Below are 441524 nucleotides of genomic sequence, written 5' to 3'. Positions count from 1 at the left end.
CGGAGCCCGAGACGACGATGCCGTCGGCCAGCCCGCGCTCGACGGCGTCGACCAGCTCCTCGCGCATCGGTCGGTCCGCCAGCGGCGCGGCGTGCTTGACGCCCACGTCCGCGAGGAGGGCGACGTCGGCGTCGAGTCGCTCCCGCAGGCGCATCGTCTCGTGAGCCTGCCCCTGGATGAGCCCCTGGTCGGTGACGGTCGCGCCCACGTGGGCGTTGACCCGGATGTAGTCCGCCCCGACGGCGGCCGCGATCGACAGGGCGGCCGCTGCGTCGTTCCGGAGGACGTTGATGCCGACCGGCACCGACACCTCGTCGACCAGTTCCGTCCCGAGCGAGGCCATCTCCGCGACGACGTGCTTCGGCACGTCCTCCGGGTAGAACGGAGCGTCCCCGAAGTTCTCCACCATGATGCCGTCCACGCCGCCGGCCTCCAGCGCGCGGGCGTCGGCGAGCATCCGCTCACGCAGCCCCTCCCGGTCCCCGTCGAACCGGGGCGCACCCGGCAGCGGTGGTAGGTGGACCATGCCGACGACCGGCGCGTCCGTCCCGAACGTCTCTTGCAGGTTCATGCGAGCGGATTGTCCGGCGAGTGCGATAAGCGCGGTCCTTCGATTCGGACGATACCAGCATCGCTCGTAGCGGCAAAGGGGCACGCCCACCGTGGGCTTGACCCCCGGCGGTGCGCTACGACCGTCGATGAGCGACCTCTTCGCAGACCTCTCGATACGCGAGACGACGATCCCGAACCGCGTGATGGTCTCGCCGATGTGCCAGTACTCCTGTGCGGGCGACGGGCTGGCGACGGACTGGCACCAGCAGCACCTGGGCAGCCGGGCCGTCGGCGGCGCGGGCATCGTCATGTCCGAGGCGACCGGCGTCTCCCCCGAGGCGCGCATCTCCCCCGACGACCTCGGCATCTGGAGCGACGAGCACGCCGACGCGCTGGCACCCATCACCCGCTTCATCTCGGGGCAGGGCTCGGTGCCGGCCATCCAGCTCGCCCACGCCGGCCACAAGGGCTCGAAGACGCCGCCGTGGGACGGGTCGGAGCCCGTCCAGCCCGACGAGGACGGCTGGGTCGCGCCCTCGCCGTCGGCCGAGGCGTACCCCTACGACGACGACAAGCAGGTCGAGACGATGACGACGGAGGAGGTCGAGGGCGTCGTCGCGGATTTCCGGGCTGCCGCAGAGCGCGCGCTGGACGCCGGCTTCGAGATCGCCGAGGTCCACGCCGCCCACGGCTACCTGCTCCATGAGTTCTACTCGCCGGTGACGAACCAGCGCGAGGACCGCTACGGCGGCGACTTCGAGGGGAGAACGCGGCTCGTCCGCGAGGCAACGGCGGCGGTCCGGGCGGTCTGGCCCGACGACAAACCGGTCTTCGTCCGCGTGTCGGCGACGGACTGGCTCCCCGACCGCGAGTCGTGGACCGTCGACGACACCGCCCGACTGGCCGACGACCTCGCCGACGTGGGCGCCGACCTGATAGACGTCTCGGCGGGTGGGCTCCACCCCGACCAGCAGATCCCGAACACCGGGCCCGGGTACCAGATTCCATACGCCGAGCGCGTGAACGAGTCGACCGACGCGCTCGTCGGCGCGGTCGGTGGCATCACCACCGCCGAGCAGGCCGACGAAATCGTGCGGAACGACCGCGCCGACCTCGCCATCATCGGCCGAGAACACCTGCGGGACCCGTACTTCACGCTTCACGCGGCCGCGGAGCTGGACAGAGAAGACGCGGTCGAGTGGCCGATCCAGTACCGGCGGGCGGTCTGAGTCGGTCGTTCAGTCGGTTTTCCACTTGATGGAGCAGCCCCGCGAGGGTTCCCACTCCAGGTCGACGTCCTCGCCGGCGAGCACGGCGTCGATTGCCTCTCGGATGTGGAACCGAGTCGGCTCGTCCTCGGGGTTGAGGGCGTCGTCGAGGCGGCCCTGGTAGACGAGGCGGAACTCGCCGTCCTCCTTCGCGAACAGGAACGGGTCGGGGGTGCAGACCGCGCCGTACTCCCGGGTCACGGCCTGACTCTCGTCGCGGAGGTAGGCGTCGTACTGGATGCGCCCTTCCTCGGTCCACTCCTTCATCGCCTCGAAGGAGTCGTCCGGGTACTCCGCGGCGTCGTTCGGGTTGATGCCGACGACCGCCACGTCGTCGTACTCGGCGGCGAGCTCGTTCAGCAGGTCGAACTTGGCCTGCGCGTAGGGGCAGTGGTTGCAGGTGAACACCAGCAGCAGCGCCTCGTCGTCGGCGAAGCTGTCGAGCGTGTAGGTCTCGCCGTCGACGCCCGGCAGTTCGAAGTCGGGTGCGACGTCGCCGGCTGCGAGGTTCGAGTCGGACTCCATCTGGACCATGTCGCCCTCTCCTTGGCGCTCGCCGGCTTAATGACTGGTGCTCCGGGGGTCCGGCGAGTGTCCACGCTTATTACGCGGGCCTTCGAGAGTGGAACCATGCCAGAGATTACCGTCTCCGACGCGCAGGCGGAGTTCCTCGAATCGCTGCGGGCGGAGATACAGTCCGAGACGCGGTACGGTTACGTGCGAAAGCGGGACGCGCTGCAGTACCTCATCGACAACGTCGACGCCGACGAGATAGACACCGACGTCGACATCGCGCCCCCGTCCGAGACCGACGACGGGGTCGGCGACGAGTCGACCGAGGAGCAGGCCGCCGAGGCCGTCGAGCATCAGGACGAGGAGGTGACCGCCGACGGAGGGGCCGCCGCGGACGAGGGCACACAGGCGGAGGCGGCGGACGGTGGGACGACCACCGCGAGCTCGTCGTCGCCGATGCCGGACCCGAGCGACGACAGCGAGGAGGGCGACGACCGCCTGAACGCGATGATGAACCTGCTCGACACGCACGACGACAAGTGGCGCGAGGCGTCGAAGGAGGACGCGCGGTACGAGGTCGACATGCCCGACGGGACGACGCAGTACGTCCAGACGAAGGACGACGTTCGGGCGCACCTGTTCAAGAACTACTGAGCGAGAAACCGTCCGCCGTCCTTTATCAGACGGGCGGCCTTCCGTGCCCGTATGGGATTCCTCACACGGCTCCGGACCGGCTGGGCGCTCACGAAGGACAGTCTCCGGGTGCTCCGTGGCGACCCGGAGCTTGCGGTGTTCCCCCTCGTCGGCGGCGTCGCCGGACTCTGCTACGTCGCACTGCTGTTCGGGGGCGCCACCCTCGTCGGCGGCATCGACTCGCAGGCCCTCCAGATCGGTCTGCTGTTCCTGCTCTACCTCGGGACGACGTTCGTCGCCTCGTTCGCGACGGCCGCGCTGATGCACGAGACGCGGACGGCGTTCGAGGGCGGCGAGCCGTCGTTCCGGAGCGGGATGGCCGCCGCGTGGCGCAACAAGGGGACGCTGCTCGTCTGGTCTGTTGTGTCGGCGACCGTCGGTGTCGTCATCCAGCTCATCGACAGCCAGGACACACTCCTCGCCGAGATACTGGCGGGCATCGTCAGCGTCGCGTGGTCCATCCTCACCTACTTCGTCGTCCCCGTCATCGCCTTCGAGGATGTCTCGGTCCGGGAGGCCATCCGACGGAGCGGCGAGACGTTCAGGGGGACGTGGGGCGAGACGGCCGGCGCGCACTTCGGCGTCGGTATCGTCACGTTCCTGTTCATGCTGCCGGTCATCCTCGTCGCGGGTGCGGTCCTGTTCCTCGGCATCGGGTCGGGGAGCGGCTTCGGGTTCGGAGCAGCGGTGGCCGTCGCCACGGTGCTGCTCGTCGGCGCGTACCTGTTCAGCGCGACGCTGTCGAGCATCGCCAAGACAGCGCTGTACGTCTATGCGACCGAGGGCCTGCGTCCTGGCGCGTTCGACGACGTCGACCTCGGTCGCGTCCCCGACTGAGACCGGCACGCTTCGTTCGCGGCGAACCCCGACGCGGAAGAAACGCTTTTGACCCCCTCGGCGACTCCTAGGGGTATGACGGCACGGGACGACCTGCTCGACCTGCTGGTCGAGGACGCACGTCACACGACGGCGGACCTCGCACGCATGACCGACCTGACCGAGGACGAGGTCGAGGCGGCACTCGCGGAACTGGAAGCAGAGGGGGTCGTCGCTGGCTACCAGGCCATCGTCGACTGGGACAGGACGGACCGCGAGGTGGTCCGTGCGACGGTCGAACTGAACGTCACCCTCGACCGCGAGACGGGCTACGGCGACATCGCCGAGCGCCTCGCGCGCTTCCCGCAGGTGAAGACGCTCAGACTCGTCAGCGGCGACTACGACTTCCTCATGGAGGTCGAGGGCTCGTCGATGCACGACGTCGCCATCTTCATCAGCGAGAAGGTCGCGCCCGTCCCGGAGGTGACCCAGACGGTCACGCACTACGTCATGACGACGTACAAGGACCGCGGGGTCGTCCTGAACGACGACGACGACGACGACCGACTCTCGGTGTCGCCCTGACCATGGGGCTGGAGACCGCAGACCGCGTGCGGGCGGTGCCGCCGTCGGGCATCCGCAGGTTCTTCGAGCTGGCGGAGGAGCGCGACGACGTCATCTCGCTGGGCGTCGGTGAGCCGGACTTCTCCGCGCCGTGGGCGGCCCGCGACGCGGCCATCGACTCGCTGGAGCGCGGCCGGACGAGCTACACGTCGAACCGGGGCCTGCTCGAACTTCGGCAGGCAATCTCGGACCACGTCGACGAGCGGTACGACCTCGCGTACGACCCCGACGAGGAGATCCTCGTGACGACGGGCGTGAGCGAGGCCGTCGACGCGACGCTCCGGGCGCTCGTCGACCCCGGCGACACGGTCGCGGTGGTCGAGCCGGCGTACATCTCGTACGTCCCCGGCGTCATCTTCGCCGGCGGCGAGCCGCTGCGCGTGCCGACCCGAGAGGCGGACGAGTTCAAGCTGACCTACGACCGGCTCGAGGCCGCGGGCGCGGCCGACGCGGACCTGCTGATGCTCTGCTACCCGAACAACCCGACCGGCGCGGTGATGACCGGCGAGGAGCTGGAGCCGGTCGCCGAGTTCTGCCGGGAGCACGACGTCGGCGTGCTCTCCGACGAGATCTACGCCGACCTGCAGTACGAGAACGAGCACACCTCCATCGCGACGTTACCGGGGATGCGCGAGCGGACCGTCGTCTTCAACGGCTTCTCGAAGGCGTACGCGATGACCGGCCTGCGGCTGGGCTACGCGATGGCCCCGCCGGCGGTCGTCACGGCGATCAACCGCGTCCACCAGTACGGGATGCTCTCGGCCCCGACGACGGCCCAGTACGCCGCGCTGGAGGCGCTGCGCTCCTGCGACGACGAGGTCGCGGCCATGGTCGACGAGTACGACCGTCGCCGGCGGTTCGTCCTCTCCCGCTTTTCCGAGATGGGCGTGGACTGCTTCCGGGCCCGCGGGGCGTTCTACGTCTTCCCGGAGGTCCCGACCGACGAGTCCGCGGAGGCGTTCGCCGAGGGCCTGCTGAAGGAGCAGGGCGTCGCGATGGTCCCCGGGGACGCGTTCGGCGACGGCGGCGAGGGCCACCTGCGTGTCTCCTACGCCACCGGCCTCGACGACCTGCGCGAGGCGATGGACCGGTTCGAGGCGTACATCGACGACTGACGGCGTGGACGGGGTGGCGTGACAGTACCTGCCACCCCACGGCAACCTTCTTGGCCCACGGCGTCGCCGGTTCCACCATGACAACGTACCGCCCGCTCACGGACGACGAGGCGGCGACCTTCCACGAGTTCGTCACCTACGCGTTCCGTCCACAGGCCGGCCCGGAGGCCATGGAGTACGACCCGGACGAGGTGGAGGAACGCGACCGCCTCGGCGAGAAACGCGGCGTGTTCGACGACGACGGCGAACCGGTCGCCGTCTGTCGGCACTACTGGTTCGAGACGACGCTCCGCGGCGCGACCGTCGAGATGCCGGGGCTGTCGGCGGTCGCCTCCCCGCCCGAGCACCGCCGCGGCGGCAACGTCCGACGGATGCTCGAAGCCTCCATCGAGGAGTACCACGACCGCGACGCCCCCATCTGCGCCCTGTGGCCGTTCGAGTACGGCTTCTACCGACAGTACGGCTGGGAGACCGCGAACCGGTACGTCGACATCTCCTGCCCGCCGGAGACCCTCGACTTCGCCGCCGGGGCCGCCGACGCGGAGGCCGAACGGACCGGTCGCGACGATGGGGACGGTGAGGGCCCGCGCTGGCGTCGGCTCGACGGCGACGACTGGGAGCGGGTCGACGCCGTCTACCGTGCCGACACCGCGGGGATGGACCTGACCGTCCACCGCGACGAGGACTGGTGGCGCCACCGCCGGTTCACCGGCTGGGAGGACGACCCGTTCGTCTACGGCTGGGGCACGGACGACGAGCTGCGGGCCTACGTCATCTACGAGGTGAACGAGGGCGACGACGGTCGGGAGCTGAACGTCTGGGAGCACCGGGCGCGCGACCACGAGGCCTACCTCCGGGTTCTCGCGTTCTGCCGCGACCACGACTCGCAGGTGTCGACGGTGACGCTGCACGAACAGCCCGACACGTTCCTCCCCGACCTGGTCGAGGACCGTGGCGACCTCGAGACGGAGCTGCAGGGCGGGCCGATGGTCCGCATCGTCGACGTGGCCGACGCGCTGGAGACGGTCTCCTACGACGGAGACGGGACGGTCACGCTCGCGGTCTCGGACGAGCTCGCGCCGTGGAACGACGACGTGTTCCGGCTCGACGTGACCGACGGCGTCGGAACGGTCCACCGCGTCGACGCCGAGGGAGACGTCGACGCCGAGCTGGACGTCGGCGCGCTCAGCCAGCTGCTCGCCGGCTACGCGCCGGCCGACCGGCTGGCGAAGACGACCGACCTGACCGCCGACGCCGTGACGCTCGCGACGCTCGACCGGCTGTTCCCCGAGAACGACGCCGCCATCCTCGACTTCTTCTGAATCGGGCGACGGTCGCCCGACGGCGGCCCCACCGCCGGCCTAGGCGACGTTCTGCTCGTCGTGCGTCTCGCCACGCTCGAACCGGTCGGCCGAGAGCGCGTCCAGGTCGACGAGGTCGGTCTCGCCGTCGACGACGAGGTCCGCGATTATCTGCCCCGTCGCGGGGGCGTGCTGGAAGCCGTGCCCCGAGAAGCCGATGGCGGTGAGGTAGCCCGGTGCCACCTCCTCGACGATGGGGTGGTGGTCCGGCGTGACGGCGTACAGCCCTGCCCAGCCGTTCTTGATCCTGGTCTCGGGGCCGAAGTAGGAGGCGTAGTCGGCGGCGTGCTCGACGGCCTCGATGGTCCAGTCGGTGTCCGCCGTCGTCGAGAAGCGGTCCGGGTCCACGTCGGGATCGTCGCCGCCGAAGTGACCGCCGACGAGTGCCGCGCCCTCCCGCTCCGGGCGGAAGTACGAGCCGGTGTCGAGGTCGATGGTCAGCGGGACGGACTCGGGGACCGGCGTCTCCGGGTCGACGACGGCGACCTGCCGGCGCTTCGGAACGACCGGGAGCGCCACGCCGGCCAGCTCGTTCAGCCGACCAGCCCAGGGTCCGGCGGCGTTGACGACGTACTCGGCCTCGATGGTGTCGTCGGAGGTCTCGACGCCGGTGACGCGGCCGTCGTCGTCGCGATGGACCGCCGTCACGGGCGTCTTCGTCCGCACGTCGACGCCGGCCTCGGCCGCCGCCTGCGAGTAGCCTTGGAGCGCGAGGTGCGGGTCGGCGAAGCCGTCGGTCGGGCAGTACGTCGCCGCCCGGAACGGTTCGGGGTCGAGTCCGGGGCAGTGCTCCCGGGCGTCCTCCGGGGCGAGCAGCTCGCTGTCGACGCCCTCCTCGCGCTGCATGGCGACGTTGGCCTCGAAGTCATCGGCGGTGGCCTCGTCGCGGGCGAGGAACAGGTAGCCGGAGCGCCGGTACTCGATGTCGACGCCGAACTCGTCCTCGAACGACTCCCAGACATCGATGCTCGCGAGCGAGAGCCTGACGTTCACCCGGGTCGAGAACTGCGTCCGGATGCCCCCTGCCGAGCGCTCGGTGCTGCCAGCACCCACCGACCCCTTCTCGCAGAGCACGACCGACACGCCTCGCTCGGCGAGCGAGTGCGCGGCTGCCATGCCGACGATGCCACCACCCACGACGACGACTGTCATACCGGAGCGAGGGGGAGGACCGATTTAACTCTTGTCTGGCCGGCAGTCGTGTGCGGATTCCCGGCCGACGGAGTGTATCACTATTCGACATTTCCGACGGCGTCAGGGTCGATGGCTGGGTCGGCAGCGCGGGCCCGATGGCACGGACCAGCGCGTGAGTGCGCTCACCGGCGCGTTTCCGCGTCTCCGGGGGAGCTACCCACGGGAAAAGAGGCCGGTCGGTTGCTGTCGCACTGCTGTAACGTTCGCGGTGTCAAGGGGGCCTCCTGCTGGCGTTTCGGCCCGCCGCCGGTGGCGAGGTTGGCCACGAAAGGTAAGTAGGGGAATCACGTACCACCGTACAGCCCCGCAGCCATGGATTTCCGTCTCACCACCTCTCGCTCTTCCCCGTCGACACCGTCCGTCGAGGTGGACGCAGGGTGAGCAACGGGCCGCACGCGACGGACCGCTCGGTCCCGATCCTCGACCGCGTCGAGGACGCCTTCTTCGCGCTCGACGCCGACTGGCGATTCACGTACATCAACGACCGCGCCGAGTCGATGCTCAAGCGGTCGCGCCGCCAGCTCATCGGCCGGGTGATGTGGGACGAGTTCCCCGAGACCGTCGAGACGCAGTTCCCCGAAGGGTTCCACCAGGCGATGGAGACACAGGAGCCCGTGTCGTTCGAGGTGTACCACAACCCCCTCGACACCTGGTTCGAGGCGAACGCCTACCCCTCCAGGTCGGGTCTCTCGGTGTACCTGCGCGACATCACCGACCGGAAGGAGCGCGAGAACGAGCTCGCCCAGCACGCCCGCGTCGTCGAGGCGGTCCACGACGGCGTGCTCACCGTCGACGACGACGACCGCATCGCCAGCGTGAACGAGGCCATCGAGGAGACCCTCGGTGCGACCCGCGAGGAGCTCGTCGGCCAGCCCATCCGCCGGCTGCCCGAGCTGGCGAGCATCGATTCCGAGGGGGCGATGGCCATCGGCGAGGCCATCGGCACGCTGCAGTCCGGCGAGACGAGCTACCAGCGCTTCGAGCTCTCGTTCGTCAACTCCGACGGCGAGGAGCGCATCGGCGAGATGCGGATGGTCCCGCTCGGCGAGGGTCTCGCGAGCGTCGCCGGCGTCATCCGCGACGTCACCGAGCAGCGCGAGTACGAGGAGACCGTCGACTCGCTGCACGAGGTCACGCGCTGGCTGTTCGGCGCCGAGGACGCCGCCGAGATCTGCTCGGTCGCGGTCCACGCGGCCGACGAGCTGCTCGACCTGCCCATCTCTGGCGTCTGGCTGCTCGACGACGAGCGCGGCTGTCTCGACCCGATGGCCGCGACGATGGGTGCCCACACCGAGCTCGGCGGCCTCCCGCAGTTCTACGAAGGCGAGGGCCTCGTCTGGGACGTCTACCGGGAGGGCGAACCGAAGACGTTCGACGACCTCACCGAGGAGTCCGGCATCTACAACGAGAACACGCCGCTTCGCTCGGAGATCATCGTCCCCATCGGCACCCACGGCGTCATCATGACGGGCTCGACGGCCGTCGACGGCTTCGACGACACCGACATGGAGCTCGTCTCCCTGCTGGCGTCGAACACCGAGGCGGCGCTCGACCGGTCCGACCGCGAGAAGCTGCTCCAGGACCGCAAGCAGACCCTCGCCCGGCAGTCAGAGCGGCTCCGTGCGGTCGCGGACATCCTCTCCGAGGACCTCCAGCAGCACCTCGACGAGGTCGCCAGCGAGTTCGACGACGAGCGGCAGGACCCCGCGGTGACGGAGACGCTCACCCGCGCCGAGGAGCTCGTCGACGACGTGCTGGAGTTCGCCCGCGACCAGAGCACGATGGGGTCGCGCTCCTCGGTCGACTTCGAGGGTGCACTGGCGGACGCGCTCGACGCGTCCATCGCGGAGGACATGACCGTCTACCTCGAGTTCGAGGGCAGCGTGCGTGCCGAGCGCGCCCGCTTCGTCCACATGCTCGAGACGGTGTTCAACGACGTGACGACCCGCGCGGAGGGCGATGCGACGGTCCGCATCGGGCCCGTCGAGGACGATGCCACCGGCAAGCCCACCGGCTTCTACATCCTCGACGACGCCGCCGCCATCCCCGAGACGGAGTTCGACCGCGTGTTCGAACCGGAGCGGGCGACCGGCAGCGAGCGTTCCGGGCTCGGCCTCGCGGTCGCCCGGGAGATCGCCGAGGCCCACGGCTGGGAGGTCGACGTCTCCACGGGACAGGCGGGCGGCACGCAGTTCTCCGTGACCGGGATGGTCACGTTCGAGGTCTCGCGGCGATAGGAATCGACTCTGCCGCCGGGACCACGGGACCGAATCCACTGCTCTGTCCCCGATGTCGAACGTCCCCCGGGCTGCCGACCCCCCGGTCGGCCCCCTGCGCGACCCTGGACGATGCGGCCTGCCGCCACCCCGGGTCCACCCCCATGAACCCCGTTTTCCGTGCCCTCGACGAGACACCGGGTCGCGGTTTCGTCCGCGTCGACGCGTCGGTGGGTCGTCGTTCGACCGCGACCGGACGGTCGCAGCATTTCCGCGACGCTACACGGTCGTGTCCGTGGCCTGGTCCGCCCGATCCGGAAGGCCGCCCTCGCCACTGTGGACGACACCGATGCCCAGGTAGACGACGAGATGGCTGAGCTCGAAGACGATCACCGGCGCGCCGATGCCCGCCGCCTTGTTGACGAACATGGCGACGAAGGTAACCGCCTCGAGGAGGAGCAGAGCACCGATGATCCGCCGGTAGGTACCGGTCATCGTGCTCGTGATGCCGAAGAGGCCGTAGGCGAGGATCATCGAGAACAGCGCGAGGATGCCCGTGATTGCCTGGAAGGCGGTGTTCTCCGGAACGATGTTGGCTGTCTCCAGGACGCCCGCGACGACGATTGCCCCCCAGTTGAGCGCGGAGAGCGCGGCCAGGGCGAGCGACGCCTGCGCCAGTCGCCGGGCGTTCCGCGAGAGCCCGCGATACAGCCCCATGAGCCCGACGAGCCCGACGAAGAAGCCTGCGGGAGCGACGAACTCCTGGACGACCGGATACGCCGTGCCCTGTGACAGTCGGAGTGCCGTGTTCAGCACGAAGACGACCATCACGGCAGCAGCGACGAGGTACAGCCGGGAACTCCAACGTTCGAGGGTGACGAACACGCTGTCACCCATCCCCGATCACCCCCCTGGAACTGGGCGCGGTCTCTCGGTGGGTCGGCGGTGCGACTGAACGGCGTGAGATCCTGGCTTGCATGGTGCGATCCCGTCTGCCGCAGGATGGTTCGGCACTGCGGCGAGACAGGACAGCCGAAGAGGTCTGGTAGGATAAATGTCATTAGCAGCGCGTTGCTATTGGCTCCCTGATACGTCGTGGGCGGGGGCGTCGCGCGTTCACCGGGCCACGTCGACGACCCGGACCGACTCGTCGAACGTGAGTCGGATCGTCTCGCCGTCGTGGCTGGCGGTGACGACCACCCGGAGCGGGTCCTCGTCGACCACCCGCACCTCGTGTTCGAGGCCGAGTTCGTAGACGAGTGTCGCGTTGTCCACGTCGTCGACTCGAACGCGTGTCGAGACGCCGTGGTCGTCGTAGAAGGCGACGACGCTCGGATGGAACAGTGCGAGGTGCCCCGGTGACGCCCCGTCGTGATGGCCACAGGTGCGACACCGGAAGTGCGCCGTCGTCCCGAACCGAAGCCCACAGTCGTCACACCCCGCAGGGTCGTGGTCCGCGCACCACTCGAACCAGCCGTCGACCGGAGCGGAACAGCTCGGACAGACCCCGTCGAAGGCCGACCGGAGTCGTCGCCAGCCGACGACCGTACTCGCTCCCCACAGCTCCTCGGGGGACCACTCGTCGAGGCCGGCGGGGTCGAACGGGTGGCCGGTCAGCGGTCCCTGCGGGTCGAACGAGGCGAAGTCCCGTCCCGGCGTCATACCGTCGCACTCCTGGCAGGCCCAGAAGAGGGTCCCCTCCCGGTAGCTCATCGCCGTCGGAGCGCCACAGAACGGACAGTCCTGGTCGATCTCCGTCGGCTCGAGCGCCTCGTCGTGAACGCCGGCGCCCGCGATCACCGCCTTGATGAGCTGCTTGGCGGGGACACGGAGCTCGTATCCGCCACGCTCGGCGCGCTGGTGCACGAACTGTCCATCGAGCTGCTGGAGGTGGTAGCGAAGGTTCCCCGGGTCGTCGTGGGCCACCCGCTCGCGAATCTGCGAGAACGCGACACCGTTGTCGTCCGCCAGCAGGTCGTGTGCCTCCCAGATGGCCAGGAGGATCTCCAGCCGCGTCTGGTTGCCGAGCAACGCGAACGCCTCGACCGCATCGTCTTCGACCGCCGTTCGGGTCGCCCGCGTCGTTGGTTCGCTCGAGTCGAGGTCACTCACGCGGGGTCACCCGGAGGTCGCGTCGCCGACCGTCGTCGTGCGGTCGTGCCGACCCTCGACCGTTCGGAGGGTGTATCCCAGTGCGAGCATCGACACCGCCAGCCCGCCACCGATAGCGACGCCCGACAGCGCGCCGGCTACACCGGCGGCAGACAGCACGATCAGCGAGGTGAGCATCCCGCCCGGTGCCAGGACGAGCAGCGCCACGCCGGTCGACTGCGACCCCATACGAAGCACTCCGACGCCGAACAGCCCGTACGCGAGAATCGTCGAAGCGAGGGCGAACACGAACACGGGCTCGGGAAGCACCGCACTCATCGACGTCGCGACGCCCGCGAACACGAGCAGTTGCGTGACGGTCATCACGAGCCAGCCCGCGAACCCCGCCACGAGCGTGCCGCCCGCCGCCCGTGCGACCGTGGGTGTCCGGTCTGCGAGGACGGGGTACAGCCCGAGAAGTCCGGCGAGCGCGACGAGGTGGCCCGACGCCACGAAGACGTCCGGCGGCGTGGCCAGCTCCGTGAAGGCCCGAACAGCCGACAGCATCGCGTGACCCAGCATCAGTCCACCACCGACGAGCAACAGCGACGGACCCCACCGTTCGATCCAGCCCCAGCGTGCGAACGTGGCACGTACCATACAGGAGCGAGGTGGACGAGCTACAAATAATGGATGGGCCGGGGTCGCGGTGTGAACGCCCGAACGGCGACGGTCAGTTCGTCCGCGAGAGGTCCTGACAGACCCGGCGGTAGGCGTCGTGGTTCGACAGTTCGGTGATGGTCTCGTCGATCTGGGCGCGCATCACGTTCAGTCGGTCCTCCAGTCTGGCGTACTTCTCCGACGCCCGGAGCTCGGCCTCGGTCTTCTGGGAGTCGAGCAGCGCCTTCTTCGAGGCGAGCGCGAAGAACTGCTGGATCTGCTCGTCGTACGTCGACCGCAGGAGCAGCTGGTCGATGGTCGAGAGCAGGTCCTCCTTCGAGACTGGCTTGACGAGGTAGTCGTCGAACCCCATCTGGATGATGTCGAAGTCCGGCTCGACCGCGGTGACCATCGCCACGCGGGTGTCGAGCTCGCGCTCGCGGATGGTCGAGAGCACCTGGTCGCCGGAGAGGCCGGGCATCCGGCGGTCGAGCAGGACGATGTCGCGGGAGTCGTCCATCGCCTCGAGCGCCTGGCTCCCGTTGTACGCCGTCTTCACGGTGCAGGCGTCCCTGAGCCACGCGGCGTACAGGTTCGCCAGGTCGGGTTCGTCCTCCACGATGAGGACCGCGGGCGAGTCCGCCACGACTCACCGCCCCCCGGTGTGCGAAGGCATCGTACACCTGTTGCTACTTGGAGTATATGAAGATGACGGGGCTATCCGGTCCCGAGCTCGCCCGCGACGGACCGGCGGGGCCCCACGGTCGTCACGTCGCCGGTCCGACAGAGCGCATGGCGACCGCTGCTCTCGGCAGCGACGTCGACCACCATCGGGCCTGATGCGTCGCAGTTCAAGTCAGATGACTATTGTTATTCACCAGATGCCGTAATCTGTGTCCCGGGCCGTAGTCGCGCATTAGAGCCTATCTCGACCGGAGCACGTTCGTCGGTTGGTTCCGAACTCCCCAGGATGGAGAATGACTGCTGAACGGACTGGTTTACGTACGTTTATGCTCCTCGGTAGCATCTAGCACGGTGGTCTCCGGGTGGACGCTCCACGCGGCGACGAAAGCACCGAACGCCCACGCGGAGGCCCGAAGGAGGCACACCCATGGCACTATCAGAGGCGGCGAGCTACGACGAGACCCTCTCGGACATCGAGGAGACACTTGGCATCGTCCCGGGCTTCATGGCGGCAGTCCCGGAGGACGACATGGTCCACGAGTGGCCGGTGTTCAAGCAGTACACCCTCGGCGAGAGCGACATCCCCCCGAAGTACCGCGAGCTCATCGAGCTGGCGGTGGCGGCCACGCTGAAGTGTCCGTACTGCCAGGCGTTCCACCGGGGCGCGGCAGAGATGCACGGCGCGAGCGAGGAAGAGCTCGCCGAGGTCGGCGTGCTCGCGAGCCTGACGTCCCGCTGGAGTACGATGATCCACGCCCAGCACTACGACTACGACACGTTCGTCAGCGAGTTCGAGGACATCAGCGCCCACCTGCAGGCACAGCACTGACCGAACGAAGCAGGACAGCACGGTCGACCGGGCACTCGACCTGTTTTTTCGGGACCGCGTCGCCGAGTCGCTACTCCATCGTGTCCGCGATGACCGAGCGCAGGTCGGCGATGTCCGCAGCGTCGTACGCGAGTTCGGTCCAGAACGTCGTCAGCTCGAGCCGCCCGTCGCGGGTCCCCTCGCCGATGCTGGCGACTGGTGCGACGCCGACGAACGCGTCGCGGACGGCGTCGGGGTCGGTCGTCTGGATCAGGACGCGACCGGGCTGTTCGTTGAACAGGAGGCCGGTCCCCTCGCGCTGGGAGTCGAGCCCACCGTGTTCGGGCAGGGCGACGCGGAGGCCGGCGTCCTCGTGGACCATCTCGGCGAGCGCGACGGCGAGGCCGCCGTGGCTCACGTCGTGGGTCGCCTGCACGTGCTCGGCGTCGGCGACCTCGGCGAGCGACGCGACGAACGCCGCGGGGTCCGTCGGGAGCGCGGGGAACGTGTCGGAGCCGCCGTTGCGGGCGAGGTACTCCGAGCCGCCGAGCGGCTGTGCGCCGTCCTCGCCGGCCAGCGAGCGGTCGCCGACGAGCAGGAGTTCGCCCTCGTCCGCGGCGGCAAAGGGCGGCGCGTCGTAGCCCGCCTTCGTCCCGACCATGGCGACCGTCGGGGTCGGTGGGATGGGTCCGGATGGCGAGTCGTTGTACAGCGAGACGTTGCCACCGACCACGGGCACCGAGAGGGCCGAACACATGTCCGCGAGCCCGTCGACGATGCCCGTGAAGCCGCCGTACACGTCGGGCTTCTCCGGGTTGCCGCCGTTGAGGCAGTCCACCGCGGCGAGCGGGGTCGCGCCCTTCGCGGCGAGGTTCGTGGCGTTCTCCAGCGCGACGGCGCGGGCCCCGTCGTAGGGCGCGCACTCCGTCCAGAGCGGGTCCGCACCGGCGGAGATGGCGAGGCCGGTGCCGACGCCGTCGTCGCCCTCCGTCTCGCGGATGGCGACGAGTGCGGCGTCGTCGCCGGGGAGGACGCTCGTCCGGACGCCGACCTCGTGGTCGTACTGCCGGTAGACCCATCGCTTGGAGGCCGTGGTCGGACTGCCGACGACCGCCTCGAACGCCTCCTCGAGGGGGACCTCGGGACGGTCGACCTCCGGCTCCGGGGGCTCCTCGGCCGGCAGGTCGTTCATCGGGGCACCGTCGCCGAGGAACTCGGCTGGCGCGTCGACGACCGTCTCGCGCTCGCCGTCCTCGCCCTCGAAGGTGCAGACGTAGTTGCCGTCGGTCACGTCGCCGATGACCGAACAGCCGAGGTCGAAGCGCTCGGCGACCGCCTGGACGCGCTCGACGTCCTCGGGCCGGACCTCGTAGCACATCCGCTCCTGGGACTCGGCGAGCAGGATCTCCAGCGCGTTCATGTTCGGCTCGCGCTGGTGGACCCGGTCGAGCTCGATGTCCGCACCGAGACCGCCCTTCGCGACGAGTTCGGAGGACGCGCCGCCGAGCCCGGCCGCGCCGAGGTCGCGGGCCGACTGGACGAGCTTCTCCTCGACGAGCACCTCGTTGGCCTCGATGAGCAGCTTCTCCGAGTAGGGGTCGCCGACCTGCACCGCGGGCCGGTCCTCGGTCTCGGCGTCCTCGCTCAGGTCCTCGCTGGCGAAGGACGCGCCACCGAGGCCGTCACGCCCCGTGGCGTTGCCGACGAGGACGAGCTTGTTGCCCGGCTCCTGTGCCACCGCGGTGACCATCCGGTCCGCGTCGGTGAGGCCGACGCAGGCGACGTTCACCAGCGGGTTGCCCTCGTAGTCGGGGTGGAAGTCGACGCTGCCCGCGACGGTGGGGACGCCGATGCAGTTGCCGTAGTGGCTGATGCCCTCGACGACGCCCTCGAACAGGTAGCGGGAGTGCTCGCGGTCGAACTCGCCGAAGTAGAGCGAGTCGGCGAGCGCGATGGGGTAGGCGCCCATCGACAGCGTGTCCCGGACGATGCCGCCGACGCCGGTCGCCGCGCCGTCGAAGGGGTCGACGTAGGAGGGGTGGTTGTGGCTCTCGACGCCCAGCGTGATGTAGGTGTCCGAGTAGCCGTCGCCCGAGGGGTCCGGGAGGGCGACGACGGCGGCGTCGTCGCCGGGGCCGACGACGACCTGTTCACCCTCGGAGTCGAACGCACCGAGCAGGGGCCGGGAGGAGCGGTACGCGCAGTGTTCGCTCCAGAGGTTCTCGAAGAGCGCGGCCTCCGCCGGTGTGGGGTCGCGCCCGAGTTCGTCCACGACGAGTTCGCGGTCGGAGTCGGCGAGGCTCATTCATCCTCATGTCGATACCCGGGCGGTTTATGCGTTTCTATGCGCACGTTCGTGAACACTCAGCCGCTCTCGGTCACCGCCAGCCCCTCCGCGACCCAGGCTGCCCCCCACAGGAGCCAGCCGCCCACGAACGCGACGACGGCACCGACCTCGCCGACGCCCAGCACGGTCTCCCAGCCGAGCCCGTCGGCGAGCGAGACCGACTCCGCCGGGAAGCCCCGCCCGCGCCCCAGCTCGGCGTGGAAGAGCATCGTCAGCGTTCCGTAGACGAGCACAGCTGTCGCGACGGCCTCGAACACGACGAGTATCGGCCCGGACTTCGCGGCCCGGCCGGGGTGGAGGAATCGACCCAGGTCCGCGATCGCGCCCAGGAACAGGTGCCGATACTGGGCGACCAGGAACGGCGTCAGGACCGCACACAGCAGCAGCCACGTGTCGGCGAGCCCGACGGCGGTCGCGGCCGGCGTCGCCCCCGCGGCGACCAGTATCAGGACGGCGACCCCGGACGCCGCAGACAGCCCGACGAAACCGAGGAACAGCTTCCCCGCCGAGAGCGAGTCGTCACGGCGCACCAGGGACACCCCGGTCGCAGCGGTCGCGTCGGCGGGGGCTGGTCGGGACTCGACGCACGGCTCCGTCGGTCAGCTCGCTCCGTCGCTCGGCCCGACCCGATCGAGCCTGTCCCGGCCTCGGTGACAATTTGCGCATCCGTTCTCCAGTTGGAAACAAACAACTTTCGGCCCGACGCTCCCGCTCGAACCCGTCCGGGAGGGAGACACGATACCTGGCAGACGTACCGAGGCGCTTTTAGCCCTCCCGCCGGTAGCTCAGCGCGTGCTATCGGTCGAGTTGCACTGCCACTCGTCGCTCTCGTACGACGGCCGTGACCCTGTCGAGTTGCTCCTCGCGCAGGCGGAGGCCGTCGGTCTCGACGCGCTGGCGGTGACCGACCACGACGAGATCGACGCGAGTCTCGACGCCGCCGAGAAGGCCTCCGAGTACGGGCTGCTCGGTATCCCGGGCATGGAGGTGACGAGCGCAGACGGCCACGTCCTCGCACTGGGCGTCGAGGAGCTGGTCCCGGAGGGTCGTCCCTTCGACGAGACCCTCGACATCATCAGGGACCTCGGCGGCATCGCCGTCGTCCCCCACCCGTTCCAGGAGTCCCGGAGCGGCGTCATGGAGAACATCACCCGCGCGGAGCTGGCGACGGCCGACGCCATCGAGGTGTACAACTCGCGGCTCCTGACCGGTCGGTCGAACCGCCAGGCCGAACGCTTCGCCCGCGAGTACGAGATGCCGATGACCGCGGGGAGCGACGCCCACATCAGCGAGATGGTCGGGCAGGCGGTCACACGGGTCGACCCCACGGAGCCCACCGTCGAGGGCGTGCTCGACGCCATCCGCGAGGGCCGGACCACCGTCGAGGGGCGACGGACGCCCTGGCGGATCAGCTTCCGGCAGGCCGCCGGCGGCGCGAAACGGCGCGTGAAGAACCGGATGCACGAGTTCCTGCCGTGACGCTCGACGGGGGCGACGCCGAGACCGTCCGCCGCGCCATCGAGACCGGTGACCCCCTCCCGGGGACCGACGGCTTCGCCGGCGAGGTCGACGGCGCGCTCGTGCGGGGCGTGCTCGGCCGGCGGCCGCTCTTCGTGGACGACGCCGACGACGAGAGCGTCGCCAACGGCGAGGAGTCCTGGGCGTTCGACCCCACCGAACTCGACTCCCCACGGAGCCTGCCCGCCGGCACCCGTCGAACTCCCGACGGACGGGAAACGCAGGTGTGGACGCTCCCGGACCCCGAGCCAACGACGAACCACGACGCCGCAGTCGCCGACCTCCGGACGGCCATCCGGGAGAGCGCGTCCCACCTTCCGGACGGGGATATCGCGGTGGCGTTCTCCGGCGGCGTCGACTCCGCGCTCGTCGCCGCGCTCGTGGACGGCCCCTGCTACGTGGTCGGCTTCCCCGACAGCCACGACGTCGAGGCTGCCAGGACTGCCGCCGACGCGATGGGCGTCGACCTCACCGTCGTCGAGCTCACCCACGACGCCATCGAGCGTGCGGTGCCGGAGATCGTCGCGGCGACCGGCCGGACGAACGCGATGGACGTGCAGATCTCGCTGCCCCTGTACCTCGTCGCCGAGCGCGTCGCCGCCGACGGCCACACCCACCTCGCGGTCGGCCAGGGCGCGGACGAGCTGTTCGGCGGCTACGCCAAGGTCGCGAAGGCCCCCGACGACCCGCGCGTCGAGGCAGAGACGGTCCGCGGTGCGGTGCGCGAGATGGTCCACAGCCTGCCAGACCAGCTCGAACGCGACGTGCTCTCGTTGCGGGGGGCCAGCGTGGAGCCCGTCGCCCCCCTGCTCCACGACGCGGTCGTCGAGGCCGCGCTGCCACTCCCCGGCGAGCTGCTCGTGGACGACGCCGGGACCCGGAAGAAGGCGCTCCGGCTCGCCGCCCGCGAGTGGGTCCCCGACTCGGTCGCCGACCGGGACAAGAAGGCGGTGCAGTACGGGAGTCTGGCGTCCCGTGAGCTCGACCGCCTCGCCAGGCAGGCCGGCTACAAGCGCCGGATGGACGACCACGTGACGCAGTACGTCGAGTCGCTCGTTTCGGAGGAGTGACCCCCTACCGCGGACCGAACCCCTTTACTCGCGTGGGCCGCCAGTTCGAACGACGCATGGCATCAGAGAGAGCCGACCGCGACCCGGGGCGCACCGTCGGACTCGGCGAGGTCGCCATCGGCGTCGCCCTGCTGGTCTTCCTGCTCGGCGCCGGTCTCGCAGCGGCGGGCACGTTCCTCGTCTCGGACAACTGCGAGACACAGACCGGCGTGTCGCTGACGAAGGTGAACGAGACGGACCGCCCCATCGTCGAGGCGGGGAACCTCTCCCGGGAGGTACAGGAGCCGGTCGGCATCGCCGTCCGCGAGAACCGGACGGTGTTCGTCCAGCCCGAGCAGTTCCAGTCGGAGCTCGCGAACCGGACCATCCAGTTCGAGGGGACGCTGTACGAGGTCGAGGGGCGGGCGTTCGAGGACTGTGCGGGCGGCACCGACGACGTGTTCCAGTTCGGTGGCTTCTGGCTGGCGGTGCTCGGGCTGACCGCGGCGGCGCTGCTCGCAGTGTTGCAGTACGGGTCGAGGTGGTTCCCGTCGGACGAGGAGTACCGGCGGCGGAACTAGACGATGGCGACCCGCTCAGGCCGGGTGCTCTGCTTCGAGCAGTTCGTGGTAGCGGTTCCGGATGGTGACCTCGGAGATGTTGGCCACGTCGCTGACCTCGCTCTGGGTCACCTTCTCGTTGGCGAGCAGGGAGGCGGCGTACACCGCGGCGGCGGCGAGGCCGACCGGCGACTTGCCGGAGTGGATGCCCTCGCGTTTCGCGGTCTCGAGGAGGCTGCGCGCCCGGCGCTCGCCCTCGTCGCTCACGCCGAGTTCGCTGGCGAACCGGGGGACGTAGCTGACCGGGTCGGCGGGCTGGATCTCGAGGTTGAGCTCTCTGCCGATGTAGCGGTAGGTGCGGGCGATCTCGTCGCGCTCGACGCGGCTGACGTTGGTCACCTCGTCGAGGCTGCGCGGGGTGCCGGCCTGTCGGGCGGCGGCGTACAGCGCGGCGGTGGCGACGCCCTCGATGGAGCGTCCCGGGAGCAGGTCCTCGCCGAGCGCGCGGCGGTAGATGACGCTGGCCGTCTCGCGGACGTTCTTCGGGAGGCCGAGCGCGCTGGCCATCCGGTCGATCTCGCCAAGCGCCTGTTTCAGGTTGCGCTCCTTCGAGTCGCGGGTGCGGAACCGCTCGTTCCAGGTGCGCAGCCGCTGCATCTTCTGGCGCTGGTTCGAGCTGAGCTGGCGGCCGTAGGCGTCCTTGTTCTGCCAGCCGATGTTCGTCGACAGGCCGTCGTCGTGCATCATCTTCGTCGTCGGTGCGCCGACGCGGGACTTCGAGTCCTTCTCGGCGGCGTCGAACGCGCGCCACTCCGGGCCGCGGTCGACGGAGTCCTCCTCGACGACGAGTCCGCAATCGGCACAGACGGTCTCGCCGTGTTCGTCGTCGTCGATCAGCTGGCCGGTGCATTCGGGGCACGTCCGCAGTTGCTCGGTCGTCTCGGTCTCGGTCGTTCGCGCCTCCCGACTCTCGTCGGTCTGCTGGCGTCGGATACTCGTATCAGTCATTGTGAGGGGTCTGAACGCGTGTTCAGAACGGGGGGTCGTACGCAAACTGTTGCGGCGAGGAGGACTTAAACGCTTGGGCTAACTCTCGTTGGTGTTTCAGGTTATCTAGTCATCGTTCACACAGGATTTTTTTCCGAATAGGTAACTTACCGGTAACCACGCGACCGGCCAGTCGTCGCCGTCACGTCCCCGGGCCAACCCCGTATCGAAACGCTTACTCGGCGGAACCGACTTCGTTGGCGCATGAGCGACACCGAGGCTTCGGGCACCTGCGCCACGTCGCCTCAAGCCTTCTAGCCGCCGAATTCAGTCGTTTTGGTTTCCAGTCCCGTTTTGATTCCCGTATAAACCCCCTGATTAGGGTCGTGGGAATCGTCACAGGATGTGACTCGGGTCGCCGTAGTGTCGTGGTTCGTCTGAAAGTACTGTCTAGACCTAGAAATGCTTTACGGGTGTCACAGCCGCATTCCCGTATCACAGGGGTGTGAGTTGAGAAGGGTTCAGAAATCGAAGCCGCCCATATCACGGGGTTCGGTTTCTATCAGATAGAATCTTTAAATCGGTGTGGCTATACATGATTCTGATAAGATGAAACTCTTGGCTGGAATCGATTTCACGAATCTCGAAGAAAAACAGAAAGAGATAGACGACCGATACCAGTCGTTCCGTGATTTCAATTCGTTTCTCGTCGGTGTCCTTATCGGTGTCGTCGTTACTATCCCCGTTCAGCTACTTCTTAAGCCGTTTGCAGTCAGAGATAGCCAACTGACCTACGGCTCTGCTGTACTCGTAGAGTCGCTTAGCCTGCAGTGGTATGTCTTCTCAGTCTTGTTTCTGTTCAGTATTCTCCTCGTAGGGATTCTAATTGCATATGCGTACTATCAAGGAATTACAAATTGGGAGACGGTTCGATTGCAGACACGAACAAATCACGATAAGCTGTATCAAGAGTCTAAGGAAATCCTGAATGGGATTAGCAACGAGAGAAACCTGAATTTCAAAGCAGTGGACAATCAAATAGTCATCAAAGACCCTTCTGCTACCAATACCCGCCTGCTTGGCAGGATGAAGCCAAGTCGGGGGCGTGTATTAGAATTGCAGTTCGATACAGACGTGACTGTTCTACACCTCGGTTTCGCACCAGAGAACAGACATACACCTGCTCTGCTAAGCCACTTTGAGGAATCTATAGAAGAAATGTATGATGCAGATTCGTGAATAACTTCGATAGCGACGGGTAGCCCTTATTCGTCGGATTCGTAGTTTCTGCCACAACCTCTTTCTGAATCTATTGTCGTCTTAGTGTCATGGCGACAGACGAATCCGATGAGAATTCTGCTGAATGGGAAATACACAACCAAGACCAGCCGACAAACACGCAGCCACCTACAACAGTCCACCCGCTTGATAGAGCCGATGATAGTTCAGTTCAGAGTCGGACAAAAAGTCTATTCATCGGAATATTTCTATTGTACGCAGTTACTATTATGGCTACTCTCGCAAACCCACTTCTTGGGATAGTAGTGGCTTTTTTCGCGGGATATATTTCACTAAAGATGGTCGTCAGAGAGATGTACAAAATAGCAGAAGTTGCGTTTGAAGCTGCACAGATTGCCGAACAAGATAGAAGAACGGGCGAAACTGACGCATAGGCGTGTAGGTCGTGGGAGTGGCATGGCGCACAGGCCAATGAGACGGGTGCAGACGCATATCTGGAGTACATCCGTGTGATTGTATGTAGCTGGATGGAACCCGACTGTGAGCCATACAGAGCTTTCTATAGACCAAACATTTATCAGTCTAAAACTCTTATTGTATAATAGGCTGTGGGTGGTAGGGGTGTCCCCGTTGGAATACCCGTCTGAACTATTCTGCTGAATATAGCCGATAGAGGCCTAAATGAAAGCGTTACGTATGGTTTATTGAGGGGAATGAGGGGGGAGGTGTCTGTGTTACAGAAACCTTGTGCTGAATGTTTGTTCTCGAATACACCTTAGAAGATAAATAGTTGTTATTGAAGCTCCGTAAGTGAGGTTGCGAAGAAGTAGAAAAGATTGCAATGAATACGGGTTAGAAGGCTCAAAGGGGAGTTTTTCGTCATCGGATTGGCCTTCTGGTTCTCACTGGCGTTTAGCCACGGTCGGGTAGCCACGCGTCTGTCTCACCGTCGTTGTAACTCTCTTGTCATTTATAAGAGGCATGGCCATTACGTGAGGAATAGAAGGAGATTGACAACACAATGACAAACAGAAACTCACGTATTGCAGTGACCGAAGACGAGCTTGCACGACTGAAGGACGCAAAGAGAGTGCTGTACGGGCCAGCCGCAGACGACGTTACACATGGGACCGCTATCATGCGGCTTATCTCGGAGTACGAGGCTGATGGGTAATGCCTCGGAATAATATCATTTACGTCGATGACCATACGCTTAGGCGTCTCGAATTGCTGAAGAAGCGACATGATTTACCCAAGGCGACGAACTGGCAGGGAGTTATCAACCACGCCTTGGACGAATGTACGGATAACTAAACAAATAATCAATATTTCTACAACAAATTAGATTCATGACTGGAACAGTAGACAATTGCGATAAGACAAACGAGTATGCCACCGACGACGAAAACAAAATCGTCGGCTGGTACGATTCTAACGGCGAATTTCAGATGTTTGGCGACGAGTATAGCGTTTACGAAGATGAAGACGACTCGGACGAAGAGGAATCTGAAGAGAACAGACGTGATTGCAAGCTCGACCGCGAATACATAGACGTGGAAAGCAAGCGAGCCGATTGCAATTACTCGTTTGAGGCAGAGTCAGAAGCTCATTCGATGGAAGAAGGGGACGCAGGGGGGTATCACTGGAGGAACAATCACGTCTACCAACACCCGAGTAATTTCGTAGATTCCTCGCAAGCTGCAACCTCATTCGTGGGGAATGAGATGGAGAATGGTAGGAATCTTTGGCGTCTCCAGCACGGTTTACAGGTAGTTTGCGCAGATGGAGGTACCAGAGACCAGCCTGTAGATAGTAAGAAGGCAGACCGACACAGGCTGCTTGAGGCGATGGTCGATAGTCTTCCCCTGAACGCGGCTCAGAAACAGCACATATACGCTTACATCGAGGCAGACGACCCTGTACCGTTCAATGCCCATTATGGCGGGCATATCGGTATGGCAGTCGGCTATGCCACGGTCGTGGCGTGTGACAATGCGTCTGAGGCGATGGAAGACGACCGTTTTACTGAGGAAACTGTTGGGGACTTGGTTAGAGAAACATGGTCATTGAGTCGGGAGTACGAGTTTAGCGAGGCCCTCGAACGACTTGCCGCCAAGGCCTTCGAGCGGTCTGAGGATATCGATGTATAGCGAACCAGTATTCTTCGAGTGCCAGAGCTGTGGCGACGACATCGAAGTGTGGTCTGAACGCCGTGCAGAGCGGGGACCGAACTACTGTTCACAGGGATGTGCCAGAGACGCAGACACATTATCCGTGACAGAAATTGACACAGATAGTGTCTCTGCCTCTATCAACGTGTCTTCGGGAGACAGAGAAGCGTTGAAGGGCATATTACTCGGTGAGACACACGACGACACGCTTCTGAGTTTGGCAGACTTGTGGAAAGGAAGGAAAGAAGCTCCGTCGTGGAAGCTGGTAGACGACTCGAAGCGAGACAGTCGGGTAACGATATCGGATGAAACACATGAGACACTAACCGTGTTACTCGATGACATGGATAGTGTCTCGTCGTATGGAGACGTGGTTTCCGTGTTGATACGGAACTACGAACTGTGGGAATAGTCGTCACCCGCCAAAACCGAGATGAGGCGTGGGTGTGCTGTTAGTCCGACAAGACCGATATACCCTATAGATGCGTCTGCTCGGTGATAGAAACGTCGGGGCGAGAAATGCTTACCCCGACGTATAAAATATCATGACTTTTGGAACAGCAGACGGCTCCGATACCGTCAATGATATGAAGGGGAGACGAATCCAACCGTCTCCACTTAGAGTATACGTATCTCTTTCACGTCTGGTGGTTAGGTAGTATAGCGACGTGTAGACTACCCCCACCCGTCTACCCGACCGAGGGACGCGAATCCGAAGCCGTGAGGGGATGACGAATCGGTGAACCTACGGATTCACCAGTGAGTCATCCCGAGCGGCTTGAATCGCAATTACATCCATTATCGTACAAGTCTACACCATACATACACACCCCCCGTGTCTTGCATTTCCAGACTTTTCCTGAAAGCAACGTGTATCATTTAGTGGGAAGATACGCATGAACGTTAGCACACACAAGCTCGATAATGGGGAGCGAATCACAGTCCCCGATACCTACGAATCGTACAACATATCGCAAGACCATAGGCAGCAAATGGAACTTAGTTTCGTCTATGAAGACGACGTGAATACGGCGGAACGAACTGTTTCCCTCAAACGTGTATCGTCTATCGCAGACGCCCCCAATGACGCGTTTTTGGTGGCATCGTACACACATAGCAACAGCGGAACATTCGTGGTGACAGTCGAATGAAGTGTATCAACAAGCGTCTGAGCAAAGGCGATACTGTCGAAGTCGGTGAGGTAGAAGCCTCTCATGTCGAGTACGTCAATGGGGCACTGACCTTCCAAGCAGTCCATACAGGTGAGGCGCAAGAGTATGTGGTACTCGAATCGCACTTTAGCGACGGGGACGTACTCGAAACTCGTGGCGAAGTGCTTGCAGTCGTCAACAATGATAGTGCGATGGGAGTGAGCCACCCGATTGCGTATATGATGGTTCCCCTGTCTGAGTACGGTGATAGCGAATGAACCTTAGTGCGAGAGCTGTCGAGGCGTGTCGGGACAGGGACGGTCGTCCCAAGGATGACCGTTCAGAGCAAGTTGAAGATTCCTTGCTGGTTCGTGAGAAAGTCGGCTATCGGGACGGACTCCCGTTAGTGCGAGACGATGACATTGAAATCGGACTGGGCGAGTCGGTTCATGGGGAGTACGAGCATTATTATCGCCACGATGACCTTCTACTGCCAGAAGCGGGTGCGTTTCTGAGTGAACTGGCCAGCCACGAACTGATTGCTGATATTGACGACATGGCAGAGGAGCTTAACATGAACCGTGACAAGGCCGTGATTCGCAAGGCCCTGAATATTCACGGTGTAGAAATCTCCGACACCGACGTTTCTACGGACGACGAGACGGCTTCTGCTATCCGTCTGCCAAGCGGAGAAATATGGGACACCGAACTGCTTGCACGGCCAGTCTACACCGACAGTCGTCTTCTGACGCAACTTATGGCTACGGATGGGCTTGGTCTGTCGGAGGTAGTCAAGTTCCTTCAGAGAGAACTTGACGAGACTGTCGATGAAAGCGACGTTAGGCAAGCTGCGATTGACTGTGGTCTGCTTGACGGCGAACGGAGTAGCGCGAAGGAGAACAGAGGCATTCCACACCCCACGGAGGATATTCGGCTATGAGCGACGAGATTGGCGATATCAAGATTATTGATGGCAAAATTAAGGTCGTTACCTCATGCGATAGCGACGACGAAGAAGAAGAGCCGCCTGAGCCGTATTCGCCTTGGTCAGATGACGACCGTGACGAAGAAGAAGACGATAGGGAACCGTCTTCGCCATGGTGAAACGCCTGCCTTTCGTACTGCGATTACCCCCCTGTCCGTACGTCTGAAATAATTCTATTCTAAGAGCAGAAATCGGGTTTTCGAGTCTCCAATATACTCTATTCTTAACGGGGGGTATGCTGAGACTCATAGACGGATAGACCGCGAGGTATGTTCCAGCACCAGCGTGCATTGACATGTTCCCTTAATGCGGCTAATCTTGGTGGTGAGGTTACTGTACTGCCTGATTCTACTGTTTCAGTAACCTCGTGACGCTTTCAAGATGGAAGAGTCACGACGACACTGAATAACCACTATTTTCAGATAATACAGACTGTAATTTGGCACTTGTCTCGGATGAGTTGACAGTTATTCACCCATCCGAGGTAGCTGGCTGGTTCAGGTAGCCCCCTCGGTCGGCACAGTCACGGCCAGATGTGAGTCGGTCGGGGATGGGCCTACTGTATTACCGCCAAGCATAATTATCACATATTCTACGCGCTTGTACGTCTAATAGAATATTCTGGCTTCTCAGATGGTTCCACAACCGATACAGAAATATATGGCAACAGACAGGAACCGATTCTGAGCCGCCTGAGTGCCGTCACAATGGGCGTGAGAAGTATGCAGTGAATGCCACTCACATTCTTCTCAAGGCCGTCAGAAACGAATCTGAGCCACTACAGAGGTTTCGGGCAGGGGGTGACACCTTTTCGATGCTAGATATTCCTATCTACGCCACGAATCGGGTCTACAATCAGGTAAAGACCGTGATTTTCTAAGTTGAATCGGGCTATAGATTTCGATTCTCGCAAGACATGGCAGGTTCTTTTAGAGAACGTATGTATAGAAGGATTTAGATTTTTTCGATTAAAGAACGTGCATCCGTGGAACCCCGTGGGGGGTTAGACTTTAGTTCAGTCAAAGATGAAACCATTAGCAATGACTGAACTGGGGGCCGAGCAGCTTGATTTTGCACTTCAGTTGCTTCAGTTGATTGCACTCGCCTTACCCGCAATTGCGATTCTGCTTCAAGTAATGGTGGATACGAACATGGAGGTGAACGATATTGTAAATCGGCAAGACCCTCGATACTCAAAAATATCGAAACATGAGTATGAAAGGGTGGGGGTCTACAAGACAACTGTAGCCGACAAGCAGACCGAGTTTGTTCTAGCTCAGTACAGTCTGATTTTGCTCTTAGTAAGCGCATTAGTGCTTGTCTCGTACGTATTTACGGGCATTTTCATATTAGAGACTGTAGGAATTATTTCAATCGGAATCGCATTCCTATTACTCGGGGTGTCGGTGGTATTCATGACCGACGTATCGGCCAAAGCTCTTCTCTGGAGAATGCGGATTGCGTTAATCGGACCACCGAAGAATGATGAACAGGACGAAGATGAATCCGACCTTGGCTTTGTGAGCAATCGTCGGGAAGACGACTGACTCACCTAATCACCCCCGACCCTTACAGCAACCCAAAAGAAGTGATTTCCACTTCTACAGCTCCCCGATGTACTCCCGTCTCTGCTCCGCTTTTTGGTCCTTAGTACGACGGTCGTAGTGCTTATCCAGCACATCCGACGAGACATTACATCGGTCGGAGACTGCCGCCTGTGGTACGTCGTTTAGCAAGTGGTGCGTAATGCTTCCCCGACGAATCGGGTGGGCACTCACGCTTGACGGACACGCATACGCTTTCTTCGAGTCGGTTGCCTCACAGTCGTCGGGGTCACGGTCGTGAGGACAAGAGCCGTACGTACACGGTCTTGTGAGTCTGTAGCACACTTCTTTGATATTCGACTCGGAGATACGACCATAGACCGACGTGAATAGCGGTTCTCTGCCGTAATCGTCAGCCGAGTCTTTTCGATGCACGTCAATGTAGTCCGAAAGCACAGTCGCCACGTCATCCGAGACGGCTAGCGTCCGTTCAGCCCGCTTCTGATTCTTGAGGGGGGTTTCAGTCTCGGGTCTGTGTCTCACGTCAAGCGCCTGTTTGCGGGGATGGTAGTCGTCAAGGTCGAAGCTCCGTAGCGTCCCGAGGCGAATTCCCGTGTGCCAGAGGAGCATCAGCATCGTATGCTCCCGACTCGCGTACTCGAACTTACGGAGGTACGCGAGCAGTTCAGTCGCGTCATCTGCCGCCAGCTTCTCGTCACGGGACGAGTTTCCAGACGGCACGAGTATCTTGTCTGCAAGCCCCTCAGATACCGCGTCAATGGATTCGCACCAACGGATGAAGACACGAATAGACGACAGGTTCTTACGAACCGTTGCGTCACTCACGTCGTCATCTTGCCGCCAGATACGATACTCGTGAAGGGACCGACCCGTTACGTCGTTCATGTTGGTAATATCCTTCTCGTCGCACCAGTCAGTGAACGTGGAAAGGTCGTAACGGATGTTCTCTATGGTCTTGTCCGTCACGTCCGACTGCTTTGCGTTCAGGTACAGGTCAACCGCCTGCGTGGGTTCGATGGGTTCTAGTTCGGGCATGGTTTTCTCCCTGAACCACGGGAATGCGGCAAGGAGCCACGGCCAGCAAACCAAAACGCTTACTCGGCGGAACCGACTTCGTTGGCGCATGAGCGACACCGAGGCGACGCCCGACGACGTGCGCCACGTCGCGGAGCTGGCGCGGGTCGACCTCGACGAGGACGAGGTCGACGAGTTCGCGGACCAGTTCGCCGACATCCTCGACTACTTCGACGCCCTCGACGAGGTGCCGACGGTCGAACGCGAGGCCGACCTCGTCAACGTGATGCGCCCGGACGAGGTGCGCGAGGGTCTCACCCAGGAGGAGGCGCTGGCGAACGCCGCCGAGACAGAGGAGGGCTACTTCAAGGGGCCGAACGTCTCATGAGCATCTTCATCACCGAGGAGACGGTCGAGGGCGACGCGGACGGCCCGCTCGCCGGCAAGACCGTCGCCGTCAAGGACAACATCTCCACCGAGGGCGTCCGAACGACCTGCGGGTCGGCGATGCTCGACGACTACGTGCCCCCCTACGACGCGACGGTCGTCGAGCGGCTGAAGGAGGCCGGCGCGGACATCGTCGGCAAGACGAACATGGACGAGTTCGGCATGGGGACGACGACCGAGACCAGCGCGTTCGGGCCGACGGAGAACCCGGTCGCCGAGGGACGAGTCCCCGGTGGCTCCTCCGGCGGTTCGGCGGCCGCGGTCGCCGCCGGCGAGGCGGACCTCGCGCTCGGCAGCGACACCGGCGGCTCGGTGCGCTGTCCCGCAGCGTTCTGCGGCGTCGTCGGCATCAAGCCGACGTACGGCCTGGTCTCGCGCTACGGCCTCGTCGCCTACGCGAACTCGCTGGAGCAGATCGGCCCGTTCGGCGCGACCGTCGAGGACACCGCCGCGCTCCTCGACGTCATCGCCGGCCCGGACGAACGCGACGCGACGACCCGCGAGGAGGGTGCGGACTCGAACTACGCTGCCGCCGCGGACGGCGACGTCGACGGGCTCTCCATCGGCGTCCCGACCGAACTGGTCGAGGGTGCCGACGAGGGCGTCAAGGAGCAGTTCTACGCGGCGCTCGACGAGCTCGAATCGCAGGGTGCGACCACCCACGAGGTCAGCCTCGAATCCGTCGAGTACGCGGTGCAGGCGTACTACGTCATCGCGATGTCGGAGGCGTCCTCGAACCTCGCGCGGTTCGACGGCGTGCGCTACGGCCACTCCGGCGGCTACGACGGCAACTGGAACGAGGTGTTCGGGAAGGCCCGCGAGGAGGGGTTCGGTGCGGAGGTCAAGCGCCGGGTCCTGCTCGGGACGTACGCCCTCTCCGCGGGCTACCACGACAAGTACTACAAGAAGGCCCAGGACGCCCGTGCCTGGGTCAAGCAGGACTTCGACGAGGCGCTGTCGGAGGCGGACGTGCTCGCCTCGCCGACGATGCCCGTCCCGCCGATGGAGCTCGGCGAGAGCCTCTCGGACCCGCTGAAGATGTACCTCGCCGACGCCAACACGGTACCGGTGAACCTCGCGGACCTCCCCGCCATCTCGGTGCCGGCGGGCGAGACGGACGGCCTCCCCGTCGGCCTCCAGCTCGTCGGCCCGGCGTTCGGCGAGGAGACGATCATCCGCGCCGCCAGCGCGCTCGACTGACGCGGTCGGCGCCTCATCCTGCTTGAATATACCGGCCACCGGGGGAGGCGACCCCGGCACCGTCCCACGTATCGAGTCGTGAGTCGTCCACAATACTTATACTCAGATTGGTGGTAGATGTAGACGAATCCGACCGTCGTGGAGGGCGGCGCTCGGGGGGTGAGACACGATGCGCATCACAGAGGAAACCGACGTCGAGTTCGACGAGTTCACACGCGCCTGCGACCTCGTCGAGGACTACTTCGACGACCTGATCGACGACGTGGCACTGCACGCACCGATCTCGCGACGCCAGCTCGTCGCCGTGCTGGCACGGGCACAGCTCTCGGGGCGCGGGCTCGGTCCCGAGGCGCTGCGCGAGGAGGGCGAACTGACCTACCAGTCGAACGACGAGAGCCTGTTCTGGCTCGACGGGACGTTCTGGTCGCGGCTCAGACAGCGGCACAACCTCTCGCCGGACGAGGGACGGGCCGCACGCGAAGTCCACCGTCGCATCATCGAGGCCATCGACGGCGACGTCGGCTACTACAACAGGGAACGCGACCCGTTCGTGCTGGTCGAACGGCGACACCCGACGACGTAGTCGGGCGGGATCGGACCGCAGAAACGGCGTGTAGTTACTCCTCGTACGCGAGGTTCATTATCCACTGCGTGAAGGCGTCGGACTGCGGGTCGGCCTCCTCCTCGCCGATGTACGGCGAGAGCATGTCGCCGGCCATCAGCAGCGAGAAGTTCAGGTCGCGGGCGACGGGCGTGATGAGGTACGTGTTGTGGCCCTCGTACACCGTCTCCTCCCGGTCGACGAGCTCCTTCTCGACGAGCGACTCGGCGATGCGCGAGCCCTTGCGCGAGGAGACGTCGAGCTCCTTCCAGAAGTCGCTCTGGTGGATGCCACCGGTCTCTCTGACGAGTTCGAGTCCTGCGAGCTCGTCGGCCGACAGCTCCTCTTCTGCGACGCTCACGCCGACCACCCCCGTGTCGTCGGTGCGACAGGCATGGCTATCACGTCCGTAGTACGTCGGTCGTCCCGCTTAAACCTGCCCTTCGAGGACCACGAGTTCGTGCTCGGTCTCGCATGGTGGGCCGTTCGCGAAGTGGTACGTCGGGTCGTCGCCGAGGACGATGAGCGAGGACGACCGGGTGCCGAACCGACCGTCGGGGTCGTGGACGCACACGCCGAACTCGTGGTCGCCGAGGACGGCGGCGGCGCGGTCGCGCCACTCGCGGGCCGTCTCGCCGTCGCGCGGTTCGAGCTCGGCACGGACCAGCTGGACGGCCTCCGCCTGTCGCTCGCCGGGCTCGCGGCGACGCTCCGGGATGTCGAACTCCTCGTCCGCGCCGACGTTGACGACGACGTGGACGCCGGGGTCGAACGCCGTGACCGTTAGTTCGCCGTCCCAGGAGAGCAGCCGGGCGTCGTGCTCGTCGGCGACGACGAGGTGGAACCCCTGGTAGCCGTGCTCGGCGACCGCATCCGCGACGAGTTCGGCGGCGTCGGCCGCGCTCTCCTGTCGCAACGCGTCACGGACGAGCAGGCCGCGCGAGCGCTCGCCGGCGAGGGGCGAATCGAGCCAGCGGTTCGTCACGCCGACGAAGACGCCGTGCTCGTTGTAGCCGATCCAGGTGCCGCCGGCCTCCTCGTCACGCGGGGCGACGACGACGGGGTCCGTCTCCACGACGGCGGGACCGACGGCGGGGCGCTCCAGCAGTTCGTCGCGGTTCGCGGCGACCACGACGGGCTCGTCGAAGACGCGCCAGGCGAGGGTGAGCGTGCACACGCCCTGCCGTAGGGAGCGGATGGGGATAAATCGCCCCGGTGGACTAAGCCCCCGGCGCGCGAAACGCCACCCATGCGAGTCGCCGTCGCGGGGACGTTCGGACCGCTGCACGACGGCCACCGCGCCCTGCTCGAGACCGCCCTGGAGGTCGGCGCCGACGGCGTCGTGGTCGGGCTGACGAGCGACCGGTTCGCGACCAGCAGCCGCGAGCGGGACGTCCCGGCGTTCACCGACCGTGCCGACGCCCTCCGCCGGGAGCTCGACGCGCTCGACCGCTGGGGACGGACCGTCGAACTGCGCGAGATCGCCAGCGAGCACGACTTCGCCGCGAGCGACGCGACCCTCGACGCCGTCGTCGTCTCCCGGGAGACCGCCGACGAGGTGCCGGACCTGAACGACGAGCGCCGCGGGAACGGGCTCGACCCCCTCGTGGCGGTCGTCGTCCCACTGGTGCTCGCTGAGGACGGGGAGCGCATCTCGTCGACGCGCGTCGTCGCCGGCGAGGTCGACGAGCACGGCCGGTCCGGAGGCGACTGAGCGTCCGGAACCGGTTGTCCGGCTGTCACGCGCGACCGAGCTAACTGTTTTGTACGGGCTTGCCAAGCAGCAGTCGAAATGGGACTACTCGACTCGCTGCTGGGCGGTGGGGAGACGACCGACGACGATGCGACGGCCGACGGCGGGACGACCGCAGACCAGATGACGGCCGGGCGCGACGGCGATGGAACCGGGAAGTACGCCATCCTTCTGAACGCGGGCCCGGACGACTTCGCGGCCGCCGGGAACGGGTTCCAGTACGCCATCGAGCTCGACGAGGCGGGCTACGAGGTCGACGTGTTCCTCGACGGTGTCGCGACGAAGTGGCCGGCGGAGTTCGCCGCGGACCCCGGCCGACCCTTCAGCCGGAACTGGAAACTGCTCGAACAACGCGGTCTCCTCGCCGGTGCCTGTGGCTACTGTGCGAACGCCTTCGACTCGAAGGAGGCCTGCGAGGCGTCGGGTGTGGCCCTGCTCAGCGACAGCGACGAGCACGCGCCGGCTCTCGCCAAGCTCGCCGACGAGGGCTACGAGATACTGACCATCTGACCTGGTGGGAGCCTCACGTCCCGCCGGCCCGGAGCAGCTCGCGGACGGCGTCGCGGTCGACCGTCCCCGAGGCGGTCCGCGGGAGCTCGTCCGCGAAGGCGACCGTGCGCGGTCGCTCGTGGTCCGCGAGGCGCTCGCGGGACCAGTCGTCGAGCGCGTCGCGAGCGCAGTCACCGACGACCAGCGCCGCAACCCGGTCGCCCCACTCGGGGTCGTCGAGGCCGACGACGGCGACCTCGGTGACGTCGGGGTGTTCCCGCAGCACCCTCGCGACCCGGTTCGGGTCGACGTTCTCGCCACCGGAGACGAGCAGGTCGTCGAGCCGCCCGGTCACCCACAGCCGGCCGTCTACGTCGCAGTAGCCGACATCGCCGGTGTGCAGGCCCCGATCGGAGAACGCGGCGTCGGTGTGCTCGTCGTCGAGGTAGCCCCGCGTCACCTGCGGGCCGTCGACGACGAGCTCGCCGCGCTTGCCCGGCTCGCAGGGCTCGCCGTCGGCGTCGAGGATTCGGAGGGTGACGGTCACCAGCGGCTGGCCGACCGTGCCGGGGTGCTCGCGGGCCATCTCGGGCGTGGCCGTCGTCACCTGCGAGGCCGCCTCGCTCATGCCGTAGGTCGGCCACGCCGGCACGTCCCGCTCGGCGCACCGGTCGAGCAGCTCCGGGCTCGCGGGCGCACCGCCGAGGAGGACGACACGCAGTCGGTCGGCCGGTGTCCACCCGGCATCGAGCAGCCTGTCGAGCATCGTCGGCACGAGCGAGACGCACGTACAGCGGTGCTCGCGGAGGTTCCCGGCGGTCGCCTCGGGGTCGAACCCGTCGCCGCCCCGCTGGAGGACCGTCGTCGTCCCGTACAGCGTCGACCGGACGAGCGGGGCGAGGCCACCGACGTGGTAGGTCGGGAGTGGCACGAGCCAGCGGTCGTCGCGGTCGACGCCGAGCCGGAAGGCGGAGGCCGTCGCGCTGGCGACGAGGTTGGCGACCGTCAGCCGGACGCCCTTCGGTCGGCCGGTCGTTCCGGAGGTGAAGACGAGGAGCGCCTCGGCGTCGCTGGGCGGGACATCGTCTCCGGTCGGCGAGTCCACGGGGTCAGCTGCAGCGCTCCCGCCCGACTCGTCGACCCAGGCCACCCCCGACTCGTCGTCGACGCTCGCGACCGTGCAGCCGTCGGGGGCGACCGCGTGGGCCGTCTCCCGCGTCCCCGCGGTGCAGACCAGCGCGTCGAGGTCGGCTCTCGCTGCCTGTTCGGCGAGCTCGTCGGTCGCGTTCCTGACGTTGAGGGGAACGAACGGAACGCCGAGGCGGAACGCGGCGAACAGGAGGTGTGCCACCGCGGGCCGGGTCGGTGAGAGTAAGCCGAGACGACCGCCGTCGAGGTGGGGGTCGAGGCCGGCAGCGAGTTCGCCGACGGCGGCGTGGAGTTCGCGGTACGTCCACGATGCGTCGGTCTCGGCGGCGACGAGCGCCTGGCGCTCCGGCGTGCGGCTCGCGCGCTCGGCCAGCAGGTCCGCCGAGGGCCAGTCGGTCGGCGGTCTCACTCCCAGACCCCCTCGACGCCGAGCCCCGGCCCCTGCGGCACCTCGATGACGCCGTCGTCGACCGGGCACGGGTCGGGGCCCACGTCGGTCGAGAGCCAGTCGGCCGTGGCCAGCCCGCAGGCGGAGATGCCGGGGACCGAGGCAGCGAGATGCACGGCCGCGGTGCGGGCGACTGCGGCGTCGACCGTCGTCGTCACCACCGAGGCGACGCGCTCCTCGCGGGCCTGCAGGATGGCTCGTTTCGCGCGCTGGACGCCGCCGACGGCCATCGGCTTCAGGACGAGCAGGTCGGCCGCGCCGGCGTCGAGCACCGCCTCCACGGGGTGGCTCGCAAGCGACTCGTCGAGGGCGACGCCGACCCGGCCGCCACGGAGGGCGGCGTGTCCAGCGAGGTCGTCCGCGGGAAGGGGCTGCTCGACGTAGCGCACCCGTGCGTCGGCGAACGCCTCGAACGCCTCGGCCGCCTGCTCGCGGTCCCACGCCCCGTTGGCGTCGACCCGGAGCTCGACGTCGGGACCGACCGCGTCCCGCACGGCCTGCACCCGTGCCGCGTCCTCGTCGACCGGTCGCATCCCGGCCTTCAGCTTCACTGCGCCGTAGCCGGCCGCGACGGCTTCCTCGGCTCCGGCGACCGTCTCGTCGCGGTCACCGTCGCCGACCGTCGCATTGACCGGCACCGCCTCGCGCTCGCTCTCGCGGCCGAGGAAGCGGTAGAGCGGCTCGCCACGGCGACCGGCGCGCAGGTCGGCCAGCGCGAGCGAGAGCCCGTGGCGGGCCGCGGGCGTGTCGACGAGGTCGCCCACGACCTCGCCGGGGGTCGCCCTGCCCGCGTTGAGGCGGTCGGCTGCGTCGGAGAGCGCGGTCCGGCACTCGCCCAGCGACTCCGTCCACGAGGAGAGCGGCGTCGCCTCACCGATACCCGTCTCGCCGCCATCCTCGATCCTCACGAGGACACCCTCGCGGTCGGTGATCTCGCCGCGGGCCGTCGCGAGTGGCCGGGTGAGCGAGACCGCGAACTCGCGCGTCTCCACGTGCATCAAGGCACCTCCGTCGGGGCCGGCATGGCGGGCGCGACGGCCGCGAGCACGCCACCGAGGGTGGTCTCCCCCACGACGAAACCGACCGAGAACAGCAGCGCGTACAGCGCCAGCAGCTGGCCGACCCGCTCCAGCGCGGGGTTCAGCGCCGCGCCGTCGGTCCGGTTCAGCACCGTCGTCGTCACCGTCCACGCCAGCGGCAGGGAAAGCCACGAGAGGAACACCGTCGCCGGCACGCCGTAGCCGACGACGAGCGCGACGGGCGTGAGGTACGCCAGCGCCAGCATCGCGACGAACTCCGCCCGGCCGAAGCCGTAGCCGAACTTCACGACCACCGTCTCCTTGCCGGTCTCGGCGTCCTCCTCGCGGTCGCGGACGTTGTTCACCACGAGGATGTTCGTCGAGATGGCTGCCATCGGCAGGCTGGCGACCAGTGCGAGCCCGAGGTCCGGCGCGTCGACGAGCCCGGTCGCCAGCGGCTCGCCGAGCACCGCCGCCGCCTGCACGTAGTAGGTGCCCGTCACCGCGACGAGCCCGAAGAAGACGAAGACGAACACGTCACCGAGGCCGTGGTAGCCAAGCGGGTACGGCCCGCCCGTGTACGCCACCCCGCAGGCGACGCTCACCAGCCCGACGACGAGGATGGGCACGCCGGCGACGTAGACCAGATACACGCCGGAGACGATGGCGAGCGCGAACGTCAGCACCATCGCACGCTTCACCTCCCTCGGCTCGATGAGCCCGCCCGCCGTCACGCGGGTGAACCCCTCGCGGTCCGCCGTGTCCGCACCCTGCACCGCGTCGTAGTAGTCGTTCGCGAAGTTCGTCCCGACCTGGATGAGCGCCGCGCCGACGAACGCAAAGAGCGCCGCCACCGGCTCGAACACCCCGCCGTAGTACGCGACCGCCGTCCCCACCAGGACCGGCGCCGCCGCCGCCGGCAGCGTCTGTGGCCGCGCCGCCATCACCCACGCCCGCGTCTTCGAGACGTCCGCCGTTTCGGTCATCTGCCTGCCCTTGGGCCCCCTCCCGTGTGAACGTTCTGTCTGTGAGTCGTCCTTGACGTTCGTGTTCGGTTCGACGGGAGCGAGGTGATTGGTCCATCTGTCGTGAGAGTCTCGCGAACCGCAAACAGCCAGAACGCCCCGCCGACCGCTGGAGTTGGCTCGACCACAAACAGCCAGAAAGCCCCGCTGATCACCGGAATACCCTCGACCGTAAACAACCAGAAAGCCCCGCTGATCACCGGAATACCCTCGACCGCAAACAACCAGAAAGCCCCGAGTCGCTCGGCTCCCGGGACTCGCTGCGCTCCTCGCTCCGCTGCGGTGCTTACTTCGTCCGGGTTCGCCGAGCGACTCGCCCCTTTCAGTCCCACCCACCCTGACCGCACCGCGCCAGCCCTCCCCCTCGACACCCACGCGCCTGCCGGCGCGGGGTGTCTTGGCCGTGTGGCTGGTGACCGCGTCATCGAACCAACCGGATGGCGCGCGGCTGGCGAGCGTGCCGGAGGCCGCTCGCCGCACTCGTGCGAGGGGCGAGACGCGCAGCGGAGCGAGCATCGCAGCCGGTTGGGGAGGTCAGAGGGCGGTGCTGTGCCGGGTGGGACTGAAAGGGGCGAGTGTGTCGACGACGGCGGACGACGCAAGGACCGCAGGAACGAGGACCGCAGCGAGTCCACCGAGTCGACACACTCGGGGCTTTCTGGCTGTTCTCGTGACCCGGAGCCTCATCGTGCGAACTGCTCCAGAGCTCCGTAACAGCACTCCGAACGAACCAGAATACAACCTTCAGACGCGGAACCCGTCACGCTTTAACCGGTACACACCAAAACCTGCTGCAATGAGTACGCAGGCTGCCCAGGAGGGCGACCTCGCGGCGGTCATCGGACTGGAGATCCACGTCCAACTGGAGACGGCGACGAAGATCTTCTGTGGCTGCTCGACGGAGCCGACGGAGGAACCGAACACGAATGTCTGCCCGGTGTGTCTCGGGCTGCCCGGCGCGCTGCCGGTGCTGAACGAGGGGGCCGTCGAGGCCGCGGTCAAAGTGGGCAAGGCCATCGACGCCGACATCCCCGAGGAGACGCGGTTCCACCGGAAGAACTACTACTACCCCGACCTGCCGAAGAACTTCCAGATCACGCAGTACGACGAGCCCATCTGTCAGGACGGCGAGCTGGAGGTGAGCGTCGAGGGCGAGCGCCGCACGGTCCGCATCCGGCGGGCGCACCTCGAGGAGGACCCGGGGAGCCTGCAGCACGTCGGCGGTGGCATCGACACGGCGACGCACACGCGGGTGAACTACAACCGCGCCGGCACGCCGCTGATGGAGATCGTCACGGAGCCGGACTTCCGGCGGCCCGTCGAGGCCCGGGCGTTCCTCGCGAAGCTGGAGGAGGTGCTGGAGTACCTGGGCGTGTTCGACAGCCAGCGCGACGGCAGCCTGCGCGTGGACGCGAACCTCTCCATCATCCCCGAGGACGAGATCGAACGGGCGGACGGCCACATCTCCGAGGAGACGCTGGAGAAGGCGAACCGCACCGAGGTCAAGAACATCTCCAGCCACAAGGGCGCGGAGACCGCGCTCGCCTACGAGGAGACGCGCCAGAAGAACCTCATCCGGCGCGGGAAGGCCGTCCAGCAGGAGACGCGCCACTTCAACGAGACCCACGGCTCGACCGTCTCGATGCGCTCGAAGGAGGCGGAGAAGGACTACCGGTACTTCGAGGAGGCCGACCTCCCGCCGCTGCAGGTGTCGGACTGGAAGGAGCGCATCCCCATCCCGGAGCTCCCGGACGCCCGGCGCCAGCGGTTCCAGGAGGAGTACGGGCTGGACGACGAGTCCGCCTCGAAGCTCACCAGCACGAAGCAGGTCGCCGACTTCTACGAGGACGTCGCCGAGTCGTTCGACCCGGACCTCGCGGCAACCTGGGTCGCGGACAACCTGCTCGGCGAGCTGAACTACCGCGACATGGAGATAACCGAGATCGAGGGCCGGCTCGACGAGTTCACCCGGCTCGTCGAGCTCGTCGCCGCGGACGAGATCACCACCAAGAACGCCGAGGAGATCGTCCTCCGGCGGATGCTCGACGAGGGCGAGGCCCCCGACGACATCGTCGAGAGCGAGGGCCTTGGCAAGACCGGCGCGGACGAGGTCGCCCAGGCCGTCAGCGAGGCCATCGAGGAGAACCCCGAGGCCGTCGCGGACTACGAGGCTGGCGACGACGGGGCCATCAACTTCCTCGTCGGCCAGGTCATGGGCAAGACCGGCGGGAGCGCCGACCCCGGGACGGTGAACGGACTGCTGCGCGAGGAGCTGGACGGGTAACCACTTCTTTCGACCAGCCTCACTCCTTCGCCTTCAGGTTGTGAACCACGTCCAGGCGCTCGACGACCTCCGCAGTCGGCTCCAGCGCCTCGGCGATCGCGTCGGCGGGCTTGTACGCCATCGGGGCCTCGTCGATGACCGCCTCCTCGATTGACTCGGAGTAGACGCCCTCCATCGACTCCGCGAACTCCTCGACGGAGAACGTCTCGTGGGCGTCGCGGCGGCCCATGACCCGGCCGGCACCGTGGGGGGCGGTCCGGTGCCACTCTTCGTTGCCCTTCCCGCGAGCGATGACCGAGCCGTCGGCCATGTTGAACGGGACGACGAGGCGCTGGCCGTCGCGGGCGGGGGTCGCACCCTTCCGGATGGTCAGGTCGCGGAAGTCGATGTAGTTGTGGATGGACTGGAACCGGTCGACGGGCTCGACGCCGAGCGCGTCGCAGACGGCGTCGCTCATCAGCTCGCGGTTCCAGCGGGCGTACTGCTGGGCGAACAGCATGTCGACGAGGTAGCCGTGGCCCTCGCGGCCGTCGAGCCAGTCGAGATCCTCGTTCCGGTCGGTGCCGGTGGGGTCCATCGCGTTCAGCCGGTCGAACGTGCGCTCGATCTCCTTCCCGTCGAAGTCCGCGCGGACCGCGTCGGCGTCGATGTGGGACTCGCCCATCCCGCCGGTGACCCAGGTGAACAGTTCGGTGGGGGTTACCTCCTCGGGGTCGAACCTGAGGTACTGCCGGTCGCCTTCGTCGATCTGGCCGCGCATGTGGGCGGCGTCGCGGAGGTCCGAGGCGCGCTCCTGCCAGTACTCCGCGACGGAGAGCCCCAGGTAGCGCGACCCGGAGTGGATGACCAGCCAGTGGTCGCCCGACTCGCGGCCGCGGGCGAACTCGACGAAGTGGTTCCCGCCGCCGAGGGTGCCGGCCCCGCGGATGACGTAGCCCATCCCCTGCCGCTTCCGGGCGAGGACACGGTCGCAGAGGGACTTGAAGTAGTCCTCGTCGTAGCCGTCGAACTCGAAGCCGAGGGGGTCGACGGGCTCGCCGAAGCGCTCGCGGTAGGCCGCGTCGAACCGTTCGAACACGTCGTTCGCGCGCTCGAACGGGAACTCGGCGACGAGGTGGACCGCGTCGTCGTAGTCGTGGACCTCGCGGCCCATCGGGACGGCCTCGCGGACGCGCTGCTCCCGCTCTGCATCGTCGAGTGGGAGTCCATCACCGAGGTTCGTCGCTGCCATCCCGCAGCCGACGTCGACGCCGACGATGTTCGGGACGACGCGCTCGCCCAGCGGCATGGTGAACCCGATGGGTGCGCCCGCCCCCCAGTGGGTGTCGGGCATGACCCGGACCGGCTCCGTGAACGCGGGGTGGTCCACCAGCGTCTGGATCTGTGCCAGACAGTTCTCCTCGACGAGCGACTCGTCCTCGACCATGACGCGGGCGGTGGTGTGCGCGCCGTCCAGTTCGATCGTCACACCCCACCCTACTCCCGCCCCCGCATTTAAGGGCTCGGAGGTGTGCGCCGCGGTGTCGGACCCGTGGTCGACGGCGGGAAAGCCCACCGTACCACCGGCCCCCGCGCCGGGCCGCCGTCCACGACAACGGTCGGATTACCGGCGTGCTGTCTCGGAAACCACCACCGAACAATACGGCCGTCCGCCGTGCGCGTGGGCATGGACGAGGACGCCGCCCACGACTCCGGGAGTGGAGACGACGACGCGCCGACCCCGACGACGACCGAGGTGCTCCTGCTCGCGCTCGGGTTCGCCGTGGCGCTCATCGTGCTCGCCGTGGGCGGCGCGGTCGCACTCGAACCCTCCCTGCTCGACCCCTGGGCACCCGGCGAGGACACCAGTGCAGCGGACGGTCTGGAGCCGGACCCGGCGAGTCCCAACGTGACCGACCAGCCGACGGCGACGGACGGGAGCACCCGGACAGACACCGTGGCCGGCGGGACGACACGCGGCGGGACCCCGACCGACGATGGGACGGCCACCCGGACCGACGGCGACCCTCCGCCGACCACCACGGCCACACCACCCCCGACGCCGACAGCGACACCGACGACTCGGACGCCCGAACCGACCCGGGTGAACACACCGGCACCGACACCCGTTCCTACGTCGACCACCCCGCCGACCCCAACGCCCACAGACACACCGACTCCGACCAGTACACCCACCCCGACCCCGACCAGCACACCCACACCGACCCCAACCAGCACGCCCACACCGACTCCGACCAGCACACCGACCCCAACCAGCACGCCCACACCGACCCCGACCAGCACACCCACACCGACCCCGACCAGCACACCCACACCGACTCCGACCAGTACACCCACCCCGACCCCGACCAGCACATCGACTCCGACCAGCACACCCACCCCGACCCCGACCAGCACATCGACTCCGACCAGCACACCCACCCCGACCCCGACCAGCACACCCACACCGACCCCGACCGAGGACCCGAGCTCACCGGAGGGGATCGAATCGTGTACGACGCTCGACGCGGCGGGGACCTACGAGCTCGCGACCGACCTGCAGGGCAGCAGCGCCAGTCCGTGCATCGAGATTACGGCGGCCGACGTGACACTGGAGGGGAACGGCTTCGTGGTCGGTGGCTCCGGCGGTGATGACTCCCGTGGGATCCGTGTCGAGGACGCCGACGACGTGACCATCAGGAACGTCGTCGTGACGGGCTGGGGCGACGGCATCTCGCTCCGGCGGGCGTCCGGCGCACTCGTGGCGAACGTCGAGGCGCGGGGGAACGGCGACGGCATCCGTGTCGGGTCGCGGTCACGGGGCGCGACCGTCCGCGACGCGACCGTCGCGGAGAACCAGCGCGACGGCGTCTACGTCGTGGACTCGAACAGTGTCCTCGTGACGGGTGTCGAGGCGCGAGACAACGCTCGCCACGGTATCGTGGTCGCGGAGTTCAGCTCGGGGACCGCGGTGCGGGACTCGGTGGCGGCGGGCAACGGCGGCGACGGGGTCCACCTGCTCGAGTCCAGTTCGCTGACCGTCGAGGGGACGACGATGCGCGGCAACGGGGGCGACGGGCTCTGGATACTGGAGGTGGGCGGCCACACGCACAGCGAGAACGTCATCCGGGGGAACGACGGGCACGGCGTGTTCGTACGCGACTCGAACGACGTGACCATCGCGGCGAGCGAGATCCGGGAGAACGGTGGCGACGGGGTCCGCCTCCGGTCGAACTTCGCCCCCGACGACGTGGCGGGGCACGTCCTCCGGAGCAGCACCGTCGCGGACAACGAGGGTGCGGGCCTCCGCTCGCTCGAATCCAACGGGGCGGTCGTCCGGGGGAACGACTTCGACGACAACGGCATCGGCGTCGTCGTGGAACGGGCGACCGAGGCGACCATCCGGAACAACCGCATCGGCGAGAACTTCGACCACGGGGTACGGCTCGTCGAGACCGACGGGGCGGTCGTCTCCGAGAACCGACTGCCGGGGAACGAGAACGACGGCATCTCGCTGGCGGACTCGGCCGACAGCCGCATCGCCGGCAACCGGGTCACCGAAAGCGAGGACGACGGTATCGACATCTCGGGCGGGACCGGGAACCGCGTGCTCGGCGGTGAGTACGTCGACAACGGCGGCGACGGCGTCTACGTCCGCGACGGCGCGACGGGGACGGTCGTCAGCGAGGTCTCGTCCCGGGACAACGGCGACGACGGCATCCACGTTCGCGACAGCCCGGAGACGACGCTCGAGGGGGGCCTCGCCTGCGGCAACGCGGGCGACCAGGTGTTCGTCGAGAACTCGCCGGGGACGGACCCGAGCGGTGTGGAGACGAGCGAGGAGTGCTGAGGGGTCGACCTCCTTCGCGTGCCCGCTCGCCCTCGCCCGTAGCACGCGCTCAAGCGCACGCACACCCGCGCTGTCTTGCGTTTTCCCGTCGAAAGCTCTAAACGGTCCGTGCGCATACCACCTGGCAATGAGCGACGGACCGACCCGAGGTGGACGATGGAGCTGATAATCACCGAGAAGGACAACGCGGCGCGTCGCATCGCCGACATCCTGAGCGGCGAGTCCGCGTCCGCGGAGCGCGAGAACGGGGTGAACGTCTACCGGTGGGGCGGCAAGCGCTGCGTGGGACTGTCGGGGCACGTCGTCGGCGTGGACTTCCCGCCGGAGTACGACGACTGGCGCGACGTCGAACCCCACGAACTCATCGACGCCGAGATCCAGAAGACGCCGACGAAGGAGAACATCGTCGCGACGCTGCGCCTGCTCTCACGGAAGGCCGACAAGGTCACCATCGCGACTGACTACGACCGCGAGGGCGAGCTCATCGGCAAGGAGGCCTACGAGATCGTCCGCGAGGTGAACGAGGACGTGCCCGTCGACCGGGTGCGCTACTCCTCCATCACCCAGCGAGAGGTGACCGACGCCTTCGCCGAACCCGACGAGCTCGACTTCGACCTCGCGGCGGCCGGCGAGGCCCGGCAGGTCATCGACCTCGTGTGGGGCGCGGCGCTGACGCGGTTCCTCTCGCTGTCTGCACGCCAGCTCGGCGAGGACTTCATCTCGGTGGGGCGAGTGCAGTCCCCCACCCTCAAACTCATCGTCGACCGCGAGCGCGAGATCGACGCGTTCGACCCCGAGGACTACTGGGAGCTCTTCGCCGATCTCGCACCCGACGACGAGGAGAGCGCGTTCGAGGCGCAGTACTACTACCTCGACGAGGACGACAACGAGGCCGAACGCGTCTGGGACGAGGACGTCGCCGACGCGGTGTTCGAGGACCTGTCCGGTGCGGCGAGCGCGACCGTCACGGACGTCGACCGCCGGAGCCGGACCGACAGTCCGCCCGCGCCGTTCAACACCACGCAGTTCATCCGGGCGGCCAGCTCGCTGGGCTACTCGGCCAAGCGCGCGATGAGCATCGCCGAGGACCTCTACACCGCCGGCTTCATCACCTACCCGCGGACCGACAACACGGTCTACCCGGACGACCTCGACGAGGAGGAGCTGCTCGACGACTTCGTCGGCCACTCCGAGCTCGGCGAGAGCGCCGAGGCGCTGCTCGAACTCGAGGACATCGAGCCCACCCAGGGTGACGAGGAGACGACCGACCACCCGCCCATCCATCCGACGGGCGAGATCCCGGTGCGGGGCAGCGACGTGACCGACGACGAGTGGGAGGTGTACGAGCTCGTCGTCCGGCGGTTCTACGCGACCTGTGCCGAGCCCGCCGAGTGGGAGCACCTCAAGGTCGTCGCCGACGTGGGCGAGCACCGCCTGAAGGCCAACGGGAAGCGCCTCGTCGACCCCGGCTACCACGCGGTCTACCCGTACTACAGCACCAATGAGAACTACGTCCCCGACGTCGACGTCGACGACGAGCTCGCCATCGAGGACGTCCGGCTGGAGGCGAAGCAGACCCAGCCGCCCCGGCGCTACGGCCAGTCGCGGCTCATCGAGACGATGGAGAAGATGGGCATCGGGACGAAGGCCACCCGCCACGAGACCATCGAGAAGCTGTACGACCGCGGCTACATCGAGAACGACCCGCCCCGGCCGACCGCGCTCGCCGAGGCCGTCGTCGAGGCCGCGGAAGCGTTCGCCGACCACATCGTCAGCGAGGAGATGACCGCACAGCTCGAGCAGGACATGGACCGCATCGCGAAGGGCGAGGTCAGCTACGACGACGTCACCGAGGAGTCCCGCGAGATGCTCGAACAGGTGTTCGAGGAGCTCCGTGACTCCCGCGAGGAGATCGGCGACCACCTCCAGAAGAGCCTCAAGGCCGACAAGCGCCTCGGCCCGTGCCCCGAGTCCGACCACGACCTGCTCGTGCGTCGCTCCCGGCGCGGTTCGTACTTCGTCGGCTGCGACGGCTACCCCGACTGCGACTACACCCTGCCGCTGCCCTCGACCGGGAAGCCGCTCATCCTCGAGGAGACCTGCGAGGACCACGGCCTCCACGAGGTGAAGATGCTCGCAGGCCGCCAGACGTTCGTCCACGGCTGCCCGCAGTGCAAGGCCGACGAGGCCGGCGAGGGTCCCGCCATCGGGCCGTGCCCGGACTGTTCCGAGGACGAGGGTGGCGAGCTCGCCGTCAAGACGCTGCGGAACGGCTCCCGGCTGGTCGGCTGCAAGCGCTACCCCGACTGCGACTACTCCGTCCCGCTCCCCCGTCGCGGCGACATCGAGGTGCAGGAGGAGGTCTGCGACGAGCACGACGTCCACGCGCTGCACGTCGTCTACGAGGACGACGACCGGGAGCCATGGGAGCTCGGCTGCCCCATCTGCAACTACCGCGAGTACCAGGAGCGCGAGAGCGAGTCCGGCACCGACCTGGAGTCGCTCGACGGCATCGGCGCCGCCACCGCCGAGAAGCTCAAGCAGGCCGGCATCGAGAGCATCGACGACCTGAAGGAGGCAGACCCGGACAGCGTCGCCGGCGACGTCCAGGGCGTCAGTTCGGACCGCGTCCGGGACTGGCAGGCGAAGGCGTAACGCCTCGCCAGCCAACACGTTAGCCAGCTATCGTAGGGGCAGCGTATTTCGGGTGTGCCGTCGAACTCCTGAGATATGGTGTCAGTCATCGGCTCCGTCGTCTCGTTCGTCGTGGCACTCCTGGTCGGCGGCCTCGCCATCTACGTGGCCGCCCGCGTCGTCGCAGACGTCGACGACTACAGCCACGCCGTCGTCACCGCACTCGTCGGCGCAATCGCCTGGGCGCTCGGCTCGCTCGTCCCGCTGTTCGGTGTGCTCGTCGCACTGCTCGCGTGGATCTGGGTCATCAACTGGCGCTACCCCGGCGGCTGGACGAACGCCGCCATCATCGGGTTCGTCGCCTGGGTCGCCGCCACGCTCATCATCTACCTGCTGAACGTGGTGTTCGACCTCGGGGTCGAAGCGTTCGGGGTCCCGGGGGCGTAGATCCGCCCGACACCGGCCAGAGTGATTAAAGCCCCCAGAGACGTACGCTGAACGAACAGGTCGATGGAACTACAGCTTCAGTGGGTCCTCCTGCCGCTTCTCGTCACCACGGTGTTCTGCCTCGGTACTGCGATCTACATCGCCCACGAAGCGTCCCGGGACCGCTCCAAGCGCGCACTCAATCGTGCCAACGTGGCCCAGAGCGTCGTCCTGGTGACACTCTCGCTCCAGGCGTTCGGCCAGCTGGTCACCGTGTCGGGGACGACCGAACCGGTGATGGTCACCGGGATGTACCTGACGCTGCTGGCGTCGATGTGGGCCGCCCTGAGCTGGTTCGTGTTCGCGTCGCTGTACACCGGCCGCGAGCACTGGCTCACCCGTCATTCGGTCGGGCTCCTGACCGCGGGCGCCGTGTTCGGGACCGTGCTCACGCTCAGCGACCCGCTCCACGGCCGCGTCCTCGCCGACACCGCCGTCCGGAGCGCCGGCTCCGACCGCGTGCTCGACTACCGACTCGCCCTCGGCGCGTGGTACGCCGGCGTCTACACCTGGACCGTCTCGTCCGTGGCCATCTGGCTCCTCTTCCGGAAGTTCCTCACCTCGCGCAACGTCTACCGGAAGATCGCGTTCTTCCACGTCGTCGGCGGGACGATACTCAGCGCCGCCACCTTCGTCTCCAGCATCGGCCTGAGTCCCCTCCCCTACCTCGTCCTCGGGCCCGCCGCGTTCGCCCTCGTCATCGTCGTCGTCGCACCGACCGTCGTCAGCTCACGGTACCTGCGCCTCATCCCCATCGAGCGGCTGTTCGGTGTGCTCGGGGAGCGGTTCCGGAACCTCTCGCCGATGGCACGGGACACCATCATCGAGACGATGGGCAACGGCATCCTCGTCCTCGACCACGACAACCGCATCGTCGACCTCAACCCGATGGGCCGCCGGATGATCGGCGCGACGGACAGCCGCGTCGTGGGCCGCCCCCTCACCGACGCCCTCCCCGAATCCGCGATCCTGACCGACGACACCAGCTTCTTCGACCCCGCGGTGACCGACGCCGAGTTCCAGGGCGTCTGGGTCGAGACCGACGACGGCACGCAGCGCTGTTTCGACGTCTCCATCACCGGACTCGGCCCCCCGGACGAGCCCGCCGGCCGGGTCGCCCTCATCAGCGACGTCACCGACCGGGAACGTCGCAAGCAGATGCTCGGACGACGCACCGACGAGCTCGAGCGCCAGAACGAGCAGCTCGACCAGTTCGCGGGCGTCGTCAGCCACGACCTCCGCAACCCGCTGAACGTCGCCCGTGGCTACCTCGGAACCGTCGATGGGAACGAGGCGGCCGTCGCCGAGGTCGACCAGTCCCTCGCCCGCATGGAGGCCATCATCGACGACGTGCTCACGCTCGCCCGCGAGGGCCGTAGCCTCGGCGAGACCGAAGCGGTCGACCTCGAAAGCCTCGCCCGCGAAGCGTGGGGGAACGTCGCGACCGGCGACGCCGAGCTGGTCGTCGACGGGAGCGCCTCGTTCGCGGCCGACCCCGACCGACTGCTCAGCCTGTTCGAGAACCTGTTCCGCAACGCCCGCGACCACGCCGGCCCCGGCGTCACCGTGACGGTCGACACCACCGAGACGGGCTTCTCCGTCGCCGACGACGGCCCCGGTATCCCGGCCGAACTGCGCGACGAGGTCTTCGAGTTCGGCTACACCACCGCCGACTGCGGCACCGGCTTCGGGCTCGCCATCGTGACCCAGGTGGCCGACGCCCACGGCTGGGACAGCGACGTGGCCGAGAGCGAGGCCGGCGGGGCACGGTTCGTGTTCGACACCGCCGACAGGGGCATCGACGCCGTCGAGGTCTCCTCGCTGCGGGAGTAAGGAGTTCGTCGAGGCTCTGCTCCGCTCAGTCGAAGACCATAGTCAGCACTCGACGCAGTTGCGCTTCTATCTCGCTCGCCTGCAGTATCTTGATGCTCCGCTGCTCCTCTATCGGCGCGGTCTCCTCGTCGTCGATGTCCTGTACCACGAGTACACCGTTCCATCCGGAGCCGAAGAATCCATCATCGTACACGAACTCGCCGTCTTGCCGCAGGAAGGCGAGGTACTCGAGTGTCTCCCTGATTCCCTGCTTGACAGTCTCGACCCGCGTCGAGTGCTTGACCTCGGTTACGAGGTACTCGCGTGTCTGATCCGTCTCGATTTCGAGGACGATGACGTCCGGTCGCCCCGTCACGCTCCGGAACTCGCGGTCGCGGAAGTACGTCCCAGCCACCTCGCGCGCCTCGCGCTGGACCTGTTCAGTCCGAGAGAGCTCGTCATCTCCCTTCTCGAACGGGTCGGGTTCGAAGGAGAGGTCTCTGTCCGCCGCCGAACTGTCGTGGTAGAGGACGACGGATTCCGATCCGGTGTCGAGCCTGGCGACGGCCTGCGAGGCGGAGTCGATAGTCTCGACAGTGAACCGTTCGTCGCGGAGTTCCTCGATGGCAGCGACGTACCGGAACAGTACGTAGAGTTCGAACAAGGTCTCGTCGTCATCGGGTGTGATGGCAGTCCGCTCGAGGAGGTCGCGAATCGCCGCCTCGTCGGCGTCGAGGCTCCGACGGTGCGTTCGCAGCAGGTCAGCAGCCTCTCGATACACCGGGGCGCGTGCCGTCTCCGCCCGCTCCAGCATCCGCTCGGTCGGTTCGTACGCCTTCGGGTCCCGAATCCGGGTGACGTGGACGTTCCGCTCGAACACTCGACGCATCTCTTCGACGAGTTCACCGTTCTCACGCCAGCGTTGCGTTACCCAATCGTAGCCTCGCTCCACGAACGGCTCGATATCCTCGAGCGTACGGTAGACGAGCGCGAGCAGCCGCTTCAGGACGAGGTTCTCGGCCACGTCGTAGTTCTCGTATCGTTTCTCGCAGACGAACAGCGCCCCGTCGTTCGGGTTCCGAGCGTGTCGGGTCCTGATCGTCGACTGCCAGTCGACCCGTCCATCGACGCTCCCTCTCGTGGTCTCGGAGACATCCTTCGTCTGCGTCTTGACGCTTCGGAGCCGTTTCGGGAGTGCCTCGACGAACTCTACTACGTCGGACCGAAGCACGAAGTGAAGCCGGACGAGCGACTCGAAGTCTGTGAATCGTTCGTCCAGTCCATCCGGCCGAATCTCACTGACGAGATGACGTTCCGGGATGTTACCGTGCATGACGTACGCGAGTACGTCTTCACTCAGTGCGTCGACGAGTTCAGCTCGGTCCATCGAGCGTCACCTGTAACACGTCACGGCCAAGCCGTTCCAGTCGTTTCGAATCGACATCGTCGAGCCGACTCAGCGCCTCGACGACTCGTTCCCGACGTGGGACGCCCTCCAGCTGCGGGAACACGTGATTCGCGATGGCGTGAGTGAGCGTCCGTGGCCGATGGGTCGGTGGAACCTCGGAGACCTGTGCGAGGATGTCTTCGACGATGGCCGGTCCGATCTTCCGATCCTCTATCGTCGTGTTGGCGACGTGCCACACCTTCGCGACTGACCGAGCCGTTTCCTCGTCCACATCGAGTCCCCAGACGTCGGCGTAGGTCGAGACGAGTTCGCCCCCTGCAGTTTCGTCCGTGGGGACCACCGGCGCGTCGACGTGGATGAACGAGAACCGACGCATGAACGCGTAGGACATCTCGTACAGCGATGTCTTGTCGTAGCTGTTCATCGTGGCCAGTAGGCGCCAGGACTCCGGCACCACGTATTCGGTCGCGGCTGGGTCGGAACCAGCGTCCAGTTCATCTGCCGGTGTGATCGTGATCTCCGTCCCGTCACGTTTGAACGGAAGCTGCACAGACTGTCCGGACAGCAGCGTGAACAACTGTCCGAACGCCTTGTCTATGTCGGCGCGGTTCACCTCGTCGATGACGAGGAGATCGTTCTGCTGTCGCCCATCCCGCTTGAAGCACCGGAGTACCTGTCCGGCCTCGAACGAGAGCCGGTCCCCGCCGTCCTCGTCCGGCATGTAGCCACCGACGGTCTCGAACGTCGACCAGTCCGCCGTCGCGGTCGTCGTCTGAGAACCCGTGAACACCTCGGGGTGTTCCTCGACGAGGTACTCACAGGTCAGCCTGGCTATCTCCGTCTTCCCGGTTCCCGGTGGCCCGGTGAAGACGACGTGTTTGCCCGCGTTCAACGCCGCATTCAGCTGTTCGACGATATCCGTCAGCTGGTCGTCCGGGTAGTGGAGGGCGTCGAACACGGATTCCGGCACCTCGTACTCGGGGTCGGCCGACACGTCGATCTCCGATCTCTGGGCAGGGCCATCCGTTCCGACGTCGCCGTCTCCGTACACCAGTTCCTCGATAGAGCCGTACCTTCCCCTGAGACCACCGACACCCATCTCGTTCAGCGTCTGGAACCCCATCACGTAGCTGATATCGTGACCGGCGAGGTCGTGGAGAATCGAGGAGTCAAGATCAAGCTCGACCGGCTCTTCGAGGTAGATGATGCAGATCCAGGGGTCGTCGTCACCGTGGTTCGGCCAGATATCCCGCCCGAGTGGTTCGTTCCGCTCTGTCGCAATCACCTCTGCGGCCTGCTCGTAGCGCCCATCCCGGTAGAAGAAGAGGAAGTCTCCAGGTTCGATCTTCCGCCAGCTGCCGGCAACGCTGTCCTTCGTTCCCCACAGTCGGACCCGTTCGCTCTCGAACGTCCTCTCACTGTGGTCATGGATTCGATGCGCATCGATACCGTCCAGGACAGTCCGCTCGAAGTTCTCTCGGGCAACGTCGTTGCCGTAGGGCGCGAGAAATACCTTCGGCCCGTCGTATCCCATGAACGGACCTTGCCGGACAGCGACTTAAAATCACCCGCCGACGAGGGTTTATCCGAGAAAACGGCCCAAACCCGGCGATGGAGACATACCGACACGACGAAGCGACCTGTCCGCGCTGTCTGGCTGCCCTCTACTACGGAACGAAAGCCGAGCCGTCCTGCTGGAAGGTCTACTATCTCTGTTCGGACTGCGACTGGGAGGCGATGGCTGGACGTGTCGATCGCGCGGCCATCTCCCATCAGGACGAACTGTGGGAACGAGCCGAGAACCTCGGTGAGCGGTGGGTGAACAGTGCGTAGCAGACCTGCCAGCCTTCGACCACCAATCGAGAACCTTTACCCGCCCCCCGATGGACACTCACAGCATGATACTCTCGGACGCGGACATCCTGCGACGGCTCGAGACGGGCGACCTGGTCGTCGAACCGCTCGAAGACGTCGACCTGCAGGTGCAGCCGGCGAGCATCGACCTGCGGCTGGGGCGGGAGTTCCTGGAGTTCCAGCGGACGAACATCCCGTGCATCCACCCGAACTCGGAGAGCGAGGTCGACGAGTACGTCAGCGAGACGGTCGTCGACCCCGAGGAGGAGTTCATCCTGCACCCGGGCGACTTCGTGCTGGGGACGACGAAGGAGCGCGTGGAGATCCCGGCGGACCTCATCGCCCACGTCGAGGGGCGGTCGTCGCTGGGGCGGCTCGCGGTGGTCGTCCACGCGACGGCGGGCCTGTGTGACCCCGGGTACCGCGGCCAGATCACGCTCGAGCTCTCCAATCTGGGGAGCGCGCCGGTCGCGCTGACGCCGGGGATGCGCATCTCACAGCTGACGTTCACGGAGCTGAAGACGCCGGCGGAGCGCCCCTACGGCTCTGAGCGCGGGTCGAAGTACCAGGACCAGACCGGCCCCCAGGCCTCGAAGATTCAAGGGGATCACGAGTTTAGTGGAGACCAGAAATGAGATTCGTCGAGGAGATCGTCGTCGACGAGTTCCTCCCCACGTTCAGGTCGATGCTCGCGGAGGACCTGCGCGAGCGCGGGTTCACCCAGAGCGAGGTGGCGGAGGCGCTCGGCATCAGCCAGTCGGCGGTGTCGAAGTACGCCCACGGCGACGTGACCCGACGACAGGAGTTCGTCGACGACGAGCGCGTGAAGGAGCTGGTCGAGCGGATCGGCGAGGGGCTCGCGTCTGGGACGATGCGGCCCGTACAGGCGCTCGTCGAGGCGGAGGTGGTCATCCGCCAGCTCGAGCGCGGTGACCTGCTGGCGGCGATGCACCGCGACCAGATGCCGGAGCTGGCGGAGTACGGTGCGGAGTTCGCCATCCACGACCCGGACAGCGACCTGCGCAGCGCCGAGCGGGTGCTGTCGTCGCTGCGGCGCGGCCTGCGCGTGCTGGAGAACACGAGCGGGTTCGCGGGGCTCATCCCGAACGTGGGCTCGAACCTGGTGGCGTGTACGCCCGACGCCGAGACCATCGACGACGTGGCCGGTGTGCCGGGCCGCATCGTCGACGTGAAGGGCCGGGCGACGATCCCGGCAGAACCCGAGTTCGGGGTCAGCGAGTACGTCGCGAGCGTGCTGCTGGCGGCGCGCGCTGCCGGGAGCGACGTGAACGCCGCGGCGAACATCCGCTACGACCCGGACCTGGTCGACGCGCTGGCGGCGGAGGGCCACGTGACCGCGGCGTTCGAGAGCGAGGCCGACGTGTCGACCGGCGTCGCGGCGGCGCTGGCCGAGCACCCGGACGCGACGGTGCTCTACCAGACCGGCGAGGTGGGTATCGAGCCCATCTGCTACGTCCTGGGCGACGACCCCGTCTCCGTGGCGGAGACCATCCGCGCGCTCACATGAGCCACGCTGACGGCGACTCGTCGGCCACGGACGGCACCGAAGCAGCACGAGCGTTCTACGGCCAGTGGGCGGGGCTCTACGACCTGCTCGCGACGTACGTGCCCGGGGTCGGCGAGCTCCGCGGCCGTGGTGCGCAGGCCCTCGACCTCGACCGGGGCGACACCGTCGTCGAGATGGGCTGTGGCACGGGCGCGAACCTGCCGTACCTGCGCGAGCAGGTCGGCCCCGAAGGCACCGTCGTCGGCGTGGACTACACGCGCGGGATGCTCGACCGCGCGGGCGAGCTCGTCGACCGGAAGGGCTGGGAGAACGTCCACCTCGTCCACGGCGATGCGACCGCACCGCCCGTCGCGGGCCCGGTCGACGGCGTGCTCGCGACGTTCGTCTCGGGGATGCTCACCGACCCCGCTACGGCCGTCGACGGCTGGTGCGACCTCGCGCCCGACGGGACGGTCGTGCTCGTGGATATGGCGCTCTCGGACGACCCGCGGGCCGCGCCGGTGAACACGCTCTTCCGCGCGCTGACGGTGCTGTCGACGCCGCCGACGCTCAGACTCCGGTACGACCCACCGCCGCACGAGCTGCTTCGCGAGCGCGTCGAGGCGGCCCGCGGGGCGCTGGTGGACCGAGCGCGGGCGAGCCATCGAGGGGAGCGCGTGCTCGGCATCGTCCGGTTGACCGGCGGACGGTTGTGAAGGAGCAACACGCCACGAAAAGCGCTTTACTCGGGGCCGGAAACTGGTGGATGTGACCGACGCCCGCGAGTACCACGAACGCACGAAGCACACGCCTCGACAGTTCCGGGAGATGGACTTCGAACTGGACTTCGACAACCAGCCGCGGCCGTCGAAGGTGTACGCCGACCTGCCCCGGCAGTCGCTCGGTGCCGTGGTCGACCCGCCGCCGACGCCGACGCTTGCTGCGGTCGCCTCCGCGACCGCCGACCCGGCCGGTCGGTCCGACACGGCGATGGGAGGCGACGACCTCACGACGGTCTGTCACTACGCGAACGGTGTGACGAAGACGCTGGAGCGCGGAGGGCAGGAGGTCGCCTTCCGGGCCGCCTCCTGCACGGGGAAGCTCTATCACGTCGACTGCTACGCGGTCTGTGGCGACCTCGGCGGGGTCGACGCCGGCGTCTACCAGTACGACCCCGAGAGCGACGCGTTCCACGTGCTCCGCGAGGGCGACTATCGTGGCGTGCTCGCGGCGGCGGCCGGCGGGCAGGCGGGCGTCGCCGAGGCTCCGGTCACCGTCGTCGCGACGTCGACCTGGTGGCGCAACGCCTGGAAGTACCGCGACCGCACCTACCGGCACGCGTTCTGGGACTCGGGCTCCGTCATCGCGAACCTGCTCGCGGTCGCCCACGCCGGCGGCCGACGCGCCGAGGTGGTGGCGGGATTCGCCGACAGACCGGTCGTCGATCTGCTCGGTCTCGACCCCGAGGACGAGGGGACGCTCGCGCTGGTGCCGGTCGGTGCCGGCGACCCGGTCCCCGACGCACCGACGGTCGACCGCATCGACCCCGCGGTCGTGCTCGACTCCGATCCGGTCGACTACCCGCTCGTCCACGAGGCGTGGGCCGAGAGCACGCTCGCCGACGGCGACGCGGCACGGGCGTGGCGCCGACGGTTCCCCGACGACGCGAGTGCCGGGCTCGGGACCCACGCACCGGGTGACGGCGACCGTGTCGACCTCGACCCGGTCGACGCCGAGACTGCCTCGGCCCGCCCGGTCGGGAACACCATCCGTCGCCGCGGCTCCTCGCGCGAGTACAGTCACGACGCCATCAGCGACCGGCTGTTCGCGACGGTGCTCGACCGCGCGCTCGCCGGCGTTCCGACCGACTGCTTCGACGGCGGCGACGGCGTGCTCGACCACTACTGTCTCGTCCACGGCGTCGACGACATCCCCTCGGGGGCGTACCAGTACCACCCCGACGAGGGCTGCCTCGAACGCCTCGGCGACACCGACAGGGAGACCGCTGGCGACCTCGCCGCCGGCCAGGCCGTCGTCGGCGACGCCGCGGTGAACGTCTACACGATGGCCGACGTGGACGCGCTCGTCGACCGGTTCGGGAACCGCGGCTACCGGCTCGCCCAGCTCCAGGCCGGTGTCGAACTCGGTCGGCTCTACCTCGCCAGCTACGCCCATCGGCGACTCGGCGGCCGCGGGTTCACCTTCTTCGACGACCTCGTCACCGACCACCTCTCGCCGCGCGCGGCGAACCAGACGCCGATGACGCTCTTCGCGTTCGGCCAGCCGGCCTGAGTGGGTGTGTCACAGAGAGGCACAAGAACTATCGCAGACTGATACGTCGGTGGCGTATGCAAACGAACCGGTACGTCGCCGTCGGCCTCGCAGTCGTCCTCTGCCTGTCGCTCGCGGGCTGTACGGACGACTTCGGCGGCGGCAGCGAGGACTCGTACGGCATCGGCGAGACGGCAGAGCTCGGACAGGAGAACACGACCATCGCGGTCACGGTCGACGACTTCCGGTTCGCGGAGTCCTACGATGCTGCCGACGGCTCCGGCGGCACGCAGACCGTCACCGCGCCGAACGGCGAGCAGTTCCTCTTCGTGAAGGTGACCGTCGAGAACGTCGGGAACGAGGACGGTGCGACGCCGGCGGTCTCGATGCGGCCGCGGAACACCACCGCCAGCGACCCCCAGGGAGCGCCGACGTGGGCCAGCGACGGCCTGTACCGGAGCATCCGGCCGCTGCCGACCGGCGAGTCGCGGACCGGCTGGGTCCGTGCGACCGTTGCCGACAACGTGACCGACGCCGACGTCGAGGTCGCCTTCTCGACCGACATCCTCGTCACCTCCGGCGAGTACAAGTGGCTGCTCGTGCCGAACGACGACGAGGAGTGAAGGGGTTCTTCTGTCACCCGCGGGATGGGATTTTTGTGTGCCCTCGATGTAGTGAGAGACGTTACTGTCCCCGATGACCGACCGCAACCACCGAGACCCTCCACCGTCCCACAGTCGGCGGCGTCTGCTGGCAGGGCTGGCGAGTGGTGCGGCGGTCAGTCTCTCCGGCTGTGCGGCCTTCTCTCCGGGTATTTCGGGGGGCCCGGTCGCCGAGGTGAGCCTGAACATGCGGGAGACCGACGCCGCCGGTGTCGCCCGGGAGCTGGTCGACAGCGACTACGGCGAGCACCGCTCACTCGTCAGCGAGGCGGTGCGAGAGGACGCCTCCACGGTCGAGTCCGTGCATCCGCCGCTTTCGAGCGGGACGGTGCTGATCTACGACGACGTCGTGTACGCGCTGACGTTCGAGGTCGTCGACAGCCAGCCGGCGACGACCTACTCGCTCGCCGTCGACGACGTCGACTGGACCGGGGTCTCCGGCGACGGGCCCTCGATTCAGTTCTCGGAACTCCCCCCGGTCGACCGGGAGAAGCTCGCGGCACGAGGGCTCGGCGAGCCGCCGACAAGTCTCGGCGTCGGCGCACCGACGCTCTACACCGAATCCGAAGAAGAGTCGTCCGTCCTCGTGCCGGAGCCCGAGTACCGGATCATCGAGTGGGAGGACGACGCCGGACGGCTGCGAATCCTCGGGCAGCATCCCTCTCCAATCGAGACGCTCCGATACACCGCAGACGAGGTCGCAGCATCACCGGCGGCGTACGGCCAGCGATTCATCGACGAGCACGCCTTCCAGTTGACCAGTCTCTCGGACGAGGAACGGCGGATAGTCGAGAACGCCTTCTACAGACGGCGGGCCTACACCGTCGCCGACGATGAATCCATCACCGACGCCGTCCGTTCGCTGGTGGCACGGTTCCGCCCCCGCGAGTCGCTCAGGCAGTCGGGTGACGACATGTCCGGGACCTATCTCGTGTGGTACGATGGCTCGCTGTACTGGACACAGCTCCACGTGAGCGACGAGTTCGACTCCACGACCGAGGGCTGACGGGCCCTAGTCGTCAGCCGGGACCTTGGTCTGCGAGTCCGAGAGCGTCACGGGCTCGACGTCCTTGTCGAGCTCGTCCAGCGCGACCTGTGCGGCCTTCTTCCCGGAGACGAGCATCGCGCCGAAGGTGGGCCCCATGCGCGGGAGGCCGTAGGCGGTCGCGACGGCCATGCCACTCGCGACGAGGCCCTCGTGGACCAGTCCGGTGTGCTCGACGACCTCGTCCTCGCTGCGGCCGACCCACATGGAGTCGTGGCCGGGCGAGTCGTGGCCGGGCGCGCCGTAGCTGTCGTCGCCGGTCTGGTCCATGACCTGCCCGCGCTCGTTGGCGGCCTGGATGCCCGGCGCGTCGAGCACGCCGCGCTCGTCGAGCTTGTTGATGGCCATCGCGTCGTGGCCCGTGGAGTCGATGACGAGGTCGGCCTCGACGGCGACCGGGTCGACGCAGGTGATCTCGCGGGGGAGCGCGTGGACCGGCGTGTAGTTCATCACGATGCCGGAGACGCGGTGGTCCTCCCGCACGACGATGTCCGTGAACTCGGTCATGTTCTGCATCTTCGCGCCGGCGTCGCACGCGGCCTTGATGAGTCCCGAGCAGGCCTCCGGCCCGTTGGCGACGTACAGCCCGTCCACGTCGCCCGCCTCGTCGTACTCCACGTCGAGGTCGTCGAGGATGCCCTGCGCCGGGTCGCGCACGGTGACCTTGTTCATGAGGAAGCCGCCGAGCCAGAAGCCGCCGCCGAGGTAGTTGTTCTTCTCGACGACCATGACCTTCACACCGCGCTCGGCGAGCTCCTTCGCGGCAGTGAGCCCGGACGGGCCGCCACCGACGATGATGACCTCGCTGTCCGTGAAGTCGAGGAACTCCTCGCTCCACTCCTGGCCGATTGCGCGCGTTACCTCCGCTTCGCCGACGTCCGCGAACGAGTCGAAGTCCTCCATACAACCTAGTGGTACCACTTGGGTGTAAAAGGTGTTCCGGTCCGTGAATGCTGTTGTTGACCCGAGTCCGGTCGGGGATCGAACTGCTGCAGATGATGACAGCCAGAAAGCCCCCGCATCGAAGTTGGACGCTTGAACCGAGAACAGCCAGAAAGCCCCCGCGTTCTCGCCGCCTGCAACTCGCTGCGGTCCTCGCTCCGCTGCGGTCCTTGCATCGTTTCGGCTGGCGAGAACGCGGCCCCTTTCAGTCCCACCCACCGCAACCGCACCGTACCTCACACCTCCCCAGCCTCCTGCGATGCTCACTTCGTTGCGCTTCTCGTCCCTCGCGCGGATGGCTCACGGCCTCGCAGGGCTCGGCACGCTCGCCAGCCGCGCGCCACGGTGGCATGTGCAGAATCTACGCCGACCGAAGCACCGACAACAGCTCGTTCCGGTAGCTGCCGGGGTCGTCGGCGACGCCGGAGGCGACGGCGTCGAGTCCGTCGGTCGGGTAGACACCGCCGGCGAGGCGGAACTGGCCGTCGTCCAGCCAGACCGAGAGCCAGCCCTCGACGGTGACTTCGGCGTCGGCCGGCAGGTCCAGATCGCCGTCGAGCACGTCCGGCAGCGGGAACGTGGCCTCGTACCGGGTGAGTCGGGTACGGGACCCGTTCCGGGTCCGCATGCGCTCGCCCCGGCCGCGTTCGACGTTCCGGAAACCGCGCTCGCGGAGGTCGTCGGCGAACTCGCGGCGGGCCGAGGAGACGACGGTCGGGAACAGCGACGCCGGGCCGATACCGGGCGTCAGCGGCGGCTGGAAGGAGAGCTGCGTCGCGAAGCAGAAGCGCCAGGGCTGGTCGAGCGCGCCGTCGGTCGCCTCGCGGACCGCCGCGCGGAGGTCGGCATCCTCGTAGAGCCGGGTCGCGCCGAGCACCCGGACGGTCGCGAGGTCGAACACGACCTCGGTGGACTCCTCCGTCAGCCGCCAGCCGTCGCCGTCGGGCGCGAGGGCGGGGTACGACGACGCCGACATCTCAGGCCTCGCGGAGCTCGGTGGTACCGTCGGCCGTGTGGACCGTGCCGGCACCTTCGACGACGACCGCCCACGAGGTGACGAGCGAGCCGTCGTCGAAGACGTGCTCGGGGACGAGCGGCATCGCGACCGGCTCGAAGCCGTGCTCCCGCATGGCCTTGATCGTGCCGAATCGACCGAGTTCGCCGCCCCAGCGGTCGTACACGTGGAACGCCTTGTCGCCGCCGCGCTTGTACGACAGCGGGAAGGCGTCGGCCGGCGGGCACGCGAGGGCGTCGACGTCGTCGAACCGCGCGAGCACCTCGCTCCCGTCTTCGAGCACCACCTGCTTGCGGTCGGAGCCGGTTCGCTCGCCAGCGTCGGCCGCCGGTGGGTCGACCTCGTACCAGACGGGGTCCCCCGCCGGCGCCAGCGCGTAGTGGCCGTTCGCGAGCGGGACGCGGTCGGGGCCGTCGTAGAAGGTCCGGCACCGCGTGTCGTCCTCCGCCGCGACGCAGTACGGGCTGTCGAGAACCCCGACGACGGCGGCGAGGGCGTCGACGTCCGTGACGACGAACAGCGCGTCGTGCCCGTGTGCCAGGACCGACGCGAACTGCGGGACCAGCGCGGCCGGGTCGGTATCCCGGTCGTCGAGCGTGACGACCTCCACCGGCCGGTCGGTGCCGGTGAGTCGTCGGGTCGCGCCGTGTGGTTCGCCCACCACGGCGTGGCTCTCTGTTCGTAGCTCGTAGCCAGCCCGCTCCAGGATCGCCGTCCCGTGGTCGTGTTCGTCCCGAACCATGTGAGTAGTTGGCACTCGGGACGCTTGAACGTTCGGCAGGCCATGGGGTGTCGCCGCAGGCCGCTGCCGGCTCACGTGCGGCTGACGTCGTGGTCGATCTCGGCGACGTCCTGCCCCGTCTCCCGTCCGACCGCGCGGACGTCACTCGTCTCGACGGGTTCGTCCGTTCGCACAGACTGCCTGGTCAGCCGGTCGGCCACGTACTCGATGTCGGCGGCATCACAGCCCGCCAGCTGGTCGGCTGCCCGCCACCAGTCGAACGAGGCTGCCACGACAGACTCGTCCAGGAACTCGGCGAGCAACGACGCCCGGGTCTCGCGGTCGGGGAGCGGGACAGCGATGCGCTCGTCGAAGCAGTCCCCCTTGCGAAGCTGGTCCGGGACTGCCTCGATGGAACGCGCCGAGGCGAACACGAGGACGTCCTCGTCGTCCGCGAGCGTCTCCGCGAGCATGATGACGAAGCGGCTCGACGGGGCCCCCTGGTCCGCCGTCGGGGCGAACGAGTCCACCGCTTCGAGGAACAACACGCAGGGACTGTGTGACCGGGCGAGTGCCGCCACCTCGTCCACCACCTCGTCGGTGTTGGCACCATCCCCCAGCGACGTGGTCGGAGCGACGTGCAGAAACGGGATTGAGAGCGACCCGGCCGTCGCGCGGGCGAGTGTCTGCTTCCCACAGGCGGGCGGGCCGAAGAGGAGCACACCGCCCACGCCGTCGACGCCGGAGTTCGCGTACAGCTCGCTGTTCGTACGGGGGTCGAGCACCCGGTTCCGGATCTCCTCGAGCTGCCCGGTCATCCCCGCGATCCCGTCGAGGGTGTGTCCCACGGACGACTCGACGATGTCCGCCGGGTCGATACCGTCGGTCCCCGGCTCCTCGCCCTCCGAAGTGGCCTCCTCGATCAACGTCGACAGGTCGTCGTCGGCAGACTCACCCGACCTGGGACTCGCGGAGCCACCCGACTGCTCCGACTCATCTCCCGCCGCTTCCTGGTCCTTCTCGTAGAAGTGGCCGATCGTCACTGCCCAGACCAGCCCGAAGATCAGTAGCCAGCCGACCATGGCGATCGCCTGCCCGGTGATGATCGCGACGAGGCCAGAGACGATACCGAGCAGACCGAGCCCCAGGTCGAGGTCCTTCCCTCGTAACGTCGAACTGAAGGCGTACGCGCTCCCGGCCACGAAGAGACAGAACGACGCCGCGAGGAAGGGATTGGTCGATGCCCAGCCCGCGAGTCCCCCGGACGCGAGCGGCACCATCGACGACGAGAACGAGAGCGCGGCCATTCCTACACGAGATTCTTCGTTAATTGAGTTAAGGATTCCTGTGTGGATTGGGTGCCGTCCGACCTGGACCCACAGTTCTGTCGAATCCGGCCACCCACGTGCCGACCGCCTCGATCACCCGTGACTTTTAAGCGCGCGTCGGTCGGCTATCGGGGTATGAAGGCAACCGCGATGGCACATCCCATCCAGGGACTCGTCAAGTACCACGGCATGCGCGACGACATCGAGCGACAGCCGTACCACGACTCCATCAGCGTCTGTACGGCCCCGAGCCACACGAAGACGACGGTGGAGTTCTCGATGGACTACGACGAGGACACGTACATCGTCGACGGCGAGGAACTGGAGGGCCACGCCTTCGATCGCGTCGAGCGCGTGGTCGACAAGGCACGCGGCATGTCCGACGCCGCCCACACCGTCTACCCCGTCAAGCTGGAGTCCGAGAACTCCTTCCCGTCGAACGTGGGCCTCGGCTCGTCCTCCTCCGGCTTCGCCGCGGCCGCGATGGCGCTCTCCGAGGCCGCCGAGCTCGATGCCTCGCACGCCGAGATATCGACCATCGCACGCGTCGGCTCCGCGTCGGCCGCCCGCTCCGTGACGGGCGGCTTCTCGCACCTGCGCGCCGGGCTGAACGACCGCGACTGCCGGTCGCACCGCATCCCCACAGACCTCAAGGACGAGCTCAAGATCATCGTCGCGCTCGTCCCCTCGTACAAGGACACCGACGACGCACACGCCGAGGCGGAGAAGAGCCACATGTTCGACGCCCGCCGGGCGTACGTCCAGGACCAGCTCGTCGAGATGCGCGACGCCATCCACGACGACGACCTCGAACGGATGGGCCACATCGCCGAGCAGGACTCGCTCTCGCTCGCCGCGACGACGATGACCGGCCCCGACGGCTGGGTGTACTGGCAGCCGCCGACGCTCGCCGTCTTCAACAAGGTACGGGAGCTACGCGAGAACGGCTACGAGGGCGACGACGACGTCGACAGCGTGCCCGTCTGGTTCTCCACCGACACCGGCGCGTCGGTGTACGTGAACACGACCGCCGAGCACGCCGAGCGCGTCAAGGAGGCCGTCAGCGAGACCGGCGTCAGCACGACCATCTGGGAGGTCGGCGGACCCGCACGCCTGCTCGACGAGGACGAAGCGCTGTTCTGAGGGGGGTCGTCCCCACCTGACCGCGGGCGAGGGTCGGTCGACCGACGTCCCACCCTACGCGAACCGTCCCTGTGTCACGTCGACCGGGGGACCGAACCGCCTGAGCGACGGCGTCACGAGCCAGTACAGCGCGGTCAAGACGGTCCCCGCCGCGCTGGCCAGCAGCACCGTCGGTGCGCCGTAGACGTCCCCGAGGAACCCACCGACGAGGATGCCCACCGGCGAGACGAGGCTGGCCGCGCTCCCGAGCGCCGAACTCACCCGACCGAGACGGTCCTGTGGCACTCCCGACTGGAGCGTCGCCATCACGGAGACGTTGTAGATACCGACCGGAATCCGGGAGAGGGCGACGAGGCCGATCGTCACCAGCGGCGCCGCGAGCCAGACACCGACCGCGAACAGCGCACCCGAGCAGGTGAGGCTCACGATGGTCGTCCATCCGAGCGGGTAGGACTCCGTCGCGGAGGCCGCGAGCGACCCGAACACCGTCCCGACGGTGAGTCCGGCGAGCAGCAGGCCGTAGGTGCTCGCGTCGCCGATGCCGTCGGCGAACGCCGGGAGGACGGCGTACGCGACGCCGAACAGGAAGTTCGCGAACAGGCTTCCGACGACCATCAATCCCAGCTCGGAGCCTGCGATGGTCGCGACGCCCTCGCGCAGGTCGGCGCGGTAGGTCGCGAGGTCGAACCCGGCCGGACCGTCGTCCGGGTCGGCTTCGTCGCCAGCCTCGTCCGGGCCGGCTTCGTCGCCACCCGCCTCCTCGGTGGGTGACTCGGCAGCCGGGACCGAGAGCCCGAAGAAGACGAGCGCGGCCAGCCCGAACGTCGCGGCGTCGACGACGTAGACGCCGACGGCACCGACGGCGGCGATGAGCAGCCCGCCGGCCCCGCGGGCGGTCGCGTCCACGGTCCTCCTGACGGTCGTGGTCGCGGCGTTGGCACGGACGAGCGCGTCGCTCGGGACGAGCCGGGGGACCGCCGCGTTCTGTGCGGGGTTCGCGAACAGCCCGGCGAGCGAGAGCACCGGCATCGTCGCCAGCACGACGCCGACCGTGAGGTTCCCGGTCGCCCACGCGAGCGGGACGACGAGCACGACGACCCCCTGTCCGAGCTCGGACAGGGTGAGCACGCGTTCGAGCGCCGAGCGGTCGACGATGGGGCCGACCAGCACCGAGAGCAGGCCGGGGATACCGGTGAGGAAGCCGGCGATACCGGTGTAGGCCGTCGAGCCGGTGAGTTCGTAGACGAGCCACATCGCCGCGACGGTGTAGAGCCCGTCGCCGAGCACGCTGACCGCTCGCCCGACGAGCAGGCGCCTGAAGCCACGGTGGCGCAGCACCGACAGTCGCTCGTCGAGGTCGAACCGGTCGAGGGAGACCACGTCTGTCACGTCTCGACCCAGCGGCGGGTACCACTTCACCGTTCTCTGAACGGGATTTATGAAGAATCTCCGAGAGGTACCACGAACTATATCACGGCCCCTCTCACAGCCCAGCCATGGACGACGCGGACGCCGCCGACGCCCTCGACGTGCTCGCACACGAGCACCGCATCGCGATCCTGCGCGCGCTCGCCGAGGCCGACGAGCCGCTGTCCTTCTCGTCGCTCCACACCCAGGTCGGCATGCGCGACAGCGGGAAGTTCAACTACCACCTCGCGAAGCTCTGTGAGTACTACGTCCGAGAGACCGCCGCAGGGTACGAGCTCGGCCACGCCGGCGAACGGGTCGTCTCGGCGACGGCAGCGTCCTCCGACCCGGCGAGCACCGACGGCGGCACCGCGACGACCGACGGCGGAACGCCCGGTGTCGACGAGGGCGAGGACTGTCCCGTCTGTGGCGAGACGGACTGCGGGAAGCTCTTCCACGTCCACCTGACGCCACCGTGGGCCTGACTCAGAGCGACGGTCGCCAGTACAGCAGCCCGACGGTGACGACGAACACCGCCGTCGAGAGCGGGAGCGACTGCTGGTACGCCTGGGCCGCGACCGCCGAGGAGCCGCCGGCGACGCCGGTGACGATGGTCGCGATAATGGGCCAGCTGCAGGAGACACACGAGAGCAGGCCGAGCACGCCCGACACCGCGGCCCCCGCCGCGTCGATGACGGTCACGTAGACGAGGTACGAGAGCGCCACGTAGCCGACCACCTGGTAGGGGAACAGCCGGAGGATGAGGAGCTCGCTCTCGTAGGTCACCGCGGGGCCGAACCCGGGCGGCAGCGAGGTTGCGACGTACCAGCCGTAGGACGGGTCGTAGCCCGGCACCGACACGAACGCGTAGCCGAGGTCGAGCAGGCCGCCGAAGTACGCGAGTATCAGGGCGTAGCCGACGGCGACGACGGCCGCGACCCGACGCCGACGGGTCGGTGCAGCCGGTGCCTCGGTGCGCCAGAGCGCCCACAGCCCGACGTTGATCCAGACGAACGGGAGCACCACCAGCGAGAGCGAGATGGAGCCGACCTCCGCGAGGTAGAGTACCGCGAGCAGCGCCTCCAGGGTGAGCGCGATGAAGCCCGCGAACACTGTCGACGGTTCGGGGACGAGCGACGCGAGGTCGACGCGTTCGGTCGCCATCTCACAACACCATGGAGTCGACCACGACGGCGACCAGCAACGCCCCGAGGTAGGCGTTCGAGGCGTGGAACGCGCGGAACGCCGCGTCGGTGGTGCGCTCGCGGTGGAGCCTGACGATGGTCCAGAGGAACCCCGCGCCGACCGTGATGCTGACGAACGCGTACAGCAGGCCGAGGTTCGAGACGGCCGCGAGCCCGCCGGCCCCCGCGAGCGTCGCCGTGAAGTACCAGACGATGTGCCTGCGGGTGACGGCGTCGCCGCGGACCAGCGGGAGCATCGGGAAGCCGCCACGGGCGTAGTCCTCCTTGTACGCCAGCGCGAGGTTGTAGAAGTGTGCGGGCGTCCAGAGGAAGATGACCGTCGCGAGCGCCAGTCCCGGCAGGCCGATGGTGCCCGTGACCGCCGCCGAGCCGATGAGCGCCGGGAGCGCCCCGGCCGCACCGCCGACGACGATGTTCTGGACCGTGTTCGGCTTCAGCACCAGCGTGTAGACGACGCTGTAGAACAGGATGGCGACCAGTCCGAGCACGGCCGCGAGCAGGTTCACCGACGCGAACGAGGCCAGCGACGCGGTTGCGAGCGCGAAGCCGAACACCAGCGCGTTCCGGACCGGAACGACGTCGACCGCCAGCGGGCGGTCGGAGGTGCGCTGCATCTTGCGGTCGACGTCGCGTTCGAGCACGTGGTTGAACGTCCCCGACGCGCCGATGGAGAGCACGCCGCCGAGCATCGTCAGGCCGACGATGCGGACCGTGAGGTCGGCCGCGCTCGTCGCCGCCGCGAGCGCCATCGCGGCGCCCGCGACCAGACAGAGGAGCCACATCAGTCGCGGTTTCATCAGCCGGAAGTACGCGTTGGCGACGAGCTTGACGCGCGCCAGACCACCCGTCGGCAGGTCCCGCGTCGGCGCGTCGGCGTCACCGTCCGCCTCGTCGACCGGTTCGGCGTCCACCGAGGGGTCGTAGTCGTTCTCGGTCGCCGTCGCCGACTCCAGCGTCCAGGCGAGCGCGAACATCGCCGCGCCGAAGATGGAGACGCCGACAGTCAGGTGGACCGCGGAGAGCAGCGCAGTCGGCGTCGCGGTGGTGGCGGCGACCGCGCCCAGCCCCACCTGGACCGGGTAGAGGACGAGCGCGCCGGCGAGGGCGAGTCGCACGCGCCTGCTCGCCGGGCCGGCCCATGCCGCCGCGAACGTCGCGACGACCGCGAGGCCGACCAGCAGCGCGGCGACGCGGTGGCCCCACGCGACGAGCAGGTCGGGGTTCGAGAGCCCGACCAGCCACTGCCCGTTGCAGGCCGGCCAGGTCGAGCAGGCCTCGGACGCACCGGTGATGGCGGTCGTCCCGCCGACGAGGACGAGCGCGTAGACGCCCATCGCCGTCGCTGCGAGCAGGCCGGTGAACCGGCGATGCGAGCCGACGGGACGCGGGTACGGTCGAGACACAGTTGCTAGCCAATGCTTCGGCTCGGACCACTTAGAGTCGACGCTTTCACCCGGTCGACAGGGCGGAGTCAGCACATATTTAACCCCGTCTTCCCAAGCCTCGAACCGACATGAACGTGAAGCGAATCGCCCCGCTGGCCACACTTGGGGCGGCGCTCCTGCTGCTCGCTGCCGAGCCGGCGGCAGCGCAGTCGACGTCCGCCGAGGCCATCAACGGGCTCAACGAGCGACTGCTCGTCGTCGCTATCCCGATCACCGTCCTCGTCGAGGGCATCCTCATCTACACCGTCCTCAAGTTCAAGGACAGCGACGAGGCGAAGCCGACCCGGGAGAACCGGCGTCTCGAGATCACGTGGACCGTCGCGACCGCCGTCATCCTCCTGTTCGTCGGTATCGCGACGACGATGGTGATGGCCGACCAGTCCGTCATCGTCGACGACGTCGAGAACCGCGCCGACGTGCCCGAGGACGCCGAGCACGTGAACGTGGAGGCTTACCGGTACGGCTGGGACTTCGAGTACACGGAGCACAACGTGAGCAGCGGCGGGAAGCTCGTCATCCCCGAAGGTCAGGAGACGTACTTAAACATCACCACGCGTGACTGGCTCCACGCGTTCCACGTCCCGCAGCTCGGGCTCAAGCACGACGCCGTCCCGGGCCAGCACCACTACATCATGACGACCGCGACGGAACCCGGGCTCTACCAGGGCTACTGCGCCGAGTACTGTGGCACCGGTCACTCCGGGATGATGTTCGAGGTCGAGGTCATGCCCCAGGACGAGTACGAGACCTGGCTCGCCGAGCAGTGTGACGGCGAGTGGAACAGCGACGAACAGACGTGCGAGGCCCCGTCCGGCGGCAGCAACAGCAGCACGAGCAACGCGACGGTCGCGGCCTGAGACAGGTCGCCGACGACACCGACCCTTTCCTGCGGTTTCTTCGTCACGACCCGCGGACGCGCTTGGATGGATTTTTGGTAGTCGACTCGTAAGCCCCATCCATGACAGTTGCCGAAGAATCCGCGGACGACCACGGGCACCACCTGCCGGCCGTCGAGGACTGGCCGCGCGGGTTCGGCGAGGCCAGCTGGTGGCCGTTCGTCGCCGCCCTCGGTGGCGGTGGTATCTACCTCGGTGCCGCGTTGTACGTACTCGTGACACGGAACATCGTCGGCTACGGCGTGTTCGCCGGCGCCGCGATCCTGAGCACGCTCCTGTTCCTGGTCGGGCTGTTCGGCTGGCTCTACCACGCGTTCATCGTCTCGTTCTGGGAGCGCGGTGCGAACGAACACAGCGCGCACAAGCTCAGATGGGGGATGGTCGCCTTCCTCGGCTCCGAGGTCGCCACCTTCAGCGCGGGCTTCGTCTACTACTTCTTCGTCCGCGTGGGCGACGTAGGTGAGGTCCCGCACCTGTTCGGGAGTCTCGTCATCGTCAACACGGCGCTGCTGGTCGCCTCCAGCTTCACCATCCACTTCGCGCACACCTCGCTCCTGAAGGGCAACCGCAGGCGGTTCATCGGCCTGCTCGGGACGACGCTCGTCCTGGGCCTGGTGTTCATCGCCGGGCAGGTGTACGAGTACTACGAGTTCATCGTCCACGACGGCTTCGCGCTCGGCAACGACGCGTTCAGTCAGGTGTTCGCCAGCGGCTTCTACGCGCTGACCGGCCTGCACGGCCTGCACGTCAGCCTCGGCGCAGTGCTCATCGGCATCGTCTTCGTGCGCGCGCTCCGCGGCCAGTACTCCGCCGAGCGCCACGTCTCCGTGAGCACGGTCTCGATGTACTGGCACTTCGTCGACATCGTCTGGATCTTCCTCGTCGTCGTCCTGTACGTCGGCGCACCCGTGACGGCGTAACCCGCGATGGTCGATCACCGTCCCCGACGCCTCGCGCTGGCGACGTTCGGGACGCTCGTTCTCGCGACGGGGACGGCACTCGCCCACGGCGGTTCGCTTCGCGGTGAGGCCGGCACCATCGCGGTGCCGTCCTGGCTCTTCCTGCTGACCGGCGGCGCCGCCGTCGGTGCCTCGTTCCTGCTCGCCGCGACGGTGACCGACCGGCGCTACATCGCGAGCATCGACGACTGGCACCGTACGCTGCGACGCTTCCCGACCGCGCTCTCGCGCTACGTCCTCCCCACCGTCGGCGTACTCGGCTTCCTCGCCGTCGTCTGGTTCGGGTTCACCGGCCCGGTGACGCCGCTGCGGAACCTCGCGGTGCTGCTCGTCTGGGTCGGCTGGTGGGCCGGGTTCACGATGACGACGTACCTCGTGGGCAACACCTGGCCGGCGCTGAACCCGTTCCGCGCGGCCGTCCGCGGCGTCCACACGTTCCTCCCCGCACCGCCTGTGGAGTACCCCGACCGGCTCGGGAGCTGGCCGGCCGTCGTCGGCCTGCTCGCGCTCGTGTTCACCGAGGTCGTGCTCCCGCTCGCTGACGACCCGAGGCTGCTCGCGGCCGCCGTGACGGGCTACGGGCTCGCGACGACCGCCGCCGGACTCGTCTTCGGCGAGACGTGGTTCGAGCGCGGGGACCCAGTCTCACGCACGTTCGCCGCCTTCGGCGCGGTCGCCCCGTTCTCGCGGACCGACGACGGCGTCAGGTTCCGGCTCCCCGGCATGGGCCTGACCGACCCGTCGGTCGTCCGCGACCGCAGCGACGTGGTGTTCGTCGTCACGCTGCTGTGGGTGACCACCTACGACGGCTTCGTGACGACGCCGTTCTGGAACGGGTTCGCGACGACCGTCGTCGACTGGGGAGTGCCACCGCTCGCGACCTACCTGCTCGCGTACCTGCTCGGGTTCGGGCTGTTCGTCGGTGCGTACCGGCTCGCTGCACGACTCTCGCGGGGGACGGGCGAGACGTTCCTCACCATCGACGCGCTGGGCCGCCGGTTCGCCGCGCCGCTGCTCGCCATCGCGGCTGGCTACCACCTCGCGCACTACCTGAGCTACTTTCTCGTGCTCTCGCTGCCGCTCTCGCAGGTGCTCGCCAGCCCGACCGCGCCGCCGATGAACCCGCAGCGGTACGTCCTCCCGACGTTCGTCGGTGGCCTCGAACTCGCGTTCGTCCTCCTCGGCCACCTGCTCGCCATCTGGGTCGCGCACTCGACCGCCTACGACGTGTTCCCGAGCCGGCTGCAGGCCGTGCGCAGCCAGTACCCGTTCATCGGGGTCATGGTCGTCTACACGATGGTCAGCCTGTGGATCGTCGCCGAACCGTCCTCCATCCCCCCGTTCCTATGACAGGACCAGATTCGTCCGCCGAGAACAGGTCGGCCGACCCGTCGGACACGTACGTCCCCCCGGGCGTGACGGCCCACCGCTGCCCCTACTGCGACCGACCCTTCCGTCGTGCGGAGCAGCGCACCCTCCACGTCGGGCTGGAACACTACGACCGGATGACCGACGCCGAGGAGGACGCCTTCCGCGAGGTGTACGAGAGCGAGGAGGAGGAGCTGGGGCTCTACCGACTGAAGCTCGTCGGCGGGCTCGTTCTCGTCTACTTCGGTATGCTGCTCCTGTACGCCGTCGTGACGTGACCCTGCTGCCGACCGCTACATCCCCATGTCTTCCGCCGGCGTCGGAATCGGCAGGTCGTGCGGCGGGACACCCAGCAGCTCCCCGACGTGGTCTAACGCCATGTCGAAGCCGTAGTAGCGCTCCAGCTCGTCGCCGTCGGCGCTGGGTCGCACCTTCAACATCGCGTAGCCCTCGATGTTCTGTGCCACGGCAGCGGTCGCGCCGTCGCGTTCGAACGAGAGCACGCGTTCGGTCTCGGTCTCCTCGTACCGGGCCGTGATGCCGTCGTTCGTCGCCGTGTCGTCGCTCATGGCTCGGCGTTGGGACCGGGGGGTGTCGTACCTGCCGGTTTCGGAGCACGGAAGCGAAACGCACCAGTGGGACCGACACGACCACACGGCCATGACGAAGTTCATCCAGAGCGGACGACGCCGCGACCTCTGCTTTCTCCTCCACGATGCCGGCGAGCTGCAGGCACAGGCACTGAAGACCCGGCTCGAACGACACTACGACGAGCGCATCGAGCCGAAGTCGTTCTACGGCGCGCTCGACGCGCTCGAATCGGCTGGGTTCGTCGAGACCCACACCGAGGGGCTGTACGACGTGTACTCGCTGACCGACGCCGGGCGTGCGCGGGTCGACGAACACGTGGACTGGGTGGTCGAGCTGACCCGGGACGAGAAGTAGGCCAGCCAGGGTTCAAGTACGAAGCCGGGGCCAGACGGAGCATGTCGCTCAAGCACGACGCGAAGGCGTTCGCCGCGACGGTCGGCGGGCGGCCCGTGACGGCTGTAATCTGGGCCACAACGCTCCTGTTCGGTCTGCTCACGCTCTTCGACCCCCCGCCGTTCTCCCGGGTGGTCTACTTCGAGGTGACCTCGGTGTGCACGGCGCTGACGTGGCTACGGACGGTGGGACCACGGGCACGGTTGGTCCAGTGAGGGCGTCTACTCGGCCGGCTCGACCACGTTGATCAGGTTCCCGTACAGGTCCGCGAAGGTGGCGTGGACGCCCCACGGGACAGCCTCGGGCTCGGTCGTGAACTCGACGCCGCGGTCGCGGTACGTCTCGAACAGTCCGCGACAGTCGTCGGTCTCGGCGACGAACAGGACGTGGTCGGCTGCCTGTCGCCCGACGAGATCGCGCTTCTCGGGCGTGTCGGCGGGGACGAGCGTCAGCTCCGGACCGTCCCGGGGAAGCCGACGGTTATCCAGCGACCGTCCTCACCGGGCATCGGGTCGTCGGAGCGCACCTCGAAGCCGAGGGTATCGGTGTAGAACTCGAGCGCCTCGTCCTGGTCGTCGACGAGGACGGTCACGTACGTCAGGCCGGTGAGTGTGGACATGGTCCGTCCAGAGAGTCGTCACTGAGTGACTTAGTGTCGAGCCATGCGCTGCGGAAGTGAACGTGAGAACTCGCGCGGAATGGGTGGCGGGGAGGCCGACTGTCGGAGGGGTCGCGCCGACTACTCGTCCAGCACCTGGTCGCCGATGGTGTTCCGGAGGACCTCGCTGGTGCCCTCGTAGATCTCGTTGAGCTTCGCGTCGCGGTAGAAGCGCTCGGCCGGGAAGTCCTTGGTGTAGCCGTAGCCGCCGTGGATCTGGATGCCCTCGTTGGCGACCTCGCGGGAGATCTCGGAGGCGTAGAGCTTCGCCTGTGCGGCCTCCTTGATGAACTTCTCGCCGCGGATCTTCCTGTCGGCAGCGCGGTGCATCAGCATCTTCGCGGCCTGGATCTTCGTGTCCATGTCCGCGATCTTGTGCTTGATGGCCTGGAACTCGGCGATGGGCTGGTCGAACTGCTCGCGCTGCAGAGCGTACTCCTTCGCCTGGTCGAGTGCTGCGCGGGCGATGCCGACGCCGCGGGCCGCGATGGTGATGCGGCCGCCGTTGAGCGTCTTCAGCGCGTGGACGAAGCCGTCGCCCTCCTCGCCGAGCAGGCGGTCGGCGGGGATTCGCATGTCGTCGAAGCGGAGTTCCGCGGTGGGACAGCCCTTGTCACCGAGCTTGTCCTCGGTGCCCTCGACGTGGAAGCCGTCGTCCTCGTCGGGCCGGACGATGAACGAGGAGATGCCCTTGTTGCCGGCGTCGGCGTCGGTCTTCGCGAAGACGGTGACGGTGTCGGCGACGGAGCCGTTGGAGATCCAGAGCTTGTTCCCGTCGATGACGTACTCGTCGCCGTCGCGCTCCGCGGTGGTCTCCATCGCGGGCACGTCGGAGCCTGCCTGGGGCTCGGAGAGGGCGAACGCGCCGATGTCGGTTCCCTCGGCGAGTGGCGTGAGGTACTCCTGCTTCTGGTCCTCGTCGCCGAACTCGTAGATCATGTTGCCCGCCAGCGAGATGTGGGCGGCGACGATGGTGCCGAGGCCGCCCGAGCCCCGGGAGATCTCCTCGAGACCGATGGCGTAGCTGTGGTAGTCCAGGCCGGCACCGCCGTACTCCTCGGGGAACGGCATCCCCATCAGGCCGAGGTCGGCCATCTCGCTCACGAGCTCGGCGGGGAACTCGTCCTCGTGGTCGATCTCGTCGGCGACGGGGACGACCTCCTCGTCGACGAACTCCGCGACCATGTCCCGTATCTGAGCCTGCTCCGCGCTGAGGCTGAAGTCCATGGGAGAACGTTCGACCGTCGGGACTTTACTTTTGTCTTGCAGCGCGAGTCCGGTCCGAAAAGTATAGACGAGTAGAGGGCTCCTTGTGGTGTATGAGCGAGACGGGCGTGCGGACATCTCCGGACACAGCACCTGCCGACGTGGCAGGTGGGTTTTTCAGCGTGGAATACACAGGGGAACGTGAATGAACGAGGAACAGGCAGAGTATCCGGTCGACGACGACCTCGCGTGGTGTTACGAGGCGGTGCAAGGTGTCTCCCGCACCTTCGCCATCACCATCGAGGAGCTAGAGGAGCCGACCGCCCGCCACATCTGTCTGGGCTACCTCCTCTGTCGCGTCGCCGACACGGTCGAGGACGCGGGACACATCCCCCCCGCGGAGAAGGCGGAACTGCTGCGTCTCTATGCGGACGTGCTCGATGCCGACGAACCGGCGACCGCCGAGGAGTTCAGGAGCGCGGTCGACGGGTGGCTGCCCGAGGAGCTCGACGACGACTGGACCGTCGTCGCCGAGTCGCCCCGTGTCGTGCGGACGTACCGCCGCCTCCCGCCGGAGGCGAAGGAGGCCATCCTCCCGCCGGTGCTCGAACTCACGAACGGCATGGCCGAGTTCGTCGAGCGCCACGCAGACTCGGGCGGGCTGCGCATCCAGACGCTCGACGAGCTGGAGGAGTACTGCTGGTACGTCGCGGGCACCGTCGGCTCGCTGGTGACCGGCCTCGTCACCCGCGGAACGACCGACCGTCGGGAGTCCCGGCTCCGCGAGAACGCGCGGTCGTTCGGCCTGCTGCTCCAGCTGGTCAACGTCGCCAAGGACGTCAGCGACGACTACCACGAGGAGAACAACGTCTACCTGCCCGCGGAGTGGCTCGACGCGGAGGGCGTCGACCGCGACGCAGTCTGTGACCCCGAGAACGAGGAGGCGGTCGCGACGGTCATCGAGCGCGTCGTGGACCACGCTTCGGGCTACCTCGACGACACCCAGACCTACCTCGAGGCCCTGCCGGAGCGCCGCGGCAACACGCTGTCGGCGTGGGGCATCCCGTACCTGCTCGCCGTGGCGACCCTGCGCGAGCTCCGCGAGCGCCCCGCCGACGTCGTCCGCGAGGGCGGCGTGAAGGTCTCGCGGATGGAGGTCGTCGCCATCATCCGCTGGTTCCGCGAGGGCGGCGACCGGCAGGCGCTCGAACGGGTGCGCCAGACCATCGAGCAGAAGCCGCTACACGAAGCCGACCTCTCCTGACTCAGGCGGCCTCCGCTGTCGTCTCTTCGGTGTCCGCCGACTCGGACAGGCTGGACCTCGCCGACTCCCGCCGGCCGAGCGCGTAGAGCACGACGCCGGGCACGAGCGTCCCGACAGTCCAGAACACGAGGGTGTAGGAGGGACCGCCCCAGGGGGACAGGAACGGTAGTGCGGCGAGCGTCGGTGCCACCAGTGCGACGAGCGCGACCGGGAGCGCCCCGAGCGTCCCACGTTCGTGGGCCGCGCCGAGCAACAGGAACAGGAGGACCGTCGTCGTCCACGTGCCGAGTATCCGGTTCGGACCGGGCGCTCCGACGATGACCAGCCAGCAGGCCGCCGCGGCCGGGAAGACCCACCACGCGTAGCTGTCGAGGCTGATGCGGTCGCCCCAGAGCGCGAACACCGCCCCGATACCTGCGGCGACGAGCGTCTGGGGGACCAGCGAGACGAGCGCGAGCCCGACGAAGATCGCCGGGTCGAGGGGCTGTCCGTCGGTGCTCGTCCCGAGCAGGAACAGGCCGACGCCGGCCGCGAGGAGGATGGGTGCGACGACACCGCCGACGAGGCCGATGCTGGCGGCCAGCTCGTCGTCGGTCTCGGCCGGCCCGAGTCGGTCGCCGACGGCGAGCAGCCCGGCGAGCACGCCCGCGAACAGCAGCGTCGGGAGCGCGACGACCGGGAGTACGCTCGGGAGGACGCCGGCCACGGTGTCGACACCGACGGCGACGACCGTGAGGAGTGAGCCGACAAGCCCACCGCCCGCGAACGCCATGGTCGTCTGCGAGCCGAGGTCGGCGTCGCCCGTCCAGACGATTGAGCGCTCGTTACCGACTGCCGAGTCCGGGACGAGCGTCGGCTGCGTGCCCGCGGGCCCGTGGACGGCGAGCCGGAGGGCGTGGACATGCACCTGCGCGTTCGGCGTCGAGGGAGAGAGTCCGTCCGCGACGAACACGCCGCCGACGCCGCGGTGGGCGAAGTCGGCGCTCGTGAACGTGGCGACGAGCGTGCGGTTCTCGACGCCCGTTTCGAGGTTCGCGACCTCGTCGACGACGGTGCGGCGGGTGAGTTCGTCCCGGACGCGGTCGTGGCGGGCGTCGGCGTCAGCCGCCAGTGCCCGGGCCGTTGGCTCGTCGAGGTCCACGCGGACGGTCCAGTTCGCGCTCCCGTCGGCCTGGATCCGGACGACGACCTCGCAGTACTCCTCGACGCCGCCGTCGAGCGCGTCGTCGGTGCAGAGGCCGGCGACCGACTCGGGGGGTGGTGCGGCCGTGGCTGGCGTGACTGCGGGGAGGGCGACGGCTGCCAGCACGAGCAGCGTCAGGGCTGCGAGTGCGTGCGAGCGGTGGAGGGCCATCGTTCGGGGCGACGCGGTGGGGCGAGAAGAAATTTGGGACGGGCCGCCCACGGACTCAGGTGCTCGATGCCGCGCCACTGCCACCCTCCCGCGCAACGACTCGCCCGAGGATGGCGAACGGAAGCCCTGCGACGAGGGCCACGACGGACCACACGAACAGTATCGGGACGAAGAGGAAGCCGAAGCCGGTGATGGGGACGAACTGGAATCCCACGAAGAACGGCGTAGCGACCAGGACGAAGCTCAGGAACGTCCAGAGCCGGCCCCCCTCGTCCCAGAGCCGTCCCAGCCCGAAGCAGAGCAGCAGCGGGAGGACCGTCACCGCCGGGAGGACGACCGGTACGCTCCCGGCCCATCTGGACGGGGCAGATGCGACCGCGGGAACCGCCGCGAGGGCGGTGGCCCCGGCGACGACCCCGACCGTCCGCCACGGGGTGAACTGGTCGGTGGCGACGACGGCCACCGACGGGACGAGCAGGACCGCCGCGAGGGACCCGAGTGACCAGTCACCGGCGTACAGGCCGACCCGGAGGCCGACGAGGGTGCCACTGAACAGGACGAACCCGACGCCGACCGCGGCCGCTGTCACGGCAGCCGGGGAGACAGACGAGTCGCTGAACCGGCCAGCGACCGACAGGCCGCGGAGACCGACCAGCAGGGTCGCGGCGGGCAGTGTCGCCAGCAGCAGCAGGTCCTTCCCCAGCGTCGGCCAGACGAACAGCCCGATACTCGCGGCGGCCGCGACCCGACTCCCGAGCCCTGCGTCGGGCCCGAACGCGACGAGCGTGTCGTCGGAGAACGCGACCTCGTCGCGTTCGTGGTCGGTCGCCGCTCGCCATCGGGCCGCGTCGTCGCCGGGCGACGAACTGCCGGGTGGGTCGTTGGTCACGACGGTCCCGTCGGGGCCCGAGACGGCGAAATCGTCGACGTTGAACCGGATGGGCGGCCCGCCCCAGCTGTGGAACCGGTCGACGAGCAGCGTGTCGCCGATCATCCGGGTAGCGACGTCCGACTCGACGTAGGTGACGACGACCGTCCGGTCCTCGAGCGTCGCCGAGACGTCGCTCGTCTCACCCCGCGAATCCAGTGCGTCGTCGACGATGTCGTCGAGTTGGCTCCGATTCTCGGCGAGTCGCTCGCTGCTGTCGGCGGTCAACGTCAGTCGAGCGGTCCAGCGACCGCTTCCGTTCCCGGCGACATCGAGCGTGGCGGTCGATTCTTCGACAGTCACGTCCATGCCGTGCTCCTGAGCCGTCCGCTCGAACTCGTCACTGCAGACGGGACAGAGTGGCTCCGGCGGGGTACTCGCGTCGACGACGAGCGGGACCGCGGTGACTGCAAGCAGCAGGAGGACCGCGACGGCTGCTCGGCTGGAGGGCATTCATCCAACGGGGACGACCACGACCGGTAAGTGTCTTCTGCCGAGGCGGTGCTACTCGTACTCGTAGAAGCCCTTGCCGGTCTTCTTGCCGAGGTCGCCCGCGTCGACCTTGCGCTTGAGCAGGTAGGCGGGCTTGTAGCGGTCCCCGAGCTCCTCGTGGAGCGTCTCGCTGGCGTGGAGACAGACGTCGAGGCCGATGTGGTCGGCGAGCTCTAGCGGGCCCATCGGGACGTTCGTGCCGAGTTTCATCCCGCGGTCCATGTCCGCTTTGGTGGCGACGCCCTCGTCGTAGGCGCGGATGCCCTCGTTGATCCAGGGCATGAGCACGCGGTTGGTGACGAAGCCGGGCTTGTCGTCGGACTCCCAGGTGGTCTTGCCCAGGGCCTCGGCGATACCGTGGGCGAGGTCGAGCGCGTCCTCGCTGGTCTTCTCGCCGTCGACGACCTCGACGCCCTCCATGATGGGGACGGGGTTCATGAAGTGCAGACCGACGACGCGCTCGGGGGATTCCGTGGCCGAGGCGATGGTCGTGATGGAGAGCGTGCTGGTGTTCGTCGCGAGCAGGCAGTCGTCGTCGACGACCGCCTCGAGGTCGGCGAAGATGTCCTGCTTGATGTCCATGTTCTCGACGGCCGCCTCGACGACGACGTCGCAGTCCGCGAGGTCGCCGAGGGCGGTCGTGCCGTCGATGCGGTCGACGGCGGCCTCGGCATCCTCGCGCGAGAGCGTGTCCTTGCCCACGAAGCGGTCGAGGCTGCTCTCGATGGAGTCGAACCCGTTCTCGACGAACTGCTCCTCGATGTCCCGCATCGTCACGGCGTAGCCGTTCGTCGCGGCGACCTGTGCGATGCCGCTGCCCATCGTGCCCGCGCCGACGACGCCGATACGCTCGATGCTGTCGAGGTCGTGTACCATGGCTCGACGTTCGACAGATTGGCCCCTAAGCGTGCCGGTCCAGCGACGGACGTTACTCGACTGTGAGGGTGTAGAGTCGCTTGCGGGCGTCGGAGAAGGAGAACCGCGAGTGGACCACGTTCTCTTCCTCGAGGCGGTTCAGCGCGTAGCGAACGGTACGCGGTGGGAGCAGCGTCTCCTCGGCCAGTTCGCTCTGGGTCAGCGTGTCGTTGTACTCCAGCACCTTCGCGACGAGCTTCGCGCTCGGTGGCAGGTCCCGGACGTCGTCCCAGCTCCCCGTCGGTGGCTCGCTCGTTCTCGGCTCGGTTGCGCTCATCGTACACCTTCGTTGTGCATACCCCGTAATAATACTTGCTCATTCAAAATATTACTTCAGATAATCTCACTGGTGTTCGATCAGTGGTCACTCCGCCCCTGGACGGGCCCCGACGACTCCCGGACCGCATCACCCCAGGCCGCTTCCAGCCCAGGAACACCGGCAAGAACCGCTGAGAACGGCGCTTCCGTACGGCACCCGAAGCCTCTTAAGAATCAGCGCCTTATGAAATGCTGATGACCGACACGGTGGACGACGTCGACCTCCCGTACAACGAGGAGGAGGCGTCCAAACAGGAGAAGATCGCGGCGTTGCAGGAGCGGCTCGAGGTGCTGGAGGCGCAGAACGACGAGATGCGCGATAAGCTCCTCGACGCCAACGCGGAGAACAACAAGTACCAGCAGAAGCTGGAGCGGCTCACCCACGAGAACAAGAAGCTGAAGCAGTCGCCGCTGTTCGTCGCCACCATCCAGGAGCTGACCGACGAGGGCGTCATCATCAAGCAGCACGGGAACAACCAGGAGGCCCTCACCGAGGTCACCGACGAGATGCGCGAGGAGATCGAACCCGACATGCGCGTCGCCGTCAACAACTCTCTCTCTATCGTGAAGACGCTGAGCAACGAGACCGACGTCCGCGCCCGCGTGATGGAGGTCACCGAGAGTCCCGAGGTCTCCTACGGCGACATCGGCGGCCTCGAGGAGCAGATGCAGGAGGTCCGCGAGACCGTCGAGATGCCGCTCGAGAAGCCCGAGATGTTCACCGAGGTCGGTATCGACCCGCCGTCCGGTGTGCTGCTGCACGGCCCGCCGGGCACCGGGAAGACGATGCTCGCGAAGGCCGTCGCGAACGAGACCGACGCCACCTTCATCAAGATGGCCGGCTCCGAGCTCGTCCACAAGTTCATCGGCGAGGGCGCGAAGCTCGTGCGCGACCTGTTCCAGGTCGCCCGCGACCACGAGCCCGCCGTCATCTTCATCGACGAGATCGACGCCATCGCGGCCAAGCGCACGGAGTCGAAGACCTCCGGCGACGCCGAGGTCCAGCGTACGATGATGCAGCTGCTCTCCGAGATGGACGGCTTCGAGGAGCGCGGCGACATCCGCATCATCGCCGCGACGAACCGCTTCGACATGCTCGACCGCGCCATCCTCCGCCCCGGGCGGTTCGACCGCCTCATCGAGGTCCCCAAGCCGGACGTCGAGGGTCGCGAGATCATCTTCCAGATCCACACCCGCGACATGAACGTCTCCGACGACGTCGACTACGCCGTGCTCGCCGAGATGGCCGACGAGGCCTCCGGTGCGGACGTGAAGGCGATCTGCACCGAGGCCGGCATGTTCGCCATCCGCGACGACCGCCGGACCATCGAGAAGCGCGACTTCGAGGAGGCCTGGGAGAAGATCCAGGCAGAGAGCAACGAGGACGACGACGAGATCTCGAAGACGTTCGCCTGAACCGGCCCCCTGTTTTCGCCGCGGACCTACAGCACCGAGAAGAGCGCCAGCGGAACGACGAACAGCAGCACGAACATCACGACGAGCAGCAGGCCGTAGCCGCCGAAGGTCCCGGCGACCGTGAGCCAGGACGGGTGGTCGGAGTCGATTGGGAGTTCCATGCACGGTGCGTGTGCGGCGTGGGTCTTAGGTACACCGGTCCACACCACCGGTCGGGTCGACGACCGCTACGGTCCCCACGACTCCGGAGGGGTATCGAGCACACTGACGGGTCCGTCCCCAACAGTACTCAGACGGCACGAGATGTCGGGCAGTTTTTGAGGACCCGCGCGCTACCGGTGGGTAATGACGCGCATCGTCGTGGTGGACAACCACGGGCAGTTCACGCATCTTGAACATCGGGCACTGCGGGACATGGGAGTCGAGAGCGAGGTCGTCGACAACGAGACGCCGCCCGCCGAGGTCGAGGCCGACGGCATCGTCCTCTCCGGCGGTCCCGACATGGACCGGCGCGGGGAGTCGGCGGCGTACCTCGACATGGACGTGCCGGTGCTCGGCATCTGTCTCGGCATGCAGATCATCGCGAAGGAGCTCGGCGGGTCGGTCGGCGCCGGCGACTACGGCGGCTACGCCGACGTGACCGTCGACATCCTCGACGAGGACGACCCGCTCGTCGGCTCGCTCGCCCCGGAGACACGGGTCTGGGCGAGTCACGCCGACGAGGTCAAGGAGGTTCCCGAGGGCTTCACCGTCACCGGGAAGTCCGACGTCTGCGGCGTCGAATCGATGAGCGACCCCGACCGCGACCTCTACGGCGTCCAGTGGCACCCCGAGGTCAGCCACACGGAGGAGGGACAGGAAGTGTTCGAGAACTTCCTCGCGCTGTGTGAGTGACCGGGGGGCACGATGACCACCACCCAGGGTGACCTCGCGAGCCTCTCTCGGTACATCTTCCGCGCCCCGCAGTGGTACACGAGTCTCGCGTTCGCCATGGTGGTCGCGGGCGTCACCGGCGTCGGCGTCTTCGACGACGGCTTCTTCCTCGAGGGGTTCACCCAGGGTATCTTCTTCATCGGCGTCCCGACGGTCGTCGCCACGCTGCTGACGGGGGCGGTCGACCGACGGCTCGGCGGACAGCTCACGGCCAGCCGGTCGTCGCTGCTCGCGCTCTGCTGTGAGATCCTCGTCGTCGTCTTCCTCGCGGTCGGCGGACTCGTCGCGCTCGTCACGGGCCTCGGGCAGAACTTCGTCTTCGACGTACTCTACGCCGGACTCGCCTCCATCTTCGCGCTCCGGCTGCTCGTCGTCGCCGCGGTGTCGGGTCACTCGATCCCCCGGGCGGCCGTCCCGGCGAGCATCCAGACCGTCGCCGCGGCGATGCTCCTGTTCGTCTACAGCGGGACCAGCCGCTACCTCGAGGTCGGCGGGCCACTCGTCCAGGCGTACCTCTCGCGGGCCGAGCACACCGAGATACAGCTCTCGCCCATCGTCCCCGGCGACTTCGTCATCCTCGGGTTCGTCTGCCTGCTGTACGGCTCGGCGGTGTGGCTCTTCCTCGTCATCATCGACCGCCCGTGGAAGCGCAGCCTCGGCGTCTCCGTTCGGGACTTCCTCGGCGGCTTCATCGGCCACATCGCCGAGGACTCCCGCGAGCTCGAGACCTTCTTCGAGGAGCTGGGCGAGGAGGCGCTCGTCCCGGTGACCGTCCTCAGCTTCCGCCGCGAGAACGGCTCGGAGAAGGCACGCACCGTCCTCCCGATGGTCCACCCCGGGCCGATGGGCGAGATCGGCGGCGGGAACCTGCCCGAGCGCGTCGCGCGGTCGACCGAGGGGATGGCGCTCCCACCCCACGCCACCGCCGGCCACGACTTCAACCTCGTCACCGAGCGCGAGGTCGACACCATCGTCGACACCGCCGACGCGGCCAACGACGCGCTCTCCGTCGGCGGCGGTGCGACCCGGAGCATCCGGACCACCTCGGGCGACGCGAAGCTCCTCGCGCAGGCGTTCGGCGACGACATCCTCCTCGTCAACACGCACTCCCCCCGGTTCGCCGACGACGTGGACTACGCGGTCGGGCTCTCGGCCATCGCGGAGGCGCGCTCCGGCGGCTTCGACGACGCCCTGCTGGTCGACGCCCACAACTGCAACAACGGCCTCCGCGGCGACGACCTCGGTCACGTCACCCCCGGGAGCGAGCGCTCGTTCGACATCATGGAGGCCGCACGCAAGGCCGCAGCGGAGCTCCGCGACGCCGAGCGCCACCCGTTCGAGGTCGGCGTGGCCTGGGAGCCGACGGACTGGAAGCCCGCCGACGGCATCGGGCCGCTCGGGGTTCGCGTCGCCTGCGTCGACGTCGCCGGTGAGGTGACGGCGTACGTGCTGATCGACGGGAACAACATGGAGCCCGGCGTCAGAGAACGACTCATCGAGGCACTCCCGGACGCCGTCGCCCGCGCCGAGGTGATGACCACCGACACCCACGTCGTCAACAGGGTCGAGTCGAGCAACCAGGTCGGCGAGGCGCTCGACGTGGACGAACTCGTCGAACTCGTCCACGAGCTCACGGAGCGTGCGCTCGCCGACCGCGAACCGTGCGAGGCCGGGATGGCCTCGGCTCGGGCTCGCGTCACGGTGTTCGGCAACGACAGAACGGAGACGCTGGCGAGCCACGCCAACGCGATGGTGTCGATGGGCGGGGCGCTCGCCGTGTTGTTGACGATGGCCGCGATGGGCCTGAGTGTCGTCGTCTTCCTGCTCTCCTAGGCGTCCTCGAACAGCTCGTCGACGGCCTCCTGGGCCGCGAGCGCAGCCTCGTCGGCGACCGCCTCCGCATCGGCGTCGCCCTCGGGTGCGTTCAGGTAGACGTCGACGTCGAGCACGCCGTCCTCGAACGTGACGGTCACGTCGAGGTCGCGGATGTTCGACTGCTTGTACCGGGCGCGGACGAGGCCTTCGGCCGCCTCCGCGGCCACCTGCACGACCTCCTCGTCCGTCGGGTCGCTCATCCGATTACGCGCCGCCGGCGCCGCCCATGCCGCCGCCCATGCCACCGAGCATGTCCTGGAGCTCCTCCTGGAGCGACTCGAACTGCTCCTGGACGCGCTCCTCCTGCTTCTCGAGGGTCTCGACGCGGATCTCCAGGCTGGAGACCTTGTCGTCGAGCGCCTCGCTGGCCTCGTCGTAGTCGGTGGCGACGAACAGCTCGCCGACCTCGCGGTACATCTGTGTGTCCTCGTCGATGTCGTCGAGCTCGTCGAGCGCCGTCTGGGCCTCGGTGAGCTGCGTCTCGGCCTCCTGCTTCTGGACGGCGACCTGCTGTGCCGTCTCCTGCAGGTCCTGCAGCTCCTCGATCTTCTCCTGTGCTTCCGGCGGCAGATTTCCTTGCATACTCACCCGGTCGGTTTCCGCCCTGAAAAACCCCCGCTTTCCCGCGCGCGAGGAACCGCGACGGTACGCCTCGGTGAAACCACAGGACGCCGTGGCGTCAGCGACCCGTGACGAGCCCGCGTGTGCGTTCGGCCACGCCCACGAGACGTATCCACGTGTTGACGCCGGCCCGCAGTGCGACCCGGTCGTCGGCCGCGACGGTCACCACGACGGTCGACTCGTCGAGTCGAAGGCTGGTGGTGGAGCGGTCGCTCGCTATCTCGCCGACCTCCGGACGGACGCTCTCGGCGACCAGTGTCGCCGTCGCGCCGTCGTCGTACTCGAACTCGAGAACGGTCTCGTTCGCGGGCATCGCCCGCCTACCGCACGTCGACTTCCTTGATGTCCGTGCTACGCTCCTTCAGCAGGACGCGGTGCCCGCAGTAGGGGCAGCGGACGCCACCGTACTCGTCCAGCGTCACGTCACGCTTGCAGCGCGAGCACTTGTAGCTCATTCGTCGTCGTCGTCGCTGTCCTCGGCGAGTGCGGCGCGGATGGAGCGCCGGACGGTCTTGCCTGCGGGCGTCTGGGCGCGGTAGGTGCCACCGGTGAACTTCTCGCCGGTCTCCTCGTTGACCCAGATGCCGGTGCCGACGCGCTTGACGTCGTCGCCGTCGACCTTGGAGTTCCGCATCTCGTCCTCGATCTCCGCGACGCGACGCCGCGAGACACGACCGTAGCGAGCGCCGAATCGGCCGGCACTACCGGTCTTTCCCTTTTTCTTGGCCATGATACCAGTCCGTACCGTCAGCGCGCAAATAAACCTGTTGAGTTGGAACGCCCACGTCAGCCCAGGTCGGCCGTCGTGAGCGCCTCGTTGAGGTCCTCGCGCACCCGTTCGCCCATCTCGCGGTCGCCGGCCGTCGTCACCACGCGGTTCTCCTGCACGCTGGAGCCGTCGCGGATGAGCATCCGCACGTTGCCGTTGCCGTCGGCTCTGGTCACCTTCGCGCCGACGCTCGCCTGCGAGCTCGACCCGCCGGCCTCGATGGGACCCGGGATGACCTTCTTCACGTGGGGGTGCTCCGCGACGGTCCGGATGGCCGTCTGGCCCGTGCGACCCCCGATGAGCGTCGAGTGCGCCCCGCCGATCTTCTCGCGGGGCGCGAGGTCGACGACGTCCAGTCCCGACTCGCCCAGCCCACCGATGGCGGCCGCGACGGGGTCCTCGTCGTCGACGCGGTAGAACTCGTGGTGGAGCTGGGCGCGCGTCTCCCGGACGACCGCGCGGTCGCCAGCGGCGTACACCGTCTCGGGGCGCTTCCGGCGTATCTCGTCCGCAACGCGCCCGGCGAAGTTCCGGAACTCGACGACACCGGTTTCCTCGCCGTCGTCGGGCACCGTCGTCACCGTCGTCTCGCCGACGACCTCCTCGCCGTCGAGCACCGTGACCGTCGCCCGCTCGCGAGCGCAGTCGACGACGACGGCGTCGCAGTTGGCGGTGTGGCAGGTGAGACAGTAGTCTCCCGGCCGTTCGAGTGGCGTCTCACACCGCCTGCAGTCCATGGACGGGCGTAGCCGTCGGCCGGCCTAAAGCCGTGCGGTTCGGTCACCTCGGGGACACGCCCGGCAGCGAGGGTTGAAATACGAGGCCGGGACCACGACCGGCGTGCACTGACCAGCAGCCGTGGACCGCGTAGCGGGTGTGCGACGCGACGGTCCACGCCAGGAGAGCGTCGCCTGTCAGCCAAGTTCGACCGGGTCCACCTTCAGGTACTCGCGCAGCAGGACGGTCGCGTAGGAGCCCTTCGGGAGCGAGAACGAGAACGTCAGGGGCTCTTTCGACACGGCGAGGTCCGTCCCGACGAGCACTGCACGTCTGGTCCCCGTGCTGTGGAACTCGCCGGGCAGGTCGAAGTCCGACTGGGAGAGCGACAGCTCAGCGAGCACGTCGCGCTCGATGTCGCCCTGCTCGCCGTCGGCCAGCTCGGTCTCCGTCCCGACCAGCGGCGCGGTCACGAACGCCCGGCCGCGCTCGCAGTGGCGCGCGACGGTGTCGACGCGCCGCTCGGTCACGCGCTGCTCACGGTCCACGTCCGGCAGCGGGAACTCGTCGGGCGCGTCGGCGTCGGCGAAGCAGACCACGTCGCCCGCCACCGGCTTCGTGAACGGCAGCCCCTGCTCCAGCCGCCGGCTCAGCATCAGGTTGAACGCGTAGGACTGCGCCGCGTGGACGAACAGCCGCTGCAGGTTGTCGGGCAGTGTCTCGATGGCCTCGCGGAAGTCGTCGGGGTCCTCGCCGCCGTTCTCGACGAGCGTGTGGAGCATCGACCGCTCGAAGCGGAGCCGGCCCGGGAACGCGTCGAGAGCGTCCGCCCAGGCCGCACCGTCGTCGACGAGCGTGCGTGCCTCGCGAGTCTCCTCGCGCTCGTCGGGATGGGGGTTGCCGACGTACGTCCGGACCGCGGCCTCCCAGTCGCCCCGGACGATGTCGAGGCCGACCTCGTGCGTGACGGGACGGATGCTGCCGAAGCGCTGCTGCCCGAAGAAGTTGGGCACTGCGACCTCGCCGTCGCCGAACTCGCGTAGCTCCGCGGTCACCCGGTCCGCCGCGTCGGGGTCGTCGGGGTCGGAGACGACGATCTCGAACTCGTTCCCGAGCAGGTCGCCGAACTGGAGCGCGCGTCCGGCGCGGCCGACGATCTCCAGGTCCGCCCGCGAGAGCGACGGCAGGTCGTCGGGAGCGACGTCCTGCAGGGCGAACAGCTGCGTCGACACCGCGCGCTTGTCCTTCGTGCCGGCCCACGAGACCCGCCCTCTGCTCATCCCGAGCTCGTTCGAGAGCCGGTGGACGAAGTCGTTCGTGTCCCAGCCGCGGAGCGTCGCGCGCACGACGAGGTACGGGTAGTCGCCGGTGGGCGAATCGACGGGGTTCGACTCGAAGCGCTCGCGCTCGACGACCCGGAAGTGCTCGTCCTCGGCCCGGAGCCGGCCGCCGACGCCGTCGTCGTCGCTCACGTACTGCTCGATGCCGACGGCCCGTTCGCGTGGATGTGCCTCGCGCATCGCTCAGAACAGCGAGAGGTGGCCGGTCACGCGGTCGACGACCTCGTCCTCGCCGGGGCCGACGGCGAGCGCGGTGACGGTACCGGAGTCGAGCTGCGTGTGGCCCGCGTCCCTGATGATGGCGTGCGGGAGCCGTTCGGACTCGGCCCGGTCGGCGAGCTCGAACAGCTCGGACTCGCCGCTGCCCTTCAGGACGACCTTCTTCTGTCCGGAGCCCTTCCACGCCTTTCGTGTTCGCGAGTCGGCGTCCTCGTACGCGCTGAGCGACGCGTGGGCGACCTGTGCGGCCAGCTTCCCCTGGCCCATCCCGATGTCGGTCCGCGCGACGATGGCCTGTTTCATGTCCGGGTCGAGGGCTGGGGCGAGTAAAACGGTGGCTATCCGTCGGCTGCGCCGCCGAGCAGGTCGTTGTTTCGGATGAACGCCCGGTTCACCGCCTCCGAGTAGCTGAGGAGCGTCAGTAGCCGGTCGTGCGCGTCGGCGTCGTCTGTCCCGCCGGCGACGACGAACACGCCGTGGCGGACCGCGACGTCCATCCCGTAGAACCGACCCTGCTCCCGGATGCGGCTCGCCAGCGCTGTGGCGTCGGACTCGGTCTCCATCCGGAGCGCGGCGACCTCGAAGGTGGTGCCGTCGTCGGCCTCGTAGGTCGCGAGCTGACCGGCGTTCGCGCCGACCGCGCCGCCGGTGGTCCGCAGGCCGACTATTTCGAGTCCCCGTTCCGGGCTGGGGAGGACTGCCCGTGGTGGTGCGTCGTCGTCCGGACGACGGGCGATGGCGCTGGCGGTGTCAGAGCCGGAGCCGCCGGAGAGTTCGGAACAGCCGGCAGCTGCCGTCACGGTGGCGAGACCAGCCAGCCGCAACACCCGTCGTCGTCGCATTCGGAACAGTATCTCTGCCGGCCGGGCTTAACCGTTCGTCCGGTTTCGAGCCCCGAGTCACGCGCCGATTCCACCGTATCGAAGGGGTTTTGGTCGCACGTGGGGTTCGACCGGGTATGAGCGCACCCTGGGAGGACTGGAGCCACATCCTCAAACTCGACCCCGACAAGGACCTCGTCGAGGGGGAGACGTTCGAGGACGTGTGTGCGACGGGTACGGACGCCATCGAGATCGGCGGGACGTTGGGGATGACCGAGGAGAACATGCGCGAGATGATCCAGGCTTGTGCGGACTACGACGTCCCCATCTACCAGGAGCCGTCGAACCCGAGCGTCGTCGTCGACAGCGACGCGCTCGACGGCTACCTCGTGCCGACGGTGTTCAACGCCGGCGACATCTTCTGGGTCACCGGCGCGCACAAGGAGTGGGTCCGCATCGAGGGCGGTCTCGACTGGGACCGCACGACGACGGAGGCGTACATCGTGCTGAACCCCGAGGCGAGTGTCGCGGAGTACACCGAGGCGAACTGCGACCTCACGAGCGACGACGTGGCCGCGTACGCGGAGGTTGCGGAGAAGATGTTCGGCCAGGAGATCGTCTACGTCGAGTACTCGGGGATGCTGGGGGACCCCGAAACGGTGCAGGCGGCCGCGGACGCACTCGAGGAGGCGACGCTGTTCTACGGTGGCGGCATCCACGACTACGAGTCGGCGAACCTGATGGGCCAGCACGCGGACGTGATCGTCGTCGGCGACCTCGTCCACGACGAGGGCGTCGACGCCGTCGCTCGGACCGTCGACGGCGCGAACGACGCCTGAACGGCGGGGGCGACGACCGCCGTTCCAGTTCGATTGGTTCCGGTTCCCGGTGTGAGGCCCCCGGTGGAGTTATGTCGCTCGTGGCTCCAGGCCCGTGCATGAGAGGCGATGTCAGCACGGTGTCGGCACGGGACCGCGAGCAGGGGTTGGAGGGCCGATGAGCTTCGACGCCACGGCGGTCGGTGACGGCCGACGGACCGCCGGCCGGACCATCACCGAGGCCGACCTCGTGAACTTCGCGGGCGTCAGCGGCGACTTCAACCACCTCCACACAGACGCCGAACGGATGCAGGCGTCGGAGTACGGCGAGCGCATCGCCCACGGCGCGCTCGTCTTCTCCATCGCGACGGGTCTGCTCTGGCAGGAGCGCGCCGGTGGCGGCGACGGGTCGAGTTCCGATGTCGTCGCGTTCTACGGGGTCGACCGGCTCCGTTTCCGCGGCCCGACGTTCGTCGGCGACACCGTCCACGTCGAGACCGAGGTCGTCGACATGGAGGAGCGCCCCGACCATCCCGAGGCCGCCGGCGTGGTGCGGGAGGAGGCCGAGGTCGTGGATCAGGACGGGACAGTCGTGCTGTCGTGCGAACTGCTCGCGCTCGTTCGGTGACTGGCCTGCGACGATAGTCGGTCAACAGGACGGCGCGCGGAGCGCCCGTGAGCTGCGCTCTCACTGCGGGCCTTACTGGCTGTTCTCGGCCACGGAAAACGACCACAGAAGAGGAGTACCGACACGCGAACCGGATAGTCGTCCTCCTCAACTCTCCTCGTCCAGCGCCTCGAAGATCTCGGGGTCGGTCCCGAACTTGAGCACGTTGTGGACGACGGAGTTCCGCAGGTTCGAGACGACCTTGCCGTGGCGCTTGTAGAACTCGTGGATCCAGCGGGACTCGGCCTCGCGCGAGGCGAACATCATGACGGACTTCCACTGGTACTCCCCGTCCGAGAGGAAGTAGAACAGCGTGTTCTCGCTGTCGCGGATGTACGCCATGGCGTCGCGCCACTCGTCGGCGAAGTGCTCGGGGTCTAACTTGAACTCGAACAGGCCGAAGAGGAAGTACTCCTCGTTGGGGATGACCGCCTCGCGGAACACACCCTGCTCGCGCATCTTGCGGATGGTCTCGCTGACGGTGACGTGGGACACCTCGATCCCGTGTTCGGACTCGAGGATGTCCGTCAGCTCGCGCGAGGACCGCTGCGGGTTCGCCGCGAGCTCGCGCAGGATGACCACGTCGCGCTCCGTGAACGTCCACTCGGGGGCGTCGTCGTCTGACATGGCGGTCCCGTCAGGACCCCTCGAACTCGGGCTCGCGGCTCTCGACGAAGGCGGTGACGCCCTCGGCGTGGTCGTCGGTGTCGAAGCAGAGCCCCTGGGCGGTGGCCTCGGCGACCATCGCCTCGTCGACGGTCCGGCGGAGCCCCTCGTCGATGAGCCGCTTGGAGTGTCTGAGCGCGACGGTCGGCCCCGTGGCGATGCGCTCGACGAACGTCTCGACCTGCTCGTCGAACTCGTCGGCGTCGTAGACGTGGTTGACGAGCCCGAGCTCGTGTGCGCGGTCCGCACCGAGGACCGCACCGGTGAACACCAGCTCCTTGGCGACGTTGGTGCCGACCACGCGCGGCAGCAGGTACGAGGTGCCGGCGTCGACGGCCAGCCCGACCTCGCGGAAGACGAAGCCGATGGCCGCGTCCTCGTTGGCGAGCTGCACGTCGCAGGCGGTGGCGAGGTTCGCGCCGGCACCGACCGCCGGGCCGTCGACCTTCGCGACGGTGGGCAGCGGGAAGGCGACGACGCGTGCCATCGTCTCGCTCGTGGTCTTCTCGAGGGTGCGCACGCTCTCGTCCAGTGGCACCGCGCCCGTCGCGGTCTGGGACATCAGCTCGACGTCGCCGCCGGCCGAGAACGCGTCGCCTGCGCCCTCGATGACGACACAGCGGGCGTCGCTCTCCTCGACCTCGTCGAGCGCGTCGCGCAGGCCTGCCGACATGGCCAGCGAGAACGCGTTCCTGCGGTCGGGCTCGTTCAGCGTGATGGTGGCCACACCGTCCTCGATGTCGACGAGGACGGCGTCGCTCATTCGTCGGCCTCCCGCAGCTCGAACTTCTGGACCTTGCCCGTCGTTGTCCGCGGCAGCTCGTCGACGAACGCCACCTCGCGCGGGTGCTTGTACTCCGCGAGGCGCTCGAGGCAGTAGTCACGCACCTCTTCGGCGGTGAGTTCGGAGTCGGGCGTCTTCACGACGAACGCCTTCACGGTCTCCCCGCGGCGCTCGTCGGGGATGCCGACGACGGCCGCCTCGGCGATGTCGGGGTGTTCGAAGAGGAGCTCCTCGACCTCGCGCGGGTAGACGTTGTAGCCGCCCGTGACGATCATGTGCTTCTCGCGGTCGACGACGTAGTAGAAGCCGTCCGCGTCGTGGTAGCCGATGTCGCCGGTGTGGAACCAGCGTTTGCCATCGGCCTCGGTGAACACATCCTCGTTGGCGTCGGGCAGCCCGTAGTAGCCCTGCATGACGTTCGGGCCGCTGATAACGAGTTCGCCCGTGATCTCGTCGAGGTCCACCTCCTCCTCGTCGACCGGCCCCTCGTCGACGGGCGCGACCTCCGCGAACTCCTCGTCGACGACGCGGCAGTCGACGCCCGGCAGCGTCTTGCCGATGCTGCCGACGCGGCGACCCTTCTCGGGGCTGTTGAAGTGGGTGACCGGGCTGGTCTCGGTGAGCCCGTAGCCCTCGTAGATCTTCGCGGGCGAGTACAGCTCCTCGAACCGGCGGAGCACCTCCGCGGGGATGCCGGAGCCGCCGACGCCACAGAGCCGGGCCGACGAGAAGTCGAACTCCTCGGCGTTCGGCTGGTTGATGACGTCGTTGTACATCGCGGGGACGCCGTGCATTATCGTCAGCTCCTCTGCGGCGAACAGTTCCATCGCCTGCTGGGCGTCCCACGACGGGAGCGGGTAGTACGCCCCGCCGCTGAACAGCGTCGCGTTCATCACGACGGTCATCCCGTAGATGTGGAACAGCGGGAGCACGCCGAGCGCCTTGTCGGTCGTCTGGATGCCGTCCGGGATGAGCGAGGCTGCCATCTCCGCGTTCGACCGGAGGTTCTCGTGGGTCAGCAGCACGCCCTTCGGCTGACCCGTGGTGCCGGACGTGTAGGGCTGGACGGCCACGTCGTCGCCGTCGCGGTCCACGATGTCCGGTGCGTCAGGCGCGAGGAACTCGCGGAACGCGGTCGCGTCCTCGTGCCCGCCGATGGCGACGACCTCCTCGACGTCGGTGTCGTCCTGCACCTCGCTGACGAACGGGACGAGGTCGCCGATGGTCACCACCACCTTCGCGCCGCTGTCCCCGAGAAGGTGGCTGATCTCCCGGGTCTTGTACTGCGGGTTGATGGGGACGACGATGCCGCCGGCCCGGAGCGTCCCGTGGAACGCGACCACGAACTGTGGCAGGTTCGGGAGGTAGATCCCCACCCTGTCGCCCGGCTCGATACCGGCCTCCTGCAGCCCGGCGGCGAACTGCCCTACCTGCCCCCAGAACTCCTCGTAGCTGCTGTCCTGGCCGTCGTAGTGCAGTGCCGTCGTCTCCGGATGTGTCGAGACCGTATCGGCGACCTCTGTGACAAGATTTGCCATGGCTCGTCTTGCCTAAGGCGGCATTCCCTCTAAAATCTTGGCGTGGCGGACACGACTGTTAGTCCGAGACCGCTCGTGGATTAACGATGGTAACGACGAGGCCCCGTCGACGGCACGGGTATCACTGGAACAACACTTTTGGCGCCGGGAGACGACACCGTCTCGCATGGCCGAGACGGTTCGGGGGACGATTCGAGGGATGGGGTCGAGGGCGAATCCGGCGTTCGCGACCGGCGCCGTCGTGCTGCCGGTGCTCGCGCTCGCGCTGGCAGCCACGGTCGGCACGCGCGAGCAGCACACCTACGTCCACGTGATGGCAGGGGTGCTGTGGACCGGCGTCGACCTGTTCATGGCGATGGTGCTCGGCCCCGTTCTGGGTGGGCTCGCCGTCGACGCCCGGTCGGCGGTGTTCGAACGCTTCACGCCGAAGATGACGTTCCTCATGCCGTCGCTCGCGCTCGTCACCATCGCTGGCGGCATCACGCTCGCACTGCGGGTGCAGGTGTTCCCGAACGCACAGCCCTGGCTCGCGCTCTTCACCGCGTTCACGCTCCTGCCCGCGCTCCTGAGCATCGGCTGGCAGTTCGACGCGTTCCGCGACCGTCGCTGGCTCGTCGCGTTCGGGCTCGCACTCGTCGTGAGCGTCGGCTACCTCGCGACGACGCTGCCCGCCTTCGAGATGACGAGCCACGTCATCGCGGTCGCGCTCGTCATCGTCACCGTCCTCAGCGTGATGGGCTTCGGCATTCTCCTGCCCGGCGAGGTGAAGATGTACCGCGAGATGACGTCCGCGAACCCCGACACCGAGGTCATCAGCCGCATCGGGATGCGCAACGCGAAGCTCAGCGGCATCCAGGGCGTGTTCCAGCTCGCCGTCATCGCCAGCATGGTCTCCCTCAGGTACGGTGGATTCTGAGCCGCGACCGCCGACCGAAAAGACGGTGTTTAAGGCTACCCCTCCGGAAACCGGTGGTATGGAGAACCGAACGTACACCGCGGACGCCGAGCCGGGCGACCACGTCACCGTCGCCGGCTGGGTCCACGAGATCCGCGACCTCGGTGGCATCGCCTTCCTCATCCTCCGGGACAAGACGGGGAAGATCCAGATCAAGTTCGAGAAAGAGGAGATGGACGACGACCTCGTCGAGGCCGGACTCGACGCCTCCCGCGAGAGCGTCGTCAGCGTCACCGGCACCGTCGACGAGGAGCCGCGCGCCCCCACGGGCGTCGAGGTCACACCCGACGGCTTCGAGGTCATCGCACCCGCCGACCCCGAGCTCCCGCTCGACCCCTCCGGCAAGGTCGACGCCGAGCTCCCGACCCGGCTGGACAACCGCACGCTCGACCTCCGCAAGCCCGACGTCAAGGCCGTCTTCGAGATCCGCGCCGAGGTCCTGCGCGCGGTCCGCGAGCAGTTCCGCGACGACGGCTGCACCGAGATCAACACGCCGAAGATCGTCGCCACGGGGACCGAGGGCGGCACCGAGCTGTTCCCCATCTCCTACTTCGGCGAGGAGGCGTTCATGAACCAGAGCCCGCAGCTGTTCAAGCAGCTCATGGCCGGCTCCGGGCTGGAGAAGGTGTTCGAGATCGGCCCCATCTTCCGCGCCGAGGAGCACAACACGCCCCGGCACCTGAACGAGGCGACCTCCATCGACTTCGAGGGCGCCTTCCACGACCACACCGAGGCGATGGACGTCGTCGAGGGCATCGTGAAGGCCGCCTACGAGGCCGTCGCGGAGAACTGCCAGGAACAGCTCGAACTCCTCGACCTCGAAGACGAGTTCGAGGCCCCCAGCGGCGACTTCCCGCGGCTCACCTACGAGGAGGCCCTCGACCGCATCAACGCGACCGGCGAACTCGACGAGATGCTCGTCTACGGCGACGACCTCTCGACGGAGGCCGAGCGCGTCCTCGGCGAGGAGGTCGGCGAGCACTACTTCATCGTCGACTGGCCCAGCGAGATCAAGCCGTTCTACATCAAGGACTACGACGACGACGCGGAGACCTCGACCGGCTTCGACCTCATGCACCCGCGCATGGAGCTCGTCTCGGGCGGCCAGCGCGAACACCGCTACGAGGAGCTCGTCGCCGGCTTCGAGCAGCAGGGCCTCGACCCCGACGAGTTCGAGTACTACACGAAGATGTTCAAGTACGGCATGCCCCCGCACGCCGGCTGGGGCCTCGGCGGCGAGCGCCTCGTCATGACGATGCTCGGGCTGGACAACATCCGCGAGGCCGTTCTGTTCCCACGAGATAGACAGCGGCTGAGCCCCTAGGCGAAGCCGCATCTGTCGAGGGGGAGCAGGGAGCAAATCTTCGATTTGCGACCGTGTTCCCGCGAGACAGACAGCGGCTGAGTCCGTAGGACGAAGACCTGGCGAGTTCGACGGCGGCCACGGGACCGCCGTTCTGTCGTTATTTCTTCCAGAAACATCTCACAAAAATACTTTGTAGTAGCTTCGAGAGTGTGAAAATATGTCCGGGACCGCCCTCCTGTTCGGGCTCGCCATCTTCGTCGCGCTGTGCTGGGGCTGTGTCGCCGCGTGGGTCTGCTACGACTCCGACTACCACGGCCGGCCAGCCGCCGCCGGGCTGACGTTCGCCGTCTTCCTCACCGGCCCGCCGGGGCTGCTGGCGTACCTGACCTTCCTGAGCCCGGCCGCGACAGAGGCCGACTGGCCGAGATGAAAACGGATTAAGGCACCCGTCGCGGAGGGTGTGGCATGACCGAGGAGGCACGGGCGTTCGTTCCGGGACACATCACGGGCTTCTTCAGCGCACACCCGGACGAGTCCGACCCGACGAAGGCCGGCTCCACGGGTGCCGGGCTGACACTGACCGACGGCGTCGAGGTGACGGTCCAGCGAGGGAACGGACCGTCCCTGATGCTGAACGGCGACGCGGTCGAGGTGGAGGCGGTCGACCGGGTCCTCGACGCGCTCTCGGCACCCGCCGTCGTCGCGGCCGAGACCGACCTCCCGCTCGGTGCCGGGTTCGGCGTCTCCGGGGCGCTCGCGCTCGGGACCGCGCTGGCGACGAACCGCGTCTACCGACGGAAGCTCTCCGAGAACGAACTCGTGACCATCGCTCACGGCGCGGACGTGCAGGCCGAATCGGGCCTCGGCGACGTGGTCGCCCAGGCACGCGGCGGTGTCCCCATCCGGCTGGAGCCGGGTGGGCCACAGGACAACCACCTCGACGGCATCCCCGCTCGGGCACGTGTCGAGTACCTCTCGCTGGGCGAACTCTCCACCGAGGAGGTGCTGTCCGGGGACACGGAACTGCTCTCCGAGGCTGGCACACGCGCGCTCTCCCGGGTCGTCGAGGAGCCGACACTCGCGAGCTTCGTCCACGCGTCGCGCCGGTTCGCCCGCGAGGCAGAGCTACTCACACCGGACGTGACCGAGGTCATCCAGGACGTACTCGCCGCCGACGGGCAGGCCTCAATGGCGATGCTCGGCGAGACCGTGTTCGCGCTCGGGACCGGGCTCTCGGATGCGGGCTACGACCCGTCGGTGTGTGCCACCCACCCCGCCGGTGCGATGCTGCGATGACCGGCGCCGACCGACCGGGACCGACGCGCTTTCCTGCACCGCGGACCGAGTTCGGGCGATGACCGACCAGCGCACGCCCGCTCCCGTGGTCGTCGCCATCTTCGCGACGGCCCTGCTCGCGTTCGCGCTCGGGGCGTTCGGGTTCCTGAACGCACCGACCCCCATCCAGTCCGTGCCGTTGTTCATCGTCGCACTCCTGCTGCTCGGCCTCGCCAGAGTCACCGCACTGGGCCGGCCAGCGGGCCGGGTCGCGCTCCTGCTGGTCCTGGCCCCCGTCGTCGGCCTCTCGACGTTCGGCGCCGCCCTCACCGGCGACCCGGCGTTCCTCGTCGGCACCGGCCTCGGCGGTGTGGCGTTCGTCTCGCTGGCCGTCACCGGCGAACACTTCGAATCCTGAGTGTTTTTGCCCATCGGGCGCGGACCGCCACGCATGAGCGAACACGTCGACGTGCCCGCGGACCACCCCCGGTACGAGTCACTGCTGACCCGACACCGCATCGAGGCTGGCGTCGACAAGGGCATCACGAGCCGTCAGGGCCTCATCGCGCAGGGCCGCGGCGAGGCGTTCGACTACCTGCTCGGTGAACGCACGACGCCGTCGGCCGACGAGGCCGAGCGCGTCGCCACCGCCCACCTCCTGCTCGCCGATCATGCCGTGCTCTCCGTCAACGGCAACGTCGCCGCGCTCGCCCCCCGAGAGACGGTCGAACTCGCCGAGGCCACCGGCGCGGACATCGAGGTGAACCTGTTCAACCGCACCGAGGAGCGGATGCAGGCCATCGTCGACCACCTCCGCGAGCACGGCGCGGGCGAGGTGAAGGGCCTGAATGCCGACGCGCGCATCCCCGGGCTCTCCCACGAGCGCGGGAAGGTCGACTCGGACGGCATCCACGACGCCGACGTGGTGCTCGTCCCGCTGGAGGACGGCGACCGCGCCGAGGCGCTCGCCGACATGGGGAAGATCGAGCTCGTCGTCGACCTCAACCCCGGCTCGCGGTCGGCCCGTTCGGCCACCGTGCCCATCGTCGACAACATCGTTCGCGCGCTGCCGAACATGACGGAACACGCCCGGGAGCTGGCCGACGCGGACGAGGCGACGCTGCGGGGGATCGTCGAGAACTTCGACGCCGAGAAGGCACTGGACGACGCCGAACGCGAGATCCGGTCGGGCAGCTTCGAGTAGGGTGCTGGCGGTCCGTTTTCAATGCTCCCTGACCAACCGGGTGGCGCGCGGCTGTCTCGGAATCGCTTGCGATTCCGATGGCCAGTGAGAGCTTGCTCTCACCCTGGCGAGACCGCGAGCGGTGCGCGGGGCGAGCGCCAGCGAGTCCCGCGATGCGAACGGGGAGCCTGCGACCCGTGAGCGCAGCGAACGTGTCGAGCCATCCGCGCGAGGGACGAGAAGCGTGGTTCGAGAGAGCGAAGCTCTCTCGTCATTGCCGGACTACGTCCGGCTGGCAGCCAGAGATCGGAGATCTCTGGCCACATCACGAAAGACGCCTCCGGCGTCTTTCGAACGACAGCGCCAGCGAGCATCGGTCACGAAACGCTTGCGTTTCGTGAGCCCGCCGGAAATCTCTGATTTCCGGAGATGTGGCCAGAAAGCGGAGCTTTCTGGCTGCTAACCGGAAACCGGAGGTTTCCGGTGATGCAGGAGGCTGGGGAGGCGTGAGGTGCGGTTGCGGTGCGGTGCGTGGTGGGACTGAAAGGGGCGAGGTGCTCAGCGAAGCCGGCCGAAGCAAGCGACGCGAGAGCGAAGCTCTCGCTAGTCTGAGCGCGTAGCGCTCAGGCACCGCAGGGACGAGGAGTGCAGCGAGGCCCGGGAGCTGAGCACCTCGGGGCTTTCTGGCTGTTCTCGTTTCCAGAGATTCCCACGAGAGAGGGAGCCTTCTGGCAGTTGGAGCTCACAGAATACACTCATAGCCGGAACCGAATCGCTGAAACGCCAGCCCTCGAACACGAGCACATGGGAACCCCACTGGAACCGCGGTCGGCGCAGGCCGAGGAAGTGGTCGAACGACTGGAGGAAGAGTATCCGGATTCGACCATCTCGCTGCGGTTCTCGAACCGGCTGGAGCTGCTCGTCGCGGTCGTGCTCTCGGCGCAGTGCACCGACGAGCGCGTCAACGAGGTCACCGAGGAGCTGTTCGAGAAGTACCAGAGCGCGGCGGACTACGCGGCGGCGACCGAGGAGGAACTGGCGGAGGACATCTACGGCATCACCTTCCACAACAACAAGGGCGGCTACCTCAAGGGGATCGGCGAGATACTGGTCGAAGAACACGACGCCGAGGTGCCGGATTCGATGTCGGCACTCACCGACCTGCCCGGCGTCGGGCGCAAGACGGCGAACGTCGTGCTCCAGCACGGCCACGACATCGTCGAGGGCATCGTCGTCGATACGCACGTCCAGCGACTCTCCCGCCGGCTCGGGCTGACCGAGGCGGAACGCCCGGAGACCATCGAGCCGGCCCTGCAGGAAATCGTCCCCGAGGAGAAGTGGCAGGAGTTCACCCACCTGCTCATCGACCACGGGCGGGCGGTCTGTGGGGCGCGCTCGGCAGACTGCGACGCCTGCGTGCTCGCGGACATCTGCCCGTCCGAGCAGGGCGACTCGCCGGTGGACCTCGCGTCGGGCGAGCCCTGGTGACGGTTAGAAGATCTGGTAGAGGACGACGTAGCGCATGATGCCGACGACGTAGGCCAGTATCCAGAAGATGACGTAGCCGAAGACGCCGACGCGGAGGCGGAACCGCCACGCGGGCATGTTCTCGTGTATCTCGTCGAGCGCGATGTCCGGGTCGGGGTCGGCGTAGAGGTTGAGTCGGCGCTTGGCCTGGAGGATGTGGTAGATTCCGGTGAGGGCAAAGAGCAGGAGGGCGTACGCCTGCAGACCGAGGAACGAGTGCAGGGCTGCCAGCCCGCCGAACTGCTGCTCGTTGATGAGCCGGGGGCCCATCCAGAGGACCACCGGCAGGGTGTTCAGCGTTAGCCCGACCACGATGAACTTCAGGTGATAGACGAGGACGTCCCACGTGACGACCTCGGTGTCGATCATGATCCACGCGCCGTAGAGGTAGAAGGGGAAGCTCGCGGAGACCATGGTCAGCGCGAGCGTGGCGACGGTGAGGTCCTCGACCATACCCGGTCCTCGGGTTCCCGCCGCGTTAAAGGGTCGGAATCCGGTCCGGGACGGACGTCGGAAAGCGTTTACAGGTTCGGGACCAAGGTCGGGGTGATGACCGACGCTGGACCGTCCCGGTCCGAGGGCGAGGACGAACGGGCCGGTCAGGGCGAGCCCGACGAGGCCGTAGAGACTGCCGAGACGGAGTACGTCTCGGACGAGGAGCTCCGCCGTCAGGTCGAAGAGAAGTACGACTTCGACGACTTCGGCCCGTCCGAGATGGCAGAGATGAGCTACGAGGAGTGGGACGCCGTGTTCGACCCGGAGACGTGGATCGTCGGCGCGGAGCTGCTCGACCGCGTCGAGCAGGACCTCAACGCCCAGATCGCCAGCCGTGACGTGTTCGCCGTCATCGAGCGCGTCGAGTACGAGGGCGAGGAGACCCTGCTGGCGTACTCCGACGAGGGCTACGCGATGGTGTTCCCCGACGGCTCCATCGACGGCTTCGGTACGGTCCTCCGTGACGTGAAACCGACCGTCGCACTCTGCTCGATGGACGAGTACGACCCGTCGGAGCCGCCGGCAGAGGCGGTGCTCCCCCATCCCGACGAGATTCCGGAGGGGAGTGGCCAGCTGGGCAACAACATGCTCCAGATCGTCGCCACGACGCTGTTACTGGGGGCGCTCGGCCTCGTCGCGGGGGCGTTCTTCGCGACCGGCGGCGCCGGCGACGCCATCGCACGTGGCATCATGATCGTCATGGCGATGGTGTTCGCCATCGCGGGCGTCGCACTGTTCCTGACCGTGGCGAACGCCAGACTCTCGGACCGCTTCCGGGCCGAGGAGTACCGCGACCGGCTCCGGGCCATCGGTCTGGAGGACGGCGAGCGTCCGTCGTTCCTCCCCGTCGAGCCCGAGGGCGACCCCCGTGAAACCGTGGGGGTAGACGACACGGCGCAGTCCGAGTCGTAGGGCCTGTGACCCTTGCATCGGTGGGTTTAAGCGAACCCAATCCTGACCATCGTATGTATGAATAGGCGGGACTTTCTGATGGCTGCCAGCGGCGTTGCCGGCGGCGCTGGAGCCGCGAGTGCGGCCGCTGCCCAGGAGGGCACACGCTCGTCCGGCTCGTTCGCCATCCAGGAGGGTAACAACTCCTCGGACAACGGCACGACGAACGAGACGAGCGGTGCGCCGAGCGGCGGTGGCGGAACGGCGACCGTCGCCGTCGGCCCGAACGGGGACTACGTGTACACACCCGGGACCGAGGAGCCCCTCTACATCTCGCCCGGGACGACCGTGGTCTTCGAGTGGGAGTCGGACAACCACAACATCAACGTCCAGACCGTGCCGGAAGGTGCGACCTGGGAGGGACACATGCCCACCGAGAACACGGGGTTCAGCTACGAGCACACGTTCGAGACGCTCGGCACGTACGAGTACCAGTGCGACCCCCACGTCGGCCTCGGTATGGTCGGCACCATCGTCGTGAACGAGTCCGGCCAGGCGCCGGGTGGCGGCGGTGGCGGCGAGGTCGACCCCGAGCACATGGGTGTCCCCATCCAGGCGCACTGGGTCGGCATCGCGACTATCCTCGCCATCATGAGCTCGCTGATGTTCACGTTCTACGTGCTCAAGTACGGCGAGTCCGCACACACCAGCAGCCCAGGGAGGGACCGATAGATGTCCACGAAAGGAAGCAACTACGGTGACATCCACCGGTACGAACCTGCCAGAGAGAGCACCGCCGCAGCGGTCGCCATCGTCCTGTTGACCGTCATCGAGGTCGTCTTCATCGGTCTGTTCACGTACGGCCTCGTCAACGGCTGGGGACTGAGCGGGGAGGGGAACATGTACCTCGGGTTCCTGCTCGCCATCGTCTTCATCGACCTCGCGTTCATCCTGCTGCTCTACCGCAAGGAGTTCCTGCCCGACGTGATGATCGTCAAGAAGCGCCGTCGCAAGTGGGAGGACCTCTACATCCGCGAGGAGGACGTCGACGGGAGGACACTCGGCGACGCCGACGCGCTCGACACACTCAAACGTGCGGTGTATCCCTACTACAAGAGATAACCATGCCAGTAGACGAAGACAAGTATCCGGTCGAATCGGACCGCCGTCGCTTCGTGAAGGGCGTCGTCGGCGGGGCATCGCTCGCCGGCATCGCCACAGCGGGCGCGGCAGCCGTCAACAGCACGACCTCCGCAGCCGGCGGCGGTGGTGGGAACGTCACGTTCCGCGCCATCGAGAACACCGACGGGCCCGCACCGCGCGGTATGCCCCAGATCCCCATCGAACTCGAGGAGATTCCGGGCGAGGACGACTTCTACATCAAGGGCCGCTGGCCAGAGGTCCAGGAGGTCGAAGAGCAGGGGCGGACGTTCACGGTCGCCCGCGAGGAGATCGCTGGCGAGACGTACTCCTCGGAGTGGTTCCAGTACTGCGGCGTCCAGACCTACCCCGGCGTCTACCCCGACGCCCAGGAGGAGAACTCCGACCTGACGAACTACTTCCGGTACAACGCGAACTCGAAGTTCGCCTGGCAGAACGAGGAGGTCAGCGGCGGCCAGCGGATGCGGCTGAGCCACTTCGACGACTACGAGACCTGGGGCAACGGTATCGGTACCGCTGGTATCGGCAAGCCGGCGACCGGCAGCTGGCGCTCCGAGGGGCTCGAGCCAGCCGAGACGATGGCCATCGAGGTCATCCGTTCGACCCGCATCGAGGAGGCCGCCCAGGACAACGAGTGGCTGTCCGAGACGACCAAGGAAGGCGTCATGGCCCACCTGAACAAGTGCACGCACTTCTGCTGCGTGCCGGCGTTCAAGGGCCAGGCTGGCGCGGCCAACTTCGGCGCGGCCGACCGCGTCTACTGCCAGTGCCACCAGTCGGTGTACGACCCGTTCAACATCATCAGCACCAACTTCGTGGCCCTGCCGCGGCCAGCGAGGGACTAGCACCATGAGCCTGCAAAAGAAAGACGAATACGACCATCAGGGGTGGATGAAGACGAAGGACCTCACCCCCGTCGAGAAGACGTACCTGCTGACGCTCATCTGGCTCGACAAGCGGCTCCGGGTCGTCGACTACCTGGAACTGCTGGAGGACCTGTACTACAAGGTCAACCTCCAGATGCCCAAGAGCCACACCGAGCAGTACAACCTCGACAACAAGTTCTGGTACTGGTACCCGCTGTACGCACTGGGGTCGTTCTCCACGATAGCGTACGTTGTAGCGGCCATCTCCGGCGCGCTGCTCGGGTTCTACTACTCCCCGTCGACCGCGGGGGACCCGTCGGCGGCGTACAACCAGATCGTGTTCATCATGCAGGACCTGAACTTCGGGTTCATGCTCCGGTCGCTCCATCGCTGGTCCGCACAGGTGATGGTCGCGGCCGTCTTCCTGCACATGCTCCGCGTGTACTTCACCGGTGCGTACAAGGAACCCCGCGAGCTGAACTGGATCCTCGGCATCATCCTCATCTCGCTGACGATGGTGTTCGGGTACACGGGCTACCTGCTCCCGTGGGACCAGCTCGCGTTCTGGGCGGGCCAGATCGGCGTCGAGATGTCGCTCTCGATCCCGCTCGCCGGCGAGTGGGTCGCACAGCTCATCTTCGGCGGCTTCACCCTGACGCAGTCGACGCTGCAACGGATGTACATCCTGCACGTGTTCGTCCTGCCGTTCGTGGTGACGACGCTGATCGCACTGCACATCGGCATCGTCTGGATGCAGGGTATCGCGGAACCGCACTGATAGAACCATGCCAGAAGACAACGACTCCGAACCCATCGCAGACGGCAGCGGTACCGGCATCGTCGCGCCGGACGACGAGACCCCCACGTGGAGCGAGCGCAAGGGGCGCACACAGGGGCTCTCCCGGCTGACCTACGAGTACTTCGAGCGCGCACGCCGCGAGGACCAGGACCTGCGGATGGAGTCCGACTACGTCGAACGTGACGTGCTCGGCTTCCCGGCGTGGCCCCACGAGATGATCCGGAACTTCGCCCTGACGAGCTTCTTCGTCGGGCTCATCCTGTTCCTCTCGGCCACGCTCCCGCCGCACATCGGCCCGCCGGCCGACCCGTCCTCGACGCCGGCGATCATCCTGCCCGACTGGTACCTGTACTGGTCGTTCGGCCTGCTGAAGCTCGGCCCGCTCAACCCCGAGCTGTCCATCCTCGGCGGAGAGAAGCTGATGGCCGACCGGACGTACGGTGTCGTCGCGAACATCGTCGTCGTCGGCTTCATCGCGATGGTGCCGTTCCTCAACAAGGGGAGCGCGCGCCGTCCCGTCGAGCAGCCGTTCTGGGCCGGTATCGGCGTCATGGGTGTCGCCTTCGCGTTCACCATCGCCGCGCTGTCGGTCAAGAACCTGCTCCCGATGGACTCCCACCTGCTGTTCGACCTGACGTTCCTCATCCCGCCCGTGCTGGGACTCATCGCCTACACGGTGTTCCGGGCGATGCAGGAGGGGTACATGTACAGCCTGAACCGCCGGTACTACCGCCTCCGGCCGCCGAAGTAACACCACTCTCTCCTCTCATGGACGACGCAGACACCGCAGAGCCGCACGACTCGCCAGCGTCAGAAGAGGAGCCGTCGGGCTTCCGTGGACGCGAGGTCGAGGTGCCGATGCGGCTGTACAAGACGGTGACGGTGTTCGCGACGATGCTCGCGATGACCGGCGTCATCCTCGGGTTCATCGTGCTCGACACCGCGACGAACAGCGCGAACGCGCCGCTCTCGGAGGTGAACCTGCTGCTCGCGCTGCTCGGTCTGGGGTTGATCGTCGCCGGCGCGGCCATCTACGCGTTCTCGACGCGCTTCCGGACCGCGGGAATGGGAAAGTCTAAAGACGACACCGACGAAGAATCCGACAATGGCTGACGAATTCATGAAGGGCCTGGCCATCGCGACGGCCTCCGGCCTCATCTGGATGGTGCTCGCCGGCTGGTACAACACCCCCGGCTTCGAGGAGGTGCAGCTCCTCGGTCCGGACCCCGCGGACCCGAGCGCACTGGAGGCGATCGCCCTCATCGTCAAGGAGGGTCTCTTCTGGTTCATGATCCTGGGCGCACTGACGTTCTGGGTCGTCCTGCCGATGGCACGGGAGGCACGAACCCGGTTCGCGAGCTGACGACGTTCCCGAGTCCTGTTCTCCGACGGTCGACACCACGTAGTCTCGACTCCCTTCTGGGATACCGCCCGGACCGCACGTGCCCTGGCGTGTGCGTTCGTGGCGGCAGCGTGTCAGTGAGCGAAGGACGTGTAACGTGGGAGGAGCGTGTTCGGTGCAGGCGGACAGTCTGGCGACCGTCCGAGGAGCGTGTCGGCGACGGTAGTCTGGGGGTCGGGACACGGCGCGTGACGCCCGAGTCGCGACGGCGGTCTCGTCGGGACCGACGCGCCCCGAATGCAGCGCACCGGCTCGTCGTCGCGGCGGGAATCGGAGAACCGGTAGGCCGGCCTCAGATGATGGCGCCCCAGTAGTCCGAGACGAGGAAGAACAGCGACTGGAAGCCGGCGTAGGCGAGCGTGAAGACGGAGATACCGAGCGCGCCCTTCGGGGCACGGAGCTTCTCGTCCTTCCGGAGGTCGACGCTGCGGACCTCGTGTTCGAAGACGTCGGCGATGACCATGCCGACGACGAACATCGAGAGGACGATGCCGCCGTGGGGAGCGACGGTGGTGTAGTAGAACGTCCCGAGCAGGAGCAGTACGTTCGTCGCCTCGTGGAGCGGGTGGCGGGTCAGCGACTCGACGTCATCTTCTTCGGCCTCGGCGACGTTGCGGCGGTACGCGAGGAAACGGGTCAGCATGTTGCCGACGACGAGTCCGAACAGGACGAACTCGATCAGCAACACGCCTGCGACGACTTCACGCCCGAGCTGGTCGAGCGGGCCGAGCATCACGTTAGGGTCCATACTCCCACCTCGGACGTTAGGACATTAGAGTTTTTCCAAAGCGGGCTACCACGGTGGCGTACTCCCCGGTGGGCAGAGGAGTACCAGCTCGTGACCGGGCGACAGCCGGACCGGCGCCGCCGGGTCGACCGTCCCGACCGCCCGGTCGTCGACGAGCAGGGAGACGCTCCCCTCGTCGCGTTCGACCGAGAGACGCACGTCCTCGTCCGAGACGACCCAGTGGTTCGTGTCGATGGCGAACGGTGCGATGGGCACGACGGCGGCGACCGGCGCGGTGCCGGCGACGACAGGCCCGCCGGCGGCGCGCGCGTACCCGTGGCTCCCGGCGGGCGTGGCGACGACCACTCCGTCGGCGCGGAACTGGGCGACCTGTTCGCCACCGGCCGCCACGCAGTACTCCGAGATGCGGGCCGGTTCGGTCGTCACGAGCGTCACGTCGAACACCGCGTCGTAGCGCTCCGCACCGACGTCGACCGCGAACGTCCGGCGCGCGGTGCGCTCGACATCGCCGCCGAGCACGGCCTCGATGGCCGCCGCTGCGTCCTCGGTCGCGACCGACCGAACCCCCGGCCCCGCGTCGACTGCCAGCACCGGCACGTCGACCGCCACGCTCGCCAGCTCGCCGAGCGCTCGCTCGCCGACCGCGACGGCGAACGACGCCTCACCGACTCCCGTGGCGTCGGTCGCCAGCGGGACTGCGTCGGCCTCCGAGACGGCGGCACTGATGCGTTCGACCGTGTCCTCCTGGCTCCCGACGACGCCGACGGTCGGCGGCTCGTCGCTGTCGCGGGCGGCGCTCTCCATGGTGAGTACTCGCGCCCCCGGCGACAAAAAGGCTACAACTCGCTCCCGCCGATGTGGCTGCGAGTAGTCGGGGGAGTTCCTGGACCCCTCGACCCACATACTGCCTCGGCTGACGGGGGGGACTGTCTCGATCTACACCCGCCAGAAAGCCACGAGTCGCTTGCAGTCCCACCGTCGGACCGCCGGCCCGACGACCCGCCGTCCGCATCGGGGGTCTCGCTCGCAAGCACTCACTCCGAACCGCACACCGCCCGCCAGCGGTGGACACTCGACGGCAAGTGCAATCCCCGGAGCGTCGAGTCGAGGATCGAACGCCGGCTCAGTCCTCGTCGTAGGGCCAGTCGCCGGTGATCTTCATGCCCTCGGCGAGGTCCTCGTCCTCGAGGGCCTCGGCGATCTCCTCGGGCTCCTTGTGTGGGATCTCGAACGACTCTGCAGCGGTCTGGACGGTGAGTGCGGCCAGCAGGATGGCCTGCTCGCGGAGGTCCCGCACCTCGAGCTTGTCGAGGGTGTCGGCGTGCGTGTGGCCCCAGCCGCGGCCCGAGCCCTCGCTCTTGCCGTAGGCGTGGTAGCCGGGGACGCCCCACTGGGTGAACGGCCAGTGGTCGCTGTGGGGGCCGAGCTTCGGGACGGTCTCGATGGGGTGCTCGAACCGGTCGGCGACCGCCTCGACGGCCTCGTCGAGCGCGTCGAAGCCGTGGGTGTAGAGCGCGAGGTCGCGCCCCTGGACGACGCCGTCGGCGTTGACGACGACCTTCACGTCGTCGAGGTCGACGCGGTCGGCCTCGTGCGCGGAGCCGACCAGGCCGACCTCCTCGGCACCGAAGGCGACGAACTGGACGCGGGTCTCGAGGTCGGCCTCGAGGTCCGCGAGGATGCTGGCGAGTTCGACGACCATGGCGGTGCCGGCACCGTTGTCCATCGCACCGGTGGAGATGTCGTGGGCGTCGACGTGGCTGGTGACGTAGACGACCTCGTCGGTGTCGGGGCCGAGTTCGGCGTGGACGTTCTGGCTGGTCGCGTCGGGCGTCTCGGCGGTGACGGAGACGGTGAGCTCGTCGCCCTCGTGCCGGCGGACCAGTTGCGCACCCGTCTCGGCGGAGACGCCGACGGCGGGGATATCGCCGACCGGCGAGTCAGCGGTGCCGACCGAGCCAGTGGGCGGGAGACAGCCCTCCACGTGGTTGCGGTAGACGAACGCGGCCGCGCCGGCCTCGACGGCGTGGTAGTACTTCTCACGCCGGTGGAGGTAGCGGTCGTAGTGCTCGGGGACGTCGCTGCGGGCGATGACGATCTTGCCCTCGCAGTCGGTCTCCTCGAAGTCGTCGGGGAGGCCGTAGCCGAGGTCGAGGAGGTCGCCCGCGACATCGTCCGCGGGGCTGCGCGGGAGCGCGATGCACTCGTGGGCGTCGCTGTAGGTGGCGTCGGCGGCACGGATCTCGCTGTCGCCGCGCTCCCAGCCCTGTATCTCGAACTCGTCGAGGTGCGCGTCGCGCGCGCCTGCCTCCGCGAGTGCATCGCGTGTCGCCTCCGCGGCGGCGCGTTCGCCATCGCTGCCGGCCATCCGGTCGCCGATGTCGACCAGGGTCTCGAGGTGGTCCCACCCGGTGTCGCTCGTGAAGGTGCGACCGATCCAGTTGCTCATGTCCGCTCCCTCTACGCGCCCCCGCCTAAGGGTTGTGACTCCGGCACACGAGTTACGATTCGTCAGATTCCTGCCGTCGTCCGCCGACGAATTCTGACCAGAACCCGATTTGTATATAAGTGTGGCAGTAAATTTCACACCGAATCGAGTCCGAGGCGATGTTTTATTACGTATAGGGCCGATTGTCCGATAGACTCTCAGGTGAACTCCAATGTCAAGTGAGGCTGAAAACCTGGTCCGTGTGATGTCGCCGGGCGGCTCCGCCGTCGGAGACCGCAAGCTCGGAGAGACGGCAGCGAAAGCGCTCTACGAGTCCATGGTACTCGCACGGACATTCGACGAGAAGGCGATCAGCCTCCACCGCCAGGGGCGCATCGGCACGTACGCGCCGATGCGCGGGCAGGAGGCGGCCCAGGTCGGTGCGGCAGCCGCCCTCTCGGACCCGGACTACCTGTTCCCGACCTACCGGGACCACGCGATGTTCGTCGAGCGCGGCATCGACCTCCGCGAGGTCCTGCTTCACCTGCTGGGCGACGGCCAGTACGTCGACCGGGAGGAGGGCGACGACCTGACGACGTTCACCAGCGCCATCCCCATCGCCACGCAGCTCCCCCACGCCGTCGGCGTCGGCATGGCGGCGAAGTACAGGGGCGACGACGTCGCCTCGCTGGTCTCCTTCGGCGACGGCGCGACGAGCGAGGGCGACTTCCACGAGGGGATGAACTTCGCCGGCGTCTTCGACACGCCGACGGTGTTCTTCTGCCAGAACAACGGCTACGCCATCTCGGTGCCCCGCGAGCGCCAGACCGCGAGTGCGACCATCGCCCAGAAGGCCAAGGCGTACGGCTTCGAGGGCGTCCGCGTCGACGGGAACGACGTGTTCGCCGTCCACGACGTCGTGAGCGAGGCGCTCGAGAAGGCCAAGAACGGGGGCGGCCCGACGCTCATCGAGGCCGTCACCTACCGGCGCGGCGCACACACGACGACCGACGACCCGTCGGTCTACCGCGACGAGGACGACGCCGCCGACTGGCTCCAGGAGGACCCGCTCGACCGCTCCCGGACGTACCTGGAGGAGGAGTTCGGCTGGTCCGACGAGGACCAGGAGGCCGTCGAGCAGTGGGCCACGGAGGAGGTCGCCCGCGCCGTCGAGGCCGCCGAGGATCACACCGGCTACGAGCCGGAGGAGATGTTCGAGCACGCCTACGAGGAGATGCCCGCACAACTGCGCGAGCAGCGCCGGCAGCTCCCCGAGGACCCGCAGGTCGGCCACTGATTCGTTGGTCGACCACTGATTCTCGCCGCTCTCAGTCGTCCGTGAACTCCGCGAGCAGCGTCTCCATGCTGTAGCTGTTCAGCCCGCGCGTGTCGTCCCAGAGCGTGTCGATGACGTACGTCGAGTTCGTCCGCTCGATCTCCGGGACCTCCTCGAACGAGCGCATCAGGTCGCCCACCATGTCCGCGTCACCCAGCCGTGCGATGGCGATGAAGTCGGTCTCGCCCATCGTCGAGAACACCTGTGTGACGCCCTCTATCTCCTTGATACCCTCGGCCACGTCCGAGTGGGTGCCGCTGTAGTCCGCGAGCACCTCGACGATGACCGTGACGCTCAGCCCGAACTCGTCCAGGTCGATGTCGTAGAGGTCGTTCTCCACGATACCGTCCTCGCGAAGGTTGTTCAGCCGGTAGTGGATGGTCGACACCGGGATACCGGTCTCCTCGTGCAGCTTGTCGGGACTACCGGTTCCCAGCTCGGCGATCGCCTTCAGGAGCCTGATGTCGCGCTCGTCCATGCATCCCCGTGCAGGGGGCGTGCTAAAGAAGCTTTGGCATGGAAAGTTTTGATACAAATATCCCACCAAGCAAGTGTAGATAGAACTCCATCCAGCTATTCCGATATCTGTACCATAAACTGGCCTCCTATCCAACTTCAGTTCGATTCATTTTTATACCGCCGTAGTTGCAGATTCCACCATGTTAGAATCGATACAGTCGAAGGCAGTCCCAGATACTGGGGGACTGTTCGTACTGCTGGCTACTCTCTGGGGGGCGTCGTTCGTCGCCATCGAGATCGGCCTCCACCACTTCCCACCGCTACTGTTCGCTGCGCTGCGGTACGACGTGGCCGGCGTGCTCGTACTCGCCTACGCGGTCCACTCCGTCGACCGGTGGCGACCACGGGGGCGGACGGAGTGGCTCCAGACCGGCGTCACCGCGCTGTTGGTCTTCGCGGCCTACCACGCGCTGCTCTACCTCGGTGAACAGCACATCTCCGGTGCCGTCGCCGCCGTCGTCATCAGCCTCTCGCCCATCCTCACCGCTGGCTTCGGGAGCGCGCTTGAGGTCGACGACCCGCTCCAGCCACTCGGCGCGGTCGGCTTCCTGGTCGGCATCGTCGGCGTCGTCGTCGTCGTCCAGCCCGAGCCCGGGAGCGCACTCTCCTCGAGTCTCGTCGGCGTCCTGCTGGTGTTCTGTGCCGGGACGGCCTTCGCCCTCGGCTCGGTCCTGACCAGACCGCTCGACACCGGGCTGCCGGTACAGACGAAGCAGGCCTGGGCGATGCTTCTCGGAGCAGCCATCCTCCACGTCGGCAGTCTGGCCCGCGGCGAGTCCGTGCTCGCCATCGAGTGGACGGGCACCGCCGTCGTCTCCCTCGCCTACCTCGCGCTCGCCTCCGGCGTCGTCGCCTTCCTGCTCTACTTCGAGCTCCTCGAGCGACTCGGTCCCACCGAGCTCAACCTCGTGGGCTACCTCGAACCCGTGGTCGCCACCGTCGTCGCCTGGGTCGTCCTCGGGAGCGTCGTCGACGGGACCACGCTGCTCGGCTTCGTCGTCATCTTCGCCGGCTTCGTGCTCATCAAGCGCGACCTGCTCCACCGGCTCTCCGTCGGTCGACTCGCCCGACTGCGCCGCTGACCTGGCTGCCGATACCGACGTCGCCGACCGCTTCCGACTCGCTTTTGTCCGCGGGGGCGCGACTCCGTGGCATGCACCCGTACGACTTCGACTACGACCTCCTCGTCGAGCTCACCGAGACCCACGGCCCGCCCGGCTACGAGGGCAACGTCCGCGACATCGTCCGACGCGAGCTCGAGGACGAGGTCGACCACCTCGACAGCGACGCGATGGGCAACGTCGTCGGCACCGTCGACGGCGAGTCCGACCACGAGGTCGTCGTCGCCGCACACATGGACGAGATCGGCTTCATGGTCCGCCGGGTCGACGAGAAGGGCTTCCTCGCCATCGACGCCCTCGGCGGCTGGGACCCCGAGGTGCTGCGCGCCCAGCGCGTCGTCGTCCAGACCGAGCAGGGGAAGCTCCCCGGGGTCATCGGCTCCGTCCCACCCCACACGGGCGGCAGCGACGACGACGACGAGCGCGAGGTCCACGACGTGCGCGTCGACGTCGGGCTGCCGAAGGCGGAGGTCGCGGAGCGGGTCGACGTCGGCGACCTGGTCACGATGGACCAGCGTACCCAGCCACTCGGCGACTGCATCTCCGGCAAGTCCATCGACAACCGCGTCTCCGTCTTCGCACTCCTCGAACTCGCCCGGCGCGTCGACGACCCCACCGCGACCATCCACTTCGTCGCGACCGTACAGGAGGAGGTCGGCCTCCGGGGCGCCCAGACCATCGGCGTGGACCTCGACCCCGACCTCGCTCTGGCGCTGGACACGACGGTCGCGAACGACCTCACCGACTTCGACGAGTACGACCACGTGACCGACCTCGGTGCAGGCGCCGCGATCAAGCTCAAGGACTCCTCGGTCATCACGAACCGCAAGGTCCACCGCCGTCTGCGCGAGGTGGCCGCGCAGGAGGGCATCGACCACCAGTTCGAGGTGCTCCCGACGGGCGGCACCGACACCGGCGGCCTCCAGCGCGCACACGGTTCGATCCCCGTCGGTGCCGTCTCCATCCCGACCCGGTACCTCCACACGCCGACAGAGGTCGCCCACGCCGAGGATATCGCCGGGGCCATCGACCTCACCGCCGCCTTCCTCGCGAGCGAGGACGGGACCCACGACTACACGCTGTGACCCGTATCGAAGAATTCAGTACGGGGCATCCCTAACCTCCGCCCATGAACTCAGACACACCGGTCTCGCGTCGGCGATTCCTGCAGGGAGCGGCCGGCGCGACGGCCGCCGCTGCGTCCGCAGGTGCCGTGAGCGCACAGGAGGGCGAAGGCGGTGGCGGCGGTGGCGGCGGCAGTGCGACCGTCGCGGTCGGCCCGAACGGTGACTACGTGTACACCCCCGGTACGGAGGAGCCGCTGTACGTCGCACCCGGGACGACGGTGACGTTCAACTGGGAGTCCGACAACCACAACATCAGTCCCACGTCGGTGCCCGAAGGATCGGGCTGGGAGGGTCACCAGCCGACCGAGAACACCGGGTTCACGTACGAATACACGTTCGAGACGCTCGGCACGTTCGAGTACGAGTGCACGCCTCACGCCGGACTCGGTATGAAGGGCAGCATCGTGGTCAACGAGTCCGGGAGCGCGCCGTCCAGCGGCGGTGGCGGACCGAGCCTGCCCGACAGCGCGATGTCGCTCGCCGTCGGCACCGTCGCAGCGATGCTGACGACCCTGTCGCTCGCGTACCTGTTCCTCCGGTACGGCGGCGACTACGAGACGCCGCAGTCCGAACGGTAGCTTTTCTTTCGTCCCGCGGGAAGCGGGCAGGCATGTACGTCATCATCGTCGGCGCGGGGAACATCGGGACCCCGCTCATCGACATCGCCACCGGCGACCAGAACGAGGTCGTCGTGGTCGAGAAGAACCCCGAGAAGGCCGAGGCCGCCGCGACGCGCTACGACTGCCTCGTCCTCAACGCCGACGCGACCGTCTCCGAGACCCTCGAGGAGGCCGGCATCGACCGCGCGGACGCCCTCATCTCGACGACCGACCAGGACGCGACGAACATCATGGTCTCCCTGCTCGCCATGGAGCGGGACGTCCCCGCCATCGTCAGCGTCGTCCACAACCCCGAGCACATGAAGCTGTTCGAACGCATCGGCGTCACGACGATGGAGAACCCACAGAGCCTCATCGCGGAGTACCTCTACCGGGCGGTGAAGCGACCCTCCATCAAGGACTACATGAAGGTCGGCGACACCGCGGAGGTGTTCGAGATCACGGTCGACGCGGGCGCACCCATCGACGGGGTGACACTCCGGGAGGCGAACGAAGCCGACCTGCTGACCGACGACTTCCTCATCGTCGCAATCGAACGGAACGGCGACGACAACGGCAAACCCATCACGCCCCGCGGCGACACGCGCATCGAGGCCGGCGACCTGCTGACGGTGTATGCCGCCGAGGGCGCGACTCCCGACGTGACCGACGTGTTCGGACACGTCGAGGACCACGAGCTGGAGTAGATGCCACGGAACAAGCGTGTCGCGGGCGTCCAGGCCGACCTCGCCGTCATCCTCCGTGACGTGGGGACCCTGCTGTTGATGCAGGCCGGACTGCTGTCGGTGACCGTCGTCGTCGCCCTCGGGTTCGGGGAGTTCGCCCCCGCACTCGGCTTCCTGCTCGCAGGCGGGGTCGCCGCCGGCGTCGGGAAGAGCTGTCGACGGCTGTTCGCGGACGCACCGGACCCGAAGATGAAACACGGGATGGTCATCGCGGCGAGCGGCTGGTTCGCGACGGCGGTCTTCGGCGGCCTCGCGTTCTTCCTCGTCGCGTGGCTGACGCCGGTGGCGACGATGGCGGGCTACGTGCCCGCCAGTGCGGGCTGGGAGCCGGTGACCGTCGCCGGCGCGACCAGCCGGTCGAGCCTGCTCTACTTCCGGAACCCGCTGCACGCGCTGTTCGAGTCGATGAGCGGCTGGACCGGCAGCGGACTCACGATGGCCGCCCACGAGCCATCGCTCCCCCGCTCCGTGCAGTGGTGGCGCTCGCTCATCCAGTACGTCGGCGGCGTGGGCGTCATCGTCCTCACGGTGACCATCCTCTCGCGGCCCGGCAGCGGGAGCTACGCACTCTACCGGTCCGAGGCGCGCGAGGAGAAGATCCACCCCTCGGTCGTCTCGACGGTGCGGACGGTGTGGAAGATCTTCGTCGGCTACACGCTCCTCTCCATCGCCGTGCTGTTCCTCGCGCTCTGGTGGAGCCAGGACCTCCCGCTGTTCGAGACGTTCTGGCAGGCACTCAACCACGCGATGACGGCGCTGTCGACGGGTGGGTTCTCCGTGACGGACAACTCGATGGAGACCTACAACTCGCCGCTCGTCGAGACCGTGTTGCTCCCGGTGATGACACTCGGTGCGGTCGCGTTCCCCATCCACTACGCCGTGCTCTCGAACGGCGAGTGGTCCGAGCTGTACGAGGACGTCCAGACCCGCTGGCTGTTCCTGCTGCTCGGCGGCGGTATCGTCGCGCTCTCCGCACAGAATGCACTGGTCGGACTCGTGCCGGAGGGCTACGGCGCGACGGTCGCGTCGCCGGTTCCGGTGCTCTCGACGGCGGAGCTCGACGCCATCCGCGACGGGACGTTCCAGTGGGTCAGCGCGCTCTCCTGCACCGGCTTCCAGTCATCGCCCATCGGCCGCTGGTCCGACGGTGGGAAGCTCCTGCTCGCCGGGGCGATGACGATGGGCGGGGCCGCCGGGTCGACCGTCGGCGGCATCAAGATCATCCGCGGTTACACCGTCTCGAAGGGCATCCAGTGGCAGTTCTCCCGCGTGTTCCTGCCACAGAGCGCGGTCGTCAGCACGGTCATCGACGGTCGACGGCTCGACGCCGACGCGATGAACCGGGAGTTCGCCGAGGCCGCCATCGTCAGCCTGCTGTGGGTCATCCTGCTCCTGGCGTCGAGCCTGGTGCTGGTGAACCTGACCGGCCCCGACTTCGGCTACGCAGACGCCCTGTTCGAGGTGGCCAGCGCGCAGGGCAACGTCGGGCTCTCGACGGGCATCACCGGCCCGGAGATGCCCGCCGTCGCCGAGGTGCTGTTCCTGTTCAACATGTGGATCGGGCGACTGGAGATCATCCCTGTGCTTGTGCTCGCGCGGTCTGCACTCAAGGGGCTGGATCCGTAGGGGCGAACAGGCGGCACGGAGGCCCGTCCGTCGGTGTGCCACGCACCCGCTGCGCCGACGGACGGCGGTTCGTCAGGTCACGCCACCGTTGGCGCCGCTCTGGTACTTGAACGTCGGGAGGAGAGTCGGGCCTCAGGACTGCCAGTACGCCCGCGTCAGCAGCACGAGGACGGGGAAGATCTCGAGGCGGCCGACCCACATCAGCGCGACCATGAACAGCTTCGCCTCCCAGGTGAAGTCGATGTAGCTGCCCATCGGGCCGACCGTCCCGAGCCCCGGTCCGATGTTCCCGAGCGTGGCGGCGACGGCCGTCATCGCCTCGATGACGGTGAGGCTGTGGGGGCCGACGAACGCCGCGTCGGCCGCGAGTAGCAGGGTCGCGACGAAGAAGATGACCATGTACAGCAGCGTGAACGCGTAGATGCCACGGATGGCGCGTTCGTCGAGCGCGCGGCCACCGAGCCTGACCGGCTGGACGGCCTTCGGGTGGACCGTCGAGAACAGCTCGCGGCGGAGCGACTTCAGGATGACCAGCCAGCGGACGACCTTGATACCACCACCGGTCGACCCGGCGGAGCCGCCGACGAACATCGCGAACACGAGGACGAACTTCGCCGGCCCCTTCCAGGTGGTGAAGTCCATGGTCGCGTAGCCCGTGGTGGTCGTGAGTGAGACGGCCTGGAACGTCGCGTGTCTGAGGGAGGCCTCGACGTCACCCGCGATGGGGAACGTGTGGGCGAGGAAGTCCTGGTCGACACCCTCGTAGGCAGCCTGCGTCGCCTCGGTGGCCGCATCGGCCAGACCGACGTCCACGAAGAGGAAGCCCGCGATGATCGCGGAGAGGACGCCCATGATACCGGCGTAGACGCGGAACTCCGCGTCGGTCCGGAACTGGTCGAAGTCGCCCTTCGAGGCGTGCCAGAACAGCGGGAAGCTGGTCCCTGCGGCGACCATGAACGGGACGATGAGCCACTGCACCGCGGCGCTGAACGCCTCGATGCTGCGCGCCTCCGGCGAGAAGCCGCCGGTCGACATCGTCGTGAAGCCGTGGGAGACGGCGTTGTAGACGCCCATGTTCGGGGCCAGTCCCGCGAGGTTGAGCCCGTACAGCAGCCCGATCTCGAGGAGCGTGATGCCGGCGTAGATGACCCACAGCGCGCGGGCCGTCTCGGTGATGCGGGGCGTCAGCTTCTCGATGCCGGGGCCCGGCGCCTCCGCGTCCATCAGCTGTGCCCCACCGACCGAGAGCTCGGGGAGGATGGCGACCGCGAGGACGACGATCCCCATGCCGCCGAGCCACTGCGTCATCTGGCGCCAGATCATCAGCCCGCGGGAGTGGTACGTCGGGTCGATGGTCCCCATCACGGTCGCCCCAGTGGTGGTGAAGCCGCTCATCGACTCGAACAGGGCGTTCTCCGGGTGATGCAGCGTCGACTCGATGAGGTAGACGAGCTCGCCGTTCTGGTAGGTCAGCCCCTCGAGCACGTACGGCACGATGCCGACGATGGAGACGACGAGCCAGGTGAGCGACACCATCAGCAGGCCCTCTCGGGAGCCGATGTCGGGGTCCGGGTCGAGCCGCTCCATCACCGTTCCGAGCCCCACGGCCAGCGCGGCGGTCACGAAGAACGGGAGGATGTACGGGACGAACGCGTCACCGTAGGCGAGCCCGGTGAGGATGGGGACGACCGTTGTGAGGGCGAGGTACTTGAGCACGGTCCCGACGAGGCTCACGCTCGCCCGCCAGTTCACCCGCAGCTTCATAGGCGACTCGCGACGTCGTCGAGCACGCTCGTATCCACGAACACGACCGCGTGGTCGCCGACCTCGACGACCGTGTTCCCACGCGGCGTGACGAAGCGTTCGTCACGCGTCACCGCCCCGATGACGACGCCCTCGGGGAGGTCCGCGGCCGCGTCGGCGATGGTCCGGTTCGCGAGGATGCTCTCGGCGTCGACCTCGATCTCCAGCACCTCTGCACGGTCGGATTCGATGATCGCGATGTTCTCCGTGTGTTCCTCGCGGGTGAACCGGGTGATCTCCTCGGCGGTCACCTCGCGCGGGTTGACCGCGACGTCGACGCCGACCGTCTCGAACAGGTCCACGTAGCGGCCGTTCTCGACGACGGTGACCGTTCGTGCCGCGCCGACACGCTTGGCCAGCAGCGAGACGAGGAGGTTCTTCTCGTCGGACTCGAGCGTCGTGACGACGAGGTCTGCCTCGTCGACGTGCTCCTGGTAGAGGAACTCAACGTCGGTCGCGTCGTTCTCGAAGACGATGCTCCCCGGGAGCTGTTCGGCGAGGTCGCGGGCGCGCTCGGGGTCGGCCTCGACGATGTGGGGCTTGATGCCGCGTTCCTCGAACAGGCGGGCGGTCTGGAAGCCGATCTCGCTGCCGCCCACGATGTAGACGTCGTCCAGCTCGTCGAGGTCGGGGCTCGGGGTGAGCGACCGTGCGAACTGCCGGACGCTCTCGGGGCTCCCGATGACGATGACCTGGTCGCCGACCTCGATGACGGTCTCGCCGCGCGGGATGGTCACGTCGCCGTTCCGCAGGATGGCCGCGAACGTCAGCGACTCGAAGCGGTCGGCGTCGGCGACCGTCTCGTCGGCGATCGGCGAGCTCTCGGTCACCTCGAACTCCGCCATGCGGACACAGCCGTTGGCGAACGAGTCGACGTCACGCGCGCCGGGCAGGCCGGCGATGCGGACGATGCTCTGGGCGGTCAGCAGGTCGGTACAGACCATGAAGTCGACGCCGAACGCGCCCTCGACCCCGCTCCAGGTGTCGAGGAACTCGGTGCGCTTCACCCGGGCGATGGTGAACGCGTCGCTGACGGTCTTGGCCGTCGCACACGCGACGATGTTCGTCTCGTCGCCGTCCGTGCAGGCGATGACCATGTCCGCCTGGGCGATGCCAGCCTCCTCCAGCGTGTCCAGGGAGGTGCCGTCGCCCTCCAGCGGGAGCACGTCGAGTTCGTATGTGAGCGAGTCAACCACGTCCCCGTCTCGGTCGACGAGGACGACCTCGTGAGAGTCGGCCAGGCTCGCCGCGATGTTGCTTCCGACCTCGCCGGCTCCGATTACGATAACGTACATCCCACCTCAGTCCAGTTGCACGCGTCTACCGCTGGGGGTGACAAGAGGGTTCGGGTTTCAGTCCGAGCCGGTGTCGATGGTCACGTCGACGTCGCGACGGCGTCCCTCGACGTCCCTGACGACACGCTCGACGATGCGCTTCGCCTCGCTGCGGATCTTCGGTTTCACCTTGTCGATGACCCACGAGATGGAGACGAACCGCGGTATCTTGATGTCGCCCGCCCGCGCCGAGTCCGGGTCGTACTTCACCAGGAACCGTACGCGGCAGGCGTGCTCCTCGCCCTCCGGTGCGGACTCCGGCTCGGGCTCGACCCGCCACTGGCCGACTGCGTCGATGTCCTTCAGGATGCGCCACTCGATGGTCTCCGGCGGCTCGATGGCGGTGACCTCCGAGTGGGCGGTGTAGGTCAGCTTCCACCAGGCGAACTCGAGCTGGTAGCGCGTCCCGGCGCCGCCGTCGCCGTTCTGGCGTACCTCCTTCAGGTACTCCGAGTATCGCGCGTAGCCCGGGAAGTTCACGAGGAACTCGAAGATGCGCTCCGGCGGGGCGTAGATGACCGTCGTGACCTCGACGCGTTCCACAACAGTTCTACCGACAGTTCGCACGTAAGCCTTTCCGTCAGTGGGGGTCCGGGAACGCGCCGCCACGACGAAAAGATATAAAGCAAGAACCGACTTAAAATTGCTATCAACAGATGCTGAACAAACGTCGGGTGACGGCCATGCTACTGGTCGTTGTCGCATGCACGCTCCCGTTCGCCCCGCTGGCGAGCGCGGGCGGTTCGGGTGAACGGAGCGACGGGACGGCCGTGGCCTTCGACATCACCGTCGAGGGCGGCTCCGTCGAACCCGGTGGGACCGTCACGCTCGCGTTCACCGCCACCAACCAGGGTGACGAGACCGCGAGCAACGTCCAGGTCGAGGCGCAGGTGCCCCGGAGCTGGTCCATCGCGGGCCACAGCGACGACGGTGGGCAGTTCGCCGGCCGCGGCGTCGGCTGGGCGTGGGGATCACTCGACGCCGGGCAGTCGGTGTCGCCGACAGTCACCCTGTCCGTCCCCGAGAATGCGTCGACCGGCGAGGTCACCATCCAGGCGTTCGTCGGCGACGCCGACCGGAACACCGCGACGAACGACACCACCGTCACGGTCGCCAGCAGTGGCGGTGGCGGGGACGAGGGTGACGGTGAAGACGGCGGCGATGGCGGCGATGGCGGCGACGACGGAGAAGACGGCGGGGGCGGAGACGAGGGTGACGACGGCGAAGAAGGCGACGACGGCAGCGATGGCGGCGATGAGGGTGACGACGGCGAAGAAGGCGACGACGGCGGCGACGGCGGCGATGGCGGGGATGGTGGTGACGACGGTGGAGAGATCGGTGGCGGCGACGGCGGCGATGGCGGCGACGATGGCGACGGTGGCGACAGCGGCGATGGCAGCGATGAGGGTGACGCCGGCGGAGAGATCGGTGGCGGCGGTGGGGATGATGGCGATGGTGACGATGGGAGCAGCGATGGCGACGACGGGAACACCGGTGGCGACGATGGGGGCGAGAACGGGGACGACGGGGGAGAGTCCGGTAGCGGAGACAGCGGTGAGGACAGTCCGAACGACGACAGCCCGAACACCGGAAACGAATCCACTGCTGGCGGCTCCAACGACGGGGGTGCCGGGAACGAGACGAGCGGTGGCAGGGGCGACGCTGTCACCGGAAACGAGACGAGCACTGGCGGGGGAGGGGGCGCAGCAGGTAACGAATCGGTCGGTGACAGCTCGGACGGCCCCGAAAGCGGTGGTGGCCAGACGTCCGGCGACGAGGGCCAGCAAGCCGGTGACGGACAGCAAGCCGGTGACGAACAGCAGGCCAACGACGGGCCAGCCAGCGACCCCGCTTCCGGTGCCAACGAGGGGGCGAACGACGAGTCCGTCAGCGACACGGGCAACCCGGTCCTCGATGGGTCCGGCGGTGGCGCGGATGGGAGCATCATGGGGGCCGTCGGCGCGATGAGCACACCCGTCGAGGAGCCGACGATGCTCACGTGGGACTGGGCGTTCTGGCCGGTCGCCGGCTTCGCGGTCGTGTCGCTTCTCCGGCAGCGCGTCCGGTAACTCTCGACCGGTTTATCTTCCCAGGGGTCCGACCCGCAGGTATGGACGCAGACGTCTGTATCGTCGGCGGCGGCGTCGCCGGGCTTGCCGCAGGCATCTTCACCGCACGTGCGGAGCTGGAGACCGTCGTCGTCGACGACGAGGAGTCGATACTGCGGCGGAATGCGCATCTGGAGAACTATCCGGGCTTCCCGTTCGGGGTCGATGCACGCCGGCTGCTCGAGCGGACCCGCGAGCAGGCCAGCGTCGCTGGCTGTTCGTTCCGGGACGGGCTGGTGACAGACGTCGAACAGAGCGAAGCAGGGTTCGTCGTCACCGTCGACGACGACACGCAGTTCACGACGGGGCGGGTCGTCGCCGCCTCGTGGGCCGACGCGTCGTACCTCGAGGGGCTCGGCGTCGAGACCGAGACGCGCGGGAGCAAGACGTTCGTGCTGGTGGACCGCGACGGCCGGACGAACGTCGACGGCATCTACGCGGCGGGCCGGCTCGCCGACCAGTATCATCAGGCCATCGTCTGTGCGGGCCACGGCGCCACCGTCGGCCGGACCATCGTCCACGACTCCGACGTGAACTTCTACCACGACTGGGTGACGCCGGCGGGCTACTTCACCGGCAGGGGGCGAGAGGTACCGCCGGGCTGCGAGGAGATCGACGACGCCGACCGACTGGAGCGGGACGAACGCGCCCGGGAGGCGCTGCGGCCGTACACCGAGCTGCTGGACGACGAGCCGACGATGCATCCGAGCGTGACGACGGCCGACGAGGACGGGGAGAGCTGACGGAACACACATGAGCCGGGACCACGAAGCCGGGGCTATGCTGGACGGAGTGAACGTCGCCCTCGGCGTCACGGGGTCGATCGCCGCGGTGAAGACGGTCGAGCTGGCCCACGAGCTACGCCGACGCGGGGCGACCGTCCGGGCGGTGATGACACACAGCGCGGAGGGCATCATCCACCCCTGGGCGGTCGAGTTCGCCACGGAGCACGACGTCGTCACCGAGATCACGGGGAAGGTCGAGCACGTCGAGCTCTGCGGCCGCGAGGGCTGGGCCGACGTGCTCCTGCTCGCGCCGGCGACGGCGAACACGGTCGGGAAGATAGCGTCGGCGGTGGACGACACGCCGGTCACGACGTGTGCGACGACCGCGCTCGGGGCCGACGTGCCCGTCGTCGTCGCGCCGGCGATGCACGAGCCGATGTACGACCACCCGGGCGTGCTCGACGCGATGGACACCCTGCGTTCGTGGGGCGTCACCTTCGTCGACCCGCGCGTCGAGGAGGGGAAGGCGAAGATCGCCACGGAGGACGCCATCGCCCTCGGCGTCGCACGCGCGACTGGAGCGGCGCCGCTCGCGGACCGACACGTCGTCGTCACCAGCGGCGCGACCGTCGAGGCCATCGACCCGGTTCGCGTCCTGACGAACCGCTCCTCGGGGCGGATGGGCCGGGCCGTCGCCCGCGCCTGCTACGTCCTCGGTGCGGACGTGACCCTCATCCACGGCGCGGTGGGTCCCCACGCCCTGACAGCGGGCGAGGCTGTGGAAGCGGTTCCCTACGCCGACCTCGTGAGCGTCGAGAGCGCGGCGGAGATGACGGCGGCGGCGCTGTCGGCAGTCGAGGGGGGTGATGGAGCGGACGCAGACGGCGCGGCGGCCGACGCGCTCGTCTCCGTCGCCGCCATCGGCGACTACACCGTCGACCCCGCCGAGGAGAAGATCCGCTCCGGTCAGGACGAGCTCTCGCTCACGCTCTCGCCGACGACGAAACTGCTCGACACGGTGCGCGCCGAGCACCCCGACCTCCGCATGGTCGGGTTCAAGACCGAGACCAGCGGCGACGACGCCGCGATGGTCGACGCGGCGCGGGAGACTGCCTCTCGGGCTGGTCTGGCGTTCGTCGTCGCCAACGACGCGAGCGTCATGGGCTCGGAATCGAGTCGCGCGTTGCTCGTCCACGAGGAAGGATACTCCGAGTTCAGCGGTGAGAAGACCGCGCTGGGGCTGGAGGTCGCCAGTGCGCTTGCCGCGACGCTCTAGTCGTCGCTCTCCTCGGGTTCGTTGCGTTCGATGCCCGCGCCGTGGGCGGGCCACTCGACCTCCTCCTGGAAGTCGACGCCCATCTTCCGGGCGGACCGGGAGATGAGGTGGCCGCCGGTCGGGGCGGTGAGGAACAGGAAGACGATGGCGACGAGGGTCTCGAGGGCGACGCCCTGCCCCCCGAAGTAGACGAAGCCGGCGAGGAACATCGACGCCGCGCCCAGCGTGGTCGCCTTGCTGGTCGCGTGCAGGCGGTTGTAGACGTTCGGGAAGCGGATGAGCCCGATGGTCCCGACGAGCAGGAAGAAGCTCCCGACGAGCACGAACCCGGCGACTGCGGCGTACTGGATGGTCTCTAGGAGCGTCATTCGATGATGTCACCTTCCGTGACGTAGCGTGAGACGGCGATGGTGCTGACGAACCCGATGATGGCGAGCACGAGGGCCACGTCGACGAACAGGCCGCGGCCGCGGATCATCGCCCAGAGCACGGCGATGGCGACGACGTTGGTCCCGATGGTGTCGAGCGCGACGACACGGTCGGGCGTCGTCGGCCCCCGGACGACCCGGTAGGCACACAGCAGCGTCACCGCGCTGGCCACGAACAGCCCGAGGTTCAGGCTCGCGATCAACCACCAGGGGGCGTTGGCGAGGTCAAGCATCGTCCTCACCTCCCTCGGTGTCCGGCACCGGCGAGCCGGGAGAGAGCGGCTCGTCGAAGATGACGAGCGCGTAGTCCTCCCAGCGCCGGATCGGTTCGACGACCGACTCCTCGTCGGTCGCGGCGAGCGCGTGGACGAACAGCGAGTTGCGTTCTTCGTCGTAGTCCATGGTGAGCGTGCCCGGTGTGAGCGTGATGGAGTTCGCGATGGTGGTGATGGCGACCGCCGACTCCACGCGCAGCGGCACCTCGACGACGCTCGGTTCGATGGGCATCGACGGCGAGAGCACGCGCCAGGCCACGTCGACGTTCGCCGTCACCAGCTCCCAGAGGAACAGGCCGATGTAGATGGCGGCCGCCGGGAGCACCGACAGCGAGCGTCGCAGGCCGTACGTCGGCGCGTAGATGCCGCGGATGCCGTACGCGATGGGGAGCCCGACAGCGAGCCCGATGATGAACTCGCCGACTGCGAGGCCGGGCTCGTCGATGAAGTGGACGCCCCGGACGAACAGCCAGAGCACCGCCAGTGCGACGCCGATGGCGGGCCACTTCCGGGCGCGCTCGCCGCCATTCTCTTCGATGTCGTACGTCTTCGTGTCGGTCTGCTCCGTCTCGGCTGTCTGTTCTCCGGACATCAGTGACCACCTCCGTCGTCGCTGACGAGGCTGTCCTCCAGCCCCACCGCCTCGATGTAGTCGGCCGTGTCGAGCGCCGCGTTCGCCGCGTCGATGGCCGCGTCGACGACCGGGTCGAACGCGACGCCGACGCCGAGCGCGACGACCGCGAGGACGAGCACCGTCGCGACCAGCCCGTACTGCGGCGTCGCCTGCTCGACGAGTTCGCTACGCTCGCCCCAGAAGCCACGGTTCCACGCGCGGGTGACGTAGGCGATGGTGAGGATGGCCCCGAACAGCGCGAGCCCGATGCCGAGGTTCGAGCCGGCGTTGACCGCGGCGTCGAAGACGAGGAACTTCCCGAAGAAGCCCAGCAGCGGCGGGACGCCGACGAGACTGAGCGCGGCGACGAAGAAGCCCGTCGACAGCAGGGGCATGCGGCCGGCGATACCGCCGAGGTCGTCGAACTCGATGGAGCCGACGGACTGGTGGACCGCACCGCTGGCGAGGAACAGCGCCGCCTTCGCCAGCGCGTGGTTCAGCGAGTACACCAGCGCGGCGGCCAGCCCGAGCACCGCGACGGTGCCGTAGGGCTCGGGTGCCTGCCAGCCGGCGACGACACCGCCGGCCGCGAACGCCAGCCCGATGACGATGAAGCCGACCTGCCCGATGCTCGAGTAGGCGAGCAGGTCGTCGATGTTGTCCCGGTTGACCGCTGCGACGCCGCCGAGGACGATGCTCGCCGCGCCCATGATGAACAGCACCGGCCCGAAGAACGCGAGCGTGGACTCGCCGGCGAGGCCGGGCAGCGAGAGGTCCATCGGCGCGGCGTTCGCGAACACCGTGAAGTAGAGCCGGATGATGGCGTAGATGCCGACCTTCTTGACGACGCCCGCGAGCATCGCCGAGACCGGGGCAGGTGCGGCGCGGTACGCCGACGGCACCCACCACTGGAACGGCACGATGCCGGCCTTCAGCGCGAACACGACGAACAGCACCGCCGAGAGGCCGAGCACCGGCGCGAGCGTGATGCCGAAGCTCGCGGGGTCGGCCAGCCGGCGGGCCATGTCGGCCATGTTGAGCGTGCCGGTCGTCGAGTAGAGCCCACCGATGGCCAGCAGCATGAGCGCGCTCCCGACGAGGTTGAGCACCACGTACTGGAGCGCCGCCTTCGTGTGCCGCGCCCCGGAGTAGAACACGACGAGCACGTAGCTCGACATGAGCATCACCTCGAACCAGACGAACAGGTTGAAGATGTCTCCGGTGAGGAACGAACCGGTCACGCCGACTATCATGAAGTGATAGAGCGGATGGTAGGAGACCCGCTGGCCCGTCTCACCGATGTAGCGCATGGAGAACGCCAGCGCCAGCAGGCTCACCACGGCGGTCAGCGCGAGCATGAACGCCGAGAGGTCGTCGGCGACGAGCGTGATGCCGAAGGGTGCTGCCCAGTCCGAGACCTGGTAGGTGAGCACGCCCTCGACGCCGTGCGAGCCCGAACCGGAGCGCACCGCCTGGACCAGCAGCGCGACCGCGCCGACGTAGGCGAGGCCGCCGACCCCGCTGACCACCTTCTGGACGCGGGCGTACTGGTGGACGACCAGCGTCAGGATGGCCGTCGAGAGCGCGACCAGCAGCGGCGCGATGACGACCTGTTCAGTTGCCATCGGTCTCACCTCCGAGCTCGAGCAGGTCGATGGTGCCGTGCTCCTCGTACACCCGGTAGGTGAGCACGAGGGCGAACGCCGTCGTCCCGAAGCCGATGACGATGGCGGTCAGGACGAGCGCCTGCACGAGCGGGTCCGTCACGGCGCCGGCACCCTCGCCGTGGCCGTCGAGGACGGGGACCGCCCCGTCGAGCAGTCCCATCGTGACGAGGTAGACGTTCGCGGCCTGCGAGATGATGGAGACGCCCCAGACGACCCGGACCACGTCGCGGCGCAGGACGAGGAACGTCCCGAGCGCGAACAGCAGGCCGAGCACGAGGGCGAGGACGAACTCGGTCATTCGCCCCCCACCACCGCGAGTATCGCGAGCAGGCCACCGACGACGACGAAGTAGACGCCGATGTCGAACAGGAACGCCGTCGCCCAGTGGAACTTGAACAGCGTCCCGAAGATGAAGTCGGCCCCCGGGATCCAGGCGACGTACTCCGTCGACGGCTCGACAACCTCGTCCGTGTGGGTCAGGAACGGCTTCCCGAACGCCATCGCGCCGAGCCCGGTGCCGGCGGCGACCGCGAGGCCGATCCCGAACAGCGTGCGGTAGCGGTCGACGACCGCCGGCCCGGCGACGCTGCCGTCCGGGTCGTACTCGTCCCCGAAGATGGTCTCCTGGACGAACTGCATCCCGAAGACGATGTACACGAGCGCGAACGCCGCTGCCGTGAGCACGCCCGCGATGAACCCCCCGCCGGGGAGGTTGTGGCCCTGGAACAGCAGCGAGATGGCGACCACGAGCACGAGCGGCAGCGTGATGCGGGCGACGGTGCGTGCGATGACCGTCGTGTCGTCGCCGTAGCTCATTGGGTCTCACCTCGTTCCCGGAGGGCGATGAGGGTGACGATAGAGAGCGCGGCCATGGAGACGACCGCGATCTCGCCCATCGTGTCGAACGCCCGGAAGTCGACGAGGATGACGTTCACGATGTTGTTCCCGCCCGCTTCGGGATAGGAGGCCTCGGCGAGCCCACGCGCGATGACCGACTCCTCGTCCGGGCCGGTCGCGGTCGTGACGAGCACGGTCGTCGTGACCACCGCGCCGACGGCGAGCGAGAGCACGCCGTCCCTGGCCATCCGTCCCCGGTCCCAGCCGCCGTAGAACGCCGGGAGCTTGTCGAGCACGAGCAGGAAGATGACGAGCACGAGCGTCTCGACGACGAGCTGGGTCAGCGCGAGGTCCGGTGCGTCGCGCAGGATGTAGAAGATGGCCACCATGAACCCGAGGATGGAGAGGGTGAGCACACCGGCCACGTGCGAGGGCGCGCGCGAGACGGCGATGCCCGCGACGGCCGCCAGCGCGAGCACGAACACGACGGGCGGCTGGGTGGCCAGTTCCGCCGGCGTGAGTCCGAGTCCGAGGATCGCCCAGACGAAGATGCCGAGTGCGAGCACGGAGAGGACGCCCGCGACGGTGGTCGCGACGCGCAGCGACACGTCGCCGAACACGGTCACCGCCGCGACGAGCACGACGGCGGTCAGCGCGAGCGGCAGGTACGTGTCGGGCTCGCTCGGGACCGGGACGCCGACGCTCGTCGCGACGTAGCCCGAGAGCGTGAGGACGACGAACGACGCCGCGACCCACGTCGCGTAGGTCCGCAGCAGCCCGTTCTGGACCCGGTTCCGGACCGCCGTGCTGGTCGGGTTCAGCTCCTCGGTCGCGGTGTCGTACCACCAGTTCGCCCGGGCCGGCCCGCGCAGCAGCGACCGGATGCCGTCGTGGAGCCGCGCGTACTGTGGGTACAGGACAGCACCGATGGCGATGGTGAGCGCGCTCATGATGGCCCACGGCGTCACCGTCGTCGGCAGGTAGTAGTGGAACGCCGTCTCCTCGGCACCGGCGGGTTCGACCGCGTGCACGACGCTCCCGACGAACTCCTCGAGCGGCCCGAGCGGCACGTCGAACGTTCCCGTGATGCCACCGATACCGACGAGGGCGGCGAGCGTCGCGAGCAGCGCGGGCGGTGCGAGCATCGCGACCGGCGGCGAGTGGACGTGGCCGAGCTCGTCGGGCTTCTCGCCGAAGAAGAGCATCAGGAATCGGATGGAGTAGAGGAACGTGAACACGCTCCCGAAGACCGCGACGGCCGGTATCAGGTAGTAGATCCCGCCGGAGGCCGCGCCCGTCTCCCACGCAGCGTGGAAGAGGAACTCCTTGGAGTAGAAGCCGTTGAACGGCGGCACGCCAGCCATCCCGAGCGAGGCGATGGCCGCGATGCCCGCCGTGATGGGCAGGTCCTCCCGCAGGCCGCCCAGTTCGGCGATCTTGCGTGTCCCTGCCTCGTGCGCGATGATTCCTGCCACGAGGAACAGCGTCGCCTTGAACAGCGCGTGGTTCAGGATGTGGAACGCGCCGGTCTCCGCGCCGAGGTGGCCCGCGAAGCCGAAGCCCGCGACGATGAGCCCCAGATGGGAGGCCGTCGAGTACGCGAGCAGCTCCTTGATGTCGGTCGCGGCGACCGCGAGGATGGCCGTCACGGTCATCGTCAGCAGGCCGAGGGTTGCAAAGCCGAGCGTCCAGAGTTCGAGGCTGCCCGGATGTGCCTCCGCCGGCAGGAACAGCGGGCGGAGACGGCCGACGAGGTAGACGCCGGCCTTGACCATCGTCGCGGAGTGGAGGAACGCCGAGACCGGCGTCGGCGCCTCCATCGCGTTCGGCAGCCAGATGTGCAGGGGGACCTGTGCGGACTTCGCGGCCGCACCGATGCCGAGCAGCGCGAGGACGACGACGAGCAGGCCCTCGGATTCGAGCGCCGCCCGCATCGCCCCGGCGTTCTCCAGCATCGACCCCTCGCCGGCGAGCGCCCACGTCGCCGTGCCGAGCGCGTCCGCGCTCACGGCGTGGAGCAGGACGAAGCCGACGAGCATGAACAGCCCCCCGGCGACCGTGATGAGCATCGACTTCCGGGCGGCGTACTGGGAGTCCGACTCCGTGGTGTAGTGCCCGATGAGCAGGAACGAGGTGAGGCTGGTCAGCTCCCAGAAGAGGAACAGCGTGATGAGGTCGGCGGCCAGCGCGACGCCGAGCATCGAACCCATGAACGCGAGCAGGGTGGCGTAGTACTTCGGCTGGCCCGGCTCGCCGTGCATGTAGCCGCCCGAATAGGTGAGGATACAGACGCCCACACCGCTGGCGAGCGTGGCGATGAGCAGCGCGAGCCCGTCGACGTAGAACCGCAGCTCGATCCCGAGCGTCGGTATCCACTCGACCGACCGCGCCCCCTCGGTGCCGTACAGCAGCCCGACGAGGCCCAGACAGGCGAGGGCGACCAGCGCCGCGAAGTACGCCGTGCGCTCCCCGAGGAGGCGATAGACGAGGGGCACCGCCGCAGCCCCGAGGAACGGCAGTCCCACGAGGGCGAGGAGGACCCAGAGGTCCGGTGACATTGCTAGTCGAGTAGAACGAAATGCGGGCCTTAAGAGTTCTCAAATGGGTCAGACGGGCAGGGACGGGTCGCTCCGGTCACCTCTCATGTGCGTCACGTGTGTAGGCAGCCGAAACCGACCGTTAGGGAGTCGGAAACCAGCACCCGGCGCGACCGTGAGCCCACTCGCGCCGGGGCAGTACGAAACGTTATGTACGCTCCGGTTACACGGTATGGTAGGATGTACGGCGGAGGCGACGACCGACGAACGCTCCGAGGTTCGGAACGAGATCCGCACAACAATGCCTGACGATTCCGCCACCAGCGAGGACTCCACAGCCCTGCCCGACGGGGGGCTGTCGAAGGGCGAGATCTTCGACGTCCTCCGCAACCAGCGCCGTCGCTTCGTCCTTCAGTACCTCAAGCGCAAGGGCGAGCCGGTCGAGCTCGGCGACCTCGCCACACAGGTCGCGTCGTGGGAGTACCGCACCCCCTGCGACGAGGTGAGCTCCGAGCAGCGGAAGCGGGTGTACACGACGCTCCAGCAGACACATCTCCCGCGGATGGCGGAGGCACACATCGTCGACTACGACTCCGAGTCGGGGCTCATCCAGCCGACGCCGCGCACGCAGGACCTCTCCATCTACCTCGAGATCGTGCCCGGGAGCGAGCTCCCCTGGCGCGAGTACTACCTCTCGCTCGGCGCGGTCAGCACGGCGCTCTGTGCGGCGGTCTGGGGCGGCGTCTACCCGTTCACGCTCCTCCCGGACGTGGCGTGGGCGACCCTCATCGCCCTGACGCTGACGCTCTCGGCGGCGGTCCACATCCACTACGAGCGCAACATGCGCCTCGGCGATCTGGAGGTCCCGCCGGAGCTGGACTTCGAGTAACGACTCGTTTCTCACGCATCCCCCGGTCCGAGCGACTGCGAACGACCCGACAGGGAGCGCCACGGCCGGGCGACAGTGGTAATTGCTGACACACATCGAGGGTCGCCTTGTCGCGGGGCGCGCGCGAGCAGACCGCGACGACGGCCGGACGGACGGTATTAAAATTGTTGGCCAACCTCATCAGGAACAGACAGGTATATATTCAGAGAGTAATCGGCCCCTATTTCTCGGGGTGCGAGGCGGTTTCGACGTACGGTAGCGGGGTGAACAATCCTACAAGGGCGGCTTGAAGCGAGTATTTCGTCTCTTGAAGCGTGATACGAGCCGTGAGAAATCCTCGATTATCCGTTACGAACCCCTACATTTATTATGGGTGTCTCGGCTTGGTACTGACAACACCGAGCGCGGGACCGACTCCCCCTTCCGGGGCACACGCTCCCGGATTCCCCTGCGACCGTAGTGGGATACGGTCGCTACTCGAGCCCGCGTGGAGGTGTGGGATACATACAAGCAAACCATGATGGATCTGAAAGCACTCTTCACGGAAGACGACGCGGTGTCGCCGGTTATCGGCGTCATCCTGATGGTCGCGATCACAGTGATTCTCGCGGCCGTCATCGGCGCATTCGTACTGAACATCGGCGGCAGCCAGGAGACCGCCCCGCAGAACCAGTTCGACTTCGAGTACAGTGCAACCCCGTCCGGGACTGACGGCGGTCTCGTCGCGGTCACGCACGGTGGCGGTGGATCGCTCGACGCGACGCAGCTGTCGCTCGCTGGCGACTTCGCTACCTCTGGCACCCCTGCACCGTGTCAGGTTAATCAGGCCAGTGGACTGTCTGCTGGCGATAAGATCGTGAACGCCAGTAACGGTTCCGCCTGCACGCACGGTGCGTCCACCGGCTCCGGTGCTGTCCTCGAGATCACCTGGACCTCCAGCTCCGGAGACAACAGCCAGATCGTCGCCGAGTCGACCGTCCCGTAATCTCGGGATTCGACCGACTGACGACTCGATTTTTTCGTACACAGACACCGACCAGACACACATGCAACTACGACACCTATTCAGCAACGACGACGCCGTCTCGCCTGTCATCGGCGTCATCCTGATGGTCGCGATAACCGTCATCCTCGCGGCCACCATCGGGGCATTCGTTCTGGGTATCGGTACCCAGAGCGAGACCGCACCACAGAACCAGTTCACGTGGGACTTCACCGCCAGCGGCGACCGCGTCGTCGTCGAGCACGGCGGCGGGGCACAGCTCAACGGCAACCAGCTCGGACTCGTCGGCGCGTGGTCCTCGGGCGGGGACTGCCAGATAGTGCCGAAATCAGGCCTGACCGCGGGCGACCTCATCGTCAACAACACGAACGGGTCGGACCAGTGCAGTCACACGGGCGCGAACGGCGACCGGCTGCGCATCTCGTGGACCTCGACGAACGGCGAGCAGTCCCAGATAATCAGCCAGAAGGTCGTCCCGTAACGGTCTCCGACCACGGCACTCGGGGGTTCCATTTTCACCATACAGCGACGCCATCGCCGCCAGCACGCCACGACAGTTGGCCACTCGGCTTATCACGCCGCACCGACAACTTCTCTCCGATGAACTTCCGGGGGATGCTGACGGACGAGGACGCGCTGTCGCCTGTCATCGGCGTGGTCCTCATCGTCGCGCTGACCGTCGTGCTGTCCGCGTCGGTCGCCGTGTTCGTGCTGGGTATCGGGTCGCAGGTGACCGAGACGTCGCCGAACGCTGTCCTCGAGTACGAGTTCGCCGTCGACGGTGCCGGGAACGAGACGCTGACGCTCACGCAGGCGGGTGGGAACCCCGTCGACGCGCAGTACGTCACCGTCTACGTCGACGGCGAGGTCGCCTGGGCGGGCGGGTCGACAGGGTCGAACTACGTGCTCAACGGGACCGACGAGTGGGCCGACGGGCTCGAGGGTGGGGACAGCCTCCCGCTGGAGACGAACCACACGAACGTCGATGCCGGGGACACCATCCGCGTCGTCTGGCAGAAGGGCGAGCAGTCCGCCATCCTCGCCGAGCGGCAGGTGGGCTGAGCACCCGCCACACGGGACACCGCCGCAGTCGACGGTTACAATCGCCAGCTTTTATTGCTGGTTCGTGTAGCTACGACATGGACAGACTCAGCCAGTCCCTGCGCGATGCGCCCATCATCGAGAAAGACGGCTACCACTACTTCGTCCACCCGATAAGCGACGGCGTGCCGCAGCTGGACCCCGGACTCCTCCGCGAGATCGTCATCCGCATCATCCGCAAGGCGGACCTGGAGGACGTCGACAAGATCGTCACACCGGCAGCGATGGGTATCCACATCTCGACGGCGGTGTCGCTGATGACGGACATCCCGCTGACGGTCATCCGGAAGCGCGAGTACGGCCTCGACGGCGAGGTGTCGCTGGCCCAGCAGACCGGCTACTCGGAGAACGAGATGTTCATCAACGACGTCGACGCGGGCGACCGCGTGCTCGTGCTCGACGACGTGCTCTCGACGGGCGGCACGCTGGCGGCGGTGCTCGGTGCGCTCGACGAGATCGGCGCGGACGTCGTCGACTCGGTCGCGGTCATCAAGAAGGTCGGCGGCGAGAACAAGGTCGCGGAGTCGCCCTACAGCGTGAAGACGCTCATCAACGTCGACGTGGTCGACGGCGAGGTCGTCATCGTCGACGAGAACGGCGACGACTAGTCGGTGTCGCTCCCGACGCGCGGGTCGAGCAGCGTGTAGGCCAGGTCCTGGAGGAAGTTCCCGACGATGCCGATGAACGCGACGACCATCGTCACCCCGAGGATGAGCGGCATGTCGCGTGCGTTCACGGCCCGCAGTATGAGCGCCCCGAACCCGGGGATGTTGAACACCTCCTCGATGACGAGGATTCCCAGCACGAGAACGCTGAGCATCTCGGTGAGGAACAGCGAGAGCAGCGGGATGGCGGTGTTGCTGAGGACGTGTCGGGCGACTCGGAACGGACCGGCGCCCTTCGCACGGGCGATCTTGACGAACTCCATGTCGATGTACTCGAGGGACTCGGAGCGCGCGTAGCGCAACTGCCCGGCGAGCAGCGCGGTCGTGAGCACGATGATCGGGAGCGAGAAGAACGCCTGCGTCGTGTTGAAGTCGATCCACGGGACGAACCCGTACAGGAGCGTGACGTCGAACGACCAGAGCAGCGACGACTTCAGCGGGAGCTTCGGGAACTGGATGGTCTGGTGCTCCATGACGGTCGTACTGAACAGGACCGTCGCCAGCCAGAAGTTCGGGATTCCGAGGCCGAGGTAGGCGACGGCGGTGACGATGCGGTCGCCGAAGGAGTGCTGTCTGAACGCCGCGAACAGCCCGAAGCTGATGCCGGTGAACGTCGCGATGGCGACGGACGGCACGAGGTAGAACAGCGTGTACTTCATCCGCTCCCAGATGACCTCGAGGACGGGCTGGCCGGTCGAGAACGAGAGGCCCCAGTCGCCGGTCGAGATGTTGATCATCCACTTGACGTAGCGCTGGAACACCGGGTCGTTCAGATTGCGGGCCGCCTCGTACGCCTGGACCGCCTTGGTGATGTTCTGTCCGCGTTTCGAGGCGGTGAACGCCACCTGACCGACGTTCGGGTCGTTCGTCAAGGCGATGACCGCGAACGCTGCCGTCATCACGATGTACGCGGAGACGACCGCGAACACCCCACGTCGCACCAGCCGCCAGACCATGCTCACGGTTGCACCACCGACCCGTGACCCTGTCGTAGCATTCGAACGGGACTGTCGGAGCAGAGCTAATAAATACGGGGGGCATCGGGGGGCGGATACACGATAACCGCAAGACAGAGCCGGGAGAGTATGTAAAGTCCCGATTTGAGCAACTAGTAGCTTTTTACTTCACCTCGGTAAATGGACCGAGCAGCATGGAATGTGGGTGTCGTGAACACTGCGGTCATCAGGTGGTGGGGCCGATAGATGGCGACGAGTGACGCGGAGGACCGGGCACGGTTCGAACAGGTCGACTGGGGGACGGTGGAGCCGACGAGTGGTGGGCTCGGACGTCGGTCGGCCCTGTTCCTCGCCAGCCTCGCGGTCGTGCTCGGTGCGCTGTGGTACGACTTCGCCGTCGCCGCGCCGGACCCGCTGTTCCACAACGTCGGCCTCGCGGAGGGCGTCGAGGACGCGTTCACGTGGGACGTCCGCGGTATCGACTGGCTGTTCAGCGTATCGCTGCTCGTGTTCGTCTTCTACGTGCTGTACCCGATGTACGAGAACCTCGACCGGACGAAGGCGTACTTCGACGAGCTGACGAACAATCGGGCGGCGACGTTCGCACTCGGCTACGTGACGCTCTTCTTCTTCGGTGGCGTGTTCGGCCCGCTGCTCGTCGGGCAGCCCTCGCCCGACATCCAGGCGACCTCCCGGCCGCCGGTGTCGTTCGCCACACCGATCGGCCGCGTCGACCTGTTCTCACTGCTGGTCGTCGGCTCGATCTGTGCGCTCGCGACCTGGGCCGTGCTCGACCGACTGGACCGGCACCGCGAGCTGGGCGCCTTCGGTGACGTCGCCCGCGTGCTCGTCCGGGTCGCACTCGGCTTCCTCGCGACGTTCACGCTCGTCGGGACGGTGTTCAACGTGTTCTCGGTCGCCAGCTTCCGCGTGGCGGCCGCCCTCGGCGCCGTCGTCGGCGTCGCGCTGGGGCTGCGCTGGGCGGTCGTCTCGGACCGCTCCTTCGGCGTCGAACAGCTCCGGGCGACCGCGGTCGTCCTCCTCGCGTTCGCCGGACTCCTCGTCGTGGGCATCGAGGTCCTCCAGTTCGTCGTCTACGACATCGTGAAGTTCGACCCGATAGCCGGCGGCGTGAGCTCGGCCTCCTGCCCGCCGTACGCGGAGGCCCCGGGACGGGGGACCAACTGCTACGGCACCTGGGACTACCCGCTCGGCACGGCCCGCTACGGGCAGGGAATCATCCCCTTCGTGTTCACCGGGATGCGCGTCTCCCTGCAGGTGGCGCTCATCTGCTCGATGCTCATCGTCCCGCTGGCGACGTTCGTCGGGACCGTCGCTGGCTACGTCGGTGGCGTCGTCGACGACCTGCTGATGAGCTACACCGACATCCAGCAGACGCTGCCGGCCATCATCGTCTACATGATCACCATCCACGTGTTCGGGCGCAGCCTGTTCGTCCTCGTCGTCGTCTTCGGGCTGTTCTCGTGGGCCGGTGCGGCCCGCCTCGTCCGCTCGGAGGTCATCCAGCGACGCCAGGAGGACTTCGTGACGGCGGCCCGGAGCGCCGGCGCCGGACACTGGCGCATCATGGGCCGGCACGTCCTCCCGAACGTCTCGAACACCGTCCTGACCTCGGTCACGCGGCAGATTCCCAACCTCATCCTGGCCGAGGCGGCCATCGCGTTCCTCGCACTGAACAACATCATGCTGCCGTCCTGGGGGGAGACCATCTCGAGCACGCTCCAGTTCATCCCCGACGGCTGGTGGATGTCGACCATCCCGGTCGTCGTCCTCTCCGTCACGGTGCTCTCGTTCAGCGTGCTCGGTGACGCCCTCCGCGACGTACTCGACCCCCGGAGTGATTCATAATGTCGCTACTCGAAGTGCGTGACCTCGAGGTCACGTTCGACACCGATTCCGGCACGGTCCACGCGGTCGACGGCGTCTCGTTCGACGTCGACCGCGGCGAGACAGTCTGTATCGTCGGCGAGTCCGGCTCCGGCAAGACCGTCACCAGCGAGTCCATCACCCGGCTGGTGAAGGAGCCGCCGGGACGGGTCACCGCCGACCGGGTCACCTTCGACGAGCGCGACCTGTCGCAGCTCTCGAAGAAGCGGCTCCGGAAGATCCGTGGCGGCCGCATCGGTCACGTGTTCCAGAACCCGCAGGGCTCGCTCAACCCCGTCTACACCGTCGGCCGGCAGGTCGCGGAGGCCATCCGACTGCACGAGGACGTCTCGAAGGGCGAGGCTCGCGAACGCGCGGTGGACCTGCTCGACCGCGTCGGCATCCCGAAGGCGGGCGAGCGCTACGACGACTACCCCCACGAGTTCTCCGGCGGACAGAAGCAGCGCGTCGTCGTCGCGATGGCCATCGCGGCCAACCCGGACCTGCTCATCGCCGACGAGCCGACGACAGCGCTGGACGTGACCATCCAGGCGCAGATCCTCCGCCTGCTGCGCGACCTGCAGGACGACCTCGACATGGGCATCCTGCTCATCACGCACGACCTCGGCGTCGTCGCCGAGGTGGCCGACCGCGTCGTCGTCATGTACGCTGGCAAGGTGATGGAGTCCGGCGACGTGTTCGAGGTGTTCGAGAACCCCTCGCACCCGTACACGCAGGGGCTGCTCGACTGCCTGCCCGGTCGCGGCGGCGACTCCGAGGGTATCCCGGGCTCGCTCCCGGACCCGAAGGACCCACCCGCAGGCTGTCGGTTCGCCGACCGCTGCCCGCACGCCATCGACGACTGTCGCACGGGCGACCATCCGACGCGCGTCCCGGTCGCTGGCGGCGACCACGACGCGGCCTGCATCTACTACCAGGCTGGCTACGACGCCTCCGTGGTCCGCTCGCCGGCCGACCGCGACGCCGACCCCGACGCCGGCGGGGAGACGTACGCCGACGGCGGCCTGGTCGACGCCGCCGAAACCGGATTAGGCGACGCCGACGGAGGTGAGCGCCGATGAACGAGGACGCCGACCCCGTCGTCTCGGTCCGGGGGCTGAAGAAGCACTACCCCGTCACGAAGGGTATCCTCCGCCGCGAGGTCGGTCGCGTGAAGGCCGTCGACGGCATCGACTTCACGCTCTACGAGGGCGAGACGCTCGGGCTCGTCGGCGAGTCCGGCTGCGGCAAGTCGACCGCCGCCACCTCGCTGCTCCGACTCGAGGAGCCGACCGACGGCGAGGTCATCTACCACGGCGAGGTCCCCGAGGACACGAACCGCGAGACGCCACTCGAGAAGCTCCGTGGCATCCGCGGTGACGACGACGCGGGAAGGGAGCCGAACGACGTCGTCGGCTTCTCCCAGTCGCAGCTGAAGCGCTTCCGTCGGAAGGCCCAGATGATCTTCCAGAACCCGACGAGCTCGTTCGACCCGCGGATGTCCGTCGGCGAGAGCGTCGCGGAGCCGTTGCTCATCCACGGCCTGGACGACCCCGACGAGCGCCGCGAGATCGCCGAGGACCTGCTCGAACGTGTCGGCCTCGACGCCGCGGACTACGACCGCTACCCGCACGAGTTCTCCGGCGGGCAGAAACAGCGCGTCGCCCTCGCCCGGGCGCTCGTCGTCAACCCCGAGTTCGTCGTCGCCGACGAGCCGGTCTCCGCGCTCGACGTCTCCATCCAGTCCGAGATCCTCTCGCTCATGCGGGACCTGCAGGATCGCTTCGGCCTGTCGATGCTCTTCATCAGCCACGACATGGGCGTCATCCGGGAGATCTGCGACCGCGTCGCCGTGATGTACCTCGGCGAGATCGTCGAGGTCGCCCCCACCGAGGAGCTGTTCCGGAATCCCCAGCATCCGTACACGCAGGCGCTGCTCGCGTCGATTCCGACGCCGGACCCGCGCCAGCGCGGCCTCGGGATCGAGCTCACCGGCGACGTGCCGAGTCCCGACAACCCGCCGTCCGGCTGTCGGTTCCACACGCGCTGTCCGAAGGTCATCCAGCCGGACGACCTCGACCTCCCGCAGGAGCAGTTCCGCCGCGCGCTCGACTTCCGGCACCAGGTCGAGGGCGGCGACGTCGACAGCGAGGGTGCGGCCGAGCTCGCCCGCGCCCGGTCGGACGACGAGGGGGACGCCGAGCTCAGCCGCGACGACCGACGCCGCGCCCTCAGAGCTGAGTTCGACCTCCCCGACGAGCTCGACGACCCCGCGGCCGAGGAGAGCGTCGCTGCCGCCGTCGACAGCGTGCTCGACGACGACCTCGGCGCCGCGAGCGAGCGGCTCTCGGACACGTTCACCACGGTCTGCGAGCGCGAGAAACCCGAACTCGAACGGACCGGCGAGGACCACGTCGCAGCCTGCCACCTCGTCGACGGCACCGAACGTGTCGAGACGGCGACGGGCGAGGTCGCAGACGACTAGCGGAGCCGGTCCACCAGCCACGCCGCGAACTCGCGCTCGAACGTCTCGGCCGGGAGCTCCTGGAACCACTCGGCCCGTTCGATCGCCTCGTCGTCCTCCCCCAGATTCTCGCCGACGGTGGTCGTCTCGGGCCGGGCCTCGAACGCGACCGTCGTGAACGAGCGGGTGCGGTCCTCGTACTCGATGACGTTCTCGACCGCGGCGTGTGGCCGGACCGGCTCGACGGGCACGCCCGTCTCCTCCGCGACCTCCCTGACGAGCGCGTCGGGGAGCGTCTCCCCGGGCTGGACGCTCCCGCCGGGAACGAGCCACTGCTCGTCGTCGCCGTTGTACACCAGCAGGACACGCCCCACCTCGTCGAGCGCGACGCCGATGGTCACCCAGCCGGCGGTGAACGCCTCGTTGTCGTCCATCGCGGCGAACGTCTCCGCGTCGACCGCCCACGTCCTGCACTCGGTCAGCAGGTCGTCGTACCGCTCTCGTGGGTCCGTCACGTCCATACTCGGCTCTCGCCGGGGGTCGCGCAAAGTCGTTCCGGCTCGTCGTGACGGCCGCACCCTCGCTCGCCTGCCCGGGCGGTAGAACCGGCTGGTTTCATTGCCCCGCCGGACCACCGTCACCCGATGACCGACCAGTTCGACGTCCGCACGTTCGACCCGGACGACACCGGCCGTATCGAGGCGATCCGACGGGACGCGCTCCGGTCGGCCGGTGTGGCCTACGGGGACGCGCTCGACACGGTCGACCCCGACGCACTCCGTGCCGACTACCTGGACTCCCGCGGCGCCTTCCTCGTCGGGACCCTCGACGGAACGGTGGTCGCGACGGGGGCCTTCCGTCCAGCCGGCGAGTTCCAGGAGGCCGTCTTCGACGGGGTCGATGCGGCCACTGCAGAGCTGAAGTGGATGCACGTCGACCCCGCTCACCATCGCCGCGGCTTCGCCTCCGAGATGCTCGGGGAGCTGGAGTCGCTGGCACTCGACAGGGGCTTCGACAGCGTCGTCCTCCACACGAGCGCGGACCAGACCGCAGCCAGACGGTTCTACGAACGCCACGGCTACGAACTGGTGACACGGACGCAGGAGAAGATCGGCGACGCCGCGTTCGAGGCGCTGCACTATCGACGGGCGTTGTCAGGTGGACTGTGAGAAAATCCGACAGGCCAGCTCCTCTCGACTGTGGAAACCCGAAAACGCGGGATAGCGGGAGGTAGATTCGAACCACGGTCGCTCCACTCCGTTCCGCTCCCTGGCTCAAATATCCCCGTGCTACTTTCGACGCTCACAGCAGTCGTCGCTCTGCTCCTCGTGTGGTTCGCGTCAGAAAGTAGCGGGAGGTAGATTTGAACTACCGATCTGCGGGTTATGAGCCCGCCGGAATCTCCTGGCTATCCCATCCCGCTACCATCACGTAACCCGGTGCACTAGTTAAGGGTTGTGTTTGGGTCGCCGTATGCGGGTTCGTGCCACCAGCCACCGCGACCGACAGCCTCTTTATTCCGCGTGAACGCGCCAGGTGAACAGACTCTCGGCCACGTAGTTGACGAACATGGCGACGCCGATGCCGGTGACCTTCGAGACGACGAACCAGCCGTCGATGGTCGCGACGGTGAGCTCGAGGGCGATCACCCGGTAGACGAAGCGGAACGTCGCCAGCTGGACGAGCGTGCCACCGAGGCGGACGAGGTGCGACCGGCCAAGTCGGCGGAGCGTCGGGACGACCCCGCCGTCGCCGCGGGCCGAGAACGTCCAGTTGTCGTTGAGCAGGAACATGACGACGATGGCGACCTCGATGCCGATGAACACCGCGACCTCGGGGAAGACGCCGAGCTCCCTGAGCGTCGTGGACGTGATGAGGTCGAACACCGCGCCGATGGCGCCGACCGACGCGAACTTCCCGAACCTGGTGCTGGAGACGAGCTCTCTGGGATCGCCGTCGAGCAGGCCGTCGTCCCCGTCCCCGCCGCCGCTGGTCCCCGTCACGCGCTCGTCCTCACTCATCGGTCTCGGCTCCGAGGCGGTCGACGAGGGAGAGGCGGGTCGTCCGTCGCGAGGCGACGAACCGGTGGAACGCGCTCCCCTGGAGGCGCTTCACGCGGTGGCGGGACTTGAGCAGCGAGACACCGAGCTCGACCGTCGTCCCGACGGGCGAGACGGTGGACTCGGGCTGGTCCTCCCAGGTGACGGGCACCTCGACGGGGTCGTAGCCGAGTGCACCGGCCATGGCGACGAGTTCGATGTCCCAGGCGAACCCCGGCTCGTACAGGTGGTCGCGAACGCCCTCCCAGGCGTCGGCATCGATGGCCTTCGCGCCGCACTGGAAGTCGTAGAGGGGGACCGAGAGGAGCGTGCGTGCGAGGAAGGCGAAGCCGTCGCCGAGGTACCGTCGGGCGACGGTCTGGTGGGACCGCACGTCCGCGTCGGGGTGCCGGCGCGAGCCGACGGCGAGCTTCGTCGTGCCGTCGACGACGGGCTGGACCACGTCGACGATGGAGGTGGCGGGGGTCGCACCGTCGGCGTCGGCGAACGCGAGCACGTCGGTGTCGAGCGCCTCGAACCCGCAGGTGATGGCGGCGCCCTTGCCACGACGACGGTCGACGGCGTTGACGGTGCAGGGCTCGTCCGCGAGCGCGGCGACGGTCGCCGCGTCGGGGGCGTCGAGCTCGACGCGCACCGTCGACGGCTCGAGGTGGTCGTGGAGGGCGTGCAGGTAGTCGACGAGGCTGTCGACCACCGGTTCGTACGCGGGGATGACGACGCCGACGGACCGGCTCATCTGTTCGAAACGCGTCCCCCAGGGGAGTAAAACCATTCGTTTCCGGCCGGGGACACGACCCGGCCATCGGCCGACGGCAGCCAGATCCCCCGATATCCGTGGGAATCGGCGAAGGGAAAAGTCCTTACCCGACGCCGCCTCCGTTCTCGAACATGGAATACGGGCTGGTCCTGCTGTGGCTCGCCACCGTGGCCGGACTGGCCGCCATCGCCGCACCCCTCGCGTCGCTGGTCTTCGCCCCCCTGTCGGACCGGGGCGGGACCCTCGCCCTCCCCTTCGCGCTGGCCGTCGTCGGTGTCGTCAGCTACCTCGTCGGACAGGTGGCGTTCGGCTGGCCGGCGCTGGTCGCGTCGCTCGCGGTGCTCGGTGGCGGTTCGGCGTTCGCACTGTCCCGCGACCACGAGCCGGACTGGGAGGCCGTCGGGCTCGGACTGACGGCCGTCGCCGTCGGGTTCGGACTCGTCGTCGCCATCCGGAACGCCGATCCGGGCATCTACGCCGGCGGCGGCGAGAAGTTCCTCGACTTCGGCCTGCTGAAGACGCTCGTCCGGGCCGACAGCCTCCCGCCCGAGGACTTCTGGTTCGCGGGCGACCGGGTGCAGTACTACTACGGCGGCCACCTCATCGCCGCCCAGCTCACCCGGCTCACCGGAATCGCGCCGCGATACGCCTACAACCTCGCGCTGGCGACGTTCTACGGGTCGCTCGTCGGCGCGGCGTTCGGCCTCGCACGGAACCTCGCCGCAGAGCGCGACCTGCCACGGAGCCTGTCGGGAGCCCTCGCGCTCTTCTTCGTCGGGTTCGCGAGCAACCTCGCACCGGTCGCACGCCTCGTCGTCTGGCTGCTCCCGGAGAGCATGAAGACGTACGTGGACGAGAACCCCGCCGCGGGGGACGGCCCCGAGGCGGTCCGGGCGTTCGGCCACACGTGGACGGACCTCGCGCTCGGACCGGACCAGTTCTACTACTGGCCGGCGAGCCGGGTCATCCCGAACACCATCAACGAGTTCCCCCTGTTCGCATTCCTCAACGGCGACCTGCACGCGCACATGATGAGCACACCGCTCCTGCTCGTGACCGCCGCGGTCGGGTTCGCCTACTGGCTGACGCCGGCCGCGCAGGTGTGGCGGCGACGCGCGTACGTGTTCGTGTGTGCGCCCCTGCTCGCGGGGCTGCTCGCGGTCGTGAACACGTGGAGCTACCCCTCCGTCGCCGGGCTGACGACACTCGCGGTGCTGTTCGCGGGGGCCCATCCCGCCTCGCTCCTGCCGGCGTCGGTCTGGGAGCGGGTCGAACCGGCGACCGACAGCCGCGTCGTCTCGGAGAGCCTGCGGATGCTCGGTGCGGGCTGTGCCGGCATCGCCGTCGGCCTGCTGGGCGCGCTCGTCGCGTTCCCCTTCTTCACCGGCGCGACGAGCGGGCAGTCGCTCGCGCTGCTCCCCGATCGGAGCGGTGCGGCAGGCCTGTTGCTCGTCCACGGCGCGTTCCTGCTCGTCTCGGTCGCGTTCCTCGCACCGAGGATCGATCCGGACCTCGAACCCGACCTCGGGATGGTGGCGCCGCTGTCGGTCCTCTCGGCGGTTGCCGTCGCCAACGCCCTCGGCGGCTGGATACCGGTGCCGGTCCCGGTCGTCGCCGTGGTCGGAGTGCTCGCGGTCACGCAGGTCGAGGCCGACGAGCGCGGCCCCGCCGCGCTGCTGTTCGTGCTCGCACTCGCCGTCACGGTCGCCGCGACGGGTGCGCTCGGCCCACAGTTCGGGCCGCTGGGCGTCTACGGCGCGACCGTCGTCGTCGCCGTCGGCGCGGCCGTCTCCGGCTTCGACTCGGACACGCAGGTCGTCGCGGTCGGTGTGGCGGTGTTCCTCGTGCTCGGGGCGGCTGCGGTCGTCGTGGACCTCGCGGTGCTCGCCGTCGTCCTCCCGGTGCTCGCACTCGGCTGGGTGACGCTCCGCCTCGGCCGCGACCTCGGCTACGAGACGGTGCTGCTCGTCGCCGCCGTCGGGCTCGTGACGATGGTCGAGTTCGTCTACGTCTCAGAGCGGGCCGGCAGCGGGCGCTACAACACCGTCTTCAAGTTCTACATGCAGGTGTGGGTGCTCTGGGGCACCGCCGCCGGCGTGATGCTGGTAGACCTGATCGCCCGCCAGTGGCCCGACTGGAGCATCGGCGCGCGACTGGCCGAACGCCGGTCTGCGAGCACCCAGCGCGCCGGCCAGGTCGCGTCCGTGGGGCTCGCCGTCGTGCTCGTCGTCTCGCTCTCGGTGTACGGCGGACTGGCCCTCGGCGGTCACTTCGAGGGGCCGGGCGCGGACACGCTCGACGGCAGGGCCTGGACCGAATCCACCTACCCGAACCAGTCGGCGGCCATCGAGTGGTTCGACGACCGCGAGGGTCGCCCGGTCGTCGTCGAGCGCCCGACCAGAGAGCACGTCTACGGCATCAACACGCCCGCCACACAGCTCGTCAGCGGCGTCTCGTCGCTGACCGGCCTCCCCACGATCGCGGGCTGGACGCACGCCTCGAACTACCACACTGAGGAAGGCTGGCAGGAACGGGTCGCCGACGTCCGGACGGTCTACACCGGGAACAGCACCGACCGGGCGAGCGTGCTGGCGAAGTACGACGTGGCGTACATCTACGTCGGGCCGCACGAGCGCCAGCACTACGCCGTCGACGACCTCGCCGACGAGTCCTACATCTCGGTGGCGCAACGCTACGGCGACGTGGTGATCTACGAGGTCGACCAGTCGGCACTCTCGACGGGGAATCGGAGCCGCTGAGAACGGTGGGCGTTCAGACCGAGAGCTCGCCCTTGCCCTTGATGACGTCGACCGCCTCGGCCTCGACGCGGTCGACCTCCAGATGGTGCGGGATGAAGTTCCGCCGCATGAAGTCGTCAGTCTCGTCCTCGGTCCCGACGACGCACCAGAGCTGCACGCGTTCGGGGCCGTGCCAGTCGCCGTTGCGCGTCACCGAGAAACAGTGGACCTCCTCGCCGTCGTAGTCGATGATGGCGTCCTTCCGGATGCCGGGGTCCCCGTCGATGATGAGCCGCTTCATGCGCGTCGGTTCGGACAGCCCCACATTAAGGGTGTCGAAGCAGCCGACGCGTGCGCCGTCCCGCGATAAGATTGACACTTGAACCGTCGTGTAATTAATGGTGGTGGGGTGTGTACGACGGCAGAACGGAGGGGCGTCCATGCATTCGACGGACTCACTGAGCAACACCAAGACGACCACCAAGGACGGGATTCGGGTAGCAAAGGGCATCCAGCCGGGGGACGGGGCGATGACGGTGAAGTACCACATCACGTCGGAGCGTGCGGACACCGCCGCAGTCCGCCTCGAGGAACCCCTGGGCAGGAGGTTCCCGGTCGAGACCCTCGACCTGGACGCCGCGGGGCACGGCGACTGGCTGCTCGAGGACGGCGAGGGCACGCTCGTCCTCGTCGACATCCTGCCGGCCGGGGACAGCGTGACGACGGGCTACGTGGTCGCGTCGGCGGAGCTCGACCGCGTCCAGCCGGTGTTCGGCGAACCGTACATCGACATGGTCGACCCCGTTGACTCGGAGGGCACGCGGTCGCGGGCGGACGGGACCACGACGACCGAGCCCGACCCCGAGCTCACCGAGGCCGCGGTCGCCGACGCCCTCACGCCGGAGCTCGTCGCCGCGGCACTGTCGAGCGAGGCGGTCGCCGAAGCGCTGTCGGCCGAGGCCGTGGTGTCCGCGCTCCCACCGGCTGCCGTCGTCGACGCGCTCGTCGACGCCTTCGAGACCGGCGCGATCGGCGAGCACCAGGCCGAGCGACTGCGAGAGCACGTCGCGCCCGGGCAGGCGCGCAGCGAGCAGGTCCACTTCCAGCATCTGGAGGCACGCCTCGAGGAGTTCGCGGCGTACGCAGACGGTCTCGCCGACCTCATCGACGAGCACGGCACGGCGACCGAGATCGTCGACGACATGCAGGCCGACATCGCGGCGACGCGCGAGGCTGTCACCGCCGTCGAGGACGGACTCGACGCGGACGCCGGCGAGTACGACGACCTCGGTGACCGGTTCGACGCCGTCGACGACCGACTGGCGGCTATCGAGGAGCGCCTCGACGACGTCGACGGTCGGTTCGACGTCGTGGACGAGCGCTTCGCCGCGGTCGAGGACCGATTCGATGCCGTCGAGTCCCGGGTCGACGACCGGGTCGACGCCGTGGCCGACGACGTGGCGACGCTCGACGAGGGGCTCGAGCGGACGAACGCTCGACTCGACCGGGTCGGCGGCCGCACCGACGAGGTCGACGCGCGTGCGGACTCGCTCGCGGACGACCTCACCGGGCTCCAGTCCCGCATCTCGGATGTCGAGGAGCGCCACGGCGAGTCGATGACCGAGCTCGCCGACCACGTCGCCGAGCTGGAGGCCGACCTCGCGGCGACCGAGGAGTGGCGCGAACAGCTCGGCGAGGCGTTCCAGGGCGACGGGCCGGACGGCACCAGCGTGGACGACGCGACCGCGACCGATGCAGCCGACGACGGGAGCGAGGACGCGGGCGAACCGGCCGATACCACGCGGTAACGGCGCTCGTGGATGGCTCGCGGCGAACCAAACGGGTTTTAAAGTGCCGGAGACAACGTGGTCCCAAGAGGCCGATATCTATGCAGATGCCACGACGTTTCAACACGTACTGTCCACACTGCAACGAGCACCACGAGCACGAGGTGGAGAAGGTCCGCACGGGCCGGAGCTCGGGCATGAAGAAGGACCAGCGCAAACAGCGCGAGGGGAAGAAGGTCATCGGGAACGCCGGTCGCTTCTCGAAGGTCCCCGGTGGGGACAAGCCCACGAAGAAGACCGACCTCAAGTACCGCTGCGGCGAGTGCGGCAAGGCGCACCTCCGCCCGGGATGGCGTGCCGGTCGACTGGAGCTTCAGGAGTAAACCATGGCAGGAGATTTCATCCGCGTCAAGTGTAACGACTGCGAGAACGAACAGATCGTGTTCGGGAACGCCTCGACCACCGTCAACTGCGCGGTGTGTGGCACCACGCTCGCCACCCCGACCGGTGGACAGGCGGACATCCCCCACGAGATCGTGGAGACGGTCGACGCACGATGAAGTACAGCGGCTGGCCCGAGAAGGGCGAACTCGTCGTCGGCGACGTCGACGAGATCGAGGACTTCGGCGTCTTCGTCGACCTCAAGGAGTACGAGGACAAGCGTGGCCTCGTCCACATCAGCGAGGTCGCCAGCGGATGGATCAAGAACGTCCGCGACCACGTCGGAGTGGGCCAGACCGTCGTCTGTAAGGTACTCGACGTCGACGAGGACTCCCAGCAGATCGACCTCTCCATCAAGGACGTCAACGACCACCAGCGGTCGGACAAGATCCAGGAGTGGAAGAACGAGCAGAAGGCCGACAACTGGATGCTGCTCGCGTTCGGCGAGGACGTCAGCGACGAGCAGTACGCCTCCGTCGCCAACGAGCTGCTCGCCGAGTTCGGCAGCCTCTACGAGGGCTTCGAGCAGGCGGCCATCCACGGCCCCGAGGCGCTCTCGGACAGCGACCTCACCGACGAGGAGGTCGAGAAGCTCGTCGACACCGCACGCGACAACGTCTCCGTGCCGTACGTCACCGTGACGGGGTACGTGGACCTGCGCAGTCCGAACCCGAGCGGCGTCGACGACGTGCAGGAGGCGCTGCAGGCGGCAGAGGGCAACGGCGAGGTACCGGACGAGGTCGAGCTCGACGTGACCTACGTCGGCTCGCCCGAGTACCGCATCCGCGTGAAGGCACCGAACTACAAGACCGCGGAGTCGGAGCTCGAGGCGGCCGCCGAACGGGCGGAGGTCGCCATCGAGGAGCACGGTGGGAGCGGCGAGTACCACCGCGAGCGTCGCTCCGACGACGAATGAAGTCGGACATCCGGGTGTGTTCGGCGTGGCGCGACCGCCACGAACGCCCGGTGTACACCCTTTCTGCGACCTGTCCCGACTGCGGAGCCGAGGCGATAAACAGCGCCCCGGCCCCGGTCGACCCCGAGGACAGCTACGGCGACTACCGACGCGCTCTTAAGCGCGCCGACCGCGAGTAGCGGGTATGGAGCCACTCGACATCGAGACCGTCGACTCGGCCGAACTCTCCGACCCGGCGTTCGTCGAAGGACTGCCGGGCGTCGGCCACGTGGGCAAGCTGGCGGCCGAGCACATCCTCGACCAGTACGAGGGGACGCTCGTCCGGCGGCTCTACTCGCACGACCTGCCGCCGCAGGTCGACGTGGGCGACGACGGCATCGCCGAGCTCACCCACCTGGAGTTCCACGCAGTCGAGACCGAGGGGCGCGACCTGCTGGTGTTGACGGGCGACCACCAGGCACAGACCAACGAGGGGCACTACCGTCTCGCGAGCGCGGTGCTCGACGTGGCCGAGGAGTTCGGCTGCGAGGAGCTGTACGCACTCGGTGGCGTCCCCACCGGCGAACTCATCGAGGAGTACGCGGTGCTCGGGGCGGCGACCCGGGAGTCGGTGGTCGAGGCGCTGAAGGACGAGGACGTGGAGTTCCGCGAGGACGAGCCCGCGGGCGGCATCGTCGGCGTCTCCGGGCTGCTGCTCGGACTCGGCGCGCGCCGCGACGTCGACGCCGCCTGCCTGATGGGCGAGACCTCGGGCTACCTCGTCGACCCCAAGAGCGCCCGGTCCGTCCTGGAGGTGCTCGAGGGGATGCTCGGGATGGACGTGGACTACGCCTCGCTGGAGGAGCGCGCCGACGAGATGGAGGAGGTAATCGGGAAGATCCAGGAGATGGAGCAGCAACAGCAGGCCCAGGTCCCGAGCGACGACGACCTGCGCTACATCGGCTGATCGAGAAAGGTTCTCACCGCGTCGTCGAACGCCTCGGGCCGCTCCCGGGGCGGCATGTGGCCGCAGTTCGAGAGCACGCGTAGCTCCGCGTCCGGCAGCAGCGTTGCCGCGCGTACCGCCCAGTCGACGGGGACGAGCGGGTCCTGCTCGCCGTGGACGAGCAGCGTCGGACGGTCGAGGTGGGGGAGGTCCTCGACGAACGCGGTGCGCAGTCCCGCGGGCAGTACCTCGTGGCGCTGGAAGGCGCGCCAGGCCCGGCCGGCCGCGGGTCGGGAGAGCGCCGTCACGGCGTCGTCCACGAGCGCGGAATCGGGCGAGACGGTGATGCCCTCGATGGTCCAGCGAACCAGCCGACGGCTCCGCCCGAGCACCGCCCAGAGGAGCCGGTTCGTCCGGTCGAGCCCGGTGAACCAGCTGGCCAGTCGCCCGCCCGGGACGGTGCTGCCGAGCCCGTAGCTGTCGACGAGGACCAGCCGCGAGACGCGCTCCGGAGTGTCGATGGCGGCACGGAGCGCGACGCCGCCGCCCATCGAGATGCCGACGAGCGTCGCCCGGTCCACGTCGACCGCGTCGAGGAATTCGACGAGGACGTCGGCGTAGTAGTCGAGCGTCGCCCTCTCGGCCGGTGGCCCGCTCGCGCCGTAGCCCGGCCAGTCCAGCGCGTACACCCGTGCCACGTCGGCCAGTCCGGTGATGGTGTGTCGCCACGAGAGCCGGGCCTCGTCGAGTCCGCCGCCGTGGAGCAGCACGACTGGCGGCGCGTCGTCGTCGCCCGCGACGTAGTACCGTACCCGCACCCGGTCGAGGTCGACGTACCTGCTCCGGAGCCGGGTCGGTCGGTCCACGTTCCGGGTGTCGCCCGGGTCGTCGGCGGGCGCTGTTCGCCCCGATGCTGCGGCGTCCCGCTCCGACGCGTGCTCCGTGCACATGTCGTGACCTGACGCGGGCCAGCCACATCAACGTCCCCCGAAGGTGTTCGGTCCGCTGTTTTCTTTACCGCGCAACACCTATGCTCCGTCGTGGTACCGCAACCGCTCGCACTCGGCTTCGAGTGGGCCGCGACGCTCCCGTCGTGGGTGCTCGCGGGGCTGTCCCTCGGCATCGTGTTCGCCGCGTTCTCGGCCGCGATGTTCGTCGTCGGCGAGCAACTGTTCCCGAGCCCGCCGACCGCCCGCAGCGAGGACGGCGAACGCGGACAGGCCCGCCGCCGCGCGGAGATACGTCACTACCTCGACGACATCGGGGAGCGGTACGCAGAGGACCATCCCGTCGCCGGGCACACCGTGGCGTTCTACCTGCCCGAGCGCGACGTGGCGGTGACGTTCGACGCGCAGGCCTTCTTCGACATCCAGGGTGCGGGCACGGCCGCCGTGCTCTGTGAACACGAGATGCCCGGCCACCACCTCGGCCGCCGGCTCCCGTTCGAGGTTCCGGAACTGGAGTGGGAACCGGCCGGCGAACCCGACGCCGTCGAGCGGGCGTTCCGTGCGCTCGGGCTCTCCCCCGCCGCCTCGACCGACGAGGTCCGGGACGCCTACCGCGAGCGGGTGATGGAGGTCCACCCGGACCACGGGGGCGACGAGGAGTCGTTCCGGGCGGTCCGCGACGCGTACACGACGGCGAGGGAGCACGCGGACTGAGCCGGCGAACCACCCCACCCCGACGCCTGGACCCGGTTACCCGACGGTAATCCCCTCGTGAGATGGCGTCAGGACTTTAACCGAGAACCACCTTGCAGTGGATATGAACTTCCTCCCGGCCGTCGTCGGGCCGACGGTGCTCGGGATGACCGCGACGGACCTGTTCGCGTGGGTCCTGATCGCGGCGTTCCTCGTCGGCGCGCTGGTCGACGTCTACGACAGGGAGAGCGCACGGTACGTCCTCGCGGTCACGTGGGGCCTGTTCGGCCTGTTCTGGCTCGCAGTGTTCCCGCACTTCGCGTTCGAGGTCAAGAGCTTCGTCGAAGGTGGGCTCGCGCTGTTCGCGGTCCCGGCCTCCATCTACACCGGCTACCTCATCCTCCAGGGTCGCGAGCGCCTGCACGTCCTCTCGCGGGCGGTCGGCGTGATGGGTCTCGTCTACTTCCCGACCCAGGCCATCGAGTCCGTCCGCAGGTTCCTCATCGAGACGGTCGCGGCACAGACGCTCTGGGGCATCAACCAGCTCGGCTACTACCCGGTGTTCAGGGAGGGCGACCAGGGCTACATGAACTACTTCTACTTCGGCCCGGAGTCGTTCAGCACGTACATCGTCTACGCCTGCACCGGCATCGGCTCGATGGCCATCTTCGCGGGGCTCATCGTCGCGGTCGACGCCCCGCTGCGTCGGAAGCTCAAGTCCTTCGCCATCGCCATCCCCGTCATCTGGGTGCTGAACATCGTCCGCAACGTGTTCGTCGCCATCGCCGCGGGCGAGGGCTGGTTCGCGATGGAGCCCGTGCTCACCCTCGCGAGCTTCGCTGGCGTCGAACCCATCGAGGCCTCGTTCTGGTTCGCACACAGCGTCGTCTCCCAGATGGCCTCGGTCGTCGCACTCGTCGGTATCACCTGGCTCGTCGTGCAGGTCATCCCCGAGCTGCTGGCGATCCTCGAGGAGGTGCTGTTCGTGGCGACCGGCACCGAGTACGACCTCGAGGACGCGCTCGGCGTCTCGCCCGACGTGCGGACCGACGGCGGCGATGTCGGCGAGTGAGTTCGTCGTCGGTGACCGGGGTGTCTACCTCACGGCCGACGACGCGCTCGTCGTCGCCGACCTCCACCTCGGTCGAGCCCACGCCTCGAACGTCGACTTTCCGTTGAACGAGCGGCAGGACACCCTCGACCGACTCGGCGTGCTGTTCGACCGGTTCGACCCCGGGACGGTGGTGTTCGCCGGGGACGTGCTCCACCGGTTCGACGCCGTTCCGGTGCCGGTGCGCGAGTCGCTCGACGCCGTCGTCGGGGCGGTCCGTGATGCGGGCGCGGAACCGGTGCTGGTGCGGGGGAACCACGACCGCCAGCTCGACCGCGTCGCGAGCGAGCCGGTCCACGACGCCTACCGGTTCGACTCGGGTACCGTCGTCTGTCACGGCCACGAGGAGCCCGCGGAGACCGGCGACCGCTACGTCGTCGGCCACGACCACCCGGTGCTGGAAGTGGAGGGGCAACGACATCCCTGTCTGCTGTACGGACCCGACGCATACGGCGGCGCTCCGGTGGTGATGCTCCCGCACTTCACGACGCTCGCCCCGGGTGTCGTCGTCAACGGGATGCGTGCCCACGACTTCGACTCCCCGCTGGTCGGCCGAGCGGGCGGCTTCCACCCGGTCGTCCGGGACCCGGCCGCCGAGGAGACGCTCCGGTTCCCGCCGCTGGGAGAGCTGCGGCGGGTGCTCTGACCGGACAGCCACCTGGGCACCTAGCGTCCGGGCTGTTCGACGCGCTCTCGCCAGAACTGCTCGCGCTCGAACCGGTCGTAGGTCGCCTCGTAGCCCAGCCGATTCGCGAGCGGCGCGACCAGTCTCGCAAGCGGTCTCGCCAGCACTGGCGGCGGCGACGTGAACACCGTGTCGTCCGACATCGCGGCGGCGAGCGCCATCGACTGGAGCAATCCTGGCTTGCCGTCGGCGTCGAGCGCGCCCTCGTGGGCGAGGCCGTAGAGCGTCCGGACCACGTCCAGCGTGCGGGCTGCCGGGCGCGTGGTGGTCAACGTCGCTGCGAGCCCGTCGCCGACGACCGCGAAGCCGTGGGGCGTCTCCGGTGGAACCGTGATCTCGTCGCCCGGCCGCAGTCGGTTCGTCTCGCCGTCGATGTCGACGACGAGCTCGCCGCGGAGCACCGCGAATGACTCCTCGTAGCCGACGTGGTAGTGCTCGGGCGGCCCATCGTTGCCGGGGGCGAACACGCCGAGGCCGGTGACCGACTCGCCGCCAGTCTCCGCTGGCGTCACGAGCATGGTCGTCCACTCGTCGGTGACCGGGTTGGAGAACAGCGGACTACACCGGTCGTGGAGGTGTTCGGCGAGCGGGCCGTCGTCGTCGTACTCGAAGCCGGTGCCCGGGACGGGAGCGCCATCGTCGTCGAGTCGGCGGCCGGTCTGCGGGGACATACCGCCCCCGTCACACGCGAGCCCGGATAACCCTCCGGTCGGTACCAGTTCGTGGGAACCGGCGGCCCGTCTACCCGAGGTCCTCGCGGACCGCGGTCGCGGCGTCCCGCCCGCTTGCCATCGCGCCCTGGATGGACGACCAGCGGGTGTAGTCGCCGGCGAGGTAGACCGGCCCGCCGGGGTCGCGCGTGTCCGGCAGCGAGTCCGAGAAGCCCGGCGGCTGCTGGAACTGCGCGAACGGGATGCGGTCGGTGTGTTCGAGCGAGAGGCCGTCGAAGCGACGCTCCGGGTACCAGGATTCGAGCGTCTCGGTCGCCAGCGCCGCCAGCTCGTCGTCGCTCTCCTCGCGGTCGCCGAGGAACGTCGCACTGAGGAGCCGGAGCCCCTCGGGTGCGTACTCCGGGGCGACGGCGGTGTGGTCGGCGATCTGGTTCGGGCCCGTCTCGGTGGCGTTGAGCATGAGCCGCGTCCCGGCGTCGAGCGCGTCCCGGCCCGGGACCGAGAACCACTGCGTGACACAGGCGTGTGCGTCCGTCGGGATGGACGGGACACCGGTCAGCTCCCGCGCAGCCTTCGGGTCGGTGGCGACGACGACCGCATCCGCCACGCGCTCGGAACCGTCGACGGTGACCGTCGCGTCGCCCTCGCGACCGACCTCGGTGACGGTCGCACTCGTTCGTACGTCCACGCCCGAGGCCTCGGCGCGCTCGCGCAGCTGGGCCGTGATGGCGCCCATCCCGTCGGCCGGCACCGCCGTCTCGCCCGCCGAGAGCATCTTGAACGTGTACTCGAACACCCGCTTGGAGGTCGACAGCGACCGGTCGAGCGTGATGCCCCCGTAGAACGGTGCCGCGAAGTTGTCGACGTACTTCCGCGAGAAGCCACGCGAGCCGAGGTACGACTCGATGTCGCTGTCCGGCCCCTGGAAGATGGCCTCCGTCGAGCGGCCCGCGAGCTCCCGTTTGAGCTTCAGCGTCCGGAGCTTGTCTGAGACCGTCACGTCGCGGTTCAGCACCGACTCGGTCAGCGCGGACGGGTCCCGGAACGGGTCCGAGAGGATGGACCGGTGCCCCGGGCGGCAGATGCACGCCCCCGGCGCGAAGGTCCGCAGGTCGAGCGCGTCGAGGTCCAGTTCGGCCTGCACCGCGGGGTAGGCCGTGAACATGACCTGGAACCCGCGGTCGAAGGTGAAGCCGTCCTCGTGGGTCGACCGGACGCGCCCGCCGACGGTCTCCTCGCGCTCGAACAGCCGCACGTCCGCGCCCGCATCGGCGAGGCGACGGGCGGCCACCAGTCCGGCCAGTCCGCCGCCGACGACGATGACGTCTGCGTCCATACCCCGCCTTTCGACCACCGGGGTGAAAACCGCGGTGGTCGCGGTGCTGGCGGGGCCTTCCGCCCGGGCGACATCGACATGGACAGGGCTTAGGCCACCCCGTTCCAACCCCCGATATGGAGACGACCGAGGCTTTCGTCGGACTGGACTGCGTCGACTGCGGCGAGCGCTTCGACGCCGCCGCGGAGACACACCGCTGTCCCGACTGCGGCGGCATCCTCGACCCGGCCTACGAGTACGACGACGTGTCGCTGTCGCGGACGGCGCTGGCAGACCGGCCGTTCGACTCGATGTGGCGCTACGCGGAGCTGTTACCGTTCACCCGCGAATCGGCGGTGACGATGGACGAAGGGGCGACCGCGCTGGTGGAGTGCCCGAAGCTGGCCGACGAGCTCGGCGTCGGCACGGTGTACATCAAGGACGAGGGGCGCAACCCGACGGGGACGTTCAAGGACCGCGGACAGACCGTGGCGATGACGGCCGCGGCCCAGCACGGCGCGACGGACGTGGCGCTGGCGTCCGCCGGCAACGCGGGGCAGGCGGCGTCGGCGTACGCCGCCCGCGCCGGACTGGACTCGCACGTGTTCCTGCCGGCGCGCTCGGGCTTCACGAACAAGGCCATGGTGAACGTCCACGGGGGCGACATGACCGTCGTCGGCGGGCGCATCACCGACGCGGGCGAGGCGTTCGCCGAGGCGATGGCCGACCCGGAGAACGAGCACTGGTACTCGGTGAAGACGTTCGAGACGCCGTACCGCCACGAGGGGAAGAAGACGATGTACTACGAGATCGCCGAGCAGCTGGACTGGGAGACCCCCGACGCGGTGGTGTACCCGACCGGTGGCGGCGTCGGTCTCGTCGGGATGCACAAGGCCGCCGAGGAGTTCGAATCGCTGGGTCTCACCGACGACGTACCGGGGTTCTACGCGGCACAGGCGACCGGCTGTGCGCCCATCGTCGCCGCGTTCCAGGAGGGCAAGGACGTCCACGAGGCGTGGGAGCACCCGGACACCATCTGCGGCGGCATCGAGATCCCCGACCCCGGCGCCAGCCCGTGGATCCTCGACGTGCTCCGGGAGTCCGACGGCGGCGCGGTCGCGACGGACGACCCGGACATCCTCGACGCGGCCATCACCGTCGCCCAGCACGAGGGTCTGGAGATGGGTGCGACCTGCGCGGCCGCGGCCTCCGGCGCGTGGAAGCTCGCCGAGGAGGGCGAGTTCGACGCGGACGACACCGTCGTCCTCGTCAACACCGGCACCGGCAACAAGGACGACGACATCCTCCGCAGTCACCTGATGGGCCAGGGTATCTGAACCCGGGCTCGCGGTTTGGACAACCCATCTCGCGCTGCTGCAACCGGACAACTTTTCCTTTAGAGCCATCTAAACTCGTGCAAGGATGCTTTCCGACGTGATGGAGGACTATCTCAAGGCGATCTACATCCTCCAGGAGCGCGACGAGCCCCCGGTCTCGACCTCCGATATCGCGGAGTATCTCGACGTCACCCCGCCGACGGTGACGAGCATGGTCGAGAAGCTCGACGACCGCGGCCTCGTCGAGCGCGAGAAGTACAAGGGCGTCGAGCTGACCGACGAGGGCGTCACCGTCGCGCTCGAGGTCCTGCGGCACCACCGCCTGCTCGAGGCCTACCTCACCGAGCACCTCGACTACGACTGGTCCGAGGTCCACGAGGAGGCCGACGTGCTCGAACACCACATCTCCGAGGAGTTCGAGCGCCGGGTCGCCGAAGCGCTCGGCAACCCCACCGTCGACCCCCACGGCGACCCCATCCCCGACGCGGACCTCTCGCCGCCGGCCGACGCAGAACACACCAGACTGTCGGACCACGAGCCCGGGACGACCGTCGAGATCTCACGTGTCAGCGACCGGGACGACGACGAGCTGCGGTACCTGAAGGACGCGAACATCACCCCCGGTACCGTCGTCCGTATCGTCGACGTGGCCCCCTTCGGGATGGTCACCGTCGCCGTCGCCGACGGCGGGAGACAGAGCCTCCCGGAGGAGATCGCGGACTCCATCCGAGTCAAGCGGGTCGAGACCGACATCTCCACCGAGGAGGTGCCCGAAGCGTGACCGGCTTCGCGGAGATCGTCGTCGTCGCGTTCGTCGCCCAGCTCGCCGTGCTGCCTGGCGAGAAGGTGCAGTTCATCATCGCCGGCCTGTCGACGCGCTACCACCCTCTCGTGGTCGTCTCGGCCGCGGCCACCGCGTTCGCCGGCTGGACCGCACTGGAGATCCTCTTCGGCGAGTTCCTGCTCCAGGTGCTCCCGGGCGTCTACCTCGACGTGTTCACCGGCGCGCTCTTCCTCGTGTTCGCCGGCCTGCTCCTGCACTCGATGCCCGAGGACGGCGACCGGAGCTTCGACGACATCGGCGGCGAGGGCGCCGTCGAGACCGACGGTGGCTTCCTCCAGTCGGTCGACCGTCTCGAGGAGACCCGGACGGTGTTCGGCCGCGAGCTCCCGGCCAGCCTCGCCGCGTGGTTCCCCATCTTCGGGATGATGGCCACCGGCGAGTTCGGCGACAAGACCCAGCTCGTCACCATCGGGCTCGCCGCACAGTACGGCGCGACGCCGGCCATCTGGACCGGCGAGATGCTCGCCATCGTCCCGGTGAGCCTCGCGAACGCCTACTTCTTCCACCGGTTCTCCCACCGGGTGAACCTGAGGAAGGCCCACATCGCCTCCGCCGCGCTCTTCGGCTTCTTCGGGCTGGACACGTTCCTCGCGTTGCTGACCGGCTTCTCGTTCTGGGAGACGTTCGTCGGGGCGGCCACGGACGCCGTCTTCGCGGCCGCGAACTGGCTCGGTGGGGTGCTCCCGCTCGCCGTCGACATCGCAGCGACGGGGCCGTAACCGCTCGCCTGCTTCGCCGCCTCCGGTCTGCTTTTGTAGCCCACCGGCGTAGCGCCGCCGATGGCATCGACGCTCGCCTCGCTGCTCGCCGGCCTCCTCTTCGGCTTCGCGCTCGCCTCCCCACCGGGGCCGATGAACGCAATCATCGCGGAGGAGAGCGTCCTCGGCGGCTGGTTCGCCGGCGTCCGAGCCGGGCTCGGTGCGTTCACCGCCGACGCCTGCTTCTTCGTGCTGGCGTGGCTCGGCGTCGTCGCCTTCGTCGAGACCGTCCCCGCGGTCAAGGGCGTCATGGTCCTCGCCGGCGGCGTGCTCATGTGCTACTTCGCCTACGGCGCCGCCCGGGACGCGATGGGCGAGACCGACTTCGTCGACGTCGACCCCGAGGACGACCGCAAGGGCTTCTCGAAGGCGTTCGTGCTCGCGCTCACGAACCCGTACCAGATCGTCTTCTGGCTCACCGTCGGCGTCCACATGCTCGACGACCGCGCCATCGACGTGTTCAGCCACGTCCCCTACGTGAGCGAGTCGCTGGCGGGCACCGTCGTCGTGCAGGCCGGTTCGCTCGCGCTCGTCGTCGGCTTCTTCGGCGGCATCCTGCTCTGGGTCACCGGCTTCCCGGCCACGCTGGTCGCCGTCGGCAGGCGGGTCGACCGCTTCGCACCGGTCGTCGCCGGCGCCAGCGCGGTCGTCCTGGCGCTGTTCGGCGGCTTCTTCCTCGTCGACGCGGTGCAGACGCTGGCGCCGATGGCCGTCGACGCGGTCCGGTCGCTCGGGGCGATGTAGGCGCTTCTGACGCAGAGACGGCCAGCCGGCTCAGAGGACGGACTCGACGTCGCCGAGCTCCATCTCGGCGACCTCCAGCTCCAGCCACTCGCGGAACCACTTCACGCGCTTGAGCCGCTGGTGTGCGATGCTCTCTGCGGTGTCGCTCTCGATGCGCTCGGCGGCGTCGCGGCCGCGTTCGAGCACCCGGTCGACCATCTCGGCGGCGTCCATGTGCGTCCGGGCCTCGTAGCCCATCCGGAGCAGCATCAGTGCCGTGCCGTTCGCGCCGACCTTGTCGAGCACGTCGCCCTCGATGAGACACTGCGTCTCCAGCGAGAGGTCCGTGAGGTCGCCCTGGTACGAGTGGTTCTCGATGGCGCGACACACCTCGTCGACGAACGACGACGGGAACTCACCGCGGGTCTCGAGGTACTGCCGGGCGACGCGGGCGCCCTCCTCGGCGTGGACGTCCTGGTCGGCGTCGAGCTTCGCGATGTCGTGGAACAGCGCGGCGACCCGCGTCACGTCCACGTCCGCGCCCTCCTTCTTCGCGATCTTCGTGGCGAGGGCGACGACGTTGAGGATGTGGTTGAAGCGGTACTCCGCGGAGTGCCACGGGTACCAGCGCATCCGGCCACCCTCGTCCTCGTTCTCGACGCTGGCGAGGAGGTAGTCGTGCACGAACGTTTGCATCTCCTCGAACTCCTCGTCGGTGACCCGTGATTCCTTTATCTCGACACCCATAGAGAATCCCACCAGATTAGACGGTCCGTAGTCATTGTTATCCGTACAAACGGCTCTACAACTCTTAGGCGTTACGACAGTGCGGATTAAGTGTTCGGAGAGCTTCGCTCCGGACGTGACAGAAGCGCTCTACCTGACAGATTCGTCCGCCCGTCGGTTCGAGGCGACCGTCGAGCGCGTCGCCGGCGACCGCGTCGTGCTCGACCGCACCTGCTTCTACCCGGCCGGCGGTGGCCAGCCCGCCGACCAGGGCACCCTCACCGCCGAGGACGGCACCGAGTGGACCGTCACCGACGTCGCCAAGAAGGACACCATCTACCACACCCTCGACGGCGACCCGCCCGAGCCGGGAACCGCCGTCGTCGGCGAGCTCGACTGGGACCGACGGCACGCCCACATGCGCTACCACACCGCCCAGCACCTCCTCTCGGCGCTCCTGCTCGACGAGTTCGAGGCGGCCACCACGGGCAACCAGGTCTACGAAGACCGCGCCCGTCTGGACTGCGACCACGACCGTTTCGACGACGACGACCTCGCCGCCATCGAGGACGGCCTGAACGAACTCGTGGACGCCGCACTGCCCGTACGCTGGTACGAGATGGACCGCGCAACCGCAGAGGCCGAGCTCGACACCGACCGCACCCGCATCCACCTGCTCCCGGACTCCATCACCGAGCTCCGCATCGTCGAGATCGGCGGTGACGGCCCGACGGGCGCCTGCGAGCGCGCCGACGCCGCCAGCGACCCTTACGACCGCACCGCCTGCGCCGGCACCCACGTCGAGTCGACCGCCGACGTCGGCACCGTCACCGTCACCGGCCGCGAGACGCGGGGCTCCGACGGCGAGCGCGTCAGATTCGTCCTCGAGTAGACTGACGGGCTGGCGTGCATCGAGCCCACCACACACCCGACTCCTTATGCTCCCGTCGCACACATCGCCGGACGTGCACGTCAGGAACGTCCTCCCGCGCGACGCCATCCCGAGCGTCGACGAGCCGACCTACGAACCCGTCGCCGACTACAGCGGCGACCCCGACGACGAGGTGGTCGTCGTCGACGGCGACCCGGCACGCGCCTACCCGGTCCGGTACCTCCACTACCACGAGATCGTCAACGCCGCCGACGCGGCCGGAACCCCCGTCGCCGTCACCTGGTGTCCTCTCTGCGGGAGCGCAGTGGTCTACGAGCGCACGGTGCCCGTCGACGGCGACACCCGCACACTCACCTTCGGCGTGTCGGGCAAGCTGGCGGACGACGACCTCGTGATGTACGACCGCGAGACAGACAGCGAGTGGAAGCAGAGCCGCGGCGTCGCCATCGACGGCCCCCTCGCCGGCACCGAGCTCACCGTCCGTCCGGCCGCGATGACGACCGTCGGCTGCTTCCGCGAGGCGAACCCCGACGGCGAGGTGCTCGCCGCGCCGGGCGGCGAAAGCGAGGCCGCCAGCGAGGACGATACTCCCGAACCCATCGACTACGACGCCGCCCCGTACGAGCGCTACTTCGACATGGACGGCTTCGGGCTGGCCGCCCACCGTGGCACCGGTGACGAGCGCGACTGGGACCGCGACGACCTCGCCCCGAAGACCGTCGTCCTCGGCCTGACCGACGGCGACGCAGCGCTCGGATTCCCGCTCCCGCGCGTCGAGGCCGCCGGAAGCGTCGTCCACGCGTCCGTCGGCGACCGAGACGTGGTCGTCTTCGCCACGCCGGACGGCATCCACGCCTTCGAGAACCCCGGCTTCGCGTTCGAGCGCACCGCCGAACCCGGCACCTTCGTCGCCGACGGTGCCCGCTGGGACGGCGCGACCGGCGAGAGCGACGACGGCCGGGGCCTCGACCGGTTGCCGAGCCGCCGGCTGTTCGCGTTCGCCTGGCAGGACGACCACGGCGCCGACGCCTTCTACGAGAACGAGTAGACCGCGACCGCAACTGCTCGACGAGCCGTTACTCGTCGTCGCCGTCTTTCATCTGCTGGAGCTGCCCGACGAGGTCCTCGTTCGACATCTCCCCCTGGTCGAACGACACCTCGCCCTCGTGGTCGTGCTCGTGCACGGTGACCGCGTCGTCCTCGTCGATGTCGCTGTCCTGGTCCTGCTGTTCGGATTCGTCGTAGCTCCCAAAGCCCATTGGATTCGGATGGAGGGGTGGGACGTATGAAAAAGATGCGTTCTCGACTCGATAGAAAATATAAATTTTCCTACAATAGCCCTGAACGGATTCGAACCGTTGTCATGGGCTCCAAAGGCCCATATGATTGGCCACTACACCACAGGGCTAAGCAGTCGAGGGTTGCGTGTGGACCGATTTATGCGTTGTTATTCCTACGGCACGGGTGTTGGAATTCGACCGATTTCAGCAAGCCGGTGACAGCTACGGCACAGACAGATAACGGTTTCAATCGTATGAGCGTCCTGTGGATCGTCGAACTCACGCACCGGCACGATATGGTGGACGTCTGGCTCTCGACCCATATCTGTCTTCGACAGTCCACAGGACTGGCATTCGTGACCGTCACGTTCCAACGCCTCTCGTCGCACTGGATACCAAGAACCACTGTAGTCGCTGGGGTCCCACTCCTCGTCGGTAGACATCCAGGCCGAAAGGCAGTCCCGCGAACAGAACCTGCCGATACCACGTTCACGGTCTGATTTGAGTACGGTCATTTCGACTCCACACTCGTCACAGTTCCGGTCCACACGCTCTACGTCCCACACCTCCCACGAAGCGTCACCGAGAAACTCGTCACTTTCCTCGACACAGGTCGGACAGTATACACCATCCTTGTCCGAAGGATAATACTCGAAAGAACCGCCACAGAGTGCACACGTCGCGTCCTCTTTTGCGTCCTTCCAGTTCCCGTTGTGCTCACCCGCGTTTGGATTGCAATCCTCACAGTACTCACGCTGTGCCTTGGGGTCGTAGAACGCGGTTCCACAGCCCGAACACTCTCGATTCGGTAACGAGACGCCGTGGACCTTGGTGTGGTGCTGGCGCATTCCCTGCTCGGTCGACAACACCTTCTCACAGGTCGGACACTCCATGCTTCCAGCAGAATAGAGCGCGTATTAAATTCAGGGAAACCGGGGCGAAAGTAAACTCGGGCTCAGTCCGCGCTCTCGCCGGCGGGCGCCTCGAGGTAGCAGCACTGGTCGGCCTCGGCGTCGAAGCAGTCGGGGCACTCGTCGCGGCGGTCGATGATGGTGTCCAGCCGTTCCGCGACGGTGTCGTCGATGACGGCCTCCAGCGCACCGGCCTCGCCGCGGTAGTCCTCGACCTCCAGGACGTTCGCGAGGAAGCGCTCGATGATGCAGTAGGTCTGGAGCGCGTCCTCCGCGCGGACGATGCCATCGTCGGTGAGCGTCGCACCCTTGTACTTCTCGTGGTCGACGAGCCCGCGCTCCTGGAGCTTGCCGACCATCTCGTTGACGCTCGCCGGGGAGACGTCGAGCATGTCGGCCAGCGCACCCGTCGCGGCCGGGCCGTCTTCCATCCGTTGCACCAGGTAGATCGCCTTGAGGTACTGGTCTGCGGTGTTCATCGGTGGGTCCTCACGCTCGTCGCTCCATGATTGCGGTCACTTCCTCGACGCCCTCGGCCTCCTCCTCGCGGATCTCGCGGAGGGTCGTGAGCACGTGCTCGCGGTCGATGCTGAACTCGCTCTCGCTCGCCTCGATGGCCTCGATGAGGTCGTCGTAGAACTTGTACGCCGTCTCCTCGTTGCAGAGCTGGTCGTACAGCAGCCCGTCGAAGTCCTCGGGCTTCGTCTGGGCGTACTGGGCCTCGACCAGCTTGTTGATCTCCTCGTACGGGACGGTCTCGGCGTCCAGATCTTCGATGAGTGCCTCGAGGCGGGTGCGGTGCTCGGCCGACTCCTCGGCGGCGTGTTCCAGCAGGTCGCGGACGTCGTCGTCGACGCCGTCGTCGTCGAAGGAGTCGATGTGGTGGTACGCGCGGGATTCGACCACCTCCTCCAGCACCGCCCCGATCTGCAGGAGACGGGCGAGTTGGTGGTCGGTGGCGACGCGCTGTCCCAAACTCATGAGGGAACGGTGGAGAGCCGGTCACTTAACGCTCTCCCTCTCCGCTCGACGGGTTGCCGGTCGACTGGTCGCGTCGACGAGCCGCGCGCTCGGCCGTCGACTCAGTCGTCGTCGAGGGCGGCGGTGACGGCGTCGAAGGCGTCGCGCTTCGCGATGTCGCAGTCGCCGCTGTCGGGCAACAGGTCCGGGTCGCCGTCGTGGCGGCCGACGAGGTGGAGATGGAGGTGTGGAACGGACTGGTACTCGGTGTTGTCGGTGAGGACGTTCACGCCGTCGAATCCCCGTTCGCGGTCCTCGCCGCCACGCATCCGGGTCGCGAGGTCCTGCACGTGCGCCATCACGTCCCCGAGGACGTCCGCCGGGACGTCGAACAGCGACTCGTGGTGGGCCTTCGGAATCACGAGCACGTGCCCGGGCGCGACCGGGTCCAGCGGCGAGAACGCGAGCGTCGCCGCCCGCTCCTCGCCACCGTCGCGGTCCTCGATGACGAGCGCGTCCGCCTCGCCCGCGACGATGTCGCAGAACACGCAGTCGGTATCGGTCATGGCCTGGTCGACGAGAAGGTCACACCTCAAGCTGCCGGTAGTGTGCGAACGAACCGCAAAGAGACGAGCGCGGCGGCCGGGCGTGGCGAACGCCTTACTCGCGCAGCCGTTCGGCGACGAGCTCCTCGATGTCGTCGCGGAGTTCGTCGACGGCGACCTCGTCGAGCACGGGCACGAAGAAGCCCTCGACGAGCATGTTGCGGGCGCGGCGCGGGTCGACACCGCGGCTGGTCATGTAGAACAGGTCCTGTTCGTCGACCTGGCCGACCGTCGCGGAGTGGCTGGCCTCGGTGTCGTGGTTGTTGATGATGAGCTTCGGGGAGGCGTCGGCCTCGGAGTCGTCGCTCAGCATCAGCGTGTTCTCGCGCTGGTAGCTGCTGGTGTTCCAGGCGTCGCGGCCGACGTCCTGCACGCCCTCGTAGACGGAGCGGGCGCGGTCGTCGAGGACGCCGCGGGTGACGAGGTCGGCGGTGGTGTGCTCGGCGCGGTGCCAGACCCGACTGTTGATGTCGAAGTGCTGGTCGTCGTGGCCGAAGAACGCGCCGACGATGTGGCTCTCGGAGCCGTCGCCGGCGAGCGTGGTCTCGACCTCGCTCTTGGTGAGCCGGGAGCCCATGTTGCCCTCGATCCAGTTGACCGTGGCGTACGTGTCGGCGGTGCCGCGCTTGAGCGTGTAGTTGTACGTCTCCTGGTCGAGGTTCTGGAGGCTCCCGTACTGGACGTGGGAGTTCTCGCCGGCGGCGATCTCGACGATGCCGCTGTAGTAGCGCTCGCCCTCGACGTCGTCGCCGGTGGACTGCCGTTCGAGGATGGTGACCGACGAGGACTCCTCGGTGACGACGAGCGTGTAGTTGAACAGCGAGCGGCTGTTCATCGTCGTCCGGATCTTCACGTCCTCGGCGTCGACGCCCTCGGGCACGTAGACGACGGTGCCGTCGGTGAACAGCGCGGTCGACAGCGCGGTGAGGTAGTTCTCCTCGGGGTCGACGACGCTGCCGAAGTGCTCCTCGATGAGCTCGCCGTGCTCGGCGACGGCCTCGCTCCACTCCAGCACCTCGATGCCCTCGGCGCTCTCGCGCTCCTTGTCCTGGGCGGCGTTGAGTGGGTCGACGAAGCCCTCGAAGTCGAGGTCGGTGAGGTTCGTCCACGTTCGACCGGGCGTCTGGATGACGCTCGGCATGTCCAGCTCGTCGAGCGCGTCGAGTGCGGAGAGACGCGTCTCCAGCAGCCACTCGGGCTCGTCGAGCTCGGCGGAGATCTGCTCGACCTGGTCGCGTGTGAGGTTTGCGTGTACCTGTGTGCTCATGATTATCCGAGGCTCCCCTCCATCTCCAGCTCGATGAGGCGGTTGAGTTCGACCGCGTACTCGATGGGCAGCTCCTCCGTGATGGGCTCGATGAAGCCGGCGACGATCATCTGCTTGGCGTCGTCGTCGTCCAGTCCGCGGGACTGGAGGTAGAAGACGTCCTCGTCGCCGATCTTGCCGACGGTCGCCTCGTGGGCGACGTCGACCTTCGACTCCTGGATCTCCATGTACGGCATCGTGTCCGAGGTGGACTCGTTGTCGAACATGAGCGCGTCACACTCGACGGACGTGGAGGAGTGCTCCGCGCCGTCGGCGATGTGGACGAGGCCGCGGTAGTTCGTGCGGCCGCCGTCCTTCGAGATGGACTTGGACTCGATGGTCGACTTCGTGTTCGGCGCGTTGTGGTACACCTTCGCGCCGGTGTCGATGTTCTGGCCCTCGCCGGCGAACGCGATGGTGATGTGGTTGTCAGTCGCGCCGCGGCCCTTCAGGATGGTCGCCGGGTAGAGCATGGTCGCCTTCGAGCCCATGCTGCCGGAGACCCACTCCATCGTCCCCTCGGCCTCGACGATGGCGCGCTTGGTGTTCAGGTTGTAGGTGTTCTTCGACCAGTTCTGCACGGTCGAGTACTGGACGTGGGCGTTCTCGCCGACGAACACCTCGACGCCGCCGGAGTGCAGGTTGAACGCGGAGTACTTCGGGGCGGAACAGCCCTCGATGTAGTGCACCTCGGAGTTCTCCTCGGCGATGATGAGCGTGTGCTCGAACTGGCCCATCCCCTCGGAGTTCATCCGGAAGTACGCCTGCACGGGCATGTTGACGGTCGTGTCCTCGGGCACGTAGACGAACGAGCCGCCGGACCAGACCGCGCCGTGGAGTGCCGCGAACTTGTTGTCGCTCGGGGGGACGCACTTCGTCATGAAGTACTCCTTGACGATCTCCTCGTGCTCCTGGACGGCCTTGTCCATGTCACAGAAGATGACGCCCTTCTCCTCCCACTGCTCCTGCATGTTCTGGTAGACGATCTCGGACTCGTACTGCGCGCCGACGCCCGAGAGCGCCTTCCGCTCGGCCTCCGGGATGCCCAGCTTCTCGAACGTGTCCTGGATCTCCTCGGGGAGGTCGTCCCAGTCGTCCGCGCCGCCGCGGGTCTCGATGTCCGGGCGGATGTACGGGACGATCTCGTCGATGTCGACCTCGCTCAGGTCGGGCTGTCCCGGCCAGTCGGTCGGCATCGGCATCTGCTGGAACTGCTTCAGTGCGCGCAGACGGCGCTCGAGCATCCACTCGGGCTCGTCCTTGTCCTCCGAGATGAGACGGATGGTCTCCTCGGTCAGGCCCTTCTCGGTCTGGAAGGCGGACTTCTCCTCCTTCTTGAACTCGAACCGGGCTTCGGTGTCGGTCTCTTTGAGGTGGTCTTGATCGGAACTCATGATTGTGGTGTGGTGTTGTCGGGGTGGTTACGCGGTCTCGTAGACTTCCTCGCGGACCCAGTCGTAGCCCTCGTCCTCGAGCTGCTCCGCGAGCTCGGGGCCGCCGGACTTGGCGATCCGGCCGTCGATCATGACGTGGACGTGGTCGGGTTCGACGTAGTCGAGGATGCGCTGGTAGTGCGTGATCTGCAGGATGCCGGTGCCCTGCTCGTCGCGCAGCGCGTTGATGCCGTGGGAGACGTCCTGCAGCCGGTCGATGTCCAGCCCGGAGTCGATCTCGTCGAGCACCGCGATGCTCGGTTCGAGGATTGCGGCCTGGAGGACCTCGTTCTGCTTCTTCTCACCGCCGGAGAAGCCGGCGTTGAGGTACCGCTGGGCGAACTTCTCGTCCATGTCGAGCTGCTCCATCTTCGCCTGGAGGAGCTGCTGGAACTCGGCGACGCCGACCTCGCCCTCGTCCGCGGGGCCCTCCATCGGGGAGGTGTCGTAGCCCGCCTCCTCTTCTTCTGCCTCCTCCTCGTCGTCGTCCTCGAAGAGCTCCTCGCGCTCCTCGATCTTCGCGTTGAGGGCGGTGCGGAGGAAGTTCGTCATCGTGACGCCCTCGATCTCGGCGGGATACTGGAAGCCGAGGAAGATACCGAGTGCAGCGCGCTCGTTGGGCTCGAGTTCGAGCAGGTTCCAGGTGCGCTTGTCCGCCGGGATGTCGAAGTCCTCGCCGAAGTCGCCCTGTTCGAGGTGGAGCAGTACCTCGCCGTCTGTCACCTCGTAGGCCGGGTGGCCGGCAACGATCTTCGCTGTGGTGGACTTGCCGGAGCCGTTCGGGCCCATGAGGGCGTGGATCTCGCCGGATTCGACCTCGAGGTCGACGCCGTCGAGGATCTTCTCGCCATCGTCTTCTGCAACGCTCGCGTGGAGATTGTTGAGTTCGAGTTTTGCCATGCTGGCTACCTCTAGTGGTCTAGGGAAAGGGTGTCGGCCCCATAATGCTTGCGTATTCCCGTGTCTCTGATTCGCATATCGGAAAATTTTGTTCACGATTGTAAAACAGCGCCCGTCGCGTCCGAACCGACCGCACGCACCGCGGTCGACGCCTACATGAAGCTGCCGAGTCCGGTCTGCTCCTGGCCGGTCTTGACCTCCTCCCAGGAGATGCCCAGCGCCTCGATGACGCGTGCGATGGGCCCCTTCAACGTCTTGTCGAGCATCTTGTCGTAGTCCACCTCGAACTCGTCGGGGATCTGGTCGGCGTAGTCGAAGCAGATGACGTCCTGCTCGCGCTTGAACTCGCCGTAGCGGTGGTCGTGCTGTGGGTCGAACTCGCCCGCGTCCTCCAGCCGCTGGAAGTAGTCCGGGTGGACCTTCTCCAGATAGAGCCGCTTCGGCTTCGAGCCGCGGTCGAAGTTCGTCCCGAACAGCAGGTTCGCGTACTTCGCCCCGCGGACGTGAGCCGTGTCCGTGTCGTAGTTGTCGAGTCGCTTGCCGATGCCGCCCGGGATGGCGATCTCGTCGTAGCTGTACTCGCCGTCGCGGAACCGGACGATGACGTCGTGGATGTACTCTGTTATCTCGGACTCCTCGGCACCGCGGACGACCTTGTCGATGACCTCGTGCTGGACCTCCTTCGTGATGGGCGCGATGTCCGAGCGCTTGTACTCGAAGCCGGTGATGTCGATGTCGTCGACGTGCTTGCCCTCCTTCCAGATGATGTGGCCGGCGTAGCGCTTCTTCTTGCCCGCCTGGAAGAACCGGCGGTAGAGCTTCTCGAACTCGATCTGGAAGCGGTGGAACTCCGCGTTCAACGCTTCACGCGCGAACTCGTCGTAGGATTGGTTGATGTGTTCCTCGATGTCCTTCGAGAGCTGGATGGCCTCATCAGTGTCGACATCACTGCCAAGACTTATCATTACGCTATCAGTATCCCCGTAGGCCACCTCGTGCCCGAGTTCGTTCGCGGACTCCTCGGTGAACTTGATGACCTCTCTACCGGTTGCAGTAACCGCAGCACCCATCTCCTTGTCGTAGAGACGGAACCGGTCCCAGCCGAGCACCCCGTACACCGACTGGCCGACGAACTGGAACTTCCCGTTTCGCCCTGCGAGCAGCGTATGATTGTCCTCGACGGTCACACAGTACGCGCCATCGTCGGCCGTGCTCGTGCTGCCGGAGCGGTGCATCCGGAAGCTATTCTTCCCGCCGTCTGTGCAGTAAATCCGCCACGACCCGCTGTCGTGGTTGTAGCTCGCCGTCAGACCGAGGTGGGCACAGAGACGCAACACGTCGTCACGGAGGCGTTCGCTCGAAGTCGTGTACCGCCAGCTGTTGACCTGCCGGTCGCCGTCGCCCGCGATGAGGGTGTTCAGGAACCGTTCCTTCTGCTCTCGGCTCAGGTCGAAGACGAACTCCGGAATCCGTTTCTCGAAGCTGTTACCGCCGCAGGTGGCCTCCAACCACGACCCGAACAGTTCCGAGGTGAACTGGTACCCGCGGTCGTCCACGTACGCGTCGAACGCCATCCTGTCGAGCAATTCCCCGATAGCCGTGTGGTCGTCGCCGTCCCCACCGTCGGCGATGGCGTCCTGTGCGATGTTGACGGACGTCGCACTCCCGCGGAAGTTCTCGCCGAACTGCTTGTCCGCGGACGTGTAGACCGACCCCTCGGTGATGTACCAGGCGAGCAGTTCGAGGAAGTCGTCGCCGTCGTAGAACCGCGGAATCCACTTTCGACCGCGCTCCGCGTGGACGTAGAAACTTGAACAGTGCTCGTCGAGGTACTCACGATGCGCTTCGAACGTCTCGGCGTCGAAGACGTATCCAGTTCCGTCCTCACCCTGTTTCTCCATCTTGTCCGGGTAGAAACCCACCTCGGCGGCCAGCGTATGCCCGTGGACGTCGTTGTTCGCCCAGACCTCGAAGTCACCGTCGAGGAACTCCGTGATGTCCACCCGGTCGAGGCTCTCCCCGTCCGGCCCGTCCCAGCCATGTGGCAGTTCGTAGTGCGAGGAATCGGTGAGGTCACCAGCTTCGACGAACCGGAAGTCGTCCCACGACGCACCGTTCCTGTCGTCCTTGCGGACGAGCATCCGATGGTTCGGCGTGACGCTGAAATCTATCTTGCTCGTCTGGATGTCGACCATCTCGTCCCGGTAGTCGGGGTACTCGTGGGTCTCGACGACGGGTTTGACCTCCATCTCCATCGTGTCGGGGTCCAGCGAGTACACCTCGTCACCAACGTCGAGATCCCTGATGTTTCGGACACCATCCGGGGTGAGGACATCCGTATCCGACGAGAAGCAGTTCATGATGACCTTCACCGCGGCCTGCTGCTGGTCGTACCGCTCGTAGTCCTGGCTGCCGGGGTCGTGCTGGTTCCGCAGTTCCTTCTTGGCCTCGCGCTCTTCCAGCAGCTCGTCGACCATCGCCCGGATCATCCCGTCCTCGTCCTTGCGGAAGTGGGTGCCGTTGGGGGCACGGTAGGTGTCGCCGTCGAACGCGTCGGGGTCGACCTTCGTCTCGGGGCTGGCGTTGATGGTCACCATGCACATCGGGTAGAGCGACTTCAGGTCGAGCACGGTCACCATCTCCTTGACGCCGGTGATGGGGTCGAACACCGCGCCACCCTCGTAGTCCTCGGACTCCTGCTGGCCCTTCGAGGGGAGCACCCACTCGCCGTTGACCTTCTGCAGGACGTACATGTCGACGGCGTCGCCCGCCGTCGGCGCGTCCTCGATCTTGCAGCCGACGAACGTGCGCACCTCGTCGTAGAACGAGATGATGTCCTGTTTCGCGTCGATCTCCACGCAGAGCTCCACGTCGCGGAGGTTGTACTCGAGCAGCCGTCCGGGGTCGTTCTCCCACAGGTCGCCGATGTCACCGGTGTAGCGCTCCTTGCCCGCGTCGAGTTCGGTCTCCCCGACGGCGTCGAGCCGGTAGGAGTCAAGCTCGGTGAACTGCCGGCTCTTGTAGGCGTACAGCAGGTCGAAGACGACACGGCCCTTCACGTTGGGGCCGCCCCAGCCCGAACGCCAGACCTCGTTCACCCGGGAGAGCCGGTCCGGCCGGAGGTCCTGGTCGTGCATCGTCGAGTCCAGCTCCTCGAGCCGGTCGAGGAAGTACGGCGCGTCGAAGTCCTCGAAGTTCCAGCCGGTCATCAGGTCCGGGTCGGTCTCGTCGATGTAGTCGAGGAACGCCTCGAGCATCCGTCGCTCGGCCTCGAGCTGGTCGTCGCCGTCGAACACCTCGACCCTGAGGTCCAGCTCGCCCTCGATGGGGTCGTAGTCGGGCAGGGCGGCGGGTGCCTCGCCGTCGTACTCGTCCGCGATGGCGAGCCAGACGACGTACTCGTCGTCGTAGGAGTCGTGCGAGGTGAGACAGATGATCGGCTCCTCGCCGTCCTCGGGGAAGCCGTTGCGGTCGTCGACCTCGATGTCGAACGTGTTCACGCGCGGCTCGGCGGTCAGGTCGGTCGCCTCGACCTCCTCGTGGGGGATGCGGATGGTGCCGCTCTCGCCGCGGCGGTTCGGCACGGTGATGCCGCTGTTGATGCCGTTGTCGATGAGGAACCGGTTCGGGAACAGCACGTCGGCCTCGTAGTGGTCGAAGCGGTCGCGGATGTTCCCGACGTCCCGCGGCGTGCGCCCGAAGATCTTCGTCAGGCGCTCGCCGCGGATGCTCTCGTAGGGCTCGCCGTCGTCGTCGCTCTCCTCCCAGTCGACGATCGCGTCCTCGTCGTCGAGGTCGGACTCGTCCAGCGAGGCGGTCGGCGCGTAGAAGTACGGCTGGAAGCCGAACACCATCACGTGCTCGGCGGTGCCCTCGGCGGTCCGACCGAACACGTGTATCACGGGCTGTTCGTGTTCGCCCGAGCCCTCGACGGTGTAGTCGACCTGCATCACGGAGAGCGAGACGGTCCCGTCGGGGTCGGGGAACAGGGCCTCGTCGGCCTCGACGAAGTCGGCATCCTCGAGCCCCGGCGTGGTGACGGCCTCGGCCTCGGCGACGAGGTCGGACTCGCTGAGCCCGTCGTCTGTGTCGGCGTCGGTCGACCCGCCGTCGCCGAACGCGCCCCCGAGAGTCAGCTGTTCTGAGTCCCCTGCGTCGGTCATTGGCGACGGTTCGGGGGCAGTGATAAAAACGTCCGTGGTTCGCACCCCGCGAACGTCACGCTCGCACCTGGTAGTCGGCGGTTACCGTCCCGTCCTGTCGGTCGAGTCTGATTTCCCCGCGGCAACAAGACATATACCCTGTTACTGTATACCACCCTTTGAGGTGACCGGCTTGTCCGACCACGCAACGCAAACTGACGGACGCACGGCCGATAGAGACGAGATTGACGGCGTCGAGTCCATCGAGACATACGAGACCGACGAGGGCACCGTATTCTACGACGCCGAGAACCCGCTTGCGTGGCTAGAGGCCGGAGAGACGTTCTCCCTCCGAGAGCACGCCTGAGCCACCCAACGCACGACTCGAACGAGCAACCCTTTTCCTGCCGCCGCTCCAATACTCACGCGTGCTGGACGACCTACTGGAGGGCAACGACGAGAAGGGCCCCGGCGAGCCGGACCCGGAGGCCGACCTCCGCGATTACGAGGCGGAGCTCACGCCCTCCGTGCGGATTCCGGAGGCTCCATCCCCCGGTTCGACCGCCGACATCGACGCGCCGGCGGACCTCCAGCGGAAGTTCTGGATCCTCGTCCTGGCGTTCAACGCCGCGCTCCTCGCCGGGAGCCTCGGCGCGCTGTACGTCATCTTCCGTGGCGACTGGTACCTCGGTGGCCGACTGCTGGCCGCCGGACTGGTCTGCTTCGTCTACGGCGTCTACCGCCTCCGCACCTGGGACCTCCCGAGGGGCGACGGCAGCAAGGCGGCCTCGGCGTCCGCCGCCGGCGGCGCCACGGACCCCGCCGCCGACGCAACCGACCCGGACGCCGACGCCGCCGACGCAACCGACCCGGACGCCGACGCCGAGGAACCGGCCGACGGCGACAACGACTAACCCCTCGCGCCCGAACCGCGATCCATGCGAACGGTCCGCGACGACGACGGCCGCATCCTGCTGGTGGTCAAGAGGTCCGGCGAGTCGACGCTGGTCCGCGACCCCGAGACCGGAGTCGAGGAGTTCCGACCGAACGACAGCCTCGTCGCGGTCGACGACGAGTCCGCGCTCTCGGTCGCCGCCGGCGCCGTCCCGCCCGCGGTCCGCCGCGTCCTCTCGGCCACCCACGACGACCGCTCGCTCGGCCTGCTCGTCGAGCTCGTCGACCGCGAAGCCGTCGCCGTGCGGGACCTGCTGGCCGACTACGACCTCTGCGAGAGCGACCTGCTCGGCCTGCTGACGGAGTTCCACGCCGCCGGACTCGTCCAGGAGGCTCGCATCGCCGGCGAGCGCGGCTACGCGGCGACGGAGCTCGCGGTGGACGGCGTCACGGCACTCCGCGAGAGGGAGTAGCCCTCAGTCCAGTCCGGGGATCGGCCGCTCGCCCCGGCTGACCGACGAGCGGTTCGTGGTCGGGTCCTTCTCCACGTGGACCAGCGAGTCCGCCGCGCCGACGAGCTCCTCGTCGTGACTCACGAGGATGATCTGCTCGACGCCGTAGTCGACCCGCATCGTCTCGACGAGCGTGAGCAGCTGCGAGACGTGGCCGGAGTCGAGGAAGACGGTCGGCTCGTCGAGGATGAGCGGTGGCATCGGCGCAGCGCCCTCCACACCTTCGGAGAGCAGCCGGTAGATGGCACAGCGCAGACTCAGGTTGAACAGCGCGCGCTCGCCGCCGGAGAGCTGCTCCGGGTCGAGCGTCTCGCCGTCCTTCTGGTACACCGTCAACTCGTAGTCGCCCGAGAGCTCGATGTGCGAGTACGAGTCGTTCTGGTACACCAGGTCGAACGTCTCGTTGAGCATCCGTTCGAGCGTCTCGACGTTCCGCCGCCGGAGCTCGGCGCGCAGGTCGCTGTACATCTGCTGGAGGTCCTGCGCCTCGTCGTACAGCGACGCCAGCGCGTCGACCCGCTCGCTGACGGCGTCGCGCTTCGCCCGGAGCGACTCCAGCTCCTCGATCTCGTTGCGCACGCCGCCGATGCGGTCCCTGAGGTCGGCCTCCTCGGACTCCAGCTCCGCGAGCGCCTCGGTCGCCTGCTCGAGGTACTCCTCGGCGCGCTGCTTCTCGCTCCGAGCTTTCTCGACGCGCTCCTCGTCGACCTGGTCCTCGAGCTCGCGCTTGCGCTCGCGCTTCTCGGCGAGGCGTTCCCGCCGCTCCTCGTTGAGCTCGGCCTTGCTCGCGCGCTCGTCGCGGAGGCGTTCGACCTCTGCCTCGGTCGACTCGACCTCGTCGTACAGCTCCGAGAGCCGCTCCAGCGTCTCGATGCGTTCCTTCACGTCGGCGCGCTCGCCGTTGGCCTCGCCCAGCTCGCGCCGCAGCTCGTCGGCCGCCTCGCGGGCCGATTCGGCGGCGTCGCGCTTCTCCTCCGCCTCTGCCTCGAGCTCGTCGGCCTCCGCCCGGAGGTCGGCGGCCCGTTCCCGTTTCTCCTCGACGTTCGCGGCCTTCTGCTCGCGGAGTTGTTCGAGGTTGTCGCGGTTCTCCTCGAGGCTGGCGACCTCCCGTTCCGCCTCGCGGAGTGCCTCGGCCGCCTCGATGCGCCCGTCGAGCTCGTCGATCTCTTCCTCCACGTCGTCGAGTGCGTCCGCCTTCGATTCGAGCTCGGCGCGGTCGTCGTCGAGCGAGTCGACGTGCGGCGAGCCGTCGACGGGCTGGCCGCACTCCGGGCACTTGCCCTCATCGAGGAGCGTCTCGGCCTCCTCGATGCGGTTCCGGAGCGTCTCGACCGCGGTCCGGAGTTCGCTCGCCTCCTCGCGCAGGTCCTCGCGCTCCTCGCGCAGGTCCGCGAGGTGTGACTCCGCCTCGCCGAACGCGACGGGCGCGTCGTCGAACCGCTCGCGGTGGGCCGCGATGTCGTCGTCGAAGCCCTCGAGCTTCTCGCGGAGGTCGTCGAGGTCGGCGGCGGCCACGTCCGCCGTCGATTCGAGTTCGTCGGCGTCCCCGCGCTTCCCCTCGGCCTCGGCCTCGAGCTCGTCGGCGCGGTCGGCCAGCCGGTCCGCCTCGTCCGACTTCGAGCCGATGTCGACCGAGAGCTCGTTGATGCGCTCCTGCAGGGTCTCGGCCTCGGCGTCGAGCTCGTCGAGCCGGTGGTCGACGCGGGCGGCGGTGTCGTCGGTCGCGACCTCGGCGTCCGCCGGGATCTCGTCCGCGTCGGGGAGGTCGACCGCTCCCAGGAGTTCGTCGCGCTCCGCGCGCAGGTCGTCCAGCTCGGTGCGCCGGTCCGCGATGCGGGATTTCAGCGCCTCACGGTCGCGCTCGGTCTCGGCGATGTCGTCCTGCAGCTCGCTCACGTCGTCCTCGACCGATTCGAGCTCCGCCTGCTTCTCCTCGTGGTCGTCGAGGACGGCCTGTGCCTCCTCGCGGGTGGACTCCGCCTCCGCGACGTTGCCCTCCAGTCGCTCGATCTCGCCCCGGGTGTCGTTCAGCTCGCTCTGGAGCTCGTTGAGCTGGTCGTGCAGCCCCTTCGACTCCTTCTCGGCGACCTGCTCGTCGAGGCCCTCCATGCGGCCGCGGGCGTTGTCGAGCACGTCGTTCACGCCCAGTCTCGCCTCGCTGGCGCGCTCGCGGTACTCCTCCAGCTTCCCCAGCTGCAGCAGGTCGTCGATGATGTCCTGCCGGGTGCTCGGACTCGCGTGGATGAGCTTGTTCACCTCGCCCTGACGGACGTACGCGCAGTTGACGAACGCGTCGGCGTCCATCCGCAGCAGGTTCGTGATGGCCGAATCGACCGCACTCGGCCCCTCCCAGGATGCGTCGCCGCCCTCCAGCAGGCAGTCGTGGGAGACGCGGTCGCCGTAGTCCTTCAGGCTCCGTTCGAGGTGGTAGTCCGCGCCGTCGTGGCGGAACCAGAGCTCGACCTCGCACTCCTCCTCGCCGGTCCGGATGACGTCCTCGCGGGTGCCCGGGATGGCGGCCGAGCCGTACAGCGCGAAGAAGCAGGCCTCCAGCAGCGAGGACTTCCCGCTGCCGTTGACGCCGTGGACGACGGTGACGCCGCGATCCAGCGAGAGGTCGGCGTCGCCGTAGCACTTGAAGTTCGAGAGGCGGACGCGGTCGACCCTCACAGGAACTCCTCCATGGAGGACTGCGAGTCGGTGCCGGTGGGCGGCTCGTCCGTCTCGTCGCCGGTGTCCGCTACGGGTTCGTTCCCGTCGTCGCTCCCGGTGCGGCTTTCCGTTTCGACACGCACCGCGTCACCACCGTCGGTCGACGCCGGCTCGGACTCCGACGGGTCGTCCTCGGTGACCTCCCCGGCCGACTCGTCCTCGACCGGCTCGTCGTCGGCCGATTCCGCCTCGTCGACCGCGTCCTCGCCGTCGACACCCTCGAACGCGTCGAGGTCGCCGTCGTCGACGAGGCTCTCGACGCGCTCTTTCACCGAGTCGCGAACGTTCGAGTCGGCGACCTTCGAGGCGCGGACCGTCTCGTCCACGTCGCGGGCGGCCTGACTCAGGCCCAGCTCGCGAACGCGCTCGCGCACCGCCTCGTCGGGGTCCGCGAACGTCACCTCGACCTCGTGTTCCTCGTCGAACTCCCGGCGGTCGTTCACTCGGGCGACCAGCGCGCCGCGGTCGATGGCCAGCTCCTCGACCGGCGCGGGCGAGACGGGTTCGCCGTCGCCCGTGACGGTGACGACGACCACCGCGTCCTCGCAGTCGTGCTCGCGCACCGCCTCGCGGACGCGCTCGACGCCCTCCCCCTCCTTGAGCTCGACATCGACGAACCGGAACGGACGCGTGTCCGGGATGGCCCGGCGGCTGATGGCGACCGTCCCCTCCTCCGTTGCGACGATGTTGTACCCCCGGTCGTCGCGCTCCGTGGCGCTCGCGCGCTCGGTCGACCCGCAGTAGGTCACCCACGTCCCCGCGACCTCCTCGACGCCCGGGGCGTGGTTGTCGCCCAGCAGCAGCGCGTCGAAGTCGACCGTCGACTCCTCGACGAGCCGTTCGGTGTCCCAGTCGGCGTGCGCGAACGGCTCGAACAGCCCGTGGCTCACCAGCATCGCGTACTCGGCGTCGTGTGCGGCGAACTCGTAGTCCAGCTCCTCGCGACGCGACCGCGGCACGAAGTCCAGCCCGTAGAACGCCGTGTCGCCCACGACGTGCGGTTCGCTGTCGAGGCGAGTGGCGAGCCCGAGGTCCTCGAACAGGTCCAGCCACTGCCCGTCGCGCTTGCCCTCGTGGTTCCCGACCACGGCGAGGAACGGGATGCCGGCGTCCGCGAGCGTCCGGAGGGCCGCGACCGTCCCCTGGAGGTCCTTCAGCCCGGGCCGTCGGTCGTGGAACAGGTCGCCCGCGTGGACCACCGCGTCCACGTCGTCCTCGACGGCGTCCGCGACCACCCGCTCGAACGCTGCGAGGAAGTCCCGCTGGCGCTCGGGCGAGTGATACTGCCGGTAGCCGAGGTGGGTGTCGGCGGTGTGGATCACCCGTGTCATATGACTGCCTCTATCGCGTGATGCCCTAAAGACGTTCCGTGAGTTGTGTCGTGGTTTGCGGTCGAGAGACCTCTCGCTTCGGCCCGCACTACCGGTGTAGCTGAGACCGCGAACAGCCAGAAAGCCCCGAGGCGCTGGAGTCGGGGGCCTCGCTGCGTCCCCGGAAATCGGAGATTTCCGGTGGGCTCACGAGACGCGAGCGTCTCGTGACCGCTCCTCGTTCCTGCGGTGCTTGCGTCGGCCGCCTTCCTCCAGCGACTCGCCCCTTTCAGTCCCGCCCACCGCGACCGCACCGCACCTCACGCCTCCCCAGCCTCTTCGCTCGGTCGCAGGCTCCCTCGCTCATCCCTCGCACGAGCGTCTGCGAGCGGCCTCGCGTTGCTCGGCACGCTCGCCAGGGTGAGAGCAAGCTCTCACTGGCCATCGGAATCGCACGCGATTCCGAGACAGCCACGCGCCACCCGGTTGGTCGGCTGTCGACGAGGAATCGGGGTTTCCAAGGTCCGCCGCCAGGATACCATCGGAATCGAAACGACACGTGTCCGAACACTCACGTTCGGTTCCACGAATCGCGGCCGGCACACCAACATTCAAGACCGGTGCTGGAGAGAACAACAGTGACGGATGGGCACGAACGACGGCGGCGAGGAGCTGGTAGCCGACGCCGAGACGCTGGCTGGCCTGGACGGGGTCACGCCCGTGGCGGCGGCCCAGCTCACCGAAGCGGGTGTGACGGCGACCGACGTGACCGAGAAGCGGGTGACGTACACGGACCTCGTGGAGGCGGGCGTCGAGCAGGGCGTGGCGACGGACCTGCGCCGGGAGTACTCGCTCTCGTGGTCGTCGACGCTCGGCGACGGGCTGGACGAGCGCGCGGAGTCGATGGGCGGACTGCACGACGACGAACGCGACTGGGTGGCGGCGTCGACGAGCGACTGGGAGGAGCTCGGCGTCCGCGAGTACGACCCGGTGGAGCGCGAACCCGTCGACGTCTGGGCGGACCGGGAGCGCCCGACGCCGGTCGAGGCTGTCGTCGACGGCTGGGTCGCCGACCAGCTCGCCGACGCGGGGATCACGACTGTCCGCCAGCTCGCGTGGGTCGACGCATCGGCGCTGGCGGAGGCGCTCGACGTGAGCGTGATGCAGGCGCGGACGTGGCGGTTCTCGGCGCGCGAGGCGTTCCAGCAGGAGTGACGAACCCACCGGAATATTTACTACCGCTGTAGTGTGTTTTCGGGGATTGGTCAGCGCCGCCGAGAGCGCGGTAGAAGCCTGCTACTCCTGACTCGACCGATATTTCCATCCCCCGTTCCGAACACCACGCTTTAATAGGGACTTCGGCGAATTTGGAACCGAATGCGACCCATCGACGACTCACCCATCGTCCGCGACGGAAAGGTACTGATTCTCGCGATGGACCACGGGCTGGAGCACGGCCCCGTGGACTTCGAGCCGGTTCCCGAGACCATCGACCCATCGACGGTGTTCGACGTGGCGACACACGACGCCGTGACGGCGATGGCCGTCCAGAAGGGCGTCGCCGAGGCGTACTACCCGTCCTACGAGGACGACGTGAACCTCCTCATGAAGCTCAACGGCACGTCGAACCTCTGGATGGGCGAGCCCGACTCCGCGGTCAACTGCTCGGTCGACTACGCGGTCGAGGAGTGCGGCGCCGACGCGCTCGGGTTCACCCTCTACGGCGGCTCGAACCACGAGATAGAGATGGCCGAGGAGTTCCGGAAGGCCCAGGAGGACGCCCGCGAACACGACGTGCCGATGGTCATGTGGTCCTACCCGCGCGGCCAGGGCCTGAAGAACGACCGCGACCCCGAGACCATCGCCTACGCGGCCCGGCAGGCGCTCGAACTCGGTGCCGACATCGCGAAGGTCAAGTACCCCGGCTCGCCCGAGAACATGGAGTGGGCGGTCGACGCCGCAGGCAAGGTCAAGGTCGTCATGTCCGGCGGCTCGAAGACCGACGACTACGCGTTCCTCAAGCAGGTCGAGGGCTGCATGGAGGCCGGCGGCAAGGGCCTCGCGGTCGGCCGGAACGTCTGGCAGCGCGAGAACCCCCGCGAGATCCTCGACGCCCTCGAGGCCGTCATCTACGAGGGCGCCTCCGCCGAGGAAGCGCTGGATCGATGATGCAAGAGCGCAGCACCGGCACGACCGTCGACGCCATCGTCGACGTCATCGCCGAGACCGCACCCGAGATCCGCCAGGGACTCGTCGGCCGACGCGGCACCGTCGACGAGGAGAACCCCAGCGGCGACGAGCAGGTCGAGGCCGACGTCTGGGCCGACGGCCTCCTCGAGGACCGCCTGTCGAGCATCGACGGCGTCGGCCAGTACGCCAGCGAGGAGCGCCCGGACATCGCCGACTGCGGCGAGGGCGTCGCGGTCGCGGTCGACCCGCTCGACGGCTCGTCGAACCTCAAGTCCAACAACGCGATGGGCACCATCTTCGGCGTGTACGACGCCGAACTGCCGGCCCGTGGCGAGGACCTCGTCGCCGCCGGCTACGTGCTGTACGGGCCGGTGACGACGATGCTCGTCGCGCGCGACGGAGCCGTCCACGAGTACGAGCTGAGCGGCGACGAACGCGGTGTCATCGAGCGCGACGTCACCATCCCCGACGACGCCGTCGTCTACGGCTTCGGCGGCCGCGTCCCGGACTGGCCCGACGACTTCGCGGCCTACGTGGACGAGGTCGAGGACGAGCTGAAGCTGCGCTACGGCGGCGCGATGATCGCCGACGTGAACCAGGTCGTCACCTACGGCGGCATCTTCGCGTACCCCGCACTCGAGTCAGCGCCGAACGGGAAGCTCCGCCTCCAGTTCGAGGGCATCCCCATCGGCTACGTCATCGAGACCGCCGGTGGCGCGTCCTCGGACGGGAGCCAGTCGCTGCTGTCCGTCGAGCCGACCGAACTCCACCAGCGCGTCCCGGTCCACGTCGGCAGCCAGTCGTACATCGACCGGCTGGAGTCGGCGCTGGACTGACGGCGGCTGGTACCGCGACCGCCGCTCACGCCGCCGTCGCCCGAACACACAGTATCTGGGGCCGTTCGTCGACCTGCCACTCCTCGTTCGCGAGCGGCAGGTAGGATTCCGGTGGTTCGGGTTCGAGCGCGCGGTCCAGCCGGAACCCAGCGTCGGCGAGCGCGGTCAAGATGTCGGTGACGGGCCGGTGGAACGTTCGCACGGGCGCGTCCCAGCCGAGTTCGACGGGCTGCCGGTCGTAGTACCGCTCGACCGACTCGAACGCGAGGTAGAGCTGCATCGGGTGGATCATCGTGAAGACGAGCGTGCCGCCGTCGGCGAGCACCCTGTGGAGCGATTCGAACGCCGCGTCGAGGTCCGCGACGTGGTCCAGCACGAGGTGGCTGAGTACCACGTCGAACGCGGCGTCCTCGAACGGGAGCGGCTCGCTTAGGACGGCGTGGCGGAACGTCGCGCGGTCGTCGAACCGGTCCGCCGCCGTCTCGACGGCCTGTTCGCTGGCGTCGATGCCGGTCACAGTCGCACCGCGGTCGAGCAGCCAGTCGACGTGGTCGCCGACGCCACAGCCGGCGTCGAGCACACGCTCGTCGTCGAGGGTGGGCAACAGATCGCGGGTCGCCGGCCAGGAGTAGTGGCGCTGGAGCGGGTTGTCTCCCCACGGCGTCGTCCAGTCGTCGTCGGTCGAGTCGCCGTGGCGTCCGGCGAGTTCGTCGTAGCCAGCCCAGGGTCGGGTCGATACATCTGTGTCGTCGTCGGACGGGCTATCGGAGGGCAACGTACGACCGTCGTGGGGGTGCCGTGGTATACTTTCCCCCGGTCGTGGGCTCGGCCGGTCCTCAGAGCTCGTCGTCCACGAGGTCCCGGCGGTACGTCACGTCGATGGTGAAGCCCCCGTCGCGGAGCTGGAAACAGACCTCGTCGAGGTTCGTCCCGTAGGTCCGGAAGTGGTTGCCGTCCTCGTCGACGCGCTCGTGCTCGACGACGAGGTCGTGGTCCTGCAGCACGTCGAGCCGTCGGTAGATTGTCGCCTCGGAGGTGTCACACCGGTCGGCCAGCTCCTGGGCGGACAGCTCCTCGACGGAGGTGAGCGCGAGGATCCGGCGGGCGTCCGCGCGCTCGAACACGTCGAACAGCGTCTCCGCGTCCCACTCGTTTGGCACGCCCGAGCGGAGACGCCACAGACGCAAAAACGTGTGCGTTCGACGGCAGCTTCACCGTATGAGAACGTCATCGTGTCCGCCCGCGACGATTCCACTGAACAGACCGAGACGAACGCCGGTGTGACACGGAAGATACACGGACCGGGCTCGATGTGTTGACGAGTGACGAGGTCCTGCCCGTACCGAACTCTGCCGTCAGCGGGTCCTCCGAGCTTCACGAAGCCAGAACTGGCACCACTCCCTTTTCCCTGGAACCGGCCATATGCGGGTGAACGATGTCACAGAGCTTCCGCGGACAGGCCGGCACGAAGACGAAGGAGAGCATCGACCTCACGTTCGAGAAGGAGACGTTCTACCAGCTGGTCAGTCGGTACAAGTGGACGAGCCGCTGGCTGGCGCTCCAGCTGTTCCTCCTCGCCTGGACGATGACGGTCCCCTACCTCTGGCCCAACGGCACGGAGCTGGCCGGCGTCGTCTTCGGTGTCGGGCTCACACTGACGATCTTCGTCGCCATCGCCGGACTGGTCGTGGCAACGGTGAACGCCGGCCGCCGGCTCTACACCGCGGTCCGGAACAGCGACGGCATCGCGGCGTGAGCTGCCGGCCAGACGCCGTCCGCCGCCACCGGTTGCGGTCTGACCGCTGCCATCTCGATTCCTCCCGGCCACCTCGGCAATCCTCGCGGCAACCCAAAGGGAAACCTTTCTCACGAAACCGCGCGCACGCCGAGACATGAAAGTGCGCATCAGCGAGGGCGCGTCGGCCGAGGAGGCGTCGGCCATCGCGGCCGCGCTCGCCGAGCACGTCGGGGACGACGTCGAGGTGTACGTCGGGCAGAGCGACGAACCGGCCGCGACCCACGACGCCCCCGAAGGCGACGCGGGCGAGTCGGACGTCCCGGCGGAGTACGAGGACCTCGGCCCGACCGAGCGCGAGGAACTGCTGCTCGAGCAGATCGAGGAGATCCTGGAGGGCGGCCCCGCGAAGTACAAGGACACGCTCCACGAGGAGGACAAGCTGTTCGTCCGGGACCGCCTCGACCTCTGGTTCGACCAGGACGACGACGACGCGTTCCTCTTCGAGGACGGCCGGTTCGCGGAGTTCGACGCCGACGACAAGCTGCCCGCCGACGGCCTCATCACGGGCGGCGCGACGTTCGACGGCCGCGACGTCCACTTCATGGCCAACGACTACACGGTCAAGCGCGGGTCGATGGCGGCCAAGGGCGTCGAGAAGTTCCTCCGGATGCAACAGCGCGCGCTGAAGACCGGCCGCCCCGTCCTCTACCTGATGGACTCCTCGGGCGGCCGCATCGACCAGCAGACCGGCTTCTTCGCCAACCGCGAGGGCATCGGGAAGTACTACTACAACCACTCGATGCTCTCCGGGCGCGTCCCGCAGGTCTGCGTGCTCTACGGCCCGTGTATCGCCGGCGCGGCGTACACGCCCGTCTTCGCGGACTTCACCGTGATGGTCGAGGGGATGTCCGCGATGGCCATCGCATCCCCGCGGATGGTCCAGATGGTGACCGGCGAGGACATCTCGATGCAGGAGCTCGGCGGCGCACGGATGCACGCCGAGGAGTCCGGGAGTGCGGACCTCGTCGCCGAGAGCGAGGAGCACGCCCGCGAGCTCGTCTCCCAGCTCGTCACCTACCTGCCGGACAACAGCGACCAGGACCCGCCCCGGGCCGAGTCGAGAGCACCGGCACATCCGCCCGATGGCATCGACTCCATCATCCCGCAGGAGCCGAACAAGGGCTACGACATGGAGCGGGTCATCGAGCGCGTCGTCGACGAGGGGAGCTACTTCGAGCTCAAACCCGACTACGGCAAGGAGATCATCACGGCCTACGCCCGCATCGACGGCCGGCCGGTCGGCATCGTCGCCAACCAGCCCGCCCAGCGCGCCGGCGCCATCTTCCCGGACGCCGCCGAGAAGGCCGCCGAGTTCATCTGGAAGTCCGACGCGTTCAACATCCCGCTGCTGTACCTCGCCGACACGCCGGGGTTCATGGCCGGCTCGCAGGTCGAGAAGGACGCCATCCTGGAGAAGGGCAAGAAGATGATCTACGCCACCTCCAGCGCGACGGTCCCCAAGCAGTGCGTCGTCGTCCGGAAGGCCTACGGGGCGGGCATCTACGCGATGTCCGGGCCGGCGTACGACCCCGAGTCGACCATCGCGCTTCCCTCGGGGGAGATCGCCATCATGGGTCCCGAGGCGGCCATCAACGCGGTGTACGCCCGCAAGCTCAACGAGATCGACGACCCCGAGGAACGGGCGCAGCGCGAGGCCGAGCTGCGCGAGGAGTACCGCGAGGACATCGACGTCCGCCGGATGGCGAGCGAGGTCGTCATCGACGACGTCGTGCCGCCGTCGTCGCTCCGCACGGAGCTCGAGAACCGGTTCCGGTTCTACGAGACCGTCGACAAGGAGCTCCCGGACAAGAAACACGGCACCGTCCTGTAGTCCGAACGGCTCGTTCGAATCGGCAGGGCCGTACTACGGTCCCGTCGAACCATCCCGTCGGCTGACGGTATCGTGGTCATACATAGGTCATCGAACACCGTAGAACGTCTGCCCGAGGACCGTTACGAATCGTCGACCACGACCGTTTCGGCCGTCGGGACAGGTAACACGGCGGACCGTCGATCCGCCGGTTCCCCCCTTCAGGGAGGGAAGATTCATCGTCCCCACGGCGGCGCGACCGCGTCGCCACCTCGACACCGCGGGCGCCCGACCCCATCCACACCACCCAGTCGTCTCTCGGGTGCCCACGAATCCGTTCCGCCCCGTCGATGCCGTCTCAGCGAGACGACCGTTCGTACCGTTCTGCCGCCCGCCGCAGCTGTCGTACCTCCGCGAGCACCGCCTGCCACTGTTCGACAGTGCCCGGGAGCTCGTCGTCGCCCCCGTCGAACGCCTCTCGCTGGTCGAGGACGAGGTTCTGGACCGAGCGTGGGTCCTCGATGTTCCAGAACGTCAGCTCCGTGCCCATCCCCCCCGCCGTGTCGACCGAGACGGTCCCGTGGCCGAACAGCGTCCCGAACAGGCCCTGCTCGTAGGAGCTGTTCTGGACGCTCTCGAAGCCGACGGCGAGAACGTCCCGGGAGAACACGCCCTGCTTGCGATAGCAGCGGCGGTCCGTGACGACGAACTCGACGTTCCGGATCCAGACGTACGTGAGCACCGGGGGCAGGATGCCCAGAAGGGCGAACGGCCACACCGGTACCGGGAACGCGTCGGGCGACAGCAGCGCCATGCCTGCCGGAACGACGGCGATCAACAGCCCGACGAACAGCGCTGGGTAGATGCTCTGGACCCGTGGCGAAGCCGACCAGAGCACCTCCTCGCCGTCTTCCAGCGTGAGCCAGTCGCGGCTCATCGGCCGTCGGTGTCTGTCCGGTCGTCGCTCTGGTGCTCGTTCCCCGGCTGTCGGGGCGTCACCTGCTGTGACCCGCCCCGGGGTTCCTGCGTCCCACCGCCGCCCTCACGTGCCTCGATGCGTTCGAACGTCTCCCGCATCGTGCGCAGCTCGGTGAGAATCTCGTCGAGCACTGCGCCCTTCTCGGGGGCGTCCTCGTCGCGGCGGTCGCTCCCCCGGCGGTTCTCCTTGATCAGCCGGTTGATGCGCTCCTGGACCGACTTCGGGTCGGCGACCGACTGGAACTGCATCTCGACGCCGGAGCCGCCGGCGGTCGAGATGTCGACGTTGCCGTAGCCGAAGTAGGTCCCGACGACGCCCTGGCTGAACGAGATGTTCTGCACCTTGTCGAAGTCGACGCGCTGGACGTTCCGGGAGAACACGCCCGACTTCGTGTACAGGCCGTCGGTCGTGACGACGTACTCCGTGTTCTCGCGCCAGAGGTACGCGGCGACGATGATGATGATGCCGACGAGCAGGATGATCAGCGGGACGCCGAAGATGAGCGCCGGCACGATGCTCATCGGGTGGGGGTTGCCCGACCAGACGATCTCCTCGTCGGCGTCGAGGCTCAGCCAGTCGTACTCCGAGCCCCCCGCGTCGGCCGAATCGGTGGCTGTCATAGCCCAGAGTTCTCCCGGATGAAAGAAATAGCTACTGCAGTTTCCCCACGCTCGCGTCTGGCGGTCGTCGGCCGTTTCCTTCCACGAAGGCTGAACACTAATATAGGATGAATCCCTTTGACTCATTCGATGGCTGTGGTCGAACGACACGCCTGTGAAGGCTGTGACCGCGAGTTCTCCCTCGACAACCTCCATGCGGTCACGATGCCGGGTGGGTCGCGAGCCGTCTGCTGCCCGGAATGCCGCGAGTACGCGGAGACGGTGGCCGACAACGGCTCCGATATCGACCAGCGACGCCGCGAGTGCGACGGCTGCACAGAGGAGCATCTCGTCTCCGAGCTCGAGGAGGTCATCCTCTCGGACGGGACGAGCGTGCTCTGCTGTCACTCCTGTGCCGAACACGCCCCGTCGAACGACGATTCGGGCTCGCGCCGCCAGGAGGAGAGCGAGGCCGAGACGGCGGCCGAGCTCGAGTCGAAGGCGCCTTCGAAGGCGAGCCGCCAGCGCAACCTCTGCCAGCAGTGCACCGACTGGTACTCCATCGAGCTCTACCGCGTCGTCACGGTCGACGACCGGACCGAGAAGTTCTGCCCGGACTGCATGGAGCAGGCCCGGGACGACGGCATCATCAAGGACGTCCGGATGCGGCGGGCCGAGGCGTACGAGGTGCTCGGCGCGTCGGGGTTCGAAGACGCGGACGACCTCCGCGACGCGTACATCGGGCAGGTCAAACAGGTCCACCCCGACCGGGCCAACGGCTCGCGAGCGGAGTTCAAGCGGGTGCAGGCCGCCTACGAACGCCTGCAGGACGAGTTCTAGACCGGGTCCTCCCGTCGCACGTAGCCGAGCGTCGCCGGATTGAAGAAGTACTGCGCGTCGCACTCCTCGCAGGTCGCCACCAGTGCCTGGTTGTGCTCGTACATCTGCCAGCACTTCTTCTGTGTCTCCTCGATGTCGAGGGTCACCGCCGTGCCACAGCTCTCGAAGTTACAGGGGAAGCGGACGAACCAGTTCGGCGTCGAGAGCGTACCCAGCGGGGCGAGCTCCGAGCGGAGTCTGCAGAGCAGGTTGAACACCGTCACGTCCATCTCGTCGGGATCGAGGTCGACGCCCTCGTGTCGTTCGAGGTAGCCCTTCGGCTCGACACCAGCGGCGTACAGCGGCAGGATGGGGATGCCCTTCGCGACCGCGTAGCCGATCTCCTGGTTCACCCAGCGGCTCGTGGCGCCCGCTTCGGTGAGGACGACGACGAGCAGGTCGCTGTTGGCGAGCCGCCCCTCCAGGTCCTGCCGGTTGCGCCCGGGCTCGATCTCCTCGAGCGCGATGTGGACGTCGAGATGCAGGTTCTGGACCGTCGAGAACAGCTCCTGGACGAGGTCGACGTCCGACGGCGCGTGCGAGACGAACACCTGCTCTTCGGCCATGCGAGAACCTCGCCGGTCGGCTACTAAATCCTTACCCACTGTCGTGGACCCGCTCGTGGCAGATCGGACACAGCGCGACGACGTTGTGGACGTGTCGGTGGCCGTTCCCGTCGGGGGAGACGACGGCGTGCAGGTGGAGCACGTCGCCGACGACGAGCGCCTCGCGAACCCCGCAGCCCCGGCAGCGACCGTCGTCGCGGTCGAGCACGCGTTCGCGGGCAACCGGTAGCCCGCCGCAGTCCGCCCGCGAGCCGTCGGCGGTGTGGTCCTCGGCACAGTTCGAACAGAGGGCGATGCCGTTCGTCTCGTGGTCGCTGTCGGGGACGATGGCCCGTTCGCGGGCGTCGTCGTCACCGCAGTTCCGGCAGACGCCCGCCGCGAGCGCGGGCCGCTGCTTCCGTTCGAGACCACCGACCTCGGCGACCGCGCGGGCCGCCGCATCGACGTTCAGCGACGCGAACCTCGTCACCCGTTCTCTCGCACCCATCGAACTTTGTTCGGCAGCCTATCGACTTAATTATTTCTATCAACAACCATGCGAACAAAGGCGTGTTCGCGTGTTCAGAGCGGCGCGACGAGGTCGTCGAGCGCGGCCCGCGGGTCGTCTGCCTTCGCCACGCCCGAGGCCAGCAGGACGCCGGTGGCGCCGAGCTCCCCTGCCGCCGCGAGGTCCTCGCCCGTCGAGATACCGGCCCCGCAGAACACGTCGACGTCGGGGTCGACCGCTGCCGCGGCCGCGACGGCGTCCTCGACGATGTCCGGGTCGGCCTGGCTGACGGGCGTGCCGGTACCGATGAGCTCCGGCGGCTCCACCGCCACGGCGTCCGGGCCGAGCGCCGCCGCCGCGCCGACCTGTGCCGGGTTGTTCGCACAGACGACCGTCTCCAGCCCGGCGCGCTCCGCCGCGCGGACCGACCCGTCGAGGTCGGCGAGCTTCACGCGGTACTCCGAGTGGTTGATCAGCGTGCCCGTCGCGCCGGCGTCGGCGACGGTCTCGGCGAGCGTGTGGCCGGTCTGGCTCCCCGGCTCGACCGGGTCGACGTGCTGGCCCCAGGTCTCGACGCCGGTCTCCGCGACCGCCTCGAGGTGGGCCGCCTGCGGTGCGACGGCGATGCGGACGCCGCTGTCGTCGGCCGCGTTCGCCGCCGCGGTCGCGACCGCGACGGGGTCACACGGGTACGCCTTCAGGTTGACGAGGACGAACATACCGGAACCGGGTTCCGCTGCGACCAAAAGCGTGTCTCTTCGGGTAACCGGACCGACGGGTGGCGGCACACTACTCGTCCACACGAAACCGCGAAGCCGCGGATGAGAACTCCGGTTCAGTCGTTGCAGCAGCCACTCGCCTCGTCGGCGAAGTCGAGGCCGAGCTCGGCGGAGATGGTGCCGTTGACGCGCTCCAGCCGGGCATCGAGCTCGTTCTGTGCCTCGAGGTACTCCGCCATCGCGGGGATGTCGTGGAGCTCCTGCTGGGTCTCCTGCAGTTCCTCCAGGTCATCCTGGGACGCCTGCCCGGTCTGGCGCGCGAGCATGAACTCCTGGCGCACCTGCTCGAACTCCTCGATCTTCGCCTGGGCCTCCTCGCTGGCCTCGACGGCCGCCTGGGCCTCGTCGAACCGCTCGTACTCCGGCAGGTCACGCAGCGCGCGACCGAGTTCGCGCGCTCGCTGCTCGACGGAATCCGACTCCTCGGTGCTCTCGTCGCTCGTCTCGATGCTCATGGCAACCGTTTGGGAGCGAACGTGTTTCAACCTGCCGGAGCAGCGACGTTCGTCCGGAAACGTGCCTCTGGACCACCCTAATGGCCTGTTAAACGGTCTGAACGAACGTTGAACGGAATGAGTGGTTGATGTATGTCCGGGTCGGAGTGGAAGCTACGATGCCACGCCGGAGCCCGACGGTACTCGTCGTCGCCGAGGATGAACTGACCCGCCAACGCTATCGGTCGGCACTCGAGGACAGCCGGTACGACGTGGTCGCCACCGGCGTGCCGGACGAGGTCCTCGCGACGGCCAAGCAGGCCTCGGTCGCCGCCGTCGCCGGCCCGGTCGGCCCGCGAACACGCCGCTCCCTCCTCCGGACCCTCAGCGAGCGCGCACCGGGCTGTGCGCTGGTCTCGCTCGGCAGCGAGCGGCCACCCACGGGGCCACACGACGCACACCTCGAGGCACCGGTCTGCCCCGACGACCTGCTCGCGACGGTCGACCACCTCGCGACACGTGCGGTCTACTTCGAACGGCTGGACGCACTCGTCGCGGCGGCCCGTCGCGCCACCGCAACCGACCCCGGCAGACTCACCCGGCTTCGCGACGAGACTCGGCAGCTGCAGGGCTCGTTCGATTCGACCGACTTCGAGGCCGCGTTCCGGCTCGTCGACGTCGCCTGAGCCCGGCTCGGCCGTTCTCTCGACCGTTCCGAACCGTCGAAGTTAACCGTCCGTGCCGGCTAATCCGGTCCAATGAGCCAGGAATCGTACTCCGAGGGCGACCTCCGGAACACCGGTATGTCCCTCAAGCACGACCGCGAGTGGGACTATGAGCTCGACCGCATCGTCGAGGCGGTCGAGGAACGCGACGCAGACAAGGTCGGCCTCCAGTTCCCCGAGGGGCTGAAACGACGCGGCCCGCGGGTCGCCGACGACCTCCGCGAGATCCTCCCCGAGAACGTCACCGTCCTCATCTCCGGGCAGCCCTGCTACGGCGCGTGCGACCTCGACACCTTCCTGATGCGCCGCACCGACGTGTTCGTCCACTTCGGCCACTCGCCGATGAAGGAGTCGGACAAGATCATCTACGTCCCGCTGTTCTCGAACGTCGACGTCCTCCCGAGCGTCGACCGCGCCATCGACGAGGAGCTCGAAGGCGACGACGTCGGTCTCGTCACCACCGCCCAGCACATGAACCGGTTCGAGGAGATGCGCGAGCACCTCGAGGACGCCGGCTACACCGTCCACACGCGCAAGGGCGACGACCGCCTCACCCACGAGGGGCAGGTGCTCGGCTGCAACTACGCCTCCGCGGACATCGACGCCGACCAGATCCTCTACGTCGGCGGCGGCAAGTTCCACCCGCTCGGGCTCGCGATGGAGCACCCCGACAAGAAGGTCGTCATCGCCGACCCCGTCAACAACGTCCTCACCATCGCGGACACGGAGAAGTTCATGAAGCAGCGCTACGGCGCCGTCCACCGCGCGATGGACGCCGAGAAGTTCGGCGTCATCTTCTGTACGAAGATCGGCCAGGGCCGCTGGGACCAGGCCGAGGAGATCGTCGACAACAACGACAACGCGTACCTCATCACCATGGACGAGGTCACCCCGGACCGCCTCCGGAACTTCGACATGGACGCCTTCGTCAACACCGGCTGCCCGCGCATCACGACCGACGACGGCCCGCGGTTCCACAAGCCGATGCTCACGCCCCAGGAGTACCGCATCGCCATCGGCGAGGAGCCGCTCGACGCGCTGGAGTTCGACACGTTCCACGGCACCTGGTGACCGTCGACGACCCCACTGCGGGTTGGCGGATTCGACAGGAAATATCATTACATAGAAACGTTTTATTCGGGTGGGGTGGTAGTCGCTGACATGGATATCGATTCCATAGCCGTGGTCCCCGAGTACTGCCACCGATGCGGAGGCGAAGTCGAAACCACAGAGTGGGAGGGAGACGAGCATCCCTGGTGTCCCGACTGCGACACGGTGCTCTCCCGTCACCCCGTCCCCGGCACGCACATCGTGGTCTACGACGAGGAGCGCGTCCTCATGCTCGACGAACCGATTCCACAGCACGAGGGGTTCCTCAGCCTCCCGGGCGGGTTCGCGAAGTACGACGATGGTCCGAAGGAGGCCGGCCTCCGGGAGCTCGAAGAGGAGACGGGCCTCACCGGCGACCCCGACGACCTGTCGTTCGTCACCGTCCTCCACGCGGAGTTCCCGTCGACCTCCCTCTACCTGCTCACCTACGCGGTCCACCGGTCGAACGTCTCTGGCGAACTCAGGGGCGAGGCCGAGGGGTTCGAGGCCGCCTTCCACCCGCTCGAGGAGGTGCTGTCGGCGACGGAGCGGGTTCGAGATTCGGACCAGAAGCGCATCGGGCTGGCCGTCGACGGCGCGGCAGGTGCCACGTAGCGATTGAGTGCGCCCGGTCCAACCCTGCAACCGCGGCGGATTTCGCCACACTCCCCGGTACCTGGTGAGCCGCGTCAGCGAGCCGTGAGTTCGTAGCTCGCCCCCTGGTACGCGACGACGACGGGACTGTTGCTCCGCCGCACTCCCAGCCCCCAGGACGTACTGTTCCGGAGCTCCACCTCCTCGATGCCGTCCTCGAACCGTGGGATGGTGTTCCGGAGCCGTGGGAACCTGACGAGCTGTTCTGGAATCACACGCCGGTCCGACGCCGCATCTCCTGCGCGGCGGGCCGTGACTGTGGCACCGTTCCCGGTTCCACCGCCAGCATCGACGATCAGTGTCGACCCCTCGCGTTCGGTCGAGAGCTCTCTGGGCTCCGGAGACAGCGGTTCGGCGTCGAACTCGAACGGCCACGCGACGCGAACCTGTCCGTCATCGTCGAACCATCCCGTCCCGGTCCAGACGTACCGACCACCGCCAAGTCCGTTGAACCAGGCTCGTTCCGTCTCCTCCGGCGAGTGCTCCACGTCCGTGGTCGATGTGGAGAAGTTCCCGGACCACTCGTGGCTCGCTCCCGAATCGAGGTGGTAGAGCGGCTCGGGGACGACCCACGGTCCGATGAGGTACTCCTCACCGTCCACCAGCTTGTGGAGTCGGTAGCCGTAGAAGTTCGTCGAGAACCGTGCATCCGTCTCGTTCGTCATGACGAACGAGACGTGTTCGCCGGGTTCGACCGTCGTCGGACCCGAGAGCGAGAACCTATCGTCTGTTCCCGCACAGACGGTCGGCCGTTCGTCGTCGAAGTTGGGACAGTCAGGGATATCTCCCGCCGTCGTCGGGTTCGTGGTACCAGCCCCGTCGCCGGAGAGCGGGCCACCGAGACAGCCCGCTCCGACGACTCCGAGGCTCGCGAGGAGGGCGCGCCGTCGCATACCGGGCAGGTTTCGTTTCCAATGGTAAATGCTTCGTCCCGCTGCCTCCACAACCGGGTGGCGCGCGGCTGGCGAGCGTGCCGAGCGCAGCGAGGCCGCGCGCCATCCGCGCGAGGGATGAGCGAGGGAGCCTGCGACCGAGCGAATCGGCTGGGGAGGCGTGAGGGCGGTTACGGTGCTGTGCGGGTGGGACTGAAAGGGGCGAGGTGCTCGGCGAACCCCGGCGACGTGAGGACCGCAGGAACGAGGACCGCAACGAGCCGCGGGAGTCGAGCACCTCGGGGCTTTCTGGCGGTTCCCGGTGTCGAGGACTCCCAAGAGTGGCGGAGTGCTCCTGCCTTTCACACCGGAATCCGACTCACCAGCCACGACTCGACCACCAGCGAACGTGAATCCGTTCGCGCTCGGTTCCGAAACCTGTAAACGCGCCCGACGACCACGAAGGCACATGGAACTCACCGTCACGGAGAACCTCGAGCAGGAACTCCGCGTCGAGATCGCAGGCGAGGACCACACGTTCATGAACGTCCTCAAGGGCGCGCTGCTGGAGACGGAGGGCGTCGCCGCCGCGACCTACGACGTGAACCCCGAGCAGTCCGGTGGACAGACAGAACCCATCCTCACCGTCAAGACCGAGGACGGCGTCGACCCCATCGACGCGCTCCAGAGTGCGGCCCAGCGCGTCCAGGAGAAGACCGACGCGTTCCGTACCGCGTTCGAGCAGGCGGCGTAGCTCTCGCGGTTCTGCGACCCAGTTCTCACAGTCCCGTCAGCAGACAGCGTACGCAGCGTAGATTCGGCCATCGGGAGCGACGTGGACATCGACTGCGTGGGCGTCGTCGGCGTCCGTGAGCACCGACGAGCCCTCGATGTCGGCGACGAGCACGTCGAACAGCGCGCCCGCCGCGGCGGACTCGCTCTCGAAGTCGTCGACGGTCGCGCCGCCGCCGTCGGTCGAGCCGAGCAGGAAGATCGCGGGCTGGCAGTCCGGCGAGAAGTCACGGAGGCCGCCGACCACCCTGCCGCCGTCGTAGTCGCCGGCGACCTCGCGCTGGTTGGCGAACGTCGCCATGTCGGCGAGGGAGTCGTCCCGGGAGAGTTCGCCCGCGCCGCGCTCCGCCCGGTACTCATCTACGCGGTCCAGAATCCCCGACTCCACGTCGGAGAGGTTCAGCCCGCCGGCCTCGTCGGCGGAACCGGGGGCGTCGACGACGCGCGGGCCGTTCAGCGCCACGTCGAGGTCCTCCGGGAGCGGGACGACGCCGGTCGCGAACAGCGCGACGACGACCGCGACGACGAGGACGAACGGGAGCAGCGGCTTCGCGAGCTGTGCGTAGCCCGGCACCGCGGTCTCCGCGTCGATGTCGCTGTAGTCGGGGCGGCGCTGCTCGAGGTCCATCCCGCCACAGCGGGGGCAGGGCGGGTTGTTCTTCGCGGACTGGCGGCCGCAGTCTGGGCAGACCCAGACGAAGCCGGTGTACTCGCCGACCTCGCTCCCGCACTCGTCGCAGGGGGGCGAGGTCGACCGCGTGCCACACTCGTCGCACTCCCACGCCATCTACCAGTACGTTCGGTCGCGCAGGAAAGTAGTTGCCGGTGCGCGATGCGGCCGGGGCGTGCGGTTCCCAGCGAAGCCGTGCTCGCAGCGTGGCACGCTACAGCCGCACCGGCACGCCGTGCTCGTCGAGGTACGCCTTGACCTCCTCGATGGAGTACTCGTCGAAGTGGAAGATGGAGGCGGCCAGCGCGGCGTCCGCGCCGGCGTCGGTGAACACCTCGTACATGTCCTCCGGGCCGCCACAGCCCGACGAGGCGATGACCGGCGTGTCGACCGTGTCGCAGACCGCCTTCGTCAGCGGGATGTCGTAGCCGTCCTTCGTCCCATCGGCGTCGATGGAGTTGACGAACAGCTCGCCCGCGCCGCGCTCGGCGGCCTCCCGGGACCACTCGACCACGTCGCGCCCGGTGCCCTCGCGGCCGCCCTTGACCGTGCACTCGAACCAGCAGGACTCCCCGTCGACCTGCGCGTAGTGCTCGCCCTGCTCGTCGTAGCGCCGCCGGGCGTCCACGCTGATGACGATGCACTGGTTGCCGAACGAGCGTGCCCCCGCGTTGACAAGTTCGGGGTTCGCCAGCGCGCCCGAGTTGATGGAGACCTTGTCCGCGCCGGCGCGCAGCGTCTCCTTGATGTCCTCCGTGGTGCGGATGCCACCGCCCACGGTCAGCGGGATGAACACCTCGTCGGCGACCGCGCTCACCGTGTCGAGCATCGTCTCCCGGCCGTCCGCCGAGGCCGTGATGTCCAGGAAGACGAACTCGTCCGCGCCCGACTCGTTGTACCGGCGCGCCATCTCCACCGGGTCGCCCGTGTACGCCAGGTCCTCGAAGTTGACGCCCGTGTAGACCGCCGCGTTGCCGTCCTCGTCCAGGTCCACGTCGATGCAGGGGATGATTCGCTTCGTGAGTGCCATCTACTGTGTCGTGCTTTGGGCGTTGCGGGTTTGACCGTTTCGACGCCGTCATCCCTGTTGGTGGTTGTGTGGGCTGGAGTCGTGGGAAGTCTCTCTGGCTCGATAGTTCCGGGAGTTGCCGCCGTCGGCAACAGCCAGAACGCCCCCTCCCGCTCGGCTCCCGGGACCCCGCTGCGCTCCTCGTTCCTGCGGTGCTTGGCTGGCGAGACTCCTCCGTCGTCTCGCTGCTTCCCACTCGGTCGCTGGCGCTCCCTCGCGGGAACGGGCTCCGGGTTCGCCGACCGGTCGGCCCCTTTCAGTCCCACCCGACCGCAAACAGCACCGCACCTCACGCCTCCCCAGCCTCTTGCGCTCCTCAGTCGCTAGCGTTGTCAGAACGCTTCGCGTTCTGACTGCTTGCCAGACGCAGTCTGGCAACGTCCCCGGAAATCGGAGATTTCCGGTGGGCCCACGAGACGCGAGCGTCTCGTGACCGCTCCCTCCGGTGCCTGAGCGCTACGCGCTCAGACTCGCGAGAGCTTCGCTCTCGCGTCGCTCATCCCTCGCGCGGATGGCTCGCTGCCTCGCAGGGCTCGGCACGCTCGCCAGCCGCGCGCCATGCCGGCTGTTTCGGATCGGTTCGATAGTTTCAGGTAGGGCCTCGCACAACCACCTGCCATGAGCGAGGACACCGAGAGCGTCGAGGCGGACGCAACGGACGACCACGCGGACGACGCGCACGACGACCACGGGCACGGCAGCGACCACTCGGACGAGGAGCACGCGGGACGGGTCACGTCGCCGATGCAGGAGTTCGAGATGAGCCAGGTCGCGTTCGGTGCGGTCGTCATGCTCATCGGCGTCATCGTCACCATCGGGCTGCCGGTGCTGCTCTCCTGAGCCGACGCACGGTTCCTTCTCTCGCGGAGCAACGGTTAGGGGGCCGGCCGTCCCAGCAACCAGTATGGCGATCGACGGCCTCCACCACCTCGTCCTGCTGGTCGACGACATCCCCGCCGCCGAGGACTACTACCGCGACCTGTTCGACCTCGGCGTGCAGTTCCGCGAGGGGTACCGCGACGGCGAGCCAGGCACGGTCCCCGATCACCTCACGTGGCCCGAAGCCATCGAGGCCGGCATCGAGCCCACGATGTCCTTCCTCGGCCGGGACGAGTTCTTCCTCGCCGTCGCGGCCGACCCGGACGCCGTCGACGGCACCGGCCGCGTCGACCACGTCGCGCTCGCGGTCACCCACGCGACGTTCGAACTGGTCGCCGAGCGGGCCGAGGAACTGGGCGCGACGGTCGAGCGCAACGCCGACCACCACTGTGTGTTCGAGGACAGATACGGCGTCGAGTGGGAGCTGAACGCGAAGCCGCGGCCGCCGAACCGGGCGTTCGACGAGTTCGCGGTCTGAAGAATCGGGACGGTCGGGGCGGCGGCGCGGTCAGTAGTGCCAGTCGAACTTGGAGAAGTCCGGGTCGCGCTTCTCCACGAACGCGTCGCGGCCCTCCTGTGCCTCCTCGGTCATGTACGCGAGCCGGGTCGCCTCGCCGGCGAACGTCTGCTGGCCGACCAGCCCGTCGTCGGTCATGTTGAACGCGTACTTGAGCATCCGCATCGCCGTCGGTGACTTCCGGTTCATCTCTTCGGCCCACTCCAGGGCGACGTCCTCCAGCTCATCGTGGGGCACCACCTCGTTCACCATGCCCATGTCGGCGGCCTCCTGCGCGTCGTAGGTCTTCCCGAGGAAGAAGATCTCGCGGGCCTTCTTCTGCCCGACCTGCTTCGCCAGGTAGGCCGACCCGAAGCCGCCGTCGAAGCTCGCCACGTCCGGGTCGGTCTGCTTGAACTGCCCGTGCTCCTCGCTCGCGATGGTCATGTCGCAGACCACGTGCAGCGAGTGCCCGCCGCCCACCGCCCAGCCCGGCACCACACAGAGCACCGGCTTCGGGATGTGTCGGATGAGCCGCTGGACCTCGAGGATGTGCAGCCGGCCGCCCTTCGCCGCGCTCTCGCGGTCGGCGTCCTCGTCGCGGTACTCGTAGCCCTCGCCGCCGCGGACGGTCTGGTCGCCGCCCGAGCAGAACGCCCAGCCGCCGTCCTTCGACGACGGGCCGTTTCCCGTGAGCAGGACACAGCCCACGTCCGTCTGTCGCTTCGCGTGGTCCAGCGCGTCGTACAGCTCGTCCACCGTCCCCGGCCGGAAGGCGTTGCGCACGTCCGGCCGGTCGAACGCGATGCGGACCGTCCCGGACTCCGTCGCCCGGTGGTAGGTGATGTCGCGGTAGTCGCGGTCGATGGCCTCCCACCGCGCGGGGTCGAACAGTTCCGAAACCATGCACGGGGGTGGGGTCGGCCCCCGGAAATAGATTCGCTTCCACGGTCGAGACCCTCGTTTCGAGCGCGAACCTATCGACAGCAGGAACTGTTTTGGGCGTCCCGCCCCAACGTCGACCAACTTCGGGTCCCCCGACCGCATGACGGAGACGTTCTACGACGTGCTCGGTGTCGGTGCCGATGCCACACAGGAGGAGATAACCGAGGCCTATCGCGAGCGGGTCAAGGAGACGCATCCGGATCTGAACGACAGCGCGGACGCCGCCGACGAGTTCCAGCGCGTCGCCGAGGCCGAGGAGATCCTCTCGGACCCCGACGAGCGGGCGCGCTACGACCGGCTGGGGCACGCCTCCTACCAGCGGATGTTCGGGGACGCCGACGGCTGGGGGCGGACCGAGACCGACGACGGGAGCGACCCCGGCGATGCCGACGACGGGAGCCGCGAGCGGGCGTCCGGCGACGAACGCCGGAGCTGGGCCGACGGCACGTACGGCAACCGGAACCGCAGGCAGGAGTACCCGGGATCGGACCGCGAGGCGGCCGGCGAGGGGAACCGCACGAAGCGGAGCTACTACGTCGGCGACACCGGCGGCTCGGCCGGGGGCGCGAGCAGCGGCGCGACCTCGGCCTCGACCGACGGCGGCGCGACGGGGACGGGGTCGTCGTTCGACGGCGCGGCCCGACGGACGACGCGCGGGCAGGGCGAGCACGTCGCCGCCGACGAGGAGGCGGCCGACGACGAGTGGGACGGCTTCTCCGTCCACGACTGGGACGAGGAGGAGCTGGAGCAGGAGCCGGTTCGGGTCACGCTCTCCCAGCAGTCGCTGGTGCTCGCCGCGCTGACGTTCCTGATGTACCCGTTCCTGGCCTACGTCACCGTCTCACCGCAGCTGAACCTGTTCGTCAACGTCGTCATCGGTGGGTGTACGCTGCTGCTGCTCGGCTACCTGCTGACCATCCCACGTGTCGCGGTGGTGGGCTTCGGGGCGCTGAGCATCGGGCTGCCGTTCGTGCTCGCGTTCGTCGGGGTGAACCTGCTCGCGCCGATGAGCGTGTTCCTCGTCGGTGCCTGCGTCGTGCCGTTCTGGTACGCGATGGCGTTCAAGCACATCGTCGGCTGACTCAGAACCGGTCGGCGACGGACTCGGCGAGGCGGTCGCGGGCCCGGTGGCTCGCGCCGGCGTCGAACGGGACCTCGATCACCTGCGTGCCGTCCATCGCGAGTGACGCCCGGTAGGCGTCGCCGAACTCGGCCGGGCGGACCCGCTGGAAGGAGAGGTCGTAGAGGTCCGCCGTCGGCTCGAAGTCCAGCCCGTGCGGGGTGACGAACTGCTCGGTGAACGGCGGGTCGAACTCCTCGATGGGGAGCAGGTGGAAGATACCGCCGCCGTCGTTGTTCACGCAGACGACGGTCGCGTCGACCCCGCAGCGCGCCAGCGCGAGCAGGCCGTTCATGTCGTGGTAGTACGCGAGGTCGCCGGTGAGCACCACGAGTGGGTCGTCCGTCGCACTGCCCGCGCCGAAGCCCGTCGAGAGCACGCCGTCGATGCCGCTCGCGCCGCGGTTCGCCAGCACGGTGAGCTCCGCATCCCGCGGCGCGCCGAAGCGGTCGGCGTCCCGGACCGCCATCGAGTTCGAGACGAAGACGGTGGCGGGGTCGGGCGCGTCGGCGAGCACGCGGTGCGCGACGGCACCCTCCGGCGGCTCGTCGGCGAGGAACTCCGCGACGTGCTCCCAGTAGCGTGCTTCGGCGTCGGCGAGACGGTCGGCGAACGCGGGGTCAGCGGACGCATCCGCCGCCGCAGCCAGCCCGCGCGCCGTCTCCGTCGGGTCTGCGACGACGAGGTCGGAGCAGACGAACTCCGCGTCGCGCCACTCGCCCATCGGGTCGACGAGCACCTGCCGGGCGTCGGTGGCGGCGAGCGCCTTCCGCAGCGGCTTCGAGGTCGCCGAGGCCCCGAACCGCAGGACGAGGTCGGGGTCGACGTCGAGCGCGTGGACGTAGCCGTCGTAGCCGCCGAGGACGGTCGCATCGTCGGGATGGTCGCCGAATCGGACGCCGGAGAGCGGGTCCGCGAGGACGGGAAAGCCCGTGGCGGCGGCGAGCGCAGCCACGGCAGCCGGCCAGTCGTCGTCCGCCAGCGTCGTCGGGTCGGCGGGACCGGCGAGGATCAGTCCGGTGTCCGCGTCGGCGACCGCTGCCGCGAGTTCGCGCAGGTCCGCGTCGGCAAGGTCGGGGCGCCCCTGATGCCAGGTGACGTACGGCTCACCGTCACCCCGGCCAACCGCCGCCGCCTCGTCGCCCTCGTGCCAGTTCTCGGGGACGTCGCCCTCGATGGGCGTCGGCTCCAGCGGCTTGCGGAACGGGCAGTTCAGGTGGACCGGGCCGGCGTCGCTTCCCGTCGCCGCGGCGAGCGCCCGGCTGGCATCGGTGCGCAGGCGGCGGAGCTTCCGGGGCGCCGGCTCGGGCTCGGGCAGGTCGCGGTACCAGCGCACCGCGTCGCCGTAGAGCTTCTCCTGGTCGATGGTCTGGTTCGCGCCCGAATCGCGCAGCTCGGGTGGACGGTCCGCGGTCAGCGCGATGAGGGGCACGCGTGCCTGGTCCGCCTCGATGATGGCCGGGTGGAAGTTCGCCGCGGCGGTGCCTGAGGTGCAGACGAGCGCGGTCGGCTCGCCGGTCCGGCGGCCACGGCCGAGGGCGAAGAACGCCGCCGACCGTTCGTCCAGGTGCGAGAACGTCTCGACGTCGTCGTGGGCGTCGAAGGCGACGGTGAGCGGGGTGGACCGGCTGCCCGGCGCGATGCACGCTGCGGTGAGGCCGCCCGCGGCGAGCTCGTCGACCAGCGTCTCGGCCCAGAGGACGTTGCGGTTGGGGTACTCGCTCACGGCAGGGTCACTCGAGTTCGTCGAGCAGCGGGCGGTACTTCAGCTGGACCTCGTCCCACTCCTCCTGCGGGTCGGAGTCCGCGACGATACCGTTGCCGGCGAACAGCGTGGCGCTGCGGCCGCCGGCCAGCCCGGACCGGATGCCGACGAGGAACTCCCCGTCGCCGTCCGCGTCGAACCAGCCGATGGGGGCCGCGTACCAGCCGCGCTCGAACGTCTCGACGTCGCGGATCGTCTCCGCGGCGGCCTCGGGGGGGAGCCCGCCGACCGCGGGCGTGGGGTGCAGCGCGCCCACGATGTCGAGGACGTGCGTCTCGTGGTCCAGATCGACCGCGATGGGCGTCCGGAGGTGCTGGATGTTCGCCAGCCGCCGGACCGTCTGCTCGCCCTCGGAGACGTCGCCCAGCGGGGCGAGCTGGTCGCAGATGGCGTCGACGACGAGGCGCTGCTCGTGCTGTATCTTCTCGGACTCGACGAGCTCCGCGGCGAGGTCGGCGTCGGCCTCGGGCGTGCCGCCCCGGCCGACCGAGCCGGCGAGCGCCTCGGTCTCGACGTGGCGGCCCTCGCGCTTGACGAGTCGCTCCGGCGGTGCCCCCAGGAAGCCGGCCTCCTCCGTCGGCTGGACGAGGAATCGATAGCAGTTCGGGTACGTCCGCCGCAGCCGTTCGAGCACGTCCGGCAGGTCCACCTCGCCGGCGAGGTCGACCTCCAGCGCGCAGGCGAGGACCACCTTCTGCAGGTCGCCGGACTCGATGCGGTCGACGGCGTCGGCGACCTGTGCGGTCCAGTCCTCCTTCGAGGTCGGGCGTCGAACCCCGGTCACGCCCGGGCGGCTCCCCGCGGGGCGCATCTTCGGCAGTTCCGCGACGGCCGCGACCTCGCGGTCGAGGGCGGTCGCGACGTCCTCGGGGTCGGCACCGGGCTCGTACCGGTTCACGGTCAGCCACGTCCCGTCGTCGGTCCGCGTGAGCTGCACCTCGGGCAGGACGAACTCGGCGGCGGGGAAGCCGGTCCACGGCGGGTCGGGTTCGTGGTCGTCGAGGAAGGCGAACCCACCCACGAGTCGGGGTCGCGGCGCGTCGGAGTTGGAGCAGTCGGCGTCGGCGAACAGCCCCTCTGCGGCGGTCCGGACCGACTCGAACCGGTCGGTCCCGCTCGCCGTGAGCCGGGCCGCGACCCCCGCACCAGCCAGCTCCAGCCCCTCGTGGCTGGCCCACTGGAGGCGCGGCGGGTCCCGGGCGGCGAGGAACGCCCGGAAGGAGACGTCCGAGATGGGACGGCTCCGACTCACGAGGGTCGCGTCCTCGCGCGTCGCACCGGCGACGCTCGACTCGCTACCCACTCGTTCCATTGCCCCCAACTCAGGGGGCGGTCCTATAAAGGGTGTTCATTGCAACGCAACTAGCTGTACCGCTCTTCGTTCCAGGGATTCGCGGTGTTCGAGTACCCGCGACGTTCCCAGTAGCCGCGCTCGGGTTCGGTCAGGAACTCGACGCCGCAGACCCACTTCGCGCCCTTGTAGGCGTACTTGTGTGGCGTGACGACCCGGAGGGGGCCGCCGTGGTCCGGCGGGAGGTCGTCGCCGTCGAACTGCCAGGTGAAGAGCACCTCGTCGCGCATGCACTCCTCCAGGGGCAGATTCGTCGTGTAGTCGTCGAGCGCGGAGAACATGACGTGGGTGGCGTCGTCGTGGACGCCCGCGCGCTCGGCCAGTTCGGGGAAGGTGACGCCCTCGAACTCGCAGTCGAACTTCGACCAGCCGGTGACGCAGTGGAAGTCCTGGCGCTGTGTCACGCTCGGGAGGTTCCGGAACTCGTCGTAGTCGAAGCTGAGCTCGTTCTCGACCGCGCCGGAGACGCGGAACTCCCAGCTCTCGGGGTCGAACTTCGGCGTGTTCCCCTTCGAGAGCACGGGGAACTTCGAGGTCTCGCGCTGGCCCGGCGGAAGGCGGTCCTCGCCGTACTCCTCGTAGAGGTCCGTGACGTCGGTGACGCTCATACAGCGCTCTCGGTGGCCCGCGACCGTAGGGATGACGGAACCGACTCGACTGCCGAACCGGCGTTTCCACGACGGCGAGACCGCCCGACTGCACCCCCCTCGTCCGCTCCGGAATCGACCGGTCGTGCACGGGGGTCGCGCTCCCCGTCAGGCTTAAATACCACATCACCGAAGCCCCTACCACTGATGCCAAAGGTCGAAATCAACATCCCCGAACACCTCGAGATGCAGATCACCCAGATGGTAGAGCGGGGGGAGTTCGTGAACCGCGAGGAAGCCATCGAGGACCTCATCTCGACCGGGATCAAGGCCTACAAGACCAGTGGGCCGATCGACGACGACGAGCCCGGTGGTGGCGGCTACGAGGACGACGGGATGATGGGCCACGAGGACGAGTACGTCTTCTGAACGAGACCCGGGGCGCGTGGAACGGGGGTCGTTGTTCGTCAGTTCCACCGCGAGCGGCCGTGCTCGCCCGAAGTCGGCGGACTTTTGGGCCGCGCCTCGACACTCCGTCTCGATGACCGACGGGTCCCACACGCGGACGCTCGCGCTGGTCGCGGTCGGCGGCTTCGCCGGCGCGAACGCGCGCTGGGGCGTCGACGTCGCCCTCGCGGGCGTCCCCACGGGGCTCGCCGGCACGCTCGCGGCCAACGTCGTCGGCTGCGTGCTGCTCGGTTTCCTCGTCTCGCTCGACCGCGACCGCGTCCCCCGCCGGGTCCGCCTCGCCGTCGGCACCGGCTTCCTCTCCTCCTTCACCACGTACAGCACGTTCGTCGTCGGCGCGGCGACCAGCGCGCCGACCCTCGCGGTCGGCTACGTCGTCGCGACGTACGCGCTCGGGTTCGCGGGCGTCGGCGCCGGCCGGCTGGCCGCGGGCCGGTTCGAAGGCAGGGAGGTCCCCGCATGAACCTGCCAGCGCCGCTGCTCGTCGGGCTCGGCGGCGCGGTCGGCGCGATGGGGCGCCAGCTCGTCTCCGTCGCGCTCACTCGACGGGAGGAGGCCGTCCCACGGGGGACGTTCGCGGTGAACGTCGTCGGGAGCCTCGTCCTCGCCGCGCTCACCGCGGCCAGCCCGGGTGGAGACGTGGCACTGCTCGTCGGCACCGGCGCGTGCGGTGCGTTCACGACGTTCTCCTCGTTCGGCGTCGCGACCGTCGACCGGCTCGAACGCGGACGCTGGCTCGCCGCGGCGCTCAACGCGTTCGGGACGCTCGCAGCCTGTCTGCTCGCCGTCGTGGTCGGGTGGGGGGTCGGTGCCGGACTCTAGATGATGCTGAAGATGACGCCGAACAGCCCGATGGTGACGAGCAGGCGACCGACGCTGCCAGCGAAGGTCGCGAGCGCGAACTTCTTGTAGTCCCGCTCGAGCACCGCGAAGGCGTAGATGGAGAGCGTGTCGGGGAAGAAGGGGACGGAGAGCGCCATCGCGAGCCCGGCGTAGCCGTACCGACGGGCCAGCTCGACGGTCTTGTTCTCGGACCACTCGACGATGTTGAACCGGGAGTTCCGCAGGAACCGGACGACCGGGCCGGACTCCTTGGCCTCCTGGCCGATGTGGAACGCGAAGACGCTGCCGGCGGCCTTGCCAGCGCCGCTGACGACCATCACGACGGCGTACTCGGCGTAGCTCGGGAGCCCGAGTGCGAGCGTGCCGGTCCGGACCGGCGCGAGGACGACCTCGCTCGGGAGCGGCAGGATGAACGCGATGAGGAACGAGTAGATCGCGATGATGGCGAGCCCGATGACTCCGGAGGCGTTGCGCACGGCGTCCGCGAGGCCGCCGAGGTCGGGGTAGAACTCGGAGAGTGGCAGTCCGATGAACGGTTCGACCGACGCAAGCACGTCCAGAAGAGCGAGCGACGGGGTCGAGACGGGGGGCACTACCTCCGCCTCGGCGTCCCGTGGACCTAAGTGTTAATGTTCGCCGTGGGCTGGAGCCGGTCCACGTCGGCGACGAACGCCTCGAGCACGTCGCGGGTGACGTGGGGCATGCAGACGATGCGGAGCTTGCCGTCGGCGGTGCGGGAGACCCGCCAGTCCGCCTCGCGGAGCGACTCGAACAGCTCGTCGGACATCGGGACCGCGACGAGCGGCAGCTCGGGGTCGACCACGTCGAAGCCGCGGTCGGCGAGCTCGCGGGCGACCCACTCGGCGTTCGCCTGCGAGCGCTCGTACTGCTCGCGGTAGCCGTCGGGCCAGAGCTCCGCCATCGCCGCGGCCGCGCTGGCGACGCCGGCACCGGAGCGGGTGCCCGTCAACGTCGCCTGCTTCGCCGACTCCAGGTACGGTGTATCGACGGCGAGCGCGTCGAACAGCGATTCGTCGCGGGCGACCAGTCCGCCCGCCGGGATCGCCGCCTGCCCCATCTTGTGCGGGTCGATGGTCATCGTGTCGACGTCGGCGTGCCCGAAGTGCCACTCGTGGTCGGTGAACGGCAGGACGAAGCCGCCCCAGGCGGCGTCGACGTGACAGAGCGCGCCGACGTCGTTCGCGAGGTCCGCGAGCGCCGGGATGGGGTCGACCCGGCCGTACTCGGTCGTGCCCGCGACACCGACGACGAGCGCGGTGTCCTCGTCGCAGAAGCGTCGCACGGCGCCAACGTCGGCGGTCCAGTCCTCGGTGAGTGGGGCGACCCGGAGCTCCACCGAGAGCACGTCCGCCGCCTTCTGGAAGGAGAAGTGCGCGCTCTCGGGGACGACGACGTTCGGCGTGCTCGACACCGCCCGGTTGCGGGCGATGCGCACCGCCTGGATGTTCGCCTCGGTGCCACCGCTGGCGATGTAGCCCGCGGGGTCGTCGAGGCCGACGAGCTCGCCGAGCCCGGCGATGGCGTCGTCCTCCAGGTCCGCGACGGTCTGGTACGTCGCGGGGTCGCCGGGGTTCGTGGCGAGGAAGCGCGCTGCGGCCTCGCGTGCGACCGGGTGGGGTTCCGTACACATCGAGGAGAGGACCCGGTCGAAATCCTGTGGCTGGCCGCGCATGCCTCTATCTTCGGGTTGTGGAATTTAGGGGTTGCGTTCCCGGGTAGTTCCCGCCGACCGCACCGGCCGCCCGATAGATTCATTTCCATCACACGGCTACCGGGTGGAACGATGGGTGCCGTCCAGCGACTCCGTCGTCGGTTCGCGGCCGTGGAGGCCGCCTGCAACGAGCGACTGCCAGCGTCCCTGAAGATCGGATTCCTCACGCTGTACGCGCACACGGACCGCGGCGGGTCGCTCGTCGACCGCGTCGCGGAGCGCGGCCCCTGGCGGCGCTGGCACGACCTCGGTATCGGCGTCCTCGTCGCCTGCGGGCTCGGCGCGCTCGGGGCCGTCGGCTGGGTCGCCGTCGTCGCGCTGACGACCGACGTGCAGTCGACGGCCGCGAACGACCCGAACAACATGGTCGCCATCCCCGGCGTCAACGAGTTCATGCCGCTCGCGGCGGCGGGCTACGTCGTCCTCGGACTGCTCGTCGCGACCGTCGTCCACGAGGGCGGCCACGCGATATCGCTCCGGGTCGACGACCTTCCCATCGACGAGATCGGTGTCGCGCTGCTGTTCGGGATCGTCCCGCTCGCGGCGTACGTCAAGCCGACCGAGGCCGTCGACGACGCACCCGCCCGCGCCAGGCTCCGGCTGTTCGCCGCCGGCGTCGCCAACAACGTCGCCGTCACCCTGCTCGTCCTCTGTGGGTTCCTCGTCGTCGGACTCGGCAGCATCACGGACGCCTACCTCGTCTACTTCGGCTGGCTGTACACGGCCGCCGCGCCGCCGACGGCCGCCGACGTGACGAGCCTCGGCGTCGTCGTCAACTCGCTGTTCTGGGTGGGGTTCCTGAACGCGAACCTCGCGCTGTTCAACGCGCTACCGATCTGGCCGCTCGACGGCGGGAAGGTGTTCGGAATCGGCGTCGGAGAACTGGTCGGCGACGGAGCGACCGCACCGCGGTCGGTCGTTGCGGGTGCGAGCGTGGCGACCGCCGCGGTCGTCCTGCTCGCGCTGTTCGGGCCCTCGCTCTAGCGGACGGAGTCGAGGATGAGCTTCTGCTCGGTGCGCTTGACCTCGTGCTGGACGTCGCGCACGGCGTCGATGTTCGCGGAGATGCTGGAGATGCCGGTGTTGACGAGGTGCTGGACCATCTGTGGCTTGGAGCCGGCCTGCCCGCAGATGCTCGTCGCCACGTCGTGCTCGCGGCAGGTCTCGATGGTCTGGCTTATGAGTTCGAGGATGGCCGGGTGGAGCTCGTCGAAGCGGTCGGCGACGTTCTCGTTGTTCCGGTCGACCGCCAGCGTGTACTGCGTGAGGTCGTTCGTGCCGAAGGAGGCGAAGTCGATGCCCTCCTCGGCCATCTCGCCCACGGAGAGCGCGGCCGCCGGCGTCTCGACCATCACGCCCCAGCGGCGCTTGGCCGGGTCGATGCCCGCCTCCTCCATCAGCTGGCGGACCTGGAGCACGTCCTCGGCGTCGTTCACGAGCGGGATCATGATCTCGACGTTGTCGTAGCCCATCGAGAACAGGCGGCGGAACGCCTCGAGCTCGTGCTTGAACACCTCGGGACGGTCGAGGCTGCGACGGACCCCCCGGTAGCCGAGCATCGGGTTGTGCTCCTCGGGCTCGTCCTCGCCGCCGTCGAGCTGGCGGAACTCGTCGGTGGGCGCGTCGAGCGTGCGCACCCGGACCGGTCGCGGGTAGAACTCCTCGGCGACGCGCTGGACGCCGTCGATGATCTCCTCGACGTACGCCTCCTCGCCGTGGTCGGCGATGTAGCGCTCGGGCGTCTTGTTCGTCGAGAGGATCATGTGCTCCATGCGGAGCAGGCCGACCCCGTCAGCGCCGGTCGCGGCGGCGCGCTCGGCGGCCTCCGGGATGGAGACGTTGACCTTCACCTCGGTCGCGGTCATCGGCTTCACGGGCGCCTGCGGGCGGACCTCCTCGACGGGCTCGCGCTCCTCGTCGGTCTGGGTCTTGCCCTCGCGGATGGTCCCCTTGTCGCCGTCGAGCGTGATCATCTGGCCGTCCGAGAGCGTCGTCGTGGCGTCGCCCGCGCCGACGACGGCCGGGACGCCGAGCTCACGGGAGACGATGGCCGCGTGGCTCGTCATCCCGCCCTCGTCGGTGACGATGCCGGCGGCACGCCGCATCGCGGGCACCATGTCCGGCGTCGTCATCTCGGTGACGATGATGTCGCCCTCGCCGACCTTGTCGAGCTGGTCGAGCTTCTTCACGATGCGTGCCCGGCCGGAGGCGATGCCCGGGCTGGAGCCCAGCCCGCGGACGATCACGTCGTCGCTCCCGCCGCCGTCGGTCGCGCTCGCCTCGCCCGGCGTCTCGCTGTCGATGTCCGGGTCGACGCGCGTCTCGTCGGCCTCGCCCACGTCTCCCTCCGCGATGGTGGTGATGGGGCGGGACTGGAGCATGTACACGTCGCCGTCGACGATGGCCCACTCCACGTCCTGGGGCGTCTCGTAGTGCTCCTCGACGGTGATGCCGAGCTCGCGCAGCTCGGCGAGCTCCTCGTCCGAGAGGACCCGCGCCTCGCGCTCGTCGCTCGGCACGTCGACCTCTGCGGTCTTGCCCGTCTCCGGGTCCTTGATCATCTTGACCTTCTTGTCGGCGACGGTCACCTCCTCGACGTCGCCGGACTCGCGGTCGAGGTGGTAGTTGTCCGGGGAGACGCTGCCGGAGACGACGGCCTCGCCGAGCCCCCACGCGGCCTCGATGATCATCGTCGCCGCACCCGTCGACGGGTGGCTGGTGAACATCACGCCCGACTTCTCGGCGTCGACCATCTGCTGGACGACGACCGCGATGTTCACGTCGTCGTGAGCGAAGCCCTGCTGGGTCCGGTAGTAGATGGCGCGCTGGGTAAAGAGCGACGCCCAGCACTCCCGGACGCGCTGGAGCAGGTCCTCCTCGGTGACGTTGAGGAACGTCTCCTGCTGGCCCGCGAAGGAGGCGTCGGGGAGGTCCTCAGCGGTCGCGGAGGAACGCACCGCGACGAACGCCTCGCCGTCGCCGACGTGACTGTACGCCTCGAGGATCTCCTCGCGCAGCTCGTCGGGGAAGTCGGCTCCCAGGATGAGTTCGCTCGCGCGCGCCTCGGCCTCGGCGAGCGCCTCGGTGTCGTCGACGTCGACGTCGACCGCCTCGAACAGTTCCTCGTCGATGCCTGCCGCCTCGATGAACTCCCGGTACGTCTCAGCCGTGACGACGAACCCGGGCGGCACGGGGAGCCCGGCGCCTGTGAGTTCGCCAAGGGACGCCCCTTTGCCACCGACCGATTCCAGGTCGTCGGCGCGGATGTCGTCCAGCCAGAGTACTGCCATTCGTATGCGGAGACACCCCGGCACGGTAAAAGAAGATTCCGGGAACGGGTGGTCGATTCTGACTCGGTGTCGAGTGAACGTTCGTGCAGTGGGGCAAGTGTTGCCAGCGTCGACCCGCCGGTGGCCGGGGGCAGCTGCTGGCGTTGTGGCGCCGACGGCGACGGTGTTCGACCCGAACGCAGCCGAGACACCTGAGCGGAACGACAACGACCGGCGCGTGCACAGCCTGACCGACCGGGACGGGTCCGCTTCCGACACCGGAGCCCCCCGAACCCGAAAGAAACACCCACCCGGGCGTCGACACCAGGACCATGGAGTACGAGAAACCGCTCTTCTTCGAGATCATGTCCTACGCGGTCCACGCCGACCGCGACGTGGTCGACATGGTCAGCGGGAACCCGGACTGGGAGCCACCCGAATCCCTGCGCGATGGCCTGCGCGAGTACGCCGACTTCGACCAGTCGGAGTTCCAGTACGCGCCCTCGGAGGGGCTGCGCGACCTGCGCGAGGAGATCGCCGCGCGCCGCGGCGTCGACGAGTCGCAGATCGTCGTCACGAACGGCGGCGGCGAGGCGAACTACCTCGCGATGGCCCGGGCGCTCGAACGCGGTGCGGGCGACGAGGTCATCCTCACCGACCCCGTCTATCCCTACTACCCCGGCAAGACGTCGATGCTCGGCGGGGAACAGCGGTTCGTCCCGACCGAGCCCGACGGCACCCTCGACCCCGACGCCGTCCGCGCGGCGGCGAGCGAGGACACCGCCTGCATCGTCGTCAACTCGCCGAACAACCCCACCGGCGCGGTCTACCCCGAGGAGACCATCCGCGAACTCGTCGCCATCGCCGAGGAGAACGACGCCATCCTCGTCAGCGACGAGGTGTACGACCACTACGACCGCTCCGGCCGGTTCACCAGCGCGCTGTCGGTCGACTCCCCCAACCGCATCGTCACGAACTCGTTCTCGAAGACGTTCGCCATCACCGGCTTCCGCGTCGGCTACGCGGTCTTCCCCGAGGACCACGTCGAGGCCGCGAAGGCCCGCCACATGCTCGTCAACGTCGCCACCACGCGCCCGGGCCAGCACGCCGTCCTCCACGCGCTCCGGCACACCGACCCGGCGTACCACGAGGCGAACCGCCAGCTCCTCGCCGACCGCGTCGACGCCTTCACCGACGCACTCGACGAGGCCGGCGCGGAGTACACCGACCCCGATGGCGCGTTCTACGTCATGGCCCGGTTCGACGGCTACCCCGGCACCATCGAGAACACGAAACAGCTCATCGACGACGCCGGTGTCGCCGGGATGCCCGGCGAGGCCTTCGGCGACGCGTTCGACGACTGGTTCCGGTTCGCGCTCGTGACGCCCCGGGTCGAGGAGGCCGCGGATCGGCTCGCAGAGCGGTTCGGGTGAGGAGTACGTAGTGTAGCGGAACTCTGTTTCTGGCGATGCTGAAGAATCAACCGGCTGGCGCGCGGCTGGCGAACGTGCCGAGCGCAGCGAGGCCGTTCGCCGACGCTCGTGCGAGGGATGAGCACCGCAGCGGAGCGAGGAGCGCAATCGGCTGGGGAGGTGTGAGGTGCGGTGCGGTTGCGGTGGGCGGGACTGAAAGGGGCCGACCGCTCGGCGAACCCGGGCCCCGCAAGCACCGCAGGAACGAGGAGCGCAGCGCGGGTCCCGGGAGCCGAGCGGGAGGGGGCTTTCTGGCTGTTCCCGGCACCGGTGATTTCAAACTGTACTTCACGACATCCGACCACACGAACTCTCGAGAATATTGATAGCGGGACCGATTAGTACACAAGTCGTCGGGCGATACGCCCGCACATGAGCGACATCAGCGTCGACCCGGTCGACGAGGTCGAGGACGCCGACGACGCGAGCGGGGACCACGCCGAGGAGACAATCCACCCGGCCGACGGCATCGAGGTCGACGCGGTGGAAGAGAATCTCGACGAGGCGACGACGGACGCGCTGGACGGCGTCGACGCCCCCGAGTACGTGCTGTACGGCGGGAAGGGCGGCGTCGGCAAGACGACGATGGCGGCCGCGACCGGCCTCGCCAGCGCGACCGACGGCACGCGGACGCTCGTCGTCTCCACGGACCCGGCGCACTCGCTGTCGGACACGTTCGAGACGGAGATCCCGGCCGAGCCGACCCGTATCCGCGAGGACATCCCGCTGTTCGCTGCGGAGATCGACCCCGAGCAGGCGATGGCGGAGGGCGAGGCGCTGTTCGGCGGTGCTGGCGCGGGAGGGGACGACGCGGCCGACGGCCCCTTCGGCGACGAGGCGGGTGGCGCAGGGCCGATGGCCGGCGACGACGCGATGGGCCAGGGACCGATGGGCGGCCTCGGCGACATGCTCGGCGGCGACGGCGAGGACCCGATGAGCTCGATGTTCGGCGGGGCGATGCCCGGCGCGGACGAGGCCGCCGCGATGCAGCTCTTCCTCGAATATCTGGACGACCCACGCTTCGACCGGGTCGTCGTCGACACCGCGCCGACCGGCCACACGCTCCGGCTGCTCGAACTCCCCGAGGTCATGGACACGATGGTCGGCCGCATCGCCAAGCTGCGCGAGCGACTCGGCGGGCTGATGGGCGGGCTCGGCGGGATGTTCGGCGGCGGCGACGACGCGAGCCAGCAGTCCCCGGACCTCGACGAACTCGCCGATAGAATCGAGCGCCTCCGCGCCGTCCTGCGCGACCCGGCGCAGACCGACTTCCGAATCGTCATGGTGCCCGAGGAGATGAGCGTCTTCGAGTCGCGCCGGCTGCGCGCACAGCTCGCCGACTTCGAGATTCCGGTGGGCACCGTCGTCGTCAACCGGGTGATGGAGGACCTCGCCGACGTGACCGACGCGGTCGACGCCGACGAGTTCGTGAAGCCGAACCTCGCCGACTGCGAGTTCTGCCAGCGCCGCTGGGACGTCCAGCAGTCCGCGCTGGCCGAGGCACAGGAGCTGTTCCGCGGGACCGACGTGCGACGCGTCCCGCTGTTCGCCGACGAGGTGCGCGGAGAACGGATGCTCAGAATCGTGGCCGCCTGTCTGGACTGACGGCGCCCCAGACGGGAACCGCCCGGCCGTTCAGGGCCGCCCTACGCCGGCTCCGGGTCGAACACCGTGGTGTCCTCGGGGCCCTGGACGTCGATGACCGCGAGGCAGCCCTTTCTGGCTACGCGGCTCAGGGCGTGGTCGACGAGCTTGACCGGGCCGGGCACCGGGAACGACATCGTCGCGATGCACGACGACCCCGGCAGCACGGGCGTCGTCTGGACGAACCGGTCGGGCTGGCTCGCGATGGCACCCTGCTCCCAGACCTCGTCCCAGACGCTGCCGATGGGGTGGAACGCCGACGTGAGGTTCGGGCCGCCGACGGCGTAGAACAGCCGGACGGTCTCGCCGGTGTTCACCTGCATCTCGTCGTAGCCCTGCGGGCCGATGGCGTACTTCTCGCCGTTCATCAGCACGTACGTCGGCTCCTCGGCGGCCATGGCCGCGAAGTCGAACTCGTGGTGGCCCTCCTCGCCGGCGGCGCCGGTCGTGTAGAGCTCGTGCTGACCGAGGTAGAACTCGTGGTCGACTTCCGGCAGGCCTTCCTCGGGTTCGACGACGATGAGGCCGAACATCCCCGCGGAGATGTGGTAGTCGACGTTCGCGACCGCGCAGTGGTAGACGAACGCGCCGGGGTAGGTGACCTGGAACCGCAGCCGCGCCTCCTCGCCGGGCGCGACCGTCGTCGCCTCGGCCCCGCCGCCGGGGCCGCGGCACGCGTGGAAGTCGACGTTGTGGACCATCGAGTTCTCCTCGTTGTTGCGGATGGTGAGGTCGACGGTGTCACCGACGCGCGCCCGGACCATCGGGCCCGGAATCTGCCCGTCGAAGGTCATGTACGTGAACGTGACGCCGGGCTCGACCTCGGCGGTGACCTCGGTCGTCTCCATCTCGACCTCGATCGTCGCGGGTTCCGTCCGCGTGATGGGTGCCGGGATGTCCCGCGGGTCGGCCGCGACGCGGTCGACGTCGACCGACGCGGCCGGCGAGAGCGACGCCGGACTCTCCATCTCGTTCTCCACGACCGAGAGGTCGTCGTGCTGACTGCCGATGGTACAGCCCGCGAGCGCCGCCGCGCTACCGACACCGACCGCCTGCAGGAACGTCCGTCGAGAGGTGCTGGAACTCATGGTTTACAGCCTAACAGAAAACATACGTTCGCATATATACCGAGACCAATTCTCCAGTTTTGGGAAACCTAAAACGGTGTTTATACCAGATACGCGTCTATTCGTGCATGGACAATTCACAGCCACAAACCGACGTCGACCGCCGGACCGTCCTCCGAGGGGTCGGGACCCTCGCGGCGGGAGCCGCCCTCGCCGGCGCAGCCGCAGCGCCCACGCGGGCACAGGAGTCGCCCGGGCTCGCGGCGTGGTTCGAGGACGTCGACAACTTCGACGGGCTCGTCGACGCACGGGGCGAGAGCGAGGTGTCGGTCGCCGTCGGCTCGCCAGGCAACGGCGGCGCGTTCGGCTTCGGCCCGGCGGCGGTCCGCGTCGACCCGGGCACCACGGTCGTCTGGGAGTGGACCGGCGAGGGCGGGATGCACAACGTCGCGGCGACCGACGGCGCGTACGAGAGCGAGCTCCTCACGGCCGGCGGCGAGACGTTCGAGCACACGTTCGCCGACGCCGGCGTCAGCACGTACGTCTGCACGCCCCACGAGGCGATGGGGATGAAGGCCGCGGTCGTCGTCGGTGACGTCCCCGTCGACATCGGGCTCGGCGGCCTCGTCGAGGTCGAGCCGGACTACGGCGACTGGTTCGACGGCGTCGAGAACTACGCCGGCACCGTCGACATGCGCGGGCAGGACGAGGTGACCATCGCGGTCGGTGCAGCGGGCAACGGCGGCAACCACGCCTTCGAGCCCGCTGCGGTCCGTGTCGATCAGGGCACGACCGTCGTCTGGGAGTGGACCGGCGAGGGTGGCGCACACGACGTCCAGGACAGCGACGGCGTGTTCGCCAGCGAGCCGACCGACGTCGCCGGCGCGACGTACTCGCTCGCGTTCGACGGGGACGGCATCAGCACCTACGCCTGCACCAGCGGGGCCAGCGACGCGATGCGCGGGGCCGTCGTCGTCGGCGAGCCCGAGGCCGGTGTCGTCCACGTCAGCGAGACGTCGCTGCTCGTCGGTGGACTGCTGGGGACCGCACTCGCCTTCCCGCTCGCGCTCATGGCGTTCCTGCTCGCGACCGGCGAGGGGGACGAAGGCGGTGTGGTCCACGCACCGGGCGGGAACGTCCCGGCGGAGCGGCGGGACCGCCGTCGCTGAGCGACCGGCTACCGCTCCCTGTCCACGACGACCACCCGCAGGTCGTTCACGTTCGTCCCGGTCGCGCCCGTTCTCGGTACCGCGTTCCGCTCCTCCAGGTAGCCGAGGCTATCGTTGTCCGCGAGGGCGGCCCGCGCCGCCCCTTCGTCGGTCACCGTCGCCCCGTCGACGAGTGCCCCTGCGGCGTCGGTCGAGCCGTCGCGACCGTCGGTGTCCACGGCGGCCACAGCCACATCGTCGGTCCCTCGCAGGGCCAGCGCCGCCGCCAGCCCGAACTCCAGGTTCGGTCCGCCGATGCCGTCGCCACCGACGCTGACGGTGCATTCGCCGCCGGAGAGCAGCACCGCCGGCGGTCGGACGGGCCGACCGGTCGCGCTTGCCTCGCGAGCGACGGCGGCGTGGAACCGGCCGGCCTCGCACGCCTCGCCCTCGATGCAGCTCGACAGGACGAGCGGTTCGTAGCCACGCTCGCGGGCCTCGGTTGCGGCCGCCGAGAGCGCCGTCTCCGCGTTCGCCAGCACGTGGTAGTCGGCGCGGTCGAACGCCGGGTCGTCGGCGCGGGGTGTCTCCGGCTCCGTCCCGTCGACGCCACGCTGGAGGTGCTCGCGGACGGCCGGCGCATCGACCTCGTACCGGTCCAGCACGGCGAGCGCGTCGGTGTACGTCGTCGAATCCGGCGCCGTCGGCCCGCTCCCGACGACGGAGGGGTCGTCGCCGACGACGTCGGAGACGGCGAGGGTCACGAGTCGGGTCGGTGCCCCCGCGCCGGCGAGCCGGCCGCCCTTCACCGCCGAGCAGTGCTTCCGGACCGCGTTGAGCTCGTCGATGGAGGCACCCGAATCGAGCAGGTCGCGCGTCGCACCCGCGAGGTCGTCGACGGTGAGGGCGCCGGCGGGCAACGTCAGCAGCGCGCTCGCGCCGCCGGTGAGCGCGACGAGCACCAGCGCGTCCGCGGGTGCGTCGGCGACGCAGTCCCGGATTCGACGGGCCGCGTCGACGTTCCGGTCGGTGGGGACGGGATGGTCGCCGACGCAGACGTCGACCGGCCCCGCGTCGGCCGGTTCGTCCGCGACGACGACACCGCCGTCGACGCGGCCGTCGAGCACATCGACCAGCGCCGCCGCCAGCCGACCCGCACCTTTGCCCGCCCCGACGAGGCGCACGGTCGAGAAGGAGTCGAGGTCGTCGGTGGCGTCACCGCCCGCAGCCGGGGAGACTACCAGCGTCCCGTCCACGACGCGCACGTGGTCCGCGACGACGCGTTCAGGGAGCGCAGCCTCGATGCCCGCCGCGACACAGGAGAGCGCGGTCTCGCGGGCGGGCGTCGTCGCCAGTTCGTCGTGGTTCTCGATGGACACGGTTCTCCCCCCGTCTCGCACGGTCCTACGTGGCGAAGCGCCGGACGAGTCCGACGACGACGTCCCGGATCCGGTCCGGCAGGTAGCGCGCGAGCAGGCCGTACTTCGCGACGACGCCGACGGGATATCGGGTCGCGGGGTCGGTGCTGCTGGCCGCGTTGAGGATGACCGCGGCGACCTCGGTGGGCGAGACCGAGAGCGGGCCGTCGCCCGCGACGAGGCTCGCGTCCTCGAAGATCTCGTAGAGGTCGTCGTACGCCTCCGACCGCGGCAGGTCGTCGACCTCGCTGTCGGCGCGGTCGCCGAACTCGGTCGCCACCGGGCCGGGCTCGACCACGACGACCTCGACGTCGAACTCCCGCAGCTCGCTCCGGAGCGCGTCGCTCATCGCCTCGACCGCGAACTTCGAGGCCGAGTAGACGCCGGTACCGGCGACCGAGAGTTTGCCGGAGACGCTGGAGACGTTGACGAACGTGCCGTCCTCGGCCTCGCGCATGTGCGGCGCGGCGGCACGGACGAGCCGGTGGGGGCCGTAGACGTTCACGTCGAACTGCTCGTGGACCTTCTTCGTCGGCACGTCCTCGATGGGGCCCAGCTGCGCGTAGCCGGCGTTGTTCACCACGCAGTCGATGTGGCCGGCCTCGTCGACGATGCGGTCGACGACGCGTTCGACCTGCCCGCGGTCGGTCACGTCGAGCTCGGCGGTCTTGCAGCCGATGTCGGCGAGGTCGGCGAGGTCGTCCTCGTCGCGGGCCGTCGCGTACACCAGCCAGCCCTCGGAGCGGAACGCCTTCGCGGTCGCACGGCCGATACCGGAGGAACAGCCGGTGATGAGCACGGTCTCCAGCGTCGGTTCCGGTCCCGACGACGCCTCCTCGTCCGCCGTCGCGCTCGCCCCCTCGGGCGAGTCGGCGGCCTCGTCTCCTGTCATGGTCCGGCGTTCACCCGGGAGGTACCTAAGTGTCGATGGTTCGTTTCACGTCGGCGGCGTGCGCGTCGGCCAGCCGGGTCGGCTCGGGGAGCTTGTAGCCCGCCGCGGTTGCGAGCGTCCAGTCCGCCGCCGTCTCGGCGCTCACGCGGTGGCCGGGACTGACGTACAGCGGGTTGACGTGACGGTTCGGGGAGTCGTACTGCTTCGTCTGCACGGCGTAGCCGATCCGCGTGCCGGCGGGCGCGTCGACGTCCCCGTCGGCGTCGATGCCGACGCGCTCGCCGGCCCGGAGGCCGTCGGTCGACCGTTCCGGCGTCCCGCAGAGCAGGTTCTTCGCGACGCCGACGCTCGGGACGTCGAGCACGACGCCGATGTGGGTCGCGAGCCCGGCCTGCCGGAAGTGGATGCGCCCGCTCCCGTCGAACAGCACGCAGTCGGGCTCCGTCTCCAGCTCCTCGAACGCGGCGAGGATGGGGTTGCCCTCGCGGAACGAGAGCAGCCCCGGGATGTACGGGATGGAGAGCGGCGAGACGGCGTGGGCGCGCTCGACGACGCTCCCGCCGCGGGTGACGACGATGGCGCTCACCGCGCGGTCGTCGAGGAACGCCTGGTCGACGCCCGCGACGAGCGGCCCGGTATCGCTGCCGACGGCGTCGCTGTCGAAGTCGAAGTCGTCCTCGAAAACCGCGGCCGCGGCGATGTCGCGCTGCTGGGCCTCCATCTCCGCGCGGGAGGCCCCGGGGTCCGGGACGAACTCGGTCCGCATCTCAGAACGGGCCTCTGCCGCCACCGCCGCCGCGACGGCCGCCGCCGAGACTCGTCTCCCGGGGGAGGCTCACCTTGTCCTTCACGTACTGGCCGTACAGCAGGCCGAGCACGAGGCCGAACAGGTGGGCCGCGTGGGCGACGTTCGCCTGTCCCGGCAGGGCGATGCCCGCGCCGATGATGCCGGTGACGCTGATGAGCGCGTACAGCGCGGTGAGCACCCAGATGGGCGTCGGGATGATGAAGTAGATGAGCACGGTGAGGTTCGGCCGGATGACCGTCAGCACGCCCATCAGCGCGAGCGCGGCCCCGGAGGCCCCGTACAGCGCCGTCGGCGTGCCCGTCGCGATGGCGAGGCCGATCTGTCCGAGGCCCGCGAGGATACCGCTGCCGAGGAACAGGAAGATGTAGTCGCGGCTCCCGACGTACTCCTCGACCAGTCGGCCGAAGAAGAATATCACGATGCTGTTGCCGGCGATGTGGTAGAGGTCCGGCGCGTGGGAGAAGATGGAGGTGAACCATGCCCAGACGTACTCCGGGTGCTCGCTCTGGAGCGTGAAGATGTCGTACCAAAGCGTGGTGCCCCGGTCGATACCTAGGACGCTCGGCAAGATAACGTACTGTAGCGCCAACGTCACCCACATCAGTCCGAGGAACACGTACGTCATGTTCCCCCGGAAGTACGCGAGCGGGCCACCGCGGCGGAACGGGTCGGCGGTGATGCCGCTCAGCACGCCGCCGTCGCTGCCGCTCGACGTGTCCGTCGTCTCCTCGGCCCAGACGCCCTGCGGGTCGTCCCACTGCAACCCGGGACAGTCGTGGTTCTCGGGCAGCCGGTGGGTGCCACAGAACTTCCCGCCACACCGGTTGCAGGTGTACGGCATGTTCGTCTCGTCGCCGCACTCGTCGCAGTTGGCCATTGGTCGCCCGTACGAACACGGACGGCAAAGGGGTTGGGATTCCGACGCACGCCGCCAGTGTGGCCACTGGTGGGGTATCGGTCAGCCCGCACCAGCCGTCGCTCTCGGTCGATGGTGCGTCAGGAAGGGGTGAATCGTAGCCGGCGATGCTGTGGACGTCGCCGGCCGACGAACGGTCTCTGGAACCGTTCCGGGATTGGATCAGTCTCGATCCGGTCGAAGTGCCTGATCGACCGCCATGTCGTTCTCGATGGCGGGCGGTGCCGGGGCGAACATGCGTTCGAGACGGTCGCCAACCGTCCGTGCGCGCGCCGCGTCCTCGACCGGGGTGGCCGGGTTCGCGGCGTACGCGAGCAGTTCGGCCCGCAGACGCCAGCCCTCGAACTGTGTGAACGAACGCACGCCAGCTTCGAGTTTCTTCGCGGTCTCGAGTGCCCACCACGGCTGGGGCGCGTGGGGCGACTCGCTGTCGTCCGTCAGCGCGGCCAGCGCGACGTGGTGGACGACCCACTCCTCGGCCCGTGAGAGGTCGAGGCGGGTCGGGTTCGTCTGGGTGCGGGTTCGGTTCGTGGTCGACATGGCGTGACTGGGGAGTTCGTATCCCCTACATTCTGGATGTCCCCGTACCCACATGAAGGTGTCAACGAGTTCGGGTGTCGTTTCGAGTCTCGATTCGTGTGTCGAACTCGTCTGCTAGAACAGGTTTCAGTGTCTTCTTCGTGGGAGTTGCCTGGACCACGAACAGCCAGAAAGCCCCGGCGGGATACGCTCCCGCGACTTGCTGCGCTCCTCGTTCCTGCGGTGCTTGCTGCGTCGGGGTTCGCGTAGCCCGCCGCCCCTTTCAGTCCCACCCGACCGCACCGCACCTCACCCCTCCCCAGCCTCCTGCGATGCTCGCTGCTCCACGGCTCGCTGGCGCTCGCCGTTCCGCGTGGAGACGCTCCCTGGCGGTCGCGTCTCCCTCCCGCTGCGCTTCTCGTCCCTCGCGCGCTGGAGGCTCGACGTGCTCGCTGCGCTCGCACAGTCTCGCCAGCGCGCGCCGGTGGTGAAAGGTTTACACTGGAAGTAAACCTCGCTCCCCGATCTGACCTGCGTGCCGATGCTCGAAGCCCGTCAGCGTGGGAGTTTTTGGTGCCACGGGCCCGACACGGGAGTGTGAAAGCGTACGAACGGAAGCAACTGCTCGCGCGGGTCGAGCGCGAGGGCTCGACGGTGGGCGCGTCGATCCCCGAGCGCATCGACGTGCAGGGCGAGACCATCGACCTGCAGTCGTTCGTCTTCGAGATCAAGCGCCGGGACACCATCCCGTCGGGCGAGCGCGAGCGCGTGCAGCAGGCGAAGAAGAACCTGCGGCGCGAGCGGCTCCAGCGCAAGCAGCGCATCGAGAACGACTGGGCCGACATGAGCTGGGCGGAGGGCGAGGAGCTCGTCGAGGCCATCGTCGGGCTCGACCGCGCGCTGAACGCACTGGAGAGCCTCGGCCCGACGGACATCGAGGCCGAGGCCGACGCGCAGGACGCCGCGGACAAGAAGCGCTGGATGAACTTCCTGAAGAAGGCCCTCGGCCACGAGGGCGGCGGCCCACGGATCTGACCATGAGTCTACAGACAGACGTCGCGGCCCGACTGGAGGAGATGGCGAACCTGCTCGAGGCCGACGACGTGGAGTACAAGCCGAACGCGTACCGGCGCGCGGCCGAGAGCATCCGCGACTACCAGGGCTCCTTCGACGACCTCGTCGCGGAGGGAGCCGACGCCGTCGACGAACTGGACCACGTCGGCGACGCCATCTCGACGAAGGTAGTGGAGTACGCCGAGACGGGGAGTATCGAGGAGCTGGAGGAACTCCGCGAGCGCTACCCGGTCGCGCTCGACGCGCTGCTCCGCGTGGAGGGTGTCGGCCCGAAGACCGTCGGCACGCTGTACGACGAGCTCGGCGTGACCGACCTGGAGGACCTGGAGGCCGCCGCCCGCGCGGAGAAGATACGGGAGCTCCACGGCTTCGGGCCGAAGACCGAGCAGAACATCCTCGAGAACATCGAGTTCGCGAAGTCCGCCGGCGAGCGCACGCTGCTCGGCGACGCCCGCCCGCTCGCGGACGAACTCGTCGACTACCTCTCCGACGCCTCGCCGGTCGAGCACGTCGAGGTGGCGGGGTCGCTCCGGCGCTGGCGTGCGACCATCGGCGACATCGACGTGCTCGTCGGCACCGACGACGGCGCGGCCGCCATCGACGCGCTGCGGGACTGGGAGGCGACGGACGACGTCATCGAGGCCGGCACCGAGAAGGCGAGCGTGCGCAGCGACGGGATGCGCGTCGACCTCCGCGTCGTCGTCACCGAGGAGTTCGGGTCGGCGCTCCAGTACTTCACCGGGAGCAAGGCCCACAACGTCGCTCTACGGAACTACGCCATCGACCGCGGCCTGAAGCTCAATGAGTACGGCGCGTTCGACGTCTCCGACGTCGCGGACCCCGACGCGGGCCAACGGGTCGGCGAGCGCGTCGCCGGCGACACGGAGGCGTCGATGTACGAGGCGCTCGACCTCCCGCTGATACCGCCGGAGATGCGCGAGGACCGCGGCGAGATCGCCGCCGCAGCCGACGACGACCTGCCGGACCTGCTGACCCAGGACGACGTGCGCGGCGACCTGCACACCCACACCGACCGGTCCGACGGTGCGGAGTCCGTCGAGTCGATGCTCGACGGCGCGGCCGCCTTCGGCCACGACTACATCGCCGTCACGGACCACGCGACCGGTCCGGGCGTCGTCGGCGGCGTCGGCGTCCCCGACGAGGAGCTGCTCGAACAGGCCGACGAGATCCGAGACCTCGCCGACGACTACGACATCACCGTGTTCAGCGGCGTCGAGGCGAACATCACCGCCGACGGCGAGCTCTCTGTGGACGACGACGTGCTCGCCGAACTCGACGTCGTCGTCGCGTCGCCCCACGCCTCGCTCGACGGCGACGGCACCGACCGGCTCGTCCGCGCGATGGAGCACCCCTCGGTCGACATCCTCGGCCACCCGACCGGGCGACTGCTGAACCAGCGGCCCGGTCTGGAGGTCGACGCCGAGGCGCTCGCCGAGGCCGCCGCACGCGAGGGCGTCGCCCTGGAGATCAACAGCGACCCGCACCGGCTCGATCTCTCCGGCGGTCCCGTCAAGGTCGCCGTCGACGCGGGCGCGACCATCGCCATCGACACCGACGCCCACCGGACGCCGTCGTTCGGGAACGTCCGCTTCGGCGTCCACACCGCCCGGCGGGGCTGGGCCGAGGCCGCCGACGTGCTGAACACGCGCGACGCCGACGCCGTCCGCGAGTTCCTGCACTGATGCGGTACCTCCTCGACGCGATGCTCGGCAACCTCGCGACGTACCTGCGGCTCTGCGGCCACGACACCGTCTACGCGCTCGACCGGGACGCCGAGGCCGACGAGTCGGTGCTCGGACTCGTGGCCGACGAGGGCCGGACGCTGGTCACGCGCGACGAGCATCTGGCCGCGCGGGCCGAGCACGCGGTCCTGCTCCGGAACCGCGACACCGAGCCGCAGCTCCGCGAACTCGCCGCTGCCGGCGTCGACCTCACGCCCGCCGACCAGCCGGTCCACTGCGGGCGGTGCAACGGTCGGCTCGTCCGTGATGCCGCCGCCGATTCGGACACCCGACCCGACTACGTCCCCGACGACGCCGAGCCCGTCTGGCGCTGTCGGAACTGCGACCAGCGGTTCTGGAAGGGGAGCCACTGGGACCGGATGGTCGCGACGCTCGCGGACGTACGAGACACGTCAGAAGAGACGGCTCCGGACGGCTAGTTGTTCGGCTCCCACTCGCTGCACGCCTCCATGTCCTCCATGACCTCGCCGTGTGCGCCGCAGTAGGGCTGCATCCCGTGGTTCGTCCGGACGTACTGGAAGTGCTGGCAGTTGCCGCAGTAGCGGTCCGCGAGGCTCTTCTCGCGTGCGCTGGGCTCGGACTGGAGCACCTCGCCGTCGTCGTAGTCGTCCATCGGCGACCGGATGTTCTGCGTCGTCGCGCCGCCGTCGCTCGTCGGCGTTCCCGGACCGCTCCGACCCGCCGACGGGCCGCCCCGGGCCGACCGCGACGTGGACGTGCGAGCGGCGGGCCCTGAGCCCGGTGCCGGCTGGTTCGTCTGCGTCTCGACCGACCCGTCGGGGTCCGCGCCGAACATCCCGACGCCACTGGTGGCGGCGGCCTGCTCGGCCTGTTCGACCGGCATCTCGACGAACCGGGTCTCGCCCTCGCGGGTCACCTGCATCGTGACGGTGCCGCCGGGGTCGTTGCGCGTCTTGAACGTGACGACCGCGCTGAACAGGCAGCCGATGGAGGCGAACACGCCGAAGGAGTACACCGCCGCGACGAGCAGGGTGAGCCCGGTCCGTTCCTGCGGGCCCGTCACCCAGTACGTCGGGTAGGCGTACCAGAACAGTGCGACACCGAGCACGCAGAGGCTGGCCCCGATGGCGGCGGCGGCCCGGATGCGCTTGCTCGCAGGGAGGACGGTGAACACGCCGACGAGCACCGCCGGCACTCCGAGCCCACCCAGTACCCCGGCGACCTTCCGGGCGTCGTACACGCCGACGCCCACCGCGCCGAGGAGGTCGGTCCCTCCGACGAGGATGCCCACCACCGTGAGCAGCGCACCGGCCGCGAACAGTGCCACCCCCAGATAGAACCGTCGGAGGTCGTCCACCTCTCCGACGTTGTCCTCGTAGACGTCCGCGAGACTGGTCATGCACACCTGTTGGTACTCGTACCACAAAACAGTACGTCAGACATCGGGCACGGAAGCGAAAGGTTGAATCGACGCGGTTGCAAAGCCCCGACCATGGCTGACGAGGAGGAAGCAGACGCAGAACCCGCCGTCGAGCTCGGCGAGGGCGAGCCCGTCGAGGGCGCCCCGCTCGCACGAGTCACGTCCCGCCTGAGCTGGCCCATCACCAAGAGCCGACTGGAGACCCTCGAGGGAGACGCCGTCATCCGGACGCCCGAGGGGCCGACCGAGCTCTCCGCAGCGCTCGAGGACGTCGACATCACGTACTTCGAGAAGCGCCAGGAGTTCGAGGAGGCCGTCCGCGACGTCGTCGGTCGCGGCCCCGTCGCGACCGCAGACGAGTAGAGCCGTGTCGAGCCAGGACGCCGGCGTCGTCGCCGATGCCGTGGACTGGCTCCGCCCTAGACTCGCGTCCCTGCGCTGGTCGCGCCTCTCCTGGACCGCGAAGTCGCTCGTCGTCGGTGCGGCCCTCTCCGCCCTCTGGATGACGTTCCACCAGCCAGGACTGGACCAGCGACTGGTCATCGACGGCCTCATCTTCTTCTGCGGCCCGATGGCGCTCGCGGCGTACTACGGCAAGGAGATCGGCTACCGGGTCGACCGCACCGCAGTCCGGAACGCCGCGCTGCTCGCACTGTTCGTCCTCCCGTTCTACCTCGTCGGGTCGTCGCTGCCGTCCATCCGGAGCTACTACCCGATGTGGGCGACCGCCGCCGAGCTGCGCGAGCCCGGCACGTTCGTCGTCCACGCCGCCAAGCAGTTTGCGCTCGTCGTCGCCGTCGAGACGTACTACCGCGGCCTGCTCTGTGTCGGCGTCGGCGAGCGCTTCGGCATCAAGGCCGCGTTCATCAGTCCCGTCGTCTACGCGCTGCACCACATCGGGAAGCCGCCGATAGAGATGCTGCTCTCCGGGCCGACGGACGTGCTGTTCGGCGCGGTCGACTACAAGAGCGACTCCATCCTGCCCTCCGTCGTCGCCCACGGCGCCGGGCTGGTGCTGCTCGACTGGCTGGTCATCCACGAGCCGCTCATCCCACCGGAGACGGTCTTCGGCTGGCTGGAGTGGCTCCCCGTCCCGCTGTGAGATACGTTTTTACTCGTGGCCACCGCCCTCTCACGTATGGGACTCGAATCCAACGACGAGAGCGACGTCGAACTGCCAATCCCGAGCGACGACGAGATCGGCAAGAAGCAGGCCACACTCGAGATGGAGCACGAGGAAGCCATCGAGCACGTTCGCGAGGCGTTCGCCGACGCGGGCTTCGGCACCGCCGTCGAGTTCTCGGTCTCGGACCTCCTCGCCGAGAAGATCGGGGTCGAACGCGAACCGTACTACGTGCTGGGCGCCTGCAACCCGGAGATGGCGAACCGCGGGCTCGACATGAGCCCGGAGCTCGGCGGGCTGATGCCGTGTAACGTCGTCGTCTGGCAGGAGGAGCCGGGACGACAGCACGTCTACCACGTCTCTATCATGCGAATCGCGCCGCTGCTGGGCATGGCACCGAACGACGAGGACTGGGACGAGCTCGTCGCCGACACCGGCGAGCTCGTCGAGGCAGCGTTCGAGAACCTCGACAGCGTCTGAGACGGCCGCTACCGCTCTTCTTCGTCAGAAGTCGCCCAGCGAGCTCTGCACGCCGGCGACGAGATCGGACTTCCGGCGGAGCCGGTCGTACGAGACGGGCAGGCGCTGTGCGATGGTCCGGACCGCGCCGTGGAACGTCTCGGCCTCGCCGTGCTCGCCGGCGAGGGATTCGTTCACCGCGGACTCGTCGACGCTGTGCCACGGCGTGCCGTCGAAGGCGTTGCGGACGCTCTCGCGAACCTGCCAGACGCCGACGGGCGCCCAGTAGTCGTCGCTGACCTCCCGGAGGACCAGGCACTTCGCCTGCCGGCCGCGCTCGGCGAGGTGTTCGAGCACGCCGAGTCGGCTGGCGTAGTACGCGCCGGCGGTCTCGTCGACGTAGCCGGTGCGGCCCTCGTAGCCCTCCGAGGCGCTCCCCATCCAGATGTCGCCGGTGGGGTCGGGGTTCCAGACGCTCCCGGGCGCCTTCATCTCGACGAGTTCGAACTCCCACTGTCCGGGTGCGAGGATCACCCAGAAGCGGTTGCCCATGTACTCGTTCATCCGCACCTCGACGCTGTCGACGCTCGGGGCGTGCCGGAGCTTCCCGCGGAGGTACTGCCCGATGGTGTCGTCGACCGCAGTGATGGACCAGCGCGTCGGGACGAGCCGGCGGTTCTCGCCCTGGCCGAGCGCTCCCGCCGACAGCACGCGGTTGATGTCGTACACGTCGAGTCCGCGCCGGTAGAGGTACGTCATCGCCCCCTGGGCCTGCCAGTCGTCGTCCTCCAGCGTCTTCTTCACCGGGCGCGGGACGTACGGGTTCTCGGTGAGGTCGACCGAGGTGGCGCTGGCGCTCGGGCCGGTCGGCGTCGCAACGCCCTCGCCAACGTCGAGGTCGAGGTCCAGCTTGCCGTCGAGGCCGATCTCCACGTCGACCGGGTCGCCCGCGATGGCGACCTCGCGCTGGACGCCGACGAAGCCGTCCCAGACGTCCTCCACGTTGACGTTCGCGCGGCGCCGGGAGTTCAGCAGGCCGGTGCGCCGCTCGACGACGTCGCCGACGCCGAGGCCCTGCTGGTACCACTGGCCGTCGGTGACGAAGTCGGTCGGGTCCCCCTCCGCGACGGGCGAGAGCAGCCCCGTCGAGACGTTCGGGTAGTTCGTCCGGCCGACGAAGATGGAGGGCGCAGTCGCTCCGTAGAGGGAGTCACCCTGCACCGTCTCCTCGAAGCGCGACTGGAAGTCCTCGAGGTACTCGGTGATGGCGTAGGACTTCTCCTCGGCGAGCCGGCGGCGGCGCTGGGACTCGTCGGGCTCCAACCCCTCGATGTAGTCGTCGAGCCGCATTCGACCGAGATAGGGCGACGGAGCGCTTCAATCTGGCGGACAGGCGACACCGAAACCTCCCGACTGCGACGTGTCGCACACCCGCTGCCCGCAGTCGGCCCGTGGTCAGGACACGCCGACGCTGGCCCCGTCCCCGTACTTAAATCGTTGCGAGTGCCCTGACCCCCGCGGGGACACTCGCCGCCTCGAACCAGCCACGCTCCTCCCGCCGGAGGATGCGGGCGGGCTCGTACTGGCCGAAGCCGTCGCGCACGTCCATCGTGCCGGCGTACACCGTCTCGTCGCCGACGGCCCAGGAGACGACGAAGGACTCGTTCTCGCCGGGGTAGGGAAGCCGGTCGACCTCGCCGTCCTCGTGCGCTTCGAACAGTGCACCACCGGGTGCGGCGGGCCCCCAGCCGTTGGCGGCCGTGTACAGCGTCCCGTCGTGGTGGCAGCTCTCGCGGAAGTAGTTGAACCAGAAGTCGCGGAAGTCGGTGTCCTGTCTGAGCCACGTCCGGCCGGCGTCGTCTGTCCGATAGATGCCGTTCCCGCAGGCGGCGACGTACTCGTCGGCCTCGAGCGCGAGCAGGTGGTGGACGTCGTCGTGGACGCCCGCCGACCGCTCGGACCAGGTCTCGCCGCCGTCGACGCTGAGGTAGACGCCGCCGGGTTCGATGCCGACGGCGAGTCGGTCCGGGGCGCCGGGGTGGACGGCCATCGTGCGGACGCTCGCGTCGTCCCCGGGCGCGCGGTCACGCCAGCGCTCGCGGTCCGGGACCGCCTGGAGCGCGTCGAGCTCGCGCCAGCTCGCCCCGTCGTCGGTCGAGACGTAGACGGCGGCGGGATCGGTGCCGGCGTACCATCGCTCGCCATCGGGGCTGATCGCCGTCGAGACGGCTGCGCCAGGGAGTTCGGCGACGTGGTCCCAGCTGCGACCGTCGACTGTCCGATAGAGCCCCGACCCCGTGGCGGCGATGCAGCCGTCGGGCGTCGAGTGCAACCGGTAGACGGTCGCGTCCAGCCGCCGCTCCGGGGCGGTATCGTCGTCCGCCGGGACGGCGAAGAGACCGTCGAACGTGCCGACGAGTAGCACCATCTTCGGGTAGGTCTGTCCCCCCGCTCGTTAAGCGTTGTGTCGCATGGGGGACCAGCGGTCCGTTCAGTCGACACTGCCAGCGGAGCGCTCGAAAGAACGGGTGGATGGCGGTGTGGGCCCTAGCTGTGGATGCCCATCGCTTCGATCTGCTCCTGGTACCGGTTTCGGATGGTGACCTCGGTCACCTGTGCCACGTCGGCTACCTCGCGCTGTGTCTTCTTCTCGTTGCACAGCAGCGACGCCGCGTAGATGGCGGCGGCGGCGTAGCCGGTCGGCGACTTGCCGGAGAGCAGCCCCTTCTCGGCGGTCGTCTCGATTATCTCGTTCGCCTTTGTCTGTACCTCTTCGGAGAGTTCGAGTTCGGAGCAGAAACGGGGAACGTACTTCTTCGGGTCGACGGGCCGCATCTCCAGACCGAGTTCCTGGGAGATGTATCGGTACGTGCGCCCGATCTCCTTGCGCTCTACCCGTGAGACCTCCGAGATCTCCTCGAGACTGCGCGGAATCCCCTCCTTGCGGCAGGCCGCGTAGAGCGCGCTCGTCGCGACGCCCTCGATGGATCGGCCACGGATGAGGTCCTCCTTGAGCGCGCGGCGGTAGATGACCGAGGCGACCTCGCGGACCGAGCGTGGAACGCCCAGTGCGCTGGCCATCCGGTCGATCTCGCTGAGCGCGAACTGCAGGTTACGCTCGCCCGCGTCCTTGGTTCTGATGCGCTCCTGCCACTTGCGGAGCCGGTGCATCTGACTCCGCTTCTTCGAGGAGATAGAACGGCCGTACGCGTCCTTGTCTTTCCAGTCGATCGTCGTCGTCAACCCCTTGTCGTGCATCGTCTGTGTCGTCGGGGCACCGACGCGAGACTTCTCCTGGCGTTCCTGGTGGTTGAACGCTCGCCACTCCGGACCGGGGTCGATCTTCTCCTCCTCGACGACGAGCCCGCAGTCGTCGCAGACGAGTTCGCCCCTGTCGGAACTCTTGACCAGGTTCTCGGAACTGCATTCGGGACACTCCCTGACTCCCTCCTGCTCGTCCGACGCCTCGGTCTCGGTTTCTCGCTCCCGCTGGCGGGTGGACCGTGTCATCGCACTTTTATAGTAGTATTTCGCACGCACTTAAACCCTTGGTGGGAATCTGTCGGCTGTTACGGGGACACAACCCGATGGAAGGAAGGGAATCGCACGACAGCGAGATGTATCATTTTCTGATATGAATTCGGAATCAGAACGGTTATACCCGAGGTTCGGTGACCTTCGGTCAATGCCGGTCATCGAGTGCGACGTCGAGGAGGCCCGCGCGGCGCTGGAAGCCGCGGGGGCGACGGTCACCGAGGGGAACACCGACCACGAGCGCTGGCGGGCCGAGTACGGAGACGCGTCCGCGGTCGCGTACGACGAGAAGGTCGTCGTCCAGGGCGGACGCCCCGCCGACATCGAGGCACTCCTCCGGGAGGGCAGCGGCCGCGCACACTGCTACTTCGACGGCGCGTCGCGCGGGAACCCGGGACCGGCCGCCATCGGCTGGGTCGTCGTCACGAGCGACGGCATCGTCGCCGAGGGGGGCGAGCGCATCGGGAACGCGACGAACAACCAGGCCGAGTACGAGGCACTTCTGCGCGTGCTGGAGGTCGCCGTGGACTTCGGCTACGACGAGGTCGAGATCCGCGGTGACTCCGAGCTCATCGTCAAGCAGGTGCGCGGCGAGTACAACGCGAACGACCCGACGCTGCGCGAGAAGCGCGTCTCCGTCCACGAACTGCTGTCGAACTTCGACTCGTGGACCATCAGCCACGTCCCCCGAGAGATTAACGAACGTGCGGACGAACTGGCGAACGAGGCACTCGACGAGGCCTGAGAAGACGTGTCAATGTCAGAGAAAGATAACACTCCGGAGGATGACACAGCGGCGGACGAGCAGGGCGAGGGCGCGCTCCCACAGTCGGTCGTCGACGAGGCGGAGCGACTGACCAGACTCGCACGTGAAGCCATCGACGATTCCGAGACGGAGGCGTACCGCGACCGACGGGCCGACCTCGTTGGCGAGTACGGCTACGCCGCCCGCGTGCGGACCGAGGGCGAGGAGACGCTGGTCTGCTACCCGCAGGACTGGCTCGAGGACGGCGTCGTGCAGATCGCCCGTATCGAGGACACCGGACGCGCGGTGGAGGTGCCGCTCTCCGGCCCCGGCGACCCCGACGAGTGGCGCGACGTGGACGAGCACAACCGCGAACTCGTCGAACAGGTCCGCGAGGAGCACGGCGAGGTGCACGCCCGGAACGCGACCGCGTACGCCGACTTCGCCGGGAACCACTACGCGAAGCCCGTCGAATCGCTCACCGAGAACGAGATGCAGGAGTTCCTCGACGAGTACTACCCGCGCAACGCGTGGCCCAGCGAGGAACAGACGGCGGTCGTAGAGCGGTCGCTCGAACTGGTGTACGAGACGGCAGGAGAACGGGTGCCCGGGTCGTAGTCCGCCTCCTGCGTCGGCCGCAACTACTGCTGTACGGTCGTTACTCGAGGATGGCCCGGATGTCGTCCGCGCGGTCCTCTTCGGTCGCGATGTTCTCGAGCGTCCACTCGACCTGGTCCATGACGGCGTCGTAGCCGTCCTCGGTCAGCTCGTACTGGTTCGTGCGCTTGTCAAGCTCGCTCTTGTCGATGAGCCCGAGCCCGACGAGTTCGTCCAGGTTGGGGTACAGACGGCCGTGGTTGACCTCGGTGCCGTAGTACTCCTCCAGCTCCCGCTTGATGGCGAGCCCGTACATGGGCTCTTTGGCCAGAATCACGAGGATATTGTGCTGGAACGCGGTGAGTTCGCGTGCAATGCCCTGCTTGCCGGTGACTGTTTGTGCCTCTGACATGGTTACATAAATGTCATCGAGCTATTTAACACTTCTCAACTATTCGTTGTGTCCGCCACTACTTACGTTTAATTGCATGTGGTAAAAAACCAGACGGTGACCAGTTCGTGTCGACCGTGCGAGGGGCGGGCGTGCGACTGTGAGAGTCACGCACGGTTCGGCCGAACCCGTGCGAAACCGACTCCTGCGGTCGAGACGAAAGGATTTTGCCCCGGCCAGTCCCACGCCGGAACGTATGACGAACCTCTGGGAAGACCTCGAGACGGGTCCGAACCCGCCGGAAGAGATCTACGCGGTCGTCGAGTGCCTCAAGGGCGAGCGCAACAAGTACGAGTACGACAAGGACGTCCCGGGCGTCGTCCTCGACCGCGTCCTCCACAGCAACGTCCACTACCCCTCGGACTACGGCTTCATCCCGCAGTCGTACTACGACGACGAGGACCCCTTCGACGTGCTCGTGCTCGTCGAGGACCAGACGTTCCCCGGCTGCATCATCGAGGCGCGCCCCGTCGCCCTCATGAAGATGGACGACGACGGCGAGCAGGACGACAAGGTCATCGCGGTGCCGGTCGAGGACCCGCGCTTCGACCACATCGAGGACCTCGAAGACATCCCGCAGCAGCGACTCGACGAGATCGACGAGTTCTTCAAGACCTACAAGAACCTCGAGGCGGGCAAGGAGGTCGAGACGCTGGGCTGGGAGGACAAGGCCGCCGCGAAGGAGGCCATCGAGCACGCGATGGACCTCTACGAGGACGAGTTCCAGTAACGCCGCCGGAACCGACGCTGTTCTCTGTCTCGACCGACGTCGTGAGCCCGTCGAGCGGCGCGACGCCGCCGGGATACGCACCGGTTATGCGAACCCACCCCACGATGAATTATGAGCATGGGTAATCTTATCCGGGCTCCGTCCGTAGCAACACCTGTGATGGCTACCAACACCACGACCCCCACGACCGACCGCCGCGAGGACGACGACGAGGACCGCCCGGCCGTCGGGATGTCCCACGTCACCGTCGTCCCGACGAACTACGAGCGGGAGGACCGGTAGCCGTTCTTGCCGCCATCGGCGAGCGCCGGAGGCGTTGCGGGTGAAAAGAAGGTTCTTGTATCCATCTCCAGTACGGTGGAGTATGGGTCTGTTCGATAGGTTGCGCGGTGACGACGCGCCACGCGTCGCGTTCTTCGGTATCGACGGGGTGCCGTACAGCCTCGTCGCCGACAACGAGGACGTGTTCCCGAACCTCAACGAGATAGCGCGCGAGGGGAGCGCCGCGGCGATCGAGAGCATCGTACCGCCGGAGTCGAGCGCCTGCTGGCCGTCCCTGACCACCGGCGTCAACCCCGGTGAGACGGGGGTCTACGGCTTCCAGGACCGCGAGACGGGAACCTACGACACGTACGTGCCGATGGGCGACGACGTGCAGGCGAAGCGGCTCTGGGACCGCGTGCAGGAGGACGGGCGCGACGCCACAGTCCTGAACGTCCCGGTGACGTTCCCGCCCCAGCGCAACGTCCAGCGACAGGTGTCGGGCTTCCTCTCCGTCGACGACATGTCGAAGGCAGCACAGCCCGAGGAGCTGCAGCAGTACCTCGACTCCATCGACTACAACCTCGACGTGAACGCGAAGCTCGGGCACGAGGACGACAAATCGGCGTTCATCGAGAATGCCCACGAGACGCTCGACAAGCGCTTCCAGACGTTCGAGCACTACGTCGAGAAGGACGACTGGGACCTCTTCTTCGGCGTGTTCATGACGACCGACCGGGTGAACCACTTCCTGTTCGAGCACTACGAGCGCGACGGGGAGTACAGGGACGAGTTCCTCGAGTTCTACCGCAAGGTGGACGAGTACATCGGGAAGCTCCGCGACGCCCTCCCCGACGACGTGACGATGCTCGTCGCCTCCGACCACGGGTTCACCACGCTGGACCACGAGGTCCACCTCAACGAGTGGCTCCGCCGCGAGGGCTGGCTCTCCTTCGACACCGACGAGCCAAGCGAACTCGGCGACATCAGCGACGACACCCGGGCGTACTCGTTCATCCCCGGGCGCATCTACCTCAACCTCGAGGGCCGCGAACCCCGCGGCAGCGTCCCCGAGGCGGAGTACGAGGGCGTCCGCGACGAGCTCAAGGCCGAGCTCGAGGCGCTGGAGGGGCCGAACGGCGAACCGGTCGCCGAGCGAGTCGTCGAGCAGGAGCAGGCGTTCCGCGGCGACCACGACGACATCGCACCAGACCTCGTCGTCATCCCGAACCACGGCTTCGACCTCAAGGCCGGCTTCAAGGGCCACGACGACGTCTTCGGGAAGGACGCGCGCAACGGGATGCACAGCTTCGACAACGCGGCGCTGTTCGTCGACGACCCCGAGGTGACCATCTCCGACGCGGACCTGTTCGACGTGACGCCGACCATCCTCGAGCTGATGGAGATCGAGTTCGAACGGACCGAGTTCGACGGCGGCTCGCTCGCCTGAGCCCTGTCGGAACGTTTTTGCGACGATTGCACCAACGATGAGCCATGACACCGGGCGACGACGGCGACTCCCAGGGGAAGGCCTCGGCCATCACCTCGCTGCTCGTTCTCGGTGCGGGCCTGCTCGCGCTCTTCCTCGACGTGCCGAACTGGTGGCTCGTCTTCGTCATCGGTTACGCAGTGGTCCTGCCCATCGTCGCCATCCTGTTCGACGAGGACGGCGACGAGGACGTACTCGACGAGACGGACCGGCGGATGGACGACGCGCTGAACGGACGGGGCGAGGACCGCGTCGCCGAGTCGAAGCGCGACGCCATGGAGACGCTTCGGGAGCGCTACGCCCAGGGCGAGCTCTCCGAGGCGCAGTTCGAGGAGAAGCTCGAGAACCTGCTGGAGACGGAGACGCTGGAGGACGCGAGGGCCCGCATCGAGCGCCGGTCGTCCGAGTCGACAGACACGGACCGGGAGCGCGAACGCGAGTAGCTCAGAAGAGGTCGTCGAGCTCGTCGTTCTGGAAGTTCGCGGTGTGGTCGACCTGCTCCTGCTGCTGCTGTGCCTCCCTCGCGCGCTCCATGAACTCGTCGATGCGCGGGGAGCGTTCGACGCCGCCGAGCAGCACCAGCGTCGCGATGCGGTCGGAGTCGAGCGGGAAGTCGCCACCGCGGACCTGGAGGCTACCGGTCTGGTCCTCGACCCAGCTTCGCGCACGCTCGACGCCCTTCCGCGGGATGGCGTCCGGCCGGCCGGCGACGACGAGGAGCGCCGCGTCGGCCGTCACCGCATCGGGGAGGCTCGTGCCGGTGAACAGCGCCGAGCGCGTGATGCTGGTGACCGCGTTGATGTTGTCCTCGGCGTCCTCGCCGGCGGCGGCGCTGGCGTAGCCGAGGCAGGCGATGCCGCCTTCGCGGAGCGTGTTGATGATCTCGGAGGAGTCGACGACAGACTCGCCGACGCCCTCGACGTTCTCGCCGGAGGCGAACAGCAGCCCGATGCGCTGGGCGATGTTCCGGTTGATGGTGTCGAACGCGGCCTCGACGGACTCGCCGGCGTCGTGCCAGGCGTCGTTGTCGACGAGGATGGTCGAGTCGGCCTCCCGGACGACGGTCTTGAGCGAGCGACCGGCGTTGGCCTGGTACATCGAGCCCTCGCCGCGGCCGGGGAGGATGCCGAGCGCGTAGATCGGCACGTCGTAGACGCGTTTGAGCTCGCGGACGAGCACGGGCGCACCCCCGGAGCCGGTCCCACCGCCGAGGCCGGCGACGACGAAGACCGCCTCTGCCTCCGTCGTTATCCTGCCGTCGAGGCCGTCCATCACCTCGACCGCGTCCTCCTGCATCACCTCGGCACCGAGCTCGTTGTCGCCACCGACGCCGTGACCGCGGACGCGGTCCTGGCCGATGAGCTGCGTCTCGATGTCGAGCGTCTGGAGGTCCGTCTTCGCCGTGTTCACCGCGAGCGCACCGCGGACGGCGTCGAAGTCCATCTCGTAGTCGAACTCGGCCAGGGCCTGGGTGAGCTTCCCGCCGGCCTGGCCGACACCAATCAGGACGACTTTCATGTCCCGAACGTCCGAGGACGACGGGGGTAAACGTTCCGACCAGTCGTTTTTGTACGATGACGCGACCAGAGTGGCCATGCCCGACGCCCTCGACGACAGACTCCGTGCCGTCGAACGCGCACTGGACGGGTCGGTCGACCGCGCCACGAGCGTGACGACCACCGACGAACCGCCCGCCGCAGACCGGTCTCCGCCGGGACACGACGGCCGAGGGAGCGACAGACTCGACGACCTCGAGTCGCGGCTCGACGACGCCGAGACGACGCTCGCGGAGCTCGAGGCCGCCGTCCAGGCGCTCCGCGGGTACGCCGGCAAGGTCCGGTCGGTCGACGAGCGCGTCGAGGAGCGTGCGGACGCCGCGCTGGCTGCGGTCGAATCGCTCGAGGCTCGGGTCGACGAGCTGGAGGACTCGACGCCGTCGACCCGTCGGGGGCAGTCCGACAACGACGACCGCTGCCCGCACTGTGACGGCCGCCGCGAAGTCGGTCGACAGGGCGCCAGCGGACCTGCCGAGGGCCGACGCGACGACGACCGGCCGGCCGCCGAGCGTCGAGACCGGACGCTCGACGCAGAGTGGCCGACCTCCCCCGCACCGCGCTTCGCCGACCAGGACGACGCCGACGCGGACCCCGGCCTGCTCGGTCGCCTGCGCGACCTGCTGTGATCCGCGTCGTCCTCGCGGTCGCCGTCACGCTCGCGCTGTTCGCCGTCGCGGCACCGGCCGCGGCCGACGCCCGCGAGTACCGGAGCGACCGCATCGTCGCAACCGACCTGACGGCCATGGAACGGGCGGGGACGGCGCTGCTCGGCCTGGAGGACCCGACACCGTCGCCGGGGACCGGACCGCGCCGGTTCGTCACCCTCCGTGTCCCCGGTGACAGCTGGTCGACCGCCCCGGTCGACTGGGTCGCACTCGGGGGACGGCCGGACGTTGCGCACCCCGACCCACGCGTCGTCGCCTACGCGCTCGCCGGCGGCGACCCCCGGACCGTCGAACTCCCGTTCCCGCTCGTCACCGGCGCCGACGGACCGCTCGTGCTCGAGGGGAGCGGGCGCTTCGAGCTACGCCTCTCGCTCGCGCCGGACGGCGTGCGCGTCGAGCGGGTCGGAGTTTAAACCGGAACGGGCGACCAACGGCGGCATGGGACCACTCCGTTCGCTGCTGGCCGACGACGACGGTGGCTGTGGCTGTCGCCCGACGTTCGAGGCGGGCAGACTGCTGGTCGACGCGAGCGACTGCGACGGCCGTGGCGACCTCGCGACCGCACCCAGCTGCCGGGCGACGGTCGTCGGGGCGCTCGCCGCACGCGACGCCGACCGCGTGGTCTGTCGCGCCGACGGGATCGACCGCGCCTACGAGGACGACGCCGCGGCGCTGCTGGTCGCCGCCGGTCGGTTCGCCGAGACCGTCGCACATCGCGACCCGACGCTGGCCGCCCGTGCCGAGACCGACCCGCTCCGTGCGGCAGCCGATGCCGAGGCGCGCGCCGGCCCGGTCGCCGATGCCGCCGCCGAGACGGGGCTCGCACTCGCTGCAGAGCGCGCCAGCGGACTCGCGGGAGACGACGACACCGACCCGTACGAGGCGGTGCTCCGCCCCTACGTGGCTCCGTCGCTGGCCCGTGCCAGGGTCGCCGCGACGCCGCCTCCGGGCGCGACGCTCCTGCGGGCCCGCGAGACGGACACCGACGCGGCGGTCCGCGAGTACGAGGACGCCGCCGGCCGCCGACGCTACCACGTCGAGCCCGTCGAGCACCGACTGGACGACGCGAGCCTCCGGACGCTCGACGCCGCCTACCGACGGCTCGCTTCGGGGACGGCAGACGGTGCCCGCGACGACGACTGCGCGGGTCGACGCGCGCCGGGGCGGGCGGTCCGCGCCGTCGCGGACGACGACGACCCGGTCGAGACGCTCGCGGCGGTCCTCCGGAAGCACACCCGCGGCTACGGCGTGCTCACGGACTGCTTCGCCGACGACGCGGTCTCGGACGTGTTCGCCTCCGCGCCCGTCACCGGGACGCCGCTTCGGGTGACTGCCGACGGGCGCACCATGCCGACGAACGTCCGGCTGACGGCCGACGGTGCGGCGGCGCTCGCCTCGCGCTTCCGGCGCGAGAGCGGCCGGGCGTTCTCGCGTGCCAGCCCGACGCTGGATGCGACCGCGACCGTCGCCGGGACGCAGGTCAGAGTCGCCGGCGTCACCGAGCCGGTGAGCGACGGGTACGGCTTCGCGTTCCGGCGCACCGGCTCCGAGGCGTGGACGCTACCCCGGCTCGTCGCAGTCGACTCCGTGACCCCGCGGGCCGCCGCCCTCCTCTCCGTCGCGGTCGAGCGCGCCGCTGCCACGCTCGTGGCCGGGACCCGCGGCGCGGGCAAGACCACCACGCTCGGCGCGCTGCTCTGGGAGCTGCCCGTCGAGACGCGGACGGTCGTCATCGAGGACACTCCCGAGCTCCCTGTCGCGAGTCTCCAGAGCCACGGCCGGGACGTGCAGGCACTCAGGACCGCCACCGACGACGGCCCGAGCGTCGCTCCCGACGAGGCACTCCGCACGGCGCTCCGGCTGGGCGAAGGTGCGCTCGTCGTCGGCGAGGTGCGCGGCGAGGAGGCCGGCGTCCTCTACGAGGCGATGCGTGTCGGGGCGAGCGGGAGCGCCGTACTGGGGACCATCCACGGCGACGGTGGCGCGGACGTACGAGAGCGCGTGGTCTCCGACCTCGGCGTGCCAGTCTCCTCGTTCGCCGTCACGGACCTCGTCGTCACCCTCCGGCCGCTCGACACGCCGGATGGAAGCGTTCGGCGCGTCTGCCGCATCGAGGAGGTCCGTCCCGCCGGTGACGGCGTCACCTTCGCGCCGCTGTTCGAACTCGACGGCCGCGAACTGCAGCCGACGGGATGTATCGACCGCGGCGAGAGCGAGCTCGTCGCGTCGCTCGCCCGACCCGGGGAGTCCTACGCCGACGTCCGCGCGGAGCTGGGCGAACGCACCGACGCCATCGCTTCGCTGTCCGAAGACGGACGGACCGCTCCCGAAGCGGTCTCGCCCGTCGCAGGCGAGGTCTCCGGGGACGAACCCGGGAACGGTGGCTGGCCGTGACGGCCCTCCCGGTCGCGGTCGTCCGGCTACTGGCCCGTGGCTACCCCTGGCCGGTCGACCCGAGCGAGGAGCTCGGACGGGCGCTCGAGTTCGTCGGGAGCGAGGTCGCCGCCGAGACGGTCGTCCGGGCTGGCTACGTCCTCGGGGCGCTTGCGGCCCTCCTTGGAACCGTCGTCACGCTCGCCCTCCGGCCCTCGCCGACGACAGTGCCGCTCGTCGCCGCCGCGCTCGGTCTCGGCACGACCCACGCCGTCCACGCCGCTCCGGCCGCACTCGCGAGCGCCCGCCGGACCGCTGCACTCGGCGATGCCCCGGCGCTCGTCGGTCGCGCAGTCCTGCGGATGCACGTCGAGCCGGCCGCCGAGCGCGCCGCCGCGTTCGCCGCCGAGACAGACGACGGACCGCTGGCACGGAGCCTCCGGAGCCACGTCCGCCGTACCCGCGGTGGCCCCGGCTCCGGCTTCGGTTCCTTCACCGACGAGTGGGGCGAGGAGTTCCCCGCACTCCGGCGTGCCCTCCACCTCGTCGACGCGGCAGCCGACGCACCCGCTGGCGAGCGCGGCCGCGCTCTCGACCGGGCGATGACCGCCGTGACGCGGGGTACTCGCGACCGGATGGCCGAGTTCGGCGCGCGCATCCAGGGCCCCGCGACGGGCATCTACGCCTTCGGCGTACTCCTGCCGCTCGCGCTCGTCGCCGTGCTCCCGGCCGCCCGGGTCGCCGGCGTCCCGGTCACCGTCGGTTCGCTGGTGCTCGTCTACGACGTCGCGTTGCCCTGCTGCCTGCTCGCCGCGAGCGCGTGGCTGTTCGCCCGTCGGCCCGTCGCGTTCCCGCCGCCGTCGGTGCCGCGTTCGCACCCCGACGTCCCGGACCGACCCTGGCGCGCACTCGTCGGTGGGGGCGGTGCCGGTCTCGGGAGCGCGATCGTCGCAGGCCTCGTCGCACCGGCGTGGACGCCCCCGCTCGTCGGTGTCGCGGTGGGTGCCGGCGTCGCGCTCCTCGTCCACTACCGGCCCATCGCGGCGGTCAGAGACCACGCACGGGCCGTCGAGGCCGACCTCGTCGACGCACTCTACCTCGTCGGCCGGCGCGTGAGCGAAGACACCGCCGTGGAGTCGGCCGTCGAACGCGCGGCCCGGGAGGTCGAGGGAGAGACGGGCGAGACGTTCGCAACCGCCGCCCGTCGCCAGCGCCGGCTCCGCGTCGGCGTCGAGCGCGCGTTCCTCGGCGAACACGGCGCGCTCGCGCACGTTCCGAGTCCGCGAGCCAGGGGCACGGCAACCTTGCTCGGGCTCGCCAGCGAGGAGGGCGCACCCGCCGGACGCGCACTCGTCTCGATGGCCGACCACCTCGCCGACCTGCAGGCGCTGGAGCGCGAGTGCCGCAACGACCTCGCCCGCGTCACCGGCACGCTCGCCAGCACGGCGACGACCTTCGGCCCGCTCGTCGCCGGTGCGACGGTCGCGCTGGCGGCCGGAATGGGCGGCGACGCCGGAACCGGAGCGGCGGCCGGATTCGGCGGTGGTGGGAGCCGGGCCGGTGCCAGCGCCACCGGCGTCCCACCGCTCCCGACGGCCGAGCTGGGGCTCGTCGTCGGTGTCTACGTCTGTCTGCTCGCGGTCGTCCTCACCGTCCTCTCGACCGGGCTCCGACACGGTCTGGACCGGGCGCTCGTGGGCCGTCAGGTCGGTCGCGCGCTCCCGACGGCGGTCTGCGTGTACGTCGGCAGCGTCGTCGCGGCGGGCGCCGTCGTCTGAGGGTTCAAGTACGGGAGCGCGGCCAGGGTCTGCATGTTCGACGCACCACCCGACGCCTGGTACACCTGGGTCGCCGTCGCGCTGGCGAGCGTCGCCGTCGCCGGCGTCGCGACCGAACTGCCCAGCGAGCCCGCGCCCGACGCCCCGGCCGCCGCCAAGACGGTCGATGCCGTCGCTGGATCCACCTACGCCAGCGCCGCAGCGCACCCGCTCGATGCCGATCGGATCCGGCTCGAACCCGACCGGCTCGCCCTCCGGACCGACGGGGAGACCAGCCACGCGACGTTCGCGTTCGGGCCGGTCGTCCCCGTCGGTGGGGATGCCGCCCTCGCACGCGTCGCCCGTGGCGTGCCACCCGGGAGGGCGTTCGACTCGCTGGCCGCGTTCCGCGAGGCCGTCGTGGCGGCCCGCGAGCGTGCGAGCGACGCCGACTGGGGCCCTGCAGCCGACCGACTCGTCGTCAGGCACCTCGAATGGGGTGAGGTGGATGTCACGCTGGTCGACGCGTAGGGCACAGGTGGAGCCGACGGCCGCGCTCGTCGCAGTGTTCGCGGTCGCGGTCGGACTCACGCTGTACGCCGGGGCACTCGACTCGCTCCCGGCGGACGAGAGCTCGCGTCGGGTCGCCGAGCCGACGCTCTCGCGGATCCACGAGAACCTGACCGAGACCGGCGTCGCCGACCCGACGGACCTGAACGACTCGCTCGCCGCCGGTCCGGCCGGGTACCAGGTCGCCGTGACGCTGGCTGCCGACGGGGAGCGGTGGCGGGCGGGGCCGGCCGCGCCGCCGACCGCCGCGACGGCCGCGCGACCCGTGAGCGTCCGTCTCGCACCGGGCGTCGTCGTCTCCGGCCGACTCCGCGTGGAGGTGTGGACGTGACTAACGAGCACTGCGACGACCGCGCGGTCAGCACCGTCCTCGACGTGGCGGTCTGCCTGCTGTTCGTCACCGCGGCCGTCGGGGTCCTCGCGACGGTCGAGCGTCCTGCCCCCGACGAATCGGACACCGCGGACCGCGCGGCCTCGCTGCTCGGGACGACGACCGCCACCGTCCACTACGCCACCACTGGACCCTCCTCGACGGGAGGGAGCGCGGCAGCCGTCGCGTGTCGACCGGCGGACGGCTCCCGTCCCGACGACTGCCGAACCGCCCACGGAACGGTCGCCGGCCTCCTCGCTCGCGCCGCGGTCGCCGACGTGGCGGCCACCGAGAGCGCGGGTCGGTCCCCCTTCGAGCGCGGCGTGCGGAACGCGACCCGTCAGCGGCTGGCCGGTATCCGTTCGTCGTGGCAGGTCGTCGTGACCTGGCGGGCGTACCCGGACGCGCCCCTGACCGGACGGGTGGTCGTCGGTGACGGCCCCCCACCCGGAATCGACGTCCACACAGCGACGCTTCGCGTGCCGGTTGCCGCCGGCGCCGCGCCCGGAGCGACCGACGACGACGAACCACGGACCGTCGAGGCCGTCGCACGGCGGGCCGCGGCCGGAACGGTCGCCCGCCTGTTTCCACCGGAACCGACATGGCTCGCGCTCGCAGGCGGCGAACCGCACGACCGGCTGACGGCCGGCCGTTATCGTCGAACGGCGGCCGCTCTCGGCGTCGGACTCGACGGTGCCGTCGAGGACGGCGCGGTCCGGCGGGCGAACGGTCGTCTCGCCGAAGCGCTGGCGTCGGAGTACGGCCACGACCTCCGTGAGAGCGCGGACGGCCCCGTTGCGGCAGCGAGCCTCATCTCGGTCGAGACTGCGACGGTCACCGTCAGGACGTGGTCGCCGTGAGGGTCGCGGACGGTGAGCGGGCACGGGTCCCGTTCGCTGTGGTAGGAGTCCTGTTGCTCGTGAGCAGCGCGACGCTCGCGGCGACGTTCGCCTCGCGTCCGCCGGGCGGTGCCGAGGCCGACGGCGATGCGGCGATGGAGCGCGCGGACGCCGCCGTGACGACGGCGCTCCGGGCGGCGGTCCAGCGTGCGGCTCGGAACGCCGCCGCCGACCCGGTCGTCGCTCCAGCGAACACGACGTACGGCCGGGTGCTCGACGAGTCGCGAGCGTTCCGCGACGCGCTGGAACTCCGGGTGTACCTGCAGGCACGCCGGGCGCTCACCGGGGTCGACGCACGCGCTGGCGACGCGCGTGCGACGGCCGACCTCCCCGCCATCGACGACCCCGCGGACGCACGTGCGGCCATCGAGCGGGTCCGGCTCACCCGGACGGGGAACGGTACGGTGTCCGTGACCATCTCGAACATCTCGGTGACGCTCTGGCGGCACGATCGCGCCGTCGACCGACGGACCGAGACGGTCCGGTTCACCAGTGCGACGCCGGTGCTCGTCGCCCACGACCGGGTGGCGGAGTACGAGCGTCGGCTGAACCGTGGCCCGACCGAGGGGCCCGGACTCGGTCGGCAGTTCGCCTCGCGGCTGTACGCCTGGACGTGGGCCCGTGGCTACGCGCAGTTCGGCGGGCTGCCGGTCGACAACGTCCTTGGCAACCGTCACGTCTCGCTCTCGGCGAACGAGGCCGCACTGGCGACCCAGCGCGGCGTCTTCGGCGCGAGCGACGACGCGGGCCGGCGTGCGCTCGGTCGGGCCCGCGCCCGGCTGCTTGCACAGGAGGCCCTCGACCAGGCGCCCGGCGAGACCGGCATCAGCACGGGCCAGTGGACGGACCTCGTTCTGGGGGACCTCGACGGGTCGTTCGCCAACTCGGACCCGGACGTGCCTTCGGTTCCCGAGACCGGCACGCCGCAGACGACGCACGACGACCCGGTGACGGTCGGTGTGAACGAGAGCGCGACCGACGCCATCCGAGGGCTGCTCGACGGCGACGGTGGCCCGACCGTCGAACAGCTCGTCCGACGGACCTACAGCGCGGCGGTCCGCGTCCACGCGACGACGCGTCAGATCGCCGCGGAGCCGGCGCTGCCCGCGGTTCCTCCGGGACCCGGCTGGGAGCGCCGCAGGACCCACACGACACGGGCGGTCACCGTCACCGGCGGCTCCGCACCGGTCCCATCGCGCCCGTCGGGTTCGACACGGTTCCAGACCTACGAGCGCGTCGTCACCGTCACCGAGACGACGACCACAGTCTGGGTCCGGGGGCCGAACCGGACCGAGACCGAACGGACGGCGAACCGGTCGTACCGGGTCGGCGTCGCTGTCGACGCGACAGCCGCTACGCTCGCACCGGGCCCCGACGGGCGGGTCGCAGGCGCGTTCCAGCCCGGCGGTGTGCTCGGTGGCGAGACGGAGGAGGACGTCCGCCGCCCCGTGCGCTCGGTCGTCCGCGAACGTGGCGGTCCGGACGTGGTCGCCGGCGCCGCCGCCATCGGGCAGCTCGACGAGTCGCCGACGGTTCTCTACGGCTCACCCCCAGACGGCGCCGCGGACATCGCCTACCTTGCGGCGGCGGCGCTCAGGGACCGGACGCGGAACCGATCGGTGAGGACGACGCGGGGCGATCTCGTGACGTCGGCGACACCCGCTTCGTCCCTCGCCGAGGACCTCGCCGCCGACCGGCGCGAACTCGTCCCGGCTGCCGACCCGTACCCGAGCGTCGCGGACCGGCTCCGGACGGCCGCCCGGGCGGCGTACCTCGACCGGCTCCGCGAGGAACTCGAGTCCCGCGCCGACGCGACCGCCCGGAGCCGCGACGGGGTGGACGCGGCGCTCTCCGAACACGGCCACTCGCTCGCCGAGGCCGACGCCACGATGGACGCCAGTGCGAACGCGAGCCGGCCGGGGGCGCCGACGCTCGGTAGCGATGGACCGGCGGGCCCGGTCTCGTTCGACGTCGCGGCCGCCCCGTCGTACCTCGTCGCGAGCGAGCTGGACACCGACCGGGGACGAGCTGTGCGGGAGGACGGCTTCGCACCGCTGACTGCACGGAACTGGAACCTGTTCACCGTCCCGTACAACGAAGCCGGCGAGACCGTGACGCGAGTGGCCGACGAGGGAGCCAGCGGGGACCGGGTCGCGCTCGCGACCGGGACCCCCACACTCGCCGCGATGGAGTACGCCGGCCGGCGCGCCGAGAACGAGAGCGCTCGCCAGCGCCGTGACCGGCTCCGGGAGGCCGTCGACGAGTCGCTGGACAGCGTCCGCGAGCAGGTCGCGGTCGACCTCTCGGCAACCACGCCGCTCACCTATCCCGAGGCCGACGCGTCCGTCCGAGCAGCGTTCGAGCGGTACGCCGACGACGCGGACCGCGCCCGGGCGGTCGTCAACGGCTCGCTGGCGCCACAGATCGCACGGGAGGGCGCAAGCAGACTGGCCGACACCGGTGACGGTGCGGCGTCCGCCCGACATCGCGACGAACTGCAGGTTCGTGCGAGGACGGCACTCCGGGACGCGAGACAGTCCGAGGCAGCGCGGCTCCCGGAGGGACCGGTCGGGGACGCGAGCCGCTTCCTCCGTGGCCAGCAGCGGAGTCTCGTGGCCGCCGGGGCGCACTCGGCGCTGCAGAACGGCGTCGAGGGCTACCTGAACGGGAGCAGCGACGAGGACGTGCCACACACGTTCACGGGCGTCCCGCTGGTGCCGCTGTACTCCTGGGTCGTCACGACGAACGTCTGGGTCGTCGACGTCCGCGGAACGTACCCGCGGTTCGCGGTGCGGGTCGACAGGGGGTCGCCCGGGTCACCAGGTGGGTTCGTCTACAGCCGCGACGGCGCGCCGGTCGCGTTCGACGTCGACGGTGACGGGGCTTCCGAACGGGTCGGCCACGCTGACCGCGTCTCCTTCGAGAACAGCGTCGCCGTCGTCATCGCGGTGCCGCCGGGCAAGCAGGGCGTCGGGGACAGGAACGGCGTCGCGGACGAGCACACCGGCGGCTGGCCCTGTCCCGGCCCGGAGCGGTGGCCAACGTCGGCCGGCACCACCGCGCCGCCCGGAGCCGCGAACGCGTCCGATTGCAGCACTGACTTGTACGCGCCGGGGCGAACGGACCACCATGTTCCACGAACACCGGACCGACGTGTCGGGACAGTCGCCGCCCGAACTGGAATCCGAGTACGCCGCCGACCTCGCCGCCGTCGTCGACGAGCACGGCGTGGACGCGGTCGTCGAGGAGACGGGGCTCGACAGGTCGCTCGTCGAGTCTATCGCCCACGAGGAGATCCCGGAGGACCTGACGCTCGAACAGGCCGCGGCGATCCAGGCGCTGGCCGACGGGGTCGCCGACGCCGACACCGTCCACGAGATGGCCTGCGAGCACCTCCTGCTCGGTATGACGACGGGCGTGCTCGACATCGACGCCGTGACCGCGGAGCTGCCGCTGAACCTGGAGGCGACCGAGGTGCAACAGAAGATCGAGCGCCGCGCCCCGATGACGTTCCGCGAGTTCGTCTACATCCAGCACGTCATCGCGACGCACCAGCCGTAACCGGCGTGCGCGCGACGTCGGTCGGCACGACCGAGTCCCGGTACCCCTAACACCTCCTCGCCCCTACCGGCGGCCATGCGCGTCGCGATTCTCGGCTGCGGCTACGTCGGTATCGAACTGGGGCGGCAGTTGACCGAGGCGGGGCACGACGCCGTCGGCGTCCGACGCTCCGCCGACGGACTGGCGGCCATCGAGGCGGCCGGCTTCGAGGCGGTCGAGGCCGACCTCACCGACGGCGAGAGCCTCGCTGCCGTCCCCGACGCCGACGCCGTCGTCTTCGCCGCGAGCACCGGCGGGCGGGGTGCAGACGCCGCGCGGCGCATCTACGTCGACGGGCAGGAGACCGTCCTCGACCACTTCGACGCACGGGAGTCCCCGCCGGACCGACTCGTCTACACCTCCAGCACGGGCGTCCACGGCGACCACGACGGCGACTGGGTCGACGAGTCGACGCCGCTCGACCCGACCACACCGAAGACCGAGGTCCTGGTCGAGGCAGAGGAGCTGGCGCTGGGCGCTGGGGAGAGTCACGGCATCGACGGCACCGTGGCACGGTTCGCCGGACTCTACGGCCCCGACCGCTACCGGCTGGAGCGGTACCTCTCCGGCCCGGTCACCGAGGGCTACCTGAACATGGTGCACCGGGACGACGCCGCCGGTGCGGTACGGTTCCTGCTGGAGAACGACCTCGCATACGGTGACGTCGTGCAGGTCGTCGACGACGAACCCGTCTCGAAGTGGGCGTTCGCGGACTGGCTCGCCGAACAGTGCGGCGTGTCCGAGCCACCGAAGCAGACGAAGGCGGAGCGACTCGCCGACCCGGGGCTCTCCGACGCGGCGAAGCGCCGCATCCGCACGTCGAAGCGCTGTTCGAACGAACGGCTCCGCGAGCTCGGCTACGAGTTCCGCTATCCCACGTTCCGGGACGGGTACCGTGCCGCTGTCGAGGAGTATCGGGCAGGGTGAACGAGTGGGAACCTTCTTACTCGTCCGATGTGAGACGTGGGATATGGGGTTTGCTGTCACCCCGGCCGCCATTCGCGCCGCCAGCGCCGTCGATGCAGCCACCAACGACCCGATGATGGCTGCCGGTGTGCTGCTCGCGGTGGTACTGGGGGCCGGAGCGGGACTGGTCGGTGTCCAACGACTTCGTCGGTCGCCTGGCGAGCGGTTCGTCCGCGCGGTCCGTGGCGTCGACGAGGTGACGATACTGCTGCATCCGAATCCGGACCCGGACGCCATGGCCGCCGGGATGGCGGCCGCCGACCTCTGTGAACACGCCGGCGCCGACGTCTCCCTGCAGTACCCGGGCGAGATTCGCCACCAGGAGAACCGAGCGTTCCGCACCGTCCTCGACCTCGACCTCGACCAGATCGAGACCGCCGGCGATCTCGAATCGGACACGGTCATCCTCGTGGACCACAACACCGCCCGTGGCTTCCAGGGTGCCCAGAGCGTCGAACCGTACGCGGTCGTCGACCACCACCCCGGCAACGGGACCGGCACCGAGCACACCGACATCCGGACCGACTACGGCGCGTGTGCGACCATCTTCGCGGAGTACTTCGACGACCTCGACGCGACCCCGGGCAACGGCGACGAGACCCTCGCGCTCAAGTCGAAGACCGCGACCGGGCTCATCTACGGTATCCTCTCGGACACGAACGACCTGACGAAGGGCTGCTCGGCCGCCGAGTTCGACGCCAGCGCCTACCTCTACCCGGTCGTCAACGAGGACCTGCTCGACCGCATCGCCAACCCGCAGGTCCCGGACGAGGTGCTCAAGACGAAGGCGAAGGCCATCGTCGAGAAGGACGTCGACGGACCGTTCGCTGTCTGCGACCTCGGCGCCATCCCGAACGTCGACGCCATCCCGCAGGCCGCCGACGAGCTGATGCACCTCGAAGGCGTCAGCGCCGTCGTCGTCTTCGGTGAGCAGGACGGCACCGTCCACATGTCCGGGCGGTCGCGCGACGACCGCATCCACATGGGCGAGGCCCTGCGAGCCGTCGTCGCCGACATCCCGATGGCCGACGCCGGCGGCCACGCACGCATGGGCGGCGGCCAGCTCTCGAAGGAGCACATGGAGGGCCTCGGCCCCTCCGACGGCGTCTCCCGCGACGACTTCAAGCAGCGTCTGTTCGACGCGCTGGCAGGTGCGAGAGGATAGCCGGCTGGTTTCGACGGAGCGACGATTTACTTCCCACCACTGGCTCGCGACTGGTGAGCGTGCCGGAGGCCGCGAGCCAGCTCGCGCGAGGGATGAGCACCGCAGGCACGAGGAGCGCAGTCGGGTCCCGGGAGTCGACCGCCTCGGGGCTTTCTGGCTGTTGTGGTTTCCAGTGTGTCCCACGTCAGACAGGGATCTCTGACTGTTTCCAGCCACGCTAGCCCCACGAAATCCGGCAATGACTCTCGGAAATCGAACGCGCTCCTTTTCACGCCCACCCAACTACACCCAGCCATGGTCACCAGCAATGCGTCGTGGGCGTACCGCGACGAGTTCCACGACGCGTTCGCGCGGACGTTCTACCGGCGGTTCGGCGACGGTCTGGTCTCCAGCATCGGCGTGGGCACGTACCTCGGCGACCCCACCGACGAGGTTGACGAGCGGTACCACGACGCCATCGTGGAGGCGTTCGCGACGGGCGTGAACGTCGTCGACACGGCCATCAACTACCGGTGTCAGCGCTCGGAGCGCGTGGTGGGTCAGGCACTCGAGACCTCGGACGTCGACCGCGACGCCGTCCTCGTCTCGACGAAGGGCGGGTTCGTCCCGTTCGACGGCTCGCGGCCCGACGAGCCGGGTGCGTACATCCGGTCGGAGTACGTGGACACCGGGCTCGTGGACCCCGACGAGCTGGTGCGGGGCGCGCACTGCATGGCGCCGGACTACCTCGACGACCAGCTGGACCGGTCGCTGTCCAACCTCGGGCTGGACACCATCGACCTCTACTACGTCCACAACCCGGAGACGCAGCTGGCCGAGCACGACCGGGAGACGGTGTACGACCGCCTGGAGGCGGCATTCGAGCTGCTCGAGGAGCGTGCGGCCGCGGGCGACATCGACCACTACGGCGTGGCGACCTGGGAGTGCTTCCGGGTGCCGGCGGACCACGACTCCTACCTCTCGCTGGCGGAGGTCGTCGGCCGGGCGCGGTCGGCGGCGAAGTCGGCGGGCAACGCGGCGACGCACTTCCGGGCGGTGCAGCTCCCGTTCAACGTCCACATGGCCGACGCGTTCACCGTCGAAGCCCAGTCGTCTGCCGACGGACGGGTGAGCACGCTCCGGCTCGCACACGAGGCCGACCTCGACGTGTTCACGAGCGCCTCCATCCTGCAGGGCGACCTCGCCGACGGGCTCCCCGAGGACGTGGACGCACGCGTCGCTGGCGAGACGACGGTACAGCGCGCGATCAACTTCGCTCGGTCGGCGCCGGGGGTGACCTGCTCGCTGGTCGGCGCGAGTCGAACCGAGCACGTCGCCGAGAACGTCGACGCGGGACGGTTCGAGCCGCTGGGTGCGGACGCGTTCGACGCGACGTTCGAGTGACTAGCGGATCTCCTTCCACTCGCCGCCGCAGTCGGGGCAGACCCGGACCGTGCCCACCTCGTCCGGGTCGTTCTTCGTCTTGAGCGTCTTCTTGCACTCGGCGCAGTTGAGCCGCTCGTACGTGTCCTTCTCCAGCGTGCCGTCTCTGAGCGCCTTCCTGACCGATTTCATGTGGCGACGCTACGAGGGGGGGCGGGAAAAAGACCCGGGTGTCATCGAGGCACGTCGCTGGCACGAACCGGGGTGCGGCGGAGCGTCACCGACGCCAGCCGACCGCGGTAGACGGCACGGGCGAACGACCGGCAATTCTGTTTCGGTTCGAAAGGTTTGAACGCACGCCGGGAGTAACACGGTTCGTGACGGAACAGCAACAGAGCGAGTCCGAGCGCCCCCGGGACGGCCGGCTCGGCGTGTTCGGTTCGCTCTGTACGATGGTGTTCCTCGTGAACTTCGCGCGGGTCGTCTTCGCGCCGCTGCTGGACCCGTTCCGGGTGCAGTTCGGCATCGGCACGGAGGGTGCGGTCGGGCTCATCGCGACGCTCGCGTGGATCGGCAGCGCGCTCCCGCGCATCCCGACGGGCTACGTCCTGACGCGGGTTGCGCGCCATCGCGTCGTCGGCTGGACCGGGCTCGTGCTGACCGCGTCGGCCGCGTTCACCGCCGCAGCGACCTCGCTGACGATGGTGTACGTCGGCGCGCTCTGCATGGGCCTCGCCAGCGGCGCGTACTTCATCGCGGCGAACCCGCTCGTGAGCGAGCTGTTCCCTCGACGGGTCGGCCGCGCCATCGGCGTCCACGGGATGTCGAGCCAGCTCGCGGCCGTGGCGGCGCCCTCGTTCGTCGGGCTGGTGCTCATCCGGGAGCGCTGGGCGGTCCCGGTGCTCGGACAGACGGAGGCGTGGCGGGTCGTCTTCGTCGCCATCGCCGCGGTGACGGCGGTCACGACGGCCGTCTTCTACGTCGTCGCGCGTCGCACGACGATGCCGGCGGCGGGAACGGAGGACCGCGACCTGCTCTCGGCGCTCCGCCGGCAGTGGAAGATCATCCTCACCGGGCTGGCCATCCTCGGCGCGACGGGCTTCGTCTGGAACGGCGTCTTCAACTTCTACGTGCGGTACATGACCGTCGCGAAGGACCTCTCGGCGGCACAGGGGCGGACGCTGCTGACGCTCGTCTTCCTCGCGGGCGTGCCGGCGTTCCTCCTGACCGGCGACCTCGCCGACCGGGTGCCACACGTCCCGCTGCTGCTCGCGCTGCTCGGCGGGTTCGCCGTCTCGCTGTTCGGGCTGACCGTCGTCGGTGGGTTCCTCCCGATCGTGGCGGTGACGCTCGTGCTCGGCTACATCGTCCACAGCACGTTCCCCGCGATGGACACGTTCATGCTCGACTCGCTGCCCGACGACAACCGGGCGTCGGCGTACGCGCTCTACTCGGGGTCGATGATGCTCGTGCAGGCGACCGGCAGCGTCGCCGTCGGCCTGCTCGTCGACGCCGGCATCGGCTACGACGCCGCGTTCCGCGGCTTCGCGGCGGTGCTCGTGCTGGTGCTGGCGGGTCTCGTCGGGCTGTACCTGCTCGACCGGTTGCCCGCCGGTGCAGAGCCCTGACCGACTCGAACCTGGCCCCGGAAACCCGTTCCCCAGTCGGGGCCGTTTTAGGACTGTGGCCCTGAGTCGGGGTCGATGGAGTACGTCCAGGAGCGGGTCGCCACGCTGCACGACCTCACCGACCCGACGCCGGACGCGCCGACCGACCGCGCGGCCGTCGTCGTCCCGATGACCGAACGGGAGTACGCTGGCCTCGCCGCCGAGCGCGTGCTGACGACGCTCGCCGAGGTCGACCCCGCCGCGGTCGTCGTACCGCTCCGCGCCCCGGCCGAGCGCGTGCCGGACTTCCACGCGTGGCTCGACTCGTTCGACCTCGACGTGGAGCTGCTCTGGTGCTCGGCCGACCGCGTCACCGAGCTGCTGGCCGACCACGGCCTCGACAACGGCTTCGGGAAGGGCCGGGACGTCTGGCTCGCGCTCGGCGTCGCCGCCGAGGCCGCGGACTACGTCGTCGTCCACGACGCCGACGCGAAGACCTACAACGAGCGCCACGTCCCCCGACTGCTCGCCCCGGTCGCCGGCGAGTTCGAGTTCGCGAAGGGCTACTACGCCCGCGTCGAGAACAACCAGCTCTACGGCCGGCTGTTCCGGCTCTTCTTCACGCCGCTGGTTCGCGCGCTCGACGACGAACACGACCACCCGTTCCTCGACTACCTCGACGCGTTCCGGTACGCACTCGCCGGCGAGTTCGCGATGACCGCCGACCTCGCCCGCAACGTCCGTGCCCAGCGCGCCTTCGGGCTGGAGGTCGGGATGCTCTCGGACGCCTACGAGCACGCCGGGTTCGCCGGCACCGCACAGGTCGACCTCGGCAAGCACGAGCACGACCACCGCTCCGTGTCGGGGCCGACCGGGCTCTCTGACATGGCCACCCAGGTCGGGCAGGCGCTGTTCAACGCGCTCGACGACCAGGGCCTCGACCCGGACTACGAGACGCTGCCCGACCGGTACCGCGATGCCGCCGACGCCCTGGTCCGCCAGTACGCCGCCGACGCGCGGTTCAACGGGCTCGACTACGACGTCGCTGGCGAGCGCGAGCAGGTCGACGCCTACGCCGGCTCGGTCCACGCGCCACGGACCGACACCAGACTCCCTGCCTGGGACGACGTGGCGCTCACGCCGGGCGACGTGGCCGACGCGGCTCGGGCCGCGAGCGACGAGTTGGTCGAATGAGTCTTTACCCCCTCGCCCGTGGCACCCCACATGCGCCTGAGTGAGGACGAACTCGCCGGCGTCGTCGACACCTTCGGCGGCCTGACCCGCACGGAGCTGACACGGGCCGTCGAGGAGGTCGCCTTCCGCGCCGGCGCCGACGTCGACGCCGAGACGGTCGAGGAGTGGGTGACAGACGCCATCGACGCCTACCATCTCGTCGCCTACGACGACGGCGACCGCACGCTGTACGTCGCCGGGCCCCGTGCCTTCCCGGAGGAACCACCCCACGGGGAGGACCTCCCGCACATCATGGACGTCGACCCGCGGCAGGTCGACCGAGCCGCCCTCGGCGAACAGGTCCACGACCGGCTGACCGACGAGGCGACCGCGGCACTCGCGGGCGGGAACGAGGACCGCGCCCACGAACTGCTCGACGTGAGCTACGACCTCGAGGCGTGGGCACCCGTCGACTGTACGGACGTGCGGAGTCGGCTGGACGCGGCGCTCTGACGACGGGAGAGTGAACGCTTTAGGGCCGCGGACCGTAGCCGGTGGCGATGGACCTGCGTCGTGTCGCCGAGTTCACGCCCCGTTCCGTCGACGACGAGCCGCGGGACGCCGGCGTGCTCATCCCGGTCGTCGAGCGCGACGACCGGCTGTTCCTCATCTTCACGAAGCGGTCCGAGGACCTCGGCAAGCACGCCGGCCAGATGAGCTTCCCCGGCGGCGGCTACGAGTCCGGCGACGCCGACATCGAGGAGACCGCGCTCCGGGAGGCCTACGAGGAGATCGGCCTGCTCCCCGAGGAGGTCGAACTCGTCGGCCGCCTCGACGACATCCGCACGATCACCGAGTACGCGGTCACCCCGTTCGTCGGCTACGTGCCCGACCGCGAGTACCACCCCGACGAGCGCGAGGTCGCGGAGGTCGCCATGCTCGCCGTCGATGCGCTGCTCGACCCCGAGAACTACCGATACGAGCGCCGCGACCACCCGTACTACGGCGACATCGTCATCCACTACTTCACCGTCGACGGCTACACCGTCTGGGGCGCGACCGCCCGCATCCTCGTCCAGCTGCTCGAGCTGACGACCGACTGGCGCGCGCCAGAACGGGTCGACCGGCGGGTGTGACGCCGGTCCGCTCTTGTTCCCGGCGACCGTACCCCCAGCCATGCCGAGCTCGTGTGAGTACTGCGACAGCCCCGTCGAGCGCCACGACCCGGTGTACGTCCGCGAGGGTGAGGGTCGGGAGCGAGCGTTCTGCAACTACGCCTGTCTCACCAGCTACGTCGACGAGGCGGGGCTGACGACGGGGAACTGCTGCGAGTGGTCGCCCACCTGAACCGCCGTCCCGCCACACGGCAGGTCTTCGTGCGCTCCGACACGTTTATCCCGTATGCAGACCTGGAATGGAGTACATGGTCCACAAGACGATGGGTCGCGTTCCATTCGACCGATAGCCTACTTCTCCTGAGCCGTATCGCCGTCGTCCGAGGTGAACGCCGATGTTGACCAGCGGCGCGACCGTCGCCCGCACGGGGCTCGACGGTATCGCACTCAAGCCCGCAGAGGTCGACCTCGCCGACGCCGTCCACCTCGACGCCGACCTGCTCGTGGTCGACTACGAGGGTCGCGAACATCTCCCCGACGCGGGCGTCCTGCGCGAGCTCGCTGCCGAGTCCACGGTCCGGGTCACCACGCCCGTGCGCGCCGACGGCTTCGACCCCCTCGGGGACGACTCGCTGGCGCGCGAGCTGCCCGACGACATCGGGCGCGTGCTCGTCGCCGGTCACGGCGCGTACCTGACCGAGCGCGAGGCGGGCCGCGCCATCGCGCCCCGACTCGGGGCCGCCCGCAAGGTCGCGAGCGACGCCTGGGTCGGCACCGAGGGCGTCGAACGCGTCGCCCTCGCCGCGGGCGGCACGCAGTTCGACCTGCTCTCGCGGTCGACCGACCGGGACCTGAAGTCGCTGCGCGCCGCGGGCTACGACGGCGAGATCGCCGTCTACGCACCCACGGTGCTCGCGTCGGAGGACGACGACGTCCTCGACGCGGTCGGCGGCTACATCAGCCGGCGCGGGGCCGTCGCCCGGGCACTCCCCGACGACTGCGCGACGGACTCGGCCGCGACGGGTCGGGCTCGCGAGGTGCTGCTCTCTGCGAGCCGTGACTTCGCGCTCGTCGGCGACGCCGGGACGGTCCGCGAGCGGGTCGCCGAACTGAAAGAGCTCGGCGCGGACCACGTCGTCGGCTACCCCGCCCGCGGGCTCGACGAGTTCTTCGGCTGAGTGGCACACCCGATCCGGGTAACCCCGCCACGTCGGTTGTCCAGCGATTTTCCAGCCAATCGAAAAGACCAACGGAACTCGAGGTCGGGGTTGTGTCGTGCAGATTACAGCGGACCCAGCCGAGGCGATACCGAAGCGGGTTCTGGCCTTCGGCGTCGACTGGCTGGTGCTCTCGCTGGTCTCGGTGCTCGTCTGGTTCCTGTTCTGGCTGGCCCGACCACTACTCACCGCCGGCGGAAGCGGCGACCAGGGGTCGTTCGCCACCGGCTGGATCATCCTCTACATCCTCCTGGTGTTGGCCCGGTGGGCGGTCATCGGTGCCGTGTCACTGACCTACTTCACGCTCTTCCAGACGCGCTCCGGGCAGACCCCCGGGATGAAACTGCTCGACATCACGGTCGTCGGCGAGGACGGGTCGTCCGTCTCGGTGAGACAGGCGCTCGTCCGGAACGTGATACTGCTCGCCCCGCTGCCGTTCATGGCCCTGATCAACGCTTTCGACACCGTCGTCGGGTTCCTCATCGCCTTCGGGATGATGGTCGTCTGGCTGTTCGTCGAGCTCGGCGCGATGTTCGTCCTCGGGAACGGCCAGCGTCTCGGCGACAGGGCCGCCGGCACGGTCGTCGTCGAGACGGCCGCCCTGGCGTCCGAGGATGTCTCCGGGAGGTCAGGCGAGTCGACCCAGCCCGCCGACGCCTGAGCCGGGACGAAAACAGTTTGTGACCGCCGGGCGCACTCCCGGTCATGCGACTCGCACAGCAGACGACGGCGGGTCTCGGTGACGACGCCGAGGTCGCCGTCCTCCCCGTCGGAAGCGTCGAACAGCACGGGCCAGCGCTGCCGCTCGGCACCGACTTCATGGCCGCCGAGGCGGTGGCCGACGCCGTCGCGGACCGCGACGACGCGCTCGTCCTCCCCACGCTGCCCGTCGGCGTGAGCGAGCACCACCGCCAGTTCGACGGCACGCTCTGGACCCATCCCGGGACGTTCGAGGACTACGTGGCCGACACGCTCGCGAGCGTCGCCAGCCACGGCGTCCGGAAGGCCGTCGTCGTCAACGGCCACGGCGGCAACACCGACGCCATCACGCGTGCGGCCCGCCGACTCCGGCAGGAGGAGGTCGCCTTCGCCGCCCCGTGGGCCTGGTGGTCGAACCTCGACGGGCTCGACGAGGAGCTGTTCGGCGAGGCGGGCATCGGCCACGCCGACGAGCTGGAGACGAGCATGGTGGCCCACGTCGCTCCCGACCTCGTCCGCGAGGACCGCCTCGAGGAGGCGGAGGCGGGCGCGGCCGACTCGTGGGGGAGGTCCGTCCACGGCGCGAGCGTCGGCTTCGACACCGCCGACTTCTCGGAGTCGGGTGCGGTCGGCGAGCCCACCCGCGGCTCCGCCGAGGCCGGCGAACGGCTGTTCCAGACGGCGACGGACGAACTCGAGGCGCTCGTCGACTGGCTCGTCGAACAGCCGTTCGAGGCGCTGCTCCCGGAGGACCACCGATGAGCGGCGGGATTCCGGCCGATTCGGACCTCCCGACCGACGACGCGCCCGACACCGTTGCGGTAATCGGCGGCGGAGCCGTGGGTGCGACCGCGGCATACGACCTCGCGCGTCACGGCGTCGACGTGACGCTGTTCGAAGCAGGGGACATCGCGGGTGGGAGCAGCGGCCGCGCAGCGGGCATCGTCTACGACGCCTTCGCCGAGGACGTGGATTCGCGTGTCGCCGAGCGCGCGCTCGAACGGTTCCGCGCGTTCGACGGCCGCGGCGAGTTCACCCTCGACGGGGCGCCGTACGTCTGGCTCGCCCGCGAGGGCGACGACCGCCGTGCGGACGCCATCCGCGAGCAGGTCCCCCGGATGCGCGCCAACGACCGGGACGTGGCACTCCTCGACCGTGACGACCTCGCCGAGGAGTTCCCGACGCTCCGGTCCGACGACGTTGCGGTCGCCGCAGTCGCCCGGGACGCAGCCGTCGTCGACCCCGCGACGTACCCGCCGCTGCTCGCGACGCTGGCCGAGGAGGAGGGAGCGACGGTGCGGGAGGCGACGCCGGTTCGGTTGGCGACCGACGGCGACGGCGCGGGTTCCAGCGTCGTCGTCGGGGCCGAGACGCACCCGTTCGACGCCGTACTCGTCGCCGCCGGCGCACACTCGAAGCGCTTGCTGGCCGACGCGGGCGTGCCCATCGCGATGAAGCCCTACCGCGTGCAGGCGCTCACCGCGGGCTTCGACGCCGACGTCCCCATCTGCTACGACGCGACCGCCGGGGTCTACCTCCGCCCACACCCCGACGGCCTGCTCGTCGGCGACGGGACCGAGGAGCGCGAGGTCGACCCGGACGACTGGCGACGGTCCGCGGACGACTGGTTCGTCGACGGCGCGGTCGCGGCTGTCGCGGAGCGGACCGGCACTGAGCCGTCGGTCGAACGTGCCTGGGCCGGGCTCTGTACGGCGACGCCGGACCGCGATCCGCTGCTCGGCGAGCTCCGCGACGGGCTCTACGTCGCGACCGGGTTCCAGGGCCACGGCTTCATGCGCGCCCCGGCGCTGGGCGAGGCTGTCGCCGCCGAGATGCTGGAGGGCGACGGTATCGAGGCGTTCGACCCGACCAGGTTCGACGGCGACGAAGCGTTCGAGGTCGTCGAGGGGATGGTCGTCGACGAGTAGTCAGTAGCCCAGTTCGAACACGTCGACCGGGTCGAGGAAGACGAGCGCGCGACGGGTCTCGAGCTCGACCGTCAGGAGTGCCTCGCCGTCGTCGTACTCGAAGGATATCTCTCGGAGGGAGTCCTCGCTGCGGCGTGCCCGTTCGACTCGACGCTCGATCTCCTCGCGCTGTCGGTCGGGCAGTGGCTGCCGCCGCAGCGAGCGAGCGGTCGTCTTCGGACCGTCGACGTGGTAGCTGAACCCGCCGTATCCGGCACCCTCACGGCCGAGCTGGAGGCCGGTGTAGACGCCGACGCCGGCGCGGTCGAAGAACCGAGCGAACCGGTCGTCGTTCGCGACGAACGTGCGCTCGCCGGCGCGGTCGAAGTACGCTTCAGCACCCCGGCGATCGACGTTCCCGACGAACCACAGCTCACCGTGGTCGAGGGCGAGGTAGCCGCCGCCGTCGCTGCGGTAGAGCTCCCGACCATCGTAGACGCCATCTCGTGTCGCCCCCTGGCTGATGGCCGACCGCGCGCGTCCGATACCGAACGCGCCCTCGAAGATAGCGACCTGTGGGTACGTGCCGTCGTCGGCTACGACGGTCGCCTGCAGCTGGTAGTCGACCCTGTCGCGCGGGGCCACCGGGGACTCGGTGAGCCACTCGACCATCGAGCTGTTCAGGTACGTCTCGTTGCTGGCGAGCGCGGCCGGTTCGACGTAGTGCACCCGGTACCGCTCCCAGTCGGTCCCGTACTCCGCCGGGTCGTAGAGCCACCTGCCGAGCCGCGCGGCGCCGTCGCCGCTGCTCGACCGGGCGGTACAGCCGGCCAGCGCCGTCCCGACACCGGCGGCCGCCGTCGCACCCGCGAACCGCAGCACGTCCCGTCTCCGTGGCATGTCGACTTCGTTTCTCGACAGCGAGTTGAAAAATCTTCGGGTCCGACCCGCCGCTCAGCGCACACCGAAGTTCGACAGCGGGTCGACACCGAACGGGGCCTGCACGGTCGCGAACTCGAGGTCGAGCAGCACGCGCTCTGTGTCGTACTCGACGGAGGCGAAGCGCAACCGATCGACGGAGGACTGGACCTGTTCGAGGTACGATTCCAGCTCCTCGCCGCGGGCCTCGTCGACACCGGGAACCCGGAGCGCCCGGGCGTGTGTCGTCCCGCCGTCGATGCGGTAGGCGTGGCCGTGCAGCGTCGGCGTCCCCGACTCGTCGGTGCTGAGCCGGAATCCGGCGTTCGCGCCCACGCCGACGGTGTCGAAGAACGTCGCGAGCCGGCCGTCCCCCGTGGCGAACGAGCGCGAGCCCGTGACGTAGGACTCGGCGTCGGCCCGGGGGAGGCCGCGGACGAACACCAGCTCGCCGTCGGCGATGACGATGAACGCACCCGAGTCGTCGCGGTACAGCGGGCGGCCCTCGACGTTGCCGACGCGCTCGAATCCCGTCGTGAGGCTCTCCCGGACCGTGCCGGCGTCGAAGGTCCCCTGCGAGACGAGCACGTACGGGAGGCCGCCGGCCGCACTCGTGCCACCGAGTTCGACGGTGAACGCGACGTCCTCCGGGGCAGCGGCGTGGTACCGCTGGACCCGGTCTGCCGTCTCGCCGAGCGAGTCCCGGCTGGCCGCGAACGTCTCGGGCTCCCAGTAGCCGACGACGTAGTCGGTCACGTCCTCGCGGTAGTGTGCCGGGTCGTAGAGCCACGGCTGGAGGCTCCCCTCGCGGTCGGTCTTCCACGAGTGGCCCGAGTCGCCGAAGCAGCCGGCGAGCGAGGCGAGACCGCCGACGAGCACCGTGCCGGCCGCTCGGCGCATGGCGGTCCGCCTCGTCTGCAGAAACGACCGGCCCGGGGAAGCGTCGTCGCCGCGGGCGTTCACGACTCGTCTGGGCTGGCGTCGACGCTCACGTCGGCGTCGCCCGCGTCGTCCGGGTTCGCGTCCTCTGCGTCGCTCTCGTCCGGTTCGGCGATGGTCACGGTGTCGCCGTCGCCGCCGTCGTCACCGTCGTCCTCCTCGGGGACGGCCTTCGGCACCTCGACCTCCAGCGTCCCGTTCTTGCGGAGGGTCGCGGTGGCGGACTCGGGGTCGACGAGCGCGTCGGCCGGCAGCCGCACGTGGCCGTCGAGCGCCATGCCGCGGCCGGGGATGCGCATGTCGTACCCATCGTGGAACTCCCGGAAGCGGTCGATGCGTACCTTCACCGTGCCGTCGTCGTAGCGCACCTGCACGTCGGCGTGGGTCGCCCCCGGCGCGTCGAAGACGGCGAGGTAGGCGTCGTCGCTCTCCAGCAGGTCCGTCGGAAGCGGTCGGTTCTCCTGTACCTGCGAGGACGCCCGGCCGATCTGGCGCAGGACGCTGTTGCTGACCGAGCGACCGAACTCGCGGATAGTCATAGCTCGATCTCCTCCAGACCGGCGGTGGTCCCACAGTACGGGCAGGTGAACTCCTCGACGGTCACGTCGTCCGGCATGTCGTAGGTGTAGTGCAGCTCGAACATGTCGAGCTCGCAGTCCGTGTCAGTACACCTGACCTCCATCGTCGCGGGCATAGCCGGAGCTTGGGCCGTCAGGGGAAAACAGTTTTCGGAGGGCGGAACCCTTTTCTCCCGCTGCTCGAACTCGAATACAATGCAGACGCCGCCACGGACCGCCGCACTCGCTCTCGTCGCGCTCCTCGTCGTGAGCGTGGTTCCCGTCGGCGCAGTCGGTGGTGCCAGCGCCGCCACGGCCGTCGATACGGCCCCCGAGACGGTCGCGCCAGCACCGGAGACCGGCACCGCCGGGGTCACCCGCATCGTCGACGTCGAACTGACGCCGGACCGCCCCGAGACGGTCCGCGTCACGGTCACCTTCGAACTCGGCTCGGACGTGAGCACGCTGGGCGTCTCCACGCCCGACGGTGCGACCGTGCTCTCCCGCGACGGCATCGTCGACGCCCCGAACATCGCCTGGGACCACCGCTGGGACGAGGAGACCGAGCGACCGTCGATGACCGTCCGCATCCCGAGCGACGTGGCGAACGACCGCTTCGGCGGCTACGACTTCGCCGAGGGCGACGGCTGGGCGCTCGTCCACTACGGCGTCACCGCGGGCTACTACAGCGACGCGACCGACAGCTGGCACCGCAGCTGGGAGCGCGAGGGGCTGTTCGAGACGGCGACGCGGACCACCGAGGACGCCGCCCTCGGCACCCAGCTGGCGTACCTCGGCCCGCACGAGCGCTACGAGCACACCGCGAACGGCCGGAACCTCACGCTCGTCGTGCCCGCCACGGCGACCGTCGAGGAGGGCCCGGAGACCGTCTTCGAGTCCGTCTCCTTCGCGATGGACGAGCTGTACGTCGCCGGCAGCGAACGCGACGTGCGCCTGTTCGTCGCGCCCGACCCCATCCGCCGCGGCGGCATCCAGGCCGGCCCGACCGACCTCTGGGTCCACGAGGACATGCAGGCCGAGAGCGCGGACAACGTCTGGGTCCACGAGTACCTCCACACGCGCCAGCGCTTCGCCCCGAACTCCGAGATGCGCTGGTTCACCGAGGCCAGTGCCGAGTACTACGCCGCCCTGCTCACCTACCGCGAGGGGCGCATCGACTTCGAGGCGTTCCACGACGCCGTCTCCACCGACCGCGACGCCGACTCGGTCCTCGTCAACGACATCCACTGGACCTCCGACTACGCGCCGTACTCGAAGGGCGGCCGCGTGCTCGCCGGCCTCGACGCCCAGATCCGCCGCGGCTCCGGCGGCAACTACAGCCTCGCCGACGTGTTCTACCTCGTCAACATCCACCGGGGGACGGTCACCTACTACGACCTCCGCGAGTACGTCGTCGCCGCCGGCGGCGAGGAGGCCGGCGAGTGGCTCGACGAGTACGCCCGCACCGAGGCCGTTCCGGACGTGCCCCGGAACGCCTCGCTGTACGACTCCCCCACCGAAACCGACCGCGACGCCGACGGCGACGGGCTCACCGACAGCGAGGAGAAGCGCGCCGGGAGCAACATGTTCGCCGTCGACACCGACGGCGACGGGCTGAACGACAACCGCGAGGTCCGGACCATCGGCTCGGACCCGAACGACCCCGACACCGACGGCGACGGGCTCCCGGACGCGACCGAGGTGAGTCGGGGCGCGGACCCGACCGCTGTCGATACGGACGGCGATGGCCTCGACGACGGCACCGAGGTCAACGAGTACCGGTCCGACCCGACCGACCCCGATACGGACGGCGACGGCGTTTCTGATGGGGAAGCCGTCGCGCAGGGGATGGACCCGACGGGTGAGGAGACGGCGACACCGTCGGAGACCACCACGCCAGAACCGACGGTGTCGGGGACGACAACGGCGACGGTCGGGACCGCGACGCCGACCGATACCGACGGTGGTTCGCCGGGATTCGGCGTGGCTGGTACGCTGGTGGCGCTTGCGGCGTGTCTGTTCGTGTTCGGTCGGGGTGACCGATGACGGGGCTGGCGTCGACGGTGTACGGTTTGGACTTCGGTGCGGGCAAGCGGGACGCCGGGAAGAAGACGTGGATTGCTCGCGGAACCGTCGGCGACGACGGGTTGCACCTGACCGACTGCGAGACGGTCGAGTCCGCGTTCGACGGCGACCCGAAACGTCGGGACGAGACACTGCCGGCGCTGGTCGAGTTCCTCTCGGGTGACCGCCCCTGGGTCGCCGAAGAAGGTGACGAGTACTGGTTCGAAGACGACGCCGCGGTCGGACTCGACTTCCCGTTCGGTCTTCCGAGGGCCGTCCTCGGGGACGAGTTCGAGGACTGGCAGGCGTTTGTCAGGGCGTTCCCCGGTGGTCTCCCGTCAGCCGAGGACTGGGAGGGGGAGGAGGTAGACGGCCCCCGGTCGCTGAGCGCGTGGGGGAGCCAACGCGCCCGGGAGAACGACGGGGCGGACTGCGTGCACTGCAAGCGCGAGACGGACGCGACCGTCGGCGCACAGCCGCCGTACGGCATCGTCGGGAAGTACATCACGTACCACGGCATCGAGTCGGTGCTCGCCGAGGTTCGGGACGCGGTGACGTTCGCCCCGATGGAGAGCGAAACCGGTTCCGCGGACGGACCGCTGGTGCTCGAAGCCTATCCCGCCGGGACGCTCGGCCGACTCGGCCTCTACCGCACGGGGTACAAGGGTGGCAAGGAGACCGAACGGTGCAGGCGAGAACGGAACCTCCAGGGACTGCAACAGGGCGAAAACGAGGTCGAAATCACCGAATCCGTAAGGAACGAAGCAGTGAAGAACTCCGGTGGCGACGCCCTCGACGCCGTCGTCGCGGCGGTCGCGACGTACGAGGCGACCCGCTCTGCCGAAGCCCTCGAACCCGACGAGGACCACTACAACCCAGTCGAGGGCTACATCTACGTCTGACCGCGACCTCGTGTAGTCAACTTCTTCCCCGTCGAGACGCAACCTCGCTCCATGACCGACCCCGCCGAGCTGGACGTGACCATCGTCGACGGCTACGTCGACGAGCCGGCACATTTCGGGGTGCCGCCGTACATCTCGACGTACCCCCGGTACACCGCCGGGGCGCTCGTCGACGCCGGGGTCCCCGTGGAGCGAATCACGTACCACACCATCGACGAGCTGCGCGACGACCGGATGCTGTGGGCGGACGTGGCCGATGCCGACCTCGTCTGCTACCTCGGCGGGATGACCGTCCCCGGGAAGTACGTCGGCGGGAAGCCCGCCGAGCCGGACGAGGTGCGCGAGATCGCCTGGACCGCCGACGGGACGACGCTGATGGGCGGCCCGGTGAAGTTCGGCGTCGGCGACGAGAACGCCGGCGCGACCGAGACCGAGCGCGACGACCTCGACTACGACTTCGTGGCGAAGGGCGACGTGGAGGCGGCGGCGTACGACCTCGTCGAGTCCGGGCTGGAGGGGTTCGACAACCGGATGCGGGACAACGCCGAGATAGACCGCTGGGCGGCGAAAGGTGCGTTCGTCGTCGAGCAGCACCCGAACCACCCCGAGTACCTCATCTGCGAGATGGAGACGTCGCGGGGCTGTCCGTACCGCTGCTCGTTCTGCACGGAGCCCCTGTACGGCGACCCGTCGTTCCGGTCGCCGGAGTCCGTCGTGAGCGAGGTCGGGGAGCTGTACGACCGCGGTGCGCGGCACTTCCGGCTGGGGCGGCAGGCAGACATCCTCGCCTACGGCGGCGACGGAGAGAAGCCGAACCCGGACGCGCTCCGGGAGCTGTACGGGGGCATCCGCGAGGTCGCGCCCGACCTCGGGACGCTCCACCTCGACAACATGAACCCCATCACGGTCGTCGAGTGGCCGGAGCTGTCGCGGGAGGGCATCCGCGTCATCGCGAAGCACAACACGCCCGGCGACACGGCCGCGTTCGGGCTGGAGTCCGCCGACCCGGTCGTGCAGGAGTCGAACAACCTGAACGTGACCGCGGAGGAGTGCTTCGAGGCGGTCAAGATCGTCAACGAGGAGGGCGGCTGGCGACCCGGCGACGAGCCCGGCACCGGGCCGTCGACCGGTCCCGATGCCCCCCGCCGGCTCCCGAAGCTCCTGCCGGGTATCAACCTCCTGCACGGACTGAAGGACGAGCGGGAGGAGACGTACGAGCTGAACAAGCAGTTCCTCCAGCGTGTCTACGACGCGGGGCTGATGCTCCGCCGGGTGAACATCCGGCAGGTGATGACGTTCGCCGGGACCGAGATGAACAGCGAGGGCGCACACATCGCCCACGAGCACAAGTCGCTGTTCAAGCGCTACAAGACGCAGGTTCGCGAGGAGATCGACAACCCGATGCTCCAGCGACTCGCCCCGCCGGGGACCGTGCTCCCGGACGTCCACCTGGAGTACCACGAGGACGGTACCACGTTCGGCCGCCAGCTCGGCACCTACCCGCTGCTCGTGGGACTGCCGGGCGAACGGGAGCTCGGACGGACCATCGACGTGGCCGTCGTGGACCACGGCTACCGCTCGGTGACGGGTGTCCCCTATCCGCTGGACTTCAACGAGGCGTCGATGAAGGAGCTCACCGCCATCCCCGGCATCGGGAAGGGGACGGCGGGCGACATCGTCGTCAACCGGCCGTACACCTCCCCCGAGGAGGTGACCGCCGACGTGGACCTGCGGAAGTACGCCGGCAGTTCCTCCGGCTCCGGTGCGGACTGAGACCCGCCCACGGACGCCGACGCCGATTGAGTGCGGTGCTTGCCGTTTGATTCCACACGGCAACGGTAATTCTAATACCCACCCGTTCCAGTTGTCTGGTGGAGGTTCACTGTGGAGATATCTGATAAGCTACTGTGTCTGTTCAGTGCGGAGGTCGAGGTAGAGGACGGTTCCTACGTCGTCGAAGTACCGCGCCAGGAGGTGGAGACAGGGTCGGTGGAGTCCGGACAGACGTACCGGGTCGCCCTCATCGAACGGGAACGAGAGGAGACCACGGAGGAGACCGAGAGCCGCGATACGGCACCCTCGGAGCCCCAGCCGCCGGTCGAGATCGGTGAGACGCGCTACGTCGAGATCGAGGACATCGGCAAGCAGGGCGACGGCATCGCCCGCGTCGAGCGTGGCTACGTCATCATCGTCCCGGGGGCCGAGGTCGGCGAGCGCGTGAAGATCGAGGTCACCGAGGTCAAGTCCAACTTCGCCGTCGGCGAGATCATCGAGGACACCTTCTAGCGCTCGTAGGCCGACCCGTCCGGCCGTTTCGCACCCTCGCTATCGTGGACGACCACCTCGCCCGATTCCGGGTGGGTTGGCTCGTACGCGTCTCTGACGCCGATGGCTTCTTCGAGCTCTCGAACCGCCCGTTCTTTCAGCGCTGCCGCCAGTTCCTCGGCGTCCTCGCGCGAGATGTCGCGTCCGAGTCCCTCGCACTCGTGGGCACGGACCAGCCCCGCCTCGTCGACGGCCTCGCCCAACGGCTGGCTGGTGCCGGCGAGCGCGACGCTGAACGGGTAGGTCCGACAGACGAGGGGTCTGTCGCCGTGGGCCGTACACGCCCCGACGCCGTCGTCGTCCTCGGCGTAGAACGTGCAGTCGCCACAGGCGTCTGTCTGGAGTGCCCACTCGAACGTCTCGCCCTCGACGCCGCCGTCCTCGGTCTCGCTGAGCCCGTACGGCATCGGGCGGGCCACGTCGCGGAAGTCGTAGTCGGTGGCGTCTTGCAGCTCCCGGATCTCGCCGGGGAACACCGTCGCGGTGTGGGGGTCGTCGGCCTCGGCGGTGCAGCAGGCGCCACAGCGCGTGCACTCGAAGCCGATGGCCTCGATGGCGTCGGCGAGGTCGGCGACGGCGAGGTCGCGGGCGCGGTCGAGTTCCGTCTCGAGGGAGTCCATCCGGTCGTCGGAAGGTCGGCGCGTCGCGGAGAAAAGGCTGCCGCCTCGGTCAGTAGTGCGTACCGTGCCGACCCGCACCCTTCTCCCGGGCGAAGATGAAGTAGAGGACGAGGCCGATGAGCGGACCAGCGAAGAACACGATCGCGGCCCACATCCCGGCGCTCTGGCTGCTGTTCTCCTGTGCGTCGCGGTACACCCAGACGAGGGGGAGGACGAGGATGGCCAGGCCGACGGCGAGCGCGAGCAGGACGGCGATTGCTTCTGCGGCCATACTCGTGCGTCCGGCCACCGCGGTAAATGCTTTCTCCTTGATGTAATCGCTGTGTGACTATTCGCGGTCCTCACGGACGAACTCGACCTCCCGGCCGTCCCACCGGATCCGTCCCTCGACGGCGAGCTTCCGGAGGTGGCACTCGACGGTGCGGAGCGCGAGGTCGCGGACCCCGGTGAGGTCCTTGTCGTAGGCGGCGTCGAGAACCGCCCCGATGCGAGTCGCCCCGTTCTCGACGGCCGCGAGCACGCGCTCCTCGCGGTCGAGGCGGTGCTGGATGAGCCGCGCGCAGGTCGCACGCGGGTCGTCGACGACGGGCCCGTGCCCCGGAAAGAGCCGGTCGGGGGCACGGGCGTACACCCGTCGGAGGCTCCCGATGTAGGCCCGAAGATCTCCCTCGGGTCGGCCGACGACCACGCTGCCCTCGGCGACGGCGAGGTCGCCGCTGACGAGGTCCCCGTCGGCCTGGAACGCGAGGTGGTCGGGCGCGTGGCCTGGCGTCTCGACGACCCGCACGTCGGTTCCCGGGAGGACGTCGCCGTCGCGGAGCGTCCCGTCGGGCGTGACGTCGGTCGCATCGGCGAAGCGCTCCTCGCGGCCGTGGCGGGCCCACACCGTGGCCCCGGTCTCGGCGGCGTACGCCGCGACGGCACCGACGTGGTCCACGTGCGTGTGGGTGACGACGACGTGGCCGACCGACCGCTCGGCGACGGCGGCGTCGAGCTCGTCGCTCCGGGCCGCGGGGTCGACCAGGACCGCGGGGTCGTCGCCGACGAGGTACGTGTTCGTCCGGCCGGAGGGTGCGCGTGTGGGAACCTCGACCGGGAAGGTGGCGATGTCGCTCACGGGTGGCTGGTTGGGGGCGAGCGACTAAAACAGGCGGCCTCAGCAGTTGAGGAAGTAGACCTGCTTCCGCGCGTCCTGGAAGCTGTAGCGAGAGCTGACGAGGCCCGCCTCCTCGAGGCGGTTGAGGGCGTACCGGACCGTGCGGTCGGGGAGCAGGGACTCCTCGGCGAGCTGGCCCTGCGAGAGCGGTGCCTCCGTCTCCAGCACCTTGGAGACGAGCTTCGCGCTCGGCGGGAGCTCGCGGAGGCGCTCCCGGTACTCCGCGTCGGAGAGGAGTTCTTCGGCATCGTCGGCACGGTCGTCGGCGGTACTCATGCTCATACACACCGAAAGCGGGAACCACGTGTTAAGGGTTGGCTATAGGTAGGTTGGTATTGTTGAGACAATATTAAGTGTTAATATGCCATGCCAGTAGATATCACTCCAGCTTTTGCGGCGGCGGTGTGAACGACCGGTATGGCCGATATCCCGTCCTCCCACCGAGATCTGTTCGAGAAGAAGACGTTCGCGCACTTCGCGACGCTGCTGCCCGACGGCACACCGCAGGTGACGCCGGTGTGGGTCGACTACGACCCCGAGACGAACCACGTGCTGGTGAACACGGCCCGTGGCCGACGCAAGGAGCGCAACGTGAGCCGCGACCCGAAGGTCGGCATCGAGATGAGCGACCCCGACGACCCGTACCGCTACCTCTCGGTGCAGGGCGAGGTGGAGTCGGTGTCGGCCGAGGGGGCCGACGCACACGCCGACGAGCTCGCGGGCCGGTACATGGGCCTCGACGAGTACCCGAACCACGGCGAGGAGATGGGCGAACGGGTCGTCATCCGCATCAGGCCGGAACACGTCATCGCGAACTGAGCCGGCCGACGTGGACCGTAGACGACGCTCACCGCGAGCGCAGGCTCGGGTCGCGGTACTGGCCGAGGACGCAGTGGCAGTCCGGGCAGTGGACGACGACGCGCGTCTCGTGTTCGTGCCTGACGAGGTCCTCGGCGGCGAGGTCACGGCCACAGTGCACACAGGTCGGCATATCATGTGGTACGTTCACAACCTGCAAAACCGTTGTGCCGTCGGACGACTCCAATACCGTTTTATCCCACCGAGGAAGTAGCAACGCACAGTGTGAAGGGCCAGGAGTGGTACCAGACCGCCGAGGTCGCCGAGGAGTACGAGGAGAAGCGCTTCTCCGGCGGTGGTCGACTCATCGACCGCCGCGAGAAGCGCGCCGTCCTCGAAGCTATCGGCCCGGTCGACGGGAAGAACGTGCTCGAGATCGCCTGCGGGACCGGCCGGTTCACCGTGATGCTGGCCGAACGCGGGGCCGACATCGTCGGCCTCGACATCTCCGCCGAGATGCTACAACAGGGCCGGAAGAAGGCTCGTGCGGCCGGGGTCGCGGACCACCTGGAGTTCATGCGCGGCGACGCCGCGCGACTCCCGTTCCCCGACGACCACTTCGACGCCGTGATGGCGATGCGTTTCTTCCACCTCGCCGACACGCCGGCTTCGTTCCTCGCCGAGATGCAGCGCGTCTCGAAGGACCAGGTGTTCTTCGACACGTTCAACCGCTTCTCGACGCGGAGCATCTACAACTGGGCGCTGCCGATGGGCTCGCGTCTCTACTCCCGGAGCGAGGTCGAGTCGCTGCTCTCCAGCGCGGGCCTCCACCTCGCGAAGGACGACCACGACTTCGTGCTCCCCTACGGCTTCTACCGCCAGATTCCCGGCAGCGTGGCGCGAACGTTCCGCTCCGTCGACACGAGTATCCTCGGGGCGCCGGGACTCGACCGTCTCGCCTCGGTTTCGTACTGGAACGCGAAGGTAGAATGAAAGACAGGTTGTCGGGTCGTCATACCTGTTTTTAACTATCGGTACGGTATGGGTCGAACATGGACCTCTCGGTGGTCGTTCCGACCCTGAACGGTCGGGACCGGCTCCACAGCTCGCTCGACGCGCTCTCGAGCGTCGCCCCGTCGGCCGAGGTCGTGGTCGTCAACGGCCCGTCCTCCGACGGAACGACCGGGATGGTCAGAGCACGGAACGACGTCGACACGCTCGTCGAGATCAGCGAGCGCAACGTCAACGTCGCACGGAACGCCGGGTTCGAGGTCGCCAGCGGCGACCTGGTCGCGTTCGTCAGCTACGACCTCGCCGTCGAGGAGCCGTGGTACGATGCGGTCGTCGCGGCGTTCGACGAGGGCGCCGACGTCGTCAGCGGCCCGACCCATCGGACGGTCCCCGCCGGCATGACCACCGAGACAGAGGAGCGCCGGACCATCGCCGGCCGGCCGGTCGCCTACTTCAACGGCGACAACGTCGCGTTCAGACGCGGTGCACTCACCGCGCTCGACGGCTTCGACGAGTACCTCCAGACCGGCGGTGCCCGTGACGCCGCCCATCGGATCGCCGATATGCGCTACGACGTGGAGTGGCGGAGCGACATGTGCGTCCGCGGCGAGTACGAGACCGATGGCGGGCGCGAGCCCGAGGACTGGGAGTGGAAGTACCGCGCGCTCGCCTACCGCATGGTGAAGAACTACGGCGTGCGACCGACCGTCGCACGGCGAACACTCATGGACGCACTCGGCGACGGTGTCGCGTCCCTGCGCGACGTCGCCTCCGGGAACCGGCCGCCGTCCGAGTGGCTCGGGAGCGGCCGTGGCGTGGCGAAGGGGCTCGCAATCGGCACGAAGGACGGTCTCGCCGCCCGGAAGGCGGACCGCGCACCCAGACGGAACCCGAACGGCGTCTCGACGCGCGCCGACCGTGCGGTCTGCCGGTACGACGTGGCCGAGACAGCGGACTGAGAGACGGCGAGTCGACGCCTCAGTCCATCGCCTCGGGTGCGAGCCCGTCGACGACCCGGACCGCGTTCTTCGAGAATGCCCGTCGCATCTTGTCCTCCGACACGTCGAGCGTCAGCAGCTCCATCACGCCCACGTTCGGGTGGACCGCCGGAGCCCCCGAGCCGAACAGCACCCGGTCGGGATGCTCCAGCAGTGCGCGCTCCATCGGCTCGCGGAACCGCACGAAACTCGTGTCGACGTACACGTCGTCGTGCCGGTCGAGCAGTTCGATGGTCCGGTCTATAGCCGCCTCGTCGAGCGGGTACCCCCCGAAGTGCGCGAGGACGACTGGGAAGCCGCGTCCGAGCAGCGTCCGCTCCACCGCACTCGGCGGAAACGCCGTGCCCGCGCGGACCAGCACGGGCAGGCCGACCTCGCCGAGCGCGTCGACGACCGCCTCGTCCGGCAGCCCGTCGTGCAGCGGGTCGACGACGAAGCCGTGGAACCGGTCGTCGTACGCGTACTGCTCCACGTCCTCGGGGGCGGCGTGGTACTCCTTGCGCGACGCCGTCAGGTTCCGCAGGCGGCTCGACGCGCCCGCGCCGGGGTCGCGCGGCCCGGCCAGCCGTGCGAACGCCAGGAACGGCCGTTCGACGCTGTGGCGCGCCACCGCGTTGTTCGCGGTCAGGTACGAGCCCTCGTCCGGCCGCGGCTCCGGGAAGGTGACCGCGCGCACGACACCTGCCTGCTGCATCTCACGCTCGACGGTCTCCGGGTTGTTCGTGTGGGTGCCGGTCGAGCCGTACTCGTCCGTGGGCAGCTGGACGTGGACGTCGACCACGCGGAATCGGTGCTCCAGCTCCAGCATCTACCCTCCGTTGCGGCCCCTCGTATTTCTTGATACCGGTCGTCCTGTGAAGGTGTGACACTGTCTTGGCGGCGAGGCTACAGCTGTGAATTCGTCGACTCCCGACTCGGGTCACCGACCGGTACCCGCCGATTACTCCCCCAGCCCGAACCCCGGTACGTGTTCTGGTAACTTCGTGCTAATCGCAAGCAAGCGGCGCCATGGCAACCAAAATATTATATAGAAGAAGAAACAATCTATTGCCGAGGTTTCACAGCATGTCATCAGCAGATTTCGCACAGCGAGGCATGGGCAACCGACCGATGTTCATCCTGGCCGAGGACTCACGACGCACACACGGCCGGGACGCCCAGTCCTCGAACATCACCGCCGGCAAGGCGGTCGCCGAGGCCGTCCGGACCACGCTCGGACCCCGCGGCATGGACAAGATGCTCGTCGACTCGACGGGCGACGTGGTCATCACGAACGACGGCGCGACAATCCTGACCGAGATGGACATCGAGCACCCGGCGGCGCAGATGCTCGTCGAGGTCGCCGAGACCCAGGAGGAGGCCGTCGGTGACGGCACCACGACCGCGGCCGTCCTCGCGGGCCGGCTCCTCGCGCAGGCGGAGGACCTGCTGGAGAACGACGTGCACCCGACGACCATCGTCGAGGGCTACCACGAGGCCGCGCGCATCGCCCTCGAGGCCATCGACGAGCAGGTGCTCGACGCCGCGGTCGACGATGAGACGCTCCACAAGGTCGCCGAGTCCAGCATGACCGGCAAGGGTACCGGCGGCCTGACCGCCGACCAGCTCGCCGAGACGGTCGTCTCCGCGATCCGCCACGTCGAGGACGACGACGGCCACGTCAGCCGCGACGACGTGCGCGTGTTCACGAAGGTCGGCGCGTCCTCGAACGCGACCGAGCTCGTCGAGGGCATCATCGTCGACGAGGAGCCCGTCCACGACGAGATGCCCAAGCACGTCACCGACGCCTCGGTGCTCGTACTCGACGTCGAGCTCGACGTCCGCACCGCCGACATCGACGCCGAGTACCAGGTCACGTCCGTCGACCAGCTCACCGCCGCGATGGACGCCGAGGAGGCCGAACTCCGGACGTACGCGAAGACCATCGCCGACGCCGACGTCGACGTCGTGTTCGCGACCGACGACATCGACGGCCGCGTCGCCTCGTTCCTCGCCGAGGAGGGCGTCCTCGCGTTCGAGGGCCTCTCGAACAGCGACGCCCGCGCCATCGCCACCGCGACCGGCGCCCGCCGCGTCGGTGCGCTCGACGACCTCGAGTCCGACGACTTCGGCCACGTCGAGTCCATCGACGTGCGCCGCGTCGGCGACGACCAGCTCACCTTCGTCGAGGGTGGCGCGGCCGCCAGCGCCGTCACCGTCTTCGTCCGCGGCGGCACCGAACACGTCGTCGACGAGCTGGAGCGGACCCTCGAGGACGCCCTCGACGTGGTCAGCGTCGCCGTCGAGTCCGGCGAGGTGGTGCCCGGTGCGGGCGCAGCGGAGCTCGCCATCGCCGCGGCGGTCCGCGACGCCGCCTCCGGCATCGAGGGCCGCAAGCAGCTCGCCGTCGAGGCGTTCGCCGACGCGGTCGACGTCATCCCGCGTACGCTCGCCGAGAACACCGGGATGGACCCCATCGACGCGCTCGTCTCGCTGCGTGCCAGCCGTGAGGACGGCGACGTCGTCGGCCTCATCAGCGAGGGTGAGACCGGCCGCGTCGACGACCCGCTCGCCTACGGCATCCTCGACCCCGCCGACGTCAAGCGCGAGGCGGTCGAGTCCGCCACCGAGGCCGCGACGATGATCCTCCGCATCGACGACGTCATCGCCGCGAACTGAGCCGGGGGGACAGCCCCGGACGAAAACGGTTTTCCGCTCGACGCTGGTTACGTCGGGCATGCCGAACGCCGACGACGAGAGCGACGAGTCCGTCCGGCAGGCCGTCGAACAGTCTCGAAGCGGCGCACCTGCCGCGGGTGCGGTCGTCCGCGACCGCTTCTCATCGGACGAGGTGTTCCAGCGCATCGTCGCCGCGGCCGACGAGGAGATCACGTCGACGACCCGCGAACTCTACTTCAGCGGGCTCGCCGCCGGCTTCGCCATCTCTGTCACCTTCCTGCTGTACGCCTCGATGACCGCGCAGTTCGGGAAGGGGTCGGTACTGAGCGTGCTGCTGTACCCACTGGGCTTCCTGTTCATCATCATCGGCGGCTACCAGCTCTACACCGAGAACACGCTTCCGCCGGTCGCACTGGTGATCGAACGCATCGCCAGCGTCCCGAAGCTCCTGACCAAGTGGGCCATCGTCCTCGCTGGTAACTTCACCGGGGGCACCGTCGGGGCGCTCGTGCTCGCCGCCACCGGCGTCTTCGAACCCGCGTCCGCAGACGCCGCCGTCACACTGGCGGAAGCCGGGCTGGAGACGGGCTGGTGGGCCCTGTTCTTCAAGGCCTGCTTCGCCGGGCTCATCGTCGCCGGGGTCGTCTGGGTCGACTACGCCGCCCGGGACACCGTCTCCCGCGTGCTGCTCGTCTACGTCGCCTTCCTCGCGGTCCCGCTCGGGAACCTCTTCCACGTCGTCGTCTCCTTCACCGAGATGATGTACCTCGTCTTCCAGGGGGAGCTGTGGCTGCTGACCGGCCTCGTCGAGTTCGTCCTGCCGGTACTGCTCGGCAACACGATCGGCGGCGTCGTGCTCGTGACCGCGGTGAACTACTTCCAGACGACCGAGCAGCGACTGGCGGCCATCCGGTCCGCGGGGCCCGAACGGCAGCTGTCGGTCCGCGAGTGGCTCCTCGGCGGCGTCGCGGGCCGGTCGTACGTCCCCGCCAGCGAGACGGACGACTGACGCGCCGCCCCGAGAGCCCGGCGGGGGCCGAGAGCGGGGCAGCGGCCGGCCACCGTCCCGATACCGACGTGTGTACGCCCGTCCTTTACCTGGCGAAACGTGCTAGCTACCGACGGTATGTCTGAGTCCCAACTCGGACGCACCGGAGCCATTGCCATGGCCCTCGGTGGGATGATCGGCGGTGGCATCTACGCCGTCTTCGGCGTGGTCGCGCGGCTCACCGGCCCGGCGACGTGGGCCGCGTTCGTCCTCGCCGGCGCCGTGGCGGCGTGTGCAGCGTACTCGTTCAACGCGCTGAACAGCGTGGTCGAGGACGGCGGCGGCTCCGTGACGTTCGTCCAGGCGTTCGTCGGCAACCACACCGCGGCGGGGATGGTCGGCTGGACGCTGCTGTTCGGCTACGTCGGCTCGATGGCGATGTACGCCTCCGCGTTCGCCGAGTTCACGGTCGGGTTCGCCGTCGTCCCCGGCTCGCTCGCCGGATTCTCCCTCAGACCCGCCGTCGCCGTACTCGCGGTCGCGGGCTTCGTCGGGCTGAACCTGCTCGGCGCGCAGACGACGGGGACGACCGAGGTGGCACTCGTCGTCGCCAAGGTGGCCATCCTGCTCGCGTTCGGCGTCGTCGGGCTCGTCTTCCTGGGCGTCTGGGACCCCCAGCCCGTCGAGACCGGCGTCGGGGAGCTCGCCGGCACCGGCCCGGTGATGGCCGCCGCCGTCTCGTTCGTCGCGTTCCAGGGCTGGCAGCTGCTGTTCTACGATCAGGACAGCATCGAGGACCCCGTCAGCACGGTCCGCGAGTCGGTGTACGTCTCCATCCCGATCGCCGTGCTGGTCTACGTCCTCGTCGCCGTGGTGACGGTCAACGTCGCGCCGCAGGCGCTCCAGGAGAGCCCCCACGTCGCGCTGGCGAAGGCGGCCGAGCGGATGCTCGGTCCCGTCGGCCTCTCCGCGGTCGGGTACGTCGTCGTCTCGCTGTCGGCGCTGCTGTCGACCGGGAGCGCGATCAACGCGACGCTGTTCTCCTCGGCGCACTTCTCGAAGGGGCTGCTGAGCGAGGACCTGCTCCCGGACCGCATCGGCGACGCTGATGCAGACGGCGTGCCGACCCGAACCGTCCTCGCACTCGGCGCGGTGACCGCCGCGTTCGCGGCCTACGGCGGGCTCGGTGCGGTCACCTCGTTCGCCTCGCTCGCGTTCATCGCGGTGTTCGGCGTCGTGTCGGCCATCGCGTTCTCCGAGCGCGACCGGGACGCAGTCAACCCGGTTCCGCCCGCGCTCGGGCTGGTCGGCGCGGCCGGGTTCTTCCCGCTGCTGTTCTACCACCTCTACCGGGCGGAACGGGGGACGTTCTGGCTGGTGCTCGTGCTCGCGGTCGTCGTGCTTGGGCTCGAACTGCTGTACTTCGAGCGCGACCTGGTCGAGGAGGAGGCCGCGAAGCTCGAATCGCTCGTGTAGCTGTCGCCCTCCACCGACTGATCACGGGTTTCTCCGTCAGGCAACAGTCGGCAGCGACCACCCGCGACGCATCCCGACGAGCCGGAGGCCGAGCGCGACGACGACACAGGAGACGGTCGGTCCCGGCGATGCGACGTCGAGACTCCAGAGCACCCAGAACACCGTCCCGCCGGCGATGGCACACGTCGCGTAGAAGTCCTCGTGGAGGATGAACGGCACCTCCTGGGCGAGCACGTCCCGGATGGCCCCGCCACCGACACCGGTCAGGGTCGCACAGACGACGACGCCGAACGGTGAGAGCCCGGCCTCGACGCCGACGATGGCACCCGTGGCGGTGAACGCCGCCAGCCCGACGGCGTCCGGCACCGTCAGCAGCGGCGAGTCCGCGATGCTCCCGCGCTCGGCCTGGACCAGTGCGATGGCGAGGCCGACCCCCGCGAGCGCGAGGAGCACGTCGGTCTCCGCCGTCAGCGCCGACGGGATGCGCCCGACGAGCAGGTCGCGGGTGATGCCCCCGCCGAGTGCCGTCACGACGCCGAGCACCGTCACCCCGAGGTAGTCGAGGTCCGAATCGACGCCCTTCGACGCGCCAGCCACGCCGAACGCGACGGTACCGATGGCGTTCATCGCCGCGAAGGGCGTCAGCGCGTCGAGGGGCACCCCGAACGGCGTCAGCATCGCTCGATGGTCACCTCGTCGCCCGGCTCGAGCCCGAACGCCTCGTCGCCGCGGCCCCGGTTCACGTCGCACTCGACGTTGCCGTGGCTCCCGACGGTGACCAGCGGGTCGCCCTCCGGCACCGCCGCGAACGTCTCGCCGACGGGCACGCGCTCGCCGTTCACCGTCACCTCGTCCGCGTCCGCGAGGAAGCCGCCGGGCACGTTCGTCACCGCGTTGCCGAAGTCGTCCACCACGAGGACCTCGCCGACCGCACGGGCGCCCTCGACCGTCGCTGCCGGTAGCGTGCAGTCCACGAGGTCGGCCACGTCGGTCGCCTCGACACCCTCCATTCCACCGACCGCGGCGACGCCGACCTCGTGGACGCGGGCTGCGGCGGGTGCGAACACGTCCCTCCCGTGGAACGTGCTCGAGGCCGCGTCGGCGTCGTCGACGACGTACGCCGCGACCGTCTGGTGCGTCGCCTCGGCCAGCGGCTCGCCGGGGTCCAGCCCGGCCAGCGCCCGCGCCACGGGGACGACGACCCCGTTGTCCGGCGCGACGAGCGCGTGCCTGCCCACACGGACGACGATGGCGTCGCGGTCCGTGCCGACGCCGGGGTCGACCACGACGCAGTGGACCGCCGGCGGGAAGTACGGCAGCGTCTCGCGCAGCCAGAACGCCGTCGCCCGCACGTCGTGGCGCGGGAACTCGTGGCTCACGTCGACCAGCCGCGCGTCGCAGCGGTCGAGGATGACGCCGCGCATCGCCGCTGGGTACGGCGAGCCGAAGTCCGACGAGAGCGTTATCATGGGTGGGACTGCCGGACGCGGGAGAATAACTGTGGTGGTGTGGCTCAGTCGCCGTTCGTGTCCGAGTCAGCGACCATCTGGATGCGCTCGACGCCGTCGATCTCCTCGATGACCTCGACGGCGGGGTCGGGCACCAGCGACTCCCAGTCGTCGCCGTCGACCATGCGGTCGCGGACCTCCGTGCCCTCGAGCACGTCGCGGTTGAACATCGGGGACTGGCGCACCTCGATGCCGGCCTCCTCGAACAGCCGGATGACGAGCGGGTTGTTCGAGTACGCCACGTCGAACGTGGGGCACATGCTCTGGACGTGGCTCACCCAGACCGAGTTCCGCTCCAGGTCCTCGATGGGGACGGCGTAGGTGACGATGTCGTGGTCGACGAGCGACTTCGTGAGCATCATGATGCGCTCGCCGGCGGTGAACGGGTCGTGCTCGGAGTGGGAGTCGCCCGCGCTTCCGATGCCGAGGACGAGCTCGTCGACCTCCTCGGCGATGGTCTCGACCATGCTGTGGTGGCCGTTGTGGTACGGCTGGAACCGGCCGATGTAGAATCCCCGCGTCATGGCGAACCCGTCGGCCCGTTCGTTTATAAGGGTGGCGAGACGCCCCTGTGGGCGTATCCGGCGTCTCCAGTACCTGAGTCTGGTGTTTTCGGTCGTGCGTTGGCGACTTCAGAAGGGAGAAAGTATATCAGTACAAAACACCAGAATTCAGGTAGCAACCCGTTTCATGAGTAACGATAGTGACCCCAACGACGGCCCCCCGCCGACGGTCGAGGAGACCGTCGAAGAGCGGGAGCCCGAAAGTGACGACACCCCCAGCCCCGACGACGAGGAGGGGTTCGAGCCGGTGCTCCCCGAAGACGACGGGTCTCCGGACGACGGCGGCCTCCACGACGCGACCGTCGAGGAGGGACCCGACGACGAGGGGACTCTGGACGAGGACGAGCCCGACATCGACCGCCTCGGCAGCGACGTCGAGGTCGACATCGGGGCCGAGATCGACGAGGAGATCGCGGAAGACGACCTCCTCGGCGGGCTGAAGGTCGAGAACACCTCCGAGATCGAGGTCCCCGACCGCCTCGTCGATCAGGTCATCGGACAGGACGACGCCCGTGACATCGTCAAGAAGGCGGCCAAGCAGCGCCGCCACGTGATGATGATCGGCTCCCCGGGGACCGGGAAGTCCATGCTCGCGAAGGCCATGTCCCAGCTCCTCCCGAAGGAGGACCTCCAGGACATCCTCGTGTACCACAACCCGGACGACGGCAACGAACCGAAGGTCCGCACGGTCCCCGCCGGCAAGGGCGACCAGATAATCGAGGCGTACAAGGACGAGGCCAGGAAGCGCAACCAGATGCGCTCGTTCCTGATGCTCATCATCATGGCCGTGGTCCTCGTCTACGCCGTGGTCACCCGCAGTCTCCTGCTGGGTATCCTCGCGGCCGGTGTGGTGTACCTCGCGTTCCGGTACTCCGGCCGCTCGACGGACTCGATGATCCCGAACCTCATCGTGAACAACGCCGAACAGCAGACCGCGCCGTTCGAGGACGCGACGGGCGCCCACGCCGGTGCGCTGCTCGGCGACGTCCGCCACGACCCGTTCCAGTCCGGTGGGATGGAGACGCCGAGCCACGACCGCGTCGAGCCCGGTGCCATCCACAAGGCCAACAAGGGCGTGCTGTTCATCGACGAGATCAACACGCTCGACATCCGCAGCCAGCAGAAGCTGATGACGGCCATCCAGGAGGGCGAGTTCGGCATCACCGGCCAGTCCGAGCGCTCCTCGGGCGCGATGGTCCAGACCGAGCCCGTCCCCTGTGACTTCGTCATGGTCGCGGCGGGGAACCTCGACGCGATGGAGAACATGCACCCCGCGCTCCGCAGCCGTATCAAGGGCTACGGGTACGAGGTGTACATGGACGACACCATCGAGGACACCCCCGAGATGCGCCGGAAGTACGCCCGCTTCATCGCCCAGGAGGTCGAGAACGACGGGCGGCTCCCGCACTTCACCCGCGACGCCGCCGAGGAGGTCATCCTCGAGGCGAAGCGCCGCTCGGGCCGGAAGGGCCACCTCACGCTCGAGCTGCGGAACCTCGGCGGGCTGGTCCGCGTCGCCGGCGACATCGCCCGCGGCGAGGACCGCGACGAGACCACCCGCGACGACGTCATCCAGGCCAAGCGCCGCTCGCGCGGCATCGAACAGCAGCTCGCGGACAACTACATCGAGCGCCGCAAGGACTACGAGATGACCGTCTCCGAAGGCGACGTGGTCGGCCGCGTCAACGGCCTCGCGGTCATGGGCGAGGACTCCGGTATCGTCCTCCCCGTCATGGCCGAGGTCGCTCCCTCGCAGGGCCCCGGACAGGTCATCGCCACCGGGAAGCTGCAGGAGATGGCCGAGGAGGCCGTGCAGAACGTCTCCGCCATCATCAAGAAGTTCTCCGACGAGGACATCTCGGAGAAGGACATCCACATCCAGTTCGTGCAGGCGGGCCAGCAGGGCGTCGACGGCGACTCCGCGTCCATCACGGTCGCGACCGCCGTCATCAGCGCGCTGGAGGACATGCCCGTCGCGCAGGACCTCGCCATGACCGGCTCGCTGTCGGTCCGTGGCGACGTGCTGCCCGTCGGCGGCGTGACCCACAAGATCGAGGCGGCCGCGAAGGCCGGACTCGACCGGGTCATCATCCCGAAGGCGAACGAGCAGGACGTGATGATCGAGGACGAGTACAAAGAGCAGATCGAGATCATCCCGGTCAGCCACATCAGCGAGGTGCTGGACGTGGCGCTCGCCGGCGAGCCCGACAAGGACTCGCTGGTCGACCGGCTCAAGTCCATCACGGGCTCCGCGCTGGAGCACGACATCGGCCGCAGCGGCGGCTCGCCGAGCCCGCAGTAAGCGCCGATGTCCGGGACGACGGCGTCTGCCGTCGGCCCACTTCTTCCGTTCTTCCAGTCCACAGCCGCAGGCTCGTCGTTCGACGCGACCTCGTTCGCGGCCGCCCTGGCCCTCGTCACCGGGCTGATGCTCGTGCTCTCGTACTCGACGACGCAGGCGGTGACCGGTTCGTCGGTGAGCCGGGGGACACGACAGCAGGAAGGTTCGGTAGACGACGCCGGGACCGACGGGGTCGAGGAAGCACCGGACCGGCAAGACACGCCCGAGCGGTCCGACCGGTCGACGACGCCCGACCCCACGACCGTCGGCCCGTCCGAGACCCACCAGCCGTGGCCGGACGGGCGTGAGACGGACCCGCTCGACGCCATGACGACCGGGATGCTGCTCGCGAACGTCGCCATCACGCAGGGCGTGTTCCTCGTCGCCGTCCTCGGGGCCGCGATGCTCACCGGGGTTCCGGCGACCGCGATGGGTCTCTCGCCCGCCGCGTTCGGGCCCGTGCCGCTGCTCGCCGGGGTCGGCCTCGGCGTCGGGCTCTACGTCGCGAACGAGGTCGGCGCGGCCGCCGCCGAAGGGGCGGGCATCGAGTACGACGAACGCCTGCGCAGCGTGCTCGCCCCCGACAGCGTGCGGGGGTGGGCGGTGCTGCTCGGCTTCGTCCTCCCGCTGGTCGCCGTCTTCGAGGAGGTGCTCTTCCGGGCGGCGATGGTCGGCGTGCTCGCCGCCGGCTTCGGCGTCTCCCCGTGGCTGCTCGCCGTCGGCTCCTCGCTGCTGTTCGCGGCGGGCCACGGCCTCCAGGGGCCGGCGGGCGTCGCCGTCACCGGCGCGCTCGGGTTCGTGCTGGCGGCGGCGTTCGTGCTGACGGGCAGTCTCGTCACCGTCGTCGTCGCACACTACCTCGTGAACGCGCTGGAGTTCGGGGTGCACGAGGGGCTGGGCGTGGAGTGGGTGTGACGGACCGGACCCCGCACGCATTTCTCCCCCGAACGACTACCACCGACCGACATGTTCGACGACCCTGGATTCGTCCTCGGCGCGGTCGCCTTGGGCATCAACGTGGCCACGACGGTGGGTGTCCTCGTCCGCCTGCGCCTGAGTCCCGACGCCTACGACGGGGCGTTCGAGACGTTCCGTGCGACCGCGAAGCAGGTCGTCGCTCGCGGTGTCGCGCTGGCGTTCCTGCTGGTCGTCCTGTTCGCCGTCGTCGGCGCGAGCCCGTCCGCCGTCGGGCTGGGTCCCGAGTCGGCCACGACGCAGTCCGTACTCGCCGGGGTCGGGACCGGCGCCGCACTCGTCCTGGCCGCGGTCGCGTCGCGAGCGGTCGTCACCCGTTTCGGTTGGGAGGCGGACTCGTCGGCCTGGGCGACGCTCTGGCCCGACTCGCCGCTGGAGTGGGCGATCTACCTGCCCTCGTCGTGGCTCTCGTCGGCCGTCGACACCACGATATTCGTCGCGTTCGTCCTCGGCGGGCTGACGACGGGGACGACGCCGACGGCGTACGCGCTCGCAGCCGTCACGGCACTCCTCGCCGGCGGCAAGAGCGCGTGGGAGGGTCCCGGCGTCGTCGTCCGGAGTTCGACGACGTTCCTGGTGCTCGGCGTCGCGTTCGTCCTGACCCGGTCGTGGCCGGTGCTCGCGGTCGCGCTGGCGGTGAATCACGCGGTCTTCGGACTGCAGGACAACGCCGAGAAGCGGTACGGAACGGCGACGGCTGCGGACTAGAGGCCCTCTATCGACCGGAGTTTCTGTTCGACGTGCGGTTCGGCGGCGCTGGGACCGTCGCGAACCCGGTGGTCCGGGACGAGCAGCGGCACCGGGTTCGCGTCGAGCGCAGTGCGCACGAGGATGAGGTCGTCCTCGTCCTCGGCGTCGAGGCCGGGCGTCATGCGGGCGAGCTGTGCGACCGAGACGTCCTCGCCGTAGGGCACCTGCTCGCGGAGTGTCTCGAGGACGGTGCGCTGGTCGGTCGGCATCGTCAACGCGACCTCCACGTCGTCGAAGTCGACGGGCTTGACCCCGTCGAGGTACTCGTCGATGCGGTCGAGGACGGGGTGGTCCGCGCCGGCGCCGTCGTCGGCCTCCCGGGGGAAGGAGACGGAGATGACCCGCCCACTGGCGACTCCGAGCTGTACGTCGCGTTCGAGGAACGGCGAGTGTCGGGCGTAGATTCCGGCGACGCCGTCGTCGTCAGCGTCCATAGGGGCACCGAGGGTGGAGACGGCCTTGAAGGTTCCCGTGACGCCGATGCCCGTGCTGGCCCACCGATGACGCAAACCTTATGTACAGATTAGCACATTGATGTACGATGATGAACGCTACTGAGGAGTTCGCGCCCGCCGTCCGCTCCATCCTGGACGCCGCGGCGCGACGGACGGTGCCCGACGACCGGGTCAGCGTCGACGGCGCGTCGCTCTCCGACGCGCTGGCGGCGGCCGACGCGGACGGTCGGGTACCACTCATCGCGGAGGTGAAGCCGACGAGCCCGACGACCGAGGGGACACGCACCGAGGACCCGGTCGACCTCGCGCGGGCCATGGTCGAGGGCGGTGCGGCCGCTCTCTCGGTGCTGACCGAACCCGAGCACTTCGGCGGCAGCGTCGAGAACCTCGAACGGGTGCGCGAGGCGGTCGACGTGCCCGTGCTGCGCAAGGACTTCCTGCTCGAACCGGGCCACCTCGACGCGGTCGAGGCGGACGCCGCGCTGGTCATCGCCCGCTTCGTCGACGACGTCGGCGAGATGGTCGACGCAGCGCGCGAGCGCGGCTTCGAGCCGCTCGTCGAGGTCCACAGCGAGGCCGAACTGGCGACCGCGCTCGACGCGGGGGCGACACTCGTCGGCGTGAACAACCGCGACCTCGCCGAACTGACCGTCGACCTGGGGACGTTCGAGCGCGTCGCGCCCGAAGCACCCGACGACGTGACGCTCGTCGCCGAGTCGGGCATCTCGACGCCCGCGGACGTCCGGCGGATGCGCGCGGCTGGAGCCGACGGCCTGCTGGTCGGCAGTGCGATTATGGCCGGCGAGCCCCGAGGGTCGACCGAGGAGCTGGTGTACGCGTGAGCCACGAGACACGACGAGCGACAGACGAGAGCGAGGACCGGCCCGGCACGTTCGGCCGCTACGGCGGCCAGTACGTCCCCGAGGCGCTGATGCCCGCGGTGCAGGAGCTCGAGGACGCCTACGAGCGCTACGTGCTCGAGAACGAGGACGGCTTCATGGACGAGTTCCGCCAGCGGCTGCGGGACTTCGGCGGCCGACCGACGCCGCTCCAGCGCGCGGACCGTCTCAGCGAGCGGCTCGACCGCGAGGTGTACCTGAAGCGCGAGGACCTGCTCCACGGCGGCGCGCACAAGCTGAACAACGCGCTCGGGCAGGTGCTGCTAGCGAGGTACATGGGCAAAGAGCGCATCGTCGCAGAGACCGGCGCGGGCCAGCACGGCACCGCGACCGCCATGGCGGCCGCACACCTCGACATGCCCTGCGAGGTGTACATGGGCACCCGCGACATCCAGCGCCAGCGGCCCAACGTCTTCCGGATGCGGCTGAACGGGAGCGAGGTGAACCCCGTCTCGGCCGGGCGCGGCACGCTGAAGGAGGCGATCAACGAGACGATGCGCGACTGGGCGACCAACGTCGAGGACACCCACTACGTTATCGGCAGCGTGGTCGGCCCGCACCCGTTCCCCGAGATGGTGCGCACGTTCCAGTCGGTGATCAGCGAGGAGGCTCGCGATCAGGTCCTGGAGAAGGCCGGACGGCTGCCGGACTCCGTCGTCGCGTGCGCCGGCGGCGGCTCGAACACGATGGGCGCGTTCCACGAGTTCGTCGACGACGGCTCCGTGGACCTGTTCGCCGTCGAGGCGGGTGGCTCCTCGCTCGCGGTCGACGAGGAGACCGGGGTCGCGCCGAACTCGGCGAGCCTGTCGACCGGCACCGAGGGCGTGCTCCACGGCGCGCGGACGAAGCTGCTGCAGGACTCCGACGGCAACGTCGTCGAGAGCCACAGCGTCTCCTCCGGGCTGGACTACGCCGGCGTCGGGCCGGAGCTGGCCCACCTCGTCGACATCGACCGGGTGACGCCGGCCACCGTCGACGACGACGACGCACTGGAGGCGTTCCACCTGCTCTCGCAGGAGGAGGGCATCATCCCCGCGCTGGAGTCCGCCCACGCGGTCGCGTTCGCGCGTGGGAACCCCGAGCAGCTCGGCGAGCTGACCGTCATCAACGTCTCCGGGCGGGGCGACAAGGACCTCGAATCGGTCATCGAGGAGACCGAACAGCGGGAACTGTCGAACGCGCCGAGCATGGACGTGTTCTCGGAGGTGGGCCGATGAGCGACCTCGCGGCCGCCTTCGACGAGCCGGCGTTCGTCCCGTACCTCTGCGTCGGCGACCCGAGCGTCGAGCGTACCCGCGAGTACGTGCAGGCCCTGGTCCGCGGCGGCGCGGACGTGCTCGAACTCGGGCTGCCGTTCTCCGAGCCGATCGCGGAGGGGCCGACCATCCAGGCGTCGGTCGTCCGCGCGCTCGAAGCCGGCGTCACGCCCGACGTCTACCTCGACTTCGTGGACTCGCTCGAGGTGGATGTCCCCATCGTCTGCATGACGTACTACAACCTGCTCTACCAGTACGGGGACAGCGAGGCGCACCGCGCCTCGGATGCGAGCGGCGAAGCCGCGAGCGACGGGCCCGAATCGTTCGTCGCGCGCGCCGCCGAGGTCGGCATCTCCGGGTTCGTCATCCCCGACCTGCCCGCCGAGGAGGCCGGGCCGCTCCGGGCGGCGTGTGACGAACATGGAGTCGAGCTCGTGTTCATCGTCGCCCCGACGACCGAGGGCGAGCGCCTCGAACGCATGGTCGAACTGTCCTCCGGCTACCTCTACGTACAGGCGAGACTCGGCGTCACAGGCGCCAAGGCCGACGTGAGCGACCAGACCGCCGACTCGCTCGGGAAGGTCAGTCAGTACGACATCCCTAAGGCGGTCGGCTTCGGCGTGTCGAGTGGTGACCAGGCGCGACACATCGTCGAAGCCGGCGCAGACGGCGTCATCGTCGGGAGTGCGCTCGTCGACATCGTCGCCGAGCACGGCGACCCCGACGGCGACGACGTTCCCGACCGGCTCGAGGCGATGGCTCGCGAACTCAGCGAGGGCGTCGCTGCCGGCGCGGAAGATATGGCGAAACCGGAAGGCCAATAAATGCGATATGCTAACTACTGACAACCAATGACGACACCAGGAACACGTGCACGCCTCGGTCGCGTCGGGACAGACGGGAACTACCTCGTCGTCCCGATGGACCACGGCATCACACTCGGTGCGGTACAGGGACTGAAGGACATCGAATCGACGATAGACGCGGTGACGCGGGCCGGCGCCGACGCGGTGCTCACCCAGAAGGGCATCGCGCCGCGGGTCCACGACAACAAGAACGAAGCGGGCTACATCGTCCACCTCAACGCGTCGACGACCATCGGCCCGGACACGAACGACAAACGGCTCACCGGTACCGTCGAGGAGGCCATCCGGGCCGGCGCCGACGCCGTCTCCTTCCACATCAACGTCGGCAGCGACCACGAGCCCGAGCAGATCGAGGACCTCGCGGGGATCACCGACGTCGCCTCGCGCTTCGGCATCCCCGTGCTGGCGATGGCGTACGCCCGCGGTCCTGGCGTCGACAGCACCGACCCCGAGTCGCTCGGTCACGCGGTCCGCCTCGCAGAGGAGCTCGGCGCCGACATCGTGAAGACCGGCTACTCCGGCGACGGCGCCTCCTTCGAGCACGTCTGCGAGTCGACCCGGCTCCCCGTCCTCATCGCCGGCGGCGCACGCGGCAGCGACCGCGAGACCGTCGAGATGGTCCGCGGCGCGATGGACGGCGGCGCGGCCGGCGTCTCCATGGGCCGCTCCATCTTCCAGCACGAGGACCCCGCAGCCATCACGACGGCCGTCTCGGCCATCGTCCACGACGACGCGAGCGTCGACGAGGCGCTCGAACGTGGCGGCTTCGTCGTCGAAGCCTGAACGCTTTTGCACCCATCCTGCGAGCATCCACCGTGGCCAGCGACAGCATCGGCGCACCGGACCCGGACACGCCCGAGGACCTGCTCGCGTGGGCCCGGACCTACGCCGGTACGGTGGACATCGACGTCGACCTCGACGCGGTCAGCTGGGAGATCTCGAAGCACGCGCGACGCCGGGCCGGGGCCTGCCGGTACGACCCCGACGGCGGCGTCACCATCGTGCTCTCCTGGCACTCGTACCAGGCCCACGGCTGGGGCGAGGTCGCCGACACGGTCCGACACGAGCTCGTCCACGCCTGGGAGTTCCAGCGATTCGGCGAGTCCGGCCACGGCCCCCGCTTCAAGCAGCAGGCCGACGCAGTCGACGCCCCCCGGCACTGCGAGCCGTTCGCCGACCCGCGCTACCTCCTCCGATGTCGGAACGACGGCTGCGAGTGGAGCGCGCGCCGCTACCGCGCATCGAAGACCGTGACCGAACCCGCAAGATACCGCTGTGGCGACTGCGGCGACCGGTACGTCGTCGAGCACACCGACTCGGGCCGGACGTGGGAGGACGGCGCGGGCTTCGAGCAGGTGCGGGCCGCACTCGAGGACGACTGGTGACGGGACAAGCGACAAGGTATCGGGTTTCGTACATCCGGATATGCGACGCAGAACGGTCCTCGCGAGCGGCGGTCTCGGATTCACGTCCCTCCTCGGCGGCTGTCTCGGCGACGACACGGTCCTCGACGACTCGCCGTCGCTTCCGCCCGAAATGTCAGTGAGGGAGGAACACACCGTGCACGACGTGCTCCCCGAATCCCGCGAGCGACATGAGACGATCTACAACGGCGGGACGGTCCACCGGGTCTTCACCCGGCGGGAGAACGCGACCGAGTCCATCACGCCGGTCGACGTCCCGGCGAGCTTCCTCGACGACACCGACTTCGACGAATCGTTCGTCGTGGTGGTCCAGTACGGCAGACAGAGCGCGACGTGGCTCGAACTCGACCGCATCGAGCGCACCGACGAGGGTCTCGACGTCGTGGTCGGCATCGGCGAACCCTCGGGTGGGTACGGGGACGACCTGGCCATCCACTCGCTGTTGCTCCGGATCACCGACCGGCGCGCCGGCGTACCGGACCGGGTCTCCGCTATCGTCCGTGACCCCTGACGTCACCCTGCCAGCAAGTTCGTAACGAATCTGGAAACGGTAACGTATTTGTTGAACCATCAGCACCGTCGAGACGCAATGACAGCACTCGGACTCGTCGTCGCGCAGTTCTACGAGGAGCTAGCCGCTGAGATAGAAGCCCATGCGCGGAGCAACATCGAAGCCCGCGACGCCCACGTCGCCGAGACCGTCCACGTGCCCGGCGTCTACGACACACCGCTCGCCGCCGACCGGCTGGCAAGACAGGACCGGATCGACGCCGTCGCCGTCCTCGGCGTCGTCGTAACCGGCGACACCGACCACGACCAGGTGGTGACCCACGCCGCGGCGCGGCGGCTCTCCGACATCGGACTGCAGCGGGACACCCCAGTCACCTTCGGCGTCGCCGGCCCGGACATGAGCGCCGCCGAGGCCCACGAGCGGATCGAGAAGTGCGCCGGCGCGGCCGACGCCGCGATCGACCTGACCGAGGCGCTTCCCGCCAGGGGACAACAGTGAAATACCGGACTCTCGTACATCCGGCCAACCGATGCCCTGGGAATGCGGAATCGACGGCTGCGGCGAGCGGTTCGGCACGCCCGAGGACCTCGTGGTCCACCAGAGCTCCGACCACGAGCGCCGCGAGTGCAAGGTCTGCGGCGTCGTCGTCCCAGACGGCTACCTCGCCATCCGCCACGCCTTCAACGAACACTCCCGCGCGGAGTACGTCCGGGCCTACGGCGCGAGCTCCGAGGAGGTCCGCGAGCGCGAGGAGATCAAGGAGCTCGTCGAGGAGGAGGCCGACCTCCAGACCGTCGTCGAACGCCTCGGCGGCGAGGCCGTCAAGTCCTGAGCGGCGGTCCATCCTCGACCGTCGGCCCCGCGGACGCCGCCCAGATACCGAACTGGTTAGGGAGATGTGCTTTCATTCAGCGGTCTCTCGAAGCTAACACCTAAGTCGTGTCTGGGGGGAGGGGCGACTTAGGGGGGTCCGGACCCGTTTCACTTCAGCCCAGTCTTGCCCCCAGAATCGTGCGTCCCACGCTTCGCGGGTCGTGCCGTCTCCCGCCGCAGTTTCGCGGACTGCACCGCACCACCGAGTCTGAGCCATGCGGCCGCACGAATCCACAGCGACAGTATCGAGGCTTCTCACGGCTCGCTGTTTCCGTCAGTGACCGCTACGAGCGAACGGGAGGACGAAGAGCGCGTTAGCGCTCTCCGGCGTCTCGCAGGAAGCGAGCTCACCGTTCGAGTCTCCGAGGAACGCCTCGCTGGCGCTCAGCGTTCCTCGCTTCTCACGGCTCGCTCGCGCTCACCGTTCGAGTCTCCGAGGAACGCCTCGCTGGCGCTCAGCGTTCCTCGCTTCTCACGGCTCGCTCGCGCTCGCCGTTCGAGTCTCCGAGGAACGCCTCGCTAGCGCTCAGCGTTCCTCGCTATCCAGCACCCGGATCTGGTCGCCACGCACGGTGACCGGAATCGGGACCGTCGCCTCGTACAGCTCGACGGTGACCTGGTCCTTGCCCTCGTCGATGCGCTGGACCTGCGCCTTCTCGCCCTTGAACGGGCCGGCGATGAGCTCGACGATGTCGCCCTCCGCGATGCCCTCCACGTCCGGCTTCGGGGAGAGGAAGTGCTCGACCTCGGTGATGTCGGACTCTCCCGGGATGACGCTGCGGGCGTGCGGGATGTCGTCGAGCACGCGCTCGATGATGTTGTAGTCGTCAGCCTCGACCATCACGTAGCTCGTCAGCGAGTCGGGGGCGAGCGCCGCGTGGATGGTCTCCTCCTCACGGTTCATGATCATGTCGGCGACCGTTCGCTCCTGGCTCGCGGTCGTCTTGACTGCGTAGATAGGCATGGTTCAGGCCGGGAGGAACCCCATGACGAGTGCGATGATGAAACCCATGACGCCGACGAGCAGAATCCCTGCCCCGGCGATCTTGGCGATCTGTGAGAACTCCTCGCGCGAGGGTGTGCTCGCCATCTTGAGCACACGCACGTAGGAGTTGAGGTCCTTTGGAACGTTCATGGCCGTCGCTTCGGTATGAGTGCTTTTCTATCTATTGATGCGAGACAACCGACCGCGAGCGATGAGCGCCTGAGATTACTCGACGAAGTCGATGTCCTGCTGGGTCGAGGGGTCGGGCTCGGCGGTGTCGTCGCCGGGCTGACCGTAGATCTGCGGCGAGTCGACGCCGGTGACGACGATCATCGTCCGCATGCTGCCGTCGAGGGTCTCGTCGATGGACGTGCCCCAGATGATGCGGGCGTCGGGGTCGATGCGGTCGTAGATCTCCTCGACGACGCCCTCGGCCTCCTCGATGCTCATGTCCGACCCGCCGGTGACGTTGACCAGCGCCGAGGATGCCCCGGAGATGTCGACGTCGAGCAGCGGCGACCGGAGTGCGGCCTTCACGGAGTCCGTCGACTTCGCGTCGGAGTCGGACTCGCCGAGGCCGATCATCGCGACGCCGCCACGCTCCATGACGGTGCGGACGTCGGCGAAGTCGAGGTTGACGAGGCCGGGCTTCGTGATGAGTTCGGTGATGCCCTTCACCGAGCGCATGAGCACCTCGTCGCTGACCTTGAACGCCTGCCGGACCGGGAGCTTGCCCACCGAATCGAGCAGTCGGTCGTTCGGGACGACGATGACCGTGTCGCTCACGTCACGCAGCCGTTCGAGACCGGCCTCGGCGTTCGTACGCCGTACCTCGCCCTCAGCGGTGAACGGCGTCGTGACGATGGCGATGGTCAGTGCGCCGGACTCGCGGGCGGCCTTCGCGACGACCGGTGCGGAGCCCGTGCCCGTGCCGCCACCGAGACCGGCCGTGACGAACACCATGTCCGAACCCTCGATGGACTCGTAGATCTCCTCCTGGGATTCGAGGGCCGCCTCCTCGCCGACCTGGGGAAGCGAGCCAGCGCCGCGCCCGCCGGTCTTCTGTTCGCCCATCAGGATCTTCTCGTCGGAGTCGATCTCGACGAGGTGCTGGACGTCGGTGTTCGCGGCGACGAGCTTCGCGCCGTGGATGCCCTCCTCGTGCATCCGGTCGATGGTGTTCCCGCCCCCACCGCCACAGCCGACCACGGTGATGTTCGTCTGGAGGTCCTCGAGTACGTCCTCCAGCTCGTCGTCGGTCATCTTGCCAGTTCGGTGTGCCGGTTCCTCCTGCGGGGTGGCTCCCGGGAGACCACCCTCGTCGGGGGCCTCAGCCTCCCCCTCGGCCTCGTCGATAGCGTCTTCAACGATCGAATCCATCCTTAGCCCTCTTTTATATTATGCAGGTTAATTACCTTTCCCCTGGTGTCTGACGACCGTCTGACGGAAGTTGCGGTCCACCTAACGAACCAGGAACCGGTCACCTCGGACAGTGTAATTATGTCAGTTCGAACCGGTCGGTTCGCTCCGTCCGGACGGACGCGGGGTCGACCGTCCTGCCGTCGACCTCGACCGGTTGCCCACCGGCGAGTTTGCCGAACTTCGGCCCCTCGGGAACGCCCGCCTCGTGGGCGAGCGCGGGGTCGAACGCACGCTCCACGGCGACGATCACGCCCTGCTCGCGCCGGACCGTCTCGTACCGTTCGGCCAGCACGGCACAGAGGTCGTCGACGAGGGCGTCGAACCCGCCAGCCGCGAACGCCGCACGGGTGCCCGCCCGGCTGCCGGCGTTCTCCGTCTCGAACGCGACCGTGTTGGCCTCGGCCGCGCCGTACGTCGCCTCGCGGTCGATACCGTTGGCGGTCCCGACCAGCGCACCGGGGAGGGCACGGACCGCCCAGTCGTCGGCGTCGAACTCGGCTCCGAACCGCAGCCCATCGTCGACGTCCCCGATGGCGTCCTCCAGCTCGGCGACGCGGTCCAGGTCGCGTCCGTCGACCTCGCGGAGCCACGTCTCGCTCACGACCCGGTAGCCGAGGTCCTCGATGGTCTCGACGAGGGCGGGATGGTCGCCCTCGACGAGTGCGAGCGAGGCCTCGCTGGCCGTGAACGCGCGGTCGACGACGTCACGGTGTTCCTCGGGATGGCCCATCGCGTCGAGCGACCAGTCGCCGGCGACGTGCCCGACGGCCCAGTCGGTGTCGCGGACGACGCGCTCGAACCGCGGGACGTAGTGGCCGCCGCCGAAGCCGACGACGGTCCGCTCGCGGTGCGGGTCGACCCCCTCGATGTCGCGGATTGCACGGGCCACTGCCCGGGCACCGTCGGGGTCTGCCCACTCGTCCTCCCCGCTGCCGAGCTCGACGAACATCGACGGGACGCCAACGTCGCTCGGCCCGTGGTGCGTACACTCCATGCCGACCTCGTAGCCGTCGGGGGCGTGTCGGTCGAACGCGGCCAGCAGTTCGGCCTGAGCGTTCGGGCACGCAGCCGCCAGTGCGTCCTCCTCCCCGCCGTACTCCGCCGGACCGAAGTTCCCCGTGAAGTGCGCCGTCAACAACGGCCCGGTGTCGCCCGAGTGCCGCGACGCGAACAACAGCAGGTCGGGGTCGTCGAACGCCGCCGCGACGCCGTCGAGGTGGAGGTGCAGCTCGTCGAAGGTTCGGAGCTCGAAGCCGTCGGTGCGGTGGACGGTTCCCCCGCCGTCGCCGTCGGGGCGACTCCCGTCGACAGAGGTCTCCCAGCCGGCGAGGTCGAGCAGGTGCTCGGCGATGTGCTCCGAAGCCGAGTCGGCACGGCTGACGACGATGGCTATCACGACTCGTACTCGCACGGAGGGCCGCTAAAACGCGTCGAAACCGGTCAGTCCTCGGTCGGCTGTGCCTCGGGTTCGGGCTCGGGGTGGACGCCGTCGCCGAACACCTGCTGTCGGGTGAGACCGACGAGTTCGACCAGCGCCTCGCGCCGGTGGACGAGGAGGGCGGTGCCGACGACCAGGTAGATGGCCGTGAACGCGTGCAGCGTGAACAGCAGGTCGAGGCCGAGCACGCCCGCGTCGATGGCGAACGCGATGATGACCTGCGAGATGAACAGCACGAACAGGGCGACCGCCTCGCGCATGCTGATGTCGAAGTTCATCAGGATGGTCAGCGCGAAGTAGCTCTGTGCGGCCGTCAGCCAGATCTCGCCCGACTGCTCGGCGCTGAACTCGAGGGTCGCGATGGACCCGAAGGAGATGCTGTAGACGACCGCGAGCGTCCCGATGAGCAGCGTCCACTGGTTCAGCTTGGAGGAGATGAGCGCGTTGAAGCCGGCCGTCGAACGCGCCTTGTTGACGAGGTAGGCGACGACGATGAGCTCCGGACTCTCGCTCGCCAGTGGGGCCACCCACTGGATCATCAGGAACGAGGAGATGCCGATACGGGTGCCGGAGTACTCCAGTCCGTGCGCGAACGGCTCGACAGCGACGAGGATGACCACCCCGGAGAAGATGAACAGGCCGAGCACGGTGGCGACGCGTGGGAGCTTCGAGAACGACTGCAGGTAGGCGGGGATGCCGACCTGCTCCTCGTCCGTGTGTGGTGCGTTCAGCGCCGAGAGGATGTAGACGACGTACAGGCCGACGAGGAAGATGGTGTCGAAGATACCGATGCCGCCGTTCATGGGGACGAAGAAGGCGTACACCGTCGCGACGAACAGGAAGAGGATCTCCGTCGAGATGTCGCGGTCGAGCGTGATGCGGTCCGCCAGGAAGCCACGGTGCTTCTCGACCGCGGGGTCGGACGTCTTCGCGACCTTGTAGACGGTGAAGAGGGCGATACCGGACCAGCCGAGACCGATGAGGATGCGGTTCGCGCCGGTCATGTTCGCGACCGCGAGGTTGCCGGCGTTCGAGCCCGGGTTGGCACCGGCCTCCCACGCGTACAGCGCGTCGACGGCGTACTCGGGGGCGACCGCCAGGATGGCGAGGACGGCGAGTGCGAACGCCCGCGGAACGTCCTCCTCGGCGGTCTCTGCGGCCCACGCGAGCAGGAACGAGGCGCCGAGAATCGCGATTCCGGCCACCACGATTATCAGCCCCAGCTCGCCGAGCGCCGTCTCCTCGGTCGCTTTCAGTCCCGGCATCAGCCCCGACCAGAGGTTGAAGACCCCCTTCATGCGGAACCCGTGGAGGAGCAGCCACGGGAGCGTCATGAGGAGGGCCCCGGCGACGGCTGTGAGCGGGTGGCGAAGGCGATTGTTGCTCATCGTCTGCGGGTACCCGCCCCCCGAAAGTGAGTGTTGTGCTTTCGCATCGTCGCGCCAGCCGCCCACAGCCCTCGAGAACCGTTATCGAGGCGCGTGGTTCGATGGTCGACCGACAGTCCCCCGGTCGGCGGGTGGCCTCCGGACCGTCGGAGCCGCGACGCATCACTTTAGTACCGAGTCTTCGAATCGACAGGCAGAGACATGTTCGAGCGACTTCTCATCGCGGTCGACGGAAGCGACTGTGCCAGGCGGGCTGCCCGCGCGGGCGTGGCGATGGCGGCGACGTACGGCGGGACGGTCGACGCCGTCGCCGCGGCCCACGACGAGCTCGACGAGGACGACGCCGAGCAGGTCCTCGCCGATGTCGAGTCCATCGCCGAGGACGCCGGCGTCCCGGTCACGTCCCACGTCGTGCACGGCCGCCCCGCCCGGTCGGTCGTCTCCCTCGCCGACGAGATCGACGCGGACGCCATCGTGGTGGGTCGGCACGGGCTCTCGGGCTTCCGGGAACGGCTCCTCGGGAGCACCACCGAGCGCGTCCTCCGTCGCACCGACCGCCACGTCCTGACCGTCCCGGCCGGCGACGGCCCGGTCGACGACTACACCGACATCCTCCTCCCGACCGACGGCAGCGAGGACGCCGCCGCGGCCGGCGCGCCCGCGACCGACCTCGCGAGCGCGTACGGAGCGACGCTGCACGTCCTCGGCGTCGTCGACGTCGCCCGCGAGTCCGGCCCGTTCAGCGCCGGTGGCGTCGACCGGGCCTACATCGACCGGCTCCTCGACGCGGAACGCGAGGGCGTCGACGCGCTCGCCGACGACTGCGCCGACCTCGCCGGGGACGACCTGTCCATCGAGCGTGCGGCCGTTACCGGCACCCCGAGCAAGGCCATCGTGGAGTACGTCGAGGACGAGGGTGTCGACCTCGTCGTCATGAGTTCCAGTGGCCAGTCGAGCCTCACCGGGCAGCTGCTCGGGAGCACGACCGACCGGGTGCTCCGGACCATCGACGAGCCCGTCCTCGTCGTGCATCCCTGACCCCGGTCCGGACCGGAGCCGCCGACATCGGCGCGAACGCTGCCGCCCCCGGACGACTTTTCACCACCGACCACCTCGCAGGCACCAATGCAGGTGTTCGGACTCGTCGGCAACCCGGTCGGTCACTCGCTGTCGCCACCGATGCACGAGGCGGCGTACGCAGCGCGTGACATCGACGCCCGGTACGTCACCTTCGAGCCCGCCCCGGACGACCTCCCGGCTGCCGTCGAGGGCGCCCGGGCGCTCGGCGTCAGCGGGCTGAACGTCACCGTCCCGTACAAGCAGCGCGTCCACGACCTCGTCGCGGTCGACGACCTCGCCGCCCGCATCGGCGCGGTCAACACCGTCGACTTCTCCGGCGACGAGCCCACCGGCCACAACACCGACGCGGCCGGCGCCCGTCGCGCACTCGAGGCCCAGGGCGACGTAGACCTCGACGGTGCCGACGCCGTCGTCGTCGGTGCGGGTGGCGCCGGCCGTGCCGTCGCACACGGACTCGCAGACGCGGGCGCGACGGTCGCCATCGCGAACCGGACCGAGCAGCGCGCCGTCGACCTCGCGGGCGACCTCCCGGCCGCGACGGGCCACGGGCTCGACGCTCTCCACGAGCTGCTCGCCGACGCGACCGTCCTCGTGAACGCGACCAGCGTCGGCATGGAGACGGACGAGACCCCGGTCCCATCAGACGCCCTGCACGCGGACCTCACCGTCCTCGATGCGGTGTACGCCCCGCTCGAGACGCGGCTCCTGCGTGACGCGGCCGCCGCCGGCGCGACGACCGTCGACGGTGCGTGGATGTTGCTGTATCAGGGAGCGGAGGCGTTCGAGTTGTGGACGGGAGTTGCGGCACCCGTCGCCGCCATGGACGACGCCCTCCGAACACACCTCCGAGACGACAGGTAGCGGGTTTAAGTGGCACCGACAGCTACGTACCGTCAATGGCACTGCTCAAGAAGTTGAAGTCGCTCTTCGGACTCGACGACGGGTCGCAGCCGGAGTCCTCCCGTGACGTCGGCGTCACGGTCGAGAAGGAACGGCAGGCCGGAGCCACGGCCGAGTCGACGTCGGAGGGTGACGACGGCGGTTCGACAACGGAGCACAAGACCGACGGACCGACGACCGAGGAGCCGGCCGACGAACCGACGACCGAGGAGACGGCCGACGAACCGACGAACGAGGAGACGGCCGACGAATCGACGACCGAGGAGCCGGCCGACGAACCGACGACCGAGGAGCCGGCCGACGAACCGGCGACCGAGCCGGAGTCCGAGGGCGATGCTGCCGACGAGGACGAGACGGCGTCCGAACCCGTCAAGGAGATCAAGGGGATCGGCCCCGCGTACGCCGACCGACTCGGGAACGTCGGCATCGAGACCATCGCGGAGCTGGCCGAGGCCGAGCCCGAGGCAGTCGCCGCAGAGACCGACATCTCCGAGACTCGCGTCACCGAGTGGGTCAAGCGCGCGAAGGCCCGCAGCTAGGGACCGGAAGACGATTACGCCCCCGTCGCTATCCTCCTCGCATGACCACGCCCCACGTCGTGACGGACCGCGATTCGTTCGTCGCGACCGCCGCCGACGCACCCCCCGACGCCCGGGTGCCAGTCGAGGTGACCGTCGCCGTGGCGGATCCGTTCGACGCCTACCGGCAGGCACGAACGGGCGAGTGGGACGCCTACCTCGAGACCACCGGCGGCCAGTCCGGCTGGGGCCAGTTCGCGGTCGACCCCGTCGACCGGCTCACCGTCGGTCCCGCCGCCCACGCCCTCGATGGCCCGTCGCCGTCGCTCGACGCGCTCGACGGCCTGCTCGACGGTGAGTCGCTCGTCCGTGGCGACTGCGACGTGCCGTACCCGTGTGGCGCCGTCGGCTGGCTCTCCTACGATATCGCCCGGGAGCTCGAGTCGCTCCCCGGCGATGCGGCCGACGACCGCGGCCTTCCGCGGCTCCAGGTCGGCGTCTACGACCGACTGGCGTCCTGGCGCGAACCCCGCGACGACGAGACGGAGACGACGCTTCGGATCACCGCCTGCCCCCGAACGGGCGACGACCCAGAGGACGCCTTCGAACACGGCCGCGAGCGAGCACTCGACCTCGCCCGGCGTGCGACCGGTGGCGACCCTGCCGTTCCGGAGCCGCCGGCCGACGCGGACCACGTGACGTTCGAGAGCGACTGCGGGCGGGCGGCCTACGCCGACCGCGTCAGGGCCGTCCAGCGATACGTCCACGCCGGCGACACCTTCCAGGCGAACATCTCACAGCGGCTCGTCGCGCCCGCTGCGGTCCACCCCGTCAGAGCCTACGACGCGCTCCGGCGGGTGAACCCGGCGCCGTACTCTGGACTGCTCGAGTTCCCCGGCGTCGACCTCGTCAGCGCGAGCCCGGAGCTGCTGCTGGAGCGCGACGGCGACGCCGTCCGGACGGAACCCATCGCCGGCACCAGACCGCGTGGCGCCACCGACGACGAGGACGGCGACCTCGAGGCCGACCTCACCACCGACGAGAAGGAGCGCGCCGAGCACGCGATGCTGGTCGACCTCGAACGCAACGACCTCGGGAAGGTGTGCCGCTACGGCAGCGTCGACGTGGCCGAGTACCGCCGCGTCGACCGCTACGCCGAGGTGATGCACCTCGTCTCGAACGTCGTGGGTGAGCTCCGACCGGACGCGTCGCTCGCCGACGCCATCGCGGCGGTCTTCCCCGGTGGGACGATCACCGGCGCACCCAAGCCTCGAACGATGGCGATCATCGACGAACTGGAGTCGACGCGCCGGGGGCCGTACACCGGCAGCATGGGCATCTTCGGCTTCGACGGCCGCGCCACGCTCAACATCGTCATCCGCACGCTCGTCCGCCACGGGGACGAGTACCATCTGCGGGTCGGCGCGGGCATCGTCCACGATTCGGTCCCCGACCGCGAGTACGCCGAGACGCTCGACAAGGCGCGTGCGCTCGTGACCGCCGTGGACGACGCGCTCGGGGACAGGGCCGCGATGACCGTCGCCGACGAGGAGATGGAGGCGGCCGAGGAGGTGGACCGATGACGAGCGTGCTCGTCGTCGACAACTACGACTCCTTCGCGTACAACCTCGTCCAGTACGTCGGCGAACTCGCCGACCACGTGGTCGTGCGCCGGAACGACGCCATCGACGTCGCCGGCATCCGCGCGCTCGACCCGGACGGCATCGTCGTCTCGCCGGGGCCGGGCACGCCGGCGGAGGCGGGCGTCTCAGTCCCCGTCTTCGCGGAGCTCTCCTACCCGACGCTCGGGGTCTGCCTCGGCCATCAGGCGCTCTGTGCGGCCAACGGCGCACCGGTGGTGAACGCGCCCGAGGTCGTCCACGGGAAGCCCTCGATCATCCAGCACGACGGGGCCGGCATCTTCACCGACCTGCCGGAACGCATCCGCGTGGGCCGCTACCACTCGCTGGCGGTCGAGCGCGACGACCTCCCGGTCACGTTGGTCGAGACGGCGGCCACGGCCGACGAGCGCGACGTGCTGATGGCTGTCAGGCACCGCGAGCGGCCGCACATCGGCGTGCAGTTCCACCCGGAGAGCATCCTCACCGGCGAGGCGACCGAACGCGAGACGGGGCAGGCGCTCTCGCTCCGGATCGGGAAACAGCTCGTAGCCAACTTCCTCGACACATGCAGTACCACGTAGACGGCGACCTCGTCCCGGCCGAATCGGCGACCGTGAACGTCCGCGACCGCGGCTTCCAGTACGGCGACGCCGCGTTCGAGACGATGCGCGCCTACGGCGGCCCCGTCTTCGAGCTCGACGCACACCTCGACCGGCTGGCCGCGACCTGCGACGCGCTGTCGCTGGACCACGGGCTCGACGACGACGACCTGCGGGGACGCATCGACGAGACCCTGGCCGCGAACGACCTCGCCGACGCCTACGTCAAGCTCTCCGTGACACGCGGCATCCAGCCCGGAACCCTGACCGCGCAGCCGGAGGTGGACCCGACGGTGGTCGTCATCGTCAAGAAGCTGCCGCGAGGTGGCGTCGACAGCAAACCGGTCTGGGACGGTCACGCCGTGGTCCAGACCACGAAGACGCGCAAGCCGCCGGCGAACGCACTGCCGCCGGGCGCGAAGACCCACAACTACCTCAACGGTATCCTCGCCCGGAACGAGCTCGTCGCCGGGTCGGACGAGGCACTGCTGCGGGATGCGGACGGGTTCGTCGCCGAGGGCGCGGCGAGCAACCTGTTCTTCGTCACCGACAGCGGGCTGCACACGCCGACGGCTGAGCTGCCGCTCCTGCCGGGCATCACGCGTTCGGTCGTCATCGACCTGGCACGGGAGGAGGGCATCCCGGTGCTGCAGGGTCGATACGAGCCGAGCGAGGTCCGCAAGGCCGACGAGGTCTTCCTCACGAACACGACGTGGGAGCTCCGGCCGGTCGCGACCGTCGACGGGATCGACATCGGGGGTGGGCCGGTGACGACACTCCTGCAGCGACGGTTCGACGCGGTGGTCGAGCGTCGGCACTACGACGGCGAACGACTGTCGACGGCGGACTCCGATGGGAGCGCAGCGTCCAGCGACTCCAGTACGGAGTAGGGCGAACAGGCGACGCGGTCGCTCGCGCGGCGGTGCGTCACGCACCTGCCTCGGCCGCCGCGCGTCGGGTTGTCAGAACACGCCGCCTCTGGCCCCGGCTTCGCAGTTAAAACCCGCCATAGTCGGTGCGTTCGACGCCGTCGATCTCGAGGACGAGGTCCTCGCCGTAGGCGGTCGAGGGGGTCTGGAAGCCGTGCGGCGCGTCGCCGTCGAGTGCCCGTTTCACGGTGAGCAGTGTCGTGTCGCGGGTGAGCGCGTACGGGTTCGGCGTCCGGAGTCGGGAGACGACGCGCCGCTCGCCGTCGGTCACCTCCCCCCATATCTCTCCCGACCCCTCGTCGAGCGCCCGCTCGTCGGGTCCGTCGACGCGGCGGTCGACGAGCCACTTGAGGAGCTTCTGGGCGGGCGCGGTCCCGAGCAGCGGGAGCAGCCTGCGGAACCGGCGGAGTCGGGCGACCGTCTTCGGGTGGGTCTCGGAGTAGACGGTGACGTTCGGGATGCCCGTCGAGTGGTAGGCCGTCACCACGTCGCCCCACGGGATGGCCATCGCGGTGCGTTCGCCGTAGCTGAACTGAATCGTACGGTCCTCGTGAGCCGTCGGTACGCGGACGAGGTCGCCGTCGCGCCGGACCACGCCGCCCTCGCCGATGTTCTCGACCATCGTCATCGCCGTCCCCCGGGAGGTCCCGCCGAGCCCACCGAGCGCGAGCGAGAGCTCGGTCCCCGAGGGGAGTCGGTCGTGGAGGTGGGCGGCGAGACAGTCCGACGGGACCACGTCGAAGCCGACGCCCGGGAGGAGCATCACGCCCGCCTCCGTCGCCCGGTCGTCGCGCTCGGCGATGTCGCGGAACACCTGCCATTCGCCGGTGATGTCGAGGTAGTGCGCGCCCGTTCGCAGACAGGCCTTGACGAACGCCTCGGCGGTGTGGACGAACGGCCCGGCGCAGTTGCAGACGACGTCGACCCCCTCCAGGTAGTCCGCGACCGTCCCGGGGTTCCTGGCCTCGAACACGCGCTTCCTGCAGTCGAGGTCCCGGGCCTGTCTCCGCACCTTCTCGCGTGACCGTCCGGCGAGGATCGGGTCCAGTCCCGCCGCGACCGCCTTCTCGGCGACGAGTGCACCGGTGTAGCCGTACGAGCCGTAGACGAGAAGTTCGCTCATAGGTATCACGCCGCGCGCCGGGAGCATAAAGTTCGGCGGAGACCGTGGCGTTCAAATCGACCGCACCGGTACAGCAGTTCGATGGACGAAACACGCCGCATCGCACCGGTCGAGGACGTGCCCAGCGACTCGACGCTCCTGTTCACCGTCCGGGCGCACGACGACGACGACGAGCGCGAGGCCATCCTCCACCGCCGCGCCGACGGGGTCGTCGCCTGGCTCAACTACTGCCAGCACCTCACCCACATCAAGATCGACAAGGGCTCGGGCGCACCGATGCGCGACGACGAACTCGTCTGTGCGAACCACGGCGCGATGTTCGAGTCGGACACCGGCCAGTGCACCTACGGCCCGTGCGAGGGGGCGTACCTCAACTCGCTCGACGTCACCGTCGCCGACGGGGAGGTCTACCTCGAAGACGACGATCACGAGTTCGTGGGCATCGGTGGCGTCGAATCCGACGACCCGGCGGACCTGACCTCGACGTCGAACGTCGAGTTCTGACGGGGCGCTCCCGTCGTCACCGGTAGCGTTCGGCCGTAAGAAACTTTATCTGTAACACTGACAGTCTCAACGCGGTCGTGGTCTCGAACAATCCAACTCCCCCCCTTTCCCCCCTTTCTGGCCGCGTTTCCGTCCCCGACCGACGCGCTAGCGGACGGTGAACGTCGGCTCGGCCACCGACTCGCTCTTGCAGTCGGGACACCGTGACGGTCGGTTGAGCAGGTCGTCGAAGTCGGTGAACCCGCAGTCGCGACACTCCGGTGGGGCGACGAGCAGCTGCTCGTCGGTCGGGCCGAGCGACTGGGAGATGTGCTCGACGTGTCGGAGCGCAGCGCCAGCGGTCACGTCGAACTCCGTCGCCAGCACGCTCGGCGTGGCCGCCTCGGAGCGGAGCCGGTCGGTGATGCGCTGTCGCGTCGTCTCGTCTGCTTCACGCATACCGTGCACTCGGAACCGCCCGGATAAACGTCTTTTCGGGCGGACGGGTCACCGAGAAAGACAAAGGACTTACTACCGGCTACAGAAACCGGGGGTATGAAAGCAGTCGTCCTTGCTGGTGGGTACGCGACGCGTCTCTGGCCGATCACGAAACATCGGCCGAAGATGTTCCTCCCGGTCGGTGACTCGACCGTCATCGACCAGATATTCGAGGAGCTCGAACGGGACGACCGCGTCGACGAGGTGTTCGTCAGCACGAACGAACGCTTCGCCGGCGAGTTCGAGAGACACCTCGCGGCGAGCGAGTTCGAGAAGCCGACCCTCTCGGTCGAGGAGACCACGGCGGAGGACGAGAAGTTCGGCGTCATCGGCGCGCTCGCCCAGCTCGTCGACCGCGAGGGCGTCGACGACGACCTGCTCGTCATCGCCGGCGACAATCTCATCAGCTTCGACGTGAGCGACTTCATCGACTTCTTCCAGTCGAAGGCCGCCCCGACCATCGCCGCCTACGACGTCGGCTCGAAGGAGCGCGCGAAGTCCTACGGCCTCATCGACCTCGAGGGCGACCGCGTCGTCGACTTCCAGGAGAAGCCCGACGACCCCAAGAGCACGCTCGTCTCCATCGCCTGCTACGGCTTCACCGCCGAGTCGGTCGGCCTGCTCGAGGAGTATCTCGAAGGCGACAACAACCCCGACGAGCCCGGCTGGTTCGTCCAGTGGCTCCAGGCCCGCCAGCCCACCTACGCCTTCACCTTCGAGGGCGCGTGGTTCGACATCGGCACGCCCGAGTCCTACCTCGACGCAGTCGCGTGGTACCTCGACGGCGAGAACCACATCGCCGAGTCGGCGACACTCTCCGACACCACCCTCGGCGAGAACGTCCACGTGATGGCCGACGCCGAGCTCGTCGACAGCCACGTCGCCAACTCGGTCGTCTTCCCCGACGCGACCATCGTCGAGTCAGACATCCGCAACTCCATCATCGACGAGGAGACCCACCTCGACAACCTCGACCTCGCCGGCGCGCTCATCGGCGCGCACACGAAGATCACGAACGGGCACTGAGCGGCCACCGCTGCCCGCCCCCCGGGTGCCAACCGACCGAACGACTTTCTCCCATCGGCTCCTCTCCCTCCCCGTGTACGACTACCACCTCCACTCCAACTACTCCGACGGTCGCTTCCTCCCGCAGATGGTCCGGGCGGCCAGCGACGCCGGACTCGACGGCATCGGCTTCGCGGACCACTGCAACGTCTCCGCCCGCGAGTCGATGCAGTCCACCCGGGCGGTCTTCGGCTTCAACCTCGACCGAACGTACGAGCGCCGTCGCCACGCAATCGGGCGACTGCGCGAGCGCGCCGACATCACCGTCTACGACGCGGTCGAGATGGACTACGACCCCCGCGACGAGGCCGAGATCCGCGCGTTCCTCGACGAGGCCGGCTTCGACTACGCCATCGGCAGCGTCCACACCGTCGGCGAGTACAACATCCAGTCGCCCGGACAGTACGAGGGCCTCTCCGACGCCGAACTCGACCGGGTCGTCGACCACTACTTCGACAACCTCGTCGCCCTCGCCGAATCGGAGCTGTTCGAGGTCGCCGCACACCCCGACCTGTTCGAGCGCACGCCCCAGCTCCGTGGACGGGCGACCGCGGAGCACTACCGGCGGGCCGCCGAGGCGTTCGCCGACTCCCGGACCGTCCCCGAGATCAACGCCGGGCGCGCGCTGGCCGACGAGGAGTTCGTCCACCCCCACGACTCGTTCCTCGACGAACTGCTCGCCCGCGACGTGGCCATCACGGTCGGCACCGACTCGCACCGGCCGCACGAGGTCGCCGACCGTGCAGCGTTTCTGGATGCGTTCACCGACGAGTGGGGCGTCGAGCCGGTTCGGCCGCCGTCGCTCGTGGAGTGAGAGCCGGTAAGCCCAGCTTACTCCAGCCGTCCGAGATCTCGATGGAGCCCCGCGTTCCCTCCCGACACCACCTTTTTCCTCGCCGGTCTGGCTCGCTACCGCCCGCAGACCGCCTCGAAAAAGCTGGGCCAAAAAGACAGCAGGGTGGACGACCGGGAACTACGCCAGCCGCGCATCCGTTACTTCGACGTAGCCCCGCGTTCCCTCCCGACACCACCTTTTTCCTCGCCGGTCTGGCTCGCTACCGCTCGCAGACCGCCTCGAAAAAGCTGGGCCAAAAAGACAGCAGAGTGGACGGCCAGGGACTACGCCAGCCGCGCATCCGTTACTTCGACGTAGCCCCGCGTTCCCTCCCAGACCGTCTCGTACGCCAGTTCGATGGCGCGGTCCATGTGCGGCCCGTCCGTCACGAACGTCTCGAACTCGCCGCCCTCCCCGAGCACGTGGACGCCGTACTCGTCGTTGAGGTCCTGCAGTTCCTCAAACGCCGCGGCGTCGAGCGTTCGCCCGAGCCAGGACTCGTCGAGCCCGTGGGCAGCGACCTGCAGGATGGTTATCTCGAAGCCGGCAGCGAGCATCGCCTCGCCGAGTTCGACGGGGTCCTCCTGCCAGAGCGGGGCGAACACGTCACAGCCGAGCCGGTCTGCCATCGCCTGGATGCGCGAGGTCTGGAACTCGCTCTCGACGGCTCCTGCGGTGACTCCCGCCAGTCCGCCGTCGAGGTCGTCGGCGAGTTCGGTCAGCGCGGCCTCCAGCGGTTCGAGTTCGGCGTCGCCCTGTGCGCCGGCGTCGGTGGCGTTGCCCGCGTCGAAGTCGTCGGGGGAGACGTTCACGTGCTCGATGCCGATGCTCTCGGCGGCCAGCGCGGTGAGCTCTGTCGCCGGGACGTGGTACATGTACGAGTCGCCCTCGGGGTGGACCGTCAGCAGATGCGAGACGGGCAGGTCGTCCTCGAGCGCCCGGTAGAGCGCCCACGAGGAGTCCTTCCCGCCGGAGAACAGCCCCACCCACGAGCCGGTGTCGGTCATACCTGCCGTAGCAGTCGGGTGGGTAAACCAGCTACGAACCGTGTTCGATCTCGGCGTCGGCCTCGGCCTCGTCGACGGCGTTGCTCGACAGCACCGAGGCGACCCGGACGCCGACCAGCGCGAGCAGCACGGCCACGATGACGTACGTGGCGAGACGCTCGCCCGCGCTGAGGATGTACGGCCCCAGCGAGCTCGCGCCGACGGCCAGTTCGGGGATACGGACGGGGCCGATGAACGCTGCCCGTTCGAGGAAGTACGCCGCGAAGCCGCGGACGACCAGCCCGACCGAGACCAGCAGGAAGGGGATGTTCACGGTCGCCCGCGGCACCTCCTCGGCGCCCATGGCCTCGTCGAGCAGTCGCCCGACGCTGGCGGTGACGCCCGCCATCGCCAGCCACGGGACGGCGTCGAAGACGAACTGCATCGCCGGGATGACGACACCCTCGGCGTTCTCCAGGTCCGAGACGGCGAGCGCGCCGACGAACAGTCCGACCATCGTCAGGCCCGCCGCGACGACGTAGGTGACGACGGAGACGTTCCCGGAGTAGAGTGCGTTCTGGGTGCGCTGGGCGACGTCCTTCACCACGTCGTCGACCGCGAAGCCCTTGTACAGCAGGAACAGCCCGACGACGGCGGTGATGGTCGCCGCACCGACCGCGGGGCCGCGCCAGAGCGCGAGCACCGGGAACGCGACGAGCGCGACGCCCAGCGGCACGAGCACGGTCTGCCTGAGCTCCTCGTCGGCGAGGAACTGCTTCAGCAGGTAGTACGTCGACTCGATGTCCCGGGCCTGCCTGACGACGACGCGGTCGACGCTGTCGACGCGGAGTCGTGACTCGACGACCGGGACGAGCCGTTCGTCCTCCGCGCTGTCGATGACGACGACCGCGGATTCGATGTCGTGGGTCTCCAGCAGGTCGTCGAGCTGCTGGCCGACGGCACGGTCGGCCCCGACGACCGACTCGCTCGCCCCCGAGACGACCGCCACGACCGTCTCCTCGTCGGCGTCACGGAGGTCCCGGGCGACACGAAGCGTCTCCAGCAGCGTGTTGACGCTCGAATCCTCCGGGTCTGCGAGCCCCACGTCGGTGACCAGCGACCGAACGGCCTCCCAGCCAACGACCGGCGTCTTCAGCCCCGTCTTCCGCCCGATGTCGTCGGTACGGTCGACGCAGACGACCAGGGTAGCCACTACCTGTAGCGACACACGTCGGGAATAAAAATCTGCCTCCCGCTACAGCTTCAGTTCGACCTCGTCGTCCCCGTCGAAGACGCTCGCGACACCGGCTCCGGCGGCGTAGGCGACCCGCGTGGCACCCAGCATCATCCGGGCCCGGAGACGGCGCTGCGGACGGAACTCCTCGACGGTGACCGACTGGCCGAGCAGCGACTCGACACGGGCCTCCACGTCGTCTCTCGTCCCGAGTTCGTCGACGAGTCCGAGCTCCACGGCCTCCTCGCCGAGGTAGACCCGCGCCTCGGTGTCCCGGACCAGCTCGTCGTCCAGCCCGCGGCCCTCGGCGACCACGTCCACGAACTCGTCGTACCAGCTGTCGACGAGGTCCTGGAGGTACGCGCGGTCGTCCTCGGTGAACTCCTCGAACGGCGAGCCCGCGTTCTTGTACTCGCCGGCTGTCAGCTCGTTGTAGTCGACCCCGACGCGATCGCCGAGCTCCTTCAGGTTCAGGTTGCCGAGCCGGACGCCGATGCTGCCGACCAGCGTCCCGTCTCGCGCCCACAGTTCGTCGCAGCCGCTCGCGATCCAGTAGCCACCGCTGGCACAGAGGTCGTTCGTGTAGGCGACGGTCGGCCCGTCGAACCGCTCGGCCGCGAGCCGGATGTCGTCGCTCGGCACCACCTCGCCGCCGGGCGTGTTCAGCTTCACCAGGAGCGCGTCGACCCCGCTGTCGTCGTCCGCGCGGTCGATCTGCTCGACGATCTCGTCCGCCGTCGCCCCGACGGGCGAACTGACGAGCGACCCCCCGCCATCGCGGGTGATCGGCCCCTCCACGGCGACCTCCGCGACGTTGTACGCCGGGAACACGTTCCGGGCCAACCGACCGGCGACGACCGCGAACGCCGCAGTCGTCGCCACCGTCAACAGTACCTCGACCGTCCCGTACGGCGTCTCCGGGACCACCTGGAAGACGACCAGTCCGACCAGCAGGCCGACCACCGTCCCGAGGAACGTCACGGCCGCCCGGACGAATCGCGTTTCTGCATCCATGGCCCTCCTTTGGGCCATTCCCCTCAAAGCCGTTGTGCCGTCCCCGACCTGCCGGCTCCCGGCCGACCTCCCACCACCGGGGCGCGGAATCGCCTCCGATTCCGATGGTCAGTGGGTCTCACGGCGGACAGTGGGTCACAGCCGATGCGTGGGTCACAGCCGACGGTGTCAGCCGGAACCGTACTCGCGTTCGACGGCCACGGCTACGGGCTCGAAAAAATAACGCGAAAGTAGACCGCAGAACTACCGGACCGGAATCAGAGACGACCCGCCTTCTGCAGCTTCATCAGGTCCTCGGTGTCGAGGGTCTCGCCCTCCTTGAAGCGCTGGTAGATCTCCTCGGCCTCCTCCTCGGCCTCCTTGCGCTTCTGGTCGCGGCTGGACTGCTTCTGCTCTTCCTCCTGCTTGTCGAGCTCGCGGAGGCGCTTCTGGACGCGGACGAAGTCCTCGTGGTGGCGGTCGGCCGCCTCCTGGGCCTCGACGAACTTCTCGTGCATCTCGTCGGCCTCGTCGCGGATGTCGTCGGCCTCGCGGTAGGCCTCGATCATCTGGTTGTGGTGCTCCTGGGCCTTGTCCGCGAGCTCCGTGACCTTCTGGTGGTGCGTTGATGCCTCGGAGCGGACCTCCTCGGCCTCCTCGACGAGCCCGTCGAGGTCGTCGTTCTGGCCCATCTTCTCCTTGCGCGACTGGTACTCCTCGCGCTTGGACTCGATCTTCTCGATGAGCTCCTTCTCCTCCTCGGAGGAGAGCACCTCGGTCTGCTGCTTGAACTCGAGGTCCTCGATCTCGCTCTCGAGCTCCTCGAGGTCCTTGCCGTCGTCGAGCTCGAGGTCGGACTTCATCTCCTCGACCTTGTCGAAGAGCTCGTTGGCCTCGGCGTTCAGCTCGTTGCGCTTCTGCTTGTGCTCCTGGACCAGCTCGTTGAGCTCGTCGCGCTTCTCGCGGTGCTCCTGTGCCTCGTCGACCTTCTCGCGAGTCTTCGCGTTGAGGTCGTCGCGCTCGGAGGCGCGCTCAGAAGCCATCTGGTTGAGGTCGTTACGTCGGTCCCGAAGTTGTCCTGCGAGCTTGATAAGCTGTCCTTTGGATTTGTTCTGCAGGTCGTCTTCGGTGAGTTCTACGTTCTTGGATGTCTCTATCGATTCTGCCATGGTTGTATTCGTACCTCGATTCCGTCCCGCACCGGAGGGTAGGCATCGCTGTCGACTGCAGGCGTCGCGGTGATAAGGTTCCGTGTCATTCTGGTCGGCGTGCGATGCTACCGGAACACCGGCGGCGTTCTGGTATCAACTACTACCACCTTGTGTAATTTAAATCTGCCGATTGAGCGAACTCCGGAAATCGGGAGACGAGACCGGGTACACCTGTGTAAACGAGTACCAAACCAGCCGTTCACAGGTTATAAACGATATCGATTTACTACTGCCGTAGTTCCTGTTTCGAGGGCGAGCGAGACCGCCGTCGCGTCGGCGGGCACCGTCACCTCGCCGGCGGCCACGCTCTCGAACGCCGGTGCGGCGACCGACACCGCTTCACCCGCCGTGTCGACGGCATCGGGGGGTCCCTCGAAGGACCAGCGGACCGTCCCCTCGACCTCGGCCGGTGCGTCGTTGAGCAGTCGTGCCTCCACCGCGGCTCCGGGCGTCGGCACCTCCCGGAGCACCGGCACGACGGGTCGCAGCGAGGTCGACAGTGCCTCGTACGCCGGTTTCGGCTCCCCGGCCGAGTCCAGCACGCCCATCCCACCACCGCCGTCGGCGTCGCGGAGACGGAACCCGGCGAGCACGTCCGCCCCCTGGAGACGGAGCGTCTCCGCCACCCGCTTGAGGGTCCTGGCCTGGACCGCCTGCGAGGTGGCCGGGTCGTCGCTCCCGACCACCGCGTCGTGGACCTCGCGGTCGAGCCCCGTCGGCTTCGCTCCCGCCTCGGTCAGCGAGCCGGCCCCGAACTCGGTCACCACCCGGGTCAGCTCTGGGACGGTCGCACAGAGCCAGTCCACCGCGTCCGCGTCGCCGAACGTCCACCCCGGGTAGAGGTGTGCCGCGTCGGGCCCGATGCCGGGCTGGCCACAGATCGGGAACACCGGTCGGTCGGCGGGTAGCGCCCCCGCGATGCGCTCTGCGGTTCCCCGTGCGTCCGTCTCACCGCCGACCCGCCGCCGGAAGCGCAGTCGGTCCATCCGCCCACCACCCATCCGGCCGTCGAACGGCGTCTCGGGGTCGTCGTGGACGCCGAACAGCGCCACCGACGGATGGTGGTCGACCGTGTTCGCGAGCGTCCGTGCGACCGCCCGCCCGCGCTCCGCGTCCACGCGGACCTCGCCCGAGAGCGGACAGTCCTGCCAGACGAGCACCCCCGCCTCGTCGGCCGCCTCGTACAGCTCCGGCGGCGCGACGTGGGCGTGCAGCCGCGCGAGCGTGAACCCAGCCTCGTCGACGCGCTCGAAGTCTGCCAGCTGGTCGTCGCTCGGCAGCAGGTTCACCCCGCGTGCACGCACCCGCTTCCCGTTGACGCGGAGGCCGCCGTCGGCGCCGTAGTCGACCGACCGGAGCGCCGTCGTCGTCGTGAGCTCGTGGTCGCGGAACTTCGCGCGGACGACGTACCGGTGCTGCTCGCCGTGGTTCCGTGGCCACCACAGCGACGGCTCCCTGAGCGTCAGCGTCCGCGTCACCGTGATCCGCTCGCCCGGACCGGCCTCGACCTGCTCGCGTTCCATCGCGCCGCCGCCGCGGAACCCCTCCGGCCGCAGCGACAGCGTCACGGGCTCGGCGACCGGCTCCGCCGCGTCCACCGACACCGCCACGTCGATAGCGCCGCCGTCGTCTGTGAGCCGCGGATTCACCACGAGGTCGCGCAGGAACGCCGGCGGACGCAGGCGCAGATGGACGCCCCACCAGATGCCCGGGACCGCGAGCGCGTCGGCCACGTGGTCCGTCTCGTACGCGCCGCCGAAGCCGTCGGGCGGGCGGTGGCACTCGACGACCAGTTCGTTCTCCGCCGCCGGCTCGAACTCGAACCGCGCCGGTGCGAAGTACTCCCGGTGCGTCCCGAGCAACTCCCCGTTCAGCCACACGCGAGCGTGCCCATACAGGCCCTGGAACTCGAGCAGGGCTCGCTGTGCGGGCGTCGACCGGGGGTCCGCGAACTGCAGTCGATAGGCAACCGCAGGCGCGCCCGCGAACCGCTCGGGACGCCCCGGCACCGACACGGGCTCCCAGGACTGCACCGCGGGCGGCCCGCCGCCGACCGTGCCGGCGAGAACACGACCGCCCTCCCACTGACTCGTCATACGAGCGCAATCACCGACCGCTACGATGAAAGGTCTTCGGCCGGACTGGGTGGTTCGGGGAGTCGCCACGACGTCCCAGCTGGGCCAGTGCGAGAGCGAACCCGTCCGAGAGCAAACCTGAAACGACCCCAACCCGCCCCCGTCGGGCATCCGTTTCACTTTCACTTTCACCGAGCGGTTGGCTGCGGTTCATAAGGGATGCCGACACAGTTGTGTGTATGCTCGACCAGCTCACGGCCGCCTGCGAAGGCTGCGACCGCCCGCTCGACGGCGACCAGTTGATGCTCACCATGCGGACCGACGCCGGCACCCGGCGCGCCTACGAGTGCGGCTGTGGCGCGGTCACCGTCACCGTCGTTCGCGAGGATTAAGGCCACCCGTCGGATACGGCGGCCCATGGAGGAGGTCATCCACGCCCGCGGCCACGAGAACGTCACCGCCGAACACGCCAGCACGTTCGAGGTGACGACCGACGACTACCTCACGCCGGCGGGCGACTGCATCCTCGCCGTCGACGCCGACCGCGCCCCCGCCGACTTCGCCGACGCGTTCGTGGCAGCCTGCCGCGAACCCGGCTCGACCATCACCTGTACCATCGAGGCCGACGGCCATACCGACACCGCGGTCGGCGTCGGCCATCCCGACCTCGAGTTCGACAGCGAGCGCAGCATGGTCGGACGCACCTCGGACTACGTCGACGACCGGACCGTCATGCTCGCGAGCAGCATCGCCGCCGAGGGGTTCGACCGCGACCTCGTCGCCGCGCTCGCCGACGGTGCCGACGTGACGGTGAGGCTGGCGGTGGAGTAGAGAGCACCCCCACGTCCCGCCTGCGCCGCGGTCGTTTTGACCCTCCGCTGCCAACGTCGAGCCATGCCCGACGACGAACCCGCCAGGAACATCTCCGGCGGCGCGGACGGCGGTGGCGTCGCCGCGGAGTTCGCCCCCGGCGAGGCCGCGACCCGCGCCGAGGCCGTCGTCGACCGCCTCGGCGAGCTGTACTGGCAGAAGACCTACGGCGGCAAGGACGGCTTCGAGTGCCTCGTCCGGACCATCCTCAGCCAGAACACGAGCGACGTGGCGAGCCAGCCCGCCCACGACGACCTCGTGGCCCGGTACGGGCCCATCGATGACCTCGCCGGCAACCTCGCCGACGCGGACCACGACGAGCTCGCCGAGACCATCTCAGCAGCCGGGCTCTACAACCAGAAGTCGGCGGTCATCCGCGACGCTGCCGCGTGGGTGCTCGACGAGTTCGGCTCCACCGAGGTGTTCGACGAGTTCGTCGTGGCGGGGGACCCCGACGAGGTGCGCGAGACGCTGCTCTCCGTCTCCGGCGTCGGCCCGAAGACGGCGGACTGTGTCCTCCTGTTCGCCGGCGGGCAGGGCGGCGTCTTCCCCGTCGACACGCACGTCCACCGAATCGCCCGCCGGATGGGCCTCGCAGCCGCCGACGCCGACCACGAGGGGGTGCGGGAGGCGCTGGAGGCCGCCGTTCCGGCCGAGAAGTGCGGTTTCGGCCACACCGCGATGATCCAGTTCGGCCGCGAGTACTGCACCGCCCGCAAACCCGCGTGTCTGGACGACCCGGAGGCCTGCCCGCTCGCCGACCACTGCGACCAGGTCGGGGTCTACCCGGAGACGGGGGAGACCGTCGACCCGGCCGACGCCGTGGAGGTCGACTGAGCCGACGCGAGAACCGCCACCGTGCGAACTGTTTTCTCGCCGCCCGAGCAATCACGGTCGTGAACGTCGAACCTGTCACGCTCCACGGCGACTACGTCCGGCTCGAGCCGCTCTCCGCCGAGGACCACCTGGACGACCTGATCGCCGCCGGCGACGACGAGGACATCTTCCGGTGGTTCGGCACGCAGCACGCCGGTCCCGAGGCGATGCGGTCGTTCGTCGCCGACGCCATGGAGGCGCAGGCGGAGGGCGACCAGCTCCCCTTCGCGACCGTCCGGCAGGACACCGACGAGGCCATCGGCTCGACCCGGTTCGGCAACATCCGGCACGAGAACCGGTCCGTCGAGATCGGCTGGACGTGGCTCACCCCCGACGAGCAGCGGACACCGGCCAACACCGAGGCGAAGCTGCTCCAGCTCCGGCACGCGTTCGAGCGGTGGGACTGCGTCCGCGTCGAGTTCGAGACCGCAGCCGCGAACGAGCCGGCACGGGGGGCGCTCTCCCGCATCGGAGCCGTCGAGGAGGGCATCCTCCGCAAGCACATGGTCGTCCAGGGCGAGCCGCAGGACAGCGCCTTCTACAGCATCCTCGACACCGAGTGGCCGGACGTGGAGCAGGACCTTGCGGCGAGGCTGGCCCAGTGACCGGCCGGCCACTCAGTTCCCGGTGTTCGGGTCCTCGTAGGTCCCCTCGACGTAGACCATCCGGCCGTCGATGGTCACCGAGCTGGACGCCGCCTCGCCGCCGACTGCGGCCTCGATGTCGGCCTTCGCGTCGACCTCGCTCTCGCTCTCGTACAGGATGGCGACGGACGACTCGAGTCGCTCCGTCGAGAACGACGCGCTGGTCGCGCCACCGACGGCGTTCCCGCTGAGGTCGAGGTCGCTGAAGCTGGCGAGCCCGCTGGTGGCACCGCCGCCGCCACCGCCGCCACCGCCGCCACCGCTCTCGAACAGTCCACCATCCGAGCTGTAGGTGACGGCCATGATGCCCCGCGTCGGGAGCGCCGTGACGAGCGAGTCGTAGTCGTCGGACTCCCCCCGGAACCGGTCGGTGTTCCCGGCGTTCGCGTCGAGGAGTCGCCGGATCCGGGCCATCGGGTCCGAGACGTTCTCGCCGCCGCGGACCACGACGGCGGTGTCGCCGGAGACCGAGATGACCGTGGCATCGCTCCCCGAACCGTTGCGGTACAGCGTGGCGCCGGCGTGGGAGTCGACCTCCTGGGCACCGGCGCCCGACACCGACGAACCGACGCTCTCGACGTCGAACGAGCCCTCGAGGACGATGCCGTTGTCGACGAAGTGCGCCCGCTGGGCCGACCCGTCCTGCTGGACGAGAGAGGCGAGGCCGGTCCGCATCAGCCCGAACCCGAGCCCCAGCGCCGCGGCGAAGAGGTACGTCGCCGGGATACCGGCCAGCGGGTCCGTCCCCATGCTCGACGAGGTCTCCGTCTGGGTCTGGGTCCCCTCCCCCTCCTCCTGGAGCGTCCGGTACACCTCGAGGTCGAGCGTGAAGGCGTTGACCGGCTCGCTGACCCCGGCAGCCATCCACGAGTCGTAGCTCGCGCGGTCGCCGTTCGGCGTGCCGCCACCGCCGCCACCGCCGGGGAGGCTGCTGCATCCCGAGAGTGTTGTCATCGCCGATGCACCCGCGACCCCCGCTACCTGGAGAAATCGTCGTCGTTCCATCGTGTCCCGCAAAAGAATATCAGCATACTAATAGATTCCGGGTTCGATACTTCCGGGTGGTTCCGGAGCCACTGCTCCCGCTCACAACGTGTCCAGCACACCGAGCACGCGCTCCTCGTTCTCCCGGCCGGGGTCGTGCTCGCTCCCATCCCTATCCGAATCGAGGTGGTCGTCGACGGCGGCCTGCATCGCCTCGTCGACTGGCGTCGACTCCCAGCCCAGCGCGGCGAGCTTGTTCGTGTCGAGGACGTGCGGGTAGTCGCGGTAGAGGATGTAGTCGTCGAGCGAGAGGTCGCCGATGCCGAGCTCGCGCTCGGAGGCGTGGACGACCTCGACCTCCGTGTCTCGCGGGCTTCGCCCGCTCGACTCGTCCGCGGAACGTGGTTCAGCGCCGTCCAGGCAGTCCGCGACGAGCTCGACCATCTCCTCCAGCGTGACCATGCGCCGGTCGCCGATGTTGTACGCCTCGCCGGCCTCACCCGCCTCGGCGACGACCCGGAGCGCGCTCGCGACGTCCTCGACGTACGCCCGGTGCCAGACGTTCGTGCCGTCGCCGGGGACGACGATGCGGTCGTACTCGTTCACCCGGTCTATCCAGAAGTCCAGGCGCTCCGTGTAGTCGTGGGGCCCGTAGACGATGCAGGGCCGGACAGCCATCGCGTTCACGCCGTCCTCGGCGGCCGCGAACACCGCCCGGTCGCCCTCGGCCTTCCGGGGGCCGTAGCTCTCGTGCGAGTCGTCTTTCGCCTGCTCCTCCGTGCAGTCACAGAGCGGCGTCTCGTCCTCCCGCTTCGGCATGACCTCCGCCCCGTACGCGGAGCCGGAGGAGATGTAGACGTAGGCGTCGACGTCGTCGAAGATCCGGCAGGCGGTGCGGACGTCCCGCGGGTGGTACGCCACGCAGTCGATCACGACGTCGGGCTCGACCTCCCGTGCCGCGCTGGCGAGTTCGGCGTCGTCGGTCCGGTCGCCCTGCACGTGGTCGACCTGGTCGTCCGACTCGAACGGGTTGTCGTGGTTCCCGCGGTTGAAGACGGTGACCTCGTAGCCGTGGTCGAGGAACTCCTCGACGGTGTGGCGGCCGATGAATCGCGTGCCGCCGATGACGAGTGCGGTGTCCATGTGCTCTGGGTGGGTCGGTCGGGGGATGAACGTGGTGATTCCGGCCAGTACGTTGTGGGGCGGTTCGTACTGATTCTGTCACTGCGATTGTTCCGATGGCCGTGGGGGTCGCTGGGGACGACAGCATCCAGAAAGGCCCCGCGAATAGTGGGGATTGCTGGAATCACCACCAGCCAGAAAGCCCCCACGTTCTCGCCGCCTGCGACTCGCTGTGCTCCTCGTTCCTGCGGTGCTTGCGTCGTCTCGGCTGGCGAGAACGTGGCCCCTTTCAGTCCCACCCGACCGCACCGCCACCGCCCTCGAACCTCCCCAGCCTCCTTCGATGCTCGCTCGCTCCACGGCTCGCTAGCGCTCGCCGTTCCGCTGTGGAGACGCTCCCTAGCGGTCACGTCTCCCGTTCGCTGCGCTTCTCGTCCCTCGCACGAGTGTCCGCTCGCGGCCTCACTTCGTTCGACACGCTCGCCAGACCGCGCGCCGCCCGGCTGGTCAACCATCGAACCAGGTTATAGGTTTACAACAATTGTCAACCCCCCGGTGGGGTCAATTCGCACCCCAACTGGTCCGGAAGCAGCGCAAGCCAACGACAGAGAAATCGCCGCAGTCGTCAGTCGTCGCTGGACGCGAACCCGGTCGCCCCCGCCTCGGCGACGGCCGAGGCGCTCTCGGGCAGCTCCTCGCGCACGTCGGCGGCGTCCTCCTCGGCCATGACGCGCTCGTAGGCGTCGGGCATGACCTTGACGAACGAGTCGAGCGCGGCGTCCCAGTTCTCGAGGAGCTCGCGGCCGCGCTCGGAGTCGGTGTAGGCGACGTGGTTCTCGACGAGACGGCGGAGCATCGCCCGGTCGCGCTCGTCGAGGTCGTCTTCGAGGTGGACCATCCCGGTGTTCAGGTCGCGCTCGAGCGAGTCGTCCTCGTCGAGCACGTAGGCGATGCCGCCGGACATCCCGGCGGCGAAGTTCTTCCCGGTGCCGCCGAGGACGGCGACGACGCCGCCGGTCATGTACTCGCAGCCGTGGTCGCCGACGCCCTCGACGACGGCGGTCGCACCGGAGTTGCGGACGGCGAACCGCTCGCCGGCCATGCCGTTGACGTAGCACTCGCCGTCGGTCGAACCGTAGAGCGCGACGTTGCCGACGGCGACGTTCCGTGCGGGGTCGAAGCCGGCGTCGGCGGGCGTCTCGACGGCGATGCGGCCGCCGGAGAGACCCTTGCCGACGTGGTCGTTCGCGCCGCCGACGAGGTGGAGCGCGACGCCCGAGGCGAGGAACGCACCGAAGGACTGGCCGGCGGTGCCCCGCAGCGAGACGTTGACGGTGCCGTCAGGGAGACCCGTCTCGCCGTACTCGCTGGCGATGGCGTTCGAGAGGATGGCCCCGACGGTGCGGTCGGTGTTCGACACCTCGGTGGCGATGCCGACCGGCTGACCGCGGTCGAGCGCGGGCTCTGCCTGATCGAGCAGCTCGTAGTCGAGGTGGCCCTCCAGTTCGTGGTCCTGCTCGCGGACCTTCCGGCGCGGGCCGTCGCCCACGTCGGCGAGGACACTGGAGAGGTCGACCTTGCGGGCCTTCTCGTGGTCGGTCTCGCGCTGGGTCAGGCAGTCGACCCGGCCGACCATCTCGTCGACCGTCTCGAAGCCGAGTTCGGCCATGATCTCACGCAGCTCCTGGACGACGAACGTGACGTAGTTGATGACGTGGTCGGGCGTGCCGGGGAACCGCGCCCGGAGGTCCTCGCGCTGGGTGGCGACGCCGACCGGGCAGGTGTTCTTGTGGCACTGCCGGGCCATCACGCAGCCGCCGGTGACGAGCGCCGCGGTGCCGAAGATGTACTCCTCCGCACCGAGCAGCGCGGCGACGGCGACGTCGCGGCCGGTCTTCAGGCCGCCGTCGGCGCTGAGCCGGACGCGGTCGCGCAGGCCGGTCCGCCGGAGCGTCTGGTTCGCCTCGGCGAGCCCGAGCTCCCACGGCAGGCCGGCGTTCTTGATGGACGTGCGCGGCGACGCGCCGGTGCCGCCGGAGTGCCCGGAGATGTGGATGACGTCGGCGTTGGCCTTCGCGACGCCGGCGGCGATGGTGCCGATGCCGGCCTCGGAGACCAGCTTGACGTTGATGTCCGCGTCCGGGCTGGACGCCTTCAGGTCGTAGATGAGCTGCTTGAGGTCCTCGATGGAGTAGATGTCGTGCAGCGGCGGCGGCGAGATGAGGCCGACGCCGGGCGTCGACTTCCGGACGTGGGCGATCATCTCGTTGACCTTCTCGCCGGGGAGGTGGCCGCCCTCGCCGGGCTTGCTACCCTGTGCCATCTTGATCTGCAGCTCGTCGGCGTTCGCGAGGTACGTCGCGGTGACGCCGAAGCGCCCGGAGGCGACCTGCTTGACTGCGCACTCCTTCTCGGTGTCGAACCGTTCGGGCGGCTCGCCGCCCTCGCCGGTGTTCGCCTTGCCGCCGATGCGGTTCATCGCGACGGCGTTGTTCTCGTGCGCCTCGGGGCTGAGGCTGCCGAGGCTCATCGCGGCCGTCGAGATGCGCTCGACGATGTCGGCCACCGGCTCGACCTCCTCGATGGGGATGGCGTCGCGGTCGCTGTCGAACTCCAGCAGGCCACGGAGCGTCTGGAGCTGCTCGTTCTGGTCGTTGATGAGCTCGGCGAACTCGCCGTAGTGGTCGTAGTCGCCGGCCCGAACCGACTGCTGGAGCGTGCCGACGGTGCTCGGGTTCCACTGGTGGTGCAGCCCGCCGGAGCGGTTCTCGTACTCGCCGGAGCGTTCGAGGGCGGGCACTTCCTCCTCGTCGTACGCGGTCGCGTGGCGCTCGCGCAGGTCGCTCTCGATGTCGTCGATGCCGATACCTTCGGTGCGGTTCTCGGTGCCCTCGAAGTACTCGGCGACGAAGTCGGAGTCCAGCCCCACGGCTTCGAAGATCTGCGCGCCCTGGTAGCTCTCGACCGTCGAGATGCCCATCTTCGCCATCGTCTTCAGCAGGCCGCCCTCGACCGCCTCGATGTAGGCGTCGATGGCCGCCGCGAGGTCCGCGCCGTCGGGCCCCCGCGTCACGTCGGCGATGGTGCGGAACGCGAGGTACGGGTTGATGGCGTCCGCGCCGTAGCCGACGAGCGTCGCGGTGTGGTGCACCGCGCGGGGGTCGCCCGACTCGACGACGAGCCCGGCGTGGTTCCGGAGGCCGTTCCGGACGAGGTGATGGTGGACCGCCCCCGTCGCGAGCAGGCTCGGGACGTGCAGCCGGTCCTCCCCACCCGCGCGGTCCGAGAGCACGACCACGTCGGCGCCGGCTTCGATGGCGGCGGCGGCGTCCGCGCGGACGCGCTCGACGGCCGACTCCAGGTCGCCGTCCGTCGGGAACGTGCTGTCGACGACCGCGCTCTCGATGTTGCCGCTCGCCGCGCTCCCGTCGAGGTCGCGGATGGCGCCGAGTTCGGCGTCGGTGAGGACGGGCGAGTCTGCGACCAGCTGCCGGGCGTGTGCGGGCGTCTCGTCGAGCAGGTTGCGCTGGAACCCCATCCGAGTCTCCAGCGAGGTGACGAGCTCCTCGCGGATGTAGTCCAGCGGCGGGTTTGTCACCTGCGCGAACAGCTGCTTGAAGTACGAGAACAGCGGCCGGTTGTAGTCCGACAGCACCGACAGCGGCGTGTCGTCGCCCATCGAGCCCACGGGGTCCTTCCCCTTCTTGCTCATCGGCTCGATGAGGTTGTCCAGCTCGTCCCGGGTGTAGCCGTAGGCGGTCTGGCGGGCCCGGAGCTCGGTCGCGGCGTCGTCGTCTTCGGGCGTCGGCCGCGGGTCGTCGGCGGCGTGGTCGGCGAGGCTGACCTGCTCCCGGGCGACCCAGTCGCCGTAGCGCTCGTCGGCGAGTTCGTCGAACACCTCGTCGTCGGGGACGACGCGGCCCTCCTCGGGGTCGGCGAGGAACAGCTGGCCGGGCTGGAGCCGGCCGCGCTCGGCGACCTCGTGCTCGTCCAGCGCGAGCGCGCCGGCCTCGCTGGCCATCACGAGCCGGTCGTCGGTCGTCACGTCGTATCGGCAGGGGCGCAGCCCGTTGCGGTCGAGCACGGCGCCGACGCGGTCGCCGTCGGTCGCACAGACGAGCGAGGGGCCGTCCCACGGCTCAACGAGCGACGCGTGGTAGTCGTAGAAGTCCTTCCGGGCCGGGTCCATCGAGTCGTCGCCGCGCCACGCCTCGGGGACGAGCATCCGCAGTGCGTGGGGGAGGTCGCGCTCCTGGGTGAGCAGTTCGAGGGCGTTGTCGACGCTCGCGGTGTCGGACTGGTCCGGGTCCTGGATGATGGGCCGGACGGCGTCGAGGTCCAGCTCGTCGGATTCGAGGTCCGTCTCCCGGGCACGCATCCAGTTGACGTTGCCCTGGATGGTGTTGAACTCGCCGTTGTGGACGATGCCGCGGTAGGGGTGCGCGAGGTGCCACGCCCCCAGCGTGTTCGTCGAGAAGCGCTCGTGGACCATGACGAACGTCGAGTCGACGCGCTCGTCGCGCAGGTCCGGGTAGTAGTTCGGGAGCTGTTCGCCCGTCAGCAGGCCCTTGTAGACGAGCGTCTTGCGGTCGAGCGAGCAGACGTAGAAGCGCTCGCTCCCCTCGAACTCGACCTCGTCGACGGTCTTCTCGACGACGCGTCGGGACTCGTACAGCGATCGGTCGAACGTCTCGGTGTCGGTGTCCCCGTCGGCCGGGGCGACCACCGCGTGCCAGACGTCCGGCTCGGAGTCGAGCGCGGTCTGGCCGAGCCCCTCGTTGTCGGTCGGCACGTCGCGCCAGTGCAGCACGTCGATGGCGCGATCCGCGAGCGCCGACTCGACGAGCTCCTGCATCGGCTCGCGTTCCTCGGCGGCCTGCGGGAAGAAGAAGGAGCCGACGGCGTACGTCTCAGGCAGGTCGACCGGCAGCTCGTCGGCGAGGAACTTGTGGGGCGTCTGGAGCAGAATACCCGCACCGTCGCCCGTGTTCGGTTCGGCGCCGGTCGTCCCACGATGCTCGAGGTTCTCGAGGAGCTCGAGGCCATCGGCGACGACCGAGTGGTCGCTCCCTCCACCGAGGTCCATCACCATCCCGACACCGCAGTTCGATCGCTCGTCCTCCGGGTCTGCGAGCCCCCGGCTGGCAGGCGTGACCCGCTGTGGCTGATTCATGTGTACACGGCCCACTGACTCGTATAAGAGGCTACTCCTGAATGGCTAAGGGTATTAATAACACATATAAGGAAACATTAACAGTACGTATATCCGCCGTTGCCGGGGGTCTCAGCCCTCGACGACGGACACCCCGGTGACCTCGAAGCGCGCGCCGCCGGACTCGCTCTCCGCCACCGTGACCGTCCAGCCGTGCGCGTCGACGATCTGCTCGACGATGGCGAGCCCGAGCCCCGTCCCGTCCTCGTTCGAGGTGACGCCCGTCTCGAACACGGTGTCGCGTTCGGCCGCCGGAATCCCGACCCCGTCGTCGGCGACGACGAAGCCCGACCCGAGGTCGGCGACGAGGATCGTCGTCACCCCGTCCCCGTCGGCCGACCCGTGCTCCACGGAGTTCCGCAGGAGGTTCTCGAACAGCCGCTTGAGCCGTCGTTCGTCGGCCGCCACGACGGCGTCCGTCTCGACCTCGAGGGAGACGCCGTCCGCGTCGACGTTCGCCCAGGCGCTCCGGGCGACGTTCGCGAGCTCCACCGGCGTCAGGTCGTCCACCTGCTGGCCGTCGCGGGCGAGTGCGAGCACCTCGTCGATGAGCTCTCGCATCCGCCCGAACGCGTACTCGACGTCGGCCGCCGCATCCGCGTCGCCGGTCTCGCGGTACCGCTCGAACGAGCCCTCGCCGACGTTGAGCGGGTTCCGCAGGTCGTGTGCGAGGACACTCGCGAACTCGTCGAGCCGCTCGTTCTGTCTGATGAGCCGTTCGCGCTGCTCCTCCAGCCGGAGCGTCTGCTCGACCTGTCGCATCGCCGCCGCGGTGTTCTCCGCGAGGATCTCCGCGAACCGCACGTCCGTCTCGTCGAAGGTGCCGGCGACCTTCCCGATGCTGAGGATACCGTAGCGACCGATGGGCAGGTACATCGCGGCGGTGAACGCCCGACGGTCGTACGGGTCCGTCTCGGGGTCGATGTCGTCGTCGACGACCGTCTCGCCGCGCTGGAACGCCCGCCCGTGCGGCGAGGTCTCGATGTCGTACGGTGGCCGGCTGCCGACGTCGTCGATGGTCGCCCCGAAGGTGACGTGCCGGAGCACGTGGTCGTCGGGGTCGTACTCGCGGACGCCCACCCCCGGGAACCCGAGCACCTCGTTGGCGGCCCGGCCGCACGTCTCGTACACCGCCTCGCGCGTCTCCGCGGCGAGCAGCTCGCGCGTCGCCCCCTGGAGCGCGTCGACCGTCTCCTCGTACCGCTGGGTCGTCCCCACGTCCCGGATGGACCAGAGCACGCCCGCGTACTCCTCGTCGACGACGTACGGCGACAGCCGCATCATGTACTGCTTCAGCGGGCCGTCCCCGCGACGGATACCGGACCGGAACGTCCGGGCGTCGGCGTCGGTCCCCATGTCTGCGGTCAGCAGTTCGAAGCGCTCCCGGGTCGCCTGGGGCAGCAGGTCCCGCCCGACCAGCTCCGAGAGCGTGGCACCCACGATGTCCTCGACGTCGGCACCGAAGACGACGGGCGTGCTCTCGTTCCCGGCCCGGATGCGCCCGTCCGGGTCGACGACGAGCGCGGCTCCCGGTAAGGACTCGATGACCGACTCGGTCTGGCTATCGACCATGTGCTTCCCTTCCCTCGCCGTCGCTCGGCTCGGATAGCAACAGGATGCACTCGGACCGGTATTACTGTACTGGCTCGACACGTTGGGTCGGAGACGTGTTCGGGCGAACCGGTCGCCCCTGCAGGGGGAACGGTCCCGTCAGTACGTCTTCGCGAAGTACGCGATCTCCTCGGCCGGCTCACCGCACATCGTGCACTCGTCGTGCTCGAGTTCGAGCGCCTCGCCGTCCTCGAGCTGAGCCTCCGGCACGTCCTCCTCGTCCATCGGGACGAGCACGATCTCGGCGTGGACCTTCTCCTTCACCGCCTCCTCGCAGGCCTCGTCGCCACACCACGGCGTCTTCACGTAGCCGCCGTGCTGGCCGATGGTCCCGAGGATCTCGTTGACGTCCTCGACCGCGCGGACGTTCTCGACGAGGTTCTCCTCGGCAGCCGCGTACAGCTTGTCGAACACCGCGTCGAGGTGGTCGTCGACCGCCTCGGCGATGTCGGCGCGGTCCTCGACGACCTCCTCGCCGTCGGGCCGGTGGACGACGGTGACCTCCTCGTCCTCGACCTCGTAGCCGCCGATCTCGAACCGGACGGGGACGCCGTTGAGCTCCCACTCGTTGAACTTGAAGCCGGGATTGCGCTCGTCGCGGTCGTCGAGGTGGACGCGGACGCCCGCCTCCTGCAGCTCCGCGGCGATCTCCGAGGAGTACTGCATGACCTCCTCCTCGTTGTCCTCGTTGTAGATGGGCACGATGACGACCTGCTCGGGCGCCAGTGCGGGGGGCAGCACGAGCCCCTGGTCGTCCGAGTGCGTCATGATGAGCGCGCCGAGCGCCCGCCACGACAGCCCCCACGAGGTCGTCCACGCGGTCTGCTCGTCCTCGTCCTCGTCGGTGAACGTCACGTCGTACGCCTTCGCGAACGACTGGCCGAGGTGGTGCGAGGTCCCGCCCTGCACGGACTTCCCGTCGGGCATCAGCGCCTCCACCGACGTCGTCGTGTCCGCGCCGGGGAACTTGTCGTGGTCGGGCTTGGCTCCCCGGAGCACCGGAATCGCCAGCACGTCCTCGTAGAGCTTCGCGTACTGGTCCAGCCGCGTCATCACCTCGTCCCACGCGCCCTCGTCCGTGGCGTGGGCCGTGTGGCCCTCCTGCCAGAGAAACTCCTTCGTCCGGAAGAACGGCTTCGTCTCCGTCGCCTCCCAGCGCACGACGCTCGCCCACTGGTTCAGCCGCATCGGCAGGTCGCGGTGGCTGCGCACCCAGTCGCTGATGAACGGCGTGATGATGGACTCGCTGGTGGGTCGGACCGCGAGTCGCTCCTCGAGCTCCTCGTGCCCGCCGTGGGTCACCCACGCGACCTCCGGGTCGAACCCCTCGACGATGTCCTTCTCCTGCTCCAGGTAGCTCTCCGGGATGAACAGCGGGAAGTAGCTGTTCGTGACGCCCGTCTCCTTGAACCAGCCGTCCAGATGGTCCTGCAGCCGCTCCCACAGCTCGTAGCCCCGCGGTCGCGTGACGATGAACCCGCCCATCGGCGCGTAGTCCGCCAGCTTCGCCTTCTGGACGACTTCGGCGTACCACTCGCCCGTGTTGTACTCCTTGGACTCGGTGATGCCGAGCTCCTGTTCTCCACTCATTGTCCGTACGGACTCCCGTCTGGACTATAAACCCCTTGAAGGTGTGCGACTGCGTCTGAACGTGGGTCCCAGAGTTGGAGATGCTGGCGGAGTTCGAACTGGGAGCAGTCGAACAGCCTCGACAGTCGCGGAAGCAGACTCGGCTTCGAACAGCCAGAACGCCCCGGCCGCCGTGGGAACAAACTCGACCGCCAACAGCCAGAAAGCCCCGGCCGCCGTGGGAACTAACTCGACCGCCAACAGCCAGAAAGCCCCGGCCGCCGTGGGAACTAACTCGACCGCCAACAGCCAGAAAGCCCCGGCGGGCTACACTCCCGCGGCTCGCTGCGGTCCTCACTCCGTTGCGGTCCTTGCGTCGCCGGGGTTCGTGTAGCCCGCCGCCCCTTTCAGTCCCACACCCCACAGCACCGCACCTCTGGCCTCCCCAGCCGATTCGCTCTCCTCCGCTGCGCTCCGGTTCGCTCATCCCTCACGCGGATGGCTCGACACGCTCCCTGCGGTCGCGGTCTCACCAGTCGCGCGCCAGTGGCGGAACGCCAGCCGCACGACGGTTTCGGAGGCGGTAGGCTCACCTATCCGCCCCGACCCGATGACCATACCCAAGCCGGTTGCGGACGTGTAGGTGTACGATGACATCTGGGGGAACGATGACAGGGGAGGTATCGGCATGAAGGTGCTCACCGGCGAGTGGCGCGTCCTCGGCACGCGCTCGGACGGGAGGACGATGCTCGTCCACCCGCTGTTCGACGCCGAGATTCCGGCGTCGGTCCGCGTGGGGGAGGCCGTCGCGGTCTCGACCGGGAACTACGGCGGCGAGATGCAGGCCGTGGTCGACGAGCTGGAGCCCGGCAACCGGGTGCAGGCGGGCGTCTACCCCGGCACGCCGGGGCGGTTCACGACCGTCGAGCGCACCGACGACCAGCGCCTCGTCGTCGGCTTCCGGCCGACCCGCACCCCGGACTTCGCGGCGACGCTCTGGACCGAGGCCGCCGCAGGCCACACCGGCGACGGCCCCATCGCTGCGAGCCGGTCGCTCGGCGTGCCCGAGGGCGTCGCCGAGGTGTACGTCGCCCAGTCGACGGCCCGGCGCGACGACGACCTCTGGTGGGCGTTCGTCGGCGGCGGCGGTGAGGAGTCGTTCTTCGAGTCCTTCGACACCGCGCCGGGTCGCCCGGCGGAGTTCGTCGCCGGCAACCCGCAGGGGTCGCCGTACTTCTGGGTCGTGAAGTTCGCGGAACACGACACGTCGACGGCCCGGCAGCTCGCCGTCGCCGCCGGACTGGTCGGCCAAGATGTCGACATCGACGCCGAGCTGGCCGCGCTGGCGGACGGCCTCGGCGGGAAAGTCGTCGCGTAGCGGCCCTACTCTTCGTCGAACTCGACGCCGTCGCTGAGCTCGTGCTCCAGCAGCTCGTCGCCGTCGTCGTCGAAGTAGAACGTCGCGCGGACGGTGCCGCCGTCGAGCACCTGCGGGAGCCACAGCTCGTCGTCGGGCCACATCTCGTCGTAGGGCACCGACCCGCGGGACCGCCACTCCGGAACCGCCTCGGGCGTCGTCTCGGGTTCGCCCGCCACCTCGCGGGCGACGTAGACGTGACAGAGGAAGATGTGCTCGTCGCCGAAGAAGAAGTCGAACTCCGCCCGCTTCGTCAGGTCCGCCACGTCGAGCCCGGTCTCCTCGCGCGTCTCCCGGATCGCGCTCTCGCGGGGCGTCTCGCCTGGTTCGACCTTCCCGCCGGGGCCGTTGTAGAGGTCGGCCCCGAGCCCCCGACGCTTGCGGATCATCAGCAGCTCGTCGTCGGGCGCGAGCGGGAGGTCGCTCCGGACCGGGTAGCAGAGGGTCGCCTCGTCGCGGTCGTCGCCGGCCATACGTCCGTGACGGCGCGGTGGTCAGTTAGCTCTGTCGCCGTCGGAACGCCCGGACCGGTCGGCGGTGACCGACGCCCCCGGCACCAGCCCCCGCCGGTCGACGTACCAGACCAGAACGGCGGTCGGCACCGCCACCAGCGACGGCCAGAGGCTCGAACTCAGATACAGGTCCAGCGACGGAAGCTGGGCCCACGTCAGTGGGTAGAGGTAGGGCGGGGCGACGCCCCCGGCGCGGATGACGAGGTAGTCCATCGAGACGTGCAGCGACGCACCGCCGAGCAGCCCGGCGAGTGCGACACGGCGCTCCGACCGCTCGACCAGCATCGCACCCGCGATGGCGAGACAGGTGACGACGCCGACCGTCTGGACCGCGTACCACGAGCCGGTGACGCCCGCGAGGGTGACCTGCGTGTCGCCGGTCACGAGGTAGCCCTTCGCGAGGTCGGGGACGACCGCGCCCGCGGTCGCGAGCGGGACGTGCCGCCGGGCGAATCCGGGCACGACCCACGAGGCGACCGTTGCGACGACGAACGTCGCGAGGACGTGCGTGAGCAGGTCGCTCACGGCCGGTCACCGCCGTCGTTCCGTGGCGTGAGGACCCCCCGACCGAGGTCGGGGCGCCAGTACAGCAGCAGGAACCCGAGGGCCCAGAGCGCCGCGAGCGCAGACGCCGCGAACATGTACGTACGGTTCTCGCCGTGGGAGACGACGACGCGCTCGGCGGCGATGCGGTGGTCGGGGCGGGCGGCCCCGTACACCTGCACCTGGTCGTTCGGCCTGACGTCCGTGCCGGGGTCGACGCCGGTCACGACGACCGCCCTGTCGTCGGGGCCGAAGGTGCCGACGAGGCCGTCGTCGGTCACCCTGGTCACGTCGAGCCAGAGGAACACCTGTTCGCCGTGGTAGGAGTCGAAGTCGTCGGTGAGCGCCCTGTCGCTCGGGTACGTCCCCCGGTCGTCGGCGTGGGCGGCGTAGTCGACGGCCAGCCAGCCAGCGGCGACGAGACAGCAGACGACCACGAGGAGTCGGACCAGCGGGCGCTCCATCTGACGCGCCCCTTCTCGCGGCGGCCTCGTAGCTCCTTCGGGTCGGAACCGGATCGGTCGGCCTCAGTCGACGGCGAACGGGCTCTCGCGCTCGTTCCAGCCCCAGCCCGGGATGCGCTCCTGCGTGCCGGCGGCGAGGGCCGCGTCGAGGTCGTCCGCCCCGGCGGCCTCGTCGGCGTCGCCGTGGGTCACGATGTCGGCGTAGTGGAACGTCGCCTCGCCGAGCATGCGGAGCGGCTGGCTCCCGGCGATGGTCGCGGCGAGCTCCCGGCCGAGCAGCTCGTCGACGACGAAGCCGGGGTAGTCCCCCTCGACGTCGAGGTCGCGCAGGAGTCCGACCAGCGCCGCCACGTTGACCGCGCGGTCGCCGTCGGCGAACGTCTCGTCCACGACGGCGACGTACTGCGATTCCGTCACGGGGTCGACGTCGATACCGAACGTCTCGCCGAGGTCGCCACGCACACGATTCGCCAGCGGGACGACCACGTCGGCCCGGTCGCGGACCCACCTGTGCTCGCGCTCGACGACCGCCTTCGTCACCTGCATGGGAGGCAGTACGGACGCCCCTGCCCTCAGTATTGCGAAGGCTTTTATAACATCGGTGGCATACGACCGAGTAAGCGGGTTCTCCCCGAGACCTCCCGACGAGCAAGCGCCTGGGACGGGCTCGAACCGCAGTTTCCACCGACAATGTCTCGATACGACACGCGCGGCAACGCACGTCACCAGTCCGACAGCGGTGCGGAGGCAGTGGCGTGTGGCGGCTCCGTCCGGGACGGACGGGGCTGGCCGCGGCGACGGTCGGCCGGAACGGGCGGAACACGCCGTCCGGACGCGACTGAATTTCTCGACATATGAGTTCCGTAGATCGACAACTCGAAGAACTGGAAGCAGAGATCAAGAGCGAGATTCCGAGCGACATCTCGGTGTCCGCCGTCAAGTACGAGGGCCCCGAGCTGGTGGTGTACACACGCGACCCCAAGAAGTTCGCCCAGCAGGGCGACCTCATCCGCCGGCTCGCCTCGAAGCTCCGGAAGCGCATCACGGTCCGACCCGACCCGGACGTGCTCTCCCGACCGGAGTCGGCACGCGAGCAGATCATGGAGGTCATCCCCGAGGACGCGGGCGTGACCGACCTGGACTTCCACGCCGACACCGGTGAGGTCGTCATCGAGGCCGCGAAGCCGGGCATGGTCATCGGCCGCCACGGCTCGACCCTGCGCGAGATAACGAAGAAGGTCGGCTGGACCCCCGAGGTGGTCCGCACGCCGCCCATCGAGTCCTCGACGGTCTCGAACGTCCGCAACTTCCTCAAGCAGGAGCGCGACGAGCGCCGCGAGATCCTCGAACGCGTCGGCCGGCAGATCCACCGCGAGGAGATGTCGAACGACGAGTACGTCCGCATCACGACGCTCGGCTGCTGTCGCGAGGTCGGGCGCGCCTCGTTCATCCTCTCGACGCCCGAGACGCGCATCCTCATCGACTGCGGCGACAAGCCCGGCGCAGAGGGCGAGGTGCCCTACCTGCAGGTGCCGGAGGCCCTCGGCGCGGGCGCGACCAACATCGACGCGGTCGTCCTGACCCACGCCCACCTCGACCACTCCGCGCTGCTGCCGCTCATCTTCAAGTACGGCTACGACGGCCCCATCTACACCACCGAGCCGACCCGCGACCTGATGGGTCTGCTCACGCTCGACTACCTCGACGTCGCCGCGAAGGAGGGACGCGCGCCGCCGTACGAGTCAGAGATGGTGCGCGAGGCCATCAAGCACACCATCCCGCTGGAGTACGGCGACGTGACCGACATCGCGCCGGACGTGAAGCTCACGTTCCACAACGCGGGCCACATCCTCGGCTCCGCCGTCTCGCACTTCCACATCGGCGACGGCCTCTACAACGTCGCGTTCTCCGGCGACATCCACTACAAGGACACCCGCCTGTTCAACGGCGCGGTGAACGACTTCCCGCGCGTCGAGACGCTCGTGCTGGAGTCCACCTACGGCGGCCGGAACGACTACCAGACCGACCAGGAGGACTCCGAGCGCAAGCTGAAGGAGGTCATCAAGGAGGCCCACGCGCAGGACGGCAAGGTGCTCATCCCGGCGTTCGCCGTCGGGCGCTCGCAGGAGATCATGCTCGTGCTCGAGGAGGCGATGCGCAAGGGCGAGATCCCCTCGATGCCGGTCCACCTCGACGGGATGATCTGGGAGGCGACCGCCATCCACTCCACCTACCCCGAGTACCTGCGCGACGACCTGCGCGACCGCATCTTCCACGAGGACGAGAACCCGTTCCTGGCCGACGAGTTCAACCACATCGACGGCGGCGAGGACGAGCGCCAGGAGGTCGCCGACGGCGGCCCCTGCATCATCCTCTCCACCTCAGGGATGGTCGAGGGCGGGCCCATCATGTCCTGGCTCCGCCACGTCGGCAAGGAGGAGGACTCGAAGATGGTGTTCGTCGGCTACCAGGCCCAGGGGACGCTGGGTCGCCGCATCCAGAACGGCTGGGACGAGATCCCCATCAACGACCGCGGCGGCAACGGCGGCCGCTCGAACACGCTGAAGCTGAAGATGGACATCGAGACGGTCGACGGCTTCTCCGGCCACGCCGACCGCCAGGGGCTCGAGGACTTCGTCCGCACCATGAACCCCCGACCCGAGAAGGTGCTCTGTGTCCACGGTGACGAGTCCTCCGTGCAGGACCTCTCCTCGGCGCTCTACCACGAGTTCAACATGCGGACGTTCGCGCCGAAGAACCTGGAGACGTTCCGGTTCAAGTAGCGCGGCTCCCTGGCCGACGTTCCCGACAGAAGACACTTACCCGTTCTCGTGGTCGGTTCACGTGATGCCCTCCAGACGTACGTTCGTCGCGAGTGTCGCCGCGGCCTCGGCCACTCTCGCCGGGTGTGCCGGTCTCGACAGTGGCGACGACAGGCCGACGAACGACGGCACGGAGCCGACCGACGCGCCGACGACCACCCAGTCCACGACCACCGCGGACGACCCACGCGTCCAGGGGCTGCAGGTCGACCCGGGCGGCGTCCACGGCGCGATCCGGGTTGTGCCCGACGGTCTCCGAAGGCTCATCGTCGACGCCGCACGCGAGGATGGCGTTGTCCGTGGCCACTACGAGATGTTCGTCGACCAGCCGCCGTCGCCCGACCTCGCCGCCTTCGAGACGCTCGAACTGCGGGGCACCGACGGTGTCGACGGCACGTACGCGGTCGACGTGCAGACCGGCGGTCGCTACCGGATGCAGTTCGAGGCCGCTCCCGCCGAGTCGGTCCCCGACGACGCGACTGTCGTCGAGGGGAGCGAGTTGACCACCGAGCAACGCGAGTTCGTCCGAAACGCGACGGGCAGCGACCCGGCCGAGACGTACCCCGAAACCGAACTCGGCACGTTCGCCAGAACCGTCCTCGCAGAGAGCTACGTCCGTCTCGACGGCGAGGTGTACCAGGGGCGCGAGCGCCGACAGACCGACGCCGAGTTCTTCGCGGACCGGGTCTGGTACGTGCTGTCGCTGGAACCGACGGACGCCGACGACCCGCCCGTGCTCGACTGCACGCCGGTCGAATCCGGGATGGCCGAGGCCGTCGCAGGCGTCGTCGAGGACGACCGGGGCACGCCGAGACTCGTGGAGGAGCCGACGGACCGGCTGGTACAGCTCGCCCGTGAAACCGACGCCGTCATGCTGCACAACCTGACGCTCCGGCTCAGCGTCGAGTAGGCGGGTCGCGGAACCCCGCCGGCGCGTCGCCTCGCAACGCTTTCGACCCCGGAGCGTCTCGCCGACCGTATGTCCACCTCGCCCGTCGTCTTCGCGCTGCTGGCGATGGTCACGTGGGGGCTCTGGGCCGTCCTCGCCGACGCCGCAACCCAGAGCACTTCGCCGACCGTCGCGATGATCGTCTCCTACCTCGTCGGTACCGCCCTCGCCGGCGCGTACGTCCTCACGCGACCGAACCCGGTCACGTACACCCGCGAGGGACTCCTGCTCGCGGTCGGCGCTGGTGTGTTCTCCGGCATCGCCGCCGTCGCGTTCTACGCCGGGCTGGAGCGCGGGAGCACCGGCGTCGTGACGACCGTCTCGGCGCTGTACTTCGTCGTCGCCGCGGTGCTGGGTGTGGTGCTGTTCGACGAGCCCGTCACCCTCCAGCGCGTCGGCGGCGTCGGCTTCGCGGTCGTCGCCGTGGCGCTGCTGGCGAACTGACCTGCCCCGGGTACGTCACCGTGCCGTCGTGTTTCGGCTGCTCCCGAAACCCACAAGTGCGAACTGACCCTCGCTCAGGTAGTGCGACGAAGATACCGGCAGGCAGCCATCCTGGTCGCGGCGCTCTCGCTGCTCGTGCTCGCCCGGCTGACCGTCGGGGGGGACGTCCCGCGCCTCGTCGCGGCCGTCGAGAACGACGTGCTGTTCGTCCTCATCCTCGCCGTGGGCTACGTCGTCCGCCCGTTCCTGGCGATCCCCGTCACGGCGTTCACGCTGCTCGTGGGCTACCGGTTCGGCTGGCCGGGGCTCCCCATCGCGCTGGCCGGTGGCGTCCTCACCGCGCTCCCGGCGTACTACGCGGGCCGGTGGTACAAGCGCGACGACGGCATCCTCGGCTGGCTGCGGCGCTCCGGCGACGAGGTGTTCGACGCGACGGGCGACCTCCGGGGCACCATCGCCGGCCGGCTCTCGCCCGCGCCTGCCGACGCGGTGGCCTACGGCACCGGCCTCGCGGACGTTCCCCTCGGGACGTTCCTCCTCGGGACGTTCATCGGCGAGCTCCCCTGGATACTCACCATCATGGCCATCGGCGTCTCCGCGCGGAACGTCACCACCGGGCACTCGGTCAACCCGCTCGTGCTCGTCGGCGCCGGCGTCCTCGCGCTCCTGCTCGTCGCCCGGCCGCTGTACCGCCGGTTCCTCGAGCGCCGCGCGTCGTAGGAACTATTAACTCGAATCCGCGTTATCTTCTCATCATGGCTTCCAACGCTCCCGCACCCGGTGGTGCCGACCCGCTGGGCATCCACGGCGTCGTCCCGCCGACGGTGACGGCGTTCCACGACGACGAGTCGGTCGACTACGAGGGGACGGCGGCCCACGCCCGGTTCGTCGTCGACGGCGGCGCACACGGCGTCTTCCCGCTCGGCACCAACGGCGAGTTCGCGATGCTGTCCGGCGCGGAACGCGACCGCATCGTCGAGAGCGTCGTCGACGAGGTCGGCGACGAGGTGCCAGTCATCGCGGGCGTCGGCGCGCCCAGCACCCGGCAGACCGTCGCCCGCGCCGAGGCCGCCGCCGACGCCGGGGCCGACGGTATCGTCGTCGTGACGCCGTTCTACTACCCACTCGATGGCGACGGAGCCGTCGAGCACTACCGCCGCGTCTGCGACGCCGTCGACCGCCCAGCCTACGTCTACCACATCCCCTCGAAGACCGGGAACGCGCTCTCGCTGGAGACGGTGTCCGAGCTCGCCGCCATCCCCAACCTCGTCGGCGTCAAGGACTCCAGCAAGGACGTCCCGTGGCTCGGGCAGGCCATCGACGAGCACCCCGATCTGACGTTCCTCTCCGGCTCCGACTCCCTGCTGTTCCCCGGCCTCGAGATCGGCTGTGCTGGCATGGTCTCCGCGGTGGCGAACGCCTTCCCGGAGCTCGTCGTCGACCTGTACGAGGCCTACGACGCCGGCGACGAGGACAGGGCCCGGGAGCTGCAGAGTCAGGTGTACGACGTGCGCTCGGCGCTCAAGCGCGGGCCATACATGGCCGGCGTGAAAGCTGCGCTGTCGCTACAGGGCTTCGAGGCGGGGCCGCTGCGGAGCCCGCTTCGGCGGATGGAGGCTGCTGACCAGGCGGCGCTCGAGGAGGAGCTTCGGGAACTCGGGCTGCTGGACTGAGTCTTTTCTGTTGGTTCGAGATTGTCCAGTCTCGCTTCTGCTTTAGGAATCTCTTGTCCCACGAACAGCCAGAAAGCCCCGAGGCGCTCGACTCCCGCGGCTCCTTGCGCTCCTCATTCTTGCGGTGCTCACGTCGCCGGGGTTCGCCGAGCTCCTCGCCCCTTTCAGCCCCACCCGACCGCACCGCAACCGCCCTCGAACCTCCCCAGCCTCCTGCGCGCCTCAGTCGCTAGCGTCCCCGGAAATCGGAGATTTCCGGTGGGCCCACGAGACGCGAGCGTCTCGTGACCGCTCCCTGCGGCGCTCGTCCCTCGCGCGGATGGCTCGACACTGATTCCGCCGTCTCCAAACTGCTCTTGCCAATACTCGCCACCCTCGCACGTCGCGTAACTCCTTTCCCGACGGCCGGTGTCGGTTGGGGTATGTTCACCAAATCGACGTGGATCCGGCTGCCCCGGAACGTGGTGGTCGGCCACGGCGTCGTCGACCGGACGGCGGAGGTCGTCGAGGACCTGCACCTGCAGGGACGACCGCTCGTCGTGACGAGCCCGACGCCCCGCCGGCTGATCGGCGAGACCATCGAGGCACAGTTCGCCGACTCGGAGGTCGTCGTCGTCGAGGAGGCGACGTTCGACTCCGTCGAGCGGGTCATCGAGCGCGCGGAGGCGGCACAGCCGGGGTTCCTGCTCGGCGTCGGCGGCGGGAAGGCCATCGACATCGCGAAGATGGCGGCGGACCACGTCGGCCTGGGCTTCGTCTCGGTCCCGACGGCGGCGAGCCACGACGGCATCGTCTCCGGGCGCGGGTCGGTGCCGGAGGGCGACACCCGCCACAGCGTCGCGGCGGACCCGCCGCTGGCCGTGGTCGCCGACACGGAGGTGCTGGCGGAGGCACCCTGGGAGCTGACGACCGCGGGCTGTGCCGACATCATCTCCAACTACACCGCGGTGATGGACTGGCGGCTCGCGAACCGGCTGAAGGACGTGCCGTACTCGGAGTACGCGGCCGCGCTCTCCGAGATGACCGCCGAGATCCTCGTCGACAACGCGGACTCGGTCCGCCCGGGACTGGAAGAGTCCTCGTGGGTGGTGACGAAGGCGCTGGTCTCCTCCGGCGTGGCGATGTCCATCGCGGGCTCGTCGCGGCCCGCCTCCGGCGCCGAGCACCTGTTCTCGCACCAGCTCGACCGCATCGCCCCGAACCCCGCGCTGCACGGCCACCAGGTCGGCGTCGGCTCAATCCTGACGGCGTACCTCCACGGCGGCGACCACGGCTTCTGGACGGACATCCGCGACGCGCTCCGGAGCATCGACGCGCCGACGACCGCCGAGGAGCTCGGCATCGAGCCCGAGACGGTGGTCGAGGCGCTGACGACCTGCCACGAGATCCGCGACCGCTACACCATCCTCGGCGACGGCATGAGCGAGGAGGCGGCCTGGGAGACCGCCAGAAAGACCGGCGTCATCGAGTAGCCTACTCGCCCGCGGGGCCGACGTCGCCCACGCTCTCCTCTATCTCGTCGAGCTCGTCGAGCGCCTGCGAGCCGGAGCCGTAGCGCCCGAGCACCGCCAGCCCGGCGGGGCCACCGACGACCAGCCGGAGCCAGAACGTCGCGAGCCGGAAGAGGACGACGCCCGCGCCGACGGCGGTCACCTGATCGCCGCTCATCACGGTGACGAGCGCCGACATCGTGGCTTCGACGCCGCCGAGTCCGCCCGGCAGCGGGACGGCCGTCGCGACCCCGGACACCGTGACGGCGAACGCCGAGACCGACAGCGCCGCGGGGCTGCTGACCGCCGCCAGCGAGAAGCTCAACGCGGCGGCGGTGAACACCCACGCGAGCACCGACGCGGCGAACGACGCCACGACGGCCCGGGGCTCTCTGGCGACGACCTCGCCCGTGTCGACGAAGCGGTCGAGCCGCGCCCGGACCCGCGTCGGTTCGAGGACCGCGCCGACGCGGGTCGACAGCGCCGAGACGGTCGGGTGGATTGCGCCCGCGAACCGGACCGTCGCCCGGCGGAGGATGGCGGGCCAGATGGCGAAGGCCGTCACGATACCGATGAGCGCCAGCAGCCCGATTGCGAGGACGACCGTCAGCTGGATGATCCACTGCGGGACGGGGCGCGTGAGCAGGACGAACAGCAGTCCGACCCCGGCGACGAGCGCCGAGGCGACCGTGCTGAGGAAGCCGGCGACCGTCGTCGCGAGCAGCGTGCGCTCGATGGTCGCATCGGAGTACCGCGAGATGACGTACGCGAGGACGGCCGCACCGCCCGCGACGCCGAAGGGGATCGCCTGCTTGACGAACACTGCGGCGAGGTAGAGGTTCCCGAACCGCCGCGGGCCCGGCGCGTCCGGGATCGGACGCACGAGCGCGTAGACGGAGAGCCCCCACGCGACGATGGAGCCGAAGCCGGCGAGCAGCGCCAGCCCGAACAGCGGCTTGTTGGCGGCGAGCACCCGGTCGAGCACCTGCTCCCAGCCGACGCCGACCGCGAGCAGGGCGACGACCACGAGGCCCACGACCACGCCCGCGACGATCTCCCGCAGTCCCATACACCCCACCTCGTGCGTGTCACACAAGAGCGCATCGGGTGCGCAGGGACGGAGACGGCGAGTTCCGGACTACCCCGGACAGTCGGTCGCGTCGAACGTGCGCGGTTCCGGTCCCTGGTCCATCCGTCGCGTCGCACCCGAGTCGAGGGTCACCAGCATCGCAACCCCGCCGTAGCCGTGCGTCTGGTCGTGGCCGCGGACGGCGACGCAGGTCACACCCGCTGGAATCTCGACCGAGTCGGACCGCGTGAACGGCTGCTGTGAGTGCGCGTGCAGCAGCTCGCGGCGGCCCAGCCGGGTTCCATCGAGCCGTTCGACCTGCCACCAGTTCGCGTAGCCGTCCTCGCCGTCGTCGTCGTGGTGGAGCGTCACGTCGAACCGGTACGTGCCGTCCTCGCTCTCGACCGAGACGCCGACGACGTTCGCCTCGCGGAGGTCGAGGCCGTCGGTGGCGGTGTCGGGAGCGGCCGCGTCGTCTGTCGTCGTCTCCGTCCCCGCCTCAGGGCCGGCGTCGTCGTCCAGACAGCCCGCCAGTGCGCCGAGTGTCAGGAGACCCGTCTGGCGGGCCAGCAGACGACGGCGAGGGAGTCCGTCCATGCTCGTCCGGTTCGCGGGCCAGCGGCATAACGACCCGTCCGAGGTGAGTCCATCATCCTCCGGCTTTAATTCCGAACCATTGATGTAAATTGATGGTCGAACCGGAGTATGGGAAACATCGGTGAAACGCCGGTTCGGTCGATGGACTACGTCCGGCGCGTGCTGGCGTTCACGGTGACGAGCGTCCTCTGTGCCGTCATCCTCGTCGCTGGCGCGGCAGGACTTCCTGTCCCGCAAGTCGTCGGGGAGGTCATGCTCTCTGTCGCAATCGGTGGCGTCGGTCTCGGAATACTGGGCTTCGGACGCCTCCGCAACACGCTCGACTACGAGGGGATCGAGAACATGGAGGACGCATCGCTCCCGCTGCAGTTGCTCCTCTCTGTGATCGCCATCGTGTGGTTGTGGACCTGGGGCGACCTGCTGGGCCTCGCGTGCTACGTCCTCGGCGGGCTCCTCGTCTTCGTCTCCGTCGCGTCGACCATCGGCGTGATAGTCGGTTGACCGCCGCGTCGGCCGGCCCGCACCGCCGTCTCAGACGTGCTCGTCGAGGAACTCCGCGACCGCGGTGTGGGCCTCGACCTTGTTCTCCAGCTTCGTCAGTCCGTGGCCCTCGTCCTCGAAGACGAGCTCGCGGACGGTGACGCCCTGCTCGCGGGCGCTCTCGACGATCTGGTGGGCCTCCCCCACTGGCACGCGCGGGTCGTTCTCGCCGTGGATGACGAACAGCGGCGACCGGATGGCGTCGACGTTCTCCGTCGGCGAGATGGACTGCAGGAACTCGCGGTCGTCCTCCAGCGAGCCGTACTCCGCCTCGCGGAGCGTGCGCCGCCACTCGCCGGTGTTCTCGAGGAACGTGACGAAGTTGGCGATGCCGACGATGTCGACGCCGGCGGCCCATCGCTCGGGGTACTCGATGAGGCTCGCGAGCACCATGAACCCGCCGTAGGAGCCGCCCATGGCGACGAGGCGGTCCGAGTCCACGGCGTCCTGGGTGTCCAGCCAGTCGAGGCAGGCCTCGATGTCGGCGACGGAGTCCATGCGGTTGCGCACGTCGTCGAGGTGGCTGTACGCCTTCCCGTAGCCCGCAGAGCCGCGGACGTTCGGCTCGAAGTAGCCGTAGCCGCGGTTCAGGTAGTACTGCTTGACGGGGTTGAACGACGGGCGCCGCTGGGCCTCGGGGCCGCCGTGGATGGAGACGATGACGGGGACCGGGTTATCGGCCGCGGCTCCGTCGGGGAGCGTGAGGAAGCCCGGCACCTCGAGGCCGTCGAAGCTCTCGACGTGGACGAGCTCGGGCTCGCGGAACGACGACTCGGGGATGCCGGCCGTCGCGGCGTAGGTCCAGCGCTCGGTCTCGCCGGTCTCGGTCTCGACGACGTAGACGTTGGTGTTCACCGCCGCGCCCGTCGCGGTGATGGCGAACCGGTCGGCGTCGGGGCCCCAGGAGACACCGCCGGCGATACCGCCGGGCAGGTCGGGCGACGGGAACTCGTCGATGCCGGTGGGGCCAGCCAGCTCGCCGACCGTCAGCTCGGTGTAGCCGTCGACGTTGCGCGAGTAGACCAGCCGGCCCGTCTCCTCGTCGAGAGCGACGCCGTCGATGCTCCAGTCGCCGCCGTCGACGACCGTCTCCAGCTCGCCGGTGTCGAGGTCGAGGCGGGCGAGGTACAGCGTGTCCGAATCGTCGTCGGTGCAGAGATAGAGCGCGTCGCCCTCGGGCCCCCACGACGCGCTGGTGTATCGGACGTTCCCCTCGTGGGGGGTGAGATAATCGAGTTCCCCGCTGTCGAGGTCCAGCACGTAGAGGTCCTGGTCGTAGTTCGAGTACGCCTGCGAGACGACGAGCCGGTCGTCGTCGGGGCTCCAGCCGCCGACGCTCAGCCAGCCGTCGCCCTCGTGGACGAGCGTCGCGTCGTTGCCCGTCTCGTCTCGCCCCTGCACGTAGATGTCGAACACGCGCTCGTCGCGGCGGTTCGACGCGAACGCGAACCGCTCGCCGTCGTGGCTCCAGCCGCCCCAGCGATGCTTCGCGTCGGGGTGTGCGGTCAGCGGAAGCTCCTCGCTGCCGTCGCCGCTGAGCCGGAAGAACTGCATGCGCTCGTTGCCGCCCTGGTCCATCCCGTAGACCAGCTCGTCGCGCTCGGGCGACCACGACGCGAAGCCGACGCGCTCGTCCTCGAACGTGCGCTGGTGGGGCCACTCGCCCGCCCCGTCGACCGACCAGACCTGCGGCGTGCCCGTCGTGTCCATGAGGAAGGAGACGCGCTCGCCCTCGGGCCCGAACGACGCCCCGTAGGCGCTCCGGACGTTGAGATAGCGCTCGATGTCGTATGGCATACGACGGACGTGGCGGCGACGGGGCTAATGGGTTCTGGTGGCGGAACGATGACGACGATTCCCGACCAGCCGACTGGCGCGCGGCTGGCGAGGCTGTGCGAGCGCAGCGAGCACGTCGAGCCATCCGCGCGAGGGATGAGCACCGGAGGGAGCGCTAGCGACTGAGGAGCGCAAGAGGTTGGGGAGGCGTGAGGTGCGGTGCGTCGCGGTGGGTGTCCCCGTGAGCGAGCCTGTGAGCGAACGGGGGCTCGTCGGAGCTTGCTCCGACGGTGGGACTGAAAGGGGCGAGGTTCTCGGCGAACCACGACGAAGCAAGCACTGCAACGGAGTGAAGCGCGCAGCGAGTCGCGGGAGCCGAGAACCTCGGGGCTTTCTGGCTGTTCTCGTCTCCAGCGATTCCCACGATAGAACCAGCGCCACAGCCGGAGTCGACCAGTTGGAACCCGAGAACCGATCGCCATCAAAATCGGCCGAACCCAAAAGACACTTTTGCGAGTCTGTAATTACATCTAATTACATGAGCGAGTTCCCGGAGTACCTCGACGTCGACTACACGGACGGCGAAGGCGAGACACCGGCAACCTACCCGTCCATCGAGCACAAGATCGAGAAGGCGCTCGAAGTGACCCAGAAGGGCCTCGAGCAGTACGAGAACCCGGCCGTGATGTGGACCGGTGGGAAGGACTCGACGCTCACCCTCTACTTCGTGAAGGAGGTCGCGGAGCGGTTCGACTACGAGCTGCCCACGACGGTGTTCATCGACCACTTCCAGCACTTCGACGAGCTGATGGAGTTCGTCGAGCACTGGGCCGACGAGTGGGACCTCGAGGTCGTCTACGCCCGGAACACCGACGTCGGCGACTACGTCGACGAGCACGGCCTCGAACCGGGCGACGACATCCCGGTCGACGCGCTGTCGGAGCACAACCAGCACCACATCCGGAACATCCTCGAGTACGAGGAGGACACGTTCCCGTTCCTGCTGGACACCTACGTCGGCAACCACCTGCTGAAGACGGTGGCGCTGAACGACACGCTCGAATCGGAGGACATCGACGGCATCATCTCGGGCATCCGGTGGGACGAGCAGGAGGCCCGCGCCGACGAGACGTTCTTCAGCCCGCGCCACGACCCCGACATCTACCCGCCCCACGACCGCATCCAGCCCATCCTCCAGTTCGCCGAGGCCGACGTCTGGGAGGCGTTCTGGCACTTCGTCGTGCCCGAGACCGTCGAGGACTACCCCGACGAGGGCTACGTCCCGCAGGACTACGACGACCTGCCGAACGGGCTGACCCACGAGGACATCCCGGTCTCGCCGAAGTACTTCGAGGGCTTCCGCTCGCTGGGGTCGGAGGTCTCCACGGAGAAGGCCGAACAGGAGCCCGCCTGGCTGCAGGACCTCGAGAACACGACCGAGCGCGCCGGCCGCGCCCAGGACAAGGAGGACCTGATGGAGCGCCTGCGCGACCTCGGCTACATGTAGCGCCGCTCGACCGACGAGCCACCTCTAGAACCGACCCACTTCTCGCTATCACTCCCACGAGCAGATGCGGGTGTAGTAGTTGAACATGTCCGCGTACGTCGGCTCCGCCGTCGACACCGTCTCGCGGGCGGCCGGGTCGTCGACGGTGCGCCGGGCGAGCTCCGCGCTCGCGCCCTCCGCGAGGAAGCCGCGGCGCTCCTGGCCGTCCTCGAACAGCCGGCCGTCGCGGGCGAACTCGGCGACGTCGCCGACGAGGCGGCGGCCGTCCACCCGGAGCACGGGCGGCACCTCCGCGAGCAGGGCCTCCGGGTCGCCGTCGGCGATGCAGCGGCCGTGCTGGACGAACGCGACGTGGCTGGCGATGTGGGCGTCCATCGGCTCGTGACTGGTGAGCACGACGGTCTTCCCCCGGTCGACCAGCTCGCGCAGGTGCGCGTGGAACCGGTCGATGGTCGTCATGTCGAGCTCGGCGGTCGGCTCGTCGAGCAGGTACAGCGGGACGTCGACGCTGAGCGTCACCGCGAGCTCGAGCTTGCGTGTCATCCCGCCGGAGTACTCGTGGACGGGCTGGTCGAGCGCCTCGCGATCGAGGTCGAGCCAGTCGACGATGTCGCGCCAGTCGTCGGTCGACCCCGGGTGCAGGTCCGCATAGAACTCCAGGTTCTCGCGGCCGGTCAGGTCCGGCAGCGCGAGCCCGCCCTGTATCATGAAGTTCAGCCGCGAGCGTGCGGCCTTCGGCTCGCCGCCGAACACCTCGATGTCGCCGTCGGTCGGGCTGAGCGCACCACAGAGACACGACAGCAGGATGGTCTTGCCCGCGCCGTTGGGGCCCATCAGCAGGGTGATCTCGTTCTCGGGCACCTGCAGGTCGACGCCGTCCAGCACGGTCTCGCCGTCGAACTCCTTGCGGACGTTCCGGGCGTCGACGACGGGGCCGTTACTCACCGGCGTCACCCCCGTACACCGAGCGGCGCATGGTGAGGACGGCGACGCACCACAGCACGACCGCGAACCCGAGCAGCAGCGCGAGGAACCGGGGATCGCCGGGCAGCGCCGGTGAGACCAGCCCCGCCTGCTCGGCGGCCTGCCCGCGGACATCGGTCAGGTGGTAGATCTGCATCCGGGCGGCCAGCGAGTTCGGCACGAGGTTGACGTACTCGCGCATCGGCGACATCGCGGCCTGGATGCCGTTGTAGCCCGTCGAGAAGAACAGGATGAGCAGCGTCGTGTTCGTGACGATGGTGAGGTACTCGCCTTTCTCCACGACCGTCGAGAACACGACCGCGGTCGACATCCCGACGATGCAGAACAGCAGCAGGCTCACCAGCACGACCACGACGGAGAGCCATCCGTCGGCGAGCGCGAAGCTCGCGCCGTCGAGGTAGCCGACGCCGACGACGGTCCAGAACGACGCCAGCGCGAGCACGAACCCGGCGAGGAACCGCCCGGTGAGGTCCGCCGAGGGGGCGATGGGCAGCGAGCGCAGCTTCCGGTAGCGCTTGGCCTCCAGGTCGTCCGTGAAGTTCTGCGCGAACGCGACGAGCGTGACGGTGAACGCGCCGAACAGCCCGAACGAGATGGCGTTCGTCGCCCGGATGTCGGCCATCACGGCCGCCAGCTGGTCCGCCGGGACGCCCCGTGGCTCGCTGATGAACACCACCATCGTCAGGAAGTACCAGAACACCGGCCAGAGGATGGCCCAGAACAGGGCCACCCGGCTCCGGGCGAGCTCCCGGAGCGACCGCCGTGCGAAGCTCTTCGTCTGCCTGTACCACGGGACGACGGCCGTGCCGCAGTCTCCCGTCTCCGTCGTCGTACCCGTGCGTTCTGAGTGGTCGGTTGCCATGGTCGGTTGTCAGTCGGTTGTCGGTCGAGACGCGGGCCGCCAGTCCTCGCGCGGGTCGTCGGTCGTCGGTCCGCTGTCGGTCATCGCTCCAGCCCCCGTTCGAGGTAGCCGAGCGCGAGCGGCCACGAGGACCGCGCCGCCTCGGCGTTGGCCTTCGGCGTGCCGCCGCCGGTGAGCGGCAGGCCGGGGACGATGTCGCCCACGTCGTGGATCGTCACGTCGTTCGGGATGGTGACGACGTGGCCGGCGCCCTCGTAGCACCGGTGCTCGTGGGCGTACTCGAAGTCGTGGGCGTCGAGCCGGGCGTCGAGCTCGCGGCCGAACCGGGCCGACGGCCAGAGCCGGTCGTCGGTCCCCGAGATGACGAGCACCGGGCCGGCGATGCGCTCGACGGGGATGCGGGCCCGTTCGACCCGCTCGTCGTCGGCCTGCTCGAGGCTGCGCTCGTAGATGGGCGCCAGCTGCAGCTCGCTCCGGCTGACGTAGCGCCCGAGGGCGCCGGGGACGAACGCCTTGCCGAACGTGTACGGGACGTACGGCACCGGCGTCCCACCGCTGGCCCACGGCGAGCCGACGCTCCCCCAGCCGTCGGGGATGCCCTGGAAGACGACGCTGCTCGGCGCGTAGGCGACGACCGCACCGACCTCCGGGTTCTGCGCGGCGAGCAGCAGCCCGGCGTTGGCGCCGCGGGACCAGCCGACGCAGCCGAACGGCGGCGGCCGGACCGCGTCCTGGTTGGACAGCCAGTCGAGCGCGCCCTCGAAGTACTCCATGCGGATCTCCTCCAGCGCGTTCGGCCGACCGTCGACCTCGACGCCGCAGTACGCCAGCGCGAGCACGGCGTAGCCCTCGCCGGCGAGCACCGTCGCGACGCGCCACGGTGGGTCGCCGCCGCCGCCGGCGAGCAGCAGCACGCCCGGATGCGGGCCGTCGCCGGCGGGCTCGTAGAACCGGCCGACGATGCCGCGGTCGTCCACGTGCCGGATGTCGACGCCGTCGCCGGCGAGCACGCGCTCGAACGTCGTCGCCGCGACCTCGCGGCCGTCGACGGTCGCAGACAGCTCGACCACCGTCGAGGTGATGTCGTCCTCGTCGGCGACGAGCTGGCGGCGTTCGTCGAACTCCATCGCCCAGAACAGCCCCATCGGGTCGACGCCGTCGTACGGGCCGTCGACCGGCGCCTGCTCGGCGAGGTCGACCACGCCTGCGGCGTCGGCCTCGAACGTCGCCTCGGCGGCGAGCACCCCGTTCCGGTCGGGCATCCGCGCCGCGACCCGGACCTGCTCGCCAGGGGGCAGCCCGTCGAGTCGGATCTCGACGCGCTCCGTGAACCGCGGACGCTCGGGGGTGACGGTGACCGACGGGTCGGTCACGCGGGGACACCTCCAGCGGCGCCGGCTTCCAACACAGTAATACCGGCTCGGTGGGTTACGTCCGGAACGATGCGAAGGGGACGGCCCGTCGACGACGGACCCACACACCGAGGTGGTGGCCCGCGATGAGCACCGTCTGGGTCGTCGCCGCCCTCTCCTACGTGATCGTCGTGCCGCTCTCGTTCCTCGTCGTCGTCGCCGGCGGGAGCCGGGTCGGCTACGACCACCGGCGCGAGCACGACCGCTGGCTCTACGCCGGCTTCTCGGCCCTGTTCGCGGCCGTCCTCGTCGGCGTCGGTCCCGTCTCGCCGACGCTGGCGTTCGACCCGCGCTGGCTCGTCGCGCTGCCCGCGGGTGCGGCGCTGTACGGCGTCGACACCACCCTCTGGAAGCGGTGGACCGGTGCCCGCATCGAGCGCGGGACCGGCGAGTTCGTCTGGACCGTCCCGATGCTGCTCTCGGTCGTGCCCGAGGAGCTGGTGTTCCGCACGGGGCTCGCACCGCTCGTCGACAGCCTCGGCGCACCCGCGTTCGTCGCCGTCTCGGCGGTCGCGTTCGGGCTGGCCCACGTCGCCAACGGTCGCCACGAGGTCGCGTTCAAGAGCTGGAACGGCGTCGTATACGCCCTCGCGTTCCTCGCCACGGGGTCGGTCGTCGTGCCGGTGCTGGCTCACGTCGGGTACAACCTCGTTGCGGTGTGGGTCATCTCGCTCACGGGAACGGATGCGGCTTCTCGGTGAGTTCGTCCCCGTCGAACGCCGGGTGGTTCTCGGGGAGTGCGAACGGCAGCGTCAGCGGCACGAGCTCCGGGACGACGACGCGGGTGACCGAGAGCCCGGCGGCCGCGACGTCACGCGTCGTCAGGTCGAACGCGATGGGCGTACAGCCGGCGGCGGCGAGCGCGTCGAGACAGTGCTCGAGTGCGCGCTGGGTCGACCAGTCGGCCCGGTCCGGGAACGTCTCCGCGTCCGCGGTCCGTGGCTCGCGCTCGAACAGCATCGACAGCTCGTCGAACTGCTCGGGGAACGTGTAGTGGAGCACGTTCGCGTCGAAGTTGTCCTCGGGGTCGGCCGGGTCGAGGTCGTCGACGTCGTACTCGATGGCGAGCTCGGCGGCGTACGGCCAGCTCTGGATGCATTCGACGAGCGAGTCACAGATCGCCGCGACGGGGTCCACGTCCGTCGCCCCGCCCAGCAGGAACTTCGGGCGCTCGTCGCGGTCGTTGACGATGGCCGCCCCGACCGTCGGCAGGTCGACCGGCGAGTCGTACGCGAACACGTGCGCCGACAGGGTGCGCGGGAGCCGCTCCGCGACGAACTCGCTGACCGCCGGGATGCTGTCGGCGTCGTACCGCGTCGGCGGCTCCTGGCGCCCCCACGACCGCATGAACGCGTCGCGCTCGACCAGCTCGTACAGCGAGCCGAGCAGCGCCGACGCGCGGTCGGGGCCGGCCGCACAACCGTTCGAGGTGCCAAGCACCCGGGTCGGCGTCTCGCCGAGCGAGCCGACGTCCGCCCAGACGAGGTCCGCCGGGACCGCCACCGGCTCGCCGGTCAGCAGGTTCGTGCCGGTCGTCCACGGCAGCTCCACCTCGCGCGAGAGGGGCGCGAGCCGCTGTTCGTACACCGCCTCGCCCCAGATGTCGAGATGGTCGTAGTCGACGACCGCGCGCTCTTCCGCCAGCTCGTCGTACGAGGCGACCGTGAGGTCGTCAAGCGCTGGCGGGAAGCAGAGGCAGTACCGTTCGACGGTCTCGCCGAGCGCGCTCATGAACGAGCCGTCGAGCGTCTCGGCCTTCCCGCCGAGCGAGAGGTCGAGCTGCCCGTCGGCGTCCGCGAGGTAGCCCACGTCGCAGGTGTCGGGCGTACAGAGCATCGCCTGTGGCTCGTCGCGCGACTGCAGCATGAGGTGCAGCGAGCGGACGAGTCCGGTCCGTCGGCCCAGCAGTCGGCCCGCGCTCGCATCGATGGGCGTGTCGTGGACCTGGACCTCCACGTCAGTCACCTCCCCCGATGCGGTCGGCGTGGACCACGTCCTCCAGCCCGACGAACTGGGCGTTCCCGTGGCCCGAATCGACGCCGCAGGTCGGACAGCGCGGCAGCTTGAGCACGTCCTCGTTCGCGACGCTGCAGTCGAGCGAGTTCATCGTGACGACCGACCCGGCGGTGAAGCCGACGCCGAACGCGAGCAGGTGGAGCACGTCGAGCGCGAGGTAGCCCGCCACCGCGCGCCGGAACATCGGGAGCGACTGCGTGGCGAGGTGGTCGTCGGCCGCCATCGCGTCGCGGTAGCCGACGTACCCCTCGCGGTTGGAGACGTTCGCCAGCGTCCGGCGCTCGAAGCACTCGTAGCAGGCCGTCTCCCCGGGGAAGACGGCCGGACCGACGATGCCGTCGAAGCCGAGCACCTGGCCGAGCACCCACGGCGTGTCCGTCTCGTGTGCGATGCCGTTCAGGTCGGAGAGGAGCATCGGCCGGGGGCGCTCCCCGGTGTAGACGACGAGATCGGCCGCGGTGACCACCTCGCGGAGGTCCTCCCGGGGGAACGACTCGAAACGCTCCTCGCCGGCGACGCGTGCGAACGCGTCTCCGGGGTCCGCGACCGGGACGACGCCGACCTCGCCGACGCCGAGCTCCAGGAGGTCCTCGACGACGTGGCGGGCCATCCCGGCGTCGCCGACGACGGCGACCGTCTTCGCGTCGACGCGGTCGCGCTCCAGCTGGCGGAACTGGTGCCGCATCGCCAGGTGCGGGTGGAGCTCGTCGTCGACCGCGCCCGCGTCGTGGACCACGTCGTTCGCCGCGAGCTGGGCGAGTGCGTCGAGCACCTCCTCGCGGGCGTCCTCGTCGAACACCTCGATGAGCTCCTCGACGTGCGTCTCGCCGTCGATGCGGTCGACGAGCCGTGTGATGGCCGCGTCCTCGTCGGTGTCACGGACCGTGATGATGGGTCCGCTCCACGGCCCGGCGCGGACGTGGATGGTGTTCTCGTCGACCTGTGCGGGGACGACGGTCGGGTTGAACGCCGGGTACTCGATGGCCAGTGCCTCGTGTTCGGAGCTGTCGTCTGTCATGTGTCCTCACCTGTCCGGCCGACGGAGATCGTGTACACCGCCGCCTCGTTCACGCCGTCGACGCCGAGATAGTCGTTGAGTACGTCGTCGTAGAACGCCGCGAGCGGGACCGACGCCAGTCCCATCGCCCCCGCGGCGAGCTGGAGGTTCTGTGCGAGATGTCCGGACTCCTGCAGAACGAACCGATAGCCACGCGGCCCGTACTTCGCCATCGCCCGCCAGAGCGAGCCCGTCAGGAACACGGTGATGGCGGCCTCGGTCGGGTCGTGGACGTCCTCGGGTATCGAGATGCTGTCCGTGACCGCGTCGACCACGTCCGGCTCCCGGTCGAGCACCCGCACCGCGTGCTCCTCGGGGACGTAGTAGTAGAGCCCCTTCGCGAGGTCGGCGCTCTCGTTGACGACGGCGAAGTACACCTCGACCGGGTAGAGCCCGCCCGCGGAGGCGTAGGACCGGAACTGCTTCTCCACGTCGTCAGCGTCGTCCGTCTCAGCGAGCACCTGCTTGCCGGTGACCCCGCAGGCGTGCTGGAGCAGCGTCGAGAGCTCCTGGACCGTGACGCCCTCGCCCGCCATCTCCCGCCGACTCCGCCGTGTGACCACGACGGTGTCGAACCGGTCGTCCAGCCCCTCCGTCGGGGGGAGCTCGACGAGCTCGGCGTCCCCGTGGTCCGGCTGGAGCCGGGCCTGTGCGTACGAGAGCGACGGGTCCGCCGTGAACAGCCCGGCGGCCGGCCCCAGCGAGAACTCCGAGACGGTGGTGAGCTTCGTGTTCTCGTGGAAGCGCTCGGCGACGGAGCCCTCGTCGAACTCCTTGTGGGTGTACTCGGTGAAGTACGACTCGCCGAGCCGTGTGCTCGTCGGGTCGAACTCCTGGCTTCGCAGCTGTCGTAGCCGGTTCAGGTTCACGTTCATTGCCTGTCGTCGGGTCGATGGTCGCGCCGGTGGTCGGGTCAGTCGGCGGTGAAGGAAGCCGCCATCGCCGCTATCGACCGCGAGCGGGCGGTGGCGTCCGTGGTCGTCGGCCGGTTCGTCCGTGCAGTCCCCCGCCCCCACCGCGTCGGCGGCGGCCGGGGCACTGCGTCGTTACCCGTTGTGGTGGCAGCAGCACGTGCTGCACGTACAGGTGCTGCACGAGGAGCCGCCGTCGACGGGCACTGTTCGTTCGGTCGTGGAGTCGTTGGTTATCTCCAGCTTCATACCTCGACTCCACAGACTCACAGGGTTTCAGTTAAATATTGTGGCTAGAGAATTCTAGTTAAAGACGTTGAACCGAAATACTATTTAATAAAGTCCCGAATTCAAGTTCGGATTCGCACTCCAGGTCGCTGTTGTGCCTCGATTCCACCCAGTGATTTAAATGGTAATAACCATATACATTTCAACCCCGGCTCTAGACAGTTCGTGTCCACCGTGGGACCGGGGGAGATGCCGTGACGACGCTCGTGCGACGGCGACGCACGGCCAGGGTACGGTTAATCCGACCCGAGACCAGCACCGTATATGGTACCGAACCGCACGCGACGGAGCGTGCTCGCCGGCACCGGCGCGGGCCTCGCCGCACTGGCGGGCTGTCTCGACGCCCGGTCGGGTGGCGGGGACGGTGCCGGCTCGCCGGCCGGCCGGTCGTCGGCGACGACCGGTCCCCAGGCCGCCGACACCGCCGGCCCGCTCCCGCTCGCGAGCGAGTCCCTCGTCGTCGAGGAGTCGTTCGCCCAGCTGCGGGACTGGGTGCGCTCCGGCGGCCCGCCCAAGGACGGCATCCCCTCCATCGACGACCCCTCGTTCGAACCCGTCGACGACGTGGGCGACCGCATCGCAGACGGCGACCCCGTCTTCGCCGTCGTCGTGGACGACGACGCCCGCGCCTACCCGCAGTCCATCCTCGTCTGGCACGAGATCGTCAACGACACCGTCGGCGGCGAGCCCGTCGCGGTCACGTACTGCCCACTGACCGGGACCGCCATCGGCTACCGCCGCGGCGGCGTCGAGTTCGGCGTCTCGGGCGACCTGCTCAACTCGAACCTCGTGATGTACGACCGCGGGACCGACAGCAGGTGGCCCCAGGTGCTCGGGACCGCCATCCAGGGCGAACACGAGGGCCGTAGCCTCCAGCACGTCCCCGTTCGGTGGACGACGTGGGAGCGCTTCCGCGACGCCCACCCCGACGGCCGGGTGCTCACGCGCGACACAGGCTACGTCCGTGACTACGAACGAGACCCGTACGGCTCCTACAATCCACGCGGTGGGTACTACGCCCGGGAGAGCACCCTGTTCGACCCCCAGATCGAGGACGACCGGCACCCCGCGAAGGACGTCTTCCACGGGGCCCGAACGTCGTCCGGGGCCGTCGCGGTCCACGAACGACGCCTCCGAGCGGACCGCGTCGTCACCGGTACGGCGGGCGACGTTCCGGTCGTCTTCGTCCACGACGCGACGCTCGACACGGGCCACGGCTACCGACTCCCATCGGCCGACGCACCCGCACCGACCCCCGTCGACGGCGGCTACCGGTTCGACGGCGAGACGGTCGCGGCCGACGAGCTCCCTCTCGACCCGGTGCCGTCGTTCGACGCGATGTGGTTCGCGTGGTTCGCGTTCTACCCCTCCACGGAGGTCCATGCCTGACCGTCTCCGGCGGACCGGACGCTCGCTGGCCCTGCTCGTCCGCCGCCGCGACGCGCTCGCCGTCGCCTCCCTCCTCGCGGTCGCCTACCTCGTGGTCTACCTCGTCGCGGTCGGCGACCTGACGGTCCGGTCGGGACTGCCGGTCGAGGTCGTCACCGTCGTTGCCGACCCGCTCTCGCGGATGCTCGAACGGACCGGCCCGTTCGCCTGGGAGCCCGTCGCGCTGGTCGACCTCGGCGTCGCCCGCTGGCTGGTGTCCCCACTCAACGTCGCGGTCGGTTCGGTGCTCGCACTCCTCGTCGGCGCGAACGTCGGCGTCACCTACCTCGCGTGGCGTCACCCGCAGGCCTGCGGGGTTGAACGGTCCCGTGGGGGCGGCAGCGGCGTCCTCGCTGCCGTTCCAGCGTTGCTCTCCGGGTCGGCCTGCTGCGGCCCGACCGTGCTGCTCGCAGTCGGTGTCTCCGCCTCCGGCACGCTGCTGACCGTGTTCGAGTGGCTCCTCCCACTGGGGGTCCTGCTGCTGGTCGCGAGTCTACTGTACACCGGCGGCGGGCTTGAGCCGGCCACCGGCGGGGGCGACGGGGTAGGGACCTGAGCGTCCGCCCCTACCAGTCGAGGCTGCCGCCGCTCTGGTACTCCGTCACCTGCGTCTCGAAGAAGTTCTTCTCCCTGTTGAGGTCCACCTGCTCCGACAGCCACGGGAACGGGTTCTCGGTGCCGTACTGCTCGGGGAGATCGAGCTGGCCGAGCCGGCGGTCCGCGACGTGTTCGACGTACTCGGCGAACTGCGCGGGCCCCATGCCCAGTATCTCGTCGGGGCAGGCCTCGCGGGCGTAGATCTGCTCCAGCTCGACGGCCGTGGTGATCAGGTCGACCACCTCGTCGGCGAACTCGTCCGTCCAGACGCCCGGGTGCTCCGTTCGAATCTGCTGGATCAGGTCGACGCCGAAGCCGACGTGCAGCGACTCGTCGCGCATGATGTACTCGAACTGCTGGCCGATACCGACCATCTTCCCCTGCCGTCTCAGCCCGAGCATCATGGCGAAGCCGGCGTAGAAGAAGATGCCCTCCATGACGACGTAGAAGCCGACGAGGTCGCGGAGCAGCGCACGCACGTCGGCCTCGTCCTCGATGGTGAAGCCGGGCTCGTCGAGCACCTGCGTGAGGTCGACGACGAACTCGTCCTTCTCGCGGATCGAGGGCACCCGGTCGTACATCCCGTAGAGGTAGTCCGGGTCGAAGCCGAGCGTGTCACAGCAGTAGATGAACGTGTCCGTGTGGATGGCCTCCTCGTACGCCTGTCGGAGCAGGTACTGGCGGCACTCCGGCGCGGTGACGTACTCGTACAGCGCGAGCACGATGTTGTTCGCGGTCAGGGACTCGGCCGTCGAGAAGAAGCCGAGGTTCCACTCGACGAGCTGTCGCTCGGCGTCGGTGAGCGCGTCGCCGTTCCACTGGGAGACGTCCTCCTGCATCGGAATCTCGTTCGGCACCCAGTTGTTGGCGACGCCCGCGGTGTAGTACTCGCGTGCCCAGTCGTAGTCGATCGGCAGTATCTTGTTCGGGTCGTGTTCGGCGTCGGTGTCGATGAGTGGCATTGTATCACTGGCAGGCGTCGCAGGTCGGGTCCTCGACGCGACATAGTTCGCCGTCGTCGTCCCGGGCGGTGTCGTCGGCCACGTCGCGGCCGCCGTCGGCGGCGGTGTCGTCCCCGGGGCCGCGGTCGCCCGGGCCGCCGTCCCGGTGCTGCGTGCGGCCGTACTCGCTCATGTCGAGCGTCGACTTCTCTATCTGGGAGGCGCCGAGGGTGCGCAGGTAGTACGTCGTCTTCAGGCCGAGCTCCCAGGCCGTCCGGTAGACCTCCCCCAGCAACGAGCCGTCGGTCGAGGGGAAGAACACGTTGTGGGAGATGGACTGGTCGATCCACGTCTGGCGATGGGCGGTGAGCCGGAGCTGGTGACGGGGGTCGATCTCGAACGCGCCGCGGTACAGCTCGCGGGTCTCGGCGGGGATCTCCGGTATCTCCTGGATGGAGCCGTCGTGGAACTTGATGCGATCGACCAGCTCGTCGTCCCAGAGCCCGAGGTCCTTCAGGTCGGCGACGAGCCGGTCGTTGAGGACGGTGAAGTCGCCGGACATGTTGGACTTGACGTAGAGGTTCGAGTAGATGGGCTCGATGGAGGCCGTCGTCCCGTTGATCGTCGAGATCGTCGCTGTCGGCGCGATGGCCATCGTGTTCGAGTTGCGCATCCCGTGTTCGGCGACGTGCTCGCGGACGACCGCCCAGTCCAGCGTCTCCTCGCGGTCGGTCGGTATCTCGCGGCCGCGCTCGTCTTCGAGCAGGTCGACGGTGTCCTGGGGCAGCAGCCCGCGGTCCCACTTCGACCCCTCGTAGCTCGGGTACGCGCCGCGCTCTCTCGCCAGCCGGGAGCTGTTCAGGATGGCGTGGTACGAGACGAACTCCTGCCAGCGGTTCGCCAGCTCCACCGCCTTCTCGCCGCCCATCGGAACCGCCAGTTGCATGAGCGCGTCGTGAAAGCCCATCACTCCGAGGCCGACCGGGCGGTGCTGCATGTTCGAGTGCTCGGCCTCGTCGGTCGGGTAGAAGCACAGATCGACGACGTCGTCGAGCATCCGCATGGCCGTCTCGATGGTGTCGGCGAGTCGGTCCCGGTTCAGCTCGCCGTCCTCGACGTGCGTCGCGAGGTTCACCGAGCCGAGGTTGCAGACGGCGTGCTCGTCCTCGCTCGTGTTCAGGGTGATCTCGGTGCAGAGGTTCGAGGAATGGACGGTGCCGACGTGGGCCTGCGGCGACCGGACGTTGCACGGGTCCTTGAACGTCAGCCACGGGTGACCGGTCTCGAACAGCCGGGTGAGCATCGTCCGCCACAGCTCCGTGGCGTCGACGCGCTCGAACTGCCGGAGCTCGCCCGCGTCGGCGGCGGCCTCGTACTCGCGGTACTGCTCGGCGAAGGCCTCGCCGTACAGCCCGTGCAGTTCCGGGACCTCGTCGGGGCTGAACAGCGTCCACTGCCCGTCCGCCTCGACGCGCTCCATGAACAGGTCCGGAATCCACGCCGCGGTGTTCATGTCGTGGGTGCGGCGGCGCTCGTCGCCCGTGTTCCGCCGGAGGTCACAGAACGCCGGGAAGTCGAGGTGCCAGCACTCGAGGTAGGCACACGCCGCGCCGCGGCGCTTCCCGGAGCGGTTGATGGCCACCGTCACGTCGTTCGAGATCTTCAGGAAGGGGACGGTGCCGGTGGATTCGACGCCCGTACTCTCGATGAGCGCGCCAGCCGACCGGAGGTTCGTCCAGTCGTTGCCGAGGCCGCCGCTCCACTTCGAGAGCTGGGCGTGGTGCTTGTAGGAGTCGAAGATGTGCTCGAGGTCGTCCTGCACGGTCGTCAGGTAGCACGAGGAGAGCTGCGGGTGGGTCGTCCCGCTGTGGAACAGGGTCGGAGAGGAGGGCGTGAACTCGAGCTTCGAGAGCACGTCGTAGAACTCGACGGCGCGGGACTGCGGGGCGTCCTCCTCGACGGCCAGCCCCATCGCGACGCGCATCCAGAACGCCTGCGGGAGTTCGAGGTGCTCCCCGCCCTCCTCGGTCCTGAGGAAGTAGCGCTGCGCGAGCGTCTCCATCGCCATGTACTCGAACAGCTCGTCGCGCTCGATGACCAGTTCGTCCGCCAGCGCGTCGAGGTCGAACCGCTGGACGAGCCGCTCGTCGAGCAGGTCGAGTTCGACGCCCCGCTGGACGTTCTCCACGAAGGTCCGTCGGTAGGCCCGGTCGAGGTCCTCGCCGGTCTCGTCCGACCCGACGAGCGTCCGGTAGTACCGCTGCCGGAACACGTCCGCGGCGATCCGTTTGAGCGCCGGTTCGCGCTCGATGCGTGCCGTCAGCGACTGTATGGTCGCCTCGTACACCTCCTCGCGGTCGGCCCCGTCGTACAGGTTGCGCTCGATCTCGTCGACGAGCGTCTCGACGGTCTCGTCGGTCGGTAGCTGTGCATCGTCTCGGGCCCGGTCGAGGATGGACCGGACCGTCGTCGTCCGTCTGGATTGCTGACTCATTGTTCGAACTCCGTCTGCTCGCGTGACTGCCCACCCTCGTCGCGCTCGTCCACCGCGTCGAGCGCCCGTCGGAACGCCGCCGGGTCGGAGAACGCCCGATACACCGAGACGAACCGAACGTAGGCGATCCGGTCGAGCGACCGCAGTCGGTCGGAGACCAGCGCGCCGACCCGCTCGGCGGTGACGACCCGGCCGTCGTCGTCCAGCAGGGTCGCCTCCACGTCGTCGACCAGCGTCGCCACGTCGTCTGCGTCGACGGGACGCTTCTCGATGGCACGCTCGACGCCTGCCCGGAGCTTCTCGCGGTCGAACGGCTCGACGCGGCCGTCGCGCTTCTCGACGCGGAGCGAGTCCCACTCGGGCCGTTCGTAGGTCGTGAAGCGGAACGAGCACGCGGTACACTCCCGGCGGCGACGGACGGCGGTGCCGTCGGCACTCGTGCCGGTGTCGACCACGCGCGTCGGCTCGTCTCCGCAGTCTGGGCAGTCCATGGTTGTCACTACGCGTCGCTCGGGACCCCACATCTGGGGGACGGGGCGGGGCAGTCGCAATATGTGCTGTCAGAGCCGCCCCGGATAAATCTTCCCCAACAGAGTTGAACTAATGCAAACTAATTTGTCTCCGTCCCGCCCGCCACCGCGAGCTCCTGCCGCCGTCTCCGTCGGGCCGCCAGCGCCTCGTCACGCAGTTCCCGCTGCTCTGCGGACGGACATCGGAGCGACGGGATCTCGGTCGGTCGTTCCTCGCCGTCGAGCGCGACGAAGCTGAAGAACGAGCTCGCCGTCTCGGCCGTCTCTCCCTGGCTCGGCCGCTCTGCCAGCACGTCGACCTTCACGTCCATGCTGGTCCGGCCGGTGTCGAAGACGTAGCCCGTGACGGTGACGATGTCGCCGAGCTCGATGGGTGCGATGAAGTCGACGTGGTCCATCGACGCCGTGACGACCTGGCGCTGCGAGAACCGCCGTGCGGCGATGGCCCCGCAGATGTCCATCCAGTGGAGGACCGCGCCGCCGAGGGCGCGGCCGAGGTTGTTGGTGCTGTTCGGCATCAGGATCTCGCTCATCTCTGTGAACGACTCGCGAAGGGTGGGCTCGCGGCCGCACTGCTCTGGCATAGAGAGGACTGCGCGTGAACGGTACAAAACCCTAACTAAGTTGAATTAGGTCAAGTGAGATTGGTTATCTTCCCGTCGACCACCGCCGGACCGGGGTCGGTGACGCTCCGCCTCGCTACGCCTCGTCGAAGAGGGTCTCCCCTTCGACCATGTGCTCCTCGACGGCGTCCATGTCGAGCGTGACCCCGAGGCCCGGCTCCTCCGGGATCTCGATGTAGCCGTCCTCGATGACGTCCTCCTCGACCAGGTCCTCCCACCAGCCCAGCTCGTAGGAGTGGTACTCGACGGCGAGCGCGTTCGGGATGGCCGCGCCGACGTGCGCGCTGGCCATCGTCGCGACCGGCGAGGAGACGTTGTGCATCGCGACGGGGACGTAGTACTGGTTCGCCACGTCCGCGATCTTGCGGGTCTCGCGCATCCCACCGACCTTCGGCATGTCGGGCGCGACGATGTCGACCGCCTGCTCCTCGATGAGCCGGCGCTCCTCGGTCACGCGGTACCGGTTCTCCCCGACCGTGATGGGGGTGATGGTCGACTGGGTGACCTCCTGCTGGACCTCGAGGTTCTCCGGCGGCACGGGGTCCTCCAGCCACCAGACGTCGTACTCCTCGATGGCGCTGGCGAGACGCTTCGCCGACCCGCCGGAGAAGGTCCAGTGGCAGTCGAAGGCGACGTCGGCACGGTCCTTCACGCGCTCGGTCACCTGCTCGACGATCTCGGCCTTGTGGCGGATCTCGCCGGGACGGAGGTGGCGGTTCGCGCGGTCCTTCTCGAAGCCGGAGGGCACGTCGAGGTCGAACTTCAGGGCATCGTAGCCAAGTTCCTCGACGACGCGCTCGGCCTCGTCGGCGCAGGCCTCGGCGTCGGCCTCCGCCTCGGTGTGGCAGTCGCAGTAGACGCGCATCTCGTCGCGGTACTTCCCGCCGAGCAACTGGTACGCCGGCACCCCGAGGATCTTCCCGGCGAGGTCGTGCAGCGCGACCTCGATGCCGGCGATGGCGGTGACGGTGATACCCTCGACCGACCCCTCGCCGGACATCTTCTGGATGAGGTGTTCGTACAGCCGGTCGATGTCGAGAGGGTTCTCGCCGACGACGAACGGCTTCATGCGCTCGATGAGCTCGGGGACGCCGGCACCCCAGTACGCCTCGCCGGTGCCGACGACGCCCGCGTCGGTGTAGATCCGCACGAGCGTCCACGGGAAGTTCCCGTCGACCATCGTCGTCTGTACGTCCGTTATCTCGACGTCCCGGCCGCCGCCGCGCTCCCGTGTCACGCCCATCGTCCCCGCGGAGAGGTCCCGCATCGTGTACTCCGCGTTCGGGTCGTGAAGCTGCGTGTAATCGATGCCCATGGCAAGTGTGTTTACTCGCTCCTTAGTAAAACTTTGCTCCGCGCGCGGTTCGAAGTGCGCGCCAGCGAGCGAGAACCGCGATTGCGAACGGGGAGCCTGCGACCCGTGAGCACAGCGAGAACCGCTATTGCTCGCGGGTCGCTTGCCCCGCTCGCATCTCGGAGAATCTCGTTCGCTGACGCTCACTCGACTCTCCCTACTCCTTCGGCTCGCGGCGCTCCCATTCCTCGGGCGGCTCGCGGATCTGCGAGCTCTCCTTCGTGATGACCCGAAGGTACACGATGGCGATGCCCGCCAGCAACAGCACGCCGGAGATGACGAGGTAGATGGCGACCGTCGCCGTCCGTCCCTCGACGACCAGCGCGAGCAGCACCAGCGTGAGGAGTCCCAGCCCCGCGATGGTCGCGAGCAGCCGCTTGAACCCCAGCATGTAGCCGAAGAGGTCGCTCATGCCCGGCTGGTTCGGTCGGGTCGGATTTGACTGTTCGGGTGGTCGACCGTGAGCCCGTTTCGATGGCTCGGCTTCCACCTCGGCGCGCGGCTGGCGAACGTGCCGAGCGCTAGCGAGGCCGTTCGCAGACGCTCGTGCGAGGGGCGAGCACCGCAACGAAGTGAGGAGCGGTCACGAGACGCTCGCGTCTCGTGAGCCCACCGGAAATCTCCGATTTCCGGGGACGCAGTCGGCTGGGGAGGTTTGAGGTGCAGTGCTGTGCGGGCGGGGTGGACTGAAAGGGGCGAGGTTCTCGGCGAACCCGGACGACGCAAGCGACGCGAGAGCGAAGCTCTCGCTAGTCTGAGCGCGTAGCGCTCAGGCACCGCAGGAACGAGGAGCGTGCTCAAAAACGCGGAGCGTTTTTCGCATCACCGGAAATCTCCGATTTCCGGTTAGCAGACAGAAAGCTCCGCTTTCTGTCCACATCCAGCGAGAGCTTGCTCTCGCGCGACAGCGAGTCCGGGGGTCGAGAACCTCGGGGCTTTCTGGCTGTTATCGGCTGAGTTGAATCACACGACCGACGAAGGGGCTTTCTGGCTGTTCGAGTCAGCCGAGGCTCCAGATGAGAAGAACCACCACAACCAGCAATACCCAGACCTGAAATTCAGTCCAGGCTCGCGAGACAGTTCATCGCGTACGCGGTCCCGAGCAACTCGGCGGACTTCCCGCGGTCGAAGACGAGCTCGTCGGTCGAGAGCACGTGCTCCAGCACGTCCGAGGAGGCGTGGTCGGGCGCGGCGGCGATGCCGGCGTGGTTCTCCTCGGCCCAGCGCATCACGCGCAGGTCGGTCTTCGAGTCGCCCATGACGAGCGCGAACGGGTCGTCGACGCCGAGGACGTCGAGCGCGGCCTCGACGCCGGCGACCTTGTTGAGCTCCAGACTCGAGATCTCGGCGGCGTCGGCCTCGTAGTAGGCGACGTCGACGCGGTCGAAGGCGTCGGCCAGCACGCCGGGGATCGAATCGAGGTCTCGGGCCTCGTACTCGCCCTCGCGTTCGAGCACGCCGCGGATCTCGGGGTCGGCGTCGGCGTAGTAGGCGCGCGCCCAGCTCACGGCGTCGTCCTCGTCGAGCTCGGCGTCGGCGGCGCGGGCGACGGCGGTGCCGAGGAGGTGGAGCTGGTAGACGAGCGCGGTGTCGATGATCTCCCGGGCGCGCTCGCTGCCGGTCTCGTAGTTGGGCTTGAGGGTGACGTTGAACTCGTTGCCCTGGAGGTGACAGCCGTGGCGGACGTCCTCGGGGGCCTCCGTGAGGGCACGGGCCCGCACGTCGTCGAACACCTCGCGGACGAACTCGTCGAGGCCCTCGTAGAGCAGGCGCTTGGTCTCCGCGCCGTGGCCGGGTGTGAAGACGCCGTTGCCGGACTCGTAGACGATGCTGAGGTCGCCGGAGTGGACGACCTCGCTGCCGAGGCCCTGGATCATGAAGCCCTTCACGTTCTCCAGGGTCTGGCCGGTACAGATGACGATGGGGACGCCGCTCTCGTGGAACTCGGTGAGCCGGTGGAGCGTGTCCCGTGGGATCTCGTTGTCGGTGTTCCCGGCGGAGCGCAACGTCTCGTCCACGTCGAGCACGAGCACGTTGATCGCCCGACCGTAGGTCGAGAGGAGGTCGAGCGCGGTGAACGCCTGGTCGCGCGTGGCGTGGGCGGCGACCTCGGCGAACGTCTCGCCGGGGACGAACGCGTCCCGGATCTCGCCCTTCCGGGTGTCGAGCTCCTCGCTGGCGTCCTGCCAGTGCTCGAGGGCGACGCGGGAGTCGACGGCCGGGAAGAGGTCGACGAACTCCTGGTAGTCCCGGAGCGTCTTCGTGTCGAACTCGTCGTACAGCCGGTACAGCAGGTCGTATCGTTCCATGTGAATCTGATTGGGTCGAGGCGGTATGAAAGTGGTATTCGGGGAGGTGAGAGAACGGTGGCCGGTCGGTTGGCACGGACCGTGACTGGCGTGGCGATGGGTGCTACCGTCGTCGTGCTCGTGTCACAGGTGATGACCGGCCACCGTGACCAATACTTTACTCGCAACAGAATAAATCTTTTGTCGCAGGGGGTCGTTAAGGGTGACATGCACGCTGTCGCAGTGCGTCGTGACGGAAGCAACCCCGAAGTGGTGGAGAAGCCACGGCCCGAGCCGGGACCGGGCGAGGCGCTCGTCCGCACGCTCCGGGTCGGCATCGACGGGACCGACCACGAGGTCATCGAGGGCAGCCACGGTGGCTACCCCGACGGCGAGGACCACCTCGTCCTGGGCCACGAGGCCGTGGGCGTCGTCGAGGACCCGAACGGGACCGAGTTCGAGCGGGGCGACGTGGTCGTCCCGACGGTCCGGCGGGCACCTCCGAGTGGCACGAACGAGTACTTCGAACGCGGCCAGCCCGACATGGCCCCCGACGGCGAGTACGTCGAGCGCGGTATCGTCGGCGCACACGGCTTCATGAGCGAGTACTTCACCAGCCCCGCGGACTGTCTCGTCTCCCTCCCCCGCGAGCTGGCCGAGCTCGGCTTCCTCGCCGAACCCATCAGCATCTCCGAGAAGGCGTTCGAACACGCGTTCGCGAGCCGCTCGGCGTTCGACTGGAACCCCGACTCCGCGCTCGTGCTCGGCAACGGCAGCCTGGGCCTCCTCACGCTCGCGATGCTCGAGGGCAGCGACCGGTTCGACCGGTGCTACTGTCTCGGACGGCGCGACCGACCGGACCCGAGCATCGACATCATCGAGGACCTCGGCGCGACGTACGTCGACTCCCGGGAGACGCCGGTCTCCGAGTTCGCGTCCGTCCACGAGCCCGTCGACTTCGTCTACGAGGCCACCGGCTACGCGAAGCACGCCTTCGACACCATCGACGCGCTCGCGCCCAACGGCGTCGGCGCGCTGCTCGGCGTCCCCACCGACTGGGAGTTCGAGATCGACGGCGGCCGTCTCCACCGGGAGTTCGTCCTCCACAACAAGGCGCTCGTCGGCAGCGTCAACTCCCACGTCGGGCACTTCCGGACGGCCATCGACCGACTCGACTCGCTGCCGGAGTCGTGCGTCGACGACCTCGTCACCGGCGTGTACGGGCTCGACGAACTCGACGCCGCTTTTGCGACCGACGACAGCACTATAAAAACCGCGGTCGAATTCGACTCCATATGAAGAACGTCGACGACCTCATCGAGAGTGCGGCGGAGCTGGCCGAGCACGGCCACTCCAAGGGCGAGATCGCGGACGAGCTGAACGTCTCCCGCGAGACCGCCTCCTGGCTGGTCGAGCGCGCGGGCGGCGCCGCGACCCCAGCCACGAACGACACGGCCGCCCCCGCCGGCGGCCCGCAGGACATCCACGTCGACTGGTCCGCCGTCGGCCGCGACAGCTACCGGCTCGAAGCCGTCACCAGCGCGATGGCCGACCTGCTCGCGAAACAGGGCGAGAACGTCGACCTCACCGTCGGCATCGAGAAGGCCGGCGCACCCATCGCGACCCACATCGCCAGCAACCTCGACACCGACCTCTCCAGCTACGCGCCGAGCAAGCACCAGTGGGACGAGGGCGAGCTCGACACCGACGTCGGCGGCTCGTTCTCGCGCAACTTCGCGCAGATCCGCGACCGCGACTGCTACGTCGTCGACGACACCATCACCTCGGGGACGACGATGACTGAGACCATCGAGGCCATCCAGGACGAGGGCGGCAACCCCGTCGCGGCCTGCGTGCTGGTCGACAAGCAGGGACTCGACGAGGTCGAGGGCGTCCCCGTCTACTCGCTGTTCCAGGTCATCTCCGTCGGCAGCGACGAGTAGTCAGATCTCGATCCGCTCGGCGAGTTCGTCGAGCGCCGCTTCGCCGTAGGCTTCCGGACCCAGGTCCGGCAGCACCTGCACCGCCATCCCGTCGAACCGCTCGCGTATCTCGTCGAGGTGGTGCTCGTGGCTCTCGGCCCTGGCCCGACAGCGCGCACAGTCCTCGTCGGCCGACTCCAGCACGCGGTTCACGACCAGCGTCTCGACGGGGACCTCGAACTGGTGCAGTCGCTCCACCAGCCGCGCGGTCTCCTCGATAGCGAGCGTCTCCGGCAGCAGCACCACCCGGAACTCGGTCCGTTCGGGGTCCCGCAGGAGTGCCGACACCTCGCGCAGGTCCGCCTGGAACGCCTCGATGTCCTCGGCGTCGTCGTCGCGCCCCCAGAACGCCGCCGGGCCGAAGACGACGCTGCGCGCGCGGTCGACCAGCTGGCGCACCTCGCCACGGATCTGCATCGCCGTCGAGAGCCCCTCGCCGAGCACGTCCGGCAGCGTCAACAGCCGCAACGTGTGGCCCGTCGGCGCCGTGTCGAACACCACACGGTCCCACCGGTCGGCGTCGTAGTCGAGGAAGAACGAGAGCGACGCCACCTCGTCGCTCCCCGGGACGAACCCCGCCTCGAACAGCCGGTCCACGTCCGCCTCCGAGAGGTCGAGCCCGGCCCGCCGGAACTCCGCCGCCAGTGCGCGGACGATCCGCTCGTACTGCGCCTGGCCCGCCTCCGGGTCGGCCTCGACGGCCCACAGGTTCTCCGCGACCTCGGTCGGCTCGCCCCCGAGTTCGACCCCCAGCGCGTCGCCCAGCGAGTGCGCCGGGTCCGTCGAGACGACCAGCGTGCGCTCCCCGCGCCGGGCGAGTTCGAGGCCCGTCGCGGCCGCACACGACGTCTTCCCGACCCCGCCCTTCCCGCCGTAGAGCACGAACTTCGGCATGGGAGGCAGTAGGTGGTTCAGCTACAAGTAGGCTGGATTCGCGACCCCACCCTTCCACCCGGCGCGCGCTGGCGAGACTGCGCGAGCGGTGCGCGGTTCGCAGTGAGCGCTAGCGAGCGAGAACCGCGACTGCGAACGGGGAGCCTGCGACCCGTGAGCGCAGGGAGCGCGTCGAGCCATTCCGCGCGAGGTCTTCGGGAGCAGAGCGGGACCGAAGGTCCCGCCGGCAGCCGGCGCGGAGCGCCGGCGACGAAGCGACCGGAGGCTTGCGAGAGCTTGCTCTCGCAGTGGATGAGCGAGGGAGCTTGTGACCGAGCGAAGAGGCTGGGGAGGTTCGAGGTGCGGTGCGGTCGCGGGTGGGACTGAAAGGGGCGAGTCGCTGGAGGAAGGCGGACGACGCAAGGACCGCAGCGCAGCGAGGACCGTGGTTCGAAGGAGCGCTCCGCGCTCTTTCGTCATTGCCGGACTACGTCCGGCAGGCAGCCAGAAATCGTAGATTTCTGGCCACCTCACGAGAGAGCTTCGCTCTCTCGAACGACAGCGAGTCCCCCGACTCCAGCGACTCGGGGCTTTCTGGCCGTTCACGGCAGCAGTTGCTCTCACAGACAGCGGGGCTTTCTGGCCGTTTGCAACCCCGCCAGTTCCCACGCCAGCGAAAACGTCCCCGCCACCGACAGTGACCACGACCACCCACGAGACCACCCGCACCTTCTGACGCAACTTCTTTCCGCACGCCACCCCTACACCAGCGCAATGACATTCGACCCGAACCAGAGCCTCCCACAGGAGGAGGTCGACGAGCGCGTGCGGACGGCCATCGAGGAGAACGAGGTCGTCCTGTTCATGAAGGGCACGGAGATGATGCCCCAGTGTGGCTACTCGGACCGGGCGCTCGGGCTCATCGGCCAGCACCGCGAGGAGTTCGCGACCGTCGACACGCTCGAGTCGCTGGAGGAGTTCCGCGCGGCGCTGTCCGAGCACTCCGGCTGGGAGACCATCCCCCAGACGTTCGTGGACGGCGAGTTCGTCGGCGGGAGCGACGTGCTCGCGGAACTCGACGAACGCGGCGAGCTCGAATCGACCCTCGACGCGTGACCCGACGAGATTTACCGAGGAATGGTAGGAAATAAACAGCAGGTCATTTAAGCGCAACGTCCCTAGTAGGAACCGAGCGAACGGCCAGCGGACACGTCGTCACACCCCCATTTACCATGTCAGCAGAAAACTCCGGTCAGGTATTCAGGCTCCATTCGACACTGGAACTTCCCCTCGAAGACGTTCGAGAGTTCCTCTCGAGCGACCCGGAGCTTCCAGACGGTATCGAATCGGTAGACATCACACGACGCAACAACACCCTCATTCTCAAGGCGATCTCGGCCGACAAATCGGTGAGCAAGTACACGCCCACCGCACAGCTGAAGGCCAGCGTCACCGAGAACCGGGTGTACGAGGAGGAACCCGAGGACCAGCACCGTGGCCCCCGTTGGGGCGACGAGGAAGAGGAGGAGGAGATCCCCTCCGAGCTCGTCGAGTTCGCGGCGTTCAAGGGTGACCGCGAGACGGTGCTCCAGAACTCGCTGCTCCAGTACGAGATGTTCCTCGTGCTGTGTGCCATCGCCCGGGAGGCCGAGAAGGGCACGCTGACCGCCATCACGGCCCACGACGGCGACCTCGACGCGACCCGCATCGTCGACGGCGAGGACCGCCCGGCGTCCATCGAGGTCGTCGAGGGGCGCTCCGAGGGCCAGGCCGCCAACAGCGGCGTCAACTGGCGGGACAACAAGTTCATCAGCGACTGAGGTTCTTCTCCTGATTCGTCGTCTACGGTCCGAAAGCGACGGCGCCGTCACAACCCGATCGTCGCCTGCACCCGTTCCGCATCCGGCAGGAACACCAGCAGCGTGTCGTCCCGGTCCCGGCACTGCAGCCTGACCGTCCCGGTGCCGTAGCCGAGTCGATGCCCGAACAGGCCGTCGCTGGTCCGGGTGTCGACGATGTCGTGGCTGGGGACGAACCACTGCGGTTCGTCGAGCAGGCGGTCGTAGGCGACGACGCCCTCGTCGTAGATGCGGTACTCGAGGTGTCCGAACAGCACCTCCTGCTCGAGGACGCGGGCGACGACGGTCGCGGCGACGAGGCTCACGCCGACGGCGAGCGCGGCGACGACGCCGACGAACCCCCAGACGAGGAAGGTGACGCCGAACACGAGCAGGCCCGAGGGTGGGACAGGGGCGAGGAGCAGTCCGAACACCACCCCTCGGAGTCGGGCCGCGCCGATGTCGGCACGGACGCGGTCCGTCGGGTCGCCGTCGGGGACGGGGACCGGTGTCCGCGGCGACTCGTCGGCGGCGTCTGTCGCGAGGAGACGTGTGACCAGCGGTCGGTCGTCGGTCGCGGCGACGAACCCGCCGAGGTCGACGAGCGTCTTCGCCGCCACGACGGTGACGAGGAGGACGGTGGCCTCGGCCACGGTCGCCCCCGCTGCAGGGGTGGCGAGCGGACCGGCGGCGAGCACCAGCACGAGCAGCGCGAGGACGTGCTCGCGGGGGATGGCGGCCCGCACGGTCCGGTCGACGTACGCCCCGCTTCGGACGTCCTCGACCAGCCCGATGGCGTTCGCGAGGAGCGCGCCGAGTGCGGCGAGCGCGAGGGGGCCGACGGTACCCCCTGCGAGCAGGCTGTCCACGTCGACGACGTACAGCCCGAGTGCGGCACCGGTCAGCGGCCAGACGAACACGACGAGCCAGAGCGCACCGCAGACGGCCGGCGCGTTCCGCGGGCACAGCGGCGGGAGCGAGCGGTGGGCCCGGACTGTCCCACGTTTCTCGCCGAGCTCGGCGAAGAACGACCCCGAGCCCGGTTCGTTCGCCGGTGGCTGGCCGGCGAACAGGCCCGCGATGGCGCCGCGGGCGATGACGACGCCCGTCTCCAGCCAGTAGAGCGCGAGCACCGTCGCGACCGTCCAGTCGAGGACGAGTACGCCGACGACCGGGATTGCGTTCGCGGCCACGATACCGGCGAGCGTCAGTCGCCTGGAGGGGGGGAGGGTTCGGCGGAGCATGGGTGGCGGGCGGGGAGCGGTTCGTCTCCCTGTCGTGTGTCACCGTACACGTGTTTTTTGCATCGCCCGTGGCGACGACCGCCTCGCCGCATCCACAACCCCTTTCCACGTCACACGCCTCCGTTCGGATACGATGTCTCAGGATACAGCCAGCCCCGCGAGTGCCCCGACCGCCGACGAGATGCCGATGCTCGGTCTCGGAACGTGGCAGAACGAGGACCACGAGCAGTGCGCCGATAGCGTCGCGACCGCCCTCGAGATTGGCTACCGCCACATCGACACCGCACAGATATACGGCAACGAGGCAGCCGTCGGCGACGGTATCGCACAGGCCGACGTCGACCGCGACGACGTGTTCCTCGCGACGAAGGTGTGGATCAGCGAGCTCGCCCACGACGACGTCCTCGAGAGCACCGAGGAGAGCCTCCGGAAGCTCGGCGTCGACTACGTCGACCTGCTGTACGTCCACTGGCCGTCGGGCGAGTACGACCCCGAACCCACGCTCACGGCGTTCGACCAGCTCGTCGACGAGGGCACGGTGAAACGCGTCGGCGTCTCCAACTTCGAGCCCGAGCACGTCGACGAGGCCATCGACACGCTCGACGCCGACCTGTTCGCGAACCAGTTCGAGTGCCACCCGCTGCTCCCGCAGGACGAGCTCCGCGCACACTGCGACGAGGCCGGCGTGAACGTCGTCGCGTACTCGCCGCTCGCCCGCGGGAAGGTGTTCGACGTGCCCGAGATCCAGCGCGTCGCCGAGAAGCACGACGTCAGCGAGCCCGCCGTCAGCCTCGCGTGGCTCCGCGAGAAGGGCGTCACCGCCATCCCGAAGGCGACCGGCGAGGACCACATCCGCGACAACTGGACGTCGCTGTCGGTCGACCTCGACGACGAGGACGTGGCGGCCATCGACGCCATCGACGAGCGCGAGCGCGAGGTCGACCCCGACTTCGCGCCGTGGTAGGCGGCGACGGTCGATAGTCGGGGGTTACTCTCCCCGGAGAAGCCGAAAAGTAAAACCCAGCGCGGCCGAATCGAGGTGGTATGGCCGGGTTCGTCGAGGCAGTTGGCGTCGACCTGAAGCGACTGCACGAGACCTGGATGGAGCTCTTCTTCCCGCGACAGCGCGGCGCCGACGAGTCCGTCCTCGGCAAGTGGAAGCCCGAGACGACGAGCGACAGGCTCGCGTACAACGGCTGGGCGGCCGTCGGCGCCCTCTTCGTCGCGCTCGCCTACCCCTTCGCGCTGGCGGGCGTCGTCGCCCGGTACAACGCCTACCGGCTGGACGACCTCTCGTCCGCACTCGGCGTCGTCGGCACAGTACTCCTCGTCGCCCTGCTCTGGGGCGCGCTCTCGGCGGCGGCGTGGGTCCGGTTCACCTTCACGGGCTTCCTCGCCGTCGCCGCCGCCGCAGGCGTCGCCACCCTCTCCACCGCGCTCGCGCTCGGGTTCGCCCGCGTCGGCGGCCGGGGCACCACCGTCGCGGTCGCCTACCCCTTCGCCACGACCGCCGTCTTCCTCCCACCGGTCGTCGCCGCGTTCTACTCGCCCGCGCTCGGCGAGCTCGTGTTCACCGAGAGCGAGTCGCTCGCCATCTGGTTCCTCGACAACGTCTTCGCCGTCGGCGGCATCAACGAGTACCTCCGCACCGAGTACGACCTCACCGGCGTCGCCTACGTGCTGCTCTGGCTCGGCGTCTCCGTGCCCATCGGCTGGGCGCTCGGCGTGCTCGTGACGCTCGCCAATCTGGTCCGGCCGACCGAGTAGCGGGTTGTCGACGGCGTTGTGGCGTCCGGGAGTACACCTGTCGTAAAGGTTCCACCGTCGTCGCGCGACTGGCGAGACTGCGCGAGTGAAACGAACGCATCGAGCCATTCCGCGCGAGGTCTTCGGGAGCAGAGCGGGACCGAAGGTCCCGCCGGCAGCCGGCGCGGAGCGCCGGCGACGAAGCGACCGAAGGCTTGCAAGAGCTTGCTTTCGCAGTGGATCGGCTGGGGAGGTGTGAGGCTGCGGAGCGGTGGCTGTGTGCGGGAGTGAACGGGGCGACCGGCTCGACGAACCTCGACGACGCGAGGTCCGCAGCGCAGCGAGTTGCAGCCATCGAACCGGTCGGGCTTTCTGGCTGTTCTGACCAACCGACGCAGCATCGAACGACACACCACCGACGATTGCTAGCTCCGCACCGATTATCTATCTCCGGTCCCCACACCCGGGTATGGAACTCGACCAGACGAAGACCGCCGCAGCGTTCATCGCGCTCATCGTCCTCGGGACGGGCGCACTGCTCGCCATGCAGGTGATGCCGACGGATACGACGCTCATGATGGTCACGCCGTCGATGCTCGTCTTCGGGCTCATCTGCCTGGGCATCGGCGTGGCCCACGGCGAGTACCGGGCGACGCACTGACCCGCGACCTCGCCCGCCGAACCGTCGCGAGAGCGGAACGAAACCCATTCCTGCCACCCCGTCGACACGCCACTCATGAGCGACGCAACCGAAGCCACGGGGCCGCCCGTCGACCCCGAACTCGTCGGCCGAGCGTTCGCCGCGCTGTCGGGGCTGCTCGGACTGGCATTCCTCGCGATGCCGGTGACGACCGACCTCGGGTCGCGGCTGGAGCCCGCGGCCGTCGTCCCGGTCGTGTACGGGCTGGCCGTCGCGTTCGGGCTGTGCCTCGTCGCCATCAGCTGGCTGGGGCGGGACGGACGGCGGCCGGTCGCGACGGTCGCGCCGGCGCTGCTCGCGGTCGCACTACTGCTGCTCGGCCCCGGACTGGGCTACCCGCTGGGGGCGTTCAACTGGGCGGGGCTGGTGCTCGCCTCGGTGGTGTTCGGCGGACTCGGGGCGCTCTGGACGCTCGTGTACGGTTAGTGGTCGTCCTCCCGCCACTTGTGCTCGCACTCGGTGCAGATGAAGAAGCGGGTCTCGGACTCGTCGGCCGAGCGGATCTGCTGCATGTACCAGTAGGCCTCGTCGTTCTCGCACTTCGGGCAGTGGGCCTCGGTGGTGGGCAGGCCCTTGTTCTCGGCGTCGGAGACGTCCACGACCTCGGTCTCCTCCTGGCCCTGCGTGGTGATCATCGCCTGTTCGGCCTCGGCGTTGCGGGTCTTCGAGAAGCCACAGCTCCCGCAGACCCACTCGTCGCCCTCCGTCTTCATCATGGAACCGCATTCGTCACAGAACTCCATCGTACCCGTCCGTTCGCCGTCGAACGGACTTAAGCGACCCGCTTGTCCGGTCGCCTGACCAGTTCGACTGCTTCAGACGCCCTCGACGAGGCGCTCGAGCTGTTCCGGCGGGACCGCACCGCGGGCCTGGTGGCCGTCGTGGACGAACGTCGGCACGCCGGTGACGCCCGCTGCCTTCGCGGCGGCGAAGTCCTCGGCGAGCGCGTCGCGGTTCGCGTCGTCCGAGAGTGCCGTCTCGACCACCCCTTCGTCGAGGCCGACCTCCGCCGCCACGTCCACGAGCACGTCCGGGTCGCCGATGTCGCGCCCGTCTCGCCAGAGCGCCGCCAGCAGCGCCTCGTCGAGCGCGCGCCAGGTGTCGTAGGGCTCGCGCTCCTGGACGTACCGCGAGAGCAGCTGCGCCTGCAGGGAGTCGACGTCGCGGGAGACGTCGACGGTCATCTCGACGCCGTACTTCTCGCGGAGGCGCTCGACGCCCTGTCTGGCGCGCTCGTAGTACGCCTCGTCCTTCCCGTCGTCGACGCTCAGGTCGAGCTCGCCGTCGGGGCCGCGCTGAGCGGCTCGGAGGTCGAACGGGCGCCACTCGACCCGCAGCGGCTCCGCGCGGGTGTCCTGGTAGAGCGACAGCGCGTGGCGTCCGAGGTAGCAGAACGGACAGACGTAGTCGGCGTAGACCGTCACGGAATCGACGTGCTCGCGTGTCATAGACCGGACTAGGGGCCCGGCCGTCAAAAACGAGACCCAACCGTGCGTCGTTTGCGGACAACCGCGCCCGGCACCGTGCCCGGGGCGGCGTCACTCCCCGTCGCCGTCGGTCTCGGCGGCGGGCGCGCGGGCCTCGTCGAGTGCCACGCCGACGGACTCCTCGAGCTCGACGACCAGGTCCTCACGGCTGCGGAACGCATCGCTGTCGGTCTCCGAGATGAGTACCCCGAGGTTGGTCTCGTCCTCGGCGAGCACGAGTGTCACGTCCTCGAGGTCGGCCGCCGCGTCGTCACGGAGCACCGGGTATGTGAGGTCGTCGAGCGTCGCCTCGATCTGTGCGTACTCCACGCGCCGTGTCATGTGTGCCCGTTCGACGCCCGCCCTCTTGAGGGTGGTGTCGACCCAGCGGGAGACAGAACGCCCAAATACCGGCTGACCGTACCGACGCGCAATGACCCTCTCGGATGAGGCGCGCGAGCGTCTGGCCGACATCGTCGAGCTCCAGCCGACGAAGAACGCCGAGCTGCAGGAGCGCTGGGGGATGGAGAGCGGGAGCGAGGTCCACAGCTTCCTCGAAGACGAGCTGAAGGAGTACTACTTCCGGGACGACAACAGCCTCATCCGCGCGACCGAGGAGGCCGCCGAACTCGTCGACGTCGAGCCCGGCGTCACCGCGGGCGACGAGCCCGGCGGCACGCCCAGCGCGGTGCGGGTACCCGAACTCCAGGCCGCCATCCTCGACCACCTCGCAGGGCCGGACGAGGACGGACAGAGCGTCGTCAGCGTGCTCCGGACCCTGCGCGAGGAGGCCGACATCGACTCCGACGTGGACGACGTGCGCGACGCGCTCCAGTCGCTCCGGCGCAAGGACGTCGTCGAGGTCGTCTACACGACCGTGCCGACGTTCCGGCTCGCCGTCGCGCGCGACGAGTTCGACGTCACGGTGAACGACTCGTAGCCGTGCCGGGCCCGCGATGACCGTCGTCTGCTGTGGCATCGGTGCCGACACGACCAACGTCGAGCTGCGCGACTCCCGCGTCCCGACGGTCGGCCCCGACGGAGAGTTCGAGTACGTCCCCATCCCGGAGAAGACCCGCGAGACGGGCGAGAGTCGAACGTATGGCGACCGCCCGCTCCGCTACGGCGACGGCACCATGGCCGACCTGCTCGCGAAGCTGGTACCGGACCCCGGCGGCGACGGCGACGAAATCACGGACTCCGACGCAATCGCCGCCTACCCGCCCCACGACGACCCGAACCTCGACGCGCTGACCTACGGCGAGCACCGCCCCGGCTACGTGAACCGGCTCGCCGCACTGGACGCGGACGGGGACGATGCGGTGGGGTTCTACGCCGGACTGGAAGGTTCGGATGGGCGGTTACATCGGTATCTCATCGGCTGGTTCCGCGTCTCGCGGGTGACCGTCGTCGAGGCCGACGACGACCCCGAGACGAAGCGCGAGAAGCTGGCCCGCCACCCCGAGAACGCTCACACGAAGCGCGCCGTCGATGGGCAGCCGTACCGCGACGACCGCCGCGTCGTCCTCCTCGACGGCGACGAGGGCTGGCTGTTCGAGCGCGTCGGCGAACCCATGAGCACGTTTGCGGCGTTCGACGGCGACCGGCGGGGCTACTTCCTCGACGACGAGTTCGTCCGTCGGTTCGCCGTGACGAAGCCCGACCATAATCCTGCTTCTTCGAAACGGGCGGAGAAGGCGGGGATTATCCGGAAGCCCGCCATCGTCTCTGACCTGGACGCCGAGACGTTCCGGCGACGGGCGCTTGAGTGGTGAGTTCGGTCCGTTGGCGACTGGCGTAGTGAACTGCAAGGAAGCCCCGATACTCGGTGGACTCGATGGTGTCGACAACAGCCAGAAAGCCCCGAGGTGCTCGGCTCCCAGGCCTCGCTGTCGCGCGAGAGCAAGCTCTCGCTGGATGTGGACAGAAAGCGGAGCTTTCTGTCTGCTAACCGGAAATCGGAGATTTCCGGTGATGCCAAAAACGCTCCGCGTTTTTGAGCACGCTCCTCGTTCCTGCGGTGCCTGAGCGCTACGCGCTCAGACTAGCGAGAGCTTCGCTCTCGCGTCGCTTGCGTCGGCCGGGTTCGCCGAGCACCTCGCCCCTTTCAATCCCACCCGACAGCACCGCAACCGCCCTCATACCTCCCCAGCCTCCTGCGGTGCTCGTTCCTGCGCTCCTCGTCCCTCGCGCGAGTGTCGGCGAGACACGCTCCCTGCGGTCGCGGTCTCGCCAGCCGCGCGCCAGGCGGTGGAAAATGACGATGCCGACGCGCCGAAACTCACTCCTCCAGCCCGGGCCGCCGTCCCCGCCGCCGACGCGCCAGCAGTCGCTTCGTCGCCGCGCCGGGGCCGCCCTCGATGGGCCAGCCCTTCGTCCGCCAGGCGGGCGGTTCGGGCTCGAAGTCGGGGCAGCGACCGGCGCACTCGCCGGCGGTCTGACAGCGCCCCTTCGCGTCGCACCAGGGCAGCAGCGCGCCGTCCTCACGTGGCTTGAAGTGCCGGCAGTCGGGGCGCATCGTGTCGACGTAGGAGCGCCAGCCGCGGGCGTAGGCGCGCTCGGCGATCTCCCGGCGCTTGTCGGCCTTCCACGCCGGGTCGGCGTACTCGAACCGGGCGGCGGAGGCGTCGAAGTCGTTGCCGTCGGGGCGTTCGAGGATCCGGGTGCCGGGGTCGTCGACGGCCAGCGAGCGCGCGTGCCAGGCGACGCTGGCGTCGGAGGCCGGGGTGCCGTCGCCGTCGCCCACGGCGACGGTGAGGATGCCGGCCTGCACGGGCAGGCTCTCGAACAGGACGGGTTCGACCGAGCCGCCTGTCGCGCGCGTGGCCACCCAGGCTTCGTCGGCGAGCGAGAGCGCCACGTCGTACTCCAGCTGCGAGACGAGCGCGTCTGCGGCGCTGGCGTCGAGGTCCGGCTTGTTCTCGACGGCGACGATGCGCCGGCACCACTCGGGGTACTCCCACTTCCGGCGGACCTCGATGCGGCCGCCGGACTTTCTGGTCTCGACGACGCCACGTTCGGCGGCGGTGTGGATGGCCTCGCGGACGTACCGCCACGGGTAGCCCGGATACGGGAGCGCGTCGCGGTAGTACGTCCAGTTCTCGGGCGCGTGCCGGACGACGTGCAGGAGGTCGGAGTCCAGCGCGTCCAGCCCGAAGTGCGCGCGCTGTCGGAGGTCCTCGGGGTCGCACTCCAGGACGAGGGTGTCCCAGCGCCGGTCCCGGGTACCGAGCTGGCGCGCGACCACGACGACGGAGTCCTCCCTGGCGGGCTCCCACGCGCGCTCGGCCCAGCGACAGACCCGCAGCTCGAACGCGAACTCGGTGTCCTCGCCGGGGAGCATGCTCGCCTCTGTGCGTTCGAGTACCGAAGCCGTTACGGGTCGGCCACGACTGGACGGCGGTCCGACAGATTGAATATCGGCTGGGAAGTTCGAGTGATTCCCATGCATCTGGTCCTCGATTACGGCAACGTCATCGTCCACCACGGCGACGAGCGCGAGCACGCGCACCGCCTCGGCATCGACCCCGACACCGACCCGTACCCCGGCTGGCTCGCCTACTTCGCGTTCCGCGACGGCTTCCTCCAGAGCACTGCCGAGTACGTCGACCTCCTCTCGACGCTCACCGGGGCGTCCGACCAGGCGTGTCGCGAGTACCTCGATGCGACGTGGCTCGACCCCGAGTTCCCGGCGGAACACGCCGCCGTGCTCGAAGCACTCGCGGCCGACCACACGCTCGTCCTCTTCGGCAACATGGTGCACCCCTGGGTCGAGACGGTGCTCTCCGAGCACGGCGTCCTCGACTGTTTCGACGAGCTGGTCGTCTCCTCGGACATCCAGCGGCCGAAACCCCACCCGCGGGGCTACCTCGAGTGCCTGTCCGAGGACGACGAGCCGGTCGCGTTCGTCAGCGACGAGTACAACGAGGACCTCATGATGGGCGAGTGCCTCGGGATGACGTCGGTCTGGGTCGAGAACGACGAGGACGAGACGCCCTACCGCGAGCCCGACGTGACGATCTCGTCGCTCGCCGACCTGCCGGAGATCCTGGCTTCGGACGGTGGGACACTCCGGGGCTAGCTCAGCCCTGCCGGCGTCGCTCGCCGACGAACCCCCGGACCAGCGCGGCCTCGCCCTTCCGGAGCAGCTCCCCGGCGGTGCTCGCCGCACAGCCGAGTTCGGCCGCCACGTCCGCGACGCTGCCCGTTCTCGGCACGTCGTAGTACCCCACCGCGACAGCCGTCGCGAGCGCCTCGCGCTGGCGCGTCGTCACGTCCACCGCGGGCGTCGACCAGCGGCGGAAGTCGGCGACGCGCTCGACGGTCGCGTCGACGTGCTCCTGCAGGTTCGCGTGGAACTCCGCCAGGAACTCGCGCTCCCCGACAGCGTCGACGCGCGCCCGGCCACCCTGCTCGAACGTGACCGGCGGGAGGAAGACCACGCGGGACTCGGCGACGAGGTCGAGCACGGGTGCGCCCAGCTCGTACTCGGTCTGGTGGACGAACGCGTAGGTGCCGCCGTCGCCCGCGACGAGGTCGACCGCGGTGGTGCTCTCGACCGCGTCGAGCAGCGACCGGACCGCGACCGGGGGACCATCGTACCACGCCAGCGTCGTCACGGTGTCCATCGGGCCCCACATCAGCAGGTCGGCTCGAGAGACGCCGGGAGTGTCGTCGAGCCGTCGGTGCATCGGGTGCGCCAGCGACGGCGGGTAGTCGACAGCGAAGGTGACGCGTCGCACGGTCGGACGGTTCCGCGGGCCGACAGTTAAAACGCCGCATCCATGCGGCCCAAGCTCCTCGCCGGTGTGGGAGGAACGTGTTCGTATGAGCCCGTCGCCCGACCTGCAGGACGCGCCACCAGACGACGCTGCCGCCGGAACGGCCGACGCACCGCCGGCCACCGTCGCGGCTGGCACCCCCGACGGTCGCACAATCGCCTACGCAGAGTACGGAGCTGCCGACGGCAACCCCGCGCTGTTCCTCCACGGTACGCCCGGCTCGCGCGTGCTCGGCCGGCTGTACCACGAGCCAGCACGCGAGCGTGGTCTGCGGATCCTGGCCCCCGACCGGCCCGGCTACGGCCGGTCGGACCCGTCGCCCGACGCCGACCTCGCGGCCATCGCGACCGACCTCGTCGCCGTCCTCGACCACGCCGACGTCGAGAGCGCCCCCGTCGTCGGCTTCTCCGGTGGTGCGGCGGTCGCGCTGGCGCTGGCCGGCCGCCACAGCGACCGGGTCGAGGCGCTCCACAGCGTCTCCGGCGTCGCGCCCCCGTCACTCCAGACCGAACAGCCGGCCGTCCAGCGACTGCTCGGCACGCTGGCGAACCGGACGCCACGACTCCTCTCGGGACTGGTCCGCGGACAGGCCTGGGTCGCCGACCGCGGCTCCCCGGCGGTCGTCGTCTCCCAGTACACCGACAGCGAGGGCGCGGCCGCGCTGACCGGAGCCCAGGCCGAGACGGTCCGACGCGACTTCGTCGCCGGCGTCGGCCCACAGCGGGCGGGGTTCGTGCGCGAGACGCGCCTGCTTGGCGAGTCGTGGCCCGTCGGGCCGTCGGCCCTCTCGATGCCGCTGCACTGCTGGCACGGGGAGCGCGACGCGAACGTCCCGCTCGCGGATGCACGCCGGGTCGTAGACGCCGCTCCGTCCGCCGAGCTGACCGTCCTGGACGCGGACCACGCCACCGCCCTGGTGGACAGTCGCGCGGCGCTGCTCGACGCCTGTACCGGGTGAGAGCGAGCCGAGCCAGCGACTGGGCCGTCGCTGATGGGGGTAGAATGGGGAGAGACGATTGCGAGACGGCTCGCGGAGCCGGTGGCGACTAGTCGTCGCCGGTTTTGTTCTCTGCTTCCAGTTCGTCCAGGAACTCGTGGGCGTCCTCGAGGATGTCGCGTGGGCCGTCCTGCGTGACGGTGTTGACCGCCTGCTCGTAGTCCCGCCACTGGAGGTCGCGGTGCTCCGTAGAGAGCTCCGCACTGGCCTCGAACGACCGGGCGATGAACAGGTGGACCGTCTTGTGGATGGTGTTCCCACCCGCCTCGAAGACGTAGTCGTACTCTTCTCTGAATCCGTCGATGAGACGGAAGTCGTGGATGCCTGCTTCCTCTTTCACTTCTCGGATAGCCGTCTGCTGGAGTTCTTCGTCTCCCTCGACACCGCCCTTCGGGAACTCCCAGTCACCAGGGCGGCTCTTTAGCAGTAGGTACTCGCGCCGGCCCCGCGTGTCGCGAAAGAGGATGGCACCTGCGCTCGTAGCTTCGACTGCCATTACCCCTTTGTAAAGGGTCACCAGTTAAGAGAATATCGGACCGGTTGCCGACGCGTCTCAATGGGTTTTTGACCTTCAGCCGCGACCAGTACCAATACGACAATGAGCTTCGTCACACGTCTCACCCTCCAGAGCGGGGACCGAGCCGTCCTCGACAGCGTCGTCGAGGACATCCGCGAGCGCGTCTCCCGCAAAGGTGCCCAGATGAAAGGACCGCACTCCGCCCCACCCGAGCGCCTCCGCGTCCCGAAGTACAAACGCCCGACCACCGACGACGGTACCCAGTTCGACGCCTGGGACTACACCGTCTACCAGCGCGAGGTCGAGATCGTCGGGCACGACGAGCTCGCCCACGACATCGCCGCCGGCTCCCCCTTCCCCGACTCGGTACACGTCGCCGTCGAGGTCGAACAGGTGCGGTCGCAGGGCTCGTAATCCGTTCTCTCTGATTGCTTTTGTCTCGGGACTGTCTCGTCGGGTGAGAACTGTAGGACTGCGAACAGCCAGAACGTCTCTTTATCGAGGAGAATAGCTGGCTCTGACAACAGCCAGAAAGCCCCGAGCGTTTCGACTCCCGCGACTCGCTGTCGTTCGAAAGAGCGCTCCGCGCTCTTTCGTGATGTGACCAGAAATCGTAGATTTCTGGCTGCTAACCGGAACTCTCCGAGTTCCGGTGATGACGAGAGAGCTTCGCTCTCTCGAACCACGCTCCTCGTTCCTGCGGTCCTTGCGTCGTCGGGGTTCGTCGAGACGCTCGCCCCTTTCAGTCCCGCCCACAGCACCGCAACCGCCCTCGAACCTCCCCAACCTCCTGCGATGCTCAGTCGCTAGCGCTCCCTGCGCCTCTCGTCCCTCGCGCGGATGACTCGACGCGCTCGCTGCGCTCGCACAGTCTCGCCAGCCGCGCGCCACCCGGATAATCGGGCGATGTCGCCCGCCAGGGTTGACACCAATCGTAGACCATCGAGGCATCGCGTCCAACGGCACACCCGGAAGCAGACGGCGGCAACTCCGCGGTTAAGTGCCTCGGGCGCGTCGGGCCGGACATGGTAGACCGAGACAGGCTCGTCGCGCTGCGGCGCGAGTTCCACCGGCAGCCGGAGCCGGCGTGGCGCGAGTTCTGGACGACGGCGCGCATCGTCGAGGAACTGGAGGCCATCGGCGTCGACGAGCTGTACGTCGGCCCGGAGGCGCTGAACAGCGACGAACGGATGGCCGTGCCGCCGTCGGCGGAGCTCGAATCGTGGTACGACCGGGCGCTCGACGCCGGGGCTGACGAGGGGGTCCTCCAGCAGCTCCGGGGCGGCCACACCGGTGCGGTCGCGGTCGTCGAACAGGGACCGGGGCCGACGGTCGGCCTGCGCGTGGACATCGACGGCCTCCCGCGCGAGGAGTCCACCGACGACGAACACGTCCCGGCGGCGGAGGGCTTCCGCTCTGAGACCGGCGCGATGCACGCCTGCGGGCACGACGGCCACGCCACCATCGGGCTGGGGGTACTGGAGGCGGTGAAGGAGAGCGACTTCGCGGGCACGCTGAAGGTGTTCTTCCAGCCGGCCGAGGAGCTCGTCGGCGGCGGGAAGGCGATGGCGAAGTCGGGCCACCTCGACGACGTGGACTACCTGTTCGCGCTGCATCTCGGGCTCGACCACCCGACCGGCGAGGTGGTCTGTGGCATCGACGAGTTCCTCGCGGTGAAGCACATCGACGTGCGGTTCACCGGCGAGCCCGCCCACGCCGGCGCGAAGCCCGAGGAGGGCGAGAACGCGGTGCAGGCCGCCGCGGCGGCCGTCCAGAACCTCTACGCCATCCCGCGGCACTCCGACGGGGCGACGCGGGTCAACGTCGGCCACCTCGAGGCCGCGAACGCGACGAACATCGTCGCCGAGGAGGCCACCATGGAGTGCGAGGTCCGCGGCGTGACGACGAAGCTGAAGGACTACATGGACGAGCGCGCCCACCGCGTCATCGAGAACGCGGCGGCGATGCACGGCTGCGAGTCCGAGACGAGCGTCGGCGGGGAGGCTCCCTCCGCCCGCAGCGACGAGGAGCTCGTCGAGCTCGTCGGGGAGATCGCTGGCGGCAACGCCGACGTGGAGCGCGTGGTCGACCGGGACGCCCTCGGCGGCAGCGAGGACGCGACGTTCCTCATGCAGGCGGTCCAGCAGCGCGGCGGCCTCGCAGCGTACGTCTGTATCGGCACCGACCACCCCGGCGGCCACCACACCGCGACGTTCGACGTGGACGAGGACTCCCTGCCGATCGGCGTCGACGTGCTCGCCGGCGCCATCGAGACGGTCGCGGCCGAGCGTCCCTGACAGCGAGCCTTACTTTCCAGTATTCTTTCGCGAAACAGCCTCCGAAAGTATTATTTGATTCCCACTCATTGCACAAAATTAATGTCAGATGACGCTGTTCGAACCGTCGGCCTCTCGACGGCGGTCCTCGTCGGCGGCCTCACGGCCTCGGTCCTCGTGGTCGTGGGTCTCGCGCTGGGGCCCTTTGCCGTGGAACCGGGGATGGAATACGTGGCGGCCTACGGCGCGTGGACGCTCGCCGGCGTCGCGCTGGCCGCGGGCTTCCTGCAGACGTTCGTCACGACCGCGGTGCACCAGCACTACGGCTGGGCGCGCGCGCCCGGCATCCTGCTCCACCTCGCCTGGGCGCTCGCCCTGGGCTACGCGCTCGTCACGGTCGGCGTCCGCATCGTCCCGCTGGTGCTCTGCATCGCCAACGCCTTCGCCACGGTCGGCCTGCTCACCGCGGGCGAGGCGTTCGACACGAGCCGCACGGACACCTCCGAGATGCACGCCACCGACATCGGCACCGGCTACCGCTGAACGGCCATTCTATCCCATGCAGTCGTCCTAATTTTAGGCCGAACCTTTTTGTTTTCATTCAGTCAACCAGTTGGCATGGGAAGACCGACGTACCGGCCGACGACGGTCACGTTCGCGGCGTTCGTCGCGGCCATCGGGGGGTTCTGGACGCTCATCGACAGCGGGCTCCTGCTCGTCATCGGTGCATCGCTCGACTCGCCGGTCGTCGTCGCTGTCGGTGGGTTCATGATCGTGTTCGGGCTGCTCCGGATGCTCGTCGCCGGCGCGCTGTTCCAGATGCGGACCTGGTCGCGGCCGGTCGGAATGTTGCTGTTCGCGCTCGCCGCGACCGTCAACATCTGGGGGATCGTCACGACGGGCGCCGGCGGCAGCGTCCTCGCCTTCGTCGCCAACGGCGGCGCACTCGCGGCGCTGGCGATGAGCGGCGACGCGTTCACGCCCGACGTCGAGCGCGCCGACGTGAGCGACAAGCAGGCGACGAAGATCGGGACCGGGTCGCGGTAGTCAGTACTTCGGCTCCGCGCCGGTCGTCTCGTAGACGGCCTCCATCAGCGTGTCGCGCTTCGACTGCCACATCTCGAACTCGTCGGGGCTGCTCGGGTAGTGCTCGTAGTGGTCCATCAGGTCGTCGGCGCACTGCTTCGTGCGGTAGAACTGGAGGATGTTCCGCCAGTAGCCGAAGCTCTTGACCGCGAGCTTGGCCTTGAACAGCGTGCTCATCTCGGTGCTGCCCTCGTACAGCGCCTCCGCGAGCTTCTCGCCCGGCAGCGACGCGAGCAGGCCCATCAGGTCGTCCACGTCGACCGCGGTCGAGAGGATGTTGTACACGTCGAGCGCGGCGTAGCGCGCGCCGAAGTGGTCCATGACGCGCTCGTTGTACTCCCAGAGCATCGCCTCGCTCACGTCGCCCTGCTCGATGGCCTCGATGGCCTGCTCGCCGGCGTACTTGCCCGCGTAGGCCGCGCCCGCGATGCCGCCACCGGTGGTCGGGTTGACGTGGCCCGCGGCGTCGCCGACGGCCATGTAGCCCGGGGCGACGGCGGAGTCGTACGGTCGTCGCGTCGGGAGCGCCGCGCCGAGCTTGTCCTCGACCTCGGCACCCTGGAACTCCTCGCGGTCGCGGAGGTCCTTCTTGAGGTCGTCGACGAGCTCCATCGGCTCCTCGGTCATCTGGAAGCCGAGCCCGGCGTTGATCTCGGTGTCGGTGCGCGGGAAGTACCAGAGGTAGCCCGCGGCACGCTCGGTCGGCTTGAACACCAGCGCGTCGTCCCACTCGACGGGCTCCTCGACGTGGACGATCTCGCGGTAGGCCGAACAGAACTGCGAGTAGTTGACGTTGGTGTCGAACGTGGCGTCGGAGAAGTCGACCGTGTCCTGCAGCAGCGAGAGCGAGCCCGCGCCGTCGATGACGATGTCGGCCTCGTACTCGACGGGTTCGCCCTTCCTGTTCGCCGTGAGCCCGGTGACGACGCCGTCGTCGTCCTGTGTCACGTCCTGGATGACGGTGTCGTAGTGGAAGGTCGCGCCGGCGTCCTTCGCGCCCTGGATGATGCAGCGGCCGTACTCCCAGCGGTCGATGACGGCCAGCTCGCCCGGCACCGGAATCTCGAGCACCGTGTCCTCCTGGGGGATCTCGAAGCGCCCGTGGTCGACGCCCGTGTTCGTGAACGCCGGTTCGAGCTTCTCCTTCGGGATGGCCTCCGGGAACGCATCCGCGCCCTTGAGTGCGTCCCCGCAGGCGATGTGTCCGGCCTCCTCTGCGTCCTTGCGCTCGACGACGACGACGTCGTAGCCCTCGTGGGCGATGGTCGCCGCCGCGTAGCACCCCGACGTCCCCGCACCGGCGACGACGACGTCGAACTCGTGGCTGGTCATGCTCACCCGTCGAAGCCGCAGGGAAAAAACGTTTTACTCCCGATTGTGTCGTCTTCCCGACCCCAGAAAGTGGATAAAGAGTTTTGTCCGGAACCGCTGTAGCCGAAGCTATGACCGACTACACCGTCGAGTTCGTGGGGACCGGTGAGTCCATCACCGTCTCCGACAAGCAGACGATCCTGAAGCGATGCATCGAGGAGGGCATCGCACAGGAGTACTCCTGCCGGGTCGGGATGTGTCTCGCCTGCTCCGCCGAGATCGTCGAGGGCGACGTGGTCCAGCCCGCCGCGCGCGGGCTCACGGAGGAGGAACGCGAGGGGTTCGCGCTGACCTGCATGGCGCGTCCCGCATCGGACCTCAAGCTCGACCGCGGGAAGTACCCGCCGAGCATCGAGGACGACGCCGCGGTGAGCGCAGAGCCCGGCGCGGCCGCGGACGACGACTAGTCACGCCTCGCCGTCGTCCTCGCGCGCCCGTTCGAGCGACGCCGGTCTGTTCTCGCCGAACCAGAACGACGCGAAGTCCACGAGCGCCCGCTGGTCGACGAGTCGGGTCTCGGCCTCGCCGACCTGCCCGATTGTCACCGCCTCCGGGCACTCCCGCTCGAACGCCGTCCCGACCATCGGGAAGTCCGCGGTGTCGAGCGCCACGTCCTCGAACTCCAGCCAGACGCGCTCGCCGTCGCGGATGGCCGGCCCGCCGCTCGTCTCGCGCTCCTTCGGGAACTCGCCGCGGTACTCCGCGAGGTGACAGGACGTGGCCGTGGCGTAGTCGGTCCCCAGCATGAGCACCGACGCGTCGTCCTCGTACAGCCGTGCCAGCGGCGACTCCTCGCCGAGCGGCTCGTCGTCCGGGTGCGGGTGGACGATCTCCTCGGCGTCGGCCCCCCACCCGGCGAACGAGACGACGGGGTGATCGCTCCGGACGACGCCGGGGTACGACCGGAACGTGTTCGGGATGGCGCCGATCCTGGGACAGGGCGTCGACTCGGGCCGGAACGCCGGCATCGTCTCGCGGATTGTCGGTTCCCACTCGTCCGGCACCGGCGGGTTCTGCCACTCGCCCGGGTCGGAGTAGTCGCCCGTGAACGTCGGCAGCACCAGCGTCCCGTCCGCCGTGACCGTCTCCATCAGCGCGTCGACGACGGCGGCCGGGCCACCGCAGACCCAGCCCAGCGCCGACAGCGAGCTGTGGACGAAGACGGTGTCGCCCGCCGACACCCCGAGCTCACGCAGGTCGGTCGCGATCCGCTCGACGGTGATCGGTTCGTCGCTCATCTCATCCGGCAGCAGGTCGCTCATCTGATAGTCGTGGAGTCTCCCGGCGGCGGGTAAAAGTCTTCAGCAGCCGTGGGAACCGCTCACAGACTACCGCGCCGCGCAGTTGTTCGGCCCGAGCTCGACCTCGAATGCGGTCTCGTCGTCCATGTCGGTACGTCCGAGGTTCGTCTCGATGATGCGCTCGTACTCGTTGGGCTGTGGCGGCAGGTCCGCGAGGACGTAGTCGACGAACTCGTCGCGCGAGAGCGAGAGCGCGTCGACCCGGTCGCGCACCGTCCGGAGCGTTGCGGTGACGGTCCCGTCGTCGGCCCGCGGCGTCTCGTCGTCGCGATGGCCGGGCGCGACGACCGTCGAATCCGGAGCGGTGAGCAGCCGTTCCCGGATGGAGTCGTACAGCTCGCCCGCGAGCTCTGCCGCGCCCTCGTCTCCCTCCTCGAGGTCGGGACGGGCGACGCCGTCGACGAACAGCCCGTCGCCGGTGAACAGCACCCCCTCGGCGACGAGCGTCGTCATCTCGGTGGTGTGCCCTGGGGTCGCGACGGCCTGGATGGTCGTGTCGCCGACCGCCAGCATCTCACCGTCGGCCAGCGGCCGGACGTCGTACGCGAGGCCCCGCTCCCGGGCCCGCTCGGGCAGCACCGGCTCGGCGTCGCTCGCGGCCGCGACGGCCCGCACGCCGGAGACGTGGTCCGCGTGGACGTGCGTGTCGATGGCGTACCTGATGTTCGCGCCGCGTTCGCTCGCGTCGGCGACGTACCGATCGGCAAAGGCCCGTAGCGGGTCGACGACCACCGCTTCCTCGCCGTCGACGATCATGTAGGAGAGACAGCCGCTCGACGGCCGGTCGTACTGGACGACGGTGCCCGTGGCCCCCTCGACCTCGCGGGCGACGAGCAACTGGGCCCAGGCGTCCATCCCGCCGGCGAGGTTCCGAGCGTCGTAGCCGGCGTCGACGAGGAGTCCGGCCGCGTGCGCGCTCGCCTCGCCGTGGCCACAGACCGCGACGATGGGCTCGACGGGGCTCTCGCCCACGAGCGAGTCGACGTCGCCGGTGACCTGCGCCTGGACGAACTTCACGTGGGGTACCTGCATCGCGGTGACGCCGGGGCCGTCGACGTGCCACGCCTCGAACTCGTCGCGGTCGCGGACGTCGAGCAGCGTGAACGGCTCGCCGGACCGGAGCAGCTCGTCGAGCGCGCCGGGAGCCAGCGACGGGGGCGCACCGTCGGTTTCGGATGGGGCACTCATAGGTCCGCGTACGCCCGGTGGGAGGAAAAAACCGTGCGTAGACACGTTGGAACACCGAAACGAGTGGTGTGGGACAACGTTGAAGCCGGCACCGGCCGACACGTCAGCCATGGACGCGACCGCCTTCCGTGAGTCAGTCGAGACCGCGAAAGCGACCGAGCTCGACCGGCTCGGCTCCTCGAAGCTGCTCGTCGCGCTGACCGACGCGGACCTCTCCGAGGACGCGGTGCTCCGCGCGGCCGCCTTCAGCGAGTACCTCGCCCGCGAAACGTTCGAATCGTGGGCCGCCGACGAGCCCGACGACGCGGCCAGCGAGGTGTTCGCCGACGTGGCCGCACAGGAGGCCGCGCACTACGAACGCGTCGTCGACGCCCTCGGCGAGCCGGTCGAACCAGCGGGCGTCGGCCCGATGCACGCCTACCTCCGCGACCGCGACGACACCGTCGAGCGCGCCGCCGCCGGGCTCGTCGGCCGAGGGCTCGTCAGCCTGCGCACCCACCTCCAGATTGTCAGCTTCTTCGTGAACGAGGCCGACGACCGGTCGGCCGACCTGTTCCGCGACCTCCGCAGCGAGACGGAGGACTCCCTGTCGGCCGGGCTCGACGTCCTGGACGCGGTCTGCAAGGACGACGACGACTGGGAGCGCGCCCAGGCCGTCGCCGAGTACGTCGTCCAGCTCGCCTACGACGACTACGCGGACTCGCTGACCGAGATGGGTGTCGACCCGAAACCCATCTGCTGAACCAGCTCGCGGAGGCCGGAACCTTGATTGCCGACGGTGTCGAGTCACGAGGCATGACTTCGAGACGCGTCGCGACGGTTCTCGCGGTGGCTCTTCTGCTGACCGGCGCCGGCTGCATCGGCTTCATCACCGGCGAGGAGGCCCTGACCTACAGCGCCGAACGGGCGACGGTCGCCGACAGCGCGCTCGGCGACGGTGCGACCGGGTACACGGAGACGACCGTCGAACAACGGACCCTGGAACCCGACGGCGAGGAGCTGGGAATCGGGAACCGCTCCATCGTCGTCGAGAACTGGATCGCCCAGTACGAGAAGCAGGACGACTTCATCGACGAGACCGTCGGCGTGTTCGCGGTCGTCTCGACTCACGAGGTCGACGTCATCGGCCAGCCCGCCAACCCCGTCGCCAACATGAGCGAGGACGAGATACTCGACCAGATCACCGGGCAGTACGAGACCCCCTACGGGACGCTCTCGAACGCCGAGCGCACCGACACCCTGCAGGCGACGATGCTCGGCCAGGGGACCGACGTGGCCGTGTTCACCACGACGACGCAGTTCTCCGGCCGCGAGGTCGAGGTCAACATCTACGTCACGATGGTCAAACACGGCGACGACTACGTCATCGCCATCGGTGGCCACCCGACCCAGCTGCCCGACGAGCGCGACAACATCGTCGACCTCATCGAGAACGTCGAGCACGACGACGAGGAGTGAGCAGCGGCGGTCCGCGGAGGAATTCTTACAGCAAGAGCGATACCCGGCCACTGGCTACGTCGCTACCCGAACAAATATCGAGAACGTCCGCACGAGCGCAGCGAGTGCGGTTCACCGGGCGCGAACGCAGTGAGCGCCCGGCCTTTTTCATCCATGTTTTTGCCGCGAGGGTTCGAGCGCAGCGAGAACCCGAGCGGGAAAAAGATGGTCTAGTAGAACTCCCGAACCAGGTCCATCGTCCCGTCGGCGGCGCCGTCGGGGATGTCGGCCATGTTCTCGGTGACGCCGTGGGTCTGGTGGTACGGGACGCTCTCCTCGTCCTGCCAGATGACGCCCATGTACTCCTTGTCGCCCTCGAGGATCTTCTCCTTCGCGGCCTCGTAGTCGCTGGGGTCGTGGTCCTCCTCCTTGAGGTCGACCAGCGAGTCGCGGAAGTAGTCGTACGTGTCGACGTCGTTGAACGTCACGCAGGGCGAGAACACGTTGACGAAGCCGAAGCCGTCGTGCTCGATGGCCTGCTCGATGATCTCGGCGTGGCGGAGCGCGTCGCTGGAGAACGACTGCGCGATGAACGTCGCGCCGGAGGCGAGTGCGAGGGCGAGCGGGTTGACCGGGGGCTGCTGGGGGCCCTCGGGCGTGGTGCTCGTCTCGAAGTCCTCGCGGCTGGTCGGCGAGGCCTGGCCCTTGGTGAGGCCGTAGATGCGGTTGTCCATCACGACGTACGTGATGTCGATGTTCCGCCGGACGGCGTGGACGAAGTGGCCCGCGCCGATGGAGTAGCCGTCGCCGTCGCCGCCCGCGACCATCACTTCGAGGTCGGGGTTGGCGAGCTTGACGCCCGTGCCGACGGGGAGTGCGCGCCCGTGGACGCCGTGGAGCGCGTAGCTGTGCATGTAGGTGCCGATCTTGCCGGAACAGCCGATGCCGGCGACGACGAACGTGTTGTCGGGGTCGTTGCCCGTGTTCGCCAGCGCCTTCATCATGCCGTTCATGGTGCCGAAGTCACCACAGCCCGGACACCAGGTCGGCTGCTTGTCGGACTTGAAGTCGGTGAATCTAACGTCGGAGCTCATTGTGCGTTCGCCTCCATTGCGAGGGTCTCCTCGATGTCGTCAGCCAGCTCGTCCGCCTTGAAGCGGACACCGTTGTACTTGTTGATGCGGTCGACGCGCTGGAGCACGTCGTGCTCGATGAGGTTCGCGAACTGCCCGGTCGCGTTACACTCGACGACGATGACCTCCTCGGCGGCCGCGATCTCCTCGCTCAGGTCGGGGCGGGGGAAGATGTAGGGCACCGAGATGAAGCGCACGTCGACGTCGCGCTCCTCGAGGTAGTCGATGGCCTCGACCATCGCGCCCTCGTTCGAGCCCCAGGAGATGATGAGGTTGTCGGAGTCGGGGTCGCCGAACTCGCGGTAGTCCCAGTCCTCCTGCTCGCGGGCGGTCTCGACCTTGCGGTTCCGCTTGTCGACCTGCTCGATGCGGACGTTCGTGTCCTCGGTCCGCCGGCCGAGCTCGTCGTGCTCGAGGCCGGTGGACATGTGGGCACCGTCGGTGGTGCCGGGGAACGCGCGTGGCGAGACGCCGTCGTCGGTGTTGGCGTGGGCGCGGAAGCGGCCCTCCTCGTCGAGCCACTCGCCGACGGTGTCGTCGTCGACGACCTTGCCGCGTTCGACCTCGACCTTGTCCATGTCGAAGGTCTCGGGCGCGAACGTCTGCTCGGTGACCGCGAGCGCGAGGTCGGCGACGAGGTACACCGGCGTCTGGTACTTCTCGGCGTAGTTGAACGCCTCGACGGTCTTCCAGAAGCACTCGTCGATGCTCGTCGGCGCGACGACGAAGCGCGGAATCTCGCCGTGGCCGCCGTAGAGGGTCATGTTGAGGTCGCCCTGCTCCTGCTTCGTCGGCATCCCGGTCGAGGGACCGGAGCGCATCACGTCGACGATGACCAGCGGCGTCTCGCTGGTCGCGACGAGGCCGAACGTCTCGGTCATCAGGTCGATGCCCGGCCCGGAGGTCGCGGTCATCGAGCGCGCGCCGGCCCGGGCGGCACCGAGGGCCATGTTGATGGCCGACAGCTCGTCCTCGGCCTGGACGACGTGGCCGCCGAACTCGTCGATGCGGCCGGTGAGGTACTCCATCACGTCCGTCGCGGGCGTGATGGGGTAGCCGGCGTAGAAGCGGCAGCCTGCGGCGATGGCGCCCATGCCGATGGCCTCGTCGCCGTTGAGCAGGACGTAGTCGTTGTCCGTCTCGTCGAGGTCGTAGTCGACGTCGAGGTCGTAGTTCTCGGCGACGTACTCCTGGCCGAGCCGTGCGGCCTCCTTGTTGTTCTCGACGATCTTCTCGCCCTTGGAGCCGAAGCGCTTCTCGAGGGCCTCGTCGAGGTTCTCGATGGAGAAGTTGGTAATCTCGCAGGCGGCCCCGAGCGCGACGATGTTGCGCATGATGGCGCCCCCGGCCTCCTCGGCCAGCGACTTCAGGGGGACGTCGACCCCGGTGATGTGGTCGGGGTACTCGGCCTCCCAGGAGCGCTCGCCGTCGTAGATGACGGCCGAGCCCTCGTGGAGCTCGTCGAGGTTCTCGTCGATGGTTCGCTGTGTCAGTGCGACCAGGATGTCCAGTCGGTCGACGACGCTCTGGACCGTCTCGGTCGACGTGCGGATCTTGTAGGCGGTGTAACCGCCACGGATACGCGACGCGAAGTCCTTCGAGGTGAATACGTGCCGTCCAGCCCGTGAGAGGGCCTGGGCGAATATCTTACCGGTGGAGTCGATACCGTCTCCGGCCTCGCCACCGATAGCCCAGTTCAAGTCCTCGGCCATGTTGTGCTGTGGCTACCGAGCGTGGGAGCAAAAGGCTTCTGAAACACCCGACGACGGGCCGAGGACGGTTTTGCCGCGAGCCGGGAGAGGAACGCATTTACGGGTGCCACGGGTACCGCCGACCATGGACGAGAGGGTGGTTACGGTCGCAGCAGTCGAGACGGTCGGACCCGACACCGTCGCGATAGACGTAGAGACACCCGATGGGTTCGAGGCGCTCCCGGGGCAGTTCGTGCTCGTGCGGGCCACGGTCGACGGGGAGGAGCTCTCGCGGTACTACACGCTCTCCTCGCCCGACGTGGACGGCACCTTCGAGCTGACCGTGGGCGTGGACCCGGACGGCGACATCTCCCCGTGGCTGGCCGACCTCGACGCCGGCGCAGAGCTCGCCATCGAGGGACCGTTCGGGAACGTCAAGTACGACGACGAGGGCGACGTGGTCGTCGTCGCGGGCGGCCCGGGCATCGGCCCCGCCGTCGCAATCGCCGAGCGCGCGGTCGACCACGGCCACGACGCGACCGTGCTCTACCAGGACGACGGTCCGGCACACACCGACCGCCTCGACGAACTGGCGGGCGCGGGCGCGTCGGTCCACGTCTTCGACGACGACGCGGACGACGAGCTCGGCGACGCCATCGGCGAGCACGGCGACGACGGCACGGTGTTCGTGTTCGGCTTCGCCGACTTCTGCGAGCTCGCGACCGACGCGCTCGCGGCGGCCGGCCTCGACGCAGACGAGGCCAAGGTCGAGAGCTTCGGTTAGACGGACTCGTCGTAGCAGACGAACTCCACGCGGTTCTCCTCGGGGTCGGAGAAGTAGAGCGACCGCCACGACACCCACTCGTGCGTGGCGAAGTCGAGGTCGACGCCGAGTGATTCGAGCCGCTCGCGTTCGGCCTCGAAGTCGGCGCGGTCGACGGTGAACGCGAAGTGGTCGACCGTCGTCCGTGCGGGTGCTGGCGGTACGTACTCATCGCCGCCGGAGCGGTCGAACAGTGCGAGGATCTGTGTGTGGCCGCCGTGGCCCTCGCGCAGCTCGAAGAACGTGCTCTCGTCGAACCGTTCGAGGACGGAGAGCCCGACCACGTCCCGGTAGAATTCGGTCATCTCGTCGAGGTCGTTCACCCGGAGTGCGAGTTCGCCGAGCTCCTTCACGGCAGTCCCGTCGGTCGTCATGCCACGGTGTACGTCGGCGGTCGACAGCTCCGTTTCGGTCCGGTTCCGTCGGCTCGCGGACGACCGGATTTCGACGCCTATTAGTCCACTCTCCGACTCCCTATCCAGTCCATGCCGCCCGAGCAAGTCAACGTCGAGGAGGTCGACCGCCGGCTCGACCGCCTCCAGGAGCGCTACGTGGAGTTCCCGGTCGTGGAGAAACGGGAGTCGCTCAGCCAGGCACAGTACGAACGGTGGACCGCCGACGTCGACGCCTACGACTACATCGGCGGCGCGTACTGCTGGATCCGCCGCGGCGAGGAGGAGGCCCCTGCCCTCTCGGAGTCGATGCCGGAGGAGGCGGCCGACGACGGGGACCGCGTGCTGCTCATCATGGGCCGCGGCGCGAGCCAGTGGGGCGTCCCCGGTGGCGGCATCGAGGACGGCGAGACCCCGGAGGAGGCCGCCGAGCGCGAGGTCCGCGAGGAGGTCGACATCGACTGTTCGGTCTCGGACGTCCTGTTCGCCGAGCGCGTCATCGGGACCCACGAGGCGACCGGGAGCGAGGTCCACCTCTGCTACACGTTCTTCGAGGCGGCGTACGTCGACGGGGAGATCGCCATCCAGAGCAGCGAGCTCAACGGCGCGTGCTGGTTCCGCGAGCTGCCGGACGACCTCCACCCGGCCATCGAGGACCGCGCACAGGACTGGCCATGAGCGACGCGGACGACAGCGACTCCATCGGTGACCGCATGCGTGCAGACGTCGCCGCCGAACTCGACCGACTTCGCGAGCGCTTCGGCGAGTTCCCCGTCCACGAGGAGACGGTCGAGAACGAGCCCGGCTACTTCGAGTCAGGCGTCGAGCTGGCCCAGGAGGGCTGGCGGGGCGACGCCGGCGCGTTCGTCGTCGACGGTCGGAACCACGCGCTGTTCATCCGCCACGAGGGCGCACCGGACACGTGGGGGCTCCCCGGCGGCGGCCACGAGCCCGGCGAGACGCACGTCGAGACGGCACTGCGTGAGGTGCGCGAGGAGACCGGCATCGAGGCCGCGGCCGTCGACGTGTTTCAGGCCATCCGCAAGCGCATCGTCCACGCGGAGCGGCCGGACCGGACGCTGACGATGCTGACGGTCCACGTCGACGCGCGGCCCGTCGGTGACACCGGCGTCGCGGTCGGCGACGACGAGGTGCTCGAGGCCCGCTGGTTCGCGCCGGAGAACGTGCCGGAGCCGGTGTACGAACCGTTCACGGACCGGGTCGACCGGTGGGCCGACGGGTAGCCCCGGGCCGGACTCAGTGCTGGACGAACTCCACCAGCACGCCGCCGGTGTCTTTGGGATGGAGGAACGCGACCTGATGGCCCCACGCGCCCGGCCGTGGCTCCTCGTCGACGAGCCGCACGTCGTACTCGCGGACTCGTTCGAGTGCGGCGTCGATGTCCTCGGTGGCGAGCCCGACGTGGTGGATGCCCGGGCCGCGGTTCGCGAGGAACCGTGCGATGGCACCGCCCTCCTCGATCGGTTCGAGGAGCTCGAAGTAGCCGTTCCCCACGTCGAGGAAGACGACGTGCATCCCGTCGAACTCCTCCTCGTGGGCGACCTCGAGTCCGAACAGGTCGCCGTACAGCTCCGCCATCCCCATCGCGTCGTCGGTCGCGACGCCAGCGTGATCGAACTGCATACCCGGACCGACACGTCGCACCGACATGAAGGTACAGACTCCGGCCACGGCGTGCCCCTCTCACGGACTGGGAACGGTAGTGTCCATTTATCCCCATACAGAACAATACTCCTGCTATGGAACGCAACGTCGGCTCCACGGACCGTCTCGTCCGCCTCGGCCTCGGCGCAGTACTGCTCGTCGTCGCCATCGTCGTCGGGCTGGGCGTCGTCGGCGTCGGCAGCGGAACCGTCGCCACCGTCGGCGCGCCGCTCGTGCTGGGGGTCGTCGGGCTCGTCCTGCTCGTCACCGGCTACACGCGGACCTGCCCGGCGTACAGCCTGCTCGGCATCCGAACCCTGCGCCGCGGGAACTGACCCGCCGTCCGCCTCGTTTTTCGTACCGGCACACGAAGCCCCGACACACACCACCCACCATGAACCCATCCCAGCTCCGTGACGACATGCCAGTCCTCGACGAGACCATCTACCTGAACACCGGCGCGAGCGGCCCGAGTCCCCGTCGCGTCGTCGACGCGGCCGAGTCGTGGTACGAGTACCACGAGTTCGAGTCGGGTGCGGGGCCGGGGATGTACGAGCCCGCCTTCGACCTGTTCGACGACGCACGCGCGACCGTGGCCGCACACATCGGCACCGACTCCGACAACGTCGCGCTCACCGGGAGCACGACCGACGGCATCAGTCGGCTCCCGCTCGCGATGGACTGGGGTTCGGACGACGTGGTCGTGCGGACCGACGTCGAGCACGCCGCCGGCATCCTCCCCTGGCGACGCCTCCGCGACGAGTACGGCGTCGAGGTGCGCGTCGTCGAGACCGACCGTGGCTGGATCGACCCCGACGACTGGGAGGACGCGGTGCAGGGTGCGACGGTCGCGACGTTCAGCTCGGTCTGCTGGACCTCCGGGGTCCGCGCACCGGTCCGTGAACTCACCGAGCGCGCGCACGACGCCGGCGCCCGCGTCGTCGTCGACGCCGTCCAGTCGCCCGGCCAGCACCCCATCGACGTCGAGGAGTGGGGCGCCGACGCGGTCGCCGCCTCCGGCCACAAGTGGCTGCTCGGGCCGTGGGGCGCGGGCTTCCTCTACGTCGAGCCCGGGTTCGCCGAGACGCTCGCACCGGCACAGCTCGGCTACCGGAACACCGTCGACCCGTACGCCGACCCCTACGAGTACGAGGCGGGCGCACGACGCTTCGAGTTCGGCACCGTCGCGCCCGCCCCGTACGCCGGGCTCCAGACGGCCATCGAGACCATCGAGGAGCTCGGCCTCGCCACCGTCCAGTCCCACGTCGAACGCCTGACCGACCGGCTGAAGGAGGGCCTCGGCGAGGACCGCCTCGTCACGCCCCGGGAGTACCACACCGGGCTGGTCTCGTTCACCGACGACGACCCCGAGGCGACGGTCGAACGGGTGGCCGACCGGGGCATCAAGGTGCGGTCCATCCCGACCACCGGCGTCGTCCGCGCCTCCGTCCACGTGTTCAACACCGCCGACGACGTGGACGCGCTGCTGGCAGCTCTCGGTGAGTGAAACCGACGTTTGACCGAGTTAGGGCCCGGTGAAACCGCGATTTCAGCTTGGCCAGCCGTTTTCTTATCCGGTGACGTACTGTCGGGTATGAAGCGACGAACCCTCCTGAGCTCGCTCGCAGGTATCGGCGCGGTCGGTGTCGCCGGCTGTATCGACGACACCGGCGCCGGCGCCCCCGGCACCGGCGACCCGACGACCGACGAGCCTGGCACGACACCCGGCGACGACGACGGCACCGACACGCCGGACGGGACCGACGACGATGACGACGACGACGGCACGTTCAACCCCGACGAGCAGACCGAGGCCGCCCGCTTCGAGATCGGCTCGCCCGAGGGCGTCGCCTTCGCGAACAACAACAAGCCCGTCCCCGTCCACGTCCGCAACGACGCCGACGAGGAGCGCGACTTCGCGCTGCGCGTGACCCGGCCGACCCCCGGGCCGACCGACGACCTGCAGGTGCGCGACCTCGGCACGACGACGCTCCCGGCCGGCGACTACGCCACGGTCGTGTTCTACGTCCCTGCAGAGTACACCCTCGTCGTCGAGGGAGACGGCCGCACCCTCACCGAGCACCGGCTCGACCACGGCGACTTCGAGTGCAACAGCGGCTTCACGTCCATCACGGTCGCCGCGGACTGGTCGGTCGAGACCGGCGGCATCACCACGTTGATGGCCTGCCCCGACCCGGCAGCCCGGACCATCGGTATCGGCCAGGGCGAGGGGCAGTGCGCCGAGGGCCAGGACCACACAGCGACCGTCACCTACGGCGACGAAGAGGTGACCGTCGAGGGCACGTTCATCACGCCCACGCCCTGCTACTCGGTCGACGTGGCCGAGTCGGGCTACGACAGCGAGTCCGGCGTGTTCGAACTCGTCCTCGAGGCGATGGAGACCGACGCCGACGCCTGTGTCGAGTGCGTCGGGCAGGTCGACTACGAGGCCACCGTCGGCTTCGAGGCCGACTTCCCCGCGCACGTCTCCGTCCTCCACCGGACGAACCAGGGCGACGTCGACGTCGCCCGTGCGACGTGGAACGCGGACTTCCAGCTCGGCGGCGACTGATTACAGCGCGCTGCCGGGGTGGTACTCCCCGAACTCGTCGCGCAGCACGTCGCAGATCTCGCCGACGGTCGCGTACGCCTTCACGCAGTCGACGATGTACGGCATGAGGTTGTCGTCGCTCTGTGCGGCGGCCCGCAGCGCGTCGAGCGTCGCCGCGACGTCCTCGTCGTCGCGCTCCGCTTTCACCGACGCGAGGCGTTCCTTCTGGCGGCGCTCGTCCTCCTCGGTCACCTCCTCTAAGTCCATCTCGGGCTCCTCGTCGACCTGGTACTCGTTGACGCCGACGATGACGCGCTCGCCGTCCTCGATCTCCTCCTGGCGGTCGAAGGCGGTGTCCTGTATCTGCCGCTGGACCCACTGGCTCTGGACGGCCTCGAGCATCCCGCCCTTCTCATCGATGGTCTCGATGAGGTCCATCGCCTCCGCCTCCAGCTCGTCGGTGAGGTTCTCGACGTAGTAGCTGCCCGCGAGCGGGTCGACGGTGTCGGCCGCGCCGGACTCGTGGGCGAGTATCTGCTGGGTGCGCAGCGCGGTCCGCACGGACTCCTCGGTCGGCAGCGCGAGCGCCTCGTCCTTCCCGTTGGTGTGCAGGCTCTGCGTACCGCCGAGGACGGCGGCGAGCGCCTGATAGGCGACCCGGACGATGTTGTTCTCTATCTGCTGGGCCGTGAGGGTCGAGCCGGCGGTCTGGGTGTGGAACTTTAGCTGCTTCGACTTCGGGTTCTCGGGGTCGAAGCGCTCCTCCATCAGCTTCGCCCAGAGCCGGCGGGCGGCGCGGAACTTCGCGACCTCCTCCAGGATGTTGTTGTAGGAGGCGAAGAAGAAGGAGAGCTGTGGCGCGAACTCGTCCACGTCCAGCCCGGCGTCGAGCGCCGTCTCAACGTACTCGATGCCGTCGGCGAGGGTGAACGCGATCTCCTGTGCCGCCGTCGAGCCGGCCTCGCGGATGTGGTAGCCGGAGATGGAGATGGTGTTGAACTTCGGCGTCTCGTCGGCGCAGAACTCGAAGATGTCCGTGATGATGCGCATCGACGGCTCCGGCGGGTAGATGTACGTGTTCCGGGCGATGTACTCCTTCAGCACGTCGTTCTGGATGGTGCCCCGGAGCTCCTCGCGGTCGACGCCCTGCCGGTCGCCGACGGCGATGTACATCGCGAGCAGGACGCTGGCAGGCGCGTTGATGGTCATCGACGTGGAGACCTCGTCGAGTGGGATGCCGTCGAACACCGTCTCCATGTCGGCGAGCGTGTCGATGGCGACGCCCGACTTGCCGACCTCGCCGGCGGCCATCGCGGCGTCGGAGGCGTAGCCCATCTGCGTCGGCAGGTCGAACGCCATCGAGAGCCCGGTCTGGCCCTGGTCGAGCAGGTAGTGGAACCGCTCGTTGGTCTCCTCGGGCGTTCCCATCCCGGCGTACTGGCGCATCGTCCACAGCCGACCCCGGTAGCCCGTGGAGTAGACCCCGCGGGTGTACGGCTCCTGCCCGGGGAAGCCGAGGTCGTCCTCGTAGTCCAGGTCGCCCACGTCGTCGGGCGTGTACAGCCGGTCGACCTCGTGGCCCCCCGTGTCTGTCGTGAACGTCTCCTTGCGTTCGCCGAACCGGTCGACGACCGGCTCGACCTCGTCCGCCTCCCACTCCGACTTCGCAGAGCGGATGGCGTCGAGGTCGTCTTCGTCGAACATTACTCGAAGCCACGACGGCCTCCGCATTAACCTTTGACGAACCGACGGGAACGGGCGAGCGGTGTGTTTTATGTGTGTTCCTCGATAGTTCGGAACGATGCGACGACGTGCCCTCCTCACGACTGTCGCAGCCGGGTCGCTCGCCGGCTGTCTCGGCGCGGCAGAGGTAGCCGAACCCCAGCCCTGCTCGCCCGGTGACCACTCGCTCGGTTCGCTGCCCGACGCCGCCACGACGGACGACCCGCCGGACACCGTTCGGGTGCGCGCGGCCGTGGCGGGTGCTGACTACCGCCTGACGCTGACCGACGGCACCGGCTGGGGACTGCTCTCCCCGAACTCGGAGCACGGGTTCGACGGGGTCGAGCGTGGCGACTGCGTCGCGGCGACCAGCTACCTCGACGACGGTATGACCAGACTCTACGGCGTCCCGACGCTGACGCTCCCGGCGGATGAGACGGTCGAGATCGTCGACGAGGACCCCGCTGGCGACCCGCCGACGGTGCCCTCGCCCCCGGACGCCACCTTCGAGGTACGCTCCGATGGGAGCGAGGCCGTCGTCCTCCAGAACGCTGGCCCGGAGTCGATCACTGCCGAACGGCTGCAGGTCCGGAACGTGACCACCGACGGCGAACTGCTCGACACCGCGCGCTGGTCGGGGTTGACGGAGAAGGCGCCCGACGACCCCGTGACCGTCGGCGACTCGCTCCGGTTCGAGTGGCCCGGCGACGGCGTGCTGTGCTGGCGCGGCGCGGCCGGCTGGTCGGAGCCGCTCACCGACTCGTGGAGCATCGAGTAGCCCCCCGCGACGGTCGGCTCAGATCGCGTCGTCCGGGTCGTGCTGGGCCTGCATCCGCGAGGCCTCCGTCGCGAACCACTCGCGCTCCTCGTCGTCCGCGACGCGCCCGAGGTTCGAGACCGGGACCTCCAGGGCCGCGAGCGTCTCGCGCTGGTCACCGGTGAAGCTCGTCAATGCGCGCTCCTTCCGGTGGTACCACTCGCCGTCCGGCGTCGCGTACGTGAGGATGACGATGTTCAACTCGTCGTCCGAGTAGGTGCGCTCGACGAGCCAGACCCGTCGCGTCTCCACCGTCCCGGTACCCGTGTCCATACGGCACCTACGCCGCCGCGGCGTGTGAGTCTACCGCCGACCGCGGCACTTTTGCTCGTCCGGACCCGACCGTCGGCCATGGACGGCACCGACGACCGTGCGGCGAACGAGGCGCCGGTCGACCCGGACGGCCCCCCGATCCCGGACGACGACGACGAGGTGTCGCGCAAGCAGGCCGCGCTGTTCATCTTGCCGTTCCTCGCGCTCGGGCTCGCGGACGTGGTGCTCCTGCTCGGCTGGGGGCTCGACCCGCTCTGGGGCTTCATGATCCTCCCGCCCATCCTCTTCATCAGCTTCCTCGGCTGGATCGCGTTCAAGTACGGCTTCGTCAGCGACCGCACCGACGACGAGGACGCGGTCGCGAAGTGACCCGTTCGGTCGCCACACGGCACTCGAAACCGGCGCGAGATCGGGCATAAGCGCTTTGTTCGGCCCCCCTGATACTCCGCCTGTAATGTCAACCAGGGACGATGGTGAGGTGCGGAGCGGTGTCGCCCCGGACGAGGTGTTCTGCACCAGTTGTGGCGTCGTCATCAAGGAACACGCGGAGATCTGCCCGGAGTGCGGCGTCCGACAGATAGAGGCCGCACCACCTGTCGACAACCGTGGACACGGCGGCGGTAACCTGCCGGACGCCCGCACGTACGAGCTCCGGAAGATCGCCCGGAAGGACAAGGGTATCGTCGCCCTCGTGGGATTCTTCCTCTCCCCGGCCGGCTACCTGATGGTCGGGAAGACCGGGCTGGCCATCATCAACTTCCTGACGTTCAACTACTTCCTGTTCGGCATCATCATCGTCCCGATACACACGTCGAGCATCATCGGTAACGCCCGGAGTGAACTCCGCCGCCACGGGGAGACCTGGTGAGTCGATGGCCGAGCAGAGACAGAAGGCCGTCGACGAGATGTTCTGTCGCAACTGCGGCGTCCGCATCAAGAAGGCGGCCGAGTTCTGCCCGAACTGCGGCACCGCGAACGAGATGCCGACGGCGCCGCCGCGCCGGTCGCCGAACTCGACGGACAGGGGCACGACCAGCAGATCGTCCCCGGACGATACCACCCGGGTACGGCAGTCGGAACGGTCCGGCCAGTACCAGCCGTCCGTCTCCGAGAACTGGTGGTACGGGGTCGCCGGCGGCACCGCGCTGTGGGCGTTCCTGCTCGTGCTCGTCAGCGTGGCCCCGAACGGGGGCGGTGCCTTCGCCGGCTTCCTCGTGCTGCTCGCCTGGGTCGGGCTCCCCGTCGCGGCCTACTACGACATCAAGTACGTCCGTGCGACCAGCGACTGGCGGCCCAGTCAGGTCCTCTGGGTCGTCCTGCTCGCGGTCTGGATACTGAACGTCGTCGTCGGTGCGGCCTACCTCTACCAGCGCCACGAGAAGGTCGGCACGCCCTGAGACGGCCTACCGCCCCGTATCGTACTTGTACGTCGCCTTCTCCGGGTCGATACCGAAGTCCTCCGGCGTCTCCTCGGGCTCCGGGGTCTCCTCCTCGCCGGCGTCCTTGAACCGCTCGCGGAACCGGCGGGGCATCGTGAACTCGGCGACCCGGAGCCGCATCGGGCGAGCACCGGGCGTCGTCGACTCTCGCTTCTCCGACAGCCGGTCCTGCAGCACGCCCGGCAGGTCGTCGACCTCGATGGCCTCGAAGCCGAACTGCGCGAGGTAGCCACCCTCGTCGGTGAGCGCGTACACCTGCTCGAAGCCGGCGTCGCCCGCGTACTCGACCAGCCGCTCGATGACGTGCGCGCCGACGCCCTGGCCCTGCCAGCCCTCCAGCACGCCGATGCTGGTCAGCTCGCAGACGTCGTCCTCGTCGGGGTCGCGGCGACCGCTCTGTGTACGCTCGCCTTCGCCCGCGGTGTGGACGCGGATGCGCCCGAAGCCGGCCTTCGAGCCGGCCTCCTCGTCGATGGCCACGACGTAATCGCGCGACCGGAACGCCGTGTCGTCCAGTCCCATGGCCTCGATGTGGTCCAGCAACCACACTTCCTCCCTGTTTTTCGCGTCCCGGACGTACATGACCCAAGATAGCAGGCCGAACACAATATGAGTTGTCCCCATCCCGTCTGCCGGTCGTGGCGGCGCCCCGTCTCCGGTCACCCGCCCCGCGGCGTCCACAGGCCGTAGAGGATAGCCGCCATCCCGGCGAGTTCGCTCACCTGTCCGACGCTGTTGACGACGGGGATCGGCAGGTCGAGCACCAGGTAGAGCACGACCGTCACGAGCGCCGGCACGCCGACCACGAGGACGAACCCGGCGGCCACGAACAGCATCGCACGGCTCCCGTTGCGGCGATAGCCGCGGTAGGCGATGTAGCTGATCGCCAGCCCGAGCGCCACGGTGAGGATCTCGCTGAGCTGCCGGGCGAGACTGAGCGTTTCGAGATCGAACGACTGGAGTGGGAGTTCGAGCATCATCACATGTCCTCTACGAGTCGCGTGAACCGGTCGGCCATCCGTTCGCGGCGCGAGACGGTGACCTCGAAGCCGTCCTCGGTGAGGTCGAGTGCCACGCCGTCGAGCTGTGCGCGGTAGACGCTGTAGTTCTTCCCGTCGGTGACCACCTGCACCTCCTCGGCGACCAGGTCGGCCTCGCGGAGCCGGTCGAGCCGCCGGTAGACGGTCGGTTCCGACGTGCCGGTCCGCTCGCTGAGTTCGGCCGCCGAGCGAGCCTGGCCCCTGGTCTCCACGAGTATCTGCCGGGCGGTGTCGTCCGCGAGCAGGTCCGTGAGGGCGGCGATGTCTGGCGGGTCGGACACGACGGGTTGGTCATCTCCGCAGTGCCCAATAACTGTTCGGCCGTCCTCCACGTTTCCCCTGGCTTCAGCCGCTGAAGCCAGCCGGGTGGGACGATGTCCACCCCCTGCGTCTGTCCGGACACGGATGGAGACGGAACCACCACTCGCGACGCGAATCGGACGGATACTCGTCGGTGGCCTCGCCGTGCTGGTGACGGCCCCGACGGGCGTCGGCCCCGCCCTCGGCGGCTGGCTCGCCGGTCGCGGGACGACCGACCCGCTGCGCGGTGGACTCGCCAGCGGCGTCGCCGGCCTCCTCGGCGCGCTCCCGTGGGCTGCCCTCGTCTACCTCGCCAGCGCCGGCGCGTTCGCGCCCGTCGGCTACCACGAGAACGGCGTCCACGTCGGCATCAACACCGCGGCACCCGAGCTGTTGACGCTCTGGCAGGAGCTCGCCGTCACGGGCCTCGTCGCCGGGACGTTCGTCGGGGTCGCGGTGCTGGGCGGCATCGTCGCCGGGCTCTCCACCACGATTCTGGGGGAGCTGCGGGCGGACGTGTCGAGGGTGGGCTGAACGGTCGACTGCGTCACCCCGTCGACCCTCTCCGACGACGGAAGGCCCTTGACGCCCCGCCCCGCAGTCGGAGCCATGGGACTGTTCGACCGCGTCCGTGGCATCTTCGGCGACGACGACCCCGAGCCACAGCCCGCGACCGGGCACGACGACGCCGAGGCCGCACCGGAGCCGACGACCGACCCCGAGGGCCGCGGCCGCGGCGGCGTCAACGAGGCAGCCGAGGGCGAGAAGAGCGGCAGCCACGGCAGCCACTGGGACACCGTGACCACGGGCCAGATGGACGTCATCACGATGGTCCGCGGCGCGGTCGAGTCCGGGATGCCGACCGAGTGGAGCGCGGACGACGGCGAGCGCGTCGTCGGCTACCGCGCCGGTGCCGGACCCGTCTCGACGCTCGTCGTCACCAGCGCCGGCGGCGAGCTCTGGACCGCCTACCCCGTCGCCGAGGGCGTCACCCACGAGCTGACCGTCGAGTCCGTCGTCCCGTGGGCCAACGGCGCGGAGGCACAGGTGACGGGTACCCTCGGCGACGCCACCGTCTCGCTGTTCGCCACCAACTACGTCACCATCGACGAGGCCGTCGAGGGCACCCGCCAGGTCGAGCTCGCCGCGCTCTGCTACGACCTCAACCCGGCCGACGACGAGACGCTCACCGTCGACGACGAGCACGAGTTCTCCACCGCCGGGATGGCCGGTTTCGTCCCGTTCGACGGCGGCGACGTCGACGACTACGTGTTCCAGACCCGCATCGAGTCCGTGACGGAGTCCGAGTTCGGCGACACCACCGTCTACCGCTGCCGCGTCCCCCTGTTCCGGGACGCCCACGGCGAGGACTACGAGATATCGCTCTACGCCGCCGAGCACGTCTGCGACGGCTACGTCCCCGAAGCCGGCGACGACGTGGAGGGCGTGTTCTGGCTGCAGGGCTGGCTGTCCTGACCTCCCGAAGTTCACGGATATTGTAACCCTCCTGCGCGCATCGACGACCGACCAGCCGGCTGACGCGCGGCTTGCGAGCGTGTCGAGCGCCAGCGAGACCGCGAGCCGCACTCGTGCGAGGGATGAGCACCGCACCGCCAGCGAGGAGCGGTCACGAGACGCTCGCGTCTCGTGAGCACACCAGAAATCTTCGATTTCTGGGGACGCAGGAGGCTGGGGAGGCGTGAGGTGCGGTGCGGTGGGACTGAAAGGGGCGAGGGTCTCGGCGAACCCGGCCGACGTGAGGACCGCAGCGGAGCGAGGACCGCAGCGAGGCCCGGGAGCCGAGACCCTCGGGGCTTTCTGGCTGTCAGTGACACCAGCGAGTCCCCCGACAGCCCTAGCAACCACCAGTCACGAACGATACGAATTCAGACTCCGACACGCTAAAGCGCGTCCCCAGAAATGCTCGCGTATGCAGTATCACGAGGCCGCGAGCCTGCTGTTCGACCTCCGTCGCTACGGCGCGAAGCCGGGGACGGAGTCGACGGCGGACCTCCTCGCGACCGTGGGCGACCCCCACGAGGACCTGGCGTGTGTCCAGGTCGCGGGGTCGAACGGCAAGGGCAGCACCACGCGGATGGTCGAGTCGGTCCTGCGCGAGGCCGGACTCACCGTCGGGCTGTACACGTCGCCGCACCTCGAGGACGTGCGCGAGCGGATCCGCGTCGACGGGCGGAAGGTCCCCCGCTCCGAGCTGTGCGAGTTCGTCGAGGCCATCCAGCCGCACGTGGTGGAGCGGGCGGCAGACGGGGAGTCGCCGACGTTCTTCGAGGCGATGACGGCGCTGGCGCTGTGGCACTTCGACCGCGAGGACGTCGACGTCGCCGTGCTGGAGGTCGGCATCGGCGGGAGACTGGACGCCACGAGCGTGGTGGAGCCGGTGGCGAGTGCGGTGACGACCGTCTCGCTGGAGCACACCCAGCTGCTGGGCGACACGGTCGAGGAGATCGCCACGGACAAGGCCCACGTCGCGCCGGCGGGCCGGCCCCTCGTCACGGGCACGACGGGCGACGCGCTGGCGGCGGTCCGCGAGCAGGCGGGCGACGTGCTCACCGTGGGCGACGACGACGCGGACGTGCGGACGAGCTACGGCGGCCGGGAGAACCACGTGGAGGCGGCGGTGTCGGTCGCGGGCGAGGACACGGACGGCACGGAGTGGCGGGTCGACACCCGGATTCCGACGCTGGGCGCGCATCAGGCGACGAACGCGGGCATCGCCTGCGCGCTGTCCCGGCAGGCCGGCGACGAGCTGGGCGCGGCGGTGACCGAGGCGACGCTCGCCCGCGGGCTCCGGAACGCGCACTGGCCGGGGCGGTTCGAGGTGCTCGACGACGCGCCGCTGACGGTCCTCGACGGCGCGCACAACCCGGCGGCCTGCGAGCGCGCCGGCGAGACGCTCGCGGAGTTCGACTACGGCGAGCTGCACGTCGTCTTCGGCGCGATGCACGACAAGGCCCATCGCGAGATGGCGGCGGGGCTCCCCGAGATCGACGCCGTCTACACCTGCGAGCCGGACCTCCAGCGCGCCGAGGACGACGCGGTGCTCGCGCGGGTGTTCGAGGATGCAGGCGTCGCGGCCCCGCAGCCGTGTGGCGCGGTGGATTCGGCGCTCGACCGGGCGCTCGACGCGGCCGGCCCTGAGGACTGCGTGCTCGTGACGGGGTCGCTGTTCACCGTCGCCGAGGGCCGCACGCGCTGGACCCGGGTGCAGGTGCCCACGCGGGTCGAGGACGTCGACGACGCGAGCGAGGTGCTGACGGACGCGGCCGTCACCGACGACGAGATCGCGGCGCTGCGCGCCGACGGCGTCCACCGCGTGCTCCGCACCCGGCTGCAGGGCCGGCAGGCGACGAAGATCCGCGACTCGCTGCTGACCCACGGCGGCGAGTGCGCGGTCTCCGGGCTGGAGACCGAGGGCGAGCGCCTCGACGTGGTGCTGATGGGCACCCTCGCGGAGTTCGCGGCGCTGGCGGACGACATCGAAGACGGTCCCGACGGGCTGGCGCAGTTCGCCCGGGAGCTCCGCGAGACGCTCGACCTCGACAGCGGCACCGGCTCCGACGGAGCCGTCGACTACCCCTGGACCGACGGCACCGCCGTCATGGGCATCCTGAACGTCACCCCCGACTCGTTCCACGACGGTGGCGAGTACGACGCCGTCGAGGACGCGCTCGAACGGGTCCGCGAGATGGTCGACGCTGGCGTCGACATCGTGGACATCGGCGGCGAATCGACACGGCCGGGCGCCGACGCCGTCTCCGTCGAGCAAGAGCGCGACCGCGTCGTCCCCGTCGTCGAGGCGGTCCGCGACGCGGGCATCGAGGTGCCCATCTCGGTGGACACCCGCCGCGCCGAGGTCGCCCGTGCCGCGCTCGACGCGGGCGCCGACATCTGCAACGACGTCTCCGGACTCGGCGACCCCGAGATGCGCTTCGTCGCCGCCGAGTACGACGCGCCGCTGGTCGTGATGCACAGCATCGACACCCCCGTCGACCCCGAGAACGACATCGCCTACGACGACGTGGTGAACGACGTGCTCGACCAGCTCCGCGAGCGCGTCCTGCTGGCCGAGAAGGCCGGCCTCGACCGCGAGCAGATCGTCGTCGACCCCGGGCTGGGCTTCGGGAAGACCGCCGCCGAGTCGTTCGAGCTGCTCGACAGGGTCGACGAGTTCGACGCACTCGGCTGTCCCATCCTCGTCGGTCACTCCCACAAGTCGATGTTCGGGGCCATCGGCCGCGCGGACGGCGAGCGGCTCCCGGCGACGGTCGCCGGGACGGCCATCGCCGCCGACCGCGGGGCCGACGTCATCCGGGTCCACGACGTGCGCGAGAACGTCGACGCGGTCCGGGTCGCCGAGGGTGTACAGGACCCGGAGACGCTGGACGGGTAGCGGGCCGACGCCCGACGGGTCGGCGGGTCGGCGGGTCAGTCGGCCGGCGCGGCGGTCTCGTTCTCCGCGAAGATGATCGGCCGCGAGAGCGCCGCCCCCACCGTCGCCACGATCTCGACGCGCACCTCGTTCGCGAGCAGCGAGAGCGCCCGGTCCTCGTCGAACTCGTCGGTCATCGAGCGACCCCTGTCATCGTCCCCTCTTGCCCGCGTGGCACCCTCAATCTTCGGTCAGAACAGTCCGACGGACTCCATCTCCTCGCGGTAGCATTCGAGATAGCGCTCCAGCACCTCCCGTCGGTCGAACTCGGCGAACCGGTCGTCCACGGTCAGCCGCTCCATGCTCGCGGCCTCGCTGATGGCGTCGGCGAGCTCCTGCTCGCTCGTGGTGCGGAATCCGCGGTCGAACTCGGCGTCCCGCCGGACGAGCAGCTCGTGGGCCGACGAGTCGGCGTGGTACTCCACGATGCCGATGCAGCCACAGGCGAGCGCCCACAGCAGTTCGGTCGCGAACAGGCACTCCTTGGCGGTCTGGGCGAAGACGTGTGCACCCCTGTACACCGCGATGCGCTGCTCGCGGTCGCACTCGCCCAGCCACGTGATGCGGTCGTCGATGCGCAGGTCCCGCGCCTGCTGCTCGTACGCCGCCCGCTCCGGCCCGTCGCCGATGACCACCGCCGACCAGTCCACCTGCCGGAGCTCGGCGAGCCCCAGGAGCAGGGATTCGAGGTTCGCACCCTCGTCCAGCCGGCGGGCGTACACGACGTCGGCGACCTGCCGTGGCTCCACCGACTCCAGCAGGTCGAAGTCGATGCCGTTCGGGATGACCTCGACAGCGTCCTCGCTCGCGCCGTGCTCCCGGGCGTGCGTCTGGACCATCTCCGAGGGCGTGACCACCCGGTCCGACTTCTTCAGCGCCTTCCGGTGGGCCCGCCCGTACTCCGCCACGTCGCCGTACCAGTCCGTCACGAGCGGTGCCCGGGCGACGCGGGCCGCCTTCTTCGCTGCCGACACCTGCTTCGGTGGCCGGCCGGCGGCGTGAACCACCTCCGCGCCGAACTTCCGGACCGCCATCGGGAGCGCGTAGCGGAACTTCCGCTCCGACTCTATGTCGTCGACGAGTCCCCGGTAGATGACGTCCTCGTGCTCCCACTCGGGGATGTCCCCGGTCCACCACTTCGCACAGAACACGCAGACGTCGTGCCCGCGGGCCGCGAGGTCCTCCGCGATGCCCTTGAGCCGTCGATTCGCCTCGCTGTCGACGTGGAGTGCCGTCTCCAGCGCGACGAACGCGACACGCATCGTCTATGCGAAGTAGGCTCCCGGTTCGGTAATAAAGACCCCGGCTCTCCGCCGGTGTGTGGCCACACTCGAGAGTCGGGTCACTCCTCGCAGCTGGTGTCGGCAGAACTCCAGAGCTGCGGTTCGCTCTCGGGGCGCTGGTACAGTAGGTACCGGAGACACCCGGACCCCGACTCCGGCCCGAATCGGTCGGCGCTCACGTGGTACTCGCCGACGACGACGTGGAGCCCGGTGATCGTCGCGAAGTCGCCGGTGTCAGCCTCGACGACCGTCGTCTCGTCCACCGGAATCGTCTCGACCGCGAGTTCGCGGAGTCCGTCGGTCGTCCCGAGCAGCACGTGGTACGCACGTTCCGTCTTGGTGCCGTTGGAGAGCTCGACCGTCACCCGTTCGACCGAGCCCGACTCTCCCAACGCCGAACAGCCGGCGAGGAGCGGGACGGCAGCGGTGCATGCGACCAGAAGGCTGCGGCGGGAGGGCGGCATCGTTCTCGTATTCCCCGCGGTTCGGTACAGGCGTTTCGGTTCGGAAGTAACGAACAGATGTGACCGTAGCCAGCGACGAGAACAGCCAGAGACCCCCGGCTGACCAGCACTCCGATACCGCCACCGCCCACACGGCCAAGACACCCCGCGCCGGCAGGCGCGTGGGTGTCGAGGGGGAGGGCTGGTGCGGTGCGGGGTGGGACTGAAAGGGGCGGCGGGCTACGCGAACCCCGGCGACGCAAGGACCGCAGGTACGAGGACCGCAGCGAGCCGCGGGAGCGTAGCCCGCCGGGGCTTTCTGGCTGTTCCCGTCACCAGCGGTTCCCACGTTTCCTCCTCACCCTACCCCCACGACGAGGCCAACCAAGCCAGACAGAAACCGCACGAACGTTGAGGGCAATTTCTATGACCCGTCCCCGAAAAACACACGGACGACATGGAATCCCTGGAGGACGTATCCGAGGTGGCGTTCGAGCCGTCACAGGAGTTCGTGGAGTCGACGAACGTCTGGCAGTTCATGCAGGCGCACGACATCGCGGACTACGACGAACTCATCGAGCGAACCACGACGGAGGTCGCGGGCGTCGACGAGTCGGGCGTCGACTGGTTCTGGGACGAGCTCGTGGACTACCTGGGCATCGAGTTCTACGAGGACTACGACGCGGTCCGGGACGACAGCGAGGGCCCGCAGTTCACGGACTGGTACCCCGGCGGCGAGATAAACCTCGCGCACAACGTGGTGGACCGCCACGCGGCCGCGGACAACGAGACACGCAACAAGGTCGCGACGATCTGGGAGGGCGAGGACGGCGAGGTGCGCGAGGTCACGTACCACGAGCTGCACCGCCAGTCCAACCAGGTGGCGAACTACCTCGAATCGGTGGGCATCGAGACGGGCGACACGGTCGGGCTGTACATGCCGATGGTGCCCGAGGTCGTCTCCATCCTCTACGGCTGTTTCAAGGTCGGTGCCATCGCGGTGCCCATCTTCTCGGGCTTCGGCGTCGACGCGACGGCGACCCGCATCTCCGACTCGGAGTGCTCGGTCCTCTTCACGGGCGACGGCTTCTACCGCCGCGGCGGCGAGGTCCGGCTGAAGGGCGCGGCCGACGACGCCATCGACGAGGCGGGCCACGTCGAGCACACCGTCGTCTACGAGCGCCTCGGCCTCGTCAGCAGCGAGGAGGAGTCCGTCGAGTGGAAGCGCCGCGACGACACCTGGGCGGAGGCCATCGAGCCCCAGTCCGACGAGTACGACTCGAAGTCCCTCGACTCCAGCCAGGAGTCGATGCTGCTCTACTCCTCGGGGACGACGGGCAAGCCGAAGGGGATCGTCCACACCCACGCCGGCGTCCAGCTGCAGTGCGCGAAGGAGCTCTACTTCGGCTTCGACCTCAAGCCCTCGGACCGGTTCTTCTGGGTGTCCGACATCGGCTGGATGATGGGGCCGTGGACGCTCATCGGCAACCACACGTTCGGCAACACCATCTTCATGTACGAGGGCGCGCCGGACCACCCCGAGCCGGACCGCTTCTGGGAGATGATCGACCGCCACTCGCTCACCCAGTTCGGCATCTCGCCGACGGCCATCCGCGCGCTACGCAAGCACGGCGACGAGTGGGTCGCAAAGCACGACCTCTCCAGCCTGCGCCTGCTCGGCTCGACCGGCGAGCCGTGGGACCCCGAGTCCTGGCAGTGGTTCCTCGAGACGGTCGGCGGCGGGGAGGCACCCATCATCAACATCTCCGGGGGCACCGAGATCTGCGGCTGCTTCCTCATGCCGATGCCCATCAACTCCCTCAAGCCCTGTACGCTGGGCGGGCCGGGCCTGGGCATGGACATCGACATCGTGGACTCCAGCGGCGAGTCCATCAGGGACACCCACGAGCGCGGCTTCCTCGTCGCGCGTGACTCCTGCCCGAGCATGACCAAGAGCCTCTGGTCGGGCGACGAGCGCTACCTCGAGGAGTACTGGTCGTCGTTCCAGGACCCGCCGATGTGGGACCACGGCGACTGGGCCCAGATGGACGAGGACGGCTTCTGGTTCCTCCACGGCCGCGCGGACGACGCGCTCAACGTGGCGGGCCGGAAGGTCGGCCCCGCCGAGGTCGAGGGCGCGCTGATGGACCACCAGGCGGTGAACCAGGCCGCCGCCGTCGGCGCCCCCGACGACACCACCGGCACCGCCGTCGTCACGTACGTCATCCTCGAGGAGGGCTACGACGAGACCGACGAGCTGCGCGAGGAACTCCGCGCGCAGGTCGGCGAGGAGCTCGGCAAGCCGTTCCGGCCGCGCGAGATCCTGTTCGTCGACGAGTTCCCGAAGACCCAGTCCGGGAAGATCATCCGCCGGGCCATCGAGGCGACCTACCAGGGCGAGGAGCTCGGCGACATGAGCAGCATCGAGAACCCCGAGGCGCTGGAGCGGCTGGAGGACGCGCGGTAGCGGGGTCGGCGACCATCCGGAGTCCCCGCGACACGTTCGTTTTTCTCGACCGACGACGTATCATAGGACGTGACTGAGACACCTACCCCAACCGGCCCGGTCCGCACCGCCCTCACCGCCGTCGGGCTGACCGTGCTCGCCATCGTCGTCTCGACGCTCGTCGGCGTCGTCTTCCTCGTGCCGTCGCTCGCGCTCGGCCTCGACGTGGCGACGACGCTCGGACTCCTCCTGCTCACCGCGGCCGGGCAGCTCGGCTTCCTCCTGTTCGGGTTCGTCTACGCCCGACGTCGCGGACTCAGGATTCCGGTCCGCGCCCCGACCGCCCGCGAGGCCGGCTTCGCGCTGGCGGGCACGCTCTTCGCGCTCGTGCTCGCGACCGCGCTGTCGGTCCTGCTCGCCGCGCTCGACCTCGTTCCGGGCTCGGTCATCGAGGAGAGCGGGAGCATCGATCCGAACTTCTTCCTCGGCGTCGCGATCCTGTCGGTGCTCATCGTCGCACCGGCCGAGGAGTACCTGTTCCGGGGCGTGATACAGGGCCGGCTCCGCGAGACGTTCGGGCCGGTCGGGGCGGTCGTCGGCTCCAGTCTCCTGTTCGGGTCGGTCCACCTCACGAACTACACCGGTTCGGTCCCGCAGGTCGTCGCCGGTGCGCTGCTCATCGCCGGAACCGGGGCCGTCCTCGGCGCGCTGTACGAGTGGACCGACAACCTCACCGTTCCCATCGTCACCCACGCGGTCTACAACGTCGTCCTCGCCGGGACGGCCTACCTGACCACGACCGCCGCGTAGCTCAGTCGCCGTCGCGCCGTCGACGCCTGCCGAGCAGGTAGCCCAGCGCGAGCCCGAGGCCGGCTCCGACCGCGAGTTTGCGGCGGTCGTCGAACCGCACGAACCGCGTCCCCTCGTCGGTCACCTCGACCACGCCGACGGGACTGGCCGAGACGCCGCCACCCCCGCCGCTCCCGCTGCCCTCGCCAGCGTCGTCGTCCGCACCCTCCTCGGCCGGGTGCACCGCGCTCCCGGTCCCGCTTCCCGCACCGAAGCCGTAGGCGACCTTCGCGACCGGGATGACCGTCCGGCCGTGGGCCTCGACCGGCTCGCCGTACACAGCGTCGACGGCGGCCGACTCGGTCACCCGGTCCAGCAGCCCCGTGATGATGCCGCCGGCCGACCGCAGCGTCTCGGGGTCCGTGCCAGCGTCGGTCGATGCCTCGCTCTCCGCGGAGTGCTCGCTCATACCTGTATAGACGACGTTCAGCCCGATAAGCTCCGGTCCAAGCTGTTGGGGGCCCAATGCCCTGCGCTACTGCGACGCCGCGACGCGCTCGAAGAACCCCGACGAGACGTCGACACTCGCTCCGTCCGCGACCCCCACGGCGTCCTCGTCGCCGCCGTCGAGTCGGATCGAGGCACCCGCGACCAGCGGCCCGATGACCCCCGCCGCGAGCACCGCCGGCGAGCCGACCTGCCCCCGGACGACCACCGTGTCCTCGGCAGTCAGCCCCAGCTCCTCGACGGCCCACTGCGCTCCCGCAATCAGGTCCGCGTGGGTGTACTGCCGGTCGCCGTCGTCGAGGATCGGGTCCGACGGCGAGGCCGGCTCGGGCGGCATCGTCGGGTTCTCGCTCCAGACCCCGCCCTCCCAGTAGTCGTGCGCCGGGTCCTCGGGGTCCGCGCCGTAGCCCACCGTCGCGGTCCCGGGCGCGATGTCGTACTCCCCGAGCCGGCCCGTCGGCGCGACGAACGCCCGCGCCGCGACCTCCCGCGGCGGGTCGAACGTCGTCACCGCCCCGAGCAGCGACGCCCCGAGGAACGTCAGCACCGGCTGGGCACGCGGCGACGGCACGATCGCGACCTCGGCTCCCGTCCGCACGCCGCGCTTGTGCAGGAGGTTGCCCGTCTTCCACGCCGTCGTCAGGAAGCGCCGGTAGTCGTACCGCTGGGTCGTCGGCCCCTCCGCGAACAGCGCGGGCGCGTCGCTCCGTCGGTCCCGTGCCAGCACGTCTGCGAGCGTCTCCATGCGTCGACGTTGGGTGCAGGTCGGGAAAAGTGCGCGGAGTTCCGGATGTCGGTCACGCGGTCATCGGACCAACCGGGTGGCGCGCGGCTGGCGAGCGTGTCGAACGAAGTGAGACCGTGAGCTATCCGCGCGAGGGACGAGAAGCGCAGCGCCAGCGAGCATCGCAGGAGGCTGGGGAGGTGTGAGGTGCGGTGCGGTGTCTGTCGGGTGGGACTGAAAGGGGCGAGTCGCTGGAGGAAAGCGGACGACGCAAGGACCGGAGCGGAGCGAGGACCGGTCACGAGACGCGGAGCGTCTCGTGAGCACACCGGAAATCTCCGATTTCCGGGGACGCAGCGAGTCCCCCGACTCCAGCGACTCGGGGCTTTCTGGCTGTTCTCGGTTCAGACGTTTCCCACGACAGGCGGGGGTTTCTGGCTGTTCTCGACTCCAGCGAGTCTTCCGACGAAGGCGACTCTCCACTCAGCAACTCATCCAGCAGGAGAACACATTCACGAACAGGTTTTCAGAAGAAGCTCTCGATCTTCTCGAAGAACCCCTTCTTGACCTCGATGTCCTCGCCGCCGGCCTCGGCGAACGCCTCCAGCGCCTCCCGCTGCTCCTCGTTCAGGTCCGACGGGGTGACGACGTGGGCCTGGACGAACAGGTCGCCGTGGCCGCGCCGGCGCAGGTGGGGCATGCCCTTGCCTCGCAGGCGGAAGGTCTCGCCGCTCTGTGTGCCCTCCGGGATCTCGAGTTCGACGCGGCCGCCGAGGGTCTCGATCTCGACGGTGTCGCCGAAGACGGCCTGCGGGAAGGAGACCGGAAGCCGGAAGTAGAGGTCGTCGCCCTCGCGCTCGAACTCCTCGTGGTCGGCGACGCTGACCTCGATGATGAGGTCGCCACGCGGCGCGCCGGGGTCTCCGACGGCACCCTCGCCGCCCATGCGGATGGTCTGGCCGTTCTGGACGCCCGGCGGGATCTCGACCGAGAGGGTGGCCTCCTCCGCGACGACACCGTCGCCGCCGCAGTCGGCGCACTGCTCGTCGTACAGCTCGCCTGCACCCTCGCAGCGACGGCAGGTCTGTGTCTGCTGGACGCGCCCGAGCGGGGTCTGCTGGACGCGGGTGACCCGGCCCTGGCCGTTGCACTCGGGGCAGGTCTCGACGTCGGCGTCGGGCGGGTGCCCCTCGCCCTCGCAGGTGTCGCAGTGGGCGGGCCGGGAGATGGTCACCTGCTTCTCGACGCCCTCGTACACGTCCTCCAGCTCGAGGGTGATCTGCGTGCGGAGGTCGCGACCCGGCTGTGGGCCGCGGTCGCGCGAGCCCTGGCCCTGCCCGCCGCCGAAGAACTGCTCGAAGATGTCGTTGATGCCGCCCATGCCGCCCTGGCCGCCGAAGGGGTCTCCACCGCGACCGCCGCCGAAGCCACCGGCACCGCCGCCTGCACCCTGGTCGAAGCCGCCGCGCTTCTCGGCCTGCTCGAAGCGGTCGTGGCCGAGGCGGTCGTACGCCTGGCGCTTCTGGTCGTCGGTGAGGACCTCCTTCGCCTTCTTCACCTGCTTGAACTTCTCCTCTGCGTCCTCCGCGTCGGACACGTCCGGGTGATACTCGGCGGCCTTCTTCCGGTAGGCCTGCTTGATCTCGTCCTCGGACGCGTCCCTGCCGACACCGAGAACGTCGTAGAAGTCCTCACTCATTGGTTATCACACTGTAGCGGATTGGACCACTTGAAAAGAACGGGTTCGGCTGGCGAGCGTGACCCGCGTGACGACGGGGCTGCCGTCGCCGGGTTCGACTCCCTACTCCTCGTCGTCTTCGGCCGGCTCGTCCTCGACGTCGTCTACGTCCTCGAAGTCGGCGTCGACGAACTCCTCGCCGTCCTCGGCCGCGTCACCGCCGGGTGCCGCACCGCCGGCCGCGCCGCCCGGCCCTGCGCCGGCCGCGCCTGCGCCGCCGTTGGCCGCCGCCGCACCCTCGTACATCTGCTTGCCGATCTCCTGGAGCTCCTTCGAGAGGGACTCCGCAGCGGCCTGGATCTCGTCCTTGCTCGCGTCGTCGTCGGAGATGACCGCCTCGACCTCGTCCATCTCGGCCTCGATGGCCTCGCGGAGGTCGTCGTCGACGGCATCTTCGTTCTCCTCGAGCAGCGTCTCGGCGCGCTGGAGCGTCGCCTCGGCGTTGTTCTTCGCCTCGATGCGCTCGCGGCGCTTGCGGTCCTCCTCGGCGTGCTCCTCGGCGTCCTTCTGCATCTGGTCGATCTCCGCGTCCGAGAGCCCGGCGCCACCCTCGATGGTGATGTCCTCGCGGTTGCCCGAGCCCTTGTCCTCGGCGGAGACGTTGACGATGCCGTTCTCGTCGATGCTGAACGTGACCTCGATCTGCGGCGTTCCGGCCGGCGCCGGCGGGATGCCGGTCAGGTGGAACTCACCGAGCAGCTCGTTGGCCTCGGCCATCTCGCGCTCACCCTGGAACACGCGGACCTGCACCGAGGTCTGGTTGTCCGCGGCCGTGGTGAAGATCTTCGACTCCTCGGTCGGGATGGTCGTGTTCTTCTCGATGAGCCGCTCGAACAGGCCACCCTTGACCTCGATACCGAGCGACAGCGGCGTCACGTCGAGCAGGACGATGTCGTCGACCTCGCCGCCGAGCACGCCACCCTGGATGGCCGCGCCCAGTGCGACGGCCTCGTCGGGGTTGACGTTCTTCTTGGGCTCCTGATCGATGAGCTCGGAGACCTTCTCCTTGACCTGGGGCATCCGCGTGGAGCCACCGACGAGCAGCACCTCGTCGATGTCGTCCTTGTCGTAGCTCGCGTCCTCGAGGGCCTGCTCGGTCGGCTCGACCGTGCGGTCGATGAGGTCGCTGGTGAGGTTCTCGAACTTCGCACGCGTCACCGACTTCTCCAGGTGGATGGGGCCGTCGTCGGTCGCCGTGATGAAGGGGAGGTTGATCTCCGTCTCCTTCCGGCTGGAGAGCTCGATCTTCGCCTCCTCGGCGGCGTCCTTGAGACGCTGGAGCGCCTGACGGTCCTCGCGCAGGTCGATGCCGTGGTCGTTCTCGAACTCGTCGGCGAGCCAGTCGATGATGGCCTCGTCCCAGTCGTCGCCACCGAGGTCGTTGTCACCGTTCGTGGCGACGACCTCGTAGACGCCGCCACCCAGGTCGAGGATGGAGACGTCGAACGTGCCGCCACCGAGGTCGTACACGAGGACGGTCTGGTCGGAGTCGTCGTCGAGCCCGTACGCCATCGCGGCGGCGGTCGGCTCGTTGATGATGCGCTCGACCTCGAAGCCGGCGATCTCGCCCGCGTCCTTGGTCGCCTGGCGCTGGCGGTCGCTGAAGTAGGCGGGCACCGTGATGACGGCCTTCTCGACCTCCTCGCCGAGGTACTCCTCGGCGTCGCGCTTGAGCTTCTGGAGGATCATCGCCGAGATCTCCTCGGGCGTGTAGTCCTCGCCGTCGATCTCGACCGTGTAGTCGTCCTCGCCCATGTGGCGCTTGATGGAGGCGATGGTGCGCTCGGGGTTCTGGATGGCCTGGTTCTTCGCCGGTTTGCCGACGAGTCGTTCGCCGTCGTCGGTGAACGCGACGACGGAGGGCGTCGTCCGGTTCCCCTCGCTGTTGACGATTATCTCCGGGTCACCACCTTCCATCACCGCGAACGCGGAGTTGGTCGTCCCAAGGTCGATTCCGATTATCTTGTTGCTCGCCATGTTGTGGTCTACTAACTCGCTTGAGGTTTTAAAACTTGCTTTACTCGACTATCCAACGAATTAAAGCCGTTACTCGCCGACATACCGCCAGCAGAGCTAATTTTCGCGTTCGTGGAGATTGGCTTTACGCTTGCGGCCACTGACCGCCGTCAGTGTCGGTTGTCACCGGCGGCGGCTTCCTCTCCCTCCGCGGCGTCTTCCTCCTCGACGGGGCCATCCTCGGTGGCCGCCGTCTCCACCGGGTCGTCCGCCCCGTCGTCCGCGGCCGCCTCGGCGTCGTCCGTCTCGACCTCCCCGCCGAGGGCGACCGCCTCCTCCTCGGGCTCGTGGTCGGCACCGTTGCTCACCGTCACCTGGGCGGTCTGGATGACCTTCTCGGCCATCTCGTAGCCCGGCCGGTAGACGTCGACGATGTCTCCCTCGGGGAGTTCGCTGTCGACCCGGACCATCACCTCGTGGCGCTGCGGGTCGACGTCGTCGCCCTCCTCCGGGACGATCTCCTCGACGTTCTCGTCCGCCAGCACGCGGTCGAAGTCGCGTAGCGTCGCCTCGACGCCGTCACGGATGTCCGCGTCCTCGTCCTGCTCCAGCGCGCGGGTGAGGTTGTCCCGGACCGGGAGGAGTCGCTCGACGAGGTCCTCCGTCGCACGGTCGCGGATCTGGTCCTGCTTCTTCTTCGCGCGCTCCTTGTAGTTCTTGAAGTCCGCCTGCTTGCGGACGAGGCGCTGTTTCAGGTCCTCGCGCTCCTCCTCGAGGTCGGCGCGCTCCTCTTCCAGCTCGCCGACACGACGCCGCAGGTCCTCCGCGTCGTCCTTCAGCTCGAACGCGCGCTCGACGAGTGCCGCGACCTCTGCGCCGAGCTCCTCGTCGTGCTGGCTCGCGCGCTCGACGAGGTCCTCGCCGACAGGCGAGCCGACCGACCCGGCCTCCGCGTCAGCCGCCGTGGCCTCCGGGGCCTCGTCCGTCACCGACCCCGCCCCGCCGGACGCCGCGTGCGCGTCCGCCGACGCAGACTCGTCCGCGGACGGTTCGGCGTCGGACTCCGCCGCCGACTCGTCGGGCTGGTCCTCGTCGACCGCCGCGTCGTCGGTGGATTCCTCGGCGTCCTCCGGGGACGACTCCGGTGGCTCGTCTGCGGCTGCAGACCCCTGCTCCGGGGTCGGCTGCTCCGTATCCTCGTCTTCGTCCATGTGCGAAACAAAACCCGTGGGTGAACAAAAGGGTTCAGGTACGCGGCGAAGGTGGCACCACGACAGTCCAGGGCCCAGGGTGGCTCCCGGAACACGTAACTCGGACGGGTGGTAACCACCAGCCCGTGACGGTCTCGCTCCGCTACGAGGACGGCACGCTCCGTGTCGACGGCGACGCACTCGACGGGATACCCGGTGTCGAGTACGACGCCAGGAGCGACACCGGCCGTGCGCCGGCCCACCGCTACGCGGCGCTCCGCGAGTGGCTCCGCCGCCACGACCGCGCCATCGACGATCGCGTGCTCGACCTCAACTCGGTCCCCGACCTCCACTCGAACTACGACCTCCGCGAGTACCAGCAGGACGCGCTCGACGCCTGGAGCGACGGCGGCGGAGCGGACGGCGCGGACGAACCGGCCCCGCTCCCGAACCGCGGCTGCATCGAGCTCCCGACGGGCAGCGGCAAGACGGTCGTCGCCGTCGCCGCCATCGAGCAGCTCCGGACGCCGACGCTCGTCGTCGTCCCGACGCTCGACCTCGTGCACCAGTGGCGGACCGAGCTCGAACGCGAGTTCGACGTGCCCGTCGGCCAGTTCGGCGGCGGCGAGCAGCGCGAAGAGCTGCTGACGGTCTCCACCTACGACTCGGCGTACCTCAAGGCCGAGGACGTCGGCGACCGCTTCGGGCTGGTCGTCTTCGACGAGGTCCACCACCTCGGCGGGGAGGGCTACCGCGACATCGCTCGCCTGCTCGCAGCCCCCGCAAGGATGGGCCTCACCGCGACGTTCGAACGCCCCGACGACGCCCACGAGATCGTCGCGGAGCTCGTCGGGCCGCTCGTCTACCGGCTCTCCGCCGACGACCTCGCCGGCGACCACCTCGCCAGCTACGACGTGAAGCGGCTGACCGTCGAGCTCACCTCGGACGAACGCGAGCGCTACGAGCAACACCAGTCCACGTTCACCGACTACCTCGCCCGCAGCAACATCCGCTTCACCAGCGGGAGCGACTACCAGGAGCTCGTCAAGCGCTCCGGCACGGACCCCGAGGCACGCGAGGCGCTGCTCGCGAAACAGCGCGCGCGCCGCATCATGATGGGCAGCCAGGCGAAGGTCGACGCCCTCGCCGACATCCTCGACGACCACCGCGGCGACCGCGTCATCGTCTTCACCGCCCACAACGAGCTCGCGTACGACATCTCCGAGCGGTTCCTCGTCCCGACCATCACGCACGAGACCGGCACCAGCGAGCGGCGGGAGGTGCTCGAGCGGTTCCGCGACGGCACCTACTCCCGGGTCGTCACCTCGAACGTCCTCGACGAGGGCGTCGACGTGCCGGACGCGAACGTCGCCGTCATCCTCTCCGGCAGCGGGAGCGAACGAGAGTTCACCCAGCGGCTCGGGCGTGTCCTGCGACCGAAAGCCGACGGCGGGCGGGCGCTGCTCTACGAACTCGTCAGCGCCGAGACCGCCGAGGAGCGCGTCGCGAGCCGCCGTCGAGGCTAGCCGACGCGCCGGAATCGCGCCACTCGAAGGAGATGGAGCCGACCCGGTCGAACGTGTACTCGAACCGGCCCGTCTCGCCGGCGGCGAGCCGGACCCGTCGCGCCCGTTCCACTCGCTCGCCGTCCCGCGTCCAGACCGCCACGAGCGTCAGGTCCACCATCGACTCGCGGTTGTTGGCCACGACCGCCGTCACGAGGAACTCGTCGTCGGTCTCGTCGGTCTCCAGTCCGACGGAGAGCCCCCTTCCGAGGTTCGTCGTCGACGTCGCGGTCGTTGGTTCCGAACCGTCCGTCGTCGGCGCCGGTGGCTCGGTCTGGGGCGGTCGCTGGTCCGCGCCGGGCTGGTCGCCGGGGCGGCGGCTGCAGCCCGCGAGCAGCGCGGCCCCGGTGACGAGGCTCCGACAGAGGACACGACGTCGCATCGACCGCGGCTTCGATGGGTCGGTACGAAACCTTTGTGACTCGAGCCGGTGGGGTGCGCTTTTCACCGCCTGCCTCCCATGTACAGACGATGCTGACGAAGGACCTGCTCCGGGTGTCCCGCGCCGGCGGAGGGTACCACCCGCAGTTCGCCGGGCCGGAGCACGAGGCGCTCGCCGCACGGACGCTCGGCGTGTTTCAGGGCCACGTCGGCGAGCGGTGGGGCGACCTGCAGGATGCCCTTGCCGAGCTGGAGGCCGACGCCCCCGACTTCAAGCTCGTGCGGGGGTTCGCGAAGCTCCTCGAACGCGAGACGACGCTGGAGACCCGTGCGCCGGTCGAGCCCGAGCGGGCAAGACGGGCCGCGTTCGCGGCCGCCGAGACGGTCGGCGTCGTCACCACCGCGGAGCGACAGGAGGCGCTCGGGAGGGCTGCCGCCGACCGCGGCGTCACCCCCGACGAGCTCGCCGCGTCGCTGTACGCCGACCGCGAGGACCGGCAGGTGCTCGCGAGCGTCGACGCGCCGTGGTCGCCAGCGGAACTCGTCGCGCAGTACAACCTCTCGCTGGCGCAGACGGCGCTGTTCGACGCGACCGAGGTCCGCGTGCGCTCGTCCGACCCGAAGGCGCTCGTCTCGGCGGTCAAGCGCCTCCGGCTCATGTACGAGATCCACCGGACCGGCGACGGGCGCGAGGTCGTCGTCACCGGCCCCGACGCGCTCTTTCGCCGGTCGAGACGATACGGCACCCGGTTCGCCCGGCTGCTCCGGACCGTCGTGAAGACCGACGACTGGCGACTGTCGGCGACCATCGACGACCGCGGCACCGAGCGCGAGCTGGTGCTCACCGACGACGACCCCGTCCGCGTGCCAGGAACCGGGCCCATCGCCGAGGTCGAGTTCGACAGCGAGGTGGAGCGCGACGTGGCGACGCGCTTCGCGTCGCTCGGGCTGGACTGGGACATCGTCCGCGAGCCCGAGCCGCTCGCGACCGGCAGCCGGGTGATGATCCCGGACTTCGCGTTCGACTGGCTCCCCGGCGACGACGAGTTCCGCGTCTACTTCGAGGTGATGGGCTTCTGGACGCCCGAGTACGTCGCGAAGAAGCTCGCACAGCTCGACGACCTCGAGGACGTGGAGATGCTCGTCGCCGTCGACGAATCGCTCGGCGTTGGCGAGGAGATCGCCGCGATGGACCACCGGGTCGTCACCTACTCGGGGAGCATCCGCGTGAAGGACGTGCGCGACGCGCTCCGGGAGTACGAGGACGATCTGGTGGCGACGGCGGCTGCGGACCTGGCCGACGAGCTGGTGCCGGACGACGACGTGGTGACACTGTCGGCACTCGCCGACCGCCACGGCGTCAGCGAGAGCGCGGTCGAGGGGAAGTCCTTCCCCGAGCACGAGCGAGTCGGACGGACGCTCGTGCGCCCCGCGGTGCTCGACGCGGTGGGCGAGCGCGTCGAGGCCGGGATGGCGCTCGACGAGGCGGCGGCGGTGCTCGACGAGTTCGGGCTGGACGACGCGAGCGCGACGCTCTCGCGGCTGGGCTACCGGGTCGAGTGGGCCGGGCTCGGTGGGGGGACGGTGCGCGAGACCGACGCGGCGGAGTGAGCCGACGACGGTGCGGACGGAGCCGTCGCTGGCATGGGTGGCGAGCAGGCGACACGGTGTCTCGCGCGACGGTGTGTCACACGACCGCCTCGGCCGTCGCGCGTCGCGTGGTCAGGTCACGCCGCGTCTGGCCGCGGCTTCCGGTAAAAAGGGTGGTCGGTTGGTCGACTCAGACCGACCGCTGCCGGCCCTTCGGGACCGTCGACTTCAGCTCGCCGTAGACGTAGAGCCCGACGCCGATGGGCTCGCGCTCGCCGGCGATCTCGTGGGCGGCGATGACGTAGCCCCAGTCGCCGTCGTAGGGGATCTCCTGATCCTCGCCGGCGACGAAGCGTTCGGCCTGCTCCTCGGTGAGGTCGAACACGTTCTTCGAGGCGAGCCGGCCGAACCGCTGGACGGCGTCGGTCGTCGGCTTCCAGTGCTCCTGTCGCGTTCGGAGGAACGTCATCCCGAGACCCTCCACCGAGATGGGGCTGGGTGCGTCGCCCGCGAAGATCCAGATCTTGCCCGCGCCCTTCTCCCAGAACGTGTGGTCGTCGAACGTCTCCGGCGGGATGTCGAACCGGTTCGCCCACCAGTCGAGGACCTCCGCGCGGGTGGCCCGGCCCTCGACCTCGCGCTCGTCCTCGGTGGCGGGGAGGCGGTCGAACCGCTGGCCGTCGTTCTCGCTCATGCCCCCACCTCCAGCTTCGCGGTGAAGAAGCCGCCCGTGTCGTTCTGGTGCGGATAGACGCGCTTCGCCTTCCGCACCTGCGGGTCGAACTCGTCGTCGCGCCACTCGGTGAGACCGTCGTCGTGGTCGAGCGCGAGATCGTAGTCGACGAGACGGCAGTCCTCTTTCTGGAGGACGTGGTCGAGGACGGCCTCGTTCTCCTCGGGCGCGAACGTGCAGGTCGAGTAGACGACGTGGCCGCCGTCGCGGGTGACCTGGATGGCGCGCCGGAGGATGCCCTTCTGGACGCCCGCGATGCCGGCCACGTGGTCCTCGCTCCAGCCGTCGAGCGCGTCCGGGTTCTTCCGGATGGTCCCCTCGCAGGAGCAGGGGGCGTCGACGAGCACGCGGTCGAACTGCGGCCCCTCGCGCTCGCCTTCCTCGGCGAACGGTTTCAGCGAGAAGTTCCGGGCGTCGCGGTTCGTGACCGCGACGTTGGTGACGCCGAGGCGCTCGCAGTTGAACCGCAGTGCAGAGAGCCGCCCGAGGTTGTTGTCGTTCGCGACGAGCGTTCCCTCGTCCTCCATCTCGGCGGCGATCTGGGTCGCCTTGCTCCCCGGGGCGGCGCAGGCGTCGAGGACGCGCTCGCCAGGCTCCGGTGCGAGCACCGTCGCCGGGATGGCCGACACCTCCTCCTGCCCGTGGACCCAGCCGTGGAAGCTCGGCCACGTGGCGCCGGGGGTGTCCGTCTCGACGCGCATCACGTGGGGGTGCCAGCCGGCGCGTTCGTAGCCGACGCCGGCCTCGTCGAACGCGCGCTCGACCTGCTCTGTCGTCGTCTTCAGCGTGTTCACGCGGACCGCCATCGGGAGCGAGCGACGACAGGCGTCGATGAACGCCTCGAAGTCGTCGACGACGTCCCGGTACCGCTCGAATGGCTCCATTTGCCGCGGTTTCGCGGGGGAGCGGTTTGTCGGTTTCGAAGGGCCGGCATCGGGACGACCCCGTGACGGGGGCGAGCTTTTACCTCGCGTCGGTGTGTCGGTTCGACTATGGGACACATCCAGCAGCACGCGGAGATGGACGTCGACGGTTCGATGCTCGTCGAGGGGATGCCCGGCGTCGGTCTCGTCGGGAAGATCGCGACGGACCACCTCGTCGAGGAGTTCGACATGGAGCTGTACGGGACGGTCCACTGCGACAGCCTCGCGCCCATCGGAGTCTACCACGAGGGCGAACGAGGGATCCTCCCGCCGGTCCGGATCTACGCCGCGCCGGACGAGGACCTCGTCGCCCTCCAGAGCGACGTCCCCGTGAACTCGGCCGCAGTCGCCGAGTTCGCGGACTGCCTCGTCGGCTGGCTCGAGGACGAGAACGTCACGCCCATCTTCCTCAGCGGGCTCCCGGCCGAGAAGTCGGGTGTCCCCGAGCTGTTCGGCATCGCGACGGGTGACGCGGGCGGCCTCCTCGACGAACTCGACATCGACCTGCCACCGGAGAACGGCGTCGTCAGCGGACCGACCGGCGCGTTCCTCAACGAGGCCGGCGAGGTCGGCCTCGACGGCGTCGGCCTCGTCGTCCAGTCCAACGAGCGCTTCCCCGACCCGGAGGCTGCCCGGGTCCTCATCGAGCACGGGATCGGTCCGCTGACCGACATCGAGGTCGACATCTCCGAGCTGGTCGACCACGCCGAGGAGATCCGCAAGCAGAAGGAGCAGCTCGCCGAGAAGATGCGCGAGGCGAAGGAGGAGGAGAGCTCGAAGGCACAGCCGCTCCGGATGTACCAGTAACGCAGTCCGAACCGGTGTGGTTCGATACCAAGAGCCACATCAAGAGTTATCCGCAATCGCCCCGCTGGTTGGTGTATGACCGAGTTCTCGAACCGGGTCGAACGGGTCAGTATCAGTGGCATCCGCGAGGTATTCGAGGCGGCCGGCGAGGACGCCATCAACCTCGGCCTCGGACAGCCCGACTTCCCGACGCCCGAGCACGCGCGCTCGGCCGCAGTCGAGGCCATCCAGGAGGGCAAGACCGACGCCTACACCTCGAACAAGGGCACGGAGTCGCTCCGCGAGGCGATCTCGGCGAAGTTCGAGCGCGACCGCGGCCTCGCGGTCGACCCCGAGGACATCATCGCGACGGCCGGCGGGTCGGAGGCGCTGCACCTCGTCATGGAGGCCCACGTCGACCAGGGCGACGAGGTCATCTACCCGGACCCCGGCTTCGTCGCCTACGAGGCGCTCACCCACGTGGCGGGCGGCGAGCCGAAACCGGTCCCGCTGCGGGAGGACCTCACGCTCGACCCGGCGACGGTCGAGGAGCACATCACCGACGACACGGCTGCGTTCATCGTCAACAGCCCCGGCAACCCGACCGGTGCGGTGCAGTCCGAGGCGGACATGCGCGAGTTCGCCCGCATCGCCGAGGAGCACGACGTGCTCTGTGTCTCCGACGAGGTGTACGAGCACATCGTCTTCGACGGTGAACACCACTCGCCGATGGAGTTCACCGACTCGGGCAACGTTGTCGTCGTCTCCGCCTGCTCGAAGACGTACTCGATGACGGGCTGGCGGCTCGGCTGGGTCGCCGGCTCCAACGACCGCATCGAGCGCATGCTCCGCGTCCACCAGTACGTGCAGGCCTGTGCCTCAGCCCCGGCGCAGTACGCCGCCGAGGGGGCCATCGACGGGCCGCAGGACGTCGTCGACGAGATGGTCGCCACGTTCGAGGAGCGGCGCGACCTCGTCGTCGACGGTCTCACCGACATGGGGCTGGAGGTTCCCGAGCCGAAGGGCGCGTTCTACGTCATGCCGAAGGTGCCCGATGGCTGGGTCGACGAGGTGCTCGACCGCGGCGTCGTCGTCGTCCCCGGCGAGGCGTTCGGCGACCACGGCGCGGGCTACGCCCGCCTCTCCTACGCCACCAGCACCGAGGAGCTGGAGGAGGCCCTCGACGTGATGCGGGAGGCGACGAAGGCGGTCCGCTGAGACCGCAGACGGCCAAGGTAGTTCGGGTATCGACGGCGGCGACGGACCACGAAGCCAAACTGTTTAGGTCCGACTCCATTTCCTCGTCCGTCGCGTACGCATCGCCAATGGCAACGAATCTGTCGCGGGACGCCAAGGTCGGTAGCTCCCGGCCCACGGTGCTCGTCGTGGACGACGACGAGGATCTCGCGGACACGTGTCGATACTGGCTGGAGGACGACGATTACCGTGTCAGGACCGCCTACAGCGGTGAGGACGCACTGGATGCCGTCGACGACGAGGTCGACCTCGTCCTGCTCGACCGTCGGATGCCCCGCAAGTCCGGCGACGAGACGCTCGAGGTCTTCCGCGAGGAGGGCTACGAGTTCCCGGTGGCGATGATGACGGCCGTCGCCCCCGACACCGACATCGTCGACATGGCGTTCGACGAGTACCTCGTGAAGCCGGTGGACCGCGACGACGTGGTCGATACCGCCGACGAGCTGCTCGCACGCTCTGACTTCTCCGAGGAGGTCCGCGAGTACTTCGCGCTGGAGGCGACCGAGACGGCGCTCTCGACCCGCGAACGCGAGGCCCTCCGCGACGAGGACGAACTGGTCGAGCTACAGAGCGAGCTCGACGAGACGTACGACGCCAACGAGGAGGCCATCGCCCAGCGAGAACAGCAGCTCGAACGCCTGACGAACGTCAACCGGGTCATCCGGCGCGTTGACCGTGCACTCGTCGACGCCGACACACGGGACGCCATCGACGACGCCGTCTGCGAGGCCGTCGTCGGGACCGAGCCGTACCGCGCCGCACTGGTCGCCGAGTACACCGACCACAGCAGGGGCGTCCGGCTGCGGAAGGCCACCGGTTCGGTCGGCGAGACACCCGACATCGCGGGCAGCGAACTCGCCGACGGCATCGAGTCCGCGGTGGACGACCGCGAGATCAAGCTCCTGACCGACCTCGACGTGGACGTGGGCGGGTTCGCGGACGGCGTCGCACTCGTCACACCGCTCTCCTACCGGGAGAAGTCCTACGGTGCGCTCGTCGTCGGGACGAGGACCGACCACACCGTCAGCGACCACGAGCTCGACGTCTTCGCCGAGCTCGGTGCGCGCATCGGCAACGGTATCACGGCCGTCGAGCAGCGGCGGCTGCTGCTCGCGGACACCGTCGCGGAGCTGGAGTTCCGCCACAGCGACCGGTCGGACCCGCTCGTCCGCATCGCCGCGGAGACCGGCGGCGACCTCTCGCTGCGGGGGATCGCCTCGAACGACGACTCCGGACTGACCTGCTTCGTCGACCTCGTCGGGGGTGAGGGCGAGGACGCACTCGAGCTCGCGGCCGAGTTCGAGGGCATCGAGAACGCCCGTCTCGTCGCCGACGGCGAGGAGTCCCTGTTCGAGCTCACGGTGACCGAGGCCGCCATCGAGACGCTCTCGGCCGTCGGCGCCACCGTCCGGTCCTTCGAGGTCATCGACGGCGAGGGGAGCGTGGTCATCCAGGCGGCACCCGACGCGGACCTGAAGGCCATCGCGAGCGCCGTCCAGACGGCGTACGACGACACGGACCTGGTCTCCAAGCGAGAGGTCGAGCGCTCCGTCCAGTCGACCGAGTCGTTCCGGCAGGGGCTCAGCGACCGCCTGACGGAGCGGCAGCGCGCCGCTCTGGAGACGGCGTTCTCTGCTGGGTACTACGAGTGGCCCCGCGACTCGACCGCCGAGGAGGTCGCCGAGGCGATGGACATCGCCGCACCGACGCTCCACGAGCACCTGCGGGCCGCCGAGCGCAAGCTGCTCGAGTCGTTCGTCGACGAGACGGTCTGAACGGCGTCGACCCGTCTGCCGTCTCGACTCCCGCTCTCTCACGTGCACTCCGGCAGTCCCGTCGGCCACCCGCGGAGTTATTGGCATCCGTGACGAACGATAGCACATGACGTTCTCCCGGCACGGCTCCGGAGTCGTCGCCGACGCCCGCGCGCTCTCCTCGCAGGTCCATCCCGTGTTCATGCTCCCGCCGCTGGCGGCCTCCTGGTTCGGGAGCGTCCTCGCCGGGGAGTTCGACGTGGTCCTCGGCGCGGTCCACATGGTCGCCGTCTTCCTCGCGGTCTACACCGCTCACGTGAAGGACGGCTACGTCGACTTCTACGTGCGCGACGAGGACGACGACCACCCCCTGACCGAGCGCGGCTGTCGCATCGCACTCGGACTCGCCACCGCGGGCTTCTTCGCGTGCCTCGCCGCGCTCTGGCTGCTCGTCGACCCCGTCGCCGCGCTCGTGACGCTGCCCTGCTGGCTCATCGCCTACCACCACGCCCCCCAGCTCGACACGAACCCCGTGACCGCCACGACGGGCTACCCGCTCGGCATCGCGGTCGCCATCGTCGGCGGCTACTACGTCCAGACCGCCGGCTTCGCGGCCGTCCCGGTCGCATTCGCCGTCGTGTTCCTCGTCCTGCTCTCGGGCGTGAAGGTCATCGACGACGCGAAGGACTACGAGTACGACCGTTCCATCCGCAAGCGAACCGTCGCCGTCGTCGTCGGTCGTGAACGCGCACGGACCGTCGCCTTCGGCCTGATGGCGGTCGGGCTCGCCGCCGTACTCGCGTTCGCCGCCGTCAGCGTGTTCCCGCCCTCGGCAGCCGCCGCCGTCCTCGTGTTCGTCCCGGTGGCCGCGTTCGCCCGGCGCGGCACCGACGAGCTGGCGACGATGCTGCTCGTGCGCGGCTGCTACCTGTTCCTCGCGGTGCTGCTGGTCGCGGTGTACTACCAGCCGCTGTCGTGAGTCCGGGGGCGGCCCGTCTGCTCACTGCCGACCGCGCTGGCGCTCCCGGCGCTGCTGGCTCGGTCGGGTCCACGGCGCGCGCCGCCCGAGTACCGCACCGAGCGGGCCGAAGACGGTCGGATACGCCAGCGCGGCGAGCCCGATGGCCAGCCACGGGTTCGGGCCGACCTCCCGCCCGGCGGGCACCTCGATGACCGGCGGTGCCGGCTCGATGGACGCGACGATGAGGAACACCGCCGCGACGAAGCAGTAGCCGACCGCGACGGCCGCCCCCGCCCGGAGCCAACTGGTGTTCTTCGGGCGTCGCTTGGCCGTCCGGTAGCCCGCCACGACCAGCAGTGCCGGCGGCAGCAGGAACAACCCGTAGAGCAGCGGTTCCTCGGCCGCGAGCAGGAGCAACGTGTTCCCGCCGCCCGCGACGACCGAGAACGCTTCGAGTGCGACCCCTTCGGTCGGCACCAGGTGGGCGTTGTAGTACACCCACGCCGAGACGCGCCAGCGCCCGAGCGCCGACGCCGCCAGGCCCGCCTCCCCGGCGAAGCGGCCCCGCAGCAGGAAGAAGAACAGCCCGACGCCGACGAGGAAGGCGAGGCCACCGACGGCACCACCGCGGAGCCAGAGGAACAGCGTCGCCACCGAGTCGACCTCGGTGTCGCGGGCGAGGCGTTCGTCTCGACGGGACATTCATGATCTGTAGCGGGTGACGCCGCTTGAGTGTACTGTTTCCCCCCTCAGCCGTCGGTTCGCCAGCCGCGCGCCGACATCGGTCGAGCCGGCTGGCGCGCGACTCCACTCGACCCCCAGGGGCTCGTCTGCCATTCACGGTCTCAGCGGGTCCACGAGCAGCGGAGCGTCTGTGCTGTTCGAGCCTCACGCGACACCGAACGGCGCGACCGCCGAGGACAGGAACTACTTCGCGGTCGAGACGATCTTCACGACGTCGCCCTCCTCCAGTTCGTAGGAATCGGAGATCTCCCGCGAGCTCCGAGCATCCACCGCATGCAGATACCCGTCACCGATGTCGCTGTGGACCGCGTACGCCAGATCCACGGGCGTCGACCCGCGCGGCAGCAGGAAGGCGTCGGGCAGCACGTTCCCCGACGCATCTGTCCACTTCGAGGCGTCCTGCACGGGATACGCCGTCACGTGGTCGAGCAGGTCGTACACCGCGAAATCGAGCGCGGCCTGCACGCCGGTCCCGCCGTACTCGGTCATGGTGTCTCGCAGACCCTCGAGGAGGTCGCGCTGGGCGTCCGACACCTCGCCGAGGATGGCGAAGGAGTCGTCGCCGGGGTCGTAATCGACGGCACCGGCCTCGCTTCCCTTCCGGAGCGCGAGCTCGCCCTGTGCGGTCGCGGGGATGACGGGCTTGTCGAGGTCGAGCAGGCGCTCGACGTTCTCGGCGGGTGCGACGTCGGCCTTGTTGGCGACGACGACGATGGGTTTCGTCCGCTGGCGCACGTCGCGGGCGAGGGCCTCGCGGTCCTCGTCGGTCCAGGCCATCGGGTCCGAGGGGTAGTCCAGCCCGCGGAGCACCGCCTGCACGTCTGCCTGGCTCGCGCCGAACCCCGTGAGCATGTCTGCGAGCGCCTCGTCGAGGTCGAAATCGGGGGACCGGGACTTGCGCTCGACGGACTCCCAGTTGCGGTCGACGATGCCGGCCAGCCAGAGGTCCATCTCCTCCTCGATGAAGTCCACGTCGTCGAGGGGGTCGTGGCTGCCGGGCTCGACGGGCTCGCCCTTCTCGTCGGTCGCGCCGGAGGCGTCGACGACGTTGATGATGACGTCCGCGTTCGTCAGCTCGTCGAGGAACTGGTTGCCCAGCCCCTTCCCCTCGTGCGCGCCGGGGACGAGGCCGGCGACGTCGAGCAGCTCGACGGGGACGTAGCGCTTGCCGTCGTGGCAGTTGTCGTTCCCGCAGCGCTCGGCGCGGTCGAGACAGGGGCAGTCGGTGCGGACGTGGGTGACGCCCCGGTTCGCGTCGATGGTCGTGAAGGGATAGTTGGCCACGTCGACCTCCGCCCGCGTCGCCGCCGAGTAGAACGTGGACTTGCCCGCGTTGGGCTTGCCCGCCAGCGCGATAGAGAGCATACCGGTCGGCTACTCGCGCCGGGGGAAACTGCCTTTCGGTCGGTGAGACGGACTCACATCAGACCCATGATAGTACGAGACAGGTTGGCACGGACCGAGAGACCGCAACACGAAGCGTCGACAAGCCGAAACGTCCTAAACCCCCAACCGTCGAATAGTTGTACGTATGAAACGACGCGACCTCCTCGCCGCGACCACGGCGACGCTGTCGACGCTCGGTCTCGCCGGCTGTGTCTCCACCCTCGGCACGGGCGGGCCCGCCGGCCAGCCGACCGACCCGACCGAGACCGAGACGACACGCACCGACCCGCGCGCCGCCCCCGAACTGAGCATGGCCATCGAGACCGTCGAGGAGACCTGGCGGAAGGTCGTCCACATGGACGGCGACGAGGTCACCTCCGGCGCGACCGCCTCCGTCGAGGTCCGCGTCGACGGGGAGCGCGTCCCGGTCGTCCCCGACGCCACGTCGACCAGCAGCTTCGCCGGCACGGCCACGCTCGACGAGCGCGAGACGTTCGCCTACTGGGTCGCCGACGAGGACCAGGTGGGCGAGGGTCAGGCCGCCGCCGTCGACTACCCGATCTCCGTCGGGAACAAGGTCTTCTTCGAGGCAGAGGCCGGCCAGACCGTCACCGTCGTCTGGAACGGCGAGTTCGTCGAGCCCGAGGTGCTGCTGGAGACGACCATCGACGAGTAAGCCGCGCTTTCTGAGTCCCCATCTCGATACCCTCGCGTCCGGAAAACAGCGACCGCGCTACTCCACGTCGCGCCGCGCGATGCCCTGCATCGTGATGTTGCCACGGGCGCGCATCGTCCCGTCGACCTCGGCACCCTTCGAGAGCTCCAGGTCCGAGCAGGAGACGTCGCCGAGGACGAGCGCGCCGGGGGCGATGCGGACCTCGCCCTTGCGGGTGGTCACGTCGCCGTGGACGCGGGTGCCCTCGCCGATGTAGATGTCGTGCTTCGCGCGCAGGCTGCCGAAGATGTTGCAGTCCTCGCCGACCGCGATGGACTCGGCGCGGATGTTGCCGTGGAGCCGGCACTCGTCGCCGATGGACGCCGGCGTCGAGACCCGCCAGGCGTCGTCGCTCACCGTCGCGCCGCGCGGGACGATGAGGGGCGCCTCCTCGGGGTCCTCCTCGTCGGCCAGCTCGTTCACGAGATTCTGTGCTGCCTCCTCCTCCCCGAGCAACATCAGCTGCTTGAGGTAGACGAACAGGAAGACGATGGTCGGCATCGGGTTCCGGATGACGATCCAGCCGTTGGCCTCGAAGCCGTCCTCGATGTCCACGTCGTCGCCGACGTCGAGGTCGCCCGAGACCATGAGCTGGCCGCCGATGTGGGTCCGCTCGCCGATGAACGCGTCGCGCCCGACGAGGACGTTCCCGGCCACGTCGGACCACATGTCGAGACGGCAGTCCGCCTCTGCTTCGACGCCACCGCCGATGCGGACCCCCTCGCCCGCGAGGACGTTCCGTCCCCGGATGCCGAACTCGACGGTCGACCGACCGCCCATGAGCACGTCGCCGTCGGTCACGAGGTCGTGCTCCTCCACCGTCGTCCCGTCGGGAATGGAGAGTTCGTCGAGTGGGTCCGTACTCAGCGACACACAGCCATATCGGCTCTACTGGCTCTTAAACCCCGTGTCCGCGTCTGACGGGCGTCAGACGCGCTTCTGTGGGTTTTTAACCGAGCGCCACCACCGTCCGAACATGACGACCCTCTCGTTCGACGACGACGGCTGCGACGTGGTGTACGAAGGCACCGAGTTCCGACTGGAACGCGCGCTCATCGAGGAGGCCACCCAGAAGGACTACCGCGACGTCACCGACCACGAGGTGCTCCAGATGGTCGAGGAGAGCCCCGACCTGCGCGGCGAACCCCGCCGCATCGGCGACATCATCTGAGCTTTCCACCGGACATCCCGACGAACAACCCCCTTACAATCCAAGGATTCCGGCAGCGAACGATGCCACACTTTTACACGGTTCGGTGGGCTATACGGTCTCGCGATGCGCAAACAGGAACTCCTCCACCTACACCAGCTGTTGAGCCTGGTGCGGCGGAATCTTGAGACGGAGGAGTCGGTTCCACCGGACGCGTTCGCCGCCTACGACGCCCTCGGTGTCGGGCCGAACGCGTGCAATCGGAACAAACGAGACCACGAAGTCGCCATCCACCGCCTGCTCGCCGGCATCGAGACCGTCATCGAGGCGCGTACCGGAGACGACCGCGCGGACCCGCCGCTCGTGCACTAGTCCGTCGCCGTCTTCCCCATCACCGTCTACCCCCTCGAGCCGTGGCTGTCCTCATGCGCTCCCGTGGCTGTCCTCATGCGCTCCCGTGGCTGCCGTCCTCGGCAGCGTGCTCGGGTGCAGCGTCGACCGCCAGGTGGAGCCCCACGCAGGCCACGAGACAGCACAGCAGCCCGTACGTCGCCGGCGCGGCGAGCGTCAGCACCGGCTGGAGCACGTCCGACAGCAGATCCCCGACCAGCGGCACCGCACCCGCCGCCGCGACGAACTCCCCACCGGCGTACACCGTCGTCGACAGCGCCGCGCCGACGAGGAACAGCTGCCGGAACCGGCCCGCCGGGAACAGGTACAGCAGCGCGAACAGCGGGAACAGCAGGAGGCCGACGTACACCTGGTACGACGGGAAGCCGAGCAGCATCGCGACGAGCGTGGCGAACCACGCCGTGAGCCGCCGGTCGGGCGTCGAGACGTCCCGGTAGCAGACCGCAAGCGCGGGCAGCAGCACGGCGGCGGCGAAGCCGTACCGGGCCAGGCTCCCCGCGCCGACCAGATGCGAGCCAGCCCGGTGCAGGGTGAGGTACGTCTCGGTCGGTGCGAGCCCACCCGCGAACACCCCGACGCCGGTTCGCTCCGACAGGGCGACCTCGACGTACGTCGCGGCTAGGTCCGGCCCGAACAGCACCGCCCCGAGCAGGTGCAGGCCGAGGCCGACGGCGACCGCCGCGCCGACCCCGCGCCAGGCCCGCCGGCGGAGGAGCCACGCCCCGACGACCACCGGGAACAGCTTCAGGAACGCCGGCAGCGCCAGTGTCGCACCCGCGAGCTCCTCCCGGTCGCGTTCCAGCGCGACGAACCCGACCGCCAGGGCCAGCGCCAGGAACACGTTCACCTGCGAGAAGTACAGCGACGCGCCCCGGTAGCCCGACACCGTGCAGGCCACCGCGAGCAGCGCCACGTCGGTTCGCGCGAGGTCGATGCCCCGCTCGCGGAGGTAACGGACGAGTACCCACGCGAGTGCCAACCCAGCCGCGACGTTCAGCGCCGAGAACGCCACGAGCGCGACCGACCCGGGCACGACTGCGAACGGGACGAAGGCCAGGACGGCGACGGGTGGGTAGAGGAACGTGAGCGTCGGGGCACGGTCCGGCGAGACCTCGTAGACCGGCCCGCCCGAGAGCCACGCTTCGGCCGCCACGCGGTACACCGCGAGGTCGAGCCCGAGGTCACCGGGGCGCTTCAGCCAGAGCGAGCCGAGCATGATGCAGCCGACGACGACCGCCGCCAGCAGCACCAGCCGCGGGGGCGTGCGCCGGTCCATCTCAGTGCCCGCCACCGTCGCCGCGCCCTGATCGCCCCCGTTCGTCGTCCGCCGACCGCCGCTCCCGCGCCGTGTCGAACGACAGCTCGCGCTGCTCCCGGCTCCGGCGCTCCTCGCGGGCGGCCATGGCCTCCGGGTCCGGGTTCACGTCGTCCGTCACCCGGGCCCACGAGTTGTGCACCTTCGCGTGACACCACCGGCAGAGGTAGACCGTGATCTCGTGGCTCACCTCCCGCCCCGCGTCGGCGTAGGAGAGGTGGTGCTCCTCCAGCAGCGGCCGCTCGTCCGGGTCGAGCTGCATCGGCTTGGCCGCCAGCCCACAGCGCGCACACTCCCGGTCCGTCGCGGTCGCCCGGAAGTGCGGGCAGTCGCCCCAGTCCCAGTCTGCGTCCGTCTCGTCGCTGACGACCGGGCAGGCGAACTCGTCGGCCCGGCGCTCACGGGCGAACTCGGGGTCGTGCTGCGGGTGCTCGAACGCGTACCGGCAGGTGCCCTCGCCCGTGAGGTGGTCGCAGAGCGTGGCGTGCTCGTACGGGTCGTCCACCCCCACGGAGGTCCCCGTCGGCGTCTTCTCCATCGGGAGTGGGTTGGGCGGTGTGGGATTTGAAACGTCGGGTTGGCCGACGGCGTGCCCCCGCCCCCGCCCCCGCCGGGAAAACGGCTAAACCGCCTCGACTGCTAGAGGTTACCATGCACGAGAACACGGCAGACCCCTGGAGTGCGACGGCACTCGACGTCCAGCGGCGGCTGTCGGCGCTCCGCGACTCCGGCGAGCAGGGCGCGGTGGCGACGGTGGTCGGCGTCGAGGGCTCGGCGTACCGCCGGCCGGGGGCGAAGATGGTACTGACACCCGAGGGCGACCACCTCGGCGGCATCACCGCGGGCTGTCTGGAGGGGCCGGTCGTCGACCTCGGGAACCGCGTCTTCGAGACGGGCGAGCCGGTCATCGAGACGTTCGACCTGATGGACGACGACGAGTGGGGCCTCGGGCTGGGCTGCAACGGCGTCATCGACGTGCTGGTCGAGCCGGTCGACGACGCCTGGGACCCGGTGCTCGCGGCGCTCGACGACGGCGAGAGCGTCGCCACGGTCACCGCCGTCGGCGGCGACGCCCCGCTCGGTGCGCGCGCCGTCGTCGAGACGGACGGCACGGTCACCGCGCCGTCGGACCGGCCGGGCCTGCCGGACGCGGTCGTCGAGGCCATCCGCGACGAGGCGGTCGACTGCGCAACGACGGGCACCTGGATCGCCCGCACCGTCACGACCGACGCGGGCGACGTGACGGTGTTCGTCGACGGCGTCGAGCCGGCGCCGGAGATGCTCATCTTCGGCGGTCAGCCCGACACCGGACCGGTGTCGAACCTCGCCCGGCACGTCGGCTTCGCGGTGACCGTCGCGACCGCCCGCGGCGGCCACGCCGACCCGGAGCGGTTCCCCGCCGCCGACGAGGTGGTGTCGCTCCGGCCCGCGAACCTGGACGAACACGCCGACGAACGGACCGCCGTGGTGCTGATGAGCCACAACAAGCTCGACGACGAGCTCGCGCTCGCCTCGGTGCTGGAGAGCGACGCCCCGTACGTGGGGCTGATGGGCCCTCGCGAGCGCTTCGAGCAAATCCGCGAGGAGCTCGCCGGTGACGGCGTCGAGTTCACCGAGGACCAGCTGGCCAGGGTCGCCACGCCCGTCGGCCTCGACGTCGGCGGCGGCGAGCCCGTCCAGATCGCCCTCAGCATCGTCAGCGAGGCGCTCGCGGTGCTGAACGGCAGGGAGGGCGGCCGGCTCCGCGACCGCGAGGGGGCCATCCACGGCGAGCGGGAGATCATCGTCGACGACTGAACTGTCGGACTTTCTACAGAATCTCGCGTCCGGAACAACTGACGTTGCTGCGGCCGTAACGTGGGAGCGATGACCAGCGACGCGTCCACGGACGAGACCAGCGAGTTCGCCGGCGAGACGATGCGCGCGATGCAGGTGACCGACGCAGGCGAGTTCGAGCTCGTCGAACGACCGCTCCCAGAACCGGCCCCCGACGAGGTCCGCATCGCGGTCGCGGCCTGCGGCGTCTGTCGCGGCGACGGCCACGTCTGCGAGGGCGGCACCGAGCACGTCGACTACCCCAGAGTTCCGGGCCACGAGTTCGTCGGCCGAATCGACGCCGTCGGCGACCGGGTCACGGACTGGTCGGTCGGCGACCGCGTCGGCGTCGGCTGGCACGGCGGCCACTGCTTCGCCTGCGAGCCCTGTCGCGAGGGCGAGTTCGTTCTCTGTGCGAACAAGCCCGTGACGGGAATGGACCGCGACGGCGGCTACGCCGAGTACGCCACCGCCAGAGCGGAGGCCCTCGCCGCCATCCCAGAGGAGCCCGACGCCGCGACGACCGCGCCGCTGCTCTGTGCCGGGCTGACCTCGTTCAACGCACTCCGGAACGCCGACGTCCGCCCGGGCGACCGCGTCGCCGTCGTCGGCATCGGCGGGCTCGGGCACCTCGCGCTCCAGTACGCCAACGAGGCCGGCTTCGAGACGGTCGCGGTCTCCCGGGGGACCGAGAAGCGCGAGACAGCGCTCGAACTCGGGGCGGCGCACTACGTCGACAGCGAGGCGCGGGACCCCGGCGAGGCACTCACCGAGCTGGGCGGCGCGGACCTCGTGTTCTCGACCGCACCCGCGAGCGAGCCCATCGCCGCCGCGATCGACGGCCTCGGCCCGAACGGCGAGCTCCTCACGGTCGGCATCCCCGACGAGCCGGTCCCCGTCGAGGTCGGCAGCCTCACGTCGACGCGGGGTAGCTTCTCGGGCTGGGCGTCGGGCACCCCCAGCGACGCCGAGGACACCGTCGCCTTCGGCGCGCGCCGGGGCATCGAGACGACCGTCGAGACGTTCGCCCTCGCCGACGCCGAGGCCGCCTACCGCGCGATGGACGCCGGCGACGTGCGCTACCGGGCGGTCGTCGTGCCGTAGCAGGGGGAGTCACTCCTCACAGCTGGCGGCCAGCTCGCGCAGGTCGTCCTCGGTGTCCACGTCGAGGTGGATGCCGGGGTCGTCGACGGCCACGCGCTCGACGGGATGGCTGTCGAACAGCGCCCGGCCGCCGGTGTCGCCCGACACGTCCTGGAGCGCGTCGAAGTGCCGCGCACCGAAGAGGACTGGATTGCCGCGCTGGCCATCGAACGTCGGGACGACGATGTTCGCGTCGGCGTCCCGGCCACGGTTGCGGTACGCCGAGACCAGCGCGTCGACGGTTCCGGGGTCCACACAGGGCATGTCGCCGAGGGCGAAGACGGCCGCGCCGGCGCTCCGTTCCGCGACGGCGCGGGCTCCGCGGGCAACCGTCGTCGCCTGCCCGTCGGCGTAGTCGGGGTTGTGGACCGTCTCGATCTCGTCGGGGAGCGCCGCCGCCACCCGGTCCCGTTCGTCGCCCAGGACCGCGACGACGCCGTCGAGCTCCGCATCGAGCAGCGTCCGCGCGGCGTGGCGAACCAGCGGCTCGCCGTCGAGTTCGGCCAGCAGCTTCTTGCCGTCGCCGAAGCGCGAGCCCGTGCCCGCCGCGAGGAGGACGCCGACGACGGGCCGGTCGGTGGGCACGCTACGGCCTCACTCCAGTTCGACGCCGCTGTCGCCGCGGGACAGGTAGTTCCGGCCGCCGGGCTCGACCTGCAGCTCGTCGTCCTCGACGACGACCTCGCCGCCGACGACCGTGTGGGTCGGGAGGCCGGTCAGCTCCATCCCGTGCATCGTGGAGTAGCGCGGCTCCATCGTGTGGTAGAAGTCGTCGTCGACGACCTTCGACTTCTCCATGTCGACGATGACCATGTCTGCGTCGCTGCCCTCGGCGAGCGCGCCCTTCCGCGGGTAGAGGCCCCAGCGCTTCGCGTTGTTCTCGGCGCAGACCTCGACGAGGCGCTCCATGCTGATGCGGTTCCGGTTGACGCCCTCGCTCATCATCACCGGCAGGAAGTACTCGATGCCGTTGTTGTCGCCGGGGATGGCGTCCCAGATGTCGCCGTGCTTGCCGGTGTCCTTCTCCTTGAACGCGATCTTGTGCGGGCAGTGGTCGGTCCCCATGTACTCGACGGTGCCCTCCCGGAGCCCCTGCCAGAGACGGTCCTTGCTCCACTCGCCCCGGAGCGGGGGCGAGATCTTCCCCCACACACCCAGCTCTTCCTCGTCCTTCGTGTGGGTGAGGAACGCCGGCAGCGTCTCCGCGTGGAGGTTCACGCCCCGCTCCTGGAAGCGCTTGCAGATGTCGACGCCCTCGCCCGTGGACATGTGGACGATGTACGCCCGGGAGTCGGTCAGCTCGGTCAGGTGTCCGATCTGCTCGATCTGCGTGAACTCGCAGATGTTCGGTGCCGACTCCGACCACGCGGGGAGGTCGTTGCGCCCCTCCTCCTGCAACTCCCGACGGCGCTCGTAGGCGATGTCCTCGTTCTCGGCGTGGAACATCACGACGCCCCCCGGGATGTCGGCCACCTGCGACAGCAGGTTGTACACCCGGCCCGCGTCGGAGTGTTCGATGCCCAGCTCGGGCGAGGCGTGCTTGTACCAGTTGAAGAATATCTTGAAGGACCGGATGCCCGCCTCGGCGAGCCCGTCTATCTCCTCGAAGTGGTGGTCCTTGTGGATGATGGCGTGGTACGCGAAGTCGATGTACGAGTTCTCCGCGCCGGCCTCCCGGAAGAACTCCATGTCGGGCAGGTAGGGCTCGGGCTGGAGCAGGAAGTTCACGACGGTCGTGACACCGCCGTGGACCGCGCCCCGTGTCTCCGTCTCGAAGTCGTGCTCGAGGCCCTCGTGGTACTCGAACTCGTAGCGGGACAGCCCCCAGTGGACGTGCGGGTCGATGAAGCCGGGGATGAGGTAGTTCCCCTCGGCGTCGATCGTCCGGTCCGCGTCGGGGAGCGAGGCATCGCCGCCGACAGCCGTTATCGTGCCGTCCGTCGACGCGACGCCGCCGTGGATGGTCCCCGAGGGCGTCACGACGCGAGCGTTGTGGATGCAGAGATCTGCGCGTGCCATGGTACCAAAAGACAAAACCGGGGGACTTAGAGCTATCCCAGGGCTCGGGCCCTCGCGGATCGTCGGGCGGGTCGGACCGTCGGTAGTCGGTAGATACCCCCGCCCGACAGCTGGAGGGACCCAGAGTACTCGATGCTTTCACCCCGAATCACGGCAAGGCTTAAGGCCGAATCGCGAAAAGTACGGTGGTATCTACCATGAGTATAGAGGACACACCCCACTCAGGGGAGCGCCCGACGCGCGAGATATCGGTCACCGTCAACGGCGAGGAGGTGACCCGGGAGGTCGAGCCACGACTGAAGCTCTCCGACTTCCTCCGCAACGAGTGCGACCTCCGGGGGGTCCGCGTCGGCTGCGAGCACGGCGTCTGCGGTGCCTGCACCGTCTCGCTCGACGGGGACACCGTGAAGAGCTGTCTCCTCTACGCGGTCCAGGCCGAGGACCTCGCGGTCGAGACCGTGGAAGGCCTCGCCGAGGACGGCCAGCTCCACCCGGTCCAGGAGGCGTTCCACGAGGAGCACGCGCTCCAGTGTGGCTTCTGCACCAGCGGCTTCGTCATGGCCACGAAGTCCCTGCTGGAGGAGAACCCGGACCCGGACCGCGAGGAGGTGAAGGAGGGGCTCGCCGACAACATCTGCCGCTGCACCGGCTACCAGAACATCTACCGCGCGGTCGACCGCGCCGCCGACAAGCTCTCCGCCGACATCGAGCCGGTCCGGACCGGCGGAGACGACGAGGGGGGTGCGTAGATGTCCGAGTCCGAACCGCAGGCCGGCCACGAGACCGGGGACGAGCTGGAGGACCGGTCGTTCACCGGCCAGAGCGTCCGCCGGTTCGAGGACCGGCGCATCCTCACCGGCGAGGCGGAGTACATCCACGACGTGACGCCGCCGAACTGCCTCGAGATGGCCATCGTCAGGAGCGTCCACGCCCACGCGGACGTCGTCGACGTCGACACGAGCGCCGCCGAGGACCACCCCGACTGCGAGCTCGTGCTCACCATCGAGGACCTCAAGGAGTCGTACAACCCACAGCCCTGCGGCCTCGAGGGGTTCGAGGAGTGGTCGCTCGCGGACGGGACGGCCCGGTTCGTCGGCGAGCCCATCGCCATCGTCGTCGCCGAGGACCGCTACCTCGCCGAGGACATGGCCGACCTCGTCGACGTGGAGTACGAGACGCTCGACCCAGTCGTCGACGGGATGAAAGCCCGCGAGGACGAGGTGCTGGTCCACGAGGAGTACGGGTCGAACGTCGCCGACAACGAGCGCATCAGCTTCGGCGACCCCGAGGGCGCGTTCGAAGACGCCGACCACGTCGTCGAGGGGACCTACGAGTGGGGCCGCGTCTCCGGTGTCCCACTGGAGACCGCGGGCGTCGTCGCGCAGTACGACGAGAACGGCGACAGCTTCCACATCGACTGCAACATCCAGCTGCACACGCTCGTCGACGACACCGTCTACGAGACGCTCGGCCGGCCCGCCGACCGCGTCGAGCTGAACGTCCCCGCCGACGTCGGCGGGAGCTTCGGGACGAAGATCGCCATCCACCGCTACTGCAACCTCGCCGCGATGGCCGCCGAGCAGCTCGGCCAGCCCGTCAAGTTCGTCGAAGACCGCATCGAGAACCTGCAGGGCGGCGACATGCACTGCTCCGAGCGGCGCTACGAGATGCGGCTGGCCTGCGACGACGACGGGACCATGCGCGGGCTGGACGTCTGGTTCGTCGACGACTTCGGCGCGTGGCCGCACTACCCCGTCAACCAGGTGCTGAAGCCGCTGTCGGTTGTGACGAACTCCTACGCCATCGACGACGTCGTCTACGAGTACGACCTCGTGCTGACGAACAAGACCGCACAGACGGCCTACCGTGGCTTCGGCGTCGACCCGCACCAGTACGCGCTGGAGATGCTGGTCGACGACGCCGCGCGCGAACTGGACATCGACCCGACGGAGTTCCGTCGCCGCAACCTCGTCACCCCCGACCAGATGCCGTACCGCATCCCCTCGGGCAACATCTACGACTCCGGCGACTACCCGGCCGCGATGGACCGGATGGACGAGATACTCGACGAGAACGAGCGCTGCGAGGGCGGCCTCCTCGACCCCGAGATCGTCGAACAGCGCCGCGAGGAGGGCTACTACCGGGGCACCCAGTCCGCGGTCGTCATCGAGCCCGGCGTCTCCGGCTCCGACTGGACCGACCGCCAGCGCACGGACGACGAGACCATCGAGAACCGCAAACGCGAGGACGTTGCGGAGCTGCCGGAACACCTTCGCGCGGAGGCCAAACCCGACGGCACGGTCCTCGCGTGGCTCGCCACCGACAGCTCCGGACAGGGCCACCAGACCCTCGTCGCACAGCTCCTGGCGGACGAGCTCGGGCTCCTGCCGAGCGATATCGAGGTCGACTACCTCGACAGCGTCGAGGCCCCGACCGAGTACGGCAGCGCCGCCTCGCGCATGGGCGTCATGCTCTCTGGCGCGAGCGTCGGCGTCGGCCGGAACCTCCGCGACGCCCTCGCCGAGGTCGCGGCGGACCACTGGGGCGTCGAGCGCGAGGCGGTCGCCTACCGCGACGGCCGGGTCGAGCGGAGCGGCACCGACGACGCGCTCTCGCTCGCCGAGCTCGCGGAACTCGACGACGAGGGACGGACCCACGTCAGCTACGACTACCAGCACCCCGCGACCGGCTTCCCGGAGTTCGACGACGCGCTCACCCACAAGTACCCCGTCTATCCGACCGCGGCGTACGCCGTCAACGCGCCCATCGTCGAGGTGGACGTGGAGACCGGCGAGGTCGAGGTGCTGAAGTTCTACACGCTCCGGGACTGCGGGACGATGCTCAACCCGATGATCGTCGAGGGGCAGGCCCACGGCGGCATCGCGCAGGGGCTGGGGGCGGCGCTCATGGAGGAGTTCGGCTACGACCGCGGCTCCGGCCAGCCGCAGGCCATCACGATGTTCGACTACCTGCTCCCGTCGACGAAGAACATGCCCGACATCGAGATGGAGCACACCGTCACCCCGTCGCCGTTCACCGAGACCGGCGCGAAGGGCGTCGGCGAGGGCGGGATGATCGACGCCCCCGCCGCCATCGCCTGCTCCATCAACGACGCGCTCGAACCGCTCGGCGTGACCGCCGACAAGCTGCCGTTCACGGCACATCGTGCGAGGAAGCGCCTGCGCGAGGCCCAGGAGTAGGGAGGAGCCACCCGGGTTCTCACCTTCGCGGCGACAGCACGCGCGTCGCGATGCCGGGACTGAGCAACGAGGTCGGCGGCTCCTCCATCGTCACGACCCGGCCGTAGGCGTCGGCGACGACGCCGTCGTCCTGCGCGGTCCTGACGAGTCGTGCGAGGTACCGGGTGAACAGCGACTCCGGCAGCGACTGCGAGCCCTCGGTCGCGTCGTAGCCGAGGTCCGAGCCGACGGCCATCGACCACGCGACGTCGACCACCTCGCTCGCCCGGTCGAAGAAGCGCGGCCCGAGCCCGTCGAGCCCGCCGTCGGCGAGCGCGTGGTGCAGGACGAGCGCCTCGAGCGCCGCCACCGACATCCCCTGGCCGTAGACGGGGTTGAAGCTCGCGACGGCGTCGCCGAGGACGACCAGCCCGTCGGGGAACCGGTCGAGCTCCTCGTAGTAGCGCCGGCGGTTCGACGGGAACGGGTACCCCTCGACGCCGTCGCCCACCCACTCGCGCTCGTCGAGCAGCCGTGCGAGATGGTCGACCGGCAGGCTGGCGGCGAACTCCCGGAGGCCCTCGGGGTCGGTCGGCGGATCGTCGCCGTGGACGCCCTGGAGCGTGACGAGCCAGCGGTCGCCCTCGACCGGGAACGCCCCGCCACCGCGGGTCCGGGGCGGCGTCGGCGGGACGAAGAACGCACGGCGGTCACCGGCGGGTCGGTCGACGACGGCCGTCGCGTAGCGCACCCCGACGTCGACCTCCTGCTCGGGCGGGCGCTCGTAGCCGTGCTCGGCGAGCCACGTCGGCGTCCGCGAGGTCCGGCCGGTGGCGTCGACGACGAGGTCGGCGGGGAGCGTGGTCGAGGCGTCGTCGCCCCTTTCGCCGTGCTCGCGGGCCGACGCGACGACCACGCCGTCGACCGTCGTCCCGTCGTCGGCCAGCTGGTAGTCGACGAACCGGCACGCCGGGCGGAGCCGGACCCCGTCGACCGCGGCGAGGCAGCGGCGCGTGACGGCCTCGAACAGCGGCCGGCTCGCCGCGTACATCGGCCGTCGTGTCGGCCCGGGCGCGAGGTAGCCGCCGTCCTCGTAGTGGACGAGGTCCTCCGTCCAGTCGAGCACCAGCCCGCCGTTCGAGAGGAGCTCCTCGCCGAACCCCGGGAGGAGGTCCGCGAGTGTCGCCCGCCCGGCCTCGAGCAGCACGTGCGGCTGGTGGCCCTGGGGCACCCCGCGCCGGGTGACCGGGTCGTCGGCGAGCGGGTCGCGGTCGAGCACCGTCACCCGGTCGAACGCGTCCGCGAGAGTCCGCGCCGCGACCAGCCCGGCCATGCTCGCCCCGACGACGACGGCGTGCTCGCCGCAGCGGGAGACGGCCGACTCGTCGTATCGGGGGACGTCCGCCAGCGTCATCTGGTCGTGGCGAGGGTCGGCACCCTGTATAGTGTTCGGGTTTCCGGCTACTGCGTCGCCGCCCCCACCTTCGTCGCCACCGCGACGTAGTTCGTCCCGAGCGCGAACGTCTCGACCAGTTGCACGTCGGCGAACGCCCGCTCCAGTTCCGCGAGAACGTCCTCTTCCCGGTTCCAGTTCCCGATGACCCGGTACCCCGCGTACACCAGCGGGTTCAGCAGTCTGGCGGGCCCCGAGGGCGCCAGCCGGATGTCGTACACGGCGAAGCTGGCGCCCGGGACGAGCGCGTCGTGGACGCCCTCCACGGCGGCCCGCACGTCGGGCATGGTGCTCACGGCGGTCGTCGCCAGCGCGCCGTCGAACCGCTCGGCGGCGACCGGGAGCGCGGTCGCGTCGGCGCGAAGCGTCTCGACGTTCTCCCAGCCGTGCTCCGCGATGCGGTCGCGCGCGCCGTCGAGCATCCCCGGGCTGTAGTCGACGCCGAGGACGGAGCCCTCGGGGCCGACGGCCTCGCGGAGCAGCGCGAAGTTCGCCCCCCGGCCGCAGCCGATGTCGATGACGGCGTCGCCCGGCTCCAGGTCGAGCTGGGCGACGGCGTCGCGTCGCACCTCGACGGTGTCCTGCTCGTAGAACGACCACAGCCGCTCGCGCGAGCTCCAGAAGTCCCACTTGCGACGGCTGCGCTCCACACGACTCCGGTGCTGGCCCGACGGCTTCGTGGTTTCGGCCATACGATAGCTGGGTGCGCTGGTAGTACCGGCGTTCCCCCGATAGCTATCGTTCCTTTATAAGCTACCGTCGAGCACCTCACCGACGGCGTTGGCCTCGGCCCGCCGGAGGAGCTCCGACGCGGTCGAGACGGCACAGTCGAGCTCGTCGGCGACGGCCTCGACGCCGTTCCTGCGTGGCACCTCGTAGTAGCCAAGCTCCCGCGCCGCCCGGAGCGCGTCCTGCTGGCGGGACGAGACGGCCGTATCCTGTGCGGTCACGCCGTCGCTCACCCGCCGGACGTCGACCGTGACCGTCTCGGGGAACGAGTCGAGGACGGCCCTGAGGTCCTCGCCGTGACCGACGAGCGTGAGCGTCATCGTCCGGTCGGCGCGGAACTCGATCGGCGGCACGACGACCACCGTGTCCTGTGCGATGGAGTCCTGCAGCGAGCGTCCCTCCGGCCCGAGCTCCTGTCGCACGTAGACGAAGCAGCCGTCGTCGGTCGGCGTGATGTCGTACTCCAGGACGGCCTCGCGGTCCGCCAGCAGCGCCTCGTATGCGTCGGGCTCGCCGTAGACGAACGAGCTGACCGTCTCGACGCCGTCGACCGACTGGCCGCCGAAGACGACCTCCCGGTCGAGGGCGGACGACTCGCAGAGACCGCGGTGCATCGGCGTGAGCGCCGACTCGGCGTAGCGGAGCACGACGGACATCGACTTCATCGGCCGAGACACGGACCCCGAGGGTCGAAAAGACACCGGCCCGGCGCCGTCGTCACCGGCGCGGTCACTCGTCGGCGTCGAGCTCGATGGCCGGCTCGGCGTCCTCGGCACCCTCCAGCTTCGACTCGGCCGGCTCGCCGGACTCGGCCGTCTCCTGGAGGTCGTCGAAGAAGTTGTTGACGAGCCGGGTCGTGACGCCGCCGAGCGCGCGCTGGCCGAGGCTCGCGATGAGCCCGGACACCTCGGCGCTGGCCTCCCACGTCGCCAGCGTGCCGCCGTCCTCCGTCGGCTGGAGGTCCATGTGCGCGGCCGTCTCGAACGCGTTCCGGCTGGAGTTGCCGACCGCGCTCATCCGGAGCGTCGAGGGCTCCGTCGCCTCGACGACGGTGACGTCCACGTCGAAGGTGGGGCTGACGCTGCCGACCTTCACGGACATCACGGCCTCGAGGTCCGACGGCGAGTTCATCTTCAGCTCCTTCATGCCCGGGGCGCAGTCGGCGATGACGTCGGGGTCGGTGAAGTACGGCCACAGCTCCTCGGGCGGCATGTCGAGCTCGAACTCGCCGTCGAACTCGATCATGCGGCCCCACCTCCTGCTCCGCGGGCCCGGTCGTACGCTGTTTCGAGTGCCCGCCGGCTGTACTCGGCCGCCACGTCCAGCTTGAACTCGCGGTCGGCGTGCATCTCCTCGGACGGGTCGGCGGCCTCGCGGGCGGCCTCGCCCGCCTCGTCGAGCGTCGACTCGGAGAGCGGTTCGCCCTCGACGGCGGCCTCGGCGTCGGGCACGTGCAGCGGGACGTCCGCCGCGTTCGCCAGCGCGAGGCGTGCCTCCTCGATTACGGGCTCGTCGGCGTCCGGGTCGTCGACGCGGACCACCGCCCCGGCCGAGATGGTCGGCCACGTCTGGGCGGCGCGCTTCAGCTCGTCGAACGCCATCCCCGTCCGAACCGGCGGGAACGGCTCTCGTGGGATCGAGACGGACTCGATGAGCTCCTCCTCGGCCATGTCGGTGAACATGTACGCGATGAAGAAGTCCCGCGCGGCGACGGTCCGGGTGTCGTCGGGGCCCCGGAGCGTGATGTCGCCGTCGAGCGCGACCAGCGCGGCCGGATAGTTGCCCGCCGGGTCGGCCTCGCCGAGGCTCCCACCGATGGTGCCCCGGTTGCGGACGCTCGGGCCGGCGATCTGCTCGGCGGCCGCCGGGAGCATCGGGACGTGCTTGCCGAGCTGTGTCGACTGCGCGATGGTCCGGTGTGTCGTGAGCGCGCCGACGCGCACGGCGTCGGCTTCGACCTCGACGAAGTCGAGTTCGTCGACGCGGCTCAGGTCGACGATGTTCGCGGGCGTCGCCAGCCGGTTCGACATCACGATGCCGAGCGACTGGTTACCTGCCATGAACTCTGCCTCCTCCAGCTCGGCCGCGAGGTCGACTGCTTCGGCGGCCGAGGTGGGACGGTGGTACTGGAACTGGGCTGGCTTCATTGTGGCTGTTGTGACTGACCGACACGAGCGGTGTTCGACCAACGATACCCAATAACACGGCAGGAGGGCGTATTAAATCTTGGCGTGTGTGAGCACGCACCTTGCCGCGACCGGCGGCGAACTTTCATTACCCCCGCCCGTGTGGTCCACTGTCATGCTCGACGGCTACGAGATGCACGACCTGACGCAGCCATGGTCACAGGACACGCCCGCGTGGCCCACCTACGACAACCCGAAGATCTGGTACGAGAAGAGCCTGGACACGGAGAAGGTCAACGGCCAGAAGATCGAGTTCATGAACCACACGGGGACCCACCTCGACGGCGAGAAGCACTTCATCGCCCACGGGCGGGACATCGAGTCGATGCCCCTCGACGAGCTCGTGAGCGACGCGGTCGTCGCCGACATCTCCGACAAGGTGGGCGACTACGACGTCTACACCAGCGAGATGATCGAGGACGTCTGCGACGTGCGCGAGGGGGACATCCTGTTCGTCCACACGGGCTACCAGCAGTACGCCTGGCACCGCGAGGAGGCCGACCCGCACGCCTTCTTCTGCAAGCACCCCGGCCCGAACATGGAGTTCGCGGAGTGGTGCCGCGACATGGACATCAACTACCTCATCCTCGACTGTGGGAGCGCGGACCACCCGATGAACACGGTCATCCGCGACGTGCGCCCCGAACTCGCCCGCGAGGCCCGGGAGAAGCACGGCGTCGACGACCTCGACGAGATATTCCCGCCGGAGGGCTACCAGCTCATGCACACCGAGCTGTTCCCCGAGGGCATCGTCCACGTCGAGAACGCACAGGTCCCCGAGGAGCTGCTCGGCGAGCGCTGCCAGATCGGGACGTTCCCGTGGCGCTTCCGGGGCGGCGAGTCCTCGGTCTGTCGCTGTGTCGCCTTCACCGAGGCCTGAGCCAGCCATGCCGACCCAGCAGGCGGTCGTCCTCGACGAGTGGGGCGGCGAGCTCGCGGTCGAGACGGTCGACAGACCCGAGCCCGGGCCCGGCGAGGTCCGGGTCGACGTGCGCGCCTGCGGCGTCACGCGCACCATCGAGAACGCCATCCAGGGTGGGCTATCCGACGACCCCGCCCTCACCCCCCGCGTCCCGGGCCACGAGTTCGCCGGCGTCGTCGAGGCGGTCGGCGACGGCGTCGACCCGGCCCGCGAGGGGGAGCGCGTGCTGGCGTACTTCTACCTGACCTGCAACGCATGCGACGCGTGCCGTCGCGGCGACACCGCCCAGTGTACCGACTTCGGCGGCTGGTTCGGCGTGAACTGCGACGGCGCCTACGCGGAGTCGGCCGTCCTGCCCGCCGAGAACGCGCTCCCGCTGCCCGACGGTGCGAGCTTCGCCGAAGGTGCGGTCGCCGCCGACGGCGTCGCCACGCCCGTCCACGTCTGCGAGCGAGCCGACGTGAGCGACGCCGACACCGTGCTCGTCGTCGGCGGGGCCGGACGCATCGGCTACCACCTCGCGCAGGTCGCCGGGCTCCGGGGCGCACACGTCCTCGCCGCGGATGTGAGCGACGACCGGCTCGCCCACGCGGAGACGGCCGGCGAGCACGTCACCGCGGTCGACGCGCGTCGGGAGGACTTCGCGGACGCGCTCCGCGAGGCGACGCCCCACGGCGACGGCCCGACCGTGGTCGTCGACACCGTCGGTGACCTGGACACCCTGCACGACGCCTGGGACGCGCTGGCGATGGGCGGCCGCGTCGTCTCGCTCACCACCCACCACGACCGGGTGTTCGACGCGCCGATGACGGCGTACGTCGTGAAGGAAGCCTCGTTCATGGGTTCCAGATACGCCACCCGCGACGAGGTGGTGCGGGCCGCGCGGCTCGTCGCCGACGGTCGGGTCGACGCCGATATCGGGGAGTCGCTCTCGCTCGACGACGTGGCCCACTACCACCGCCGGCTCCGGGCCGGCGAGACGAGCGGGATGGGCGTGCTCGAACCGTAACCGGTGGGGAGCTGCCCACCACACCGACCGAACCCTTTTGGGCCAGACCGACACGAGAGGAGGTATGCAGGTCGCCATCGTCTCGGATTCGCACATCCCCGACCGCGAACAGGAGATCCCCGACGAGTTCGAGGAGCGCATCGCCGACGCCGACCACGTGATCCACGCCGGTGACTTCACGAGCACCGACACGCTCGCCCACGTCCGGGAGCTCGCGTCGGAACTCACCGCCGTCCACGGCAACATGGCCGACCCGGACATCGACCTTCCCTCCATCGCGTCCGTCGAACTGGGCGGCGTCACGTTCGTCGTGACCCACGGCACGGTGCGCTCGATGGAGGCGTGGTACGACACCATCGCCGAGACCGCCAGAGAGCACGCAGACGAACCGCGCGTCGGCATCGGCGGGCACACCCACCGGCTCGAGGACGAGGTCCACGACGGCGTGCGCGTGCTGAACCCGGGCTCCGTGACCGGCGCGGACCCGGCGACGGACGCGACGATGCTCACCGCCGAGGTGGCCGACGGCGAGCTCGACGTGACCGTCCACGAGCACTGACGGTCCCCCGACGGCCCGGCGGTCGATTCACTTATCACGACCGCGACACTCCCAGCGTCGTATGCGAACCGGGTCGTCGTCGCGGCTTGCCGTCGCCGCGCTGCTCGCCGGGAACGCTGTCCCGCTGATCGGCGTGCTGGCGTTCGGCTGGAGCGCCCACTCCGTGCTGGTGGTCTACTGGCTGGAGAGCGGCGTCGTCGGCGCGATATCGGTCCTGAAGATCCTCCGTGCCGAGGGCGCGGACGACCCGGACGCGCTGCCGTCGATGCGGTTCAACGAGCGGTCCCTCGCGTCGTTCGTCGGGAGTCCGAACCGCCGGGTCGCGCGCTTCTTCGTCTCGCACTACGGCGGGTTCTGGGCCGTCCACGGCGTGTTCGTGCTGGTGTTCGCCGCCGCGTTCCCGCTGCCGTTCGCGTCGCCGACCGACGTCGCGGTCGCCGCGGTCGGATTCGTCGGCTACCACGCCGTCTCCTACTGGCAGAACTACGTCGCTGGCCGCGAGTTCGAGCGCAACGGCCCGGTGCGGCTGATGGTCGAGCCGTACCGGCGTGTGCTGGTGCTGCACGTGACCATCGTCCTCGGCTTCTTCGCCGTCGCCAGCGCCGGGGCACCCGTCGGTGCGCTCGTCGTCATGGTGCTGGCGAAGACGGTCCTCGACCTCTGGGGGCACTGGCGCGAGCACGACCGGGCGAAGGCCCCCGCTCCGGTGGACGCGTGACCGCGCCGGAACGTCCTTGTCCCTCCCCCGAGCAACGGAGTGCGTGAGCGATGCATCGAGCCGGCGGGGGAGGGGCGACGACGCAGCAGCCGCCGACGCGGCAGCCGCCGAACCCGGTCGCGAGGCCCTCCCACGCCGTGCGATCCTCGTGCTCGGGACCGGCCTGTTCGGCCTCGGGCTCACCGTCGGCGGCTACGGCGCGGTCGTCCCGCTGCTCGTCGCGGATGGCGTGCCGGCCGAGGTGGCGGGCGCGGGCACCAGCGCGTTCCTGCTCGGGCAGGCACTCGCCGTGCTTCCGGCCGACCGGCTCACGCGGCGGTACGCCCCCCGGACGGTCGCCGCCGCCGGGCTCGTCCTCGCTGCCGTCGGCGCGGCGCTGCTCGCGACCACGACCGTCGCGGCCGTGCTGGCCTCCCGTTCCCTCGTCGGCCTCGGACAGGGCGGGGCGTTCGTCGCGGCGATGGTCCACGTCGGCCGGCTGACGACAGGTGACGACACCGCGACGGCACAGGGGCTGCTCGGCGCGGGCTTCACGCTCGGCTTCGCGGTCGGCCTCGCCGCCGGACCGGACGCGATCGCACGGTTCGGGACCGCGCCGCCGGCGGTCGCTTCGGCGGCCGTCGTCGCGTCCGGCGGCCTCGGCGCGCTCGCGCTCGGACGGGCCGACTCGTCGTGGGGCGTCCCGCAGGTCGGGGCCTACCTCCGTGCGCTTCGGGCACCCGTCGCGGCGACGCTCGCGCTCGGCAACGCCGCCACCTTCGGCTTCCTCGTCGTCGCCGGGACGTGGTACGCCGACCTGCTCTCCGGCGCGGCGGTCCCGGCGACGGCGGTGCTGGTCGGCTTCGCGCTCGCGACCGTCGCCGGACGCGCGATCGGCGGCGTGCTCGCGGCCCGCGTCGGCGACGCTGCCACCGTCGGCTGGTCGCTCGTCGGCCAGACCGTCGTCCTCGGCGGGACCGCGACGGCCGTGGCGGCGGAACGCCCCGCGCTGGTCGCCGCCGGCGTCGTGCTGACCGGCCTCGGCTTCGGCGTCCCGTTCGGTCCGCTGTTCGCGCTCGCGTTCACCGAGATCGCACCCGACCCCGGCGTCACGCTCGTCGGGATGCTCGTCGTCGGCAACCTCGCCGCGCTCGTCTACCCGTGGCTCGTCGGCCGCGCGCTGGTCGCGACGGGCACGTTCGCGGTCGGGCTCGGCACGATGGCGGCCACGGTCGGCGCCGTCGCGCTGGTCTGGACGCGCACGGTCGGGCTGGCGCGAGCCTGAGTCGTCATGCCGCCGGTGGGACGAGCCACGGTCCGGCGGTGCCGGCGACACTAACGCTAACTTCCCGGCCCCCGTCACCCTACCCGACACCAGATGCAGTGGCACACCGAGGACGTCGAGACCGTGTTCGAGGAGGTCGACTCGTCGGCCGCCGGGCTCGACCCGGCCGAAGCGGCGCGTCGGCTCGACGAGCACGGACCGAACGAGATACACACCGAGGAGGCTCGCGGCCCGCTCCGGGTGTTCGTCGCGCAGTTCCGCAGCGCGCTCATCTGGGTGCTCATCGCGGCCGCGGCGCTCTCGCTCCTCGTCGGCCACGCCGTCGACGCCGTCCTCATCGGCATCATCCTGCTCGCGAACGGCGTGTTCGGCTTCGTCCAGGAGTACCGCGCGGAGCAGAGCCTGGAGGCCCTGCGGGAGCTTGCCGCGCCCGAGGTCGTGGTCCGCCGCGGCGGCGAGCAGCGGACCGTCCCGGCGACCGAGCTCGTCCCCGGCGACGTGCTCGTCCTCGGCGAGGGCGACGTGGTTCCGGCGGACGCACGCGTCGTCGAGGCCCACTCCATCGAGGTCGACGAGGCCGCGCTCACCGGCGAGAGCGTCCCCGTCTCGAAGTCGACCGGGACGCTTCCCGCGGAGACGCCACTCGCGGAGCGGTCGAACACCGTCTACCGGGGGACGAGCGTCACCAGAGGCCGCGCCGAGGCGGTGGTCGTGGGCACCGGGATGGAGACCGAGATGGGTGCCATCGCGACCGAGCTGCTCACCGCCGAGGAGACCCAGACGCCGCTCCAGCGCAGCCTCGACGCGCTCGGCCGCCGGCTCGGCGTCGGCGTCATCGTGCTCGCGGCCATCGTCATCCCCGTGCTCGTCTACGGCGGCACCTCGTGGGTACAGGCCGGGCTGACCGGCGTCTCGCTCGCGGTCGCCGCCATCCCCGAGGGGCTCCCCGCCATCGTCACGCTGACGCTCGCGCTCGGCGTGCGGAAGATGGCCGACGAGAACGCGCTCGTCCGCACGCTCCCCGCCGTCGAGGCCCTCGGCGCGGTCGAGGTCGTCTGCACCGACAAGACCGGCACGCTCACCGAGGGCGAGATGCGGGTCCAGGCGGGCTGGGTGTACGACGAGACGGTCGCCCTGGGCGACGGGTCGGCCGAGAGCTCGAGCGACACCGACCCCGCCAGCGACGGCGGCGAGGTGCCCGACACCGCCGCGCCGGTGGACGCCGCGGAGACGCGCGACCGCGTGGGGCTCCTGCTGGAGATCGGCGCGCTCTGCAACGACGCGACGACCGAGGACGGCGACCCGACCGAGCGGGCGCTCGTCGCGGCCGCCGCCGACCACGGCATCGACGTCGAGGCGCTCCGGAACGGACGCGAGCGCGTCGACGAGGTGCCGTTCTCGTCCGAGCGGCGGCGGATGGCGACCGTCCACGACGACGTGGTGTACGTCAAGGGTGCGCCGGGAGTCGTCCTGGAACGCTCGTCCAGAGTCCTCACCGACGACGGCCCCGTCGAGCTGGACGAGGCGACGAGAGAGCGCATCAAGGAGCAGGTCGACAGCTTCGCCGACGACGCGCTCCGGGTACTGGGCTTCGCCTACAAGGAGCGGGGCGACGACGGCGACACCGAGGAGAATCTGGTGTTCGTCGGCCTGCAGGGGCTCATGGACCCGCCACGCAGAGAGGTCCGCGACGCCATCGCCGACACCCACCGCGCGGGCATCGACGTGAAGATGATCACCGGCGACAACGCGGTCACGGCGGGCGCGGTCGCCCGGGAGGTCGGCATCGAGTCGGACGTGCTGACCGGGAGCGAGGTCGCCGAGCTCTCCGACGCGGAGCTGCAGGAGCGCGTCGAGGAGATCGACGTGTTCGCCCGCGCCGAGCCCGTCCACAAGGTTCGCATCCTGAAGGCATTGCAGGCGTCGGGCTACTCCGTGGCGATGACCGGCGACGGCGTCAACGACGCGCCGGCGCTGAAGAACGCCGACGTGGGCATCGCGATGGGCGTCCGCGGCACCGACGTGGCCAAGCAGGCCAGCGACATCGTCCTGCTGGACGACAACTACGCGACCATCCGCACCGCCATCAGTCGCGGGCGGAAGATCTTCGACAACGTCTGGAAGTTCGTCGCGTACCTGCTGAGCGCGAACGCCGCCGAGGTCGCGCTCGTGTTCATCGCCTCGCTGTTCGGCTACCTCGTCCTCCCGGCGGTCCAGCTGCTCTGGATCAACCTGCTCACGGACGGCCTGCCCGCGCTCGCGCTCGGCACCGACCCTGCGGGCGACGTGATGGACCGCGAGCCGCGCAGCCGCGATGCCGGCATCATCGACCGCGACATGCTCACGTTCATCGGTGGTGCGGGGGTGACGGTGACGGCCGTCATGCTCGGCCTGCTGGTGTACGTACTCGACGGCGCGGCCAGCGTGACGCCGTACGCGATGACGATGGTGTTCACCGGCTTCGTCGTCTTCGAGTTCCTGAAGCTCTACGTGGTGCGCTGGGCCCGGGACACGCCGCTGGTCTCGAACCGGTGGCTCGCGCTCGCGGTCGCCACGTCGCTCGCGCTCCACCTGTCGGTGCTGTACACGCCGCTCTCGGGGTACTTCGGCACCGTCCCGCTCGGCGTTGGCGACTGGGGGATCCTCGGCGCCGCGCTGCTGATCGGCGTGGGGCCGATGCTCGGCGTCGGCTGGCTGGTGAAGCGCCACACCGGCCACCACACCGACGACGCTGGCGATGCCGACGAGGCCGACCTCAGCCCGGAAGCAGCAGGTTGATTCCGGCGACGACCAGCCCCGCCAGCCCCATCCGGGCCGCCGAGACGTACCAGCGATGCCCCGAGATGGAGCCCATGTACGCGCCGAACGTCGAGAGCACGCCGACGCCGAGCGCGACGCCGACGACGGCGGCCTCTCCCATGCTGAACAACGACCCCTCGAACAGGAACGGCGAGAGCGGGACGAGGACACCGAGCAGCGGGCCGAGCCCACTCGCGACGGCGTGGAACAGGCGTGCGCCGCTCTGTTCGCGCTGGATGCGCGTGTCGTCGAGGTCGGTGAGCATCGCGCGCTCGAGGCGTCTGATCTCCGCGGTCGTCTCGGCGCGCTCGATCTCCCAGACGCTCCAGACGGCGGACGTGGTGAGCCCGACGGCCGCGCCGAGGCCGATCTTCACGACCGTCAGCCCGTCCGGCACACCAGTCAGCACCGCGCCGACGACGATGCCGATGCTCGTGAGCGTCCCGTCGAACCCGTTCGAGATGAAGTACCGGCGGGCGATGGAGCGGACGTCCTCCTTGCCGAGCAGTCGTTGGAGCCGCTTGCGGAGCGATTGCACGGTCAGTCCTGGTACGTCCGGCGGTCCTCGACGACCCGCTCGCCGCAGGCGACCTCGTCCACGGAGTGGACGGTGCCGCCCAGGGTCTCGACCGTCGCCTCGACCACGGCGACGTCGATGGACTCGCCCTCGAAGGTGAGCTTGACGTTCTGGACCTCCTTGTCGAGCTCGACGAGCGACGACGTGACGCCGTCGATGCCCTCGATGTCGGAGAGCTGTTGTGTGAACTCGACGAGCGGTGGCTCGTGCGGCTTCAGGACGTCGACGACGAGACGGCGGACGGGAGCCATACGTCCTCGTTCTGCACCCGGGGAGAAAAACGTGGCTTCGGTTCCGGCCGCACCAACCTTCGGGTCCGGTCGCACTCACTCCGTCGGCTGCACCGGGAGCTCGATGTGCGTCGGGTTGTCCGCCTCGTGGAAGACGGTGTTCTCGGCGACGCGGCGCTCGTCGCCGCCGTACAGCGGGCCGCCGGTGTTGTGGTTCACATCGAAGCGTGGCCAGTTCGACGAGGAGACGTCGAGCCGGATGCGGTGGCCGGCCTCGAACCGGTTCGCGGTGTCGTACGGCTCCATGTAGAACTCGTACACATCGCCGGCTTCGAGCAGGTCGGGCTCGTCGCGGTAGCCCCGGTAGCGCCCCCGGCAGATGGCGTCCGAGAGGTTGAGCGCGTAGCCGTCGGGGTAGTCCTCGCTCGCGGGGTACTCGTCGATGAGCTTCGCGGTGAAGTCCGTGTCGGGGCCGTCCGTCGCGCCGTAGACGCGGACGCGGATGGGGCCGGCGATCTCGACCGGGTCGTCGAGCGGCGGGGTGCGGAACACCTGCACGTCGTCGCGGTCGGCGAGTGGACCGTACGGCTCGCTCGCGCCGAAGGTGCCCTCGTGGGTGCGCTGGTCGTAGCCGCCGCGGCCGGCGAAGTCGATGATGTTCCGGTCGCCGAGCGGGTACGCGCCGACGGGCTCGTCGCGCGGCTCGTAGGTGAGGTACGAGGAGGTGTTGCCGCCGATGGTCGGGACGGGGTCGTCGGGGTCGAACGCGTAGGTCGTCGCCGAGTCGGTGGCCGTCGGGGCCCCGGTCGAGAGACTGCCGTCGCCGTGGGCATAGAACCTCGTCATCTCGGTGCCCGCGGGCGGCCACTCGTCGGCGCTGCGCCACTCGCCGCCGTGGAAGAGGTTCCCCCCGTCAGTCCGGTGGCCGTCGCCGGTGCCCATCAGGAAGTACTCGACGCGCGGGTGGTCCCAGGAGTCCTCGCCGCGGAGGTAGTGGTCGAAGAACCGCTTGCGCGTCTCGCGGTACTTCCGCGTCGCGTTCTCGCCGAAGGCGAGGTCGCCGGCGGTCGGGTGCTCCCACGTCAGCGGCGGGAACAGCAGCTGCTCGCTGTGGTCGTGCCCGCCGGGGAGCCTGGCGAGGTGGGTCCACGGGCCCATCAGCAGGTAGTGGTCCGACTCCTTCCGGTCGGCGAGCCCGACGAAGTTGTCGCAGGTCGCGCCGGTGTAGGAGTCGTACCAGCCGCCGGAGTAGACGGTGGGGACGTCGGCGCTCTCGTCGTAGTGGCGTTCGAAGTTGACGCCGGGATTCTGCCAGAGGTCGTCGCTCGCGCTGCCGGACTCCATGATGTCGAACGCCCACTCCTCGTAGCCGGGGAGGGTGGCGAGCGCCGTCTCCCCGCGTTCGACCGGGCCGTCCTTCAGCACCTCGCGGAAGTCCACGTCGGCGAAGGCCTGCTGGACGTCGGGGTCGGCGAGGCTCTCGTGGGCGAACCCCGCGCCCAGTGTGAAGGCCCATGAGAGCCAGCGCTGCTCGAACGCGCCGTTGTGCCGGAACGTCTTCTCCCGTCCGTTCGCCGCACCCATGTTGACGAACATGGCGCCGAGGCCCTCGGGGTCCTGCGTGGCGAGCGCGCTCTGGACCCACGCGCCGTAGGAGGTGCCGAGGGTGGCGACCTGGCCGTCGCAGTAGTCCTGCGCGGCGAGCCACTCGACGGTGTCCGCGCCGTCCTCGGCCTCGTTGACGTGGATGTAGAACTCGCCCTCGCTGTCGAAGCGCCCGCGCACGTCCTGGATGGCGATGACGTAGCCGCGGGAGGCGTACCACTCGCCGTGGCGGGTGCGCCCGCCGGTCTTGTCGTACGGCGTGCGGTCGAGGATGACCGGTCGCGGCTCGTCGACGGGCTCGTGGGTGTCCGGGTCGGCCGGGCGGTAGATGTCCGTCGCGAGCCCGGTACCGTCCCGCGTCTCGATCATGACGTTCAGGTCGGCGTGGACGGCGTACCGTGGTTCGTCTGTCATACACCCACACACCGCCACGGTCCGCAAATAGCTTGCCCCGATATCGTTCCTGCCGGGCGGGAATCGCGACCCGGTGGGGTGGCGCCGACCCGTGCTGTTCGAGCGTTCGGGGGTAACTGGTTCGGTTCGCAAGCCGCGGAACGGCCGAACTAATCCCGTGATACCACCACTGGTCCCGACCGAACGAGCAATTTCCCCGACGAAACGACGACAGTTTTAATTATGATGTTTTTGATTGAAGGGGTATAGTGTGGCAGGTGGACACGTGACACACTATCGGAGGCACGCATGAGTAACGAAGATAACACGGATGACTTCGACGACGTCGACGAACCGCCGATACCGGAGGAGGCACGCGCCGCCGCGGGTGGGGCGGAACAGTCCGACTTCGTCGAGTACGGAATCGACGACAAACCACCCCTGGGAGAGTCGATCTTCCTCGGGTTGCAACACTATCTGACCATGGTCGGCGCGACAATCGCCATCCCGCTGGTGCTCGCGGGGGCGATGGGGATGCCGGCGGACGTGACTGCGAAGCTCATCGGGACCTTCTTCGTGGTGTCCGGCGTCGCGACCCTGGCACAGACCACACTCGGAAACCGCTACCCGCTCGTGCAGGGCGGGACGTTCTCGATGCTCGCTCCCGCACTCGCCATCATCGGCGTCATCGCCAGCAACGGCGGTGGCTGGGAGACCATGATACTGGAGCTACAGGGGGCGGTCATCGTCGCCGGGGTGTTCGAGATATTCATCGGCTACCTCGGCATCATGGGCTGGCTCAAGCGACACATGGGCCCCATCGTCATCGCCCCGGTCATCGCGCTCATCGGGCTGGCGCTGTTCAGCGTCCCGCAGATCACCTCGGCGACGCAGAACTGGTGGCTGCTCGGCCTGACCGTGCTGCTCATCGTCGCGTTCTCGCAGTACCTCAACGACTACAACAGGGCCTTCCGGCTGTTCCCGGTCCTGCTCGCGCTCGTCGCGGCGTGGCTCGTCGCGGCGGTGCTCTCGTTCACGGGCATCTACGCGGCCGGTACGTCGGGCTACATCAACTTCGACACGGTGGCCAACGCCGAGCCCATCCTCGCCATCTACCCGCTCCAGTGGGGGATGCCGCAGTTCACGGGCTCGTTCATCATCGGCATGATCGCCGGGATGCTCGCGTCGGTCATCGAGAGCTTCGGTGACTACCACTCCGTCGCCCGCATGGCGGGCAAGGGTGCACCGAACGCACAGCGCGTCAACCACGGCATCGGCATGGAGGGCATCGGCAACGCGTTCGCCGGCATCATGGGAACCGGGAACGGCTCGACCTCGTACACGGAGAACGTCGGCGCCATCGGCATCACCGGCGTCGCCTCCCGGTACGTCGTCCAGATCGGTGCC

General features: G+C 68.8%; 463 protein-coding genes, 2 tRNA genes and 2 pseudogenes (2 of these 467 only partly in view). 255 read left to right on the top strand and 212 right to left on the bottom strand.

Annotation, left to right across the window (positions count from 1 at the left end):
- Window positions 1-571: the 5' portion of a BtpA/SgcQ family protein gene (locus ACSG06_RS15915; RefSeq protein WP_440991258.1), read on the bottom strand. The gene continues 239 nt to the left of window position 1, outside the view; 571 of the gene's 810 nt are visible here — the first part of the coding sequence; it begins with the start codon at window positions 569-571; its stop codon lies beyond the left edge, outside the window.
- A 127-nt stretch (window positions 572-698) separates the two neighbouring features.
- Here ACSG06_RS15915 and ACSG06_RS15910 point away from each other — a divergent pair, with 127 nt between their 5' ends.
- Entirely contained in the window at window positions 699-1781 is a 1083-nt protein-coding gene (locus ACSG06_RS15910) for an NADH:flavin oxidoreductase/NADH oxidase (protein ID WP_440991257.1), read from the top strand.
- 9 nt (window positions 1782-1790) lie between these two features.
- Here ACSG06_RS15910 and ACSG06_RS15905 read toward each other — a convergent pair whose 3' ends face one another.
- Window positions 1791-2354 carry a thioredoxin family protein gene (locus tag ACSG06_RS15905; protein WP_440991256.1) on the bottom strand — a complete coding sequence of 188 codons (564 nt, stop codon included), beginning with the start codon at window positions 2352-2354 and terminating at the stop codon, window positions 1791-1793.
- A gap of 96 nt (window positions 2355-2450) precedes the next feature.
- On the opposite strand from ACSG06_RS15905, the gene ACSG06_RS15900 reads away from it, so the two are divergent.
- From ACSG06_RS15900 to ACSG06_RS15880, 5 genes are all read left to right on the top strand, one after another.
- Window positions 2451-2987, top strand: coding sequence for a hypothetical protein (locus ACSG06_RS15900; protein WP_440991255.1), 537 nt, complete (start codon window positions 2451-2453; stop codon window positions 2985-2987).
- A 51-nt stretch (window positions 2988-3038) separates the two neighbouring features.
- Window positions 3039-3863 (top strand): DUF6159 family protein, encoded by an 825-nt coding sequence (locus tag ACSG06_RS15895; RefSeq protein ID WP_440991254.1) that lies wholly within the window; start codon window positions 3039-3041, stop codon window positions 3861-3863.
- Window positions 3864-3938: 75 nt separating this feature from the next.
- Window positions 3939-4427 carry an Lrp/AsnC family transcriptional regulator gene (locus ACSG06_RS15890; protein WP_440991253.1) on the top strand — a complete coding sequence of 163 codons (489 nt, stop codon included), beginning with the start codon at window positions 3939-3941 and terminating at the stop codon, window positions 4425-4427.
- 2 nt (window positions 4428-4429) lie between these two features.
- Window positions 4430-5581: a pyridoxal phosphate-dependent aminotransferase gene (locus ACSG06_RS15885; protein WP_440991252.1), complete on the top strand. Its 1152-nt coding sequence runs from the start codon at window positions 4430-4432 to the stop codon at window positions 5579-5581.
- Window positions 5582-5658: 77 nt separating this feature from the next.
- Window positions 5659-6903, top strand: a complete 1245-nt coding sequence (locus tag ACSG06_RS15880) for a GNAT family N-acetyltransferase (protein ID WP_440991251.1) — start codon at window positions 5659-5661, stop codon at window positions 6901-6903.
- Between the two features lie 39 nt (window positions 6904-6942).
- Here ACSG06_RS15880 and ACSG06_RS15875 read toward each other — a convergent pair whose 3' ends face one another.
- The gene (locus tag ACSG06_RS15875) at window positions 6943-8094 is read right to left on the bottom strand and encodes an NAD(P)/FAD-dependent oxidoreductase (RefSeq protein WP_440991250.1); all 1152 of its coding nucleotides are present in this window, start codon (window positions 8092-8094) and stop codon (window positions 6943-6945) included.
- A 419-nt stretch (window positions 8095-8513) separates the two neighbouring features.
- On the opposite strand from ACSG06_RS15875, the gene ACSG06_RS15870 reads away from it, so the two are divergent.
- Window positions 8514-10373, top strand: coding sequence for a sensor histidine kinase (locus ACSG06_RS15870; protein WP_440991249.1), 1860 nt, complete (start codon window positions 8514-8516; stop codon window positions 10371-10373).
- Window positions 10374-10631: 258 nt separating this feature from the next.
- Here the strand turns inward: ACSG06_RS15870 and ACSG06_RS15865 are convergent, their stop codons facing one another.
- From ACSG06_RS15865 to ACSG06_RS15850, 4 genes are all read right to left on the bottom strand, one after another.
- Window positions 10632-11249 carry a hypothetical protein gene (locus ACSG06_RS15865; protein ID WP_440991248.1) on the bottom strand — a complete coding sequence of 206 codons (618 nt, stop codon included), beginning with the start codon at window positions 11247-11249 and terminating at the stop codon, window positions 10632-10634.
- Window positions 11250-11468: 219 nt separating this feature from the next.
- Window positions 11469-12464: a DUF7351 domain-containing protein gene (locus ACSG06_RS15860; RefSeq protein ID WP_440991247.1), complete on the bottom strand. Its 996-nt coding sequence runs from the start codon at window positions 12462-12464 to the stop codon at window positions 11469-11471.
- Window positions 12465-12470: 6 nt separating this feature from the next.
- Window positions 12471-13103, bottom strand: coding sequence for a hypothetical protein (locus ACSG06_RS15855; RefSeq protein ID WP_440991246.1), 633 nt, complete (start codon window positions 13101-13103; stop codon window positions 12471-12473).
- A gap of 73 nt (window positions 13104-13176) precedes the next feature.
- Window positions 13177-13749, bottom strand: a complete 573-nt coding sequence (locus tag ACSG06_RS15850) for a HalX domain-containing protein (RefSeq protein ID WP_440991245.1) — start codon at window positions 13747-13749, stop codon at window positions 13177-13179.
- Between the two features lie 465 nt (window positions 13750-14214).
- On the opposite strand from ACSG06_RS15850, the gene ACSG06_RS15845 reads away from it, so the two are divergent.
- Window positions 14215-14616 (top strand): carboxymuconolactone decarboxylase family protein, encoded by a 402-nt coding sequence (locus ACSG06_RS15845; RefSeq protein WP_440991244.1) that lies wholly within the window; start codon window positions 14215-14217, stop codon window positions 14614-14616.
- A gap of 70 nt (window positions 14617-14686) precedes the next feature.
- Here the strand turns inward: ACSG06_RS15845 and purL are convergent, their stop codons facing one another.
- On the bottom strand, window positions 14687-16900 hold the full coding sequence (purL, locus tag ACSG06_RS15840) for a phosphoribosylformylglycinamidine synthase subunit PurL (RefSeq protein WP_440991243.1): 2214 nt from the start codon (window positions 16898-16900) through the stop codon (window positions 14687-14689).
- Window positions 16901-16959: 59 nt separating this feature from the next.
- Window positions 16960-17472 (bottom strand): hypothetical protein, encoded by a 513-nt coding sequence (locus ACSG06_RS15835; protein ID WP_440991242.1) that lies wholly within the window; start codon window positions 17470-17472, stop codon window positions 16960-16962.
- A 262-nt stretch (window positions 17473-17734) separates the two neighbouring features.
- Here ACSG06_RS15835 and ACSG06_RS15830 point away from each other — a divergent pair, with 262 nt between their 5' ends.
- From ACSG06_RS15830 to ACSG06_RS15820, 3 genes are read left to right on the top strand one after another with little or no spacing between them, the layout of a single operon-like run.
- Entirely contained in the window at window positions 17735-18421 is a 687-nt protein-coding gene (locus ACSG06_RS15830; protein WP_440991241.1) for a PHP domain-containing protein, read from the top strand.
- On the top strand, window positions 18418-19530 hold the full coding sequence (locus tag ACSG06_RS15825) for an asparagine synthase C-terminal domain-containing protein (RefSeq protein WP_440991240.1): 1113 nt from the start codon (window positions 18418-18420) through the stop codon (window positions 19528-19530). The genes ACSG06_RS15830 and ACSG06_RS15825 overlap by 4 nt, the downstream gene beginning before the upstream one ends.
- 56 nt (window positions 19531-19586) lie before the next feature.
- Window positions 19587-20090, top strand: a complete 504-nt coding sequence (locus ACSG06_RS15820) for a hypothetical protein (RefSeq protein ID WP_440991239.1) — start codon at window positions 19587-19589, stop codon at window positions 20088-20090.
- 15 nt (window positions 20091-20105) lie between these two features.
- On the opposite strand, the gene ACSG06_RS15815 is transcribed toward ACSG06_RS15820, so the two are convergent.
- Window positions 20106-21077 (bottom strand): transcription initiation factor IIB, encoded by a 972-nt coding sequence (locus ACSG06_RS15815; protein WP_440991238.1) that lies wholly within the window; start codon window positions 21075-21077, stop codon window positions 20106-20108.
- Window positions 21078-21665: 588 nt separating this feature from the next.
- Between ACSG06_RS15815 and ACSG06_RS15810 the strand changes: the two genes are divergently transcribed.
- The 8 genes from ACSG06_RS15810 to ACSG06_RS15775 all read left to right on the top strand — a co-directional run bounded on the left by ACSG06_RS15810 (window position 21666) and on the right by ACSG06_RS15775 (window position 28149).
- Window positions 21666-22295, top strand: coding sequence for a hypothetical protein (locus ACSG06_RS15810; protein ID WP_440991237.1), 630 nt, complete (start codon window positions 21666-21668; stop codon window positions 22293-22295).
- A gap of 89 nt (window positions 22296-22384) precedes the next feature.
- Window positions 22385-22729 (top strand): hypothetical protein, encoded by a 345-nt coding sequence (locus ACSG06_RS15805; RefSeq protein ID WP_440991236.1) that lies wholly within the window; start codon window positions 22385-22387, stop codon window positions 22727-22729.
- A 587-nt stretch (window positions 22730-23316) separates the two neighbouring features.
- Complete coding sequence (locus tag ACSG06_RS15800) at window positions 23317-23469, top strand: hypothetical protein (protein ID WP_440991235.1); 153 nt, start codon at window positions 23317-23319, stop codon at window positions 23467-23469.
- A gap of 175 nt (window positions 23470-23644) precedes the next feature.
- Window positions 23645-24445 carry a hypothetical protein gene (locus ACSG06_RS15795; RefSeq protein WP_440991234.1) on the top strand — a complete coding sequence of 267 codons (801 nt, stop codon included), beginning with the start codon at window positions 23645-23647 and terminating at the stop codon, window positions 24443-24445.
- 1168 nt (window positions 24446-25613) lie between these two features.
- Window positions 25614-25895 carry a hypothetical protein gene (locus ACSG06_RS15790; RefSeq protein ID WP_440991233.1) on the top strand — a complete coding sequence of 94 codons (282 nt, stop codon included), beginning with the start codon at window positions 25614-25616 and terminating at the stop codon, window positions 25893-25895.
- Window positions 25896-26023: 128 nt separating this feature from the next.
- Window positions 26024-26557, top strand: coding sequence for a hypothetical protein (locus tag ACSG06_RS15785; RefSeq protein ID WP_440991232.1), 534 nt, complete (start codon window positions 26024-26026; stop codon window positions 26555-26557).
- Window positions 26554-26721, top strand: a complete 168-nt coding sequence (locus tag ACSG06_RS15780) for a hypothetical protein (RefSeq protein WP_440991231.1) — start codon at window positions 26554-26556, stop codon at window positions 26719-26721. The genes ACSG06_RS15785 and ACSG06_RS15780 overlap by 4 nt, the downstream gene beginning before the upstream one ends.
- 921 nt (window positions 26722-27642) lie before the next feature.
- Window positions 27643-28149: a hypothetical protein gene (locus ACSG06_RS15775; protein WP_440991230.1), complete on the top strand. Its 507-nt coding sequence runs from the start codon at window positions 27643-27645 to the stop codon at window positions 28147-28149.
- Window positions 28150-28203: 54 nt separating this feature from the next.
- Here ACSG06_RS15775 and ACSG06_RS15770 read toward each other — a convergent pair whose 3' ends face one another.
- The gene (locus tag ACSG06_RS15770; RefSeq protein WP_440991229.1) at window positions 28204-29202 is read right to left on the bottom strand and encodes a tyrosine-type recombinase/integrase; all 999 of its coding nucleotides are present in this window, start codon (window positions 29200-29202) and stop codon (window positions 28204-28206) included.
- Between the two features lie 88 nt (window positions 29203-29290).
- Here ACSG06_RS15770 and gatC point away from each other — a divergent pair, with 88 nt between their 5' ends.
- The 3 genes from gatC to ACSG06_RS15755 all read left to right on the top strand — a co-directional run bounded on the left by gatC (window position 29291) and on the right by ACSG06_RS15755 (window position 31411).
- Window positions 29291-29569: an Asp-tRNA(Asn)/Glu-tRNA(Gln) amidotransferase subunit GatC gene (gene gatC, locus ACSG06_RS15765; RefSeq protein ID WP_440991228.1), complete on the top strand. Its 279-nt coding sequence runs from the start codon at window positions 29291-29293 to the stop codon at window positions 29567-29569.
- Window positions 29566-30828: an Asp-tRNA(Asn)/Glu-tRNA(Gln) amidotransferase subunit GatA gene (gene gatA / locus ACSG06_RS15760; protein ID WP_440991227.1), complete on the top strand. Its 1263-nt coding sequence runs from the start codon at window positions 29566-29568 to the stop codon at window positions 30826-30828. Before gatC ends, gatA begins: the two co-directional genes overlap by 4 nt.
- Window positions 30829-30997: 169 nt before the next feature.
- Window positions 30998-31411 (top strand): DUF8048 family protein, encoded by a 414-nt coding sequence (locus ACSG06_RS15755; RefSeq protein ID WP_440991226.1) that lies wholly within the window; start codon window positions 30998-31000, stop codon window positions 31409-31411.
- Window positions 31412-31445: 34 nt separating this feature from the next.
- Here ACSG06_RS15755 and ACSG06_RS15750 read toward each other — a convergent pair whose 3' ends face one another.
- The gene (locus tag ACSG06_RS15750; RefSeq protein WP_440991225.1) at window positions 31446-31799 is read right to left on the bottom strand and encodes a helix-turn-helix transcriptional regulator; all 354 of its coding nucleotides are present in this window, start codon (window positions 31797-31799) and stop codon (window positions 31446-31448) included.
- Window positions 31800-31859: 60 nt separating this feature from the next.
- Window positions 31860-32606, bottom strand: coding sequence for an NRDE family protein (locus tag ACSG06_RS15745; protein ID WP_440991224.1), 747 nt, complete (start codon window positions 32604-32606; stop codon window positions 31860-31862).
- 72 nt (window positions 32607-32678) lie between these two features.
- On the opposite strand from ACSG06_RS15745, the gene ACSG06_RS15740 reads away from it, so the two are divergent.
- Together ACSG06_RS15740 and ACSG06_RS15735 are read left to right on the top strand one after the other, a co-directional pair.
- On the top strand, window positions 32679-33143 hold the full coding sequence (locus ACSG06_RS15740; RefSeq protein ID WP_440991223.1) for a pantetheine-phosphate adenylyltransferase: 465 nt from the start codon (window positions 32679-32681) through the stop codon (window positions 33141-33143).
- A gap of 78 nt (window positions 33144-33221) precedes the next feature.
- Window positions 33222-33692: a DsrE family protein gene (locus ACSG06_RS15735; protein WP_440991222.1), complete on the top strand. Its 471-nt coding sequence runs from the start codon at window positions 33222-33224 to the stop codon at window positions 33690-33692.
- Between the two features lie 13 nt (window positions 33693-33705).
- Here ACSG06_RS15735 and ACSG06_RS15730 read toward each other — a convergent pair whose 3' ends face one another.
- From ACSG06_RS15730 to ACSG06_RS15720, 3 genes are read right to left on the bottom strand one after another with little or no spacing between them, the layout of a single operon-like run.
- Window positions 33706-35229: a class I adenylate-forming enzyme family protein gene (locus ACSG06_RS15730; RefSeq protein WP_440991221.1), complete on the bottom strand. Its 1524-nt coding sequence runs from the start codon at window positions 35227-35229 to the stop codon at window positions 33706-33708.
- Window positions 35226-36260 (bottom strand): mandelate racemase/muconate lactonizing enzyme family protein, encoded by a 1035-nt coding sequence (locus tag ACSG06_RS15725; protein WP_440991442.1) that lies wholly within the window; start codon window positions 36258-36260, stop codon window positions 35226-35228. Before ACSG06_RS15725 ends, ACSG06_RS15730 begins: the two co-directional genes overlap by 4 nt.
- A 5-nt stretch (window positions 36261-36265) precedes the next feature.
- Window positions 36266-37273, bottom strand: a complete 1008-nt coding sequence (locus ACSG06_RS15720) for a 1,4-dihydroxy-2-naphthoate polyprenyltransferase (protein ID WP_440991220.1) — start codon at window positions 37271-37273, stop codon at window positions 36266-36268.
- Between the two features lie 835 nt (window positions 37274-38108).
- On the opposite strand from ACSG06_RS15720, the gene gatB reads away from it, so the two are divergent.
- On the top strand, window positions 38109-39596 hold the full coding sequence (gatB, locus tag ACSG06_RS15715) for an Asp-tRNA(Asn)/Glu-tRNA(Gln) amidotransferase subunit GatB (RefSeq protein ID WP_440991219.1): 1488 nt from the start codon (window positions 38109-38111) through the stop codon (window positions 39594-39596).
- Window positions 39597-39615: 19 nt separating this feature from the next.
- Here the strand turns inward: gatB and ACSG06_RS15710 are convergent, their stop codons facing one another.
- Window positions 39616-41064, bottom strand: coding sequence for an RtcB family protein (locus ACSG06_RS15710; protein WP_440991218.1), 1449 nt, complete (start codon window positions 41062-41064; stop codon window positions 39616-39618).
- 198 nt (window positions 41065-41262) lie between these two features.
- Between ACSG06_RS15710 and ACSG06_RS15705 the strand changes: the two genes are divergently transcribed.
- From ACSG06_RS15705 to ACSG06_RS15690, 4 genes are all read left to right on the top strand, one after another.
- Window positions 41263-43425: a right-handed parallel beta-helix repeat-containing protein gene (locus tag ACSG06_RS15705; protein ID WP_440991217.1), complete on the top strand. Its 2163-nt coding sequence runs from the start codon at window positions 41263-41265 to the stop codon at window positions 43423-43425.
- A 156-nt stretch (window positions 43426-43581) separates the two neighbouring features.
- Window positions 43582-46080 (top strand): DNA topoisomerase I, encoded by a 2499-nt coding sequence (locus ACSG06_RS15700; RefSeq protein WP_440991216.1) that lies wholly within the window; start codon window positions 43582-43584, stop codon window positions 46078-46080.
- Between the two features lie 75 nt (window positions 46081-46155).
- Window positions 46156-46506, top strand: a complete 351-nt coding sequence (locus tag ACSG06_RS15695) for a hypothetical protein (RefSeq protein ID WP_440991215.1) — start codon at window positions 46156-46158, stop codon at window positions 46504-46506.
- 63 nt (window positions 46507-46569) lie between these two features.
- Complete coding sequence (locus ACSG06_RS15690; protein WP_440991214.1) at window positions 46570-48378, top strand: histidine kinase N-terminal 7TM domain-containing protein; 1809 nt, start codon at window positions 46570-46572, stop codon at window positions 48376-48378.
- A 25-nt stretch (window positions 48379-48403) separates the two neighbouring features.
- On the opposite strand, the gene ACSG06_RS15685 is transcribed toward ACSG06_RS15690, so the two are convergent.
- Window positions 48404-49744 carry a hypothetical protein gene (locus ACSG06_RS15685; protein WP_440991213.1) on the bottom strand — a complete coding sequence of 447 codons (1341 nt, stop codon included), beginning with the start codon at window positions 49742-49744 and terminating at the stop codon, window positions 48404-48406.
- Window positions 49731-51299 carry an AAA family ATPase gene (locus ACSG06_RS15680; RefSeq protein WP_440991212.1) on the bottom strand — a complete coding sequence of 523 codons (1569 nt, stop codon included), beginning with the start codon at window positions 51297-51299 and terminating at the stop codon, window positions 49731-49733. Before ACSG06_RS15680 ends, ACSG06_RS15685 begins: the two co-directional genes overlap by 14 nt.
- 77 nt (window positions 51300-51376) lie before the next feature.
- On the opposite strand from ACSG06_RS15680, the gene ACSG06_RS15675 reads away from it, so the two are divergent.
- The 7 genes from ACSG06_RS15675 (at window position 51377) to ACSG06_RS15645 (ending at window position 57065) form a co-directional block, all read left to right on the top strand.
- Window positions 51377-51598 (top strand): hypothetical protein, encoded by a 222-nt coding sequence (locus ACSG06_RS15675; protein WP_440991211.1) that lies wholly within the window; start codon window positions 51377-51379, stop codon window positions 51596-51598.
- 65 nt (window positions 51599-51663) lie between these two features.
- Entirely contained in the window at window positions 51664-52254 is a 591-nt protein-coding gene (dcd, locus tag ACSG06_RS15670; RefSeq protein WP_440991210.1) for a dCTP deaminase, read from the top strand.
- On the top strand, window positions 52251-53147 hold the full coding sequence (locus ACSG06_RS15665; protein WP_440991209.1) for a thiamine-phosphate synthase family protein: 897 nt from the start codon (window positions 52251-52253) through the stop codon (window positions 53145-53147). Before dcd ends, ACSG06_RS15665 begins: the two co-directional genes overlap by 4 nt.
- Complete coding sequence (locus ACSG06_RS15660; RefSeq protein ID WP_440991208.1) at window positions 53144-53842, top strand: class I SAM-dependent methyltransferase; 699 nt, start codon at window positions 53144-53146, stop codon at window positions 53840-53842. Before ACSG06_RS15665 ends, ACSG06_RS15660 begins: the two co-directional genes overlap by 4 nt.
- A gap of 52 nt (window positions 53843-53894) precedes the next feature.
- The gene (locus ACSG06_RS15655) at window positions 53895-55418 is read left to right on the top strand and encodes a SagB family peptide dehydrogenase (protein ID WP_440991207.1); all 1524 of its coding nucleotides are present in this window, start codon (window positions 53895-53897) and stop codon (window positions 55416-55418) included.
- Window positions 55419-55474: 56 nt separating this feature from the next.
- Complete coding sequence (locus tag ACSG06_RS15650; RefSeq protein WP_440991206.1) at window positions 55475-56020, top strand: DUF4352 domain-containing protein; 546 nt, start codon at window positions 55475-55477, stop codon at window positions 56018-56020.
- Between the two features lie 226 nt (window positions 56021-56246).
- Complete coding sequence (locus ACSG06_RS15645) at window positions 56247-57065, top strand: hypothetical protein (protein ID WP_440991205.1); 819 nt, start codon at window positions 56247-56249, stop codon at window positions 57063-57065.
- 6 nt (window positions 57066-57071) lie between these two features.
- Here ACSG06_RS15645 and ACSG06_RS15640 read toward each other — a convergent pair whose 3' ends face one another.
- The 4 genes from ACSG06_RS15640 to ACSG06_RS15625 form a co-directional block, all read right to left on the bottom strand.
- The gene (locus ACSG06_RS15640; protein ID WP_440991204.1) at window positions 57072-58007 is read right to left on the bottom strand and encodes a sulfide-dependent adenosine diphosphate thiazole synthase; all 936 of its coding nucleotides are present in this window, start codon (window positions 58005-58007) and stop codon (window positions 57072-57074) included.
- 400 nt (window positions 58008-58407) lie between these two features.
- A complete protein-coding gene (locus ACSG06_RS15635) occupies window positions 58408-59022 on the bottom strand; it encodes a DUF6517 family protein (RefSeq protein WP_440991203.1) in 615 nt (204 codons plus the stop codon).
- 1 nt (window position 59023) lies between these two features.
- Window positions 59024-59803: a hypothetical protein gene (locus ACSG06_RS15630; protein WP_440991202.1), complete on the bottom strand. Its 780-nt coding sequence runs from the start codon at window positions 59801-59803 to the stop codon at window positions 59024-59026.
- Between the two features lie 71 nt (window positions 59804-59874).
- Entirely contained in the window at window positions 59875-61089 is a 1215-nt protein-coding gene (locus ACSG06_RS15625; RefSeq protein WP_440991201.1) for an AAA family ATPase, read from the bottom strand.
- Between the two features lie 156 nt (window positions 61090-61245).
- Between ACSG06_RS15625 and mvaD the strand changes: the two genes are divergently transcribed.
- On the top strand, window positions 61246-62253 hold the full coding sequence (gene mvaD / locus ACSG06_RS15620) for a phosphomevalonate decarboxylase MvaD (RefSeq protein ID WP_440991200.1): 1008 nt from the start codon (window positions 61246-61248) through the stop codon (window positions 62251-62253).
- 54 nt (window positions 62254-62307) lie between these two features.
- Here the strand turns inward: mvaD and ACSG06_RS15615 are convergent, their stop codons facing one another.
- Window positions 62308-63642: an MFS transporter gene (locus ACSG06_RS15615; protein ID WP_440991199.1), complete on the bottom strand. Its 1335-nt coding sequence runs from the start codon at window positions 63640-63642 to the stop codon at window positions 62308-62310.
- A 107-nt stretch (window positions 63643-63749) separates the two neighbouring features.
- Between ACSG06_RS15615 and ACSG06_RS15610 the strand changes: the two genes are divergently transcribed.
- A complete protein-coding gene (locus tag ACSG06_RS15610; RefSeq protein ID WP_440991198.1) occupies window positions 63750-64145 on the top strand; it encodes a DUF7347 domain-containing protein in 396 nt (131 codons plus the stop codon).
- A 1-nt stretch (window position 64146) separates the two neighbouring features.
- Here ACSG06_RS15610 and ACSG06_RS15605 read toward each other — a convergent pair whose 3' ends face one another.
- Together ACSG06_RS15605 and ACSG06_RS15600 are read right to left on the bottom strand one after the other, a co-directional pair.
- Entirely contained in the window at window positions 64147-64824 is a 678-nt protein-coding gene (locus tag ACSG06_RS15605; protein WP_440991197.1) for a DUF7546 family protein, read from the bottom strand.
- A gap of 1 nt (window position 64825) precedes the next feature.
- Window positions 64826-66199 carry a heme o synthase gene (locus tag ACSG06_RS15600; RefSeq protein ID WP_440991441.1) on the bottom strand — a complete coding sequence of 458 codons (1374 nt, stop codon included), beginning with the start codon at window positions 66197-66199 and terminating at the stop codon, window positions 64826-64828.
- A gap of 179 nt (window positions 66200-66378) precedes the next feature.
- Between ACSG06_RS15600 and coxB the strand changes: the two genes are divergently transcribed.
- The 4 genes from coxB (at window position 66379) to ACSG06_RS15580 (ending at window position 69811) form a co-directional block, all read left to right on the top strand.
- On the top strand, window positions 66379-67167 hold the full coding sequence (gene coxB / locus ACSG06_RS15595) for a cytochrome c oxidase subunit II (RefSeq protein ID WP_440991196.1): 789 nt from the start codon (window positions 66379-66381) through the stop codon (window positions 67165-67167).
- Window positions 67168-67268: 101 nt separating this feature from the next.
- Window positions 67269-68126, top strand: a complete 858-nt coding sequence (locus ACSG06_RS15590; protein WP_440991195.1) for a cytochrome c oxidase subunit 3 — start codon at window positions 67269-67271, stop codon at window positions 68124-68126.
- Between the two features lie 6 nt (window positions 68127-68132).
- Entirely contained in the window at window positions 68133-69515 is a 1383-nt protein-coding gene (locus ACSG06_RS15585) for a hypothetical protein (protein WP_440991194.1), read from the top strand.
- On the top strand, window positions 69512-69811 hold the full coding sequence (locus ACSG06_RS15580; protein ID WP_440991193.1) for a DUF7410 domain-containing protein: 300 nt from the start codon (window positions 69512-69514) through the stop codon (window positions 69809-69811). Before ACSG06_RS15585 ends, ACSG06_RS15580 begins: the two co-directional genes overlap by 4 nt.
- Before the next feature lie 15 nt (window positions 69812-69826).
- Here the strand turns inward: ACSG06_RS15580 and ACSG06_RS15575 are convergent, their stop codons facing one another.
- Window positions 69827-70102: a DUF7111 family protein gene (locus ACSG06_RS15575; RefSeq protein ID WP_440991192.1), complete on the bottom strand. Its 276-nt coding sequence runs from the start codon at window positions 70100-70102 to the stop codon at window positions 69827-69829.
- Window positions 70103-70193: 91 nt separating this feature from the next.
- On the opposite strand from ACSG06_RS15575, the gene ACSG06_RS15570 reads away from it, so the two are divergent.
- Both ACSG06_RS15570 and ACSG06_RS15565 read left to right on the top strand, forming a co-directional pair.
- Window positions 70194-70478 (top strand): PadR family transcriptional regulator, encoded by a 285-nt coding sequence (locus ACSG06_RS15570; RefSeq protein ID WP_440991191.1) that lies wholly within the window; start codon window positions 70194-70196, stop codon window positions 70476-70478.
- 41 nt (window positions 70479-70519) lie between these two features.
- Window positions 70520-70732 (top strand): hypothetical protein, encoded by a 213-nt coding sequence (locus ACSG06_RS15565; protein WP_440991190.1) that lies wholly within the window; start codon window positions 70520-70522, stop codon window positions 70730-70732.
- A 6-nt stretch (window positions 70733-70738) separates the two neighbouring features.
- Here ACSG06_RS15565 and ACSG06_RS15560 read toward each other — a convergent pair whose 3' ends face one another.
- The 3 genes from ACSG06_RS15560 to ACSG06_RS15550 form a co-directional block, all read right to left on the bottom strand.
- Complete coding sequence (locus tag ACSG06_RS15560) at window positions 70739-70969, bottom strand: VOC family protein (RefSeq protein ID WP_440991440.1); 231 nt, start codon at window positions 70967-70969, stop codon at window positions 70739-70741.
- A complete protein-coding gene (locus tag ACSG06_RS15555; RefSeq protein WP_440991189.1) occupies window positions 70966-71136 on the bottom strand; it encodes a VOC family protein in 171 nt (56 codons plus the stop codon). Before ACSG06_RS15555 ends, ACSG06_RS15560 begins: the two co-directional genes overlap by 4 nt.
- 120 nt (window positions 71137-71256) lie before the next feature.
- A complete protein-coding gene (locus ACSG06_RS15550; protein ID WP_440991188.1) occupies window positions 71257-72402 on the bottom strand; it encodes an acyl-CoA dehydrogenase in 1146 nt (381 codons plus the stop codon).
- A gap of 184 nt (window positions 72403-72586) precedes the next feature.
- On the opposite strand from ACSG06_RS15550, the gene ACSG06_RS15545 reads away from it, so the two are divergent.
- Window positions 72587-73645, top strand: a complete 1059-nt coding sequence (locus tag ACSG06_RS15545; protein ID WP_440991187.1) for a phytoene/squalene synthase family protein — start codon at window positions 72587-72589, stop codon at window positions 73643-73645.
- Between the two features lies 1 nt (window position 73646).
- Here the strand turns inward: ACSG06_RS15545 and ACSG06_RS15540 are convergent, their stop codons facing one another.
- From ACSG06_RS15540 to ACSG06_RS15525, 4 genes are read right to left on the bottom strand one after another with little or no spacing between them, the layout of a single operon-like run.
- Window positions 73647-74999 (bottom strand): hypothetical protein, encoded by a 1353-nt coding sequence (locus tag ACSG06_RS15540; protein ID WP_440991186.1) that lies wholly within the window; start codon window positions 74997-74999, stop codon window positions 73647-73649.
- Window positions 75000-75054: 55 nt separating this feature from the next.
- Window positions 75055-76380 carry a hypothetical protein gene (locus tag ACSG06_RS15535; protein WP_440991185.1) on the bottom strand — a complete coding sequence of 442 codons (1326 nt, stop codon included), beginning with the start codon at window positions 76378-76380 and terminating at the stop codon, window positions 75055-75057.
- A 51-nt stretch (window positions 76381-76431) separates the two neighbouring features.
- Window positions 76432-77295, bottom strand: coding sequence for a 3-hydroxyacyl-CoA dehydrogenase family protein (locus ACSG06_RS15530; protein WP_440991184.1), 864 nt, complete (start codon window positions 77293-77295; stop codon window positions 76432-76434).
- 52 nt (window positions 77296-77347) lie between these two features.
- Window positions 77348-77611: a MarR family transcriptional regulator gene (locus tag ACSG06_RS15525; RefSeq protein WP_256299092.1), complete on the bottom strand. Its 264-nt coding sequence runs from the start codon at window positions 77609-77611 to the stop codon at window positions 77348-77350.
- 236 nt (window positions 77612-77847) lie between these two features.
- Between ACSG06_RS15525 and pan1 the strand changes: the two genes are divergently transcribed.
- Entirely contained in the window at window positions 77848-79068 is a 1221-nt protein-coding gene (pan1, locus tag ACSG06_RS15520) for a proteasome-activating nucleotidase Pan1 (RefSeq protein ID WP_440991183.1), read from the top strand.
- Window positions 79069-79094: 26 nt separating this feature from the next.
- Here the strand turns inward: pan1 and ACSG06_RS15515 are convergent, their stop codons facing one another.
- Window positions 79095-79229: a hypothetical protein gene (locus ACSG06_RS15515; RefSeq protein WP_440991182.1), complete on the bottom strand. Its 135-nt coding sequence runs from the start codon at window positions 79227-79229 to the stop codon at window positions 79095-79097.
- A 184-nt stretch (window positions 79230-79413) separates the two neighbouring features.
- Between ACSG06_RS15515 and ACSG06_RS15510 the strand changes: the two genes are divergently transcribed.
- Window positions 79414-79962 carry a GMP synthase subunit A gene (locus ACSG06_RS15510; protein WP_440991181.1) on the top strand — a complete coding sequence of 183 codons (549 nt, stop codon included), beginning with the start codon at window positions 79414-79416 and terminating at the stop codon, window positions 79960-79962.
- 12 nt (window positions 79963-79974) lie between these two features.
- Window positions 79975-81834 (top strand): DUF2070 family protein, encoded by a 1860-nt coding sequence (locus tag ACSG06_RS15505; RefSeq protein WP_440991180.1) that lies wholly within the window; start codon window positions 79975-79977, stop codon window positions 81832-81834.
- Here the strand turns inward: ACSG06_RS15505 and ACSG06_RS15500 are convergent.
- From ACSG06_RS15500 to ACSG06_RS15460, 9 genes are all read right to left on the bottom strand, one after another.
- Window positions 81831-82076: a DUF3194 domain-containing protein gene (locus ACSG06_RS15500; RefSeq protein ID WP_440991179.1), complete on the bottom strand. Its 246-nt coding sequence runs from the start codon at window positions 82074-82076 to the stop codon at window positions 81831-81833. The two genes, ACSG06_RS15505 and ACSG06_RS15500, sit on opposite strands and share 4 nt — an antisense overlap.
- Before the next feature lie 4 nt (window positions 82077-82080).
- A complete protein-coding gene (locus ACSG06_RS15495; protein WP_440991178.1) occupies window positions 82081-82458 on the bottom strand; it encodes a prefoldin subunit beta in 378 nt (125 codons plus the stop codon).
- Between the two features lie 97 nt (window positions 82459-82555).
- On the bottom strand, window positions 82556-82810 hold the full coding sequence (locus ACSG06_RS15490) for a KEOPS complex subunit Pcc1 (protein WP_440991177.1): 255 nt from the start codon (window positions 82808-82810) through the stop codon (window positions 82556-82558).
- A 7-nt stretch (window positions 82811-82817) separates the two neighbouring features.
- On the bottom strand, window positions 82818-82952 hold the full coding sequence (locus tag ACSG06_RS15485) for a DNA-directed RNA polymerase subunit P (protein ID WP_089731296.1): 135 nt from the start codon (window positions 82950-82952) through the stop codon (window positions 82818-82820).
- The gene (locus ACSG06_RS15480; RefSeq protein ID WP_440991176.1) at window positions 82949-83227 is read right to left on the bottom strand and encodes an eL43 family ribosomal protein; all 279 of its coding nucleotides are present in this window, start codon (window positions 83225-83227) and stop codon (window positions 82949-82951) included. The genes ACSG06_RS15485 and ACSG06_RS15480 overlap by 4 nt, the downstream gene beginning before the upstream one ends.
- 56 nt (window positions 83228-83283) lie before the next feature.
- The gene (locus ACSG06_RS15475; protein ID WP_440991175.1) at window positions 83284-84003 is read right to left on the bottom strand and encodes a DUF2103 domain-containing protein; all 720 of its coding nucleotides are present in this window, start codon (window positions 84001-84003) and stop codon (window positions 83284-83286) included.
- A gap of 177 nt (window positions 84004-84180) precedes the next feature.
- Window positions 84181-85503 carry a tRNA pseudouridine(13) synthase TruD gene (truD, locus tag ACSG06_RS15470; RefSeq protein ID WP_440991174.1) on the bottom strand — a complete coding sequence of 441 codons (1323 nt, stop codon included), beginning with the start codon at window positions 85501-85503 and terminating at the stop codon, window positions 84181-84183.
- A gap of 3 nt (window positions 85504-85506) precedes the next feature.
- On the bottom strand, window positions 85507-85845 hold the full coding sequence (gene pth2 / locus ACSG06_RS15465; RefSeq protein ID WP_440991173.1) for a peptidyl-tRNA hydrolase Pth2: 339 nt from the start codon (window positions 85843-85845) through the stop codon (window positions 85507-85509).
- Between the two features lie 35 nt (window positions 85846-85880).
- Window positions 85881-86384, bottom strand: a complete 504-nt coding sequence (locus tag ACSG06_RS15460; protein ID WP_440991172.1) for a hypothetical protein — start codon at window positions 86382-86384, stop codon at window positions 85881-85883.
- Window positions 86385-86500: 116 nt separating this feature from the next.
- Here ACSG06_RS15460 and ACSG06_RS15455 point away from each other — a divergent pair, with 116 nt between their 5' ends.
- Together ACSG06_RS15455 and ACSG06_RS15450 are read left to right on the top strand one after the other, a co-directional pair.
- Complete coding sequence (locus ACSG06_RS15455) at window positions 86501-87202, top strand: phosphoglycerol geranylgeranyltransferase (RefSeq protein ID WP_440991171.1); 702 nt, start codon at window positions 86501-86503, stop codon at window positions 87200-87202.
- A gap of 157 nt (window positions 87203-87359) precedes the next feature.
- The gene (locus ACSG06_RS15450; RefSeq protein ID WP_440991170.1) at window positions 87360-87809 is read left to right on the top strand and encodes a MaoC/PaaZ C-terminal domain-containing protein; all 450 of its coding nucleotides are present in this window, start codon (window positions 87360-87362) and stop codon (window positions 87807-87809) included.
- Window positions 87810-87956: 147 nt separating this feature from the next.
- Here the strand turns inward: ACSG06_RS15450 and ACSG06_RS15445 are convergent, their stop codons facing one another.
- Genes ACSG06_RS15445 through ACSG06_RS15435 form a run of 3 tightly spaced genes read right to left on the bottom strand, consistent with a single transcriptional unit; the run spans window position 87957 to window position 90836 of the window.
- Window positions 87957-88475, bottom strand: coding sequence for a winged helix-turn-helix domain-containing protein (locus ACSG06_RS15445; RefSeq protein WP_440991169.1), 519 nt, complete (start codon window positions 88473-88475; stop codon window positions 87957-87959).
- Window positions 88476-88485: 10 nt separating this feature from the next.
- Window positions 88486-89277 (bottom strand): enoyl-CoA hydratase/isomerase family protein, encoded by a 792-nt coding sequence (locus tag ACSG06_RS15440; protein WP_440991168.1) that lies wholly within the window; start codon window positions 89275-89277, stop codon window positions 88486-88488.
- Window positions 89274-90836 (bottom strand): long-chain-fatty-acid--CoA ligase, encoded by a 1563-nt coding sequence (locus tag ACSG06_RS15435; protein ID WP_440991167.1) that lies wholly within the window; start codon window positions 90834-90836, stop codon window positions 89274-89276. Before ACSG06_RS15435 ends, ACSG06_RS15440 begins: the two co-directional genes overlap by 4 nt.
- Before the next feature lie 199 nt (window positions 90837-91035).
- On the opposite strand from ACSG06_RS15435, the gene ACSG06_RS15430 reads away from it, so the two are divergent.
- The 7 genes from ACSG06_RS15430 to nth all read left to right on the top strand — a co-directional run bounded on the left by ACSG06_RS15430 (window position 91036) and on the right by nth (window position 97043).
- On the top strand, window positions 91036-91752 hold the full coding sequence (locus ACSG06_RS15430; protein ID WP_440991439.1) for a hypothetical protein: 717 nt from the start codon (window positions 91036-91038) through the stop codon (window positions 91750-91752).
- Between the two features lie 58 nt (window positions 91753-91810).
- Window positions 91811-93115: an aspartate--tRNA(Asn) ligase gene (aspS, locus tag ACSG06_RS15425; RefSeq protein ID WP_440991166.1), complete on the top strand. Its 1305-nt coding sequence runs from the start codon at window positions 91811-91813 to the stop codon at window positions 93113-93115.
- Between the two features lie 199 nt (window positions 93116-93314).
- The gene (locus tag ACSG06_RS15420; protein ID WP_440991165.1) at window positions 93315-93527 is read left to right on the top strand and encodes a hypothetical protein; all 213 of its coding nucleotides are present in this window, start codon (window positions 93315-93317) and stop codon (window positions 93525-93527) included.
- 35 nt (window positions 93528-93562) lie between these two features.
- Window positions 93563-94393, top strand: coding sequence for a pantoate kinase (locus ACSG06_RS15415; protein ID WP_440991164.1), 831 nt, complete (start codon window positions 93563-93565; stop codon window positions 94391-94393).
- 58 nt (window positions 94394-94451) lie between these two features.
- On the top strand, window positions 94452-94790 hold the full coding sequence (locus ACSG06_RS15410) for a hypothetical protein (RefSeq protein WP_440991163.1): 339 nt from the start codon (window positions 94452-94454) through the stop codon (window positions 94788-94790).
- Window positions 94791-94823: 33 nt separating this feature from the next.
- Window positions 94824-95576, top strand: coding sequence for a 4-phosphopantoate--beta-alanine ligase (locus tag ACSG06_RS15405; RefSeq protein ID WP_440991162.1), 753 nt, complete (start codon window positions 94824-94826; stop codon window positions 95574-95576).
- 783 nt (window positions 95577-96359) lie between these two features.
- Window positions 96360-97043, top strand: coding sequence for an endonuclease III (gene nth, locus ACSG06_RS15400; RefSeq protein ID WP_440991161.1), 684 nt, complete (start codon window positions 96360-96362; stop codon window positions 97041-97043).
- Window positions 97044-97046: 3 nt separating this feature from the next.
- On the opposite strand, the gene ACSG06_RS15395 is transcribed toward nth, so the two are convergent.
- A complete protein-coding gene (locus ACSG06_RS15395) occupies window positions 97047-97535 on the bottom strand; it encodes a DUF7321 family protein (protein WP_440991160.1) in 489 nt (162 codons plus the stop codon).
- 96 nt (window positions 97536-97631) lie between these two features.
- Here ACSG06_RS15395 and ACSG06_RS15390 point away from each other — a divergent pair, with 96 nt between their 5' ends.
- Genes ACSG06_RS15390 through ACSG06_RS15355 form a run of 8 tightly spaced genes read left to right on the top strand, consistent with a single transcriptional unit; the run spans window position 97632 to window position 102657 of the window.
- On the top strand, window positions 97632-98489 hold the full coding sequence (locus ACSG06_RS15390; RefSeq protein WP_440991159.1) for a DUF7319 domain-containing protein: 858 nt from the start codon (window positions 97632-97634) through the stop codon (window positions 98487-98489).
- A 57-nt stretch (window positions 98490-98546) separates the two neighbouring features.
- Window positions 98547-99200 (top strand): plastocyanin/azurin family copper-binding protein, encoded by a 654-nt coding sequence (locus tag ACSG06_RS15385; RefSeq protein ID WP_440991158.1) that lies wholly within the window; start codon window positions 98547-98549, stop codon window positions 99198-99200.
- Window positions 99201-99590 (top strand): DUF7318 family protein, encoded by a 390-nt coding sequence (locus ACSG06_RS15380; protein WP_440991157.1) that lies wholly within the window; start codon window positions 99201-99203, stop codon window positions 99588-99590. It abuts the gene before it with no gap.
- Between the two features lie 2 nt (window positions 99591-99592).
- Entirely contained in the window at window positions 99593-100474 is an 882-nt protein-coding gene (locus tag ACSG06_RS15375; protein WP_440991156.1) for a ubiquinol-cytochrome c reductase iron-sulfur subunit, read from the top strand.
- A 4-nt stretch (window positions 100475-100478) separates the two neighbouring features.
- Complete coding sequence (locus ACSG06_RS15370; protein WP_440991155.1) at window positions 100479-101273, top strand: cytochrome b; 795 nt, start codon at window positions 100479-100481, stop codon at window positions 101271-101273.
- 7 nt (window positions 101274-101280) lie between these two features.
- Complete coding sequence (locus ACSG06_RS15365; RefSeq protein ID WP_440991154.1) at window positions 101281-102045, top strand: cytochrome b family protein; 765 nt, start codon at window positions 101281-101283, stop codon at window positions 102043-102045.
- Between the two features lie 17 nt (window positions 102046-102062).
- A complete protein-coding gene (locus ACSG06_RS15360; RefSeq protein WP_440991153.1) occupies window positions 102063-102407 on the top strand; it encodes a DUF7315 family membrane protein in 345 nt (114 codons plus the stop codon).
- The gene (locus tag ACSG06_RS15355; RefSeq protein ID WP_440991152.1) at window positions 102400-102657 is read left to right on the top strand and encodes a DUF7314 family protein; all 258 of its coding nucleotides are present in this window, start codon (window positions 102400-102402) and stop codon (window positions 102655-102657) included. The genes ACSG06_RS15360 and ACSG06_RS15355 overlap by 8 nt, the downstream gene beginning before the upstream one ends.
- 331 nt (window positions 102658-102988) lie before the next feature.
- Here ACSG06_RS15355 and ACSG06_RS15350 read toward each other — a convergent pair whose 3' ends face one another.
- The 3 genes from ACSG06_RS15350 to ACSG06_RS15340 all read right to left on the bottom strand — a co-directional run bounded on the left by ACSG06_RS15350 (window position 102989) and on the right by ACSG06_RS15340 (window position 105893).
- Window positions 102989-103444 carry a DUF7313 family protein gene (locus ACSG06_RS15350; RefSeq protein WP_440991151.1) on the bottom strand — a complete coding sequence of 152 codons (456 nt, stop codon included), beginning with the start codon at window positions 103442-103444 and terminating at the stop codon, window positions 102989-102991.
- A 45-nt stretch (window positions 103445-103489) separates the two neighbouring features.
- Window positions 103490-104248, bottom strand: coding sequence for an NAD(+)/NADH kinase (locus ACSG06_RS15345; protein ID WP_440991150.1), 759 nt, complete (start codon window positions 104246-104248; stop codon window positions 103490-103492).
- A 319-nt stretch (window positions 104249-104567) separates the two neighbouring features.
- A complete protein-coding gene (locus tag ACSG06_RS15340) occupies window positions 104568-105893 on the bottom strand; it encodes a M28 family peptidase (RefSeq protein WP_440991149.1) in 1326 nt (441 codons plus the stop codon).
- Between the two features lie 211 nt (window positions 105894-106104).
- Between ACSG06_RS15340 and pdhA the strand changes: the two genes are divergently transcribed.
- Window positions 106105-107169 (top strand): pyruvate dehydrogenase (acetyl-transferring) E1 component subunit alpha, encoded by a 1065-nt coding sequence (gene pdhA / locus ACSG06_RS15335; RefSeq protein WP_440991148.1) that lies wholly within the window; start codon window positions 106105-106107, stop codon window positions 107167-107169.
- 31 nt (window positions 107170-107200) lie between these two features.
- Here pdhA and ACSG06_RS15330 read toward each other — a convergent pair whose 3' ends face one another.
- Window positions 107201-107686 (bottom strand): Lrp/AsnC family transcriptional regulator, encoded by a 486-nt coding sequence (locus ACSG06_RS15330; protein ID WP_440991147.1) that lies wholly within the window; start codon window positions 107684-107686, stop codon window positions 107201-107203.
- Between the two features lie 181 nt (window positions 107687-107867).
- On the opposite strand from ACSG06_RS15330, the gene ACSG06_RS15325 reads away from it, so the two are divergent.
- The 5 genes from ACSG06_RS15325 (at window position 107868) to ACSG06_RS15305 (ending at window position 112946) form a co-directional block, all read left to right on the top strand.
- A complete protein-coding gene (locus ACSG06_RS15325; protein ID WP_440991146.1) occupies window positions 107868-108809 on the top strand; it encodes a DMT family transporter in 942 nt (313 codons plus the stop codon).
- Window positions 108810-108880: 71 nt separating this feature from the next.
- Complete coding sequence (locus tag ACSG06_RS15320; RefSeq protein ID WP_440991145.1) at window positions 108881-109933, top strand: M42 family metallopeptidase; 1053 nt, start codon at window positions 108881-108883, stop codon at window positions 109931-109933.
- A 44-nt stretch (window positions 109934-109977) separates the two neighbouring features.
- Window positions 109978-110553, top strand: a complete 576-nt coding sequence (locus tag ACSG06_RS15315) for a plastocyanin/azurin family copper-binding protein (RefSeq protein ID WP_440991144.1) — start codon at window positions 109978-109980, stop codon at window positions 110551-110553.
- Window positions 110554-110585: 32 nt separating this feature from the next.
- Window positions 110586-111281: a potassium channel family protein gene (locus ACSG06_RS15310; RefSeq protein WP_440991143.1), complete on the top strand. Its 696-nt coding sequence runs from the start codon at window positions 110586-110588 to the stop codon at window positions 111279-111281.
- Window positions 111282-112946, top strand: coding sequence for a TrkH family potassium uptake protein (locus ACSG06_RS15305; RefSeq protein WP_440991142.1), 1665 nt, complete (start codon window positions 111282-111284; stop codon window positions 112944-112946).
- A gap of 132 nt (window positions 112947-113078) precedes the next feature.
- Here ACSG06_RS15305 and ACSG06_RS15300 read toward each other — a convergent pair whose 3' ends face one another.
- The 3 genes from ACSG06_RS15300 to ACSG06_RS15290 are packed head-to-tail and all read right to left on the bottom strand — an operon-like array spanning window position 113079 to window position 116626.
- The gene (locus ACSG06_RS15300; RefSeq protein ID WP_440991141.1) at window positions 113079-114710 is read right to left on the bottom strand and encodes a TrkH family potassium uptake protein; all 1632 of its coding nucleotides are present in this window, start codon (window positions 114708-114710) and stop codon (window positions 113079-113081) included.
- Window positions 114707-116044, bottom strand: a complete 1338-nt coding sequence (gene trkA / locus ACSG06_RS15295) for a Trk system potassium transporter TrkA (protein ID WP_440991140.1) — start codon at window positions 116042-116044, stop codon at window positions 114707-114709. Before trkA ends, ACSG06_RS15300 begins: the two co-directional genes overlap by 4 nt.
- Before the next feature lie 57 nt (window positions 116045-116101).
- Window positions 116102-116626, bottom strand: coding sequence for a type II toxin-antitoxin system RatA family toxin (locus ACSG06_RS15290; protein ID WP_440991139.1), 525 nt, complete (start codon window positions 116624-116626; stop codon window positions 116102-116104).
- A gap of 140 nt (window positions 116627-116766) precedes the next feature.
- Between ACSG06_RS15290 and ACSG06_RS15285 the strand changes: the two genes are divergently transcribed.
- From ACSG06_RS15285 to coaBC, 3 genes are read left to right on the top strand one after another with little or no spacing between them, the layout of a single operon-like run.
- Window positions 116767-118152, top strand: a complete 1386-nt coding sequence (locus ACSG06_RS15285) for a hypothetical protein (protein WP_440991138.1) — start codon at window positions 116767-116769, stop codon at window positions 118150-118152.
- 41 nt (window positions 118153-118193) lie between these two features.
- Window positions 118194-118934, top strand: a complete 741-nt coding sequence (locus ACSG06_RS15280) for an FAD-dependent oxidoreductase (protein ID WP_440991137.1) — start codon at window positions 118194-118196, stop codon at window positions 118932-118934.
- Between the two features lie 37 nt (window positions 118935-118971).
- On the top strand, window positions 118972-120192 hold the full coding sequence (coaBC, locus tag ACSG06_RS15275) for a bifunctional phosphopantothenoylcysteine decarboxylase/phosphopantothenate--cysteine ligase CoaBC (protein ID WP_440991136.1): 1221 nt from the start codon (window positions 118972-118974) through the stop codon (window positions 120190-120192).
- Here coaBC and mnhG read toward each other — a convergent pair.
- The 7 genes from mnhG to mbhE are packed head-to-tail and all read right to left on the bottom strand — an operon-like array spanning window position 120189 to window position 126570.
- Window positions 120189-120560 (bottom strand): monovalent cation/H(+) antiporter subunit G, encoded by a 372-nt coding sequence (mnhG, locus tag ACSG06_RS15270; RefSeq protein WP_440991135.1) that lies wholly within the window; start codon window positions 120558-120560, stop codon window positions 120189-120191. The two genes, coaBC and mnhG, sit on opposite strands and share 4 nt — an antisense overlap.
- Window positions 120557-120853, bottom strand: coding sequence for an MrpF/PhaF family protein (locus ACSG06_RS15265; protein ID WP_440991134.1), 297 nt, complete (start codon window positions 120851-120853; stop codon window positions 120557-120559). The genes mnhG and ACSG06_RS15265 overlap by 4 nt, the downstream gene beginning before the upstream one ends.
- Window positions 120846-121487, bottom strand: coding sequence for a Na+/H+ antiporter subunit E (locus ACSG06_RS15260; protein ID WP_440991133.1), 642 nt, complete (start codon window positions 121485-121487; stop codon window positions 120846-120848). Before ACSG06_RS15260 ends, ACSG06_RS15265 begins: the two co-directional genes overlap by 8 nt.
- Window positions 121487-123133, bottom strand: coding sequence for a complex I subunit 5 family protein (locus ACSG06_RS15255; protein ID WP_440991132.1), 1647 nt, complete (start codon window positions 123131-123133; stop codon window positions 121487-121489). Before ACSG06_RS15255 ends, ACSG06_RS15260 begins: the two co-directional genes overlap by 1 nt.
- Window positions 123123-123473 (bottom strand): sodium:proton antiporter, encoded by a 351-nt coding sequence (locus tag ACSG06_RS15250; protein WP_256400131.1) that lies wholly within the window; start codon window positions 123471-123473, stop codon window positions 123123-123125. Before ACSG06_RS15250 ends, ACSG06_RS15255 begins: the two co-directional genes overlap by 11 nt.
- On the bottom strand, window positions 123470-123991 hold the full coding sequence (locus tag ACSG06_RS15245) for an MnhB domain-containing protein (RefSeq protein WP_440991131.1): 522 nt from the start codon (window positions 123989-123991) through the stop codon (window positions 123470-123472). The genes ACSG06_RS15250 and ACSG06_RS15245 overlap by 4 nt, the downstream gene beginning before the upstream one ends.
- A complete protein-coding gene (mbhE, locus tag ACSG06_RS15240; RefSeq protein ID WP_440991130.1) occupies window positions 123988-126570 on the bottom strand; it encodes a hydrogen gas-evolving membrane-bound hydrogenase subunit E in 2583 nt (860 codons plus the stop codon). The genes ACSG06_RS15245 and mbhE overlap by 4 nt, the downstream gene beginning before the upstream one ends.
- 280 nt (window positions 126571-126850) lie before the next feature.
- Here mbhE and ACSG06_RS15235 point away from each other — a divergent pair, with 280 nt between their 5' ends.
- The 5 genes from ACSG06_RS15235 (at window position 126851) to hpt (ending at window position 130150) form a co-directional block, all read left to right on the top strand.
- Window positions 126851-127438 carry a DUF7344 domain-containing protein gene (locus tag ACSG06_RS15235; protein ID WP_440991129.1) on the top strand — a complete coding sequence of 196 codons (588 nt, stop codon included), beginning with the start codon at window positions 126851-126853 and terminating at the stop codon, window positions 127436-127438.
- 487 nt (window positions 127439-127925) lie between these two features.
- Entirely contained in the window at window positions 127926-128423 is a 498-nt protein-coding gene (locus ACSG06_RS15230; RefSeq protein ID WP_440991128.1) for a type IV pilin domain-containing protein, read from the top strand.
- 61 nt (window positions 128424-128484) lie between these two features.
- Entirely contained in the window at window positions 128485-128922 is a 438-nt protein-coding gene (locus ACSG06_RS15225) for a type IV pilin domain-containing protein (protein WP_440991127.1), read from the top strand.
- A 119-nt stretch (window positions 128923-129041) separates the two neighbouring features.
- Window positions 129042-129503 (top strand): type IV pilin domain-containing protein, encoded by a 462-nt coding sequence (locus ACSG06_RS15220; RefSeq protein WP_440991126.1) that lies wholly within the window; start codon window positions 129042-129044, stop codon window positions 129501-129503.
- A gap of 77 nt (window positions 129504-129580) precedes the next feature.
- Complete coding sequence (gene hpt / locus ACSG06_RS15215) at window positions 129581-130150, top strand: hypoxanthine/guanine phosphoribosyltransferase (protein WP_440991125.1); 570 nt, start codon at window positions 129581-129583, stop codon at window positions 130148-130150.
- Here hpt and ACSG06_RS15210 read toward each other — a convergent pair.
- Entirely contained in the window at window positions 130147-131163 is a 1017-nt protein-coding gene (locus ACSG06_RS15210; RefSeq protein WP_440991438.1) for an ABC transporter permease, read from the bottom strand. The two genes, hpt and ACSG06_RS15210, sit on opposite strands and share 4 nt — an antisense overlap.
- Window positions 131164-131409: 246 nt before the next feature.
- On the opposite strand from ACSG06_RS15210, the gene ACSG06_RS15205 reads away from it, so the two are divergent.
- The 3 genes from ACSG06_RS15205 to ACSG06_RS15195 are packed head-to-tail and all read left to right on the top strand — an operon-like array spanning window position 131410 to window position 135535.
- The gene (locus ACSG06_RS15205; protein ID WP_440991124.1) at window positions 131410-133032 is read left to right on the top strand and encodes an ABC transporter permease; all 1623 of its coding nucleotides are present in this window, start codon (window positions 131410-131412) and stop codon (window positions 133030-133032) included.
- The gene (locus tag ACSG06_RS15200) at window positions 133032-134132 is read left to right on the top strand and encodes an ABC transporter ATP-binding protein (RefSeq protein WP_440991123.1); all 1101 of its coding nucleotides are present in this window, start codon (window positions 133032-133034) and stop codon (window positions 134130-134132) included. Before ACSG06_RS15205 ends, ACSG06_RS15200 begins: the two co-directional genes overlap by 1 nt.
- Window positions 134129-135535: an ABC transporter ATP-binding protein gene (locus ACSG06_RS15195; protein WP_440991122.1), complete on the top strand. Its 1407-nt coding sequence runs from the start codon at window positions 134129-134131 to the stop codon at window positions 135533-135535. Before ACSG06_RS15200 ends, ACSG06_RS15195 begins: the two co-directional genes overlap by 4 nt.
- On the opposite strand, the gene ACSG06_RS15190 is transcribed toward ACSG06_RS15195, so the two are convergent.
- A complete protein-coding gene (locus ACSG06_RS15190; protein WP_440991121.1) occupies window positions 135532-136035 on the bottom strand; it encodes an NUDIX hydrolase in 504 nt (167 codons plus the stop codon). The genes ACSG06_RS15195 and ACSG06_RS15190 overlap by 4 nt on opposite strands.
- Before the next feature lie 123 nt (window positions 136036-136158).
- On the opposite strand from ACSG06_RS15190, the gene ACSG06_RS15185 reads away from it, so the two are divergent.
- Window positions 136159-136683 (top strand): GNAT family N-acetyltransferase, encoded by a 525-nt coding sequence (locus ACSG06_RS15185; protein ID WP_440991120.1) that lies wholly within the window; start codon window positions 136159-136161, stop codon window positions 136681-136683.
- 179 nt (window positions 136684-136862) lie between these two features.
- Here ACSG06_RS15185 and ACSG06_RS15180 read toward each other — a convergent pair.
- The 3 genes from ACSG06_RS15180 to ACSG06_RS15170 all read right to left on the bottom strand — a co-directional run bounded on the left by ACSG06_RS15180 (window position 136863) and on the right by ACSG06_RS15170 (window position 138310).
- A tRNA-Met gene (locus ACSG06_RS15180) sits at window positions 136863-136937 on the bottom strand.
- A gap of 91 nt (window positions 136938-137028) precedes the next feature.
- Window positions 137029-137535, bottom strand: coding sequence for a GtrA family protein (locus tag ACSG06_RS15175; protein ID WP_440991119.1), 507 nt, complete (start codon window positions 137533-137535; stop codon window positions 137029-137031).
- On the bottom strand, window positions 137528-138310 hold the full coding sequence (locus ACSG06_RS15170) for a glycosyltransferase (RefSeq protein WP_440991118.1): 783 nt from the start codon (window positions 138308-138310) through the stop codon (window positions 137528-137530). Before ACSG06_RS15170 ends, ACSG06_RS15175 begins: the two co-directional genes overlap by 8 nt.
- Before the next feature lie 152 nt (window positions 138311-138462).
- Here ACSG06_RS15170 and ACSG06_RS15165 point away from each other — a divergent pair, with 152 nt between their 5' ends.
- On the top strand, window positions 138463-141090 hold the full coding sequence (locus tag ACSG06_RS15165) for a DUF2298 domain-containing protein (protein ID WP_440991117.1): 2628 nt from the start codon (window positions 138463-138465) through the stop codon (window positions 141088-141090).
- 13 nt (window positions 141091-141103) lie between these two features.
- On the opposite strand, the gene ACSG06_RS15160 is transcribed toward ACSG06_RS15165, so the two are convergent.
- Window positions 141104-141370, bottom strand: coding sequence for an HAH_0734 family protein (locus ACSG06_RS15160; RefSeq protein ID WP_440991116.1), 267 nt, complete (start codon window positions 141368-141370; stop codon window positions 141104-141106).
- Window positions 141371-141509: 139 nt separating this feature from the next.
- On the opposite strand from ACSG06_RS15160, the gene ACSG06_RS15155 reads away from it, so the two are divergent.
- From ACSG06_RS15155 to ACSG06_RS15130, 6 genes are all read left to right on the top strand, one after another.
- On the top strand, window positions 141510-142877 hold the full coding sequence (locus ACSG06_RS15155) for a hypothetical protein (RefSeq protein ID WP_440991115.1): 1368 nt from the start codon (window positions 141510-141512) through the stop codon (window positions 142875-142877).
- An 80-nt stretch (window positions 142878-142957) separates the two neighbouring features.
- Complete coding sequence (locus ACSG06_RS15150) at window positions 142958-143239, top strand: 50S ribosomal protein L44e (protein WP_089731356.1); 282 nt, start codon at window positions 142958-142960, stop codon at window positions 143237-143239.
- Window positions 143240-143242: 3 nt separating this feature from the next.
- On the top strand, window positions 143243-143416 hold the full coding sequence (locus ACSG06_RS15145; RefSeq protein WP_440991114.1) for a 30S ribosomal protein S27e: 174 nt from the start codon (window positions 143243-143245) through the stop codon (window positions 143414-143416).
- A complete protein-coding gene (locus ACSG06_RS15140; RefSeq protein WP_440991113.1) occupies window positions 143413-144213 on the top strand; it encodes a translation initiation factor IF-2 subunit alpha in 801 nt (266 codons plus the stop codon). Before ACSG06_RS15145 ends, ACSG06_RS15140 begins: the two co-directional genes overlap by 4 nt.
- Entirely contained in the window at window positions 144210-144392 is a 183-nt protein-coding gene (locus tag ACSG06_RS15135) for an RNA-protein complex protein Nop10 (protein ID WP_440991112.1), read from the top strand. The genes ACSG06_RS15140 and ACSG06_RS15135 overlap by 4 nt, the downstream gene beginning before the upstream one ends.
- A gap of 5 nt (window positions 144393-144397) precedes the next feature.
- Window positions 144398-145159: a proteasome assembly chaperone family protein gene (locus ACSG06_RS15130; RefSeq protein WP_440991111.1), complete on the top strand. Its 762-nt coding sequence runs from the start codon at window positions 144398-144400 to the stop codon at window positions 145157-145159.
- Here ACSG06_RS15130 and ACSG06_RS15125 read toward each other — a convergent pair.
- Complete coding sequence (locus ACSG06_RS15125; RefSeq protein ID WP_440991110.1) at window positions 145147-146088, bottom strand: alpha/beta fold hydrolase; 942 nt, start codon at window positions 146086-146088, stop codon at window positions 145147-145149. The genes ACSG06_RS15130 and ACSG06_RS15125 overlap by 13 nt on opposite strands.
- Before the next feature lie 90 nt (window positions 146089-146178).
- On the opposite strand from ACSG06_RS15125, the gene ACSG06_RS15120 reads away from it, so the two are divergent.
- From ACSG06_RS15120 to ACSG06_RS15110, 3 genes are all read left to right on the top strand, one after another.
- Window positions 146179-146799 (top strand): J domain-containing protein, encoded by a 621-nt coding sequence (locus ACSG06_RS15120; RefSeq protein ID WP_440991109.1) that lies wholly within the window; start codon window positions 146179-146181, stop codon window positions 146797-146799.
- A 103-nt stretch (window positions 146800-146902) separates the two neighbouring features.
- Entirely contained in the window at window positions 146903-147850 is a 948-nt protein-coding gene (gene artA, locus ACSG06_RS15115) for an archaeosortase A (protein ID WP_440991108.1), read from the top strand.
- Window positions 147837-148535 carry a metallophosphoesterase gene (locus ACSG06_RS15110; protein ID WP_440991107.1) on the top strand — a complete coding sequence of 233 codons (699 nt, stop codon included), beginning with the start codon at window positions 147837-147839 and terminating at the stop codon, window positions 148533-148535. The genes artA and ACSG06_RS15110 overlap by 14 nt, the downstream gene beginning before the upstream one ends.
- A 20-nt stretch (window positions 148536-148555) precedes the next feature.
- Here the strand turns inward: ACSG06_RS15110 and ACSG06_RS15105 are convergent, their stop codons facing one another.
- Together ACSG06_RS15105 and ACSG06_RS15100 are read right to left on the bottom strand one after the other, a co-directional pair.
- A complete protein-coding gene (locus tag ACSG06_RS15105) occupies window positions 148556-149245 on the bottom strand; it encodes a cupin domain-containing protein (RefSeq protein ID WP_440991106.1) in 690 nt (229 codons plus the stop codon).
- A gap of 70 nt (window positions 149246-149315) precedes the next feature.
- Complete coding sequence (locus ACSG06_RS15100) at window positions 149316-150581, bottom strand: NAD(P)/FAD-dependent oxidoreductase (protein WP_440991105.1); 1266 nt, start codon at window positions 150579-150581, stop codon at window positions 149316-149318.
- Window positions 150582-150697: 116 nt separating this feature from the next.
- On the opposite strand from ACSG06_RS15100, the gene ACSG06_RS15095 reads away from it, so the two are divergent.
- The 4 genes from ACSG06_RS15095 to ACSG06_RS15080 all read left to right on the top strand — a co-directional run bounded on the left by ACSG06_RS15095 (window position 150698) and on the right by ACSG06_RS15080 (window position 154243).
- Window positions 150698-151897, top strand: a complete 1200-nt coding sequence (locus ACSG06_RS15095) for a threonine synthase (RefSeq protein ID WP_440991104.1) — start codon at window positions 150698-150700, stop codon at window positions 151895-151897.
- Window positions 151898-151982: 85 nt separating this feature from the next.
- On the top strand, window positions 151983-152678 hold the full coding sequence (locus ACSG06_RS15090; RefSeq protein ID WP_440991103.1) for a metal-dependent transcriptional regulator: 696 nt from the start codon (window positions 151983-151985) through the stop codon (window positions 152676-152678).
- Complete coding sequence (locus tag ACSG06_RS15085) at window positions 152675-153460, top strand: TMEM165/GDT1 family protein (protein ID WP_440991102.1); 786 nt, start codon at window positions 152675-152677, stop codon at window positions 153458-153460. The genes ACSG06_RS15090 and ACSG06_RS15085 overlap by 4 nt, the downstream gene beginning before the upstream one ends.
- Before the next feature lie 60 nt (window positions 153461-153520).
- A complete protein-coding gene (locus ACSG06_RS15080) occupies window positions 153521-154243 on the top strand; it encodes a LysE family translocator (RefSeq protein ID WP_440991101.1) in 723 nt (240 codons plus the stop codon).
- Between the two features lie 30 nt (window positions 154244-154273).
- Here ACSG06_RS15080 and ACSG06_RS15075 read toward each other — a convergent pair whose 3' ends face one another.
- Entirely contained in the window at window positions 154274-154969 is a 696-nt protein-coding gene (locus ACSG06_RS15075; RefSeq protein ID WP_440991100.1) for an HD domain-containing protein, read from the bottom strand.
- 115 nt (window positions 154970-155084) lie between these two features.
- Here ACSG06_RS15075 and ACSG06_RS15070 point away from each other — a divergent pair, with 115 nt between their 5' ends.
- Window positions 155085-155840, top strand: coding sequence for an alanyl-tRNA editing protein (locus ACSG06_RS15070; RefSeq protein WP_440991099.1), 756 nt, complete (start codon window positions 155085-155087; stop codon window positions 155838-155840).
- A gap of 73 nt (window positions 155841-155913) precedes the next feature.
- Window positions 155914-156888: a DUF3179 domain-containing protein gene (locus ACSG06_RS15065; RefSeq protein ID WP_440991098.1), complete on the top strand. Its 975-nt coding sequence runs from the start codon at window positions 155914-155916 to the stop codon at window positions 156886-156888.
- A 28-nt stretch (window positions 156889-156916) separates the two neighbouring features.
- Here ACSG06_RS15065 and ACSG06_RS15060 read toward each other — a convergent pair whose 3' ends face one another.
- From ACSG06_RS15060 to ACSG06_RS15015, 10 genes are all read right to left on the bottom strand, one after another.
- Complete coding sequence (locus tag ACSG06_RS15060; RefSeq protein WP_440991097.1) at window positions 156917-157099, bottom strand: DUF5786 family protein; 183 nt, start codon at window positions 157097-157099, stop codon at window positions 156917-156919.
- 76 nt (window positions 157100-157175) lie between these two features.
- Window positions 157176-157248 (bottom strand) — tRNA-Gln (locus ACSG06_RS15055).
- Window positions 157249-157293: 45 nt separating this feature from the next.
- Window positions 157294-158013, bottom strand: coding sequence for an HNH endonuclease (locus ACSG06_RS15050; protein ID WP_440991096.1), 720 nt, complete (start codon window positions 158011-158013; stop codon window positions 157294-157296).
- 62 nt (window positions 158014-158075) lie between these two features.
- Window positions 158076-158510, bottom strand: coding sequence for a metal-dependent transcriptional regulator (locus tag ACSG06_RS15045; protein WP_440991095.1), 435 nt, complete (start codon window positions 158508-158510; stop codon window positions 158076-158078).
- A 10-nt stretch (window positions 158511-158520) separates the two neighbouring features.
- On the bottom strand, window positions 158521-159012 hold the full coding sequence (locus ACSG06_RS15040) for a ferritin-like domain-containing protein (RefSeq protein ID WP_440991094.1): 492 nt from the start codon (window positions 159010-159012) through the stop codon (window positions 158521-158523).
- 101 nt (window positions 159013-159113) lie between these two features.
- A complete protein-coding gene (locus tag ACSG06_RS15035; protein WP_440991093.1) occupies window positions 159114-159557 on the bottom strand; it encodes an HIT family protein in 444 nt (147 codons plus the stop codon).
- A 94-nt stretch (window positions 159558-159651) separates the two neighbouring features.
- Entirely contained in the window at window positions 159652-160863 is a 1212-nt protein-coding gene (gene sufD, locus ACSG06_RS15030) for a Fe-S cluster assembly protein SufD (protein ID WP_440991092.1), read from the bottom strand.
- 2 nt (window positions 160864-160865) lie between these two features.
- Window positions 160866-162296 carry a Fe-S cluster assembly protein SufB gene (gene sufB, locus ACSG06_RS15025; RefSeq protein ID WP_440991091.1) on the bottom strand — a complete coding sequence of 477 codons (1431 nt, stop codon included), beginning with the start codon at window positions 162294-162296 and terminating at the stop codon, window positions 160866-160868.
- Between the two features lie 27 nt (window positions 162297-162323).
- On the bottom strand, window positions 162324-163235 hold the full coding sequence (locus ACSG06_RS15020) for an ABC transporter ATP-binding protein (RefSeq protein ID WP_440991090.1): 912 nt from the start codon (window positions 163233-163235) through the stop codon (window positions 162324-162326).
- 152 nt (window positions 163236-163387) lie between these two features.
- Entirely contained in the window at window positions 163388-167398 is a 4011-nt protein-coding gene (locus ACSG06_RS15015; protein ID WP_440991089.1) for a DNA polymerase domain-containing protein, read from the bottom strand.
- Window positions 167399-167570: 172 nt separating this feature from the next.
- Between ACSG06_RS15015 and ACSG06_RS15010 the strand changes: the two genes are divergently transcribed.
- The 3 genes from ACSG06_RS15010 (at window position 167571) to ACSG06_RS15000 (ending at window position 168744) form a co-directional block, all read left to right on the top strand.
- Window positions 167571-167744, top strand: coding sequence for a DUF7331 family protein (locus tag ACSG06_RS15010; RefSeq protein ID WP_438266574.1), 174 nt, complete (start codon window positions 167571-167573; stop codon window positions 167742-167744).
- Between the two features lie 61 nt (window positions 167745-167805).
- Window positions 167806-168291, top strand: coding sequence for a DUF7322 domain-containing protein (locus ACSG06_RS15005; RefSeq protein ID WP_440991088.1), 486 nt, complete (start codon window positions 167806-167808; stop codon window positions 168289-168291).
- Window positions 168292-168315: 24 nt separating this feature from the next.
- Window positions 168316-168744 (top strand): DUF7346 family protein, encoded by a 429-nt coding sequence (locus ACSG06_RS15000; protein ID WP_440991087.1) that lies wholly within the window; start codon window positions 168316-168318, stop codon window positions 168742-168744.
- A gap of 3 nt (window positions 168745-168747) precedes the next feature.
- On the opposite strand, the gene rad50 is transcribed toward ACSG06_RS15000, so the two are convergent.
- The gene (gene rad50, locus ACSG06_RS14995) at window positions 168748-171453 is read right to left on the bottom strand and encodes a DNA double-strand break repair ATPase Rad50 (RefSeq protein WP_440991086.1); all 2706 of its coding nucleotides are present in this window, start codon (window positions 171451-171453) and stop codon (window positions 168748-168750) included.
- Window positions 171450-172826, bottom strand: a complete 1377-nt coding sequence (gene mre11, locus ACSG06_RS14990; protein ID WP_440991085.1) for a DNA double-strand break repair protein Mre11 — start codon at window positions 172824-172826, stop codon at window positions 171450-171452. The genes rad50 and mre11 overlap by 4 nt, the downstream gene beginning before the upstream one ends.
- Window positions 172827-173450: 624 nt before the next feature.
- Between mre11 and ACSG06_RS14985 the strand changes: the two genes are divergently transcribed.
- The 3 genes from ACSG06_RS14985 (at window position 173451) to ACSG06_RS14975 (ending at window position 175831) form a co-directional block, all read left to right on the top strand.
- A complete protein-coding gene (locus ACSG06_RS14985; protein WP_440991084.1) occupies window positions 173451-174020 on the top strand; it encodes a DUF7409 domain-containing protein in 570 nt (189 codons plus the stop codon).
- Window positions 174021-174182: 162 nt separating this feature from the next.
- Window positions 174183-174974: a class I fructose-bisphosphate aldolase gene (locus ACSG06_RS14980; protein WP_440991083.1), complete on the top strand. Its 792-nt coding sequence runs from the start codon at window positions 174183-174185 to the stop codon at window positions 174972-174974.
- The gene (locus ACSG06_RS14975; protein WP_440991082.1) at window positions 174974-175831 is read left to right on the top strand and encodes a class 1 fructose-bisphosphatase; all 858 of its coding nucleotides are present in this window, start codon (window positions 174974-174976) and stop codon (window positions 175829-175831) included. Before ACSG06_RS14980 ends, ACSG06_RS14975 begins: the two co-directional genes overlap by 1 nt.
- Window positions 175832-175856: 25 nt before the next feature.
- Here ACSG06_RS14975 and ACSG06_RS14970 read toward each other — a convergent pair whose 3' ends face one another.
- Together ACSG06_RS14970 and ACSG06_RS14965 are read right to left on the bottom strand one after the other, a co-directional pair.
- On the bottom strand, window positions 175857-176606 hold the full coding sequence (locus tag ACSG06_RS14970) for a class I SAM-dependent methyltransferase (RefSeq protein WP_440991081.1): 750 nt from the start codon (window positions 176604-176606) through the stop codon (window positions 175857-175859).
- Between the two features lie 61 nt (window positions 176607-176667).
- Window positions 176668-176991 (bottom strand): ArsR/SmtB family transcription factor, encoded by a 324-nt coding sequence (locus ACSG06_RS14965; RefSeq protein WP_440991080.1) that lies wholly within the window; start codon window positions 176989-176991, stop codon window positions 176668-176670.
- A 275-nt stretch (window positions 176992-177266) separates the two neighbouring features.
- Between ACSG06_RS14965 and ACSG06_RS14960 the strand changes: the two genes are divergently transcribed.
- Together ACSG06_RS14960 and ACSG06_RS14955 are read left to right on the top strand one after the other, a co-directional pair.
- The gene (locus ACSG06_RS14960; RefSeq protein WP_440991079.1) at window positions 177267-177587 is read left to right on the top strand and encodes a hypothetical protein; all 321 of its coding nucleotides are present in this window, start codon (window positions 177267-177269) and stop codon (window positions 177585-177587) included.
- 136 nt (window positions 177588-177723) lie between these two features.
- Window positions 177724-179460, top strand: a complete 1737-nt coding sequence (locus ACSG06_RS14955; RefSeq protein WP_440991078.1) for an acyl-CoA carboxylase subunit beta — start codon at window positions 177724-177726, stop codon at window positions 179458-179460.
- A 337-nt stretch (window positions 179461-179797) separates the two neighbouring features.
- On the opposite strand, the gene ACSG06_RS14950 is transcribed toward ACSG06_RS14955, so the two are convergent.
- A complete protein-coding gene (locus ACSG06_RS14950; RefSeq protein WP_440991077.1) occupies window positions 179798-180376 on the bottom strand; it encodes a PH domain-containing protein in 579 nt (192 codons plus the stop codon).
- Complete coding sequence (locus ACSG06_RS14945) at window positions 180373-181038, bottom strand: PH domain-containing protein (protein ID WP_440991076.1); 666 nt, start codon at window positions 181036-181038, stop codon at window positions 180373-180375. Before ACSG06_RS14945 ends, ACSG06_RS14950 begins: the two co-directional genes overlap by 4 nt.
- A 129-nt stretch (window positions 181039-181167) precedes the next feature.
- Here ACSG06_RS14945 and ACSG06_RS14940 point away from each other — a divergent pair, with 129 nt between their 5' ends.
- Window positions 181168-181857, top strand: coding sequence for a J domain-containing protein (locus ACSG06_RS14940; protein WP_440991075.1), 690 nt, complete (start codon window positions 181168-181170; stop codon window positions 181855-181857).
- On the opposite strand, the gene ACSG06_RS14935 is transcribed toward ACSG06_RS14940, so the two are convergent.
- The 4 genes from ACSG06_RS14935 to ACSG06_RS14920 all read right to left on the bottom strand — a co-directional run bounded on the left by ACSG06_RS14935 (window position 181854) and on the right by ACSG06_RS14920 (window position 184183).
- Window positions 181854-182462, bottom strand: coding sequence for a toll/interleukin-1 receptor domain-containing protein (locus ACSG06_RS14935; RefSeq protein WP_440991074.1), 609 nt, complete (start codon window positions 182460-182462; stop codon window positions 181854-181856). The two genes, ACSG06_RS14940 and ACSG06_RS14935, sit on opposite strands and share 4 nt — an antisense overlap.
- 31 nt (window positions 182463-182493) lie before the next feature.
- On the bottom strand, window positions 182494-182949 hold the full coding sequence (locus tag ACSG06_RS14930; RefSeq protein ID WP_440991073.1) for an HNH endonuclease: 456 nt from the start codon (window positions 182947-182949) through the stop codon (window positions 182494-182496).
- Between the two features lie 74 nt (window positions 182950-183023).
- A complete protein-coding gene (gene tpiA / locus ACSG06_RS14925) occupies window positions 183024-183668 on the bottom strand; it encodes a triose-phosphate isomerase (protein WP_440991072.1) in 645 nt (214 codons plus the stop codon).
- A gap of 116 nt (window positions 183669-183784) precedes the next feature.
- On the bottom strand, window positions 183785-184183 hold the full coding sequence (locus tag ACSG06_RS14920) for a YlbF/YmcA family competence regulator (RefSeq protein WP_440991071.1): 399 nt from the start codon (window positions 184181-184183) through the stop codon (window positions 183785-183787).
- 158 nt (window positions 184184-184341) lie between these two features.
- On the opposite strand from ACSG06_RS14920, the gene ACSG06_RS14915 reads away from it, so the two are divergent.
- The 3 genes from ACSG06_RS14915 to ACSG06_RS14905 all read left to right on the top strand — a co-directional run bounded on the left by ACSG06_RS14915 (window position 184342) and on the right by ACSG06_RS14905 (window position 186591).
- The gene (locus tag ACSG06_RS14915; protein WP_440991070.1) at window positions 184342-184848 is read left to right on the top strand and encodes a hypothetical protein; all 507 of its coding nucleotides are present in this window, start codon (window positions 184342-184344) and stop codon (window positions 184846-184848) included.
- Between the two features lie 72 nt (window positions 184849-184920).
- Window positions 184921-185958: a diphthamide biosynthesis enzyme Dph2 gene (dph2, locus tag ACSG06_RS14910; protein ID WP_440991069.1), complete on the top strand. Its 1038-nt coding sequence runs from the start codon at window positions 184921-184923 to the stop codon at window positions 185956-185958.
- 90 nt (window positions 185959-186048) lie between these two features.
- A complete protein-coding gene (locus ACSG06_RS14905) occupies window positions 186049-186591 on the top strand; it encodes an NUDIX hydrolase (protein WP_440991068.1) in 543 nt (180 codons plus the stop codon).
- A gap of 74 nt (window positions 186592-186665) precedes the next feature.
- Here the strand turns inward: ACSG06_RS14905 and ACSG06_RS14900 are convergent, their stop codons facing one another.
- Window positions 186666-187523, bottom strand: coding sequence for a hypothetical protein (locus ACSG06_RS14900; RefSeq protein ID WP_440991067.1), 858 nt, complete (start codon window positions 187521-187523; stop codon window positions 186666-186668).
- Window positions 187524-187971: 448 nt separating this feature from the next.
- On the opposite strand from ACSG06_RS14900, the gene ACSG06_RS14895 reads away from it, so the two are divergent.
- Complete coding sequence (locus ACSG06_RS14895; protein ID WP_440991066.1) at window positions 187972-188256, top strand: DNA-directed RNA polymerase subunit L; 285 nt, start codon at window positions 187972-187974, stop codon at window positions 188254-188256.
- A 36-nt stretch (window positions 188257-188292) separates the two neighbouring features.
- Here ACSG06_RS14895 and ACSG06_RS14890 read toward each other — a convergent pair whose 3' ends face one another.
- On the bottom strand, window positions 188293-189081 hold the full coding sequence (locus ACSG06_RS14890) for a hypothetical protein (protein WP_440991065.1): 789 nt from the start codon (window positions 189079-189081) through the stop codon (window positions 188293-188295).
- 97 nt (window positions 189082-189178) lie between these two features.
- A complete protein-coding gene (gene hisF, locus ACSG06_RS14885) occupies window positions 189179-189994 on the bottom strand; it encodes an imidazole glycerol phosphate synthase subunit HisF (RefSeq protein WP_440991064.1) in 816 nt (271 codons plus the stop codon).
- Between the two features lie 657 nt (window positions 189995-190651).
- Here hisF and ACSG06_RS14880 point away from each other — a divergent pair.
- Both ACSG06_RS14880 and ACSG06_RS14875 read left to right on the top strand, forming a co-directional pair.
- Window positions 190652-190873, top strand: coding sequence for a DUF7550 family protein (locus ACSG06_RS14880; protein WP_440991063.1), 222 nt, complete (start codon window positions 190652-190654; stop codon window positions 190871-190873).
- Between the two features lie 64 nt (window positions 190874-190937).
- The gene (locus ACSG06_RS14875; protein WP_440991062.1) at window positions 190938-191390 is read left to right on the top strand and encodes a VOC family protein; all 453 of its coding nucleotides are present in this window, start codon (window positions 190938-190940) and stop codon (window positions 191388-191390) included.
- 30 nt (window positions 191391-191420) lie between these two features.
- On the opposite strand, the gene ACSG06_RS14870 is transcribed toward ACSG06_RS14875, so the two are convergent.
- Window positions 191421-192314, bottom strand: a complete 894-nt coding sequence (locus ACSG06_RS14870) for a 1,4-dihydroxy-2-naphthoyl-CoA synthase (protein ID WP_440991061.1) — start codon at window positions 192312-192314, stop codon at window positions 191421-191423.
- A 139-nt stretch (window positions 192315-192453) separates the two neighbouring features.
- On the opposite strand from ACSG06_RS14870, the gene ACSG06_RS14865 reads away from it, so the two are divergent.
- Window positions 192454-193434 (top strand): J domain-containing protein, encoded by a 981-nt coding sequence (locus ACSG06_RS14865; RefSeq protein WP_440991060.1) that lies wholly within the window; start codon window positions 192454-192456, stop codon window positions 193432-193434.
- Between the two features lies 1 nt (window position 193435).
- Here the strand turns inward: ACSG06_RS14865 and menD are convergent, their stop codons facing one another.
- From menD to ACSG06_RS14850, 3 genes are read right to left on the bottom strand one after another with little or no spacing between them, the layout of a single operon-like run.
- Window positions 193436-195199 (bottom strand): 2-succinyl-5-enolpyruvyl-6-hydroxy-3-cyclohexene-1-carboxylic-acid synthase, encoded by a 1764-nt coding sequence (menD, locus tag ACSG06_RS14860; protein WP_440991059.1) that lies wholly within the window; start codon window positions 195197-195199, stop codon window positions 193436-193438.
- A gap of 7 nt (window positions 195200-195206) precedes the next feature.
- The gene (locus ACSG06_RS14855; RefSeq protein WP_440991058.1) at window positions 195207-196550 is read right to left on the bottom strand and encodes an isochorismate synthase; all 1344 of its coding nucleotides are present in this window, start codon (window positions 196548-196550) and stop codon (window positions 195207-195209) included.
- A 50-nt stretch (window positions 196551-196600) separates the two neighbouring features.
- The gene (locus ACSG06_RS14850; RefSeq protein WP_440991057.1) at window positions 196601-197197 is read right to left on the bottom strand and encodes a sulfite oxidase-like oxidoreductase; all 597 of its coding nucleotides are present in this window, start codon (window positions 197195-197197) and stop codon (window positions 196601-196603) included.
- A 186-nt stretch (window positions 197198-197383) separates the two neighbouring features.
- Here ACSG06_RS14850 and ACSG06_RS14845 point away from each other — a divergent pair, with 186 nt between their 5' ends.
- The 3 genes from ACSG06_RS14845 (at window position 197384) to crcB (ending at window position 198466) form a co-directional block, all read left to right on the top strand.
- Window positions 197384-197605: a ribbon-helix-helix domain-containing protein gene (locus ACSG06_RS14845; protein ID WP_256298835.1), complete on the top strand. Its 222-nt coding sequence runs from the start codon at window positions 197384-197386 to the stop codon at window positions 197603-197605.
- A gap of 112 nt (window positions 197606-197717) precedes the next feature.
- Entirely contained in the window at window positions 197718-198107 is a 390-nt protein-coding gene (locus tag ACSG06_RS14840) for a fluoride efflux transporter FluC (protein WP_440991056.1), read from the top strand.
- Window positions 198104-198466 (top strand): fluoride efflux transporter CrcB, encoded by a 363-nt coding sequence (gene crcB / locus ACSG06_RS14835; protein WP_440991055.1) that lies wholly within the window; start codon window positions 198104-198106, stop codon window positions 198464-198466. Before ACSG06_RS14840 ends, crcB begins: the two co-directional genes overlap by 4 nt.
- Here crcB and ACSG06_RS14830 read toward each other — a convergent pair.
- Window positions 198463-199017, bottom strand: a complete 555-nt coding sequence (locus tag ACSG06_RS14830) for a YqaA family protein (RefSeq protein WP_440991437.1) — start codon at window positions 199015-199017, stop codon at window positions 198463-198465. The two genes, crcB and ACSG06_RS14830, sit on opposite strands and share 4 nt — an antisense overlap.
- An 89-nt stretch (window positions 199018-199106) precedes the next feature.
- Window positions 199107-200180, bottom strand: coding sequence for a tyrosine decarboxylase MfnA (gene mfnA, locus ACSG06_RS14825; RefSeq protein ID WP_440991054.1), 1074 nt, complete (start codon window positions 200178-200180; stop codon window positions 199107-199109).
- A gap of 111 nt (window positions 200181-200291) precedes the next feature.
- On the opposite strand from mfnA, the gene ACSG06_RS14820 reads away from it, so the two are divergent.
- A complete protein-coding gene (locus ACSG06_RS14820; RefSeq protein ID WP_440991053.1) occupies window positions 200292-201203 on the top strand; it encodes a site-2 protease family protein in 912 nt (303 codons plus the stop codon).
- Here ACSG06_RS14820 and ppsA read toward each other — a convergent pair.
- Complete coding sequence (gene ppsA / locus ACSG06_RS14815; RefSeq protein WP_440991052.1) at window positions 201200-203509, bottom strand: phosphoenolpyruvate synthase; 2310 nt, start codon at window positions 203507-203509, stop codon at window positions 201200-201202. The genes ACSG06_RS14820 and ppsA overlap by 4 nt on opposite strands.
- Window positions 203510-203820: 311 nt before the next feature.
- Between ppsA and ACSG06_RS14810 the strand changes: the two genes are divergently transcribed.
- Window positions 203821-204921, top strand: coding sequence for a pyridoxal phosphate-dependent aminotransferase (locus ACSG06_RS14810; protein ID WP_440991051.1), 1101 nt, complete (start codon window positions 203821-203823; stop codon window positions 204919-204921).
- Between the two features lie 411 nt (window positions 204922-205332).
- Entirely contained in the window at window positions 205333-206565 is a 1233-nt protein-coding gene (locus ACSG06_RS14805; RefSeq protein ID WP_440991050.1) for an ArsA family ATPase, read from the top strand.
- A 41-nt stretch (window positions 206566-206606) separates the two neighbouring features.
- Here ACSG06_RS14805 and nirK read toward each other — a convergent pair whose 3' ends face one another.
- Window positions 206607-207692 (bottom strand): copper-containing nitrite reductase, encoded by a 1086-nt coding sequence (gene nirK / locus ACSG06_RS14800; protein ID WP_440991049.1) that lies wholly within the window; start codon window positions 207690-207692, stop codon window positions 206607-206609.
- Window positions 207693-207799: 107 nt separating this feature from the next.
- Between nirK and ACSG06_RS14795 the strand changes: the two genes are divergently transcribed.
- The gene (locus ACSG06_RS14795) at window positions 207800-208840 is read left to right on the top strand and encodes a halocyanin domain-containing protein (RefSeq protein ID WP_440991048.1); all 1041 of its coding nucleotides are present in this window, start codon (window positions 207800-207802) and stop codon (window positions 208838-208840) included.
- A gap of 8 nt (window positions 208841-208848) precedes the next feature.
- Here the strand turns inward: ACSG06_RS14795 and ACSG06_RS14790 are convergent, their stop codons facing one another.
- The 5 genes from ACSG06_RS14790 to ACSG06_RS14770 form a co-directional block, all read right to left on the bottom strand.
- Window positions 208849-210198, bottom strand: coding sequence for a glycerate kinase type-2 family protein (locus ACSG06_RS14790; RefSeq protein WP_440991047.1), 1350 nt, complete (start codon window positions 210196-210198; stop codon window positions 208849-208851).
- Between the two features lie 25 nt (window positions 210199-210223).
- The gene (locus tag ACSG06_RS14785; RefSeq protein ID WP_440991046.1) at window positions 210224-211129 is read right to left on the bottom strand and encodes an SDR family oxidoreductase; all 906 of its coding nucleotides are present in this window, start codon (window positions 211127-211129) and stop codon (window positions 210224-210226) included.
- Between the two features lie 25 nt (window positions 211130-211154).
- The gene (locus ACSG06_RS14780; RefSeq protein WP_440991045.1) at window positions 211155-211895 is read right to left on the bottom strand and encodes an endonuclease V; all 741 of its coding nucleotides are present in this window, start codon (window positions 211893-211895) and stop codon (window positions 211155-211157) included.
- A 1-nt stretch (window position 211896) separates the two neighbouring features.
- Entirely contained in the window at window positions 211897-212814 is a 918-nt protein-coding gene (locus tag ACSG06_RS14775; protein WP_440991044.1) for a rhomboid family intramembrane serine protease, read from the bottom strand.
- 201 nt (window positions 212815-213015) lie between these two features.
- On the bottom strand, window positions 213016-213393 hold the full coding sequence (locus ACSG06_RS14770) for a DUF7853 family protein (protein ID WP_440991043.1): 378 nt from the start codon (window positions 213391-213393) through the stop codon (window positions 213016-213018).
- A 576-nt stretch (window positions 213394-213969) separates the two neighbouring features.
- On the opposite strand from ACSG06_RS14770, the gene ACSG06_RS14765 reads away from it, so the two are divergent.
- Genes ACSG06_RS14765 through ACSG06_RS14755 form a run of 3 tightly spaced genes read left to right on the top strand, consistent with a single transcriptional unit; the run spans window position 213970 to window position 216628 of the window.
- Window positions 213970-214407 carry a DUF5788 family protein gene (locus ACSG06_RS14765; RefSeq protein WP_440991042.1) on the top strand — a complete coding sequence of 146 codons (438 nt, stop codon included), beginning with the start codon at window positions 213970-213972 and terminating at the stop codon, window positions 214405-214407.
- 2 nt (window positions 214408-214409) lie between these two features.
- Window positions 214410-216149 carry a DNA polymerase/3'-5' exonuclease PolX gene (gene polX, locus ACSG06_RS14760; protein ID WP_440991041.1) on the top strand — a complete coding sequence of 580 codons (1740 nt, stop codon included), beginning with the start codon at window positions 214410-214412 and terminating at the stop codon, window positions 216147-216149.
- Entirely contained in the window at window positions 216149-216628 is a 480-nt protein-coding gene (locus ACSG06_RS14755; RefSeq protein WP_440991040.1) for a Mut7-C RNAse domain-containing protein, read from the top strand. Before polX ends, ACSG06_RS14755 begins: the two co-directional genes overlap by 1 nt.
- Here the strand turns inward: ACSG06_RS14755 and ACSG06_RS14750 are convergent.
- Window positions 216625-217569, bottom strand: coding sequence for a cell division protein CdpA domain-containing protein (locus tag ACSG06_RS14750; protein WP_440991039.1), 945 nt, complete (start codon window positions 217567-217569; stop codon window positions 216625-216627). The genes ACSG06_RS14755 and ACSG06_RS14750 overlap by 4 nt on opposite strands.
- Before the next feature lie 93 nt (window positions 217570-217662).
- Between ACSG06_RS14750 and ACSG06_RS14745 the strand changes: the two genes are divergently transcribed.
- Genes ACSG06_RS14745 through ACSG06_RS14735 form a run of 3 tightly spaced genes read left to right on the top strand, consistent with a single transcriptional unit; the run spans window position 217663 to window position 219193 of the window.
- Complete coding sequence (locus ACSG06_RS14745; RefSeq protein ID WP_440991038.1) at window positions 217663-217953, top strand: DUF5789 family protein; 291 nt, start codon at window positions 217663-217665, stop codon at window positions 217951-217953.
- A gap of 4 nt (window positions 217954-217957) precedes the next feature.
- Window positions 217958-218692, top strand: a complete 735-nt coding sequence (locus tag ACSG06_RS14740; RefSeq protein WP_440991037.1) for a CPBP family glutamic-type intramembrane protease — start codon at window positions 217958-217960, stop codon at window positions 218690-218692.
- 36 nt (window positions 218693-218728) lie between these two features.
- Window positions 218729-219193, top strand: a complete 465-nt coding sequence (locus ACSG06_RS14735; protein WP_440991036.1) for a DUF302 domain-containing protein — start codon at window positions 218729-218731, stop codon at window positions 219191-219193.
- A gap of 24 nt (window positions 219194-219217) precedes the next feature.
- On the opposite strand, the gene nreA is transcribed toward ACSG06_RS14735, so the two are convergent.
- From nreA to ACSG06_RS14720, 3 genes are all read right to left on the bottom strand, one after another.
- A complete protein-coding gene (gene nreA, locus ACSG06_RS14730) occupies window positions 219218-220522 on the bottom strand; it encodes a DNA repair protein NreA (RefSeq protein WP_440991035.1) in 1305 nt (434 codons plus the stop codon).
- A gap of 139 nt (window positions 220523-220661) precedes the next feature.
- Window positions 220662-221600: a WD40/YVTN/BNR-like repeat-containing protein gene (locus ACSG06_RS14725; RefSeq protein WP_440991034.1), complete on the bottom strand. Its 939-nt coding sequence runs from the start codon at window positions 221598-221600 to the stop codon at window positions 220662-220664.
- Window positions 221601-221719: 119 nt separating this feature from the next.
- A complete protein-coding gene (locus ACSG06_RS14720) occupies window positions 221720-222682 on the bottom strand; it encodes a transcription initiation factor IIB (protein WP_089731433.1) in 963 nt (320 codons plus the stop codon).
- Window positions 222683-222857: 175 nt separating this feature from the next.
- Here ACSG06_RS14720 and rnhA point away from each other — a divergent pair, with 175 nt between their 5' ends.
- Complete coding sequence (gene rnhA, locus ACSG06_RS14715; RefSeq protein ID WP_440991033.1) at window positions 222858-223451, top strand: ribonuclease HI; 594 nt, start codon at window positions 222858-222860, stop codon at window positions 223449-223451.
- A gap of 12 nt (window positions 223452-223463) precedes the next feature.
- Entirely contained in the window at window positions 223464-224069 is a 606-nt protein-coding gene (locus ACSG06_RS14710) for a DUF7108 family protein (RefSeq protein ID WP_440991032.1), read from the top strand.
- A 40-nt stretch (window positions 224070-224109) separates the two neighbouring features.
- Here ACSG06_RS14710 and ACSG06_RS14705 read toward each other — a convergent pair whose 3' ends face one another.
- Window positions 224110-224460, bottom strand: a complete 351-nt coding sequence (locus ACSG06_RS14705; protein WP_440991031.1) for a PadR family transcriptional regulator — start codon at window positions 224458-224460, stop codon at window positions 224110-224112.
- 235 nt (window positions 224461-224695) lie between these two features.
- Between ACSG06_RS14705 and ACSG06_RS14700 the strand changes: the two genes are divergently transcribed.
- The 4 genes from ACSG06_RS14700 to ACSG06_RS14685 all read left to right on the top strand — a co-directional run bounded on the left by ACSG06_RS14700 (window position 224696) and on the right by ACSG06_RS14685 (window position 227422).
- A complete protein-coding gene (locus tag ACSG06_RS14700) occupies window positions 224696-225229 on the top strand; it encodes an inorganic diphosphatase (protein WP_440991030.1) in 534 nt (177 codons plus the stop codon).
- Window positions 225230-225388: 159 nt separating this feature from the next.
- Window positions 225389-225511 carry a hypothetical protein gene (locus ACSG06_RS14695; RefSeq protein ID WP_440991029.1) on the top strand — a complete coding sequence of 41 codons (123 nt, stop codon included), beginning with the start codon at window positions 225389-225391 and terminating at the stop codon, window positions 225509-225511.
- Window positions 225512-225593: 82 nt separating this feature from the next.
- Complete coding sequence (locus ACSG06_RS14690) at window positions 225594-226940, top strand: alkaline phosphatase family protein (protein ID WP_440991028.1); 1347 nt, start codon at window positions 225594-225596, stop codon at window positions 226938-226940.
- Window positions 226941-226984: 44 nt separating this feature from the next.
- Window positions 226985-227422 (top strand): SHOCT domain-containing protein, encoded by a 438-nt coding sequence (locus tag ACSG06_RS14685; protein ID WP_440991027.1) that lies wholly within the window; start codon window positions 226985-226987, stop codon window positions 227420-227422.
- Between the two features lies 1 nt (window position 227423).
- Here the strand turns inward: ACSG06_RS14685 and ACSG06_RS14680 are convergent, their stop codons facing one another.
- Window positions 227424-228497 (bottom strand): tubulin/FtsZ family protein, encoded by a 1074-nt coding sequence (locus ACSG06_RS14680; protein ID WP_440991026.1) that lies wholly within the window; start codon window positions 228495-228497, stop codon window positions 227424-227426.
- Between the two features lie 76 nt (window positions 228498-228573).
- On the opposite strand from ACSG06_RS14680, the gene ACSG06_RS14675 reads away from it, so the two are divergent.
- The 12 genes and pseudogenes from ACSG06_RS14675 to ACSG06_RS14620 all read left to right on the top strand — a co-directional run bounded on the left by ACSG06_RS14675 (window position 228574) and on the right by ACSG06_RS14620 (window position 242283).
- Complete coding sequence (locus tag ACSG06_RS14675) at window positions 228574-229161, top strand: DUF7310 family coiled-coil domain-containing protein (RefSeq protein WP_440991025.1); 588 nt, start codon at window positions 228574-228576, stop codon at window positions 229159-229161.
- Window positions 229158-229613, top strand: coding sequence for a DUF7311 family protein (locus ACSG06_RS14670; protein ID WP_440991024.1), 456 nt, complete (start codon window positions 229158-229160; stop codon window positions 229611-229613). The genes ACSG06_RS14675 and ACSG06_RS14670 overlap by 4 nt, the downstream gene beginning before the upstream one ends.
- 25 nt (window positions 229614-229638) lie before the next feature.
- The gene (locus ACSG06_RS14665; protein ID WP_440991023.1) at window positions 229639-231594 is read left to right on the top strand and encodes an ATPase, T2SS/T4P/T4SS family; all 1956 of its coding nucleotides are present in this window, start codon (window positions 229639-229641) and stop codon (window positions 231592-231594) included.
- Window positions 231591-233351: a hypothetical protein gene (locus ACSG06_RS14660; RefSeq protein WP_440991022.1), complete on the top strand. Its 1761-nt coding sequence runs from the start codon at window positions 231591-231593 to the stop codon at window positions 233349-233351. The genes ACSG06_RS14665 and ACSG06_RS14660 overlap by 4 nt, the downstream gene beginning before the upstream one ends.
- Window positions 233352-233384: 33 nt before the next feature.
- On the top strand, window positions 233385-233861 hold the full coding sequence (locus tag ACSG06_RS14655) for a DUF7283 family protein (RefSeq protein ID WP_440991021.1): 477 nt from the start codon (window positions 233385-233387) through the stop codon (window positions 233859-233861).
- 7 nt (window positions 233862-233868) lie between these two features.
- Window positions 233869-234231 (top strand): DUF7285 family protein, encoded by a 363-nt coding sequence (locus ACSG06_RS14650; protein ID WP_440991020.1) that lies wholly within the window; start codon window positions 233869-233871, stop codon window positions 234229-234231.
- Window positions 234228-235130, top strand: a complete 903-nt coding sequence (locus tag ACSG06_RS14645) for a DUF7284 family protein (RefSeq protein ID WP_440991019.1) — start codon at window positions 234228-234230, stop codon at window positions 235128-235130. Before ACSG06_RS14650 ends, ACSG06_RS14645 begins: the two co-directional genes overlap by 4 nt.
- A pseudogene (locus ACSG06_RS14640) lies at window positions 235118-238171 on the top strand (DUF7286 family protein); the annotation flags it as partial. The gene ACSG06_RS14645 and the pseudogene ACSG06_RS14640, both read left to right, overlap by 13 nt.
- 127 nt (window positions 238172-238298) lie before the next feature.
- The gene (locus ACSG06_RS14635; protein ID WP_440991436.1) at window positions 238299-238730 is read left to right on the top strand and encodes a DUF5791 family protein; all 432 of its coding nucleotides are present in this window, start codon (window positions 238299-238301) and stop codon (window positions 238728-238730) included.
- Between the two features lie 75 nt (window positions 238731-238805).
- On the top strand, window positions 238806-239696 hold the full coding sequence (locus tag ACSG06_RS14630) for an SDR family oxidoreductase (protein ID WP_440991018.1): 891 nt from the start codon (window positions 238806-238808) through the stop codon (window positions 239694-239696).
- A 43-nt stretch (window positions 239697-239739) separates the two neighbouring features.
- The gene (locus ACSG06_RS14625) at window positions 239740-240900 is read left to right on the top strand and encodes a DHH family phosphoesterase (protein WP_440991017.1); all 1161 of its coding nucleotides are present in this window, start codon (window positions 239740-239742) and stop codon (window positions 240898-240900) included.
- A 294-nt stretch (window positions 240901-241194) separates the two neighbouring features.
- Window positions 241195-242283: an aldo/keto reductase gene (locus ACSG06_RS14620; protein WP_440991016.1), complete on the top strand. Its 1089-nt coding sequence runs from the start codon at window positions 241195-241197 to the stop codon at window positions 242281-242283.
- On the opposite strand, the gene ACSG06_RS14615 is transcribed toward ACSG06_RS14620, so the two are convergent.
- On the bottom strand, window positions 242284-242454 hold the full coding sequence (locus ACSG06_RS14615) for an HVO_0758 family zinc finger protein (protein ID WP_175526347.1): 171 nt from the start codon (window positions 242452-242454) through the stop codon (window positions 242284-242286). It abuts the gene before it with no gap.
- 260 nt (window positions 242455-242714) lie between these two features.
- On the opposite strand from ACSG06_RS14615, the gene ACSG06_RS14610 reads away from it, so the two are divergent.
- From ACSG06_RS14610 to ACSG06_RS14570, 9 genes are all read left to right on the top strand, one after another.
- The gene (locus ACSG06_RS14610; protein ID WP_440991435.1) at window positions 242715-243890 is read left to right on the top strand and encodes an MFS transporter; all 1176 of its coding nucleotides are present in this window, start codon (window positions 242715-242717) and stop codon (window positions 243888-243890) included.
- A gap of 75 nt (window positions 243891-243965) precedes the next feature.
- Entirely contained in the window at window positions 243966-245063 is a 1098-nt protein-coding gene (locus ACSG06_RS14605; protein WP_440991015.1) for a glycosyltransferase family protein, read from the top strand.
- 30 nt (window positions 245064-245093) lie between these two features.
- On the top strand, window positions 245094-245555 hold the full coding sequence (locus ACSG06_RS14600; protein ID WP_440991014.1) for a DUF7109 family protein: 462 nt from the start codon (window positions 245094-245096) through the stop codon (window positions 245553-245555).
- A 47-nt stretch (window positions 245556-245602) separates the two neighbouring features.
- Window positions 245603-246178, top strand: coding sequence for an NUDIX hydrolase (locus tag ACSG06_RS14595; protein WP_440991013.1), 576 nt, complete (start codon window positions 245603-245605; stop codon window positions 246176-246178).
- 40 nt (window positions 246179-246218) lie between these two features.
- On the top strand, window positions 246219-246389 hold the full coding sequence (locus tag ACSG06_RS14590) for a hypothetical protein (RefSeq protein ID WP_440991012.1): 171 nt from the start codon (window positions 246219-246221) through the stop codon (window positions 246387-246389).
- A gap of 163 nt (window positions 246390-246552) precedes the next feature.
- The gene (locus ACSG06_RS14585) at window positions 246553-247335 is read left to right on the top strand and encodes a DUF7388 family protein (protein ID WP_440991011.1); all 783 of its coding nucleotides are present in this window, start codon (window positions 246553-246555) and stop codon (window positions 247333-247335) included.
- 97 nt (window positions 247336-247432) lie between these two features.
- Window positions 247433-248035 carry an RDD family protein gene (locus ACSG06_RS14580; RefSeq protein ID WP_440991010.1) on the top strand — a complete coding sequence of 201 codons (603 nt, stop codon included), beginning with the start codon at window positions 247433-247435 and terminating at the stop codon, window positions 248033-248035.
- Window positions 248036-248079: 44 nt separating this feature from the next.
- Window positions 248080-248835, top strand: coding sequence for a creatininase family protein (locus tag ACSG06_RS14575; protein ID WP_440991009.1), 756 nt, complete (start codon window positions 248080-248082; stop codon window positions 248833-248835).
- Window positions 248832-250001: an NAD(P)/FAD-dependent oxidoreductase gene (locus ACSG06_RS14570; protein ID WP_440991008.1), complete on the top strand. Its 1170-nt coding sequence runs from the start codon at window positions 248832-248834 to the stop codon at window positions 249999-250001. The genes ACSG06_RS14575 and ACSG06_RS14570 overlap by 4 nt, the downstream gene beginning before the upstream one ends.
- Here the strand turns inward: ACSG06_RS14570 and ACSG06_RS14565 are convergent, their stop codons facing one another.
- From ACSG06_RS14565 to ACSG06_RS14550, 4 genes are read right to left on the bottom strand one after another with little or no spacing between them, the layout of a single operon-like run.
- Window positions 250002-250880 (bottom strand): hypothetical protein, encoded by an 879-nt coding sequence (locus tag ACSG06_RS14565; RefSeq protein ID WP_440991007.1) that lies wholly within the window; start codon window positions 250878-250880, stop codon window positions 250002-250004.
- 54 nt (window positions 250881-250934) lie between these two features.
- Window positions 250935-251798 (bottom strand): hypothetical protein, encoded by an 864-nt coding sequence (locus tag ACSG06_RS14560; RefSeq protein ID WP_440991006.1) that lies wholly within the window; start codon window positions 251796-251798, stop codon window positions 250935-250937.
- A 59-nt stretch (window positions 251799-251857) separates the two neighbouring features.
- Complete coding sequence (locus ACSG06_RS14555) at window positions 251858-252376, bottom strand: Hsp20/alpha crystallin family protein (RefSeq protein WP_440991005.1); 519 nt, start codon at window positions 252374-252376, stop codon at window positions 251858-251860.
- On the bottom strand, window positions 252373-252531 hold the full coding sequence (locus ACSG06_RS14550) for a DUF7559 family protein (RefSeq protein ID WP_440991004.1): 159 nt from the start codon (window positions 252529-252531) through the stop codon (window positions 252373-252375). The genes ACSG06_RS14555 and ACSG06_RS14550 overlap by 4 nt, the downstream gene beginning before the upstream one ends.
- A 79-nt stretch (window positions 252532-252610) precedes the next feature.
- On the opposite strand from ACSG06_RS14550, the gene ACSG06_RS14545 reads away from it, so the two are divergent.
- The 4 genes from ACSG06_RS14545 (at window position 252611) to ACSG06_RS14530 (ending at window position 257646) form a co-directional block, all read left to right on the top strand.
- A complete protein-coding gene (locus ACSG06_RS14545; RefSeq protein ID WP_440991003.1) occupies window positions 252611-254440 on the top strand; it encodes a hypothetical protein in 1830 nt (609 codons plus the stop codon).
- On the top strand, window positions 254437-255360 hold the full coding sequence (locus tag ACSG06_RS14540; RefSeq protein WP_440991002.1) for a hypothetical protein: 924 nt from the start codon (window positions 254437-254439) through the stop codon (window positions 255358-255360). Before ACSG06_RS14545 ends, ACSG06_RS14540 begins: the two co-directional genes overlap by 4 nt.
- Window positions 255361-255411: 51 nt before the next feature.
- A complete protein-coding gene (locus ACSG06_RS14535) occupies window positions 255412-257133 on the top strand; it encodes a radical SAM protein (RefSeq protein WP_440991001.1) in 1722 nt (573 codons plus the stop codon).
- A gap of 111 nt (window positions 257134-257244) precedes the next feature.
- Window positions 257245-257646, top strand: coding sequence for a TRAM domain-containing protein (locus ACSG06_RS14530; protein WP_440991000.1), 402 nt, complete (start codon window positions 257245-257247; stop codon window positions 257644-257646).
- On the opposite strand, the gene ACSG06_RS14525 is transcribed toward ACSG06_RS14530, so the two are convergent.
- The 4 genes from ACSG06_RS14525 to ACSG06_RS14510 are packed head-to-tail and all read right to left on the bottom strand — an operon-like array spanning window position 257643 to window position 259743.
- Complete coding sequence (locus ACSG06_RS14525) at window positions 257643-258305, bottom strand: YkgJ family cysteine cluster protein (protein WP_440990999.1); 663 nt, start codon at window positions 258303-258305, stop codon at window positions 257643-257645. The genes ACSG06_RS14530 and ACSG06_RS14525 overlap by 4 nt on opposite strands.
- A gap of 49 nt (window positions 258306-258354) precedes the next feature.
- Entirely contained in the window at window positions 258355-258576 is a 222-nt protein-coding gene (locus tag ACSG06_RS14520) for a PLDc N-terminal domain-containing protein (RefSeq protein ID WP_440990998.1), read from the bottom strand.
- A gap of 57 nt (window positions 258577-258633) precedes the next feature.
- Entirely contained in the window at window positions 258634-259422 is a 789-nt protein-coding gene (locus ACSG06_RS14515) for an MBL fold metallo-hydrolase (RefSeq protein ID WP_440990997.1), read from the bottom strand.
- A 39-nt stretch (window positions 259423-259461) separates the two neighbouring features.
- Complete coding sequence (locus ACSG06_RS14510; protein ID WP_368407861.1) at window positions 259462-259743, bottom strand: MarR family transcriptional regulator; 282 nt, start codon at window positions 259741-259743, stop codon at window positions 259462-259464.
- A gap of 135 nt (window positions 259744-259878) precedes the next feature.
- Here ACSG06_RS14510 and ACSG06_RS14505 point away from each other — a divergent pair, with 135 nt between their 5' ends.
- Window positions 259879-260280, top strand: coding sequence for a PPOX class F420-dependent oxidoreductase (locus ACSG06_RS14505; protein WP_440990996.1), 402 nt, complete (start codon window positions 259879-259881; stop codon window positions 260278-260280).
- Between the two features lie 28 nt (window positions 260281-260308).
- Here ACSG06_RS14505 and ACSG06_RS14500 read toward each other — a convergent pair whose 3' ends face one another.
- Entirely contained in the window at window positions 260309-260452 is a 144-nt protein-coding gene (locus ACSG06_RS14500; RefSeq protein ID WP_440990995.1) for a hypothetical protein, read from the bottom strand.
- Between the two features lie 92 nt (window positions 260453-260544).
- Here ACSG06_RS14500 and ACSG06_RS14495 point away from each other — a divergent pair, with 92 nt between their 5' ends.
- Complete coding sequence (locus tag ACSG06_RS14495) at window positions 260545-261252, top strand: class I SAM-dependent methyltransferase (RefSeq protein WP_440990994.1); 708 nt, start codon at window positions 260545-260547, stop codon at window positions 261250-261252.
- Between the two features lie 59 nt (window positions 261253-261311).
- Window positions 261312-262229: a glycosyltransferase family 2 protein gene (locus ACSG06_RS14490; protein ID WP_440990993.1), complete on the top strand. Its 918-nt coding sequence runs from the start codon at window positions 261312-261314 to the stop codon at window positions 262227-262229.
- A gap of 19 nt (window positions 262230-262248) precedes the next feature.
- Here the strand turns inward: ACSG06_RS14490 and ACSG06_RS14485 are convergent, their stop codons facing one another.
- The gene (locus tag ACSG06_RS14485; protein WP_440990992.1) at window positions 262249-263076 is read right to left on the bottom strand and encodes an amidohydrolase family protein; all 828 of its coding nucleotides are present in this window, start codon (window positions 263074-263076) and stop codon (window positions 262249-262251) included.
- Between the two features lie 302 nt (window positions 263077-263378).
- Here ACSG06_RS14485 and thsA point away from each other — a divergent pair, with 302 nt between their 5' ends.
- The 3 genes and pseudogenes from thsA (at window position 263379) to ACSG06_RS14470 (ending at window position 267390) form a co-directional block, all read left to right on the top strand.
- Complete coding sequence (thsA, locus tag ACSG06_RS14480) at window positions 263379-264926, top strand: thermosome subunit alpha (RefSeq protein WP_440991434.1); 1548 nt, start codon at window positions 263379-263381, stop codon at window positions 264924-264926.
- Between the two features lie 58 nt (window positions 264927-264984).
- Window positions 264985-265926: pseudogene (locus ACSG06_RS14475) on the top strand (formate/nitrite transporter family protein); the annotation flags it as partial.
- A 126-nt stretch (window positions 265927-266052) separates the two neighbouring features.
- Window positions 266053-267390 carry an APC family permease gene (locus ACSG06_RS14470; protein WP_440990991.1) on the top strand — a complete coding sequence of 446 codons (1338 nt, stop codon included), beginning with the start codon at window positions 266053-266055 and terminating at the stop codon, window positions 267388-267390.
- 36 nt (window positions 267391-267426) lie between these two features.
- On the opposite strand, the gene ACSG06_RS14465 is transcribed toward ACSG06_RS14470, so the two are convergent.
- The 3 genes from ACSG06_RS14465 to ACSG06_RS14455 are packed head-to-tail and all read right to left on the bottom strand — an operon-like array spanning window position 267427 to window position 269422.
- Window positions 267427-268068, bottom strand: a complete 642-nt coding sequence (locus ACSG06_RS14465; RefSeq protein WP_440990990.1) for a trimeric intracellular cation channel family protein — start codon at window positions 268066-268068, stop codon at window positions 267427-267429.
- Complete coding sequence (locus ACSG06_RS14460) at window positions 268062-268859, bottom strand: SAM hydrolase/SAM-dependent halogenase family protein (RefSeq protein WP_440990989.1); 798 nt, start codon at window positions 268857-268859, stop codon at window positions 268062-268064. The genes ACSG06_RS14465 and ACSG06_RS14460 overlap by 7 nt, the downstream gene beginning before the upstream one ends.
- A gap of 44 nt (window positions 268860-268903) precedes the next feature.
- A complete protein-coding gene (locus tag ACSG06_RS14455) occupies window positions 268904-269422 on the bottom strand; it encodes a nicotinamide-nucleotide adenylyltransferase (protein WP_440990988.1) in 519 nt (172 codons plus the stop codon).
- Window positions 269423-269588: 166 nt separating this feature from the next.
- Here ACSG06_RS14455 and lonB point away from each other — a divergent pair, with 166 nt between their 5' ends.
- The 3 genes from lonB to ACSG06_RS14440 are packed head-to-tail and all read left to right on the top strand — an operon-like array spanning window position 269589 to window position 273485.
- Window positions 269589-271763, top strand: a complete 2175-nt coding sequence (gene lonB / locus ACSG06_RS14450) for an ATP-dependent protease LonB (protein WP_440990987.1) — start codon at window positions 269589-269591, stop codon at window positions 271761-271763.
- Between the two features lie 6 nt (window positions 271764-271769).
- Window positions 271770-272717, top strand: coding sequence for a CPBP family intramembrane glutamic endopeptidase (locus ACSG06_RS14445; RefSeq protein WP_440990986.1), 948 nt, complete (start codon window positions 271770-271772; stop codon window positions 272715-272717).
- Between the two features lie 51 nt (window positions 272718-272768).
- Window positions 272769-273485 (top strand): hypothetical protein, encoded by a 717-nt coding sequence (locus ACSG06_RS14440; RefSeq protein WP_440990985.1) that lies wholly within the window; start codon window positions 272769-272771, stop codon window positions 273483-273485.
- Here the strand turns inward: ACSG06_RS14440 and ACSG06_RS14435 are convergent.
- Window positions 273482-273961, bottom strand: a complete 480-nt coding sequence (locus tag ACSG06_RS14435; RefSeq protein ID WP_440990984.1) for a methylated-DNA--[protein]-cysteine S-methyltransferase — start codon at window positions 273959-273961, stop codon at window positions 273482-273484. The two genes, ACSG06_RS14440 and ACSG06_RS14435, sit on opposite strands and share 4 nt — an antisense overlap.
- Window positions 273962-274071: 110 nt before the next feature.
- On the opposite strand from ACSG06_RS14435, the gene trpC reads away from it, so the two are divergent.
- The 8 genes from trpC to ACSG06_RS14395 all read left to right on the top strand — a co-directional run bounded on the left by trpC (window position 274072) and on the right by ACSG06_RS14395 (window position 279770).
- Complete coding sequence (gene trpC / locus ACSG06_RS14430; RefSeq protein ID WP_440991433.1) at window positions 274072-274824, top strand: indole-3-glycerol phosphate synthase; 753 nt, start codon at window positions 274072-274074, stop codon at window positions 274822-274824.
- An 89-nt stretch (window positions 274825-274913) separates the two neighbouring features.
- The gene (trpB, locus tag ACSG06_RS14425; protein WP_440991432.1) at window positions 274914-276098 is read left to right on the top strand and encodes a tryptophan synthase subunit beta; all 1185 of its coding nucleotides are present in this window, start codon (window positions 274914-274916) and stop codon (window positions 276096-276098) included.
- Window positions 276095-276961, top strand: a complete 867-nt coding sequence (gene trpA / locus ACSG06_RS14420) for a tryptophan synthase subunit alpha (protein ID WP_440990983.1) — start codon at window positions 276095-276097, stop codon at window positions 276959-276961. The genes trpB and trpA overlap by 4 nt, the downstream gene beginning before the upstream one ends.
- Window positions 276962-276988: 27 nt before the next feature.
- On the top strand, window positions 276989-277786 hold the full coding sequence (locus tag ACSG06_RS14415; RefSeq protein WP_440990982.1) for a 2-amino-3,7-dideoxy-D-threo-hept-6-ulosonate synthase: 798 nt from the start codon (window positions 276989-276991) through the stop codon (window positions 277784-277786).
- A gap of 32 nt (window positions 277787-277818) precedes the next feature.
- Window positions 277819-278388 (top strand): SprT family zinc-dependent metalloprotease, encoded by a 570-nt coding sequence (locus ACSG06_RS14410; protein WP_440990981.1) that lies wholly within the window; start codon window positions 277819-277821, stop codon window positions 278386-278388.
- A 40-nt stretch (window positions 278389-278428) separates the two neighbouring features.
- Entirely contained in the window at window positions 278429-278938 is a 510-nt protein-coding gene (locus tag ACSG06_RS14405; RefSeq protein WP_440990980.1) for a hypothetical protein, read from the top strand.
- 78 nt (window positions 278939-279016) lie between these two features.
- Window positions 279017-279436 (top strand): 6,7-dimethyl-8-ribityllumazine synthase, encoded by a 420-nt coding sequence (ribH, locus tag ACSG06_RS14400; protein WP_440990979.1) that lies wholly within the window; start codon window positions 279017-279019, stop codon window positions 279434-279436.
- Between the two features lie 31 nt (window positions 279437-279467).
- On the top strand, window positions 279468-279770 hold the full coding sequence (locus ACSG06_RS14395) for a DUF7565 family protein (RefSeq protein WP_440990978.1): 303 nt from the start codon (window positions 279468-279470) through the stop codon (window positions 279768-279770).
- Window positions 279771-280337: 567 nt separating this feature from the next.
- Here the strand turns inward: ACSG06_RS14395 and ACSG06_RS14390 are convergent.
- From ACSG06_RS14390 to ACSG06_RS14370, 5 genes are all read right to left on the bottom strand, one after another.
- A complete protein-coding gene (locus ACSG06_RS14390) occupies window positions 280338-280775 on the bottom strand; it encodes a transcription elongation factor Spt5 (RefSeq protein WP_440990977.1) in 438 nt (145 codons plus the stop codon).
- A gap of 3 nt (window positions 280776-280778) precedes the next feature.
- Window positions 280779-280946: a protein translocase SEC61 complex subunit gamma gene (locus ACSG06_RS14385; RefSeq protein ID WP_089731485.1), complete on the bottom strand. Its 168-nt coding sequence runs from the start codon at window positions 280944-280946 to the stop codon at window positions 280779-280781.
- 75 nt (window positions 280947-281021) lie between these two features.
- Window positions 281022-282176 (bottom strand): cell division protein FtsZ, encoded by a 1155-nt coding sequence (gene ftsZ, locus ACSG06_RS14380; protein WP_440990976.1) that lies wholly within the window; start codon window positions 282174-282176, stop codon window positions 281022-281024.
- A gap of 118 nt (window positions 282177-282294) precedes the next feature.
- Window positions 282295-283614, bottom strand: a complete 1320-nt coding sequence (locus ACSG06_RS14375) for a D-aminoacyl-tRNA deacylase (RefSeq protein ID WP_440990975.1) — start codon at window positions 283612-283614, stop codon at window positions 282295-282297.
- Window positions 283615-283658: 44 nt separating this feature from the next.
- A complete protein-coding gene (locus tag ACSG06_RS14370) occupies window positions 283659-285044 on the bottom strand; it encodes a calcium:cation antiporter family protein (protein ID WP_440990974.1) in 1386 nt (461 codons plus the stop codon).
- A 201-nt stretch (window positions 285045-285245) separates the two neighbouring features.
- Here ACSG06_RS14370 and ACSG06_RS14365 point away from each other — a divergent pair, with 201 nt between their 5' ends.
- The 6 genes from ACSG06_RS14365 to ACSG06_RS14340 all read left to right on the top strand — a co-directional run bounded on the left by ACSG06_RS14365 (window position 285246) and on the right by ACSG06_RS14340 (window position 290653).
- A complete protein-coding gene (locus ACSG06_RS14365; RefSeq protein ID WP_440990973.1) occupies window positions 285246-286082 on the top strand; it encodes a universal stress protein in 837 nt (278 codons plus the stop codon).
- An 87-nt stretch (window positions 286083-286169) separates the two neighbouring features.
- Window positions 286170-286985: a shikimate dehydrogenase gene (locus ACSG06_RS14360; RefSeq protein ID WP_440990972.1), complete on the top strand. Its 816-nt coding sequence runs from the start codon at window positions 286170-286172 to the stop codon at window positions 286983-286985.
- Between the two features lie 35 nt (window positions 286986-287020).
- Complete coding sequence (locus tag ACSG06_RS14355) at window positions 287021-287563, top strand: helix-hairpin-helix domain-containing protein (RefSeq protein ID WP_440990971.1); 543 nt, start codon at window positions 287021-287023, stop codon at window positions 287561-287563.
- 41 nt (window positions 287564-287604) lie between these two features.
- Window positions 287605-289125: an aminodeoxychorismate synthase, component I gene (gene pabB / locus ACSG06_RS14350; protein ID WP_440990970.1), complete on the top strand. Its 1521-nt coding sequence runs from the start codon at window positions 287605-287607 to the stop codon at window positions 289123-289125.
- Window positions 289122-289745 (top strand): anthranilate synthase component II, encoded by a 624-nt coding sequence (locus ACSG06_RS14345; RefSeq protein ID WP_440990969.1) that lies wholly within the window; start codon window positions 289122-289124, stop codon window positions 289743-289745. Before pabB ends, ACSG06_RS14345 begins: the two co-directional genes overlap by 4 nt.
- Window positions 289730-290653, top strand: a complete 924-nt coding sequence (locus ACSG06_RS14340; RefSeq protein ID WP_440990968.1) for an aminotransferase class IV — start codon at window positions 289730-289732, stop codon at window positions 290651-290653. Before ACSG06_RS14345 ends, ACSG06_RS14340 begins: the two co-directional genes overlap by 16 nt.
- Window positions 290654-290759: 106 nt before the next feature.
- On the opposite strand, the gene ACSG06_RS14335 is transcribed toward ACSG06_RS14340, so the two are convergent.
- Window positions 290760-291815: a saccharopine dehydrogenase family protein gene (locus tag ACSG06_RS14335; protein ID WP_440990967.1), complete on the bottom strand. Its 1056-nt coding sequence runs from the start codon at window positions 291813-291815 to the stop codon at window positions 290760-290762.
- Window positions 291816-291896: 81 nt separating this feature from the next.
- On the opposite strand from ACSG06_RS14335, the gene ACSG06_RS14330 reads away from it, so the two are divergent.
- On the top strand, window positions 291897-292319 hold the full coding sequence (locus ACSG06_RS14330; protein WP_440990966.1) for a Rieske (2Fe-2S) protein: 423 nt from the start codon (window positions 291897-291899) through the stop codon (window positions 292317-292319).
- Window positions 292320-292466: 147 nt separating this feature from the next.
- Here ACSG06_RS14330 and ACSG06_RS14325 read toward each other — a convergent pair whose 3' ends face one another.
- Entirely contained in the window at window positions 292467-292757 is a 291-nt protein-coding gene (locus tag ACSG06_RS14325; RefSeq protein ID WP_440990965.1) for a transcriptional regulator, read from the bottom strand.
- Between the two features lie 96 nt (window positions 292758-292853).
- Here ACSG06_RS14325 and ACSG06_RS14320 point away from each other — a divergent pair, with 96 nt between their 5' ends.
- Both ACSG06_RS14320 and ACSG06_RS14315 read left to right on the top strand, forming a co-directional pair.
- Complete coding sequence (locus tag ACSG06_RS14320) at window positions 292854-293822, top strand: nucleotidyltransferase family protein (RefSeq protein WP_440990964.1); 969 nt, start codon at window positions 292854-292856, stop codon at window positions 293820-293822.
- Between the two features lie 73 nt (window positions 293823-293895).
- Window positions 293896-294675: a PHP domain-containing protein gene (locus ACSG06_RS14315; RefSeq protein ID WP_440990963.1), complete on the top strand. Its 780-nt coding sequence runs from the start codon at window positions 293896-293898 to the stop codon at window positions 294673-294675.
- Between the two features lie 305 nt (window positions 294676-294980).
- On the opposite strand, the gene ACSG06_RS14310 is transcribed toward ACSG06_RS14315, so the two are convergent.
- From ACSG06_RS14310 to ACSG06_RS14290, 5 genes are all read right to left on the bottom strand, one after another.
- The gene (locus ACSG06_RS14310) at window positions 294981-295703 is read right to left on the bottom strand and encodes a diphthine--ammonia ligase (protein WP_440990962.1); all 723 of its coding nucleotides are present in this window, start codon (window positions 295701-295703) and stop codon (window positions 294981-294983) included.
- Window positions 295704-295734: 31 nt separating this feature from the next.
- Window positions 295735-296895 carry a DUF373 family protein gene (locus ACSG06_RS14305; RefSeq protein WP_440990961.1) on the bottom strand — a complete coding sequence of 387 codons (1161 nt, stop codon included), beginning with the start codon at window positions 296893-296895 and terminating at the stop codon, window positions 295735-295737.
- A 42-nt stretch (window positions 296896-296937) separates the two neighbouring features.
- Entirely contained in the window at window positions 296938-297930 is a 993-nt protein-coding gene (gene sppA, locus ACSG06_RS14300; protein WP_440990960.1) for a signal peptide peptidase SppA, read from the bottom strand.
- A 257-nt stretch (window positions 297931-298187) separates the two neighbouring features.
- The gene (locus ACSG06_RS14295; protein ID WP_440990959.1) at window positions 298188-299078 is read right to left on the bottom strand and encodes a coiled-coil protein; all 891 of its coding nucleotides are present in this window, start codon (window positions 299076-299078) and stop codon (window positions 298188-298190) included.
- A 248-nt stretch (window positions 299079-299326) separates the two neighbouring features.
- The gene (locus ACSG06_RS14290) at window positions 299327-301216 is read right to left on the bottom strand and encodes a glycosyl hydrolase 2 galactose-binding domain-containing protein (RefSeq protein ID WP_440990958.1); all 1890 of its coding nucleotides are present in this window, start codon (window positions 301214-301216) and stop codon (window positions 299327-299329) included.
- 218 nt (window positions 301217-301434) lie between these two features.
- Between ACSG06_RS14290 and ACSG06_RS14285 the strand changes: the two genes are divergently transcribed.
- The 4 genes from ACSG06_RS14285 (at window position 301435) to ACSG06_RS14270 (ending at window position 303546) form a co-directional block, all read left to right on the top strand.
- A complete protein-coding gene (locus tag ACSG06_RS14285) occupies window positions 301435-301587 on the top strand; it encodes a hypothetical protein (protein WP_175526355.1) in 153 nt (50 codons plus the stop codon).
- 25 nt (window positions 301588-301612) lie between these two features.
- Entirely contained in the window at window positions 301613-302026 is a 414-nt protein-coding gene (locus ACSG06_RS14280) for a DUF371 domain-containing protein (protein WP_440990957.1), read from the top strand.
- Window positions 302027-302089: 63 nt separating this feature from the next.
- Window positions 302090-302902 carry an endonuclease III domain-containing protein gene (locus ACSG06_RS14275; protein WP_440990956.1) on the top strand — a complete coding sequence of 271 codons (813 nt, stop codon included), beginning with the start codon at window positions 302090-302092 and terminating at the stop codon, window positions 302900-302902.
- Between the two features lie 59 nt (window positions 302903-302961).
- Window positions 302962-303546, top strand: coding sequence for a GNAT family N-acetyltransferase (locus tag ACSG06_RS14270; RefSeq protein ID WP_440990955.1), 585 nt, complete (start codon window positions 302962-302964; stop codon window positions 303544-303546).
- A gap of 12 nt (window positions 303547-303558) precedes the next feature.
- Here ACSG06_RS14270 and ACSG06_RS14265 read toward each other — a convergent pair whose 3' ends face one another.
- From ACSG06_RS14265 to proS, 5 genes are all read right to left on the bottom strand, one after another.
- Window positions 303559-304539: a hypothetical protein gene (locus ACSG06_RS14265; protein WP_440990954.1), complete on the bottom strand. Its 981-nt coding sequence runs from the start codon at window positions 304537-304539 to the stop codon at window positions 303559-303561.
- 132 nt (window positions 304540-304671) lie between these two features.
- Window positions 304672-305712 (bottom strand): NAD-dependent epimerase/dehydratase family protein, encoded by a 1041-nt coding sequence (locus ACSG06_RS14260; protein WP_440990953.1) that lies wholly within the window; start codon window positions 305710-305712, stop codon window positions 304672-304674.
- A 604-nt stretch (window positions 305713-306316) separates the two neighbouring features.
- Window positions 306317-310864: a glutamate synthase large subunit gene (gene gltB / locus ACSG06_RS14255; RefSeq protein WP_440990952.1), complete on the bottom strand. Its 4548-nt coding sequence runs from the start codon at window positions 310862-310864 to the stop codon at window positions 306317-306319.
- A gap of 111 nt (window positions 310865-310975) precedes the next feature.
- Window positions 310976-312475, bottom strand: coding sequence for a sensor histidine kinase (locus ACSG06_RS14250; RefSeq protein WP_440990951.1), 1500 nt, complete (start codon window positions 312473-312475; stop codon window positions 310976-310978).
- A gap of 138 nt (window positions 312476-312613) precedes the next feature.
- Window positions 312614-314104, bottom strand: coding sequence for a proline--tRNA ligase (gene proS, locus ACSG06_RS14245; RefSeq protein WP_440990950.1), 1491 nt, complete (start codon window positions 314102-314104; stop codon window positions 312614-312616).
- 622 nt (window positions 314105-314726) lie between these two features.
- Here proS and ACSG06_RS14240 point away from each other — a divergent pair.
- Entirely contained in the window at window positions 314727-315461 is a 735-nt protein-coding gene (locus ACSG06_RS14240; RefSeq protein ID WP_440990949.1) for a hypothetical protein, read from the top strand.
- Between the two features lie 5 nt (window positions 315462-315466).
- On the opposite strand, the gene ACSG06_RS14235 is transcribed toward ACSG06_RS14240, so the two are convergent.
- The 4 genes from ACSG06_RS14235 to ACSG06_RS14220 all read right to left on the bottom strand — a co-directional run bounded on the left by ACSG06_RS14235 (window position 315467) and on the right by ACSG06_RS14220 (window position 317565).
- Window positions 315467-315973 (bottom strand): 8-oxo-dGTP diphosphatase, encoded by a 507-nt coding sequence (locus ACSG06_RS14235; protein ID WP_440990948.1) that lies wholly within the window; start codon window positions 315971-315973, stop codon window positions 315467-315469.
- A gap of 21 nt (window positions 315974-315994) precedes the next feature.
- Window positions 315995-316537 carry a hypothetical protein gene (locus ACSG06_RS14230; protein ID WP_440990947.1) on the bottom strand — a complete coding sequence of 181 codons (543 nt, stop codon included), beginning with the start codon at window positions 316535-316537 and terminating at the stop codon, window positions 315995-315997.
- The gene (locus ACSG06_RS14225; protein ID WP_440990946.1) at window positions 316534-317019 is read right to left on the bottom strand and encodes an OB-like fold-containing membrane protein; all 486 of its coding nucleotides are present in this window, start codon (window positions 317017-317019) and stop codon (window positions 316534-316536) included. Before ACSG06_RS14225 ends, ACSG06_RS14230 begins: the two co-directional genes overlap by 4 nt.
- Before the next feature lie 63 nt (window positions 317020-317082).
- Window positions 317083-317565, bottom strand: coding sequence for a DUF7984 family protein (locus ACSG06_RS14220; RefSeq protein ID WP_440990945.1), 483 nt, complete (start codon window positions 317563-317565; stop codon window positions 317083-317085).
- A gap of 308 nt (window positions 317566-317873) precedes the next feature.
- On the opposite strand from ACSG06_RS14220, the gene ACSG06_RS14215 reads away from it, so the two are divergent.
- The 6 genes from ACSG06_RS14215 to ACSG06_RS14190 all read left to right on the top strand — a co-directional run bounded on the left by ACSG06_RS14215 (window position 317874) and on the right by ACSG06_RS14190 (window position 324379).
- Window positions 317874-319802 (top strand): beta-CASP ribonuclease aCPSF1, encoded by a 1929-nt coding sequence (locus ACSG06_RS14215; RefSeq protein ID WP_440990944.1) that lies wholly within the window; start codon window positions 317874-317876, stop codon window positions 319800-319802.
- A gap of 64 nt (window positions 319803-319866) precedes the next feature.
- Window positions 319867-320751: a DUF7979 domain-containing protein gene (locus ACSG06_RS14210; protein WP_440990943.1), complete on the top strand. Its 885-nt coding sequence runs from the start codon at window positions 319867-319869 to the stop codon at window positions 320749-320751.
- Between the two features lie 69 nt (window positions 320752-320820).
- Entirely contained in the window at window positions 320821-321234 is a 414-nt protein-coding gene (locus ACSG06_RS14205; RefSeq protein ID WP_440990942.1) for an EamA family transporter, read from the top strand.
- 81 nt (window positions 321235-321315) lie between these two features.
- Window positions 321316-321954, top strand: a complete 639-nt coding sequence (locus ACSG06_RS14200; protein WP_440990941.1) for a TVP38/TMEM64 family protein — start codon at window positions 321316-321318, stop codon at window positions 321952-321954.
- A 35-nt stretch (window positions 321955-321989) separates the two neighbouring features.
- Entirely contained in the window at window positions 321990-322907 is a 918-nt protein-coding gene (locus ACSG06_RS14195; protein ID WP_440990940.1) for a dihydrodipicolinate synthase family protein, read from the top strand.
- Between the two features lie 422 nt (window positions 322908-323329).
- Window positions 323330-324379, top strand: coding sequence for an NAD(P)-dependent glycerol-1-phosphate dehydrogenase (locus ACSG06_RS14190; protein ID WP_440990939.1), 1050 nt, complete (start codon window positions 323330-323332; stop codon window positions 324377-324379).
- A gap of 1 nt (window position 324380) precedes the next feature.
- Here ACSG06_RS14190 and ACSG06_RS14185 read toward each other — a convergent pair whose 3' ends face one another.
- Window positions 324381-325466, bottom strand: coding sequence for a lysylphosphatidylglycerol synthase transmembrane domain-containing protein (locus tag ACSG06_RS14185; RefSeq protein ID WP_440990938.1), 1086 nt, complete (start codon window positions 325464-325466; stop codon window positions 324381-324383).
- Between the two features lie 69 nt (window positions 325467-325535).
- The gene (locus tag ACSG06_RS14180) at window positions 325536-326063 is read right to left on the bottom strand and encodes a hypothetical protein (protein WP_440990937.1); all 528 of its coding nucleotides are present in this window, start codon (window positions 326061-326063) and stop codon (window positions 325536-325538) included.
- Between the two features lie 108 nt (window positions 326064-326171).
- Here ACSG06_RS14180 and ACSG06_RS14175 point away from each other — a divergent pair, with 108 nt between their 5' ends.
- Entirely contained in the window at window positions 326172-326564 is a 393-nt protein-coding gene (locus tag ACSG06_RS14175; protein ID WP_440990936.1) for a hypothetical protein, read from the top strand.
- Window positions 326565-326594: 30 nt separating this feature from the next.
- Here ACSG06_RS14175 and ACSG06_RS14170 read toward each other — a convergent pair whose 3' ends face one another.
- Entirely contained in the window at window positions 326595-328400 is a 1806-nt protein-coding gene (locus tag ACSG06_RS14170) for a S9 family peptidase (protein WP_440990935.1), read from the bottom strand.
- Window positions 328401-328917: 517 nt separating this feature from the next.
- On the opposite strand from ACSG06_RS14170, the gene ACSG06_RS14165 reads away from it, so the two are divergent.
- Window positions 328918-329886 carry a phosphoadenosine phosphosulfate reductase family protein gene (locus ACSG06_RS14165; protein WP_440990934.1) on the top strand — a complete coding sequence of 323 codons (969 nt, stop codon included), beginning with the start codon at window positions 328918-328920 and terminating at the stop codon, window positions 329884-329886.
- A 48-nt stretch (window positions 329887-329934) separates the two neighbouring features.
- Here the strand turns inward: ACSG06_RS14165 and ACSG06_RS14160 are convergent, their stop codons facing one another.
- The 3 genes from ACSG06_RS14160 to ACSG06_RS14150 all read right to left on the bottom strand — a co-directional run bounded on the left by ACSG06_RS14160 (window position 329935) and on the right by ACSG06_RS14150 (window position 333105).
- Complete coding sequence (locus ACSG06_RS14160; protein ID WP_440990933.1) at window positions 329935-330831, bottom strand: ABC transporter ATP-binding protein; 897 nt, start codon at window positions 330829-330831, stop codon at window positions 329935-329937.
- Window positions 330824-331732 (bottom strand): ABC transporter permease, encoded by a 909-nt coding sequence (locus ACSG06_RS14155; protein ID WP_440990932.1) that lies wholly within the window; start codon window positions 331730-331732, stop codon window positions 330824-330826. The genes ACSG06_RS14160 and ACSG06_RS14155 overlap by 8 nt, the downstream gene beginning before the upstream one ends.
- 80 nt (window positions 331733-331812) lie before the next feature.
- Window positions 331813-333105: an acyl-CoA thioesterase/bile acid-CoA:amino acid N-acyltransferase family protein gene (locus tag ACSG06_RS14150; protein WP_440990931.1), complete on the bottom strand. Its 1293-nt coding sequence runs from the start codon at window positions 333103-333105 to the stop codon at window positions 331813-331815.
- A gap of 125 nt (window positions 333106-333230) precedes the next feature.
- Between ACSG06_RS14150 and ACSG06_RS14145 the strand changes: the two genes are divergently transcribed.
- Complete coding sequence (locus ACSG06_RS14145) at window positions 333231-333845, top strand: CPBP family intramembrane glutamic endopeptidase (protein WP_440990930.1); 615 nt, start codon at window positions 333231-333233, stop codon at window positions 333843-333845.
- On the opposite strand, the gene ACSG06_RS14140 is transcribed toward ACSG06_RS14145, so the two are convergent.
- From ACSG06_RS14140 to ACSG06_RS14130, 3 genes are read right to left on the bottom strand one after another with little or no spacing between them, the layout of a single operon-like run.
- Complete coding sequence (locus ACSG06_RS14140; RefSeq protein WP_440990929.1) at window positions 333817-335100, bottom strand: YcaO-like family protein; 1284 nt, start codon at window positions 335098-335100, stop codon at window positions 333817-333819. The genes ACSG06_RS14145 and ACSG06_RS14140 overlap by 29 nt on opposite strands.
- A 1-nt stretch (window position 335101) precedes the next feature.
- Window positions 335102-336178: a TOMM precursor leader peptide-binding protein gene (locus ACSG06_RS14135; protein WP_440990928.1), complete on the bottom strand. Its 1077-nt coding sequence runs from the start codon at window positions 336176-336178 to the stop codon at window positions 335102-335104.
- Complete coding sequence (locus ACSG06_RS14130; protein WP_440990927.1) at window positions 336175-337092, bottom strand: SagB family peptide dehydrogenase; 918 nt, start codon at window positions 337090-337092, stop codon at window positions 336175-336177. The genes ACSG06_RS14135 and ACSG06_RS14130 overlap by 4 nt, the downstream gene beginning before the upstream one ends.
- A 588-nt stretch (window positions 337093-337680) precedes the next feature.
- Between ACSG06_RS14130 and ACSG06_RS14125 the strand changes: the two genes are divergently transcribed.
- Window positions 337681-338805, top strand: a complete 1125-nt coding sequence (locus tag ACSG06_RS14125) for a DUF3179 domain-containing protein (protein WP_440990926.1) — start codon at window positions 337681-337683, stop codon at window positions 338803-338805.
- Window positions 338798-339400, top strand: coding sequence for a hypothetical protein (locus ACSG06_RS14120; protein WP_440990925.1), 603 nt, complete (start codon window positions 338798-338800; stop codon window positions 339398-339400). Before ACSG06_RS14125 ends, ACSG06_RS14120 begins: the two co-directional genes overlap by 8 nt.
- A 10-nt stretch (window positions 339401-339410) precedes the next feature.
- Here the strand turns inward: ACSG06_RS14120 and ACSG06_RS14115 are convergent, their stop codons facing one another.
- The 7 genes from ACSG06_RS14115 to ACSG06_RS14085 form a co-directional block, all read right to left on the bottom strand.
- A complete protein-coding gene (locus ACSG06_RS14115; protein WP_440990924.1) occupies window positions 339411-340403 on the bottom strand; it encodes a ribonucleotide-diphosphate reductase subunit beta in 993 nt (330 codons plus the stop codon).
- A gap of 4 nt (window positions 340404-340407) precedes the next feature.
- The gene (locus ACSG06_RS14110; protein ID WP_440990923.1) at window positions 340408-342876 is read right to left on the bottom strand and encodes a ribonucleoside-diphosphate reductase subunit alpha; all 2469 of its coding nucleotides are present in this window, start codon (window positions 342874-342876) and stop codon (window positions 340408-340410) included.
- A complete protein-coding gene (nrdR, locus tag ACSG06_RS14105; RefSeq protein ID WP_440990922.1) occupies window positions 342873-343367 on the bottom strand; it encodes a transcriptional regulator NrdR in 495 nt (164 codons plus the stop codon). Before nrdR ends, ACSG06_RS14110 begins: the two co-directional genes overlap by 4 nt.
- Before the next feature lie 119 nt (window positions 343368-343486).
- Window positions 343487-343990 carry an acyl-CoA thioesterase gene (locus tag ACSG06_RS14100; protein WP_440990921.1) on the bottom strand — a complete coding sequence of 168 codons (504 nt, stop codon included), beginning with the start codon at window positions 343988-343990 and terminating at the stop codon, window positions 343487-343489.
- 115 nt (window positions 343991-344105) lie between these two features.
- On the bottom strand, window positions 344106-345344 hold the full coding sequence (locus ACSG06_RS14095; protein WP_440990920.1) for a mandelate racemase/muconate lactonizing enzyme family protein: 1239 nt from the start codon (window positions 345342-345344) through the stop codon (window positions 344106-344108).
- A 196-nt stretch (window positions 345345-345540) separates the two neighbouring features.
- A complete protein-coding gene (locus ACSG06_RS14090) occupies window positions 345541-345795 on the bottom strand; it encodes a hypothetical protein (RefSeq protein WP_440990919.1) in 255 nt (84 codons plus the stop codon).
- A 646-nt stretch (window positions 345796-346441) separates the two neighbouring features.
- Entirely contained in the window at window positions 346442-347692 is a 1251-nt protein-coding gene (locus tag ACSG06_RS14085) for an HAD family hydrolase (protein WP_440990918.1), read from the bottom strand.
- Between the two features lie 207 nt (window positions 347693-347899).
- On the opposite strand from ACSG06_RS14085, the gene ACSG06_RS14080 reads away from it, so the two are divergent.
- The gene (locus ACSG06_RS14080) at window positions 347900-348970 is read left to right on the top strand and encodes a glucose 1-dehydrogenase (protein ID WP_440990917.1); all 1071 of its coding nucleotides are present in this window, start codon (window positions 347900-347902) and stop codon (window positions 348968-348970) included.
- Window positions 348967-349614, top strand: a complete 648-nt coding sequence (gene gfcR, locus ACSG06_RS14075) for a transcriptional regulator GfcR (protein WP_440990916.1) — start codon at window positions 348967-348969, stop codon at window positions 349612-349614. The genes ACSG06_RS14080 and gfcR overlap by 4 nt, the downstream gene beginning before the upstream one ends.
- Here gfcR and ACSG06_RS14070 read toward each other — a convergent pair whose 3' ends face one another.
- Window positions 349615-350547 (bottom strand): ArsA family ATPase, encoded by a 933-nt coding sequence (locus ACSG06_RS14070; RefSeq protein ID WP_440990915.1) that lies wholly within the window; start codon window positions 350545-350547, stop codon window positions 349615-349617.
- A gap of 753 nt (window positions 350548-351300) precedes the next feature.
- Here ACSG06_RS14070 and ACSG06_RS14065 point away from each other — a divergent pair.
- A complete protein-coding gene (locus tag ACSG06_RS14065) occupies window positions 351301-351642 on the top strand; it encodes a glutaredoxin family protein (RefSeq protein ID WP_440990914.1) in 342 nt (113 codons plus the stop codon).
- A 116-nt stretch (window positions 351643-351758) separates the two neighbouring features.
- Window positions 351759-352346: a DUF7110 family protein gene (locus tag ACSG06_RS14060; protein ID WP_440990913.1), complete on the top strand. Its 588-nt coding sequence runs from the start codon at window positions 351759-351761 to the stop codon at window positions 352344-352346.
- Window positions 352347-352393: 47 nt separating this feature from the next.
- Here the strand turns inward: ACSG06_RS14060 and ACSG06_RS14055 are convergent, their stop codons facing one another.
- Window positions 352394-353608, bottom strand: a complete 1215-nt coding sequence (locus ACSG06_RS14055; RefSeq protein WP_440990912.1) for a DUF6498-containing protein — start codon at window positions 353606-353608, stop codon at window positions 352394-352396.
- Between the two features lie 133 nt (window positions 353609-353741).
- Between ACSG06_RS14055 and ACSG06_RS14050 the strand changes: the two genes are divergently transcribed.
- The 4 genes from ACSG06_RS14050 (at window position 353742) to ACSG06_RS14035 (ending at window position 356480) form a co-directional block, all read left to right on the top strand.
- A complete protein-coding gene (locus ACSG06_RS14050) occupies window positions 353742-354572 on the top strand; it encodes an aldo/keto reductase (RefSeq protein ID WP_440990911.1) in 831 nt (276 codons plus the stop codon).
- Window positions 354573-354652: 80 nt separating this feature from the next.
- Window positions 354653-355375 carry a hypothetical protein gene (locus tag ACSG06_RS14045; RefSeq protein WP_440990910.1) on the top strand — a complete coding sequence of 241 codons (723 nt, stop codon included), beginning with the start codon at window positions 354653-354655 and terminating at the stop codon, window positions 355373-355375.
- A gap of 448 nt (window positions 355376-355823) precedes the next feature.
- On the top strand, window positions 355824-356015 hold the full coding sequence (locus ACSG06_RS14040) for a DUF7333 family protein (RefSeq protein ID WP_440990909.1): 192 nt from the start codon (window positions 355824-355826) through the stop codon (window positions 356013-356015).
- 75 nt (window positions 356016-356090) lie between these two features.
- On the top strand, window positions 356091-356480 hold the full coding sequence (locus tag ACSG06_RS14035; protein ID WP_440990908.1) for a hypothetical protein: 390 nt from the start codon (window positions 356091-356093) through the stop codon (window positions 356478-356480).
- Here the strand turns inward: ACSG06_RS14035 and ACSG06_RS14030 are convergent.
- The 3 genes from ACSG06_RS14030 to ACSG06_RS14020 form a co-directional block, all read right to left on the bottom strand.
- On the bottom strand, window positions 356477-356797 hold the full coding sequence (locus ACSG06_RS14030; protein ID WP_440990907.1) for a transcription factor S: 321 nt from the start codon (window positions 356795-356797) through the stop codon (window positions 356477-356479). The genes ACSG06_RS14035 and ACSG06_RS14030 overlap by 4 nt on opposite strands.
- 72 nt (window positions 356798-356869) lie before the next feature.
- Window positions 356870-357502 carry a DsbA family oxidoreductase gene (locus ACSG06_RS14025; RefSeq protein ID WP_440990906.1) on the bottom strand — a complete coding sequence of 211 codons (633 nt, stop codon included), beginning with the start codon at window positions 357500-357502 and terminating at the stop codon, window positions 356870-356872.
- A 90-nt stretch (window positions 357503-357592) separates the two neighbouring features.
- On the bottom strand, window positions 357593-357862 hold the full coding sequence (locus tag ACSG06_RS14020; protein ID WP_440990905.1) for a DUF5789 family protein: 270 nt from the start codon (window positions 357860-357862) through the stop codon (window positions 357593-357595).
- A 91-nt stretch (window positions 357863-357953) separates the two neighbouring features.
- Here ACSG06_RS14020 and ACSG06_RS14015 point away from each other — a divergent pair, with 91 nt between their 5' ends.
- Together ACSG06_RS14015 and ACSG06_RS14010 are read left to right on the top strand one after the other, a co-directional pair.
- Complete coding sequence (locus tag ACSG06_RS14015) at window positions 357954-358460, top strand: DUF5797 family protein (protein ID WP_440990904.1); 507 nt, start codon at window positions 357954-357956, stop codon at window positions 358458-358460.
- 16 nt (window positions 358461-358476) lie between these two features.
- Window positions 358477-359295 (top strand): Nmad3 family putative nucleotide modification protein, encoded by an 819-nt coding sequence (locus tag ACSG06_RS14010; RefSeq protein WP_440990903.1) that lies wholly within the window; start codon window positions 358477-358479, stop codon window positions 359293-359295.
- A 506-nt stretch (window positions 359296-359801) separates the two neighbouring features.
- Here the strand turns inward: ACSG06_RS14010 and ACSG06_RS14005 are convergent.
- The gene (locus ACSG06_RS14005) at window positions 359802-360863 is read right to left on the bottom strand and encodes a DUF5787 family protein (RefSeq protein WP_440990902.1); all 1062 of its coding nucleotides are present in this window, start codon (window positions 360861-360863) and stop codon (window positions 359802-359804) included.
- A 102-nt stretch (window positions 360864-360965) separates the two neighbouring features.
- Between ACSG06_RS14005 and ACSG06_RS14000 the strand changes: the two genes are divergently transcribed.
- On the top strand, window positions 360966-361601 hold the full coding sequence (locus ACSG06_RS14000) for an HAD family hydrolase (protein WP_440990901.1): 636 nt from the start codon (window positions 360966-360968) through the stop codon (window positions 361599-361601).
- A gap of 1 nt (window position 361602) precedes the next feature.
- On the opposite strand, the gene ACSG06_RS13995 is transcribed toward ACSG06_RS14000, so the two are convergent.
- The gene (locus tag ACSG06_RS13995) at window positions 361603-362262 is read right to left on the bottom strand and encodes a helix-turn-helix domain-containing protein (RefSeq protein ID WP_440990900.1); all 660 of its coding nucleotides are present in this window, start codon (window positions 362260-362262) and stop codon (window positions 361603-361605) included.
- An 85-nt stretch (window positions 362263-362347) separates the two neighbouring features.
- On the opposite strand from ACSG06_RS13995, the gene ACSG06_RS13990 reads away from it, so the two are divergent.
- Entirely contained in the window at window positions 362348-363259 is a 912-nt protein-coding gene (locus ACSG06_RS13990) for an alpha/beta fold hydrolase (protein ID WP_440990899.1), read from the top strand.
- 88 nt (window positions 363260-363347) lie between these two features.
- On the opposite strand, the gene ACSG06_RS13985 is transcribed toward ACSG06_RS13990, so the two are convergent.
- The gene (locus ACSG06_RS13985; protein WP_440990898.1) at window positions 363348-363794 is read right to left on the bottom strand and encodes a bis(5'-nucleosyl)-tetraphosphatase; all 447 of its coding nucleotides are present in this window, start codon (window positions 363792-363794) and stop codon (window positions 363348-363350) included.
- A gap of 102 nt (window positions 363795-363896) precedes the next feature.
- Here ACSG06_RS13985 and ACSG06_RS13980 point away from each other — a divergent pair, with 102 nt between their 5' ends.
- The 4 genes from ACSG06_RS13980 (at window position 363897) to ACSG06_RS13965 (ending at window position 367138) form a co-directional block, all read left to right on the top strand.
- Window positions 363897-364229, top strand: coding sequence for a 30S ribosomal protein S10 (locus tag ACSG06_RS13980; RefSeq protein WP_440990897.1), 333 nt, complete (start codon window positions 363897-363899; stop codon window positions 364227-364229).
- Window positions 364230-364840: 611 nt separating this feature from the next.
- A complete protein-coding gene (locus tag ACSG06_RS13975) occupies window positions 364841-366112 on the top strand; it encodes an amidohydrolase (protein WP_440990896.1) in 1272 nt (423 codons plus the stop codon).
- Window positions 366113-366193: 81 nt separating this feature from the next.
- Complete coding sequence (locus ACSG06_RS13970) at window positions 366194-366634, top strand: hypothetical protein (protein ID WP_440990895.1); 441 nt, start codon at window positions 366194-366196, stop codon at window positions 366632-366634.
- Between the two features lie 75 nt (window positions 366635-366709).
- On the top strand, window positions 366710-367138 hold the full coding sequence (locus ACSG06_RS13965) for a hypothetical protein (protein WP_440990894.1): 429 nt from the start codon (window positions 366710-366712) through the stop codon (window positions 367136-367138).
- On the opposite strand, the gene ACSG06_RS13960 is transcribed toward ACSG06_RS13965, so the two are convergent.
- Window positions 367139-368509: a geranylgeranyl reductase family protein gene (locus ACSG06_RS13960; protein ID WP_440990893.1), complete on the bottom strand. Its 1371-nt coding sequence runs from the start codon at window positions 368507-368509 to the stop codon at window positions 367139-367141.
- A gap of 110 nt (window positions 368510-368619) precedes the next feature.
- Here ACSG06_RS13960 and ACSG06_RS13955 point away from each other — a divergent pair, with 110 nt between their 5' ends.
- Window positions 368620-368955: a 2Fe-2S iron-sulfur cluster-binding protein gene (locus tag ACSG06_RS13955; RefSeq protein ID WP_440990892.1), complete on the top strand. Its 336-nt coding sequence runs from the start codon at window positions 368620-368622 to the stop codon at window positions 368953-368955.
- Here the strand turns inward: ACSG06_RS13955 and ACSG06_RS13950 are convergent, their stop codons facing one another.
- A complete protein-coding gene (locus ACSG06_RS13950; protein WP_440990891.1) occupies window positions 368956-369810 on the bottom strand; it encodes an AAC(3) family N-acetyltransferase in 855 nt (284 codons plus the stop codon).
- Between the two features lie 66 nt (window positions 369811-369876).
- Window positions 369877-371037: an MBL fold metallo-hydrolase gene (locus tag ACSG06_RS13945; protein ID WP_440990890.1), complete on the bottom strand. Its 1161-nt coding sequence runs from the start codon at window positions 371035-371037 to the stop codon at window positions 369877-369879.
- A 109-nt stretch (window positions 371038-371146) separates the two neighbouring features.
- Between ACSG06_RS13945 and ACSG06_RS13940 the strand changes: the two genes are divergently transcribed.
- Both ACSG06_RS13940 and ACSG06_RS13935 read left to right on the top strand, forming a co-directional pair.
- The gene (locus ACSG06_RS13940) at window positions 371147-371779 is read left to right on the top strand and encodes a rubrerythrin family protein (protein WP_440990889.1); all 633 of its coding nucleotides are present in this window, start codon (window positions 371147-371149) and stop codon (window positions 371777-371779) included.
- Between the two features lie 53 nt (window positions 371780-371832).
- Window positions 371833-372495: a DUF6517 family protein gene (locus ACSG06_RS13935; RefSeq protein WP_440990888.1), complete on the top strand. Its 663-nt coding sequence runs from the start codon at window positions 371833-371835 to the stop codon at window positions 372493-372495.
- A 209-nt stretch (window positions 372496-372704) separates the two neighbouring features.
- On the opposite strand, the gene ACSG06_RS13930 is transcribed toward ACSG06_RS13935, so the two are convergent.
- Window positions 372705-373568, bottom strand: a complete 864-nt coding sequence (locus tag ACSG06_RS13930) for a 2-oxoacid:ferredoxin oxidoreductase subunit beta (RefSeq protein ID WP_440990887.1) — start codon at window positions 373566-373568, stop codon at window positions 372705-372707.
- The gene (locus ACSG06_RS13925) at window positions 373565-375319 is read right to left on the bottom strand and encodes a 2-oxoacid:acceptor oxidoreductase subunit alpha (RefSeq protein ID WP_440990886.1); all 1755 of its coding nucleotides are present in this window, start codon (window positions 375317-375319) and stop codon (window positions 373565-373567) included. Before ACSG06_RS13925 ends, ACSG06_RS13930 begins: the two co-directional genes overlap by 4 nt.
- A gap of 124 nt (window positions 375320-375443) precedes the next feature.
- On the opposite strand from ACSG06_RS13925, the gene ACSG06_RS13920 reads away from it, so the two are divergent.
- Complete coding sequence (locus tag ACSG06_RS13920; RefSeq protein WP_440990885.1) at window positions 375444-376082, top strand: FAD-dependent oxidoreductase; 639 nt, start codon at window positions 375444-375446, stop codon at window positions 376080-376082.
- Here the strand turns inward: ACSG06_RS13920 and ACSG06_RS13915 are convergent.
- The gene (locus ACSG06_RS13915) at window positions 376079-376495 is read right to left on the bottom strand and encodes a VOC family protein (protein WP_440990884.1); all 417 of its coding nucleotides are present in this window, start codon (window positions 376493-376495) and stop codon (window positions 376079-376081) included. The genes ACSG06_RS13920 and ACSG06_RS13915 overlap by 4 nt on opposite strands.
- Window positions 376496-376606: 111 nt before the next feature.
- Between ACSG06_RS13915 and ACSG06_RS13910 the strand changes: the two genes are divergently transcribed.
- Together ACSG06_RS13910 and ACSG06_RS13905 are read left to right on the top strand one after the other, a co-directional pair.
- Window positions 376607-377191: an NUDIX domain-containing protein gene (locus tag ACSG06_RS13910; protein ID WP_440990883.1), complete on the top strand. Its 585-nt coding sequence runs from the start codon at window positions 376607-376609 to the stop codon at window positions 377189-377191.
- Window positions 377188-377757 carry an NUDIX hydrolase gene (locus tag ACSG06_RS13905; protein ID WP_440990882.1) on the top strand — a complete coding sequence of 190 codons (570 nt, stop codon included), beginning with the start codon at window positions 377188-377190 and terminating at the stop codon, window positions 377755-377757. The genes ACSG06_RS13910 and ACSG06_RS13905 overlap by 4 nt, the downstream gene beginning before the upstream one ends.
- A gap of 13 nt (window positions 377758-377770) precedes the next feature.
- Here ACSG06_RS13905 and mce read toward each other — a convergent pair whose 3' ends face one another.
- Window positions 377771-378157, bottom strand: coding sequence for a methylmalonyl-CoA epimerase (mce, locus tag ACSG06_RS13900; protein ID WP_440990881.1), 387 nt, complete (start codon window positions 378155-378157; stop codon window positions 377771-377773).
- Between the two features lie 116 nt (window positions 378158-378273).
- Between mce and ACSG06_RS13895 the strand changes: the two genes are divergently transcribed.
- The 3 genes from ACSG06_RS13895 (at window position 378274) to ACSG06_RS13885 (ending at window position 380750) form a co-directional block, all read left to right on the top strand.
- Complete coding sequence (locus ACSG06_RS13895) at window positions 378274-378513, top strand: YgaP family membrane protein (protein WP_440990880.1); 240 nt, start codon at window positions 378274-378276, stop codon at window positions 378511-378513.
- A gap of 86 nt (window positions 378514-378599) precedes the next feature.
- Window positions 378600-379685 (top strand): aminotransferase class V-fold PLP-dependent enzyme, encoded by a 1086-nt coding sequence (locus tag ACSG06_RS13890; protein WP_440990879.1) that lies wholly within the window; start codon window positions 378600-378602, stop codon window positions 379683-379685.
- A gap of 87 nt (window positions 379686-379772) precedes the next feature.
- Complete coding sequence (locus tag ACSG06_RS13885) at window positions 379773-380750, top strand: hypothetical protein (protein WP_440990878.1); 978 nt, start codon at window positions 379773-379775, stop codon at window positions 380748-380750.
- On the opposite strand, the gene ACSG06_RS13880 is transcribed toward ACSG06_RS13885, so the two are convergent.
- A complete protein-coding gene (locus ACSG06_RS13880; protein ID WP_440990877.1) occupies window positions 380751-382433 on the bottom strand; it encodes an acyl-CoA mutase large subunit family protein in 1683 nt (560 codons plus the stop codon).
- Between the two features lie 97 nt (window positions 382434-382530).
- On the opposite strand from ACSG06_RS13880, the gene ACSG06_RS13875 reads away from it, so the two are divergent.
- Window positions 382531-383229: a hypothetical protein gene (locus ACSG06_RS13875; protein WP_440990876.1), complete on the top strand. Its 699-nt coding sequence runs from the start codon at window positions 382531-382533 to the stop codon at window positions 383227-383229.
- A gap of 18 nt (window positions 383230-383247) precedes the next feature.
- Here the strand turns inward: ACSG06_RS13875 and ACSG06_RS13870 are convergent, their stop codons facing one another.
- Complete coding sequence (locus ACSG06_RS13870; protein ID WP_440990875.1) at window positions 383248-383541, bottom strand: DUF7967 family protein; 294 nt, start codon at window positions 383539-383541, stop codon at window positions 383248-383250.
- Between the two features lie 78 nt (window positions 383542-383619).
- Here ACSG06_RS13870 and ACSG06_RS13865 point away from each other — a divergent pair, with 78 nt between their 5' ends.
- From ACSG06_RS13865 to ACSG06_RS13855, 3 genes are all read left to right on the top strand, one after another.
- Complete coding sequence (locus ACSG06_RS13865; RefSeq protein ID WP_440990874.1) at window positions 383620-383910, top strand: DUF8142 family protein; 291 nt, start codon at window positions 383620-383622, stop codon at window positions 383908-383910.
- A gap of 85 nt (window positions 383911-383995) precedes the next feature.
- On the top strand, window positions 383996-384409 hold the full coding sequence (locus tag ACSG06_RS13860) for a hypothetical protein (RefSeq protein WP_440990873.1): 414 nt from the start codon (window positions 383996-383998) through the stop codon (window positions 384407-384409).
- A 4-nt stretch (window positions 384410-384413) separates the two neighbouring features.
- On the top strand, window positions 384414-384938 hold the full coding sequence (locus ACSG06_RS13855; protein ID WP_440990872.1) for a zinc ribbon domain-containing protein: 525 nt from the start codon (window positions 384414-384416) through the stop codon (window positions 384936-384938).
- Window positions 384939-384944: 6 nt separating this feature from the next.
- Here ACSG06_RS13855 and ACSG06_RS13850 read toward each other — a convergent pair whose 3' ends face one another.
- The 3 genes from ACSG06_RS13850 to ACSG06_RS13840 all read right to left on the bottom strand — a co-directional run bounded on the left by ACSG06_RS13850 (window position 384945) and on the right by ACSG06_RS13840 (window position 386301).
- A complete protein-coding gene (locus ACSG06_RS13850; protein ID WP_440990871.1) occupies window positions 384945-385562 on the bottom strand; it encodes a GNAT family N-acetyltransferase in 618 nt (205 codons plus the stop codon).
- Window positions 385563-385639: 77 nt separating this feature from the next.
- Window positions 385640-385960: a DUF7521 family protein gene (locus ACSG06_RS13845; protein WP_440990870.1), complete on the bottom strand. Its 321-nt coding sequence runs from the start codon at window positions 385958-385960 to the stop codon at window positions 385640-385642.
- Window positions 385960-386301, bottom strand: coding sequence for an ArsR/SmtB family transcription factor (locus tag ACSG06_RS13840; RefSeq protein WP_440990869.1), 342 nt, complete (start codon window positions 386299-386301; stop codon window positions 385960-385962). The genes ACSG06_RS13845 and ACSG06_RS13840 overlap by 1 nt, the downstream gene beginning before the upstream one ends.
- A 124-nt stretch (window positions 386302-386425) precedes the next feature.
- On the opposite strand from ACSG06_RS13840, the gene ACSG06_RS13835 reads away from it, so the two are divergent.
- The 3 genes from ACSG06_RS13835 (at window position 386426) to folP (ending at window position 390731) form a co-directional block, all read left to right on the top strand.
- Window positions 386426-386854, top strand: a complete 429-nt coding sequence (locus ACSG06_RS13835; RefSeq protein ID WP_440990868.1) for a hypothetical protein — start codon at window positions 386426-386428, stop codon at window positions 386852-386854.
- A gap of 75 nt (window positions 386855-386929) precedes the next feature.
- On the top strand, window positions 386930-387796 hold the full coding sequence (locus ACSG06_RS13830) for a hypothetical protein (protein ID WP_440990867.1): 867 nt from the start codon (window positions 386930-386932) through the stop codon (window positions 387794-387796).
- Between the two features lie 454 nt (window positions 387797-388250).
- On the top strand, window positions 388251-390731 hold the full coding sequence (gene folP, locus ACSG06_RS13825; protein WP_440990866.1) for a dihydropteroate synthase: 2481 nt from the start codon (window positions 388251-388253) through the stop codon (window positions 390729-390731).
- A gap of 35 nt (window positions 390732-390766) precedes the next feature.
- On the opposite strand, the gene ACSG06_RS13820 is transcribed toward folP, so the two are convergent.
- The 3 genes from ACSG06_RS13820 to ACSG06_RS13810 all read right to left on the bottom strand — a co-directional run bounded on the left by ACSG06_RS13820 (window position 390767) and on the right by ACSG06_RS13810 (window position 392517).
- Window positions 390767-390907 (bottom strand): hypothetical protein, encoded by a 141-nt coding sequence (locus ACSG06_RS13820; protein ID WP_440990865.1) that lies wholly within the window; start codon window positions 390905-390907, stop codon window positions 390767-390769.
- 54 nt (window positions 390908-390961) lie between these two features.
- A complete protein-coding gene (locus ACSG06_RS13815) occupies window positions 390962-392032 on the bottom strand; it encodes a glycosyltransferase (RefSeq protein WP_440990864.1) in 1071 nt (356 codons plus the stop codon).
- Between the two features lie 80 nt (window positions 392033-392112).
- Window positions 392113-392517 carry a hypothetical protein gene (locus tag ACSG06_RS13810; protein WP_440990863.1) on the bottom strand — a complete coding sequence of 135 codons (405 nt, stop codon included), beginning with the start codon at window positions 392515-392517 and terminating at the stop codon, window positions 392113-392115.
- Between the two features lie 436 nt (window positions 392518-392953).
- Between ACSG06_RS13810 and ACSG06_RS13805 the strand changes: the two genes are divergently transcribed.
- Together ACSG06_RS13805 and ACSG06_RS13800 are read left to right on the top strand one after the other, a co-directional pair.
- Window positions 392954-394963, top strand: coding sequence for an AMP-binding protein (locus ACSG06_RS13805; protein WP_440990862.1), 2010 nt, complete (start codon window positions 392954-392956; stop codon window positions 394961-394963).
- A 69-nt stretch (window positions 394964-395032) separates the two neighbouring features.
- A complete protein-coding gene (locus ACSG06_RS13800; RefSeq protein WP_440990861.1) occupies window positions 395033-395752 on the top strand; it encodes a CPBP family intramembrane glutamic endopeptidase in 720 nt (239 codons plus the stop codon).
- Between the two features lies 1 nt (window position 395753).
- Here the strand turns inward: ACSG06_RS13800 and ACSG06_RS13795 are convergent, their stop codons facing one another.
- The 5 genes from ACSG06_RS13795 to ACSG06_RS13775 all read right to left on the bottom strand — a co-directional run bounded on the left by ACSG06_RS13795 (window position 395754) and on the right by ACSG06_RS13775 (window position 401867).
- A complete protein-coding gene (locus ACSG06_RS13795) occupies window positions 395754-396200 on the bottom strand; it encodes a GerW family sporulation protein (protein ID WP_440990860.1) in 447 nt (148 codons plus the stop codon).
- A 66-nt stretch (window positions 396201-396266) separates the two neighbouring features.
- A complete protein-coding gene (locus tag ACSG06_RS13790; RefSeq protein ID WP_440990859.1) occupies window positions 396267-396983 on the bottom strand; it encodes an acetyl-CoA synthetase in 717 nt (238 codons plus the stop codon).
- Between the two features lie 505 nt (window positions 396984-397488).
- Window positions 397489-398661, bottom strand: a complete 1173-nt coding sequence (gene dnaJ / locus ACSG06_RS13785) for a molecular chaperone DnaJ (protein ID WP_440990858.1) — start codon at window positions 398659-398661, stop codon at window positions 397489-397491.
- A gap of 102 nt (window positions 398662-398763) precedes the next feature.
- The gene (gene dnaK / locus ACSG06_RS13780) at window positions 398764-400677 is read right to left on the bottom strand and encodes a molecular chaperone DnaK (protein WP_440990857.1); all 1914 of its coding nucleotides are present in this window, start codon (window positions 400675-400677) and stop codon (window positions 398764-398766) included.
- A gap of 149 nt (window positions 400678-400826) precedes the next feature.
- Window positions 400827-401867 carry a nucleotide exchange factor GrpE gene (locus ACSG06_RS13775; RefSeq protein ID WP_440990856.1) on the bottom strand — a complete coding sequence of 347 codons (1041 nt, stop codon included), beginning with the start codon at window positions 401865-401867 and terminating at the stop codon, window positions 400827-400829.
- Window positions 401868-401992: 125 nt separating this feature from the next.
- On the opposite strand from ACSG06_RS13775, the gene ACSG06_RS13770 reads away from it, so the two are divergent.
- Window positions 401993-403372: a DEAD/DEAH box helicase family protein gene (locus ACSG06_RS13770; RefSeq protein WP_440990855.1), complete on the top strand. Its 1380-nt coding sequence runs from the start codon at window positions 401993-401995 to the stop codon at window positions 403370-403372.
- Here ACSG06_RS13770 and ACSG06_RS13765 read toward each other — a convergent pair.
- Window positions 403323-403793, bottom strand: a complete 471-nt coding sequence (locus tag ACSG06_RS13765; protein WP_440990854.1) for a hypothetical protein — start codon at window positions 403791-403793, stop codon at window positions 403323-403325. The two genes, ACSG06_RS13770 and ACSG06_RS13765, sit on opposite strands and share 50 nt — an antisense overlap.
- Before the next feature lie 89 nt (window positions 403794-403882).
- On the opposite strand from ACSG06_RS13765, the gene ACSG06_RS13760 reads away from it, so the two are divergent.
- The gene (locus ACSG06_RS13760) at window positions 403883-405403 is read left to right on the top strand and encodes a DUF790 family protein (RefSeq protein ID WP_440990853.1); all 1521 of its coding nucleotides are present in this window, start codon (window positions 403883-403885) and stop codon (window positions 405401-405403) included.
- Between the two features lie 169 nt (window positions 405404-405572).
- Here the strand turns inward: ACSG06_RS13760 and ACSG06_RS13755 are convergent, their stop codons facing one another.
- Window positions 405573-406076, bottom strand: coding sequence for a DUF7122 family protein (locus tag ACSG06_RS13755; RefSeq protein WP_440990852.1), 504 nt, complete (start codon window positions 406074-406076; stop codon window positions 405573-405575).
- A complete protein-coding gene (locus ACSG06_RS13750) occupies window positions 406073-406999 on the bottom strand; it encodes an RsmB/NOP family class I SAM-dependent RNA methyltransferase (protein WP_440990851.1) in 927 nt (308 codons plus the stop codon). Before ACSG06_RS13750 ends, ACSG06_RS13755 begins: the two co-directional genes overlap by 4 nt.
- Before the next feature lie 108 nt (window positions 407000-407107).
- Here ACSG06_RS13750 and ACSG06_RS13745 point away from each other — a divergent pair, with 108 nt between their 5' ends.
- The 4 genes from ACSG06_RS13745 (at window position 407108) to ACSG06_RS13730 (ending at window position 411814) form a co-directional block, all read left to right on the top strand.
- On the top strand, window positions 407108-407845 hold the full coding sequence (locus ACSG06_RS13745) for a proteasome assembly chaperone family protein (RefSeq protein WP_440990850.1): 738 nt from the start codon (window positions 407108-407110) through the stop codon (window positions 407843-407845).
- 75 nt (window positions 407846-407920) lie between these two features.
- On the top strand, window positions 407921-409042 hold the full coding sequence (locus ACSG06_RS13740) for a pyridoxal phosphate-dependent aminotransferase (protein ID WP_440990849.1): 1122 nt from the start codon (window positions 407921-407923) through the stop codon (window positions 409040-409042).
- Window positions 409043-409149: 107 nt separating this feature from the next.
- The gene (locus ACSG06_RS13735; protein WP_440990848.1) at window positions 409150-410856 is read left to right on the top strand and encodes a QarA family quorum-sensing-associated regulator; all 1707 of its coding nucleotides are present in this window, start codon (window positions 409150-409152) and stop codon (window positions 410854-410856) included.
- Window positions 410857-410962: 106 nt separating this feature from the next.
- Window positions 410963-411814 (top strand): UbiA family prenyltransferase, encoded by an 852-nt coding sequence (locus tag ACSG06_RS13730; RefSeq protein ID WP_440990847.1) that lies wholly within the window; start codon window positions 410963-410965, stop codon window positions 411812-411814.
- Window positions 411815-411835: 21 nt separating this feature from the next.
- Here ACSG06_RS13730 and ACSG06_RS13725 read toward each other — a convergent pair whose 3' ends face one another.
- Window positions 411836-412498 (bottom strand): DUF7978 family protein, encoded by a 663-nt coding sequence (locus tag ACSG06_RS13725; RefSeq protein WP_440990846.1) that lies wholly within the window; start codon window positions 412496-412498, stop codon window positions 411836-411838.
- Window positions 412499-412723: 225 nt separating this feature from the next.
- Entirely contained in the window at window positions 412724-413905 is a 1182-nt protein-coding gene (locus ACSG06_RS13720) for a redox-regulated ATPase YchF (protein WP_440990845.1), read from the bottom strand.
- Window positions 413906-414071: 166 nt separating this feature from the next.
- Between ACSG06_RS13720 and ACSG06_RS13715 the strand changes: the two genes are divergently transcribed.
- The gene (locus ACSG06_RS13715; protein ID WP_440990844.1) at window positions 414072-414602 is read left to right on the top strand and encodes a hypothetical protein; all 531 of its coding nucleotides are present in this window, start codon (window positions 414072-414074) and stop codon (window positions 414600-414602) included.
- Between the two features lie 57 nt (window positions 414603-414659).
- Here ACSG06_RS13715 and ACSG06_RS13710 read toward each other — a convergent pair whose 3' ends face one another.
- Entirely contained in the window at window positions 414660-415514 is an 855-nt protein-coding gene (locus ACSG06_RS13710; RefSeq protein ID WP_440990843.1) for a polymer-forming cytoskeletal protein, read from the bottom strand.
- Window positions 415515-415617: 103 nt separating this feature from the next.
- On the opposite strand from ACSG06_RS13710, the gene ACSG06_RS13705 reads away from it, so the two are divergent.
- Both ACSG06_RS13705 and ACSG06_RS13700 read left to right on the top strand, forming a co-directional pair.
- On the top strand, window positions 415618-415812 hold the full coding sequence (locus ACSG06_RS13705) for a DUF5800 family protein (RefSeq protein ID WP_440990842.1): 195 nt from the start codon (window positions 415618-415620) through the stop codon (window positions 415810-415812).
- 105 nt (window positions 415813-415917) lie between these two features.
- On the top strand, window positions 415918-416163 hold the full coding sequence (locus ACSG06_RS13700; protein ID WP_440990841.1) for a UPF0058 family protein: 246 nt from the start codon (window positions 415918-415920) through the stop codon (window positions 416161-416163).
- 73 nt (window positions 416164-416236) lie between these two features.
- On the opposite strand, the gene ACSG06_RS13695 is transcribed toward ACSG06_RS13700, so the two are convergent.
- Entirely contained in the window at window positions 416237-417478 is a 1242-nt protein-coding gene (locus tag ACSG06_RS13695; protein ID WP_440990840.1) for a glycosyltransferase family 87 protein, read from the bottom strand.
- Window position 417479: 1 nt separating this feature from the next.
- Window positions 417480-418055 carry a DUF7097 family protein gene (locus ACSG06_RS13690; protein WP_440990839.1) on the bottom strand — a complete coding sequence of 192 codons (576 nt, stop codon included), beginning with the start codon at window positions 418053-418055 and terminating at the stop codon, window positions 417480-417482.
- A 113-nt stretch (window positions 418056-418168) separates the two neighbouring features.
- On the opposite strand from ACSG06_RS13690, the gene ACSG06_RS13685 reads away from it, so the two are divergent.
- Together ACSG06_RS13685 and ACSG06_RS13680 are read left to right on the top strand one after the other, a co-directional pair.
- Window positions 418169-419314, top strand: a complete 1146-nt coding sequence (locus ACSG06_RS13685; RefSeq protein ID WP_440990838.1) for an XdhC family protein — start codon at window positions 418169-418171, stop codon at window positions 419312-419314.
- A gap of 120 nt (window positions 419315-419434) precedes the next feature.
- On the top strand, window positions 419435-420436 hold the full coding sequence (locus ACSG06_RS13680; RefSeq protein WP_440991431.1) for an alcohol dehydrogenase catalytic domain-containing protein: 1002 nt from the start codon (window positions 419435-419437) through the stop codon (window positions 420434-420436).
- A gap of 9 nt (window positions 420437-420445) precedes the next feature.
- On the opposite strand, the gene ACSG06_RS13675 is transcribed toward ACSG06_RS13680, so the two are convergent.
- Together ACSG06_RS13675 and ACSG06_RS13670 are read right to left on the bottom strand one after the other, a co-directional pair.
- Window positions 420446-421060, bottom strand: a complete 615-nt coding sequence (locus ACSG06_RS13675) for a nucleotidyltransferase family protein (RefSeq protein WP_440990837.1) — start codon at window positions 421058-421060, stop codon at window positions 420446-420448.
- A 9-nt stretch (window positions 421061-421069) separates the two neighbouring features.
- Entirely contained in the window at window positions 421070-422494 is a 1425-nt protein-coding gene (locus ACSG06_RS13670) for a dihydroorotase (RefSeq protein WP_440990836.1), read from the bottom strand.
- Window positions 422495-422691: 197 nt separating this feature from the next.
- Here ACSG06_RS13670 and ACSG06_RS13665 point away from each other — a divergent pair, with 197 nt between their 5' ends.
- Window positions 422692-423243, top strand: coding sequence for a (2Fe-2S)-binding protein (locus ACSG06_RS13665; protein ID WP_440990835.1), 552 nt, complete (start codon window positions 422692-422694; stop codon window positions 423241-423243).
- Window positions 423244-425694, top strand: a complete 2451-nt coding sequence (locus ACSG06_RS13660) for a xanthine dehydrogenase family protein molybdopterin-binding subunit (protein ID WP_440990834.1) — start codon at window positions 423244-423246, stop codon at window positions 425692-425694.
- A gap of 19 nt (window positions 425695-425713) precedes the next feature.
- Here the strand turns inward: ACSG06_RS13660 and ACSG06_RS13655 are convergent, their stop codons facing one another.
- The 5 genes from ACSG06_RS13655 to ACSG06_RS13635 all read right to left on the bottom strand — a co-directional run bounded on the left by ACSG06_RS13655 (window position 425714) and on the right by ACSG06_RS13635 (window position 430002).
- Complete coding sequence (locus ACSG06_RS13655) at window positions 425714-427087, bottom strand: FAD-dependent oxidoreductase (RefSeq protein ID WP_440990833.1); 1374 nt, start codon at window positions 427085-427087, stop codon at window positions 425714-425716.
- Window positions 427088-427134: 47 nt separating this feature from the next.
- Window positions 427135-427776, bottom strand: a complete 642-nt coding sequence (locus ACSG06_RS13650; protein ID WP_440990832.1) for a class I SAM-dependent methyltransferase — start codon at window positions 427774-427776, stop codon at window positions 427135-427137.
- A 96-nt stretch (window positions 427777-427872) separates the two neighbouring features.
- Window positions 427873-428520 (bottom strand): helix-turn-helix domain-containing protein, encoded by a 648-nt coding sequence (locus tag ACSG06_RS13645; RefSeq protein WP_440990831.1) that lies wholly within the window; start codon window positions 428518-428520, stop codon window positions 427873-427875.
- Window positions 428521-428584: 64 nt separating this feature from the next.
- On the bottom strand, window positions 428585-429100 hold the full coding sequence (locus ACSG06_RS13640) for an SRPBCC family protein (RefSeq protein ID WP_440990830.1): 516 nt from the start codon (window positions 429098-429100) through the stop codon (window positions 428585-428587).
- Window positions 429097-430002, bottom strand: coding sequence for an FAD binding domain-containing protein (locus ACSG06_RS13635; protein ID WP_440990829.1), 906 nt, complete (start codon window positions 430000-430002; stop codon window positions 429097-429099). The genes ACSG06_RS13640 and ACSG06_RS13635 overlap by 4 nt, the downstream gene beginning before the upstream one ends.
- Window positions 430003-430156: 154 nt before the next feature.
- On the opposite strand from ACSG06_RS13635, the gene ACSG06_RS13630 reads away from it, so the two are divergent.
- The 6 genes from ACSG06_RS13630 (at window position 430157) to ACSG06_RS13605 (ending at window position 437291) form a co-directional block, all read left to right on the top strand.
- Window positions 430157-430921, top strand: coding sequence for a cyclase family protein (locus tag ACSG06_RS13630; protein ID WP_440990828.1), 765 nt, complete (start codon window positions 430157-430159; stop codon window positions 430919-430921).
- 7 nt (window positions 430922-430928) lie between these two features.
- On the top strand, window positions 430929-431972 hold the full coding sequence (locus ACSG06_RS13625) for an alcohol dehydrogenase catalytic domain-containing protein (protein WP_440990827.1): 1044 nt from the start codon (window positions 430929-430931) through the stop codon (window positions 431970-431972).
- 64 nt (window positions 431973-432036) lie between these two features.
- A complete protein-coding gene (locus tag ACSG06_RS13620; protein WP_440990826.1) occupies window positions 432037-432531 on the top strand; it encodes a metallophosphoesterase family protein in 495 nt (164 codons plus the stop codon).
- A gap of 61 nt (window positions 432532-432592) precedes the next feature.
- Window positions 432593-433249 (top strand): DUF6498-containing protein, encoded by a 657-nt coding sequence (locus ACSG06_RS13615; protein ID WP_440990825.1) that lies wholly within the window; start codon window positions 432593-432595, stop codon window positions 433247-433249.
- 43 nt (window positions 433250-433292) lie between these two features.
- Window positions 433293-434513: an MFS transporter gene (locus ACSG06_RS13610; protein WP_440990824.1), complete on the top strand. Its 1221-nt coding sequence runs from the start codon at window positions 433293-433295 to the stop codon at window positions 434511-434513.
- A gap of 93 nt (window positions 434514-434606) precedes the next feature.
- Window positions 434607-437291 carry a cation-translocating P-type ATPase gene (locus ACSG06_RS13605; protein WP_440990823.1) on the top strand — a complete coding sequence of 895 codons (2685 nt, stop codon included), beginning with the start codon at window positions 434607-434609 and terminating at the stop codon, window positions 437289-437291.
- On the opposite strand, the gene ACSG06_RS13600 is transcribed toward ACSG06_RS13605, so the two are convergent.
- The 3 genes from ACSG06_RS13600 to ACSG06_RS13590 all read right to left on the bottom strand — a co-directional run bounded on the left by ACSG06_RS13600 (window position 437269) and on the right by ACSG06_RS13590 (window position 440138).
- Window positions 437269-437850, bottom strand: a complete 582-nt coding sequence (locus ACSG06_RS13600) for a VIT1/CCC1 transporter family protein (RefSeq protein WP_440990822.1) — start codon at window positions 437848-437850, stop codon at window positions 437269-437271. The genes ACSG06_RS13605 and ACSG06_RS13600 overlap by 23 nt on opposite strands.
- A gap of 2 nt (window positions 437851-437852) precedes the next feature.
- Complete coding sequence (locus ACSG06_RS13595; RefSeq protein ID WP_440990821.1) at window positions 437853-438140, bottom strand: DUF211 domain-containing protein; 288 nt, start codon at window positions 438138-438140, stop codon at window positions 437853-437855.
- A gap of 75 nt (window positions 438141-438215) precedes the next feature.
- On the bottom strand, window positions 438216-440138 hold the full coding sequence (locus ACSG06_RS13590) for a CocE/NonD family hydrolase (protein ID WP_440990820.1): 1923 nt from the start codon (window positions 440136-440138) through the stop codon (window positions 438216-438218).
- 288 nt (window positions 440139-440426) lie between these two features.
- Between ACSG06_RS13590 and ACSG06_RS13585 the strand changes: the two genes are divergently transcribed.
- A protein-coding gene (locus tag ACSG06_RS13585; RefSeq protein WP_440990819.1) for a uracil-xanthine permease family protein crosses the window boundary here: on the top strand, window positions 440427-441524 show its 5' portion. 528 nt of this gene lie beyond the right edge of the window; the window shows 1098 of its 1626 coding nt (coding positions 1-1098); it begins with the start codon at window positions 440427-440429; its stop codon lies off the right edge, out of view.

The sequence above is a fragment of the Haloarchaeobius baliensis genome (assembly GCF_052060055.1).
Lineage (GTDB): Archaea > Halobacteriota > Halobacteria > Halobacteriales > Natrialbaceae > Haloarchaeobius > Haloarchaeobius baliensis.
Note: the sequence above shows the minus strand (reverse complement) of the source record. Positions and strands in the feature narration are given on the sequence as shown.

Coding starts and splice junctions, on each gene's coding strand:
- ACSG06_RS14455 (WP_440990988.1), bottom strand. CDS start 269,422: ATGACGCGGGGATTCTACATCGGCCGGTTCCAGCCGTACCACAACGGC.
- nrdR (WP_440990922.1), bottom strand. CDS start 343,367: ATGGACTGCCCAGACTGCGGAGACGAGCCGACGCGCGTGGTCGACACC.
- ACSG06_RS14745 (WP_440991038.1), top strand. CDS start 217,663: ATGGCTGACGAGGAGGAAGCAGACGCAGAACCCGCCGTCGAGCTCGGC.
- ACSG06_RS13605 (WP_440990823.1), top strand. CDS start 434,607: ATGCAGTGGCACACCGAGGACGTCGAGACCGTGTTCGAGGAGGTCGAC.
- rnhA (WP_440991033.1), top strand. CDS start 222,858: ATGCCGGTCATCGAGTGCGACGTCGAGGAGGCCCGCGCGGCGCTGGAA.
- ACSG06_RS14505 (WP_440990996.1), top strand. CDS start 259,879: ATGGCCGATATCCCGTCCTCCCACCGAGATCTGTTCGAGAAGAAGACG.
- ACSG06_RS14445 (WP_440990986.1), top strand. CDS start 271,770: ATGTCCGGGACGACGGCGTCTGCCGTCGGCCCACTTCTTCCGTTCTTC.
- ACSG06_RS13975 (WP_440990896.1), top strand. CDS start 364,841: ATGGTAGACCGAGACAGGCTCGTCGCGCTGCGGCGCGAGTTCCACCGG.
- ACSG06_RS15680 (WP_440991212.1), bottom strand. CDS start 51,299: ATGGGATACGACGGGCCGAAGGTATTTCTCGCGCCCTACGGCAACGAC.
- ACSG06_RS15245 (WP_440991131.1), bottom strand. CDS start 123,991: ATGAGCTACGGCGACGACACGACGGTCATCGCACGCACCGTCGCCCGC.
- ACSG06_RS14750 (WP_440991039.1), bottom strand. CDS start 217,569: ATGACCAGTCTCGCGGACGTCTACGAGGACAACGTCGGAGAGGTGGAC.
- ACSG06_RS13865 (WP_440990874.1), top strand. CDS start 383,620: ATGGACGGCACCGACGACCGTGCGGCGAACGAGGCGCCGGTCGACCCG.
- ACSG06_RS14470 (WP_440990991.1), top strand. CDS start 266,053: ATGTCTGAGTCCCAACTCGGACGCACCGGAGCCATTGCCATGGCCCTC.
- ACSG06_RS14905 (WP_440991068.1), top strand. CDS start 186,049: ATGGATATCGATTCCATAGCCGTGGTCCCCGAGTACTGCCACCGATGC.
- ACSG06_RS15300 (WP_440991141.1), bottom strand. CDS start 114,710: ATGAAGCTGCGGGTGAACTGGCGGGCGAGCGTGAGCCTCGTCGGGACC.
- ACSG06_RS15315 (WP_440991144.1), top strand. CDS start 109,978: ATGAACTCAGACACACCGGTCTCGCGTCGGCGATTCCTGCAGGGAGCG.
- ACSG06_RS14275 (WP_440990956.1), top strand. CDS start 302,090: ATGCCCGACGACGAACCCGCCAGGAACATCTCCGGCGGCGCGGACGGC.
- ACSG06_RS14370 (WP_440990974.1), bottom strand. CDS start 285,044: ATGAGCAACAATCGCCTTCGCCACCCGCTCACAGCCGTCGCCGGGGCC.
- ftsZ (WP_440990976.1), bottom strand. CDS start 282,176: ATGGATTCGATCGTTGAAGACGCTATCGACGAGGCCGAGGGGGAGGCT.
- ACSG06_RS15430 (WP_440991439.1), top strand. CDS start 91,036: ATGGGGTCGAGGGCGAATCCGGCGTTCGCGACCGGCGCCGTCGTGCTG.
- dnaK (WP_440990857.1), bottom strand. CDS start 400,677: ATGGCGAGCAACAAGATAATCGGAATCGACCTTGGGACGACCAACTCC.
- ACSG06_RS15770 (WP_440991229.1), bottom strand. CDS start 29,202: ATGCCCGAACTAGAACCCATCGAACCCACGCAGGCGGTTGACCTGTAC.
- ACSG06_RS13855 (WP_440990872.1), top strand. CDS start 384,414: ATGGCCGAGCAGAGACAGAAGGCCGTCGACGAGATGTTCTGTCGCAAC.
- nreA (WP_440991035.1), bottom strand. CDS start 220,522: ATGCGGCTCGACGACTACATCGAGGGGTTGGAGCCCGACGAGTCCCAG.
- ACSG06_RS14805 (WP_440991050.1), top strand. CDS start 205,333: ATGAGCGACATCAGCGTCGACCCGGTCGACGAGGTCGAGGACGCCGAC.
- trpA (WP_440990983.1), top strand. CDS start 276,095: ATGAGCGACCTCGCGGCCGCCTTCGACGAGCCGGCGTTCGTCCCGTAC.
- ACSG06_RS13890 (WP_440990879.1), top strand. CDS start 378,600: ATGCCAGTCCTCGACGAGACCATCTACCTGAACACCGGCGCGAGCGGC.
- ACSG06_RS15200 (WP_440991123.1), top strand. CDS start 133,032: ATGTCGCTACTCGAAGTGCGTGACCTCGAGGTCACGTTCGACACCGAT.
- ACSG06_RS14390 (WP_440990977.1), bottom strand. CDS start 280,775: ATGCCTATCTACGCAGTCAAGACGACCGCGAGCCAGGAGCGAACGGTC.
- ACSG06_RS15640 (WP_440991204.1), bottom strand. CDS start 58,007: ATGGAGGACTTCGACTCGTTCGCGGACGTCGGCGAAGCGGAGGTAACG.
- ACSG06_RS15695 (WP_440991215.1), top strand. CDS start 46,156: ATGGTGTCAGTCATCGGCTCCGTCGTCTCGTTCGTCGTGGCACTCCTG.
- ACSG06_RS14180 (WP_440990937.1), bottom strand. CDS start 326,063: ATGGACGGACTCCCTCGCCGTCGTCTGCTGGCCCGCCAGACGGGTCTC.
- ACSG06_RS14870 (WP_440991061.1), bottom strand. CDS start 192,314: ATGGTTTCGGAACTGTTCGACCCCGCGCGGTGGGAGGCCATCGACCGC.
- ACSG06_RS14065 (WP_440990914.1), top strand. CDS start 351,301: ATGACATTCGACCCGAACCAGAGCCTCCCACAGGAGGAGGTCGACGAG.
- ACSG06_RS14900 (WP_440991067.1), bottom strand. CDS start 187,523: ATGCGACGGCGCGCCCTCCTCGCGAGCCTCGGAGTCGTCGGAGCGGGC.
- ACSG06_RS14115 (WP_440990924.1), bottom strand. CDS start 340,403: ATGCCACTCATCGACACCGACGCCGAACACGACCCGAACAAGATACTG.
- ACSG06_RS15145 (WP_440991114.1), top strand. CDS start 143,243: ATGGCAGGAGATTTCATCCGCGTCAAGTGTAACGACTGCGAGAACGAA.
- ACSG06_RS14810 (WP_440991051.1), top strand. CDS start 203,821: ATGGAGTACGAGAAACCGCTCTTCTTCGAGATCATGTCCTACGCGGTC.
- ACSG06_RS14120 (WP_440990925.1), top strand. CDS start 338,798: ATGCCTGACCGTCTCCGGCGGACCGGACGCTCGCTGGCCCTGCTCGTC.
- ACSG06_RS15500 (WP_440991179.1), bottom strand. CDS start 82,076: ATGAGCGACCCGACGGACGAGGAGGTCGTGCAGGTGGCCGCGGAGGCG.
- nth (WP_440991161.1), top strand. CDS start 96,360: ATGGGAACCCCACTGGAACCGCGGTCGGCGCAGGCCGAGGAAGTGGTC.
- ACSG06_RS14575 (WP_440991009.1), top strand. CDS start 248,080: ATGCGACTCGCACAGCAGACGACGGCGGGTCTCGGTGACGACGCCGAG.
- ACSG06_RS14675 (WP_440991025.1), top strand. CDS start 228,574: ATGCCCGACGCCCTCGACGACAGACTCCGTGCCGTCGAACGCGCACTG.
- ACSG06_RS14915 (WP_440991070.1), top strand. CDS start 184,342: ATGCCACGCCGGAGCCCGACGGTACTCGTCGTCGCCGAGGATGAACTG.
- ACSG06_RS13835 (WP_440990868.1), top strand. CDS start 386,426: ATGGAGACGGAACCACCACTCGCGACGCGAATCGGACGGATACTCGTC.
- pdhA (WP_440991148.1), top strand. CDS start 106,105: ATGTCAAGTGAGGCTGAAAACCTGGTCCGTGTGATGTCGCCGGGCGGC.
- ACSG06_RS15515 (WP_440991182.1), bottom strand. CDS start 79,229: ATGGAACTCCCAATCGACTCCGACCACCCGTCCTGGCTCACGGTCGCC.
- ACSG06_RS14035 (WP_440990908.1), top strand. CDS start 356,091: ATGAGCGACGCAACCGAAGCCACGGGGCCGCCCGTCGACCCCGAACTC.
- ACSG06_RS15600 (WP_440991441.1), bottom strand. CDS start 66,199: ATGGGCGTCTACGCGCTCGTCCTCGTCGGCGGGACGACCGCCATCACC.
- ACSG06_RS15255 (WP_440991132.1), bottom strand. CDS start 123,133: ATGGCAACTGAACAGGTCGTCATCGCGCCGCTGCTGGTCGCGCTCTCG.
- ACSG06_RS14060 (WP_440990913.1), top strand. CDS start 351,759: ATGTCAGCAGAAAACTCCGGTCAGGTATTCAGGCTCCATTCGACACTG.
- ACSG06_RS15130 (WP_440991111.1), top strand. CDS start 144,398: ATGGAGCCACTCGACATCGAGACCGTCGACTCGGCCGAACTCTCCGAC.
- ACSG06_RS13820 (WP_440990865.1), bottom strand. CDS start 390,907: ATGACCGACGAGTTCGACGAGGACCGGGCGCTCTCGCTGCTCGCGAAC.
- ACSG06_RS14620 (WP_440991016.1), top strand. CDS start 241,195: ATGGTCACCAGCAATGCGTCGTGGGCGTACCGCGACGAGTTCCACGAC.
- ACSG06_RS13765 (WP_440990854.1), bottom strand. CDS start 403,793: ATGCGACGTCGTGTCCTCTGTCGGAGCCTCGTCACCGGGGCCGCGCTG.
- ACSG06_RS15000 (WP_440991087.1), top strand. CDS start 168,316: ATGCGAACGGTCCGCGACGACGACGGCCGCATCCTGCTGGTGGTCAAG.
- ACSG06_RS13655 (WP_440990833.1), bottom strand. CDS start 427,087: ATGACGCTGGCGGACGTCCCCCGATACGACGAGTCGGCCGTCTCCCGC.
- ACSG06_RS15575 (WP_440991192.1), bottom strand. CDS start 70,102: ATGAGCGACGACACGGCGACGAACGACGGCATCACGGCCCGGTACGAG.
- ACSG06_RS15530 (WP_440991184.1), bottom strand. CDS start 77,295: ATGGTACACGACCTCGACAGCATCGAGCGTATCGGCGTCGTCGGCGCG.
- ACSG06_RS15170 (WP_440991118.1), bottom strand. CDS start 138,310: ATGAGCCGGTCCGTCGGCGTCGTCATCCCCGCGTACGAACCGGTGGTC.
- ACSG06_RS15435 (WP_440991167.1), bottom strand. CDS start 90,836: ATGGCAAATCTTGTCACAGAGGTCGCCGATACGGTCTCGACACATCCG.
- ACSG06_RS15320 (WP_440991145.1), top strand. CDS start 108,881: ATGCACCCGTACGACTTCGACTACGACCTCCTCGTCGAGCTCACCGAG.
- ACSG06_RS15490 (WP_440991177.1), bottom strand. CDS start 82,810: ATGCCCGCGAACGAGACCGTTCTCGAGTTCGAGTACGACGACGGCGCG.
- ACSG06_RS14980 (WP_440991083.1), top strand. CDS start 174,183: ATGCGACCCATCGACGACTCACCCATCGTCCGCGACGGAAAGGTACTG.
- ACSG06_RS14355 (WP_440990971.1), top strand. CDS start 287,021: ATGGCACTGCTCAAGAAGTTGAAGTCGCTCTTCGGACTCGACGACGGG.
- gatC (WP_440991228.1), top strand. CDS start 29,291: ATGAGCGACACCGAGGCGACGCCCGACGACGTGCGCCACGTCGCGGAG.
- ACSG06_RS14550 (WP_440991004.1), bottom strand. CDS start 252,531: ATGCCCGCGACGATGGAGGTCAGGTGTACTGACACGGACTGCGAGCTC.
- ACSG06_RS14940 (WP_440991075.1), top strand. CDS start 181,168: ATGGCTGTGGTCGAACGACACGCCTGTGAAGGCTGTGACCGCGAGTTC.
- ACSG06_RS15365 (WP_440991154.1), top strand. CDS start 101,281: ATGCCAGAAGACAACGACTCCGAACCCATCGCAGACGGCAGCGGTACC.
- ACSG06_RS15080 (WP_440991101.1), top strand. CDS start 153,521: ATGGCATCGACGCTCGCCTCGCTGCTCGCCGGCCTCCTCTTCGGCTTC.
- ACSG06_RS13720 (WP_440990845.1), bottom strand. CDS start 413,905: ATGCTCTCTATCGCGCTGGCGGGCAAGCCCAACGCGGGCAAGTCCACG.
- ACSG06_RS14090 (WP_440990919.1), bottom strand. CDS start 345,795: ATGAGCGACCTCTTCGGCTACATGCTGGGGTTCAAGCGGCTGCTCGCG.
- ACSG06_RS15325 (WP_440991146.1), top strand. CDS start 107,868: ATGTTAGAATCGATACAGTCGAAGGCAGTCCCAGATACTGGGGGACTG.
- ACSG06_RS15330 (WP_440991147.1), bottom strand. CDS start 107,686: ATGGACGAGCGCGACATCAGGCTCCTGAAGGCGATCGCCGAGCTGGGA.
- ACSG06_RS15585 (WP_440991194.1), top strand. CDS start 68,133: ATGGTCGATCACCGTCCCCGACGCCTCGCGCTGGCGACGTTCGGGACG.
- ACSG06_RS14280 (WP_440990957.1), top strand. CDS start 301,613: ATGGAGGAGGTCATCCACGCCCGCGGCCACGAGAACGTCACCGCCGAA.
- trkA (WP_440991140.1), bottom strand. CDS start 116,044: ATGTACGTTATCGTAATCGGAGCCGGCGAGGTCGGAAGCAACATCGCG.
- ACSG06_RS13590 (WP_440990820.1), bottom strand. CDS start 440,138: ATGACAGACGAACCACGGTACGCCGTCCACGCCGACCTGAACGTCATG.
- ACSG06_RS14525 (WP_440990999.1), bottom strand. CDS start 258,305: ATGGACTCCCTCGAGACGGAACTCGACCGCGCCCGCGACCTCGCCGTC.
- ACSG06_RS14610 (WP_440991435.1), top strand. CDS start 242,715: ATGGTGTTCCTCGTGAACTTCGCGCGGGTCGTCTTCGCGCCGCTGCTG.
- ACSG06_RS13705 (WP_440990842.1), top strand. CDS start 415,618: ATGACGACCCTCTCGTTCGACGACGACGGCTGCGACGTGGTGTACGAA.
- ACSG06_RS15480 (WP_440991176.1), bottom strand. CDS start 83,227: ATGGCCAAGAAAAAGGGAAAGACCGGTAGTGCCGGCCGATTCGGCGCT.
- ACSG06_RS15790 (WP_440991233.1), top strand. CDS start 25,614: ATGAAGTGTATCAACAAGCGTCTGAGCAAAGGCGATACTGTCGAAGTC.
- mce (WP_440990881.1), bottom strand. CDS start 378,157: ATGCAGTTCGATCACGCTGGCGTCGCGACCGACGACGCGATGGGGATG.
- ACSG06_RS15060 (WP_440991097.1), bottom strand. CDS start 157,099: ATGGGCTTTGGGAGCTACGACGAATCCGAACAGCAGGACCAGGACAGC.
- dcd (WP_440991210.1), top strand. CDS start 51,664: ATGATACTCTCGGACGCGGACATCCTGCGACGGCTCGAGACGGGCGAC.
- mvaD (WP_440991200.1), top strand. CDS start 61,246: ATGAAGGCAACCGCGATGGCACATCCCATCCAGGGACTCGTCAAGTAC.
- ACSG06_RS15110 (WP_440991107.1), top strand. CDS start 147,837: ATGTCGGCGAGTGAGTTCGTCGTCGGTGACCGGGGTGTCTACCTCACG.
- ACSG06_RS14510 (WP_368407861.1), bottom strand. CDS start 259,743: ATGAGCATGAGTACCGCCGACGACCGTGCCGACGATGCCGAAGAACTC.
- ACSG06_RS13895 (WP_440990880.1), top strand. CDS start 378,274: ATGGAACGCAACGTCGGCTCCACGGACCGTCTCGTCCGCCTCGGCCTC.
- ACSG06_RS15345 (WP_440991150.1), bottom strand. CDS start 104,248: ATGGAGAGCGCCGCCCGCGACAGCGACGAGCCGCCGACCGTCGGCGTC.
- ACSG06_RS14125 (WP_440990926.1), top strand. CDS start 337,681: ATGGTACCGAACCGCACGCGACGGAGCGTGCTCGCCGGCACCGGCGCG.
- ACSG06_RS14500 (WP_440990995.1), bottom strand. CDS start 260,452: ATGCCGACCTGTGTGCACTGTGGCCGTGACCTCGCCGCCGAGGACCTC.
- ACSG06_RS13640 (WP_440990830.1), bottom strand. CDS start 429,100: ATGATCGAGTTCGACGGCGAGTTCGAGCTCGACATGCCGCCCGAGGAG.
- ACSG06_RS13645 (WP_440990831.1), bottom strand. CDS start 428,520: ATGAAGTCGATGTCCGTCGTGCTCCGCTACGCCGAGTCGGCGCTCACG.
- ACSG06_RS14865 (WP_440991060.1), top strand. CDS start 192,454: ATGACGGAGACGTTCTACGACGTGCTCGGTGTCGGTGCCGATGCCACA.
- ACSG06_RS15630 (WP_440991202.1), bottom strand. CDS start 59,803: ATGGTTCGGGACGAACACGACCACGGGACGGCGATCCTGGAGCGGGCT.
- artA (WP_440991108.1), top strand. CDS start 146,903: ATGAACTTCCTCCCGGCCGTCGTCGGGCCGACGGTGCTCGGGATGACC.
- ACSG06_RS15190 (WP_440991121.1), bottom strand. CDS start 136,035: ATGGACGTGACGGACCCACGAGAGCGGTACGACGACCTGCTGACCGAG.
- pth2 (WP_440991173.1), bottom strand. CDS start 85,845: ATGAAACAGGCCATCGTCGCGCGGACCGACATCGGGATGGGCCAGGGG.
- ACSG06_RS14775 (WP_440991044.1), bottom strand. CDS start 212,814: ATGGCCAACTGCGACGAGTGCGGCGACGAGACGAACATGCCGTACACC.
- ACSG06_RS14985 (WP_440991084.1), top strand. CDS start 173,451: ATGGGCACGAACGACGGCGGCGAGGAGCTGGTAGCCGACGCCGAGACG.
- ACSG06_RS15580 (WP_440991193.1), top strand. CDS start 69,512: ATGACAGGACCAGATTCGTCCGCCGAGAACAGGTCGGCCGACCCGTCG.
- coxB (WP_440991196.1), top strand. CDS start 66,379: ATGAACGTGAAGCGAATCGCCCCGCTGGCCACACTTGGGGCGGCGCTC.
- ACSG06_RS13935 (WP_440990888.1), top strand. CDS start 371,833: ATGACTTCGAGACGCGTCGCGACGGTTCTCGCGGTGGCTCTTCTGCTG.
- ACSG06_RS15105 (WP_440991106.1), bottom strand. CDS start 149,245: ATGTCCCCGCAGACCGGCCGCCGACTCGACGACGATGGCGCTCCCGTC.
- ACSG06_RS15445 (WP_440991169.1), bottom strand. CDS start 88,475: ATGTCAGACGACGACGCCCCCGAGTGGACGTTCACGGAGCGCGACGTG.
- ACSG06_RS14785 (WP_440991046.1), bottom strand. CDS start 211,129: ATGACAGGAGACGAGGCCGCCGACTCGCCCGAGGGGGCGAGCGCGACG.
- ACSG06_RS13945 (WP_440990890.1), bottom strand. CDS start 371,037: ATGAGTGCCCCATCCGAAACCGACGGTGCGCCCCCGTCGCTGGCTCCC.
- ACSG06_RS15410 (WP_440991163.1), top strand. CDS start 94,452: ATGACCGACCAGCGCACGCCCGCTCCCGTGGTCGTCGCCATCTTCGCG.
- ACSG06_RS14310 (WP_440990962.1), bottom strand. CDS start 295,703: ATGACCGACACCGGCTCGTGGGTGGGGCTGTTCTCCGGCGGGAAGGAC.
- ACSG06_RS14155 (WP_440990932.1), bottom strand. CDS start 331,732: ATGGCAACCGACCACTCAGAACGCACGGGTACGACGACGGAGACGGGA.
- ACSG06_RS14855 (WP_440991058.1), bottom strand. CDS start 196,550: ATGGAACGAGTGGGTAGCGAGTCGAGCGTCGCCGGTGCGACGCGCGAG.
- ACSG06_RS15795 (WP_440991234.1), top strand. CDS start 23,645: ATGACTGGAACAGTAGACAATTGCGATAAGACAAACGAGTATGCCACC.
- ACSG06_RS14440 (WP_440990985.1), top strand. CDS start 272,769: ATGTTCGACGACCCTGGATTCGTCCTCGGCGCGGTCGCCTTGGGCATC.
- ACSG06_RS15045 (WP_440991095.1), bottom strand. CDS start 158,510: ATGAACACCGCAGACCAGTACCTCAAGGCGATCTACCTGGTGCAACGG.
- sufD (WP_440991092.1), bottom strand. CDS start 160,863: ATGAGCACACAGGTACACGCAAACCTCACACGCGACCAGGTCGAGCAG.
- thsA (WP_440991434.1), top strand. CDS start 263,379: ATGTTCATCCTGGCCGAGGACTCACGACGCACACACGGCCGGGACGCC.
- mbhE (WP_440991130.1), bottom strand. CDS start 126,570: ATGTCACCGGACCTCTGGGTCCTCCTCGCCCTCGTGGGACTGCCGTTC.
- ACSG06_RS14735 (WP_440991036.1), top strand. CDS start 218,729: ATGGGACTCGAATCCAACGACGAGAGCGACGTCGAACTGCCAATCCCG.
- ACSG06_RS13885 (WP_440990878.1), top strand. CDS start 379,773: ATGAAGCGACGAACCCTCCTGAGCTCGCTCGCAGGTATCGGCGCGGTC.
- ACSG06_RS15565 (WP_440991190.1), top strand. CDS start 70,520: ATGTCGCTCAAGCACGACGCGAAGGCGTTCGCCGCGACGGTCGGCGGG.
- ACSG06_RS14820 (WP_440991053.1), top strand. CDS start 200,292: ATGGGTGCCGTCCAGCGACTCCGTCGTCGGTTCGCGGCCGTGGAGGCC.
- ACSG06_RS14600 (WP_440991014.1), top strand. CDS start 245,094: ATGCGCCTGAGTGAGGACGAACTCGCCGGCGTCGTCGACACCTTCGGC.
- ACSG06_RS14050 (WP_440990911.1), top strand. CDS start 353,742: ATGTCTCAGGATACAGCCAGCCCCGCGAGTGCCCCGACCGCCGACGAG.
- nirK (WP_440991049.1), bottom strand. CDS start 207,692: ATGAGTTCCAGCACCTCTCGACGGACGTTCCTGCAGGCGGTCGGTGTC.
- ACSG06_RS15875 (WP_440991250.1), bottom strand. CDS start 8,094: ATGACAGTCGTCGTCGTGGGTGGTGGCATCGTCGGCATGGCAGCCGCG.
- ppsA (WP_440991052.1), bottom strand. CDS start 203,509: ATGGCAGTACTCTGGCTGGACGACATCCGCGCCGACGACCTGGAATCG.
- ACSG06_RS15820 (WP_440991239.1), top strand. CDS start 19,587: ATGGCATCAGAGAGAGCCGACCGCGACCCGGGGCGCACCGTCGGACTC.
- ACSG06_RS14695 (WP_440991029.1), top strand. CDS start 225,389: ATGGCTACCAACACCACGACCCCCACGACCGACCGCCGCGAGGACGAC.
- ACSG06_RS14290 (WP_440990958.1), bottom strand. CDS start 301,216: ATGACGAGTCAGTGGGAGGGCGGTCGTGTTCTCGCCGGCACGGTCGGC.
- ACSG06_RS13830 (WP_440990867.1), top strand. CDS start 386,930: ATGGGACTGTTCGACCGCGTCCGTGGCATCTTCGGCGACGACGACCCC.
- ACSG06_RS15590 (WP_440991195.1), top strand. CDS start 67,269: ATGACAGTTGCCGAAGAATCCGCGGACGACCACGGGCACCACCTGCCG.
- ACSG06_RS14040 (WP_440990909.1), top strand. CDS start 355,824: ATGGAACTCGACCAGACGAAGACCGCCGCAGCGTTCATCGCGCTCATC.
- ACSG06_RS13860 (WP_440990873.1), top strand. CDS start 383,996: ATGTCAACCAGGGACGATGGTGAGGTGCGGAGCGGTGTCGCCCCGGAC.
- ACSG06_RS15675 (WP_440991211.1), top strand. CDS start 51,377: ATGGAGACATACCGACACGACGAAGCGACCTGTCCGCGCTGTCTGGCT.
- ACSG06_RS13635 (WP_440990829.1), bottom strand. CDS start 430,002: ATGAAGCCAGCCCAGTTCCAGTACCACCGTCCCACCTCGGCCGCCGAA.
- ACSG06_RS14340 (WP_440990968.1), top strand. CDS start 289,730: ATGCAGTACCACGTAGACGGCGACCTCGTCCCGGCCGAATCGGCGACC.
- gatB (WP_440991219.1), top strand. CDS start 38,109: ATGAGTACGCAGGCTGCCCAGGAGGGCGACCTCGCGGCGGTCATCGGA.
- ACSG06_RS15420 (WP_440991165.1), top strand. CDS start 93,315: ATGTCCGGGACCGCCCTCCTGTTCGGGCTCGCCATCTTCGTCGCGCTG.
- tpiA (WP_440991072.1), bottom strand. CDS start 183,668: ATGTTCGTCCTCGTCAACCTGAAGGCGTACCCGTGTGACCCCGTCGCG.
- gltB (WP_440990952.1), bottom strand. CDS start 310,864: ATGAATCAGCCACAGCGGGTCACGCCTGCCAGCCGGGGGCTCGCAGAC.
- ACSG06_RS14415 (WP_440990982.1), top strand. CDS start 276,989: ATGACGACACCAGGAACACGTGCACGCCTCGGTCGCGTCGGGACAGAC.
- ACSG06_RS14920 (WP_440991071.1), bottom strand. CDS start 184,183: ATGAGCATCGAGACGAGCGACGAGAGCACCGAGGAGTCGGATTCCGTC.
- ACSG06_RS14015 (WP_440990904.1), top strand. CDS start 357,954: ATGACCCTCTCGGATGAGGCGCGCGAGCGTCTGGCCGACATCGTCGAG.
- ACSG06_RS13625 (WP_440990827.1), top strand. CDS start 430,929: ATGCCGACCCAGCAGGCGGTCGTCCTCGACGAGTGGGGCGGCGAGCTC.
- ACSG06_RS14195 (WP_440990940.1), top strand. CDS start 321,990: ATGGCTTCCAACGCTCCCGCACCCGGTGGTGCCGACCCGCTGGGCATC.
- ACSG06_RS14215 (WP_440990944.1), top strand. CDS start 317,874: ATGAGTTCCGTAGATCGACAACTCGAAGAACTGGAAGCAGAGATCAAG.
- ACSG06_RS13905 (WP_440990882.1), top strand. CDS start 377,188: ATGAGCGACGCGGACGACAGCGACTCCATCGGTGACCGCATGCGTGCA.
- ACSG06_RS14725 (WP_440991034.1), bottom strand. CDS start 221,600: ATGGTGCTACTCGTCGGCACGTTCGACGGTCTCTTCGCCGTCCCGGCG.
- ACSG06_RS15720 (WP_440991220.1), bottom strand. CDS start 37,273: ATGACCGAAACGGCGGACGTCTCGAAGACGCGGGCGTGGGTGATGGCG.
- ACSG06_RS14285 (WP_175526355.1), top strand. CDS start 301,435: ATGCTCGACCAGCTCACGGCCGCCTGCGAAGGCTGCGACCGCCCGCTC.
- ACSG06_RS14055 (WP_440990912.1), bottom strand. CDS start 353,608: ATGCTCCGCCGAACCCTCCCCCCCTCCAGGCGACTGACGCTCGCCGGT.
- ACSG06_RS14020 (WP_440990905.1), bottom strand. CDS start 357,862: ATGACACGGCGCGTGGAGTACGCACAGATCGAGGCGACGCTCGACGAC.
- ACSG06_RS13795 (WP_440990860.1), bottom strand. CDS start 396,200: ATGAGCGAGCACTCCGCGGAGAGCGAGGCATCGACCGACGCTGGCACG.
- purL (WP_440991243.1), bottom strand. CDS start 16,900: ATGAGCCTCGCCGACTCCGACCGCGAACTCGTCGTGGACGAACTCGGG.
- ACSG06_RS13815 (WP_440990864.1), bottom strand. CDS start 392,032: ATGCGTGTCGCGTTCGTCGCGCTGGAGACGGCACTCCACGTCGACAGC.
- ACSG06_RS14930 (WP_440991073.1), bottom strand. CDS start 182,949: ATGGGTGCGAGAGAACGGGTGACGAGGTTCGCGTCGCTGAACGTCGAT.
- ACSG06_RS15775 (WP_440991230.1), top strand. CDS start 27,643: ATGACTGAACTGGGGGCCGAGCAGCTTGATTTTGCACTTCAGTTGCTT.
- ACSG06_RS15175 (WP_440991119.1), bottom strand. CDS start 137,535: ATGAGTGAGGACGAGCGCGTGACGGGGACCAGCGGCGGCGGGGACGGG.
- ACSG06_RS15505 (WP_440991180.1), top strand. CDS start 79,975: ATGACCACCACCCAGGGTGACCTCGCGAGCCTCTCTCGGTACATCTTC.
- ACSG06_RS13875 (WP_440990876.1), top strand. CDS start 382,531: ATGCGACGACGTGCCCTCCTCACGACTGTCGCAGCCGGGTCGCTCGCC.
- ACSG06_RS13715 (WP_440990844.1), top strand. CDS start 414,072: ATGAAACGACGCGACCTCCTCGCCGCGACCACGGCGACGCTGTCGACG.
- proS (WP_440990950.1), bottom strand. CDS start 314,104: ATGAGTGGAGAACAGGAGCTCGGCATCACCGAGTCCAAGGAGTACAAC.
- ACSG06_RS14330 (WP_440990966.1), top strand. CDS start 291,897: ATGGACGAAACACGCCGCATCGCACCGGTCGAGGACGTGCCCAGCGAC.
- ACSG06_RS14000 (WP_440990901.1), top strand. CDS start 360,966: ATGCATCTGGTCCTCGATTACGGCAACGTCATCGTCCACCACGGCGAC.
- gfcR (WP_440990916.1), top strand. CDS start 348,967: ATGAAGAACGTCGACGACCTCATCGAGAGTGCGGCGGAGCTGGCCGAG.
- ACSG06_RS15650 (WP_440991206.1), top strand. CDS start 55,475: ATGCAAACGAACCGGTACGTCGCCGTCGGCCTCGCAGTCGTCCTCTGC.
- ACSG06_RS14135 (WP_440990928.1), bottom strand. CDS start 336,178: ATGACAGACGACAGCTCCGAACACGAGGCACTGGCCATCGAGTACCCG.
- ACSG06_RS13845 (WP_440990870.1), bottom strand. CDS start 385,960: ATGATGCTCGAACTCCCACTCCAGTCGTTCGATCTCGAAACGCTCAGT.
- ACSG06_RS13630 (WP_440990828.1), top strand. CDS start 430,157: ATGCTCGACGGCTACGAGATGCACGACCTGACGCAGCCATGGTCACAG.
- ACSG06_RS15075 (WP_440991100.1), bottom strand. CDS start 154,969: ATGGGTGTCGAGATAAAGGAATCACGGGTCACCGACGAGGAGTTCGAG.
- ACSG06_RS13880 (WP_440990877.1), bottom strand. CDS start 382,433: ATGTTCGACGAAGACGACCTCGACGCCATCCGCTCTGCGAAGTCGGAG.
- ACSG06_RS14490 (WP_440990993.1), top strand. CDS start 261,312: ATGGACCTCTCGGTGGTCGTTCCGACCCTGAACGGTCGGGACCGGCTC.
- ACSG06_RS14320 (WP_440990964.1), top strand. CDS start 292,854: ATGAAAGCAGTCGTCCTTGCTGGTGGGTACGCGACGCGTCTCTGGCCG.
- ACSG06_RS15865 (WP_440991248.1), bottom strand. CDS start 11,249: ATGGGTGACAGCGTGTTCGTCACCCTCGAACGTTGGAGTTCCCGGCTG.
- ACSG06_RS15570 (WP_440991191.1), top strand. CDS start 70,194: ATGACGAAGTTCATCCAGAGCGGACGACGCCGCGACCTCTGCTTTCTC.
- ACSG06_RS15890 (WP_440991253.1), top strand. CDS start 3,939: ATGACGGCACGGGACGACCTGCTCGACCTGCTGGTCGAGGACGCACGT.
- ACSG06_RS15845 (WP_440991244.1), top strand. CDS start 14,215: ATGGCACTATCAGAGGCGGCGAGCTACGACGAGACCCTCTCGGACATC.
- ACSG06_RS13910 (WP_440990883.1), top strand. CDS start 376,607: ATGCCGCCCGAGCAAGTCAACGTCGAGGAGGTCGACCGCCGGCTCGAC.
- ACSG06_RS15810 (WP_440991237.1), top strand. CDS start 21,666: ATGAAACTCTTGGCTGGAATCGATTTCACGAATCTCGAAGAAAAACAG.
- ACSG06_RS15455 (WP_440991171.1), top strand. CDS start 86,501: ATGAGCGCACCCTGGGAGGACTGGAGCCACATCCTCAAACTCGACCCC.
- ACSG06_RS15415 (WP_440991164.1), top strand. CDS start 93,563: ATGACCGAGGAGGCACGGGCGTTCGTTCCGGGACACATCACGGGCTTC.
- ACSG06_RS14615 (WP_175526347.1), bottom strand. CDS start 242,454: ATGAAATCGGTCAGGAAGGCGCTCAGAGACGGCACGCTGGAGAAGGAC.
- ACSG06_RS14545 (WP_440991003.1), top strand. CDS start 252,611: ATGCAGACGCCGCCACGGACCGCCGCACTCGCTCTCGTCGCGCTCCTC.
- ACSG06_RS15015 (WP_440991089.1), bottom strand. CDS start 167,398: ATGACCGACGCAGGGGACTCAGAACAGCTGACTCTCGGGGGCGCGTTC.
- ACSG06_RS14565 (WP_440991007.1), bottom strand. CDS start 250,880: ATGCCACGGAGACGGGACGTGCTGCGGTTCGCGGGTGCGACGGCGGCC.
- ACSG06_RS14465 (WP_440990990.1), bottom strand. CDS start 268,068: ATGCTGACGCCGTTCGGGGTGCCCCTCGACGCGCTGACGCCCTTCGCG.
- mfnA (WP_440991054.1), bottom strand. CDS start 200,180: ATGCGCGGCCAGCCACAGGATTTCGACCGGGTCCTCTCCTCGATGTGT.
- ACSG06_RS14205 (WP_440990942.1), top strand. CDS start 320,821: ATGTCCACCTCGCCCGTCGTCTTCGCGCTGCTGGCGATGGTCACGTGG.
- ACSG06_RS15450 (WP_440991170.1), top strand. CDS start 87,360: ATGAGCTTCGACGCCACGGCGGTCGGTGACGGCCGACGGACCGCCGGC.
- ACSG06_RS15660 (WP_440991208.1), top strand. CDS start 53,144: ATGAGCCACGCTGACGGCGACTCGTCGGCCACGGACGGCACCGAAGCA.
- ACSG06_RS14025 (WP_440990906.1), bottom strand. CDS start 357,502: ATGACACGCGAGCACGTCGATTCCGTGACGGTCTACGCCGACTACGTC.
- ACSG06_RS14975 (WP_440991082.1), top strand. CDS start 174,974: ATGCAAGAGCGCAGCACCGGCACGACCGTCGACGCCATCGTCGACGTC.
- ACSG06_RS15355 (WP_440991152.1), top strand. CDS start 102,400: ATGGCTGACGAATTCATGAAGGGCCTGGCCATCGCGACGGCCTCCGGC.
- ACSG06_RS13940 (WP_440990889.1), top strand. CDS start 371,147: ATGGACGCGACCGCCTTCCGTGAGTCAGTCGAGACCGCGAAAGCGACC.
- ACSG06_RS15805 (WP_440991236.1), top strand. CDS start 22,385: ATGGCGACAGACGAATCCGATGAGAATTCTGCTGAATGGGAAATACAC.
- ACSG06_RS14095 (WP_440990920.1), bottom strand. CDS start 345,344: ATGGGCATCGATTACACGCAGCTTCACGACCCGAACGCGGAGTACACG.
- ACSG06_RS15740 (WP_440991223.1), top strand. CDS start 32,679: ATGCGAGTCGCCGTCGCGGGGACGTTCGGACCGCTGCACGACGGCCAC.
- ACSG06_RS13760 (WP_440990853.1), top strand. CDS start 403,883: ATGCTGACGAAGGACCTGCTCCGGGTGTCCCGCGCCGGCGGAGGGTAC.
- ACSG06_RS14130 (WP_440990927.1), bottom strand. CDS start 337,092: ATGAACGTGAACCTGAACCGGCTACGACAGCTGCGAAGCCAGGAGTTC.
- ACSG06_RS13660 (WP_440990834.1), top strand. CDS start 423,244: ATGTCCGAGTCCGAACCGCAGGCCGGCCACGAGACCGGGGACGAGCTG.
- ACSG06_RS13915 (WP_440990884.1), bottom strand. CDS start 376,495: ATGACGACCGACGGGACTGCCGTGAAGGAGCTCGGCGAACTCGCACTC.
- ACSG06_RS14345 (WP_440990969.1), top strand. CDS start 289,122: ATGACGAGCGTGCTCGTCGTCGACAACTACGACTCCTTCGCGTACAAC.
- ACSG06_RS14435 (WP_440990984.1), bottom strand. CDS start 273,961: ATGGACGCTGACGACGACGGCGTCGCCGGAATCTACGCCCGACACTCG.
- ACSG06_RS15040 (WP_440991094.1), bottom strand. CDS start 159,012: ATGAGTTTGGGACAGCGCGTCGCCACCGACCACCAACTCGCCCGTCTC.
- ACSG06_RS14360 (WP_440990972.1), top strand. CDS start 286,170: ATGCAGGTGTTCGGACTCGTCGGCAACCCGGTCGGTCACTCGCTGTCG.
- ACSG06_RS14655 (WP_440991021.1), top strand. CDS start 233,385: ATGTTCGACGCACCACCCGACGCCTGGTACACCTGGGTCGCCGTCGCG.
- ACSG06_RS14520 (WP_440990998.1), bottom strand. CDS start 258,576: ATGGCCGCAGAAGCAATCGCCGTCCTGCTCGCGCTCGCCGTCGGCCTG.
- ACSG06_RS15310 (WP_440991143.1), top strand. CDS start 110,586: ATGTACGTCATCATCGTCGGCGCGGGGAACATCGGGACCCCGCTCATC.
- ACSG06_RS14540 (WP_440991002.1), top strand. CDS start 254,437: ATGACGGGGCTGGCGTCGACGGTGTACGGTTTGGACTTCGGTGCGGGC.
- ACSG06_RS13970 (WP_440990895.1), top strand. CDS start 366,194: ATGTCAGATGACGCTGTTCGAACCGTCGGCCTCTCGACGGCGGTCCTC.
- ACSG06_RS14960 (WP_440991079.1), top strand. CDS start 177,267: ATGTCACAGAGCTTCCGCGGACAGGCCGGCACGAAGACGAAGGAGAGC.
- ACSG06_RS13990 (WP_440990899.1), top strand. CDS start 362,348: ATGAGCCCGTCGCCCGACCTGCAGGACGCGCCACCAGACGACGCTGCC.
- ACSG06_RS15540 (WP_440991186.1), bottom strand. CDS start 74,999: ATGGCCCTCCACCGCTCGCACGCACTCGCAGCCCTGACGCTGCTCGTG.
- ACSG06_RS14110 (WP_440990923.1), bottom strand. CDS start 342,876: ATGAGTCAGCAATCCAGACGGACGACGACGGTCCGGTCCATCCTCGAC.
- folP (WP_440990866.1), top strand. CDS start 388,251: ATGCAGTATCACGAGGCCGCGAGCCTGCTGTTCGACCTCCGTCGCTAC.
- ACSG06_RS15390 (WP_440991159.1), top strand. CDS start 97,632: ATGACCGACGCTGGACCGTCCCGGTCCGAGGGCGAGGACGAACGGGCC.
- ACSG06_RS15140 (WP_440991113.1), top strand. CDS start 143,413: ATGAAGTACAGCGGCTGGCCCGAGAAGGGCGAACTCGTCGTCGGCGAC.
- ACSG06_RS14190 (WP_440990939.1), top strand. CDS start 323,330: ATGTTCACCAAATCGACGTGGATCCGGCTGCCCCGGAACGTGGTGGTC.
- ACSG06_RS15265 (WP_440991134.1), bottom strand. CDS start 120,853: ATGCTTGACCTCGCCAACGCCCCCTGGTGGTTGATCGCGAGCCTGAAC.
- ACSG06_RS14935 (WP_440991074.1), bottom strand. CDS start 182,462: ATGGCCGAAGAGCAGGTGTTCGTCTCGCACGCGCCGTCGGACGTCGAC.
- ACSG06_RS15535 (WP_440991185.1), bottom strand. CDS start 76,380: ATGCCCTCCAGCCGAGCAGCCGTCGCGGTCCTCCTGCTGCTTGCAGTC.
- ACSG06_RS15235 (WP_440991129.1), top strand. CDS start 126,851: ATGCCTGACGATTCCGCCACCAGCGAGGACTCCACAGCCCTGCCCGAC.
- ACSG06_RS15690 (WP_440991214.1), top strand. CDS start 46,570: ATGGAACTACAGCTTCAGTGGGTCCTCCTGCCGCTTCTCGTCACCACG.
- ACSG06_RS14325 (WP_440990965.1), bottom strand. CDS start 292,757: ATGCGTGAAGCAGACGAGACGACGCGACAGCGCATCACCGACCGGCTC.
- ACSG06_RS14535 (WP_440991001.1), top strand. CDS start 255,412: ATGACCGACCCCGCCGAGCTGGACGTGACCATCGTCGACGGCTACGTC.
- ACSG06_RS14235 (WP_440990948.1), bottom strand. CDS start 315,973: ATGGCCGGCGACGACCGCGACGAGGCGACCCTCTGCTACCCGGTCCGG.
- ACSG06_RS13950 (WP_440990891.1), bottom strand. CDS start 369,810: ATGAGCGACCTGCTGCCGGATGAGATGAGCGACGAACCGATCACCGTC.
- polX (WP_440991041.1), top strand. CDS start 214,410: ATGAGTCTACAGACAGACGTCGCGGCCCGACTGGAGGAGATGGCGAAC.
- ACSG06_RS15090 (WP_440991103.1), top strand. CDS start 151,983: ATGCTTTCCGACGTGATGGAGGACTATCTCAAGGCGATCTACATCCTC.
- ACSG06_RS14295 (WP_440990959.1), bottom strand. CDS start 299,078: ATGGCAGAATCGATAGAGACATCCAAGAACGTAGAACTCACCGAAGAC.
- ACSG06_RS14385 (WP_089731485.1), bottom strand. CDS start 280,946: ATGAACGTTCCAAAGGACCTCAACTCCTACGTGCGTGTGCTCAAGATG.
- ACSG06_RS14755 (WP_440991040.1), top strand. CDS start 216,149: ATGCGGTACCTCCTCGACGCGATGCTCGGCAACCTCGCGACGTACCTG.
- ACSG06_RS15185 (WP_440991120.1), top strand. CDS start 136,159: ATGACCGACCAGTTCGACGTCCGCACGTTCGACCCGGACGACACCGGC.
- crcB (WP_440991055.1), top strand. CDS start 198,104: ATGAACCTGCCAGCGCCGCTGCTCGTCGGGCTCGGCGGCGCGGTCGGC.
- ACSG06_RS13740 (WP_440990849.1), top strand. CDS start 407,921: ATGACCGAGTTCTCGAACCGGGTCGAACGGGTCAGTATCAGTGGCATC.
- ACSG06_RS13730 (WP_440990847.1), top strand. CDS start 410,963: ATGACGTTCTCCCGGCACGGCTCCGGAGTCGTCGCCGACGCCCGCGCG.
- ACSG06_RS14010 (WP_440990903.1), top strand. CDS start 358,477: ATGACCGTCGTCTGCTGTGGCATCGGTGCCGACACGACCAACGTCGAG.
- ACSG06_RS15380 (WP_440991157.1), top strand. CDS start 99,201: ATGTCCACGAAAGGAAGCAACTACGGTGACATCCACCGGTACGAACCT.
- ACSG06_RS15485 (WP_089731296.1), bottom strand. CDS start 82,952: ATGAGCTACAAGTGCTCGCGCTGCAAGCGTGACGTGACGCTGGACGAG.
- ACSG06_RS15370 (WP_440991155.1), top strand. CDS start 100,479: ATGAGCCTGCAAAAGAAAGACGAATACGACCATCAGGGGTGGATGAAG.
- ACSG06_RS15350 (WP_440991151.1), bottom strand. CDS start 103,444: ATGGACCCTAACGTGATGCTCGGCCCGCTCGACCAGCTCGGGCGTGAA.
- ACSG06_RS15605 (WP_440991197.1), bottom strand. CDS start 64,824: ATGGCGACCGAACGCGTCGACCTCGCGTCGCTCGTCCCCGAACCGTCG.
- ACSG06_RS15880 (WP_440991251.1), top strand. CDS start 5,659: ATGACAACGTACCGCCCGCTCACGGACGACGAGGCGGCGACCTTCCAC.
- ACSG06_RS15610 (WP_440991198.1), top strand. CDS start 63,750: ATGGACGACGCGGACGCCGCCGACGCCCTCGACGTGCTCGCACACGAG.
- ACSG06_RS14680 (WP_440991026.1), bottom strand. CDS start 228,497: ATGAAAGTCGTCCTGATTGGTGTCGGCCAGGCCGGCGGGAAGCTCACC.
- ACSG06_RS14690 (WP_440991028.1), top strand. CDS start 225,594: ATGGGTCTGTTCGATAGGTTGCGCGGTGACGACGCGCCACGCGTCGCG.
- ACSG06_RS15340 (WP_440991149.1), bottom strand. CDS start 105,893: ATGAGCAACTGGATCGGTCGCACCTTCACGAGCGACACCGGGTGGGAC.
- ACSG06_RS15550 (WP_440991188.1), bottom strand. CDS start 72,402: ATGGACTTCAGCCTCAGCGCGGAGCAGGCTCAGATACGGGACATGGTC.
- ACSG06_RS13805 (WP_440990862.1), top strand. CDS start 392,954: ATGGAATCCCTGGAGGACGTATCCGAGGTGGCGTTCGAGCCGTCACAG.
- ACSG06_RS15525 (WP_256299092.1), bottom strand. CDS start 77,611: ATGAGCGCAACCGAGCCGAGAACGAGCGAGCCACCGACGGGGAGCTGG.
- mnhG (WP_440991135.1), bottom strand. CDS start 120,560: ATGACGCTCCTAGAGACCATCCAGTACGCCGCAGTCGCCGGGTTCGTG.
- ACSG06_RS14555 (WP_440991005.1), bottom strand. CDS start 252,376: ATGACTATCCGCGAGTTCGGTCGCTCGGTCAGCAACAGCGTCCTGCGC.
- ACSG06_RS13750 (WP_440990851.1), bottom strand. CDS start 406,999: ATGGAGCCATTCGAGCGGTACCGGGACGTCGTCGACGACTTCGAGGCG.
- trpC (WP_440991433.1), top strand. CDS start 274,072: ATGAACGCTACTGAGGAGTTCGCGCCCGCCGTCCGCTCCATCCTGGAC.
- ACSG06_RS15395 (WP_440991160.1), bottom strand. CDS start 97,535: ATGGTCGAGGACCTCACCGTCGCCACGCTCGCGCTGACCATGGTCTCC.
- ACSG06_RS14875 (WP_440991062.1), top strand. CDS start 190,938: ATGGCGATCGACGGCCTCCACCACCTCGTCCTGCTGGTCGACGACATC.
- ACSG06_RS13725 (WP_440990846.1), bottom strand. CDS start 412,498: ATGTCCCGTCGAGACGAACGCCTCGCCCGCGACACCGAGGTCGACTCG.
- ACSG06_RS14880 (WP_440991063.1), top strand. CDS start 190,652: ATGAGCGAGGACACCGAGAGCGTCGAGGCGGACGCAACGGACGACCAC.
- ACSG06_RS15510 (WP_440991181.1), top strand. CDS start 79,414: ATGACGCGCATCGTCGTGGTGGACAACCACGGGCAGTTCACGCATCTT.
- ACSG06_RS15135 (WP_440991112.1), top strand. CDS start 144,210: ATGAAGTCGGACATCCGGGTGTGTTCGGCGTGGCGCGACCGCCACGAA.
- ACSG06_RS14165 (WP_440990934.1), top strand. CDS start 328,918: ATGAGCGAGTTCCCGGAGTACCTCGACGTCGACTACACGGACGGCGAA.
- ACSG06_RS15210 (WP_440991438.1), bottom strand. CDS start 131,163: ATGGTCTGGCGGCTGGTGCGACGTGGGGTGTTCGCGGTCGTCTCCGCG.
- ACSG06_RS15020 (WP_440991090.1), bottom strand. CDS start 163,235: ATGGCAAAACTCGAACTCAACAATCTCCACGCGAGCGTTGCAGAAGAC.
- ACSG06_RS14625 (WP_440991017.1), top strand. CDS start 239,740: ATGGGGTTTGCTGTCACCCCGGCCGCCATTCGCGCCGCCAGCGCCGTC.
- ACSG06_RS15910 (WP_440991257.1), top strand. CDS start 699: ATGAGCGACCTCTTCGCAGACCTCTCGATACGCGAGACGACGATCCCG.
- ACSG06_RS14955 (WP_440991078.1), top strand. CDS start 177,724: ATGAAAGTGCGCATCAGCGAGGGCGCGTCGGCCGAGGAGGCGTCGGCC.
- ACSG06_RS15160 (WP_440991116.1), bottom strand. CDS start 141,370: ATGAAGCGGCTCATCATCGACGGGGACCCCGGCATCCGGAAGGACGCC.
- ACSG06_RS14460 (WP_440990989.1), bottom strand. CDS start 268,859: ATGATAACGCTCTCGTCGGACTTCGGCTCGCCGTACCCAGCGGCGATG.
- ACSG06_RS15800 (WP_440991235.1), top strand. CDS start 23,317: ATGACAAACAGAAACTCACGTATTGCAGTGACCGAAGACGAGCTTGCA.
- ACSG06_RS14770 (WP_440991043.1), bottom strand. CDS start 213,393: ATGTCGACCACGAACCGAACCCGCACCCAGACGAACCCGACCCGCCTC.
- mre11 (WP_440991085.1), bottom strand. CDS start 172,826: ATGACACGGGTGATCCACACCGCCGACACCCACCTCGGCTACCGGCAG.
- ACSG06_RS15685 (WP_440991213.1), bottom strand. CDS start 49,744: ATGGACCGAGCTGAACTCGTCGACGCACTGAGTGAAGACGTACTCGCG.
- ACSG06_RS13810 (WP_440990863.1), bottom strand. CDS start 392,517: ATGCCGCCCTCCCGCCGCAGCCTTCTGGTCGCATGCACCGCTGCCGTC.
- ACSG06_RS15545 (WP_440991187.1), top strand. CDS start 72,587: ATGAACGAGGAACAGGCAGAGTATCCGGTCGACGACGACCTCGCGTGG.
- ACSG06_RS14005 (WP_440990902.1), bottom strand. CDS start 360,863: ATGCTCCCCGGCGAGGACACCGAGTTCGCGTTCGAGCTGCGGGTCTGT.
- ACSG06_RS14335 (WP_440990967.1), bottom strand. CDS start 291,815: ATGAGCGAACTTCTCGTCTACGGCTCGTACGGCTACACCGGTGCACTC.
- sufB (WP_440991091.1), bottom strand. CDS start 162,296: ATGAGTTCCGATCAAGACCACCTCAAAGAGACCGACACCGAAGCCCGG.
- ACSG06_RS13665 (WP_440990835.1), top strand. CDS start 422,692: ATGAGTATAGAGGACACACCCCACTCAGGGGAGCGCCCGACGCGCGAG.
- hisF (WP_440991064.1), bottom strand. CDS start 189,994: ATGGCACTCACGAAGCGAATCATCCCCTGCATCGACGTGGACCTGGAC.
- dnaJ (WP_440990858.1), bottom strand. CDS start 398,661: ATGAGTGAGGACTTCTACGACGTTCTCGGTGTCGGCAGGGACGCGTCC.
- gatA (WP_440991227.1), top strand. CDS start 29,566: ATGAGCATCTTCATCACCGAGGAGACGGTCGAGGGCGACGCGGACGGC.
- ACSG06_RS13670 (WP_440990836.1), bottom strand. CDS start 422,494: ATGGCACGCGCAGATCTCTGCATCCACAACGCTCGCGTCGTGACGCCC.
- ACSG06_RS14395 (WP_440990978.1), top strand. CDS start 279,468: ATGCCCTGGGAATGCGGAATCGACGGCTGCGGCGAGCGGTTCGGCACG.
- ACSG06_RS15645 (WP_440991205.1), top strand. CDS start 56,247: ATGCGGGAGACCGACGCCGCCGGTGTCGCCCGGGAGCTGGTCGACAGC.
- ACSG06_RS14100 (WP_440990921.1), bottom strand. CDS start 343,990: ATGCCAGAGCAGTGCGGCCGCGAGCCCACCCTTCGCGAGTCGTTCACA.
- ACSG06_RS14185 (WP_440990938.1), bottom strand. CDS start 325,466: ATGGGACTGCGGGAGATCGTCGCGGGCGTGGTCGTGGGCCTCGTGGTC.
- ACSG06_RS13620 (WP_440990826.1), top strand. CDS start 432,037: ATGCAGGTCGCCATCGTCTCGGATTCGCACATCCCCGACCGCGAACAG.
- trpB (WP_440991432.1), top strand. CDS start 274,914: ATGCCCGCGGTGCAGGAGCTCGAGGACGCCTACGAGCGCTACGTGCTC.
- dph2 (WP_440991069.1), top strand. CDS start 184,921: ATGAGCCAGGAATCGTACTCCGAGGGCGACCTCCGGAACACCGGTATG.
- ACSG06_RS15495 (WP_440991178.1), bottom strand. CDS start 82,458: ATGCAAGGAAATCTGCCGCCGGAAGCACAGGAGAAGATCGAGGAGCTG.
- ACSG06_RS13850 (WP_440990871.1), bottom strand. CDS start 385,562: ATGTACGTCCGGGACGCGAAAAACAGGGAGGAAGTGTGGTTGCTGGAC.
- ACSG06_RS14070 (WP_440990915.1), bottom strand. CDS start 350,547: ATGCCGAAGTTCGTGCTCTACGGCGGGAAGGGCGGGGTCGGGAAGACG.
- ACSG06_RS14950 (WP_440991077.1), bottom strand. CDS start 180,376: ATGAGCCGCGACTGGCTCACGCTGGAAGACGGCGAGGAGGTGCTCTGG.
- ACSG06_RS15155 (WP_440991115.1), top strand. CDS start 141,510: ATGCATTCGACGGACTCACTGAGCAACACCAAGACGACCACCAAGGAC.
- ACSG06_RS13690 (WP_440990839.1), bottom strand. CDS start 418,055: ATGGAGAAGACGCCGACGGGGACCTCCGTGGGGGTGGACGACCCGTAC.
- ACSG06_RS14365 (WP_440990973.1), top strand. CDS start 285,246: ATGTTCGAGCGACTTCTCATCGCGGTCGACGGAAGCGACTGTGCCAGG.
- ACSG06_RS15475 (WP_440991175.1), bottom strand. CDS start 84,003: ATGGACTGCAGGCGGTGTGAGACGCCACTCGAACGGCCGGGAGACTAC.
- ACSG06_RS15895 (WP_440991254.1), top strand. CDS start 3,039: ATGGGATTCCTCACACGGCTCCGGACCGGCTGGGCGCTCACGAAGGAC.
- ACSG06_RS13965 (WP_440990894.1), top strand. CDS start 366,710: ATGGGAAGACCGACGTACCGGCCGACGACGGTCACGTTCGCGGCGTTC.
- ACSG06_RS15815 (WP_440991238.1), bottom strand. CDS start 21,077: ATGACTGATACGAGTATCCGACGCCAGCAGACCGACGAGAGTCGGGAG.
- ACSG06_RS14080 (WP_440990917.1), top strand. CDS start 347,900: ATGCACGCTGTCGCAGTGCGTCGTGACGGAAGCAACCCCGAAGTGGTG.
- ACSG06_RS15305 (WP_440991142.1), top strand. CDS start 111,282: ATGCCACGGAACAAGCGTGTCGCGGGCGTCCAGGCCGACCTCGCCGTC.
- ACSG06_RS14795 (WP_440991048.1), top strand. CDS start 207,800: ATGGACAATTCACAGCCACAAACCGACGTCGACCGCCGGACCGTCCTC.
- ACSG06_RS13985 (WP_440990898.1), bottom strand. CDS start 363,794: ATGGCAGTCGAAGCTACGAGCGCAGGTGCCATCCTCTTTCGCGACACG.
- ACSG06_RS15755 (WP_440991226.1), top strand. CDS start 30,998: ATGCGCATCACAGAGGAAACCGACGTCGAGTTCGACGAGTTCACACGC.
- truD (WP_440991174.1), bottom strand. CDS start 85,503: ATGCGCGAGGCACATCCACGCGAACGGGCCGTCGGCATCGAGCAGTAC.
- ACSG06_RS13790 (WP_440990859.1), bottom strand. CDS start 396,983: ATGGAGACGCTCGCAGACGTGCTGGCACGGGACCGACGGAGCGACGCG.
- ACSG06_RS13775 (WP_440990856.1), bottom strand. CDS start 401,867: ATGGACGAAGACGAGGATACGGAGCAGCCGACCCCGGAGCAGGGGTCT.
- ACSG06_RS14850 (WP_440991057.1), bottom strand. CDS start 197,197: ATGAGCGTCACCGACGTCACGGACCTCTACGAGGAGTACGGCGAGGAC.
- ACSG06_RS15125 (WP_440991110.1), bottom strand. CDS start 146,088: ATGTGCACGGAGCACGCGTCGGAGCGGGACGCCGCAGCATCGGGGCGA.
- ACSG06_RS14145 (WP_440990930.1), top strand. CDS start 333,231: ATGAGCACCGTCTGGGTCGTCGCCGCCCTCTCCTACGTGATCGTCGTG.
- ACSG06_RS13615 (WP_440990825.1), top strand. CDS start 432,593: ATGCGAACCGGGTCGTCGTCGCGGCTTGCCGTCGCCGCGCTGCTCGCC.
- ACSG06_RS13920 (WP_440990885.1), top strand. CDS start 375,444: ATGGACGAGAGGGTGGTTACGGTCGCAGCAGTCGAGACGGTCGGACCC.
- ACSG06_RS15205 (WP_440991124.1), top strand. CDS start 131,410: ATGGCGACGAGTGACGCGGAGGACCGGGCACGGTTCGAACAGGTCGAC.
- ACSG06_RS14840 (WP_440991056.1), top strand. CDS start 197,718: ATGACCGACGGGTCCCACACGCGGACGCTCGCGCTGGTCGCGGTCGGC.
- hpt (WP_440991125.1), top strand. CDS start 129,581: ATGGACAGACTCAGCCAGTCCCTGCGCGATGCGCCCATCATCGAGAAA.
- lonB (WP_440990987.1), top strand. CDS start 269,589: ATGAGTAACGATAGTGACCCCAACGACGGCCCCCCGCCGACGGTCGAG.
- ACSG06_RS13955 (WP_440990892.1), top strand. CDS start 368,620: ATGACCGACTACACCGTCGAGTTCGTGGGGACCGGTGAGTCCATCACC.
- ACSG06_RS13925 (WP_440990886.1), bottom strand. CDS start 375,319: ATGGCCGAGGACTTGAACTGGGCTATCGGTGGCGAGGCCGGAGACGGT.
- ACSG06_RS14590 (WP_440991012.1), top strand. CDS start 246,219: ATGCCGAGCTCGTGTGAGTACTGCGACAGCCCCGTCGAGCGCCACGAC.
- ACSG06_RS13870 (WP_440990875.1), bottom strand. CDS start 383,541: ATGGACACGGGTACCGGGACGGTGGAGACGCGACGGGTCTGGCTCGTC.
- ACSG06_RS14945 (WP_440991076.1), bottom strand. CDS start 181,038: ATGACAGCCACCGATTCGGCCGACGCGGGGGGCTCGGAGTACGACTGG.
- ACSG06_RS15700 (WP_440991216.1), top strand. CDS start 43,582: ATGGAGCTGATAATCACCGAGAAGGACAACGCGGCGCGTCGCATCGCC.
- ACSG06_RS14705 (WP_440991031.1), bottom strand. CDS start 224,460: ATGTCAGAGGCACAAACAGTCACCGGCAAGCAGGGCATTGCACGCGAA.
- ACSG06_RS14560 (WP_440991006.1), bottom strand. CDS start 251,798: ATGCGCCGAGCGGCCGGCACGGTGCTCGTCGGCGGTCTCGCCTCGCTC.
- ACSG06_RS15855 (WP_440991246.1), bottom strand. CDS start 13,103: ATGGTACGTGCCACGTTCGCACGCTGGGGCTGGATCGAACGGTGGGGT.
- ACSG06_RS14485 (WP_440990992.1), bottom strand. CDS start 263,076: ATGCTGGAGCTGGAGCACCGATTCCGCGTGGTCGACGTCCACGTCCAG.
- ACSG06_RS14605 (WP_440991015.1), top strand. CDS start 243,966: ATGGAGTACGTCCAGGAGCGGGTCGCCACGCTGCACGACCTCACCGAC.
- sppA (WP_440990960.1), bottom strand. CDS start 297,930: ATGGATGCAGAAACGCGATTCGTCCGGGCGGCCGTGACGTTCCTCGGG.
- ACSG06_RS14175 (WP_440990936.1), top strand. CDS start 326,172: ATGGGAAACATCGGTGAAACGCCGGTTCGGTCGATGGACTACGTCCGG.
- ACSG06_RS14845 (WP_256298835.1), top strand. CDS start 197,384: ATGCCAAAGGTCGAAATCAACATCCCCGAACACCTCGAGATGCAGATC.
- ACSG06_RS15165 (WP_440991117.1), top strand. CDS start 138,463: ATGGAATACGGGCTGGTCCTGCTGTGGCTCGCCACCGTGGCCGGACTG.
- ACSG06_RS14045 (WP_440990910.1), top strand. CDS start 354,653: ATGGCCGGGTTCGTCGAGGCAGTTGGCGTCGACCTGAAGCGACTGCAC.
- aspS (WP_440991166.1), top strand. CDS start 91,811: ATGGAGAACCGAACGTACACCGCGGACGCCGAGCCGGGCGACCACGTC.
- ribH (WP_440990979.1), top strand. CDS start 279,017: ATGACAGCACTCGGACTCGTCGTCGCGCAGTTCTACGAGGAGCTAGCC.
- ACSG06_RS14630 (WP_440991018.1), top strand. CDS start 238,806: ATGCGCGTCGCGATTCTCGGCTGCGGCTACGTCGGTATCGAACTGGGG.
- ACSG06_RS14405 (WP_440990980.1), top strand. CDS start 278,429: ATGCGACGCAGAACGGTCCTCGCGAGCGGCGGTCTCGGATTCACGTCC.
- ACSG06_RS15885 (WP_440991252.1), top strand. CDS start 4,430: ATGGGGCTGGAGACCGCAGACCGCGTGCGGGCGGTGCCGCCGTCGGGC.
- ACSG06_RS15665 (WP_440991209.1), top strand. CDS start 52,251: ATGAGATTCGTCGAGGAGATCGTCGTCGACGAGTTCCTCCCCACGTTC.
- ACSG06_RS13680 (WP_440991431.1), top strand. CDS start 419,435: ATGCGCGCGATGCAGGTGACCGACGCAGGCGAGTTCGAGCTCGTCGAA.
- ACSG06_RS14780 (WP_440991045.1), bottom strand. CDS start 211,895: ATGCGGACCGAGTTCGTCCCGGACCCCGGGGCCTCCCGCGCGGAGATG.
- ACSG06_RS15225 (WP_440991127.1), top strand. CDS start 128,485: ATGCAACTACGACACCTATTCAGCAACGACGACGCCGTCTCGCCTGTC.
- ACSG06_RS15735 (WP_440991222.1), top strand. CDS start 33,222: ATGGGACTACTCGACTCGCTGCTGGGCGGTGGGGAGACGACCGACGAC.
- ACSG06_RS13735 (WP_440990848.1), top strand. CDS start 409,150: ATGGCAACGAATCTGTCGCGGGACGCCAAGGTCGGTAGCTCCCGGCCC.
- ACSG06_RS15460 (WP_440991172.1), bottom strand. CDS start 86,384: ATGCGACGACGACGGGTGTTGCGGCTGGCTGGTCTCGCCACCGTGACG.
- ACSG06_RS15195 (WP_440991122.1), top strand. CDS start 134,129: ATGAACGAGGACGCCGACCCCGTCGTCTCGGTCCGGGGGCTGAAGAAG.
- ACSG06_RS14570 (WP_440991008.1), top strand. CDS start 248,832: ATGAGCGGCGGGATTCCGGCCGATTCGGACCTCCCGACCGACGACGCG.
- ACSG06_RS15220 (WP_440991126.1), top strand. CDS start 129,042: ATGAACTTCCGGGGGATGCTGACGGACGAGGACGCGCTGTCGCCTGTC.
- ACSG06_RS15705 (WP_440991217.1), top strand. CDS start 41,263: ATGGACGAGGACGCCGCCCACGACTCCGGGAGTGGAGACGACGACGCG.
- ACSG06_RS15635 (WP_440991203.1), bottom strand. CDS start 59,022: ATGTCGGCGTCGTCGTACCCCGCCCTCGCGCCCGACGGCGACGGCTGG.
- ACSG06_RS14210 (WP_440990943.1), top strand. CDS start 319,867: ATGCCCTCCAGACGTACGTTCGTCGCGAGTGTCGCCGCGGCCTCGGCC.
- ACSG06_RS15555 (WP_440991189.1), bottom strand. CDS start 71,136: ATGTCCACACTCACCGGCCTGACGTACGTGACCGTCCTCGTCGACGAC.
- ACSG06_RS14665 (WP_440991023.1), top strand. CDS start 229,639: ATGGGACCACTCCGTTCGCTGCTGGCCGACGACGACGGTGGCTGTGGC.
- ACSG06_RS13595 (WP_440990821.1), bottom strand. CDS start 438,140: ATGGCTCCCGTCCGCCGTCTCGTCGTCGACGTCCTGAAGCCGCACGAG.
- ACSG06_RS13960 (WP_440990893.1), bottom strand. CDS start 368,509: ATGACCAGCCACGAGTTCGACGTCGTCGTCGCCGGTGCGGGGACGTCG.
- coaBC (WP_440991136.1), top strand. CDS start 118,972: ATGCTGGACGGAGTGAACGTCGCCCTCGGCGTCACGGGGTCGATCGCC.
- ACSG06_RS15905 (WP_440991256.1), bottom strand. CDS start 2,354: ATGGTCCAGATGGAGTCCGACTCGAACCTCGCAGCCGGCGACGTCGCA.
- ACSG06_RS14260 (WP_440990953.1), bottom strand. CDS start 305,712: ATGGACACCGCACTCGTCATCGGCGGCACGCGATTCATCGGCCGCCAC.
- ACSG06_RS15050 (WP_440991096.1), bottom strand. CDS start 158,013: ATGGAGTGTCCGACCTGTGAGAAGGTGTTGTCGACCGAGCAGGGAATG.
- ACSG06_RS14720 (WP_089731433.1), bottom strand. CDS start 222,682: ATGACACGGTCCACCCGCCAGCGGGAGCGAGAAACCGAGACCGAGGCG.
- ACSG06_RS14265 (WP_440990954.1), bottom strand. CDS start 304,539: ATGACAACACTCTCGGGATGCAGCAGCCTCCCCGGCGGTGGCGGCGGT.
- ACSG06_RS14685 (WP_440991027.1), top strand. CDS start 226,985: ATGACACCGGGCGACGACGGCGACTCCCAGGGGAAGGCCTCGGCCATC.
- ACSG06_RS14890 (WP_440991065.1), bottom strand. CDS start 189,081: ATGGCGTGGGAGTGCGACGAGTGTGGCACGCGGTCGACCTCGCCCCCC.
- ACSG06_RS14635 (WP_440991436.1), top strand. CDS start 238,299: ATGTTCCACGAACACCGGACCGACGTGTCGGGACAGTCGCCGCCCGAA.
- ACSG06_RS15100 (WP_440991105.1), bottom strand. CDS start 150,581: ATGGACGCAGACGTCATCGTCGTCGGCGGCGGACTGGCCGGACTGGTG.
- ACSG06_RS14895 (WP_440991066.1), top strand. CDS start 187,972: ATGGAACTCACCGTCACGGAGAACCTCGAGCAGGAACTCCGCGTCGAG.
- ACSG06_RS15625 (WP_440991201.1), bottom strand. CDS start 61,089: ATGGCCGCGCTCTCGTTCTCGTCGTCGATGGTGCCGCTCGCGTCCGGG.
- ACSG06_RS15375 (WP_440991156.1), top strand. CDS start 99,593: ATGCCAGTAGACGAAGACAAGTATCCGGTCGAATCGGACCGCCGTCGC.
- ACSG06_RS14700 (WP_440991030.1), top strand. CDS start 224,696: ATGACGAACCTCTGGGAAGACCTCGAGACGGGTCCGAACCCGCCGGAA.
- ACSG06_RS14710 (WP_440991032.1), top strand. CDS start 223,464: ATGTCAGAGAAAGATAACACTCCGGAGGATGACACAGCGGCGGACGAG.
- ACSG06_RS14170 (WP_440990935.1), bottom strand. CDS start 328,400: ATGCCATACGACATCGAGCGCTATCTCAACGTCCGGAGCGCCTACGGG.
- ACSG06_RS15405 (WP_440991162.1), top strand. CDS start 94,824: ATGAGCGAACACGTCGACGTGCCCGCGGACCACCCCCGGTACGAGTCA.
- ACSG06_RS14250 (WP_440990951.1), bottom strand. CDS start 312,475: ATGGTCGATAGCCAGACCGAGTCGGTCATCGAGTCCTTACCGGGAGCC.
- ACSG06_RS15260 (WP_440991133.1), bottom strand. CDS start 121,487: ATGTCCGGAGAACAGACAGCCGAGACGGAGCAGACCGACACGAAGACG.
- ACSG06_RS13695 (WP_440990840.1), bottom strand. CDS start 417,478: ATGGACCGGCGCACGCCCCCGCGGCTGGTGCTGCTGGCGGCGGTCGTC.
- ACSG06_RS15440 (WP_440991168.1), bottom strand. CDS start 89,277: ATGAGCGACGCCGTCCTCGTCGACATCGAGGACGGTGTGGCCACCATC.
- ACSG06_RS13755 (WP_440990852.1), bottom strand. CDS start 406,076: ATGAGCGAGAACGACGGCCAGCGGTTCGACCGCCTCCCCGCCACCGAG.
- ACSG06_RS15900 (WP_440991255.1), top strand. CDS start 2,451: ATGCCAGAGATTACCGTCTCCGACGCGCAGGCGGAGTTCCTCGAATCG.
- ACSG06_RS14220 (WP_440990945.1), bottom strand. CDS start 317,565: ATGCAGGTGACGAAGGCGGTCGTCGAGCGCGAGCACAGGTGGGTCCGC.
- pabB (WP_440990970.1), top strand. CDS start 287,605: ATGACCACGCCCCACGTCGTGACGGACCGCGATTCGTTCGTCGCGACC.
- ACSG06_RS15360 (WP_440991153.1), top strand. CDS start 102,063: ATGGACGACGCAGACACCGCAGAGCCGCACGACTCGCCAGCGTCAGAA.
- ACSG06_RS13745 (WP_440990850.1), top strand. CDS start 407,108: ATGGGACACATCCAGCAGCACGCGGAGATGGACGTCGACGGTTCGATG.
- ACSG06_RS15780 (WP_440991231.1), top strand. CDS start 26,554: ATGAGCGACGAGATTGGCGATATCAAGATTATTGATGGCAAAATTAAG.
- ACSG06_RS13930 (WP_440990887.1), bottom strand. CDS start 373,568: ATGAGCTCCGACGTTAGATTCACCGACTTCAAGTCCGACAAGCAGCCG.
- ACSG06_RS15035 (WP_440991093.1), bottom strand. CDS start 159,557: ATGACCGATACCGACTGCGTGTTCTGCGACATCGTCGCGGGCGAGGCG.
- ACSG06_RS13700 (WP_440990841.1), top strand. CDS start 415,918: ATGCGCAAACAGGAACTCCTCCACCTACACCAGCTGTTGAGCCTGGTG.
- ACSG06_RS14585 (WP_440991011.1), top strand. CDS start 246,553: ATGTTGACCAGCGGCGCGACCGTCGCCCGCACGGGGCTCGACGGTATC.
- ACSG06_RS14225 (WP_440990946.1), bottom strand. CDS start 317,019: ATGGAGCGCCCGCTGGTCCGACTCCTCGTGGTCGTCTGCTGTCTCGTC.
- ACSG06_RS14595 (WP_440991013.1), top strand. CDS start 245,603: ATGGACCTGCGTCGTGTCGCCGAGTTCACGCCCCGTTCCGTCGACGAC.
- ACSG06_RS15250 (WP_256400131.1), bottom strand. CDS start 123,473: ATGACCGAGTTCGTCCTCGCCCTCGTGCTCGGCCTGCTGTTCGCGCTC.
- ACSG06_RS15150 (WP_089731356.1), top strand. CDS start 142,958: ATGCAGATGCCACGACGTTTCAACACGTACTGTCCACACTGCAACGAG.
- pan1 (WP_440991183.1), top strand. CDS start 77,848: ATGACCGACACGGTGGACGACGTCGACCTCCCGTACAACGAGGAGGAG.
- ACSG06_RS13980 (WP_440990897.1), top strand. CDS start 363,897: ATGAGCTTCGTCACACGTCTCACCCTCCAGAGCGGGGACCGAGCCGTC.
- ACSG06_RS14085 (WP_440990918.1), bottom strand. CDS start 347,692: ATGGAACGATACGACCTGCTGTACCGGCTGTACGACGAGTTCGACACG.
- ACSG06_RS15285 (WP_440991138.1), top strand. CDS start 116,767: ATGCTACTGGTCGTTGTCGCATGCACGCTCCCGTTCGCCCCGCTGGCG.
- ACSG06_RS13685 (WP_440990838.1), top strand. CDS start 418,169: ATGCACGAGAACACGGCAGACCCCTGGAGTGCGACGGCACTCGACGTC.
- ACSG06_RS14030 (WP_440990907.1), bottom strand. CDS start 356,797: ATGGAGTTCTGTGACGAATGCGGTTCCATGATGAAGACGGAGGGCGAC.
- ACSG06_RS15385 (WP_440991158.1), top strand. CDS start 98,547: ATGAATAGGCGGGACTTTCTGATGGCTGCCAGCGGCGTTGCCGGCGGC.
- ACSG06_RS15280 (WP_440991137.1), top strand. CDS start 118,194: ATGGACGCAGACGTCTGTATCGTCGGCGGCGGCGTCGCCGGGCTTGCC.
- ACSG06_RS15095 (WP_440991104.1), top strand. CDS start 150,698: ATGGAGACGACCGAGGCTTTCGTCGGACTGGACTGCGTCGACTGCGGC.